A 446,558-nucleotide genomic window follows, 5' to 3' on the forward strand; every position below is an offset into this window, starting at 1 on the left:
GCGGCAGCAGCAGCCCGTAGGCAGCCACCACCATCGCGTCGGCCTGCGCGGCCTCGATGGCGGTGCGCGCCTGCGCGGCGTCGTCCGGGAACTTGCCGTCCAGGCGCAGGCTGCGCGGTTGCGCGACCGCCATGCCGTGGGCCTGCGCGAACTGCTTGACCGGCGAGGCCTGCAGCTTCATGCCGCGGCCGGCGGGCCGGTCGGGCTGCGTCAGCACGAGCGGGATGTCGAAGCCGGCGCCGTGCAGGCGCTCCAGCGCGACGCGTGCGAACTCGGGCGTGCCCGCGAAGATCAGCCGCATGGGGTCGGGGCCTCAGAGCCTGTCGGCGGGCGTGTTGATGAACTCCATCCCGGGGTGCGCCCGCCGCACCACGTTGCCCTGGTCCAGGTAGACCCAATAGAACATGTCGCTGCGATCGAGGTCCTGCCACCGGTAGGTGAGGATGATCCCGTTCCAGCTGCCCACCTGCTCGATCATGGCGGGCGGGCCGAACTCGCGCTCGACGTCCTCGCGCGTCCACTGGCCCGGCACGATGCGGTGGAAGTCGGTGGCGTTGAGCACCTGCCGCGCGCGCGTCACGCGGCCGGCCGCGTCCAGGTCGACCATCCAGGCGAAGCGGCCGAAGGGTTGCAACGAGTACTGCAGGCGTTCGCCGCCGGGGATGGCGACCACGCGCGTCGGCGGGCCCAGGCGCGCCAGCACGTCCTGGCGCGCCGTGCCCGGCTGCAGGCCCGCCGCGTTGAACGGGTTCGCCGCGCAGGCAGCCAGCACCAGCGCGAGAGCGAGGGTGGCGAGCCGGCGCATGGCGTGCGTCAGGCGCGCACCGCGTCGCGGCGCGTCTTGAGCATCTTGGTCTTGATGCGATTGCGCTTGAGCGGCGAGAGGTACTCGACGAACACCTTGCCCAGCAGGTGGTCCATCTCGTGCTGGATGCACACCGCCAGCAACCCCTCGGCCTCGAGGGTGCGCGACTGGCCCTGCTCGTCGAGGGCGGTGACGCGCACGGCGGTCGAGCGCTCCACGCCGTCGTAGATGCCGGGCACCGACAGGCAGCCTTCCTCGTTGACCACCCGCTCCTCGCTGGCCCAGACGATCTCGGGGTTGATCAGCACCATCGGCTGGTCGCGCTGCTCGGACACGTCGATGACGATCACGCGCTCGTGCGCGTCCACCTGGGTGGCGGCCAGGCCGATGCCGTGGGCGTCGTACATGGTCTCGAGCATGTCGGCCACGAGCTGGCGGACGCGCGCGTCCACCGCCTGCACGGGACGGGCCACGGTGTGCAGGCGCGGATCGGGATAGCAAAGAATGGGGAGGAGGGCCATGGGATTCGGACCGGGATGGCCGCCATGGTGGGCCGCCGGGTGTCGCTATTTTCGCCACTTTTGCGGCCGGCGGCAGGCGTCGCCGGCCATAAACGTTGCCTAATCAAGGGCTTGAGCCCAGAATCAACAGTAAATTGTCAAGTGACGTCACGAGGAGGAAGAACATGATGGCGCAACGCAAGGCCCTGGCCGGCCGACCCCCGCACGCCTGGCGTGCCGCCGGCATCCTGGCAGCCGCGCTCGCTGTTCTCCCCGTCCAGGCCCAGTCGCTGCCGGTCACGCCGGCCCAGCGCTCCACCGCCCAGCAGGTCGCCCAGGCCGGCGTGCCGCTGTCGGAACTGGCGCCCAATGCCCCGGACAACTACACCGTCAAGTCGGGCGACACGCTCTGGGCCATCTCCAAGGTGTTCCTCACCAGCCCGTGGCGCTGGCCCGAGCTGTGGGGCATGAACATGCAGGAGGTGCGCAATCCGCACCGCATCTATCCCGGCCAGGTGCTCGTGCTCGAGAAGAAGGACGGCCTGGCGCGCCTGCGCGTGCAGCAGGCCCAGGGCGACGCGCCGACCGAAGCCGTGCGCCTTTCGCCGCGGGTGCGCTCCACCTCGCTGGGCGACATGTCGATCCCGACGCTGCAACCCAGCCTCATTGAGCCGTTCCTGGCCGAGCCGGTGATCGTCGGCGAAGGCGTGCTCGAGAAGGCGCCGCGCATCGTCGCCTCGTCCGACGAGCGCGTGCTGCTCACCCGTGGCGATCGCGTCTATGCCCGCGGCAGCAGCGGCACGCCGCTGGCCGAGACGGCCGGTAAGGCCGACGAGTTCCGCGTGTTCCGCAATGCCGTCCCGCTGCGCGACCCGTACACCAAGGCCGTGCTGGGCTACGAGGCGCAGTACCTCGGCAAGGCGGCCCTGGTGCGCGGGGAAGGCGTGGAGAAGGTGGCCGTGTCCGGTGGCGACACGCGGTCGACGCCGATCCCGGCCACGCTGGACCTGGTGTCGGCGCGCAGCGAGATGCGCGTGGGCGACCGGCTGCTGCCCGAGCCGCCGCGTCAGCTGGTGAGCTACACGCCGCGCGCGCCCGCGCAGGCCGTGGACGCCGCGGTGGTCTCGGTGTACGGCGAGGCCGTCGCCCTGGCCGGCCAGAACCAGGTGGTGGTGATCAACAAGGGCACCGCCGACGGCGTCGAGGCCGGGCACGTGCTGGCCATCCTGCGCACCGGCGCGCGGATGGTCGACAAGTCGCAGCCGGGCGAGCGCACCGACATCAAGCTGCCCGACGAGCGCAACGGCCTGATGATGGTGTTCCGGCCCTTCGAACGCCTGTCCTACGCCCTGGTGCTGGACACCACGCAAGGCGTGAAGGTCGGCGACCGGGTCATCAACCCGCGCTGAGCCGGCGCAGGCGCCATGCAGCGCGACGAGCTGGGTGCCTGGTTGCGCCTGGCCATGGTGCCCGGGGTGGGCCGGGCCGGCGCGCGCCGCCTGCTGGCCGCCTTCGGCCTGCCGCAACACCTGTTCGCGCAATCCGACTCGGCACTGGCCGCCGTGGTCGGCGAAGCGCACGCGCGCTCCCTGCTCGAGGAGCCGCCGGACTGGCACCAGCAACTCGAGACCACGCTGGCCTGGCTGGCGCAGTCGCCCGCGGCGATCCCGCGCCGGGTGATCACCCTCGCGGACCCGTCCTACCCGCCAGCCCTGCTGGAGACGGAAGACCCCCCGTTGCTGCTGTATGCAAGCGGCATGGCGCTCCAGGAGTGGCCGCGCGCCGTGGCCGTGGTCGGCAGCCGCAATCCGACACCGCAGGGGCGCATCGACGCGCGCCAGTTCGCGCGCAGCTTCGCGCAAGCGGGGCTGACCGTGGTCTCCGGCCTGGCCCTGGGCATCGACGCCGCCGCCCACGAAGGCGCGCTCGACGGGGCCGCGCCGGGGCAGGTGGCCACCATCGCCGTGGTGGGCACCGGCCTGGACCGGGTCTATCCCAAGCAGCACCTGGAGCTGGCCCATCGCATCTCCGAGCGCGGGCTGCTGCTGTCCGAATACCCGCTGGGCATGGGGCCGCTGGCCGAGAACTTCCCGCGGCGCAACCGCCTGATCGCGGCGCTGGGGCTCGGCACGCTGGTGGTGGAGGCGGCCCTGCGCTCCGGCTCGCTGATCACCGCGCGGCTGGCCGCCGAACAGGGCCGGGACGTGTTCGCCATTCCCGGCTCGATCCACTCGGCGCAATCGCGCGGCTGCCATGCCCTGCTGCGCCAAGGCGCCAAGCTCGTCGAGACCGCGCAGGACGTGCTGGAGGAACTCGCGCCGGGCCATGCCGCGCCCACCCCGCCGGCACCGCCCGCCAAGGACGTCCCGCTGCTGCGGGCGATGGGCTACGACCCCGTGAACATCGACGCGCTGGTGGCTCGCACCGGCACGTCGGCTGCCGACCTGCAGGCGCAGCTGCTCGAGCTCGAGCTGCAGGGGCGCGTCGCGCGGCTGGCCGGCGGCCTCTTCCAGCGCGTCGAGCAAGGCTGACGCGGCGCGCCGACGCGCGTGCGCAACACCGCGGCGAGGCCGCCCCGCAAACCGTCGCGCCTGGGCTATATTGACTTCCCATGTTCGAAGTTCTGGTGTTTGTCTACGAGAACTACTGGCGCGGGGATGCGTGCCCCGAACTCGAGCAACTCGGTCGACGGCTCAGCGCCCACGGCTTCGAACCGGAAGAGATCCAGCAGGCCCTGGTCTGGCTCGATGGCCTGAACTTCGCGGCCCAGAGCACCGCCCTCGATGCCGATCCGGCGCTGCCTGCGCAGGCCCAGTCCAGCCATGGCATGCGGGTGTACTCCGTCGCCGAGCAGGACCACCTGGGCGCGCAGTGCCTGGGCTTCGTCACCTTCCTGGAGTCGGCCGGCGTCCTGCCGCCGGCGCTGCGCGAGATCGTGGTCGACCGCGCCATGGCCGCGCCCGGCGGCCCGGTGTCGCTCGACGACCTGAAGATCATCGTGCTGATGGTCTATTGGAGCATGGGCCAGGAGCCCGATGCGCTGGTGCTTGACGAGCTGTGCGAGGACACCAGCACGCGGTTGCCGCACTAGCCCGCAAGGCGGCGGATTGCACTTCGACAAGGCCGCCTGACGCGGCCTTGTTCGCTTGCGCTCACGCCAGCAGGCGTTCGGGGTTGGCGTCCAGCTTGGCCAGCGCGTCGCGCGTGGCGCGCACGGTGAGCGCCTCCTCCTCGGCGGGCAGCAGCAGCCCGGCCTGCAGGTAGGACGCCAGGCGCCGCGCCTGGATCAGGAAACTGCGCCCCTCGGTGGAGGCGAACAGGTGCAGCTGCCGGCGGTCGCTGCGCCAGACGTACTGCACCTGGTGCGTCTTGCCGTTGTGATCGAGCACGAACCAGTTGCCCTGCTGCAACTCCATCGCCCAGGCCATCATGGCGTCGCTCGGGTGCGAGCCGCCGTCGGTGACCACCTCGATCATCGACGCGTCGATGCCCAGCATCATCTCGATGCTCTCCGAATCCAGCGGCAGTTCGGCGCCGGGGTCGTCGGAGATGAAGTCCTCGAGGTTGGCCAGCCGCTTGGTCATGGCCTCGATCTGCGCCTGCGGGATCGACTCGGTCTTGGACATGAAGGCATCGGCCAGCGTGTCGCCGATCACCTTGATGTGCCTTTCCTGGTCGGCCGCGGGCAGCCCCAGCAGGGCCATGCCCGTGCGCAGGCGCTGCAGCAGTTGCGGCAGGTCCTGGATGACGCGCGCGCGCTCGGTGCGATTGGGCTTGGCGCTGGCCGACCACACCAGGTCGGCGGCCGACTTCTTCAGCGCCACCGTCTGCGCATGCTGGGCACCGTGCTTGACGGCGGCCATGGCCAGCACCTCGGCCCACACCTTGAACAGGAACTCCCGGATCTCCTCGCGCACCGGGATGTCGTTGAGCATCTTGCGCAGCTCGATGGTGTACTGGATCGCCATCGTCTCCTTCTGCTCGACCTGCTGGGCGACGCTGACCAGGCGCTGGGTGTCGCTTTTTTCCGTGAGGAACTTGGACAGGAACTTCTGGAATTCGTCGTACACCAGCTGGAACACGCGCCGGCCGGTCTCCGGATACTGCTCGATCACCTGCACGACGCGCTTGATTTCCAGCTCGAGCGCGCTGCCGCTGATGGTGGCCGCATTGAAGCCCAGCACGCACGAGCCCATGCGGTCGATCAGCTGGCGCGCCGGATGCTGCAAGGTGCCGAAGAACTCGGGCTCGGCCAGCGCGACGCGCAGCACCGGCATCTGCAGCCGGGCGAACCAGACCCGGATGGCGGGCGGGATGCGCTCCTCGGCCAGGATGCTCTGGAACATCAGGGCCACGATCTCGATCGTGGCCTTCTCGGTCTGCGTGGCCGCCTTCTTCTTCAGCTCACCGGTGCGCTCGCGCAGGTCGAGCGCGACCCGCTCGACCGCCGCGTCGTCGTAGACCACGACCTCGTTGACGGTGTGGCCCGCTTCGATGCGGGTCTCGACCTGGGTCTGCACCTGGGTCGCATGGCGGCCGATGGCGTCGGTCAGTGCCGGCGAGGCCGGCGGCGCATGTTCCGGGTTGAAGCCGGCCTTCTCGGTCAGCAGCCGCTTGAGCTGCCCGATGACGCCGGTGGCCCGCATGCGGGCACGCGCCAGCGGCGTGCTGGAAGTCAGCATCCGCGTCTCGTCGGCGATGCCGCCGCGCGCGCGGTAGGTGGAGTCGCCACCCATCCCGGTGGCCGGACCCGCCGGCGCGGCCCAGCCGCCCGGCTGCATGCCGGCGGACCCGGCGCCACCCGCGGCGCCGCCACCGGCCGCACCGCCCTGGAAGGCGACGCCGCCGCCCGGGCCGCCGCCGCCCGGGCCGCCGCCGCCCATGGGGCCCGCATCGGAAGCTCCGCCTGCGCCGCCCCCGGAATAGTCGCCCGTGCTGCCGCCCGAGTAGCCCCCTGCACCACCGCCGCTGGCATAGCCGCCCGCGCCGCCACCCGCGTACCCGCCTGCACCGCCACCCGAGTAGCCGGCCGCGCCGCCCCCGGAATAGCTGCCAGCGCCGCCTCCGGAATTGCCACCAGCGCTGCCGCCCGCATAGCCGCCCGCGCCGGCACCCACGTAGCCGCCCGCCGGACCAGCCGAGCCGCCCGGCCCGGCCGCGGCGCCACCGACACTCGCGCCGGCATAGCCACCGGAATAGCCGCCCGCATGGCCGCCCGAGTACCCGCTCGCCGAGCCGCTGCCGGAGGGCACACCCTGCGCACTGGAGGGCCCGGCATCCTGCGGCGGCGCTCCGTCCGGCGGCGCGCCCGGTGCCCGAGGCGACGGCGCCGACGCCGTGCGCTTGACGCGGGACGTGTGCTCGATCTCCGGCATGACGCCGCGCTGGACCAGGAAGTCGTTGACCGATTCGTAGGCAGCGACCATGGTCTCGGTCATCTGCTTGTGGATGATGTCCTGCACCAGCTGCCAGCTGCCGCGTGACAGGCCCGCCGCGGCCCACTGCTCCACCATCAGCTGCGCCACCGCTTCCGGCCGCAGGATGTCGGAGGTAGCCATCTCCTGGTCGTTCTCCAGGTGCTGCAGCCGCACCTTGAGGTCGTTCATGGCCCAGACGGCCTTCTCGGACACGCTCAGCGCCAGGCGCGACGACAGGATCTTGTTCTCCACCACGTCGTCGCCGATCAGCTCCAGGTTCATCGCCTCGAGCCGCACGCGCGCGGTGGCCGTGGGCGGCACGACCGCCTTGCGCCAGGCCTTGGTCGTGGCTTCCTGCCAGAGCCGCCGCTTCTGCTCGAACTCCATCAGCGCGTCACGCCGCTCCTGCGAGTCGCGCGTGCTCAGCGCCGCGTCGATCAGCTCGGCGAGCTTGCCCCGGACCGCCTCGCCCAGCGGCTGCAGAACGCCTTCCAGCCGGGCAACGAAGTGCTCACGGGCCTGCCGCGCCAGCGGCACCGAGGAGGAGTTCTGGGGGCGCTTCACGGGTGGCGGCTCAGACGGTCGCTCCGGCGTTGGGGTCGTTCGGGTCTTCCTTGCGGGTGGTGGTCTTCACCAGGTCCTCGCGCTTGACCCCGAGCCACATGGCGATGGCCGCGGCGACGAACACCGAGGAGTAGATGCCGAACAGGATGCCGATCGTCAGCGCCAGGGCGAAGTAGTGCAGCGTCGCGCCGCCGAACAGCAGCATCGACAGCACCATCATCTGGGTGGACCCGTGGGTGATGATCGTGCGGCTGATCGTCGAGGTGATCGCGTTGTCGATGATCTGCACGGTGTTCATCTTGCGGTAGCGCCGGAAGTTCTCGCGGATCCGGTCGAAGATGACCACCGACTCGTTGACCGAGTAGCCCAGCACCGCCAGCACCGCCGCCAGCACCGCCAGCGAGAACTCCCACTGGAAGAAGGCGAAGAAGCCCAGGATGATCACCACGTCGTGCAGGTTGGCGATGATGGCCGCGACCGCGAACTTCCACTCGAAGCGGAAGGCCAGGTATATGACGATGCCCACGACCACCATGGCCAGGGCCTTCAGGCCGTCGGTGGCGAGCTCCTCGCCGACCTGCGGGCCGACGAATTCGGTGCGGCGCAGCGTGACGGCCGGATCACCGGCCTTGAGCGCCGTCATCACCCGTTCGGACTGTTGCGCCGAACTCACGCCCTTCTGGGCCGGCAGCCGGATCATGACGTCCCGGGCGGTGCCGAAGTTCTGCACCTGCACGTCCGTGAAGCCCAGGCCGGAGACGGTCTGGCGCACCCGCTCGACGTCGGCCGGCTGGGTGTAGCCGACCTCCATCACGGTGCCGCCCGTGAATTCCACGGACAGGTGCAGCCCCTTGGTCACCAGGAAGAAGACGGCGGCGGCGAACGTGATGAACGAGATCGCGTTGAAAACCAACGCGTTCCGCATGAACGGGATGTCGCGGCGAATCTTGAAGAATTCCATTCTTGTTCTACTTCCTCACTCCGCCTTGGTTATAGCGCTGTCCGGCTCCGGACGCCAGACCGTGCCGATCGACACGGACTTGAGCTTCTTTTGCCGGCCGTACCACAGGTTCACCAGCCCGCGCGAGAAGAAGACCGCCGAGAACATCGAGGTCAGGATGCCGATGCAGTGCACGACGGCGAAGCCGCGCACCGGGCCGGAACCGAAGGCCAGCAACGCGACGCCGGCGATCAGGGTGGTCACGTTGGAGTCCAGGATGGTCGCCCAGGCCCGGTCGTAGCCGGCGTGGATGGCCGCCTGCGGCGACGCGCCGAAGCGCAACTCCTCGCGCACCCGCTCGTTGATCAGGACGTTCGAGTCGATGGCCATGCCCAGCGCCAGCGCCATGGCCGCCATGCCGGGCAGCGTCAGCGTCGCCTGCAGCATCGACAGCACGGCCACCAGCAGCAGCAGGTTGACCGCCAGCGCCAGGCCCGAGAAGAGCCCGAACAGCATGTAGTACACGGCCATGAAGGCCACGATGGCGGCGAAACCCCAGGCCACGCTGTGGAAGCCCTTGGCGATGTTCTCGGCGCCCAGGGTCGGGCCGATGGTCAGCTCCTCGATGATCTCCATCGGCGCGGCCAGCGAGCCGGCGCGCAGCAGCAGCGCCAGGTCGTTGGCCTCGTTCACGGTCATCGAGCCGGAGATCTGGAACCGGTTGCCCAGCTCGCCCTGGATCACCGGCGCGGTCAGGACCTCGCCCTTGCCCTTTTCGAAGAGCAGGATGGCCATGCGCTTTTTCAGGTTCTCGCGGCTGGTGTCGCGCATGATGCGGCCGCCCTTGGCGTCCACGGTCAGGTCCACCTTGGGCTGCTGGCTCTGCTGGTCGAAGCCCGGCTGGGCGTCGGTCAGGCTGTCGCCGGTCAGGATCACCTGCTTTTTCACGACCACCGCCCGGCCGCTGCGCTCGACGTAGCGTTCGGCGCCGAACGGCACCGGGCCGGTGCCCAGCTCGGCGGCGCGGCCCTCGGCGCTCTCGTCCACCAGGCGCATCTCCAGCGTGGCGGTGCGGCCCAGGATGTCCTTGGCCTTGGCGGTGTCCTGCACGCCGGGCAGCTGCACGACGATGCGGTCCAGCCCCTGCTGCTGGATCACCGGCTCGGCCACGCCCAGCTCGTTGATCCGGTTGTGCAGGGTGACCATGTTCTGCTTCAGGGCCTGCTCCTGCACCCGCCGCGCGGCCTCGGGCCGCAGCGTCGCGGTCAGCTTGTATTCGGTGCCCTCGGGCGCCTCCGCTGCCTGCAGGTCGGGGAACTGGTCCTGGATCACCCGGCGCGCGGCCGCCAGCGTCTCGCTGTCGCGCAGGCGGATCTCGACCGCCTGGCCGTTGCGGCTGATGCCGCCGTGGCGCACGTTGGCCTCGCGCAACTGGCTGCGCAGGTCGCCGGCCAGCGATTCGGCGCGCTTGGTCAGCGCCGCCTGCATGTCCACCTGCAGCATGAAGTGCACGCCGCCGCGCAGGTCCAGGCCGAGGTACATCGGCACGGCACGGATGGCGGTCAGCCACTGCGGCGAGCTGGAGAGCAGGTTGAGCGCGACCACGTACTGCGGGTCGGCCGGGTCGGGCGACAGCGCCTTTTGCAGGGCGTCCTTGGCCTTGAGCTGGGTGTCGGTGCTGTCCAGGCGGACCTTGACCGAGTTCGGGTCCAGACTGACGGCGACCGGCCGGATGCCGGCGGCGGCGAGGGCCTGCTCGACCTTCGCCTGCGTCGTCGCGTCCACCTTGACGGTGGCCTTGCCGGCCGACACCTGGACGGCAGGTGCCTCACCGAAGAAATTCGGCAGGGTGTACAGCACCCCCACCACCAGCGCGATCACGAGGATCGCGTACTTCCACACCGGGTATCGGTTCATAACGGTGGCAACGCGGGCGCGGACGCACCCGCGCCCTTACTTGATGGTGCCCTTGGGCAGGACCTGGACGACGGCGCTGCGCTGCAGCTGGATCTCCACGCCGTTGGCGATCTCGACGCCGATGTAGGTGTCGCCGATGCGCGTCACGCGGCCGAGCAGGCCGCCGGCGGTGGCCACCTCGTCGCCCTTGGCGAGCGCCTCGACCATGGAGCGATGCTCCTTCTGCCGCTTCATCTGCGGGCGGATCATCACGAAATAAAGCACCACGAACATCAGCACCAGCGGCAGCATGCTCATGAGGGACGACTGCATGTCGCCACCCGCGGCGGCCGGTGCGGTTTGTGCGAAGGCGGAGGGGATGAACACGGTGGCTCCCGGGAAAACTAGGGTCTGTCGGGGCGCCGTCGCGCGCGCAGCCGGGGGGCTGCGGCCCGAAGGCGCACAAGGGCGGGATTGTAAGTCGCGGCCGCGACGCAGCCGCGCTTGCCCGACAAAGCCCCGGGGCACGGACGGCGGGACGAGGCCCGCCGCCAGTACCGCCCCGGCCGCTCAGGCCGCCTGGCGTTGCGGCTGCGGCTCGGCCAGGCGCTGCATCAGCGCCTCCCAGCGCTGGCGCGCGGCCGCGAGGTTGCGCTCCTTGACGTGGCCGAACCCCTTGATCTGCTCCGGGATCGCGGCGATCTCCAGCGCCAGCGCGTGGTTGCCCGCGTCCAGGCGCGCCAGCACCTGCTCGATGCTCGCGCGGTACTGGCCGATCAGCGCGCGCTCGGTGCGGCGCTCCTCGGTGCGGCCGAAAACGTCCAGCGCCGTGCCGCGCAGGCCCCGCAGCCGGGCCAGCACGCGAAAGCCCAGCGCCATGCCCGGGCCGTACTTGCGCTTGACCAGCTCGCCCTTGGCGTTGCGCCGGGCCAGCAGCGGCGGCGCGAGGTGGTAGTTGACCTTGTAGTCGCCCTCGAACATCGCGGCCACGCGCTCCTGGAAGCCGGTCTCGGTGTGCAGGCGCGCCACCTCGTACTCGTCCTTGTACGCCATCAGCTTGAACAGGTACCGCGCCACCGCCTCGGCCAGGCCCGACTTGCCCAGCGGCGCCTCCGCCGTGCGCACCCGCTCGACGAAGTCGGCGTAGGCCTTGGCGTAGGCGGCGTTCTGGTACTGCGTGAGGAACTCGACGCGGCGCGCCACCAGCGTGTCCAGCGTCTCGCGCTTCTTGAACGCGATGACCTGCGCCGGCGCCAGCAGTTGCTCCACCGCGGCCGGGTCGTGGGCGGCGCGACGGCCCCACTCGAACGCCGCCTTGTTGCTGGGCACCGCCACGCCATTGAGCTCGATGGCCCGCAGCAGCGACTCGCGCCCGAGCGGGATCCAGCCCTTTTGCCACGCGTAGCCGAGCAGCATCGGGTTGGTGTAGATGCTGTCGCCCATCAGCCTGGTGGCCGCGGCGTCGGCGTTGAAGCTGCCCAGCTGGGCGGCGCCGACGTTGTGCGCGATCTCGGCCGCGCAGGCATCGGCCGGGTTGGCCCAGTTGCCGTTGCGGACGAAGGCGGCCGTCGGCGCGCTGTGCGCGTTCAGGGCGACGCGCGTGCGGCCCTCGCGCATGCGCAGCACGGTTTCCTTGCCGGCCGTGACGATCGGGTCGCAGCCGATCACCAAGTCGGCGGCGGCCATGCCGACACGGGTGGTGTGGATGTCCTGCGGCCGGTCGGCGATCAGCACGTGACTCCAGGTCGCGCCGCCCTTCTGGGCCAGCCCGGCGGCGTCCTGCGTCACGATGCCCTTGCCCTCGATGTGCGCCGCCATGCCCAGCAGCTGCCCGATCGTGATGACCCCGGTGCCGCCGACGCCGGCGACCACGATGCCGTAGGCGCCGTGCGAGGACGGCAGCACGGGCTCGGGCAGCTCGCCCAGCTCGTGCGGCGAGGCGGCCTGGGACTTCGCCTTGGCCTTGAGCTTGCCGCCCTCGACGGTGACGAAGCTGGGACAGAAGCCCTTGAGGCAGCTCGTGTCCTTGTTGCAGGTGCTCTGGTTGATCACGCGCTTGCGGCCGAACTCGGTCTCCAGCGGCTCGACCGACAGGCAGTTGCTCTGCACGCCGCAGTCGCCGCACCCTTCGCACACGAGGTCGTTGATGACGACGCGCACCGCCGGATCGACCATGGTGCCGCGCTTGCGGCGGCGGCGCTTTTCCGTCGCGCAGGTCTGGTCGTAGACGATGGCGGTGGTGCCTTCCAGTTCGCGGAACTCGCGCTGCAGGCGATCGAGCTCGTCGCGGTGCTCCACCTGCACGCCCGGCGGCAGCTTGGCCACCGTGTACTTCTCGGGTTCGTCGGTCACCACCACCAGCCGCCTGACGCCCTCGGCCACCAGGCTGTGCGCGATCTGCAACACCGAGTGGCCCTCGGGCCGCTCGCCGACCTGCTGGCCGCCGGTCATCGCGACGGCGTCGTTGTACAGGATCTTGTAGGTGATGTTGACGCCGGCGGCGATCGATTGCCGGATCGCGAGCAGGCCGCTGTGGAAGTAGGTGCCGTCGCCCAGGTTGGCGAACACGTGCTTCTCGGCGGTGAACGGCTGCTGGCCGACCCAGGGCACGCCCTCGCCGCCCATCTGCGTGAAGCCGATGGTGGAGCGGTCCATCCAGGTGGCCATGAAGTGGCAGCCGATGCCGGCCATGGCGCGCGAGCCTTCGGGCACGACGGTGGACGTGTTGTGCGGACAGCCCGAGCAGAACCAGGGCAGGCGGTCGGCCTTGACCTCCAGCACCTGCATCGCGCGCTCCTTGGCTTCCAGGATCGCGAGCTGCGCATCCACGCGCGCGGCGGTGTCGGCATCGAGCCCCAGCTTCTTCAGCCGGCGGGCGATGGCGCGCGCGATGATCGCCGGCGACAGGTCCGCGTTGGCGCGCAGCAGCGTGTTGGCGGTGGGATTGGGCCGCGACCACTCGCCGCCGCTGGCCTCGCCGTCGGCGTCGAACTTGCCCACCACGTCGGGGCGCGCGTCCGAGCGCCAGTTGTACAGCTCTTCCTTCAGCTGGTATTCGATGACCTGGCGCTTTTCCTCCACGACCAGGATCTCGCGCAGCCCGGTGGCGAACGCGCGCGTGATCTGCGCCTCCAGCGGCCACACCACCGTCACCTTGTGCACCCGGATGCCGATGCGGCGGCAGGTGTCGTCGTCCAGGCCCAGGTCGAGCAGCGCCTGGCGCGTGTCGTTGTAGGCCTTGCCGCTGGCGATGATGCCGAAGCGGTCGTTCGGCCCTTCCACCACGTTGTGGTTCAGGCGGTTGGCGCGGATGTAGGCGAGCGCGGCGTACCACTTGAAGTTGAACAGCCGCGCCTCCTGCTCCAGCGCGGCGTCGGGCCAGCGGATGTGCACGCCACCCGGCGGCATCGCGAAGTCCTCGGGTAGCACGATCTGCACCCGCTGCGGGTCGATCATGGCGGTGGCGCTGGACTCGACGATCTCCTGGATCGTCTTCATGCCGGTCCACACGCCGGCGTAGCGGCTCATGGCGAACGCATGGATCCCCAGGTCCAGGATCTCCTGCACCGTGGTCGGGAAGAACACCGGCAGTCCGCAGGCCTTGAAGATGTGGTCGCTCTGGTGCGCGGCGGTGGAGCTCTTGGCCACGTGGTCGTCGCCGGCCACCGCGATCACGCCGCCCCAGGGCGTCGTGCCCGCCATGTTGGCGTGCTTGAACACGTCCGAGCAGCGGTCCACGCCGGGGCCCTTGCCGTACCAGATGCCGAACACGCCGTCGAATTTCTGCTCGGCCTTGGGCGCGAAGCCCAGTTGCTGCGTGCCCCACAGGGCGGTGGCGGCGAGTTCCTCGTTGACGCCCGGCTGGAAGACGATGTTCTGCGCCTTCAGGTACTTGCTGGCCTTCCACAGCGCCTGGTCGTAGCCGCCCAGCGGCGAGCCGCGGTAGCCGCTGACGAAGCCGGCCGTGTTCTTGCCCACCAGCGCATCGCGCTGGCGCTGCAGCATCGGCAGCTTGACCAGGGCCTGCACCCCGCTCATGAAGGCGCGGCCGTAGTCGAGCGAGTACTTGTCGTCCAGCGTGACGGTTTCCAGCGCCTTGCGGATGTGTTCGGGCAGGGGGGCGTTCATCGTGTCTCCGGGAATGCGCCAGTGTAGGGTCGCCGGCCCGATAAGTCTTTGCTTTCAGTGCCCATGGCAAGCTAGGATGAGAAAGATCCTTTCTAGAAAATGCAAATCATGGAAAGCCTGGACAAGTTCGATCGCCGCATCCTGGAAGAACTGCAAGCCGACGGCCGGCTCACGAACGCCGAGCTGGCGCAGCGCGTGGGGCTGTCGGCCGCCCCCTGCTGGCGGCGGGTGCGGGCGCTGGAGGAGGCCGGCTACATCAAGGGCTACCACGCCGAGATCGACCGCCACCGGATCGGCCTGGGCGTGCTGGCCTTCGTGCGGCTGGACGCGGAGCGCAACACCGGCGAGCGCACCCGCGCGATGGAGGAGGCGATCCGCAAGATCCCGGAGATCGTCTCGTGCCACTACATCAGCGGCACCGGCACCTTCGAGCTGCAGGTCGTGTCGCGGGACCTGGACGCCTTCTCGCAGTTCGCCCGCCAGGTGCTGATCAACCTGCCGAACGTGAAGGACATCCACACCAGCTTCTCGCTCGGCGAGGTCAAGGCCAGCAGCGCATGGCCGCTCGGGCAGCTGCAGCCACCCGCGCGGCCCGCGGCCTAGTCGCGGCGGCAGTGCAGCGTCTGCGGCTGAGGCTGCAGCACCTGCAGCACCGCCTCGCGCGCGTCGGGGCCGAGGCCGAATTCGGCCCGCACGCGCTCGCTGGACCACACGGTCTGCTGCGGCGTGACGCCACCGGCATCGCGCAGCAGCGTGTCGCCGCCGTCGCCCAGGCCGGCCAGGCGCAGCTCGTCGCCGGCGAACCGCGCCTGCAACTCCCGGCCGTCGTCGCAGCGCAGGCGCACCGAGCCGGCGGCCGGCTCGGGCGGGACAGGCGCCGACGCGGGCACGGCGGGCGCGGGGGCGGCGGGCGCGGCCACGGGCGGGTCCGGCAGGCGCGCGGGTCCGGGCGCCGCCGCGCAGCCGGCCAGCAGGACCAGCGGCAGGGCCAGGAACGTGGCGGACTTCATCGCGGCCACAGCGCCCACAACCGCAACGGCTGCTTCAGGCGGCCGGCGAACTCGCCGGCCTGCGGGCCCCATCCCGCGAAATAGTCGGCCCGCACCGCGCCCACGATGGCGCTGCCGGTGTCCTGCGCGATCACCAGCCGCTGCAGGGCGGCGGTCGGGCCGCTGGAGGCCAGCCAGACCGGCGTGCCGTACGGGATGCTGTCCTTGTCGACCGCGATCGAGCGGCCGGGCGTCAGCGCCACGCCCTGGGCGCCGCGCGGGCCGAAGCCGCCATCGAAGTCGTCCAGCGGCTCCTCGCGGAAGAACACCACGCGCGGGTTGCTCCACAGCAGCTCCTGCAGGCGCTGCGGGTTGTCGCGCACCCAGGCCTTGATGCCCGGCCACGACGCGTCGCGCACCGCGCCCTGCTGCAGCAGCCAGCTGCCGACGCTGCGGTAAGGCTGCTCGTTGCTGCCGGCGAAGGCCAGGCGCACGCTGCGCACGCTGCCGTCGGGCTCGGTCACGCGCAGCCGCCCCGAGCCCTGGATCTGCAGCATCAGGGCGTCGAGCGGATCGGACAGCCAGGCGATCTCGCGCCCGCGCAACTGCGCCTTCGCGTCCGCCAGCGTGTCGATGTCCTGCCGCGAGTACCAGGGCCGGCGGCCGGCCAGCGCCGCGGGCGGCCGGTACAGCGGCACCGCGTGCTGGGCGGTCGGTTGCCGCGAGGCCTCCAGCACCGGCTCGTAATAGGCGGTGAGCAGCCCCTCGGTGGGGCCTTGCAAGGGCTCGATGCGGTACGGCTGCAGCCGCTGGCGCATCCAGGCGCGCTGCTCGCCGGGGCTGGCGATGGAGAGCTGGCGCACCTGCGGACACAGGCCCGCCCAGGCGGCCGGCGGTCGCTCGCAGCTGCGCAGCCAGGCATTCCAGGCCTCGTGCAACGCGTCGTCCTCGAAGCCCGGCAAGTCGCTCCAGCGCACCGGCTGCCAGCGGCTCTTGCCCTGCACCAGCGGCGCCGGCAGGGGCGCGTCGTCGCCGGGCGCAGGCGCGGTCGCGGGCGGCGCCGTCGCCGCCGGCTCGATCGGCAGCGGCGCCGAGGCGCACCCCGCCAGGATTCCTACAATGGCCGCGAGACTCCATCCACGTCGCATGCTGCTCATTCTGCTGGAAGCCCTGCTGGCCCTCGCGGTCCTCGTCGCCATCGTCTGGTGGACCATGTTCTCGGGCCGGCCGGGCGGCGAGCCGCCGGCGGCGGCGGCGCGGGAAGAGAACGAGCGCACCGGCGACAAGCCCTAGGCGCCCGCGTCGAGGCCGCGCAGGACGTTGGCCAGTTCGACCGCCGAGCGCACCTCCATCTTGTCGAACACGCGCGCGCGGTGGACCTCCACGGTGCGCACGCTGATGTCCAGCTCGTCCGCGATCAGCTTGTTCGGCAGGCCGCGGGCGACCAGGCGCATGACGTCCCGCTCGCGCTCGGTGAGCTCGGCGAGCCGGTCGGCCAGGTCCTGGCGCGCGCGCCAGGCCGCCTGCAGCTGGGCCGACTTCTGCAGCGCCTGCTCGACCCGGTCGACCAGCGCGTTGTCGGAGAACGGCTTCTCGCAGAAATCGAACGCGCCGCGCTTGACCATGTCCACCGCGGTGGGCACGTCGGCGTGACCGGTGAGGAAGATGACGGGCATCACCTCCGCCAGCCCGCGCGCGGCCAGGCGCTCGAACAGCGCCAGTCCGCTCATGCCCGGCATGCGCACGTCCAGCAGCAGGCAGCACGGCTGCGCGGGCCGGAAATCGCCCTCGAGCAGCGCCTCGAAATCCTCGGCGGTCGCGAAACGTTCGCTGGACAGGTGGCGCGAGCGCAGCAGCCAGGCCAGCGCGTCGCGCACGCTCTCGTCGTCGTCGACGATGAAGACAGTGGCGTCGGGTGCGGGTTGCATCAGGAGGACAGGGCGGCTGCGGTCTGGGGCGGCGCCGCGGCATCGCCGGCGGCTGCCTGGGCGGGCAGGGTGAAGCGGAAGATCGTACCTTGCGGTCGGTTGGGCTCGTAGGCCAGGAAGCCCCCGTGCTGCTCGACGACCGTGCGGCACAGTGACAGCCCCAGCCCCATGCCCTCGGCCTTGGTCGTGAAGAAGGGGGTGAACAGCTGTTCGCGCACCTCGGCCGCGATGCCGGGCCCCTGGTCGGCGACCGAGAACTCCAGCCAGCTCTTGCCGCCCGCGGCATCGCCCGCGCCGGCGCGGCGGACCTGGATCACCAGCGAGGGCCGCCGCACGCGGGCCTCGTCCATCGCCTGCATCGCATTGCGCGCGAGGTTGAGCAGCACCTGCTCCACCATCGTGCGGTCGCACAGCACCGCGGGCAGGTGGGGCGCGATGCGCGTTTCCACGTGCACGCCGAGCTTGCGCGCCTGCAGGCCCACCAGCGGCATCACGGCATCGATCAGCGACTGCGGCGCAATCGCCTCGCGGTCCTTGTCGCGGCGGCGCACGAAGTCGTGCACGCTCTTGATCACCTTGCCCGCGCGCTCGGCCTGCTCGGCGATGCGCCGCATGGCCAGCTGCAGGTCGTCCGCAGCCAGGTGGTCGCGGGCGCCATCGAGCATGTTGAGCGACCCGGTGGCATAGCTGGAGATGGCCGCCAGCGGCTGGTTCAGCTCATGGCTGAGCAGCGACGCCATCTCGCCCACGGTGGCCAGGCGCGCGGTGGCCTGCAGGCGCTCCTGGCTCGCGCGCGACAGCTCCTCGACACGACGCTGCTCGCTGATGTCCAGGAACGCGCTCATCCAGCCCGTCTGCACGCCCTGGGCGTTGATCAGCGGCGCCTCGATGATCAGCACCGGAAAGCGCGAGCCGTCCTGGCGCATGAAGACCGACTCGAAACCCTCGCGCGGGGGCGCGTTGCCGGCCAGCCGCACCTCCTGGCGCTTCTGGTACTCGCCGGCCAGCTCCGGCGGCCAGTACGGCTGCGGCGAGCCCTTGCCGAGCAGCGCCTCGGCCGGAAAGCCCACCATGCTGCAGAACGCGGGATTCACGTAGGTCGTGCGGCCGCGCAGGTCGCGCGCGCGCAGGCCGGTGACCAGGGAGTCCTCCATCGCCTTGCGAAAGGCCAGCGCGTCGGCCAGGTCGCGCTCCACCTCGAGCCGGCGCCGGGTGTCCTTGCCCAGCAGGAACAGCACGGCCAAGAGCGCGATGGACATGGCGGTGACCAGCGCGGTGAGCACGTTCGGGAACAGCTCGGGCGCGCCGCGCCAGCTGTCCATGCGCAGCACCATCGTGTTGCCGGGCAGGTCGAGCAGCTGCGTCGCGGTGAACACGCGCGTGCCGCGGCGCGTGTTGCCGTGCAGGGCCAGCCGCGTGCCGTCCGCCTCGGTGAACGAGACCTCCTGGCTGCGGGTGAGGTTCGGCCCGATCAGGCTGGTGAGCATCTCGCCGAGCGAGTACGTGGCGACCACGAATCCGGTGAGCTGGCCGCCGTTCATCTGCGGCAGGCACAGGTCCATCACCTCCAGCCCCAGGCCGTCCATCTGGGGCAGGAAGTAGCTGGCCGCGTAGCCCGCTCCACTGCTGCGGCGCGCGTTGGCGCAGGCCAGCGCCACCTCCGGCTGCGCGCTGGCCCGCCCCATGCGGCCGAACGCCGGCGCGCGGTAGGGCGTGTCCACGCCCACCAGCGTGGCCAGTTTCGCGTCGCGCCACTCGACGCGCAGCAGCTCGCGCCGCTCGTGCAGCAGGCGCTGCGCGTCCAGGACCCAGCCGGAGCGGGTCGGCGTGCCCGCCTGCAGGGCCTGCAGCGACTGCACGTTGCGGGTGAGCGCCGAGCGGATGTCCGCCAGTGCCTCCGCCGCGTCGCGCTCCAGCCGCTCCTGCACCTTGCTGGCCTCGTAGCGCCCGGCCAGCCAGATCAGGATGACCAGCAGCGTGGCAACCAGGGCGCTGAGCGAGGCCCACAGCAGCCAGCGCTGGGCCGCCGACGGCCGCGGCGACTCCCGGTTCGGCGACGGCGCGCCCGGCGCCTGCGGCTCGCTCATAGCACGCGGTGCTCCAGCGCGGGCAGCTCGCGGCGCACCTGCGCCAGCCGCGCACCGTCCAGGCTGGCGACGACGACGCCCTCGTGGTCGGCGTCCGATTCGGCGAGCACGACGCCCCAGGGATCGACCACCATGCTGTGGCCCCAGGTGCGCCGCCCGCTCTCGTGCGTGCCGCCCTGCGCCGGCGCCGCCACGTAGGCGAGGTTCTCGATCGCCCGCGCGCGCAGCAGCGGCTCCCAGTGCGCGCGGCCCGTGCCATGCGTGAAGGCGCTGGGCACGAGCAGCAGGTCGGCCCGCAGGTGCCGGTACAGCTCCGGAAAGCGCAGGTCGTAGCAGACCGACAAACCGACGCGCCAGCGCTGGCCGGCCCGATCGGCCAGCTCGAATGCCACCGGCGTCCCGCCCGGCTCGATCACCCGCGCCTCGTCGAAGCGCTCGCGGCCGTTGTCGAACCGGAACAGGTGGATCTTGTCGTAGCGCGCGACGCATTGGCCCTGCGGCGAGAAGACCAGGTTGGTGTTGCGCACGCGCCGCTCGTCGTGCGTGGCCAGCGGCAGGGTGCCGCCGACGACCCACAGGGCGTGCTCGCGCGCCGCCGCCGCGAGGAAGGCCTGGATCGGGCCGTCGCCGGCGGCTTCGCGCACCGCGAGCTTGTCGGTGTCGGCGCGGCCCATGAGGCAGAAATATTCCGGCAGCACGGCCAGTTCGCAGCCCTCGCGCGCCGCCTGCGCCAGCAGCCGGGCGGCGGCGGCGAGGTTGTCGTCCACGCGCGCCGTGGACACCATCTGGATGGCGGCGATCTTCATCGTTCGGCTCCCGACGCATTGTTGCCCGCCGCGCGCGCGTCGGTGGCCTTGCCGTCGGCGCCGCCCTTGCCGAGCTTGGTGATGCGGGGGTCGGCCCAGGTGCCGTCGATCTGGAACTGCTGGGTCGTGGCGCGGGCGAGCGGCTCGCGCAGGAAGATCTGCGCGAGGAACGTGCCCAGGCCGATGGCCGGGTTGATGGCCGCGGCCACCAGCGACGCCGTGCCCGCATTGATTTCCGGCACCACGACGACCCGCAGGTCCTGCGTCTCGCGCGACAGGTCGGCCTTGCCCTCCATCAGCACGGCCGCGTTCACGCCCTTCATCTGCAGGTTGTTGGTGGCCGCGATGCCCTGCTGGATGGTGAGGTCGCCGCGCACGAAGTCGAAGGCGAAGCCCTGGCTGAACACGTCGCGGAAATCCAGCGTGAGCCGGCGCGGCAGCGACTGCAGGCTCAGCACGCCGAGCAGCTTGGCCAGCCCCGGATCGGCCTTGAGGAATTGGCCGTTCTCGACGTTGACATGGAACGCGCCCGTCATCGAGGGGTAGTCGAACCCCAGCGGCGAGCCGAGCCAGGCGATCTGGCCCTCCATGCGCCCCTGGCCGCGGCGCACGACGTCCTTCATCCCCAGGCGCGACAGCAGGCCGCCCACGTCCGCCAGGTCGAGCCGGAAGTTCATCACGGTGCGGCGGCGCTCGCCCGCGCGCGGCGCTGCCGCCTGCGCTTCCAGCGCGGCCCAGTTGCCGGTGGCGATGAGGCTCGCCTCGGGCATGGCGAGGCTGAGCTTGTTGAGGCGCCACTCGCGCGCGCCCCCCTCCCGCAGCACCGTGCCCGCGCCGCGGTTGACGGCGTCGATCTCCAGCCGGCCGAGCTTGCGGCCGCGCAGGTCGAAATCGTCCACCACGATGTCGAGCGCGGGAATGAAGGCCGGCTGCTCGTTCAGGAGCGTCTCGACGGCGTTCGCGGCGGCGGCGGCGATGGCCAGCCGCGCCAGCCGGGCATAGACGCGGCCCGGGCCGCTGTCGGACGGCTGCCGGTATTCCACGTAGCCGCCCATCTCGTCGGCATCGACGTTGCCGCGCCAAAGGAGCCCCTCGCGCGCGCCGCCGACGACGAGGTTGTGCAGCGTGCGGCCGCCGTAGGTGAGTTCGCGCGCCCGCACCGCCAGCACGCTGGGCAGGTAGCTGCTGGCCGCCGCGGCGGAGGCGTTGCCGCTGCCGCTGCCGCTGCCGTTGCCGTTGCTGCGGGCGCCCGCTGCGGGGGCCGCGGCAGGCGGGGGCCGCGGCGAGGCCAGCAGGCCGTCCAGCACCTGCTGCCAGGCATCGAGGTTGGTCACGCCCAGCGCGATGTTGGCCGTCACGCCCTGCTCGGGCAGCACCGCGGTCTCGCCGGGCGCCAGGCCGATCGCCACCGCGCCGCGCAGCACGCGGGCTTCGCCGCCCGTGATGTCGCGCACGTAGTTGACTGATGCGACGCGTCCGATGTCGACCGACAGCTGGTCGGCCTGGCCGGTGGTGGTGGCGCTGTCGCGCAGCAGGGCGTTCTCGTAGCGCAAGGGCAGCACGGCCTCGGCCGTCTTGGACAGCGGCGCGGGCAGGTTGATCGCCAGCCCCTGCAGGCTGCTGGTGACCAGCACCTCCGGCGTGCCCTTGCGGAACGTCACCGTCGCCGCGTAGGTCGAGCCGCCGGTCGCGTGGCGTGCCAGGCGGGCGACGAAGCCGAGCTCGCGCGCCTGCCGCAGCCCCTCGGCCGTCGCATTGCCCTGGGCGCGCACGACCACGGCCGTGTCGACGCCCACTGAGCGCGTGCCGCCTTCCAGCTTCGCCTCGCCGCCCAGCGCGCGCACCTGCGTACCCACCAGCGAGAAGCCCTTCTCGCTGAACAGGACCGCGCCCCGCGCCCGCGACAGGGCCGGGCTGTCCGGCGTGATCTGCACGTCGTTGCCGGCCAGCGTCACGGTCCCCTGCACCGTGCTGCGCTCGATGGTGGCGATCGGCAGCCCGAGCTTGAGCCGCACGTCCGCGGCGCCGGTGGCCGTCGCCCTGGCCAGCGCTTCCTGGGTCAGCAGGTTGACCGGCGAGCGCTGCACGACGGTGAGCGCCTCGGCCAGCGGCCCGCGGACCTCGCCCGTCACCTCGACCACGGTGTGCGCCAGGTCGGCGATGGCGGCTTCGGCCTTCACGCGCAGGCCCGGCGCATTGGCAAAGCGCGCCAGCGCGTCCTCGACGCGCAGGCTGCTCCTGTCGAACACCAGCTGGCCCGACAGCTGCGTCAGCACCGGCCAGGGCAGGTTGCCCTGCCTGGGCGTCGAGCGCGGCACGAACGCGTAGTTGGCGTTGCGCACCTGCGCCGTGACGCGGAACTCGCCCGTGCGGCCGTGCTGGAACGGGAAGTCGCGCAGGTCGCCCTTGAGCCTGGCGCGCACGTCGGTGACCTCGGCCTGCTGCACCGACTCGCGCACGTAGTCGCGCGCCGTCTGCGGCACGGCCAGGGGAAGGTAGCGCCAGACCCGGGCCCCGTTGGCCCGGCTCAGGCTGGCCTGCAGGTCAATGACGCCCGGGAAGCGGTGCGCCGGATCGTCGCCCGTGCGCCAGCTGGCCTGGCCTTCGCCCTGCGCATCCGCATTGCTGAACCGCAGGTTGGTGACGGCCACCGACATGCGCCCGGCGGGCAGCTGCCACTGCACGTCGCCGGCGAGCCGGTCGAACGGCATCACCGCCTCGTCGAACACGCCCGGCAACTCGAGGGCGCCGGCCTGCATCGCGAGCCGCGCCGTGCCGCCGCCCTCGTGGACGTCGAAATCGACCGTCGCGTTGCGGATGCCCGGCGTGCCGGCCGCGCGCCGGCCGTCCGCCCCGATCCGTCCCGGCCCCGCCGCCACGTGCAGCCCGCTCACCCGGCCCTTGGCCTGGTACTTCTGCGGCGCCTGCAGCGTGCCTTGCCAGCGCGCCTGCACGCTCTCCACCAGCCCCTCGGGCGCGTAGGTGGTCAGCGCCGCGTGCGTGGCCTCGCCCAGCGGCAGCCGGCCGGCCAGCTGGCGCAGCGCGCCGAGGTCGAGCCGGTCGGCCCGCAACTCGCCCGCGCCGGGCCGCCGGGCGTCGCCCTCGGTCCACGAGACCGCCACGTTGCCGCCGGGCCAGCGCTGGCCCTGGTCGGTCACGAACTGCAGGTCCCGCGTCTCGACGTCGAAGCCATCGGGCCGCCGCTTGCCGCCGACGCGGCCCGACAGCGACGCCAGCGCCAGCGGCGGCAGGTCGGCGCCGAGGCGGGTGGCGACGTCGGCCACCGCCAGGTCGGCCGCGCCCCCGACCAGCTGGCCACGGTCGACGTCGACCCAGGCCCGCACCGCGCCATGGCCGCTCTCGACCGCGATGCCGAACTGGGCATAGCGGCGCAGCTCCTTGAGGTCCACGCGCGTGAAGTCGGCATGCAGCTGGCCGGTCCAGTCCTGCCAGCGCCCGGGATGGGCGGACAGCAGCGGCTGGCGGAACGAGCCGACCAGGGTGAAGCGGTCGCCCCATTCGGCCGGCGGCGTCGCGTCCAGCCGCATGGCGTGGGTCCGCGCGCCGTTGCGCACCACCAGGTCGACCTGCGCCAAGGCCAGCTCGGGCGCCGCGCGCATCTCGTCCATCCAGCGGACGGTGCCGCCGCGCAGGACGAACTCGCCCTGCCGGAAGAACCAGTCGGCGCCGCCGCCGTCGCCCTTGCCGCCGCGCGAGAGGTCCAGCCCGGCGACGAACAGCCGGCCGTCGGCCGCGCGCCGCACGTCGAGTTGCGGCCGGTCGATGACCAGCTGGTCGAAGCCGAAATTCCACAGCGAGCGCGGGGACAAGGACACGAGCACGCGCGGCAGGCGCAGCGCCTCGCGTCCCTGCGGATCCAGCAGCACCACCGACTGCAGTTCCACCGAGGGCAGCAGGCCCGCGTCGTGGGCCGCCACGCTGCCGATGCGCACCGGCACCCCCAGCGACTGCGAGGCGTAGCGTTCGAGGTCGGGGCGGTACTCACCGATTCGCGGCACAATCCAGCCGTGCAACGCACCCCATGCGAGCGCCAGCAGCAGCCAGCAGGCCGCCAGCAGCCCGAGGGCCCACTTCGCGCAGGTGGCGTAGACCCGGAGCAGGCGCGAAGGGGATGGCGGCGAATCGTTCATGAAAGATGACGAAGGCAGGAATTATGAGCCCCGGTGTCGACGCGGATTCGATGGTCCGGGGCCAGGTCCTGCCGGGGACGCACATGGCTGTGCCCGAGGGTGAGATGGCCGGCCAGGCCGGCGGTTCCGCGCAGTCGCGGTTCGCGCAACGCATCCGGCGCCGCTATGCCACGGAGCTGGCATGGCTGGCTCCGGGCATGCCAGCCCTGGCCGCCATGCAGGCCACGTTCTCGACCCTGCGCGAGCACGGGAGCGGCGTGGGCGACGCGCTGCGCATCCTGCGCCAGCTGGTACTCGAGCGGCTGGTGCGACTGGACTGCGACGAGTCGGCCGCGCTCGCCGACGTCACCGGCGTGATGACCACGCTGGCCGAATTCGCGCTCGACACCGCCTGCCGCGACGCGCTCGCCGAGCTCGACGCGGTGCACGGCGCACCGGTGGGCGAGGACGGCCGCCGCGCGTGCCTGTGGATCGTCGGCATGGGCAAGCTGGGCGCGCGCGAGCTGAACGTCTCGAGCGACATCGACCTGGTCTACGTCTACGACCAGGATGGCGAGACGGCCGGCATCGACGGCCGCGGCCGCATCAGCCTGCAGGAGTATTTCGGCCGCGTGGTCAAGCGCATCTACGCGCTGGTGGGCGAGACGACCGAGCACGGCTTCGTGTTCCGCGTCGACACGGCGCTGCGCCCGAACGGCAACTCCGGCCCGCCGGTGGTGTCGCTGGACGCGCTGGAGGAGTACTTCCTGGTCCAGGGCCGCGAATGGGAGCGCTTCGCCTGGCTCAAGAGCCGCGTGGTCGCCCCGCGCGACGCGGTCGGCGACCGCTCGGCGCAGGCGCTGCGCGCGGTGGTGCTGCCGTTCGTGTTCCGCCGCTACCTGGACTACAGCGTGTTCGATTCGCTGCGCGTGCTGCACCGGCAGATCCGCGAGCACGCGGCGCGCCGCAGCGCCGGCCGGCCCGAGCGCGCCAACGACGTCAAGCTCTCGCGCGGCGGCATCCGCGAGATCGAGTTCACGGTGCAGCTGTTGCAGGTCGTGCGCGGCGGGCAGTTCCCGGAGCTGCGCACGCGCTCGACGCTGGCGGCGCTGCAGCGGGTCGCCGCCGCCGGCCTGATGCCCGAGGCGACCGCGCAGGGCCTGGCGGCCGCGTACGAATTCCTGCGCCGGGTGGAGCACCGCATCCAGTACCTGGACGACCAGCAGACGCACGTGCTGCCGATGGGATGCGACGGCGACCTGGGCTGGATCGCGCGCACCATGGGCTACGCGGACTGCTGCCCGTTCCTGCACGAGCTGGACCGGCACCGCGAATTCGTGGCGCAGGAATTCGATACGCTGCTGGGCGCGCAGGGCGAATGCAAGGGCTGCGCCGGGCCGAAGGGCGCGCGCGCGACGCCGCCCGATCTGGAGACCCTGCGCGAGCAGTTGCCCGCCGCCCTGGGCGAGCGCATCGGCCGCTGGTGCGGCCATCCGCGCGTGCTCGCGCTGCGCGAGGACGCCCGCCACCGCCTCTCGCGCGTGGTGGCGCGCACCGGCGAATGGCTGGAGGCGGGCCGGGTGAGCGAGGAGGCGGCGCTGCGCATGGCCGACTGGCTCGAGCCGCTGCTGCGGCGCGAGAGCTACCTCGCGCTGCTGCTGGAGCGGCCCGGCGTGCACGAGCGGCTGCTGCGCGTGCTCGGCGCGGCCCGCTGGCCGGCGCGCTACCTGCTGCGCCACCCTGGGGTGATCGACGAACTGGCGAGCGAGTCGATGCTGCTCGAGCGCTTCGAGCCGGCCGCCTTCGAGGACGAACTCGAGGCCCGCCAGCGGTCGCTGCGCAACACCGGCGAGGACGACGACGAGACGCTGCTGAACCTGCTGCGCCGCGCGCACCACGCCGAGGTGTTCCGCACCCTGGCGCGCGACGTCGAGGGCCGGCTGACGGTGGAGCAGGTGGCCGACGACCTGAGCGCGCTGGCCGACGCGGTGCTGCGCGTGACGGCGCGCTGGTGCTGGCAGCGCCTGAAGGGCCGCCACCGCGAGACACCCAGCTTCGCCATCATCGGCTACGGCAAGCTGGGCGGCAAGGAGCTGGGCTACGGCAGCGACCTGGACATCGTGTTCGTCTACGAGGACGAGGACGAGCGCGCGCCCGACGCCTACGCCGCCTTCGTGCGCCGGCTGATCAACTGGCTGACGACCAAGACCGCCGAGGGCGACCTGTACGAGATCGACACCGCGCTGCGCCCGAACGGCAGCTCCGGCCTGCTGGTCACGACCTTCGCCGCCTACGAGAAGTACCAGCAGGGCCGCGGCAGCAACACGGCCTGGACCTGGGAGCACCAGGCCATGACCCGCGCGCGTTTCGTGCTCGGGGACGCGCCGCTCGCCGAGCGGTTCGACGCCGTGCGCGAGGGCGTGATCACCGCGGCGCGCGACCCGGGCGCGCTGCGCTCGGAGATCCTGGCCATGCGCGAGCGCGTGCGGTCTGCCCACCCGGTGCCGGCCGGCCGCTTCGACGTCAAGCACAGCCCGGGCGGGATGGTCGATGCCGAATTCGCCGTGCAGTACCTGGTCCTGGCGCACTCGGCCAGCCACCGCGAGCTGATTCCCAACGTCGGCAACATCGCGCTGCTGCAGCGCGCGCAGGCGGCCGGCCTGCTGCCCGCGGGCACCGGCGACGACGCCGCGCGCGCCTACCGCGAGTTGCGCCGCGTGCAGCACCGCGCGCGCCTGAACGAGGAAGCGACCCAGCGGCCCGACACCGAGCTGCACGCCGAACGCGAGGCGGTCCTGGCCGTCTGGCGTCACCTGTTCGCCTGATCCCCGAGGTCAGCCCCACCTCAGCCGGGTGCGCTAGCATCGCGCTAGCATTTACTTACAACTGCGGGCCATGGCAGCATCACTCTCCACATTCGAGCGCCTCGCGGCGCTGGTCGCGCAGCAACATGCCGTCGACCCCGCGACGCTGACGCCCGAGACCGGCCTCGCCGACGCCGGACTCGATTCGCTGGCCGTGGCCGAATTGCTGTTCTCCATCGAAGACAACTTCGGCGTGAACCTGGGCGACATGGCGGCCACCGAGATGCCGGCCACCGTCGGCGAGGTCGTCGCGCTGATCGACGGCAAGCTCACCCCCGCATGAGCGCCGCGCCGCAGGTGGCGTGGGTCACCGGCGTCGGCGTGCTCGGACCGCAGGGCTGCGGCTGGGACGCCGCGGTGCGGGACCTGCGCGCGCCGCAACCGCACTTCACGCCGGTGCCGCCGGCCTGGCGCGCCGAGCCGGGGGTGCCCGACGCCTGGATCGCGCCGCTGCACGCGGACGCCGAAGCCGCCCTCAAGCCGTTCGACACCGCCAGCGCCGACCGCGCCTGCGCGATGGCCCTGGCCGCCGCGCAGCAGGCGTGGCAGCAGGCCGGTGCGCAGCCGCAGCCACGGCGCGCAGGCGTCTACTGGGGCACCGGCCTGGGCGGCGCCCAGAGCACCGAGCAGAGCTACCGCCGCTTCCTCGTCGAACACGCGGCGCTGCGGCCGATGACGGTGCCGCGCATCATGGCCAGCTCGCCGGCCGCGCAGATCGCCAGCCGCTGGCAGTTGCGCGGTCCCAATCTGACCTACGCCATCGCCTGCGCGTCGGCGGCCACCGCGATCGGCGAAGCCCTGCAGGCGCTGCGCGCGGGACGCATCGACCTGGCCGTCGCCGGCGGCAGCGAATCGCTGCTGCAGCCCGGCATGCTGGCCGGCTGGCAGGGGCTGCGCGTGCTGTCCACCACCGGCCAGGCCGCCACCGCCGGGCAGGCCTGCCGCCCGTTCGGCCAGGGCCGCACGGGCCTGGTGCTCGGCGAGGGCGCGGCGGCCATCGTGCTCGAGCGGCCGGAGACCGCGCGCGCCCGTGGCGCGCGGCCGCTGGCGGTGCTCGCGGGCTACGGCAGCAATTGCGACGCTTCGGCTTCGCTCGTGCATCCGCAGGCCGAGGGCGAGGCGGACGCGATGCGCCAGGCGCTGCACGACGCCGGCCTGGCCACCGAGGCCGTCGACCTGGTCAACGCGCACGCGACCGGCACCGATGCAGGCGACCTGGCCGAGGCCGAGGCCATCGCCGCCGTCTTCGGCGCGCGGGCGCCGGCGGTGTGCGCGACCAAGTCGCAGCACGGCCACCTGCTGGGCGCGGCCGGCGCCATCGAGGCGGTGCTCAGCATCGCCAGCCTGGTCGAGCAGCTCGTTCCCGCCACGCTGGGCGCCGAGCCGCGCGATCCGCGCTGCGCCCACGTGCCGCTCACCCCGCAGCCCGAGCCGCACCGCATCGACTGGGTGCTGTCGAACTCGTTCGCCTTCGGCGGCGCCAACGTGTCGCTCGCCTTCGGCCGCGCGCCGGCCTGACCCTCGACCTTCCTTTGCCTCACGGACTTCCATGCGGATCCTGCTGACCGGCGCGACCGGGTTCGTTGGCGGTGCGGTCGCCGCGGTGCTCGCCGAGCGCGGGCTGCTCGCCGACACGGTGTTCCTCGTGCGCGGCGACGATCCGCAGGCCGCCGCCCGGCGGGTGGCGGACAACCTGGCCCGCTTCGGCGTCGCGCGACCGGTCGCCGCGGCCCAGGTGGTGCCGGGCGACCTGACCGAGCCGGCCGCGTTCGCCGCCGCGCCCGGGCTGGACGGGCTCACGCACGTCATCCACTGCGCCGCGCTCGCGACCTTCTCGAACAACCCGGCGATCTGGGCCCACAACGTCGACGGCACCCTCGCGCTCGCCCGGGCAGTGCATGCGCGCTCGCCCGGCCTGCAGCGCTGGCTGCAGGTGGGCACCGCGATGTGCTGCGGGCCCGGCCTGCCGTCGCCGGTGGCCGAGTCCTGGGACGCGGGCCGCCGCGACGAAGCGCACCTGGTGCCGTACACGCGCTCCAAACTGGGCGCCGAGCTCGCGCTGCGCGAGTTGCCGGGCTTTCCGCTGGTCGTCGCGCGGCCGTCGATCGTGGTGGGACACAGCCGCCTGGGCTGCGCGCCGTCGCCCAGCATCTTCTGGGTGCTGCGGATGGCGTTCGCGCTGGAGCGATTCACCTGCGCGCCGCAGGAGCGCATCGACATCATCCCGGCCGACTGGTGCGCGCAGGCGCTGGCCACGCTCGCCCTGGCGCCGTCGCTGCGGCACGACCTGTACCACGTGTCCGCCGGCGCGCGGTCCAGCCGCTTCGACGAGATCGACGCCGCCTATGCAGCCGCCTGCGGCCAGCCTCCGGTGCTGCCCCGATACCGGCAGGTGCCGGTGGACGAACTGCGCAGCCTGGTGCCCCTGTTCGAGGAGCGCCTGGGCCGCGTGAACCGGATCCTGATCCTGCGGGCGCTGATGCTGTACGGCGCGTTCGCGGAGCTCGACTACGTGTTCGACAACCAGCGGCTGCTGGCCGAAGGCGTGCCGCCGCCGCCGCCGTTCACGGACTACATCGCGCGCTGCGTGGCGACGAGCCAGGACGTCCCGATCACGACCCAGATGGCGGCCGACTTCAAGTGACGCCGCGCTGTTGCGCGCCCGTGATGTAATCGCCGCCGGTCCCGTCGGCAGCGCCCGTGCGTCCCGCGCGGGCCGGCTCGGGGCCGCAGCCTGCGGCCGCCGCCGGCCGGGGAACACGCCCTGATGATCCGCACCTTTCGCCTCACCGGCCGCCGGCGACTGCCGTTGCTTGCGGCGCTGCTGCTGGCCGGCTGCGCCGGCGCGCCGCCGCTCACGGCGCCCCCGCCGCTGGCCGAACTCACGCCGGCGCAATGGCAGGCCCCTCTGCCGCACGGCGGCCAGCCCGCCGCCGTCGCGCAGTGGTGGCAGGGCCAGGGCGACCCCGCGCTGGTGCGGGTGGTCGAGGCCGCCCAGGCCGCCAGCCCCACCCTGGCGCAGGCGCGCACGCGCATCCTGCAGGCGCGCGCGGAGCGCACCGGCGCCCATGCCGCCCTGCTGCCCCGGCTGGACGGCACCGCCTCGGCCAGCCGCGGCGTGTCCAGCCCCTTGTTCCCCACGCCCTCGACCACCGTGCAGGCCGGCCTGCAGGCCAGCTGGGAGGCAGACCTGTTCGGCAAGCTGGCCGGCGCGCAAGCGGCGGCGCAGGAGCGGCTGGCCGGCGCGCAGGCCGGCTGGCACGAAGCCCGGGTCAGCGTCGCCGCCGAAGCGGCCGGCGGCTACTTCGGCCTGCGCGCCTGCGAAGCGCTGGCGGCGGTCACGCGCGCGGACGCAGCCTCGCGCGCGGAGACCGCGCGGCTCACGCGGCTGGCGGCCGACGCGGGCTTCCAGGCACCGGCCAATGCGGCGCTGGCCGACGCGAGCGCGGCCGACGGATCGATGCGGCTCGCGCAGCAGCAGGCGCAGTGCGCGATCGAGCGCAAGGCCCTGGTAGCCCTGACGGCCCTCGACGAGCCGGCGCTGCAGCGGCTGCTGGCGCAGGAGCCACCGCCGCCGCCCGCGCCGGTGGCCATCGATGCGCTTCCCGCGCGCCTGCTGGCGCAGCGGCCGGACGTCGCCGCCGCAGAACACGACGTGCTCGCCGCGGCCGCCGAGGTCGGCGAAGCCGACGCGCAGCGGTTCCCGCGCATCACGCTCACCGGCTCGATGGCGCGCGGCCGCTTCCTGTATGGCGGTACCGAGAGTTCGCTGCGCACGTGGTCGGCCGGGCCGCTGTCGTTCACGCTGCCGCTGCTGGACGGCGGCGTCATCGACGCGAACAGGCAGTCGGCGCGCGCGCGCTACGACGAGGCCGTGGTGGCCTACCGGGCGCGCGTGCGGCAGGCGGTGCGCGAGGTCGAGGAGGCACTGGTGAACCTGGAGAGCACGCGGGTGCGCGAGAGCGACGCGCAGCGCGCCGTCACGGGGTTCCGCGCCTCGTTCGCCGCAGCCGAAGCGCGCTGGCGCAGCGGCCTGGGCAGCCTGATCGAACTGGAAGACCAGCGGCGCCAGGCGCTTGCCGCGCAAAGCGCCCTGGTCGCCCTGCAGCAGGAGCGCGCCAACGCGCTCGTCGCGCTCTACCGGGCGACGGGCGGCGGCTGGACGCGCGAGGAGGCCGCCGCCGCGGCCGACCCGACGACGGAGCCCCGATGACCCCCTTGTTCCTCTCCACCTGGCGGCCGCTGGCCGCAGCGGCGCTGCCCCTGCTGCTCGCGGCCTGCGGCGGCTCCGGCGGCGGCGCAGTCGGCGCGGCGAGCGCTCCGGCCGCGCAGGGCCGCCCGGCCCTGACCGTGTCGGTGGTGGCACCCAGGCGCACCACGCTGCCCAACACGCTGGCGGCCAACGGCAACATCGCCGCCTGGCAGGAAGCCAGCGTCGGGGCGGAAGCCAACGGACAGCGGCTGAGCGACGTGCTGGTGAACGTGGGCGACCGGGTCCGCAAGGGCCAGGTGCTGGCCACCTTCGCCACCGCCACGCTGAGCGCCGAGGCCGCCCAGGCCCGCGCCGCCCTGGCCGAAGCGGAAGCGGCGGCCGCGGACGCGGCGGCGAACGCCGAGCGCGCCAGCACGCTGGAGGCCACGGGCGCGCTCTCTGCCTCGCAGATCAACCAGTACGCAACGGCCGCCAAGACGGCCAAGGCCCGGGTGCAGGCCGCGCAGGCTACTTACGAGGCGCAGCAGGTGCGGCTGGCGCAAAGCCGCGTGCTGGCGCCCGACGACGGCATCATCTCCGCCCGCGCGGCGACCGTCGGCGCGGTGGTGGGCGCGGGCACGGAGCTGTTCCGCCTGATCCGCCAGGGCCGCCTGGAGTGGCGCGCCGAGGTCACGTCCACCGAGCTGGGCCGCATCACCGTGGGCATGCAGGCACTGGTCACGGCGGCCAGCGGCGCCCGGCTGGAAGGCCGTGTGCGCGCGCTGGGCGCGGCGGTGGATCCGCAGACGCGCGCAGCGCTGGTGTATGTCGACCTGAAGCCGCTGCCCGGCCCGGCAGCGGGCAGCGCCCGCCCCGGCATGTTCGCGCGCGGCGAGTTCGACCTCGGCCAGACACCCGCGCTCACAGTCCCGCAATCGTCCCTCGTGCTGCGCGAGGGCTTCAGCTACGTGATGCGCGTGACGCCCGAGGGCCGCGTGTCGCAGCAGAAGGTGCAAGCCGGGCGCCTGGCCGGCGACCGCGTCGAGGTGACGGGGCTGGAGCCCGACGCGCGCATCGTCGCCAGCGGCGCCGGCTTCCTGAACGACGGCGACCTGGTGCGCATCGTCGACGTGCCGGCGACAGCGGCGCCGGCATCGGCGTCGGCGTCGGCGGCGGCGTCGGCGGCGTCATCGCCCCGGTCGGCCCGCTGAGGGACGCGCGATGCTGAACGTCTCGTCCTGGTCGATCCGCAACCCGATCCCCGCCGTGATGCTGTTCGTGCTGCTCACCTTCGGTGGGCTGCTCGGCTTCAAGGCGATGAAGGTGCAGAACTTCCCCGACATCGACCTGCCGACCGTCAGCGTCACGGCGGCGCTGCCGGGGGCCGCGCCGGGGCAGCTGGAGACCGACGTCGCCCGCAAGCTCGAGAACGCGATGGCGACGCTGCAGGGACTCAAGCACCTGTACACCAAGGTGCAGGACGGGGTGGTGACCGTCACCGCGGAGTTCCGGCTGGAAAAGCCCGTGCAGGAAGCCGTGGACGACGTGCGGTCGGCGATCTCGCGCGTGCGCAGCGACCTGCCGGGCGACCTGCGCGATCCGATCGTCTCCAAGGTGGACCTGGCGGGGCAGCCGGTGCTGGCCTTCACGATCGCCTCGAGCCGGATGGACGAGGAGGCGCTGTCCTGGTTCGTGGACAACGAAGTCTCGCGCAAGCTGCTGGCCGTGCGCGGCGTCGGCGCGGTCAACCGCGTGGGCGGCGCCACGCGCGAGATCCGCGTCGCGCTCGACCCGTCGCGGCTGCAGGCGCTGGGCGTCACGGCGGCCGACGTCTCGCGCCAGTTGCGCGAGGTGCAGACCGAAAGCGCCGGCGGCCGCACCGACCTGGGCGGCGGCGAGCAGCCGGTGCGCACGCTCGCCACCGTCCGCACCGCGGCCGAGATCGGCGAGCTGCAGATCGCCTTGCCGGCCTCCGCGGGCCCGGGCCGGAGCGTCCGGCTGCGGGACGTGGCGACGGTGAGCGACACGATCGCCGAACCGCGCGCCGCCGCCTTGCTGGACGGCAAGCCGGTGGTCGGCTTCGAGGTCTCGCGCAGCCGCGGCGAAAGCGAGGTCGCCGTCGGCGCCGCGGTGCACAAGGCGCTCGCGGAACTGAAGGCGCGGCGGCCCGACATCCAGCTCACGCAGGCCTTCGACTTCGTCACGCCGGTGCAGGAGGAGTACGAAGGCTCGCTGCACCTGCTGTACGAGGGCGCGCTGCTGGCGGTGCTGGTGGTCTGGCTGTTCCTGCGCGACTGGCGCGCGACGTTCGTGTCGGCCGTGGCGCTGCCGATGTCGGCGATCCCGGCTTTCCTGGGCATGTCGCTGCTGGGCTTTTCGGTCAACGTGGTGACGCTGCTGGCGCTGTCGCTGGTGGTGGGCATCCTGGTCGACGACGCGATCGTCGAGGTCGAGAACATCGTGCGCCACCTGCGCATGGGCAAGACACCGTACCGGGCCGCGATGGAAGCCGCCGACGAGATCGGCCTGGCCGTGATCGCAACCACGTTCACGCTGATCGCGGTGTTCCTGCCCACCGCCTTCATGAGCGGCATCGCCGGCAAGTTCTTCAAGCAGTTCGGCTGGACCGCCGCCCTGGCCGTGTTCGCCTCGCTGGTCGTGGCTCGGGTGCTCACGCCGATGATGGCGGCGTACCTGCTGCGCCCGGTCGTGGCGCCCAGCCACGCCGATCCGCGCTGGATGCGCACCTACATGCGCTGGGTGCGCTGGTGCATGCGCCACCGCATCGCCACCATGGTGCTGGCCACCGTCTTCTTCTTCGCTTCGGTGGCGCTCATCCCGCTGCTGCCCACCGGCTTCATCCCCCCGGACGACAACTCGCAGACCCAGGTCTACCTGGAGCTGCCCCCGGGCTCCACGCTGGCGCAGACGCGCGACCTGGCCGAGCGGTCCAGGCTGCTGATCGCGAAGGTGCCGCATGTGCAGAGCGTCTACACCACGATCGGCGGCGGCGCCGCGGGCTCCGACCCGTTCGCCAACGAGGGCGCGGCGGAAGTGCGCAAGGCCACGCTGACCATCCTGCTGGCCGCGCGCGGCGACCGCCCGCGCAAGCAGGTGATCGAGAACCAGATCCGCGACGCGCTGCAGGCGGTGCCGGGGGTGCGCAGCAAGGTGGGCCTGGGCGGCTCGGGCGAGAAGTACGTGCTGGTGCTCAGCGGCGACGATCCGCAGGCGCTGCAGTCCGCCGCACTCGCGGTGGAAAAGGACCTGCGCACCATCCCCGGCCTCGGGCAGATCGCCTCCAGCGCCAGCCTGATCCGGCCCGAAATCGCCGTCCGGCCCGATTTCGCGCGCGCCGCCGACCTGGGCGTGACCAGCAGCGCGATCGCCGAGACCTTGCGCGTGGCCACCGCCGGCGACTACGACGTGGCGCTGCCCAAGCTCAATCTCTCGCAGCGGCAGGTCCCGATCCTGGTGAAGCTCGAGGAGGCCGCGCGCCAGGACCTGTCGGTGCTGGAGCGCCTGACCGTGCCGGGCACGCGCGGCCCGGTGATGCTGGGACAGGTGGCGACGCTCGAGCTCACCGGCGGGCCGGCGGTGATCGACCGCTACGACCGGGCGCGCAACATCAACTTCGAGATCGAACTGTCGGGCCAGCCGCTCGGCGACGTCGCCGACAAGGTGCAGCAACTGCCGTCGGTGCGCAACTTGCCGCCCGGGGTGAGCGTGCGCGAGGTCGGCGACGCCGAGGTGATGGGCGAACTGTTCGCCAGCTTCGGCCTGGCCATGCTCACGGGCGTGCTGTGCATCTACATCGTGCTGGTGCTGCTGTTCAAGGACTTCCTGCACCCGGTGACGATCCTGGCCGCGTTGCCGCTGGCCCTGGGCGGCGCCTTCGTCGGCCTGCTGCTGGCGCAAAAGAGTTTCTCGATGCCCTCGCTGATCGGCCTGATCATGCTGATGGGCATCGCCACCAAGAACTCGATCCTGCTGGTGGAGTACGCGATCGTGGCGCGCACCGAGCACGGCATGAGCCGGCTCGATGCCCTGCTCGATGCCTGCCACAAGCGCGCGCGGCCGATCATCATGACCACCATCGCGATGGGCGCCGGCATGCTGCCGATCGCGATCGGGTTCGGCACGGCCGACCCGAGCTTCCGCTCACCGATGGCGATCTCCGTCATCGGCGGGCTGATCACGTCCACGGTGCTGAGCCTGCTGGTGGTGCCGGTGGTCTTCACCTACGTGGACGACACGGAGCAGTTCGTGCGCCGCCAGTTCCGGAAGCTGCGCCACAAGGAGGCGCCGCCGCCAGCGCCACAGGGCGGCCCCGATGCGCCGCCGTGAGGGCGATCAGCCGCGGATGCGGGTGACCAGCGCGGTGGTGGAGTAGCCGCTGACGAAGGGGATCGCGAGGGCGCGGCCGCCCCAGCCCTGCACGAGGCGCGTCTCGGCCAGCGTGGCCATGTCGTAGTCGCCGCCCTTGACGTACACGTCGGGCCGCAGCTCGCCGAGCAGCGCCACCGGCGTGTCCTCGTCGAACCAGGTCACGAGGTCGACCGAGGCCAGCGCAGCGAGCATGGCGGCGCGGTCCTGTTCGTTGTTGAGGGGGCGCTCGGGCCCCTTGCCGAGGCGGCGCGCCGAGGCATCGGTGTTGATGGCCACCACCAGGCTGGCGCCCTGCGCGCGCGCCTGCGCGAGGTAGGTCACGTGGCCGCGGTGCAGGACGTCGAACACGCCGTTGGTGAAGACGACCGGGCGCGCCAGCCGCGCCAGCGCCGCCGGCGCGTCCTCGCGCCGCACGATCTTGTCCAGGAACGGCGGCGGCGCCCAGCCCGCCGTTTCGCCGCGGGCGGCCACCGTCACGCGGCCTCGGGTGTGGCGCTGCCGGGGCCGAGCGCCGACGTCAGTTCCTTGCGGTAGCGATTGAGCTCCTGCACGCTCTTGAAGCTGCGGTCCATCAGCAGGCTCATGTTGTGCAGGATGCGCTCGACCACCTTGGTCTCCCACACCGCGTCGAACTTGATCTGCGTGTCCAGCCAGTGCTCCAGCCATTCCGGGTTGGGCAGGCGGGACTGGATGGTGTCGCGCGGGAACAGGGTCCGGTTCACGTGCAGGTTGGTCGGGTGCAGCGCCTGCGCCGTGCGGCGCGCGCTGGCCATCAGCACGCCCACCTTGGCGAAGGCCGCCTTGGCCTCGATGCCGAACTTGCCGATGGCGCGCTTCATGTAGCGCAGGTAGGCGCCGCCGTGGCGCGCCTCGTCCTGCGACAGCGTGGTGTAGATGTGCTTGATCACCGGCTCCGTGTGCCATTCGGCGGCCCGGCGGTACCAGTGGTTCAGGCGGATCTCGCCGCAAAAGTGCAGCATCAGCGTCTCGAGCGCCGGCGCCGGTTCGAACTCGAAGCGGATCTCGTGCAGTTCCTGCTCGGTGGGGACCAGGTCGGGACGGAAGCGCTTGAGGTACTCCATGAGCACCAGCGAGTGCTTCTGCTCCTCGAAGAACCAGATCGACATGAAGGCCGAGAAGTCGCTGTCATCGCGGTTGTCACGCAGGAACATCTCCGTGGCGGGCAGGGCCGCCCACTCGGTGATGGCGTTCATCTTGATGGTCTGCGCCTGCTCGTCGGACAGCTTCGAGGGATCGAACTTGTCCCACGGAATGTCCTTGTCCATGTCCCATCGCACGGACTCGAGTTGCTTGAACAGTTCGGGGTAAAGCATTGGGGGAAAGGGCCGGAAGTTGCCTGGATTTTAAGCGGGCGGGGTCCATCGCGGGCGGGCGGGCGGCCAGACCCTGGCGCAACGGCGCCGCTGGCTCGGCCGCCAGGCCCGTGAGACCCAGCGGTGAACGAGGTCGCTCTCCGATCCAGGCGGAGTCCGCCCGCGTCGCCGAGAATGGGCCGATTCCCGCTGGAGGTGACCATGCTTCGCTCCCTGCTTGCCGGGCCGGCCCTGGTGGCCGCACTGGCTGCGCTGGCCGTGCCGGCCCATGCCGACGGCCCGGCCCCGACCGCCACCGCGGCTTGCCCGGCCCTGTTGAACCAGACCTACCCCCGGTTGCAGGACGAGAAGCCGCAATCGCTGTGCCAGTACAGCGGCAAGGTGCTGCTGATCGTCAACACCGCCAGCTACTGCGGCTTCACCCCGCAGTACAAGGGCCTGGAGGATCTCTACAGCCGCTACCGGGACCGGGGCCTGGTGGTGCTGGGGTTCCCCTCCAACGATTTCGCGCAGGAGAGCGGCAGCAACAAGGACATTGCCGACTTCTGCGAGAACACCTTCGGCGTCAAGTTCCCGATGTTCGCCAAGAGCAGCGTGCGCGGCCGCGACGCCAATCCGCTGTTCCGGGAACTGGCGGCGCGCACCGGCCGCCAGCCGCTGTGGAACTTCCACAAGTACCTGGTGGCGCGCGACGGCACCCCGGTCGCCCAGTACGCCAGCCTCACCACGCCCGACGACAAGGCGTTCATCGCCCAGATCGAGAAATTGCTCGCCGCGCGCTGAGCTTGCAGCCGCGTGAACTGGTTGGTAGGATATTGAACCAATCAGTTCATTCGGCTGCTCGTGCTCACAAAACTTTACCGAGACGACCCCACGACGCAGGGAACCACCGACCGGTTGCCCGTGTCCATAGGGGCACGGGGCACGACCCCGACAGAACACGGTTACTGCTGCGAAGTCTTCCGCCGGCCCTCCGGGGCCCGGATGCAATCCCGGGGCGACTCTTCTCCTCCTCCCTCCCTCCCTCCTTCGTTCCGGGGCGCTTCGCAGCATTTTTCTTTCCGGCCTGAGCGGGCCGGCCGGGGCGCGGCGTGAAGGTCGCGATCATCGGCTCGGGCATCGCCGGCCTGGCTGCCGCGCACGAGCTGCGCGGGGCGGCCGATCTCACGGTCTTCGAAGCCGGCCCCTGGTTCGGCGGCCACACGCACACGGTCGACGTCACGCTGCCGGGCCGCCATGGCCCGGTCACGCACGGCGTCGACACCGGCTTCCTGGTCTTCAACGAGCGCACCTACCCGCAGCTGATCCAGCTGTTCGCAGAGCTGGGTGTGCCGACGGCCAAGTCGGACATGTCGTTCTCGGTCCAGGTGCCAGCGGCGCACGGCCGGGCCGCGCTGGAGTGGAGCGGCAGCAGCCTGGCGTCCGTGTTCGCCCAGCGCTCCAACCTCGTGCGGCGGCCCTTCTGGGGCATGCTGCGCGACCTGCTGCGCTTCAATGCGCTGACCACCCGCCTCGCCCGGCAGGGCAGCGAAGCCCAGCTGCTGCAGCCGCTGGCCGATTTCCTGCGAACGCACGCCTTCGGCGCCGAGTTCCGCGACTGGTACCTGCTGCCGATGCTCGGCTGCATCTGGAGCTGCCCGACCGACCAGATGCTGCGGTTCCCGGTCGCCACCATGATCCGCTTTTGCCACAACCATGGCTTGCTGCAGGTGGCCAACCGACCGCAGTGGTGGACGGTGGCCGGCGGCGCCCGGCAGTACGTGGACAAGATCCTGGCCGGCGTCCCGGACAAGCGCCTCGGCTCGCCGGTACGCTGGGTGCAGCGCGAGCCGCACGGCGTGCGCGTCTGCAGCGACCGCGGCTGGGAGAGTTTCGACCGGCTGGTGATCGCCACGCATCCGGACCAGGCACTGTCGCTGCTGCTGGACGCCAGCCCGGCCGAACAGGCCGTCCTGGGCGCGATCCGCTACCAGCCCAATCGCGCCGTCCTGCACACCGACGTCGGCGTGCTTCCGCGGCGGCGCGCGGCCTGGGCGGCCTGGAACTATGAAGGCGCGGCCGCCGGCGAGCCGGCCGGGCGCGTCTGCCTGCACTACCTGCTCAACCGGCTGCAGCCGCTGCCGTGGGCGCAGCCGGTGCTGGTCTCGCTCAATCCGGTGCGCGACATCGCGCCGGCCTCGGTGCTGGCCGAGTTCGAGTACGCCCACCCCGTCTTCGACGGATCGGCCATCGCCGCGCAGGCGCAGGTGCCGGCACTGCAGGGCCACCGCCACACCTACTTCTGCGGCGCGTGGACCGGCTACGGGTTCCACGAAGACGGGCTGAAGTCGGGCCTGGCCGCGGCGCGCCGGCTGCGGGCCGACTTGCGCTGCGCCCCGTCCCTGGACGCCGCCGCGCAGGAGATCGCGGCATGAACATGCCGATGATCGGCACCGGCCAGGTGCGCCACACGCGGCTGCGCCCGGTGCGGCACGCCTTCGCCTACCCCACCCTGTTCCTGCTGCTGCCCATGCGCACCCTGCACGCGGGCGCGGCGACGCCGTTGCGCCACAACCGCGGTGGCGCCCTGAGCTTCTGGGACGCGGACCACGGGGACGGCCGGGCCAACGCGCTCGACTGGATCGAGGAACTGCTGCGCGCCGAGGGCATCCGCGACGCCGACGGCGAGATCTGGCTGCACTGCTATCCGCGCGTGCTCGGCTACACCTTCAAGCCGGTGAGCTTCTGGTATTGCCACCGCGCCGACGACAGCCTGCGCGCGATCGTGGTCGAGGTGAACAACACGTTCGGCGAACGCCACTGCTACCTGCTGGACGCCCCGGCGTTCGGCCGCGAGCAGCGGGCCGCAAAGGTGTTCCACGTCTCGCCCTTCTGCCCCGTCGAGGGCGGCTACCGGTTCCGCTTCCTCTTCACGCCCGCGCGCGACCGCACGGTGGTGCGCATCGACTACGACGATGCCGATGGACCACTGCTGCAGACCAGCGTCAGCGGCGAGCTCGAGCTCCTCACGGCGCGCAGCGCCCGCCGCGGACTCTGGCGCCACCCGCTCCTGACCGCCGGCGTGATCGCCCGCATCCACTGGCAGGCGCTGCGGCTGGCGGCCCGGCGCGTGCCGTTCTTCCGCAAACCCGCCGCGCCCGGCGCCTTCGTGACCCGCCCATGACGACAACCCTCGCCCCCGAGTTGTTCCTGCCTGCCGAGGCGCCGGCCGCCGCCCGCCAGGCCCTGCGCCTGCTGCAGGGGCTGGTGCATGGCTCGCTCTCCGTGCAACTGCCCGATGGCACCGTGCACCGCTTCGGCTCGCAGCACGGCCCGCACGCCGCGATGCAGCTGCGCAACTGGAATGCCTGCACCGCCGCGCTGCGTGCGGGCGACATCGGCTTCGCGGAGAGCTACATCGCGGGCGACTGGTCCACGCCGAGCCTGGCCGACCTGCTGCAGGTGATCCTGCGCAACCGCCAGCAGGTCGAGGACGTGATCTACGGCCATTGGGCGGGGCGACTGCTGTACCGGCTGCGCCACCTGCTGCGACGGAACACGCGATCGGGCAGCCGCAAGAACATCCACGCCCACTATGACCTGGGCAATGCGTTCTACGGACTGTGGCTGGACGACACGATGAACTACTCGTCGGCCTGGTTCGAGGGCGACCTGAGCCGGCCGATGCGCGAGGCGCAGCATGCCAAGGTCCGCCGCGCCCTGCGCATGGCGGGCGTGCGCCCGGGCCACCGAGTGCTCGAGATCGGTTGCGGCTGGGGCGCGCTGGCGGAGATGGCCGCGACGCAATTCGGCGCCCATGTCACCGGCGTCACGTTGTCGACCGAGCAGCTGGCCTTTGCCCGGTCGCGGCTGGCCGCCCTCGGCGTGGCGCACGCCGCGGACCTGCGGCTGCAGGACTACCGCGCCATCGACGATGGTCCGTACGACGCGGTCTGCTCCATCGAGATGGTGGAGGCGGTCGGGCGCGAGTACTGGCCGGCGTATTTCGACACCGTAGCCCGCCTGCTCAGGAAGGGCGGCCGCGCCTGCATCCAGAGCATCGTGATCGACGACGCACTGTGGCCGCGCTACATCCGCTCGACCGATTTCATCCAGCAGTACATCTTTCCCGGCGGCTGCCTGCCCTGTCCCGCCGAATTCCGCAAGGCGGCGCAGGCGGCGGGCCTGGAGGTCGTCGACGAACTGCCGTTCGGCCCCGACTATGCCGAGACCCTCCGGCGCTGGCGCCATGCGTTCCTGGACCAGCGCGCGCGCGTGCTGCAGCTCGGCTTCGACGAGGAGTTCGTGCGCCTGTGGGAGTTCTACCTCGCCTATTGCGAGGCCGCTTTCGACCAGGGCAGCATCGGCGTCGTGCAATACACCCTGCGCAAGGGCTGAACGCATGCGTGTCCTGGCCCCCCTCGCGCTGGTGCTGCCGCTGCTCGCGTCGGCCGGCCTGGCGCAGACCACGGCCCCGCCACTGCCGGACGCGGTGGCCGCCGGCACCGCAAGCTTCACGTTCCTGGGGTTGCGCGTCTACCAGGCGCGCCTGTGGGTGGCGCCGGGCTTTCGCCAATCCCTGCTGGGCAACGTGCCGCTGGCGATCGAGCTCGAGTACGAGCGCAGTTTCAAGGCGGCCGACATCGCGCGCCGGTCGCTGCAGGAGATGCAACGCGCCGGCGCCCTCGAGCCGGCGCTGGCCCAGCGTTGGGAGACCAGCCTGCGCAACCTGCTGCCCGACGTGACGCCGGGCGACCGGCTGCTCGGCGTGCATCGGCCCGGCCAGGGCGCCGAGTTCTTCCACCAAGGCCGGCCGCTGGGCCGCATCGACGACGCGGAGTTCTCGCGCCGCTTCTTCGCCATCTGGCTGGGGCCGGCCACGTCCGAGCCGGCGCTGCGCGAGGCCCTGCTCGCCGGGACCGCGCCATGACCGGCGCCGCGTTGAGCCGCACCGACCTGGCGCGCTACGGGCTGCTGGGATTGCCACTCGCGTTCGCCGCGCTGCCGCTGTACGTGCTGCTGCCCAACCACTACGCGCGCGCGTTCGGCGTGCCGCTGGCGGCGCTGGGCGGGGTGCTGCTCGCCACCCGCGTGCTCGACGCGCTGGCCGATCCCTGGATCGGCCGCTGGATCGACCGCCTGCAGGAGCGCTCGGCGGCGGCCGTGCTGCGCGTGGCCGCCGGCGGCGCGGCGCTGCTGGCGCTGGGCTTTGCGGCGCTGTTCCTGCCGCCGGTGCGCGCGCCGGGCGCGCTGCTCGGCTGGGCCGCGGCCATGCTCGCCATCACCTACCTGGGCTACAGCGCCGCCAGCGTGGCACACCAGGCCTGGGGCGCCCGGCTGGGCGGTGACGAGGTGCAGCGCAGCCGCATCACCGGCACGCGCGAGGCGCTGGCCCTGGTCGGCGTGCTGGTGGCGGCGGCGGCGCCGTCGGCGATCGGCCTGCCGGGCATGGCGCTGCTGCTGGCCCTGTTGCTCGCGATCGCGTGGAGCGCCTGGGCCGGTTCGCCGCGGCCGGATGCCCAGGTCGAAGCAGCCAGGCCCGCGGCCTCGCTGCTGCTGCCCTTGCGTAACCCGGTGTTCCGCCGCCTGCTGGCGGTGTTCGTCGTCAATGGCATCGCCAGCGCGGTGCCCGCGACGCTGGTGCTGTTCTTCGTGCAGGACCGCCTGCAGGCGCCGGCGGCCCTCGAGCCCGCGTTCCTGGGCACCTACTTCCTCTGCGCCGCGGCGTCCGTGCCGGCGTGGCTGCTGCTGGTCCGCCGGCTCGGCCTGGCCCGCACCTGGCTGCTCGGCATGGTGCTGGCCATGGCCGCGTTCGTGTTCGCCTTCGCTCTGCGCGCGGGCGACACCGGCGCCTTCTTCGTGATCTGCGCCGCGTCCGGCATCGCGCTGGGCACCGACCTGGCCTTGCCGTCGGCGCTGCTGGCCGGCGTGATCGGTGCCGCCGGGCACCGCGGCCGCCACGACGGCGCCTACTTCGGCTGGTGGAACCTCGCGGCCAAGCTCAATCTGGCGCTGGCGGCCGGACTCGCCTTGCCGGCGCTGCAACTGGCGGGCTACGCCCCCGGCCAGCGCGGCGAGCAGGCGCTGGCCGCGCTGTCGCTCGCCTACTGCCTGCTGCCCTGCGCGCTGAAGCTCGTCGCCGCGGCGGCGCTGCATGGATTGGTCATCAAACAGGGAGAAGCCCCATGAACCGTCGCACGATCCTGGGCGCCGCCGGCGCGGTGCTGCTGGCCGGCTGCGCGACCCCGCCGCCGGCCCGCTATGCCAACGAGCGGCCCGAACTCGACCTGCGCCGCTACTTCGACGGCCGGGTGGACGCCTGGGGCATGTTCACCGACCGCGCCGGCGCCATCGTCAAGCGATTCACCGTGCGCATGGACTGCCGCTGGCAGGGCGACGAGGGCATCCTCGACGAGGACTTCACCTATTCGGACGGAACCCGCCAGCGCCGCGTCTGGCGGGTGACGCGCGTCGCCCCGGGCCGCTACATCGGCCGTGCCGACGACGTGGTGGGCGAGGCGGTGGGCGAGCAGGCCGGCAACACGCTGCGCTGGCGGTACACGCTGGCGCTGCCGGTCGACGGCCGCGTCTGGGAGGTGCAGCTGGACGACTGGATGGTGCTGATGGACGAGCGCGTGCTGCTCAATCGCGCGGCCATGAGCAAGCTGGGCATCCACGTGGGCGACGTGACGCTGGCGTTTCGCAAGCCATGACCGACGGCAGCCTGCGGGCCCCCACGCCGGTCCCCGCCGCGCCGCCCGAAGCGGGCGCCCGGCGCCCCTGGCTCAACCCGCCGCTGCGCGACTGGGCGGGCCGGCGCGTCTGGGTGGTCGGGGCGTCCAGCGGCATCGGCAGGGCGCTCGCGCATGCATTGCACGCCCACGGCGCGCAGGTGATCGTGTCGGCACGGCAGCAGGATCGGCTGGCGGCGTTCCGCGCCGAGCACCCGGGCAGCACCGCCGTGGCGATGGACGTCACCGACTCCACCGGCGTGCACGAGGCGGCGGCGGCTGTCCTGCAAGGCGGCGCGCTCGACGTTGTCGTCTACTGCGCGGGGCACTATCGCCCCATGCGCGCGGCCACCTGGTCGCTGCCGGAGCTGCTCAAGCACCAGCAGGTCAACTATGTCGGCGCGCTGCACGTGCTCGACGCCGTGCTGCCGTCCGTGCGGGCGCTGGGCCATGGCCACCTGGCGCTGGTCGGCAGCGTGGCCGGCTACCGCGGGCTGCCCAAGAGCCTGGCCTACGGCCCGACCAAGGCCGCCCTCATCGCGCTGGCCGAAACCCTGTTCCTGGACCTGCACGAGGAAGGCCTCGGGGTGAGCATCATCAACCCCGGGTTCGTGGAGACCCCGCTGACGGCGCAGAACGACTTCCGCATGCCGGCGCTGATGACGCCCGACGCCGCGGCGCAGGCGATCCTGCGCGGCTGGGCGCGCGGCGATTTCGAGATCCACTTTCCCAAGCGCTTCACCCGGGTGATGAAGCTGCTGCGGCTGCTGCCGTTCGCGCTGTACCAGCGCGTGGTGCGCCGCTTCACCGGGCTGTAGTGCCCGGCCTCAGGCCGGCATGCTGTCCTGGAAGCTCGGGCGCTGCATCAGCTTCTCGTGCAGCTTGGCCAGGTTGGGATATGGCGTGCGCCAGTCGATGTCGGGGAAGCGGAAGTCGAGGTAACCGAGCGCGCATCCCACCGCGATGTCGGCCAGGCTCAGGTGGATGCCGGCACAGAACGGCTTGTCGCCCAGGCCCTGGCTCATCGCCTTCAGGCTCGCCTGCGTCTTGCCGAGCTGGCGGTCGATCCAGGGCTGGCAGCGCTGCGTCTTGCTGCGGCCGGCCCAGTTGGCTTCGAGGCGCGCCAGGATGAGCGCGTCCAGCACGCCATCGGCCAGCGCCTCCCAGGTCTTGACTTCCGCCCGCTCGCGGCCCACGGCGGGGATGAGCTTGCCCACCGGCGACAGCGTGTCGAGGTACTCGACGATGACGCGCGAGTCGAACAGCGCCTCGCCGCCCTCCATCACCAGGCAGGGCACCTTGCCCAGCGGATTGGACTCGGCGATGGTGGTGTCGGCCGCCCAGACGTCCTCCTGCACGAACTGATAGTCCAGCTTCTTCTCGGCCATCACGATGCGCACCTTGCGCACGTAGGGGCTGGTCACGGCTCCGATCAGCTTCATGGGACTCTTCGTGTTGTGGTGCACGGAACGATTCTAGGGGGAAGCGATTGTGCCGCTGTGGCACACCTGCTACATGTCCGAGCCGCCGATTCCCCTCGGAAGCGCCCCCTACAATCGCGTTCGACGATGTCTCTTTCCACCATTTCCGCCCTGTCGCCGCTGGACGGCCGCTACGCCGCCCGGCTCGCCCCGCTTCGCCCCCTCATGAGCGAGCAGGGCTACATGCACCGCCGCGTGCAGGTGGAAGTGTGCTGGTTCATCGCGCTGTCGGACGCCGGCTTCCCGCAGTTCAAGCCGCTGTCGCCCGGCGCGCGCACCTACCTGCTCGGGTTGAGCAAGAACTTCTCCGAGGCCGACGCGCTGGCGATCAAGGAGATCGAGAAGACGACCAACCACGACGTCAAGGCGGTCGAATACTGGATCAAGTCCAAGTTCGAGGCCCGTCCCGAATTGCGCGCGGCCAGCGAGTTCGTGCACTTCGCGTGCACCAGCGAGGACATCAACAACACCAGCCACGCGCTGCAGCTCAAGGGCGCGCGCGACCAGGTGCTGCTGCCCGGCCTCGACGCGGTGATCGCCCGCATGCGCGAGATGGCGCACGCGTACGCCGACGTGCCGATGCTCAGCCGCACGCACGGCCAGACCGCCAGCCCCACCACCGTGGGCAAGGAGATCGCCAACGTCGTGGTGCGACTCGCGGGTGCGCGCGAGCGCATCGCCGGCGTCCGGCTGCTGGGCAAGATGAACGGCGCGGTCGGCAACTACAACGCCCACGTGGCGGCCTGTCCCGGCTTCGACTGGGAGGCGTTCAGCCGCAAGGTCGTGGAGACGCCCGAGCCGCTCGGCCTGGGCCTGACCTTCCAGCCGTACAGCATCCAGATCGAGCCGCACGACTACATGGCCGAACTGTTCGACGCCATCGCGCGGGCGAACACCATCCTGGTGGACTGGGCGCGCGACGTGTGGGGCTATGTGAGCCTGGGCTACTTCAAGCAACGGCTGCGCGAAGGCGAGGTGGGCTCCTCGACCATGCCGCACAAGGTCAACCCGATCGACTTCGAGAACGCCGAGGGCAACCTGGGCCTGTCCAACGCGCTGCTGCGGCACCTGTCGGAGAAGCTGCCCATCTCGCGCTGGCAGCGTGACCTGACCGATTCCACCGTGCTGCGCAACATGGGCGTGGCCCTGGGCTATGCCACGCTGGCCTACCACTCCATGGGCATCGGGCTGGCCAAGCTCGAGCTCAATCGCGAGGCGCTGGCCGCCGACCTCGACGGCGCCTGGGAGGTGCTGGCCGAACCGATCCAGACCGTGATGCGGCGCTATGGCGTGCAGGGCGCGTACGAGAAGCTCAAGGAAGTCACCCGCGGCAAGACGGTGCGCGCCGAGGACCTGCATGCGCTGGTCCGCTCGCTGGACATTCCGCAGGACGAGCGCGATCGCCTGCTGGCCATGACGCCGGCCAGCTACGTGGGCATGGCGGCCGACCTCGCCCGGCGCGTGTAGGCGGCGCCTTGGCCCTCAAGTCCACCGTCTTCAAGGCGCAGCTCGCCGTGGCCGACATCGACCACGGCTACTACGCCGACCACGCGCTGACGCTCGCGCGCCATCCGAGCGAAACCGACGAGCGGATGATGGTGCGCCTGGTCGCCCTCGCCCTGAACGCGCATGCGCTGCAGTCCGACTGCGGCGGCGACGGCACGCTGTCGTTCGGCGCCGGCCTGTCCGACCCCGAGGATCCCGACGTGTGGCTGCGCGACTTCACCGGCCGCACGCGGCTGTGGATCGAGGTCGGCCAGCCCGACGACAAGCCGCTCGCGCGCGCCTGCTCGCGCGCCGACCGCGTGATCGTCTACTGCTTCCACCACGCGGCGGAAGTCTGGTGGCGCGGCATTCAGGACAAGCTCACGCGGCTGGACAAGCTGTCGGTGTGGCGCATCCCCACCGAGGCGTCGCAGGCGCTCGCCGGCCTGGCCGAGCGCTCGATGCAGCTGCAGGCCACGATCCAGGAGGGCTCGCTGCTGCTCTCCAGCAACCGCGGCAGCGTCGACGTCGAGCCGGTGCGCTGGCGCTGAAGGCGCCTCAGCCCGGCATCGGCCGGCCGCAGTTCCAGCAGCTGTCGAACCCGCCCTCCACGATTTCCCCGCAGGCGCAGGCCCAGCGGCGCTGCGGCATGTGCTGCAACGCCGCCAGCAGGTCGCGCGCGGCCGGCTCCTGCTCGCGGTCGACCAGCCAGACTTCGGGCAGGCACTGGTCCGGCGGCAGTTCGCCGGCGGCGGCGCCGAGGAAATAGCGCTGCATGCACGCCTGGATCCCGGCCTGCCGCAGGGCGTCGATCCAGAGCGCCGCGATGGCGATGTTCGGGGCGCGCGCGAGCCGCAGCATCAGACGGGCGTGTCCGGCGCCGGGCCCTCGGCGGCCCGCTCGGCGTAGCGGTTGAATCGCCAGGCGTCGGCCTCGATCGTGATGCGCCGCCAGGTGCGGCGCTTGGCGGCCGGCGACATCTCGGGCCACAGCTGCACCTCCTCGAAGGTGCGGCCGCAGCCCTTGCAGACCTCGTCGCCCTGGCTGGTGGAGCAGATCGCGATGCAGGGCGTGTCCGGCGTCGTGTCGTACCAGGCCTTCCACGCTTCGTAAGCCGCGGGCGGGAAGCCCCGCTCGTCCGCCTCGTCCTCGCGGTGGAAGACCATCAACGCGTACACCTCGGCCAGCGCGCGCAACTCCGGCGCGAGCGTCACCCCGTCCGGCGACGGCTTGCGCTCGCGCCAGAAATTGATGGCCGACTCGATGTCGGTGATGTGGATTCCAGCCATGTCAGGGGGCAGGGATGATAGCCCGGCCGCGCGCGGCCGGCGGGCGGCGCCGGTGCTATCCTCCGCGGCCATGAAGCTGATTGCGAAGTGGCTGCTCAGCGCTGCGGCGCTGCTGTTCGTCGCCTATGTCTACGATGGCGTGGAAGTCAAGAGCTTCACGTCCGCGCTGGTCGCCGCCTTCGTCATCGGCCTGTTCAACACGGTGGTGCGCCCGATCCTGGTGGTGCTGACGCTGCCGGTGACGGTGCTCACGCTGGGGCTGTTCCTGTTCGTGATCAACGCCCTGATGTTCTGGGCCGCCGCATCCGTGCTCGACGGCTTCCATGTCCGCGGCTTCGTCGCGGCGCTGGTCGGCTCGCTGATCTACTCGGCCATCGGCGTGGTGATCGAGTCAGCGCTCGAGCGACTGTTCCCGAAGCAGTGACTGGATCTCGCGGGCGCGGGTGTCGATGATCGACGCCTCGATGTAGTCGGTGCCCGCGCCGCCACGCCGCGCCAGTTCCTGCGCCGCCTTGAACCGGTCCGCCGCGGCCGCGTAATCGAGTTGCGCCACCTGCGCTTCCGCATCGGCTCGGATCGCCCGCAGCGATTGCCCTTGCGCGCCGTAGGCCGACGACAGCAGTTGCCAGCCCATCGCATCGCGCGGCTGTAGTGCCACCCAGGTCTGCAGCCGCTGGGCGGCTTCGCTCGCCCCGCTGCCGCCGAGCTTCGCCTGCGCCCACAGCATCGCCTCGGGGCGGGCCGGGCTGGTCGCGGCCCCCTCGCCCAGCGCCGCCAGCGCCCGCGCCGGCTGGCCGGCGGCCAGCGCAACCTCGGCAGCCAGCAGCCGCCCCTGGCGGGCGGCGTTGGCGTCGGACTGCACCTCGGCCGCAAGGCGCTGCGCCAGCGTGTCGGCCCTGGCGAAGTCGCGCAGCCGGGCCGCCGCAAGGGCGCCCGCGTAGAGCGCGCCGGCGCGGCGAAGGCGCGCCGTGCCGGGCTGCAGCGCGTTGGCCTCATCGAGCAGCGCGCGCAGGTCGTCCACCCCGGCGGCGGACAGCACGCGCGAGCGCCCGGTCATGAGCGCGTGCTCGAGTTCGGCCGGCGCGGGCGCCGGCGCGGCCTTGGGCGCCAGCTGGGTGCGCGACTGCATCTCCGCGATGCGCTCGGTCGTGAGCGGGTGCGTGCGCAGGTAGGGATAGGAGCCGCTGTCGTTGTGCCGGGACGACTGCTGCAGTTTCTCGAACATGCTGACGAACGAGCGCGGCTGGAAGCCCGCCTGGGCGAGCACGCCGTAGCCGACGCGGTCGGCCTCGCGCTCCATGTCGCGCGAGAAGTTCAGCTGGCCCTGGATGGCGGCCGCCTGCGTGCCCGTGATCACCGCGTTGGCGGCCTGGGGATTGCGGGTGGCGGCGATCGCGCCCAGGATCATGCCGGCGATCACCAGCGGGGTCTGGCGCTTTTCCTGGTTCATCAGCCGCGAGATGTGCCGCTGCGTGACGTGGCTCAGCTCGTGGGCGAGCACGGACGCGATCTCGTCGCGCGAGGTGGTGACGTTGATCAGGCCCAGCTGCAGGCCCAGCCAGCCGCCGGGCAGCGCGAAGGCATTGATCACCCGCTCCTTGCCCAGCATGACCTGCCAGGCGAAGCGCTCGTCCAGCTCGGCGGTGAGCTCCCCGCGCTTGCGGGCCGCGTCCAGCAGGGGCTGCCAGATGCCGCGCACGTACTCCACCAGCACCGGGTCGTCGATGTAGTCGGGGTCGCGGTACATCTCGCGCGCGATGCGGTCGCCCAGCCGCTTTTCCGCCGCCGTGCTGATCTCTTCGTCGCCGAGCGTGGGCAGTTGCGCGCGCGCGGGCAGGGCCGCGACCAGCAGGGCCGCCAGGGCGGCACAGGCGGTGCGGCGCCAATGCAGGGGAGGATGGGTCAAAACGAGTCCAGCGGCAGGAAGCCGACGATCTGCGCCGACGAGCCGTCGAGCAGGGCGGTCCAGCCGTCCGCCTTGCGGCCGATCACCGGCAGCGAAACCAGTCGCGACACGGGGCGGCCCGTCTTCTGCACGGCCGCCTCGATCTGCGACTTGCGCTGCGGGAAGCGGGCATACAGGGCGGCGGCTGGGCGGGCGGCGGCAAGCACTTCCTTGCGTTCGGTCGCATAGGGCCGCCAAAGTTCCGGCCGGGCCGACAGCTGCACGCCCTGCAAGGCCGCCATGGTCATCTCGAACTTCTCGCGGTCGTCCTGGAACGACCGCAGCGCGAGCGTCGTCGGTCCGGCGAGGGGCGCGACGTCGACCTCCGGCGCCGCCTGCCTCTTCAGTTCAGGGGGGACGTCGATCAGGTGGACGACCCGGAACCGGTCGTACTCGAACACCAGGTGGATCGGCCGCGCGAGGTAGACGGTCCACATGCCGTAGGCGAGGGCAGCGATCTGCAGCAGCCCGACGATCGCCAGGTCGCGGCGCAGTTCGGCGCCGGGCTTGGCGCGATTGAAGACGGCGAACGTGATCAGCGGACCGATCGCGACGTCGACCGACACCACGAGCAGGAACAGCTCGCGGCCGCCGGAGAGCTCCCGGTACGGATACGGGTACCAGAGGGCGAAGACGAGCAGGGCCGCCAGGCCCGCGACCAGCGCGCTCAGCGCTAGGTGGATGGCCGCCGCGCGCAGGCGGTCGCGCCACTCGAAGCTGCCCGTATGATGGTTGGAGATCAAGGATGGCGTTGGCATGACCGGACTCACTCATTTCGACCAGCACGGGCAGGCCCACATGGTGGACGTGGCTGCCAAACCGGCCACCCGGCGGGTGGCCGTCGCGCGGGGCCGGATCGAGATGCTACCGGGGACGCTGGAGCTGATCCAGAGTGGCCATGCGAAGAAGGGCGATGTCCTCGGGATTGCCCGGGTCGCCGGCATCCAGGGCGCCAAGAAGACCAGCGACCTGATCCCGCTGTGCCACCCGCTCGCCCTGACGCGCGCCGCGATCGACTTCGAGCTCCTGCCGCCCGCCGGCGGCGCGGCGCCCGCCGTCGGATGCACGGCGACCGTGGAGACCGTGGGCCCCACGGGGGTGGAGATGGAGGCGCTCACGGCCGTCAACGTCGCCCTGCTGACGATCTACGACATGTGCAAGGCCGTCGATCGCGGCATGCGCATCACCGACATCCGCGTGGTGGAAAAGCACGGCGGCAAGTCGGGCAGCTTCGTTCAGTCCTGACCGCCGCGCCCGGCCGCAAGCCGCTGGCGCTGCCTCCAGGCGTCGGCTTCCCGCGGGAAGGCGGCGTGGTAGCGCGCCAGCAGCCCCATCGCCTCCTGCTCCCGCCCCAGCAGCGATGCCGACTCGATCGCGCGCTCGATCACGCGCGGCTCGGGTGAGTAGTGCAGCATCTGCATGGCGGTGGCGAACACCCAGGAGGCGTTCGACCGTTCGGTGGCACTGAGGGTCAGTTCGGCAAAGCGCGTCTGGCTGGCGAACAGCCAGGAACGGCGCGCCTGTGCGAGCGGGTCGTCGCGCCAGGCCGCCTGACGCTGCTCGGGCGGCAGGTAGATCTGGCTCACCCGCGCGTAATCCCACAGCGCATAGCCGGCCGCAGCCAGCAGCACCGGGGCGACCACCGCTGCCGCGAAGGCGCGCCGAGGCGCCTCCCTGGCGGGCCGTAGCGTCAGCCACCCCACTGCCACGCCGAGCGCGATCTGGAACGGTCCGTACCACAGCGGGTACTCCAGCAGGCTGTGCAGCGCGAGGACGGCGACGATCGCCCACGCCAGCTGGCGCTGCGCATCCGCCTCGCGCCAGGGACGCTGGCGCAACGTCCACCAAGCGGCGCCGCCGCACACGAGCAGCGCCAGGGGCAGGCCCGCTTCCACCGCCAGGTGCAGCGGCAGGTTGTGTGCGTTGTCCAGGATGTCGCAAAAGCGCGGCCCCGCATACAGCGTCGCGAAATGCGCGTAGTCGAGTTCGCCCAGGCCCCAGCCGGTGAACGGCCGCAGGGCGATCAGGTGCAGCACGTTCGTCCACAGCACCGAACGGCTGCTGCACGCGTCGGCGGCGCCGCCCAGGCGCCCCCACAACGTGCGCGGCGGCACGGCGCCCGTCCAGGCCTCGAGCAGGAACGGCAAGGCGAAGGAAGCGACGAGATACGCCATCGCGCCGGCGAGGCACAACGCGAGCCGCTCCCTGCGCTGCGCGCCGGGCCACAGCGCGGCCAGGACGCCCAGCGCCGCCCCTTGCAACAGGCCGGTGCGCGACACCGAGGCCGCGCTGCCGGCCGCCAACAGCACGAGCAGTGCGATACGGCCGGTTCGCGGCCAGCCCGGCGCAGCCCACAGGACGATCGCCGCCCCCATCGCGCACAGCGTCGCGAACTGATTGGGCTGGCGCAGGTTGGCGTAGGCCTCGCCCAGGTGCGCGGGGCTGAACCAGGGCGCCAGGCCGGCGGCCACGCCGAAATATTGGCACAGCGCGATCAGCACGCTGCCCGCCGCGGCGGCCACGAGCCCGAGCCGCATGCCGCGCCACAGCGCGGCGTCGTCGGCCGCGCTCGCGCACAGCACCATCACCAGGAGCGCACCCAGCCAGGCCAGCCCTTCGTGCGCGGCGGGCGGATGCATGGCAACAGCCGCCACGAGCAGCGCCAAGCCCGAAACCGCGAGTCCGGTGCGCAACCCGGCCCCGCGCTGCATCGCCAGCCACCAGAGCAGCACGCCACAGACGAAGCTCACGAGCCACGGCTGCACGGCCGCGGATGGGCCGGGGGCGAAGGGGTTGAGCCAGGGGATGGCGGCGAGCGTCCCGCTGGCCAGGACGGCCAGGCGGTCACGCCGCGCATTGGCGGCGGGGTCGAAACTGTTCAAGCTGCGTGCGTCAGGGAAACGGGACGTTGGCCAGTTCAGGGTATTGGTCGTGCTGGAGTCGCCGCCAATTGTCCCTCGCGTCATCGAGCGTTTCTGCCGGAAAGAGTGTCTGGAGGACCAGCAGGTGTTGCCTGGCCTCCGCGCCACGGCCGTTGAGAGCCAGGGCCAGCGCCGCACGGAATTCGAGCGGGGCCCAGGTGGAGCGGCGAGATGCGCTCACCAGCACGTCGATGTCCTGCGCCGCCATGCCACGCGTCGCGCGCAGGCGCATGGCATGGAGCAGCCCGTCGAACTGCGTCAGAAGGTGCAGGTCCGGAGAGACGTACCCGAAAGGCGTGTGCCCGAGATTGCGGTTCTCGAACCGGTTGACGCGGAAGTCCTCCTCGACGGCGGCGTATTCCGACGCCAGGGCGGTGAACGTCAGCGCCACCACGACGGCAGCCCCAGCCGCCAGCCAGCGCGGCACGCGCAGTTCCCGACCACCCGGCGCGCGCGTGTGTGCCTCGAACAGACCGAACAGGATGCCTGCCGGCACGAGGAAGTACGCATAGGCGTGCGGCAACTCCAGTTGCGTATGGACGAGAAACGGCAGCAGCATGAAGAGCGCGGCGACGGCCGTGCCGTCGTCGGCCCCCAGGCGCGGGATGCGCCGCGCAAGCCAGTACAAGGCGGCACCGAAGACCGCCAGGAAGAGCGGCAAGCCGAGCATCACCGCCGCGTCGAGCAACAGGTTGTGGGCATAGTTGATCTGCTCGACGCCGGGGAACCGCAGGGCGCCAGCCTGTTGGGCGGAACTGACCTGCAGCCACCCGTAGCCCACCCAGGGACTCTCGCCGAGCGCAGCGAACATCTGCCGCCAGATGACGGGGCGCAGCCCCACGGAGGTCATGCCATCCACGCCCAACGGCGCCCGGGTGAAGTCCCAATGAACTGTCTGCAGCACCCAGGCGGCAACAAACAGGAAGACGACCCACGCAATTGCGTGTTTCGACCAGCGCCGCATCGCCGGCCTGCAAATGCCGAGTCCGACCAGCCCGCAGGCCATCAACGTCGCCGACAGCAGGCCCGTCCGGGATTGCGTGAGGACCACGGCCCATCCGGTGACGAGGAGCCAGGCCCAACCACCCGCGAGGCCGATGCGACCGCGGATCATCCATGTCGCACCGGCGGCGATCGACATGAGCAGCAGCGTGGCCAGCTGGTTCGGCTGCCCGAGGTTGCCGCTCGAGCGGGTCGTCCCGCTGAGGGCGAAAATCCAGCCGCCGAAGCTGGGCTCGACCTGCACCCATTGCAGCAGCGCCTGCAAGGTCGCAAGGAGTCCCATCGCCAGCAGGCAGCCCACCAGCAGGTCCAGGGTCGAGTGCTGCTCGGATTCCGAGCGGTCGGTGCTGCCCCACCACCAAGCTGCGGCAAAGACTGCCAGGTACGCGCTGGCCACCCAGGCATCGCCTGCATAGCGCACGAGGCCCGCCAGGAACTGCAGCCAGGCGATCCCAAGGAGAGCGAGGATGAGGACCACCGGCGCGGGCATCCGGTTCGCGCCACGCAGGGCCAGGACGAGCAGCAGCAGGAGTCCCGCCAGGAATGCCGGAGCCTCCGAGTGGTACGAGGTCCAAGGCGGGAAATGATCGGGATTGATCCCGCTGGCGATCAGCAGCACTCCCGCCAGGAGCACGCATGCGCCGGCGGCGCGCGGAACGAGAACTTGCGCGAGCCCTCGAATCGCGGCGCTGACGGAAGTGGACGCGAGCGAGCTGGGTGTGGTCATTCGGGTCGTGGCGAATCAACGAGGATGGAACAGCCTCAGGCGGTCATTCGCAACGGCCGCCATTGGCAAGAGGTCTGTCCTCTGGATTGACGGCCCCCGCGACGTCGCCGCATCAAACTCGAACTGGCGTTTTTTGCCGCCCAAGAACAAAGGGGCCCTCGCGAGCCCCTTTGCCTGTCTTCGTGCACCCAGGCAACAAGGCCTGCGTGCATCGATGCGATTAGTTCGTCGCCGAGAAACCGGTTTGCGTCGAGACGGTCGTGTCGCGGCACGAACCAGGCAGGTACTTCGCCTTGGTGGAGTCGCTGCCGGCGCCCAGGCCACACAGCCACTGGCCAATGGTCGAGCCAGCGCTCAGGGCGTTCGCCGGGGCCAGAACCACCGTCAGGTTGCCCACTTGCGGCAGGTTTTGCGGGGTGACCTGGACGGCACCGTTGCCGTTGGTACCGATCGACCGCACGTACTGGGAGGTCGACACGGAAGACTCGCAGCCCCAGCCGCCGGCGACGAACGCCGAGGTGTTGGTGGCGCTCTGCACGGTCTCGGTGATGCTGGTGCGGCACTGCGAGGCCGCCAGGATCACTTCAGACATCTTGGCGCGGACCGTGTAGTCCTGGTAGGCAGGCAGCGCGACCGCCGCCAGGATGCCGATGATCGCGACCACGATCATCAGTTCGATCAGGGTGAAACCCTTTTGCAGTTGACGCTTCATTGGAACCTCCTAGTAGAGAAGCACGATGGCTCTGCAATGGCCGTGCCAGCCCTGGAAACGCGTCGACGGGCGCCTTTCGCGGCCCCAACTCGACCGCTCGGCGGCAACGCGTCAGGAAAAGTGACAATTTTGTAGCTCAACATTGTCCAGCGCGACGTCTTCGGCGGAGCCGCTACTTGATGCAGACCGACCGCACCTGCTTCAGATCCGTCAGCCCCATGATGATCTTCTCCATGCCGTCCATCTTCAGGGTGCGCATGCCGTTGCCCACGGCGGCCACGAAGATGTCCGCGACCCGGGCGCGTTCCTGGACCAGTTTCTTGATCTCGTCGTCGCCGACCAGCAGCTCGTGCAGGCCCAGGCGCCCCTTGTAGCCCGTCTTGCCGCACTTGTCGCAACCGACGGCGCGGTAGAAGCGCAACTGGCCCTCGGGGCCGTATTGCTCGACCCAGCCTTCGTACAGCTTCTGGGCCTCGCCGCCGGGATCGGCCTTCCAGGGCTCGGTGTGCCGCAGGTCCTGCGAGTATTCGGCGATGAAGCTGCGCAGCTCCTCGTGCGAGGGCGCGTAGGCCTCCTTGCACTCGCACAGCCGCTTAGCCAGGCGCTGCGCCAGGATGCCGAGCAGGGCGTCGGCGAAGTTGAACGGGTCCATGCCCATGTCCAGCAGGCGGATGATGGACTCGGGCGCCGAGTTGGTGTGCAGGGTCGAGAACACGAGGTGGCCGGTCAGCGACGCCTCGATGCCCATGGACACCGTTTCCTTGTCGCGCGACTCGCCCACCATGATGATGTCCGGGTCGGCCCGCAGGAAGGCGCGCATCACCAGCGCGAAGTCGATGCCCGCCTTCTTGTTGACCTGGACCTGGCGCAGGCCCTTCTGCGTGATCTCGACCGGGTCCTCGGCCGTCCAGATCTTGGTGTCCGGCGTGTTGAGGAACTTCAGGATCGAGTGCAGCGTGGTCGTCTTGCCCGAGCCCGTCGGGCCGCAGACATAGAACAGGCCGTACGGCTTGCCGACGGTCTTCTCCAGCCGCTCCCGGTTGTGCGTGGTCAGGCCCAGCTTGTCCAGCGGGATCGGCTCGCCGGCCGCCAGGATGCGCATCACGACGTCCTCGACGCCGCCGGCCGAGGGGATGGTGGCCACCCGCAGCTCGATGTCGAGCGGGCCGTACTTCCTGAACTTGATCTTGCCGTCCTGCGGCTTGCGGCGCTCGGAGATGTCGAGGTCGCACATGATCTTCAGGCGCGTGACCAGCGCCTGGCGGAAGTGCGCCGGCACCTCGATGTAGGGCACCAGGCTGCCGTCGATGCGAAAGCGGATGCCGGTCTTGGCCTTGCCCGGCAGCGGCTCGATGTGGATGTCCGAGCAGCGCTGGTTGTAGGCGTCGATGATGACCTTGTTGACGAACTTCACCAGCTCGTTGTCGGCGGCCGCGGATTCGAGGCTGCCGTCATCCGACTCGTCATCGATCGGCGCGTTGAGGTCCGCCAGCAGTTCGTCGATGGACTGGCCGCCCTCGCTGGCGCCGTACAGCTGCGCCAGCGTCTCCTCGAATTCGGTCTGCGTGGTGACGCGGTAGGAGAACCTGGAGATGCGCGGGAAGACCTGCGGCACGATGCGCGAGCCGCGCACCGCCTCGGGATCCATGCACATCACCACCAGGCCGTCGGCGGACTCCTCGAGCGGGATCCAGCCCTGCTCCTCGACGAAGTCGCGCTTGAGCGGCCCCTGCAGCTGCTCGGAGCGGATGCGGCCGGCGTTGAACGGCTCGTAGGGCACGCCGAAGAACCTGGCGAGCGAGGGGCCGATCTGCGCCGGGCGGATCTGGAAGTCGCCCATGAGGACGTGCTCGACGGGCTTGCCGTCCTCGCGCGCCTTGACGATGCAGCGCTGCAGCTCGTCCTGCGTGAGCACGCCGTCGGCCAGCAAGCCGTCGTACTTCGTGGCCCGGCGGCGCTGGCCCTCCAGCTCCTTTTGCATCCGCTGGCGGATGGCCGTCGCCAACGTCTTGCAAAGCTGGGTGGCGCCTTCGATCTCCAGGTCGCCGAACGTCTGGTCGTTCTTGTTGTTGATGACCTGCAGCACGCCGTGCAGCGTGTCGCCGTCCAGGATCGGCAGCACCATCATCTGCTTGGTGCGGTAGCCCGAGCGCTTGTCCACCTCCTTGAGGAAACTGAGGGTCGGGTGGATGCGCTTGAGCGCCTCGTCGTCGTAGACGTCGGCGATGTTCACCATCTGCTTGGTGAAGGCCACGTAGCCGGCGATCGACTGCGCGCCGATCGGCAGCTTCAGGTCCTTGGCGGTGTTCAGGCCCGTCTTGATCTTGGAGATGATCGCGCTGCGGTCCTCGCTCACCGCGTACAGCGTCAGCCGGTCTGCATTCAGGAGCTTGCAGATGTCCTGGCTGGACTCCAGCATGATCTGGTCGATGTTCTCCGTCTCGTGGATGCGAGTGGTGACCAGCTGCAGCTGGCGGAAGAACAGCGCCTCGAACGTGACGCCGCGCATGTCCGGCGGCAGTTGCTGCGAATCGAAGAACGCTTGCGAGTCACGCGCTTGCTTCAGGACGGCGCTCATGGGGACCTCCTCGACCGGGTCGGCAGTGCGCCGCTCAAAGTTCGAACTCCTGGCCGACTCGCAGCCAGCGGATGTCGTGCGACACGTTCGGGCCGAACGGTTGCGTCTGGTCGAAGCGCTGGATCTCCGCCATGATCAGGTCGGTCTCGGCGGGCTTCGTGTGCGTGATGTAGATCGGGAAGGACTTGCCCTTGTCGATGCAGTCCAGTTCCTCGGCCAGCGCCAGCGGCGACAGGTGCAGGCTGCGGCGCGCCAGGTCCTTCTCGCGGTTGCTGAACGCGGTCTCGATCACCAGCGCCGCGACGTTCATCGCGTTCACGCGGCGCCAGAACGCCGGATTGCGCTCGGTGTCGCCGGTGAACACCCAGCTGGGCTTGCCGTTCGCGCGCGACACCGCGTAACCCACCGCGGGGACGGTGTGCACGGCCGGCAGCACCTCGATCACCTTGCCGCCGATCTCGAGCAGCTGGCCGACCTGGACCTCCTGGAAGGCGATGAACGGCTGCTCGGCGCTGGGGATGCGGCTGAAGTCGGGCCAGATCACGTTGTTGAACACGTGCGCCTTGAGCGCCGCGATCGTGCCGGGCAGCGCGTAGATGCGCACCGGCCGCGTGAGCTGCGAGGCGATCGAGTCGATCATCAGCGGCAGCGCCGCGACGTGGTCCAGGTGCGAGTGGGTCAGGAGCACGTGGCCGATGCCGGCCATCTCCGCCAGCGTGAGGTCGCCCACGCCGGTGCCAGCGTCGACGAGCACGTCGCCATCGATCAGGAACGAGGTGGTGCGGCAGTCCCTGGCGATGGCCCCCGAGCAGCCCAGCACGCGCACCTTCATCGCCGCCCCCCTGCCGTTGCGCGCGCACGCGCGCCCATGCCGCGGCAGGCGCGGCATGGCGTGCGGGGGCATGCCTTGGCTTTGCTCACTTGGTTTCGAAATTGGTCGCGCCGTCCCAGCCGGGGTCGAAGGGCAGCGACCTCATCGAGGCTACACGTTCCGAATACAGCTCGTAAAGGTATTTCTTGGCATTCATCCGCTGCAGATTGAGCATCAGGGCATCGCATGCGTCCCAGTCCTGGGACCGGTACGCCCTGAGGAAGGCGGCCCAGGCCTTGAGCTCCTCGTGCTGCGGCTTGTCCAGCCGATCGACGGGCGCGAGCGGCCAGTGGATGCCCACGGCCTGCTCCTTGCCCTTGACGCGGACCCGATCCAGCTCCTGCCAGGCGAACTCCAGAGCCAGCTTGCGGGTGGCCTCGCTCACCACGATGTCCACGCCATACGTCTTGGACAGCCCCTCGAGCCGGGAGCCGAGGTTGACCGCATCGCCGATGACGGTGTAGCTGCGGCGGACCTCCGAGCCCATGTCGCCCACGCACATCATCCCGGTGTTCAGGCCGATGCCGACCCCGATCTCCGGCAGTCCCTTGGCGCGATGCTCCTCGTTGATGCGCCGCACGGCGTTGGACATCTCCAGCGCCGTCTTGACGGCCAGGTGCGCGTGCTGCGGCGTGTCGACGGGGGCGCCCCAGAAGGCCATCACGCAGTCGCCCATGTACTTGTCGATCGTGCCCCGGTTGGCGCGGATGATGTCGGTCAGCCGGTTGAAGACCGCGTTGAGCAGCTCCTGCAGTTGCACCGGCTCCATCTTCTCGGACATCTTGGTGAAGCCCCGCATGTCGCAGAACATCACCGTCAGCTCCTTGTTGGCCGCCTTCATCGAATAGCTGTCCGGATCCTTCACCATCTCGTCGACCAGTTCGGGAGGCACGTAGGTGCCGAACAGGTTGGCGAGTTCGCGCTTGGAGCGGCTCTCGACGAAGTAGCCGTAGCTCATGTTCAGCGCGAAGGCGGTCAGCGTCATCGCCACGCCGGCAGCCAGCGGCATCACGAGCCCGGCGCCCAGGAACAGCCAGAGGTTCAGGCCGACCAGCGCGAGCAGCACGCCCAGGCTGACGGCGACCGCCTTCGGGGCCGAGATCAGCGGCAGCACGAAGGCAAGCAGGAGGCCGGCGAGCAGCAGCACCAGCACGTCGTAGCCGACGGCGTAAGCAGGGCGCAGCGGCAGGTTGCCGTCCAGCATGCCCGCGATCAGGTTCGCATGCGCCTCGACCCCGGGGTAGCTTTCCTCCACGGGGGTCACGCGCAGGTCCTGCAGGCCGGGCGCGGTCGTGCCGACCAGCACGATCTTGCCCTGGAGGGTGTCCGGCGCCAGGCGCTTGGCGAGCAGGTCGGCGGCCGACACGTAGCGGAACGATCCGCCCTGGGGGCCGCCGTAGCCGCGGTAGGGGATCAGGGCCGCCAGCCGGTCGTCGACCGGCAGGGCCTGGCTCTTCTTGCCCAGGCGCAGCACCACGCTCTCCAGCGCCTCGTAGCTCGTGCTGGTCAGCTTGTCTTTCGGGAAACCGGGCTCCACGGCCGGCGAACCGACCAGCATGCGGAACATCGCCAGGGCAAGCGGTTCGTAGAAGTCGTCCCCGTACGCCGCCAGCAGCGGGACCGCGCGGATGACGCCATCGGCGTCGACTCTCGGATTGATGAATCCGGCCCCCGGGGCCGCCCTGGCCAGCTGCTCGATGTTCGCGCCGTAGCCGGTCCACTTCTCGAACGCAGGGTTGCGGCCGCCCAGGGCCTGCCGCTGCATGACCGGCGGCGGCAGCACGCCCGACGTGCGCTCGCCCCCATCGCGGGTGAAGTAGTAGCCCAGCACGACCGGGCGTTTTTGCAGCGAGCGGGCGAACAGGCCGTCGTAATCCAGCGTCGGCGCCAGCTGGTTGAGGCGATCGGTGAAGGCCGCCAGGTCCCGCAGCTCGCCTCGGGCCAGCTGGCGCAGGCGCTTGAGGCCCGAGCTGTCGTCGGGCTCGGGGAAGACGACGTCGAAGCCGAGCGCCGCGGCGTGCTGGCGGTCGAACAGTTCGTCGTTCAGCTCGGCCAGCCGGTTGCGGCTCCACGGCCAGCGGCCCACCTCGGCCAGGCTCTTCTCGTCGATGTCGACGATGACGATGCGCGGGTCGAGCGTCCGGGGCATGGTCGCCCGCAGGCGGGCGTCGTACAGGACGTCGTCCAGCCGCTGCAGCGCGCGCAGGGGCATCGTGCCCGTGGCATGCAGCAGGGCGATCAGCAGCGGAATCAGGGTGACCGCGATGCGCGTCCAGTGTCTTGCGAGCACGCCCATTCCCGGCCGCATCCCGTCAGACCCTCGTCGAAGGCGCGCGCCCGCGCCTTCAGCCCTGGACGAACTGCATCTGTGTGCCGGCCAGCTCCAGCAGGTCACCGTTCTTGAGGGTGACCGGCTCGGCGCCGATGGGTGCGCCGTTCAGCGTCGGCTTGTTGCCGCCTTCGACGTGCGCGACGACGAAACCTTGCGGGCGCTTGGTGATGGCTGCCACGGCCACGCCCGGCTTGCCGATGGTGGTGACCACCTTGACCAGCGGCACCTCGCGGCCGGCGGCGGCGCCGGACAGCACCTTGATGGCGCCGGTGACGCCGCTGAGATCGCCCGCCGCGGCGGGGGAAGCAGCCGCGCCCGCGGCAGGGGCGGCGGCCGGCGGCGGGACCATGCCCGCCTTCATGATCATGGTCTTCTCGTACGTGGCGCCGGGCGCCTCGTTCACGTACTTGATCTTGTACTTGCCGATCTCGACGGTGTCGTTGTTCTGCAACAGCTGCTTCTTGACCGCCTTGCCGTTGATGTAGGTGCCGTTGGTGCTGTTCAAGTCCTCGAGGTGCACCTCGTTGCCGGTCATCTGCAGGACCGCGTGCTCACCGCTCACGGCCAGGTTGTCGATGACGATGTCGTTGTAGGGGCGGCGACCCAGCGTCGTGCGGTCCTTCGTCAGCTGCACTTCCTTGATGACGACCCCGTCGATCGACACGATCATTTTCGGCATGGCCCACTCCTGTTGATTTCTTTTCTCAAGACCGAAAGATGGCCGCTCATTTTCCCAGCAAACGGGAAATCAGGCCCTTTTTTTTCGCCTCGAGATCGGCCTGGGCCAATAGCACCGAAATGTTGTCACGCCCCCCGTTCGCATTGGCCGCGTCCACCAGCCGGCCCACCTTGGTGTCGAGCGAACCTTCCTCGCGCAGGATGCGGGCGATCGCCTCGTCGTCGATCATGTCCGACAGCCCGTCGGAGCACATGAGATAGATGTCGCCCGGCTCGACGCGATGCTCGTTGACCTCCAGCAGCACCGCGTCCTCGACGCCGAGCGCGCGCGTGACCAGGTTCTTGTTGGTGGACACCGCCGCCTGCTCGGGGGTGATCAGGCCCGCGTCCATCTGCTCCTGCAGCAGCGAGTGGTCCTTCGTGATCTGGGCCAGGTCGTCGCCACGCAGGCGATAGCAGCGCGAATCGCCGATGTGCCCCAGCATCAGGCGCCCGTCCTGGAACACGCCCACCACCAGGGTGGTCCCCATGCCGGAGTAGTGCGGATTGGAGTTGGCGGCGTTGAAGATCGACCGGTTGGCGTTGTCGACGCAGATCTCCATCGCGCGGCGCACTTCGCGGGCGTTGGCCTGGCGGCCGGCTTGCGACAGCCAGCGTCCCAGCTCCGACTTGATGAAGGTGGTGGCCATGCCGCTGGCGATCTCGCCCGCGTTGTAGCCCCCCATGCCGTCGGCCAGGATGGCGAGGCGGGTCGCCTCGTCGTAGGCGACCGAGTCCTCGTTGTTCTCGCGCGCGAGACCCGGGTCGGTGCGAAAGCAGAACTCGTAATTCATGGCTGGCGGGATCTCATGCCTGTGAATCGGTTCGCCCTCCGCCCGCCGGAGGGTTCGCCGGACCATCGGACCGACCGAACACCGCTGTCTTGGCAAGGGGGTCGCCGCTGGCTCCGTCACCCCGTGCGGCCGGATCATAGCCGGTGCCGGGGGACGTGGCTTGGCGTTGCGCGGCGGCGCCGCGCAACGCCCCGGCTGCCGCCGCGATCGTCTTGTCGGCTTCTTCCCGGGCCAGGGAGAAGGACACGGTCTTGTCGCCGTCCGCCGCGTCGGGCCCGGGTGGGGCACCCGCGCCCTTGAGCAGCGCCATGGCGTCGCGCAGGTCCGCGGCGAACGCGTCGCCATCCTGGTAGCGCGCCTCGGGCCGCTTGGCCAGCGCCATTCCGACCACGGCCGCGAGCTGCTCGGGCAGGTGCTTGCGCACGACACGGATGTCCGGCGCCTCCTCGTTGGCGATCTTGTACATCAGCTCGGCCATCGAATCGCCGCGGAACGGCAGCACGCCGGTGAGCATCTGGAACAGCATGACGCCGAGCGAATACAGGTCCGAGCGCCCGTCGACCTTCCTGCCGGCGATCTGCTCGGGCGACATGAAGCTCGGCGTGCCCAGCACCAGGCCCGTCTTGGTCTTGCTGGAGTCGGTGATGCGCGCGATGCCGAAGTCCGTCACCTTCACTGTGTCGGTGTCGAACTCGTACATGATGTTGGCCGGCTTGATGTCGCGGTGCACGACGTTCTGCCGGTGCGCGTAGGCCAGCGCCTCGGCCACGCGCGCCACGATCGACAGCACGCGGGGGACGGGCAGCAGCTGGCCGTCCCGGCAGAAGTCCACCAGGTCCTTGCCCTTGAGGAATTCCATGGCGATGTAGGCGAGGTCGTGCTCCTCGCCGGCGTCGAAGATGGTGACGATGTTCTGGTGCTGCAGGCGGCCCGCCGTCTCGGCCTCGCGGAAGAAGCGCTCGCGGGCATCGTGCAGCTCCTCGCCCTCGAATTCCTGCGACAGCGCCATCGTCTTGATCGCCACCACGCGGCCGATCTTCGGGTCCTTGCCCAGGTAGACGACGCCCATCGCGCCCTTGCCCAATTCCTTTTCGACCTGGTAGCGGCCCAGCATCGGCTTTTCCACCGCGCCGCCATCCAGCAGCATCGTGCCGCCGGGATGCGCGCCGCCACCGCCGAGGATCACGGTCTCCGACAGGTTCCTGGCCCGATTGAGCTTGGCCTGCAGGTCCTTGTAGCCCCTGTCGTAGCCGGCCATGTGCTCGTACACGGCCTCGGCCTTGTTGAACTGGCGCTTGCGCTCGAAGTCCAGCGCCAGGTTGTACAGGTTGTCCATCAGCGGATCGCTCATGGGCACCCGCCGGAAGCGGTCGAACGCCATGTCCAGCTGGCCCTGGCCCTGCAGTGCCAGGCCCATCATCCGGTTGGTCTCGGCCGATTCCTCGTCCGACTTCACCTTGCCGGCTTCGGTGACCAGGAAGCGCTTGGTGGTGAGCGCCGCGTGGCCGATCACGAGGAGGGCGGCTGGCAGGACCAGCGGGACGTAGGTCCCGGACCCGGACAGCAGTCCGTATTCGGTCACGAGCAGGACCAGCAGCAGTGCAGCGCTGACCCCGGCGGCCGGGCCGGCCGTCAGGCGCGGCAGCCCTGCGACCAGGTAGGCGGCGACGAGCAGGGACGCGCCGAGCCCGGCCCACGCCGACCACAGGGGCTGCACGATGAAGTGTTCGGACAGGATGTTGGAGGTGACGTGGGCCATCATCTCCGCCGGACTGAGGCCGGCGTACCCGGGCACCGGGAACGTGGTTCCCACGCCTTGGGCGGTGGCGCCGATGATGACGATCTTGTCGGCGTACTTGGCAGCCGGGATCTTGCCGGACAGGACGTCGTAGAACGAGTCCACCTGGAACGCGGGCTTCGCTTCCGTGCCGCGGTAGAACTGCGGCCGCATCTTGCCCAGGCCATCGGTCGCAATGCGCAGCCTGCCCAACTGCACCCCCTCTCCGGGCAGCAGCCGGATGTCCGCGGGCCCCAGATTGAGCGAGCGAGCAGCCGCGAGCAAGGCCATCGACGGGACCGCGTGCCCGTAGTAATCGATCATGACCGGATCGCTGCGGACGGCCCCGTCGGGATCGTTGGTCTGCGCCAGGTGGCCGACCGCCGTTGCCGCATTGGCGACGGGGTCGATCGGGAACTGACCTGAAATCGTTGGAATGAGGGCGGCGCCGTCGGTCGGAATCGTGTTCTTCGCCACCGCGGCGGGCAGGCCCTTGTCCGGGCGGCCCAGCGGCCGGCCCAGCTTGTACGCAGCGCCGACCACCACGTTGCCGGCCTTGGCCATGCTCTCCGCGAGCTTGCCGTCGTTGTCCAGGGTGCGCTCGGCCTCGGCGAGAACGTTGGCCAGCGCCTCGCTCTGCGAGCGCCCGGCCCCGGATGCCAGCGCGTCCTTGATCTTGCGGATGTACACCAGCCCACGCTCGGTCTGCGGCTCGAGGAAGAAGGTGGTGTTGACGATGGTCTTGGCCTTGGCGGCCGCGAGTTTGTCGATCAGCTCGGCATGCACGTCGCGCGGCCAGGGCCAGCGGCCGATGTTGGAAATGCTCGCATCGTCGATGGCGATGACGGCGATGCGATCGGACGGGGTGCGCGAGTTGGCGCTGCTGGCGGCGTCGTAGAAGCGCTGCTCGAGGCCGTCAAACAGGCCCGTGGCCTGCCACAGGATCCAGCCCGCGACGACGATGACCGCGCCGATGAACCAGTCCGCGCGCCAGACCTGGCGCCGCTTCGCCGATGAAGATGTGCTCACTGCCGCCCCTCGCCCGCAGGCTGACCTCGCTGCCGCACCCGCGCCGGGTCAAGGGTGCAGGCGTCTGGACTGAACCGTCACAGGCGGCTCAGGCACGAACGAGGAAGTTTGACACAACTCTAGTACGTTTTGTTGCAATTCGCACGGACAGCCTCGGCACCGGGCGGCCCGCCAGCGGCAAGAAAAAAGCCGATGGCGAGTTGCCATCGGCTTGTCGGGTCGAGGGGGCGTGCGCCCCGCGGCTCAGAGCAGCGCCTTGAGCAGCTTGCCCATCTCGGACGGGTTGCGCGTCACCTTGAAGCCGCACTCCTCCATGATCGCCAGCTTGGCGTCGGCGGTGTCGGCGCCGCCGGAGATCAGCGCGCCGGCGTGGCCCATGCGCTTGCCCGGGGGGGCCGTGACGCCGGCGATGAAGCCCACGATCGGCTTTTTCATGTGCTCCTTGCACCAGCGGGCGGCGTCGGCCTCGTCGGGGCCGCCGATCTCGCCGATCATGATCACGGCATCGGTGTCCGGATCGTCGTTGAAGGCCTTCATCACGTCGATGTGCTTGAGCCCGTTGATCGGATCGCCGCCGATGCCCACCGCGCTGGACTGGCCGAGGCCGATCTCGGTGAGCTGCGCCACGGCTTCATAGGTGAGCGTGCCCGAGCGCGACACGACGCCGATGCGGCCCTTCTTGTGGATGTGGCCCGGCATGATGCCGATCTTGATCTCGTCGGGCGTGATCAGGCCCGGGCAGTTGGGGCCGAGCAGCAGGGTCTTCTTGCCGCCGGCGGCCTCCTTGGCCTTCATCTTGTTGCGCACCATCAGCATGTCGCGCACCGGGATGCCCTCGGTGATGCAGATGGCCAGGTCGAGGTCGGCCTCGACCGCCTCCCAGATCGCGTCGGCCGCGCCGGCCGGGGGAACGTAGATCACGGAGACCGTGGCGCCGGTCTGCCGGGCCGCTTCCTTGACCGATGCGTAGATCGGGATGTCGAAGATCTTCTCGCCGGCCTTCTTCGGGTTCACGCCGGCGACGAAGCAGTTCTTGCCGTTGGCGTACTCCTGGCACTTCTCGGTGTGGAACTGGCCGGTCTTGCCCGTGATGCCCTGGGTGATGACCTTGGTGTCCTTGTTGATGTAGATCGACATTTCAGTTCCCCAACTTCAAGCCTTGACCGCTGCGACGACCTTCTGGGCCGCCTCGGCCATGGTGTCCGCGCTGATGATCGGCAGGCCGCTTTCCGCCAGCATCTTCTTGCCCAGTTCCTCGTTCGTGCCCTTCATGCGCACGACGAGCGGCACGCTCAGGTTCACCGCCTTGCAGGCGCTGATCACGCCGGTGGCGATGGTGTCGCAGCGCATGATGCCGCCGAAGATGTTCACCAGGATCGCCTTGACCTTGGGGTTCTTCAGCATGATCTTGAACGCCTCGGTGACCTTCTCCGGGGTGGCGCCGCCGCCCACGTCCAGGAAGTTCGCCGGCTCGGCGCCGAACAGCTTGATGGTGTCCATGGTCGCCATTGCCAGGCCCGCGCCGTTGACCAGGCAGCCGATGTTGCCGTCCAGCGAGATGTAGGCCAGATCGAACTTGCTGGCCTCGATCTCGGCCGGGTCTTCCTCGTCCAGGTCGCGCAGCGCCACGATGTCGGGGTGGCGGAACAGGGCGTTGGAATCGAAGTTGAACTTGGCGTCCAGAGCGACGATGCTGCCCTTGCCATCGCGGTTGAGCGGGTTGATCTCCACCAGCGAGGCGTCGGTGTCCATGTAGCACCGGTAGAGCTTCTTGAACACGTCGGCTGCCTGGGCCGTGGAGCCGGCCGGGATGCCGATGCCGTCGGCGATCTCCTTGGCCTGCGCATCGGTGATGCCGGCGATGGGATCGACGAACACCTTGATGATCTTCTCGGGGTGGGAGTGGGCCACTTCCTCGATGTCCATGCCGCCTTCGCTCGACGCGATGAAGGCGACCTTCTGGGTCGCACGGTCGGTCACGACGGAGACGTAGTACTCCTTCTGGATGTCCGCGCCTTCCTCGATGTACAGGCGCCGCACCTTCTGGCCCTCGGGGCCGGTCTGGTGGGTCTTGAGCTGCATGCCCAGGATCTCGCCGGCCAGGCGCTTGACGTCGTCGATCGACTTGGCGACCTTGACGCCGCCGCCCTTGCCGCGGCCGCCCGCGTGGATCTGGGCCTTGACCACCCAGACGGGTCCGCCGAGTTTCTGGGCGGCCTCGACGGCCTCCTGGACGGTGAACGCCGGGATGCCCCGCGGCACGGGCACGCCGAAGCTGCGCAAGATCTCCTTGCCTTGGTACTCGTGAATCTTCATGGGATGAGTCTTTGGAGAGGAACGTGGGAGTGCGAGGCGGCAAAGCGCGGCCGTGGCGCGGCCCCTGCGAGATGCCCGCGAACTGTATCATGGTGCATTGCACAATCCCCGGGCCCGGCGCGGCGCGCCCTGGAACCCGCAGAGAGAACCACCCATGCCCAAGGTCTTCATCGACGGCGAGGCCGGCACCACCGGCCTGCAGATCCGCGAACGGCTCGAGACGATGCCGCAGATCGAGCTCGTGAGCATCGCGCCCGAGCGCCGCAAGGACCCCGCCGCCAAGCGAGCACTGATGGCCGGCGTGGACCTGGTCATCCTGTGCCTGCACGACGATGCAGCGCGTGAGTCGGCGGCGATGGTCGACGCCATCCGGCAGGAAACGGGCCGCGCGCCGCGGATCATCGATGCCTCGACGGCGCACCGCGTGGCCGATGGCTGGGTGTTCGGCTTCCCCGAACTCGCCCCCGGCCAGCGCGAGGCCGTCGCCAGGGCCGACCGGGTCAGCAATCCGGGCTGCTACTCGACCGGCGCGATCGCGCTGATCCGCCCGCTGGTGGACGCCGGCCTGGTGCCCAAGGACCTCCCGCTGGTGCTGCCCGCGGTGAGCGGCTACAGCGGCGGCGGCCGCTCGATGATCGAGGCGTTCGAGAAGGGCGAGTCCGGGCCCTTCGAGGTGTATGGCCTCGGGCTCAAGCACAAGCACCTGCCCGAGATCATGAAGTACACCGGGCTGAGCCGGCGACCGATCTTCATCCCGTCGGTGGGCAACTTCAAGCAGGGCATGCTGGTGCAGCTGCCGCTGTTCCTGGACGACCTGCCCGGCAAGCCGAAGCTGGCCGACCTGCACGAGGCCCTGGCGCGGCACTACGCCGGCAGCGAGTGGGTGACGGTGGAGCCGCCGATCGAGGGCGGGCGCATCGAAGCGACGGCCCTGAACGACACCAACAAGATGGAGCTGCGCGTCTTTGGCGACGACACCTTGCGCCAAGCCGTGCTGGTCGCCCGCCTCGACAACCTGGGCAAGGGCGCCAGCGGCGCCGCGGTGCAGAACCTGAAGCTGATGTTCGGGCTGTAACCCGTCCCGCTCAGTCGTCCCCGCCCGATCCGCCCAGCACGCGGTGGATCACCTCGCCGCCGAAGCCGCGCGCGGCCAGGAACCGCGCCTGCTTGCCCCGCTCGGCCGCATCGCGCGGCGGCTCGCCGAAGCGGCGACGCCAGACCTCGCGGGCGCGGGCCAGCTCGGTGGTGCGCATCTGCTGCATGGCCTGGGCGATCAGTTCGCCATCGATGCCCTTGGCCTGCAGTTCCTGGCGCAGGCGGCCGACGCCCAGCCGCGCGGCCCGGCGATGCAGCACCGACTCGACGACGCGCTGCTCGCTGATGAAGCCCTTGGCCTGCAGGTCGTCGAGCACGCGCGCGAGCTGGCCCGGCTCCTCCTCGTGCCTGGCGAGCTTGCGCTGCAGCTCGGCGCGGGAGTGCTCCCGGCCGCCGAGCAGGCGCAAGGCCCTTCCCTTGAGTGACAGCTGGACCGCGGGCACCGGCTTTCGCGAGGAGGCGGCTTACTTGGCGTTGTCTTCGGCGCCGTCGGTGGGCAGCAGCGGGATGCCCAGCGAATCGCGCACCTTGTTCTCGATCTCGCGGGCCAGCTCGGGGTTCTCGCGCAGGAATTCACGCGCGTTGTCGCGGCCCTGGCCGATCTTCTCGCCGTTGTAGGCGTACCAGGCGCCCGACTTCTCGAGGATGCGCGCGGTGACGCCCATGTCGATGATCTCGCCCTCGCGGCTGATGCCCTCGCCGAACAGGATGTCGAATTCGGCGGTCTTGAACGGCGGCGACACCTTGTTCTTCACCACCTTGACCTTGGTCTCGTTGCCGATCGCCTCCTCGCCCTTCTTGATGGTGCCGGTGCGGCGGATGTCCAGGCGCACCGAGGCGTAGAACTTCAGCGCGTTGCCGCCGGTGGTGGTCTCGGGGCTGCCGAACATCACGCCGATCTTCATGCGGATCTGGTTGATGAAGATGACCATGCAGTTGGTCTTCTTGATCGTGGCGGTGAGCTTGCGCAGCGCCTGGCTCATCAGCCGGGCCTGCAGGCCGGGCAGCGAATCGCCCATCTCGCCTTCGATTTCGGCTTTGGGCACCAGGGCGGCCACCGAGTCGATCACGATCAGGTCGACGGCGCCCGAGCGCACCAGGCTGTCGACGATCTCGAGCGCCTGCTCGCCGGTGTCGGGCTGGCTGATCAGCAGTTCCTGCAGGTTCACGCCCAGCTTCTGCGCGTACTGGGTGTCTAGGGCGTGCTCGGCATCGACGAAGGCACAGGTGCCGGCCTGGCGCTGCATCTCGGCGATGACCTGCAGCGTGAGGGTGGTCTTGCCCGACGATTCCGGGCCGTAGATCTCGACCACGCGGCCGCGCGGCAGGCCGCCGACGCCCAGCGCGATGTCCAGGCCCAGCGAGCCGGTCGAGACCACCTGGATGTCCTCGATGACCTCGCCTTCGCCCAGCCGCATGATGGTGCCCTTGCCGAACTGCTTCTCGATCTGGGCCAGGGCGGCCTGCAGGGCCTTGGACTTCTCGCTGTCCGCCGCCGCGATCTTCGTTCCCTTGACTTGGGCATCCATGTTCGAATCTCCTTGTGGATCAATGGGTTAGGTCACCAGATCCAGCTGTTTCGATTCACAGGCTGGATGCATGGCCAGTACTCTAACGCGGCGGGGCGATCGAGGTAAACCGGTTTTTTGGTCAGTTTGCCTTACGATCTCCCGATGCTCCCACAACCGGATGACAGCTGGCGCCAGACCCACCTGGGCCGGCTGCTGGGCCACGCCAGCCGGCGCTTCGACGAGCGCGTGCTGGCCCTGATGGCCCACAACGTCGAGGTGCCGCTCGCCCTGTCGAACCTGGCGGCGCGGGCGCAGGTGGGCGCCGCCCACGTGCACATCACCCGCCACCTGTCGCTGCAAGGCTCGCGGCTGACCGACCTGGCGCAGCAGGCGGGCATGACCAAGCAGGCGATGGGCGACCTGGTGACCCAATGCGAGGCATGGGGGCTGGTGGTGCGCGAGCCGGACGCGCACGATGCGCGCGCCCGGCTTGTGAAGTTCACCGAGACCGGCCTGGCCTGGCTGCGGGCCTTCCGCGATGCCGTGCTGCAGGCCGAGGCCGAGTTCCGCGCCGAGATCGGCGAGGAGGTCGCCACCGTGGCCACGCTCGGACTGGAAGCGTATGCGGGCCCCGCCGCTTGACGCCCGTCAGCGGCCGGCCGGCCGTGCAGCCTAAAATTTCAGCACAGGCGCACCGCGGTTCGCGCCCCACAGGAGACCAGGCATGCGCATCCTCATTGCCGAAGACGACCAGGTGTTGGCCGACGGCCTGCTGCGCACGCTGCGCGCCTCCGGCGCCGCGGTCGACCATGTCAGCAGCGGCAGCGAGGCGGATGCGGCCCTGATGACGAACAACGAGTTCGACCTGCTGATCCTCGACCTGGGCCTGCCCAAGATGCATGGCCTGGAGGTGCTGCGCAAGCTGCGCAGCCGCGGCTCGACGATGCCGGTGCTGATCCTCACGGCCGCCGACAGCGTGGAGGAGCGCGTGCGCGGCCTCGACCACGGAGCCGACGACTACATGGCCAAGCCGTTCTCGCTGCAGGAGCTCGAGGCCCGCGTGCGGGCGCTCACGCGCCGGGGCATGGGGGGCACCAGCAGCACCATCAAGCACGGCCCGCTGGTCTATGACCAGGCCGGCCGCGTCGCCACGATCGACGGCCGGATGGTCGAGCTGTCCGCCCGCGAGCTGGGCCTGCTGGAGGTGCTGCTGCAGCGCGCCGGCCGCCTGGTCAGCAAGGACCAGCTGGTGGAGCGCCTGTGCGAGTGGGGCGAGGAGGTGAGCAACAACGCCATCGAGGTCTACATCCATCGCCTGCGCAAGAAGATCGAGAAGGGGCCGATCCGCATCGCCACCGTGCGCGGGCTCGGTTACTGCCTCGAGAAGATTCCCGGCTGACGCCCCCGGCGCGCGCCGCCGGCCCGGGCCCACAATGGGCGCCGTGCGAGCCCCCCTCCCCGTGTCCTGACCCGCCATGAAGATCTTCCAGCGTGAGCAGCGTTCGCTGTTCGGCGAGATCCTCGACTGGATGCTCACGCCGCTGCTGCTGCTGTGGCCGATCAGCCTGGCGCTGACCTGGCTGGTGGCCCAGAGCATCGCGGGCAAGCCGTTCGACCGCGCGCTCGAATACAACGTGCAGGCGCTCGCGCAGCTCGTGAGCGTGCAGGAACAGCGGGTGGTGTTCTACCTGCCGCAGCCCGCGCGCGAGATGCTGCGCGCCGACGATTCGGACCAGGTCTACTACCAGGTGCGCGGCCCGCGCGGCGAGCTGCTGAGCGGCGAACGCGATTTCCCGCCGCCGCCGGACGAGGAGAAGCCGGCGCCGGGCGAAGTCCGATTGCGCGACGACGACATGCGCGGGCTGGACGTGCGGGTGGCCTACACGTGGGTGCGCCCGGAGGCGCCCGGCGGGGCGCTGGTGCTGGTGCAGGTGGCCGAGACGCGCGAGAAGCGCTCGGTGCTCGCCACCGAGATCATCAAGGGCGTGATGCTGCCGCAGTTCGTGATCCTGCCGCTGGCGGTCCTGCTGGTCTGGCTGGCGCTGGTGCGCGGCATCAAGCCGCTGTCGCAGCTGGAGGAGCGCATCCGCGCGCGCAAGCCCGACGACCTCTCGCCGCTGGACGACAAGGCCGTTCCGCTGGAGGTCGCGCCGCTCGTGTCCTCGGTCAACGACCTGCTCACGCGGCTGAAGGACTCGATCGCGACCCAGAAGCGCTTCCTCGCCGACGCCGCGCACCAGCTCAAGACGCCGCTGGCGGGCCTGCGCATGCAGGCCGACCTCGCGCAGCGCGAAGGCGCCAATGCCGAGGAGCTGAAGCAGTCGCTCAAGCAGATCGGGCGCTCGAGCATGCGGGCGACGCACACGGTGAACCAGCTGCTGGCGCTCGCGCGCGCCGAAAGCAGCGGCAAGACGCTGCCGCGGCACGCGTGCGACCTGGCGCAGCTCACGCGCGAGGTGGTGCAGGACCTGCTGCCGCGCGCGCTCGACAAGCGCGTCGACCTCGGCTACGAGGGCGCGCTGCCCGGCGCTGCCGGCGTCGTCGTGCACGGCAATCCGACGCTGCTGAAGGAGTTGATCCGCAACCTGCTGGACAACGCGATCAACTACACGCCCTCCAGCGACGCCTCGCCCGCCGTGGTGACCGCGCGCGTGCTGGCCGATCCGATCGGCCACGTGGTGCTGCTGCAGGTCGAGGATTCCGGCCCCGGCATTCCCGAGTCGGAGCGCGAGCTGGTGTTCCAGCCCTTCTACCGCTCGCTCGACACCAACGTCGACGGATCCGGCCTGGGCCTGCCGATCGTGCTGGAGATCGCCCACCAGCATGGCGCCGACATCCGGATCGAGGACGCGCGCCCCGGGCACGTGCCGCCGGGCGCGCGCGTGGTGGTGCGGTTCGAGGGCAGCGTGCCGGCCGAAGCGCGCACGCAGGCCGCTCAGGCCGCCTGATAGACGTTCAGCTGCAACCGCTCGCGGGCGATCGCGCGCGCCACCGGCGGCAGTTGCGCCACCTTCTGCACGTGGGCCCACAGCGCCGGGAAGCCCGCCGGGTCGATGCCGGCGAACCCGCCCCAGCGCAGCAGCGTCAGTGCGTAGGCGTCCAGGGGCCCGAACTGCGGGCCGCCGAGGAAGGGCCGGCCCTCGCGCGCGGCCTGGGCCGCCATCGCCTCGATCTCGGCCAGCAGGGGCCGGTACTGGCGCGCGTTGTACGCCTTCAGCTCCGACTGCACCTCGGGCTTGTCGCTGTACTTGTGCGGCATGAACACGTGCGTGAACGTCGGGTGCACGGTGTTGTTCATCCACGCCAGCGTCTCGATGGCCTTGGTCCGCGCGCGCGGCTCCGAGGCAAGGAAGTGCTGCTGCGGAAAGCGCCGGTCCAGATGGTCCACGATGGCCAGGATCTGCGTGATCACCTGCTCGCCGTCCACCAGCACCGGCACCTGGCCGCGCGGATTGATGGCGCGGTACTCCGGGGCGTCCTGCTCGCCCTTGTGCAGCTTGACCATGACGGCCTCGAACGGCTCCCCGGTGGCCTCCAGCAGCGTGTGCGGAACGAACGAACAGGCGCCGGGCGCGAAGTACAGCTTGAGGGTCATCACATCTCCTGGATGTCAGCGGCAGGGCCGCAGGGGTTTTCCGTTCAGCGGCCCGCGCAGTTCGTCGAGGCGCGAGCGCAGCGCGTCGTCCAGCGCGGGCAGGGTGAGCTTGTGCCCGCGCACGTCGGGCCGCTCCTGCACCACGCGCGCCGTGTGCACGCCGCGCGCGGCGAGGCGCTCGAGTTGCTGGTTGGCCTCGGCCTGGCTCGGGTAGCCGCCCAGAGACAGGCCGGGCTCCAGGTCGGCATTGGCGACCGGCTCGAACGCGACGCCGATCTGGCGCAGTTCGGATTTCTTCTTGGCCACGTTCTCGGCGCTGGGGTACTTGCCCATGTAGACGATCCAGCGTCCCGGCTCGGCCACCGGCTCCAGGGTCCAGCTCCCGCTGGGCCAGCCGGCGAGCGCCTGGCGCAGCGGCCCGGCGGCCGCCTCGTCGACCGGTCCGGCCAGCAGGCACTCGGCTGGCTTGGCCGCCACCTCCAGCCGCTTGGCCTCTTCCGGGCTGAGCACGCGCACGCTGTCCGGGCGGACCTGCTGCGCGATGCGCTGGGGCTCGCGCTGGGCCGCCGGGCCGATCCCCAACGGCTGCAGCAGTCCCTGGGCCCAGGCGTAGTAGGCACCGTTGGCAAGCAGCAGGAGCAGGACGAGGAGGCGGAGCATGGGCGTCAGGCCGGCCGCACGCTCACTTCGGAGCTCGTCACCGCGACCGCGCCGGCGGCAGTATGCACGAGCAGCGCGCCGGTCATGTCCACCCCCTGCGCGCGGCCGGTGGTGCCGTCGGACAGGGTCACCGCGCGGCCCGCCAGCGCGTCGCGGCGCGCGAACCGGGGCTGGAACGGGGCAAAGCCGTCGGATTCGAAGCGCCGCACCGCCTGCGCGACCGCCGGTGCGATCGCCAGCAAGGCGGTGCCGGCATCGCAGGCCGGCAGCAGTTCGGCGAGGGCGGCCGGCGGCGTCGAGAGCCCGTCCGCGGCGCGCGGCAGCACGTTCAGGCCGATGCCGATGATCGCGTATCGGGCGCCGCCGCGGTCGGCGGCAGCCGCCGTCTCGATCAGGATGCCGCCCAGCTTGCGGTCGCCCACCCACAGGTCGTTGGGCCACTTCAGCTGCACCGCCGGGTGCAGGGCCTCGGCGGCCGCGACACCCACGGCCAGCGACAGCCCCGACCAGTCGCGCGGCTGCAGCAGCAGCCCCAGCGAAAGCGTCAGCGACGCGCCCGGCTCGCTGCGCCAGTCGCGGCCGAGGCGGCCGCGCCCGGCCGTCTGGCGTTCGGCCACCAGCAGCACGGGCTCGGCGCGACCGGCCCGCGCCCGGCGCATCAGTTCGCTGTTGGTGGAATCCAGCTCGGGCAGGACCTCGACCGTGAAGCCCGGCCAGGCCGGCACGACCTGCTCCCAGACCGCCTCCGCCGGCCAGCGCATGCTCAGCGGCGGCGCTTGGGCGCCAGCAGGGTGCCGCGGCAGTTCTTGGCGCCGCACCAGCACGGATACTCCGCCTTGAGCTTCTTGGTGTACGGCTCGTCGATGATCAGGCCGTAGTCGTAGTTGAGCTCCTCGCCGGCCCGGATGTTGCGCAGCGCCTTGATGAAGACCCGCCCGTCCTCCTCGTCCGCCTCGCAGTTCGGATTGCACGAGTGGTTGATCCAGCGGGACGAGTTGCCGCCGTGCAGGGCGTCGATGACGCGCTCCTCGTCGACGTGGAAGTAGAACGTGTGGTTGGGATCGTCCGGGTTGTGCGGGTGGCGCCGCTGGGCTTCGGCCCACGTGATGATCTCGCCGACGTACTCGATGATGGTCTCGCCCTCGGCGATGTCCTGGACGGCGAAGACGCCCTTGCCGTGAATGCCCGACTTGCGCGTCTGGATTTTTCGCCCGCCGCCCTGGACTGCTTTTGCTGGCATGGATGGAACTCTGATAAGTTGAATGTGCACACGTACGCGTGCGCGCACGCGCGCGTGAAGAGCCGAGATTGTAGGAACAACGAAAGGTGCGCCTCCGGGCGCATGAATCCACCGTGACAGGGAAGACACTGGTCATCGCCGAGAAGCCCTCCGTCGCGCAGGACATCGTCCGCGCGCTGACACCCGTGGCCGGCAAGTTCGACAAGCACGACGAATACTTCGAGAGCGACGCCTACGTCGTCACCAGCGCCGTCGGCCACCTGGTCGAGATCCAGGCGCCGGAGGAGTTCGACGTCAAGCGGGGCAAGTGGAGCTTTGCCCACCTGCCCGTGATCCCGCCGTACTTCGACCTGAAGCCGGTCGAGAAGACCAAGTCGCGCCTGAACGCGGTGGTCAAGCTCGCGCGCCGCAAGGACGTCACCGAACTGGTGAACGCGTGCGACGCCGGGCGCGAGGGCGAGCTGATCTTCCGCCTGATCGAGCAGTACGCCTTCGGCAACGAGGACGACAAGGCCGCCAAGAAGGCCGCCGCGCGCAAGCCGGTGCGGCGCCTGTGGCTGCAGTCGATGACGCCGCAGGCCATCCGCGACGGCTTCGACCAGCTGCGCTCGGACCGGCAGATGGAGGGGCTGGCCTCGGCGGCGCGGTCGCGCTCGGAGGCGGACTGGCTGGTGGGCATCAACGGCACGCGGGCGATGACGGCCTTCAACTCGCGCGACGGCGGCTTCTTCCTGACCACCGTGGGCCGCGTGCAGACACCCACCCTGGCGGTGGTGGTGGAACGCGAGGAGCAGATCCGCCGGTTCGTCAGCCGCGACTACTGGGAGATCCACGCCAGCTTCCTGGCCGAGGCCGGCGAATACCCCGGCAAGTGGTTCGACCCCAAGTGGAAGAAGAACCCCGAGGACGCCGAGCAGAAGGCCGACCGCCTCTGGTCGCAGCAGGAGGCGCAGGCCATCGCCGACGCCGTGCGCGGCAAGGCGGCGACGGTCACGGAGGAGTCCAAGCCCACCACCCAGGCCTCGCCGCTGCTGTTCGACCTCACGTCGCTGCAGCGCGAAGCCAACGGACGCTTCGGCTACTCGGCCAAGACCACGCTGGCGCTGGCGCAGTCGCTGTACGAGCGGCACAAGGCACTGACCTACCCGCGAACCGACTCGCGTGCCCTGCCCGAGGACTACCTCGCGACGGTCAAGGACACGATGGGCATGCTCGCCAGCAGCGGCATGGCGCACCTGGCGCCGTTCGCCAAGCAGGCGCTGGACGACGGCTACGTGAAGCCGACCAAGCGCGTCTTCGACAACAGCAAGGTCAGCGACCACTTCGCCATCATCCCGACGCTGCAGGCGCCCAGCGGCCTGTCGGACGCCGAACAGAAGCTGTACGACCTGGTGGTGCGCCGCTTCCTGTCGGTGTTCTTCCCGAGCGCCGAGTACCAGGTCACCACCCGCATCAGCCTGGTGGTGGGCCACAGCTTCAAGACCGAGGGCAAGGTGCTGGTCAAGGCCGGCTGGCTCGCCATCTGGGGCAAGGAGGCGGAGCAGGAGGGCGACGAGAACGCCAGGACGCTGGTGCCGGTCAAGGCCGGCGAGATGGTGCGCGCGGAGTCCGTGGAGGCGCGCGGCCTCAAGACGCGGCCGCCGGCGCGCTACTCCGAAGCCACGCTGCTGGGCGCGATGGAAGGCGCCGGCAAGCTGGTCGAGGACGACGAGCTGCGCGAGGCGATGCAGGAAAAGGGCCTGGGGACGCCGGCCACGCGGGCCGCGATCATCGAAGGGCTGATCTCGGAAAAGTACATGCTGCGCGAAGGCCGCGAGCTCATGCCCACCGCCAAGGCGTTCCAACTCATGACGCTGTTGCGCGGCCTGGGCGTCGAGGAGCTGACCAAGCCCGAGCTCACCGGCGAATGGGAATACAAGCTGGCGCAGATGGAGCACGGCAAGCTCTCGCGCGACGCGTTCATGCGCGAGATCGCCGAGATGACGAAGCACATCGTCAAGAAGGCCAAGGAGTACGACCGCGACACCGTGCCGGGCGACTACGCGACGCTGCACACGCCATGCCCGAACTGCGGCGGCATCGTCAAGGAGAACTACCGACGCTACACCTGCTCGGGCCGCAGCGGCTCGGGCGAGGACGCGTGCGGCTTCTCGTTCACCAAGATCCCGGCCGGGCGGGCGTTCGAGCTGGCCGAGGTCGAGCAGTTCATGCGCGACAAGCGCATCGGGCCGCTGGAGGGCTTCCGCTCCAAGGCGGGCTGGCCCTTCACCGCCGAGATGGTGCTCAAGTACAGCGACGAGGACCGCAACTGGAAGCTCGAATTCGATTTCGGTGACGAGGCCGACCCGTCCGAGACCGGCGAGCTGATCGACTTCGGCGGCCAGGAGCCGCTGGGCCCGTGCCCGAAGTGCGGCGCCCGCGTGTTCGAGTGGGGCAAGAACTACGTCTGCGAGAAATCGGTGCCCACGGCGGCGCAACCCACGCCCAGCTGCGACTTCAAGAGCGGCCAGATCATCCTGCAGCAGCCGATCGAGCGCGAGCAGATGAAGAAGCTGCTGGCGGCCGGCAAGACCGACCTGCTGGACAAGTTCGTCTCGATGCGCACCCGGCGCCCGTTCAAGGCCTTCCTCGCCTGGGATGCGGAAGCGGGCAAGGTGAACTTCGCGTTCGAGCCGCGCGAGAGCAAGTTCCCGCCGCGCAAGGGCGCGCCGGCACGGCCGGCCGCGAAGGCGGCGGGCAAGACGGCCGCCAAGGCAGCGCCGGCCAAGAAGGCGGCCGCGAAGAAGGCCCCGGCCAAGTCCGCTCGCAAGCCGGGCGCGGGGCTCACGCCCAGCCCGGAACTGGCCGCGGTGATCGGGCCGGAACCGGTGGCCCGCACCGAGGTGATCAAGAAGCTGTGGGACTACATCAAGGCCAACGGCTTGCAGGACACGACGAACAAGCGCGCCATCAATGCCGACGACAAGCTGCGCGCCGTGTTCGGCAAGCCGCAGGTGACGATGTTCGAACTGGCGGGCCTGGTGGGCAAGCACCTGCAGGGCGGCTGATCCGCCGGACGCCTCACCAGCGCGTGCCGGGGATGCGGGTGCCCAGGATCGCCCAGTCGATCAGCACCTGAACGGGCTCGGGAGGCACCATCACCTGCGTCACGCCCACGCTGGCGCGGCCGACGTTGCCGCGGGGCAGGCGCCGCAGGAGGTGGCCGAGGGGCAGCAGCGCGATGCGAAGCAGCTGGCCGGCCGCTTCGCGCCAGTCGCGCGTGCGGCCCGCCAGCCGCAACATGCGCCGGTGGCTGTCCAGATGCAGCCAGGGCTCGGCCTGCCCGACCACGTGCGCGGCCATCAGCCACTGCCAGCGCTGCTCGACTTGCGCCTCGCCGGGAGCTTCGCTGCCGCGCACCAGGCGCTCGTACACCTGCCGCCGCTCGTCCGCGTTCCGAATGTCCATCCGGAATTAGATACAAGTCGTTACTTGGCCGTCAAGTCGCGGCTTGCCGGCGGACGTCCATCCGGGACGATACGTGGCGCGCGGGACGCCGCGAAGGCGGATTCGCTAGGCCGCCAGCGCCGCCTCGCCGGCGCTGGAAGGCTGCTTGGCCGGACCGAGCAGCCAGGCGGTGGCCATGCGCCCCCGGCCCTGCAGCTCCACCAGGCCGCGCGGCGAGAACGCCAGCGAGCCGCTCGCGCGCTGCACCACCGCCTCGGTGACGTGGATGCTGCCCGCGCGGCCGGCGCTCTCGACCCGGCTGGCGACGTTGACCGTGTCGCCCCAGACGTCGTACAGGAAGCGCTTGGTACCCAGCACGCCCGCCACCGCCGGGCCGGCGTGGATGCCGATGCGCATGGCCAGCTGCGTGCCGTTGCGCCGGTTGTAGCGCTCCAGGGCGTCGCGCATGTCCAGCGCCAGCTGGCACAGGGCCTCGACCCGGCCCTCCGACACCGCCATGTAGGCGTCGCCGATGGTCTTGATCTTCTCGACCCGGTGCTGCTCCACCAGGGCGTCGAAGGAGGTGAAGATCTCGTCGAGCATCAGGACCAGCGCGTCGGGCGGCAGCCGGTTGGCATAGCGGGTGAAGCCGGCGATGTCGGCAAAGAGCACGCCCAGGTCCTCGACCTTGCGCGCCCGGATGCGCCGGTCGCGCTTGAGCTCCTCGACGATGGCGCGCGGCAGCACGTTGTGCAGCAGGCCGTCGGCGCGCTCGCGTTCGGCCTGCGCGCGCTGCGTCTGCCGGTACAAGGCCAGGTCGCGCGAATAGGTCAGCCGGTCCAGCCACAGGCACAGCACGACGACGCAGAACGGGTTGACCAGCGCCGAGACCACCAGGATGGCGTCGCCGCCATCGCGCTGCCAGATGGGAATGGCCAGCGCGAGCAGGCTGGCCGCATAGAGGGGCTGACGCATGCGCAGCGGCGTGCCCGCGACGGCGGCGCCGAACGTCATGCCGGCGGCATAGATCGAGAAGTCGCCCCGCAGTTGCCCGTCGACCATGCCGATCCACGCGCACAGGCCGATGAACACGGCGCAGAACGCGTACAGCGCCCCTTCGCGGCCACGCACGCCGGCCCACCAGCGATCGGCCGCGATGAGGGCCAGGCAAACGAGCTCCGCCGCGACCTGCCAGGCCACCAGCCACTCCAGCCCGGGCACGTCGCGGCGCACCAGCGGCAGGTCGGTGGCGAGCGCCGCCGGCGGAATCAGCAGGGCCACGACCTTGCAATAGCGAACGCTCAAGGCCCAGCTCTTGTGCGTCAACCAGTGGCGAAACGCCGCATCGTCCATGTGCCTCCCTGCCAGCGAAGCAGGACCATAGGCGCGGGCCGGTGGCGGCGTCAACGCGCAGCCCCATGAAAAAACGCGCCCGTGGGCGCGTTCCTCGTCAGAGTGCAGGAGCGGCGCCGATCAGCGGGCCGCCACCACGCGGCACATCTCCAGCACCTTGTTGGAGTAGCCCCACTCGTTGTCGTACCAGCTCACCAGCTTGACGAAGGTGCCGTCCAGGGCGATGCCGGCCTCGGCGTCGAAGATCGAGGTGCGGGCGTCGCCGCGGAAATCGGTGGCCACCACCTTGTCCTCGGTGTAGCCCAGCACGCCCTTGAGCGCGCCTTCGGACTGCGCCTTCATCTCCGCGCAGATCTCCTTGTAGGTGGCTTCCTTGTTCAGCTCGACGGTCAGGTCGACCACCGAGACGTCCGAGGTCGGCACGCGGAAGGACATGCCGGTGAGCTTCTTGTTCAGCTCGGGAATCACGACCCCGACCGCCTTGGCCGCGCCGGTGGACGACGGGATGATGTTCTCCAGGATGCCGCGGCCGCCGCGCCAGTCCTTGTTGCTCGGGCCGTCCACGGTCTTCTGGGTGGCGGTGGCCGCATGCACCGTCGTCATCAGGCCGCGCTTGATGCCCCACTTGTCGTTCATCACCTTGGCCAGCGGCGCCAGGCAGTTGGTGGTGCACGACGCGTTGGAGATGATGGCCTCGCCCTTGTACGTGGCGTGGTTCACGCCGTAGACGAACATCGGCGTGTCGTCCTTGGACGGCGCCGACATGATGACCTTCCTGGCGCCGGCGTTGATGTGCTTCTGCGCGCCTTCCTTGGTGAGGAAGATGCCGGTGGACTCGACCACCACCTCGGCGCCGACCGCGCCCCAGTTCAGCTCGGCGGGATCCTTGACCGCGGTCAGCCGGATGCGCTTGCCGTTGACCACCAGCGTGTTGCCGTCCACCGAGACCTCGCCCTTGAAGCGGCCGTGCACGCTGTCGTACTGGAGCATGTACGCCAGGTAATCGGGCTCGAGCAGGTCGTTGATGCCGACCACCTCGATGTCGTTGAAGTTCTGCACCGCGGCGCGGAACACCATGCGGCCGATACGGCCGAATCCGTTGATCCCGATCTTGATGGTCATGAAAAGCTCCGATGGATTGAAAACTCGTGGGGTCGATCTTGCCGCATCGGGCGTCGTGCGTGCGGCCTCGCCCCCGTGATCAGCGCGACAGGACCGCGCGCACCGTGTCGGCCACGTTCTCCGGCGTGAAGCCGAAGTGCTTGAACAGCACGTTGGCCGGCGCCGATTCGCCGTAGGTGTCGATGCCCACCACCGCCGCGCAGCCGTACTTCCACCAGAAGTCGGTCACGCCCGCCTCGACGGCGACGCGCGGCAGGCCCGCGGGCAGCACCTCGCCCTTGTAGGCGGCGCTCTGGCGGTCGAAGGTGGTGGTGCTGGGCATCGAGACCACGCGCACGCCGATGCCCTGCTGCGCGAGCTGCTCCTGCGCCTTGAGCGCCAGCTGCACCTCCGAGCCGGTGGCGATGATCACCGCCTGCGGCCGGCCGCGCACGCCGACCTCGGCCGGCTCGGCCAGCACGTAGCCGCCCTTGCTGATGTCCTCCAGCCCCGCCTTGGGCGCGTACGGCAGGTTCTGCCGCGACAGAAGCAGCGCCGTCGGCCGCGTCATGTTCTGCAGCGCGACGGCCCAGGCCACGCTGGTCTCGGCCGTGTCCCCCGGGCGCCAGACGTCCAGGTTGGGGATCAGGCGCAGGCTGGCCGCGTGCTCGACCGACTGGTGGGTGGGGCCGTCCTCGCCCAGGCCGATCGAGTCGTGGGTGAACACGTGCACCACGCGCTGCTTCATCAGCGCGGCCATGCGGATGGCATTGCGGCTGTAGTCGCTGAAGGTCAGGAAGGTGCCGCCGTAGGGGATGTAGCCGCCGTGCAGCGCAACGCCGTTCATGATCGCGGCCATGCCGAACTCGCGCACGCCGTAGTTGATGTGCCGGCCGATCCTGCCGTCCTCGGTGCGCTGCACCTCGCCGGCTAGGTTCACGCGCAGCGGCGGCGTGCTCTTGGTGTTGGTCAGGTTGGAGCCGGTCAGGTCGGCGCTGCCACCCAGCAGTTCGGGCAGGGCGGCGGTGAACGCCTCCAGGGCCAGCTGCGACGCCTTGCGCGAGGCGACCGTCTCCGCCTTGGCGTGCGCCGCCACGGCGGCGTCGACGGCCACCTGGGCGAAGTTGCGCGGCAGCTCGCCCTTCATGCGGCGGACGAATTCCGCGGCCAGCTCGGGATGGGCCGCGCGGTAGGCGGCGAAGCGCTTGTCCCAGGCGTCCTGCGCGGCACGGCCCCTGGCCTTGGCGTCCCAGGCGTCGTAGACCGGCTGGGGCACCACGAACGGCTCGTGCGGCCAGCCCAGCGCATCGCGCGTGAGCTGCACTTCCTCCAGGCCCAGGGCCTCGCCGTGCGCCTTGGCCGTGTTGGCGCGGTTCGGGCTGCCGTGGCCGATCTGCGTGTCGGCGACGATCAGCGTGGGCTTGTCGGCGCTGCGCCGGGCGTCGGCGATCGCGCGGTCCACCGCGTCGATGTCGTGGCCGTCGATCGGGCCGATCACGTTCCAGCCGTAGGCGCGGAACCGCGCCGGCGTGTCGTCGATGAACCAGGGCGTGACCTGGCCGTCGATCGAGATGCCGTTGTCGTCGTAGATGGCGATCAGCTTGTTGAGCTTCCAGGCGCCGGCCAGCGCGCAGGCCTCGTGGCTGATGCCCTCCATCAGGCAGCCGTCGCCCAGGAAGGCGTAGGTGAAGTGGTCGACGACGGCGTGGCCGTCGCGGTTGAACTCCGCCGCCAGCAGCTTCTCCGCCAGCGCCATGCCGACCGCATTGGTGATGCCCTGGCCGAGGGGGCCGGTGGTGGTCTCCACGCCCGGCGTGACACCGACTTCCGGATGGCCGGCCGTCTTGCTGTGCAGCTGCCGGAAGTTCTTCAGCTCCTGCACCGGCAGGTCGTAGCCGGTCAGGTGCAGCAGCGCGTAGATCAGCATCGACGCGTGGCCGTTCGAGAGCACGAAGCGGTCGCGGTCGAACCACTTCGGGTCGGTGGGGCTGTGCTTCAGGTGGCGGTGCCACAGTGCCACGGCGATGTCGGCCATGCCCATGGGCGCACCGGGATGGCCGGAGTTGGCCTGCTGCACCGCGTCCATCGCGAGCGCGCGGATCGCGTTGGCCATCTGGCGGGCGTCGGCCTGCAACGCGGGAGAGGAAACGGCCATCGGATCGGCGGGTGTGGAGGGCGGCATGGGGGCGGGCGGGAAAACCCCAGATTTTAACGGCCGGGCCTGGGCGACCCCGGCCGCGACGGGCCGGGGTGCGCATCGTCTACAGTGCGCACGATGCGAGGCCTGCACCTCACCGCCGACCTGTACCAGTGCCGCTGCGACGACGCCTGGCTCGCCGACGCGCGCCGGCTGGGCGACTGGGCCCGGCAGGCGGCGCAGGCCGTCGGCCTGGAAGTCGAGTCCGAGGTGTTCCAGGACGCCGGCGGCGCCCCGGGCCAAGGCGCGACGGTGGCCCTGCTGCTGGCGCACTCGCACGTCTGCCTGCACACGTGGCCGGCCCAGCGCGGCGCCACGATCGATGTCCACCTCGCCGGCGTCGCGGGCGACGACCCGTCGGCCAGGGCGCGCGGCCTGATGGATGCCCTGGTGAGCCGCTTGGCGCCCGAGTGGACCGAGCAGCGCTCGCTGGACCGGGGGACCGAAGCCCCGTGAGGAGCACTTGATGCGCGCGCAGGCCATGATCCTGGCGGCGGGCCGGGGCGAGCGCATGCGGCCGCTCACCGACACCTGCCCCAAGCCGCTTTTGCCGGTGCGCGGCAAGCCGCTCATCGTGTGGCACCTGGAGGCTCTCGCGCGCGCGGGCATCCGCCGCGTGGTGGTCAACACGGCCTGGCTCGAAGAACAGATCCCGGCCGCCCTGGGCGACGGCGCGCGCTGGGGGCTGGAGATCGCCTACTCGATGGAAGGCCGCGACCACGGGGGCGCGCTCGAGACCGCCGGTGGCATCGCCAAGGCGCTGCCTCTCCTCGACGAGGCCTTCTGGCTCATCTCGGGCGACATCCATGCGCCCGATTTCGCTTTCGAGCCGAAGGCGCTGGAGCGGTTTCGCGCCAACGAGCAGCTGGCCCACCTGTGGCTGGTGCCCAATCCGCCCTTCCATCCGGAGGGCGACTTCGGCATCGGCGCCGACGGCCTGGGGCTCGCCGACGCGGCCGGCCCGGACGGCGCGCGCTGGACCTACGCGAACCTCGCGCTGGTGCGCGCCTCGCTGTGCAGCCACCTGCCGGTGGGCCGCCGCGCGCCGCTCGGTCCGCTGCTGTTCGAAGGCATGCGCCAGCGGCGCATCAGCGTCGAAGCCTGGCGCGGCGAATGGCACAACATCGGCACGCCCGGCCAGCTGGCCGCGCTGGCCGCCCCGGACTGAACGAGGGACAATCCGACCATGAACTCCGAGCTCCCCTACTCGCTGTACGCCGAACGCCGCTCCCGCGTGGCCGCAGCCATCGGGCCCAACGGCATCGCACTGGTCCCCACCGCCCTGGAGCGGCAGCGCAACCGCGACAGCGACTTCCTGTTCCGCCACGACAGCTACTTCTACTACCTCACCGGATTCACCGAGCCGCATGCCTGGCTGGTGATCACCGGCGACGGCGCCAGCACGCTGTTCTGCGCCCCCAAGGACCTGGAGCGCGAGATCTGGGACGGCTACCGCCTGGGGCCGCAGGCCGCGGTGGAGGCGCTGGGCGTGCAGTCCGCCCATTCCATCGACGAACTCGACGCCCTGCTGCCCAAGCTGCTCGAGAACCGTGACGCCGTCTGGTACCCCTTCGCCATCCACGCCGGCCTGGAAGCGCGCGTTGGCGGCTGGCTGAACAAGGTGCGGGCCCGCGTGCGCTACGGCGCGCTGTGCCCCGAGCAGCAGCGCGACCTGTGCGCGGTGCTGGACGAGATGCGCCTGGTCAAGGACGCGCACGAGCAGGACATCATGCGCCGCGCCGCCCGCATCAGCGCCCGCGCCCACGTGCGCGCGATGAAGCTGTCGGCCCGCATGCTGCGCGAAGGCCAGGAGGTGCGCGAGCACCACCTGGACGCCGAGCTGCTGCACGAGTTCCGCATGGGCGGCTCGCAGTACCCGGCCTACAGCTCCATCGTCGCGGCCGGCGCCAACGCCTGCGTGCTGCACTACCGCGCCGCCGACGCCCCGGTGCGCGCCGGCGACCTGGTGCTGATCGACGCCGGCTGCGAGCTGGACGGCTACGCCAGCGACATCACCCGCACCTTCCCGGCCGACGGCAGGTTCACCGGCCCGCAGCGCGTGCTGTACGACCTGGTGCTCGCCTCGCAGGAGGCGGCCATCGCCGCGACCCGGGCCGGCGCGCGCTTCAACGACCCGCACGACGCCACCGTCAAGGTCCTGGCCCAGGGCATGCTCGATGTCGGCCTGCTCGATCGCAACAAGGTCGGCACCGTCGACGACGTGATCGACAAGCGCGCGTACTTCCAGTTCTACATGCACCGCACCGGCCACTGGCTCGGCATGGACGTGCACGACTGCGGCAGCTATGTCGAGCCGTCCCAGGTCGGCGAGGTCAGCGAGCGCAAGGACCCGCTGTCGGGCGAATTGATCAAGAACCGGCCCAGCCGCATCCTGCGACCGGGCATGGTGCTCACGATCGAGCCGGGCCTGTACGTGCGGCCGGCCGAGGGCGTGCCCGAGGCCTTCCACCACATCGGCATCCGGATCGAGGACGATGCCATCGTCACCGCCGGCGGCTGCGAGCTGATCACGCGCGACGTGCCGGTGCGCGCCGACGAGATCGAGGCCCTGATGCGGGGCTGAGCGCCCGCGCGGGGGCGGCGCGGGCTCCCGCGCGCTCCCAGACCTACAATCGCACCCCCACACCTCCGGCGTCCGCCCCCGGCGGCGGCGCGCCGCGCCCCAGGAGACAAACGCCCATGCCCCCCACCGAATCGCAGAACGCGGTCGACAAGCGCGCCGAGCTGCGGCAGGCGGCGCTCGAATACCACGAGCACCCGACGCCGGGCAAGATCGCGATCGCGGCCACCAAGCAGCTGATCAACCAGCACGACCTCGCGCTCGCCTATTCGCCCGGCGTCGCCGCGCCCTGCGAGGAGATCGTCAAGGACCCCACCGCCGCCTTCCGCTACACCGCGCGCGGCAACCTGGTGGCCGTGATCACCAACGGCACCGCCGTGCTGGGCCTGGGCGACATCGGCCCGCTGGCGTCCAAGCCGGTGATGGAGGGCAAGGGCGTCCTGTTCAAGAAGTTCGCCGGCATCGACGTCTTCGACATCGAGATCAACGAGAAGGACGACCTGGACAAGCTGGTCGACGTGATCGCCGCGCTGGAGCCCACCTTCGGCGGCATCAACCTCGAGGACATCAAGGCGCCGGACTGCTTCTACGTCGAGCGCAAGCTGCGCGAGCGGATGAAGATCCCGGTCTTCCACGACGACCAGCACGGCACGGCCATTGTGGTCGGCGCGGCCATCATCAACGGCCTGAAGGTGGTGGGCAAGGACATCCGCGAGGTCAAGCTGGTGACCTCGGGCGCCGGCGCCGCCGCGCTCGCCTGCCTGAACCTGCTGCTCAAGCTGGGCATGCCGCGCGAGAACATCTTCGCCACCGACCTGGCCGGCGTGGTGTACGAGGGCCGCAAGGAGCTGATGGACGAGGACAAGGTGCAGTTCGCGCAGAAGACCTCGGCGCGCACGCTGGCCGATGTGATCCAGGGCGCCGACATCTTCCTGGGCCTGTCGGCGGCCAACGTGCTCAAGCCGCAGATGGTCCAGTCGATGGCCAAGGACCCGCTGATCCTGGCGCTGGCCAACCCGAACCCGGAGATCGCGCCCGAGGAGGCCAAGGCCGTGCGCCCCGACGCGATCCTGGCGACCGGCCGCACGGACTACCCGAACCAGGTCAACAACGTCCTGTGCTTCCCGTACATCTTCCGCGGCGCGCTCGATTCCGGCGCGACCACGATCACGGTGGAGATGGAGATCGCGGCGGTGCATGCGATCGCCGAACTCGCGCAGGCCGAGCAGAGCGAGGTGGTCGCCGCCGCCTACGCGGGCCAGAAGCTCTCGTTCGGGCCCGACTACCTGATTCCCAAGCCGTTCGACCCGCGGCTGATGATGAAGATCGCCCCCGCGGTGGCGCAGGCCGCCGCGGACAGCGGCGTCGCGCTGCGGCCGGTCAAGGACATGGATGCCTACCGCGAGAAGCTGCAGAGCTTCGTCTACGCGTCGGGCACCACGATGAAGCCGATCTTCACCGCCGCCAAGCAGGCCGAGCGCAAGCGCGTGGCGCTGTGCGAGGGCGAGGAGGAGCGCGTGCTGCGCGCCGCGCAGATCGTGGTCGACGAGGGCATCGCGCGCCCGACGCTGATCGGGCGCCCCGCCATCATCGCGCAGCGGATCGAGAAGTTCGGCCTGCGCCTGGCGCAGGGCCGCGACTTCGACGTCGTCAACACCGACTGGGACGACCGCTACCGCGACTTCTGGCAGACCTACCACCGGATGATGGACCGCCGGGGCGTGACCGAGCAGATGGCCAAGATCGAGATGCGCCGCCGGCTCACCCTGATCGGCGCCATGCTGCTGCACAAGGGCCAGGTCGACGGCATGATCTGCGGCACCTGGGGCACGACCGAGATCCACCTGAAGTACATCGACCAGGTGATCGGCCGCCGCGAGGGCGTCGCCACCTACGCCTGCATGAACGGGCTGATGCTGCCCAACCGCCAGGTGTTCCTGGTCGACACCCACGTCAACTACGACCCGACGGCGCCGCAGCTGGCCGAGATCACCGTGATGGCGGCCGAGGAGATGATGCGCTTCGGCCTCAAGCCCAAGGCGGCGCTGCTGTCGCACTCCAACTTCGGCTCCAGCAACCAGCCCAGCGCGGTCAAGATGCGCGACACGCTCGCGCTGCTGCGCGAGCGGGCGCCGTGGCTGGAGGTGGACGGCGAGATGCACGGCGACGTGGCGCTGGACGGCGCGGCGCGCGACCACCTGATGCCGCACAGCACGCTGTCGGGCGACGCCAACCTGCTGGTGTGCCCGAACATCGACGCCGCCAACATTTCCTACAACCTGCTCAAGACGGCGGCGGGCGGCAACATCGCCATCGGCCCGGTGCTGCTGGGCGCCGCCAAACCGGTGCACATCCTGACGGCCAGCACGACCGTGCGGCGCATCGTCAACATGGCCGCCCTGACGGTGGCCGACGCGAACGCGGCCCGGTAAAGCAAACCGCGACAGCAGGCGCTCACTTGGGGCGCCAATGGCCGAGCTTCCAAAGGCCTTTTTCCCTGCCCAAAATTTGGGCAGGCGCTTGCCTTTTGTGACCGGATCGTTCAAACTTATGCGCTGAATTTTCCGGGTTAACCCGAGGATCTCAACGGTTCGCGGCGCATCCCGGAAGGCGTCCCAGGTCCCCCAAGAGGTCACTTTTCCCTGTTCATGGCGCGTTTGGCTGCCTTCAAGTTTGCGCTCACTAGCCTCTTGTTCGCAGTCGCGCTCACCGGCCCCGGGCCGGTGCAGGCGAAAGGCCCGCAGGAGCGCCGCGCCGGCAGCAGTGCGGCCACGATCCCCGTGGCCGAGCTGCCCCGGCAAGGCAGGGAAACCTACGAACTGATCCGCCAGGGCGGACCGTTCCCGTACGAGAAGGACGGCACGGTGTTCGGCAACCGCGAGCGGCAGCTCCCGGCGGCCAGGCGCGGCTACTGGCGCGAATACACCGTGAAGACGCCAGGTTCGCGCGACCGGGGGGCCCGGCGCATCGTGTGCGGCGGCCCACCCCGGCAGCCGGACGCCTGTTACTACACCGCTGACCATTACGCCAGTTTTCGCAAGATCGTGGAGTGAACCGACATGAAGCGGGACATGTTTTTGACATCCTTGGAAAGAGACGCGGAGATGGACCCATCCCTTCGCCCCGACATCAGCGAGACGCCCCTGAAGGGCGTGCGCAACAACATCGTGCAGTCGATCCGCGCGTTCCGCGTGCAGGACCTGCAGGACACCGCCCGCGCGCTGGGCCAGCACTTCCTCTACGCCAACCTGGCCAATGCCCAGAGCAAGCAGGACGTCCTGGAGCTGATCGCCCAGCAGTTCATGCTGCCGGCGCACTTCGGCAAGAACTTCGACGCGCTGTACGACTGCATGACCGACCCGGTGCACAAGTCGGGCCCCCAGCCCGGCTTCATCGTGGTGCTGGAGCAGATTCCCGCCACCTCGAAGTTCGACAAGGAAGCGCGCGAGCAGTTGCTGGACATCTTCCGCGACACGGCCGACTACTGGGCCGACCGGAAGATTCCATTCCGATGCTTCTATTCTTTTCTGTAGCCCGTTCTGCACAAGCCGGCCAAGCAGAACGGGCGAACGAGGCTCAGGGCACCGAGAGTGCCGCCAGCCCCGCGGCCATCACCGACAACGGCGAGAAGATGCCCACCGACAAGCTGGTCGACGTCTCGCCCCTGGCGCTGCGCATGAGCAGCCCCTTCAACGCCGGGTACTGGCTCGCCGCAGCCTGACCCCGAGACGAGGAAACGATGAAGCCCGGGTGACCGGGCTTCATCGTTTCCGGCCCTACGGTTGCACGGCGGCCGCCAGCGCCAGGTACTCCTGCACGCTCACCTCTTCGGCCCGCCGCTGCAGCTCGAACGTGCCGCCGAAGCCGCGCTGCTCGAGCCACTTGCCCAGGCTGTGGCGCAGCAGCTTGCGCCGCTGGCTGAACGCCACCTGCACCAGTTCCGACAGCAGGTCGCCGTCGACCGCCGCCGGCGCGGCGTGGGGCACCATGCGCACGACGGCGCTGTCCACCTTGGGCGGCGGGTCGAACGCCGCGGGCGGCACGAACAGCACGTCCTCCATCGCGTAGCGCCACTGCAGCATGACCGACAGGCGTCCGTAGGCGGCCGTCGAAGGCTGCGCCACCATCCGGTCGATCACTTCCTTTTGCAGCATGAAGTGCTGGTCCTCCACCACGCCGACATGCGTGAGCAGGTGGAACAGGATCGGCGTCGAGATGTTGTAGGGAAGGTTGCCGACGATGCGCAGCCGGGACCCGCCGGCGCGGGCTGCCAGCGCGGTGAAGTCCACCTGCAGCACGTCCGCCTCCACCACCTCCAGCTGCGGGTGCTGGCGCAGCCGCGCGGCCAGGTCGCGGTCGAGCTCGACGACCAGCAGGTGGCCCAGGCGCTCGACCAGCGGCTGCGTCAGCGCCGCCAGGCCCGGGCCGATCTCCACCATCGCCTGGCCCGGACGCGGCGCGATCGCGCGCACGATCGCGTCGATGACGGACGAATCGGTGAGGAAGTGCTGGCCGAAGCGCTTCCTGGGGATGTGCGTTCCGGAGGGGCTGGGCCGGCGCGCCATGTCAGGCGGGCGGATCGCGGTATTCGACGTACGCCTTGCCGCGCACTTCCTGCGCCCATTGCACGTAGGCTTCGTCCAGCTTCTTCTCGCGCACCAGGTTGCGGATCATGTCGCGCTGCTCGCGCTCGGACAGCTTGGCCTGCCGGCGCTCCATCACCTGGATCAGGTGGACGCCGAAGCGCGAGACCACCGGGCCCGAGATCTGGCCGGGCGCCAGGCCGTTCATCACGTCCTCGAACTCGGGCACGAAGTTGCCGGGATTGACCCAGCCCAGGTCGCCGCCGCGCAGGGCGCTGGTGTCCTGCGAGTTCTCGCGCGCGAGCTGGGCGAAGTCGGTTTGCCCGCTGTCGATGCGGCGCTTGAAGTCGGCCAGGCGTTCGCGCGCCTGCGCCTCGGTCAGCTGCGGGCCGGTGCGCAGCAGGATGTGCCGCGCGTGGGTCTGGGTCACGTCGATGCCGGGCAAGCCGCTCTGGCGCTTCTCGAGCAGCTTCAGCACGTGAAAGCCCGCGCCGGAGCGCACGACGTTCGGCACCGCGCCCACGGGCAGCGTGCGCACGGCATCCACGAACAGCGACGGATAGCGATCGGCCGGCCGCGCGCCCATCTGCCCGCCCGACTGGGCGGCGCCGGGCACGTCGGAGAACTGGCGCGCGAGGGCGGCGAAGTCCTCGCCGGCGCGGGCCCGCTCGGCCACGCGCTCGGCCTTGGCCTGAAGTTCGCGAAGCTGCTGCTCGCCGGCCCGCTCGGGCACCGCGATGAGGATGTGGCCCAGGTTCAGCTCCAGGTTGGCCGCCTCGCCGGCCCCTTGCTGGTCGCGGATGTACTGGTCGATGTCGGCTTCGGTCACCCGCACGCGCGACTCGACCTCGCGCTGGCGCAGCCGCGTGAGCGTGAGCTGGCTGCGCAGGTCGTCGCGGAAGGCCGCCACCGAGACGCCCTCGGCCGCGAGCTGGCGGTGCAGCTGGCGCGCGTCCATGTCGTACTGCTTGGCGAAGTTGGCCTCGGCCTGGTCCACCAGCGCGTCGTCGACGCGGATGCCGTTCTCGGCCGCCAGCTGCAGCTGGGCTTTTTCGCTGATCAGGCGCTCGAGCACGATGCGCGTGAGCTCGGGCCGCGGCGGCAGCGCCGCACCCTGCTGGGTGAGCTGCTGCTCGAAGCGCAGCAGCCGCGTGCGCACCTCGGTGTTGGTGATCGGCTCGGTGTTGACCACCGCCACGATGTAGTCGGCGGCCCGCGGTCCGGTGGTGGTGGTGGTGCGCGCGCCCGGCGCGATCTGCGGGCTGGGCCGCAGCTGCGCCGCCGCGGGCCAGGCAAGGGCGGCTGCCGCGCAGGCGAGCAGAAGGGCGTGGACACGTGGAATCATCGGATCGCGATCTCTAGTCGTAGTTGCTGAACCTGCTGGGAGGCGCCACCGCGGGGTCGCGCAGGAACTGGTAGCGGGGGATATTCTGGCGCAGCGGCTGCAGCACGCTCGATCCGAGCCGGCTGAAGCCCACGAACTCCAGCTGGAACATGATGCGCGTGTTGGCCGTGCTGACACCGCTTTGCAGCCGCTCCAGCACCACGCGGCCGATCCAGCAGCAGGCGTCGTACTCGAGGCCGACGATGGTATCGACCAGGCGCCGGTCCTTGAGGCTGAAGTTCAGCCGGCCCACCGTGTACCAACGGTTGCCGCCCTGGCCGCGGCCCGGGCCGAGGTCCACGCCCTTGTCGCCCCACAGGTCGTTGATCGGCCACTGCCAGCCGATGTCCAGCTGCTCGCTCTGGCCGCGCTGCAGCCGGTAGGCGGCGCTGATCACGCGGTAGTTGCTCGGGTTGTAGCGCCCGCCGACAGTCGAGCGCTCGGAGCGGCCGGTCTTCGGGTTGTACTGCACCGTGGTGTCGAGCGACCACTGCGGCGTCCAGTTCAGCGTCGCGCCGAACAGCAGGTCGGAGAGCCGCTCGCTGATCGGCGGCGTGCCCGGCAGCGTGACGCGCTGGTCCTTGAACCGCAGCCGCTGCGCCACGCCGAAGCGCGCGGCCTCGGCCCCGGAGTCGGGATCGATCAGGCGCGTGGTGGCGCCCAGGGTCAGCAGGTTGTTGTCCGAGATGCGGTCGTTGCCGCCGAACGCGTTCTCGGTGTAGATGGTGGCGAAGTTGAAGTCGTTGTAGGCCGAGTCGTAGTTGGGCAGCAGCGACTGGTCGCGAAACGGCGTGTAGACGTAGAAGGCGCGCGGCTCCAGCGTCTGGGTGAAGCTGCGGCCGAAATAGCTCGCCGGCCGCTCGAACACCAGGCCGCTGTCCAGGCTCACGACCGGCAGCGTGCGCGAGGCGGTGCGCTCGCCGTTGGCCAGCGGCGCATCGAAGCTGTAGTGCGTGGTGTGCAGCTGCAGCCGCGGCGTGACGAACCAGCCGGGATGCTGCCACGGCCGCTCGATGCGGCCCAGCATGTAGCTGCGCTGCGCGTTGGGCTGCAGGGTGAGCCGGCGGTCGGCCTCGAAGCGGGTGGTGTCGGCGTCCACCGAGGCCACCAGGCCCAGCGGCAGGTCCGGCCGCGCATAGCGGGTGAAGACCTGCGGGACGCGGTCGTACGGCGGCGTGATCGGCGAGGTCACGTCCTGCAGGGTCTGCCACTTCAGGGCCCGCACCGACGCGTACCAGGCACCGGTGCCGCTGCTCCAGTTGAGCTGGCCATCGTTGGCCAGCAGGCGCTGCGTGAGGGAGGCACTGGTGCGGCTGAAGTCGCGCCAGTAATTGTCGTCGCTGACGCGGTTCAGGTTCAGGCTCAGTCCGACCGAGCCGAACCCCGGCGGGACCGGCAGCGTGCCGCCGTGCCGCCATGCATAGCCCCAGCGCGTGCGGTCGCGCAGCTTGTCGCCGGGCATCACGTCGGCACGCAGCTCGCCGCGGTAGGCGCTCTCGAGGTAGCGGAATTCGCCGGCCAGGTCGACGCCGCGCTTGGTCATGAGCGCCGGGTACAGCGTCAGGTCGCGATTGGGCGCGATGTTCCAGTAGTACGGCTGCCGGTATTCGAAGCCGTTGAGGTTGTCCAGGCTGATCGTCGGCGGCAGGAAGCCGCTCTTGCGCTTGTCGCTGAGGGGAAAGCTCACCTGCGGGATCGGCAGGATCGGCACGTTGAAGAACGTGAGCAGCGCGCCGGTCGCGACGCCCACCTCTTCTTCCTGGTCGATGCGGATGCCGTTGGCGCGCAGCAGCCAGGCGGGCATCCAGCCAGGGTAGTCGGCGCGCTGGCAGGTCGTGTAGGTCGCGTTGCGGATGAACGAGCGCTTGTCGTCGATGAAGTCGACGCGGTCGGCCTGGCCGTAGGCGCCGTTGCGCAGGAACCGGTAGCGCGGCTGGTTGAAGAAGCCTTCGAACGCGTCGACCTTCAGCTCCAGCTGTGGTCCCTCGTAGACGTTGCCGGCCCGGTTGATGTGCACGTTGCCGCGCGCCTTGGCCAGGTCGTCGGGCTGGTAGTAGTCGAGCCGGTCGGCCCGGATCATCATGTCCCCGCGCCGCAGTTCCGCATTGCCCTCGACCGTGGTCTCCAGGTCCGTGCGCCCGGACAGGCGATCGCCGCTGACGAAGGTGGGCAGCTGGCGGCGCACCACCGAGGGGATGTCCTCGCGCAGGACGGGGCTGGTGCGCAGCCCGAGCTCCCCGGTGGCAGCGGCAGGCGGCGCCGCCTGCCCGTGCGCGACCGCCCCGTGCAGCAGCGCGAATGCCGCCACGGCCAGGGGGGTCAACTCGAAGCGTCTGCGCAGGGTCCGGGGCGGGTTCAAGGCTCGGTCGGGAGGGCGGGGCCAGGGCAGCGACCGAGGGTCGGCCGCGGGGGCGTTTGTAGAATCGATTATCCATGAGCGATCCCACGTTTTCCCCGGCGCCCGCCGCCGGCAACGGGCCTGCGGTGTCCTGGCCCGATCCCGATCGCGAGCGGGCCTTCCACCGCTGGCTCGATGGCCTGGCGGGCCCGCACGGCCTCGATGTGTCGACGGTCCGGCCCGCCTCGGCCGATGCGAGCTTTCGCCGCTACCTGCGGGTGGACGGCGAGCGCGGCAGCCGCATCATCATGGACGCGCCGCCCGACAAGGAGGACTGCCGCCCGTTCGTGAAGGTGGCGCAGCTGATGGCCGACGCGGGGCTACGCGTGCCCCGCGTGCTGGCCTGGGACGAGCCGCTCGGCTTCATGCTGCTCGACGACCTGGGCCACCGCACCATGATCGAGGCGGTGGATCCGCACCAGCCGGCGGCCAACCAGCCGCTGTACCTGCGCGCCGTCGACGCGCTGATCGCGTGGCAGCTGGCTTCGCGGCCGGACGTGCTGCCGCCGTACGACGAGGCACTGCTGCGGCGCGAGCTGGCGCTGTTTCCGGACTGGTACCTGGCGCGCCATCGCGGCGTGGCGGTGGAGGGCAAGCTGCGCGAGACGCTCGAGCAGGCGTTTGGCCTCATCGTCGCGCGCAACCTGGCCTCGCCCGCCGTCTACGTGCACCGCGACTTCATGCCGCGCAACCTGATGCTGCCGGCCTCGGCCGACGAACCGCGGCTGGGCGTGCTGGACTTCCAGGACGCGGTGCACGGCCCCGTCACGTACGACATCGCCAGCCTGATGCGCGACGCGTTCCTCAGCTGGGACGAGGAGTTCGTGCTCGACATCACGGTGCGCTACTGGGAAAAGGCCCTGAAGGCCGGCCTGCCGGTCGATCCGGATTTCGGCGAGTTCTACCGCGCCGTCGAATGGATGGGACTGCAGCGGCACCTCAAGGTGGCCGGCATCTTCGCCCGCCTGACGCTGCGCGACGGCAAGCCCAAGTACCTGGCCGACACACCCCGCTTCATCGCCTACATCCGCGCCACGGCCGGCCGCTACCGCGAACTGGCCCCGCTGCTGCAACTGGTCGACGCCGTCGAGGGCACGCAGGCCGTGGCCGGGTACGCCTTCGGGCGCGTCTGACCCCGATGCCGGCGCGCCTGCACTGTCCGCTGGCCCTGCGCGAGGGCGAAGCGGTGGCGCTGCCCCCCGGCGCGGCCCGGCACGTGCAGGTGCTGCGCCTGCAGCCGGGTGACGAGCTGACCCTGTTCGACGGCCAAGGCGGCGAATGGTCGGCGACCGTCGAGCGGATGGGCCGCGCGGACGTGCTGGCCCGGGTCGGCGCGCACCGCGCGGTCGAGCGCGAAGCCGCGCGCGAGGTGCACCTCGCGCTGGGCATTCCCGCCAACGACCGGATGGACTGGCTGGTCGAAAAGGCCGCCGAGCTGGGCGCGGCCAGCGTGCAGCCGCTGGTGATGGAGCGCAGCGTGGTTCGTCTTGCGGCCGACCGGGCGGCCCGCAAGCAGGAGCACTGGCAGGCGATCGCCGTCGCGGCGTGCGAGCAGTGCGGCGGCAACCGCGTTCCTGCCGTCCATCCTCCGCGCGCCTTCGCCGACTGGTCGCCGCCGCCGGGGCCGCTGCGCTGCGTGCTGTCGCTGTCGGCCGGCACGGCGCCGCTGCTGCAGGCCGCCGCCGGCGCCGCGCCGGTGCTGCTGCTGTCGGGGGCGGAAGGGGGCCTGAGCGAGCGCGAGGAAGCCGCCGCGCGCGCGGCCGGCTTCGCGCCGGTGACGCTCGGGCCGCGCGTGCTGCGCGCGGAGACCGCGCCCATCGCCGCGCTGGCCGCCCTGGCGCTGTCGGCGCACGGGGCGGGGAGGGCGGCATGAACCGGCGCCTGTGGCTGCTGGCGATCTGCCAGGGCCTGTTCCTCACCAACAACGTGACCTTCATCGCCATCAACGGCCTGGTCGGGCTGGCGCTGGCGCCTTACGGATGGATGGCGACGCTGCCGGTCATGGGCTATGTGGTGGGCGGGGCCCTGTCCACCGGCATCGTCGCCCGCACGCAGCAGCGCTGGGGCCGCCAGCGCTCGTTCCAGGCCGGGCTGGCGGTGGCGGTGGTCGCCGCCCTGCTGTGCGCCTACGCGGCCACCACCCGCCACTTCTGGCTGCTGTGCGGCGCGACCCTGCTGGCCGGCTTCTACAACGCCAATGCGGGCCTGTACCGCTTCGCGGCCGCCGAATTGGCCGACGCGCGCGGCAAGGAGCGCGCCGTCTCGCTGGTCATGGCCGGCGGCCTGATCGGTGCGGTGGTCGGCCCCAACCTGGCCGCGCGCACCCGCGACCTGCTCGCCGTGCCGTTCGCCGGCGCCTACCTGTCTCTGGCCGCGGTGGCCCTGGTGGCGATGCTGCTCATGGCACGGCTGCGGTTCGCGCCAGCCGCGCAGGCGGCGGGCCAGCCCGCGGGCCGGCCCCTCGCGACCATCATGCGCCAGCCGGCGTTCGTCGTGGCCGCCGCGTCGGGGGCGCTCAGCTACGGCGTGATGAACCTGCTGATGGCATCCACGCCGCTCGCGATGCAGCAGTGCGGGCTGCCGTTCTCCGATGCCGCCACCGTGCTGCAGTGGCACGTGATCGGCATGTTCGCGCCGGGCTTCTTCACCGGCTCCCTGATCAAGCGGTTCGGCGCGCTGCCGGTGATGGGCGCCGGCATCGCGCTCAACGTCTGCTGCATCGCGGTGGCGCTGTCGGGGGTGGAACTGCAGCAGTTCCTGGTCGCCCTGCTGCTGCTGGGCGTGGGCTGGAATTTCCTGTTCACCGGCAGCACGACCCTGTCGCTGTCGACGTACCGGCCCGAGGAGCGCGACAAGGCGCAGGCGGCGCTCAACTTCTTCGTCATGGCCACGCTGGCCCTGACCTCGTTCGCCAGCGGCGTGCTGGTGACGACGCAGGGGTGGACCTGGCTGAACTGGGGATCGCTGGTGCCGGTGGCGGCGGTCGCCGGCGCGCTCGGCTGGCTGGCCTTGCGCGGTGGCGCCCGCGCGGCGCCGGCGGTCTAGAACCGGGCGTCGAGCCAGGCGCGCAGGCAGTCGAAGACCGGCTGCGCGTGCGGCTCGTTGAAGATTTCGTGAAACGCCTGGTCGAAGCATCGGGCGGTGACCACGTCGGCCGGCGCCGCGGCGGCGAATCGCCGGCTGCCCTGCGGGTCGACCAGCCGGTCGTCCCCGGCGTACATCAGCAGGGTGGGAACCGACCAACCGGGCGCGGCGCGCACGACGCGCGGCCCTTCGTCCGTGATGAAGACGGCGAGCCGGCCGCTGATGCGGTCATGCACGCGCGGGTCGTCGCGGTAGGCGCGTTCCACCGCCGGGTCGTGCGAGAGCCAGCGCGGATCCAGCCCGTTGTGCACGCGCAGGTTGGGGGCGATGCGCGGCAGCGTGCGCAACAGCAGCTTCTGCACGGCGCTGACCCGGGTGGCGAGCGCCGGGGACGACAGCACCAGCGCGTCCATCGCGCCGGGATGGGCCAGTGCGAACGCCGCCGCGACCAGCCCGCCCATGCTGTGTCCCAGCACGACGAGTGGCAGCCCGGGCAGCCGGTGGCGGGTGCTGGCGACGATCTCCGCCAGGTCGTCCACCAGCCGCATCGGCGCCGGGATGCAGCCGCGCGCCCCGCCGGATTCGCCGTGGCCGTGATGGTCGTAGCCCCGGACCGCGAAGCCCCACTCGTTCAGGCGCCGCGCGACCTGGTCGTAGCGTCCCGCGTGTTCGCCCAGGCCATGCACCAGCACGACGATGCCACGGGGACGCACGCCGTCGGGCAGCGGCCAGTCCTGGACGGCCAGGTTGTCGCCGTCGCTGGCGGTGAAGGTGCTGAGGGTGGAGGCGGAAGACAAGCTCATCGGCGGCCCATCTTCCCCCATCACGCGCCGCGGCGCCCCGGGAATGACCCGAAGGCGCCGCGCGCCGATCAGGGCATGCGGGTGATGACTTCCGCCACCGCCGCGGTCAGGCGCTTGGCGTAGGGAACGTGCAGGAACTCGTTGGGGCCGTGCGCGTTGCTGCGCGGCCCCAGCACGCCGCACACCATCATCTGCGAGGTCGGGAAGCCCTGGCTGAGCATGTTCATCAGTGGGATGGTGCCGCCCTGGCCGATGTAGCCGCAGGGCGCGCCGAAGTGCGCCTGCGAGGCGGCGTTGAGCGCCTGCTCGAACCACGGCGCGGTGGACGGCGCGTTCCAGCCCGTGGCCGCGCTGCCCGCGTCGAACGTCACCTTGGCCTGGTAGGGCGCGTTGTCCTCCAGCAAGGCCTTGAGCTCCTGCACCGCGGAGGCCGCGTCGACCAGCGGCGGCAGGCGCAGCGACAGCTTGAACGCGGTGTACGGCCGCAGCACGTTGCCGGCGTCCTGCAGGGCGGGAAAGCCGTCCGCGCCGGTGACCGACAGCGTCGGCGTCCAGGTGCGGTTCAGGAGCGCCTGGACCGGGTCGGTGGTCGTCGGCAGCGCCGTCTGCACCGAGCCGCCGCAATCGGCATGGGCCCATGGGAAGCGCTTGTAGACCTCCTCGCCCAGGATCGCCGCGGTGGCCTGGGCCTGGGCCAGCCGGTCGGCGGGCACTTCGCAGTGGAAGCTGGCCGGCAGCAGGCGGCCGCTCTTGCTGTCCTCCAGCCGGTCGAGCACCTGCCGCATGATGCGAAAGCTCGAGGGGACGAGGCCGGACGCGTCGCCCGAGTGGACGCCCTCGGTGAGGATCTGGACCTTGAGCGTGCCCGAGGCCATGCCGCGCAGCGACGTGGTCAGCCACAGCTGGTCGTAGTTGCCGGCGCCCGAGTCGAGACAGATCACCAGGCCGACGTCGCCCAGCCGCGGGCGCAGCGCGTCGACGTACGGCAGCAGGTCGTACGAGCCCGATTCCTCGCAGGTCTCGATCAGGCCGACGATGCGCGGATGGGGCACCTTCTGCGCCTTGGCCGCCTGCACCGCCGCGATGCTGGCATAAACGGCATAGCCGTCGTCGGCCGCGCCGCGGCCGTAGAGCTTGCCGTCCTCGTACTTGGGCGTCCACGGGCCCAGGTCGCTGCGCCAGCCGCTGAACTCGGGCTGCTTGTCCAGGTGGCCGTACATGAGCACGGTCTGGGTGGCGCCGGGGCGCGTGGCGGCGATCTCGAAGAACAGCACCGGGGTGCGCCCTGGCAGCCGCACGATCTCGAGCGTGAGGCCTTCGACCTTCTGCGCCTCGACCCAGGCCGCGGCATTGCGCAGCACCGTCTCGATGTGGCCGTGGGCGGCCCAGTCCTTGTCGAAGCTGGGGGACTTGGCGGGGATGGCGACGTAGTCGGTGAGCTGGCGCACGATGTCGCCATCCCACTGGCTGCTGGCGTGCGAGAGCGCCTGCGCCGCGTCGAGCACGGCGGCGGGCATCTCGCGATGGAGCGGAGCGTTCATGAGCTGGTAGCCTGGTCGGATGAATCCGCCACTGTACGCGCGCCGCCAGGGGCGCGCTAGAGTGCGCGACACGGGAGGGGCGAACGATGGACGCAGCCGCATCGATCCGCGTGGGCGTGGGTGGATGGACCTATGAGCCTTGGCGGGGCGCCTTCTACCCGCCGGGACTGCCGCACAGCCGCGAGCTGCAGCATGCCAGCCGCCGGCTGACGGCGGTGGAGGTCAATGGAACGTTCTACAGCACGTTCGGGCCGGCGACGTTCGCCAGGTGGCGCGACGAGACGCCCGATGGCTTCGTGTTCGCGCTCAAGGCGCACCGCTCCACCACCAACCGGCGCGAGCTCGCCTCCGCCGGCGAGGCGATCGGGCGCTTCCTGGGCTCCGGGCTGGCGGCGCTGGGCCCGAAGCTCGGACCCATCCTGTGGCAGTTCATGCCCACCAAGCAGTTCGACGCGGCCGACCTGGAAGCCTTCCTGCGGCTGCTGCCCGCCAGCGTGGAGGGCCTGCCGCTGCGGCATGTGCTGGACGTGCGGCACCCGTCGTTCGAGGATCCGGCGTACCTGCCGCTGGCGCGCCGCTACGGCTGTGTCACCGTGCACACCGATTCGCCGAAGTACCCGAACATCGTCGATGCGCAGGCGCCGTTCGCTTACCTGCGGCTCATGCGCAGCGACGCCACCATCCCCACCGGCTACGCGCCGAGGGCGCTGGACGCCTGGGCAGCCGGCGCGCGCGCCTGGAGCACCGGCGCGCAGCCGCGCGACGCCTTCGTCTTCTTCATCAACGGCGCCAAGGAGCGCGCGCCGGCCGCGGCGGTCGCCCTGCTCGAGCGGCTGGCCGGCGGCCGGGCCTGAGTAGGAGTCGGACGACAGTGGCTTTCGCCTCAAGCGGTCAAGCGCGGCCTTGGGATGCAGCTTCAATGGAGCCCGTCACGAAAGAACACGCAATCGGGAGTCCTGCAATGGCCTTTGTCTTCGACACCGTCCCGGCGGACCGGGGATTGATCGACATGAGCAATCCGCGCGAGGTGAGCTGGTGGACCAAACGGTTCGCCTGCAACGAAGCCCAGCTGCGCGAGGCCGTCGAGCAGGTCGGACCGAATGCGGCCCAGGTCGAGCAGCTGCTGGACGGCCAGGAGTACATCCTCACCGTCTGAGGCGGTCAGTCCGGCGGTTCCCAACGCAGCCGGCCTTGCCCTTCGGCATCCAGCCCGGCGCGCAGGGCCGCCATGCTGTCCTCGTCGCCGGCCAGTTCCATCCGCACGGCCGGACCGTGCGCCGCCGCCACCAGCGTGGCGCCGTGGGCGCGGACCTGCCGCCGCACCCAGTCCTCCAGCGCATAGGGGACGGCGCACACCAGGCGCACCTGGCGTCGCAGCGGCACCTTCTCCGCGCCCAGCAGCGCCTGCGCGACCGCGTCGGTGTACGCGCGCACCAGGCCGCCGGCCCCCAGCTTGACGCCGCCGAAATAGCGCACCACCGTCGCCAGCACGCCGTCGAGCTCCTGGCGGCGCAGCACTTCCAGCATCGGCCGGCCTGCCGTGCCGCCCGGCTCGCCGTCGTCATTGGCGGCCGACTGGCCGCCGGCCATCAGGGCCCAGCACACGTGCGCGGCGCCGGGATGCTCGGCACGCAGCTGCTCGACGCGGGCGAGCGCCTCGGGGCGGCCGGCGATCGGCTCCACGCAGCCGAGGAACCGGCTCTTGCGGATCAGGAGGTCGCTGTGGACCGCGGCCCGCAGTGTCCGCATCAACCCGGTGCGGCTCAGGCCGCCTGGGCGCGCCAGCGCCGCAGCCAGCCCAGGCCCGCGCTGGTGCCGCCGGCCGCCGCGCCGCGCGCGGGCCGGTATTCGCAGCCGACCCAGCCGTCCCAGCCGCAGGCCTGCGCCACCTCGTCGATGACGGCGAACAGGTAGGGATGGTTCAGCTCGCCGACGTCGGGCTCGTGGCGTTCGGGCACGCCGGCGATCTGGAAGTGGCCGACCCGGCCGGTGGGCAGGTACTGGCGGATCTTGGAGGCGACGTCGCCCTCGACGATCTGGCAGTGGTACAGGTCCATCTGGACCTGGACGTTCGGCGCCCCGATCTCGGCCACCAGGGCATGCGCGTCGTCCTGCCGGTTGAGGAAGAAGCCGGGAATGTCGCGCGGGTTGATCGGCTCCAGCAGCAGGTGCACGCCCGCGCGTTCGGCCTGCGCCGCGGCCCAGCGCAGGTTGGCGACGTAGGTGGCGCGCAGCGATTGGCGTGTCTGCCCCGCCGGCACCAGCCCGGCCATGACGTGGATGCGCGGACAGGCCAGCGCCTCGGCATAGCGCAGCGCCTCGAACAGGCCGGTGCGGAACTCCGCCTCGCGGCCGGGCAGGCAGGCCAGCCCACGCTCGCCTTCGGCCCAGCGGCCGGGCGGCGCGTTGAACAGCACCTGCTGCAGCCCGTGGTCGCGCAGGCGCGCGGCCAGCTCGGCCGCCGGATGCTCGTAGGGAAACAGGTACTCGACCGCCTCGAAGCCGTCCGCCGCAGCCGCCCCGAACCGGTCCAGGAACGGCAGCTCCGGATAGAGCATCGACAGGTTGGCAGCAAAGCGCGGCATGGTCAGCGCACCGGCAGCTTCACGGCGTCGGCGTTGTCGCGCACGTACTCGCGCACGACCTGCTCGAAGCTCTCGTCGGCGCTGAGGCCCAGCCCGCGGGCGCGGTCCCAGGCGACGTCGCCCGGCCAGGTGTCCACCAGCTTGAGGATGGCGGGATCGGGCTGCCAGTCGAGCAGCTGGGTCGCCGCCGGGCCGGCGACCTTGTCGAGGGCGGCGGCCATGTCGCCCACCGTCGTGCGCAGCGAGGGCAGGTTGACGCCCGTGAGCGGCCCCCAGGCCTCGCTGGTGGCCTCGGCCGCGCGCAGGATGCCTTCGATGGTGCGCCCGGGCGAGGCCAGGGCAACGACCGTCTCGGCCGGCACCGGCACCGGGGCGCGCTGGCCGGCCAGCGGCTCGCGGATCATCCCGGACAGGAAACTGGAGGCGGCGCCGTTGGGCCGGCCGGGTCGCACGCTGACGGTCATCAGGCGCACGCTGCGGCCGGTGACGTAGCCCTTGCGCGTGTAGTCGGCCACGAGCTGCTCGCCGATGTACTTCTGGATGCCGTAGCTGCTCTGCGGCGTCGGCAGGGTGTCGTCGCGGATCGGCAGCGGCAGGTCGCGTCCGGGCTGCTTGCCGAACACGGCCAGCGAACTGGCGAACACGAACACCGGCCGCGTGCCCAGCGCCCGCGCGGCTTCGAGCAGCGCGTGGGTCGCCGCGAAATTGCTGCGCATGCCGAGGTCGAAATCGGCCTCGCACTCGCCGCTCACGGCGGCGGCCAGGTGGAACACGGCGTCGGTGCCGGCGGCGGGCAACGTGCGCGCGGTGGCGAGCTCCAGCAGGTCGCCGCCGACGAAGCGCACGCGCGGGTCGGCACGCAGGTCGGCCGGCGGCTCGGCGCGGTCCGTCAGCGTCACGGTGGCGATGGGGGCGGCCGGTGCGCCGCCAAGCGACAGGGTGCCCAGCTTGAGCAGGGTGCGGGCGAGGCGGGCACCGAGAAAGCCGCTGCCGCCCGTGATCAGGATGTTCATGCGGCCAGCATAGCGTCAGGCGGCGCCGGCCAGGCGTAGCAGCAACCCTGCCAGGGCGCAGCCACCGATCACGGGAATGACGCCCGCCTTGAAGCGCAGCAGCGCCAGCGCGGCGAGCGCGGCGATGGCCAGCGCCACCCGGTCCACCGGCGCCCCGGCCACCGGGACCGCGATGTGCGAGAGGAAGAACACGGCCAGGCTGGCGATCACGCCCACCACGGCCGCCGTCACGCCGGTCAGCGGCGCCGTGAAGCGAAGCTGGCCGTGGGTGGACTCCACCAGCGGCCCGCCGGCCAGGATGAACAGGAACGAGGGCAGGAAGGTGAACCAGGTGACCACGCAGGCGGCCAGCGCCGCGCCGGCGAACAGGTGCTCGGCCCCGAGCACCTGGCGCGTCCAGCCGCCGAGAAAGCCGACGAACGTGACCACCATGATCAGCGGCCCGGGGGTCGTCTCGCCGAGCGCGAGGCCGTCGATCATCTGCGGCCCCGTGAGCCAGTGGAATTGCTCGACCGCGCCCTGGTAGACGTAGGGCAGCACGGCATAGGCGCCGCCGAACGTCAGCAGCGCCGCCTTGGTGAAGAACCAGCCCATCTGCGCCAGCGTGGCGTCCCAGCCCTGCCACAGGACCAGCAGCCCCATCGGCAGCAGCCACAGGGCGGCACCGACGGCGACGATCCCGGCCAGCCGTGCCGGTCGGTAGCGGGCATGCGCCGGGGTCGGCGTGGCGTCGTCGATCAGCGCCGGACCAAAGTCCTTGTGCGCGCCGGCGTGTCCGTCCGCCGGGTGGAACTGGGCCGGCCACAGGCGCCCGCCCAACGCGCCGGCCGCGGCGGCGGCCAGCACCACGGCGGGGAAGGGGACCTTCAGGACCGCGATCGCGACGAAGCTGGCCAGCGCGATGAGCCACAGCAGCGGCGCGCGCGAGGGGCGCTGGAGCGTGCGCCCGCCGATGCGCCACACGGCCTGCAGCACGATCGCGGCCACGGCCGGCTTGATGCCGTAGAACAGGCCGGCCACCCAGCCCACCTGGCCGTAGGCCGCATAGACCCAGCCCAGGCCGATGAGGATGAACAGCGAGGGCAGGATGAACAGCCCGCCGGCGGCGATGCCGCCCCAGGTGCGGTGCATCAGCCAGCCGATGTAGGTGGCCAGTTGCTGCGCCTCGGGGCCCGGCAGCAGCATGCAGTAGTTCAGCGCGTGCAGGAACCGCCGCTCGGAGATCCAGCGCCGCTGCTCGACCAGCTCGCGGTGCATGATGGCGATCTGCCCGGCGGGACCGCCGAAGCTGATGAGGCCGAGCTTGAGCCAGAAGCGCAGCGCGACACCGAACGGCACCGTCGCGCCCGGGGGAGGCGCGGGCGGCATGGGAGCGGGCGAAGCGGCCACGCGGTCGCCCTAGCCGCGCTCGAACTTGAACACGGCCGTGCCGGCGCGCAGGTTCGGCAACAGCCGCACCTCGCGGCCTTCCTGCAGCCCGAAGGCGTCGAGGATGGCCAGCCGGTTGCGGGTGGCGAGCACCTCGAAGTCCTTGTAGGTGCCCACGCGGATGTTGGGCGTGTCGTACCACTGGTAGGGCAGCCGCTTGGTCACCGGCATGCGCCCGCGCAGCACCGACAGGCGGTTGGGCCAGTGGGCGAAGTTCGGGAAGGCCACGATGCCCACCTTGCCCACCCGGGCGGTCTCGCGCAGCATGGTCTCGGCATTGCGCAGGTGCTGCAGCGTGTCGATCTGCAGCACGACGTCGAAGGTGTCGTCGCCGAACATCGACAGTCCCTCGTCCAGGTTCAGCTGGATCACGTCGACGCCGCGGCGCGCGCAGGCCAGGACGTTGGCGTCGTCGATCTCGATGCCGTAGCCGCTGCAGCCGCGCTCGCGGCGCAGCAGTTCCATCAGCGCGCCGTCGCCGCAGCCCAGGTCCAGCACGCGCGATCCCGGCGGCACCAGGGCGGCGATCGTCTGCATGGTGGCGCGGTCGCTCATGCGGCCTCCAGGTCCGCCGCGATCCGGTCGAACCAGGCGCGCACCAGCGCCAGGTAGCGGGGATCCTCGAGCAGGAAGGCATCGTGGCCGTGCGGCGCGTCGATCTCCGCGTAGGTGCAGCTGCGCTGGTTGTCCAGCAGCGCCTTGACGATCTCGCGGCTGCGCAGCGGCGAGAAGCGCCAGTCGGTCGTGAAGCTCACGAGCAGGAAGCGCGCGGTCGCCGCCGCCAGCGCCCTGGACAGGTTGCCGTCGAAGCGGCGCGCCGGGTCGAAGTAGTCGAGGGCGCGCGTGATCAGCAGGTAGGTGTTGGCGTCGAAGTACTCGCTGAACTTGTCGCCCTGGTAGCGCAGGTAGCTCTCGATCTGGAACTCGATGTCCTGCGTCGTGTAGCGGTAGTCCAGGCCGCCGTCGCCGAGCGGCGCCGGGCCGCCGGTAGGCGCCAGAGCCCCCTCGGGCGCCAGCGCGCCGCGCGCAGCGGAGTGCGTCGGGGGCCTGAGGCTGCGGCCGAACTTCTCGTTCATCACGTCGTCCGACAGGTAGGTGATGTGGCCCACCATGCGGGCGATGCGCAGGCCGCGCTTGGGCACCACGCCGTGCTGGTAGAAGTGGCCGCCGTGGAAATCGGGGTCGGTGACGATCGCGCGCCGCGCGACCTCGTTGAAGGCGATATTCTCGGCCGTGAGGTTGGGCGCGCTGGCGATCACCGCCGCATGGCGCACCCGCCGGGGATGCTGCAGGGTCCAGGACAGGGCCTGCATGCCGCCCAGGCTGCCGCCCATCACGGCGGCGAGCTGCTCGATGCCCAGGCGGTCGAGCAGCCGCGCCTGCGCATCGACCCAGTCTTCCACCGTGACGACGGGAAAGTCCGCGCCGTAGACACGGCCGGTGTCCGGATTCACGTGCATCGGGCCGGTCGAGCCGAAGCACGAGCCGAGGTTGTTGACGCCGATGACGAAGAAGCGATCGGTGTCCACCGGCTTGCCCGGGCCGATCATGGTGTCCCACCAGCCTTCGGAGCCGGGCTGGCCGGCATAGACGCCGGCCACGTGGTGCGACGCGTTCAGCGCGTGGCAGATCAGCACGGCGTTGGAGCGGTCCGCGTTCAGCGTGCCGTAGGTCTCGTAGGCCAGGTCGTAGCCGCGGACCGAGGCGCCGCTGCGCAGCGGCAGCGGCTCGGCGAAGTGCATGGACTTCGGTTCGGCAATCAGCGTCATGGCAAGAAAAAACCCGGCGTCGCTAGCAACGAGGCCGGGTCGATTCGGGCTTCGTCTTTAGCAGGACTTGTTAAGCGCCCGCAAGCGGAAGCAAATCGGCGCTGGGCGGCAGTATATCAACCGCCCCCGAGCAGGGCCGCCGCCCCGAGCATGAGGAAGATCGCCGCCGAGACCAGGTGCACGGCGCGGATCGGCACCTTGCGCACGAGGCGATCGCCGAACCAGACCACCGGCGCATTGGCCAGCATCATGCCCAAGGTGGTGCCGGCCACGACCGCGGCCCAGGCCTGGAACCGGGCCGCCAGCATGACGGTGGCAACCTGCGTCTTGTCGCCCATCTCGGCCAGGAAGAAGGCGATCACGGTGGTGGCGAACACGCCCAGCCGCGAGCCGGTGTCGGGCGCCTCGTCCTCCTCCAGCTTGTCGGGAATGAGCATCCACACCGCCATGGCGATGAACGAGCCGCCCAGGATCCAGCGCAGCACGTCGGTGCCCAGGTAGGTGGTGACCCAGGCGCCCACGGCGCCGGCCAGCGCGTGGTTGGCCAGCGTGGCCGCCAGGATGCCGGCGACGATCGGCCAGGGCTTGCGGAACCGGGCGGCCAGCAGCAGCGACAGCAGCTGGGTCTTGTCGCCCATTTCGGCGAGGGCCACGAGGCCGGTGGAGACGAGAAAGGCTTCCATGAACACTCCGGCCGGGACGCGTGCACCAATGACTGCGCGGCCGCCCGGCCAGGACACGGGGCTGCGCAGTCAAAGGTCTCGCCAAACCGAAGTCGCGGGCGCCATGGACGCGAAGTCCAAGTCTGTTGACGCCAGCCCCTTTCGCAATGAAGGGAGGCTACTCCCCAATGACAGGCGCGATCATACCCGGCGGCCACGCCGCACCCTTGTGGCGCGGATATTGCTTGGCTTCGGTGCATTCCGCGTCCACGGGCCCGGAATCGCACCAAAACGAAGCAGTTTCATCCAAGAGGATTCCATGGAAGCACACAAACAGGGCTCGGACGTCCTGTTCATCCTGCTGGGCGGCATCATGGTGCTGGCCATGCACGCCGGGTTCGCGTTTCTCGAACTGGGCACGGTCCGCAAGAAGAACCAGGTCAACGCGCTGGTCAAGATCCTGAGCGACTTCTCGGTCTCGACCGTCGCCTACTTCCTGGTCGGCTACAGCGTCGCCTACGGCACCAGCTTCTTCGTCGGCGCCGAGCAGCTGGCGGCCAGGAACGGCTACGAGCTGGTGAAGTTCTTCTTCCTGCTCACGTTCGCCGCCGCCATCCCGGCGATCATCTCCGGCGGCATCGCCGAGCGGGCGCGCTTCGGACCGCAGCTGGCCGCCACCGCGGTCATCGTCGGCCTGGTGTACCCGCTGTTCGAGGGCGTGAGCTGGAACCATGCGTTCGGCATCCAGGACTGGATCAAGGCGGCGGCCGGCGAGGAGTTCCATGACTTCGCCGGCTCGGTGGTGGTGCATGCGGTGGGCGGCTGGCTGGCGCTGCCGGCCGTGCTGCTGCTGGGCGCGCGCAGCAACCGCTACCGCAAGGACGGCGCGATGTCCGCCCATCCGCCCTCGAACATCCCGTTCCTCGCGCTGGGCGCGTGGATCCTCACCGTGGGCTGGTTCGGCTTCAACGTGATGAGCGCCCAGACCATCGACAAGATCTCGGGGCTGGTGGCCGTCAATTCGCTGATGGCGATGGTGGGCGGCACGCTGGCCGCGCTGGCCCTCGGCCGCAACGACCCCGGCTTCGTGCACAACGGGCCGCTGGCGGGGCTGGTGGCCGTGTGCGCCGGCTCGGACCTGATGCATCCGCTGGGCGCGCTGGTGGTCGGCGCCGTCGCGGGCGCGGTCTTCGTGGCGATGTTCACGATCGCCCAGAACCGCTGGAAGATCGACGACGTGCTGGGCGTGTGGCCGCTGCACGGCCTGTGCGGCCTGTGGGGCGGGCTGGCCGCGGGCATCTTCGGCAGCAAGGCGCTGGGCGGCCTGGGCGGCGTCAGCTTCGGCGCGCAGGCCATCGGCAGCCTGCTGGGCGTGGCCTGGGCGCTGCTGGGCGGCTTCGTGGTCTACGGCACCCTGCGCGCCCTGGTGGGGCTGCGGCTGTCGCAGGAGGCGGAGTACGAAGGGGCCGACCTGGCCATCCACCGCATCGGCTCCACGCCCGAACGCGAAGTGAACTGGTGAGCGGGCGCCGCCTGCCAGCGGGTGGAGCGGCAGCTTCGGCTGACGCGGCCTGCGTCGAGCCGCTGGCGGCACCCGTCGGCGCCGCCGGAAGGGCGCTGAACCATCCTACGGTTCAGTTGGCATTCCCCAAAATTGCCAGCCTGCCGCGCAAATTGGGGGCCCACCCCCTTGCATGCCTGCCGAATATCTGCTCCATAATGGGCGCGCGTGGATAGCAGTTCCACGTGTTTTGCGGTGAACAGGTCACCTTCGCTTCGCTCTCGGTTGATGCGTTTTCGGGACTCCATCGCTTTGGTCTTTATGTTTTCTGAGGAGTCCCATTGATGGGCAACAAACTTTACGTGGGCAACCTGCCCTACTCCGTGCGCGACAGCGATCTCGAGCAGGCATTCGGCCAGTTCGGCGCCGTCACCAGCGCCAAGGTGATGATGGAGCGCGACACCGGCCGCTCCAAGGGCTTTGGCTTCGTGGAGATGGGCAGCGATGCCGAGGCGCAAGCCGCCATCGAAGGCATGAACGGCCAGCCCCTGGGCGGCCGCAGCGTCGTCGTCAATGAAGCGCGTCCGATGGAAGCGCGTCCGCGCGGCTACGGCGGCGGCGGTGGTGGCGGCGGCTACGGTGGTGGCGGCGGCGGTGGCGGCTACGGCGGTGGTGGCGGCGGCTACGGTGGTGGCGGCGGCCGCAGCGGCGGTGGCGGCTACGGCGGTGGTGGCGGCGGCCGCAGCGGCGGTGGCGGCGACGGCGGCTTCCGCAGCCCGTACGGCTCCGGCCCGCGCGGCGGTGGCAACCGCGGCGGCGGCGGCAGCAGCAGCTACTAATCCGCTTTCCAGCTTCTCCGGCGTCCATGGGCGCCGGGCCGATGCCCGTCGCGATCCGACGGGCATCGTCGTTTCTGGGGTCCGGTCCCGGCCGGCATGGCTCAGCCAGGTGCAGTGCAGCGCCATCGCCGCCGTCCGGCCGCTGCCGTGCACGCGCCGCTCGCGCCGGGCGGCGCCGCGCCAGTCGTCGGAGGCGTCCGCGAGCGCCTACTCGCCGCGGCGCTGTTTGCGCGGGCGGCCGGCGAGGGCCAGGTCGAACAGGGCGTCGGGCAGCACGCGCAGCAGTTTGGCGACCACGCCCATCTGCCAGGGGATCACGCGGTAGCTGCGGCCGGCCTCGATGACGCGGAAAGCGCGCTCGGCGAACTCCTGCGGCTGCAGCCGGAACGGCATGGGATACCGGTTGCCGCGCGTGAGCGGGGTGTCGACATAGCCGGGGGACAAGGTCACCACCCGCACGCCGCTGCCGCGCAGCTCGCCGCGCAGGCTCTCGCAATAGCTGATCACCGCTGCCTTGCTGGCGCAGTAGGCGCCATGCCCGGGCAGCCCGCGAACGCCCGCCACGCTGCCGATGCCCACCAGGCGGCCGGAGCGCCGGCGCGTCATCGGGACCAGGAACGGGTGGAAGGTCGCCGCCAGGCCGATGTTGTTGGTGGCATACGTGAGCGCCATCACGTCCAGGTCCTCGCGCACCGCCGTGTCGATCCCGATGCTGATGCCCGCGTTGGCGATCACCACGTCGGGCACGCCCTGGCTGGCGATGCACGCCTGGCCGGCCGCCACGATGCTGTCGATGACCGTCACGTCGGCCTCGTAGACCGCGTAGCGCGCCGGATCGACAGCCCGGGTCGCCGCCCAGGCCTGGATCTCGCCCGTGCGGCGCGCCGCCAGGGCCAGCGTCCAGCCGGCCTGGTAGTAGCGCCAGGCCAGCGCCTGCCCGATGCCGCTGGAGGCGCCGGTGATGAAGACGAGCTTGCGTTCCATGGCCGGCCTCTCCCTGCGTGGGTTCATTTCCTCGCGGTCTCGGGCACCAGCGTGCCGCGCACCCGGCCTTGCAGCTGCATCACGCGGTCCAGGTTGTCGTAGTCCATCTGGTCGGCGGTGAACCTGTCGTTGCCGCGGATCAGCGTCACCGGCTTGTGCGACTTGACGCGTTCGGTGTTCATGAAGGCGTGCAGGAACTCGCCGCGAAATTCCATCCGCGGCGTGTCGGTGCCGGCGAGCGGCTCGCGCGTGACCACGGCGTTGCCGATCAATTGCACCTCGGAGCCGTCGGCGTTGCTCACCCCGCGCTGGGCGGTGGCCACGGTGACCGCGCCGCGCTCATCGAACGAGCGGATGCGCGGCAGGTCGATCTCCATGGTGTCGGTGTCGGGATAGTGGCGCGCCTCGGTGCCGTACACCTCGCTCTTGAGGCGCCCCGACGGGTCGAAGGTGCGCACCATGAAGCCGCGCATGAAGTAGTCCGGATCGTGGGTGACCTGCTTCTGGCCCTCGCCGCCGCCAAGGAAGGTGGGGGTGTTGCGGGCGAGCCAGTAGGTGCCCAGGGCGAGCACGCCCATCAGGATGACCGGCAGGTAGATCGCCAGCCGGTCCCAGGTGATGCGCACCCATCGCCAGGCGCCGCCCAGGCGCGCGGCGCCGGTCACCCGTGCGCCTCCAGCAGCTCGACGTATCGGCCGCTGGCCACCAGCAGCAGGTCGCAGAATTCGCGCGCCGCGCCTTCGCCGCCGCGCGCCGCCGTGACGTGGTGCGCCACCGCCTTGACCTCGACGTGCGCATTGGCCGGCGCGGCCGCGAAGGCGCAGCGGCGCAGCACCGGCAGGTCCGGCCAGTCGTCGCCGATGGCCGCGGCCTGCGGCCAGTCCAGCCCGAGCGCGTCCAGCGTGCGCTGCGCGGCCGGGGCCTTGTCCTCGGTGCCGTAGTGCACGTGGGTGACGCCGAGCGCCTGCAGCCGCGCGCGCAGCGGCTTGGAGTCGCGGCCGGTGATCACCGCCGGCGTGATGCCGGCGCGCTGCAGCAGCTTCAGCCCCAGGCCGTCGAGGATGTGGAAGCGCTTGAGCGTCTCGCCCTGCTCGGACAGGTACAGCCCGCCGTCGGTCAGCACGCCGTCGACGTCGAAGAACGCGACCCGCACCCCCTGGGCGGCCAGCAACAGCTCCGGCGGAAAGGACAGGGCGGGCTGCACCACGATCTCAAATCACCTTGGCGCGCATCAGGTCGTTGCTGTTGACCGCGCCGCACAGGCGCCCCGCGGCGTCGACCACCAGCACGCTGGTGATGCGGTGCTGCTCCATCAGCTCGGCGGCCTCGGCGGCAAGGGCGTCCACCCGGATCGTGCGCGGATTCGGGTGCATCACCTCGCCGGCCTTGACGCTGCGCAGGTCCACGCCCTTCTCGATCTGCCGGCGCAGGTCGCCGTCGGTGAAGATGCCCAGCACGCGGTCGTCGCCGTCCACGATCGCGGACGCGCCCAGGCCCTTGGCGCTCATCTCGCGCATGAGGTCGGGGAACGCGGTGTCGGCGCGCACGCGCGGCACGGCGTCGCCCGAGCGCATCACGTCCGACAGGTGGGTCAGCAGCTTGCGGCCGAGCGAGCCGCCCGGATGCGAGCGCGCGAAATCCTCGGTGCGAAAGCCCCGCGCGTCCAGCAGGGCGACGGCCAGGGCGTCGCCGAGCGCCAGCTGGGCGGTGGTGCTGGCGGTCGGCGCCAGGTTCAGGGGACAGGCCTCCTTGGCCACCCCGCTGTCCAGCACGATGTCCGCATGGCGCGCCAGCGTGGATTGGGCATTGCCGGTCATCGCCACGAGCGGCACGCCCAGGCGCTTGATCACCGGCAGCAGCGTGGTGACCTCGTCGACCTCACCGCTGTTGGAGATCGCCAGCACCAGGTCCACCGGCTTGATCATCCCCAGGTCGCCGTGGCTGGCCTCGGCCGGGTGCACGAACATCGCCGGCGAACCGGTGGAGGCGAGGGTGGCGGCCACCTTGCGGCCGATGTGGCCGCTCTTGCCCATGCCCATGACGACCACCCGCCCGCGCACGTCGAGGATGGCCTGCACGGCGCGCGCGAAGGCCTCTCCGGTGCGCGCCTTCAGTCCCAGCACCGCGGCGGCCTCGATGTCGAAGGTTTCCTGGGCCAGGCGCAGGGCCTGAGCGGGGTCGAACGGCATAGGCCGGGATTTTAGGTGCCGTTAGCATCCCCGCATGTCCACGCTCGAACTCACGCTGGTGTACCTGCTGGCCGCCGTCCTGGGCGTGGTGGCCTGCCGCTCGCTCAAGCTCCCCCCGATGCTGGGCTACCTGGCCGCGGGCGTGCTGATCGGCCCCAACGCGCTGGGCCTGGCGCAGGACGCCGACGGGGTGCGCTACCTGGGCGAATTCGGCATCGTGTTCCTGATGTTCGTTATCGGGCTGGAGTTCAACCTGCACAAGCTGCGCGCGATGCGCGCGCATGTGTTCGGCCTCGGTCTGTTCCAGGTCCTGCTGACCATGCTGGCCGGCATCGTGGGCAGCCTGACGCTCGCCGCGATCGCGCCCGGCATCTGGCGCATGACCTGGCAGACCGCGCTGGTGCTCTCGGGCGCGCTCGCCATGAGCAGCACCGCCATCGTCGTCAAGCTCATGGCCGACCGGCTGGAGCTCGAGTCCGAGCACGGCAAGCGGGTGATCGGCGTGCTGCTGTTCCAGGACCTGGCGGTGGTGCCGCTGCTGGTGCTGATTCCCGCGCTGGGCAGCAAGCCGGAGGCGATGTTCACCGGGCTGGGCCTGGCGGTGCTCAAGGCCGGCGTGCTGATCGCGCTGCTGCTCACCGGCGGCCAGAAGGTGATGCGCTGGTGGCTCACGCTGGTGGCGCGCCGCAAGAGCGAGGAGCTCTTTGTCCTGAACCTGCTGCTGACCACGCTGGGCCTGGCCTGGCTGACCGAGCACGCGGGCCTGTCGCTGGCGCTGGGCGCCTTCATCGCCGGCATGCTGATCTCGGAGACCGAATACAAGCACCAGGTGGAAACCGACATCCGGCCGTTCCACGACGTGCTGCTCGGCCTGTTCTTCATCAGCATCGGCATGATGCTCGACTGGCGGCTGGTGGCCGAGCGGTGGGCGATGGTGCTGCTGCTGCTCACCGTGCCGGTGCTGTTCAAGCTGGCGCTGGTGACGCTGCTGGCCTGGCAGCTCGGCGCCACGCAGGGCGTCTCGCTGCGCACCGGCCTGTACCTGGCGCAGGCCGGCGAGTTCGGCTTCGTGCTGCTGACCCTGGCGCAGCGCAACTCGCTGGTGCCGCCGGCGCTGCTGGCCCCGATCCTGGCCAGCATGGTGCTGTCGATGCTGGCGACGCCCTTCATCGTCATGTACAGCAACCGCCTGGTGATGAAGCTGGTCGCCAGCGAGTGGCTGCAGCAGTCGCTGCAGATGACGACCATCGCGCGCAAGTCGATCAACGCCAACAAGCACGTGATCATCTGCGGCTACGGCCGCTGCGGCCAGAACCTCGCGCGCGTGCTCGAGCGCGAGCAGATCCCGTACATGGCGCTGGACCTCGACCCCGACCGGGTCCGCCAGGCCGCGGCGGCGGGCGATTCGGTCGTCTTCGGCGACGCCGCCCGGCTGCAGGCGCTGATGGCCGCCGGGCTGGCCCGGGCCAGCGCCGTGGTCGTCACCTACCTGGACGTGCCCGGCGCGCTCAAGGTGCTGGGCCACACGCGCGCGCACGCGCCGCAGGTGCCCGTGGTCGTGCGCACGCAGGACGACCACGACCTGGAGAAGCTGCAGGCGGCCGGGGCCACCGAGGTCGTGCCCGAGGCGCTGGAGGGCTCGCTCATGCTGGCCAGCCACGCCCTGGCCCTGGTGGGCGTGCCGATGCGGCGCGTGATCCGCCTGGTGCAGGACCAGCGCGACGCGCGCTACAACCTGCTGCGCGGCTACTTCCACGGGGCGGACGACGACACGGTGGACGAGCTGCAGCAGGAGCGCCTGGCCACCCTGACGCTGCCGGTGGGCGCCCGCGCGATCGGGCGGCGGCTGGGCCACTTCGCGCTGCACGCGGTCGGCGTGCGCGTGGTGAGCCTGCGGCGCGCCGACGGCAAGGCGGCGCCGGTGGACGGCGATCCGCCGCTGGAAGGCGGCGACACGCTGGTGCTGTCGGGCCGGGCCGAGGCGCTGGCCGTCGCCGAGCAGAAGCTGCTGGCGGGCTAGGCGGCGCGCGAGCGCAGGTCGCCCTGCGCGGGCGCACCGGACGCCGACGGGCGCGGGTCCTCGCGCAGCTCGGTGTTCTCGAAGCCCGTCAGCAGCGTGTAGCTCTGCGGCCCCTTGGCGGCGCGATCGGCGCGGCCGGGGCGGGACATGCCGCTGGCCAGCGCCTGCTTGAAGGCGGCCATCTCCTCGTCGTCGATCGGATCCAGGTCCGACTTGTCGGCCATCGGCTTGCCGGTCGCCGCCGTCTCGGCCGCCGCCTTGTCCTCACCCTCGAGTTTGGCCCTGGCCTTGGCCACCGCGCGCGCGGCGGCGTTGCCCGCGGCCGGGGCCGCCTGCTCGGGCGCGGCCGGCGGGGCCTGCAGGCCGAGCGCCACATGGTCGTTCTGGCGCCAGTACACGGCCTTGACCAGGATGTCGTGCCGCGCCTTGGCGGTCTGCGCGATCAGGGCCTCGATCTCGGCCAGCCGCTGGGCGGGGCCGTCCTTGGAGCCGGCCAGGTCCACCATCACCAGGAAGTGGCGGCCCCAGCCGTCGAGCGAGAGGACCTTGAACTTGTAGCTGGACGAGAGCACGCCGGCGCGGTTCATGCACTCGCGCACCACGGTGTACAGCAGCGCACGGCGCGCCATGCGCTCGCCCTTGCGCGCGCTGACCTGCTGCGGGTCGCCGCCGCGAGGGTGGGACGCCCCGGTGGCGTCGGCCCGGCCGAGGCTGGAGCTCGCCGGGGCCTCCGCCTCCCCGGACGACTTGTTGCGGGACATCCAGTTGAACAACGACATCGGAACCTTTCGGGCTGCCTGCACCGCGAACCGCGAGCGGCCACTGCTGTGCATGGAGGCCAGTCTACGGCGCAGCACTGCGTGCAAACCCGTGTTGACGCGCCGCGCGTCCGGCGCCCAATGCCGCCCGTCCGAAGCGGCTTTCCGCGTGAAATACTCCGCGACGCAGGGCTACTTCCCGATACAGAAGCTCGAGAAGATGACACCCAGCAGGTCGTCCGCGCTGAAGGCCCCGGTGATCTCGTTGAGCGCGTTCTGGGCCAGCCGCAACTCCTCCGCCAGCAGGTCGAGCGCGAGGGCTCCGGGCGCCAGCTGCGCCGCCGCTTCCATCAGGTGCGCATCGACGCGGCGCAGTGCCTGCAGGTGGCGCTCGCGCGCGATGTAGACCCCTTCGGGCGCAGCCTGCCAGCCGGCCACCTCGAGCAGGCGGGCGCGCAAGGCCTGCAGCCCCTCGCCGGTCTTGGCCGACAGCCGCAGCTCCTGGCCCGCGATCGCGGCGTCCGCCGCCGCGTCGGCCTTGTTCCACACCGGGACCACCGGCACCGCTTCGGGCACCTCGCGCGCCAGCTGCTCGAGCAGCTGCCGGTCGCCTTCGCGGTGGCCAGGGTCCTCCGCCCGCGTGAGGTCGTGCAGGAACAGCACCGCGTCGGCGCCGGCGATCTGTGCCCAGGCGCGTTCGATGCCGATCTTCTCCACCGGATCGTCGCTCTCGCGCAGGCCGGCGGTGTCGACCACGTGCAGCGGCACGCCCTCGATCTGGATGGTCTGGCTCACCACGTCGCGCGTGGTGCCGGGAATCGGCGTGACGATCGCCAGTTCCGCGCCGGCCAGCGCGTTCAGCAGCGAACTCTTGCCCGCGTTGGGCTGGCCGGCGATCACCACCTTGATGCCTTCGCGCAGGAGGGCGCCCTGGCGCGCGCGCCGCATCACGCCGGCCAGCGTCGCGTGCAGCCGCTCGAGCTGGCCCTGCGCATCGGCCTTGCGCAGGAAGTCGATTTCCTCCTCGGGGAAGTCGAGCGTCGCCTCCACCAGCATGCGCAGGTGGATCAGCGCGTCGCGCAGCTGCCCGATCTCGCGCGAGAACTCGCCGGCCAGCGACCGGCTCGCGCTGCGCGCGGCGGCCTCGGTGCTGGCGTCGATGAGGTCGGCGATGGCCTCGGCCTGGGCCAGGTCGATCTTGTCGTTGAGGAACGCGCGCTGCGTGAACTCCCCCGGCTCGGCCACGCGCAGCCCCATCGCGGCGCCGGCCTCGAGGCAGCGCGCGAGCAGCAGCTGCAGCACCACCGGCCCGCCATGCGCCTGCAGCTCCAGCACGTCCTCGCCGGTGTAGGAATGCGGGGCCGGGAAGTGGATCGCCAGGCCCTGGTCGATCGGGGCGCCATCGGCCGCCCGGAACGGCAGGTAGGTCGCCTCGCGCGGCTTCAGCGCGCGGCCGCACACCGCATCGATCACGCCCTGCACCGACTTGCCCGAGACGCGCACGATGCCCACGGCACCGCGGCCCGGGGCGGTGGCGATGGCGGCGATCGGGTCGGCGGTGCGGGGCAGCATGCCCCGATGCTAGCCGTGCACGGGCTCGGCCTGCGTGCTGTTGGCCTTCAGGCGCTCGTCGACCAGGCGCACCGTCTCGTCGACGTAGGCCGACGACGCGCCCAGCTGCCGCGCGACCAGCTGCACCAGCTTGTCGACGCGCTCGATCTGGGCCGCACCGCCGAAGAGGGCGCGGGCCGCCGACGACGGCTTCAGCAGCGAGGCGGCGGCCTGCGCATATTTGTCGAACGGCACCAGGTCGTCGGACCGGGCGCCCAGGCGCGTGCACAGCTCGACCACCCACTGGTAGGTGCGCCGCGACAGCTCCAGGTCGCCATGGACCGCGTCGCGGATCGAGACCATCCCGTCCGCCCGGATGCAGCGGTAGTTGCCCGTGATCAGCATCGGCCACTTGGCCAGCGGCACGAACACCGAATCGTGCACCTTGAGCTTGACCGGCAGTTCGAGCGATTCGCCGCCGATCGGAAAGCGGGCGCGCTCGATGTCGGATTCGAGCCGGCGCAGCAGCCGGTTGTGCGCCTCGCCTTCAAAGGCCGCTGCCTTGAAGTTGGTGGGCAGGCCCACCTGCAGCACGTTCTTGGGCTGGTCGGCGGGACGGAATGCCTGCGGGTCGGGGCTGGCCAGCGAGACCAGCGCCGGATCGAACCCGTCCCACACGCCGGGGTCGGTGTAGCAGGCCTGCAGCGCCTTGGGATCGAGCCCGGGCACGCGCGACAGGTAGGGCAGCGGGGGCATGTTCATGATGGCCAGGCACGGCTTCCTGGCCGCCGCGATCCGGCGCATCAGCTGGCGCACGTCGGGGCTGCCGTACTGCGCCTCCTGCATGCCCAGCACGACGAGGTCGAAGTCCGCCGGGTCCACCTCCGGCGGCGTTGCCGCCCGCAGCGTGCCGGGCAGGTCGCGCGAGTCCACGTCCACCAGCGCGCTGCGGCCCTTGACCGGAAAGCGCACCAGCGTGCCGGCGCGGTTGATCAGGTCCGCCGTGCCGCGCGTGCAGACCAGCGTGACGCGGTGGCCGGCCATCAGCAGCTTGGTGGCCAGCAGCGAGCCATAGGAGGCTCCCAGGATCAGGATGTTGGTCGGCATGCGGGACCTCCGTTGCGGTTGTTGCGGCGCAGCATCAGGATAGCAAGCCGCGGCCTCCTTGTGGGGTTGCGCGCATGGCCCGAACGGGGCGGCAGAAATGGCGAAGGGCCGCTTGCGCGGCCCTTCGGTTCCTGTCCGGATTCCCGCCGGGCGCGGGAATCGGCAGGCGCGCCTGCGGCGCCCCTACTTGCTGAACTTGGGCAGGTTGAACTGCGGCGGCACGCCCATGCGCCAGTTGATCAGCCACTGCTGGGCGATGGACAGCACGTTGTTCGTGATCCAGTACAGCACCAGGCCGGCCGGGAAGAAGAAGAACATGACCGAGAACGCCAGCGGCATGATCCACATCATCTTGGCCTGCATCGGGTCCGGCGGCGCCGGGTTGAGCGCCGTCTGCAGCAGCGTGGTGAGCGTCATCACCGCGGGCAGGATGAAGAACGGGTCCGGCGCGGCCAAGTCGCGGATCCAGCCGATCCAGGGCGCGTTGCGCATCTCGACGGTGGACAGCAGCACCCAGTACAGCGCGATGAACACCGGGATCTGCACCATGATGGGCAGGCAGCCGCCCAGCGGGTTGACCTTCTCCTCGCGGTAGATGCGCATCATCTCCTGCTGCATCTGCTGCGGGTTGTCCTTGTAGCGCTCGCGCAGCGCCATGACCTTGGGGTTGATGGCCTTCATCTTGGCCATGCTCTCGTAGCCCTTGGCCTGCAGCCAGTAGAAGGCGATCTTGATCAGCAGCACCAGCGCCATGATCGACCAGCCCCAGTTGCCGATCACCGAGTGGATCTTGTCCAGCAGCCAGTACAGCGGCTTGGCGATGATGTAGAAGTGGCCGTAGTCCTTGACCCGGTCCAGGTCCGGATCCAGCCTGGCCAGCATCTTCTCCTCCTGCGGGCCGGAGAAGAAGGTCGCCGGGACGGCCTTGCTGGCCCCCGGGGCCACCGGGTCGAGGGCGGCGATCATGCCCACCGCGTACAGGTGCTGGCCCAGCGCCGGCGCCTGCGTGTTGGGCACCGTGCGGATGAATGGCTCGCGCTTGATGCCGTCGGGCAGGAGCCAGGCGGTGGCGAAGTAGTGCTGGACCATGGCCACCCAGCCGTGCGACGACTGCTTCTGGATGTCGACCTTGTTCTTCTCGACGTCCTCGAACTTCACCGTCTGGTACTTGCCTTCCTCGGTGAAGACCGCCGGGCCGGTGAAGGTGGAGTAGAAGCTCGAGCCGCCCGAAGCGTCCTTGCCGTCGCGCACGATCTGCAGGTACAGCTGCGGCGACACCGGCGCGGTGCCGGTGTTGATCACCTCGTGCTTGACGGCGATGTCGTACGCGCCGCGCTTGACGGTGTAGGTCTTGACCAGCTTGACGCCGTTCTTCTCGGGCGACTCGAAGCGGATGTTGACCTCGCCGGCGCCGTCCTTGAGCTCGCGGTCGCCGCTGGCGGTCATCACCGTGGTGTGGTTGGGGAAGTCGCCGCCGATCAGGCCCGACTGCGCAACGTACACCCGCTGCGGGCTGTCCTGCAGCAGCGTGAAGGTGCTGGTGTTCTTGTCGTGCGAGGAGGAGTCGGCCGCGACCTTGAGCAGCTCGCTGCGCACCAGCGAGCCGCCTTCGGTGTCGAACGTCAACCGCAGCAGGTCGGTGGTGACGTTGAAGGTCTCGCGCGGCACGGCGGCCGGCGCCGCGGCGGTGCCGGTCGCGCCCGGCACGGTGCCCGGCGCGTTGGCGGCGCCGGCGGCCGGGGTGGCGCTGCCCGGCGCCTGCGGCGCGCTGGCGGTGGCCACGGCCTTGTGCGGCTGCGGGAAGAAGGTGGCGGGCTTGCCGTTGTAGACCTGCCATTGGTCCCACAGCAGCACCATGGAGAAGCCGAAGATCACCCAGAGAATGGTGCGGCGAATGTCGTTCATGAAGACTCTTTGTGCGTGGTAGGGGCCAGCAGCCGGGTGAACAGCGCGGGCGGGTGCGGGGGCACCTCGTCGACGCCACCCCGGCACCACGGGTGGCAGCGCGCCAGGCGCGCCAAGGTGAGGTAGGAGCCCGCGGCCGCGCCATGCCGCTCCAGCGCCGCGAGGGCGTAGACCGAGCAGGTGGGCGTGAAGCGGCAGGCCGAGCCGAGCCAGGGCGACAGCAGCAGCCGGTAGCCCTTGACCAGGCCGATGAGGGCGGCGCGGATCACCGGCGCGCCCCTGCGAACAGCTGCTGCAGCTCGGCGCGCACGGCGCGCTTGAGCGCCGGCGAGGTGGCGCTGGCGAACTGTGACTTGTCGAAGCCGGTGCGCAGCCGCACCACGTGCACGGCGGCGGGCAGGTCGGCTTCGATGTCCAGGCTCACGGTGTAGATCTGGCGTTTGATGGCATTGCGGGTCACGGCCCGCCGGGCCCATCGCTTGGGAACGATGGCGCCGATCCAGGGTTCCCCCTGGACAGCAAACAGGGCCGTGGAACCCTTCGTTCCCGGCCCTGTGGGCAATCCAGGGGCGCCACCGGCGGTCGCAGGACCTTCGATGGCCGCCCCCGTGGGCAGTCCAGGCGCGCGGACTTCGGCTGTTGGCGACCGCAGCGGGGCGCGGTGCAAGGCGAAATGGGCGGTTCGGGAGACGGTGCTGCCGCCGGCCATGACGGCCTCGAACTGGGCCCGGGTTTTCAGCCGCTGCACTGGCGCTGCAAGCCGAAAGCCGCCGCGCGGCTCAGACGGCCAGGCGCTTGCGGCCCTTGGCGCGGCGGGCGTTGATCACGGCGCGGCCGCCGCGGGTCTTCATGCGGACCAGGAAGCCGTGGGTGCGGGCGCGGCGCACTTTGGAGGGTTGGTAGGTGCGTTTCATGGTTCTGTACTTTCCGAGGAACCCGCGATTATCCCCGATTCGGCCCACCCCAGCAAGAAACCGGGCTTGCGTCAAGCTGCAACCGCCGGCCCGGCAATAGCGGAAACCCGGTGTGGATAACGCCTTGAGAACTTACAATGGGGCGTTTGCACGCATGACAACTATCCACAAGAGGCGGCAACCAGATGAGTGAGGGGTTCAGCGACAGCCTGGCCGCCGGCGGGGCGCTCAACCCGGGCGGCAGCCTGTGGCAGGCGTGCATCGAGCAACTGGCCCAGGAGCTGCCCGAGCAGCAGTTCAACACCTGGATCAAGCCGCTGGCCGCCAAGGTTTCCGACGATTTTTCCAAGGTCACGTTGTTCGTGGCCAACCGCTTCAAGCTCGACTGGGTGCGGGCGCAGTACGCCGGCCGCATCGCCGCCACGCTGGAGAAGATCTACGGCCAGCCGGTGCTGCTCGAGTTAGCGCTCGCTCAGCGCGAAAGTCACGCCAGGACTTACGCGGCGCCCGCCGCGCCGGAGATTCCGCCGGCCAACGAGCCGGCCGACTTGGCCGAGGACAACGCCGACACGGCGCCCGGCGCCTTCAAGAACCGGCTCAACACGGCGCTGACCTTCGACACGCTGGTCGAGGGCACGGCCAACCGCATGGCCCGGGCCGCCGCCATGCACGTGGCCGGCATGCCGGGGCAGCTCTACAACCCGCTCTTCATCTACGGCGGTGTCGGGCTGGGCAAGACCCACCTGGTGCATGCGGTGGGCAACAAACTGCTGGCCGACCGGCCGGGCAGCAAAGTTCTCTACATCCACGCCGAACAGTTCGTGAGCGATGTGGTCAAGGCGTACCAGCGCAAGACCTTCGACGAGTTCAAGGAGCGCTACCACAGCCTGGACCTGCTGCTCATCGACGACGTGCAGTTCTTCGCCAACAAGGACCGCACGCAGGAGGAGTTCTTCAACGCCTTCGAGGCCCTGCTGGCCAAGAAAAGCCACATCGTGATGACGTCGGACACCTACCCCAAGGGGCTGGCCGACATCCACGAGCGGCTGGTCTCGCGCTTCGACTCCGGGCTGACGGTGGCCATCGAGCCGCCCGAGCTGGAGATGCGCGTGGCCATCCTGATCAACAAGGCCCGCGCCGAGAGCGCCGAGATGCCGGAGGAGGTGGCGTTCTTCGTTGCCAAGAACGTGCGCTCCAACGTGCGCGAGCTCGAAGGCGCGCTGCGCAAGATCCTGGCCTATTCGCGCTTCAACCAGAAGGAGATCTCGATCCAGCTGGCGCGCGAGGCGCTGCGCGACCTGCTGTCGATCCAGAACCGGCAGATCAGCGTGGAGAACATTCAGAAGACGGTGGCCGACTACTACAAGATCAAGGTCGCCGACATGTATTCGAAAAAGCGCCCGGCCTCGATCGCCCGCCCGCGCCAGATCGCCATGTACCTGGCCAAGGAGCTGACGCAAAAGAGCCTGCCCGAGATCGGTGAGCTGTTCGGCGGGCGCGACCACACCACGGTGCTGCACGCGGTGCGGAAGATCGCGCAGGAGCGGCAGAACGTGACCGAGTTGAACCAGCAGCTGCACGTGCTGGAACAGACGCTCAAGGGCTGATGGTGGGAATCACCCAGGACTTCGTCATTGCGGGCGCGTCGCGCCGGCCCGGAGGCCGGCTCGAGCCCCGCAGGACAGGGTCTCCCGGGCCGCGCAAGTGCCTGATGAAAAAGGGGAAAATGGCGTTTGTCCACAAGGACGCCGGCCCTTGTTTCGCGAAGACGACCTTTAACCAAAGAAATACCAAGAGGAAGAGAGGGAACGCATGATCGTCCTGAAGGCCCCCCAGGAGAAGGTGCTCTCGGTGCTGCAGTCGGTGGCTGGCATCGTGGAGCGGCGGCACACGCTGCCGATCCTGGCCAACGTGCTGATCCGCAAGTCGGGCGGCCAGGTGCAGCTGACGACCAGCGACCTCGAGATCCAGATCCGCACCACGGCCGACGTGGGCGGCGACGCCGGCAACTTCACCACCACGGTGGGCGCGCGCAAGCTGATCGACATCCTGCGCACCATGCCGTCCGACCAGACCGTGAGCCTGGAGTCGAGCCAGAACAAGCTGCTGCTCAAGGGCGGCAAGAGCCGCTTCACGCTGCAGACGCTGCCGGCGGAGGACTTCCCGCTGGTGCAGGAGGCCGCCAGCTTCGGCCCCGCGTTCAGCGTGCCGCAAAAGACGCTCAAGGCCCTGCTGGCGCAGGTGAGCTTCGCGATGGCGGTGCACGACATCCGCTACTACCTCAACGGCATCCTGTTCGTGGCCGAGGGCAAGCAGCTGTCGCTGGTGGCCACCGACGGCCACCGGCTGGCGTTCGCCAGCGCCACGCTCGACGTCGAGGTGCCGCGCCAGGAGGTGATCCTGCCGCGCAAGACCGTGCTGGAGATGCAGCGCCTGCTGTCCGACGCCGAAGGCGCCATCGAGATGCAGTTCGCCAGCAACCAGGCCAAGTTCTCGTTCGGCGGCATGGAGTTCGTCACCAAGCTGGTCGAGGGCAAGTTCCCCGACTACAACCGCGTCATCCCCAAGAACCACAAGAACTCGGTCACCCTGGGCCGCGTGCCGCTGCTGGCCAGCCTGCAGCGCACCGCCATCCTGACCAGCGAGAAGTTCAAGGGCGTGCGCCTGAACATCGAGCCGGGCACGCTGCGCGTGGCCAGCAACAACGCCGAGCAGGAAGAGGCGGTGGACGAGCTGGACATCGACTACGGCGGCGACGCCATCGAGATCGGCTTCAACGTCACCTACCTGATCGACGCGCTGGCCAACATGAGCCAGGAGATGGTGAAGATGGAGCTGGCCGACAGCAACAGCTCGGCCCTCATCACCAACCCGGAAGACGCCAACTTCAAGTACGTGGTGATGCCGATGCGCATCTGACGATCCTGTCATGCCGGGCTCGACCCGGCACCCAGTCCCGCGGCTTGATCGAGTCAGGACTGGATGGCGGGTCAAGCCCGCGATGACAGGCAGCCGGGTCGACCCCCGCATGACACGGCCAGAGCAGGAACGAGGACCCGCCATTCCAGGCGGGTTCCGTCCTTCAAGAGATAGAGAGAAGTGTCCGAATGTCTGATCAAAACAATGTGAACACCGGTCCCGCAGGCGAGGACAGTTCCAACTACCAGCCCGCGATCGACACCAACCAGGCCGGCGCCACCGCCGCCTACGGCGAGTCGTCGATCCAGATCCTGGAAGGCCTGGAAGCGGTGCGCAAGCGCCCCGGCATGTACATCGGCGACACGTCGGACGGCACGGGCCTGCACCACCTGGTGTTCGAGGTGGTCGACAACTCCATCGACGAGGCGCTGGCCGGCCACTGCGACGACATCGTGGTGACCATCCACACCGACAACTCCATCAGCGTGGTGGACAACGGCCGCGGCATTCCCACCGGCATCAAGATGGACGACAAGCACGAGCCCAAGCGCTCGGCCGCCGAGATCGCCCTGACCGAGCTGCACGCGGGCGGCAAGTTCAACCAGAACAGCTACAAGGTCTCGGGCGGCCTGCACGGCGTGGGCGTGAGCTGCGTCAACGCGCTGTCCAAGATGCTGCGCCTGACGGTGCGCCGCGAGGGCAAGGTGCACGTGCTGGAATTCAGCAAGGGCGTGGTGCAGAACCGCATGCTGGAGCAGCGCGAAGGCGTGGACGTCAGCCCGATGCAGGTGCTGGGCGACACCGACAAGCGCGGCACCGAGGTGCACTTCCTGCCCGACACCGAGATCTTCCGCGAGAACAGTGACTTCCACTACGAGATCCTGTCCAAGCGGCTGCGCGAGCTCTCGTTCCTGAACAACGGCGTCAACATCAAGCTGGTGGACGAGCGCTCGGGCAAGAGCGACGACTTCTCCGGCGCCGGCGGCGTCAAGGGCTTCGTCGACTTCATCAACAAGGGCAAGACGGTCCTGCACCCGAACGTGTTCCACGCGATGGGCGACCGCCAGAGCGACCAGAACACCAACATCGGTGTCGAAGTCGCGATGCAGTGGAACAGCGGCTACAACGAGCAGGTGCTGTGCTTCACCAACAACATCCCGCAGCGTGACGGCGGCACCCACCTGACCGGCCTGCGCGCGGCGATGACGCGGGTGATCAACAAGTACATCGAAGAGAACGAGCTGGCCAAGAAGGCCAAGGTCGAAGTCACCGGCGACGACATGCGCGAGGGCCTGACCTGCGTGCTGTCGGTCAAGGTGCCCGAGCCCAAGTTCTCCAGCCAGACCAAGGACAAGCTGGTGTCCAGCGAAGTGCGCGGCCCGGTGGAAGACGTGGTGGCCCGCACGCTGAACGACTACCTGCAGGAGCGCCCCAACGACGCCAAGATCATCGTCGGCAAGATCATCGAGGCCGCGCGTGCCCGCGAAGCCGCGCGCAAGGCCCGCGAGATGACGCGCCGCAAGGGCGTGCTCGACGGCATGGGGCTGCCTGGCAAGCTGGCCGACTGCCAGGAGAAGGACCCGGCGATGTGCGAGATCTACATCGTCGAGGGCGACTCCGCCGGCGGCAGCGCCAAGCAGGGGCGCGACCGGAAGTTCCAGGCCATCCTGCCGCTGCGCGGCAAGATCCTGAACGTGGAGAAGGCGCGCTACGAGAAGCTGCTGACCAGCAACGAGATCCTGACGCTGATCACCGCGCTGGGCACCGGCATCGGCAAGGCGGGCACCGCCAATTCGAACGGCAAGGGCGACACCGACGACTTCAACGTCGCCAAGCTGCGCTACCACCGCATCATCATCATGACCGACGCCGACGTGGACGGCGCGCACATCCGCACGCTGCTGCTGACGTTCTTCTACCGCCAGATGCCCGAGCTGGTGGAGCGCGGCCACATCTACATCGCGCAGCCGCCGCTGTACAAGGTCAAGGCCGGCAAGGAGGAGCTGTACCTGAAGGACGGCACCGAGCTCGACGCCTTCCTGCTGCGCATCGCCCTGAACGGCGCCAGCGTGCACACCGGCGGCGACACGCCCACCACCATCAGCGGCGAGACGCTGGCCGAGCTGGCGCGCAAGCACCAGGTGGCCGAGCACGTGATCCAGCGCCTGTCGGGCTTCATGGACGCCGAGGCGCTGCGCGCCGTGGCCGACGGCGTGCGCCTGAACCTGGACACCGTGGCCGAGGCCGAAGCCTCGGCGCTGGCGCTGCAGGCCAAGCTGCACGAGATCGACCGCGCCACCAACGCGGCGCCGGCCGAAGTGGCCGGCGAGTTCGACGCCCGCACCGACAAGCCCATCCTGCGCATCAGCCGCCGCCACCACGGCAACGTGAAGTCGAGCGTCATCACGCAGGACTTCGTGCACGGCGCCGACTACAAGGCGCTGGCCGAGGCCGCCGACACCTTCCGCGGCCTGCTGCACGAGGGCGCGCGCGTCACCCGCGGCGAGGGCGAGCGCGCGAAGGAAGAAAAGGTCGGCGACTTCCGCCAAGCCATGCGCTGGCTGATCGGCGAGGCCGAACGCGCCACCGCCCGCCAGCGTTACAAGGGCCTGGGCGAGATGAACCCCGAGCAGCTGTGGGAAACCACCATGGACCCGAACGTGCGGCGCCTGCTACGCGTGCAGATCGAGGACGCGATCGAAGCGGACAAGGTGTTCACGATGCTGATGGGGGATGAGGTGGAGCCGCGGAGGGACTTCATTGAGACGAATGCGCTGAGGGCGGCAAATATTGACGTCTAACGACTCCGGCGGACGCCCGCGGGCGTGTTCGCGACCTTAAATCGGTCGAACTCTGAAGGAAGCAACTTTAGGAGGTTCTCGATCGGCGGATCGTCGAGGTCGTAGGTCAGATCAAACTGGTTCAATACTGCGACCAGCCTGCGTGGGCCTCCGTCGTCCTTTGCTGATGCTCCGGTTTTAAGCCGGTCCATTTTTTCGTCGTAGTAGAGCTTGTAAGCCAAAGCCACAACCGTCTTACTCTCCACGTAGCGCTGCGTCGCCGCGATCTGCATCTGCGGGTCAGTTCGGATGGCAACCGGCGCTGCGCTCTTGGAGCCTGGCGTGAGCAAGACCTTGCTCGCCGCGCCATGCACAGAGACCAGATGCCACGCGCTTCGGACGATGTGGCGATAGTAGCGCTGATAGCTGTATGTCTTTGAGAGGACGTACGCGGCCACCTCGCTTGGTGAGCGCTGTCCGTCTTTGCGTGGGCAAACCAAGTCCCAGAAAAACAGAGTTACCCAGTTCCACAAGCGATGGTCATGGGAGATCGTCGAACGCTCGACCCCCGCCAGTTGCGCGTTTAGGTAGACACCAAGTTCGTAAGCCGAATCAAAGGGCCGGCCGAGAGGTTCTTGTTCAATCACGGCAGAAAACGAAGCTGCCTCACTGAACTCTGGATCGGTCAGGAGCCCGGCCACGTCTAGTGTGTCCGGGTCCGATTTGAGCTCCTCTACATACTTCTGGAATGCCTCGACGCCCGCGGCGGTCAAAACTCTGATCTCAGTCGCCATACACAGCCTCCGGTTCTGTCGCCACGAGCGCTCTCGAAGCGAACTGGTACTTATCGGTAAAAGCCGCCACAGCGTCCTTGATGAACTTCTCCATCGCCTCGTCATCTTCGTTCACGTCTTCAGGAACGGGGGTGCCCAGCACTTGGAGGAAGGTCATCCAGTATGGAATCCACTCCAGCTCTTCATGTTGGCTATTCAGCAGCTGCCTCAGAACCTTGCGAAATGCCTCGGTCAGGACCGCTCCTCCCAGAACCGGGTCTTTACTTATCTTGTAGGCGAGGTCGTGAATCCTGATGTTGACCAGCAGGTATGGTCGATCGCTGCTGGCTTCGCTGACATCCCAGATTTGCTCGCCCAGCCACTCCGGCTTTGCAGGCAACAGCGGTTTACGTCCAGGCTCATCTCCAGGGACGTAGGGCTCGTTAGCGGGCAGCCGATCACCGGAGGCCAGAAGCCGACCAAGGACTCCTGTTTCGTCGATCACTTTCACGCGGAACAGGATTTCCCCCCCTTTATCGATGTCTGCAAGCGAAGTATTCGCAGGCGGAGTGATGCTTCCGATGCTCCCGAAGCTGAATCTCAACCCGCTTGTGCGGCAATACGGCTCGACGACGACCTTGGCGCTATCCGGCAAGCCAAGTGTTGATAGGCCCGCTAGATTTGCGGTAAATGAGAGCGGGACACCCTCGACCGTTCGCTGAATGTCGAAGGTCGCCATGTGGCGCGTGATTCGCTGTCGGCCGGTGGAATTGATAGTCCTTTTCACGACTACTCCTTGCTGACATCAATCTCGATGTCGCGCTCTGTATCGAAGCCGTCCACGTCTACTCTAAAGTCGGGCTCGGCTGCAGTGATCTGAATCGCGTTAGCGGTAACTGGCCCGCATTCCGCCCCCGTCGCGTGATGTTGAGGCGCGCCCGCGGAGGTGAAATCGAAATCTTGGCGCTTGTGTTTTTTGAACGGATCACCGCGGAACACTCCGTAGGCGGCTCGCACGTTCAAGGTCAAAGGAAGCGTCATGTCTTTCCGGCCGGTTCCGCTAACGGTGAAGCCCCCCTTTCTCGCCGTCACTTTGAAATCGGTTGGCTGTGGTGGAGGTGGGGGCGGCGGAGGTGGGGGAGGCGGCGGCGGTGGCGGGGGGGTGCCCTTCGGCTTCTTCTTGGATGGATTCGGGTCCGGGATGGAAAAGAAGTCAGCAAAGACGTCCTCGTCTACCTTTGCGTCTGCTTCGGCGACGACGGCGTAGATCTCGTTGAGAACACGTCTGATCGCCGCAACCGTTGGTGCAGGCCTCTTCCAGCCATCAGTGAGCTTCTTTGCTGAGGCGACCCACCTCGTGTGTGCGGGGTTCTCAGCGTCCCCAAGAAACTCGCGAATGGGTTGATCCATCGCGAGCAGCGCGGCAAAGGCGCGGCGACCGCTGAAGAACCGAGCCTCCCCAGGTATCGTGATGCTGCCTCTCACGAACAGCGCGGCGCCACTTGCCTCCGGCGGCGCCTTTTGGAGAAAGACGTCTATGTGCGTCTGGTCCGTTTTCCCTGTCTTGCGCGTGATTGCTAGGGGAGCTCGAACTGAGATCAGTTTTCCTTCGGAGTACTCGGTCTTAAGCTGCGCTTGAATCTCTTCCTTGAGCCCTGCCATTGCCCCATCGCTCGCCCACGAATTTGCCAAGGCGACTGCGGGCGTTTGGTCCTTGATACCTCGAATGAACGAAATAAGAGCCCCGTCCGCGAGCTCCTTGCCGCCGTACAACTTCGCCATCTCGTCAAAAGACTTTTCGTTGATGACTTTCCCGTCGATTTCGACGACAAGCCTGCCCGTGAGTATCGGGAAGAAGTAGTTTCGAATCACGTGCGGCAGCAGAAGTTCTGGCTCGAGACCTTCATTGACGCACACAACGGCGATAGAGAGTCCTGGCTCGTCCTTGCGTGTGAAACCAATCGCCTCTGCCACCTTGTCAACCATCTGGGGGTCGACTTCTGGCAACTGGAATCCATCGTCCGCCGGCACCGCAAAGAAGATGTGAGGTGCGTAATCAACCTCACCGATTTGGTGATTGTTGAGAATTGCCTGACCCATCAGAACTCGTTGCCTCGTTGGGTCATCGTGGCGTACTGTCAGGCCGAAGAACGTCCCGATCTGCGAGGCACTGGAATAAACAAGCTTGCCTAGCCCCCATCTGCCTCCCGCTCCGCCGCCTTTGTGGGAGAGCCCAAATCGCCGCCAGAAATCTGAGAAGTTGAGACGGTCCTTAGCGTCCAATCTCCCGAGAAGTCCCGTCGTCCCGAAATCCTCGATGATGAGGATCCGCGGGCTGCTCAAGTTGACTGCTGATACGTCGATCTTCGAAGCCTCCAGATGAGGCCTGAGCGGCTTGAAAAGTGAACTCCAGAGCTCAGCGTGCGCCGGCTTGGCTTGTGTGAACGCGATTCGAGTGCGGACGGGACCTGTCGAACCCTTGACCGCGCCATCCAGAGAGTTCTGGTGTGGCTCTCGAACTAAGGTCTCAGCAAGCGCGAAGTCCTCAGTGTTGAACTGATCGCGCTGTGTGATGCCTTGGTCGACTTCGTCGCGCTTAACTACTCGCGCCATGCACTTCATGTCGTCCTCTCAGAGTGTTTGTGGCTCGCCAACCTTCGCGTGGCGCACTGGCCCGACTGCGGTTAGCAACCTCATAGCTTGAACAGCGTCTCGTCTGTTGACCCCTCGCCGCGGAAGCGATGCTTGAGGTCGTCCACCTCACGCTGGAGTGCTCGGAGGATCTTCTTGGTGTCGTCTTCGGAATACTCATAGGCCGATCTGTTCGCAAGGTTGCCGATCAGCCTTAGGTCCTTGATGGCCCGAGTCACCCTATTGGTCGCAAGTTCGACGAACTTTGCGCGTCTGTCTCTTGCCATGGTCGTACACTCCGCAAATATTCGCGAAATATACGCCGCGGGTGGGGACCGTTACAACTGTGATTAAATCCAGCACTGGCAAGTGCAGCCATGCCTGACATCGTTGATTCAGACACCCGCAGTCGACTGATGAGTGGGATCCGTTCCGCGAACACTCGTCCCGAGCGAAAGGTACGAGGGGCTTTGCATCGGCTGGGCTTCAGATTCAGACTCGACGGAGCGGGGCTTCCTGGCCGGCCGGACATCGTGCTGCCACGGTGGCATACAGCAGTTTTCGTGCACGGATGCTTTTGGCACATGCACGGCTGCCGCTTCTCGAAGATGCCGAACACGAACCGAGCGTTCTGGGAGGGGAAACTTGGAGCCAATGCCGATCGCGATGTCGTAGTCCTAATGTCACTGCTCAGCGCCGGTTGGAGAGTCGCCGTTGTATGGGAGTGCGCTACGCGTGATGTTTCCGAGCATTTCACAGCTCAGATGCAAGCGTTGGGTTCGTGGATCAGAAATGCGACTGACCCCCGGCTAGTGTTAGAGCTGGAAACCGGTAAGACAGATACATGAACGTCATCGATCTTTTCGCGGGCCCAGGCGGGCTTGGTGAGGGCTTTTCATCCGCATTCGATGGCAGCACCTTCAACATCGTTGTTTCCGCAGAGATGGATCCCGGGGCCCATGCAACATTGACCCTCCGTAGCTTCTTCAGAGCGGCAAGAAGAAGCGGTGACAGGGGCGCGCTGGACGCGTACTACGAGTTCTGCAACTCGGGAAAGACAGACTTGCGTACGGCCTGCCCAAGTTTGTGGGCACTTGCTGAAAACGAGGCAAGGCAGCTCACATTGGGGGAAGTCGCCTCTGACGCCGAACTAGATCGCGTACTCGCTCGATCGAAGCTGGACCCGGACTCGACGGTTCTGATTGGCGGCCCACCGTGCCAAGCCTATTCGCTGGTAGGTCGAGCCAGAAACAAGGGCACATCCAGCTACGTGGCTGAAGACGACCGGAGACACTTTCTTTATCGCGAATACTTGCGCATCGTCGCGAAAGTTAAGCCAGCCGCTTTCGTTATGGAGAACGTGAAAGGCATCTTGTCGTCTCAAGTTGGTGGCAAGCGCGTCTTCTCAGACATTCTCAAAGATCTCTCAAGCCCAACTTACGCACTAACTGGCCGGCGCGGGGTACGTTACGTCATCCATTCACTCGCGGAGCCGACAGCATTCATTAGTGGGATGGACCCTGACGATGTCGACGCGCGTGATTTCATTATCCGAGCGGAGCAGCATGGCATACCGCAAACACGACATCGAGTGATTCTTTTGGGCGTGCGAGAAGACATCGAGCCACCACTCAGCTTAGGGCTGGGCCGTTCTGCAAAGGCCGTACCCGTGCGCGAAGCGATAGAGGATCTACCTAGGCTGCGCAGCAGGCTAAGCACTGAGGACAGTTCGACTAAGTGGACTGAGACGGTCCGTGGTCATGCACATTTGCTGGCTAATGCTTGTGAGCCGCGCCGAAAGCAATTGGCAGAGCGCCTTCGAGCTACTGCTGGTCAGATCTCTGAAAAGCTGTCGACTGGTCACCTAAGATTTGACCGACTGCCCGGACCGAGAGCTGGCGGTCAGTTCGGCCGTTGGGTCGGAGACGAGCGTCTTTCTGTATGGCTCAATCATGAAGCGCGGGCGCATATGGCCAGTGACCTCGGGCGCTATCTATACGCCGCGGCATTTACAGAGTGCTATCACTTCCCGCCGAAGGGCCATAGAGACTTCGATCTTCCGTCCCTGGTTCCGGCTCACAAGAACTGGACCACAGGTAAATTTGCCGACAGGTTCCGCGTCCAGTACTACGACGAGCCAAGTACAACAGTAACGAGCCATATCTCAAAGGATGGTCACTATTTCATCCATCCTGATCCGACTCAGTGCCGGAGCCTCACAGTTAGGGAAGCGGCACGCCTGCAAACGTTCCCGGACAACTACTTCTTTCAGGGGACAAAGACTCAGCAGTATCACCAAGTTGGAAATGCAGTACCTCCACTGCTCGCACTTCAGATTGCGGAAGTCGTCGGAGGGGTACTGGGCAGTTCAAAAGCTGTCGACGTTCACAAACTGCGAGCGGCGTAGCTGCGGCGCTTTCTTGCCTGAGATGGCGGTAGCACTTGCGGCCTGTCGCGCGTTTGCTGCGCACCACGACGAGCTCAGTCCTTCTCGGTGGGCGAAGGCTCGCGAAGTCCACAGCCGGTTCGCAGACGCAAAGGTGGCCAGACAGGTTCCGGAGGTTATAGAAACCGCTCCAACAACTTCCGCGAATGTCGGTCCAGTCCAGAACGGCTCGCAACCCGGAAGTTGATTCCCTCTGCGCTCGCAATCAACAGCGCCCCGTCCCCCAGCCGCCGAATATCCTCTTCGCCCTTCAGTACGAACTGCGTCGGCCCACGAACCGTCACCACGCTCCACGTGCTCGGCGTCGAAAAGCTGGACACCGCCTCGATCCGCAGCACCGTCGGCACGAACTCGCGCCCCGCCAATTCCACTTCGATCAAGGCGCGGACCTCATCAGCGAGCAATCCGAGCTGATCCACCCAAGCCACCTCCCGCCCCTCCCCACTCACCAGCGACACGCCTTCTTCAGGCGCAGCCAGCGGAAACGCCCGCACCGGCACCACGCCCTCATGCACCGTGCCATCGGCCAGCGTCAGCACCAGCCGCCCGAAGGCATTGCGTTCGAGTTGAAAAGCCATCGTCATTGCCCCGCCGGATGCGCCGCATGCACCGGCACCGCAAGCTGCAGTTGGTCTTCCTCGTCCACCTGCCGCGCCTGCGCCTCATAGAGCCGCCAGTACGCACCTTGCCGCGCGATCAGCTCGTCGTGCGGCCCGACCTCGACCACCCGGCCGCGGTCCATCACCACCAGCCGGTCGGCCTTGCGCAGCGTGGACAGGCGGTGCGCGATGGCGATCGTGGTGCGGCCCTGCACCAGGTTGTCCAGCGCCTTCTGGATCTCCTTTTCCGTTTCCGTGTCGACGCTGGACGTGGCCTCGTCCAGGATCAGGATGCGCGGGTCGATCAGCAGCGCGCGGGCGATCGAGATGCGCTGGCGCTCGCCACCCGACAGGCCCTGGCCGCGTTCGCCGACCATGGAGTCGTAGCCCAGGGGCAGGCGCAGGATGAACTCGTGCGCGTGCGCGGCGCGCGCGGCGGCCACGATCTCGGCGCGGGTCGCGTCGGGGCGGCCGTAGGCGATGTTCTCGGCGATGGTGCCGAAGAACAGGAAGGGCTCCTGCAGCACCAGGCCGATGTGGCGCCGGTAGTCGGCCACGCCGAAGCGCCGGATGTCGGTGTCGTCGACCTTGATCGCGCCGTCGCTCACGTCGTAGAAGCGGCAGATCAGGTTGACCAGCGTGCTCTTGCCCGATCCGCTGTGGCCCACCAGGCCGATCATCTCGCCGGGGCGGATCGACAGGTCGAGGTCGCGGATCACGCTGCGGTTGCCGTAGCGGAATCCCAAGCCGTTCATGTCGATCGCACCCGAAAGCGACTCAATCTTCACCGGCTGCGCCGGCTCGGGCACGTTGGACACGTGGTCCAGGATGTCGAAGATGCGCTTGGCGCCGGCGGCCGCCTTCTGCGTGACCGAGACGATGCGGCTCATCGAGTCCAGCCGCGTGTAGAAGCGTCCGATGTAGGCGATGAAGGCGGTCAGCACGCCCACCGTGATCTCGTTCCTGCTCACCAGCCAGATGCCGAAGGCCCAGACCACCAGCAGGCCCACGTCGGTCAGCAGCGACACCGTGGGCGAGAACAGGCTCCATGTCTTGTTCAACTTGTCGTTGACGTCCAGGTTGGCCTGGTTGGCTTCGCGGAAGCGCTGCGCCTCGCGCCGCTCCTGCGCGAAGGCCTTGACCACGCGGATGCCGGGGATGGTGTCGGCCAGCACGCTGGTCACGTCGCCCCACACCCGGTCGATCTTCTCGAAGCCCGTGCGCAGCCGGTCGCGCACGGCGTGGATCATCCAGGCGATGAAGGGCAGCGGCAGCAGCGTCGCCAGCGCCAGCCAGGGATTGATCGAGAACAGGATCGCCGCGGTCATGGCGAACATCAGGACATCGGTGGCGAAGTCCAGGGCGTGCAACGACAGGAAGACCGAGATGCGGTCGGTCTCGGAGCCGATGCGCGCCACCAGGTCGCCGGTGCGCTTGCCGCCGAAGTAGTCCAGCGACAGCTGCAGCAGGTGCTCGAAGGCCGTGGTGCGCAGGTCGGCCGCGATGCGCTCGGACACCAGGGCCAGCAGCCAGGTGCGCGCCCAGCCCAGGCCCCACGCCAGCAGCGCCGACCCGAGCAGGCCGGCCAGCAACAGCAGCACGTAGTGCGCGTCGATGCGCTGGCCGTTCTGGAACGGGATCAGCACCTTGTCCATCAGCGGGATGGTCAGGTAGGGCGGCACCAGCGTCGCGGCGGTGGAGGCGAGCGTCAGGCCGAAGCCGATCGCGAGCTGCTTGCGGTACGGGCGGGCGAAACGGGCCAGGCGCAGCAACACCCACGTGGACGGAGGGCGGGTGTCCTCGTCGGCTTCGTCGTCGTCGGCGGGTTCCTCCGCCGGGGCGGGCGCGCCCGATTGCAGGCGCTCGAAGCGGGCGACGAAGGCCAGCACCGCGCGCTGCTGCGCCAGCGTGAAGCGCCACAACTCGACACGCCCTGTGCGATCCAGCAACTCCAGTGTGCCAATTCCCGCATGGTCGCCGTGGCGCAGCACCATGCCGTCAGCGAGTTGCCAGTCGGCCCAGCGACCATTCGCCCAAGCTAGCAGCCGCCTCTCGGTCAGCGCCAGCGCGCCGGTGTTGAAGTGCATCGCCGCGTCGATGTCAACCTCCAGGGTCGCCAGGACGTTCTCGTTGCTGTCGAGTTCCGTGTCGAGCGCCTTGCGCCAGTCCGGGCCCGGCACTGCGGCGGCCGGAGAAGTAGATTGCATGCGACGGTGGTAAGAAAACACTGGGCTCGTGCCCTGGTTGGGACGCGGATTTTCGCCCAAGCCGGCACCTGCCCATGACCAAGAAGAACGACATTCGACTGCTGCGCGTCAAGTACCTGCGCGGCCCCAACCTGTGGACCTACCGGCCGGTGCTCGAAACCTGGCTGGACCTCGGCGAGCTGGAAGACTGGCCGTCGAACAAGCTCCCCGGTTTCAACGAGCGGCTCACCACGCTGCTGCCGGCGCTGGTCGAACACCACTGCGGCGTCGGCGAGCGCGGCGGCTTCCTGCAGCGCCTGCAGGATGGCACCTGGGCCGGCCACGTGCTGGAACACGTGGTGATCGAGCTGCTGAACCTGGCGGGCATGCCCACCGGCTTCGGCCAGACGCGCAGCACCTCGCAGCGCGGCGTGTACCGCATGGTGTTCCGCGCCCGCGACGAGCAGGTCGCGCGCAGCGCGCTGGCGCAGGGCCACCGGCTGGTGATGGCGGCCATCAACGACGATTCCTTCGACGTGGCTGACGCCGTCGCCAGGATTCGCGAGCAGGTCGACGACTCGTACCTCGGCCCCAGCACCGCCGCCATCGTCGCCGCGGCCACCGACCGGCGCATCCCGCACATCCGCCTGAACGACGGCAACCTGGTGCAGCTGGGGCACGGAGCGCGCCAGCGCCGCATCTGGACCGCCGAGACCGACCGCACCAGCGCCATCGCGCAGGGCATCGCCCGCGACAAGGACCTGACCAAGCGCCTGATCGCCGGCTGCGGCGTGCCGGTGCCGGAGGGCCGCGCCGTCGCGACGCCGGCCGAGGCCTGGGAAGCCGCGCAGGACATCGGGCTGCCGGTGGTCGTCAAGCCCAGCGACGGCAACCACGGCCGCGGCGTGATGCTCGACCTGCGCACGCACGCGGACGTCGAAACCGCCTTCGCGGTGGCCGCGCGCCATGGCAGCGAGGTCCTGGTCGAACGCTCCATCCCCGGCGACGAGCACCGGCTGCTGGTGATCGGCGGCAAGGTGGTGGCGGCCGCGCGCGGCGAGGCTGCCTGGGTCACCGCCGACGGCCGTTCCACGGTGCGCCAGGTGGTCGATGCGCAGATCAACAGCGACCCGCGCCGCGGCACCAGCGAAGACCACCCGCTGAACCGCCTGGTGCTGGAGGAAGACGAAGCCATCCTCGGCGACCTGGCGCGGCAAGGCCTCGCGCCCGATGCCGTGCCCGAGGCCGGACGCAAAGTGCTGATCCAGCGCAATGGCAATGTCGCCATCGACTGCACCGACCAGGTCCACCCGGAAGTCGAACACGTGGTCGCCCTGGCCGCGCGCATCGTCGGCCTGGACATCGCCGGCATCGACCTGGTCGCGCAGGACATCTCCCGCCCGCTGCACGAGCAGGGCGGCGCCATCGTCGAAGTCAATGCCGGCCCCGGCCTGCTCGCGCACCTGAAGCCCGCGGTGGGCAAGCCGCGCCCGGTGGGCCGGGCCATCGTCGACGCGCTGTTTCCCGAGGACAGCGGTACCACGCACGCCGGCCGCATCCCCATCATCGGCATCGCCGGCACGCGCGGCACCACCCGCATCGCGCGGCTGGTCGCCTGGCTCGCCCAGCTGCGCGGCCTGCGGGTGGGCCTGGCCTGCGCCGACGGCCTGTTCCTCGACCGCCGCTTGCTGGCGCGCGGCGACGCCCGCCGCTGGGACTTGGCGCATCGGCTGCTGGTCAACCGCAACGTGCAGGCGGCCGTGTTCGAGAACGACGCCCGCTGCGTGCTGCGCGACGGCCTGGCCTACGACCGCTGCACGGTCGGCGTGGTCACCGACCTGGCCGGCGCCGAGGCGCTGGCCGAGTTCGACGTGCAATCGCCCGAGCAGATGGCCAAGGTGCTGCGCACGCAGGTCGACGTGGTGCTGGACGACGGCGTCGCGGTGCTGAACGCGGCCGACGAGCGCGTCGCCGCGCTCGGCGCCCTGTGCGACGGCGAGGTCATCCTCTATGCGGCCGACCCGCGCACGCCTGCTCTGCTCGCGCATCGCGGCAGCGGCGCGCGCGGCGGCCGGGCGGCCTGGCTGCAGGACGGCCGCCTGGTGCTGGCCACCGGCAGCAGCGAGACCCGGCTCGCGCCGCTGTCGCCGGCGGCGCGCGGCGACATGGACGACGACACCCTGCTCGCCGTGGTCGCCGCCGCCTGGGCGCTGGACATCCCGCCCGACCTGATCGCCGCCGGCCTCGAGACCTTCGACGCCCACAACGCCGCCGCCTGAGCCCGCCATGGAAATCTCCCGCATCCGCGCGCTGCGCGGCCCCAACCTGTGGAGCCGCCACACGTCCATCGAGGCCGTCGTGTCGTGCGCCGAAGACGAAACCTCGGTCACCGACTGCCCCGGCTTCGAGGCACGCCTGCGCAAGCTCTTTCCGGGCATCGGCGCCTTGCCCGCCAGCGGCCCGGTGTCGCTGGCCCATGTGCTCGAGGCCGCGGCACTGGCGCTGCAGGAAGAGGCCGGCTGCCCGGTGAGCTTCAGCCGCACCCAGGCCACGGTGGAACCACGCGTCTACCAGGTCGTCGTCGAATACAGCGAGGAGGCGGTGGGCCGCCTGGCCTTCGAGCTCGCGCAGCAGCTGGTCGCGGCCACGCTGGACCCGCAGGCCGCCTTCGACATCGACGCCGCGATCGCCCGCCTGCGCGAGGCCGACGAGGACGTGCGCCTGGGCCCGAGCACGGGCTCCATCGTGCAGGCCGCGGCGGCACGCGGCATTCCGTGGCGGCGCCTGACCGACGGCAGCCTGGTGCAGTTCGGCTGGGGCAGGCACCAGCGGCGCATCTGGGCCGCCGAGGTCGACCAGACCAGCGCCGTGTCGGAGTCCATCGCCCAGGACAAGGACCTGACCAAGCAGTTGCTGCGCGCCGTCGGCGTGCCGGTGCCCATCGGCCGGCCGGTGGCCGACGAGGCCGATGCCTGGGCCGCCGCGTTGGAGGTGGGCCTGCCGGTGGTGGTGAAGCCCCGGGACGGCAACCAGGGCAAGGGCATCACCGTCAACGTCACCACGCGCGAAGGCATTGCGCTGGCCTACAAGGCCGCCGCCGAGATCGGCGACGTGATGGTCGAGAAATTCCTTCCCGGCAGCGACTACCGGCTGCTGGTGGTCGGCGACCAGCTGGTGGCCGCGGCGCGGCGCGAACCGCCGCTGGTGGTGGGCGACGGCGAGCACACGATCGCGGAGCTGGTCGCCAAGGTCAACGCCGACCCGCGTCGCGGCGATGGCCACGCGACGTCACTGACCAAGATCCGCATCGACGACATCGCCATCGCGCTGCTCGCCGAGCAGGGCCTCACGACCGCCAGCGTGCCGGCGCGCGGCCAGCGGGTGCGGATGCGCCACAACGCGAACCTGTCCACCGGCGGCACCGCCACCGACGTCACCGACGACGTGCACCCCGAGGTGGCCGAACGCGCGATCGCGGCGGCGCAGATGGTGGGCCTGCACGTGTGCGGCGTCGACATGGTGTGCGAGAGCGTGCTCAAGCCGCTGGAGGAGCAGGGCGGCGGCATCGTCGAGGTCAACGCGGCGCCGGGCCTGCGCATGCACTTGTCTCCCTCCTACGGCAAGGCGCGCAACGTCGGCGAGGCCATCGTCAACCACCTGTTCGAACCTGGCCACGACGGCCGCATCCCGGTGGTCACCGTGACCGGCACCAACGGCAAGACGACCACCGCGCGCCTGGTCGCGCACCTGTTCGCCAGCAGCGGGCTCAAGGTCGGCCTGACCAACACCGACGGCGTCTACGTCGACGGCCGGCAGATCGACTCCGGCGACTGCAGCGGCCCGAAGAGCGCGCGCAGCGTGCTGATGCACCCCGACGTCGAGGCGGCGGTGTTCGAGACCGCGCGCGGCGGCATCCTGCGCGAAGGCCTGGGCTTCGACCACTGCCAGGTCGCGGTGGTCACCAACGTGGGCGCCGGCGACCACCTGGGGCTGAACTACATCACCACGGTGGAGGACCTGGCCGTCCTCAAGCGCGTGATCGTGCAGAACGTCACGCCCAAGGAGGGCTACGCGGTGCTGAACGCCGCCGATCCCATCGTCGCCGCGATGGCGCACACCTGTCCCGGCAAGGTGATCTTCTTCGCCGCCGACCGCCACCACGCCGTCCTGACCGCGCACCGCGCGCAGGGCGGGCGCATGGTCTACGTCGATCCCGCGCTGGACGGCGGCTCGGTGGTCGCCGCCGAGGGCAACTGGCGCCGGCACGTGCGGCTGGCCGACATCCCGATCACCCGCAACGGCACCATCGGCTTCCAGGTGGAGAACGTGATGGCTGCCGTCGGCGCGGCCTGGGGCGCGGGCCTGGCGTGGGACACCATCCGCAGCGGGCTGGCGACCTTCGTCAACGACGCGCACACCGTGCCCGGCCGCTTCAACGTGATGGACTACAAGGGCGCGACCGTGATCGCCGACTACGGGCACAACCCCGACGCGATGCGCGCGCTGGTGGCGGCGGTGGATGCGATGCCGGCCAGGCGCCGCTCGGTGGTGATCAGCGGCGCCGGCGACCGCCGCGACCAGGACATCCGCGACCAGACCGTCATCCTGGGCGCCGCCTTCGACGACGTGCTGCTGTACCAGGACGCGGCCCAGCGCGGGCGTGCCGACGGCGAGGTGATGGCGCTGCTGCGCGAGGGGCTGCAGGGCGCGAGCCGCACCACGCACGTCGAGGAGATCCGCGGCGAATTCGCCGCGATCGACGCGGCGCTCGCGCGGCTGCAGCCCGGGGACCTGTGCCTGGTGCTCGTGGACCAGGTGGACGAGGCGCTGGCCCACCTGGCCCGGCGGGTGGCGGGCGGCTGAGCGGGCTGGCGCGGCGGCCGCGGCGCCGCGCCAGCGTGTGGCGCGCATTCGATCGCGATCCGTACACGATCCGTAAGCCCCGCGCCCGTACGCTCGATCGCTTGAGAGCACCCCTGGCAAGGCCTTCCTGATCGGAAGCGACCACGCCGACCGCAGGAGACACCACCCATGTCCAGATCCCTTCCCGTCCTCGGGCTTTCCGCACTGTTGCTGGCGGCCTGCTCGTCGGCGCCGATCGACCCGAAGCACGCCGCCGACCGCGACGACGCCTACATCCCGACCGGCAGCAACATCCCGCGCCGCGACCGGCGGCCGGAGGCGCCCACGCGCGTGGGCCAGAGCGAGCCGGCCACGCAGGGCGCCGGCAAGAGCACGCCCTGACCCACCGCCGGCGGGCGGCCACCGCAAGCGGCGCGACCGCGTTCGGGAACATACCGACCAAGGTCGTCATGCGGTAGGGAGGTTCTCGGGACTGCGGCGCATCAGCCGCGCTGCGGCCGGGCACCAGCCGTTATGCTCGAGCTGGTGACCTCCATCGCCGTCATCGACTTCGAAACCACCGGCCTGTCGCCCACCATGGGTGACCGCGCCACCGAGGTCGCCATCGTGATGCTCGAAGGCGACCGCGTGGTCGACCGCTTCCAGAGCCTGATGAACGCCGGCGTGCGCATCCCGGCCTTCATCGAGGCCTACACCGGCATCACCAACGCCATGATCGCCACCGCGCCGCCGGCCGAGGCCGTGATGGCCGACGCGGCGCGCTTCGTTGGCGACGCGCCGATGGTGGCGCACAACGCCTCGTTCGACCGCCGCTTCTGGGAGTTCGAGCTGGAACGCGCCGGCCAGCGCGCCCACCATCCGTTCGCCTGCACGCTGCTGCTGTCGCGCCGGCTGTATCCGCAGGCGCCCAACCACAAGCTGGGGTCGCTGGCCGCGTTCCACGCGCTGCCGTCCTCCGGCCGCGCGCACCGCGCGATGGCCGACGCGGAGGTGGCCGCGGCGCTGCTCGGGCAGATCCGGCACGACCTGCGGCGCCAGTACGGCGTGGGCGAGTGCCGCCACGACCTGCTGCTCAAGGTGCAGCGCAGCGCGCGCAACGCCGTGCCGCGCGTCATCGAGAAGTACCTGCAGGCGGCCGCCACGCCGCCGGCTGCGGCGCACTGAGCCGCGGCCTCAGCCGCGCGTGCCGCGCTTGTGCGTGCGGCCCGGGCCGGTCTTGTCGCCCGCAGTCTTGCCGCCACCCGGCCGCTCGCGCCCGTTGCCACGCGCGCCGGCGCGTTCGGCGGCGGGCTTGTGGAACAGCGCCCGCAGTTCGTCCTTGGCCGCCTCCAGCCGCTTCTTCTGGGTCGCCTGCAGCTGGTCGCCGGCGCGGTTGATGTAGAAGGTCAGCATCGACATCGCCGAGCGGTACGGGTCGCTCTTGCGCCGCTCGCTGTGCTCGGCCGAGTCCTTCAGCGAGGCGGCGATCGCCTTCGGGTCCTTGAGCTTGAACACGCCTTCGCGCAGGTCGAGCGCATCGCTGTGCTCGGTCACCTGCTGCGACCAGCGGTGCGACGGGGCAGGGGTCTTGCGGGTCGTGCGGGAGGTGGCCATGGGACGCTCCTTGGCCGCCGTGCCAGGCGGCATTGCCCTGCCACTCTAGGTCGCGCGCGGGCGCCTGGCTGTAGGAGCGCCGCGCGCCCTGGCGGCCGGCCCCGGGGCCCCGGCACCTGATCCGCAGCAGGCGTACACTGCCTCGCTTCCTCCGACCTTGCCGGTTCTCCTTCGTGCCCTGAACCGGCGCCCTTCGTGGCAAGGGTCGACCGCCAGCGCACTTCTCCGTTTCCGAGGTGCCCGCATGCGATCTTCCGCCACCGACCCGTCCGACACCGCGCGCCATCCGCTCGATGCGGCGGTGCACGAGGCCTTCGCGGCCTGGGACGCCTGCCACGAGGCCATCCTGCGCCTGCGCCCCGATTACGACGAGGCGCTGCGCCTGCACGAGCACCAGGGCGAGCCCCATCCGGTGGGCCTGCGCACCAGCCTGCGCGAGACGCAGGCCCAGTGCGACCAGCTGTTCTTCAGCTTCCTGCGCGCAGCCGAACTGCGCACGCGCGAGCGCTACATCTAGCGCCTGAGAGGCAGGGCGCTGTCGCGGGCCCGGACGTGCCTCTGGGCGCTGCCGGCATGCACCTGGCCATGGGCCGAGAATGCCCGATGCGTCCCGACCATCATCGGGCGCGAACCGACGAGGAGATGACCGATGGCGATCCTGCTGCTGGGGCTGGTGCTGTTCCTGGGCGTGCACTCCACGCGCATCGTGGCCGATGGCTGGCGCACCCGCATGCTGGGCCGGCTGGGCGAGAAGGGCTGGAAGGGGCTCTATTCCATCGTGTCGCTGGCCGGCTTCGCGCTGCTCGCGTGGGGCTACGGCCGCGCGCGCATCGACGCCCCCGTGCTGTGGACGCCGCCGCGCGGCATGAACCACCTGGCCGCGGCGCTGATGGTGGTGTCGTTCATCCTGCTCGCGGCCGCCTACGTGCCGCGCAACGGCCTCAAGGCGCGGCTGCACCACCCGATGCTGCTGGGCGTGAAGACCTGGGCGCTGGCGCACCTGCTGGCCAACGGCGGGCTGGCCGACGTGCTGCTGTTCGGCGCCTTCCTGCTCTGGGCGGTGGTCGATTTCCGCTCGGCGCGCCGGCGCGATCGGGCCAACCAGGTGGTCTATCCGCCGGGCACGATGGGCGGCACGGTCACTGCGGTCGTCGCCGGCGTGGCCGTGTGGGCCGTATTCGTGTTCTGGGCCCACGCTTGGCTGATCGGCGTGAGCCCGCTGGGGGTCTGAGCGCCGCGGGCAGCCTGCGCCTCTGCCGTCGACGGCCCGCACTTTCGCCTTTGTTGTCATGCCGGGCTCGACCCGGCATCCAGCGACGGTGGCTGTGCGAGCACCGGACTGGATTGCGGGTCGAGCCCGCAATGACAGGAACCCTCGCGTGCCTGACTGGCTGTCGTGTCGACCCGCCCTTCGCTTGTCATGCCGGGCTCGACCCGGCATCCAGCGGCGGTGGCTGTGCGAGCACCGGACTGGGTTGCGGGTCGAGCCCGCAATGACAGGAGCCTCGCGGCCCGGAACGGACCCCGCGCGCAGTTAGCCGCCGCCGTGTTGCGCCCGCTTGCAGCGCGACACAAGGGCACACGCGTGCCCGCCCTCGTCCGACACCGAGGCAGGACGTCGCGTTCGCACAATGGGCCGCACACCCTCTGCCTGGGCCCGCACCCACTGCCGGGCCAGAGGCCAGGCATCCCATCGGCACCCGGAGATTCCCACCATGACCAAGAAGCAGGACTTCATCCGCAACGAGCAGCGCCACATCCAGCACCCCGAGCAGGACGCCAGGCAGGCCGAGGCCGCCGACGAAGCCCAGCGCGGCGCGGCGCAGGCCGACCAGCAGCAGCCGCACACCGGCAAGGTGGAGAACGACCACAACAAGGCCGGGGCCAGCGAGCCGACGCAGAAGCACGAGAGCCGGCGCACGCCGGCCAGCCGCAGCGATCGCGAGGACCACCTGGGCGGCCACAACCAGAACGAAGCGCGCACCGGCGGCCACGGCACCGGCCGCACGCCGCGCGGCGCCGGCTGACGCGAATACCCGAGCCCGGGCGCCGCCCACGCACCATGGCTACGATCCGGCGCAACTCGCTGGAGGTTTCGCCATGGCCCGTCTCGCCGTCTCCTATGTCGCCGCGCTGGCAGCCATCGGTGCCATGGATTTCGTCTGGCTGCGGCTGGTGGCGATGCCCTGGTACCAGGCCGGCATGGGGCACCTGATGGCCGCCAGGCCGAACGTCGCCGGCGCCGCGGCCTTCTACTTCCTCTATCCCATCGGCGTGCTGGTGTTCGCCGTCGTCCCGGCCGCCGGCGACTGGCAGCGCGCCCTGCTGCTCGGGGCCGTGTTCGGCCTGTTCTGTTACGGGACGTTCGACCTCACGAGCCTGGCCGTGCTGCGCGACTACCCGGCATGGCTGGCGGTGCTGGACATCGCCTGGGGCGCCGTGGTCAGCGCCACCGGCGCTCTGGCCGCGGCGCTGGCATGGCGGGCGGTGTCGGCCTGACCTGCGGTCGACGCCCTGGCGGGCCGACCCACCGGCCGGACCAGACTTTTCTCTCGTCATGCCGGGCTCGACCCGGCATCCAGCGACGGGGCCGTCAGACCCACACGGCCGGCAGGGAACGAGCCCGCCCCGCGATGGCGTCAGCCGGGCAACGAGAGCGCGCTCTCCAGGTTGGCCAGCATCCGGGTCCAGCCTTGTTCCGTCCGCTCGGCCATCTCGCGCGCGTCGGACCCCGGCCCCAGGTCGTGCCGCAGCGTGAGCTCGCAGCCGTCGCCCTGCGGCTCGATGTCGATGACCACCGTGCTGTCGTGCGACTGGAACTGCGGCAGCGAGAAGCTGAACGCGATGCGGCGCGGGCGGTCCAGCTGCAGGTAGCGGCCGTCGTGCTGCACCTCCAGCGCCGCACCGCCCGCCTCCAGCGGCCGGCGATCGACGACGACGAAGCGGCCGTTCACGCCCGGCTCGATGTCGCAGCGCACGATCTCGCCGGTGGGCGGGGTGGCGAAGAGGAACTGGCGGGCGACGGCCGGATCGAGCCAGGCGTCGTAGACGGTCTCGGCGGTGCAGGCGTAGGCGCGCTGCACGCGCACGATGGTGGAGGTCGACATGGGCCGGTTATCGCCGCGGCCGGGGCGGCCGGTCAAGCTCGGCGTTTGCGGCCCCGTGGCGACGGCCGGAACCTCAGAACCGCGATTCCGGCAGCTCGATCTTGACTTCCAGCACCTCGAGGTCGTCCTGCCGCTCCAGTTGCACCTTGATGTCGCGCGGATCGATCTTGATGTACTTGCCGATCACGGCGACCAGGTCGCGCTGCAGCGCCGGCAGGTAGTCGGGCTCGGCCGCGTTGCGGCCCGAGCGCTCGTGCGCCAGGATGATCTGCAGCCGCTCCTTGGCGACGCTGGCGGTCTTCTTCTTTTCGCCCAGCAGGAACGAGAGGAGGGACGCCATGGTCAGCGGCTCCCGAACAGGCGCTTGAGGAAACCCTGCTTCTGCGCGTCGACGAAGCGCAGCGGCTTGTCCTGGCCGAGGAAGCGGTCGACCACGTCCTTGTAGGCCTCGGACACGTCGCTGCCCTTCAGGTGCACGGCCGGCGTGCCCTGGTTGCTCGCCTGCAGCACGGTCTCGCTCTCGGGGATCACGCCGATCAGCTTGATGCGCAGGATGTCCTGGATGTCCTCCAGCGACAGCATCTGGCCCTGGTCGACGCGGTTGGGGTTGTAGCGGGTGATGAGCAGGTGCTCCTTGACCGGCTCCTTGCCCTCGATGGCGCGGCGGGTCTTGGACGACAGCATGCCCAGGATGCGGTCGGAGTCGCGCACCGACGACACCTCGGGGTTGGTCACGATCAGCGCCTCGTCGGCGAAGTGCATGGCCATCAGCGCGCCGGTCTCGATGCCCGCGGGCGAGTCGCACACGATGTAGTCGAAGTCCATCGCGGCCAGGTCGTCCAGCACCTTCTGCACGCCTTCCTTGTTCAGCGCTTCCTTGTCGCGCGTCTGCGAGGCGGCCAGCACGAACAGGTTGTCGCAGTGCTTGTCCTTGATGAGGGCCTGGTTGAGCGTGGCCTCGCCGTGGATCACGTTGATGAAGTCGTACACCACGCGGCGCTCGCACCCCATGATCAGGTCGAGGTTGCGCAGGCCGACGTCGAAGTCGATGACGACCGTCTTGTGGCCGGCGAGCGCCAGGCCGGAGGCGAAGCTGGCGCTGGTGGTGGTCTTGCCGACCCCGCCCTTGCCGGAAGTGACGACGATGATTCTTGCCATGGGCTTGTGGTCCTTCAGCGGGTTTGCAATGGGTCCATCACCAGCTTGCCGTCCGCGCCGCCGACAAGGCGGATCTGGGTCGGCTTGCCGAGCACCTCGGCGGGCAGGGGCACGTCGCTCGTGCGGTACACGCCGGCGATGGAGACGAGTTCGGGTTCGAGGCACAGCGTCACGATGCGCGCGTCCTCCTGGCCGCGCGCGCCGGCGATGGCCTTGCCGCGCAGCGGTGCGTAGACATGGATGCTGCCGTCGGCGATGACTTCGGCGCCGGGGTTGACCATCGACATCACCACCAGGTCGCGGCCGCGGGCGTAGACCTGCTGGCCCGAGCGCAGCGGCCGGTCGATCACCAGCGCGCCCAGGGGCACGGGTGCCGTGGGGGCGGGCGCGGCGGCGGCTTCCACCACCGGCTGCGGCCCCGCCAGGCGCGCCGGCGCGGCGATCACCTCCTCGGCCACCGCCAGCCCCGCCTGCGCGGCGGCGGCCATCTGCGCCGGACTGCCCCCGCGCGCGGCGATGGGCAGCACGCGGTAGGTGCGCAGCAGGCGCACCAGTTCGGCGAGATCGGGCACGGCGTCCTGCTCGCGCAGCGGCGCCAGGTCGATCACCAGCGGATCGCGGTCGAAGAAGTCGGGGATGTCGCCGAAGCGCGCGTGCAGCTCGTGCGCCAGCGCCTGCAGGTCGGGGGACTTGAGCAGCAGCGAGACCAGCGGGAGGTTCGCGCTCTTGATCTCGAACGTGGCAGGCGCACGGCCTGCGAGGGCGACGGACATCGGTGGGGGCGGGGTACTGCTGTGCCTTCTGAGGCGGGCGCATCTTAGCAGTGGGCGCAGGCCACGTCCTACGCATTCTGTTGCCAAGTGCCTCTGCGGTGTCCACATGTGCGGAACGACACTGGCAGCACGTCCCCGAAGCAGTTCCTGGAGCGGTCGATGAAGTCCCAACACACCCTGTCGCAACGGATCACCGTGGCCACGGTGCTGCCCGTGATGCTGTTCGCGTTCGGCCATGTGCACGGCCAGGGCACCGGTTCGGACGCGACGTTCCAGGGCCGCCCGGCCCTGGCGGGCGCGCAGGCGGGCACGGGCGCGCTGGCCGGCCCGCCGCAGGGCGGCGTGGCACCGCAAAGCGTCGACCAGCCCGGCGGCGGCCTGGTGCTGCGCAAGCCGAGCGCCGCCGCATCGGCCCCCGACCAGGCGGTGCCGCGCGACCCGGGCGGCGTGCGCCCGCCCGGTGACGGCGAGGTGCAGGCCCCGCGCAAGGGCGAGGTGCAGCCGCGGCGCGAGCGCGATCCGGGCACCGGCATCAAGCGCGAGCACAACGGCAACAGCAGCGACAGCACGGCCCGCAAGGCCAAGCGCGGCGCCAAGCGATCGATCGAACGCGCCCGCCGCGGCGTGAGCGGCATCGACAGCTGACGCGCTCCACGAGTCGTCATGCCGGGCTCGACCCGACATCCAGCGACGGTCCGTGAGCACGCGCCGTGTTGACTGCAGCCCCCCCGGACACGCGTGGGGCGAAGCTAGCCCCCCTCCAGCACCGACCTCGCCTTCTCCAGATCCGCCACGAACGCCTCGAACGCGGCTTCGCGCTCGCCCGGCTCCACGCGCAGCAGCGCCGAGGGGTGCAGCGTGATCAGCACCTTCAGCCCGTCGGGCCGCTGCAGCCACTTGCCACGCTCGGCGGTCACGGACACCTGGTGGCCCATGAGCGAGCGCGCCGCGGTGGCGCCCAGCGCCACCAGCGCCTTCGGCCGCACCAGCGCGATCTCGTCCTCGAGCCAGTGCAGGCAGGCCGCGGCCTCGCGCTGCGACGGGCTCTTGTGGATGCGGCGCTTGCCGCGCAGCTCGAACTTGAAGTGCCGCACCGCGTTGGAGACGAACACCGCGTCGCGCGGCACGCCGATGGCCTCCAGGGCCCGGTCGAGCAGCTGGCCCGCCGGCCCGACGAAGGGCTGGCCCTGGATGTCTTCCTGGTCGCCGGGCTGCTCGCCGACGAACATCAGCGGCGCGTGCAGGCGGCCCGCGCCGTTGACCGCCTGGGTGGCGAACTCGCCGATCGGGCACTCGCGGCACCGCATGGTGGCGTCCTGGAGGTCCTGCAGCGAGCCGATGCCGTCGCGGTGCAGCGTGACCACCGGATCGTTGGCCGCCGGCCTTGCGATGCGCCGCTGCGGCGGCTGCGCGGGCTGCTCGATCATGGTGCCGCTCCGTTCGGTCGCCTGCGCCGACAGCTCGCCGATCAGGCGCGCTTCGGGCAGGTTGTCCCAGTACTTGCGCGGCATCTCCTTGCGCATCTGGCTGAGCTTGAGCCGCGCCGGATTGAAGATGCTGCGGTAGTAGGTGAGCCACAGCGCCTCGCCGGCATCGGGCGGCGGCGCGTCGGCCCGGTTGCCGCCGGGGCCGAACACCAGCTGCTGGCCGTCCCAGTGCACCGAGCGCTCGGGCGTGACGATGACCCAGCGCATGCCGGCGAAGCGGCGCGCGAACCAGGGCGCCACCGCCTCGACGATGTGGTGCACTGGCTCGAACCAGGCCACGTGCACCACCTGCCCGGGATGCTCCTCGTCGGGCACCTCGCGGAACCGCACGAACGCCTTCATCTTGTGCATGTCGCGCCGCACCGACTGCGCCATCTGCTGGGCATGCAGCATGTCGGGGTCGATCGGGTCGTTGCGCAGCGTCGGCTCGTGCACCAGCCGCCAGAGCAGGCGGTACAGCAACGCGAACCGCTGCGGGTCCTGGTGCAGCACCACCACCTCACACAGGCGCAGGAACGAGGCCGGGACGATGGCCGCGGCGGCGCGCGGAATGCTGCGGGCGGCGCTGCGCGGCGCGTCGGCGCCCTCGGCCGGCTGCGAGAACAGGTCGGCGTCCTGCGCCGCGTCGGTGTGCCAGTCCACCTGGTCGGGCGGGACCTGGTGCGCGAGCAGGTCGCGCGCTTCCTTGCGGAAACCGGTCAGGTCGATCTCGCTGGCGAGGCGGGCCTGCATCGTCGACGCTCCCGCTTCAGAACAGCGCGCCCTGCACCGGCGCGGGCGGCGCCGGCGCGCGGGCGGACGGGCTGCCCCGGGGCCGGTGGTCGGCCAGTTCCACGAACGGCAGCACCTTGCGCGTGGGCACGCGCAGCCGCTGCAGGTCGTCGCTGCGCAGCCGGCGCACGCGGCGGGCCAGCAGCAGCCGGTCGACCGCCTTGACGCCGAGCCCGGGCACGCGCAGGAGCAGCTCGCGCGGGGCGCGATTGAGGTCGACGGGAAAACGCTCCGGATGCGCCAGCGCCCACGCATGCTTGGGATCGAGGTCCAGCGCCAGCATGCCGCCCGTGCGCGGCGGCGTGATCTCGCCGGCTTCGAAGCCGTAGAAGCGCATCAGCCAGTCGGCCTGGTACAGCCGGTGCTCGCGCACCAGCGGCGGCGCCTTCAAAGGCAGCGCAGCGGCGGCATGCGGGATCGGGCTGAAGGCGGAGTAGTAGACGCGCCGCAGCCTGTAGGCGCCGTACAGCTGCGCGCTGGTGGACAAGATCGTGGCGTCGTCGGTGGCGTCGGCGCCGACGATCATCTGCGTGCTCTGGCCGGCGGCGGCGAAGTGCGGCGCCTCGGCGCGGGCGGGCTTGGCCCCCGGCACGATGCGCACCGGCTGGGCCTCGACCTCGCGCTGCGCTTCCCGGGCGTCGTCGATGTGCACGCGCAGCCGGGCCATCGACCGCTTGATGGCGGCCACGTCCTTCTGGGGCGCCAGCGCCGACAGGCTGCCGGCGGTGGGCAGTTCGATGTTGATCGACAGCCGGTCGGCGTAGCGGCCGGCACGCGCCAGCAGCTCGGGCGAGGCCTCGGGGATGGTCTTGAGGTGGATGTAGCCGCGAAAGTCGTGCTCCTCGCGCAGCACGCGCGCCACCTCGACCACCTGCTCCATGGTGTAGTCGGGGCTGCGGATGATGCCGCTGGACAGGAACAGGCCCTCGATGCAATTGCGGCGGTAGAAGTCCAGCGTGAGGTGCACCACCTCCTGGACGGCAAAGCGGGCGCGCTGCACGTTGCTGCTGACGCGATTGACGCAGTACAGGCAGTCGTACTGGCAGTAGTTGGTCAGCAGGACCTTGAGCAGCGAGATGCAGCGGCCGTCCGGCGCATAGCTGTGGCAGATGCCGGTGCCGTCGTTGGAGCCCAGGCCGCGGCCGTCGGCCGAGTCGCGCGCGCGCCCGCCGCTGGACGCGCACGAGGCGTCGTACTTGGCGGCGTCGGCCAGGATCGCGAGCTTGGCGTTCAGGTCCACTGGATGACTATACAGTCCTGCCGCCGAAGCGGCTCGGCGCCTGGGTCTTTCGCGGTGCGGTCCGCGGACTTTCGTGAACAAGGACGCAGTCCGGAAGCGGCAGCGCGGCATCGGCGTCCCCGTCACACCGGCGCGATGTGCGCCCGTTTCTTCAGCCGCCGCGCGCGCACTTCCATCACCAGGTACATCGCCGCCGCGATGGCCAGCGGCAGCAGGTAGTAGAGCGCCCGGTAGCCGAGCAGGCCGGCGAGCAGCTCCTCCTGCGCCATGCGGTGGCCCAGCAACGCGATGAACACCGCCTCGAACACCCCCAGGCCCGCCGGCACGTGCAGCACCACGCCGGCGATCGCCCCGACCAGCAGCACCGTCAGCACGTCCGCGTAGGGCAGGCGCTGCTGCAGCAGCATCCAGATGATCGCGGCCATCAGGCTCCAGTTCAGCGCCGAGATGGCCATCTGCAGCACGGCCATGCGCCACGGCGGCAGGTACAGCTCGTGGCCGCGCCAGTCCCAGACGCGGTCGCCGGCGCGCCAGCAGGCGATGAGGTAGCCCAGGGAGATCGCCACCAGGGCGGCACCGATCCACTGCAGGCCGTGGCTGCCCATGTGCCACGAGGGCGGCAAGGCCAGCGGATGGAAAATGAACAGCAGGCCGGCCAGCAGCTTGTAGCCCAGCCAGTTGGTCAGCATGCTCATGGAGACGATGCGCGTGATCACGCCCATCTTCAGGCCCAGCCGCGAGTAGAGCCGGTAGCGAAAGCCGACGCCGCCGACCAGCGAGCCGATGCACAGGTTGAAGGTGTAGCTGACGAAGGTGACCGCCATCACGATCGGCGTCTTGAGCGTGTGGCCGGTGTACCGGCGCCCGATCAGGTCGAAGCAGGCATAGAGCAGGTGGCTCGCCACCGCCAGGCCCAGCGCCGCCAGCAGCGCCGGCACCGGCAGCTCCTCGAGCGATCGCAGCACGTCGCCCCACTTGATGTGCTGGGCGTACGCGAACAGCAGCCAGCCGACCGCGATGAAGAAGGCCAGCGACAGCCCGCGCTTGAGCCAGGGCCACCACGGCCGCGAGCGCAGCCGCTTGTCCTGCCGTGGCATGGGCCGGTCGTCTTCGTGCAGGGCGCCGACGTGGTCGTCGTTGGCCGCCTGCAGCAGCTCGCGCGGCAGCAGCCGGGTATTCATCGCTCCTCCTTGGGCACGCCCGGATAGGCATGCGCGAGCCGCTCCGCCATCGCGGCGACGAGCTTGGGGCGATGGCGCGGCAGCCACCCCGTCAGCAGCGGGTACAGCCGCACCAGGTGGAAGGCGATGAAGCTGCGCAGCACGGCCAGGAAGCCGCCCGCGCCCGCGACCTGGTCGTAGGTGATCTGCTTGCAGCTGTGGCGCATCAGCTGGTCGAGCCGCTCGAACAGGTGCGCGTTGAAGGCGCGGTCGCGGATGATGACGTTGGCCTCGAGGTTCAGGCTCAGGCTGAGCGGGTCGAGGTTGCTCGAGCCCACGGTGGCCCACTCGTCGTCGACCAGCGCCACCTTGCCGTGCAGCGGCCGGTCGCAGTACTCGAAGATGCGCACGCCCGCCTTGGCCAGGTGGCTGTACAGCGCGCTGGCGCCGACCTTGACGATCGCCATGTCCGGCGTGCCCTGCAGGATCAGCCGCACGTCGACGCCGCGCCGCGCCGCGCGGCGCAGGTCGCGGATCAGGCGGTAGCCGGGAAAGAAGTAGGCATTGGCGATCACGATGCGGTGCCGCGCCAGGCGGATGGCGATGCGGTAGTGCCGCTCGATGTCCGTGGTGTGCCGGCCGTTGTCGCGCGAGACCAGCATGGCGCGGGCCGTGCCCACGTGCGGCAGCTGCTCGGGCGTGTGGCGCGCCTCGCGCCGCCAGCGCCACCAGCGCCGGTGCGGGTTGTGGCGCGAGCCGAGCGCGAGCGCCGCGTGGGCGAAGCGGTGGATCTCGGCCACGATGGGGCCGCGCGCCTCGACCGAATAGTCCTGCTTGGCCTCGGGGCCGAAGTCCGCCAGGTGGTCGGCCGAGTAGTTGATGCCGCCGATGAAGGCGAACTCGCCGTCGACGACGACGATCTTGCGGTGCAGCCGGCGCAGCAGGTTGGGCCGCAGCCCGAACGGGCGCGGACCGGGATCGAACACGTGCAGCCGCACCCCGGCGTCCACCAGGCCCGCGATGAAGCGCTCGGACAGGTCGGGCGATCCCCAGCCGTCGATCGTCAGGTCCACCTGCACGCCGCGGCGGGCGGCTCCCACCAGCACCTCGTGCAGCGCCAGGCCGACCTTGTCCTCGAACAGGATGAAGGTCTCGACCACCACTTCGCGCTGCGCATGGGCGATGCGATCGAACACGCGCGGGAAGAACTCCTCGCCGTTTTCGAGCAGGGTGAATTCGTTTCCGTCGTACCAGCGGGCAGGCATGGGGCGAATCCGTTCACAGGTGGATTTCGGCCGCCAGCGGCGCATGGTCCGACAGGTGCGACCAGGGCCGGCGCGGCAGCACCACCGGCAGGTGCGCCGTGGCGTTGCGCACGTAGATGCGGTCCAGGCACAGCAGAGGGAAGCGGGCCGGGAAGGTCTTGGCGGGCTCGCCGTAGGCGTGCACGAAGACCTCGCGCAGGCCGATCTCGCGCTCCAGGATGGTGTTGGCCCGGCGGCGCCAGTCGTTGAAGTCGCCGGCCACGATCAGCGGCGCGTTGTCGGGCACCTCGCTGCGCACCATCTCGCACAGCAGGTCGAGCTGCTGCACGCGGTGCGACTCCGACAGGCCCAGGTGGGCGCAGATCACGTGCACCTCGATCGGCTGGCCGGGCACGCGCAGCACGCAGTGCAGCAGGCCGCGCTTCTCGGGGCCGGGCAGCGAGACGTCGTGGTTCTGGAAGTGCACGATCGGGAACTTGGACATCACGGCATTGCCGTGGTCGCCCTTGGGATACACGACGTTGCGGCCGTAGGCGTACTGCGGCCAGATGCTGTCGGCCAGGAATTCATAGTGCGGCGCGTCGGGCCACTCGGCGTACTTCTTGCCGTGCTCCTCGTGCGTGCCCAGCACCTCCTGCAGGAACACCACGTCGGCGCCGACCTTGCGCACGGCGTCGCGCAGCTCCGGCAGGATGAACTTGCGGTTGAAGCTGGTGAAGCCCTTGTGCGTGTTGACCGTCATGACGGTGAGCGGGGCAGCGGCGGCCTGCGTCTCTGACATTCCCTGCGATCGGTGAAGGTGGAGCATCCCCTTGTACCGACGCGCTCTACAGGAGGGTGTAGGACGCAAGGCAGGGATGGTGTCGCAGTCGGTGCGAGCGGGCGTGCGACAGCGCGCGCGAGGGCTGTCGCCGCGCTTCTGCCGCGCTCGCACCGCCGCGCATGCCTGGCCCGCCGGCGACGACGCGCGGGCCGGAACGCAGCGGGCGCCCGAGCGCCCCGGCGTCCTACAGCCATGGTCTCGCGCGTCCGGCACCCCGCTGTGGAGGTGGGCCCTAAGGTTCTCTCACGCCCCGCCATCCGGGGCTGTGTCTTTTCTGAACCTCGAAGGAGTCGATTGCGATGATGAACACCAAGACCAAGACCGTCTCGCTGCTGCTGGCCGGCCTGCTCGGCGCCGCCGGTGCCTGGGCCGAGAACACGCCCGCGGCCACCTCGGACCTGCCCGTGGGCGGCCAGTCCAGCACCATGACGCAGGGCCAGCCGAACATGGCCACCACCAACAACCCGGCCGTGGAGAATCCGGCCGCGGGCAACCTGGGCGCGAGCGCCGTGCCCGCGCCCAGCACGAAGACGTATGGCACGAGCAGCGCCGCGGCCGTGGACAACCCGAGCGGCACCGCCACGATGGGCGCTGCGCCGGCACCGGGCACCTACACCTACGGCACCAGCGGTGCGCAGACCATGGACGTGCCGGTGCGCGGCGGTGAGGTCAGCACGATGACGCACGGCCGCCCGAACGCATCGACCAACAACCAGACGCCCGATGGCGCGGTCGACGCGCAGTACGTGGCCGCCGCCCCGGACGTGCGGCTGGGCACCGGCGAAGCCAGCACCTACGTGAACGGCAACCCGAACGCCAACCCCGAGGATCCCGTGATCCACAAGAGCGGCGCCGACCGCCGCAGCGAGCGTGAGTTCAAGCGCGCCGATGCCCGCACGCGCCGCGCCGAAGCGGCCATGGGCCAGCGCGGCGCGGAGCCGGCCTGGCAGCAGCCCAGCGGCACGCCGCAGTAACGCGGCCAGTCGCCGCGTCGCGCCAAGACAAAGCGCCTGCCCGGGCAACCGGGCAGGCGCTTTGTTCGTCCGGCGCGGCGGCCGCGCCGCCGCCGGGGGTCAGCGTGCGCCGGGGGCCGCCTGGCCGCCAGCGCCCATGTGCCCGCGGTGGTGGCCGCGATGGCCAGCCTGCAACATGCGGGCGCTCTCGGCGTCGAAGGTTTTCTTCTGCTCCGGCGTGAGCTGGGCATAGAAGGCCTTGGTCGCTTCGGCGCGGCGTTCCATCTCGGCGTTGCGGCGATCGCGCATGGCGCGCATCTGGTCGATGCGCTCGGGCGTCGTCATGGTCGCCATGGCGGCGCGGTCCGGGCGCGGCGGCATGTTGGCCGGCGGTTGCATCGCGGCGGCGAAGCTGGTCCAGGCGGCGTCCTGGGCCGGCGTGAGCTGCAGCTTCTGCTTCAGGTCGGCCAGGCGGCGGTTCATGCGCTCGGCCATGCGGGCGGGCTCGAAGCGGCGGCCCTGCGGGCCTTGCGCCTGCGGCGCGCCTGCATTGGGGCCGGGCGCAGGCGCGGGCTGGGCCTGGGCCGCGAGGCCCACGCCGGCGAGCAGCGCGCAGGTGACGAGGTGCTTGCGGAACTGGAATGTCATGGAGGCGTCCTTTCGGTCTGGAGTGCCCGGGCTGGTCGGCTCCAACCCAAGGTGAGAGGAAGTCTGGCGCGGCCGTGTCAAGTCACCGTGCCACGCCGGTCACGCGCGTGTAAAGCTGGCGCACGCCCTGCGCGCCGTCCGGCCGGTCCTACAGCAGGACCGCCTGTGCGGCCACACGCGGGGACGCGCTCCGCGCCCAGGATGCACGCCATGCGTCGTCACCAGGAGAACGCCATGCTTGTGCCTCATGCGCGGCCGTCGGCCGCGCTCCTGCTGGCCGGCGCGCTGGTGGCAGGCGCCGCCGCGCAGACACGGCCGGCCGACTCCGACGCCCCGCCGCCGGTCCCCGGCCAGGTGCTGAGCGACGTGCACCCGTTGCCGGCGGAAGACCGCGACAGCACAGGCGCCGTGTTGCTGGACCACTCGCGCGTGCGGGCCCAGCAGGCGGCCAACCCGAACGACACCTCGCGCATGGGCGCGCCGCCCGAGGTCGGGCGCAATGCCTCGCAGGTGATCGAGCGTTCGCGCACCTGGGAGGACGTGCGCGAGGCCGAGCCAGCCCCGCCGGCGCCGCCGCAGCCGCCGGCCGCGCCCGCGACCCGCTGAGCCGCGCTCAGAAGCGGCCGGCCTGGAAGTCCTCGACGGCCTGGATCAACTCCTCGCGCGTGTTCATCACGAACGGGCCGTATTGCGCGATCGGCTCGCGCAGCGGCTTGCCGGCCACCAGGATCGCGCGCACCGGCTCGCTCGATCCGGCCGCCGGCCGCAGCCGCACCCCGTCGCCCTCGTTGGCCAGCACCGCCAGCCGGCCGCTGGGAACCGGCGTGGCCACGCCGTCGCTGCCCACGACCTCCAGGGTGCCGCGGTAGGTGCAGAGGAAGGCGTTGTGGCCCGGGGGCAGGGCCTGCTCGAACACCTGCTCCGCGCCGTCGAAATGAAGGTCGAGGTAGAGCGGCTCGGTGCCCTCGCGCTGCACCGCGCCGGGCACGCCCTGCGCTTGGCCGGCGATCACCCGCACGGTGACGCCCGCGGTCGTGCGCGCCTGCGGAATCTCGTCGCTCTGGATGTCGCGGTACCACGGCTCGCGCATCTTGGCGCTGGCGGGGAGGTTCAGCCACAGCTGGAAGCCCTCCATCACGCCTTGCTCCTGCTCGGGCATCTCGCTGTGCACGAGGCCGCGGCCGGCGGTCATCCACTGGACACCGCCGTTTTGCAGCAGGCCCTCGTGCCCGTGGCTGTCGCGGTGGCGCATGCGGCCGCGCAGCATGTAGGTGACGGTCTCGAAGCCGCGGTGTGGGTGGTCGGGAAAGCCGGCGCCGTAGTCGTTCGGGTCGTCGCTGCCGAAGTTGTCGAGCATCAGGAACGGATCGAGGCGGCGCTGCAGGTCCGGGGTGAGCAGGCGCGTGAGCCGCACGCCGGCGCCATCGCGCGTGGCCTGGCCGGTGACGAGGCGCTCCACGCGCCGGGGCTGGGAGACGGTGTCCATGCGGGCATTACAGCGCAAAGCCCATGGCCTTGATGGATGCAGTCCCTCCCGCGGCGCGGCCGGGCTCCTACGTTCGCGCCGGCCCGGGGGCGCGAGGATCGGCCGCATCCCAGGAGACGACGATGAACCTGTTGCAGCGCATCCAGCAATACGACCAACAACGCCCCGGACTGCCGGGCGAGCACTGGCTGGTGCTGGCCGCGGGGTTGGGCGTGTGGATGGCCTCGCGCGCGCACCCCTCGATGCTGGTGCGCGGCGCCGGGCTGGCCGCCGGCACGGCGCTGGTGGGCCGCGCCGCCAGCGGCCGCGACGGCGTGCGCAAGCTGGTGCGCTGGCTGCCGGTGGGACGGACGGTGCGCTGACGGCTACGCCGGCGCGCCGGTTTTCTTGCAGGTGCGGATGCCCAGCAGCGCATAGGCCGGGCACCAGCCGATGAGGCCGGTGGCCAGCGGCACCACGCCCAGCCAGCCCCACCAGCCGACCGTGCCGGTGGCCGCCAGGCCCACCAGCACCAGGCCGATCACGATGCGCAGGGTGCGGTCGATGCCGCCGATGTTGCTTGCCATGGGTCGCTCCTTCCGAGGCGGCACAGGCGCCGCTCGCGCCGATGGTGCGGCGCGCGCGGCAACCCGGCGTTGATCCCCGTCAAGCCGCCTTCCTGCGCTCCCCGAGCGCCGGATAGTCGGTGTAGCCCTTGGCCCCGCCACCATAGAACGTGGTGCGGTCCGGTTCGTTGAGCGGGGCGTTCTCGCGCAGCCGCTCCACCAGGTCGGGGTTGGCGATGTACAGCTTGCCGAACGCCACCAGGTCGGCGCCGCGGGCAAGGGCCTGCTCCGCCCCCGCGCGGTCGTAGCCGTTGTTCACCATCCAGGCGCCCTGGCCACCGGCGTCGCGGTAGGCGCGGCGCAACGCGTCGTAGTCGAAGGGCCGGTCGGCGATCTCGCGCGGCCCGCCGGTGGCGCCTTCGATGATGTGGACGTAGGCGAGGCCCAGCGGCGCCAGCTGGCGCACCACGTGCTCGAACAGCGGCTGCGGATCGGGATCGTGGACGTCGTTGGCGGGCGTGACGGGCGACAGGCGGATGCCCGTGACGCCGCCGCCGATCTCCTCGACGATCGCGCGCGTCACCTCCAGCAGCAGCCGGGCCCGGTTCTCGATCGAGCCGCCGTAGTCGTCGGTGCGGTGGTTGGCGCCGCGCTTGAGGAACTGGTCCAGCAGGTAGCCGTTGGCCGCATGGATCTCGACGCCGTCGAAGTGCGCGCTGGTCATCGCGTGACGGGCGGCATGGCGGAAGTCGTGCACGATGCCGGGCAGCTCCTGCGCCTGCAGCGCGCGCGGCTCGGAGGTGTCGACGAAGCTGCCGACGCCGTTCCTGATCAGGTAGGTCTTGGTCCTGGCCGCGATCGCCGACGGCGCCACGGGCTTCTGCCCGTCCGGCTGCAGGTCGACGTGCGAGACGCGGCCCACGTGCCACAGCTGCGTGACGATGCGGCCGCCGCGGGCATGCACCGCGTCGGTCACGCGCTTCCAGCCATCGAGCTGCTCGGTCCCGTACAGGCCCGGCACGTCCGCATAACCCTGGCCCTGGTGGCTGATCGCGGTCGCTTCCGTGATCAGCAGGCCGGCGCTGGCGCGCTGCGCGTAGTACTCGGCCATGAGCGGCGTGGGGACGGCGCCGGGCGCGCGGTTGCGGGTGAGCGGCGCCATCACGACGCGGTTGGGAAGCTGCAGGCGTCCTGCCTGGACGGGCTCGAACAAGCTCGGCATGGGTCGGGTTCTCTTTCGTGGTTGCGGCAAAGGGGGAGGGAGCGTACGGCGGCGCACAAGTTCGCGCTGGCCCGGGTGAATTGGGCGCTGTCCGACAATGCGGCTGATGCATTCGCCGGAACGACTGCCGCACTTCGCGCTCGCGCTGGCCCTGTCGCTGGGCGCCGCGGTGTCGCTGGGCATCACCCGGTTCGCCTATGCGTTGCTGCTGCCGCCGATGCGGGCCGACCTCCAGTGGTCGTACACGCTGGCCGGGGCGATGAACACGGCCAACGCGCTGGGCTACCTGCTCGGAGCCCTGGCCACGCCGCGGCTGATGGCGCGGCTGGGCCCGTCGCGCCTGGTGCTGTTGGGCGCCGCGCTCGCCAGCCTGTTCATGGGGCTGTCGGGCTTCTTCACCGATGCGACGGCGCTGCTGGTGCAGCGGGTGCTGGCCGGCTCGGCCAGCGCGCTGCTGTTCATCGCCGGCGGCCTGCTCGCGGCGCGCCTGGGCGCCATGCGGGCGTCGCAGGCGGGCCTGCTGCTGGGGCTGTACTACGGCGGCACCGGCCTGGGCATCGTGGCGTCGGCACTGCTCGTGCCGGCGGTGCTGGACGCAGCCGAGGCACGGCCGCATGGCTGGGCCTGGGCCTGGTGGGCGCTGGCGCTCGCGTGCTTCGCCGCCACCGCGGTGCTGGCCTGGCCGGCCCGCGTGCTGGCGCGTGCCGCCGCGGCGGCGCCTGCCGGCGCTGCGACGGGGCGGGGGGCGCGCTTTCGCTGGCGCGATTTCGCACCCGGCCTGGCGGGCTACACGATGTTCGGGGTCGGCTACATCGGCTACATGACGTTCGTGATCGCGCTGCTGCGCGAGCAGGCGGTGGCGCCGGGGCGCATCACGCTGTTCTATGCGCTGCTCGGGCTGGCGGTGGTGGCGTCGTCGCGCATCTGGGCCGGCCTGCTGGACCGCTGCAAGGAAGGACAACCGCTGGCGCTGCTCAACGCCCTCCTCGGTGTGGCGACGGTGGTGCCCGCGCTCACGGCGGCCTGGCCGCTGCTGCTGGCCTCGGGGCTGCTGTTCGGCGGCGTGTTCCTGTCGGTGGTGGCGTCGACCACGGCCCTGGTGCGGCACCAGCTGCCGCCCTCGCAGTGGGCGGCGGGGATCAGCGCGTTCACCACCGTGTTCGCCGCCGGCCAGATCGCGGGGCCGACGGTGGTCGGCTGGATCGCCGACGGGCCGGGCGGATTGGCGCGCGGGCTGCTGTTCTCCGCCGGCGCGCTGTGGCTCGGAGCGGCGCTGGCCTGGCGCCAGCGCCCGCTGCCCGCGCCGATTACGACTTGATCAGGCCTTCGGCCTTCATCGCTTCCTGCACCGCCGGCCGGGCCAGCATGCGCTCGCGGAAGGCGCGCAGGTTGGCCGGCAGCTCCAGCTTCATCGGCGCGGCCCAGCCACTGACGGTGAAGAGGTAGGCGTCGGCCACGCTGAATTGCTCGCCCATCAGGTAGTCCTTGCCGGCCAGCTGGCCGTCGACCCACTGGAAGCGGCCGGCCAGGCGGTCGCGGTAGATCTGCTTGCCTTCTTCCGGCATGGCGGGGTTGAACAGGGGCGAGAACGACTTGTGCAGCTCGGTGCCGATGAAGGTGAGCCACTCCTGCAGGCGGTAGCGCGGCAGCGTGCCGTTGGCCGGCGCGAGGTTCCGGGTCGGCACCTGGTCGGCGATGTACTGCACGATCGCCGGGCCTTCGCGCAGCCGGGTGCCGTCGTCGAGTTCCAGCAGCGGCACGTAGCCCAGGGGGTTGATGCCGTAGTAGTCGGTGCCGTCCTGCAGCTGGTGGGTCTTGGTGCTCGCCAGCACCAGCTCGAACGCGAGGCCGGCCTCGCGCAGCACGATGTGGGGCGAGAGCGAGCAGGCGCCGGGGGAGTAGTAAAGCTTCATGTGTGAAATGTCTCTTCCTCGTGGACAGGGGTCGCATGCTAGCGCCCGGGGTATTCCCCTGCCGGGGCACAACTTGGGAGAATGTGCTCATGCGTGGATGGATCAAGTGGGTGGTGGGAATCGCGGCGGCACTGCTGGTGCTGCTGGTGGTGGCGGTGGTCGCGCTCTCGCGCTGGGCGGGCAGCGACGACTTCCGCGCGCGGGCGCAGCAGGCCGCCTCGCAGGCGCTGGGCGTGCCGGTGCGCCTGGGGCGCATCGACGTCACCGTGTGGCCGGCGCCGGCCGTGGCGCTGCGCGACGTGCGCATCGAGACGCGGCCCGCGCTCACGCTGGAGCAGATCGACGCCACGCCGGTGTGGCGTTCACTGCTGGCCGGCAAGCCCGCGCTCGACGCGCTGGTGGTTCGCAATGCCGTGCTGCCCCAGCAGGGCGTGATGGCCGTCGCCGCCGCGGCGCAGAAGCCGTCGGGCGCCGCGACGCCCGCGCCTTCGGCCGGCGGCGCGCCCGCTTTGCCGAATCGCATCCTGCTGGAGAAGGTGACCTGGGTGGACGCCGGCGGCCAGAAGCTCACCGTCAACGCCGAAGTGGCGTTCGAGGGCCAGCCGCTGCCGCAGTCGGCCAGGGTGGACATCGTGGCCGGCCGCTTCGCCGGCGCGAAGGCGCGGCTGGAGCGGCAGGACCAGACCTGGCAGCTGCGCGCCGACATCGGCGGCGGCACGGTGACCGGGCCGCTGCGCCTGCAGCCGCAGCGCGCCGGCGGCTGGCGGCTGGCGGGCGAGCTCGCCACCGACCGTGTCGAGGTGGCCGCGCTCACTGCGCCCAGCCGCTCGCTGACCGGCCGGCTGGAGGCGCGCACCTCGCTGCAGGCCGACTTCAAGGAGCCGGGCGCGCTGGCCGACGCCATGCGCACCCAGACCCGCTTCACGGTGCGCAACGCGGTGCTGCATGGCATCGACCTGGCGCAGGCCGTGCGCACGCTGGGCGTCAGCCGCAGCGGGCAGACGGCGCTGGACACGCTCACCGGCCAGGTCACCACGCACGGCAAGGCCGTGCAGCTGAGCAACCTGGTCGCCAACTCGGGCCTGCTCTCGGCCACCGGCAACGTGGCGCTGGCGCCCGACCGCACGCTCAACGGCAAGATCAGCGCGGTGCTCGGGGGCGGCTCGCTCACCGCCGGGGTGCCGCTGCAGGTGGCCGGCACCATCGATGCGCCGTCGGTCACGCCCACCGGCGTGCTGCTGCCGGGCAGCCAGGTGGCCACCGACCTGGGCGACAAGATCGGCTCGGGCCTGAAGGGCCTGTTCGGCGGCAAGTAGCAACGCGCCTGGGCGGCGTGCCTACAGCCCGTCGGGCTGCGGGCTGATCGCCGCCGGCGCGTGCGCGTCCTAGCATGGCGGAGCCGCACTCGCGCGGCTTTCCGTTCCGTCCACCGTCATGCACCTGTCCACCGTCGAGACCCGCCTCGAATACATCGTGCGGGAACCCTCGCACTGCTGCTTCAACATCGAGGCCGCGCACTGGCCGTCGCAGAAGATCGTCAGCGAGCACCTGTCGATCACGCCCGCTGTCGACGTGCATGCGTTCGTCGAGCCGCGCGGGGGCAACCGCTTCATCCGCTTCGATGCCCTGCCGGGGCGGCTGGAGGTGCACTACAAGGCCGATGTGGAAGTCCAGCCCCAGCAAGTCGAGGCCGACCTGCCGCAGTTCCCGGTGAACCAGGTGCCCGATGCGATGCTGCACGACCTGCTGCCCACGCGCTATTGCGAATCCGACGTGCTGGGCCAGTTCGCCCGCGAGCAGTTCGGGAACTTGCCGCCCGGCCTGGCCCGGGTGCGCCAGGTCGTCGACTGGGTGCACCAGAACATCGCATACCGCCCCGGGAGCACCACCTCGACCTCCACCGCGCAGGACGTGCTCGCGCAGCGCGCGGGCGTGTGCCGCGATTTCGCGCACCTGGCGATCACCTTCTGCCGGGCGCTGAACGTGCCGGCGCGGCTGGTGGCCGGCTACGTGTGGTTCGACGAGCCGCCGCAGGACTTCCACGCCATCTTCGAGGCGTGGCTGGGCGGGCGCTGGGTGATGTTCGATCCCACCGGCATGGCGCCGGTGGACCGGCTGGTGCGCATCGGCACCGGGCGGGACGCGAAGGACGTGGCCTTCAGCACCATCTTCGGCTCGGTGGAGATGACCGACAAGCTGGTGAGCGTGCTCGAGCACGACACGCGTGCCAGCGCGATGCCGGCCTTGGCCTGATCACGTCTGGTACGACGCGTCCTCGCGATCGAGCTTGCGCAGCAGCGCCGGCCACGCGATGTTGGCGCCCTGGCCGGCGGTGACGGTCTTCATCACCTGCGCCATGCCCTGCATGACCGCCGGGTTGATCTGCACCAGTTCGCCGCCGCCTTGGGCGTCGATCTGGATCTTGCAGGTGTTCTCGAACGTGTACATCGACAGGAATGCGTCGGCGACGGTCTTGCCCACGGTGAGCAGGCCGTGGTTGCGCAGCATCAGGTAGGTCTTGTCGCCCAGGTCGCGCACCAGCCGCGGCTTCTCGTCGTCGCGCAGCGCCACGCCTTCGTAGTCGTGGTAGGCCAGCGATGCCAGCACGAAGGTGCTCTGCTGGCTGATGGGCAGCACGCCGCAGGCCTGGGCGCTCACGGCCACCCCGGCGCGCGTGTGCGTGTGTAGCACGCACTGCACGTCGTCGCGCGCGGCGTGGATGCAGCTGTGGATGGTGAAGCCGGCCGGGTTCACCGGGAACGGCGAGTCGATCACCTTGTGGCAGTGGGCATCGACCTTGACCAGCGAGGACGCAGTGATCTCGTCGAACATCAGCCCGTACGGGTTGATCAGGAAGTGGTGGTCCGGGCCGGGCACGCGGGCGCTGATGTGGGTGAAGACCAGGTCGCTCCAGCCGTACGCGGCGACGAGGCGGTAGGCGGCGGCCAGGTCCACGCGCAGCGCCCATTCCTCGGCGCTCACGAGTTCCTTGACGGAGGGGATGTGCATGCTTGTCTCCTTGCCGGGCGCGGCGGCGCGCCGGGGACGGCCACTCTAGACCGATCGGGCCCGGCGGGCATGTCCCTGCCAGGACATGCGCCATTCACGGCGCGGTCAGCTTCTCCAGCCGGGCCAGGAAGTGCAGGGCGTGCCAGGCCGAGTCGCCGCACATGTCCGTGCTGGGCTGCAGGCCCGCACAGACGGCGGGCCGCTCGGGCCGGCCGAACAGGCGGCAACGGTTCGCCTCGTCGAGCTGGATGCAGCGCGTGCCGGCCGGCTTGCCGTGCGGCATCCCCGGAATCGGCGAGGTGATCGACGGCGCGATGCAGCACGCGCCGCAATCGGCACGGCAGCTCAGGGCCATGTCGCGTCCGTCATGGCATCGAACATCCCGGTCGCACGTTGGCGAGCCATCCGGTGGTCGGGATCGGCGCCGGGACAGGTCCCGGTGCGCGTGGCCGGCCGAGGAAAGACGGGGTCGGGGAGGGTGGGCGAGGCGGACATGGGTTCCCGCTTTCTCTCTCTTAGTTTTCTTATTGTTTAGATAGTAGTAGTAGGTAAGGGCCGGCGGTCGCTGTGGACAACCGTCCTTTCTGCCTGATCCGTCAGGCACTTACGTGTCGCCTGATCCTGTGGGCGGTCGCGCTTCCGTGCTGTCGCCCCGGCAGGGACAAGTCTGCCTGGCTGGCCGCTTCTGTGGACAACCTTCCGGTTGTGCCGGACTGGTCCACAGGGTTGTTCCCGCTGCACACGCACAAGCTGCCTGGGCGCAAGCCGTGGCGGTCGATGGCGGGGGCAGCGGACCGCTGCCGCACCCGTTCTGGGACGCATGGGGGTCCGTGCCCGCTTTGCCGCCCCTTGGCGCCCCCTTTGGCGCCACGAGGAGACCTCTCCAAGCCTCTTGACGCATTGCCGATCCCTCCCCGGGCGGGCAGTTCGTGCGGACCCGCTAGGACGCTTCAGGTCGCTCGCCGTCCTATGTGCCGCTGGCCAGTCGCGGTCGCCCGATTCCTCCACGTCCCAGGGGACGGCGTTGCTTTCGGCGCGGGCAGGCAGCGGCGGGGACAAACGCGGCGGCCGGGGTCGCCGGCTCGGCCTCTCTGTTCTTAGTATTCCTATCTTTTTAATTAGTAGTAGTAGGTAAGGGGCGGCATCCGTTGTGGACAAGCCTGGATTTCCCTTTGCCGATCAGGCACTTGCGGCGCCTCGCATGCTGTGGGCGAGCCTGCTTCCGTGCTGTCGTGCCGGCAGGGACAACTCGGCCGCGGTGGACGAGTCTGTGGACAACCTCGCGGTTGTGCCGGAACCATCCACAGGGTTGTCCTCATCGGTGCGCCGCCTCGTCCAGGCGGCGCGCGCATCAGCGGTCTTGGAGCCGTTCGGCCGCCCACAGCACCTCGTCGATGACGGCGCGCACCTGGCGCCGGGCACTGTCGGCGACGAGGCGGCCGTCCGCATCGAAGGCATCGGCCGCGCGCGCCAGCGCGAAGTTGGTGGGCGCGACCCAGCACAGCAGGTTGAGCAGCAGCGGCGCGAGGTGGCTCTGGGAGCGCAGGCCGCCCAGGGCGCCGGGGGAGGCGCTGAGCATGCCGACCACCTTGCCGCGGCTGGACCGGAAGCCGTCGGCCCAGGCGGGGTCGCCCTGCACGGGGCTGGAGATCCAGTCCAGCGTGTTCTTCAGCAGGGCGGGGTAGCTGGCGTTGTATTCGGGGGCACAGAGGATCCATGCCGGATGCTCGAAGCACAGCTGCTTGAGGCGCAGCACGTCGGCGGGCGTGCCGCGCGCCTCCAGGTCGGCGTCGTACATCGGGACGTCGAAGTCGGCCAGTTCGATGTGCGTCACCTCGGCACCGGCCTCGCGGGCCATGGCCGCGGTCACCCTGGCCAGGCGGCGGTTGAAGGACAGTTGGCGGGTGCTGCCGGCAAAGACGAGGAGCTTCATGCAAACGATTGCACCACAGCCGTTCTGCGGCCAGTGAGCGCTTGCTCGCTGGGCAAGTCGAGGTCCTCGGCCGTACAATGGAGGGTTCTGGTCCACGGACGCCCGCGCCCGGCTTCAGGCGCCTTCCCTCCATGCTCTATCCCGAAGAATTCGACGTGATCGTCGTCGGTGGCGGCCATGCCGGCACCGAGGCTGCGCTCGCCTCCGCCCGCATGGGCTGCAAGACGCTGCTGCTGACCCACAACATCGAGACGCTGGGGCAGATGAGCTGCAACCCGTCCATCGGCGGGATCGGAAAGGGCCACCTGGTCAAGGAGGTCGACGCCCTGGGCGGCGCGATGGCGATCGCCACGGACGAGGCCGGCATCCAGTTCCGCATCCTCAACAGCTCCAAGGGGCCGGCGGTGCGGGCCACCCGGGCGCAGGCGGACCGCATCCTCTACAAGGCGGCGATCCGGCGCCGGCTGGAGAACCAGCCCAACCTCACCCTGTTCCAGCAGGCGGTGGACGACCTGATGGTCGAGGGCGACCGGGTCGTCGGCGCGGTCACGCAGGTCGGCATCCGCTTCCGGTCGCGAACGGTCGTGCTGACGGCCGGCACCTTCCTGGACGGAAAGATCCACGTCGGCCTGAACAACTACGCCGCGGGGCGGGCAGGCGACCCGCCGGCGGTGTCGCTGTCGGCGCGGCTGAAGGAACTGCGGCTGCCGCAGGGCCGGCTCAAGACCGGCACGCCGCCGCGCATCGACGGCCGCACGATCGACTTCGCCAAGTGCGAGGAGCAACCGGGCGACCTGGATCCGGTGCCGGTGTTCAGCTTCATGGGGTCGGCGGCGATGCACCCGCGGCAGGTGCCGTGCTGGATCACGCACACCAACGCCCGCACGCACGAGATCATCCGCTCGGGGTTCGACCGCAGCCCGATGTTCACCGGCAAGATCGAAGGGGTGGGGCCGCGCTACTGCCCGAGCGTCGAGGACAAGATCAACCGCTTCGCCGACAAGGACAGCCACCAGATCTTCCTCGAGCCGGAAGGCCTGACCACCAACGAGATCTATCCCAACGGCATCTCCACCAGCCTGCCGTTCGACATCCAGCTGGCGCTGGTGCGCACGCTGCCGGGGCTGGAGCACGCCCACATCCTGCGGCCCGGCTATGCGATCGAGTACGACTACTTTGATCCGCGTTCGCTCAAGAGCAGCTTCGAGACGCGCCAGATCGCGGGCCTGTTCTTTGCCGGCCAGATCAACGGCACGACCGGCTACGAGGAGGCGGCGGCCCAGGGGCTGTTCGCCGGCATCAATGCGGCCCTTCAATGCCGGGGCCAGCAGCCATGGCTGCCGCGCCGGGATGAGGCGTATCTCGGGGTGCTGGTCGACGACCTGATCACCAAGGGCGTCACCGAGCCGTACCGCATGTTCACCAGCCGGGCCGAGTTCCGGCTGCAGCTGCGCGAGGACAACGCCGACATGCGGCTGACCGAGGTCGGCCGCCGGCTGGGCCTGGTGCCCGACGACCGGTGGGATGCCTTCAACCGCAAGCGCGACGCTGTTTCACGTGAAACACAGCGGTTGCGGTCGGTCTGGGTGAATCCGCGCAGCCTGCCGGCGGCCGAGTCCGAGCGGGTGCTCGGCAAGGCGATCGAACACGAGCACAACCTGGCCGACCTGCTGCGCCGGCCCGGGGTGGGATACGAGACGCTGATGAGCCTGGACGAGGCCCGCCATGCCTCGGCCGATGTTTCACGTGAAACATTGGGCGACCTGTACGGCGCCGTCGTCGAGCAGCTCGAGATCAGCGCCAAGTACGCCGGCTACATCGAACGCCAGAAGGACGAGGTCGAACGGGCCGCGTACTTTGAGAACCTGCGGCTGCCGGCCGAGCTGGACTACATGCAGGTGGCGGCGCTGTCGATCGAGGTGCGCCAGAAGCTGAGCAAGCACCGGCCCGAAACGCTGGGCATGGCCTCGCGCATCTCGGGTGTGACGCCGGCGGCCATCTCGCTGCTGCTGGTCCACCTGAAGAAGAGCCGGTTCAAGGGATTCACGGACGCGGCCAACGAGCCCAAGCAGGCGGCATGAGCCTGGCCGACGACCTGCGTGCCGGCGCCTCGGCGCTGGGTGTCGAGCTGGGCGAGGCCCAGCAGGCGGCGTTGCTGCAGCACCTGGCCCTGCTGCAGAAGTGGGGCCGGGTCTACAACCTGACCGCCGTGCGCGACGAGCGCGAGATGCTCACCCACCACCTGCTGGACAGCCTGGCCGTGGTGCCGCCGCTGCGGCGCCACACTGCCGGCCGCCCCGGGCGCCTGCTGGACGTGGGCTCCGGCGCCGGCCTGCCGGGCGTCGTGATCGCGGTCTGCTGTCCGGAGGTGCAGGTCGACTGCCTGGACGCCGTGGCCAAGAAGGCCGCGTTCGTCCAGCAGGTCGCCGGCACGCTCGGCCTGAAGAACCTGCGCGGCCGGCACGGCAGGGTGGAGCAGGTGGCCGAGCCCTACGACATCGTCAGTTCGCGCGCGTTCGCCTCGCTGGGGGACTTCGTCGCCGGCTCGCGCCTGGCGCTGGGGCCCGATGGCGTCTGGCTGGCCATGAAAGGCAAGCGTCCCGAGGCCGAGATCGCGGCCCTGCCGTCGGGCGTCGAAGTGTTTCACGTGGAACAACTGACGGTGCCGGGACTGGCTGCGGAGCGCTGCATCGTCTGGATGCGGCCGGCCTTGCCGAAGGGCTGACTTACACTCGGCGCTCCACAGCAAGGCAAGCCCGGGGGATCCCATGTTCGGCGTAGCGGATTACGGCGCGTTCGTCGCCGCAGTCATCATCTTTCTGGCCATCCCCGGGCCGGGCAACTTGGCCCTGATCACCTCGACGGGCAAGGGCGGCATCCGGGCCGGCCTCGCCGCCACGCTGGGCATCATGGCCGGCGACCAGGTCCTGATGTGGGCGGCTGTGGCCGGCGTGGCCGCGTTGCTGCTGGCCTATCCGGCGGCCTTCCACGCCGTGCAGTGGCTCGGCGCGGCCTACCTGGCCTGGCTCGGCGGCAAGATGGTGCTGGCCCGCCCGGGCGCCAAGCCGGTGCTGGACATCCAGCCGCACCACTACTTCCGGCAGGCCGCGGTCATCACGCTGCTCAACCCCAAGGCGATCGTGTTCTACATGGCGTTCTTTCCGCTGTTCGTCGATCCGGCCCGCCACCAGGGGCTGCTGACCTTCGGCGCGATGGCGGCGACCATCGCTGTGTTGACGTTCGGTTATGGCCTGGCCGCCGTGCTGCTGACCCATTTCCTGGCGGAGCGCCTGCGCGCCAACCCGCTCATCGGCCGGGTGCTCGAGAAGCTCGCGGGTGTTTTCCTGATCGGTTTCGGCGTCAAGCTGGCCGTCTCACGCTAAGGGCGGTCATGGCCAAGATCTTTTGTGTCGCCAACCAGAAGGGCGGCGTCGGCAAGACCACCACGACCGTCAACCTCGCGGCCGGGCTGGCCAAGGTCGGCCAGCGCGTGCTCATGGTCGACCTGGACCCGCAGGGCAACGCCACCATGGGCTCGGGCATCGACAAGCGCAAGCTCGAGCTGTCGATCTACGACGTGCTGCTGGAGTCGGCCAGCGTGGCCGAGGCGCGGGTGCGCAGCGACCGCCTGGTCGAGGCCGGCTGCGGCTACGACGTGCTGGGCGCCAACCGCGAACTGGCGGGCGCCGAGGTGGAGCTGGTGGACGTCGAGCGGCGCGAGCGCCGCTTGCGCGAGGCGCTGGCCCAGGTGGAGGGCGACTACGACTTCGTCCTGATCGACTGCCCCCCCTCGCTTTCCATGCTCACGCTCAACGGCCTGTGCTGCGCGCACGGCGTGATCGTGCCGATGCAGTGCGAGTACTTCGCGCTCGAGGGCCTCACGGACCTGGTCAACACCATCAAGCAGGTGCACGCCAACCTGAACAAGGACCTGCAGATCATCGGCCTGCTGCGCGTGATGTTCGACCCGCGCATCACGCTGCAGCAGCAGGTGAGCGAACAGCTCAAGGCGCACTTCGGCGAGAAGGTGTTCGACACCGTGATCCCCCGCAACGTGCGCCTGGCCGAGGCGCCCAGCTACGGCCTGCCCGGCGTGGTGTTCGACCCGGCGGCGCGCGGCAGCCAGGCCTTCGTCGACTTCGCCCGCGAAATGGTGGATCGCGTCCAGAAGATGTGATCGGCCCGGCAAGCCAAGCCAGCCCTTGTCTTGTTGCTATCAAAACAAAAGCAGATGAAACCGTCCAACGTCCTCGTGCTGCCGGGCTGGCAAGGCAGCGGGCCGGGGCACTGGCAGACGCTCTGGGAGCAGCGCCACGGCCACCGGCGCGTCGAGCAGCATGACTGGATGCGGCCGCTGCGCGGCGACTGGATCGCGCGGCTGGAGGACGTGGTGCTCGCCTGCGACGAGCCCGTCGTCTTCGCCGCCCACAGCCTGGGCTGCATCCTGGTCGCCGCCTGGGCCTCGGTGTCGCGCCACACCGCGCGCGTGCGCGGCGCGCTGCTCGTGGCGCCGGGCGATGTCGAACGCAAGGCGATCCGCGCCCAGCTGCCCGGCTGGTCGCCCATCCCGTTGCAGCCGCTGCCGTTCCCGAGCGTGCTGGTGGCCAGCCAGGACGACCCCTACTGCAGCCTCGACCGCGCGCGGGCGCTGGCGGCGGCGTGGGGCAGCCGATGGATCGACCACGGCCGCAGCGGCCACATCAATGCCGAATCGGGGCTGGCCAGCTGGCCCGAAGGGCACCTGCTGCTGCAGGGCCTGATGCAAGACTGAAGAAAGAGAACTTCCACCATGGTGACCAAGAAACCGAAGGGACTGGGCCGCGGCCTCGAGGCCCTGCTGGGGCCCACCGCGCCGAGCGGCGCCGCGGCCGCCGATGCGCCGGGCGTCAGTCCCGGCCAGCCCGCCTCGCTGCTGCTGGCCGACATGGTCCCCGGCATGTACCAGCCGCGCACGCGGATGGACGAGGGCGCGCTGTACGAACTCGCCGAGTCGATCAAGTCGCAGGGGATCATGCAGCCGATCCTGGTGCGCAAGCTGGCCGACGGCGCCAACGCCGGCAAGTACGAGATCATCGCGGGCGAGCGGCGCTACCGCGCGGCCCGGCTCGCCGGCCTGGACAGCGTGCCGGTCCTCGTGCGCGACGTGCCCAACGAGGCCGCGGCGGCGATGGCACTGATCGAGAACATCCAGCGCGAGGACCTCAACCCGCTGGAGGAAGCGCAGGGCCTGCAGCGGCTGATCCGCGACTTCGGCCTCACGCACGAGCAGGCGGCGCAGGCCGTGGGCCGCTCGCGCAGCGCGGCGTCGAACCTGCTGCGGCTGCTCAATCTCGCCGAGCCGGTGCAGACCATGCTGATGGCCGGCGACCTGGACATGGGCCATGCGCGCGCGCTGCTCGCGCTGGAGCGGGCCGCGCAGATCACCGCGGCCAACCAGATCACCGCCCGGAAGCTGTCGGTGCGCGAGGCCGAGTCGCTGGTCAAGCGGATCGGCGCCGAGTTCGCGCTGGTCTCGCCCAAGCCGAAGAAGGAAAAGTCGCGCGACCTGCGCCGGGTGGAGGAGGAACTGTCGGACCTGCTCACCGCCGAAGTGGACGTGCGGGTGAAAAAGCGCGTCAAGCGCAACGGCCGCGCCGAGGAGATGGGCGAGGTCGCCATCCAGTTCGGCTCGCTGGACGAACTGAACGGCCTGATCGACCGCCTGCGCGGCGCGTGAGGCGCCGCGCGGCCGCGCGTCACAACGAGAAGATCTTGCCCGGGTTGAGGATGTTCTTGGGGTCGAGGGCGCGCTTGATGGCGCGCATCATGTCGACCGCGCCGGCACCGGTTTCGGTGACGAGAAAACCCATCTTGTGCAGCCCGACGCCATGCTCGCCGGTGCAGGTGCCGCCCAGGCTGAGCGCGCGTGCGACCAGCTTGTGGTTCAGGTCCTCGGCCACCTCGCGCTCGCGCGGATCGTTGGGGTCGAGCAGGTAGCCGAAGTGGAAGTTGCCGTCGCCCACGTGGCCGACCAGGAAGTAGGGGATGCCGCTCGCATCGGCTTCCTGCACCGAGTCGAGCAGGCAGTCGGCCAGGCGCGAGATCGGCACGCAGGTGTCGGTGGAGATGGCCCGGCAGCCCGGGCGTGACTGGATGGCGGCGAAGTAGGCGTTGTGCCGCGCCGTCCACAGGCGCGTGCGCTCCTCGGGCGTGGTGGCCCATTCGAACGCGTTGCCGCCATGGTCGCTGGCGATCTCCTGCACCGTCTCGGCCTGCTCCTTCACGCCGCTGGGGGAGCCGTGGAACTCCATCAGCAGCATCGGCTCCTCGCGCAGGCCGAGCTTGCTGTGCGCGTTGACCATCCGCACCGTGTGGTGGTCGATCAGTTCCACGCGCGCGATCGGCACGCCCAGCTGGATCACCTGGATCACCGTGCGCACCGCCGCCTCGATGCTCGGGAACGAGCAGATCGCCGCCGAGATCGCCTCGGGGATCGGATACAGGCGCAGCGTCACCTCGGTGATGATGCCCAGCGTGCCCTCGCTGCCGACCATCAGCCGCGTGAGGTCGTAGCCGGCCGAGGACTTCTTGGCGCGCGTGCCGGTGCGGATCACCTCGCCGCCGGCCGTCACCACCTCCAGGCCGAGCACGTTCTCGCGCATGGTGCCGTAGCGAACGGCATTGGTGCCGGAGGCGCGGGTGGCGCTCATGCCGCCGAGGGTGGCGTCCGCGCCCGGATCGATCGGGAAGAACAGGCCGGTGCTGCGGATTTCCTCGTTCAGCTGCTTGCGCGTCACGCCCGCCTGCACCGTGACCGTCAGGTCCTCGGCATTGACCGACAGCACCTTGTTCATGCGGCCGAGGTCGATGCTGATGCCGCCCTGCACGGCCAGCAGGTGGCCTTCCAGCGACGAGCCGACGCCGAACGGGATCACCGGCACCTCGTGCTGCGAGGCCAGCGCCACCGCGTCGGCGACGTCCTGCGTCTTCTCGGCGAACACCACGGCCGCGGGCGGCGGCGCCTGGAACGACGACTCGTCACGGCCGTGCTGCTCGCGCACCGCCAGGGCGGTGGAGCACTGGGCGCCGAAGCGGGCCGCCAGCGCGTCCAGCAGCGCCTGGGGCACCGGGCGCGGGCTGGCTTCGGGAACGAGGTGCGAGAGAGCGGCGGGGGCGTTCATCGGCGAAGTCTCCAGGGCCGCCGCAGTTTACGCCCGCTAACGCAGGCTGGCTTCGTACTCGGAGCGTGACACGACACCGTCGCGATTGGTGTCCATGTCGTCGAAGGACAGCGCCAGCACCTGCAGGCGCAGCGCCTCGGCGCGCGAGAGCAGGCCGTCGCCGTCCGTGTCCGCCTGCTGGAACAGCAGCGCGACCTGGGTGGCGCTGAGCGTGCCCTGCAGCGCGAGACGGGTGGCCGTGCCACCGCCGGCGCCCGTCGTGTCCGCCGGCAGCACCACCACCCCGCGCGTGCTGCCGCCGATGCTGGTCGCGGTGACGTCGGTGGCCGCGCCGGGCGTTCCGCCCGTGGTGCCGGAGGTGAGTCCGGACGCCGAGGGCGCGCCGGGGGGCAGCACCGCGCCGCCGCTGGTGAGCCCGCTGGCGGACGGGGCGCCGGCGGTGAGGCCGGGGGCGCTGCCGCTGGTCAGGCCCGAGGCCGAAGGCGAACCGGCCACGGTGCCGGCGGGCGGCGCCGCCGGGCGGCCGCCGGGCGCCAGGGCGCGTGTCTGCGCGAAGGCGAGGGTGGCGAACAGGCACAGCACCACCGCCAGCAGGATCATCAGCGGGCGGGGATGCAGGTGCGGCGGGCGGTGCAGGGTCGGGGGTCGTCGGCTGGGCATGCCCGATGGTCGTGCGAGCCGGCTGGCGCGGCTGTCGGCGCTGCGCAGCGGGGCAGGTGGGACAATCCGCACACCCGCAGCACCATCCTTCGAGGAGCAACACAGCCATGGGCAAGCGCCTGACGCAGATCGCGACCCGCACCGGCGACGACGGCACCACCGGCCTGGGCGACAACACGCGCGTGGCCAAGAACAGCCTGCGGGTGCAGGCGATGGGCGACGTGGACGAGCTCAACTCGCACATCGGGCTGCTGCTGTGCGAGCCCATGCCGGCGGAGGTGCGGGCTTTGCTGGTCGAGATCCAGCACCAGCTGTTCAACCTCGGCGGCGAGCTGTCGATCCCGGGCTTCGAGCTGCTGCAGGCGCAGGCGCTGGCCGACCTGGACGAAGCGCTGGAGGCGCACAACGCGCGGCTGCCCCGGCTGCAGGAGTTCATCCTGCCCGCCGGCACGCGCGCGGCGTCGCAGGCGCATGTCTGCCGCACGGTGGCCCGCCGCGCCGAACGGGCGGTGGTCGCGCTCGGCCAGGCCGAGACATTGCGCGACACGCCGCGGCGCTACCTCAATCGCCTGTCGGATTTGATGTTCGTGCTCGCGCGCGTGCTCAACCGCCTGGATGGCGGCGACGACGTCTACTGGAAGAGCAAGCGGCTGGACGAATCGCAGGCCTAGCCACGCGCCCACCGAACCGCCAGCGGCCCATCAGCCGCATGCCGGGTGTGACCAACCTGCTGAGATTCGGGACCTGATCGCAGGGCCAGTCGCGCCTAGCGTGGGCCCAGGATCGCCATCGTGATGCGCGAGACGCAGGTCGCGCGGCCCTGTTCGTCGGCCAAGTCGATCTGCCACACCTGGGTGGTGCGGCCGATGTGCACCGGGCGCGTGGTGCCGGTCACCCAGCCTTCGGTCGCGCCGCGCAGGTGGTTGGCATTGATGTCCAGGCCCACCGCGCGCGCGTCCGGCGCGCAGCTGTAGGCCGCGCCGCAGGAGCCCAGCGTCTCGGCCAGCACCACCGACACGCCCCCGTGCAGCAGGCCATAGGGCTGGCGCGTGCGGTCGTCGACCGGCACGCGGGCACGGATGAAGTCGTCGCCGACCTCCAGGAACTCGATGCCGAGCCGCTCGACCGCGGTGCCGACGTGGGCCTGGGTGAGCAGTTCGACGGAGATCGGTTTCTGCCAGATGCGCATGCGGCCGATGCTAGCGCGCCGCCGCGTCGGCGGTGGCCGCCGGCGCCGTGCGGGCGCCCCCGCGGCTCAGGAGCGCGTAGAGCAGGATCGCGCCGAAGGTGGCGGTGCCGATGCCGCCGAGCGCGAAGCCGCCAAAGCGCAGCGTGAAGTCGCCCGTGCCCAGCACCAGCGTCACGGCTGCCACGATCAGGTTGCGGTTGTCGGAGAAGTCCACCCGGTTGTCCACCCAGATCTTGGCGCCGGCGCCGGCGATGAGGCCGAACACCACGATCGACACGCCCCCCATCACCGGCAGCGGGATGGCCTGGATGACGGCGCCGAACTTGGGCGAGAAGCCCAGCACGACGGCGATCGCCGCGGCGAAGACGAACACCGCCGTCGAATAGATCTTGGTGGCGGCCATCACGCCGATGTTCTCGGCATAGGTGGTCACGCCGGTGCCGCCGGCGGCGCCGCTGACCATGGTGGCGATGCCGTCGCCGAGGAAGGCGCGGCCCATGTAGGCGTCCAGGTTGCGCCCGGTCATCGCCGTGACGGCCTTGATGTGGCCCAGGTTCTCCGCCACCAGGATCACCGCCACCGGCGCGATCATCAGCATGGCCGGGCCGCTGAACACCGGGGCGACGAAGCTGGGCGCGCCGAACCAGGCGGCGTTGGCGATGCCCGAGAAGTCCATCGGCTTGCCCAGGCCCAGCCCGTTGGTGAGCACCGCGTAGATCACGCTGGCGGCGAGCAGGCCCACCAGGATCAGCAGCCGCTGCACCATGCCGCGCGTGAACACCGCGACCAGGGCCACGCAGACGAAGGTGACCGCCTGCATCCACGAGTCGAAGTTGCTGGCCGCCATGTTCTTCACCGGGATGCCGGCCAGGTTCAGGCCGATGACCGCCACCACCGCGCCGGTCACCACCGGCGGCATGAAGCGCTCGATCCAGCCGGTGCCCACCGCCTGCACGATCGCGCCGATGACGGCATAGATCGCGCCGCACGCGATGATGCCGCCCAGCGCCACCGCTAGGTTGGCGTTGGGCCCCTTGCCGGCGTAGCCGGTGGCGGCGATCACCACGCCGATGAAGGCGAAGCTGGAGCCGAGGTAGCTGGGCACCTTGCCGCCGGTGATCAGGAAGAAGATGAACGTGCCGATGCCGCTCATGAGGATGGCCAGGTTCGGGTCGAACCCCATGAGGATGGGCGCGAGCACCGTCGCGCCGAACATCGCGATCACGTGCTGCACGCCCATGGCCGCCGTCTGCGGCCAGGGCAGGCGCTCGTCCGGCGCGATCACGCCGCCTTGCTGCAGCACCTGTGCGGGTCGCTCGGTCCAGTGGAACAGTCCCATTGCTTTTCTCCTTCTCCTGTTGGTGGCGAGGGATGCTAGGAGCAATGGGCGTGCCACGCAAGGCGCGGCACGGGGACGGGACGCGACCGCAATCGCGCCGCGGCGCCGCGCCTGGACGCGGCAGCGATTCAGCGCGTGGCGAACAGCGCCACGCGGGCGAGCACGGCCGCATCCTGCAGGATCCTGCGGTGCCCCAGGCCCTCGGTGGCCAGCAGCTGCGCGCCGGGGATGCCGCGCGCGAAGGCCTGGCCATCGGCGAAGGCATTGATGCTGTCGTTGCGGTCGTGCACCACCAGCGTCGGCACGCCGATGCGCGGGGCCACGGCGCGCGGCTCGAACTGCGCCATCAGTACTCCTTCGCGGGCCTCGATGCGCCGCTGCATCGCCGCGCGCGTCGCCTCGCTCAGGCCGAACACCTGGGCGAAGTAGTCCGTGAAGGCGCGCGGCGAGGCCGGCGGGGCCAGCAGCACCAGCCGCTCGATCCCCGCGCCGCGGCTGGCGACGTAGGCGGCCGCGTTGGCGCCCAGGGAATGCGCGGCCAGCATGGCGACGCGGTGGCCGTCCTGCTGCAGCCGGCCCAGGGCGTAGTCGATCGCGCGGGCGAACTGCGGCAGGTTGCTCGCGCTGCCGGCGCTGCTGCCGTGCGCCGGCATGTCCACCAGCACCGGGCGCAGTCCCTGCTGCGCCAGCGTGTCGGCCAGCGGCCGCAGCTGGCCGGCATGCCCGCCCCAGCCGTGCACCAGCAGCGCCACCGGTGCCTGCGCATCGGCGGGCCGGGTGTGGATGGTCAGCTGTGCGTCCTCGAACGGCCAGCGCTCGCAGCGCCAGTCGCCGCGCCAGCCGGTGTCGCGGCGCAGCCAGCGCGGGGGCAGCGGCGTGCCGAAGATGCGGGCGGCGGCGCGCACGGCCAGCCACGGCGACAGCCGCTGCGTGGCGGCCAGGCCCCAGCGCGCCACGCGCAGGGCCGGGCTGGTGCGGTAGAAGGCCGACGTGGCCTCGATCGCGGAGCGGGTCATGGCGGGCCTCCTCAGAAGAACACCATGTCGTCGTTGCGCCGGGGCAGCTCGCGCAGCAGCACGAGGGCGGCGCGGGCACCGCGCCAGCCGCCGTACAGGGCGGCAAGGGCCAGGATCATCAGCATCTCGGTTCCTTTCTTCGCACGAGTGTGCGAAATTGGGTCGAACAAACGGGCACGGCGGGTCTCCTCGGGGTGGGGTCAGGCGCGGTAGGTCGACAGCAACCGCTGCCAGGTGGCCTGGGCACGCTCGGCGGCGCGCGCATCGCGCAGGAACCGGGCGTCGTGGATCAGGCCGAGCGTGAGCGCATAGATCTCGCCCACCAGCTGCTCCGGGTCGGTGTCCGGGCGCAGGTGGCCGGCCTCGACGGCCTGCAGCACCGAGCGGCGCAGCGCGGCGCGCCAGCGCAGGATCTCGCCGTGCAGCACGTCGCGCAGCGGCCCCTCGCGGTCGTCCAGCTCGAACGCCCCGGCCGAGAAGATGCAGCCCGTGCGCGTCTCCACGTCGCGGGTGCGGGCGATCCAGCGCTGCACGATCGTGTCCAGCCGCGCCAGGCCCTTGGGCTGCTGCATCGCGGGCACGAACACGTCGTCGACGAAGCGGCGGCCCCACTCCTCGATGACGGCCTTCTGCAGCGACTCGCGCGAGCCCACGCGCGAGAACACGCCGCTCTTGGACAGCCCGATGCGGTCGGCCACGGCCTGCAGCGTGATCGACTCCAGCCCTTCGCGGCCGGCCAGCTCCATCGCCGCGCCGACGATGGCGGCGCGGGTGAGCTCGGACTTCTGCGTCTTGGCGTCCATGGCGGGCACTTTAGCACGGTCGTCCGAAAATGCAAATGCCGCTGCTTGCAGCGACGCGCGAGCGGAGCAAGGCGGTGCCTCATGGGGAGCCTGGCTGGTCCGGCCGCGCCGGCGCTGGTACGCTGGCCGCATGCAATCCATCCCCCAGATCCGTCTGTACCAGGACTGGCTGCGCGAGCACCGGGGCCTGGCGTTCGCCAGCTACGACGCGCTGTGGCGCTGGTCGGTGGACGACCTGCCCGCGTTCTGGTCGAGCATCTGGGAGTGCTTCGGCGTGGAGTCGCCCACCCCCTTCACCAGCGTGCTGGCCGACGACCGCATGCCGGGGGCCCAGTGGTTCCCCGGCGCGCAGGTGAACTACGTGCGCCAGGTGTTCCGGCACGTCGAGCCGGCCGCGGCAGCGGGCCTGCCGGCCCTCGTCAGCCGCGACGAACGCGGCCGGCACCGGGAGCTGGGCTGGCGCGAGCTGCGACGCCAGGTCGCCGCCGTCGCCCTGCACCTGAAGGCGCAGGGGCTGCAGCGGGGCGATCGCGTGGCCGCCTACCTGCCCAACGTCCCGGAGACGATCGTCGCCTTCCTGGCCGTGGCCAGCCTGGGCGGCGTGTGGAGCATCTGCGCGCCGGACATGGGGACCAACGCCGTGCTCGACCGCTTCCGGCAGATCGAGCCCAAGGTGCTGATCGCCTGCGACGGGGTCACCTACGGCGGCAAGGACCACGACCGCTGCGCGGTGGTCGCCGAGCTGCGCGCGGCCCTGCCGGGCGTGCGCCACCTGCTCGGCGTGCGCGTGCTCGGGCAGGCCGGCGCGGCCAGCGCGCTGGCGGCCGACGCCTGGTTCGACGACGCGGCGGCGCGCGAGGACGGCGACACGGCCGCCTTCGAGCCCGCCTGGCTGCCGTTCGACCATCCGCTGTGGATCGTCTACTCCAGCGGCACCACCGGGCTGCCCAAGCCGATCGTGCACGGGCACGGCGGCATCCTGCTGGTGATGATGGCGCACCTGGTCCTGCACAGCGACGTCGGCTGCAGCTACCACCCCAACACCTGGGGCGAGCGCTACCACTGGTACAGCTCCACGGGCTGGGTGATGTGGAACGCCCAGGTGGCCGGCCTCTTGGGCGGCACCACCTGCTGCCTGTACGACGGCAACCCGGGCGGCTCCAGGGAGGCGCCGGACTGGTCGACGCTGTGGCGTTTCGGCGCCGAGGTCGGGGTGACGTTCTTCGGCGCCGGCGCCGCGTTCTTCGCCAACTGCATGAAGGCCGGGGTCGACCTCGCGCGCTTGCCGGGGCTGCGCAGCGTGCGCGCGCTGGGCACCACCGGCTCGCCGCTGTCGGAGGACGTGCAGCGCTGGGTCAATGGACAGTTCGCCCGGCTGGGCAAGCCGGACATCTGGTGGTCCAACATCTCCGGCGGCACCGACTTCGCCGGCGCCTTCATCGGCGGCAACCGCGAACTGCCGCAGGTGCCCGGGCAGATGCAGTGCCGGCTGCTCGGCTGCTCGGTGGAGGCCTGGGACGAGCAGGGCCGCAGCGTCGTCGACGAGGTGGGGGAGCTGGTGTGCACCAGGCCGATCCCGTCCATGCCGCTTTACTTCTGGAACGATCCGGGCAACCAGCGCTACCTGGCCTCGTACTTCGACACCTGGCCCGGCGTCTGGCGGCACGGCGACTGGCTGCGCATCACGCCCGAGGGCGGCTGCATCATCTACGGCCGCAGCGACGCCACCATCAACCGCCACGGCCTGCGCCTGGGCACCAGCGAGCTGTACAGCGCCGTGGAGGCGTTGCCCGAGGTGCTCGATTCGCTGGTGGTCGATCTCGAATACCTGGGGCGGGACAGCTGGATGCCGCTGTTCGTGGTGCTGCGGCCCGGCATCGCGCTGGACGCGGCGCTGCGATCGCGCATCCAGGCGGCCATCCGCACGGCCGTGAGCCCGCGCTTCGTGCCCGATGCGATCTACCAGGTGGCGGAGGTCCCGCGCACGCTCTCGGGCAAGAAGCAGGAACTGCCGGTCAAGAAGCTGTTGCTCGGCCAGCCGATCGAGAAGGTCGTGAATCGCGAGGCGATGGCCAATCCGGCGGCGATGGACTGGTTCGTCGCCCTGGCGCGCGAGCGCGCGCAGCGGCAGGCGGCCTGAGCGTCAGGGCGCGGCGATGGCGTTGCCCTGCTGGCGCGCCTCGTCCTCCAGTCCGTCCAGGAACGCGCGCACCTTGGCCGGCATGAGCCGGCGGCCGGGCAGCAGGGCACTGATGCGAAGCGGCGCGCAGGTCCACTGCGGCAAGAGGCGCACCAGCCGGCCCTGCGCGAGCGCGTCGGCGCAGAACGTCGACGTGACGCGCGCCACGCCCAGGCCGGCGATTGCCGCCTGCAGGCGCACCTGCGCATTGCCGCTGCGCAGCGATGGATTGCGCACGTCGAGCGAGGCGGGCGTGCCGTCGGCCGCCGTGAAGGACCACGCGCTGTCCTCGCCGCCGGCCAGCAGGGGCAACGCGGCCAGGTCCTCGGGCGCGGCCACCGGCGCATGCCGGGCCAGCAGGTCGGGGGCGGCGAACAATCCGCGCTCGAGCGAGTACACGCGCTTGGCCACCACGGTCGACGGCGCGAAGCCGTGCTCGATGGCGGAGAACACGATGTCGTAGTGCCGCTCGAACAGAGCGACGCGCGCGTGCTCGACGTCGATCTGCACCTTCAGCAGGGGGTGTGTGGCCAGCATGCGGCACGTCACGCTGGCCAGGTGGTGGGCGCCGAACTCGTAGGGCGCCGCGATGCGCAGCGTGCCCTGCACCTGCGCGCCCTTGGCGACGGCATCGACCGCCAGCTCGCGCAGCTGCGCGAACGGCCTGGACATGTCGCGGTAGAGCGACTCACCGGCTTCCGTCAGGCGCAGCCGGCGCGTGGTGCGTTCGAGCAGCCGGGCCCCGAGCTGCGCCTCCAGCCGCGCCACGCACGCGCTCAGGCTCGACTTGGGGCGGTCCAGCGCGCGGGCCGCCGCGGTGAAGCCGCCGTGGTCCACGACCTGGCAGAAGGCGTCGAAGTCGTCCCAGTTCATTGTCCAGAAAGCGGAACACAGTGGCCAGCCGCGCCGGTTGATCCGGGAGGCGCGCGTTCCTAGGATTGTCCCATCCGAAAGAGTGCCGGCCCCGCGCCGCGATGGAGACGACGATGTTCCTGAAGAACTGCTGGTACGTGGCCGCCTGGGACCACGAGCTGATCGACGGCAGGATGCTGCCGCGCACCATCCTGGAGGAGTCGGTGCTGCTCTACAAGGGCGAGAGCGGCCAGGTCGTCGCGCTGCGGGACCGATGCTGCCACCGCGGCGTCCCGCTGCACCTGGGACGGCGCGAGGGCGACTGCGTTCGCTGCATGTACCACGGGCTGAAGTTCGACCCGTCCGGCAAGTGCATCCAGATCCCGGGCCAGGACGTGGTCCCGGCCAAGCTGGGCGTCAAGAGCTACCCGGTGGTGGAGAAGGACCACCTGGTCTGGATCTGGATGGGCGATCCGGCCCAGGCCGACCCGGCCGCGATCATCGACTTCCCCTACCTGCGCGATGCGCAGTGGAAGGGCGTGCCCGACTACATGCACTACCGGGCCAACTGGCTGCTGATCGTCGACAACCTGTCCGACTTCGCGCACCTGGCCTTCGTTCACACCAAGACGCTGGGCGGCTCCGAGGAGTACGCGTACAAGACCAGGCCGGTGGCCATCGAGCGGCTGCCGCGGGGCTTTCGCGTCGAGCGCTGGCACATGGACGCCGCGCCGCCGCCGTTCCACCGCAAGGTGCTGCCGGCGGCCGAGAAGGACCGCCACGTGGACCGCCGCAACATCGGCCACATGCACATCCCGGGCATCTTCTTTCTCGAGTCGATGTTCTCGCCGGCGGGCAGCGGCAGCGACAAGGGCAACCGCGAAGGCAGCCGCGAGTACCGCAACTGCCAGTTCATGACGCCCGAGACGCGGCGCAGCACCCACTTCTTCTGGACCTACCTGAACAACTACGAGGGCGACGACCACAACATCTCGCGCTCGCTGCACCAGAGCCTGATCGAGGGCTTCCTGGAGGACAAGCACCTGATCGAGGCGCAGCAGGCGGTGATCGATGCGGACCCGTCGTTCGAGCTGCAGGCGATCGCCTCCGACGCGGCGCTGTCGCACTTCCGGCGTGTGTTCGCCGAGCTGGTCGCGCAGGAGCAGGCCCAGTCCGTCGCCAGCCAGGCGGCGGCCGTGGTCAAGGACATGCGCAAGCCGCACCAGCTCGGCATGCCCTGAGGCGGGCGTTACGCGGCGCCCTCGATCTCGACCTGGGCGGCGCGGTCCTGGCCGTCGATCTGCACCGACAGGAGCCCGGCGGCCGGGACCTGCAGCCCGCCCAGCCGCACCACCAGGCGCGAGCGCTTGCGGCCGCCGAAGTCGATCGGCAGCTTCTGCGCGGTCAGCACCTGGCCGTCCAGCCGCAGGACGATGTCGGCCTCGAGCCGGTCGGGCTCGCCGGGCCCGCGCTCCAGCAGGGTGATGAACACGAACTCGGACAGCTGGGCGGGCAGCCGCGGTGCATGGATGCTCTCCAGCACCTCGAACACCGACAGCAGGCCGGTCTGCGAGTCGACGCTGGCACTGCGTGCCGCCAGGGCAAAGAGGGTCTGCATGGTTTGATGTCTCCTTGTGGACGGGGGCCGGGCTTCAGGCCTCGGCGTGGGCGGCGCGGACGGGCGCCTTGCGGTTGACCAGCACGATGCCGGCGGCCACGCCGGCCAGCGCCAGCACCAGCTGCAGCGTGAGCGGCTCGTGCAGCAGCACGACGCCGAACACCAGCGCGAACACCGGCGTGAGGAAGGTGAAGGAGGACATGCGCGTCGCGGGGTAGTGGCGCAGCATCCACATCCACACCAGGTAGCTGGCGAACGCGCCCACCGCCGTCTGGGCGGCGAGCGATCCCCACGCGTGCGCCGAGTAGGCCAGCGACCAGGGTTCGCCCAGCGCCAGCGACAGCAGCGGCGCCACCAGGGCCGTGACGCCCACCTGGTAGAACAGCGCCTTCTCCGCCGACGTCGTGGCCAGCCGCGAGGCACGGATCACCAGCGTCGTCAGCCCCCACAGTGTGCCGGCGGCCAGGCCCAGCGCATCGCCGCGCAACTGGCGGGCCGACACGGTGCCGGAGAACCCCTCGCTGAACGCCACGGCGACGGCGGCGAAGGCGATCAGCAGGCCGACCCACTGCGCGCCGCGCAGGCGCTCCGCCGGCACCAGCCGCGGCAGCAGCAGCGCCACCACGAACGGCGACGTGTAGAGAAAGACCGTCAGGCGCGAGGCCGTGGTGTCGCGCAGCCCGAGGTAGATGCACGCGAACTCGGCCGCGAACAAGGCGCCCGCGAGCAGGCCCGGGGCCAGCGTGCCGTCGCGCGCGAACAGCGGCACGCGCCGCACGGCGCACCACAGCACCAGCAGCGCGGTCGCGCCGGCGAAGCGCAGCGCGGCCTGCCAGAGCGGCGGCACCTCGGCGACGGTGGTCTTGATCAGGGTCTGCTGGAAGCCCCAGAACAGGCAGCAGGCGATCAGCAGCCCGACGGCCAGTGCGTCGAGGTGGTGTTTGCGGTCGGTCATCGGGGCCCGATGCTACCGGGCGCCGCGCGCAAGCGCCTGTCAGGCGTGCTGCGTGATCTTCTCCAGCAGCTTGCGCAAGGCCGCCTTCTCCGACGCGCCGAGCGAGCGCAGGATGCGCGACTCGTGCGCCTTGGCCGCCTCCACCAGCGGCCGCACCAGGCGGCGCCCGGCCGCGGTGGCGGCCACGAGCGTGCGGCGCTGGTCGGTCGGGTCGGCCTTGAGCGCCACCCAGCCCTGGTCGACCATGCGTTGCACGAGCTTGGTGACGGTGGGCTGCTTGGACAGCACCTCCTGGGCGAGCTGGCTCACGGTGAGCGGCTCGCTGTCATGCAGGGTGGCCAGCACGCGCCACTCGATCGAGCTCAGGCCGCGCGCGCGCACCTGGGCGTCGAACTCCTTGTACAGGGCGTGGTTCGCCTGGCCCAGCAGGTAGCCGAGGTAGTTGTCGACGAACCGGCCGCCCGGCACCGGCGCGGTCACAGCGGCAGCTCGGTGTAGAACCGGCCGCCGTGGAACAGCAGGGGGGCGGCTCCCGGGCGCCAGTTGCAGCGCTCCACCTCGCCGACGAAGATGACGTGGTCGCCTTCCTCGTATCGGCTGCGGTTGAAGCATTCGAAGGTGGCCGCGGCGCCCTGGATCAGCGGGGCATCGCCGCAGCCGCGCGAGAACTCGACGCCGCCCCACCGGTCGGTGCCCTTGACCGCGAAGCGCTCGGCCAGCAGCTTCTGGTCGGCCGCCAGGATGTTGATGGCGTAGTGCGAGCCGGTGCTGAAGGCCGGCAGCGACGCCGCGGCCCGGGCCAGGCTCCACAGCACCAGCGGCGGATCGAGCGACACCGAGTTGAACGAGTTGGCGGTGAGCCCGATGGGCTTGCCCTCGGCCGTCATGGCGGTGACGATGGTCACCCCGGTGGCGAAGGTGCCCAGGGCCGAGCGGAATTCCTTCGGCGAGAAGGCGGGCGGTTGGGCCTGGCGGGGCGGGCTCATCGGCGGCGTTGCATGAATTTTCATGTAGTATGGATCAAAGCGCCCGACCCATGTTGCAGGACACCGTCGACCCCGCCTGGCTGGAAGCCTTCGAGCACGTGCTGCGGCGTTGCGCCGTGCAGCCCGGCGACACCGTCGCGGTGCTCGCCGAGAGCCAGAGCCGCCCCATCCTGGTCCAGCTCGCGCAGCTCGCCGCGGCGCGCCTGCAGGCGCGCGTCTTCACCGTCACGGTGCCCACGCCGTCCACCCGGGGCCTGCCGCCAGCCCGCTCCACGGGCGCTTCCAATGCTCTGCAAAACATAGCGCCGGTGGTGGCCGCGCTGGCCGCCAGCACCCTCGTGGTGGACTGCACCGTCGAGGGCCTGATGCACGCGCCGGAGCTTCCCGCCATCCTGCGGGGCGGGGCGCGCGTCATCTATGTGAGCAACGAACACCCCGAGACGCTGGCACGGCTGGCCCCTCCGGGCGATGACTCGTTGGAGCTATTGGTCAAGGACCACGTCAAGCGCCTGCGCGCGGCGCGCCGCATGCGCGTGACCTCGCCCGCCGGCACCGACCTCACGGTCGCGCTCGAGGGTGCAGTCACCGGCGGCAACTGGGGTTACACCACGCGCCCCGGCACGATGACGCACTGGCCGGGCGGGCTGGCGCTCGCGTTCCCCGCCGCGGGCAGCGTGAACGGCCGGCTGGTGCTGGCCGCCGGCGACGTCAACCTGACGTTCAAGCGGTATCTGGAGCAGCCCGTGACGCTCGCCATCGAGTCGGACCACGTCACGCGCATCGACGGCGCCGGCGTCGATGCCGAGCTGATGCGCAGCTACATCGCCGCCTGGGGCGACCGCGAGGCCTATGCCGTCAGCCACGTAGGCTACGGCCTCAATGCCGCGGCGCGCTGGGACAGCATGGCGCTGTACGACAAGCGCGATTTCAACGGCACCGAGTTGCGCGCGTTCGCCGGCAACTTCCTCTACAGCACCGGGGCCAACGAGGTGGCGGGCCGCCACACGCTCGGCCATTTCGACCTGCCGCTGCGCGGCTGCACCGTGCAGCTCGACGGCGCCACCGTGGTGGACGCGGGGCGCCTGGTCGCATGAGCGTGGTGCCGGCCTTCACCACGCTGGGCGCCGGGCCCACGGTGCTGATGCTGCACGGCATCGGCGGCGGCCACCTGGCGTTCGCCCCGCAGGTGGAGACGCTCGCGTCGTCCGGCTACCGGGCCGTCGCCTGGGACATGCCCGGCTACGGCCACAGCGCGCCGATCGAGCCGTACACGTTCAAGGGCCTGGCCCAGAGCTGCATCGCGCTGATCGAGAGCCTCAAGTGCGGCCACGTGGTGCTGGTGGGTCACAGCATGGGCGGCATGGTCGCGCAGGAGGTGGTCGCCCGCCGGCCCGAACTGGTGAGCCGGCTGGTGCTGTGCGGCACCTCGCCGGCGTTCGGCAAGCCCGATGGCGACTGGCAGCGCGAGTTCGTCGCCCAGCGCACGGCGCCGCTGGACGCCGGCCAGTCCATGGCGCAGCTGGCCGAGGTGCTGGTGCCGCAGATGATCGGGCCGGGTTCGCTGCCCGAAGGCGTGCGGCTCGCGCAGCACTGCATGGGCCTGGTGAACCCGTCCACCTACCGCCGCGCGCTGGAGGCGCTGGTCACCTTCGACCGGCGCGCGGACCTGGCGCGCATCCATGTGCCCACGCTGCTGGTGGCGGGTGAGCACGATCGCAACGCCCCGCCCGCCGTGATGAAGAAGATGGCGCAGGCCATCGCCGGCAGCACCTACCTGGAGCTGCGCGGCATCGGGCACCTGCAGAACCTGGAGGCGCCGGACGAGTTCGACGCCGCGATCCTGAATTTCCTCGCGCTGCCGAGGCAGCTGCTGCACTGAGGCGCCGCCGCGCGCGGTGGCGGGCCAAGACAACGACCGGAGCGTTCCCATGGATGCGATGACCTCGCTCGGATTCACCCCCGCCGTCGGCGACACCGACTTCACGCCGCAGCAGCGCTCGCTGCTGTCGCTGGCCAACGAACTGGGCAGGACGCGCTTCGCCCCGCGCGCGGCGCAGTGGGACGAGACCGCGAGCTTTCCGTTCGCCAACTACGACGACCTGCGCGACGCCGGGCTGCTGGCGCTGTGCGTGCCGCGCGACCACGGCGGCGGCGGCGCCGACTATCCGACCTACATGATGGTGGCGGCGGAGATCGGGCGCTTTTGCGGCGTGACGGCGCTGACCTGGAACATGCACATCTGCTCGACGATGTGGACCGGCGTGCTGGCCGACGGCATCCCGATGACCGACGCCGAGCGCGAGGAGCACGCGCGCCGGCGCGAGCTGCATTTCCGCCGCGTGGTGACCGACGGCGCGATCTATGCGCAGCCCTTTTCCGAGGGCAGCGCGGCGGCGGCCGGCCGGGCGCCCTTCGGCACCACCGCGCGCAAGGTGGAGGGCGGCTGGATCGTCAACGGCCGCAAGATCTTTGCCTCGCTCTCGGGCGCGGCCGACTACTACGGCATCCTGTGCACCGAGGACCGCGAAGGCGTCAAGCCGGATCCGCGCGACACGCTGTACCTGTCGGTGCCGGCCACCAGCGCCGGGCTGGCGATCAGCGGCGACTGGAATCCGCTGGGGATGCGCGGCACCGTCAGCCGCAACCTCACGTTCCAGGAGGTGTTCGTGCCCGACGACGAGCAGCTCATGCCGCGCGGCGTCTACTTCAAGGGCGCGCAGACCTGGCCCGCCATGTTCTTCACGCTCGCGCCGACGTACCTCGGGCTGGCGAACGCGGCGTACGACTTCACCGTGCAGTACCTGCGCGGCGAGGTGCCGGGCGAGCCGCCGGTCAAGCGGCGCATGTACCCGACCAAGCAGGTCGCGGTGGCGCAGATGCGCATCCAGCTCGAGACGCTCAAGAGCATCTTCCTGCGGGCGATCCGCGAGGCGCGGCCCAACCCGTCCAAGGACGAGCGCATGCGGCTCTACGCGGCGCAATACACGGTGATGGAGGGCGCGAACGACCTGGCCCGAATGGCGCTGCGCACCTGCGGCGGCCAGAGCATGATGAAGCACCTGCCGCTCGAGCGCATCTACCGCGACAGCCGCTGCGGCTCGCTGATGCTGCCGTGGACGGCCGAGCTCGTGCTGGACCGCATGGGCCGCGAGACGCTGTACGAGCCGGGCGAGAAGGACGAGGCCTGAGCGCGGCGCGCGCAACGGCGGCACAATGGCCGGCCGTCACGCGAGGAGCCCCATGAGCGACGATTCCAACGGCATCGCCACCCGCTTCGGCAGCGGGCGCGCCGTGCAGCGCATCGAGGACGAAGGCCTGCTCAAGGGCATCGGCCGCTACACCGACGACGACCAGCCCGAAGGCGTCCTGCGCGTCGCGTTCGTGCGCTCGCCGCACCCGCACGCGCGCATCGCCTCGGTCGATGCGCAGACAGCGCGCGCCATGCCCGGTGTGGCGCTGGTGGTCACCGGCGCCGAGCTGGCGCAGGCGGGCGTCAAGACGCTGCCGGTCAATCCCAGCTTCAAACGGCCCGGCGGCGCGCCGCCGGCCTCGCCGCCGCGGCCCGTGCTGGCGCACGAGCGGGTGCGCTTCGTCGGCGAGCCGGTGGCCATCGTCGTCGCCGACACGCTGCAGCAGGCGCGCGACGCGGCCGAAGCGGTGTGGGTCGACTACGAGGAGCTGCCGGCGGTCACCGACGTGGTCGCGGCGGTGGAGGGCGGGACCGCCACGCTGTGCGACGGCGCGCCGGACAACATCGCGGCCGAGGCGCGCTACGGCGACGCCCAGCGCTGCGCGCAGGCGTTCGCCGAGGCGGCGCACGTGGTGACGCTGGAGATCCAGAACCAGCGCGTGGCTGCGCTCGCGCTGGAGCCGCGCAGCGTGCTCGCCTGGACCGCCGACGACGGCCGGCTGACCCTGCGCATGAGCACGCAGATGCCATCGGGCGTGCGCACCACGCTGTGCGACACGCTGGGCCTGAAGCGCGAGCAGGTGCGCGTCACCGTCGGCGACGTGGGCGGGGGCTTCGGCATGAAGACCGGCGCCTACCCGGAAGACGTCGCGATCGCGTACTGCGCCTGGCAGCTGCGGCGCCCCGTGAAGTGGGCGGCCGACCGCAGCGAGGAGTTCGTCTCCTCGCACCACGGCCGCGACCTGCGCGTGCAGGCCGAGCTCGCGCTCGCGCGCGACGGCCGCATCGCGGCCCTGCGGCTGCGGTCGCTGGCCAACGTCGGCGCTTACGCCACGGGCACGGGCGTGGCGATCCAGCTGCTGATCGGCCCGTGGGTGCAGACCAGCGTGTACGACATCCCCCTGGTGGACTTCCACTTCCGGGCCGCGCTGACCAACACCGCGCCCACCGGCGCCTACCGCGGGGCCGGCCGGCCCGAGGCCATCTTCACGATGGAGCGGCTGATCGACGAGGCCGCGCGGCAGTCGGGCATCGACCGCATCGCGCTGCGCCGGCGCAACTTCATCTCGCCGCAGCAGATGCCCTACACCAACCCGATGGGGCAGACCTACGACGTCGGCCGCTTCGAGCACGTGATGGACCAGGCGCTCGCCCAGGCGGACTGGGCCGGTTTCGAGGCGCGGCGGGCGCGCAGCCAGCAGCGCGGCAGGCTGCGCGGCCTGGGCATCGCCACCTTCCTCGAGTGGACCGGCGGCAACGCGCTGGAGGAGCGGGTGACGGTGTCGGTGCTGCCGGACGGGGTGATCGAGGTCTTCTCGGCCGTCAACGCCATGGGGCAGGGGATCGCCACCACGCTGGCGCAGCTGGTGGTCGATGTCTTCGAGGTGCCGATCGAGCGCGTGCGCGTGGTGCTCGGGGATACCGACCGCGGCGACGGCTTCGGCAGCGCCGGCTCGCGCTCGCTGTTCACGGGCGGCTCCGCCCTGCGGCAGGGCGCGCAGCGCACGCTCGATGCGGCGCGCGAGCTCGCCGCGCAGGCGCTGGAGTCCAGCGCCGCCGACCTGGAGTACCGCGCGGGCCGGTTCCAGGTCCGCGGCACGGACCTGGCCGTGGACCTGTTCTCGCTGGCCGGCCGCCAGCCGCAGCAGCGCATCCACATCGAGAGCACGACGCAGGTCGCCGGACCGAGCTGGCCCAACGGCTGCCACATCTGCGAGGTCGAGGTCGACCCGGACACCGGCGCGGTGCAGGTGGTGGCGTACAGCAGCGTCAACGACGTGGGCCGGGTGGTCAATCCCACCATCGTGCGCGGCCAGCTCGATGGCGGCGCGGTGCAGGGCCTGGGCCAGGCGCTGCTCGAGCACATGGTCTACGACGCCGGCAGCGGCCAGCCGATCACGGGCAGCCTGATGGACTATGCCGCGCCGCGCGCCGACCTGCTGGCGTGCGAGTTCGTGACCAGCATGGACGAGTCCACGCCGTGCAAGAACAACCCGCTGGGGGTCAAGGGCGTGGGCGAACTGGGCACCATCGGCGCGACCCCGTGCGCCGTCAACGCGGCGGCCGACGCGCTGGCCCGCGGCGGCCACGCCGCGCTGTCGCCGCGGCTGCAGATGCCGCTGACGCCGGTGCGCCTGTGGGAGCTGATGCACGGCCATGGCGACTGACGCCGGCTTCATGCAGTACGTGTGTGACCAGGCCGGCCTGGTCACGCGCCTGACCACCAAGAAGATGTTCGGCGAGTACGCGCTCTACGTCGACGGCAAGGTCACGGCCTTCATCTGCGACAACCAGGTGTTCCTCAAGCCGACGGCCGAGGGCCGCGCGCTGCTGCCGGACTTGCCCGACGGTGCACCGTATCCGCAGGCCAAGCCGCACATCCGGGCCGACGCGCTGCTGGACGATCCGCCGCTGTGGCGGCGCGCGCTGCTGGTGACGGCCGAGGCGCTGCCGCTGCCCAAGCCGCGCAAACCAGCGGCGAGGAAGGCGGCCAGGCACTGAGGGGCGGCGGCCGCGCGGCGGCGTGCCCGCCCCGTCCGGTCAGGCCGTGCGCGCGCGCAGGCGCTCGCCCGCGCCTTCCACGCCGTAGCAGTCGAACGCCATCTGCGGCCGCTCGCCGCTGATCAACTCGGCCATGGCCTTGCCCGAGCCCGCGCCGTGGGTCCAGCCGAGCGTGCCGTGGCCGGCGTTCACCCACAGGCGGCCGACCCGCGTGCGGCCGATGTAGGGGATGTTGGTCGGCGTGGCCGGGCGCAGCCCGGTCCAGAAGCGCGGGTTGCCGCCCTGCGCCACGGTGCGCGTGTCGCACACGCCCGGCAGCACCTGCTCGATGCGCTCGGCCAGCATGCGGCATCGCGCCTGCGCCACCGGCGTGTCGAGCGACAGGTCGTAGCCCGCCAGCTCGATGGTGCCGGCCACGCGCAGGTCGTCGCCGAGCCGGCTGATGGCGCACTTGACCTCGTCGTCGATGGTGCTGACCGAGGGCGCCGCGTCGGGCCGCAGGATGCGGAAGGTGGCGCTGTAGCCCTTGCCCGGATAGATCGGCAGGTCGACCCCGACGCTGCGCAGCAGCGGCGCCGAGTACGACCCGCAGGCGACCACGACGGCGTCGGCCCGCAGGGTGCGCTCGATGCCGGCGGCGCGGTCGCGCACCCGCACCGAGTCGATCGCGCCGCCCGCCTTGTCGAGCCGGACGATGTCGTGGCCGAACAGCAGCTGCGCGCCGCGCGCGCCGCAGCGCGCCGCCAGCTGCTCGGTGAAGACGCGGGCGTCGCCGCTCTCGTCGCTGGCCGTGTAGGTGCCGCCGACGATGCGGTGGGCGAACGAGCGCAATGCCGGCTCGATCGCCAGCAGCTCCTCGCGCGAGACGACGCGGCGCTGCACGCCGAACCGCTGCATCAGCGCGGCAGCTTCGGCGGCGTCGTCGAACGCCGCCTGGTCGGTGTAGTAGTGGGCGATGCCGCGCTCCAGGCGCTGGTAGGCGATGCCGGTGGCGCGCACCACGTCCTTGAGCGCGGCGTGGCTGTATTCGCCCAGCGCGACCAGCTGCTGCACGTTGCGCGCGAAGGCGGCGTCGTTGCACTGCGCGAGGAAGTGCAGGCCCCAGCGCCATTGCTGCCAGTCCAGCTGGGGGCGGAACAGCAGCGGGGCGTCGTTGCGGAACATCCACTTGAGCAGCTTGGCCGGCGCATGGCGGTTGGCCCACGGCTCGCAGTAGCTCACCGAGATCTGCGCCGCGTTTGCGAAGCTGGTCTCGCGGGCGGCGGCCGGCTGGCGGTCGACCACCGTGACGGCGTGGCCGCGCTCGAGCAGGTGCCAGGCGGTGCTGACGCCGATGATGCCGGCGCCCAGGACGAGGACGTTCATGGGCGGCAGTGTCCGGCAGGTTGCCGCGCAGATAAAGCAAATTTAAACTTGCAGCCGATCCATCAGACCTGCTTATGAGTACCTACGACCCCGCCGCCCTCGAATGCCTGGCCGCCATCGTGGAGGAGGGCGGCTTCGAGCGCGCCGCGCGCCGCCTCTCGATCACGCAGTCGGCGGTGTCGCAGCGCCTGCGCGCGCTCGAGGCGCAGGTGGGCACGGTGCTGATCGTGCGCAGCCGCCCGCTGCGGCCGACGGGGGCGGGGCAGCTGCTGCTCAAGCACACCAAGCAGCTGCGGCTGCTGCGCGCCGACCTCGAACGCGACCTGCGCGAGCTGGCGCCCAGTTCGGCCGGCGGCTCGCGCGAGGAGGAGCGAGTGTCCATCGCGATCAACGCCGACAGCATCGCCACCTGGGCGCTCGCCGCGCTGGGCGGCCTGGCGCGCCAGGGCCTGCCGATGGAGATCATCACCGACGACCAGGACTTCACCCACGAGTGGCTGCGCGAGGGACAGGTGCTCGGCTGCGTCACCACGCTCAAGCAGGCGCTGCGCGGCTGCAAGGTGGTGGCGCTGGGCGCCATGGAGTACGTGGCCATCGCGACGCCGCAGTACGCGCAGGCGCACTGCGCCGGCGGGCTGACGCCGCACAACTTCCGCGAACTGCCCTTCATCGCCTTCAACCGCAAGGACGACATGCAGTGCGAGTTCGTGGCCAAGGCGTTCGGCCTGCGCCGGGTGGCGCTCAGCCAGCTGTTCGTGCCCAGCTCGGAAGGGCAGGTGCGGGCGGTGCTGGCGGGCTGGGGCGTGAGCGTGGTGCCCGAGTTGCTGGTGCGCGGGCTGCTGCAGCAGGGCGCGCTGGTCGACGTGCTGCCGCGGCACTCGCAGGCGATCGACCTGTACTGGCACTGCTGGAACCTGCAGTCCGAGGTGCTGGATGCGTTGACGGCGGCGCTGGTGCAGGCGGCCGCCGAGGCGCTCCCCCGGCAGTAAACTCGCGCCATGAGCACCGTCGCCCGGCCGTCCTTCAAGGAACAGATGTTGGCCGCGCGCGAGGAGGCCATCATCCAGAGCGTCAACCGCCTGCTGGCGGAAAAGGGCTTCGACGCGATGACGGTCGACGAGGTCGCCTCCGCCGTCGGCATCGCCAAGGCCAGCCTCTACAAGCATTTCCCGAGCAAGGAAGACCTGGCCGCAGCCGCCATGGTGCGCGTCATGCGCCGGGCGCAGCAGTTCCTGGCCGGCATCGACCCGGCGCTGCCGGTGGCCGACAAGCTCAAGGCGGTGGTGCGCTGGACGCTGCAGGTCCAGCTGGCGGGCGAGATGCCCTCCCTGCCGAGCCAGAACTCCACGCTGCGTGCCGCCCTGATGGCCAGCCGCGACTACGCCGACGCGCTGATCGACATCAGCGACACGCTGGGTGCCTGGATCGAGGCCGGGCAGCGCGAGGGCACGCTCAATGCCAGGCTGCCGGCGCTGGCCATGCTCTACACGCTGTACGCCCGCGCGTGCGACCCGGTGGTGGAGTTCCTCAAGGCCGCCGGCCAGCACGGCGACGACGAGATCATCGAGCTGGTGATCAGCACCTGCTTCGACGGCCTGGCGGCGCGTTAGGCGCGGCCCACCTCCAGCACCAGGTCCGGGCGGAAGCCCTCCTGCTCGCCCTTGCGCGCGTAGCCCAGCGGATTGGCCACCACCCGGCAGGTGCCCACGCGGTAGTCGTGGCGGCAATGCAGGTGCCCGTGCAGCCACAGGTCGGCCCGCGGCAGCAGGTCGTCCAGGCCGTTGCAAAAGCCCGCCGTGCCCGGCACCAGGCCGTAGCGCGGGTCGGCGCTGCGCAGCGTCGGTGCGAAATGGGTGACCGCGACGGTGGGCCCGTCGAACGGGACCGCCAGCGCCTCGCGCAGCCAGGCGTGGCATTCCAGCCCGAGCTCGCGCCACGCCGGCGCCAGCAGCGGTTCGCCGCGCCGGGTCGCGCCGGTCTTGCTCAGGTAGAAGTCCGCGGCCCGGAACGCCTTGTGCCGCAGCTTGAGCGCCTGCGTGGTGTCCGGCGCCTGCATCGCCAGGGCGTCGAAGTCGGTCCACAGGGTGGTGCCGACGAAGCGCACGCCGTCCAGCACCAGCGTCTCGCGCTCCAGCCAGGTGATGCCCAGGCGCTCGCAGGTCTCGCGCAGCCGGGCATGCGCGGTGTCGAAGTCGAGGTTGTCGTACTCGTGGTTGCCGGGCACGAACAGCACCGGCACCGGCCAGCCCCGGCGCGGCGAGAAGCGCTCGAGCCCGAAGTCGTCGCCCGGCAGCATGCTGCCGGGCTGGTACGAGCCGACGTCGCCGGCGAGCACCAGCAGCTGCGCGCCCGGCGCGGGTTGCAGCTGGAGCTCCGGCTGGGTTTCGAGATGCAGGTCCGACAGCAACTGGAAGCGCACCCACCGATTGTCAGGGGCCGGCAGCGCGGTCCGGCAGACGCCGGATCAAATCGACCGCTGACCGCTGACCGCTGACCGCTGACCGCTGACCGCTGACCGCTGACCGCTGACCGGCTGGGGTCATGCGGTCGCGCTGGCCGCGCCGGTCATGCCGCCGTCCGGCTGGGGTCATGCGAAGGCGGCATGGCCCAAGGCCGGAACGGGGCTTGCGAACCTAGGGTTAACCCTTATTCTTGGGAAGTCGCCCTGTGGCGACCTACCAGCCACGCCCATGGACACCCTGTTTGCTTCGCTCTCCCGCCTGCTGCATCCGCAGCAGCCGGCTCCCCATGACGATCCGTTGCAGCGCCTGATGGAGCGCGCCGAGGCCCGAGCCGGCCACAGCCCGCGCCAGGCGCAGGAACTTCGCCAGGCCGCCTGCGCCTGGCTGCGCGTCATCCGCTGACGGCCCCGGCCCCGGCCCCGGCCCCGGCCCCGGCCCCGGCCTTGGCTGCAGGCGGGGCGCGCTGGGCCGGTCCGCCAGCGCGACGTGGCTGCGAAGCGCTGCGCGCCGCTCAGGCAGGCGCCTGCGCGAACGCCTTGCGCCCGGCTGCCGCCACCGCCAGCCGCAGCCACGCATGGTCGCTGCGCTGCGCCTGACGGTGGTGCCAGAGCGACTCGACGTGCACGCGCGGAACGTCGAACGGCAGCTCGCGCTCGACCAGTTCGGAGGCCCGCCCGGTCACCGGGATGAAGTGCCGCGGCAGCACGGTCAGCAGGTCCGAGGTGACCACCACCTGGCCGGCCGTGAAGAACTGGTTGACGGTCAGCACGATGCGCCGCTTCTGGCCCAGGGCCGCCAGCGCCTCGTCGATGAACCCGTAGGGGCGGCCCGAGAAGCTCACCAGCATGTGGTGGGCGGCGCAGAAGCGCTTCAGGGTGAGCGGCCCGCGCGACAGCGGGTGGTCGCGCCGCATCACGCACACGTACTGGCCGTCGTAGAGGCGCTGGTGGTCGTAGGCGGGGCGCGCGCCCGCCTGCGACTGCGCGGTCAGGTCGGCCAGCACGGCGGGGAAGAAGCCCACCGCCAGGTCGACGGTGCCGTCCTCCAGCATCCGGCGCGGATCGCGCGTGGTGAGCGGCAGCACGCGCATGGAGATGCCCGGCGCGTCGCGCTCGATGATCTCCACCAGGCCCGGCATCAGCCCGGCGGCGGTGGCGTCGGCCATCGCCAGCACGAAGGTGTTGGTCGCCTCGGCGGCGACGAACTGGCCGGGGGTGAGCGCGCCTTCGAGCTGGCGCAGCGCATCGCTCACCGCCGGCCACAGCGCGACCGCGCGCGGGGTCGGCTCGACGCCGTAGCCGCTGCGGGTCACCAGCTTGTCGCCGACCGCGTCGCGCAGCCGGTTCAGGGCGTTGCTCACCGCCGGCTGGGTCATCGACAGGTTGCGGGCCGCGCGCGTGAGGTTGCGCTCGGACATCACCTGGTCGAACACCCGCAGCAGGTTCAGGTCGAAGGTTCGGAAATTCGGCATCTATACGTTGTCTGAATGATAGCCATCACAAACCAAAAGTGGAAAAATATCAGGGCGAACCCTAATATCCTGGCTGTACGGCGCTCAAAAGGTCGCCGATCACCAGGAGGACTTTCACCATGACCAGCTTCGTCCATGTCGACCAACCCACCCAGCACCCCGGGGTGGCCCGCGCCGAGCGCGTCGTGTCGGCCGCGCGCGATTTCGTGACCCATTTCGACGGCGCCCGTGGCGCCGCCACCCTGCTGCTCGCCGCCATCGTGTCGGCGCTGCTCGTCGTTGCCAACCAGCTCGTCGACACCTGGACCGAGGGCCACCTGCTGGCCGCCTGGGTGGTGCTGTGGACCGTCGGCTTCGCCGCCCTCGGCCTGCTGGCCGCGCCGGCCCGCCGTGCCGTCCAGGGCCTGCGTGCCGGCTGGCAGCGCGCCGCCGCCGCCCGCCGCAGCGCCGCGGCCGACCGCCAGCTGTGGAATGCCGCGCTGAGCGACGCCCGCATCATGGCCGAGCTCAGCCGCGCCATGAGCCGCGACAGCCTGCGCGACGTTCGCGGCTACTACTGAGGCGCCGCCATGCTGGTGGCTGTCGCCCGACAAGCCTGGACGGTGCTGCTCGCGGTGCTGCCGCGCGGGGTGCTGGCCCGGCTGGACGCCTGGGCCCAGCGCCGGGCACTCGCCCGCGCCGAGCGGCGCCGGCGGCTGCTGCAGGCCGCCCGCTCGCGCAGCTGAGCCGGTCGCGCCGGACCAGGCCAACAAGCAAAAAGGCCGCCCTCGGGCGGCCTTTTCGCATGGCAACGCGGGAACGCGTCAGGCGCCCAGACGCCCCTCGATCCTGGCCTTGGTGTCCTTGAGCTCCTGCGGCAGGCGGTGCTCCAACTGCTGGAACAGCTCGTGGTGCAGCTCCAGCTCCTTCTCCCAGGCCGGCAGGTCGATGTGGATCACCTGCTGGAACTGCTCGGCCGTGAACGGCAGGCCTTCCCAGTTCAGCTCCTCGTAGGTCGGGCTGATGCCGAACGGGTGCACCTCGCCCGGCACGCGGCCTTCGATGCGGTCGATCATCCACTTGAGCACGCGCATGTTCTCGCCGTAGCCGGGCCAGACGAACTTGCCGTCCTCGCCCTTGCGGAACCAGTTGGTGGTGAAGATCTTCGGCAGCTTGGCGCCCGAGGCCTCCAGCTTGCGGCCCAGGTTGAGCCAGTGCTGGAAGTAGTCGCTCATGTTGTAGCCGGTGAAGGGCAGCATGGCGAACGGGTCGCGCCGCACCACGCCCTGCTGGCCGATGATGGCCGCGGTGGTCTCGGAGCCCATGGTCGCGGCCATGTAGACGCCTTCCACCCAGTCGTGGGCCTCGGTCACCAGCGGCACCGTGGTGGAGCGGCGACCGCCGAAGATGAAGGCGTCGATCGCCACGCCGGCCGGATCGTCCCAGGCCGGGTCGAGCGCCGGGTTGTTGGTCGCCGCCACGGTGAAGCGCGCGTTCGGGTGCGCGGCCTTGGCGCCGGTCTCCTTGCCGATCTGCGGCGTCCAGTCCTTGCCCTGCCAGTCGATGGCGTGCGCCGGCGGCTCGCCGTCCATGCCTTCCCACCACACGTCGCCGTCGTCGGTGAGCGCGACGTTGGTGAAGATCACGTCCGACTTCAGCGACTCCATGCAGTTCGGGTTGGTCTTGAAGTTGGTGCCCGGGGCCACGCCGAAGTAGCCCGCCTCGGGGTTGATCGCGCGCAGGCGGCCGTCCGCACCCGGCTTGATCCAGGCGATGTCGTCACCGATGGTGGTGACCTTCCAGCCCTCGAAGCCCTTGGGCGGGATCAGCATGGCGAAGTTGGTCTTGCCGCACGCCGACGGGAACGCCGCCGCGACGTGGTACTTCTTGCCCTGGGGCGAGGTCACGCCCAGGATCAGCATGTGCTCGGCCAGCCAGCCCTGGTCGCGGCCCATGGTGGAGGCGATGCGCAGCGCGAAGCACTTCTTGCCCAGCAGCGCGTTGCCGCCGTAGCCGGAGCCGTACGACCAGATCTCGCGCGTCTCGGGGTAGTGGACGATGTACTTGGTCTTGTTGCAGGGCCAGGCCGAATCCTGCTGGCCCGGCTGCAGCGGCGCGCCGACGGTGTGCACGCAGGGCACGAACTCGCCGTCCACGCCCAGCACGTCGTACACCGCCTTGCCCATGCGGGTCATGATGCGCATGTTCACGGCCACGTACGGGCTGTCGGACAGCTCCACGCCCACGTGGGCGATCGGCGAGCCCAGCGGGCCCATGGAGAACGGCACCACGTACATCGTGCGGCCCTTCATGCAGCCGTCGAACAGGGGCTGCAGCGTGGCGCGCATCTCGGCCGGGGCCATCCAGTTGTTGGTCGGGCCGGCGTCCTCCTTCTTCTGCGAGCAGATGAAGGTGCGGTCTTCCACGCGGGCGACGTCGCTTGGGTCGGACCAGGCCAGGAACGAGTTCGGGCGCTTGGCCGCATCGAGCTTCTTGAACGTGCCGGCGTCCACCAGTTGCTGGCACAGGCGGTCGTATTCCTCCTGGCTGCCGTCGCACCAGTAGACGGCCTGCGGCTTGCAAAGCGCCACCATGTCGGCCACCCAGGCGATCAGCCGGGCGTTGCGCACATAGGAGGGGGCATTGAGATTCAAGCCCTTCATGGCGGGAGAGTTCATCGGAAAAAGCTCCTCAAGGTCAAAAAACCGGGTCACAGAAAGGAGCGCTGGGGGAGGGGGCCGAGCACGCCTTTTTGAAACCGGGCTTTGGCTCAGTCGGCGGGTGGCGCTGACGGTTGGCGGCAGGATCGCTGCAGGGCCAGGTCACGCTTCGGGTCGGCTGGGAAGACGATTCTAAGAAGCGCGAACTGATCTGGGGTGGGGGCTCCTGTCGATTCCATGCAAAACCCGCATGAGGTTATGCGCGCCGCATGGCCGGGTTGCAGCCGGGGGCCGGACAGAGAAAAAGCCCGGTGGCGGCGGCCGACCGGGCTTGGGGCGGGACGGGCGAGGAGCCGCGTCAGGCCATGTAGATGGCGATGAAGGCCAGCAGGAACATCAGCACGCCGCCAACGATGGGCAGCACGATGGGAATGGCGTGCACGACGGCTTCCACCCCGTCCTGGGGCTCGGTTTCCTCGCCGTGGCTGTGGCGGACTTCGGTGCTCGACATGGGTTCCTCGTGACGCTGATCGAAGCGGCGATTTTAGCGGCTGGCGGCCGGGCTACAGCAGGGCATAGGTGGTGCTGGCCCGGCAGGCGCTCTTGCCGTCCACCGCGCCGCGGATGTCGATCTCGCCGAACGCCAGCGCCTTGCCGGCCCGCACGATGCGCGCCTGCACCAGCGCGTCCTGGCCGCTCAGGGGCCGCAGGAAGCTGCTGTTCATCTGCACCGTGGTGCACGGGCGGAACTCGCCGAACTGGTTGATCAGCGCCAGCACCATGGCCGTGTCGGCGGCGGCCATCATGGCCTGGCCGCACAGCATGCCGCCGCTGCGCGCGAGCTGCTCGTCCAGCGGCAGCCGCAGCGTGACGCTGTCGGCGTCGAATCCCTCGGCGCGCAGCCCCAGGGCCTGCACCCAGGGGGCGAAGTACTCGGGCAGGGCGGCTTGCAGTCGATCGAGCGTCATGCGCGAAATCATGCCACCGCGGCGGCCGCCGTCACTGCCGCTCGGCCTGGAAGCCGGCGCCGCGCAGCGCCTGCAGCACGGCCTCGATGTGGTCGGGCCCGCGAGTCTGGATCACCAGTTCGACGTCCACGTTCTGCGCCGCCAGCATGGTGAAGGCGCGCTGGTGATGCACCTCGTTCACGTTGGCGCCGGCGTCGGCCACCGTGGCCGTGATGCGCGCCAGCGAGCCGGGCACGTCGCGCGCGCTCACGCGGATGCGCGCCAGGCGCCCGGCGCGCACCATGCCGCGCTCGATGATGGCCGCCAGCAGCAGCGGGTCGATGTTGCCGCCCCCCAGCACCAGGCCCACCGTGCGGCCCGCAAAGCGGGCGGGCTCCTTCAGCATCGCGGCCAGGCCGGCCGCGCCGGCCCCCTCGACCAGCGTCTTCTCGATCTCCAGCAGCATCACGATCGCCTGCTCGATGTCGCTCTCGTCGACCAGCACGATGTCGTCCACCAGCCGCTCGATGATCGCGCGCGGCACGCGCCCGGGCGTGCCGACGGCGATGCCCTCGGCGATGGTGCTCACGCCCTGCGGCAGCTGCGCGTGCTTGATGGCGTTGTACATGTTCGGAAAGCGCAGCGTCTGCACCCCCACGATCTGGATCGACGGCTTGAGCGCCTTGGCCGCCACCGCCATGCCGGCGATCAGCCCGCCGCCGCCCACCGAGACGACCAGCGTGTCCAGCTCCGGCACATCGGCCAGCATCTCCAGCGCCGCCGTGCCCTGGCCGGCGACGATGGCCTCGTCGTCGTACGGGTGCACCAGCGTCAGCCCTTCGCGCTCGGCCAGCTGCATCGCGTGCACGCGCGCCTCCTCCAGCGTGTCGCCGTGCAGCACGACCTCGGCGCCGAAGCCGCGGGTGCGCTCGACCTTCACCCCGGGCGTGAAGCGGGGCATCACGATCACCGCCCGCATGCCCAGCCGCTGGGCGTGGTAGGCGACGCCCTGGGCGTGGTTGCCAGCGCTCATGGCGATGACGCCGCGCTCGCGCTCCTGCGGCGTGAGCTGGACCAGCTTGTTGCACGCCCCGCGCTCCTTGAAGCTGGCGGTGAACTGCAGGTTCTCGAACTTGAGGAACACCCGCGCGCCGGTCAGCTGCGACAGGGTGCGCGATTCGACGCATGGCGTGCGCAGCACCTGGCCCTCGAGTCGGGTGGCGGCGGCCTGGATGTCGGCGAGGGTGAGCATGGGCGCCATTGTCCCCGCGAATGCGGGATGGTCCGACAGCGCCGCGCTGCATCAGCCGCTTCCATGGGGCCGGAAGGCGCGTTATCGTGCGCACCACGTGCCACCGCGCACACCTGTCTTTTTCGGAGGCCACGCATGGTCAAACGATCCACCGACGCGCAACTGCTCCCCTCGCCCGGGCTGAAGGACGCGCCGGTGCTCGACCTGATGTGTTCGCATTTCGTGCTGACGCTGGCGGCCAAGCAGGGCGGCAAGTTCAATGTCCGGCGCGACCTGAACGGGCTGCTGACCCTGGCGGGGCGGCACCTCGTGTGGCCGGCGCCGGCGCTCGCGCGGCTGCGCGAGTTCCTGGGCCGCCGCTGCAAGGACAACGAGTTCTGGCGCGGGCACGAGCGGCTGTCGACCGCCGCCTTCCTGGAGCGCCACGGCGTGTGGCGCGGCCCCTACGAGGAGGGCACGCTCTTCTTCTACCTCGACGAGTACGCCAAGGACCAGCCCAAGGACCTGCTGTCGGTGCTCACCGTCACCGGCGAGTGGCTCACGCAGGCGCTCAAGAAGCAGTCCACGCTGGTGGAGAAGAACATCGACGCGCTGTCCGGCCTGCTGCAGCTGAACCAGGCCGAGCGCGCGCTGCTGCTGTACGGCACGCTGGCGCGCTACCAGCGTGACCTGCGCAGCATCCTGGTCGAATTCAAGGTCAACAACGCGCCGGAGGCCTATGCCGCCCTGGCGGAGATCGCCGGCGTCAACGCCGCCGACGTCGGCGAGGCGCTGCGCGCCGGCTCGCGCCTGGAGCGCATCGGGCTGGTGGAAAACCTGATCTCCGAGCACAACATCACCGACTTGGCGGACCTGATGAAGGTCAGCGAGAAACTGCCTCCGGTGCTGATGCGCGAGTACCGCGACCAGAACGAGCTGATGGCGGTGTTCACGCGCCCGTGCAGCAAGAGCGCGCTCGGGCTGGCCGACTTCGCCTTCGTGGCCGAGGACGCCCAGGTGCTGTGCGCGCTGCTGCGCAACGCGATCGAGCGCAAGGAGCCGGGCGTCAACGTGCTGCTGTACGGACCGCCCGGCACCGGCAAGACCGAGCTGGCCAAGGTGGTGGCGCAGGCCGCGGGGCTGGAGCTGTTCGAGGTCGAGTACGCCGACCGCGACGGCAACTCGCTGTCCGGGCGCGACCGCTACCGCTCGCTGCAGATCGCGCAGGTGTTCCTCAAGGGCAGCGCGCAGGCCGCGCTGCTGTTCGACGAGGTCGAGGACGTCTTTCCGCCGATCAGCACCGAGGCGGCGCAGCTCCTGGCCCGCGCCGAGCAGGTCGCGGCGCCGGCCAGCGGCAGCGTCAGCGGCAAGGCGTGGGTCAACCAGATCCTGGAGTCGAACCCGGTGCCCACGTTGTGGGTCACCAACCGCATCGAGCAGATCGACCCGGCGTTCCGGCGCCGCTTCGCCTACCACCTGGAGCTGAAGTCGCCGCCGCCCGGCGCGCGCGAGGGCCTGGTGCGCAAGACGCTCGAGGGCGTGCCGGTGTCCGACGCCTTCGTCGCCAAGCTGACCGAGCGCAAGGGCCTGACGCCGGCGCAGATCCGCACCGCGGTGCGCTTCGCCGCCCTGGCCAGCGGCGCGCAGGCCTCGGCCGAGGACCTGATCGAGCGCCAGTTGCGCAATGCCGACCAGGCGCTGGGCAACCGCTCGCAGGCCGCCGCCCGGCCCAGCGTCACCACCTACGACCTGGCGATGCTGAACGTCGAGAGCCGCTTCGAGGTGCCGCGCATCGTCCGCGCGCTGCAGGCGCGCGGGCACGGCACCCTGTGCTTCTACGGCGCGCCGGGCACCGGCAAGACGGCGCTGGCCGAGCACATCGCGCGCACGCTCGATCGGCCGCTGCTGATCAAGCAGGCGAGTGATCTGATGAGCAAGTTCGTCGGCGAGACCGAGCAGAACATGGCCGCGATGTTCCGCGAGGCCGAGGCCGAGCGGGCCGTCCTGCTGCTGGACGAGGCCGACAGCTTCCTGCAGGACCGCCGGGGGGCGCAGCGCACCTACGAGGTCACCGAGGTCAACGAGATGCTGCAGGGCATGGAGCGCTTTCCCGGCATCTTCATCTGCACCACCAACCTGCTCGATCGCATCGACCAGGCGGCGCTGCGCCGCTTCACGTTCAAGATCAGGTTCAAGCCGCTCACGCCGGCCCAGCGCGAGGCGATGTTCGTCACCGAGGCGCTCGGCGGCGACGCGGCGCGCCTCACGCCCGCCATCCAGGCGCGGCTGGCGCGCCTGGACCAGCTGTGCCCCGGCGACTTCGCCGCCGTCAAGCGGCAGGTCGAGATCCTGGCCGCCGCCGACGTCGGGCCCGAGGAGTTCCTCGAGCAACTCGAGGCCGAGCACCGCATCAAGCCCGAGGTGCGCGAGGCGCGGCCGATCGGGTTCACGGGGTAGCCGACTTCGCGTCATCCCGGCGCGCGCCGGACTCCGTGGCTGCGCCGTCTCATGGATTGCGGATCGAGTCCGCAATGACACCGTTTGCTGTCATTCCGGCGCAAGCCGGAATCCAGTTCGGTGCGTGAGAGACCCATCGGACTGGATTGCGGGTCCAGCCCGCAATGACAAGCAGGGCGCCAATTCAACCCGCCTCGGCCACCACCCGCAGCACTTCCTGCCCGTAGGCCTCGAGCTTGCGCGCGCCGATGCCGCTGATGCCTTCCAGGTCGCCGATCGACGATGGCGCCGCCGCGGCGATGGCGGCGAGCGTCGCATCGTGGAAGATCACGTACGCCGGCAGGTTGTGCGCGCGCGCGACTTCGCCGCGCCAGGCCTTGAGCGCCGCGAAGCGCGCCTGCCCGTCGGCCGTGAGGCCCGCCGCGGCCGCGGGCGCGGCAGCCGCGCGGCCGGTCGACCGCTTGCGCGAGGCGGGCTGCGAGATCGATTCGCGCAGCAGCACCTGCTGCTCGCCCTTGAGCACCGCGCGCGAGCCCTCGGTCAGGTACAGCGTGTTGAACGCCTCGGGATCGACCCCGACGGCGCCCGTGGCCACCAGCTGGCGCAGCACGCCGCGCAGCTGCTGCTCCGAGTACTCGGCGCCGACGCCGAAGGTGGAGATCTTCGCGTGCCCGTACTGGGCCATCTTGTCCGTCTGCTTGCCGCGCAGGATGTCCATCAGGTGGCCGGCGCCGAAGCCGATGCCGCTGGCCTGGCGCACGCGGTAGATGGTGGACAGCAGCTTGCGCGCCGCGTCCGTTCCGTCCCACACCCGCGGCGGCGACAGGCAGTTGTCGCAGTTGCCGCAAGGCTCGGACGGCTCGCCGAAGTACGCCAGCAGGCGCACGCGGCGGCAGTCGGTGGCCTCGGCCAGCGCCAGCAGGGCATCGAGCTTGCCGCGCATGACCTGCTTGAACTCGTCGCCGGCGGGGCTCTCGTCGATCATGCGCCGCTGGTTCACCACATCCTGCAGGCCGTACGCCATCCAGGCTTCGGCCGGCAGGCCGTCGCGGCCGGCGCGGCCGGTCTCCTGGTAGTAGCCCTCGATGTTCTTGGGCATGTCCAGGTGGGCGACGAAGCGCACGTCGGGCTTGTCGATGCCCATGCCGAAGGCGATGGTGGCGGCCATCACGATGCCGTCCTCGCGCAGGAAGCGGTCCTGGTTGCGCTGCCGCACGGCGGCGTCGAGCCCGGCGTGGTAGGGCAGCGCGTTCAGGCCCCGGTCGACCAGCATCTGCGCCGTGTCCTCCACGCGCTTGCGCGACTGGCAGTAGACGATGCCGGCCTCGCCCTCGTGCTCGTCCTGCACGAAGCGCAGCAGCTGCGCGGACGGGTCCTTCTTCTCGACGATGCGGTAGCGGATGTTCGGGCGGTCGAAGCTGCTGACGAACTGGCGCGCGTCCTGCAGCTGCAGGCGCTCGACGATGTCGGCGCGGGTGAGGGCATCGGCCGTGGCGGTCAGCGCGATGCGCGGCACGCGCGGATAGCGCTCGTGCAGCACCGCGAGCTGGCGGTACTCGGGCCGGAAGTCGTGTCCCCACTGGCTGACGCAATGGGCCTCGTCGATGGCGAACAGGGCGACCTGGCCGCGCTGGGCCAGGGCGTCCAGCTGCGCCAGGAAGCGCGGGGTCGTCACGCGCTCGGGCGCCGCGTACAGCAGCGTGATCTCGCCGCGCGCCAGCCGCTTCTCGACCATGGCGGCCTCCTCGTAGCTGAGCGAGGAGTTGAGGAACGCGGCCTCGACGCCGGCCTCGTGCAGCGCGCCGACCTGGTCGTGCATCAGCGCGATCAGCGGCGAGACGACCACGGTGACGCCGTGGCCGGCGCGCTGGCGGGCGATGGCGGGCACCTGGTAGCACAGCGACTTGCCGCCGCCGGTGGGCATGAGGACCAGCGCGTCGCCGCCGCCGATGACGTGGTCGACGATGTCGGCCTGCGGACCGCGGAAGCGCTCGTAGCCGAAGACGTCGTGGAGGATGGAGGTGGCGAAGGACAAGGGGCGCATTCTCCCCGCTGGGCCTGCCTCCAACGCGGACTTCCTACAATCGGCCGACCAACCGCGTCGATTTTTCCTCCTCCATGAAGCCGATCACTTACACCCGTGGCCAGCAGCTGCCCGCGCTGCTGGACCAGCACATCCTCATCCTGGATGGCGCGATGGGCACCATGATCCAGCGCTTCCGGCTGACCGAGGCGGACTACCGCGGCGAGCGCTTCAAGGACCACCCCAGGGACCTGAAGAACAACAGCGACCTGCTGGTGCTCACGCGGCCCGACGTCGTGCAGGACATCCACGAGGGCTACCTCGCCGCCGGCGCGGACATCATCGAGACCAACACCTTCGGCGCCAACGCCCTGGCGCAGGACGACTACGGGCTGGGCCACCTGGCGCGCGAGATGAACGTGGCGGCCGCCCGCATCGCGCGCCGCGCCGCCGACAAGTACGGCACGCCCGACAAGCCGCGATTCGTCGCCGGCGCGCTGGGCCCGACCCCGCGCACCGCCAGCATCAGCCCGGACGTCAACGACCCGGCGGCCCGCAATGTCGACTTCGAGCAGCTGCGCGCGGCCTACAAGGAGCAGGTCGAGGGCCTGCTCGAGGGCGGCGCCGACCTGCTGCTGGTCGAGACCATCTTCGACACGCTCAATGCCAAGGCGGCGCTGTTCGCCATCGACGAGGTGTTCGAGCAGACCGGCGAGCGGCTGCCCATCGTCATCAGCGGCACCGTCACCGATGCCTCGGGCCGCGTGCTCAGCGGCCAGACGGTCACGGCGTTCTGGTACAGCGTGCGGCACGCGCGGCCGCTGGCGGTGGGCCTGAACTGCGCGCTCGGCGCCGCCCTGATGCGCCCCTACATCCAGGAGCTGGCCAAGGCCGCGCCGGACACCTACATCAGCTGCTATCCCAACGCCGGCCTGCCCAACCCGATGAGCGAGACCGGCTTCGACGAGACGCCCGAGGTCACCTCGCGCCTGCTGCGCGAGTTCGCGGCCGAGGGCCTGGTGAACATCGTGGGCGGCTGCTGCGGCACCACGCCCGAGCACATCACGGCGATCGGCCAGGCCGTCTCGCCGCTGCCGGCGCGCACGCGCCAGCGCGAGTTCTTCTACAAGGAAGCCGCCTGAGCGGCGGCCGCGCTCACTGCGGCTGGAAGCCGCTCGCCTTGATGATCTTCGCCCAGGCCGCCGAGTAGGCGCGCTCGCGCGCGGCCAGCTGCTGCTGGGGCATGTAGCCCACCGACAGGCCCATGGCGGTGAGCCGCTCGCGCACGTCGGGCTGCGCGACCACCTTGGCCAGCGCGTCGCCGATGCGCTCGAGAGTCGCCTGCGGCGTGCCGGCCGGCGCGAACAGGCCGTAGTACGGCACGTCCTCGAACCCGGCCAGGCCCAGCTCGGTGAACGTCGGCGCGTCGGGCACGGCGCCCTGGCGCTCCTTGCCCATCACGGCGACCACGCGGATCTTGCCGGCCTTGTGGTTCTCGATGAAGTCGGGGATCGAGCCGATGCCGGCGCCGATCTGGTTGCCCAGCATGTCGGCCATCATCGGCGCGCTGCCGCGGTAGGGCGCCGCTTGCAGGTCCAGCCCCCACTTCTGCCCGATCACCTTGACCAGGAACTCCGGCACCGACGCCGGCGCGGGCACGCCGACGTTGCCCTTGCCGCCGTGCGCGCGCACCCACGCCACGTACTCGGCCATGCTGCGCGCCGGCGTGCCGCCCGAGACGGCCAGCGCATTGACGAAGGTGGCGAAGCCGGCCACCGGCACGAAGTCGCGCGCCGGATCGAACCCCGGGTTCCGGGTCACCAGCGGCAGGATCGAGACGGTGTGGTCGTGCGACAGGAACAGCGTGTGGCCATCGGGCGGCGCGGCCTTGAGCGCCTGCGCGGCGATCTGGCCGCCGGCGCCGGCGCGGTTGTCCACCACCACCGGCTGGCCCAGCTGGTCCTTGAGCTTCTCGGCCAGCGTGCGGGCGATGGCGTCGGTGCCGCCGCCGGGCGGAAAGCCCACCAGGATGCGGATCGGCGCCTGGCCGGCGGCGGTCTGCGCGGCCGCGGGCAGGACGGCACTGCCGAGGGCGAGGGCGGCGCCGAACGCAAGCAGCGCGCGGCGGTTGGGCTGGCGGAACATGGGCACTCCTGGGGCACGCAAAGGCGCGATTTTGCGTGCGGACCCTGAAGGTAAAATGACGCATCTCAAGGAGCGTTGCAGCGCCGGCCCCGCCCGGCGTCAGGCTTGAGATTTCCAACGGCGCTCACCTGTCTCGCGCGGCGATGGCCGCGGTTGTCGAACCAAGGTGAGCCCCATGCCCAATTTCCCCGCCGTCCCCCCGATGAAGCTTGCCGGCCTGGAGCCGGTCGCCATCGGCCCGGGCAGCCTGTTCGTCAACGTCGGCGAGCGCACCAACGTCACCGGCTCGAAGGCCTTCGCCCGCATGGTGCTGGCCGGCAAGTTCGAGGACGCCCTGGCGGTGGCCCGCCAGCAGGTGGAGAACGGCGCCCAGGTCATCGACGTCAACATGGACGAGGCCATGCTGGACAGCAAGGCCGCGATGGTGCGCTTCCTCAACCTGATTGCCAGCGAGCCGGACATCGCGCGCGTGCCGGTGATGGTGGACAGCTCCAAGTGGGAGGTGATCGAGGCCGGCCTGCGCTGCCTGCAGGGCAAGGGCATCGTCAACTCGATCTCGCTCAAGGAGGGCGAGGCCGAGTTCAAGCGCCAGGCCACGCTGGTCAGGCGCTACGGCGCCGCGGCGGTGGTGATGGCATTCGACGAAGCCGGCCAGGCCGACACCTTCGAGCGCAAGGTCCGCATCTGCGAGCGGGCCTACCGCATCCTGGTGGACGAGGTGGACTTCCCGCCCGAGGACATCATCTTCGACCCCAACATCTTCGCCATCGCGACGGGCATCGAGGAACACGACAACTACGCGGTGGACTTCATCAACGCCACCCGCTGGATCAAGCAGCACCTGCCGGGCGCCAAGGTGTCGGGCGGCGTGTCCAACGTCAGCTTCTCCTTTCGCGGCAACGACCCGGTGCGCGAGGCGATCCACACCGTGTTCCTGTACCACGCGATCCAGGCCGGCATGGACATGGGCATCGTCAACGCCGGCATGGTGGGCGTCTACGACGAGGTCGAACCCCAGCTGCGCGAGCGCGTCGAGGACGTGGTGCTGAACCGCCGCAAGGACGCGGCCGAGCGGCTGATCGAGATCGCCGAGCAGGCCAAGGGCGCCGCGCGCGACGACGGCAAGCGCAACGAATGGCGCCAGCTGGCGGTCGAGCAGCGGCTGGCGCACTCGCTGGTGCACGGCATCACCGACCACATCGTGGCCGACACCGAGGAGGCGTACCAGGCGGTGCTGGCGCGCGGCGGCCGGCCGCTGCACGTGATCGAAGGCCCGCTGATGGACGGCATGAACGTGGTGGGCGACCTGTTCGGCCAGGGCAAGATGTTCCTGCCGCAGGTGGTGAAGTCGGCGCGCGTGATGAAGCAGGCCGTGGCCCACCTGATCCCGTACATCGAGGAGGAAAAGCGCCGCCACGAGGCGGCGGGCCAGGACGTCAAGGCCAAGGGCAAGATCGTGATCGCCACGGTCAAGGGCGACGTGCACGACATCGGCAAGAACATCGTCACGGTCGTGCTCCAGTGCAACAACTTCGAGGTCGTGAACATGGGCGTGATGGTCCCGTGCCACGAGATCCTGGCCCGCGCGAAGGTCGAGGGCGCGGACATCGTCGGCCTGTCGGGGCTGATCACGCCGTCGCTGGAGGAGATGCAGTACGTCGCCGGCGAGATGCAGAAGGACGAGCACTTCCGGCTGCGCAAGATCCCCTTGCTGATCGGCGGGGCGACCACCAGCCGCGTGCACACGGCCGTCAAGATCGCGCCGCACTACGAGGGGCCGGTGGTGTACGTGCCGGACGCCTCGCGCAGCGTGGGCGTCGCCCAGAACCTGCTGTCCGAGCAGGCGGCCCGGTTCATCGCCGACGTCGAGGCCGACTACGCGAAGGTGCGCCAGCTGCACGCGAGCAAGAAGCAGGTGCCGCTGGTGCCGCTGGCGCAGGCGCGTGCCAACAAGTCGCCGGTCGACTGGTCCAGCTACGTGCCGCCGCAGCCCAAGTTCATCGGGCGCCGGGTGTTCAAGAACTTCGACCTGGCCGAGCTGGCCCGCCACATCGACTGGGGTCCGTTCTTCCAGACCTGGGACCTGGCCGGCCCGTTCCCCGCCATCCTGAAGGACGAGGTCGTGGGCGCCGAGGCGGTGCGGGTGTTCTCGGACGGCCAGCGCCTGCTCAAGCGGCTGGTCGAGGGCCGCTGGCTGACGGCCAATGCGGTGGTCGGCTTCTGGCCGGCCAACACGGTGCGCGACGACGACATCGAGCTGTACACCGACGCGTCGCGCCGGCAGGTGGCGATGACCTGGTACGGGGTGCGCCAGCAGACCGAAAAGCCCGTCGTCGACGGCGTGCGCCGCCCCAACCGCTGCCTGGCCGACTTCGTCGCGCCCAAGGGCGTGGCCGACGACTACATCGGCGTCTTCGCGGTCACCGCGGGCATCGGTTGCGAGGCCAAGGAGCAGTACTTCCTGAAGGACCACGACGACTACTCGGCCATCATGCTCAAGGCGCTGGCCGACCGCCTGGCGGAAGCCTTCGCCGAGTGCCTGCACGAGCGCGTGCGCAAGGACCTGTGGGGCTACGCGCCCGCGGAGCAGCTGTCGCTGGAGGACCAGATCGCCGAGAAGTACCAGGGCATCCGCCCGGCCCCCGGCTACCCGGCCTGCCCGGAGCACACCGTGAAGGCCGACATGTTCCGCCTGCTGCACGCCGAGGAGGCGGGCCTGGGGTTGACCGAGAGCCTGGCGATGACGCCGGCGGCCAGCGTCAGCGGCTTCTACCTCAGCCATCCGCAGAGCACGTACTTCAACGTCGGCCGCATCGGCGCCGACCAGCTGGACGACCTGGCCGCCCGGCGCGGCGCCGAGCGGGCCCAGCTCGAACGCGCGCTGGCGTCGAACCTGTGACAAACGCCACGGCGGGCTGGATGCCGGCGGTCGTCCTGCGGGGCGGCTCAGCCGTTGGACAGGGATCACAGGAGGATTCCCCATGAAGCAGTTCGTCATCGCCACCGTGCTCGCCGCTGCCGCGGCCGGCGTCGCCGCCCAGGGCAACTCGCCCGCCACCAAGGCGCTTTGCGGCACCTGCGCCGCGGTGCAGGACGTGCACAAGGAAAAGCGCAAGGGCCAAGGCGGCGCGGTGGGCGTCGTCGGCGGCGCCGTGGTGGGCGGGCTGCTGGGCAACCAGATCGGCGGCGGCAACGGCAAGACGCTCGCCACCGTGGCGGGCGCCGCGGCCGGCGGCTATGCGGGCAACGAGGTGCAGAAGCACGTGACCAGCAAGGACGTCTGGGTCACGCGCGTGCGGATGAAGGACGGCTCGGTGCGCACCTTCGAGCAGGAGGCGGCGCCCAGCTGGAAGGCCGGCAGCGTGGTCAAAGTGCAGGGCCACACGCTGAGCGCCCACTGAGGTCGCAGCGCTGGACGCACCAGGCCGCGTCCGGGGCGCGCCCGAGGAGCTCCCGAGGAGCGCCCGAGAGGGCGCGCAGCTCAGGCGGCCGCGGCCGAGAAGCGCGCCACCGCGACCCCGCGCTGCGCCAGCAGGCGCGGCCAGGCCTCGCTGCGCAGCACCTCGTATTCGACCGCGCGCGCCGGCGCGATCGGGTCGCCCTGCGGCGCATCGTCGCGCCGGCCCGGGTGGCACATCAACAGGTCGCCCTCCCGCGCGCGCGCCAGCCAGGCGTCCAGCAGCGCGGTGTAGCGCGCCGCGTCGCCGCTGAAGTCGTACACCCCCAGCAGGTGGTCCGTCATCCGCAGGCCCTGCGACCGCGCCTGCGCGCGCAGGCGTTCGCCGCCGAGCGCGGCGATCACCTTCGGCTTGGTGCCCGGCTCGCCGGCCGGCCGGCGCGTGCCGCGCAGCCACAGGCCCGAGGCGCCGCGGCGCGCCAGTTCGTCGAGCAACAGCTCGCGCACGCGCGGCAGCTGGTGCACGTGCTGGTGGCCGTCCACGTGGTCGGGCCGGCGGCCCAGCGCATCCTCGAAGGCGTCGAGCTGCGCGCGGATCTCCGCCGCCACGCGGCCGGCCGGCAGGGCGCCGAGGTACGCTCGGGCAATGAATCCGCCCAGCCCGCTGCGCAATCCGGCATCGAACGGCGCCTCGGTGAAGTCCAGGTGCAGGCCCACGTCGACGTTCCCCGGCGGGCGCAGCGCGGGCGCGGCCGCGCGCCAGTGCGGCGTGCCCACCATGCAGCTGACCGCGGAGACGCGGCCCGCCGCCGCCAGCTCCAGCACGGCGGCGTCCACCCCCGGCCGCAGGGCATAGTCGTCGATGCACACCACCAGCCGCCGTTGCCCGCTCACAGCATGAAGTCCCTGCGCCGCATCGCCACGTTCATCGCCGTCGGCGCCACCGCCGCCGCGGTCCATTTCGCCGTGGTCGTCGCGCTGGTCGAGACCGGCGTCGCGCCCCCCCTGGTGGCCAACGTGGGCGGCTGGCTGGTCGCCTTCCTGGTGTCGTTCGCCGGCCAGCACCGCCTGACGTTCGGCGACCGCGCGGCGCCTGCGCTGCAGGCGGCGCCCCGCTTCTTCCTCATCTCGGCCGCCGGGTTCGCCGCCAACGAGGCGGCGTACGCGCTGGCCCTGCGGTACTCGCCGCTGCGGTACGACGTCGCGCTCGCGGCCGTGCTGGTCGCGGTCGCGGTCATGACTTACCTGCTGAGCTCGCGCTGGGCATTCCGGCGCAGCGCGCCGCCACCGGCACCCAGTCGCTGACTTCCCACAGGGCGGTGCCGCCGCTGGTGGCCACCCGCCGCGCGCCGGCCAGCAGCGGATAGTTCGCCACGAGATCGGCGCCGCCCACCACCCAGCTGCGCGCGCCCGGGCAGTTGGCGCCCGCCAGCACCTGGGGCAGCAGCAGCGGCGAGGCCACGCCGGGGGCGAGGAACTCGCTCGCATCGAGCAGCTCGCGCCGCCAGTTGTCGGCCTCGGTCAGCTTGCGGTCGTCCCAGCGCTCGATCACCGGCACGGGCTGGCGCAGGCCGGCGTAGAAGGGCAGGTCGAAGTAGTAGGCGCGCACGAAGGCGACCGGACGCGCGGGATCCTGGGCGATGGTGCGCGCGATGGCGCGGGTGTGCTTCTGCGGCGCGAACAGCGTCCCCACCACCACGCCCACGCACAGCAGCGCCGCGAGGGCGGCGGTGGCCGTGGTGAGCCGCCGGCCGGAGGCGGCATCGACGTCCCGCCAGGCGGTCCAGCGCCGGGCGATCAGCAGCGCCAGCGGCGGCACGGCCGGCAGCACGTAGCCCACCAGCTTGGACGTGGGCAGCGAGAAGAAGCCCACGATCGCCACCAGCCACACCCAGGCCAGCAGGCGCAGCGCACGGTCCTCGGCCGGCGCCGCGGTGGCCCGGGGCGCGCGGCGCAGCAGCCACAGCGTCCACGGCAGCCCGAACAGCGCCAGCACGGCCGGGAAGAACCAGAACGGCTGGGCGTTGTTGAAGCCGTGCTGGGTGAAGCGGCTGAAGTGCTGGACGACGAAGAAGTAGTGCAGGAAGTCCGGGAAGCGCTGCTGCATCACCAGGAACCAGGGCGCGGCCAGCAGCGCGAACAGCAGCAGCCCGGGCCACCAGAACAGGCTCAGGATGCGCCGCGGCCGGCCGGCCAGCAGCAGCCAGGCGATCAGCACCAGGCCGGGCAGCACCGCGCCGATCAGGCCCTTGGCCAGCACGCCGAAGGCCGCCGCGGCGCTGCCGGCCAGCAGCCAGCGCCGCCGCGCCGGATCGTCCATCGGCAGCAGCGACGCGTGCGCGAAGGACAGGATGCAGGCGGTGATGCAGCCGGCCACCCCCATGTCCAGGTTGGCGTACTGCGCGCCGACGAACACCAGCGGCAGCGTGACCAGCACCAGCAGCCAGGCGCGGCCGACCGCTTCGCCGAACCAGCGCCGCCCGAACAGGTAGGCGCTCGCGGCCATCAGGCAGGCGCCCAGCCAGGGCGCGACGCGGCCGGCCCACTCGTGGTTGCCGGCGATCGACAGCGCGGCGGCGGTGATCCAGTAGAACAGCGCCGGCTTGTGGAAGTACGGCAGGCCGTCGAGCGTGGGCGTGAGCCATTCGCCCGAGCGCACCATCTCCCAGGCCACGCCGATGTAGCGGCCCTCGTCGGGCAGGGCGAGCGGGCGCAGCCAGGCCGTCACGGCCAGCCAGGCGAAGGCGAGCGCGAGCAGGGCGGCGGGCCGCCGGGGCAGGCGCGGCGTCATCGGCCGGGCGCCTTCAGGCCCTGGCCCTGGATGTCCTTGACCACGTAGAGCGGCCGGGCCTTGACCTCCTCGAAGATGCGGCCGATGTACTCGCCCACGATCCCCATCAGCACCATCTGGATGCCCAGCAGCAGGGCGACGCCGACGACGATGGTGGTCCAGCCGGACACGGGGTTGCCCCAGAGGAAGTAGGTCACGATGAGGAAGGCGCCGTAGAGCAGCGAGACCAGCGCGACCAGCATGCCGAACACGGTGGCCAGGCGCAGCGGCCAGGTGGTGAAGGCCGTCAGGCCGATGACCGACAGGTTGACCAGCCGGCGCAGGTTGAAGCTGCTGCGGCCGTGCATGCGCTCGTCGGGCACGTAGGGCAGCGGCACCGCATTGAAGCCGACCCAGGCATACAGGCCCTTCATGAACCGGTTGCGCTCGGGCAGCGACACCAGCGCGTCGACGACCGCGCGGTCCATCAGCCGGAAGTCGCCGCCGTCCGGAGGCACGTCGAAGCCCTCGAACGCGTTCAGCAGCCGGTAGAACAGGCGCGAGCCCCAGCGCTTGATCATGCCCTCGTCGTCGCGGTTGGCCCGCACGGCGTACACCACGTCGGCGCCCTGGCGCCAGTGCGCCAGCATCTCCTCCAGCAGGCTGGGCGGGTGCTGCAGGTCGGCGTCCATGCTGATGACGACCTGGCCGCTGGTCTGCTGCAGGCCGGCGGTGAGCGCGGCCTCCTTGCCGAAATTGCGCGACAGCTGCACGGCGCGAAACCCGGGCCGCGCCGACCACTTGCGCAGGACGGCGAAGGTGTCGTCGCGGCTGCCGTCGTCCACCAGGATCACCTCCCAGCGGTCGGCCAGCTTGCCCAGGCGCGCCAGCAGCAGCGGCAGCAGCGTCTCGAGGTTGCGCGCCTCGTTGTGGCACGGCACCACCAGCGACAGGCTCGGCCGCTCGGCGCGGGGCGCGGGGCCGGCCGCCAGCGCGGAGGGGGCCGCGCGCGGGGGCACCGCGGCCGGCTCCTCGCGCAGGCTGCCGGAGTCTCGCGGCTGCAAGGGCCGCTCCAGGAGCAGTTCGTCGTCGTTCACAGGCATGCCGGCCCTCGCGGGCCGCTTTCGTTCTGGGGGAGCGCGGTTCAGGCGGGCAGGGTAGCCCGGCCTCCGCGGGGGTGCGCAACAGACGGTAATTCTGCCTGCTCGTGGCGCGCCCGCCCATCCGTCGGAGCCCACCTACGCACGGGGCGGGGCGCCGCTGATGGACAGCGGGCACCCGCATGGCCGAGGCTGGGGCGCATGTTCCAAGCCTTGCGTGACGGCCCGTTCCGCGTCCTGCGTGACGCCGCGGCCCGCTGGCTGCGTCCGGTGCATCCCCTCTGGCGCGCCGCGCGCCTGTGGAGCGCGGCCGGCGGCATGCGCATGGCCGCGGCGGTCTCGTTCTACGGCATCCTCAGCCTGGCCCCGCTGCTACTGGTGATGGTGGCGCTGCTGGGCTGGTGGATGGACCGCCAGATGCTGCAGGACACGCTGGTGGCCCAGATCGGCGCCCTGGTGGGCGCGCAGGGCGCCGCGGTCGTGCAGCAGGCCCTGCAAAGCACGCGCGAGCCGGCGCAGGGCCTGCTGGCCACCATCGTCGGCTTCGGGGTGCTGGTCTTCGGCGCCACCGGCGTGTTCGGCGAACTGCAGGAGGCGTTCGCGCGCGTGTGGGCCGACGGCGGCGCGCCGCCCAGGCCGAGCTGGTGGCACTCGGCGTCGCTGCGGCTGCGCGGGGTCGCCTACATCCTGGCGTTCGGCTTCCTGCTGCTGGTGTCGCTGGTGATCTCCACGGTCCTGGCGGTGGCCTCGGGCTGGGCGGGCGACCACTTCGCGCTGGAGGCGGCGCTGCGCGTGCTCAACGAGGCGGTGTCGCTGGGCCTGTGCGGCGCCCTGTTCGTCGCGCTGATGCGGCTGAGCGGCGGCCACAAGCCGTGTCTGCGCTTCCTGGTGCTGGGCGGGGTGGTGGGCGCCGTGCTGTTCAGCATCGGGCGCCAGCTGGTGACGCTGTACCTGTCGCATGCCGCGGTCGTGTCGGCCTATGGCGCCGCCGGCTCGCTGGTGGTGCTGCTGGTGTGGATCTACTTCTCGTCGGGCGTGCTGCTGTTTTCCGCCGCCCTGGCCAAGGCAGCGCAGGAGGCGCGCGCCGAGCGGCAGGCGCGCCGCGCCGCGCGCGCGCAGCGCCCGGCCTCGTTCTGGCGCCACCGCCCGGCGCCCTGACCGCCGGCGCGCGGCAGGGCGTCAGGCCGCCGCACCGGGGCGCCGGTACTGCGCGGCTTCGGCGACGTGCGGCACGTCCACGTCGGACGCGCCCGCCAGGTCGGCGATGGTGCGCGCCACCTTGAGCACGCGGTGGGTGGCGCGCGCGCTCCATGCCAGCCGCCCCGCGGCACGCTGCAGGAACGCGGCGGCGCCGGCGCGAAGGCGCGCGTGCTCGTCGATCTCGGCGCCGTGCAGTGCGTGGTTGGCCTTGCCCTGGCGCGCGATGGCGCGCCCGCGCGCGGCCGCGCACCGGTCGCGCAGGACGGCGCTGGGCTCGCCGGTGGGCGCCTCGAGCAGCTCCTGCGGCGACAGGGCCGGCACCTCCACATGCAGGTCGATGCGGTCCAGCAGCGGCCCCGACAGCCGCGCCTGGTAGCGGGCCACCTGGTCGGGCGTGCAGCGACAGGGCCGCTGCGGCGCGCCGAGCCAGCCGCAGGGACAGGGGTTCATCGCCGCGAGGAACTGGAAGCGGGCCGGGAACTCCGCCCGCCGCGCCGCGCGGGCGATCGTGATGTGCCCGGTCTCCAGCGGCTCGCGCAGGGCCTCCAGCGCGTGGCGCGGGAACTCGGGCAGCTCGTCCAGGAACAGCACGCCGTGGTGGGCCAGCGAGATCTCGCCCGGGCGTGGCGGCGAGCCGCCGCCCACCAGTGCCACCGCACTGGCCGAGTGGTGCGGACTGCACGTGGGCCGCACGGCCCAGCGCGCGAGGTCGAACCGGCCCGCCAGGCTGGCCACCGCCGCGCTCTCCAGGGCCTCGTCGACGGTCATGGGCGGCAGCAGGCCCGTGAAGCGCTGCGCCAGCATCGACTTGCCGGCGCCGGGCGGGCCGACCAGCAGCACCGCATGGCCGCCGGCCGCCGCGATCTCCAGCGCGCGCTTGGCGCCGGCCTGGCCCTTGACCTCCAGCAGGTCGGCCGGCGCCGCCGCGGCCGGACGTGGGCAGGCATGGGCGCGGACCCAGCCGTCGCCCGCGGGCGCCGGCTCCTTCTGGGTCCGCGCGACGACGTCCATCAGGTGCCGGGCCCGCCACACCTGCGCGCCGGGCACGAGCGCGGCCTCCTCGGCGCTGCCGGGCGGCAGCACGAGCTGGGTGCCGCTGGCGCCCGCCTGCTGCGCCAGGCTCATGGCCAGGGCGCCGCGCACCGGCCGCAACTCGCCCGAGAGCGACAGCTCGCCGGCGAATTCGAAGCCCTCGAGCTGGCCGGCATCGACCTGGCCGCTGGCGGCCAGGATGCCCAGCGCGATCGGCAGGTCGAAGCGCCCCGAGTCCTTGGGCAGGTCTGCCGGCGCGAGATTGACGGTGATGCGCTTGTTGTGCGGGAACTCCAGCCCGCAGGTCAGCAGCGCCGAGCGCACCCGCTCGCGCGCCTCCTTGACCTCGGTCTCGGCCAGCCCGACGAGCGTGAAGCTGGGCAGGCCGTTGGCGAGGTGGACCTCGACGGTGACCTGCGGCGCCTCCAGGCCCAGCAGGGCGCGGCTTCGCACCAAAGAAAGGCTCATGGGCGGGGTCCTCCCTGCAACAGTGCGCGGCGCGATGGTGCGCACCCGGGCGGGCGGCGCTCGCACCTTGGCGGTGCGGGCGCGTGCGGCGGCGCTGCCTCCGTCCAACGCGGCAACGGCGGTTGCGCTGTCGTCCACCTGGGGGAGGCGCAAGGTGGCACGCCTCATGCTTGGAGTGGTTCCGTCCCAATTCCTTTCAAGACGGAGAAGACTGATGCAACTCAAGGCCATCGTGCTGCTGTCCACCCTGGTGCTGTCGGGTGCCGTGCTTGCCCAGACCAAGGCAGCGGAGCCCGACTACACCCTGTCGTACAACATCGGCGGCGTCACCGACTACCGCTACCGCGGCATTTCGCAGTCGGGCCAGAAGCCGGCGCTGCAGGGCGGCATCGACTTCGCGCACAAGAGCGGCTTCTACCTGGGGACCTGGGGCTCGACGATCCGCTGGATCAAGGATTCGTCCATCGCCGGCGCCGACGCCAAGGGCCCGGTCGAGATCGACGTCTACGGCGGCTACAAGGGCGCGGTCAACGACCTGCTGTCGTTCGACGTCGGCGGCCTGCAGTACTGGTACGCCGGCAACACCTTCAAGAACATCAGCGGCGTCAACGCCAACACCTTCGAGCTGTACGGCGCGCTGACCGCCGGCCCGGCCACGGTGAAGTACTCGCACTCGACCACCAACCTGTTCGGCACCCCCAACAGCCGGGGCAGCGGGTACCTCGACCTGTCGGCCAACTTCGACCTCGGCAGCGGCGTGTCGCTGGTGCCGCACGTGGGCTGGCAGCGCATCGCCCACTTCGGCACCTACAGCGACGCCTCCGTCACCCTGGCCAAGGACTGGGACGGCACGGTGCTCAGCGCCGCGGTGATCGGCACCAACTGGAGCAACCGCTTCGGCTTCCGCTACGCGCTGCCCGGCACGGGCAACAAGGACCTGGCCGGCACCACCCTCGTGCTGGGCCTGAAGAAGAACTTCTGATCTTCCACGGTCGCAAGGAGAACGCATGAAACTCGTCACCGCCATCATCAAGCCGTTCAAGCTGGACGAAGTGCGCGAAGCGCTCTCGGGCATGGGCGTGCAGGGCATCACCGTCACCGAGGTCAAGGGCTTCGGGCGCCAGAAGGGCCACACGGAGCTGTACCGCGGCGCCGAGTACGTCGTCGACTTCCTGCCGAAGGTGAAGATCGAGGCCGCCGTCGCCGACGACCTGGTCGAGCGCGTCATCGAGGCCGTCGAGGGTGCCGCGCGCACCGGAAAGATCGGCGACGGAAAGATCTTCGTCTACGACCTCGAGCAGGTCGTGCGCATCCGCACCGGCGAGACCGGCAAGGAAGCGCTGTAGCCACACCCCTGTCGCAGAAAGAGTCAACCATGAGAAAGCTCCTCGCTTCCCTGGCCCTGGGCCTGGGCCTGCTGGCCGGTTCTGCCGCCGTGCTGGCGCAGGCGCCCGCCGCCTCCGCCCCCACCGCCGAGCCGGCCGCGGCCGCTGCCGCCACCGCGGCCAGCGCCCCGGCCGCCGCGCCGGCCACCACCGCCGCGGCCGCGGCGCCTGCGGCCTCCGCCGCCGCCACGCCGGCACCCACCCCCAACAAGGGTGACACCGCCTGGATGACCGTGGCCACCGCGCTGGTCATCTTCATGACCATCCCCGGCCTGGCACTGTTCTACGGCGGCCTGGTGCGCAGCAAGAACATGCTGTCGGTGCTGATGCAGGTGTTCGTGGTCACCGCGCTGATCTACGTGCTGTGGGCCATCTACGGCTACAGCGTGGCGTTCACCGGCGGCTCGGCCTTCTTCGGCGGCCTGGGCAAGCTGTTCCTGGCCGGCATCACGCCCGACTCGGTGGCCGCGACCTTCAGCAAGGGCGTGGTGATCCCCGAGCTGACGTTCGTCGCCTTCCAGGCCACCTTCGCGGCCATCACGTGCGGCCTGATCGTGGGCTCGTTCGCCGAGCGCATCAAGTTCTCCGCGGTGCTGATGTTCGTGGTGCTGTGGTTCACGTTCAGCTACCTGCCGGTCGCGCACATGGTCTGGTACTGGGACGGCCCGGATGCCATCACCGACGCCAAGTCGCTCGAGACCGTCACCGCTGCGGCCGGCTGGCTGTGGGCCAAGGGCGCCCTCGACTTCGCCGGCGGCACCGTGGTGCACATCAACGCCGGCGTGGCCGGCCTGGTGGGCGCCTACGTGATCGGCAAGCGCGTGGGCTACGGCAAGGAAGCCTTCGCCCCGCACAGCCTGACGCTCACGATGGTCGGCGCCGCGATGCTGTGGGTGGGCTGGTTCGGCTTCAACGCCGGCTCCAACCTGGAAGCCAACGGCATGGCCGCGCTGGCGTTCATCAACACGCTGCTGGCCACCGCCGCCGCCACCCTGTCGTGGATCGCCGGCGAGGCGCTGTCCAAGGGCAAGGCCTCGATGCTGGGCGCCGCCTCCGGGGCCGTCGCCGGCCTGGTGGCCATCACCCCGGCCTGCGGCTTCGTCGGCGTGATGGGCGCGATCGTCATCGGCCTGCTGGCCGGCCTGGTGTGCCTGTGGGGCGTCAACGGCCTCAAGCGCCTGCTGGGCGCCGACGACTCGCTGGACGTCTTCGGCGTGCACGGCGTGGGCGGCATCCTGGGCGCGCTGCTGACCGGCGTGTTCGCCTCGCCCTCGCTCGGCGGTGTCGGCATCTACGACTACGTCGCCAACAAGGCCAGCGCCGACTACTCGATCGCCAGCCAGGTGTGGGTGCAGTTCCAGGGCGTGCTGACCACCGTGGTGGTGTCGGCGGTCGTCTCCTTCATCGCCTACAAGCTGGTCGACCTGGTGATCGGCCTGCGCGTGAGCGAGGAAGAAGAGCGCGAGGGCCTGGACATCTCCTCACACGGCGAGACCGCCTACAACCGTTGATCCCGGGCCGCGGCGCGCGCCGCCGCCCCGGACCCAGAGCAAGCAAGAGTCTCCTTTGGATGTTGGGCCCGCCTCGGCGGGCCCTTTTTTTGCGCGCGTGCCGCGGCGGGCGAACGCCGTCCCGGCGCGCGACGCGCGTCAGGCCGCGCAGCGACTCACTCGAGGATGGGAAAGGCCAGCGTGGCGCCGCTGTCGGTGCGCTGCAGCTCGACGTCCTCGGCGCGCGCCATGGCGACGACTTCGTCCCACTTCATCAGGCGGTAGGGCAGCTGGCCGGCGGGGCCGGCATCGCCTTCGGTGCGCTGCACGCGGATGTCCAGCCGCACCATGTCCTCGTCGGCGGTGGCGCTCAGCACCAGGTCGGCCGGCGCGGGCGTGGCGTCGGACAGGGCGAGCAGGGCGCCGGGCACCAGGTTGCGCACGGCGGCGCGGCCCACCTGCTGCGGCATGGCCTGCACCTCGCTGCGCAGGGCGAAACCGCGGAAGCTGAAGTTGCTGCGCAGCAGCGCCATGATCTCCTGCACGCCGGCCTCGAGCGCGACGGTGGCGCCCGGCTCCGGCGCCAGCCAGGAGATCACGTCCAGGCACTCGCGCACGGCCGCCTTGGAGAAGCCGTTGATCTTGCTCATGCTGTCGTGCACTTGCGCCAGGTCCGGCACCGTCGCGCGCAGCCGGCGCTCCAGCACCTCGGTGACCATGCCGATCGGCTGCAGGTGCATCACCAGCTGGTGCCGCATCGCGAACGCGAGGCGGCGCAGCAGCGCGTAGCGCGCCGCTTCGACGCGCATGAGGTTGGCTTCGGCCGCGCTGATGGAGGAGTGGGTGGTGGATTCGGTCAAGGTGGCGCCGATGGTACCGGCTTGACTGCGCGCGTGGGGCCGGCTGGGCCAGCGCGCGCGGCACAATGGGTCGCCCCCGCACCCCGAGCCGACCGCATCCATGGCCATCTGGCACCGCGTCACCCAGCAGCCCGACCAGCTCGGCGAATCGCCGTTCTGGCATCCGGCCGAGCAACGGCTCTACTGGGTCGACATTCCCGCGCGCACCGTGCGCCGGCTCGACCCGGCGGGCGGCCAGCTGCAGAGCTGGACGCTGCCCCAGGAGCCCGGCTGCATCGCGCCGGCGCGCTCGGGCGGCCTGGTGCTCGCGCTGCGCGACGGCATGTACCGGGCGCGCGAGTGGGCCGGGCCGCTCACGCTGCTGCACCGCTTCGAGCACGACCCGCTGACGATGCGCTTCAACGACGGCAAGGCCGACCCGCGTGGCCGCTTCTGGGCCGGCACGCTGTTCGAGCCCAAGCACACGCGGGCCGCCGCGCTGTTCAGCCTGGATGCGCGGCCGGGCCACCACCACCGCGGCGCCACGCCGACGGTGCAGCGCCAGGCCGATGGCGCGACCACCGCCAATGGCCTGGCGTGGTCGCCCGATGCCCGCACCGTCTACTGGGCCGACACGCAGGCGCACGTCATCCGTGCCTGGGATTGGGACGCGGAGGCGAACGACATGGCCAATCCGCGCGTGTTCCACCAGTTCGCGCCCAAGCCCGACGGCTGGCGGCCGGGCGCGCCGGGCTATGGTGGCCGGCCCGATGGCGCGGCGGTGGACGCCCAGGGCAACTACTGGTGCGCGCTCTACGAGGGCGGGCGGCTGGTGCAACTGTCGCCGCAGGGCGAGGTGCTGCAGGAGATCGCCACCCCGATGCTGTGCCCGACGATGCCGTGCTTCGGCGGCCCGGACCTGCGCACGCTGTATGTCACCAGCGCGGGCAACCGGCCGCCGGGCGAGCTGGCGCACCATCCCTGGTCGGGCCACGTGGTGTCGATGGCGGTGGACGTGCCCGGGCTGCCGGTGAATTTCTTCATCGACTGAGCCCAAAAACATCAAGTCCCGCGGGCGTGGTCGCAGCCGGCTGGCGGCTTACCATCGGCGCATGGACGCCGCCTTGTCATCCTGCATCGACCGCATCCGGCAGGCCGCCGCGGCCGGGACGCCGCTGCGCATCCGCGGCGGGGGCAGCAAGGACTTCTACGGCGAGCGGCTGCAGGGCGAGGTGTTCGCCACCGCCGGCCTGGCCGGCATCCGCGCCTATGAACCCAGCGAGCTCGTGGTGACCGTCGGTGCGGGCACGCCGCTGGCCGAACTCGAGGCCGCGCTCGCGGCCCAGGGCCAGTGCCTGCCGTTCGAGCCGCCGCACTTCGGCGGCTCGCCCACCGTCGGCGGCATGGTGGCCGCGGGGCTGTCGGGGCCCGCACGCGCGAGCGCGGGCGCCGTGCGCGACTACGTGCTGGGCATGGCGGTGGTCAACGGCCGCGGCGACCTGCTGACCTTCGGTGGCCAGGTGATGAAGAACGTCGCCGGCTACGATGTCTCGCGGCTGATGGCCGGCGCCCTCGGCACGCTGGGTCTGATCGCCGAGGTGAGCCTGAAGGTGCTGCCGCGCGCGCCGGCCGAGGCGACGCTCAGGTTCGAGCTGTCGCAGGACGAGGCGCTGCAGCGCCTGAACGCCTGGGGCGGCCAACCGCTGCCGCTCAACGCCAGCTGCTGGCTCGAGGAGGCCGGCACCGGCACGCTTTACCTGCGCCTGCGTGGCGCGCACGCGGCGGTCGAGGCCGCCTGCCGCACCCTCGGCGGCGACCGGCAGGACGAGGCGCGCGCCGCCGCCGACTGGACGCGCTGCCGCGACCAGGCGCTGCCGTGGTTCACCGAGCGCGCCGGCCGCGACCTCTGGCGGCTGTCGGTGCCGCAGACTGCGCCGGTCCTGGACCTGCCCGAGCCGCCGCTGGTCGAATGGCACGGCGCGCAGCGCTGGGTCGCCGCCCCGGCCGCCGACGCGGCGCGGCTGCGGCGTGTCGCCGCTGCCGTGGGCGGACACGCCACCTTGTTCCGGCCGGCCGCGCCGGCGGGCGTGCCGCGCTTCAGCCCGCTCACGCCGCCGCTGGACCGCATCCACCGCGAGCTCAAGCGCCAGTTCGACCCCGCCGGCATCTTCAACCCCGGCCGGCTCTTCCCGGACTTCTGACGTGCAGACCCATCTTTCCCCGGAGTTCGCCGGCACCGAGGCCGGCCGCGAGGCCGAAGCGATCCTGCGCAAGTGCGTGCACTGCGGCTTCTGCACCGCCACCTGCCCGACCTACCAGCTGCTGGGCGACGAGCTCGACGGGCCGCGCGGGCGCATCTACCTGATCAAGCAGGTGCTCGAAGGCGAGGCCCCGACCGAGGCGACGCAGCTGCACCTGGACCGGTGCCTGACCTGCCGCAACTGCGAGAGCACCTGCCCGTCCGGTGTGCAGTACGGGCACCTGGTGGACATCGGCCGGCGCATCGTGGACGAGAAGGTGCCGCGTGGCGCGGCGTCGCGGGCGCTGCGCTGGTCGCTCAAGGAGGGCCTCACCTCGCCGGTGTTCGCTCCCGCGATGAAGCTGGGCCAGGCCGTGCGCGGCCTGCTGCCGCAGGCCCTGCGCGACAAGGTGCCGGCGGCGCGGCCCGCGGGCGACTGGCCAACGCGCACCCAGGCGCGGAAGGTGCTGATGCTGGCCGGCTGCGTGCAGCCGGCGATGGCGCCCAACATCAACGCGGCGACCGCCCGCGTGCTCGACGCCGCCGGCATCCAGGTGCTGGTCGCGCCCGAGGCCGGGTGCTGCGGCGCGGTGAAGTTCCACCTGAACGACCAGGCCGGCGGGCTGGCGCAGATGCGCCGCAACATCGACGCCTGGTGGCCCCTGGTCGAGCGCGGCGAGGTCGAGGCGATCGTGATGAACGCGTCCGGCTGCGGCGTCACCGTGCGCGAGTACGGGCATCACCTGCAGCACGATGCGCAGTACGCGGCCAAGGCGGCGCGCATCAGCGAGTTCACGCGCGACCTGAGCGAGCTGCTGCCCGACATCGCGCCGGCGCTGGAAGGCCGCGTGCGCCCGCCCGCCGGCGTGCTGGCCTACCACCCGCCCTGCACGCTGCAGCACGGCCAGCAGCTGCGCGGCGGCGTCGAGACGCACCTGCGCCGGCTCGGCTTCGACATCCGCCTGGCGCTGAACGAGTCGCACCTGTGCTGCGGTTCGGCCGGAACCTATTCGGTGCTGCATCCGCAGATCGCGCACGAGTTGCGCGACCGCAAGCTGGGCCACCTGGGCGCGCTGGCGCCGGTGGCGGTGATCTCGGCCAACATCGGCTGCATCACGCACCTGCAAAGCGGCACCGGCACGCCGGTGCGCCACTGGGTCGAGGTGCTGGACGAGGCGATCGCGCCCTGAGGCGCGCTCAGGCGGCCAGTGCCGCCTCGATGTCCTTGGCCAGCTTCTCCGGCGCTTCCTGCGGCGCGTAGCGCTTGCGCACCGCGCCGTCCTTGCCGACCAGAAACTTGGTGAAGTTCCACTTGATGGCCTTGCTGCCCAGCAGCCCGGGCGCCTGCGCCGTGAGCCACTGGTACAGCGGGTCCGCGCCGGGGCCGTTGACGTCGATCTTGGCCATCATCGGGAAGCTGACGCCGTAGTTCTTCTGGCAGAAGGCGCCGATCTCGTCGTTGCTGCCCGGATCCTGGGCGCCGAACTGGTTGCAGGGAAAGCCCAGCACCACCAGGCCCCGGCCGCCGTAGCGCTCGTGCAGCGCCTGCAGGCCGCCGAACTGGGGCGTGAAGCCGCAGGCGCTGGCGGTGTTGACGACCAGCAGGACCTGGCCGCGGTACTGGTCCAGCGGAACGATGGAGCCGTCGATCCGCCGCGCCTGGAAGTCGTAGACGGTGGGCATGGCCCATTGTGCGTCCGAAACGTGCGTCCGAAACGTGCGTCCGAAACGTGCGTGCGAAACGTGCGTCCGGAACGCCGGCGCGTGCTGTCGCGCGCCGCCGGCTGGCTAGTCGATCAGTTGGCCGCCGTCGTGGAACGGGTAGGGGCCCTCGAAGGCGCCCGAGGCGGCCAGGTGGGTGACCAGCCGCCCGCCCGGCTCGAGCGCGTGCAGGCGAAAGCCCGGCGGCTCGAGCGACCATTGCGAGGGGGCCCGCGGGTGCAGGTCGAGCGTCACCTGGTGCGCCGGGGCCGGGCAGGTGCTGGCGATCGTGCCGCCGAAGCGCACGTCGATGGCGCGGTGCAGGTGCCCGCAGATCACCCGCTCCACGTTCGGATGGCGCGCGACCAGCGCCTCCAGCTCGTCCGCTCCCGCCGCCAGGCCGATGTCGTCCATGTGGCCGATCAGCGTGCGGAACGGCGGGTGGTGCATCGCGATCACCACCGGCTCGCCGCGGTGCAGCTCCAGTTGCAGCGCCAGCCAGTCCAGCCGCCGCTCGCACAGCGTGCCGTGGCTGCAGCCGGGATCGACCGTGTCCAGCGCGATCAGGCGCAAGCCGCCGATGCGCACCGAGTACTGCACGAACTCGCCGTCGCCGAGGTAGCCGTGGTCCGGGAAGCTCGCGCGCAGCTGGCGGCGATCGTCATGGTTGCCCGGCAGCAGGTACACCGGCATGGGCAGCGGTGCCAGCAGGCCGGCCAGGTGGGCATATTCGGCCGGGCGGCCGAAGTCGCACAGGTCGCCGGTGATCACCACCGCGTCCGGCGCCTGGCGCAGGCGCAGCACCGAATCGACGGCCTCGCGCAGGTAAGGGGCGGTGTCGATGCGGCCGTAGGCCAGGCGGCCCGGTTCGCGGATGTGCAGGTCGGTGAGTTGGGCGAGCAGCGTGGTCATGCGGGAAGGGGCTCGGGCGCGCGGGCGATGGACTCGCCGTAGCGCAGGGAAAACAGGGGCGTGAGGCTGGCCGCGGCCGTCAGCGGCGCGTCGTTGGCCAGCGCGGTCGCGAGCAGGCCGACGGCGCTGCGGCCGATGTCCTGGCTGGGCTGCACCACGGTGGCCAGGATGGGCGTGATGTCGCAGCCCAGCGCGATGCCGTCGAAGCCGGCGATGCTGAGCTCGCGCGGGACGGCCAGCCCCGCTTCGTGGGCGGCGCGCAGCGCCCGCAGGGCCAGCAGGTCGTTGGAGCACACGAGGGCGGTGGGCCGCCGCGGCGCGCCCAGCAGCGCCACCAGCTGCGTCACCGCGCCGTCGATGAAGGGCACCTCCACCGGCGCGCCGGCGGCCAGGCCGCAGGCGGCCATGCCGCGCTCGAAGCCGCGCCAGCGTTGCAGCGAACGGTCCGAGGCGGCCTTGTCGCCCATCACCATGGCGATGCGGCGGTGGCCGCGCTCGTGCAGCGCGCGCACCAGCGCCGCGACGGCCGCTTCGCTGTCGACGGAGACGCACGGATGGCGCGGGTGGCGGTTGTACGCCAGCACGTAGGGCACGCCGGCCGCGCGCAGCTTCTTCAACGCCAGCGAGCTGGCCGGATTGGCGACGACCAGCACGACGCCGTCGACGCCGCGCCCCAGGAGGTGGTCGACCGCGCGTTCCTCCTGCGCCACGCGGTAGTCGCTGGTCATCGGCAGGATCGAGTAGCCGGCCGCGTCGGCGCCGGCGGAGACGCCGACCAGGCATTCGACGAACACCGGGTTGAGCAGCGTGGGCAGGACCACGCCGATCACCTTGCTGCGCTGCGTGCGCAACGTGCGCGCGCTCTCGTTGGGCCGGTAGCCCAGGCGCCGGGCCACGCCCTGCACGCGCTCGCGGGTGTCGGGCCGCACGCGCTCGGGGAAGTTGAACACCCGCGAGACGGTGGCGACGGACACGCCGGCTTCCCGGGCGACGGCCTGGATGCTCACCCGCGCGGCTCCGGCGGCGGCACGTACGGGAAGCGCGAGCGCGCCTTGGCGCCGGCCGCGCCGCTGGCGCGCACGAACCGGCGGCTGTCGTCGCGGCTGGCCTGGTGGTCCCAGTGCGCCACCGTGCCCGCGCGGCGCGCGGCTTCCTTCAGGAACAGCCGCCGGCGCTGGCTGGCCAGCACCTCGCGCAGCGTCGCGTCGCCGTCCCAGCCGGCCAGCAGCGTGTCGCGCAGCCGCGCTTCGACCGCCGCCTGGTCCGGGTGGCCGGCCAGGTTGCGCAGCTCGCGCGGGTCGCTTGCCAGGTCGTACAGCTGCGGCGCATGGCCGTGCACGTGGATGTACTTGTGCGCGCCCTGGCGCACCATGCGGCACGGGGCGACCACGCCCATGTCGGTGTATTCGCAGATGACGGGGCGGGCGCCGCCGGTTGCGCCGCGCAGCAGCGGACCCCACGAGGCGCCGTCCAGCGGCTCGGGCCAGCCGACGTCGGCGCCGCTCCATTCGAGCAGCGTGGGCAGCAGGTCGACCAGGGAGACCGGGGCCGCGATGCGCGCCTGCGCGCGCGTGCCCGGCAGGTGCACCAGCAGGGGCACGCGGGCCGAGGCCTCGAAGAAGTTCTGCTTGTACCACATGCCCCGCTCGCCCAGCATCTCGCCATGGTCGGAGGAGACGACGACGATGGTGTCGTCCTCGAAACCGCAGGCGCGCAGGGTGGCCAGCAGGCGCCCGATCTTGTCGTCGACGTACGAGATCATGGCGTAGTAGGCGTGGCGCGCGTTGCGCACCTGCGCCTCGTCCACCGGCTGCACGTCGGCGCTGTGCGAGGCGTGCAGCCACTGGCTCTGGATGTCGCGTTCGGCCAGCGGGATCGGCGGCACCGCCGGCATGTCGATGTCCTCGTGCCGATAGCGGTCCCAGTGCTCCTGCGGGGCCGTGAAGGGCGGGTGCGGGTGGCTGAAGGACACGGCCAGGAAGAACGGCGGGCGCTGCGGCTCGCGCGCGAGGTCGAACAGGCGCTGGTTGGCGAAGTACTCCACCTCGTCGTCGTAGTCCATCTGCAGGCTGCGCACGCACGAGCCGGCCTGGATGACGTTGAGCATGCTGATGCCCGAGGGCTTGTCGCGCGGCCCCGCGGCCCAGTTGGGCGTCCAGGCGAAGTCGGCCGGGTAGATGTCGGTCGTCAGGCGCTCGGCGAAGCCGTGCAGCTGGTCCGGCCCGATGAAGTGCATCTTGCCCGACAGGATGGTGCGGTAGCCGGCGGCGGCGAGCCCGTGCGCCAGCGTCGGCACCGAGGCCGGCAGCTCGCTGGCGTTGTCCCAGGCGCCGATGGCCGACGGCAGGCGGCCGGACATCATCGAAAAACGCGACGGCGCGCAGATCGGCGAGTTGCAGTACGCCGCATCGAACACGGCGCTGCGCTGCGCCAGTGCCTGCAGGTGCGGTGCCTGCACGACCGTCCCGCCGTACGGCGGCAGCGGCGCCGCCGCCATCTGGTCGGCCTGGATGAACAGGATGTTCGGCGGTCGGGCCATGGGGGGGCTTCCTTCAGTCGATGCGGGCGCCGCTGGCCTTGATCACCTCGGCCCAGCGCGCCTTCTCGCCGGCCACGCGGCGCGCGAACTCCGCCGGCGTGCTGGTCTCGATGTCCGCGCCCTGCTTGGCGAAGAACGCGCGCACCTCGGGCTTGGCCAGCACGGCCAGCGTTTCCTTGTGCAGGCGGGCGACGACCGCATCGGGGGTGCCGGCCGGCGCCATCAGGCCGTACCAGGACTCCACCACGAAGCCGGGCAGGCCCGCCTCGGCCATGGTCGGGAACTCCGGCGTGGCCTCCGAGCGCTTGCCGCCGGTGACGGCCAGCGCGCGCAGCTTGCCCGCGCGCACGTGCGGCAGTGCCAGCGGCGTGTTGACGAAGGCGAACGCGGTCTGGCCCGCCATCAGGTCGGTGACCGCCTGGGGCGCGCTCTTGTAGGGAACGTGCGTGACGTTCAGGCCGGCCATCGACTTGAACATCTCGCCGGACAGGTGGTTCGAGGTGCCGTTGCCGAACGAGGCGAAGCTGAGCTTGCCGGGCTGCGCCTTGGCCAGGGCCACCAGATCCTTGAGGTTCTTGACCGGCAGGTCGGCGTTGGCCACCAGCAGGTTGGGGACCGAGGCGACCAGCGTGACGGGCTTGAAGTCCTTCTCGGCGTCGAAGGGCAGGCGCGAATACAGGCCCGGGTTGATGGTGTGGGTGCCGGTCGTGGCCATCAGCAGCGTGTGGCCGTCGGGCGCGGACTTGGCCACCGCGTCCACGCCGACGTTGCCGCCGGCGCCCACGCGGTTGTCCACCACCACCTGCTGCTTCAGGCTGTCCGACAGGTGCTGCGCGAGCACGCGGGTCAGGATGTCGACCCCGCCGCCGGCGGCGAAGGGGACCACGATGCGCACCGGCCGGGACGGGTAGTCCTCGGCATGGGCCGGCAGGGCGGCGATGGCGAAGGCGGCTCCGAGGAGCGCGAGGGCGCGGCGACGGTTGGCTGTCATGGGGCTCCAATGTAAACGATTACATTCTGCCGCCCGATTTTGACGGCGGCGTGACGGTGCCGGCATTGGCGCAAACCCGCGCGCGGTCAGGACGGCGTCACCGCCTCACCGCCTCACCGCCTCACCGCCTCACCGCCTCACCGCCTCACCGCCTCACCGCGGCGCCGGGTCTAGGGCGTGGTGGGGAGCGTGGAGGCGGCGCGGCCGCGCGCGGGCCACGCGGACCAGGCGGCGGCGGCCAGGACCAGCGCGCCGCCCAGCAGCACGCGCGCCGACAGGTCGGCCGCCCCGAGCGCCACCGACGACAGGGCGGCGAAGACGACCTCGGACAGCATCACCAGCGCGGTGGTGTGGGCCGGCAGCCGGGAGGCGCCGTACTGCAGCGCCAGGTTGCCGGCCAGGAAGCCCAGCGCCAGCACCAGCGCGAGACCGCCCCACGAGGCGGCCAGCGGCGGCAGGGCGCCGATCGTGCCCTGCGCCACGCCCAGCCCGGCCACGGCCGCCGCCAGGACCGCGCCGCCGCCGAACATCGCCAGCACGCGCGAGGGGGCCGGCGCCGCCTGCAGCCGGCGCAGCAGCACGTTCGTGAGGGCAAAGCTGAAGCCGCCCATCAGGGCCAGCAGGTCGGCCGCGCTGCTGGGCCAGGGCAGGCCGGCGCCGGGCACGTGCAGCACCGTCACGACCCCGGCCAGCGCCAGGGCCAGGCGCAGGAACGCCGCCGCCGTCGGGCGTTCGCCGAGCAGCAGCCAGGCCAGCAGCACCGACCAGGCGGGCATCAGGTAGAACAGCAGCACGACGCGCACCACGTCGCCGATGGTCACGGCCCAGTTGAAGCCGACGTTGGTGAGGCCCGCCGCCAGCATCAGCAGCCACAGCTGGGGCTGCTCGGCGAAGGCCCGCCACGCGCGCGGGCGCACCAGCAGCAGCAGGGCCGCCGAGGTCACATAGATGAAGGCCGTGGCCCACAGCGGGTGCAGGCCCTGCGCCTGCAGCTGCCGGAACGGCCACCAGGAGACGCCCCAGACGAACGCGTTGACCACCAGGGCCGCCGCCGGGGCCAGGCGCCCCGCGTCACCCGCCGCCATGCGCGGTGTCTTGCCTCGCGATGCGCAGCAGGTGCTCGACCTCCTCGCGGTACTTGACGCGGTTGCTCGCGTGCCAGCGCTGGATCAGCCACATGATGCCGGCGACCACGACGCCGAACACCGTGATGGCGCCGAACGCGGACAGGCCCAGGCCGGCCGAGAGGCTGTAGAACGCGCCCAGGCCGAGGATGCAGGCCTGCTCGTTGAAGTTCTGGACCGCGATCGAGCGGCCCGCGCCCATCAGGTTGTGGCCGCGGTGCTGCAGCAAGGCGTTCATCGGCACCACCAGGAACCCGCCCAGGCCCCCGAGCAGGATCAGGAACGGCGCCGCGACCCAGACGTTGGTGATGAAGTTCATCAGGATCACCAGCACGCCCATCGCGATGCCCAGCGGCATCACGCTGGTGGCCATGTCCAGCCGCATGCGCACCGAGGCGACGATCGCGCCCACCGCGGTGCCCAGCGCCACCACGCCGCTCAGCGACGAGGCCTGCGTGGTGCTGTAGCCCAGGGCGGCCGCGCTCCAGGCCAGGATGATGTAGCGCAGGTTGCCCGACACGCCCCAGAACAGCGTGGTGGTGGCCAGCGAGATCTGCCCCAGCTTGTCGCGCCACAGGCGCGAGTTGCAGGTCCAGAAATCGGGCACCAGTTCGAGCGGGTTGCGCGGGATGGCGCGCATCTCCACCCCGGTGTGCGGGATGCGCGTGTTGAACCAGGCCGCCAGCGCGTAGACGAAGATCAGCACCGAGATGGCCGCCTCGGGCGGCGAGTCGATGCCGGTCTCGAACATCGGAAAGTCCATGGCGAGCAGGCGGCTGGCCATCGCGTGGCCCACCAGCTGGCCGCCCAGCAGGATGCCCAGGATGATCGAGGCGATGGTCAGGCCCTCGATCCAGCCGTTGGCCTTGACCAGCTGCGAGGCGGGGAGCAGCTCGGTGAGGATGCCGTACTTGGCCGGCGAGTAGGCCGCCGCCCCCAGGCCGACGATCGCATAGGCCATCAGCGGGTGGGTGCCCACCAGCATCATCAGGCAGCCCACGACCTTGATCGCGTTGCTGACGAACATGACCCGGCCCTTGGGCACGGCATCGGCGAAGGCGCCGACGAAGGGCGCGAGCACCACGTAGAACAGCGCGAACATCGGCACCAGCGCGGCGCGCTGCCATTCGGCGGCGCCGCCGGACTTGAGCAGTTCCACGGCGGCCACGAACAGCGCATTGTCCGCAAGCGACGAGAAGAACTGCGCCGCCATGATGGTGTAGAAGCCGCGCTTCATGAACTGGGCACTGGGGCGATCCGCGCTGCGGATGCGGGGGAAATGACTGCTGTCTCCAAGCGACGGAGGGTTATATCACGCCATGTAATGACAAAATCCTCGCCTGCCCCCTCCGAATCCCTCGCATGCCCCGCCCGATCCAGGCCACCATCCACACCGAAGCCCTGCGGGCCAACCTCCTGCGCATGCGCCGCGCCGTGCCGGACGCCAAGGTGTGGGCGGTGGTCAAGGCCAACGCCTACGGCCACGGCATCGAGCGCGTCTACGAGCCGCTGCGCGGCGCCGACGGGTTCGCGCTGCTGGACCTGGACGAGGCCGAGCGGGTGCGGGCCCTGGGCTGGCGCGGGCCGGTCCTGCTGCTCGAGGGCGTGTTCGAGCCGCGCGACCTGGAGCTGTGCTCGCGCCTGGGGCTGTGGCACGTGGTGCATTGCGAGGAGCAGATCGACATGCTGGCCGCGCACAAGACGCAGCAGCCGCACCGCGTGTTCCTCAAGCTCAATTCCGGCATGAACCGGCTGGGCTTCACGCCGGCGCTGTACCGCGCGGCGTGGACGCGGCTGAACGCGTTGCCGCAGGTCGACGAGATCTCGCTGATGACGCACTTCAGCGATGCCGACGCGCCGCGCGGCATCGCGCACCAGATGCGCGTGTTCGCCGACGCGACGCGCGACCTGCCGGGCGAGCGCTCGCTGTCCAACAGCGCCGCGGTGCTGCGCCACGCGCGCGACGCCGAGGTGCGCGCCGACTGGGTGCGTCCCGGCATCGCGGTGTACGGCAGCGCGCCGGACTTTCCCGAGCACGACGCGGCCCACTGGCAGCTGCAGCCGACCATGACGCTGGCCAGCCGCCTGATCGGCGTGCAGCAGCTGCAGGCCGGCGACACGGTGGGCTACGGCTCCAGCTTCACGGCCGACGCTCCGCTGCGCATCGGCGTGGTCGCCTGCGGCTACGCCGACGGCTATCCGCGCCACTGCGGCACCGGCACGCCGGTCCTGGTCGAGGGCGTGCGCACGCGGCTGGTGGGGCGGGTGAGCATGGACATGCTGGCGGTGGACCTCACGCCGGTGCCGGCCGCGAAGATCGGCAGCGAGGTGACGCTCTGGGGCCGGTCGTCGTCGGGCGCGGTGCAGCCGGTCGACGACGTGGCGCGCGCAGCCGGCACGCTGTCGTACGAACTGCTGTGCGCGCTGGCGCCGCGCGTGCCGGTGGCGACGGCGGCCTGAAGAGCGCGCTCAGCGCTTGCGCATCCCCAGCACCATCACGGCGCCGACGACCACCAGCGCCCCGGCCACCTGGACCGGCGCGATCGACTGGCCCAGCACCAGCCAGCCCAGCACCAGCGCGAACACCGGCTCGACGTTCATGATGGCCGAATTGCCGACCACGCCCAGGCGGGGCAGCACGGTGAACATGATCGTGAACGCGGTGCCATAGAGGAAGGTGAGGGCGGCCAGCCCGCCCCAGCCGGCCGGCGCGGTGGGCAGGTGGAAGCCGCCCTGCAGGCCGACGGTGGCCAGCGCCACCAGCCCCGCGATCGACATGGTGGTGGCGGTGCGCACGCGGCCGTCGACGTCGCCGGCCTCGTGCTGGGTGAGCACCAGCGCGAGCCCGAAGGTGCCGGCGGCGGCCAGCGCGAAGGCCACGCCCGCGCCGATGCGGCTCCACTGGCCCGCCGCGCCCAGGCCGGAGGCGGCGCCGAAGACGTCCAGCGCCAGCGCCAGGCCGAACAGGATCACCGGCATGGCCAGCAGCATCGCCTTCTCGGGCCGGCGCTTGTACACGAGCGCGGACCACAGCGCGGTCCAGATCGGGTAGGTGTTGAAGGCCAGCAGCGCCAGCGCCACCGGCAGCCGGGCGACGGCGGAATACAGGCACAGGCTCTGCACGCCGATCAACAGGCCGATGGCCGGCAGGAAGCGCTTGTGGCGCGCCGTGAACTGCACGCGCACGCCCTGCGAGGCGAGCAGGGCCACGATCACCAGCGCCGTCACCGTGCTGCGGACCACCACCGCGGTGGCGACGTCCACGCCGTTGTTGAACGCGATGCGCGCGGCGACGTGGTTGGCGCCCATCATCAGGGCGATCAGCAGCAGCGTGGCGAACGCGGCGCCGCTGAGCGCCCGCTGCGGGGGAAGGACCGCCGCCATTTCAGTACAGCCCGTGCACGCGCGCGTGCAGCCGCGCCAGCCCGAGCAGCGTGTCGGTGAAGGGGGTGGGCACGCCGGTCAGCGCGCCCAGCTCGCGCACGACGGTGACCAGGGCGTCGAGCTCCACCGGCTTGCCGGCCTCCACGTCCTGCAGCATCGAGGTCTTGAACGCGCCGAGCTTGCGCGTGACCTGGTGCCGGTCCTCGGGCGTCTGCTCGATCGGGATGCCGATGCGCCCGCCGATCTCGCGCGCCTCCAGCATCACCCGCGAGATGAACTCGCGCACCAGGTCGTCGGCCAGGATCAGGTCGGTGGTCGCGCCGGTGAAGGCGCTGACCGGGTTGACGGTCATGTTGCCCCACAGCTTGTACCAGGCGTCCTTCTGGATCTGCTCGGACAGCACGGCCTCGTGGCCGGCGCGCTCGAGCAGCGCGACCAGCTCGCGCACGCGCGCCGTCTTCTCGCCCGAGGGCTCGCCCACGATCAGCCGGTTGCCGAAGTGGTGCTTGACGAAGCCCGGCGCGTGCAGCGAGCAGCTCGCGTGCACCACGCAGCCGACCACGTGCTGCGCCGGGATCGCGCGGGCGATCGCGCCGTCCGGATCCACCGCCGTCAGCCGCGTGCCGGCGAGCGGGCCGCCGAAGCCCTCGAAGAACCACCAGGGCACGCCGTTCATGGCCGTGAGCACGATGGTCTGCGGCCCCAGCAGCGGTCCGATGGCGCGCGCCACCTCGGCCAGCGCCGGCGCCTTGACGGCGACGACCACCAGGTCCTGCACGCCCAGTTCGGCGGGGCTGCCGGCCGGGCGCACCGGCGCCGAGGCGACGGCGCCGCCTTCGTCCAGCCGCAGGCCGTGCAGCTGCAGGGCGTCGAGCGTCGCGCCACGCGCGACGACGCTCACGGCGCAGCCGGCGCGCGCGAGCCTGGCGCCGATCCAGCCGCCGATCGCGCCGGCGCCGTAGATGCACACCTTCATGTCGACCTCCGCCGAGCCGCCTCAAGGAGGTCGAAGCCCCCTCGGGGGGCAGCGCAGCACACGAAGTGGCAAGCGTGGGGGCTCATGTCTTGTATTCCGTGCCGCAGCGCCGCTCCATGAGGCGCGTCATCGCGTCGAACACGTCCTGGCCGGCGCCGAAGCGCTGGTCGAACTGGAACGAGTCGTCGGTCGTCTTCCTGGCCACCGCTTCGGGGATCGCGATCGCGCGGCCCAGTGCCGCCTGCGCCACCTGCACGTCGCAGGCGCGCTGCAGCGTCCACAGGCGCACGAATGCGAGCGGCAGCGTCGGCCCGGCGGCCAGCAGGCCGTGGTTGCGCAGGATCATCAGCGGTCGGTCGCCCAGGCTGGCCAGCAGGCGCGGCGCCTCGTCGGCATGGATGGTGATGCCCTCGAAGTCGTGGTACGCCACCAGGCCGTGCAGCTGCGCGGAGTAGAAGTTGTTCTGCGCCAGCCCGCCCTCGGTGCAGGCGACGGCCAGCCCGTTGGTGGTGTGGGTGTGCATCACGCAGTGCGCGCCGAGCACGCTCCCGTGGATGGCCGCGTGGATGGTGAAGCCGGCCGGATTGACCGGCCAGGGGTTGGCCGCATCCAGCTTGCGGCCCCGCACGTCGATCTTGAGCAGGTTGCTCGCCGTCACCTCGCTGTAGTGCAGGCCGAACGGGTTGATCAGGAACTGCTGGTCGCCGCGCGTGACGCTGTCGGGCAGGCGCACGGTGATGTGGTTGTAGATCATCTCGGTCCAGCCGAGCATGTCGAAGATGCGGTAGGCGGCGGCCAGCTGCACGCGGGCCTGCCATTCCTCCGGATGCATGTCGGCAGCGCGCGGCTGCAGGACGGCGTTCATGCGGCTCTCCTCAGTAGTTCTGGCCCTTGGCCGCAGGTGCCGGCGCGGCGCCCTTGAACCGGGCGGCCAGGCCGCTGGTGGCCTTGACCATCAGGCTGGTGTCGGTCCCGAGGGCGATGAAAGTCGCGCCCATCTCCACGTGCTTTCGGGCCAGCTGCTCGTCCAGCGTGAGGATCCCCACCGCCTTGCCGGCCGCCTGGATGCGGGCGAAGGCGTCGGCGATGACTTCCTGCATCTCCGGATGCCAGGGGTCGCCCACGTGGCCGAACGCGGCCGACAGGTCGGACGGGCCGATGAAGACGCCGTCGACGCCCTCGACCGCGGCGATCGCGTCGAGGTTGCGGATCGCCTCGCGCGTCTCGGCCTGCACCAGCAGGCACACCTGCTGGTTGGCTTCCTTGGCATAGGCGGCGTTGCGGCCCCAGCCGGACGCGCGCGTGGCCGCCATGCCGCGGATGCCGCCGGGCGGATAGCGCATGCAGCGCACCAGCTCGCGCGCCTGCTCGGGCGTGTCCACCATCGGCACCAGGATGGTCTGCACGCCGGTATCCAGGTACTGCTTGATCAGCGCCTGGCCGACCCAGCCATGGCCCATGGGCACGCGCGCCACGGCGTGCGTGCCCGGATAGGCCGCGATCACCTGGGCCTGCTGCAGCACGTTCATCGGGTCGTTGGGCGTGTGCTCGGCGTCCAGCAGCAACCAGTCGAAGCCGGCCGCGGCGCAGATCTCGGTGTTCAGCGGTCCCATCAGGCTGACCCACAGCCCGTACTGGGTGCGCTTGTCGGCCAGGGCCTGCTTGAAGGGATTGATGGGGGTCTGCATGCTGCCTCCGCTCAGGTGAATCGAAACGTGAACCGGCCCAGCGGGCCGTAGTCGGCCTCGAAGACGTCGCCGCGCCGGGCCAGGGCGGGGCGGGTGAAGGAGCCGGCCAGCACCACTTCGCCGGCTTCCAGGCACTCGCCCCAGGGCGCCAGCTTGCGCGCGAGCCAGGCCACGCCGACCGCCGGATGCCCCTGCACCCCGGCGGCCAGCCCGGTCTCCTCGACCACGCCGTTCTGGCGCAGGATGGCGCCCACCCAGGGCAGGTCGACCTCGCGCGGCGCGACCCGGCGGCCGCCGAGGATGATGCCGGCGTTGGCCGCGTTGTCGCTGATGGTGTCGAACACCTTGCGCATGGCCTGGGTGTGGCGGTCGAACTGCTCGATGCGCGCGTCGATGATCTCGATGGCCGGCTGCACGTAGTCGGTGGCGGCCAGCACCTCCTCGACGTCCACCTGCTCGCCCTGCAGCCGGCGCTTGAGGACGAACGCGAGTTCGACCTCGACGCGCGGCGCGATGAAGCGGTCGGCCGGGATGTCGCCCGGCTCGAAGAACATGTCGTCCAGCAGCGTGCCGTAGTCGGGCTCGTCGATCTGGCTGGACTGCTGCATCGCCCGCGAGGTCAGGCCGATCTTGTGGCCGCGCACCCGGCGGCCCTCGGTGACCTTCATCGCCACCCAGGCGCGCGAGACGGCGTAGCCGTCCTCGATGGTGATGCCGGGGTAGCGCTTGGAGAAGTGCTCGACCTGCACGCGCGTCTGCTCGCTGCGGTGCAGTTCGGCGGCCAGCTGCCGGATGGTGTCGGTGTCGAACATGGTCACTTGTTGAACAGCGGGTGCAGCGTGCTGTGCTTGCCGTCGTACACCTGGCCCGCACTTTCGTCGATCTGCAAGGTGATGCCCACCAGCTCCTGCGCGAAGATGGGCGCGAAGTGCGCCTTCACCACGGCCAGCAGCCGGTCGCCGGCGTCCTTCTTCACGGCCTCGCTGCGGCCGGCGGCCATGCGCACGTTCAGGTACATGAAGCCGTAGTCGGCCTTGCCGTCGGCGACGGCATGGTGGGCCGCGGGATAGGCCAGCACGCGGGTGCCGCCGGTGGGAAAGACCTGCCTGCCGCCCTCGTCCAGGATGGCGAGCATCTCGTCGGCGAGCGCGCGGCACAGGCGCGAGACGTCGGTCTTGCGCTCGAGGTTGGGCGTGTAGAGGATGACGCAGTGCGGCATGTCAGAGGCGCTGCTGGACGCTGGTGTAGCCGTCGGCGGACGAGGCCTGGGCCGGGGGAATCTGCTCGCCGCTGGCGGGCGTGACCGGGAACACCGCGTTGATCTGGCCGGTGCCCGAGGCGCCGAAGTAGGGCGTGACCACCTCGGCGCGGCCGGCGTACTCCGACCAGCCGAGGGCGCCCAGCAGCATCGCGGTGTCGTGCATGAAGCCCTCGCCGTGCCCCTTGGCCGCGTACTCGGGCAGCATGCCGCAGAACTGCTTCCACTCGCCGGCCTGCCACAGGCGCACCACCTCGCGGTCCAGCGTCTCGAGGAACGGGCTCCAGATGCGGAACGCGTACTCGGGCGCCAGGCCGTTCTGCGCGAACCGGTGCGACAGCGACCCGCTGGCGAAGAAGGCGACGGTGCCGTCGTAGTGGTCCTCCACCGCGCGGCGCATCGCCCAGCCCAGGCGGGCGCTGTCGTTGAGGTAGTGCGCCTGGCACAGCGCGGACACCGACACCACCTTGAAGTGCCGGTCGGCGTTCATGTAGCGCATGGGCACCAGCGTGCCGTACTCGGGCGCGAGCGTGGTGCGCTCGTGCGCCAGCGTCTCCACGCCCCAGTCGTTGCACACCTGGGCCAGCAGCCGGCCCAGGTCCGCGTTGCCCGGGAACTCGTAGGCCATGTTGCTGATGAAGTGCGGCAGCTCGTTGCTGGTGTACAGGCCCTGGAAGTGCGGCGCGCAGTTGACGTGGTAGTTGGCGTTGACCAGCCAGTGGGTGTCGAACACCACGATGGTGTCGACGCCCAGCGCGCGGCAGCGCCGGCCGATCTCGACGTGGCCGTCGATCGCGTCCTGCCGGGTGCCGTGGCGCGGGCCGTCCAGCTCCGACAGGTACATCGACGGCACGTGGGTGATCTTGGCGGCGAGTGCGAGCTGGCCCATCAGGTCCCCCAGTGCGGGATGTGGTGCGAGCCCAGCGACACCGCGACGTTCTTGGGCTCCAGGAACACCTCGTGGCTCCAGGTGCCGCCCTCGCGGCCGGTGCCCGAGGCCTTGGTGCCGCCGAACGGCTGGCGCAGATCGCGCACGTTCTGGCTGTTGACGAAGCACATGCCGGCCTCGATGGCCGCGGCGACGCGGTGGGCGCGGCCGATGTTCTCGGTCCACACGTAGCTGGACAGGCCGTACTGGGTGTCGTTGGCGATGCGGATCGCGTCGGCCTCGTCGTCGAACGGGATCAGGCAGGCCACGGGGCCGAAGATCTCGTCCTGCGCGATCTTCATCCGGTTGTCGACGTCGGCGAACACGGTGGGCAGCACGTAGTTGCCCCGCTTCACCCGCTCGGGCAGCAGCGGCGCGTCCAGGCCGCCGCACAGCAGCGTGGCGCCTTCCCTGGGGCCGAGTTCGATGTAGCTGCGCACCTTGGCCAGGTGGGCCGGCGAGACCATCGGGCCGACGATGGTCGTGTCGTCCAGCGGGTCGCCCACGGCGATGCGCCGGGCGCGCTCGGCGAACTTCTGCGCGAAGTCGGCGTAGCTGCGCCTTTGCACCAGGATGCGGCTGCCGGCGGTGCAGCGCTCGCCGTTGTTGGAGAAGATCATGAACACCGCGGCGTCCAGGGCGCGCGCCAGGTCGGCGTCGTCGAACACCACGAACGGCGACTTGCCGCCCAGCTCCATGCTGAACTTCTTCAGCCCCGCTTCCCGCACGATGCGGTTGCCCGTCGCGGTGGAGCCGGTGAAGGAGATCGCGCGCACGTCCGGATGCCGCACCAGCGGCTCGCCGGCCTGCCGGCCGGTGCCGTGCACGATGTTCAGCACGCCCCTGGGAATGCCGGCCTCCAGTGCCAGTTCGCCCAGCCGCGCGGCCGTGAGCGGCGACAGCTCGCTCATCTTCAGCACGGCGGTGTTGCCGAACGCCAGGCACGGCGCGGTCTTCCAGGTGGCCGTCATGAACGGCACGTTCCAGGGCGACACCAGCGCGCAGACGCCCACCGGGTGGAACAGCGTGTAGTTCAGGTGGGTGTCGGTCGGGTAGGTGTGGCCGTCCACCCGCACGCACATCTCGGCGAAATAGTGGAAGTTGTCGGCCGCGCGCGGCACCAGCTGCTTGCCGGTCTGCGCGATCACCTGGCCGGTATCGTCGGTCTCGGTGCGCGCGAGCTCCGGCACATGGGCGGCGATCAGCTCGCCGAGCTTGCGCATCAGCCGGGCGCGTTGCGGCGCGGGCGTCGCGGCCCAGGCCGGGAAGGCGGCCTTGGCGGCGGCGACGGCGGCGTTCACCTCGGCCTCGCCGCCGCTGGCCACCTCGGCCAGCACCTCCTGCGTGGCCGGGTTCACGGTCTCGAAGTAGTCGCGGCCGGCCACCGGCTGGCCGTCGATCAGGTGGTCGATGCGCATGGGGTCATCCAATGGTGTTCACGAGCGCGCCCAGGCGCTCGATCTCGGTCACGACGACGTCGCCGGGGCGGCAGTCGACCACGCCGTCGGGCGTGCCGGTGAGGATCAGGTCACCGGGCTGCAGCGTCATGAAGCTGGAGAAGTACTCGATCAGGAACGGCACGTCGAAGATCATGTCGCCGGTGTGCCCGGACTGGGTGACCCGGCCGTTGACGGTGGTCTGCAGCTTCAGCGCCATCGGGTCGGGAACGTCGGCGCGGTCGATCAGGAACGGGCCGATCGGCGTTGCGCCGTCGCGGTTCTTCACCCGCAGGTTGGGGCGGTACCAGTTCTCCAGGTAGTCGCGCACGGCATAGTCGTTGGCGACCGTGTAGCCGGCGATGAAGTCGTGCGCGTCGTCGCGCCGCACGCGGCGCGCCGTGCGGCCGATGACGACCGTGAGCTCGCACTCGTAGTGCATGAACTGCACGCCCGCGGGCCGCCGCGTGACTCGGCGGTGGCCGGCCAGCGCGCTCTCGCCCTTGAGGAACACCAGCGGCTCCTCCGGGGCCTTGAACGCGAGCTCCCTGGCGTGGTCGGCGTAGTTCAGGCCCAGGGCCAGGATGGTGCGCGGGCGCGCCACCGGCGCCAGCGGCGGCAGCCAGGTGACCGCCTCGGGCGCCACGGCGCGGCCGTCGTCGAGCACCAGCACGCCGTCGCGCTCGACCGCATGCTGGGCGACACCGCCATGGACGATGCGGGCGTGCTTCATGCGGCCTCCCGCGCCAGCAGTTGGGTGAGCGTGCCCAGCCCCGGCGCGCGCAGCTCGATGCGGTCGCCCGGCTGCGCCAAGGGCCGCGGCGCGTCGCAGCCGAGCATCAGCACGTCGCCTTCGCGCAGCGTCATGAATTCGGCCACGTCGGTCAGCAGGCGCGCCGGTTCGCGCACCAGCGCGTCGAAGCGCACGGCCTGGCGCAGCTCGCCGTTGACGCGCACCTCCACCTGCAGCCCGGCCAGGTCGGCCGCGGCGGCGGGCGTGCCCACGCCCAGGAAGCCGTCGAGGCAGCGGAACTTCACCGGCGGCCGAAAGAAGCTCGCGTGCGGCACCGACAGGTCGTTCAGCAGCACGTGCTGCGCGACGCGGCCGCCGGCGCCGATCACCAGCCCCACGGTGGCGCCGATCTCGACCTGCGCCACCGCCGCCGGCACGGGCACCGTGGCGCCGTCGGGGCTGAAGGTGTTGGCCGGCTTGATGTACAGGATGGGCGCCTGCGGCGGCGCCTTGTAGGGCGGCTCGTGCATGCGCGGCGCCAGCGCATCGAACTCGCGGCGGAAATTCAGCAGCGTGCCGTACACGGTGCCGTGCGGCAGCCAGCTCATGCGGCCTCCCGGGCCGGGCGCGCCGCGCCCGCGGCGGGGGTCCGATGCCGATGCGGCGTCATGGGTTGCTCCAGCTCGATCAGTTCGTCCAGCAGGCGGTACAGCTGCGCCAGCTTGGGCTTGCCGAGCGCCTGCTCCAGCCACTGGTAGTGCGCCTCGACGGCCTGCGACAGCTTCTGCACCAGCCGCAGCCCCTTGGCCGTCGCCTCGACGACGGTGCGGCGCTGGTCGGCCGGGTCGCGCTCGCGCCGCACCAGACCGTCGCGCTCCATGCGCGCCAGCACGCCGGTCAGGCTCGGCCCCAGGATGTAGGCCTCGCGCGCCACCCGCCCGGTCTCCACCGTGCCGTGCTCGCCCAGCACCCGCAGCACCCGCCACTGCTGGTCGGACAGCCCGTGCTCGCGCAGCCGCGGCCGGTTGTGGGCCATGACGGCCTCGCGGGCCTGCAGCAGCAGCCGCGGCAGGTTGCGGTGGGTGAAGGTGGTGCTCATCGCGGGTGAATGTTTAACATGTTAAATGATCGGCGGCAAGGGGCCGGGGCGCTGGCCGCCTCCCGCAGCTGCGGGCCGGCGCGCCGCGGTCGCTCGCCTACACTGCCGCGCGTGGCCAAAGACAAGACGACCTACAGCTGCACCGAGTGCGGCGGCACGACCCCGAAGTGGCAGGGCAAGTGCCCCAGCTGCGGGGCCTGGAACTCGCTGATCGAGACCGTGGCCGAGTCGCCGGCCGCGCAGCGGCACCGCTTCGCCGCGCTGGCGCCGACGGCCGCGGTGGCCGTGCTGGCCGACATCGAGGCGGCCGACATCGCCCGCACCCCGACCGGCATCGACGAACTCGATCGCGTGCTGGGTGGCGGCATCGTCGAAGGCGGCGTGGTGCTGATCGGCGGCGATCCGGGCATCGGCAAGTCCACGCTGCTGCTGCAGGCGCTGGACGGCCTGCAGCGCGGCGCCGTGCCGACCCTGTACGTCACCGGCGAGGAGTCGGGCGCGCAGGTCGCGCTGCGCTCGCGCCGGCTGGGGCTGGACAACTCGCAGGTGCAGGTGCTGGCGGAGATCCAGCTGGAAAAGATCCTGTCGACCCTGACGACGTTGCGGCCCGCCGTGGCCGTGATCGACTCGATCCAGACCGTCTACTCCGACCAGCTCACCTCGGCCCCCGGCTCGGTGGCGCAGGTGCGCGAGTGCGCCGCGCACCTCACGCGCGCGGCCAAGGCCACCGGCACCAGCATCGTGCTGGTCGGCCACGTCACCAAGGAAGGCGCGCTGGCCGGCCCGCGCGTGCTGGAGCACATGGTCGACACGGTGCTGTACTTCGAGGGCGACACCCATTCGAGCTTCCGGCTGGTGCGCGCGATCAAGAACCGGTTCGGCGCGGTCAACGAGATCGGCGTGTTCGCGATGACCGAAAGGGGCCTCAAGGGCGTGGCCAATCCCAGCGCGATCTTCCTGTCGCAGCACGTGGAGCCGGTGCCCGGCAGCTGCGTGCTGGTGACGCTGGAGGGCACGCGGCCGATGCTGGTGGAGATCCAGGCGCTGGTCGACACCGGCGGGCCCAGCCCGCGCCGGCTGTCGGTGGGCCTGGAGCGCGACCGGCTGGCCATGCTGCTGGCGGTGCTGCACCGCCACGCCGGCGTCGCGTGCCTGGACCAGGACGTGTTCGTCAACGCCGTCGGCGGCGTGCGCATCAGCGAGCCGGCCGCCGACCTGGCGGCGATGCTGGCCATCACCTCGTCGCTGCGCGGCAAGCCGCTGCCCAAGGGCTTCATCGCCTTCGGCGAGGTCGGCCTGGCCGGCGAGGTGCGGCCCGCCCCGCGCGGGCAGGAGCGGCTGCGCGAGGCCGCCAAGCTCGGCTTCTCGGTGGCCGTGGTGCCGCGCGCCAACGCGCCCAAGAAGGGCACGCGCGACCTCGAGGGGCTGGCCATCCATCCGGTCGACCGCATCGAGGAGGCGCTGGAGGTCGTCCGCGGGCTGGACTGAGCCGCGCTGGGCCGGTCGCGCGCCGGCGCGACAATCGGGGCATGAATTTCCAACGGATCCTCGTTCCGGTCGCGGGGGCGGCCCTGATCGCCTTCGCCTGGCGCGCCTACGGCTGGGCCGGTGTCGCGCTGGTGGCCGGTGGCATCGTGATGTGGGTGCTGCTGCACTTCACGCGCCTCACGCAAGTGCTCAAGCGCGCGTCCGGCCGCCCGATCGGCTATGTCGACAGCGCCGTGATGCTCAACGCCAAGCTGCGCCCGGGCCTGACGCTGCTGCACGTCATCGGTCTCACGCGGGCGCTGGGCGAGCAGCTCTCGGGCAAGGACGAGCAGCCCGAGGTGTACCGCTGGACCGACACCTCCGCCTCGCGCGTGACCTGCCAGTTCGTCGCCGGCAAGCTGTCGCAGTGGTCGCTCGAGCGGCCCGAGGCCGCGGCGGCCGAGCCGGCGGTGGCCGACACGCTCGGCCGGTAAAATCGACCGCTTGCTTTCAATCCAAGGAACACCGAGATGAGCGTCATCCCCTCCATGGCCGACCGCGACGGCAAGATCTGGATGGACGGCGAAATGGTGGACTGGCGCGACGCCAAGATCCACGTGCTCACGCACACGCTGCACTACGGCTGCGGCGCCTTCGAGGGCGTGCGGGCCTACAACACCGTCGACGGCACCGCCATCTTCCGCCTGCAGGAGCACACCGACCGGCTGTTCAACAGCGCCAAGATTCTGCGCATGGCGCTGCCGTTCTCCAAGGAACAGGTCAACGAGGCGCAGAAGGCCGTGGTGCGCGCCAACAAGCTCGAGAGCTGCTACCTGCGCCCGCTCACCTGGATCGGCTCGCAGAAGCTGGGCGTCAGCCCGCGCGGCAACCAGATCCACCTGATGGTGGCGGCCTGGGCCTGGGGCGCCTACCTGGGCGAGGAGGGCATGAAGCGCGGCATCCGCGTCAAGACCTCCAGCTACACCCGCCACCACGTCAACATCACGATGACGCAGGCCAAGGCGGTGTCCAACTACAGCAACTCCATCCTGGCCAACATGGAAGCGCTGGACGACGGCTACGACGAGGCGCTGCTGCTGGACGCCTCGGGCTTCGTCAGCGAGGGCGCGGGCGAGAACGTGTTCGTGGTCAAGGACGGCGTGGTCTACACGCCCGACCTGTCGGCCGGCGCGCTGAACGGCATCACCCGCAACACGGTGTTCCACATCTGCCGCGACCTGGGCATCGAGCTGGTGCAAAAGCGCATCACGCGCGACGAGATCTACATCGCCGACGAGGCGTTCTTCACCGGCACCGCCGCCGAAGTCACGCCGATCCGCGAGCTCGACCGGGTGCAGATCGGCATCGGCTCGCGCGGGCCCGTCACCGAGGCGATCCAGAACGCCTTCTTCGACATCGTCAACGGCCGCAATCCCAAGTACGCCCACTGGCTCACGAAAGTCTGAACCGATGAACGCACCCGCCAGGCAGGAAGCCGTCGTCGAACTGCGCGCCAAGGACCTCAACGGCAACGGCGGCATCTTCTGCCCCAGTCCCGTGGCCGGCATGAAGCTGTGGGACACCCATCCGCGCGTGTTCCTGGACATCGCGCACGCCGGCGGCGCGGCCAAGTGCCCGTACTGCGGCACGGTCTACAAGCTCAAGGCCGGCGAGCAGGTCGACAGCGGCCACTGACCGTTCCGCCGTGACCCGCTCGCTTGTCATCGCCCCGCAATGGATCGGCGATGCGGTGATGACCGAGCCGCTGCTGCGCCGCCTGCAGCACCGGGGCGAGGACCTGACCGTCGCCGCCGTGCCGTGGGTGGCGCCGGTCTACCGCGCCATGCCGCAGGTCGGCCAGGTGATCGAGCTGCCGTTCCGGCACGGCGGCCTGCAGCTGGGCGCCCGCCGGCGCCTGGCCCATGAACTGCACGGCCGCTTCGACACCGCCTACGTCCTGCCCAATTCGCTCAAGAGCGCGCTGCTGCCGTTCCTGGCCAGCATCCCGCGCCGCGTCGGCTACCTCGGCGAGGCGCGCGTGGGCCTGCTCACGCACCGGCTGAAGAACCCCAAGGACCGACCACCGATGGTGGCGTTCTACTCGGCGCTGAGCGGCGAGCAGGACGGCCTGGAGCAGGACCGGCCGCGCCTGCACGTCGCGCGCTCGGACGTCGAGGCCGCCGTGGCGGCGCAGGGCGTGCCCGAGCACGGCTACCTGGTGTTCGCGCCCGGCGCCGAGTTCGGCCCCTCCAAGCGCTGGCCGGAGAAGCACTATGCCGCGCTGGCGGCGTCGCTCGGGCAGCCGGTGCTGCTGCTCGGCTCGGCCAAGGACCGCGAGGTCGGTGACGCCATCGTGCGGGAGGCCGGCGCGCACTGCCGCAACCTGGCCGGCCAGACCTCGCTGGAGCAGGCGTTCGCGCTGATCGCCGGCGCCCGGGCGATGGTGAGCAACGACTCGGGCCTGATGCACGTGGCCGCCGCGCTGGCGTTGCCGCAGGTGGCGCTGTTCGGCTCCTCGAGCCCGCTGCACACGCCGCCGCTCAACGACCGGGCGCAGGTCGTGTGGCTCAAGCAGGATCCGGACTACCAGCCGCCGCTGGACTGCGCGCCGTGCTTCCAGCGCGAGTGCCCGCTGGGCCACCACCGCTGCCTGGAGGACCTGGCGCCCGAGCGCGTGGCCCGGCTGCTGCAGGCCGAGCGCCCCTGAGAGCCGCCATGGACCGCCGACCCGAGCCCGCGCCTGCCTTGCCCGCCTGGGCGATCGGCGGCGCCGGGCTGCTGTCGCTGGCGGTGGCGATGGGCATCGGGCGCTTCGCGTTCACGCCCATGCTGCCGCTGATGGTGCAGGCCGGGCTGCTGGACGTGGCCGCCGGCGGCTGGGTGGCGGCGGCCAACTACGCCGGCTACCTGGCCGGCGCGCTCACCGCCGCGCGCACCGGCTGGCCGGCGCCGCGCCTGGCCGCGATCGCGCTGCTCGCCACCGCGCTGCTCACCGCGGCGATGGCGTGGCACGGGCCGCTGGCGTGGTGGATCGCGCTGCGCTTCCTGGCCGGCGCGGCCAGCGCCTGGGCGTTCGTCGCCACCAGCGTGTGGTGCCTGGCGGCGCTGGCGCAACGCCCGCCCGGGCCGTGGAACAGCGCGCTGTACGCGGGCGTGGGCGCCGGGATCGCGCTGGCCGGCCTCGACTGCCTGGCCGGCGGCGCGGCCGGCTGGAGCGTCACGGGGCTGTGGCTGCAGCTGGCCGTGCTCGCCCTCGCGCTCGCCGCGCCGGTGCTGCTGGTGCTGCGCCGGCTGCCGGCCGCCACCGGCGCGCCGCCCGCGGCCACCGCCGCCGCCGCGCCGGGTGCCGGCGGGCATCGCGGCCTGGTGCTCTGCTACGCGATGCTGGGCTTCGGCTACATCCTGCCCGCGACCTACCTGCCGGTGCTGGCGCGCTCGCTGGTGCCCGATCCGCGCTGGTTCGGCCTGGCGTGGCCGGTGTTCGGCGCCACCGCGGCGGTCTCCACGCTGGTGGCGGCCCGCGTGCTGCAGCGCGTCTCGCGGCTGCAGGTCTGGTCGGTCTCGCACCTGCTGATGGCGGTGGGCGTGCTGCTGCCCAGCGTGTGGCTCACCGGCTGGGCCATCGCGCTGTCCGCGCTGCTGGTGGGCGGCACCTTCATGGTGGTCACGCTCGCCGGCGTGCAGGAGATCCGCGCCCGCAGCGCGGCCCACGCCACGCGCATGGTCGGGCGCATGACGGCCGCCTTCGCCATCGGCCAGATCGCCGGCCCGGTGCTGTCCACCACGCTGCTGCGCGTCACGCCGGCGCACGGCCTTGACCTCGCGCTGCAGGCCGGCGCGCTGGCCCTGTTCGCCAGCGCGCTGTGGCTGTGGCGCGCCGCTTCGCAACCCGCACGCCCGCTCCCGGAGACCTCCCATGCCCGCTGACACCGATTCCGCACTGCGCCAAGGCGCCGGCTCGCCCTGGCGCGAGCGCATGCCGCTGCCCGAGCCGGCCGCGATGAACGACGCGCAGCGTGCCGCCGCGCAGGCACTCGTCGACGGCCCGCGCAAGGGCGTGTACGGCCCGTTCCTGCCGCTGCTGCGCTCGCCGCAGCTGCTCGATCGCGTGGCCGGCGTGGGCGAATACCTGCGCTTCGGCAGCATCCTGCAGGCGCGGGTGCGCGAGCTGGCCATCTGCGTCGCCGCCCGCCACGTGGGCAACCAGTTCGAGTGGCAGATGCACGCGCCGCTGGCCGTGCAGGCCGGCGTCGACGCGCAGGCGATCGAGGCGCTGGCCCAGGGCGCGCGGCCGCAGGCTCTCGCCGACGACGAGGCGCTGGCCCACGACTTCGCCACCGAGCTGCTGCACAACCACGGCTGCAGCGAGCCGACCTATGCCCGCGCGGTGGCCCTGTGGGGCGAGCAGGGGGTGGTCGAACTCGCGACGCTGGTGGGCTACTTCGTGATGGTGTCCTGGCTGATGAACGTGGCCCACACCCCGGCGCAACGGGCCGGCGGCCCGGCGCTGCCCGCCTACCCCGTCTGAGCCTGCGGCAGGCGCAGCACGAAGCAGGCGCCGCCGCCGTCGCGGCCCTCGCAGTGCACGGTGCCGTGGTGCCGCTGCGCGATCGAGCGCACCAGCGCCAACCCGAGGCCCACGCCGCCCTCGCGCTCGCTGGCGCCGGGCAGCCGGTAGAACGGCTCGAAGATGCGCTCGCGCTGGTCGGGCGGCACGCCCGGGCCGCGGTCGCACACGCGCAGCACGGCGTGGCCGCCGTCGCGGCGCAGTTCCACGTCCACCGGGCCGCTGCTGTAGCGGCGGGCGTTCTCCAGCAGGTTGCGGATCGCGCGGCGCAGCAGCTTGGCCACGCCGTCCACCGCCACCGACGTGCCGGCGGCCTCCAGCTCGGCGCCCGTGCGGGCGCATTCCTCGGCCGCCAGTCCGGTCAGGTCGATCGGCTCGAAGGTGCCGATGTCGGTCTCGCGCGCGTCCAGCCGGCTGGCCAGCAGGATCTCGTCGATCAGCTGGTCGAGCTCGCCGATGTTGCGCAGCATCTCGTGCCGCTGCGCCTGGCTGGGCGGGCCCTCCATTAGCTCCAGCCCCATGCGGATGCGCGCCAGCGGCGAGCGCAGCTCGTGCGATGCGTTGGCCAGCAGCGACTTGTGGCTGCGCACCAGCGACTCGACGCGCTGGGCGGCGTGGTTGAAGCGGCGGGCGAGGAACGCCACTTCGTCGCTGCCCGATTCGTCCACGCGCGCGCCCAGGTCGCCTTCGCCCCAGCGCTCCACGCCCCGGCGCAGGTTCTCCAGCCGCTGGGTCAGCCGGCGGATGATCGGGTAGGTGGCGATCGCCACCGCCAGGCCGACGATCGTGAGCATCAGCAGGAACGGCGTGCTGCCGCGACCCCAGGGCGGGCGCGGCGGGGGCGGCGGCTCGCCCGGCGCGCGGGCCCGCGGCGGCAATTGCACGACGACCACCCGGCCGTCGTTCATCGCCACCTGGAACTCGATGCCCTGGCCGGGCACGCGCACCGGCCGCGTGCGCGCCTGGCCCAGCACCGCGCCGGCCTCGCTGCGGATGATCACGTCGCGCGGCTGGGGCTGCTGCTCCTCGGCGATCTGGTGCAGCAGCCAGCCGGCGGCGGCCGTGAGCACGGCCACGCCGACCACGACGGCGAACCAGATGCGCAGGTACAGCGGCAGGCGCAGGGTCACGGGCGGGCTCAGTCCTGCTGCTTGGCGAACACGTAGCCGACGCCGCGCACCGTGAGGATGCGCTTGGGGTTCTTCACGTCGGCCTCGATGGCCGCGCGGATGCGCCCCATGTGCACGTCGATCGAGCGGTCGAACGCCTCGAGCTCGCGGCCGCGCACCGCTTCCATGATCTGGTCGCGCGTGAGCACGCGGCCGGAGCGCTCGGCCAGCGCGACCAGCAGGTCGAACTGGTAGGAGGTGAGCTCGCGCAGCTCGCCCGCCACGGTGACGGTGCGGGCGTCGCGGTCGATCTCCAGCGAGCCGAACCGCATGTGCTTGGCCGGCGCCGGGGCGCCCTCGCCGCGGCGGCGCAGGATGGCGCGGATGCGCGCCAGCAGCTCGCGCGGCTCGAACGGCTTGGGCAGGTAGTCGTCGGCGCCGATCTCCAGGCCCACCACGCGGTCCATCGGGTCGCCCTTGGCGGTGAGCATCAGCACGGGCACGCGCGCCGCCTCGCCGCCCATCGCGCGGATGCGCCGGCACACCTCGAGCCCGTCCAGGTCGGGGAGCATCAGGTCCAGGATCACCAGGTCCGGCAGCCGGCTGCCGGGCGGCTCCTGCAGCAGCCCGAGCCCCGCCTTGGCGTCCACCGCCTGCGTGACGGCGAACCCCGAGCGCTCGAGGTACTCGCCCACCATCTGGGCCAGCCGCGCATCGTCTTCGATCATCAGGAGGTTCTGCATGGGGGGCATGGTAATCAGCCCCGTCGCACGACGGGGGCACGCGGGGACAGCATCATGCCGGGGTCGCACCGGCGCTTGTCGCAGCGGTAAAGTTAGGTAAATGGCCGTCGCAATGTCCGACCCCCGCACGCTGCCGGAAGTGCTCGCCCGCCAGGCGCGGCTGCGCGGCGACGCGCCGGCGGTGATCTTCGAGGGCGAGGTCCATTCCCACGCGATGCTGGCCGCGCGCGCCGAGGCGCTGGCCGGACGCCTGTGGACCGACTGGCGGGTGCGCGCCGGCGACCGCGTCGCCTGGCTCGGCCTGAACCACGTCGAGCAGCTCGTGCTGCTGTTCGCGCTGGCGCGCATCGGGGCCATCCTGCTGCCGCTCAACGTGCGCCTCGCGCCCGCCGAATGGGACCAGCTGGTGGCGGACTGCCGGCCGGCGCACGTGGTCCACGACGATGCGTTCGCCGAGGCCGCGCGCGGACTGGCGTCGCGCCATGGCTTGCCTGCGCATCCGGTGCAGGATCTGCGGCAGGACGACCCCGGCCCCGGTGCACCGCTGCTGGCCGACGCCGACGCGCCGGTGCTGCTGGTCTACACCTCCGGCACCACCAGCCGGCCCAAGGCCGCGGTGCACACCCAGGGCAACCTGGTGGCCAACATGCGGATCGCCGCCCGGGTGCAGGCGATCACGCCCGCCGACCGGGTGCTCACGGTGCTGCCGCTGTTCCACGTCGGCGGCCTGTGCATCCAGACGCTGCCCGCGCTGTTGCAGGGCGCCGCGGTCATCCTGCATCCGCGCTTCGCGCCCGAGGCGACCTTCGAGGCGCTGGCGCGCCACCGCCCGAGCCTGACGCTGCAGGTGCCCGCCACGATGAAGGCGCTGGTCGAGCACCCCGGCTGGGCGGGCGCCGACCTGGCGGGGCTGCGCGCGGTCTGGGCCGGCTCCAGCCTGCTGCCGGCCGCGCTGATCGAGGCGTTCCATGCGCGCGGCGTGCCGGTGTGCAACGTCTATGGCGCCACCGAGACCGGGCCGTTCTCCATCGCGCTCGGCCCGGCCGAGGCGATGCGCCGGGCGGGCTCGTGCGGCTGGCCGGCGCCCGAGGTCGAGGTGACGCTGGCGCCGTCGGGCGAGGTCTGGGTGCGCGGGCCGAACGTGGTGCGCCGCTACTGGCCCGACCAGCCCGCGCTCGATGCGCAGGGCTGGTTCCACACCGGCGACCTGGCCAGCCGCGCCGACGATGGCTGCTACAGCATCGTCGGCCGCGCCAAGGACCTGATCATCTCGGGCGGCGAGAACATCCATCCGGCCGAGATCGAGGCGGCGCTCGCCTTGCACCCGGACGTGCTGGAGTGCGCCGCCTTCGGCGTGCCCGACGCGCAGTGGGGCGAGGCGGTCGCCGCCGCCGTGGTGCTGCGCCCCGGCGCCGGCGCGGACGACCAGGCCCTGCGCGCGCACCTGGCCGCGCGGCTGGCCCGCTACAAGCTGCCGCGCCACTGGCTGCGCGTGGACACGCTGCCCCGGACGGCGCTGGGCAAGGTGCAGCGGGCTTCGCTCGCGGCGCTGCTGCCACCGCGCTGACGCCGGCGCCGCGGGCGGCGCGGGCCGCTGCCTAGAATCCACGCATGACCGATGTCTCCCAGCGTGCCGCCCGCCGATTCGACATGGGGGCGCTGCACCGGCTGGTGGTCGTCGCGGTGCTCGGCTTCGCCTCCGGCCTGCCGCTGGCGCTGACCGGCCAGGCGATGCAGGCCTGGCTCACCGCGGAGAAGGTGGACGTGGCCACCATCGGCATGCTCAGCATCGTCGGGCTGCCCTACACCTTCAAGTTCCTGTGGGCCCCGCTCATGGACCGCTTCGAGCTGCCGTGGCTCGGGCGCCGGCGCGGCTGGCTGGTGCTCACGCAGCTGCTGCTGGCCGGCGCGCTGTGGTGGATGGCCGGCGTGTCGCCCTCGGCCGCCACCCGCAGCTTCGCGCTGCTGGCGGTGCTGGTGGCCTTCCTGTCGGCGTCGCAGGACGTCGTCAACGACGCCTACCGCACCGACCTGCTGCATGCGCAGGAGCGCGGCCTGGGCTCCTCGCTCAACGTCATGGGCTACCGGATGGCGATGATCCTGTCCGGCGGCATCGCCTTCATCTGGGTCGACCCCACGCAGGGCGGCGACTGGAGCTGGCCGCAGGTCTACGGCTTCATGGGCTGGATCATGGTGGGCGCGGCGGTCCTGAGCGTGGTGCTGCTGCCGCGGCTGCCGGCCGTCGACGTGCCGCGCACGGTGCCGCGCCACGACGTCCTGGGCTTCGGCGCCGTGCTGCTGGCCGTTGCCGCCGGCTTCCTCCTGAGCGAGCGCTTCGCCCCCGGCACCGCGCGCCTGCTGGCGGCGCCCTTCCTGGCTGGCGCGCCGACGCCGCTGCAGCAAAAGTGGATCGACCTGGTCGCGCTGCTGCTGGGCATCGCGGTCACGCTGCCGCTGGCGGCGTTCGCCGCGCGCAAGGCGCGGTTCGAGACCCTGCTGGGCGGCCTGCGCAGCTATTTCGCCCAGCCGGGCGCGGCGGCGTTCCTGGTGCTGATCGTCCTGTACAAGCTGGGCGACGCCTTCGCCGGCTCGCTGATGACGCCGTTCCTGCTGCAGGCGATGCAGTACACGACGGCCGAAGTCGGGGTGGTCAACAAGATCATCGGCCTGTGGCTCACGATCCTGGGCGCGCTGCTGGGCGGGGCGCTGATGATCCGGCTGGGACTGTGGCGCGCGCTGCTGCTGTTCGGGCTGCTGCAGATGCTGAGCAACCTGGGCTTCTGGTGGCTGGCCGTCAGCGGCAAGGGCCTGATTCCCGGCGTGGTGATCCCGGCGTTCGACTGGGGGTTCGTCAAGCTCGCGCACGCGGCCGACGTCGACGGCGGGCTGCTGTTGGTGGTGGCGCTGGAGAACGTCACCGGCGGCATGGGCACGGCGGCGTTCCTGGCCTTCCTCATGAGCCTGTGCAACCAGCGCTTCACCGCCACCCAGTTCGCGCTGCTTTCGGCCTTCGCCTCGGTCGGCCGCGTGTGGGTCGGCCCGCTGGCCGGCGTGGTGGCCGAGTCGATCGGCTGGCCGCCGTTCTTCATCCTGTCCACCGTGCTGGCCGCGCCGGCGCTGGCCATGCTGTGGTGGCTGCGGCGGCCGATCCGCGCGCTGGAAGTCGACCCCGACGCCCCCGTGCTGGACGACTGAGGCGTTGGCGGCGGTCCGAGCCGCGCCGGGGGTCTTGTCCGACAGTTGCTCGGCCGCCCCCTTCTATGATCGGACGCATGTGCCAGCAGTGCTACGCCAAGTCGTCCCCGTGGATGCCGCGCCGCGGGTTCCTCGCGCTTGCGGGCGCGGCCGCCGTCACCCCCGCCCTGGCGCAGGTGGACGTGGGGCCGCCGTCCAAGATGCGCGGCCTGGTGCCCGCCGACGAGATCGAGGCCGCGTCCGCGCAGCAGTACTCGCAGCTGCTGGCCAAGGCGCGCCAGCAGGGCGCGCTGGCCCCCGAGAACCATCCTTCGCTGCAGAAGCTGCGCGGCATCGCCCAGCGCATGATCCCGCAGGGCCTGCGCTTCAACGACCGCGCGCGGAGCTGGCGCTGGGAAGTGAACCTGATCGGCAGCAAGGACATCAACGCCTTCTGCATGCCCGGCGGCAAGATCGCCTTCTTCTCCGGCCTGCTCGAGCAGCTCAAGCTCACCGAGGACGAGGCCGCGATGGTCATGGGCCACGAGATGGCCCACGCCCTGCGCGAGCATGCCCGCGCCCGCGTGGCCAAGGAGCAGGGCACGGGCGCGCTGCTGCAGCTCGGTGCGCAGCTGTTCGGCCTGGGCCAGCTCGGCCAGCTGGGCGCCGACATCGGCACCCAGCTGATCACGCTGCGCTTCTCGCGCGAGGACGAGACCGAGGCCGACCTGATCGGGCTGGAGATCGGCGCGCGCGCGGGCTTCCTGCCCGATGCGGCCGTCAGCCTGTGGGAGAAGATGGGCCGCGTGGCGGGCGGCAACGGCGGCCCCGGCTGGCTGTCGACGCACCCGAACGGGCCCGACCGGCTGGCGCGCCTGCGCGACAACATCCCCAAGGTGCGGGGCCTGTACCAGCAGGCGGTGGCGGGGCGCTGAGGCGCCGCTAGCGGCCCGCGCGCGCCGGCCACAGCACCGACGCGATCGCCACCACCATCAGCGCCACGGCGGCCCCGTCCTGCCAGTGCAGGGCTTCCTTGAGCCACACCGCGCCGGCGAACACCCCCAGCACCGGGATGAACATCACGCTGAGCGTCGAAGCCAGCGGCGGCAGCGAGCGCGCCAGGAAGAACCAGGCCGCGTGCGCGAAGCCGAAGATCAGCACGGCATTGAACGCGATGGCCCCCGACGCGGCCGGCCCCGGCAGCGCCCACTGCGAGCGCTCGAACAGCAGCGACAGCACCGACATCACGACGGCGGTCAGCGCCGTCATCCAGAACGACAGCGTGAGCGTGGGCCGGTCGATGGTGGTGCGCCGCAGCTGCTGCGTACCCAGCGCCCAGGTGGCGGCGGCGATGAGCGCCAGCACCACGCCCACCGGCCGCCCGGCCAGTTGCGTGAGCTCGTGCCACAGCAGCAGCGCGACGCCCAGCGCCGCCGCCCCGACGCCGATCCAGGCCCGGCGGTGCAGCGGCGTGGCAAAGAACAGGGCGCCCAGCAGCGCCGAGAAGATCGGCATCGTGTAGCCCAGGATCGCCGCCCGGCCGCTGGAGAGCGTGCGCACCGCCAGGATGATGCAGGCGTGCCAGACGAACATGTTGGTCGCGGCCAGCCAGAGCAGCTGCGGCCAGTCGCGGCGCGGGATCGTGAACGGCACCTTCAGCACCACCAGGGCCAGCGCCAGCACCGGCAGCCCGAGCCAGATCGACAGGGCGCGGAAGGTGAGCGGGGGGTAGTCGGTCACGCCCAGCTTCATCACCGGCCAGTTCAGGCCCCACACCAGCGTCAGGAGGACGAGGAGGACGAGCTGCTGGCGGCTGAGGCGGTGCATGGGGGCGGATTGTGGTCGATCCCTACAATCGATGCCCATGACTTTCGTGGAGATGCTGCACGACGCGCAACAGCGCAACGCGTCGATGCTGTGCGTGGGGCTGGACCCCGAGCCCCGGCGCTTTCCCGAGTCGATGCGCGGCGACGCCTCGCGCATCCACGAATTCTGCGCCCGCATCGTGGACGCCACCGCGGACCTGGCCATGGCCTTCAAGCCGCAGATCGCCTACTTCGCCGCCCACCGCGCCGAGGCGCAGCTGGAGCGCCTGATCGCCCACATCCGGCGCGTCGCGCCGCACGTGCCGGTGATCCTGGACGCCAAGCGAGGCGACATCGGCTCCACCGCGGAGCAGTACGCGGTCGAGGCGTTCGAGCGCTACGGCGCCGACGCGGTGACGCTGTCGCCCTTCATGGGGTTCGACTCCGTGCAGCCGTACCTGAAGTACCCGGGCAAGGGCGCCTTCCTGCTGTGCCGCACGTCCAACCCGGGCGGCGACGACCTGCAGAACCAGCGCCTGGCCTCGGTGGACGGCACGCCGCTGCTGTACGAGCACGTGGCGCGGCTGGCGCAGGGGCCGTGGAACGTGAACGGCCAGCTCGGGCTGGTGGTGGGCGCGACCTACCCGGCCGAGATCGAGCGGGTGCGCGCCCTGGCGCCCACGGTGCCGCTGCTGATCCCGGGCGTCGGCGCCCAGGGCGGCGACGCGCAGGCCACCGTGCGGGCCGGCTGGCGGGCCGATGCACCGATCGTGGTGAGCTCGTCGCGCGCGATCCTCTATGCGTCCGGCGGCGCCGACTTCGCCGATGCCGCGCGGCGCGAGGCGGAGACGACGCGCGCCGCGCTGAACGCCGCGCGCGCCTGACCGGCGCGATCCCGGCGGAAGCCGGCGCCCAAAGTGGCGCCTCACGCGCCGCGGGGCTCGCGGGTCAAGACCGCGAAGGCCCGGTCAGCCCTTCTTCAGTGCTTCCTTCACCCGGTCCGCGTTGGTCGTCGTGCGCACGCCCTTGAGGTGCGCCTCGACGTCGGACGGGTTGTCGCCGACGGCGCGCACGGCTTCCTTCAGTTCCTCGGGCGTGGCGTCCAGCTTGCGCGCCCACTGCTCGGCGGCGGCAGGGTCGTTGACGTCGATGCGGTCGGTGGTGGTGTCGGCCATGGGGGATCCTTTCCTGGCCGACGACGCTACCGTGCCGCGCTGCGTGCGCCTGTAGGTCGCCGTCGCGATGCAGGGGGGCGGGCGCGGCCGGCCTTCGACCGCGACCGGCCCGGGCCGCCGGTCACAGCAGCCGGCTGAGGTACTTGCCCGTGTGGCTGGCCGGGTTGGCCGCCACCTGCTCCGGCGTGCCGGCCGCCACCACCGTGCCGCCGCCGGCGCCGCCTTCGGGGCCCATGTCGATCACCCAGTCGGCGGTTTTGATCACGTCCAGGTTGTGCTCGATGATCACGATCGTGTTGCCGGCATCGCGCAGCTGGTGCAGCACCTTCAGCAGCAGGTCGGTGTCGGCGAAGTGCAGCCCGGTGGTCGGCTCGTCCAGGATGTACAGCGTGCGCCCGGTGTCGCGCTTGGACAGCTCCAGCGCCAGCTTCACGCGCTGCGCCTCGCCGCCCGACAGCGTGGTGGCCGCCTGGCCGAGCTTGACGTACGACAGGCCCACGTCCAGCAGCGTCTGCAGCTTGCGCGCGATGGCCGGCACGGGCTTGAGGAATTCGTGGGCGTCCTCGACGGTCAGGTCCAGGATCTGCGCGATGTTGCGGCCCTTCCACTGCACCTCGAGGGTCTCGCGGTTGTAGCGCTGGCCCCGGCAGACGTCGCACGGCACGTACACGTCGGGCAGGAAGTGCATCTCCACCTTGACCACGCCGTCGCCCTGGCAGGCCTCGCAGCGGCCGCCGGCGACGTTGAACGAGAAGCGCCCCGGGCCGTAGCCGCGTTCCTTGGCGGTGGAGGTCTCGGCCATCAGCTCGCGGATCGGCGTGAACAGGCCGGTGTAGGTGGCCGGATTGCTGCGCGGCGTGCGGCCGATCGGCGACTGGTCGACGTTGATCACCTTGTCGAAGTGCTCGATGCCGTCGATCTCGTCGTGCGGCGCGGGCTCCTCGTGCGCGCGGTACAGCGTGCGCGCCACCGCCGCGTACAGCGTGTCGTTGACCAGCGTCGACTTGCCCGAGCCGGACACGCCCGTCACGCAGGTGAGCAGGCCCACCGGGACGTCGACGGCGACGTCCTTCAGGTTGTTGCCGCGCGCGCCCGTGATGCGCAATCGCTGCACCTCGCCCGGCTTGCCGCCCTCGAGGGGCAGCCAGGGCGTGCGCTGCTTCGGCACGGCGATGGTCAACCGGCCCGACAGGTACTTGCCGGTGAGCGAGTCCTCGCTGGCCTCGATGTCGGCGGGCGTGCCCTGCGCCATCACCCGGCCGCCGTGGATGCCGGCCCCCGGGCCCATGTCGACCACGTGGTCGGCGGCGCGGACCATGTCCTCGTCGTGCTCGACCACCAGCACGCTGTTGCCGATGTCGCGCAGGTGCTTCAGGGTGGCGATCAGCCGGTCGTTGTCGCGCTGGTGCAGGCCGATGCTGGGCTCGTCGAGCACGTACATCACGCCGGTCAGGCCCGAGCCGATCTGGCTGGCCAGGCGGATGCGCTGCGCCTCGCCGCCCGACAGCGTCTCGGCGCTGCGCTCGAGGCTGAGGTAGTTCAGGCCGACGTCGTTGAGGAACTTCAGCCGCGCCGCGACCTCGCGCACCACCTTGTCGGCGATCTCGGCCTTGGCGCCGGTCAGGTGCAGCTGCTCGAAGTACTGCAGGCACTCGCGCAGCGTGGCGCGGCCGATCTCGTAGATGGTGCGGGCCTGCTCGCCGGCGCCCACGCGCACGTGCCGCGCCTCGGTGCGCAGGCGCGTGCCGCCGCAGTCGGGGCAGGGCTGCATGGCGCGGTAGCGGGCCAGCTCCTCGCGCACGGCGGCCGAGTCGGTCTCGCGCCAGCGCCGCACCATGTTCGGGATCACGCCCTCCCACGGATGCTTCCTGGTGACCTTCTTGCCGGCGGAGGCGCCCGACTCCATCACGTACTGGAAGCGGATCTCCTCCTCGCCCGAGCCGCGCAGCACCGCGGCCTGCAGCGGCGCGGCCAGCTGCTCGAACGGCTCGTCGACGCTGAACTTGTAGTGCTTCGCCACGCTCTCGAGCAGGCTGAAGTAATAGGGATTGCGCCGGTCCCAGCCCTTGATGGCGCCCGAGGCGAGCGACAGCGAGGGAAACGCCACCACCCGCTGCGGATCGAAGATCTCCAGGTGGCCCAGGCCGTCGCAGGACGGGCAGGCGCCCACCGGCGAGTTGAACGAGAACAGCCGCGGCTCCAGCTCGCTGATCGAGTAGTGGCAGATCGGGCAGGCGAACCGGGCGTTGAACAGGTGCTCCTGGCCGCTGTCCATCTCCAGCGCGACGGCCCGGCCCTCGGCCAGCCGCAGCGCGGCCTCGAAGCTCTCGGCCAGGCGCTGCTGCACGTCGGGGCGCACCTTGAGCCGGTCGATCACGACGTCGATGTCGTGCTTCTCGGTCTTCTTCAGCTTGGGCAGCTGGTCGGCCTCGTGGTTCTTGCCGTTGATGCGAAAGCGGATGTAGCCCTGGGCCTGCATCTGCGCGAACACGTCCTCGAACTCGCCCTTGCGCTCGCGCGCGATCGGCGCCAGCACCATCAGCCGCGTGTCGGCGGGCAGCGCCAGCACCGCATCCACCATCTGCGAGACGGTCTGCGAGGTGAGCGGGATGTCGTGCGTGGGGCAGTAGGGCGTGCCGGCGCGGGCGAACAGCAGCCGCAGGTAGTCGTGGATCTCGGTCACCGTGCCCACGGTCGAGCGTGGGTTGTGGCTGGTGGCCTTCTGCTCGATCGAGATCGCCGGCGACAGGCCCTCGATCAGGTCCACGTCCGGCTTGTCCATCAGCTGCAGGAACTGGCGCGCGTACGCCGACAGGCTCTCGACGTAGCGCCGCTGCCCCTCGGCATACAGCGTGTCGAAGGCCAGCGACGACTTGCCCGAGCCGGACAGGCCGGTGATCACCACCAGCCGGTTGCGCGGCAGGTCCAGGTCGATGTTCTTCAGGTTGTGCGTGCGCGCGCCGCGGATCGCGATGCGCTGCGCCTCCAGGGAGCGGCCGAGGTACCGGCCTTCGTCGGTCTCGGGGAGCTTGCCGTCGCGGGAGGAATTCACGTCTGGGAAGGGGCCTGGCGGGGAACCGGACATGATAGCCCGGCACGTGCGGCCGGTGCCACCCGCCCGGTCGCGCCAGCCCACGGTGGCCGCGCCTGGCCGGCCCGGCGCCGACCCCGCGTCCAGCTCGGCCATCCGGATGACGGACAATCGGCCGCTTTCCGGTCCTGCTCGCCTGCCCGTGGCCCCGCCTTCCGGCCCTACCTCTCCCTTGCCAGACTCGTCCATGACGCCCCTCGAACGCCAGGCGAGCGGGGCGCTGGCCGCCGTTTTCGCCGCCCGCATGCTGGGGCTGTTCCTGGTGCTGCCGGTGTTCGCGCTGGAGGCGCGGCGCTATCCGGGCGGCGACGATCCGGCGCTGGTGGGCCTGGCGATGGGCATCTACGGGCTCACCCAGGGCGTGCTGCAGTTCCCCTTCGGCCTGGCGTCGGACCGGTTCGGCCGCAAGCGGGTGATCGTGCTGGGCCTGCTGGTGTTCGCCGCCGGCAGTTTCCTGGCCTCGTTCGCCGGCACGCTGCACGGGCTGGCGATCGGCCGGGCCCTGCAGGGCGCCGGCGCCGTCTCGGCCGCCGTCACGGCGCTGCTGGCCGACCTGACGCGCGACGAGGTGCGCACCAAGGCGATGGCGCTGGTGGGCGCCAGCATCGGCCTGATGTTCGCCCTGTCGCTGGTGGTGGCGCCGGCGGCGGCGGCCCACATCGGCCTGTCCGGGCTGTTCGCGGCCACCGGCCTGCTGGCCCTGGGCTGCATCGCGGTGGTGCTGTGGGGCGCCCCGCCCGAGCCCGTGGTGCACCGCAACGTGCCGCGCGGGCGCCTGCGCGACGTGCTGCGCCATGCGCCGCTGCTGCGGCTGAACGTGGGCGTGTTCGTGCTGCACGCGGTGCAGCTGGCCATGTGGATGGCGGTGCCCGCGCTGCTGGTGGACGCCGGCCTGCCCAAGGACCGCCACTGGGTGGTCTACCTGCCGGCCGTGCTGGCGTCGTTCGTCGTCATGGGCGGCACGCTGTTCCCGCTGGAGCGGCGCGGCTACCTGCGCGCGGTGTTCCTGGTCGCGATCGGCCTGGTGGGCGCCGTGCAGCTGGCCCTGCTGGCGACGGCCGGCCACCCCGGCGTCGGGGTGCTGGCGACGCTGCTGTTCCTGTTCTTCTGCGGCTTCAACGTGCTGGAGGCGACGCAGCCGAGCCTGGCCTCGCGCATCGCGCCGCCGCAGGCCCGCGGGGCGGCGCTGGGGGTCTACAACACCCTCCAATCGCTGGGTTTCTTTGCCGGCGGGGCGGTCGGCGGCTGGCTGACCAAGCACGTTGGGGTGACGGGCCTGTTCGCCACCTGCGCGGCGCTGATGCTGCTGTGGCTGCTGGTGGCCTGGCCGATGCGGGCCCCGGGGCGCTCGCAGACGCCCGAGGACCTGTTGGCCGACGAGGCCCAGGCGACATAATCGCCCCAACATCAGAGGAACCGCGCCATGGCATCCGTCAACAAGGTCATCATCGTCGGCAATCTCGGGAAGGATCCCGAAATGCGCACCTTCCCCAGCGGCGGGCGGGTCTGCAACGTCACCATCGCCACCTCCGAGCGCTGGAAGGACAAGCAGACCGGCGAGATGAAGGAAGCCACCGAGTGGCACCGGGTCGTCTTCAACGACCGCCTGGCCGAGATCGCCGGCGAGTACCTGCGCAAGGGCTCGCAGGTCTACGTCGAAGGCAGCCTGCGCACCCGCAAGTGGACCGACCAGAGCGGGGTCGAGAAGTACACCACCGAGATCCGCGCCGACGAGATGAAGATGCTCGGCAAGCGCGAGGGCATGGGCGGCGGCTCGGCCGGCCCGGACGACGACGGCGGCTACGACAGCGCGCCGCGCCGCGCCGCCCCGCCGTCGCGCGCCCCCGCACCGGCCGCGCAGCGTCCGGCCAGCAAGCCGTCGTCGGGCTTCGACGACATGGACGACGACATCCCGTTCTGACGCCCGCCGTCCCCAGGGCCATGGCGGTCGCGCCGGTGCGGCCCCGCCAGGCCGGCGCGACCGGCCGGTGCCGGATCGCCGCCTGACCGGCCACGCCGCGCCCCGCGCGCCCGCCCCCCGGCCCCGGATCCCATGCCCGGCCTGATTCCGCTCACCATCCGGCGCGCCCGCGAGGAGCGCCTGGCGCAGGTCGCCGGCAGCCTGACCTTCACCACCGTGCTGTCGCTGGTGCCGCTGCTGGCGGTCGGCTTCGCGCTGTTCACGCGCGTGCCCCTCCTGCGCCGCACCGGGCAGGCCATCCAGCAGCACCTCCTGAGCGGATTGCTGCCGGCGGACCTGTCACGCACCGTGCTGCAGCACGTGGGGCGGTTCACCGCCAACACCGGCGGCCTGACCCCGCTGGGCGCGCTGTTCCTGGTCGCCACGGCGCTGGCCACCGCCCACGCGGTCGAGAACGTGCTCAACCGCATCTGGCAGGTGCGCAAGGCGCGCCCCATCGCCCGCCGCCTGGGCCTCTACCTGGTGATGCTGGCGGTCGGGCCCACCCTGCTGGGCGCGAGCCTGTGGGCCGGCTCGGCCCTGCAGGCCGCCTCGGACGGCCTGCTCAGGAGCCTGCCGCCGGCGGCCGCCTTCGTGCTGTCCCTGGTGCCGGTGCTGCTGGGGGCGGTGGGCTTTGCCGCCCTGTTCCACTTCGTGCCGAATGCCCCGGTGCGGCGGCGCGATGCCATCGCCGGCGGCCTGCTGGCGGCCATCGCCTTCGAGCTCGGCAAGCGCGGCTTCGCGCTGTATCTGCTCAAGGTGCCGACGTACCGGACGGTCTACGGCGCGTTCGCGCCGCTGCTGGCGTTCCTGCTGTGGGTGTACTTCTCGTGGCTGGTCACGCTGGCGGCGGCGCTGGTCACCGCCAACCTGGCCCGTGGCGGCCGGACCCCGGCGCGGCGGCCGGCGCGGGCCTGAGGCCCGCCGCCCGCGCTCAGGCCGAAGGCGCCTTCGCCGCGGCCGCGATGACGCCGCCGCCCAGGCACACCTCGCCGTCGTACAGCACGGCCGACTGGCCGGGTGTCACGGCCCACTGCGGCTGCGGGAAGTCCAGGTGGAAGGCGCCGTTGGCGTCGGCCGCCAGCGCGCAGGGCGCATCGGCCTGGCGGTAGCGCGTCTTGGAGCCGTAACGGCCCTCGGCCGGCGGCAGGCCGGCGATCCAGCTGGCGTCCTGCGCGTCCAGCGCGCCCGACAGCAGCCACGGATGGTCGTGGCCCTGCACCACCCACAGGGTGTTGGTCGCCACGTCCTTGCGCGCCACGAACCAGGGCGCATGCTCGCCGCCGCCGCGTTGCGCGCCCTTGGCCTTGATGCCGCCGATGCCCAGTCCCTGCCGCTGGCCCAGCGTGTAGAACGACAGGCCCTGGTGCTCGCCGATGACGCGGCCGCGCTCGTCCCGGATCGGCCCCGGCTCCTTGCGGATGTAGCGGTTGAGGAACTCGCGGAACGGCCGCTCGCCGATGAAGCAGATGCCGGTGGAGTCCTTTTTCTTCGCGTTGGGCAGCCCGATCTCGGTGGCCAGGCGCCGCACCTCGGTCTTGCGCAGCTCGCCGACCGGGAACAGCGACCGGGCCAGCTGCGCCTGCGTGAGGCGGTGCAGGAAATAGCTCTGGTCCTTGGTCTCGTCCAGGCCCTTGAGCAGCTCGAAGCGGCCGTCGCGCTCGCGCACCCGGGCGTAGTGACCGGTGGCGATTTTTTCGGCGCCCAGGCGCATGGCGTGGTCGAGGAAGGCCTTGAACTTGATCTCGGCGTTGCACAGCACGTCCGGGTTGGGCGTGCGGCCGGCCTCGTACTCGCGCAGGAACTCGGCGAACACGCGGTCCTTGTACTCGGCCGCGAAGTTCACGTGCTCGATCGGGATGCCGATCACGTCGGCCACGCTGGCCGCGTCGATGAAGTCCTGGCGCGACGAGCAGAACTCGTCGTCATCGTCGTCTTCCCAGTTCTTCATGAAGATGCCGACGACGTCCCAGCCTTGCTGCTTGAGCAGCCAGGCGCTGACCGCGGAGTCCACGCCCCCGCTCAAGCCGACCACCACGCGCTTGCTGCTGCCCATGGGCTCGATTATCCCGGGCCCCGCATGCCCGCGCCCCGCTGGGGCCACCCGGCCTCAGCCCGGCGCGTAGACGCTGGGGTCGGTGGTGAGGATCTCCAGCGGGTAGCGCGCGCCGGCCAGGTGGTCCTCCACGCAGCGCAGCAGCAAGGGGCTGCGGTGGCGCTCGCGACTGGCGCGGATCTCCTGCGGCGTCATCCACAGGGCGCGCACGATGCCGGCGTCCAGCGCGCGCCCGGGTTCCTCCCGGCCGAGGCGGCCGCAGAACGCGAAGCGCAGGTAGGTGAAGTCGTCGCCGGGCTTGCGCACCCGCGACAGGTACACGCCCACCAGGTGCGTGGGCTCGAAGTGGAAGGCCGTCTCCTCGAGCGTCTCGCGCGCGCAGGCCTGCACGGGCGACTCGCCCGGATCGAGATGGCCGGCCGGGTTGTTGAGCTTCAGGCCCTCGCGCGTCTCTTCCTCGACGAGCAGGAAGCGCCCGTCGCGCTCGACGATCGCGGCGACGGTGACGCTCGGTTTCCAGCGCTTGGTCATGGCGGCGGATTATGGTCGGCGCGGCGGGGTCGGTGGGCCGCGCGGGCGGCCGCCGCAGGCGAGGCGTCGTCGTGTCCCCTGCCGTCCGCCGGGCGCTCGCGGCCGCAGCCGCGGGACTTGGAAGAAGCGGCGCCGGGGCGACGCCGTTCAGGCGTCGTACTCGTCCGAGCCCTGGACCCAGATGAAGGACTGCACGTCGATCATGTCGCGCGCGCGCAGGCCCGGGCGCCGGTCGAGGTCGCGGCGGATGATCGCGCCGAAGGTCAGCAGCCCGTGGTAGACCGGCCAGGACGGCTCCGGGCGGTAGCCGAAATCGAAGCCGTAGGCGCGCGCGGCCTTGCGCGTCACGCGCGGCTTGAGGAACAGGTGCTTGTCGGGGCGGGCGATGAAGCCGAACACCGTCACCACCGGCCAGGTCATGACCTTGCCGCGCGGCTGCGGCAGGTCGGCCACGGCCTGCACCCAGTCCTCGAAGCGGCGCTGCATCGAGCCGCGGCCGTGCAGGAAGGCGTACAGCTCGTGGGCGAACAGCCGCGCGCCGGCGGGCGTGCGCAGCGCATCGCGCAGCGCCATCTTCTCGAACGAGAACAGCAGGTTGGTGCGCGACTCGATCCGGATCGCGATGTCGGCGATCTGGCGGAACTCGCCCCGGGCCAGCAGCTTGCGGAATTCGGCCGGACCCAGTTCGGCCTGCCACTCCACGTGGGCGCGTTCCTTGTAGGCCCGCTCCGCGATCAGATAGGTCTCGTCCTGGAAGCCGTCGGGGTAATAGAGCTCGAACTTGCGGCGGGACCGCGCCGCGCCAAGGTAGCAGACGCCGTTGGCGCGGGCGCCCGTGAGGGGGGAGGAGAGAAATGCTGGGCGTGGCATCCGGGCAGTTTTCGATTCCCGGCCAGCTCATCCGCGTGGGACGGATCCTTGCCTCGGTGTAGGACCGCTGCCAGCCCAGCGGATCGGCCGCTCAACCGGCCACCAGCCTCAACCGCGTGATCTCCGACGGCGCGCCCAGGCGCTTGGGCGGACCCCAGTAACCTGTTCCGCGGCTGACGTAGACCCACAGCCGCCCCAGGCGGTGCAACCCGGCCGTGAAGGGCTGCTGGAAGCGGACGAAGAAGACCCAGGGCAGGAACTGGCCGCCGTGCGTGTGGCCCGAGATCTGCAGGTCGAAGCCGGCCAGCTCGGCCGCGGCGGCGCTGCGCGGCTGATGGGCCAGCAGCACGCGCGCGGCCGCGTCGGCGGGCGCGCCCGCCAGCGCCGCCGCCGGATCGCTCGCATGCGTGGCGTCGAAATGATGCGCGGTGAAGTCGGGCACGCCGGCCAGCACCAGCCGGGCCCCCTCGCGCTCGATCACCACATGCTCGTTGAGCAGCACGCGGATGCCCAGGCGCCGCACTTCGGCCACCCACGGCGCGGCGCCTGAGTAGTACTCGTGGTTGCCGGTCACGAAGAAGCTGCCGTGCCGCGAGCGCAGCGCGGACAGCGGCGCGACGTGCGGGCCGAGCTCGGGCACCGGGCCATCGACCAGGTCGCCGGTGATCGCGACCGCATCGGCCTCGAGCTGGTTGACGCGGTCCACGATGCGCTGGATGTAGCCGGCGCGGATGGTCGGGCCCACATGCAGGTCGGTGATCTGGGCGATGGTGAAGCCGTGCAGGGACGCCGGCAGGCCGACGATCGGCACGTCCACGTGCTTGACCCGCGCGGTGCGCCGGGTGTTGAGCAGCCCGAGCAGGGTGACGGCGGCGGCCAGCAGGGGCACCGCGACGGCGCTGGGGCGCGCCAGGTCCGCCGCCGCGCCGCCGACCCAGGCCGCCAGCAGCACGAGGTCGCGCGCCAGGGTCAGCACGAACAGCGACGAGAACAACCCGAGCGCGAACAGCCCCGCCGCGGCGAGCCGGTCCGAGCGCGGCGGCCGGAGGTAGCGGCGCGCCGTGAGCCCCAGGGGGACCAGGGCGGCGGACGCGAGCAGCCAGGCGCCGAGCGCGATCGCGCCGGCCGGCGGCAGGGCCGGCACGAGGCGCAGGCCGATCAGCAGGTGCAGCAGCGCGGACAGGACGAACAGGGGCACGGCATCGGGAGGGCGAGCGACGGAGCGCAGCAGGTGGGGACGGGGGCGCGGATTTCCAATGCGCCCGCGCTGAGTTCAGGTAAGCTCCAACGAACTCTTACAACGACGTCGCACGAGGAGACACTCCATGCAGATTGGCGTGCCGGCCGAGACCCTGGCGGGTGAAACCCGGGTCGCCGTGACCCCCGAGACGGCCAAGAAACTCAAGGCCCAGGGGCACACGGTCCGCGTGGCCTCGGCGGCGGGACTGGCGGCGAGCGCGACCGACGAGGCCTATCTGGCCGCCGGCGCGGAGATCACCGACCAGGCCGGCGCGCTCGGCTGCGACCTCGTGCTCAAGGTGCGCGCCCCGCAGGAAGGCGAACTGCCGGCCATCAAGCCCGGCGCCACGCTGGTGGGCATGCTCAACCCCTTCGACGCCGCCGGCCTGCAGCGGCTGGCCGCCGCGGGCGTGACCGCGTTCGCACTGGAGGCGGCGCCGCGCACGACGCGCGCCCAGAGCATGGACGTGCTCTCCTCGCAGGCCAACATCGCCGGCTACAAGGCCGTGGTCATCGCGGCCGAACGCTACCAGCGCTTCTTCCCCATGCTGATGACCGCCGCCGGCACGGTGAAGGCCGCGCGGGTGGTGGTGCTGGGCGTCGGCGTCGCGGGCCTGCAGGCCATCGCCACCGCCAAGCGGCTGGGCGCCGTGATCGAGGCGTCCGACGTGCGGCCGTCGGTGAAGGAGCAGGTCGAGTCGCTGGGCGCCAAGTTCATCGACGTGCCCTACGAGACGCAGGAGGAGCGCGAGGCGGCCGAAGGCGTGGGCGGCTACGCGCGGCCGATGCCGCCGGGCTGGCTGGAGCGCCAGAAGGCCGAAGTGGCCAAGCGCGTCGCCCAGGCCGACATCGTGATCACCACCGCGCTCATTCCGGGGCGGCCGGCGCCGGTGCTGGTGACGGAGGAGATGGTCAGGTCGATGAAGCCCGGCTCGGTCATCGTCGACCTGGCCGCGCCGCAGGGCGGCAACTGCCCGCTCACCGAGCCCGGCCAGACGGTGCAGCGCCACGGCGTCACGCTGGTGGGCGAGACCAACCTGCCGGCGCTGGTGGCCGCCGACGCCTCGGCGCTGTACGCGCGCAACGTGCTCGATTTCCTCAAGCTGATCCTGCCCAAGGACGGGCAGGTCACGGTGGACCTGAACGACGACATCGTCGCCGCCTGCCTGGTGGCGCAGAACGGCGAAGTGAAGCGCAAGGCCTGACCCATGGAAGTCTCCCACACCATCACCAACCTGATCATCTTCGTGCTGGCCATCTACGTGGGCTACCACGTGGTGTGGACCGTCACGCCGGCGCTGCACACGCCGCTGATGGCGGTGACCAACGCCATCAGCGCCATCGTGATCGTCGGCGCCATGCTGGCCGCGGCGCAGACCGAGACCTGGGGCGGCCGGGCGATGGGGGTGCTGGCGGTCGCGCTGGCGGCGGTCAACATCTTCGGCGGCTTCCTGGTCACGCGCCGCATGCTCGAGATGTTCCGCAAGAAGGACCGCAAGCCGGCGGCGGGGGACAAGCCATGAGCATGAATGTCGTCACGCTGCTGTACCTGGCGGCGTCGGTGTGCTTCATCCAGGCGCTCAAGGGCCTGTCGCACCCGACCACCTCGATCCGCGGCAACCTGTTCGGCATGGTGGGCATGGCGATCGCCGCGCTGACCACGGCGGCGCTGATCGTCGAGCTGTCCGGCGGCGGCCGCGGCATGGTCTGGGTGCTGGTCGGCCTGGTGGTCGGCGGCGGCTACGGCGCCTACCGCGCGCGCACCGTCGAGATGACCAAGATGCCGGAGCTGGTGGCCTTCTTCCACAGCATGATCGGCCTGGCGGCGGTGTTCATCGCGGTGGCGGCGGTGCTGGAGCCGTCGGCGCTGCTGCAGAACCTGCCGCGCGGCGAACCCATCCCCACCGGCAACCGGCTCGAGCTGTTCCTGGGCGCGGCCATCGGCGCCATCACCTTCAGCGGCTCGGTGATCGCCTTCGGCAAGCTCTCGGGCACCTACAAGTTCCGGCTGTTCAAGGGCGCGCCGGTGGTGTTCGCCGGCCAGCACCTGCTGAACCTGGTGCTGGGGCTGGTGACCGTCGCCCTCGGGCTGGTGTTCATGCTCACCGGCAGCTGGCTCGCGTTCTTCACGATGCTGGCGCTGTCGTTCGTGCTCGGCGTGCTGATCATCATCCCGATCGGCGGCGCCGACATGCCGGTGGTGGTGTCGATGCTCAACTCCTACTCGGGGTGGGCGGCCGCGGGCATCGGCTTCTCGCTGAACAACAGCATGCTGATCATCGCCGGCTCGCTGGTGGGCAGCTCGGGCGCGATCCTGAGCTACATCATGTGCAAGGCGATGAACCGCTCGTTCTTCAACGTCATCCTGGGCGGCTTCGGCGGCGAGGCCGGCCAGGCCGCCGCCGGCGAGGCGGTGCAACGCCCCGTCAAGAGCGGCAGCGCCGACGACGCGGCGTTCGTGCTGTCGAACGCCGAGACCGTGGTGATCGTGCCGGGCTACGGCCTGGCGGTGGCGCGCGCCCAGCATGCGGTCAAGGAGCTGGCGCAAAAGCTCACCGACAAGGGGGTGACCGTCAAGTACGCGATCCACCCGGTCGCCGGCCGCATGCCGGGTCACATGAACGTGCTGCTGGCCGAGGCCGAGGTGCCGTACGACCAGGTGTTCGAGATGGAGGACATCAACGGCGAGTTCGGCCAGGCCGACGTCGCCATCGTCCTGGGCGCCAACGACGTGGTGAACCCCGCCGCGCTGCAAAAGGGCAGCCCGATCTACGGCATGCCGATCCTGGAGGCCTACAAGGCCAAGACCGTGATCGTCAACAAGCGGTCGATGGCCGCCGGCTATGCCGGGCTGGACAACGAGCTGTTCTACATGGACAAGACCATGATGGTCTTCGGCGACGCCAAGAAGGTCGTCGAGGAGATGGTCAAGGCCATCGAGTGACCGCCCGCGGCGTCAGCGCCGCGTCAGGGAAAAACACGAGCCGCGCCGCCCGGGGCGGTGGCCACAATGGCCGCGTCCGCCGGGCATGCAACGAGACAAGACAACGAGGAGAGCCATGGACATGAGCCAGCCCCCGACCCCCGTGCGCCCGTGGCTGAGCGCCTATCCCCCCGGCGTGCCGGCCCAGATCGATGCGTCGCAGTACCGCTCGCTGGTCCAGCTGATGGAGGAGAGCTTCGGCAAGTACGCCGCGCGCACCGCCTACAGCTTCATGGGCAAGGACGTCACGTTCGGCCAGACCGACTCGCTCAGCCGCGCCTTCGCCGCCTACCTGCAGGGGCTGGGCCTGGCCAAGGGCGACCGCGTGGCGATCATGATGCCCAACGTGCCGCAGTACCCGGTGGCCGTCGCGGCCATCCTGCGCGCCGGCCTGGTGGTGGTGAACGTCAACCCGCTGTACACGCCGCGCGAGCTGGAGCACCAGCTTAAGGACTCGGGCGCCAAGGCCATCGTCATCGTCGAGAACTTCGCCCACACGCTGCAGCAGTGCATCGGCAACACGCCGGTCAGGCATGTCGTGCTGGCGGCCATGGGCGACCAGCTCGGCCTGGTCAAGGGCGCGCTGGTCAACTACGTGGTGCGCAACGTCAAGAAGATGGTGCCCGCCTACAGCCTGCCCGGCGCGGTGCGGTTCAACCAGGCGATCGCCGAGGGCACGCGCGGCACGCTGCGCGCGGTCGACCTCGGCCCCGACGACGTGGCGGTGCTGCAATACACCGGCGGCACCACCGGCGTGTCCAAGGGCGCGGTGCTCCTGCACCGCAACGTCATCGCCAACGTGCTGCAGTCCGAGGCCTGGAACGCGCCGGTGATGGGCAAGGTGCCCGCGGGCGAGCAGCCCACCGGCGTGTGCGCGCTGCCGCTGTACCACATCTTCGCCTTCACGGTGGGGATGATGCTGTCGATGCGCACGGGCGCCAAGCTGATCCTGATCCCGAATCCGCGCGACCTGGCCGGCACGCTCAAGGAGCTGTCGCGCCACACCTTCCACAGTTTCCCCGCGGTCAACACGCTGTTCAACGGCCTGGCCAACCACCCGGACTTCGGCAAGGTCGACTGGTCGAACCTGAAGGTGTCGGTCGGCGGCGGGATGGCGGTGCAGGGCGCGGTCGCCAAGCTCTGGCTGGACAAGACCGGTTGCCCGATCTGCGAGGGCTACGGCCTGTCGGAGACCTCGCCCTCGGCCAGCTGCAACCCGGTCACCAGCACCCAGTACACCGGCAGCATCGGCGTGCCGCTGCCGTCCACCGACATGAAGCTGGTCGATGACAACGGCCAGGAGGTGCCGGCCGGCCAGCCGGGCGAGATCGCGATCAAGGGTCCCCAGGTGATGGCCGGCTACTGGCAGCGCCCGGACGAGACCGCCAAGGTCATGACGGCCGACGGCTACTTCAAGACCGGCGACATCGGCACCGTGGACGAGCACGGCTTCTTCAGGATCGTCGACCGCAAGAAGGACATGGTGCTGGTGTCCGGCTTCAACGTGTACCCGAACGAGGTCGAGGACGTGGTCGCGGGCCTGGAGGGCGTGCTGGAGTGCGCGGTGGTCGGGGTGCCGGACGAGCGCACCGGCGAGGCCGTCAAGCTCGTCATCGTGCGGAAGGATCCCGCGCTCACCGAGGACAAGGTGCGCGAGTTCTGCCGCGCCAACCTCACTGGCTACAAGCAGCCGCGGGTGATCGAGTTCCGCACCGACCTGCCCAAGACGCCGGTGGGCAAGATCCTGCGCCGCGAGCTGCGCGACAGGAAGTAGGCCGCGCCGGGCGCGGGCCGGGCGCTGCCCGGCTTTTTTTTCGTCCGCCGGCGGGCTCAGCCGCCCACGGCCGCGGGCGGCCCGACGACCTGCAGCACATGCGCGGCCATCGAGCGGGCCAGTTCGGTCTCGCCGACGAACACCTGGCCGACCCCGTCGGCGGCCAGCAGGCCCGCTTCCTGCGCGTTGTGGCTGCGCACGACCACGGCGATGTCCGGGTTGAGCGTGCGCGCGGTGCGCGCCATGGTGCGCACCTGCACCGTCTCGGGCGTCGCGATCACCAGCGCGCGGGCGTGGCGCACGTGCGCCTGCACCAGCACCTCGGGCTCGGTGGCGTCGCCCCACACGGCCGGGATGCCCTGGGCGCGCAGGGCCTCGACGGCATCGCGGTTGGCCTCGGCCACCACGAACGGGATACCGGCCGCGCCCAGGCTGCCGGCGATCTGCTTGCCCACCCGGCCCCAGCCCACCAGCACGACCTGGTTAGAGAGGTAGCGCGGCTCGGTCGACAGCGGCAGCTCGGCCAGCGGGTGCACGTGGGCATCCGGCGCCGGGCCGGCCGCGTAGCGCCGCTCCAGCGCCTCGCCGGCGGCGAACACCAGCGGATTGAGCGCGATCGAGATCAGCGCGCCCGCCAGCACCAGGCTCTGGCCGGCGGCCGGCAGCAGTTGCAGCGACACGCCCAGCCCGGCCAGGATGAAGGAGAACTCGCCCACCTGCGCCAGGCTGGCGGCCACGCGCAGCGAGGTGCGCACCGGATAGCCCAGCAGGCGGACCAGCACGATGGCCGCCAGCGACTTGCCCAGCACGATGACCGCCACCGTGGCCAGCACCTGCCAGGGGCGCTCCAGCAGCACCATCGGGTCGAACAGCATGCCCACCGAGACGAAGAACAGCACCGCGAACGCGTCCTGCAGCGGCAGCGTGTCCTCGGCCGCGCGGGCGCTGAACTCCGACTCGCGCAGCACCATCCCGGCAAAGAACGCGCCGAGCGCGAACGACACGCCGAACAGCGCCGACGAGCCGTACGCGATGCCCACCGCGGCCGCGATCACGCACAGCGTGAACAGCTCGCGCGAGCCGGTGCGCGTGACCTGCCACAGCAGCCAGGGAAACAGGCGCCGGCCCACCACCAGCATGAAGGCGACGAAGCCGCCCACCTGCAGCAGCGTCAGCAGCACGGTGGCCGCGGTGCCGCGCCCGGTGGCGGGCGCCTGGCCGCCCAGCGCCGGCGCCAGCGCTGGCAGCAGCACCAGCACCAGGACCATCGCCAGGTCCTCCACCACCAGCCAGCCGACCGCGATGCGGCCGTCGCCGGACTCGAGCACGCCGCGGCTCTCCAGCGCCTTGAGCAGGACCACCGTGCTCGCGACTGACAGCGAGATGCCGAACACCAGCGCTGCGCCGACCGACCAGCCCCACAGCGTCGCGACGCCGGCGCCCAGCGCCGTCGCGGCGACCATCTGGACCACCGCGCCGGGCACGGCGATCTTGCGCACGGCCAGCAGGTCGTCGACCGAGAAGTGCAGCCCGACGCCGAACATCAGCAGCATCACGCCGACTTCGGCCAGCTGGGACGCGATCGCGGCGTCGGCCACGAAGCCGGGGGTGGCCGGGCCGATCGCGATGCCCGCGAGCAGGTAGCCCACCAGCGCCGGCAGCCGCAGGCGCGCGGCGATGAAGCCCAGCAGCAGGGCGAGGCCGAAGCCGGCGGCGAGGGTGGTGATGAGGCTGAGATCGTGGTGCAACGCGTCGGATCCGGTCGGTGGGGGGAGAAGGCGGCCGTGGCCGGGTTGTACCGTGGAATCGCGCCGGCGCACACGCCACTGTCAGCAAATGCAGAATGCGGCATGCGCACCGCCATCGTCTCCGCCATGCAGGAGGAACTGGCCGCCGTGCTGGACCTGATGCCGGACGAGAGCCGGCAGGTCGTGGCGGGGCGGGAGTTCTGGGCTGGCCATCTGCACGGGCACGAGGTCGTGGTGGTGCTCTCGCGCATCGGCAAGGTCGCGGCGGCCACCACCGCCACGCTGCTGCTGGAGCGGTTCGGCGTCGGCGAGATCGTCTTCACGGGCGTGGCCGGCGGGCTCGGCGCCGGGGTGGACGTGGGGCACGTGGTGATCGCCGACGCGTTCCTGCAGCACGACCTGGACGCCTCGCCGATCTTCCCGCGCTACGAGGTGCCGCTGTCTGGCAAGAGCACCTTCGCCACCGATCCCGCGCTGAGCGAGCGGCTGGCCCGGGCGACCGCACGGGCGCTGCCCGGCGTGCACCTGCACCGCGGGCTGGTCGTCAGCGGCGACCGGTTCGTCGCCACCGACAGCGAGAGCCGGGCGCTGCAGGCCGCGCTGCCGGCGGCGCTGGCCGTCGAGATGGAGGGCGCGGCGATCGCGCAGGTGTGCCACGACTACGGGGTCCCGTTCGCCGCCGTGCGCACGGTCTCGGACCGCGCCGACGACATGGCCCACATCGACTTCGCCACCTTCATCCGCGAGGTCGCCAGCCGTCACTCGGCGGCCATCGTGCGCGCGCTGCTCGACTGAACTCGGCGCCGGGCTGGCCGGGCGGCCTGCGGCGCCAACCGGGCGTTCGGGTACGTGCTTCTACGAACCCGCCGGGTCAGTGGAAGGTCAGCCCCTCGCCGGGATAAACGGCGCATGAGAATTGGGAAGCTGCTGCTGGCGGCCTGCATGGCGCTGCCGGCCTGGGCGTGGGCCCAGCCAACGGCCCCGGCGGGCGCGGCCACGTCCGTGCCGGTGCTCACGCTGGCCGAGGCGCTGCGCCTGGCGCGCGACAACGTCGACGTCTCGCTGGCCCGCCGGGCGGTCGAGAGTGCCCGTGCCGACGTCGCCACGGCCAACCACGCGCCGGCGCCGGTGCTGACGGCCAAGGCCAGTTCGATCGACCTGCAAAACGGCATCGGCGGCGGCAATGTGCTGCGCGACAAGCGCATCGACAAGGCCGTCGGCGTGGACTGGACCTGGGAGCGCGGCAACAAGCGCGAGCTGCGCACCCGCGCGGCCGAGCGCGCCGCCGATGCCGCCCAGCTCGAGCTGGCCGAGGTCGCGGTGCAGCAGCAGCTGGCCGTGGCCGGCGCGTTCTACGACCTGGCCGCCGCGCAGGAGCGGGTGGTGCAGGTGGCCGCGATCGGCAAGAGCGCGGGGGAACTGGCCGCCGCGTCGGCGCGCCGGCAGCGGGCCGGCGACATCTCGCAGCAGGAGAGCCTGCGCACCGAGATCGAGGCCCGCCGCACCCAGGCCGACCTGCGCGCGGCGCAGGCCGACCGGCAACGCGCGATGCTGGCGCTCGCCGCGCTGATCGGCGCGCGCGGCGAGTTCGCGGTCGAGCCCGCCTGGCCGGCGATCGCGGCCGATGCCGCCGCCCTGCCCGACATCGAGCAGCGCGCCGACGTGCGGGCGGCGCAGCAGCGCGTCGAGGCCGCGCAGGCCGCGTTCGACAACGCGCTCGCGCTGCGCCGCAACGACGTCACGCTCGGCACCTCGTTCGACCACTACCCCGGCACCTCGCGCCGGCTGCTGGAGCTGCGCCTGTCGATGCCGCTGTCCGGCGTGCTGGGCAGCTACGGCTACGAGGGCGAGATCGCCCGCGCCCGCGCCGCGCTCGACCAGGCGCAGGACCAGCTGGAAAAGACCCGGCGCACCGCCGGCGCCGAGTCCGGCAAGCTGCTCGAGGACCTGCATGCGGCGGCCGCGCGCGCCGCCGAATTCGCCGACGCCATCGTGCCGCGGGCGCGCCAGGTGGCGTCGATGGCCGAGCTGGCCTACACCAAGGGCGCGTTGCCGCTGGTGGACCTGATCGATGCGCGCCGCACGCTGCGCAGCGTGCTGCTGGACGACATCGCCGCGCGCGCCGAGCACGCGCGCGCGCTGGCCGCCTGGCAGCTGCGCCAGCAGACCACTCCCTGAATCCGAAGGTCACCGTGAACCGCCTTTCCCTTCCCCTGCTGCTGGCCGCCGCGCTGGCGCTCGCCGCCTGCCGGCAGGAGCCGGCCGAGCCGCCGGCGCCGCCGGACCCCCAGCTCCAGGGCGCCCAGTTCGTCTATCCGCCCCAGCATCCGCAGCTCGCGCAGCTGGGGACCGTCGCCGCCGCGCCCGCCAGGACGCTCACCGTCGAACTGCCGGCACGCCTGGTCTGGAACGAGGACCGCACGCAGCGCATCTACCCGGCCTTCGCCGGCCGGGTGGCGCGCATCGCCGCCGACGTCGGCCAGCCCGTCAAGCCGGGCACCGTGCTGGCGCAGCTGGCATCGCCGGACTTCGGCGTCGCCCAGGCCGACACCGCCAAGGCGCAGGTCGACGCGCAGCTGGCGCAGAAGTCGCTGGCCCGCCAGCGCGAGCTGTTCGAGGCCGGCGTCATCGCGCGCAAGGACCTGGAGCAGGCCGAAGCCGACGCGGCGCGCTCGCGCGCCGAGGTGCAGCGGGCCGAGGCGCGCACGCGCCTGTACGGCGGCAAGGGCGCGGGCGTGGACCAGCGGCTGGCGCTGGTGTCTGGCATCGCCGGCTTCGTGGTCGAGCGCAACCTCACGCCCGGCCAGGAGCTGCGGCCGGACCAGATGGGCGCCGGCGTGCCGCCGCTGTTCGTCGTCAGTGATCCGACTTCGCTGTGGGTGGTGATCGATGCGCGCGAGACCGAAGCCGGCACGCTGCGCCCCGGGGCCGCCTTCGAGCTGGTCGTGCCGACGCTGCCGGGCCGCAAGTTCGAGGGCCGCGTCCTGGCCACCGCCGACTTCATCGATCCGGCCACCCGCACGATCAAGGTGCGCGGCATCGTCGCCAATCCCGAGCGCCAGCTGAAGGCGGAGATGCTGGCCACGGCGCGCGTGGAGCGCACGCCCGGCGCCGGCGTGCTGATCCCGGCCTCGGCCGTGCTGCTGCGCGGCACCCGCCAGTCGGTGTTCGTGCAGGTCGGCCCGCGCGCGTTCGAGCCGCGCGACATCAGCGTCGCCTGGCAGGGGCCGCAGCAGGTGCTGGTGGGCACCGGCCTGGAAGCGGGCGAGCAGGTGGTGAGCGAGAACACGCTGCTGCTGGCGCGCCAGTACGCGCAGGCGCGCCAGGCCCGCGGGCCCGGCGGCGGCGAGAACGAGGCCGCGCCGCCGCCGGCGAACGCCGCGTCGGCGGCCGTCGCGCGCAGCACCGGGTCGGCGGCCCGATGAGGCGCCTGATCCACTTCGCGCTGCACCAGCCCCTGTTCGTGGTGCTGGGCACGCTGCTGTTCGCGCTGGCGGGCGCGGTGGCGTTCAGCAACCTGTCGGTGGAGGCGTTCCCGGACGTGACCGACACCCAGGTCACGGTGATCGCGCTGTACCCCGGCCGCGCGGCCGAGGAGGTCGAAAAGCAGGTCACGCTGCCGATCGAGGTGGCGCTGTCGGGGCTGCCCAACTCGATCCGCGTGTTCTCGCACACCCAGTTCGGCCTGTCGTTCACCGTCGTCACGTACGACGACAAGGCCGACGTGCTGGCCGTTCGCGCGCAGGTCAACGAGCGCCTGCGCTCGGTCGACCTGCCGCCGGGCGTCGAGGCCAACATCGCGCCCAACGCCACGCCGGTGGGCGAGATCATGCGCTACCGCGTGCGCGGCGACGGCCATTCGACCACCGACCTGCGCTCGATCGAGGACTGGGTGGTCGAGCGCTCGCTGCGCCAGGTGCCCGGCGTGGCCGACGTGGTGGCCATGGGCGGTTTCATCAAGCAGTACGAGGTGCAGCCCGACCTGGACAAGCTGCGCGCCACCAAGCTGACGTTCCAGAACCTGCTGGACGCGCTGGGCCGCGGCAACTCGAACGCGGGCGGCAGCTACGTCGCGCAGGGCCCGCAGCAGTACGCCATCCGCGGCATCGGCCTGCTGCGCTCGCCCGACGACATCGGCCGCATCGTGGTGGCCACGCGCGGCAGCACGCCGATCCTGGTGCGCGACGTGGCGCAGGTCACCGTCGGCGCCGTGCCGCGCCTGGGCACCGTGGGCCAGGACGGCGACGACGACGTGGTCACCGGCATCGTCGTGATGCGCAAGGGCGAGAACCCCAGCGTGGTGCTCAAGGGCGTGAAGGACAAGATCGCCCAGCTCAACGAGCGCGGCCTGCCCAAGGGCGTGCAGATCGTGCCCTTCTACGACCGCACCTGGCTGATGGCCAAGACGCTGTCCACGGTGTTCCGCAACCTGGTCGAAGGCGCGCTGCTGGTGTCGCTGGTGCTGTACCTGTTCCTGTCGAACCTGCGCGCCAGCCTGGCCGTGGTGGTGGTGATCCCGCTGGCGCTGCTGGCCACCTTCCTCGGGCTGAAGGTGATGGGCGTGCCGGCCAACCTGCTGTCGCTGGGCGCGATGGACTTCGGCATCATCGTCGACGGCGCGGTGATCGTGATCGAGAACGTGATGCACCGGCTGGCGACCAGCCGCGAGGACATGAGCGATTCCGAGCGCCGCGCCACCATCGTCGACGCGGCCAACGAGGTGGGGCGCCCGACGCTGTTCTCGATGCTGATCATCATCGCGGCGCACATCCCCATCTTCGCGCTGCAGCGCCACGAGGGCCGCATCTTCCAGCCGATGGCGCTGTCGGTGACCACCGCGCTGGTCGGCTCGCTGGTGTTCTCGCTCACGCTGGTGCCGCTGCTGGCGTACTGGATGCTGCGCCACAAGCTGCCGCACCACGACAACCGCGTGGTGTCGGCCTGCAAGAGCGTGTACGAACCGGTGATCGACTGGGCCCTGCGGCGGCGCCGCCTGGTGGTCGGGCTGGCGCTGGGCGCGTTCGCGCTGGCGCTGGTGGCGGCCAGCCGGCTGGGCTCGGAGTTCCTGCCCGAGCTGAACGAAGGCACGATCTGGGTCAACCTGCGCCTGCCCTCGAGCATCTCCAACGACGAGGCCACCCGCGTGCTGCACGACGTGCGCCGGGCCCTGCGCACCGTGCCCGAGGTGCGCACCGCCGTGTCCAAGGCCGGCCAGCCGGAGGACGGCACCGACCCCAAGACGATCAGCATGGCCGAGGTGTTCGTCGACATCAAGCCGGCCGAGGAGTGGCGCAAGGGCCTCACGCGCGAGCAGCTGCTCGACCAGATGGACCGCGCCGTCTCCGCCATCCCCGGCATGGAGCCGAGCTTCTCGCAGCCGATCCGCGACAACGTGCTGGAGTCGATCTCGCAGATCGACGGCCAGATCGTGATCAAGGTTGCCGGCGACGACCTGGTGCAGCTGCGCCGCGTGACCGAGGACATCGAGCGCGAGATCAAGCAGGTCAGCGGCGTCTACCGCGCCGAGATCGACCGGCTGGGCGACCTGCCGCAGGTGGTGATCGACATCGACCGCGACCGCGCGGCGCGCCTGGGGCTGAACGTGCAGGACATCCAGGACGTGGTCGAGGCGGCGCTGGCCGGCAAGGCCGCCACCCAGATCTGGGAGGGCGAGCGCAAGTTCGCGGTCGCGGTGCGGCTGCCCGAGCAGCGCCGCGTGCTGTCCGCGCTGCCGCAGACGCTGATCCCGACCCCCGACGGCGGCTACGCGCAACTGGCCACGGTGGCCGACGTGCGCCAGGTCAGCGGCGCGATGAACATCGCGCGCGAGAGCGGCCGCCGCACGATGGCGATCGGCATCTTCATCAAGGACCGCGACATGGGCTCGGTGGTCAAGGACATGCAGGCCCGCGTGGCGCGCAACATCCAGCTGCCGCCCTCGTACACCATCACCTGGTCGGGCGAGTTCGAGAACCAGGAGCGGGCGATGAAGCGGCTGTCGGTGGTGGTGCCGATCTCGCTGCTGCTGATCTTCGTGCTGCTGTTCGACGCCTTCAAGTCGGTCAAGCTCGCGACGCTGATCCTGGTCAACGTGCCGCTCGCGCTGATCGGCGGCTTCATCGCGCTGTGGGTGTTCGGCATCCCGCTGTCGGTGTCGGCGGCGATCGGCTTCATCGCGCTGTCCGGCCAGGCCGTGCTCAACGGCGTGGTGATGCTGTCGGTGTTCCAGCAGCTGCGCGCCAACGGCGCCGACGTGCGCACGGCCGTCAAGCTCGGCTCGATGCAGCGCCTGCGCACCGTGCTGATGACGGCGATGCTGGCGGCGCTCGGCCTGCTGCCCATGGCACTGTCGCACGACATCGGCTCGGAGACGCAGCGGCCGCTGGCCATCGTGGTGATCGGCGGCCTGATCACGGCGACGCTGCTCACGCTGGTGGTGCTGCCGGTGCTGTACGTGGCGTGGTTCAGCCGGCGGGAGGAAGCGGCGCCAGCGGTGGAAGAAGCGCCGGCCTGACGGTCCGCGCCGCGCCGGCGGCGGTGCCGCACTCCGGCGCCGCCGGCCCGCAAGACGGCCAATGCGGGCCCCGGGCCGCCCCGGGCGTCAGCGCAGCCAGCCGCGCTTGCGGAAGTACCACATGGGCACCAGGGCGCTGGCGGCCATCAGCAGCAGCACGTACGGGTAGCTCGCCGGGCCGAGAATCTCCAGCTCGGGGAACTTCAGGTTCATGCCGTACAGGCTGGCCACCAGCGTGGGCGGCAGCAGCGCGACGCTGGCGACCGAGAAGATCTTGATGATCTTGTTCTGGTTGATGTTGATGAAGCCGACGGTGGCGTCCATCAGGAAGTTGATCTTGTCGAACAGGAACGCCGTGTGGTTGTCCAGCGACTCGATGTCGCGCAGGATCTGGCGCGACTCCTCGAACTGGCCGGCCGACAGCATGCGGCTGCGCATCATGAAGCTGACCGCGCGGCGCGTGTCCATCACGTTGCGGCGGATGCGGCCGTTCAGGTCCTCCTGGCGTGCGATCTCGCCCAGCACCTCGCCGGCCATCGTGTCGGTGACCTCGGCGGCGAGCACCTGCTTGGAGACCTTCTCCAGTTCGTCGTAGATGCCCTCGAGCGCGTCGGCCGAATACTCGGCATCGGCGTCGAACAGCTTGAGCAGCACGTCCTTCGCGTCCTCGATCAGGCCCGGGGCGCGGCGCGCGCGCAGCCGCAGCAGCCGGAACACCGGCACGTCCTCGTCGTGGATCGAGAACAGCACGCCGCGGCTCTTGAGCGTGTCGTTCTGCTGGTTGAGGATGAACGCGACGCGCACGTTGCGCGGCTCGTCGTCATCGGCGATGAGGAAGTCGCTGCGGATGTGCAGCTCGCCGTTGTCCTCCTCGTAGAAGCGCGCCGACTCCTCGATGTCCTCGTCCATCGCGTCCTCGGGGATGGACAGGCCGTAGTACTGCGCCACCCAGCGCTTTTCCTCGACGGTGGGCGACTCGAGGTCGACCCAGATCGGCTGGAACCGGGACAGCTCCTCCAGCGACTCGATCTCCTCCTGGAAGAGACGTCCGTTGGCGAGCGTGAAGATGTTGAGCATGGGGTCCCTGACGGCAGGTGTTCGATGTTCGGCGTGGCGGCAAGGTGCTTCCAACGCCGGTCAGGGGGCGTTGAAAGCTACCGACTGGGGTAGGGATCCAAGGCTTGCTCGTGGGGTGGCTGGTAACGGGTCGCGATTATGCCGCGCTGCCCGCTGCGAGGGCAGCGATCCATCCCTGCGCGCCGGGATGCGGGGCCCTAGCGCGCCGTCGCCGCGGCCAGCTGCGTCGAAGGCCGCACGTCGCACTTGAGCACGGTGGCCATGTAGTCCAGGGCGCGCTGCTTGGCCTCGTCGGTCTCGGCGGCGTTGCAGTCGGCCGGCACCGAGACCTCGAACTCGCGCAGGAAGGCGTCGGCGGCGGTCAGCTGCACGCACATGTCGGTGGCCAGGCCGCAGATCACCAGCTCGCGCGCGCCCATCTCGGTGAGCAGCAATTCGAGCGCCGATGCAAAGAAGGCCGAATGGCGCGGCTTGAGGATCGTGATGTCGTCCTGGCGCGGGGCCAGCAGGCGCGCGATCTCGCCGGCCTCGCCTTGCAGCGCCTGGCAGGTCGCCACCAGGCTGCGGAAGTCCGATTGCCAGACCCCGAAGTTGTCGTTGGCATAGATCGCCGGCACCCCCTCGGCCCGCAGCCGCTCCTTGAGCGAGGCCGTGGCGCGCGCGGCCGCCAGCGCCCGGGGCGCCAGCTGCTCGGCGCCGGGAAAGTCGAGCGCGTTGATGAAGTCGACGAGCAGAAGTACGCGCTGACTTGTCGGCAGTCGCGCAGGATTCGTGCCGCGGGGGGTGGGGGGCATGGGGCGATTCTGGACGCGCCTCAGCGGCAGGCGCGCCGTCCGCGTGCTGCCCCAGCCGCAGGAAGCGTCCTACAAAGCTGGGCCGACCTGTCCGACACCCCCGATGAGGTCCCGTCCCTACAGTCTTTCCTATCCACCCGGAGCGGCATGCCGCTTCCGATTCCCCCGCAAGGAGCCGTCCCATGATCCAGCTAGCGAACGACCCGAACGCCGCCCGCACGAGCTGGCGCCCGAACGCCCAGGGCGACAAGCAGGCCATGGGCCAGCAGGCGCGGCGCCGTCCCGGCCACGCGTGGCCGTTCCTCAGCCCGCACGCGCAGCGGACCGACCGTCCGGCCGGCCACCGCCACCCCAGCAACGACAGCGGCAGCTGATGGCCGCACACCACCGAGAGGCCCCCATGTTGACCGAAGCCAAGAGCCCGAACCGTTTTTCCGACGAGCCCCGCGACAAGCCGCAGGGCGATCGTGTCGAGCACGCCAACCTCGAGCGCCCGGGCGCCCAGGCCCACCCGCGTGCGCGCGGCGCGGCCGACTGGAGCCGCTATGCGCATCGCGCCGCCGGCTGGCGCTGGCACTGAGATCCGCGAGCGGGCTGCGTCCCGTTTCCACTGCGTGAAAGCGGCCTGCGGGCCGCTTTCTTTTTTGTTTCCGCATGCTCGAATCGATTGCTTTTCACAGGGGCGAGGGGCATAGTGGTTTCAACGCCAGTTCAAGCTTCTCCCGGGTCCGGCGGGCCTCCCGCCGCGGCCTTCAACCCGAGCGAACCAGGAGGTTTTGCATGAACTTGACGATCAGCGGTCACCACCTCGAAGTCACCCCCGCACTGCGCACGTACGTGACCACCAAGCTCGATCGCATCACCCGCCACTTCGACCAGGTGGTGGACATCAAGGTTCTCCTCACCATCGAAAGGCAGAAGGAAAAGGAACGACGACAGCGCGCCGAGTGCCGCATCCACGTCAAGGGCAACGACATGTTCGCGGAGAGTTCCCACGAAGACCTCTATGCCGCGCTGGACGAGCTGGTCGACAAGCTCGATCGCCAGGTCGGCCGCCACAAGACGCGGCTGCAGGACCACCACCATCCCGCACCCAAGCGCATCATGTGATCCCGTCCGGCCCGCACCGGGCCGGATCGACTCCAAGGGCCCCGCACGGGGCCCTTGCCGTCTTTGCGGCGCCGTGTGGGAATCGGGCGGCGCAGCGGCAGGGTTTGTCCGGAGGCGGGTGCATAATCGCGCCTCGCGACCATGAACCGCCTCGCTGCCATCCTGCCCGCCGCCCAGGTGCTCGTCGGCGTCGATGCGACCAGCAAGAAGCGCGCATTCGAGGAAGCCGGGCTCCTGTTCGAGAACCTGCACGGCCTCTCGCGCGCCCTGATCACCGACAGCCTGTTCGCCCGTGAGCGGCTCGGCTCGACCGGGCTGGGCCACGGCGTGGCGATCCCGCACGGCCGCATCAAGGGGCTGAAGGCGCCGATGGCGGCCCTGTTCCAGCTGGCCCAGCCGATCGGCTTCGATGCGCCCGACGAGCAGCCCGTCAACCTGCTGATCTTCCTGCTGGTGCCCGAAGCGGCGACGCAGAAGCACCTGGAAATCCTGTCCGAGATCGCCGAGCTGCTGTCGGATGCCCCGCTGCGCGAGCGCATCAAGGCCAGCACCGATGCAGGCGACCTGCACCGGCTGATCGCCAACTGGCAGTCGGCGCAGCCGGTCTGACGTGAAACCCACCGTCGTCAGCGCCGACGTCCTGTTCGAGGACCATCGCGCCCAGCTGAAGTGGGAGTGGGTCGCCGGCCTGGGCGCTTCCGAACGGCGCTTCGACGAAGTCGCCGTGCGCGCCGCCCGCTCGGGCGCCGACCTGGTCGGCTACCTCAACTACATCCACCCGTACCGGGTCCAGATCCTGGGCGAGCGCGAGGTCGCCTACCTGACCAACGCCACCGCCGACGACTGCGCGCGGCGCATCTCGCGCATCGTGACGCTGGAGCCGCCGGTGCTGGTGCTCACCGACGGCCAGGCCGCGCCGGAGGCGCTGCTGTCCATGTGCGAGCGGGCGCAGATCCCGATGTTCGCCACCCACGAGCCGTCGGCCTTCGTCATCGACGTGCTGCGCGCCTACCTGTCCAAGCACTTCGCCGAGCGCACCTCGATGCACGGGGTGTTCATGGACATCCTGGGGCTGGGGGTGCTGATCACCGGCGAGTCGGGCCTGGGCAAGAGCGAGCTGGGGCTGGAGCTGATCACGCGCGGCAACGGCCTGGTGGCCGACGACGCGGTCGACCTGTACCGGGTCAACCAGACCACCATCGAGGGCCGCTGCCCGGAGCTGCTGCAGAACCTGCTCGAGGTGCGGGGCATCGGCCTGCTGGACATCCGCGCCATCTTCGGCGAGACCGCGGTGCGCCGGAAGATGCGGCTGCGCCTGATCGTGCACCTGGTGCGACGCGAGACGCTCGAGCGCGACTACGAGCGGCTGCCGTACGAGCCGCTGGTGCAGGACGTGCTGGGCGTGCCCGTGCGCAAGGCGGTCATCCAGGTCGTGGCCGGGCGCAACATCGCCGTGCTGGTCGAGGCGGCGGTGCGCAACACCATCCTGCAGCTGCGCGGCGTGGACACGTACGCCGAATTCGTCGAGCGGCACCGCCGCGCGATGGAAAAGGGCGGCTGAGCGCCGCCTGGCCTCAGCGCCCCTTGGGCCGGTTCGGGCAGGGGTTCTTGGTGCAGTGCGCGTAGAGCGACAGCGCGTGGTCGGCGATCTCGAAGCCCTTGGCCTTGGCCACCGCGTGCTGGCGCTTCTCGATCTCGGCGTCGTAGAACTCCTCGACCTTGCCGCAGTCCAGGCACACCATGTGGTCGTGGTGCGTGCCCTCGTTCAGCTCGTAGACGGCCTTGCCGCTCTCGAAATGGCTGCGTGACAGGATGCCGGCCTGCTCGAACTGGGTGAGCACGCGGTACACCGTGGCCAGGCCGATGTCCGAGCGCTCCTCCAGCAGCACGCGGAACACGTCCTCGGCCGTCATGTGCCGCTGCCCGCCGCGCTGGAACACGTCGAGGATCTTCAGCCGCGGCAGGGTCGCCTTCAGGCCGGTGTTTTTGAGTTCGTCGATGTTCGCCATGGGGTGCGCCGCCACGAGCGGGACGCCGCAGGTGGACCGCTACAATGGTTTGATCATATCGTCTGACTCCCATTTCATGCGCCAGCCCTTGTCGAGCCTCGTGCACCCCGGACTCGTGCTCGCCGCCTGCGCGGTGGTGGCGGGCTGCAGCAGCGTCGACGCGGTCGTCAGCCGCCGCGTCACCGATGCCATCACGCCCTACCGGGTGGAGATCGTGCAGGGCAACTTCATCTCGCGCGAGCAGGTCGAACTGCTCAAGCCGGGCATGAGCCGGCTGCAGGTGCGCGAGATCCTGGGCACCCCGCTGGTGACGGACATCTTCCACGCCGAGCGCTGGGACTACGTGTTCACCCTGCGCCGCCAGGGCGTGCCGCCGCAGGCGCGCCGGCTGACCCTGTTCTTCAAGGGCGACGCGCTCGACCGCTTCGAGGGCGACCCGATGCCGGCCGAGACCGAATTCATCGCTTCGATCAACAAGCGCCGCGAAGCCAAGGTGCCGGTGCTCGAGGCGACCGAGGAGCAGCTCCAGCGCGCCGGCGGCAAGCCCGCCGCCGCCCCGGCGCCGGCGCAGCCGGCCGCCGAGCCGGCCGCGCCCGTCACCTACCCGCCGCTCGAGCCGGCGCGCTGAAGCGCATGCCGACCCGCCAGACCGACGCCATGCACCAGGTCGCCGTCGCCGGAGCCACCGGGCGCATGGGCCAGATGCTGATCGAGGCGCTGCGCGCCTCGGGCGACTGCCAGCTCGCCGGCGCGCTGGACCTGCCCTCCAGCCCCGCCATCGGCAACGACGCGGCCGCCTTCCTCGGCCATGCCAGCGGCGTGCCGGTGGTCTCGGACGTGCGCACGGGCCTGGCGCATGCCGAGGTCCTGATCGACTTCACCCGCCCCGCGGGCACCATGGACCACCTGGCGGCCTGCCGCGAGCTGAAGGTCAATGCCGTCATCGGCACCACGGGCTTCTCGGACGCGCAGAAGGCCCAGATCGCCGAGTACGCGCGCGACATCGCGATCGTCATGGCGCCCAACATGAGCGTGGGCGTCAACGTCACGCTGCGGCTGCTGGAGATGGCGGCCAAGGCCCTGTCGACCGGCTACGACATCGAGATCGTCGAGGCGCACCACCGCCACAAGGTGGATGCGCCGTCCGGCACGGCGCTGAAAATGGGCGAGGTGATCGCCGCGGCGCTCGGCCGGGACCTCAAGGCGTGCGCGGTGTACGGCCGCGAGGGCGTCACCGGCGAGCGGGACCCGTCGACCATCGGCTTCTCGACCATCCGGGGCGGCGACATCGTGGGCGACCACACCGTGCTGTTCGCCGGCACCGGCGAGCGCATCGAGATCACCCACAAGTCGTCCAGCCGGGCGACGTACGCGCAGGGCAGCCTGCGGGCCGTGCGGTTCCTGGCCGGCCGCAAGAGCGGCTTGTTCGACATGTTCGACGTGCTCGGTCTGAGGTGACCGGCAGGGCGCCGGCCGCCGCCGGCAGGGGGAGCGAGCGATGGAGGTGATGCAGCTGTTCGGCCAGGCCGACGCGATCGGGCGCGCGGTGGCGCTGCTCCTGCTGCTCATGTCGGTGGCCAGCTGGGTGGTGATCCTCTGGAAGGCCTGGCTGCTGCGCCGCGCCGCCGGCGACGTCGGCCGCTCCACCGCCGCCTTCTGGCAGGCGCCGTCGGTGGACGACGCCCGCGCGCGGGTCCAGGGGTTCGACCGCGACGCCCTGGTCCTGCCGCTGATCGACGCCACCCGCGCCCAGCAGCCCGGCTCGCTGGCCGCCGCCGGCGACCGCAGCCAGCAGCTCACCCGCGTGCTGCGCGACGCGCTTCACGACGTGCTCGACAAGCTGCAGTTCGGCCAGGTGCTGCTGGCCACGGTGGGGTCGACCGCTCCCTTCGTCGGCCTGCTGGGCACCGTCTGGGGCATCTACCACGCGCTCTCGGGCATCGCCACCGCCGGGCAGATCAGCATCGACAAGGTCGCCGGCCCGGTGGGCGAGTCGCTGATCATGACCGCCGCCGGCCTGGCCGTCGCCATCCCGGCCGTGCTCGGCTACAACATCTTCGGCCGCCGCATCGGCCGCATCGAAGCCGACCTCGAGGGCTTCGCGCGCGACCTGCGCGAGCTGGTCGCGCACCATGCCGGGGCGGCCGCCGCGGTCGGCGGCGGGCAGCCGCGCGGCGTGGATGCTTCCCCGGCGGCCGGCGCCGGCGTGGGGGCCGCGTGAGCTTCGGCCGGCTGGAGCGCACCGAGGGGCCGCGCCCCATGAGCGACATCAACGTCACCCCGCTGGTGGACGTGATGCTGGTGCTGGTGGTGATCCTGATCATCACGGCGCCGCTGATGGCCAGCTCGCTGCGGCTGGACCTGCCGCGCGCCGAGGGCGCCCAGCCCTCGGACACGCCCCGGTTCGTCACCATCGGCATCGACGCCGCCGGCCGCGTGTTCGTCAACGAGCAGCCGGTCACCGGCGAGCAGCTCGCCCAGCGGCTGGCCGACGCCGCCCGCCAGTCGCCCGACACCGAGATCCAGCTGCGGGCCGACCGGGCGGTCGCCTACGGCAAGGTGGTCGAGGTGATGGGGGCGGCGCAAAAGGCCGGCCTCAACCGCATCGGCTTCGTCGCCGAGCCCGCCGGACGCTGACGGCCGGCGGGCGGGGCGGGGCGGCAAGGGCACCCGCGGCCTAGAATTCCCGCCATGCAAGACAAGTACAACCACCTCGAGGTCGAGCGCGCCGCGCAGGGGCACTGGACCGCGCGCGACGCCTACCGGGTGGTCGAGGACGCCCGCAAGAAGAAGTTCTACGCCTGCTCGATGCTGCCCTATCCCAGCGGCAAGCTGCACATGGGCCACGTGCGCAACTACACGATCAACGACATGTTGACGCGCTACCTGCGCATGAACGGCTACAACGTGCTGATGCCCATGGGCTGGGATGCCTTCGGCCTGCCGGCCGAGAACGCGGCGCTGAAGAACGGCGTGCCGCCGGCCCAGTGGACCTACGACAACATCGCCTACATGAAGCGGCAGATGCAGTCGATGGGCCTGGCCATCGACTGGTCGCGCGAGGTCGCCACCTGCGACCCCAGCTACTACAAGTGGAACCAGTGGCTGTTCCTGAAGATGCTGGAAAAGGGCATCGCCTACCGCAAGACCCAGGTGGTCAACTGGGACCCGGTCGACCAGACGGTGCTGGCCAACGAGCAGGTGATCGACGGCAAGGGCTGGCGCACCGGCGCGGTGGTGGAAAAGCGCGAGATCCCGGGCTACTACCTGAAGATCACCGACTACGCCCAGGAACTGCTCGACCACGTGCAGCACAAGCTGCCCGGCTGGCCCGAGCGCGTCAAGCTGATGCAGGAGAACTGGATCGGCCGCAGCGAGGGCGTGCGCTTTGCCTTCACGCACGACATCCGCGACGTCGAGGGCAAGCTGATCGGCGACGGGAAGATGCACGTCTTCACCACCCGCGCCGACACCATCATGGGCGTGACGTTCTGCGCGGTCGCGCCCGAGCACCCGCTCGCCGCCCACGCCGCGCGCACCAACCCGAAGCTGGCCGCCTTCATCGAGGAGTGCAAGAAGGGCGGCACCACCGAGGCCGAACTCGCGCTGAAGGACAAGGAAGGCATGCCCACCGGGCTGGTGGTGTTCCACCCGCTCACGGGCGAGCCGGTCGACGTGTGGGTCGGCAACTACGTGCTCATGGGCTACGGCGACGGCGCCGTGATGGGCGTGCCGGGCCATGACGAGCGCGACTTCGCCTTCGCGCTCAAGTACCACCTGCCGATCATGCAGGTGGTGCACGTGGACGGCGAGACGTACGACTACCGCCACTGGCAGGAGTGGTACGGCGACAAGGAGCGCGGCGTCACCGTCAATTCGGGCAGCTTCAGCGGCTTCGGCTACCAGGAGGCGGTCCAGGCCGTCGCCCATGCGCTGCAGCAGAAGGGCCTGGGCGAGAAGAAGGTCACCTGGCGCCTGCGCGACTGGGGCATCAGCCGCCAGCGCTACTGGGGCACGCCGATCCCGATCATCCACTGCCCCGACCACGGCGCGGTGCCGGTGCCCGAGAAGGACCTGCCGGTGGTGCTGCCGCAGGACTGCGTGCCGGACGGCACCGGCAACCCGCTGAACAAGCGCGAGGACTTCCTCGCCTGCACCTGCCCGGTGTGCGGCAAGCCGGCGCGGCGCGAGACGGACACGATGGACACCTTCGTCGACTCGTCCTGGTACTTCATGCGCTACTGCGACCCGAAGAACGAGCGGGCGATGGTGGGCGAGGGCACCAGGTACTGGATGCCGATGGACCAGTACATCGGCGGCATCGAGCACGCCATCCTGCACCTGCTGTACGCGCGCTTCTGGACCAAGGTGATGCGCGACCTGGGGCTGGTGAAGATCGACGAGCCGTTCACGCGCCTGCTCACCCAGGGCATGGTGCTGAACGAGGCGTTCTCGCGCACCACCACGGGCAAGCAGTACTTCTGGGCGCACGACCTGGACATCGTGCGCGACGAGCACGCGCGGGTGGTCTCCGCGACCGCCAAGGCCGACGGCCAGCCGGTGACCTACGAGGGCTGGACGACGATGTCCAAGTCCAAGAACAACGGCGTCGACCCGCAGGACCTGATCGAGAAGTACGGCGCCGACACGGCACGCCTCTACACCATGTTCACCGCGCCGCCCGAGGCGACGCTGGAGTGGAACGATGCCGCGCTGGAGGGCAGCTACCGCTTCCTGCGCCGGGTGTGGAGCTTCGGCCACCGCCTGTCCGCGATGGGCACGGTCGGCTCGCACGTGCAGCGCCTGGGCGCGGCGGGCGGCTTCGGCAAGTCCGTCAAGGCGCTGCGCCGCGAAGTGCACACGGTGCTCAAGCAGGTGGACTACGACTACGTCCGCATGCAATACAACACCGTCGTTTCCGGCGCGATGAAGATCCTGAACGCGCTGGAGGACTTCAAGGCCACCGGCGAGGAGGGCGCCGGCACCGCGCTGGCCGAGGGCCTGGGCATCCTGCTGCGCGTGCTGTACCCGGTCACCCCGCACGTCACCCACGCGGTGTGGCAGGAGCTGGGTTACGCCGACCTGCACGGCGAGCTGCTGGATTCCCCGTGGCCCAAGGTCGACGCGGCGGCGCTGGAGCAGGAGGAGCTCGAGCTCATGCTGCAGGTCAACGGCAAGCTGCGCGGCTCGGTGTCCGTGCCCGCCGGCGCCGACAAGGCGCAGATCGAGCGCGTCGCGCTCGCCAGCGAAGCGTTCCAGAAATTCGCCGCCGGCGCGCACCCCAAGAAGGTGATCGTGGTGCCGGGCCGCCTGGTCAACGTGGTGGTCTGATGCGCCGCCGCCTGCTTGTCCTGTCGGCCGGGGCTGGCGCGCTGCTGGCCGGCTGCGGCTTCCAGCTGCGCCGCGCACCGGAGTTCGCCTTCGGCTCGATCGCCATCCCCTCCACCGGCGCCGCGGCCACCGAGCTGCGCCGCTATCTCGCCTCGTCGCCCAACGTGCAGGTGCTGGCGCCCGCGGCCCAGCCCGACGCCGCGCAGGTCGTGCTCGACATCTTGTCGGAGGCGCGCGAGAAGGTCGTGGTGGGCGTGAATGCCTCGGGCCAGGTGCGCGAGTTCCAGTTGCGCAACCGGCTGCGGTTCCGGCTGCGCACGCCGCAGGGGCGCGAGCTGATCCCCGAGACCGAGCTGCTGCAGCAGCGCGACGTCAGCTTCAACGAGTCGGCGGTGCTGGCCAAGGAAGCCGAGGAGGGGCTCCTGTACCGCGACATGCAGACCGACCTGGTGCAGCAGCTGATGCGGCGGCTGGCGGCGGTCAAGACGCTCTGACGATGGAGCTGGACCGGTCCGACCTCCGGCTGCTGCAGCTGCTGCAGCAGGACGGCCGGACCACCATCCAGTCGCTGTCCGAGGCGATCCACCTGTCGCCGCGCGCCACCCTCAACCGGGTGCGCCGGCTCGAGTCGCGCGGGTTGATCGAGGGCTACCGCGCCCTCGTCAAGCGCAACGCCCTGGGCGAGCACATCAGCGTCTTCGCCGAGATCGCCCTGAAGGACCAGCGCCAGGCCTCGGTGCAGCGCTTTGAGCAGCGCATGGCGTCCTCGCCCGAGGTCGTGGCCTGCTGGATCGTCAGCGGCCGCTACGACTACCTGGTGCGCATCTCGTGCGCCACGCTCGACGAGTACCACCGCCTCATCAACGGCTGGCTCGACGAGGCGGCGCTGGGCATCGAGAAGATCGTGAGCAACATCGAGCTGCAGACGATCAAGGAATTCACCGGCTTTCCGGTGCCGCGCACGCTGCCTTCCCAAGGCTGAGTCCGCACTTCCGAAACGGAAGTCTGGCCGTCCCGTTGCGGCCGTTGCCGCCGCGGCGGCCGCGCCGAATCACGCCCCGCGCAGCGCACCCCGGCCCAGAATGGTCGGGCCACATGCACAGGGAGATCGACATGCACATCAAGGAAGGCACGACGCAGGCGTTCATCGGCCTGGAAGAGCGCTACGGCGCGCGCAACTACCACCCGGTCCCCGTGGTCGTGGACCGTGCGCTCGACTGCCTGGTGTGGGACGTGCAGGGCCGCGAGTACATCGACATGATGGGCGCGTATTCGGCCGTCAGCCACGGCCACCTGCACCCGCGCGTGGTCGCCGCGGCGCGGCGCCAGCTGGAGAAGGTGGCCGTCACCTCGCGCGCCTACCACGGCAACACGCTGGGTCCGTTCCTGGAAAAGCTGTGCTCGATCGCCGGGTTCGACCGGGCCCTGCCGATGAACACCGGCGCCGAGGCCGTGGAGACGGCGATCAAGTGCGCGCGGCGCTGGGGCTACCAGGTCAAGGGCATCCCCGACGGCCAGGCCGAGATCCTGGTCGCGCGCGGCAACTTCCACGGCCGCACCAACACCGTCATCAGCTTCTCCACCGAAGCCGACTACCGCGCGGGCTTCGGGCCGTTCACGCCGGGCTTCCGGCACTTCGACTTCGGCGACATGGCCAGCATCGAGGCGGCGGCCGGCCCGAACACCTGCGCCGTGCTGATCGAGCCGATCCAGGGCGAGGCGGGCGTGATCGTGCCGCCGGCGGGCTTCTTCCGCGAGCTGCGCGACTGGTGCAGCCGGCACCGGGTGCTGCTGATCGACGACGAGGTGCAGGCCGGCCTGGGCCGCACCGGCAAGTGGTTCGCCTTCGAGCACGAGGGGATCCGGCCCGACGCGCTGATCCTGGGCAAGGCGCTCGGCGGCGGGCTGCTGCCGGTCAGCGCCTTCCTGGCCGACGCGCCGGTGATGGACGTGTTCAATCCCGGCAGCCATGGGTCTACCTTCGGCGGCAATGCGCTGGCCGCCGCGGTGGCGCTCGAGGGCCTGCGCGTGCTCGAGGAGGAGAAGCTGGTCGAGCGCGCGGCCGAGATGGGGCCGCTGCTGATGCAGCGCCTGCGCCAGGTGCAGCAGGCGGCCGGGCCGGTGATCCGCGACGTGCGCGGCCGCGGCCTGTGGATCGGGGTCGACATCGACCCGGCCCACGGCAACGCGCGCCGCATCGTCGAGCGCATGGCCGAGCGCGGCGTGCTGTCCAAGGAGACCCACGAGACGGTGATCCGCTTCGCGCCCCCGCTCACGATCACCCCGGCGCTGATCGACAAGGCCACGGCCATCTTCGGCGAGGTCGTCGCGGGCTAGTCGAAGCCCGCGGGCGGGCCGCCGCCCGCGGCGGCCGCCCGGGCGCGACTACACTGGCGGCCATGCAGCTTGCCGCCGCCCAGCTGTCGGCCCACCTCCAGAAGGGCCTGCGGTCGCTCTACACCCTGCACGGCGACGAGCCGCTGCTGGTCCAGGAGGCCGCCGACGCGATCCGCGCCGCCGCGCGCGCCCAGGGCTACACCGAACGCACCGTGCACACGGTCGCCGGCGCGCACTTCGACTGGAGCGCGGTGCTGGCGGCCGGCGGTTCGCTCAGCCTGTTCGCCGAGCGCCAGATCCTCGAGGTCCGCATCCCGTCCGGCAAGCCGGGCAAGGATGGCAGCGCCGCGCTGCAGCAGCTGGCCGAAAGCGCCCAGGGCAACGACTCGACCCTGACCCTCGTGTTGCTGCCGCGGCTGGACAAGATGACGCGCAACGGCGCCTGGTTCGGCGCGCTGGACGGCCACGGGGTCACGATCCAGCTCGACCCGATCGAGCGCGCCGCGCTGCCGCAGTGGATCGCGCAGCGGCTCGCGCAGCAGGGCCAGCGCGTGGTGTCGGGGGACGAGGGCCAGCGCACGCTGCAGTTCTTCGCCGACCGGGTCGAGGGCAACCTGCTGGCGGCGCACCAGGAGATCCAGAAGCTGGCGCTGCTGCATCCGGCCGGCGAGCTGGGCTTCGAGCAGGTCGAGGGCGCAGTCCTGAACGTCGCGCGCTACGACGTCTTCAAGCTGTCCGAGGCCGTGCTCGGCGGCCAGCTGGCGCGCGTGCAGCGCATGCTCGACGGCCTGCAGGCCGAGGGCGAGGCCGAGGTGCTGGTGCACTACACGCTGGCCGAGGACATCCGCGCCCTCAAGCGCGTGAAGGACGCGATGGGCGAGGGCCGGCCGCTGCCGCTCGCGCTGCGCGAGCAGCGCGTGTGGGGCCTGAAGGAGCGGCTGTTCGAGCGGGTGCTGCCGCGGCTGTCGCCCACGACGCTGGACAACCTGCTGCATGCCGCCCACGTGGTCGACGGCATCGTCAAGGGACTGAAGGCGCCGGGCTGGCCCACCGACGGCTGGCAGGCCCTGCAGCGGCTGGCCATGCAGCTGTGCCAGGAGTGTGCTGCGCCGCAGCAGTCCGCCGCCCGCCGTGGGACAATGGCGGCGTGAATGCGCTGAACATCGCCGAGGTCATGCAGACGCTGGGCTTGCAGGCCCGGCAGGCCGGCGGGCGCATGTCCGCGGCCAGCGCGGCCGAGAAGAACCGGGTCCTGCGCACCCTCGCGGCCCGGCTGCGCGCGTCGGTCGAAGCACTGCAGGCCGAGAACGCCAAGGACATCGAGCGGGCCAGCGCGGCGGGGCTGGCCGCCCCGATGGTCGACCGGCTGCGCCTGACGCCCAGGATCATCGAGACGCTCGCCCAGGGCTGCGAGCAGCTGGCCGCGATGCCGGACATCATCGGCGAGATCCGCGGCATGACGCAGCAGCCCAGCGGCATCCGCGTCGGCCAGATGCGCGTGCCGCTGGGCGTGTTCGGCATGATCTACGAGAGCCGGCCGAACGTGACGATCGAGGCCGCGAGCCTGTCGATCAAGAGCGGCAACGCGTGCATCCTGCGCGGGGGCTCGGAGGCGATCGAATCCAACCGGGCGCTGGCGGGGTTGGTGCGCGAGGCGCTGGCCGATGCCGGCCTGCCCGAGGACGCCGTGCAACTGGTGCCCACCACCGACCGCGAGGCGGTCGGCCAGCTGATCGCGATGCCGCAGTTCGTGGACGTGATCATCCCGCGCGGCGGCAAGGGCCTGATCGAGCGCATCAGCCGTGACGCCAGGGTGCCCGTCATCAAGCACCTGGACGGCAACTGCCACGTGTACGTGGACGATCCGTGCGACCTCGGGATGGCCGTGGCGATCGCCGACAACGCCAAGACGCAGAAGTACAGCCCGTGCAACGCGGCCGAGGGCCTGCTGGTCGCGCAGGGCGTGGCCGCGCAGTTCCTGCCCCGCATCGGCGCGGTGTTCGCCGCCAAGGGCGTCGAGATGCGCTGCGACCCGCGGGCCCTGGCCCTCCTCGGCGCGGTGCAGGGCGCCCAGGTGCGCGAGGCCACCGAGCAGGACTGGTCCGAGGAGTACCTGGCCGCCGTCATCAGCGTGAAGGTGGTGGACGGCCTGGACGAGGCCATCGCGCACATCAACCGCTATGGCAGCCACCACACGGACGCCATCGTCACGCGCGACCACGTCCATGCGCAGCGCTTCCTGCGCGAGGTCGATTCGGCCAGCGTCATGGTCAATGCGAGCACGCGCTTTGCCGACGGCTTCGAGTACGGCCTGGGAGCGGAAATCGGCATCAGCACCGACAAGTTCCATGCCCGCGGGCCGGTCGGCCTCGAGGGCCTCACCTCGCTCAAGTGGGTGGTGCTCGGGCAGGGCGAACTGCGCGGCTAGCACCGCGGCGGGCCGGGCCTTGCAATCGGCAAGGCTGACCTGATCTTTCCTAGAATCCGGTCAAACAGCCGCGCCGACGAGGGCCCATGGTTCCGCATCTCATCACCGCCCTCACGGGGCCCATCAACGAGCTCGAGCAGCGGATCCTCGAATCCATGCCCGCCATCGAGCGCTGGTTCCGGCTCGAGTGGATGGAGCACACGCCGCCGTTCTACACCTCGGTGGACCTGCGCAACGCCGGCTTCAAGCTGGCCCCGGTGGACACCAACCTGTATCCAGGCGGCTGGAACAACCTGACGCAGGAGATGCTGCCGCTGGCGGTGCAGGCGGCGATGGCGGCGATCGAGAAGATCTGCCCGGAAGCCAAGAACCTGCTGGTGATCCCGGAGAACCACACCCGCAACACGTTCTACCTGGCCAACGTGCTGCAGTTGAAGCGCATCTTCCACATGGCCGGCCTGAACGTGCGCATCGGCTCGATCAACCCCGAGATCACCGAGCCGACCACGATCAACCTGCCCACCGGCGAGTCCATCGTGCTCGAGCCGGTGGTGCGCACCCGCCACCGGCTGGGGCTGAAGGACTTCGACCCCTGCACCATCCTGCTGAACAACGACCTGTCGGCCGGCGCGCCCGGCATCCTGGAGGACCTGCACGAGCAGTACCTGCTGCCGCCGCTGCACGCGGGCTGGTCGGTGCGGCGCAAGAGCCGCCACTTCCAGAGCTACGAAGAGGTCGCCAAGCGGTTCGGGAAGATGCTGGGCATCGACCCGTGGCTGATCAACCCCATGTACAACAAGTGCGGCGAGATCGACTTCGCCGAGGGCGCCGGCGCCGGCATGGAGTGCCTGCGCACCAACGTCGACGCGCTGCTCACCCGCATCCGCAAGAAGTACAAGGAATACGGCATCAACGAGAAGCCGTTCGTGATCGTCAAGGCCGACAACGGCACCTACGGCATGGGCATCATGACGGTGCGCGACGTCAAGGACCTCGAGCAGCTGAGCCGGCGCACCCGCAACAAGATGTCGGTGATCAAGGATGGCCAGGAGGTCAACGACGTCATCATCCAGGAAGGTGTGCAGACGTACGAACGCATCCATGACGCGGTGGCCGAACCGGTGGTCTACATGATGGACCGCTACGTGGTCGGCGGCTTCTACCGCGTGCATCCCGAGCGCGGCATCGACGAGAACCTGAACGCGCCGGGCGCCGGCTTCGTGCCATTGGCGTTCGCCGAGAGTACGCGCTTACCTCAACCCGGCGAAAAGCCCGGCGCCAGCGCACCGAACCGGTTCTACATGTACGGGGTGATCGGGCGGCTGGCCATGCTGGCGGCCAGCTACGAGCTCGAGGCCACCGACCCCGAGGCCGAGACCTACGACTGACCGCCCGCGGGCGAGTTGTTGCGCTGCAACATCCGCCCGGCGCGGGCGTGCCGGCAGCGCACAATAGCGGTCCCAAAAGGAACCGGAAACCCCGCCGCCGCAGTTGGCCGCAAGACGGGGATCCCTTGTGCAAAGCTCGAAATCCTCGCTCGCGGCGCTGACCCTCGGCGCCATCGGTGTCGTCTACGGCGACATCGGAACCAGCGTCCTGTATGCCGTCAAGGCGGTCTTCGAGACCGGCCACGTGCAGTTCACCACTGCCAACGTGTACGGCATCCTGTCCATCTTCTTCTGGACGCTGACGGTCATCGTCTCGATCAAGTACGTGCTGCTCGTGCTGCGGGCGGACAACAACGGCGAGGGCGGGCTGATCGCGATGCTGGCGCTGGCCTCGCAGGCGGTCAAGGACAAGCCGCGGCTGCGCAAGGTGCTGCTGGGCGTGGGCATCTTCGGCAGCTCGCTGTTCTATGGCGACGGCGTGATCACCCCGGCGATCTCGGTGCTGTCGGCGGTGGAGGGCCTGGAAGTCGTCTCGCCCAAGTTCAAGGAAGGCGTGATCCCGCTCACGCTGCTGATCCTGTTCGGCCTGTTCGCCGTGCAAAAGCGCGGCACCGCGGGCATCGGCAAGTTCTTCGGCCCGATCACGCTGACCTGGTTCCTGGTGATCGCGGTGCTGGGCGTGGCCAACATCAGCCGCCATCCGGAGATCCTCACGGCCCTCAGCCCGCACCACGCCCTGCTGTTCATGTGGCACCAGCCGCTCACCAGCTTCATCATCCTGGGCGCCGTGGTGCTGTGCGTGACAGGGGCCGAGGCGCTCTACGCCGACCTCGGCCACTTCAGCAAGAAGCCGATCCGGCTGGCCTGGTATTCGGTCGTGATGCCGGCCCTGACGCTCAACTACTTCGGCCAGGGCGCGCTGCTGCTGCAGGACGCCAGCGCGGTGAAGAATCCGTTCTTCCTGATGGCGCCCGAATGGGCCCAGCTGCCGCTGGTGTTCCTGGCCACCGCCGCCACGGTGGTGGCGTCGCAGGCCCTGATCACCGGCGCCTTCTCGGTCACCAAGCAGGTGATCCAGCTGGGCTACCTGCCCCGCCTGAACGTGCAGCACACCAGCGTGCGCGAGACGGGACAGATCTACATCCCGTTCGTGAACTGGGGCCTGTTCGTGGCCATCGTGATGGCGGTGGTGATGTTCCGCTCCTCCACCAGCCTGGGCGCCGCGTACGGCATCGCCGTGACGCTGGACATGCTGATCACCACCACGCTGACGTTCTTCGTCATCCGCTACGGCTGGAAGTACCCGCTGTGGCTGTGCCTGCTGGCCACCGGCCTGTTCTTCATCGTCGACGTCACCTTCTTCAGCTCCAACCTGCTCAAGCTGGTGGACGGCGGCTGGTTCCCGCTGATGATCGGCGGGGCCATCTTCACGCTGATGATGACCTGGAAGCAGGGGCGCGCGATCCTGAACGAGAAGCTGCGGCACGACGCGATCGACCTGCAGAGCTTCCTCGAGTCCGTGTTCGTCAGCCCGCCCACCCGGGTGGAGGGGACCGCCGTGTTCCTCACGGCCGAGCCCGGCACCGTGCCGAACGCGCTGCTGCACAACCTCAAGCACAACAAGGTGCTGCACGACCACAACCTGTTCGTCACCGTGCGCAGCCACGAGACGCCGTGGATCGGGCTGGGCAAGCGGCTGGAGGTCGAGTCGCTGGGCCACAACTGCTGGCAGGTGGTGGTCCACTACGGCTTCAAGAACGACTTCGACGTGCCGCGCGCGCTGGAGCACATGCGCAACCGCGGCTGCGAGATCCAGCCGATGACGACCAGCTACTTCCTCTCGCGCGACGTGGTGGTGCCCACCATCGGCGGCGGCATGGCCACCTGGCGCGAGAAGCTGTTCGCCCAGATGCACCACAACGCCAGCGCGGCGGCCGACTTCCTCAAGCTGCCGAACAACGCGGTGGTCGAGCTGGGCTCGAAGATCGAGATCTGAAACGAAGAAAGGGCGCCGAGGCGCCCCTTCTTCCTGGGCCCCGGCCTGCGCCGGGGCGGCGACCTTTCGGCGGCGGTGCCGCCTCAGGTCGCCGGCTTGTCGCTCAGGTCTTTCAGGTTCTGCTTGAGCTCGGGGGCCATCGGCAGCTGCAGGTTCATGTTCTTCGGCGGAATCGGCGAGGTGAACCACTTGGTGTAGAGCTTCTCGAACTCGCCGCTCTTCATCATGCCGCCGATCACCTTGTCGACCAGCTGCTTGAACTGCGGGTCGTCCTTGCGCAGCATGCAGGCATAGGGCTCGACCTGCAGCGAGTCGCCCACCACGTCCCAGTCGGCCGGGTTCTTGTCGTTGGCCTTCAGGCCGAACAGCAGGATGTCGTCCATGCCGAACGCCACGGCGCGGCCGCTCTCGACCAGCAGCTTGGAATCGTCGTGGTCCTTGCCGGTCAGGATGTTCATGTCCAGGCCCTTGTCCTGGTTGTACTTGCGCAGCACCTGGAAGTTGGTGGTGCCCGCCGTCGTGGCCACCGTCTTGCCCTTGAGGTCGGCGTAGTTCTTGATGCCCGAGTTCTTCTTCACCAGCAGGCGGGTGCCGGTGTAGAAGTGGTTGATCGCGAACGCCACTTCCTTGCCGCGGGTGGAGTTGTTGGTGGTCGAGCCGCACTCCAGGTCGACCGTGCCGTTGGTCAGCAGCGGGATGCGGTTCTGCGACGTCACGGCCTGCCAGGCGATCTCCAGGTTCGGCTTGTTGGTCGCCTTCTTGACCTCGGCCGCAATGGCCTCGGAGATGTCGACCATGATGCCCACCGGCTTGCCGGGACCGGCCAGGTAGCTGAACGGCACCGACGCTTCGCGGTAGGCCAGCGTGATCTTGTTGCTGTCGGCCACTTTCTTCAGCGTCTCCTGGGCCGACACGCCGACGGCGGCCAGCGCGAGCACCAGGGGAACCAGGGTCTTGATCTTCATCGGGAAACTCCTCAAGGGTGAATGAACGCCGGCAGCACAAGCATGCCGCGTGCCCGGAGTGTGACAGCCGCGCAAGCCCCCCGCCACTGCCGAAAACGCGAACACCGCCGGGCCGCCGCGCGCCGGAGCTGGTACGGTGCCGCCCATGAGCGACCTGTCCGCCTTCACCATCACCCGCCAGTGGCCGCCCCGCCACCCCGACCGCCTCCAGCTGTACTCGCTGCCCACGCCCAACGGTGTGAAGGTCTCGATCCTGCTGGAGGAGACGGGCCTGCCGTACGAGCCGCACCGGGTCGACTTCGAGCTGCACCAGCAGCTGTCCCCGGCGTTCCTGAGCCTCAATCCGAACAACAAGATCCCGGCCATCCTCGATCCGCACGGCCCGGGCGGAAAGCCGCTCGCGCTCTTCGAGTCGGGTGCGATCCTGCTTTACCTGGCCGACAAGACCGGCCAGTTCCTGCCCGCCGATCCGGCGCGGCGCTGGCAGGCGGTGCAGTGGCTGATGTTCCAGATGGGCGGCATCGGGCCCATGTTCGGCCAGGTGGGGTTCTTCCACCGCTTCGCCGGCAAGGACTGGGAGGACAAGCGCCCGCGCGACCGCTATGCGGCCGAGGCGCGGCGCCTGCTGGCCGTGCTGGAGGGACAACTCGCGCGGCAGGCCTGGATCGCGGGGGACGAGTACACCATCGCCGACATCGCCACCTTCCCCTGGGTGCGCAACCTGGTGGGGTTCTACGGCGCCGGTGAACTGGTGGGCTTTGCCGATTTCCCGCATGTGCAGCGCGCGCTCGACGCCTTCCTGGACCGCCCGGCGGTGCAGCGCGGGCTCGCCATTCCCAAGGCCGCCTGAGGCGCGCCGAGCGGCAGCACGCGATTTGTGCAACAGTAACGGCCCCATGCCCGGTCGCCCCATGAACCTGCTTTTCGTCGCCGATCCGCTGGAGGCCTTCCAGGTCTACAAGGACACCACGTTCGCCATGATGCGCGAGGCGCAGCGGCGCGGCCACCGCATCGCCGCCTGCGAGCCGCGGCACCTGGCCTGGCGCTCCGGCGGCCTGGTGCACGCGACGGTGCGCGACATCCGTCTCACCAGCGACGACGAAGCGTGGTTCGAGGAAACCGGGGTGCGGCGGGCCAACCTGATGGCGTTCGACGCCGTGCTGATGCGCAAGGATCCGCCGTTCGATGCCGAGTACTTCTACGCGACGCACCTGCTCGAGCAGGCCGAGCGCGAAGGCGCGCGGGTGGTCAACAGCCCGCGGGCGCTGCGCGACCACCCCGAGAAGCTCGCGATCATGGAGTTCCCGCAGTTCGTCAGCCCCACGCTGGTGACGCGCGATCCCGAGGAGGTGCGCCGCTTCCATGCCGAGCACCAGGAGATCATCCTCAAGCCGCTGGACGGCATGGGCGGCATGGGCATCTTCCGGGTCGGCGCCGACGGGCTGAACCTGGGCTCGATCACCGAGACGCTCAATGGCCACGGCGCCACCACGCTGATGGTGCAGCGCTTCGTGCCCGAGATCGCGCGGGGCGACAAGCGCGTGCTGGTGATCGGCGGCAAGCCGGTTCCCTTCAGCCTGGCCCGCATCCCCCAGGGCAGCGAGATCCGCGGCAACCTGGCCGCCGGCGGCAAGGGCGTGGCGCAGCCGCTCTCGACGCGCGACCGCGAGATCGCCGAGACCCTGGGCCCCGTGCTCGCCGCGCGCGGCCTGCTGCTGGTGGGACTGGACGTGATCGGCGACTACCTCACCGAGATCAACGTCACCAGCCCGACCTGCTTCCAGGAGATCACGCAGCAGGCGGGCTTCGACGTGCCGGCGATGTTCGTCGACGCGCTCGAGGACGTGATCGCGGCCCGCTAGCCCCGCGCGGGGGGGCCTCGCGCCGTGTATAACGGCCGCGATACGAGCCAACGGAGGGCTGCCATGAGACACATCGGACTGATCGGCCTGGGCGCGATGGGCCTGGGCATGGCGCAGTCGCTGCGCCGCGCGGGACACCACGTGCACGTGCACGACATCCGGCCCGAGGCGGCCCGCGCCTTCGCCGCCGACGGCGGCACCGCATGCGCCAGCCCGGCCGACGTGGCGGCGGCGTGCGAGGTGGTGATCAGCGTGGTGGTCAATGCGGCGCAGACCGAGCAGGTGCTGTTCGGCCCGCAGGGCGCGGCCGAGGCGATGCGGCCCGGCAGCCTGTTCGTGATGTGCTCGACGGTCGACCCCAACTGGTCCGCCGCGCTGGAGCAGCGGCTCGCGCAGCGCGGGCTGCTGTACCTCGACGCGCCGATCTCCGGCGGCGCCGCCAAGGCCGCATCGGGGCAGATGACGATGATGACCGCCGGCCGGCCCGAGGCGTATGCCAAGGCGGACGGCGTGCTCGAGGCCATGGCCGCCAACGTCTACCGGTTGGGCGAGCAGGCCGGCAACGGCAGCAAGGTGAAGATCATCAACCAGCTGCTCGCCGGCGTGCACATCGCGGCCGCGGCGGAGGCGATGGCGCTGGGGCTGCGCGAAGGCGTCGATGCGGCCGCGCTGTACGAGGTCATCACGCACAGCGCCGGCAACAGCTGGATGTTCGAGAACCGCATGGCCCACGTGCTGGCGGGCGACTACACGCCGCTGTCGGCGGTCGACATCTTCGTCAAGGACCTGGGGCTGGTGCTGGACACCGCGCGGGCGGCGAAATTCCCGCTGCCGCTGTCGGCCGCGGCGCACCAGATGTTCCTGCAGGCGTCGGCGGCCGGGCATGGCCGCGAGGACGACAGCGCGGTGATCAAGATCTTCCCGGGCATCGAGCTGCCCGGCGCGAAGGGCTGAGCGCCTTCAGGACGCCTGCGCGGCGTCGCTGGTGCCGTCGACGAACACCCGCAGCTCGCCGGGTTGCATCTGTGTCCAGGTCTCGTTGGTGGTCAGCGGCGCGGTGACGATCACCGCCACCTTGTCCTGCGGCGTGGTGACGTGCGCAAAGTCGACCGACAGGTCCTCGTCCGCCAGCTGCGCATGCGCGAACGGGTGCTTGCGCTCGACATAGTAGAGGTTGGTGGCGCAATGCGCCCACAGCGCCTCGCCGTTGGACAGCAGGAAGTTGAACGGCCCGTGGCGCGCGATCTGCGGCGCCAGCTCGCGCAGCGTCAGCGTCAGTTCGTGCACGCTCGGCACGCCGGCGTGGGACTTCCACAGCTCCTGCATGATCCAGCAGAACGCGCGCTCGCTGTCGGTGTTGCCCACCGGCCTGAAGTTGGCGTGCAGGCGCGGATGGAAGTCCTTCAGGTCGCCGTTGTGCGCGAACACCCAGTAGCGCCCCCACAGCTCGCGCACGAAGGGGTGGCAGTTCTCCAGCGTGATCTCGCCCTGCGTGGCCTTGCGGATGTGCGCGATCACGTTGCGGCTGCGGATCGGGTAGCGCCGGATCAGCTCGGCCACCGGCGACTGCGACGCCGGCTGGTGGTCGACGAAGTGGCGCAGGCCGCGGCCCTCGAAGAACGCGATGCCCCAGCCGTCGCCATGGTGGTCGGTGCGCCCGCCCCGCTGCGCGAAACCCGTGAAGCTGAACGTGACGTCCGTGGGCGTGTTGCAGTTCATCCCCAGCAGCTGGCACATGCGGCCATTATTCGCCAGGGCTGCGCGCTTGGGGGGACTCGCGCAGCTGCCATGCGGCGATCACCGCCAGCGCGCACAGCGCGGCCAGCAGGAAGAAGGCCTCGTTGAAGGCGGCCAGGCGCGCGGGGCTGGTCTGCGGGTTGGCGAGCGAGTCGCCGTGCGCGGCGATGCGCCACTCCAGCACGATGGCGCACAGGCTCACGCCGGCCGCGCCGCCCAGCATGCGCAGGAAGTTGATCGCGCTGGCGCCTTGCGGGATCAGGCCCTTGTGCAGCGGCCGCATCGCGCCCAGGTTGAGCGACGGCAAGATGAAGCCCAGCCCGATGCGCCCCAGGATGGCCCAGGTCACCAGCAGCGCGAGCGGCGCCTCCAGTCCGACGGTGGGCATCAGCGCGAACGACAGCGCCAGCAGCGTGAGGCCGGCGCTGACCAGCACGAAGGTGGGGATGCGATGGGCCAGGCGCCCGACGCCGCCGATGGTGAAGGCCAGCACGATGCCTGCGGGCAGCAGGATGGTGCCCACGTGCGCCGCCGGCAGCTTCAGGCACAGCTGCATGTAGACCGGCAGCAGGTAGGTCGATCCGAACAGCGCCGTGCCGTAGATGAAGGCGACGATGCTGCCCATGGCGTAGGTCCGGTAGCCGAACAGCGCCAGGTTCATCAGCGGCTCGCGCCCGGTGGCGCCGGCGCGCCGCTGCCAGGCGATGAAGCCCACCAGCGCGGCCAGCGCCGCGGCCAGCAGCAGGATCGCGCGCACGTGGTGGCTGCCGTGCAGTTCCACCAGCCCGTTCAGCAGGCACAGGGTGCCGGTGGTGGCCAGCAGCAGGCCGCGCCAGTCGAGCCAGGCGCCGCCGCGCCGGGCCGCATCGCCGCCCGGCGCGCTGTCCGGCACGAACCGGTAGGCCAGCACGATGGAGGCGATGCAGAACGGCACCACCATGAAGAAGATCGAGCGCCAGCCGAACAGGTCGACCAGCACGCCGCCGATGCTGGGGCCCAGGGCGGGGGCCAGCACCACGCCCATGCCGAACAGGCCCGAGGCGCGGCCCTGCTCGTGCGGCTCGAAGGCGCGCAGCATGATGATGGCGGGAATGGGCTGCACGACGCCGGCGGCCAGGCCCTCGGCCACGCGCGCGGCCAGCACGACCGGAAAGTGCGCCGCGAATCCGCCGGCCACGCCGCCGGCGAGCAGCAGCACCATGGTCCCCACGTAGGTCGCCCGGTACCCGTAGCGGCCCAGCAGCCACGGCGTGGTCAGCATCGACACCGTCATGGCGACCATGAAGCCGGAGCTGACCCACTGCGCGCGCTCCTGGCCGAGCAGGAAGTGGTGGCTCATGTCGGGGATGGCGACGTTGACGATGGTCGACGACATCACCGACGCCATGGTCCCGACCATCACCGACATCAGCAGCAGCCAGCGGTAGCGCGGGCCGTAGCGCCGGCTCAGCGCCTGCGCGTCGGAGCCGGAGGCGCTCACCGGGCGGCCGTCGCGGCGCAGCCCGCGCAGAGACAGGCGCGGCCCCGCGCCTGGGCGGGCACGCGCGCGAGCAGCTCGGGCGGAAAGCTCGCCTGCGTGCACCAGCAGGGCGGCTGCGGCTGGCCGGTGCGGCGCTCCTCTTCCATCGCGCAGCGGTTGGATGCCCCGCAGAGGGGGCAGTGCGCCGTGTCGGGGATGGGCGGTTCGGCGGCCATGCGGCAGTCTACCCGCGGGGGCGCGGCGACCGCCGCCGGGTGGGGCGGATTCCTTGGCCGGCGCCGCGCGTGGCCTGCCGCGGCGCCGGACAGGCGCCTCAGCCGCGCGCCTTGACCTTCAGCCGCCAGGCGTGCAGCAGCGGCTCGGTGTAGCCGGAAGGCTGCTCCTTGCCCTTGAACACCAGGTCCTGCGCGGCGCGGAAGGCGTAGGAGGTGTCCCAGTGGCCGGCCATCGGCTGGTAGGCCGGGTCGCCGGCGTTCTGCTGGTCCACGACGGCGGCCATGCGGCGGAACGTCTCGCGCACCTGTTCCTCGGTGACCACGCCGTGCTGCAGCCAGTTGGCGATGTGCTGGCTGGAGATGCGCAGCGTCGCGCGGTCCTCCATCAGGCCCACGTCGTGGATGTCGGGCACCTTGGAGCAGCCCACGCCCTGGTCGATCCAGCGCACCACGTAGCCCAGGATGCCCTGGACGTTGTTGTCCAGCTCCTGCTGGCGCTCCTGCGCCGACCAGGTCGCCTGCTCGGCGACCGGGACCGTCAGCAGGCCGGTCAGCAGCTTCTCGCGTTCGGCGTCGGCGTCGATCTTCTCCAGCTCGCGCTGCACGCCATCGACGTCCACCTGGTGGTAGTGCAACGCGTGCAGGGTCGCGGCGGTGGGCGAGGGCACCCAGGCCGTGTTGGCGCCGGCCTTCGGGTGCGCGATCTTCTGCTCCAGCATCGCGGCCATCAGGTCGGGCATGGCCCACATGCCCTTGCCGATCTGGGCGCGACCGCGCAGGCCGCAGGCCAGGCCCACCAGCACGTTGTTCTTCTCGTAGGCCTGGATCCAGGCGCTGGACTTCATGTCGCCCTTGCGGATCATCGGGCCGGCCAGCATCGCGGTGTGCATCTCGTCGCCGGTGCGATCGAGGAAGCCGGTGTTGATGAAGGCCACCCGCGCCGGCGCGGCGGCGATGCACGCCTGCAGGTTCACGCTGGTGCGGCGCTCCTCGTCCATGATGCCCAGCTTGACCGTGTTGGCCGCCAGGCCGAGGACCTGCTCCACGCGCGTGAACAGTTCGTCGGCGAACGCGACTTCGGCCGGGCCGTGCATCTTCGGCTTGACGATGTAGACCGAGCCGGTGCGCGAGTTGCGGATGCCGTTGGCGCCGTGGCCCTTCAGGTCGTGGATCGCGATGGCGGAGGTGACCACCGCGTCCAGGATCCCCTCGGGGATCTCCTTGCCGCCGTCCCACAGGATCGCCGGGTTGGTCATCAGGTGGCCGACGTTGCGCACGAACAGCAGCGAGCGGCCGTGCAGCACCACCTTGGCGCCATCCGGCCCGGTGTACTCGCGGTCCTTGTTCAGGCCGCGGGTGAAGGTCTTGCCGCCCTTGGCCACCTGCTCGGTGAGCGTGCCCTTGAGGATGCCGAGCCAGTTGCCGTACGCAAGCACCTTGTCCTGCGCATCGACCACCGCGACCGAGTCCTCCAGGTCCATGATGGTCGACAGCGCCGCCTCCAGGATCACGTCGCTCACGCCCGCCGGGTCGGTGCGGCCGATCGGCGAGGCGCGGTCGATCAGGATGTCCAGGTGGATGCCGTGGTTGCGCAGCAGCACCGAGCTGGGCGCGGCGGCGTCGCCGCGGTAGCCGGCGAACTTGGCCGGGTCCTTCAGGCCGGTGGAGGCGCCGTCCTTGAGCGCGACGGCGAGCCGGCCGCCCTCGACCCGGTAGCCGGTGGCGTCGCGGTGCGAGCCGGTGGCCAGCGGCGCCGCCTGGTCGAGCACGTTGCGGGCATAGGCGATCACCTTGGCGCCGCGCACTTCGTTGTAGCCGGGGCCCTTGTCGGCACCGCCGGTCTCGGGAATCGCGTCGGTGCCGTACAGCGCGTCGTACAGCGAGCCCCAGCGAGCGTTCGCCGCGTTCAGCGCATAGCGGGCGTTGAGGATCGGCACCACCAGCTGGGGGCCGGCCTGCAGCGCCAGTTCGGCGTCCACGTTGGCGGTGGTGGCCTTGGCGCCCTTGGGATGCGGCACGAGGTAGCCGATGTCCTCGAGGAACTTGCGGTACGCGCCCATGTCGCGGATCGGGCCGGGGTGGGCCTGGTGCCAGCGATCGATCTCGGCCTGCAGGCGGTCGCGCTCGGCCAGCAACGCCGCGTTCTTCGGCGCCAGGTCGTGGACGATCGCATCGAAGCCGGTCCAGAAAGCGGCGCTGTCGACGCCGGTGCCGGGCAGCACCTGGTCTTCGATGAAGCGATACAGCTCCGTGGCCACTTCGAGGCGGTGGACGGTCGTGCGGGCGGACATGGGGACTCCTTGGCGGGATGACGTGAAAAGCGGTGGCGGGCGTCGCGCGCCGCGCCAGGCCGAGACTGTATTCGCACCTTGGCTCATGGTTTAGAGGCTTGGCGGTGATTTGATTCTCAACCTGTGTGCGTGGAATCGATGGGTTCGAGTCGTTGTCGGCGGTTGCACGCGGGCCAGCCCGGCGATCAGCGGACGGCGCCTCCAACCGCGTCGGCATCGGAAGCTCAACCGTAAAGCGGCCGGGAACGCCCCCGATTCTTGACCTGCATGCGCATAATCTGCTCTGCATGGACAAGCTCAAGCAACTCGAGTCGTTCGTGTCGGTGGCGACGCGGGGCAGCCTGACGGCGGCGGCCAAGGCCGAGGGCGTCGCCCCGGCCATCATGGGCCGGCGCCTGGACGCGCTCGAGGAACGGCTGGGCGTGAAGCTGCTGGTGCGCACCACCCGGCGCCTGACGCTGACCCACGAGGGCAGCGCGTTCCTGGAGGACTGCCAGCGCCTGCTGGCCGACCTGGCCAATGCCGAGGCGAGCGTCAGCGCCGGTGGCGTCAAGGCCAGCGGCCACCTGCGCATCACGGCGCCCGCGGGGTTCGGCCGGCGCCATGTCGCCCCGCTGGTGCCGCGCTTTCGCGCCCAGCACAAGGACGTGACGATTTCGCTCAACCTCAGCGATCGCGTGGTCGACCTGGCCGGGGAAGGCTACGACTGCGCGGTGCGCGTGGGCGACCTGCCGGACTCCTCGCTGGTGAGCGTGCGCATGGCCGACAACCGCCGCCTGTGCGTGGCCACGCCCGACTACCTGCAGCGCCACGGCACGCCCGAGCACCCCAACGACCTGGCCCGCTTCGACTGCCTCACGCTGTCGAGCGACGCTTCGCAGGTGCGCGGCTGGGCGTTTCGGGTGCCGCGAACCGCCCATGGGCGGCAACAGGAAGGCGTCCTGGCGGACCCCGGGCGCCCCGAAAGCTACGAGGTGGTCCACCTGCGCCCGGGCGGGCCGCTGGACTGCTCGGACGGCCAGGTGCTGCACGACTGGTGCCTGCAGGGCTACGGCATCGCCTGGCGCAGCACCTGGGAGGTCGAGACCGAGATCGCCTCGGGCCGCCTGGTCGAGGTGCTGGCCGAGTTCGCCGCGCCGCCCAACGGCATCTACGCCGTGTTCCCGCAGCGCAAGCACCTGCCGGTGCGGGTGCGGCTGTGGATCGATTTCCTCAAGCAGCATTTCGGCCGCCCCGAGTTCTGGCGCGCCTGAGGCCCACCGCATGACCGCCGACGCCCTGCTCCAGTACGCGCACCTCCTGGCCATCCTGACGGTGGTCGTGTTCCTCACCAGCGAGGCGGCGCTGTGCCGCGCCGAGTGGCTCAACGCCAAGGTGGTCGAGCGGCTGGGCACGGTCGACCGCATCTACTGGATCGCGATGGCCGCCGTGCTGGTCACGGGCGTCATCCGCCTCGTGGCCGGCAGCAAGCCGGCCGCCTGGTACGCCGGCAACTGGCTGCTGCACGCGAAGGTGGCGCTGTTCCTGCTGATGGCCGTGCTGTCGGTCGGCGCCAGCCGCCGCTTCGCCGCCTGGCACCGCCGCCTCGCGGCCGACGGCACGTTGCCCGACGAGGCGGAGATCCGGCGCGCGCGCCGGCTGGTGATGCGCGCGGGGCACATCCTGCCGCTGATTCCGCTGCCGGCGGCCTTCCTGGCGCGCGGCTTCGGCGCCTGAACCGGGCCCGCGGGGGCCGGGTCCGTAAAATCCCGCGATGCTCCTCGTGAAAGACGAACTGCTCGGCGCCCTGGCGGCCGGGCTCGACAAGCTGTCGCCCGGCGCCGGCGCCAAGGCGGCCTTCGAGTCGCCCAAGGCGGCCGCGCACGGCGACTGGGCCTGCACGGCCGCCATGCAGCTCGCCAAGCCGCTCAAGCTCAATCCGCGCCAGCTGGCCGAGACGCTCAAGGCCGACCTGCTGCAGTCGCCCGCCTTCCAGCGCTGGGTCGACGCCCTGGAGATCGCCGCGCCGGGCTTCATCAACATCCGCCTCAAGCCCGCCGCCAGGCAGCAGGTCGTGCGCGAGGTGCTGCAGGGCGGCCAGCAGTACGGCCGCCGCGCGTCCAACGGCCGCCGGATGATGGTGGAGTTCGTCTCGGCCAATCCGACCGGCCCGCTCCACGTGGGCCACGGCCGCCAGGCCGCCCTGGGCGACGCCATCTGCAACCTGTACGCCTCGCAGGGCTGGGACGTCACCCGCGAGTTCTATTACAACGACGCCGGCGTCCAGATCGCCACCCTGGCCACCAGCGTGCAGCTGCGCGCCCGCGGCCTGAAGCCGGGCGACCCGCAGTGGCCCGAGGCGGCCTACAACGGCGACTACATCCAGGACATCGCCGACGACTTCCTGGCCAGGAAGACGGTGCACGCGGACGACCGCGAGTTCACCGCCAGCGGCGACGTCGACGACCTCGACGGCATGCGACTGTTCGCGGTGGCCTACCTGCGCCACGAGCAGGACCTGGACCTGCAGGCGTTCGCCGTGCGCTTCGACAACTACTACCTCGAGTCGAGCCTGTACACCAGCGGCAAGGTCGACGCCGTGGTGCAGCGCCTGCGCGATGCCGGCAAGACCTACGAGCACGACGGCGCCCTGTGGCTCAAGTCCACCGAGTACGGGGACGACAAGGACCGCGTGATGCGCAAGGGCGACGGCAGCTACACCTACTTCGTGCCGGACGTCGCGTACCACATCACCAAGTGGGAGCGCGGCTTCGCCAAGGCGGTGAACATCCAGGGCACCGACCACCACGGCACGATCGCGCGCGTGCGCGCCGGCCTGCAGGCCGCCGGCGTCGGCATCCCCGAGGGCTATCCCGACTACGTGCTGCACACCATGGTGCGCGTGATGCGCGGCGGCCAGGAGGTCAAGATCTCCAAGCGCGCCGGCAGCTACGTCACGCTGCGCGACCTGGTCGAGTGGACCAGCAAGGACGCGGTGCGCTTCTTCCTGCTCTCGCGCAAGCCCGACACCGAGTACGTGTTCGACGTCGACCTGGCGCTGGCGCAGAACAACGACAACCCGGTCTACTACGTGCAGTACGCGCATGCGCGCATCCGCTCGGTGCTGGCGGCCTGGGGCGGCGACGCCGACTCGCTGCTGGACGCGGACCTGTCGGCGCTGGACAGCGCGCCGGCGCAGGCGCTGATGCTGCAGCTGGCCAAGTACCCCGACATGCTCACGGCGGCGGCGGACGACTTCGCGCCGCACGACGTGACCTTCTACCTGCGCGACCTCGCGAGCGCTTACCACTCCTACTATGATGCCGAGCGCATCCTGGTGGACGACGAGGCGGTCCGGCGCGCCCGCCTCGCGCTGGTCGCGGCGACGGCCCAGGTCTTGCGCAACGGCCTCGCCATGCTGGGCGTGGGCGCACCGGAAAAGATGTGAGCAAGAACGTGAACAGACAGCGTGGCAACGTCCTGGTGGGCATCGTCATCGGCATCGTGATCGGCCTGGCCGCGGCGCTGGCCGTGGCCGTGTACGTCACCAAGGTACCCGTCCCCTTCCTGAGCAAGAACCAGGGCCGCACGCCCGAGCAGGAGGCGGCCGAGTCGAAGAAGAACCAGAACTGGGACCCGAACGCACCGCTGTACGGCAGGAACCCGGCCAAGCCGCTGCCGCCCGCACCGGGCGTGGGCGCCTCCGCGCCGGCTCCGGGCGCGGCCCCCGCGGCCCCCGCGGGTCCGGAGCGGCCGGCGGCGAACGCACCGGCGCCCGCGGCCCGTTCCTCGGGCGATCCGCTGGGCGACTTCGCGGCCGCCCGTTCGGGCGGCGCCGCGGCCGATCCGTTCCTGTACTTCGTGCAGACCGGGGCCTTTCGCACCCAGGAGGACGCCGACGCCCAGCGCGCCAAGCTCTCGCTGATGGGCGTGGAGGCCAAGGTCACCGAGCGCGAGCAGTCCGGCCGCACGGTGTTCCGCGTGCGCGTGGGCCCGTTCGACAAGAAGGATGACGCCGACCGCGCCAAGGACAAGCTGGACGCGGGCGGCATCGAGACCGCGCTGGTGCGGGTGCAGCGCTAGGCCCACGAGGGAACCAACCGGGCCGTGACGGCTCAGACCCAACGCAAGGAGTCAAACCTGACATGAATCGACGCGAGTTTTCCGCGGGCGCCGCCTGCCTGACCGTCGCCGCCGGACTGGGCCTGCCGGGCCTGGTGTGGGCGCAGAAGAAGCCGGAGGACGGCCGCGAGTACAAGACGCTGGACAAGCGCGTGGCGCTGGAAACCCCGCCCGGCAAGGTCGAGGTGATCGAGTTCTTCTGGTACAGCTGCCCGCACTGCAACGCGTTCGAGCCGCAGTTGGCCGCCTGGTCCAAGAAGCTGCCGCCGGACGTCGTGCTGCGCCGCGTGCCGGTCGCCTTCCGCGACGACTTCGTGCCCCAGCAGCGCCTGTTCTACACGCTCGAGGCCATGGGCAAGCTCGACGAGGTCCACGCCAAGGTGTTCCACGCCATCCACGTGGACAAGCAGGCGCTCGCCAAGGAAGACCAGATCCTCGCCTGGGTCGAGAAGAACGGGCTGGACAAGGCCAAGTTCAAGGAGGTCTACAACTCCTTCTCGGTGTCCACCAAGGCCCGCAAGGCGTCCCAGCTGCAGGACGCGTTCCAGGTCGAAGGCGTGCCCGCGCTGGGCATCGCCGGGCGCTGGTACACCGACGGCTCGCTCTCTGGCAACATGGGGCGCGCGCTCCAGGTCACCGACTACCTCATCGCCGAAGCGCGCAAGAGCCGCTGAGTCGCGGCGCGATGGCAAGCCCAAGCCCGCCTCGGCGGGCTTTTTTCTTCGGGGCCCGCCGGCCCGGTCGCTACAATGCGCCAGCAAGATTCATGCCGCTATGAGACTCCCCCTCCTGCCCGCCGTGCTCGCCCTGTGTCTCGTGTGGCCGGCCGCCGCCCGGGCCGAGAAGGCCGACCGCGACAAGCCGATGAACGTCGAAGCCGACGCGCTGCGGTATGACGACCTGCGCCAGGTGAGCGTGTTCACCGGCCGGGTGGTCCTGACCAAGGGCACCATCCTCATCCGCGGCGCCCGGCTCGAGGTCCGGCAGGACCCGGACGGCTACCAGTACGGGGTCGTCACGGCCGAGCCGGGGCAGCGGGCGTTCTACCGCCAGAAGCGCGAAGGCCTGGACGAGTGGATCGAGGGCGAGGGCGAGACGATCGACTACGACGGCAAGGCCGACCGCGTGAAGTTCATCCGCCAGGCCGAACTGCGCCGGCTGCGCGGCGCCACGCTCGCCGATGAGATGGTGGGCAGCGTCATCACCTACGAGAACAGCACCGACGTCTTCACGGTCGACGGCGGTCCGGCCTCTCCGCGCCCGGGCGGCCGCGTGCGCGCGGTGCTCGCCCCGCGCGAAGGCGCCTCGGCGCCCGCGGCGCCCGCGCCGGGACGTGCCGCGGTGCGCGAGCCGATGCAGCCGCCGCCGCAGCTCAAGACCAGCCCGGACCTGTCGGGGGAGCCACGGTGAGGATCGAGGCCGAAGGCGCCACCGACGGCGGCGCGACGGCGGCGACGCCACCCGTGCGCAGCCGCCTGGAGGCGCGCCACCTGCAGAAGGCCTACGGCAGCCGCCGGGTGGTCAAGGACGTCTCGCTGGGCGTCGACAAGGGCGAGGTGGTGGGCCTGCTGGGCCCCAACGGCGCCGGCAAGACGACCTCGTTCTACATGATCGTCGGCCTGGTGCGCGCCGACGCCGGCGAGATCTCCATCGACGGCCAGCCGGTGGAGCACATGCCGATCCACCGCCGCTCGCGCCTCGGGCTGTCGTACCTGCCGCAGGAAGCGTCGATCTTCCGCAAGCTCACGGTCGCCGAGAACGTGCGCGCCGTGCTGGAGCTGCAGCACGGGCCCGACGGGCGCTCGCTGTCGGAGCAGGTCATCGAGGAGCGCCTGACGGCGCTGCTGCAGGACCTGCGCGTGGACCACCTGCGCGACTCGCCGGCGCTGGCGCTGTCGGGCGGCGAGCGGCGGCGCGTGGAGATCGCGCGCGCCCTGGCCACGCAGCCGCGGTTCATCCTGCTGGACGAACCGTTCGCCGGCATCGACCCGATCGCCGTCATCGAGATCCAGCGCATCATCGGCTTCCTGAAGTCGCGCGGCATCGGCGTGCTGATCACCGACCACAACGTGCGCGAGACGCTGGGCATCTGCGACCACGCCTACATCATCAGCGACGGCAACGTGCTGGCGCAGGGCACGCCGGCGGAGATCGTCAACAACGCGGACGTGCGGCGGGTGTACCTCGGCGAACACTTCCGGATGTAGTCCGGAACGGCATTCCCGATGAAGCAGGGTCTCTCGCTTCGCGTCTCGCAGCACCTGGCGCTGACGCCGCAGCTGCAGCAGTCGATCCGCCTGCTGCAGCTGTCCACGCTCGAGCTCGCGCAGGAAGTCGAGCAGATGCTGGGCGACAACCCGTTCCTCGAACTGACCCAGGACGAGGCCCCGCGCGAGGAGTTCGGCATCGACCGCGCCGACACGCCGCCGCCCGCCGACGAACGCGAATCGGACCAGGCGGCCGCCGGCGACATGGCGTCCTTCGACGGTGACCGATCCGCCACCGCCGCCTCCGCGAGCGACGCCGAGCCGGCCGCCGCGGTCGAGACCGAGCCGCAGGACTGGGAAGGCGACGGCAGCACCGAGCTGGTGCCCGACGACAGCGAATGGGGCGGCGACGCCCAGGCGCGCCGCAACAACAACGAGTCCGACGGCGAGGTCGACGCGGCCGACCTGGCGCGCGGGCACGAATCGCTGCAGGACCACCTGCACCGGCAGGCGCTGGCGCTGCGGCTGGCGGACGAAGACCGCGCCGCGCTGCGGTTCCTGATCGAATCGCTCAACGACGACGGCTACCTGGAGGACCCGCTGGAGGACCTGGCCGCCGGCCTGGCCCAGGGCGACCCCGAGCAGCAGGAGGAGCTGGTCCACCGGTTCACCGTGGCCCTGCGGCTGCTGCAGCACCTGGACCCGCCGGGCGTCGGGGCCCGCTCGCTGGCCGAATGCCTGACGCTGCAGCTGCGCATGCTGCAGGCCGAGCAGGGCGATCCGGCCTGCGAGACGGCGATCGCGATCTGCCGCCACCCGATGGACCTGCTGGCGCGGCGCGACGTCAAGCGCCTGTGCACGCTGTGCGGCGAGACCGAGGCGAGGATCAAGGCGGCGATGGCGCTGATCCCGCGCCTGGAGCCCAAGCCCGGCCGGCGCTTCGTCGACGTGGAGCGCAACATCGTCGTGCCCGACGTGCTGGTCACCAAGGTCGGCCGCGGCAACCAGTTCCGCTTCCGGGTCCAGCTCAACCCCGACGTGATGCCGCGCCTGCGCGTGCACGACGTCTATGCCGGCGCGCTCAAGGCGCACAAGGGCGAGGGCCACCAGGCGCTGCAGCAGCGCCTGCAGGAGGCGCGCTGGTTCATCAAGAACATCCAGCAGCGCTTCGACACCATCCTGCGCGTGTCCAACGCGATCGTGGAGCGGCAGAAGAACTTCTTCGTCCACGGCGAGCTGGCCATGCGCCCGCTGGTGCTGCGCGAGATCGCCGACGAGCTCGGCCTGCACGAGTCGACGATCTCCCGCGTGACCACCGCCAAGTACATGGCCACGCCGTTCGGCACCTACGAGCTGAAGTACTTCTTCGGCTCCGCGCTGGGCACCGAGACCGGCGGCAACGCCTCGTCGACGGCCGTGCGGGCCCTGATCAAGCAGTTCGTCGCCGCCGAGAGCCAGAAGAAGCCCCTGTCGGACAGCCAGATCTCCGAGATGCTCAAGGAGCAGGGCATCGAGTGCGCACGCCGCACGGTGGCCAAGTACCGCGAGGCGCTGCGCATCGCACCCGCCAACCTGCGCAAGGCGCTCTAGCCGGCGCGACCCCATGACCGACCTGCATCTGTTCCTGCCCTGCGCAGCGGGCGTGGAAGACCTCCTCGCCGACGAAGTCCATCGCCTCACGGGCCTGGCGGGCGACGACCTGCTCGTCGGCCGCGCCGGCGTGGTCGTGCGCGGCTCCTGGCGCGAAGCCCTGCGCCTGAACCTGCACAGCCGGCTCGCCCAGCGCGTGCTGGTGCAGCTGTCGCAGACGCCCTACCGGGCCGAACAGGACCTCTACGAGGCGGCCGCCGCGGTCGCCTGGGACGCCTGGTTCACCGCGCGCCAGACCTTCAAGGTGGAGGTCACCGCGCAGCACAGCCCGCTGCGCAGCCTGAACTTCGCCGCGCTGAAGATCAAGGACGCCGTGGCCGACCGCTTCCGTGCCCGCGGCGGCGTGCGGCCCGACGTCGACACCCAACGGCCCGACGCGCGCGTGCATGCACACCTGACGGCCACGCACTGCACGCTGTACATCGACACCTCGGGCGAGCCGCTGTTCAAGCGCGGCTGGCGCGAGGACAAGGGCGAGGCCCCGCTGAAGGAGACGCTGGCCGCCGCCATGATCGCCGCCAGCGGCTGGCAGGCCGACGTGCCGCTGTACGACCCCTGCTGCGGCAGCGGCACCATCGCCATCGAGGCGGCCCAGCTGGCGTGCAACATCCCGCCGGGGCTGCAGCGGCGCTTCGCGTTCGAGCGCCTGCTGCCGCACCAGCCGCATGTCTGGCAGCAGCTGAAGGACGAGGCGCGGGCGGCGCAGCGCGCGCCGGCGGTCCTGGTGCACGGCAGCGACGTCGCGTTCCGCATGGTCGACTTCGCCCATCGCAATGCCGAGCGCGCGGGCGTCGCCCACGCGGTGCAGTTCCGCGGCGGCGACGCGCTGCAGCGCATGCCGCCCACCGAGATGCCCGGCGTCATGCTGGTGAACCCGCCGTACGGCGAACGCATCGAGACGGCCGGCGTGGCCGGCCGCACGCAGCGCGGACGCGAGCGCGCGCAGGCGGACGACGGCGCCGATTTCTTCGCCCAGCTGGCGGCGCACTGGAAGAAGCACTACGCCGGCTGGACTGCCTGGGTGCTCACGCCCGACCTGAAGCTGCCCTCGCGGATGCGGCTGAAGGAGTCGCGCCGCATCCCGATGTGGAACGGCCCGATCGAGTGCCGGCTGTTCCGGTTCGACATGGTGGCGGGGTCGGCCCGCGCGCGCGATGCAGCCCCTGGTGCTTGACACCAACATCGTGCTGGACGTGTTCGTCTTCGCCGACGACGCCGCCCGCCCGCTGCTGCCCGCGCTGCGCGGGCAGCGGCTGCGCTGGCTGGCCACGCAGGCGATGCGCGACGAGCTCGAGCGCGTGCTCGGCTACCCGCAGATCGCCGCCCGGCTGGCCTTCCACGGCCTGCAGCCCGATGGCGTGCTGGCGTCCTTCGACGCCCATGCCGAGGTGGTTGACGCGCCGGACAAGGGGCCGTTCACCTGCGGCGACCCCGACGACCAGAAGTTCATCGACCTGGCGGTCGACCGTGGCGCGGTGCTCCTGTCCAAGGACCGCGCCGTCCTGTGCATGAAAAAGCGGCTGGCCCGGCTGGACGTCGCGGTGGCGACGGCCTGGCAGCCCGACACGATCCCCTGCCCATGACCGTTCCCCCGCACGAGGCGCCGCTGGGCGCCGACGATTTCGATGCCCAGGACGCGGTGCTCGACCAGCTGCGCGAGCAGGACGAGCACACGCCCGACTGGGAGTTCTGCGAAGGATTCCTGGCGGCGCTGGTGTGCTGCCGGCGCGCCATCGAGCCCGAGGAGTACTGGCCGGTGGTGCTGGGCGACGGGTTTCGCCCGATGGAGCAGATGGAGTTCGTCTGGCGCTGGCGCCGCCGCTGGGCCGAGGTGCAGGCCGCGCTCGATGCCGACGTCGAGACGCTGGAGGACGACCGGGCCTACCAGCCCGAGGTGCTCGACGTGCGCGGCGCCGTGCTGGCCCTGCCGCAGGACGAGCGGGGCGACGCGGACCTCGCCCAGCTGCCCTCGTTCGCCGAGACCTGGGCCCACGGCTTCCTGCACGCCGTGCGCAGCTGGCCCGACGACTGGGCGCCGCCGCGCGACCGCGAGGCGGCCGACATGCTGCACGACGCGCTGGACGCCATCGAGGCGCTGGCGACGCCCGACACCGGCACGCCGGTGCTGTCGATGCACAGCGAGGACGGCCCGCCCAGCGTGAGCGAGGCGCGGCTGGATGCGTTCGGCGAGGCGATCTGGGCCGTCTACGACCTGCGCCAGCTCTGGAAGAGCCTGGGCCCGAAGGTGCCGACCCTGCGCAAGGCGCCGGAGCCGGGCCGCAACGACCCGTGCCCGTGCGGCAGCGGCAAGAAATACAAGAAGTGCCACGGGGCCTGAGAGCCCCGCGCGATCACTTCCTGGCCGCTTCGCGCTCCTTCATGATCGCTTCGCGGTCGGCGGGGTCGTAGGAGATGCCGCCGCAGCGCTGGTTGTAGGCGGCCAGGTCCTTGTTCAGCGTTTCGGCGTCGGGGCGGAACTGCTCGGCGTCGGCGCGGGCGGCGTTCACCTTGTCGTTGTACGCGGACATGCGGCGCTCCACGCGGTCGCGGGACATGCCCAGCATGCTGGAGCTCTTCTCGAGGCGCTCGCGCTCGGCCTGCAGCTCCTCGCCTTCGGTCTTGAGCGCCTCCTGCTGCGCCTTGATCTTCTTGGAGCGCTCGCCCAGGGCCTCGGTGCGTCCCTTGAGGGAGTCGCCCGTGTCGAGGCAGTAGCGCAGCTCGTTGCGATCGACCTTGCGCGGCGTCGCGGACGTCTGCGCGCCGGCGGCGGCGCCGAGGCCGAGCGCGAGCACGGCGACGAGGGAGGAAGCGGTGATGGATCTCATGGGCCGCGATGCTACTGCTTTCGACCCGGGCCGGGAGAGGGGGCGGACCCTTCCGTGGCGGCTGGGCGCCGGTTTCCCGTGGGCGCCGCGCCGCTGTGCGGCGTCAGGGCTCGGCGCGCACCAGCGCCAGCAGCCGGGCCAGCGCGTGGCGCACCGTGGCCTCGCGCACGGCGGCGCGGTCGCCGGTGAAGTGCCGCACCTCGCTGGAGAGGCGGCCGCCGACCGAGAAGCCGAACCAGACCGTCCCGACCGGCTTGTCGGTGCTGCCGCCGGTGGGCCCGGCGATCCCGGTGACGGCCACGACCGCCTGCGCGTGCGAATGGCGCGCGGCGCCGAACGCCATCGCGCGGGCCACGACCTCGCTCACAGCGCCGTGCGCGGCGATGGCGGCCGGGTCCACGCCCAGCGCCTCGCTCTTGGCCTCGTTGGAGTAGCTGACGAAGCCGCGCTCGAACCATTGGCTGGAGCCGGCCAGGTCGGTGCAGGAGGCGGCGATCAGGCCGCCGGTGCAGCTCTCGGCGGTGGCCATCATCCAGCCGCGCTCGAGGAGGGCTGCGGCCAGTTCGGCGCACATGGCGTGCACGGCGTCGTTCATGCGACCGCCCTCCACAGCGCGATCACCAGCAGCGTGCAGAACGCGGCCACCAGGTCGTCCAGCATGATGCCCAGCCCACCGCGCCAGCCGAAGCCATGGAACAGGTCGTCGGCCCAGCCGACCGGGCCGGGCTTGACCGCGTCGAAGAAGCGGAACAGGGCGAACGCCGCCAGCTGGGCCAGGAACCCGGCGGGCAGCAGCAGCCACAGCACGATCCAGAACGCCACCACCTCGTCGACCACGATCGAGCCGGGGTCGAGCACGCGCAGGTCGCGCGCGGTGACCACGCTGGCCCACCAGCCCAGGGGAAGGGACGCCAGGATGACCCAGCCGATGGCCGGTGCGGGCACCCAGCTGGCGAGCACGAGGTAGGCGGCCCAGGCCCACAGGGTGCCGACGGTGCCCGGCGCCACGGGGCTCAGCCCCGAGCCGAAGCCCAGCGCCACCAGGTGCGCCACGTGCGAGAAGAGAAAGCGCAGCGTCGGCCGCGCGCGCGGTGCCGACGCGGGATCCAGGGCGGGTGCGGCCGGCTGGCTCATGCGCTCACCCGGCTGGTGGTGCCCGGCGCCGGGGGCAGCAATGGCGTCGGCAAGTCGTGGCAGGCGGGGGCAGGCATGGACCAATGGTAGCGAGCCGGCCCCGCGCGCGGCGGGCGGGCAAGCCGGCGCGGCGAGCGGCGCCCTAGTGGCCGGCGCGCGGGCACGGCCCGTGCTGGCGCCGGAAGCGGCGCGGCTGCATGGGCTGCGGCTGCGACCACAGCCCGCGGCGCGCCTCGCGCGCCTGCGCCTGCAGGGCGTCGTAGGCATCCGCGCGGCGCCGGAACCGGTCCGACCACGCCAGGCCGTTGGCCACCATCCAGGCGCCGACGTCCTGGTCCGAGCGCGCGAGGCGCGCCAGCACCCGGCCGTACTGGTCGCGACCGCGCTCGCTCACGGTGACCGGCTGCGAGAGCACCAGCCGCCGCAAGCCCTCGCGCGACTGCGGTCCCCAGGGCTGGCATGACTCGGGCGCGTCGATGCCCTGCACCCGGATCTCCACCGGTGGCCGGCCTGCGGCCGGCCGCAGCCAGACCGTGTCGCCGTCCACGACCCAGGTGACGGTGCCGGTGTAGGTACGCCGCGCGCCGGCGTGCACGGGCAACGCGAGACACGCGACGAGGAGCAGCAGGACGAGGCGCATTCCCTGGCAACGTGCGCGCCCGGCCCGCTGCCGACAGGCAGCCACCGGGCTCAGGCGAAATGGTCGAAGGAGCGGAACTGCTTCACGAGCGGCACGCCACCGGCTGCGAGCAGGCGCACGCCGGCGGCCGCTTCGACCGCGCCGATGCGCGTCACGCGCGTGCCGGCTGCGGCCGCGGCGGCGGCCACGGCCTCGCGTGCCGACGCCGGCGCGGTGAAGGCGAGTTCGTAGTCGTCGCCGCCCGCCAGCACGAACTCCAGCTGCCGGTCGTCGTCGATGGCGCCATCCAGTCCCGCGCGGCTGGCCAGCAGGCCGAGCGCCTCGCGCGTGTCGATCACGGCGCCCACGCGCGACTGGCGCAGCACATGGCCCAGGTCGCCCAGCAGGCCGTCGCTGACGTCGATGGCCGCGCTGGCGATGCCGCGCAGCGCCAGCCCGAGCGCCACGCGCGGCGTGGGCGCCTCCAGCCGGGCGCGCGCGGCCGAGAACACGTCGGCGGGAACGTCGATGCGGCCGCGGAACACCTCCAGGGCCAGCCGCGCGTCGCCCAGCGAGCCGCTCACGTACAGGTCGTCCCCGGCGCGGGCGCCCGAGCGCAGCAGCGCCTGTCCCGCGGGCACTTCGCCGAAGATCGTGATGCCGATGGCCAGCGGGCCGCGCGTGGTGTCGCCGCCGACGAGCGCGCAGCCGTGCTGGTCGGCCAGCGCGAACAGCCCGCGCGCGAACGGCTCCAGCCAGGCCGCGTCGGCCTGCGGCAGCGCCAGTGCCAGCGTGAAGGCGAGCGGGCGCGCGCCGCAGGCGGCCAGGTCGCTCAGGTTGACGGCGAGCGCCTTGTGGCCCAGCCGTTGCGGATCGACGGTGGACAGGAAGTGCCGGCCTTCGAGCAGCAGGTCGGTCGAGACCGCCAGCCGCATGCCGGGGCGCGGCGCCAGCAGCGCGCAATCGTCGCCGACACCCAGCGCCACCTGGGGCGATGCGGTGTCGCGGCGGAAGAAGCGGTCGATCAGCTCGAATTCGCCCATGGGTGCGCGAGCATAGCGCGCGCCCCGCGGTGCGGCGTCAGACGCGGCGCGAGCTGCCGCGCAGCATCCCGTAGATCACCAGCAGCACGACCGCGCCGATGATCGAGGCGATCCAGCCCGCCGTCTGGCCGTCCTGGTACCAGCCCATGGCCACGCCCACATAGCGGGCGATGAAGGCGCCGGCGATGCCCAGCAGCGTGGTCATGATCAGGCCCAGGCGGTCGTCGCCCGGCTTGATGGCGCGTGCGATGAGGCCGACGATGAAGCCGACGAGGATGGTTCCGAGAATCGACATGGGGTGCTCTCCCTGGCACGTGTTGGTGTTGCGGGAGATTCTGGAAGCGGGCCGTCGCCTGCCTTGTAGGACGCCGGCCGGAGTGGCCATCGGCGCCGCGTCAGTGCGTGCGTGGCCTCAGCGCCGGCCCTGGAAACGCAACGCGCCTTGCCGCACGACCTCGGCGAGCAGGCGTTCGCGGGCCTGGCATTGCCGCAGCCAGCGGGCATCGTTGGCGCCGGCGCGCGCGTCGGCGGCGAGCAGTTCGATCGCCGGTCCGGCGCCCAGCTCGCGCGCGGGGCCGGCGAGTTGGTCGAAGGTCATCAGCAGGTGGTCGCGCAGCGGGAGGTGGCGCCCGCTCACGGGGTCCACGTAGACGGCTTCCAGACCGAAGCGGCAGGCCTGGAAGCGGTTGTACGTGTAGACCATGTAGTCGTCCTCGCGCGGGGCGAACGGCTGCTCGTGCAGGAACCAGGCCGCCAGCGCCTGCACGAAGCCCGCCAGCGCGGCGGCGCGCTCCACCGTCAGCGGGGTGTCGAAGACGCGGATTTCGATCGTGCCGTATTCGGGCTTGGGCCGGATGTCCCAGTAGAAGTCCTTCATGCTGCGCACGACGCCGGTGCGGGTGGTGCGGGCGAAGAAGGCCTCGAACGCCTGCCACGAGAGCGTGAACGGCGCCCGCCCCGACATCGGGAACGCCGAGACGGAGTTGAGGCGGGCCGAGTCGAACTGCGTGTCCTGGCCCTGCACGTAGGGGGAGGAGGCCGACAGCGCGATGAAGTGCGGGATGTAGCGCGACATCCGGTGCAGCATCAGCAGCGCCGCGTCGGCGCTCGGGCAGCCCACGTGCACGTGCTGCCCGAACACGGTGAACTGCTTGGACAGGTAGCCATACAGTTCCGACAGTTCGCGAAAGCGCGGCTTGTCGTAGATGCGCTGCTGGTGCCACTGCTGGAACGGGTGCGTGCCGCCGCCGACCACCGCGATGTTCAGCTTGTCGGCGCAGCGCACCAGCGCGTCGCGCAGCTGCGTGAGCTCGCCCAGCACGTGGGCGCCCGAGCGGCACACGCCGGTGGAGATCTCGATCATCGAGGAGGTCATCTCCGGGACTACCGCGCCGGGCAGGGGCAGGCGCGCCATCAGCCGCAGCATCTCGTCCGAGTACGGCGCGAGGTCGTAGTCGTGGGTGTTGACGAGCTGCAGCTCCAGCTCGACGCCGAGCGTGAGCGCCTCGGACGAGCGGAACGGCTCGAGCACGGGCTCGGCCGCCGGCGCGTCGCCGGCGGGCGTGACGTCCGGCGGGCGCGGCTCAGCCATCGGCGCCCCCCGCGCTGCCGGCGGTGTCGCCGCGCGTGCTCTCGCGCGCCTGGTAGATGACGAACGTGGCGCTGATCGCGCCGAGCACCTCCAGCACCAGGATCGCCGGCAGCGCGATCGCCGCCAGGCGCGGGCCGAGCCCGAACGATCCGGCCGTCGCGAACTGCGACACCAGCAGCAGCGCCACCGACGACATCGGCGACAGCGCCCAGCCGGTCAGCAGCGCCTGGCGCCAGGTGGTGCCGCTGCCCGGATTGGCCAGCAGCACGCCGGCGATCTTGGCGGCGCCGCGCGCGATCAGCAGCGCGATCACGGCGCTGGCCACTGACGGATGCCACTCGGCCTGGGCGGCGACCACCGACACCAGCACGAACGTCAGCATCACCAGCAGCGAGGCCGCCGTGCCCAGCTGCCGCGGCCAGGCCCAGGGGCGGGGATTGAGCTGCTTGAGCAGCAGGCCCGCCAGCAGCGCCGCGAGCGGGGCCGAGCCGCCGAAATGCGAGGCGAGGGCGGTGCCGGCGGCGATCAGCGTGATCAGCAGGATCGACGTGTTCTCGCTGTTGGGGCTCATCACGCGCAGCGCCATGCGCAGCACGAGCGCCAGCACGCCCGCGACGACGATGGACAGGCCGAGCACGACGGCCACCGGCATCAGGAGGTCGACCACGTTCGTCTCCTCGCGCTCGAGCACGCCGACGCGCGCGGACACCAGCGTGAGCCCGTACAGCGCGCCCAGCGCGGCCAGCACGATGGTGCGCTCGGTCACGGGGCCGTCGGCGTGGGTGTCGGCGATCACGCGGCTGAGGACCGCGGGCGAGGACACGATCGCCACCAGCGCGAGGCCGTCGGCCACCGCCGGCCGCACCTCGAACCAGCGCATCGCGGCATACACCGCGGCGTACGTCAGTCCGGCCTCGAGCAGGCTTTGCAGCAGCACCATGGGGTTGTGGCGGAACCAGCGCAAGGCGATGCGCCCGCCGGTCTCGAACAGGACCACCGAGGCGCCCAGTTCCAGCAGGAACAGGCCGATGCCCTGCAGCGGCCAGGCCACGCCGCTGAAGCCGGCCAAGCCGGCGGCGGCGCCGACGGCGGAATAGCCGACCACCTTGGGCAGTCCCATGTGGCGCTGCACGAGGTGGCCTGCCGCGGCCGCGACGGCGAGCAGCAGCGACCACTGCACGGTGGGCAGGCCGGCGGATGGCCTGAGCCATTGGCCCCAGAGGGCCGTGATGTCGATCATGCGCGCGAGCCTCGCGGCGCAATGTACCGGCGGGGCGTGGCTCAGCCTGTAGGACAAGGCGCAGAGCCACGGCCGCCCGCGCGGCTGGGCGACGGGCTCAGTGCAGCACGCGGCGGCTGCCGTCTTCCAGCAGGAAGGGCGCGATCTCGACCTCGAAGCGCTCGCTGTCGTCGGCGACGAAGAAGTAGCTGCCGTGCATCGTCCCGCTGGGGGTGCGCAGCCGGCAGCCGCTGCTGTACTGGAACGACTGGCCGGGCTGCAGGAGCGGCTGGTGGCCCACCACGCCCAGGCCCTTGACCTCCTCCACATGGCCGGTCGCGTCGCTGATGAACCAGTGCCGCGAGATCAGCTGCGCGGCGACCTCGCCGACGTTGGTGATGGTGATCGTGTACGCGAAGCTGAACACGCCCTGTTCGGGTGCCGACTGCTCCGGCACGAACACGGGCTGCACCTCGACCCGGAACTGGTACTTGGCCATGCCGCGATCGTAGCCCGGCCCCGCCATTTGCGAGAATCCGGGCATGAGCACCACGCACCGCATCGCCCCCTCCATCCTCTCGGCCGATTTCGCGCGGCTGGGCGAGGAAGTGCGCAACGTCCTGGCGGCAGGCGCCGACTGGATCCACTTCGACGTGATGGACAACCACTACGTGCCCAACCTCACGTTCGGGCCGATGGTGTGCTCCGCCCTCAAGCCCCATGCCCGGCGGCCGGACGGCAGCGCGGCGCCGATCGACGTCCACCTGATGGTGCAGCCGGTCGATGCGCTGGCCCAGGCGTTCGCGGAAGCCGGCGCCGACTACATCAGCTTCCATCCCGACGCGTCCGCGCACGCGCACCGCAGCGTGCAGGCGATCAAGGCGCGTGGCGTCAAGGCCGGCCTGGTGTTCAATCCGGCGACGCCGCTGGACGTGCTGGACTGGCTCATCGAGGACATCGACCTCATCCTCATCATGAGCGTCAACCCGGGCTTCGGCGGCCAGGGCTTCATCGATTCGGCGCTGCGCAAGGTGGAGCAGGCGCGCAAGCGCATCGATGCCTGCGGCAAGGACATCCGCCTCGAGGTCGACGGCGGCGTCAAGGCCGACAACATCGCCCGCGTGGCCGCGGCCGGCGCCGACACGTTCGTCGCCGGCAGCGCGATCTTCGGCAAGCCCGACTACAAGGGCGTCATCGACGCCATGCTCGCGGCGCTGCGCTGACGCGCGGTCAGGGGCGGGGCTTCTTGTCGCCGTCGGGCAGGTCCTCGCGCAGCCGGTCGTAGGTCGCGTCGAGCTCGGCGCCCTTGGTGGTGTCCGCCACCCCGCGTTCCACGTCGGCCTGCCCCGCGCGCCCCACGCGCTCGCTGGAGGGCTCCATGCGCGGCTGGCTGTCGGCCGATTCGTCGCGTTCGTGCGGCATGCGGGGCACCGCCTGCTGGTCCTCCCCCTGCGCCGTGGACGTGTTGCCGCGGCTGGCCTGCGGCGGCTCGGTGCGCGTGGCGGGGTCGGGTGGCGGGGTCGTTCGTTCGGGCATCGGCAAGTCCTCGTTCGGTGGCCCCATCCTCGCGGCCCGCGAGCCGCGCACGGGTAGGACAGCGGCGTGCCGACGGGCGGCGGCGCGCCGCCACCGGTGCCGTCGGTGCCGTCCTACGCCAGCCGCCTGCAGCGTCGGACAAACGCCCCCGCTGCCGGGCTACGGGGGTTTCCCCATGAGCTAGCTAATCTGGCGGGCCACACACGCGAGTTGGGCCGAAGGGAGTGATGCCATGGACATGATCGCCGCGGTACCTGAATGGCTGGTCTGGTGCGCCGCCTCGGCCGCCGGCGCCCTCGCGCTCACCCTGGTGGTCAACACGATCGAGGCAGCCCTCGACCTCGACGCCTGAGCCGAACAAGAACCGGCCTGCGCGCGCCGTCGGGGCGCCGCGGCCACAGGAGCCTGCATGCCCCAGTCCAAACCGGACGCCCCGCGCAAGACGAAGGCCGGCGACGCCGCGTCCGCCAAGCAAAAGCAGCTGGAGAGCTTCACCCAGGCGCCCGAAGCGATCCTGACCACCAGCCAGGGGGTGGTGGTGAACGACAACCACAACTCGCTGCGCGCGGGCCTGCGCGGCCCGACGCTGCTCGAGGATTTCCTGCTGCGCGAGAAGCTCACGCACTTCGACCACGAGCGCATTCCCGAGCGCGTGGTGCATGCGCGCGGCGCCGGGGCGCACGGCTACTTCGAGCTGTACAAGTCGATGGGCCAGTACACCAAGGCCGACTTCCTGCAGGAGGCCGGCCTGCGCACGCCGGTCTTCGTGCGCTTTTCGACCGTGGCGGGCGAGCGCGGCTCGCCGGACACGGTGCGCGACCTGCGCGGCTTCGCCGTCAAGTTCTACACGCGCGAGGGCAACTACGACCTGGTCGGCGCGAGCTTTCCGGTGTTCTTCGTCCAGGACGCGATGAAGTTCCCGGACCTGATCCACGCGCTCAAGCCCGAGCCGCACCACGGCATGCCGCAGGCGTCCAGCGCGCACGACACCTTCTGGGACTTCGTCTCGCTCATGCCCGAGACGACGCATGCGCTGATGTGGCTGATGTCCGATCGCGGCCTGCCGCGCAGCCTGCGGATGATGGAGGGCTTCGGCGTCCACACGTTCCGCTTCATCAACGCGCACGGCGCGTCGCACTTCGCCAAGTTCCACTGGAAGCCCAAGCTCGGCCGCCATGCGCTGTGCTGGGACGAGGCGCGCAAGATCGCCGGGCAGGACCCGGATTTCCACCGCCGTGACCTGTGGGAGGCGATCGCCCGCGGCCAGTGCCCGGAGTGGGAGCTGGGGGTGCAGCTGGTGGAGGAAGGCAAGGCGCATGCGCTGGGCTTCGACCTGCTCGATCCCACCAAGCTCGTGCCCGAGGAGGTCGTTCCCGTGCAGCCGGTGGGCAAGCTGGTGCTGAACCGCAACCCGGACAACTTCTTTAGCGAAACCGAACAGGCGGCGTTCCATCCGGGCCACGTGGTGCCGGGCATCGACTTCAGCGCGGACCCGTTGCTGCAGGGCCGGCTCTTCTCGTACACCGACGCCCAGCTGTCGCGGCTGGGCGGGCCGAATTTCAACGAGCTGCCGATCAACCGCAGCCTGTGCCCGTTCCACAACTTCCAGCGAGACGGCATGCACCGCGCGACGGTGCCGCGCGGGCAGGTGAGCTACGAGCCAAACACGCTGGGCAACGGCTCGGAGTTCCGCGTCGATGGCGGCCACCAGGGGTTCCAGAGCTACGAGGAGCCGCTCGAGTCGCCCAAGGTGCGGCGCCGCAGCCCCACCTTCGACGACCACTTCAGCCAGGCCACGCTGTTCTGGAACAGCCAGAGCCCGGCGGAGAAGGAGCACATCGTCTGCGCCTTCCAGTACGAGCTGTCCCGGGTGGAGACGGCGGCGATCCGGCAGCGGGTGGTGGACAACCTCGCGCACGTCGACGCCCGGCTCGCGCGCAAGGTCGCCGAACCGCTGGCGCTGCAGCCGCCCGATGCCAAGGCGGCGGCCGGCCGCGCGGGCTTTCGCGAGGCGCGCGGCAAGATGCCGGTCGAATCGTCGCCGGCGCTGAGCATCGAGGCGACCGCGCCGGGCAGCATCGCCACGCGCCGCGTCGCCGTGCTGGTGGCCGCCGGGGTGGAGATCGGCGCGCTCAAGATCCTCCAGCAGGCCCTGCACGATGCCGGCGCCGTGACGAAGATCGTGGCCGACCACCTGGGCGTGGTGTCCACGTCGTCCGGCCAGCAGCTGCCGGTGGACCACAGCTTCCTCAACACCTCCTCGGTGCATTTCGACGCCGTGCTGGTGCCCGGCGGCGCGGCGCACGTGCAGGCGCTGCAGCGCAGCGGCCAGGCCGTGCACTTCGTGCTGGAGGCCTACCGGCACTGCAAGCCGATCTGCCTGATCGCCGGCGCGGCCGACCTGCTGCGGCCGCTGGAGCTGGACCTCGCCTCGTCACCGCCGGCGGGCGTGCTGGTGGGCAGCGGCGATCCGGCCACGCGGGTGCCGCTCGCGCAGGAGTTCGTGGCGGCCATCGGCCGGCACCGGCACTGGGCGCGCACGCAGCTCGAAGCCGTTCCGGCCTGAGGCCTGCGGCACACTCGGCACATGCCGATTGCCCCCGACCTCCAGGCCGCCATCGTCGACCTCGACGGAACCCTCGTCGACACGCTGGGTGACTTCTGCGCCGCGCTGGACGCGGTCCATGCCGAGCTGGGCCTGGCGCCGGTGCCCCGCCAGGCGGTCGAGCGGATGGTCGGCAAGGGCTCGGAACACCTGATCCGCTCGGCGCTGCGCACCGCGGGCGCCGGCGAGGAACTGTACGAGGCGGCCTGGGCTGCCTACCAGCGCCACTACCACGCCATCAACGGCCGCTACTCGGTCCTGTATCCCGGGGCGGCCGCGGGGCTTGCCCTGTTGCGCAGCCGCGGCCTGCGCCTGGCCTGCGTGACCAACAAGCCGACAGCATTCGCGACCGAGTTGCTGGCGCTCAAGGGCGTCGCGGAATGCTTCGAGGCGGTGTTCGGTGGCGACGCGTTCGCGCGCAAGAAACCCGATCCGCAGCCGCTGCTGGAGACCTGCCGCGCCCTGGCGGCGGCGCCGGCGCGCACGCTGGTGATCGGGGATTCGAGCAACGATGCCGCCGCGGCGCGCGCGGCGGGTTGTCCGGTGCTGCTGGTGACCTACGGGTACAACCACGGCGAGCCGGTGCGGGCCGTCGATGCCGACGGCTTCCTGGACTCGCTGGCCGACCTGGACCGCTGGCTCTAGCCTGCCTTGCCCAGCAGGGCGTCCTTGAGCTTCCAGTCGGCGGGCACGGGGCCCAGCCAGATGCGCAGCAGCGCGGCGTAGAACTCCGGCTCCTTGAACGGCTCGCCCTGCTGCACGCCCTTGACCGTGACGATGGTGCCGGTGCCCGGCACCCAGTCGAGCGTGAAGCCGTCGCCGGCCTTGAGGCCCTTGATCTCGCTGAACAGCTGGCTCATGCGCAAGACGCCCGGAATGAGCTTGGAGAACGCGGCCTTGTCCATGTTGTCTTCCATGCCGCGGGCGAACAGCTTGCCCAGCTCGCCCGAGTCGATGTCGCGCAGCATGGTGATGGTCATGCGCTTGGGACCGGGCATGGCCAGCACATCTTCGGTGGTGCCGGCCTTCTTGGGCAGGTACAGGCCAGCCGTGTACACCTTGAACACCGCCTTGTAGCGGGTGCCCGCGCCATTGAGGTGCAGCTTGGCGCCGCGCAGGTCCGTGGTGTCCTCGTACTTGACGCCGTTGACGGTCATCTCCGCGTGGGCGCCCGCCACGGCGAGCAACAGCGCCAGCGCGGCCACTTTGGTCTTCCACATGTCAGGCCTCCTGTGCCAGTCGTCGGGCCGATGCGACCCGATTGTTTCCAATTGTTGCAGAGACATGCCTCGGCGTGGGATCCGGGTTTGCGAGCGGCCCGGGGCCGTTTGCTACACTGGCCGCGATGTTCTTCCACCGCACCGTCATCACAGGCCGCTCCAGCCGGGGAGCCTGGCCCTGGCGCAAGCCAGTCGACGTGCGTTGCTGATTGCACGGGGCAGCCCGTGCCCCGCGTCCCGGTCCCCGGGACAGTCCCCTGAAACGGAAGGCGGCCCGCGCCGCGCGAGCTTGTGGAGGCTCATCCCGTGATCGCCGAACTCGAATTCAAGAGCCTCGCGCTGCAAGGCTTCAACCGCATCCCCTTGATGGCGGAGGCGTTCGCCGACCTCGAAACCCCGCTGTCGCTGTACCTGAAGCTGGCCCACGGCAAGGGCAGCGGACGCCACAGCTTCCTGCTCGAATCCGTCGTCGGCGGCGAGCGCTTCGGCCGCTACAGCTTCATCGGCCTGCCGGCCCGGACGCTGCTGCGCGCCAGCGGCTTCGGCGCCGACGCCCTGACGGAAGTCGTCACCGACGGTGACGTCGTCGAGCGCGCGCGCGGCAACCCGCTCGACTTCGTCGAGGCCTACCAGCAGCGCTTCAAGGTGGCGCTGCGACCCGGGCTGCCGCGCTTTTGCGGCGGCCTGGCCGGCTACTTCGGCTACGACGTGGTGCGCCACATCGAAAAGAAGCTGGAGCAGTCCTGCCCGCCCGACACACTCGGCTGCCCCGACATCCTGCTGCTGCAATGCGAGGAGCTGGCGGTCATCGACAACCTGTCGGGCAAGCTGTACCTGATCGTCTATGCCGATCCCGCCCGGCCCGAGGCGTATGCCAACGGCAAGAAGCGCCTGCGCGAGCTCAAGGAGCTGCTGCGCTACTCAGTCAGCGCGCCGCAGGTGCGCCAGTCGCAGACCTTCCCGGCCGAGCGCGAGTTCGCCAAGGCCGACTACCTGGCGGCGGTCGAGCGCGCCAAGGAGCTGATCGCCGCGGGCGACTTCATGCAGGTGCAGGTGGGCCAGCGGATCAAGAAGCGCTACACCGAGTCGCCGCTGTCGCTCTACCGGGCCCTGCGTTCGCTCAACCCGAGCCCGTACATGTACTACTACGACTTCGGCGAGTTCCAGGTCGTGGGCGCCTCGCCCGAGATCCTGGTGCGGCAGGAGCAGACCCCAGAGGGCCAGAAGGTCACCATCCGGCCGCTGGCCGGCACGCGCCCGCGCGGCGCGACGCCCGAGCAGGACAAGGCGGTCGAGCAGGAACTGGTGAACGACCCCAAGGAGCGCGCCGAGCACGTGATGCTGATCGACCTGGCGCGCAACGACATCGGCCGCATCGCCAAGGTGGGCAGCGTGAAGGTGACCGAGGCGTTCGCCGTCGAGCGCTACAGCCACGTGATGCACATCGTGAGCAACGTCGAGGGCCTGCTGAACGACGGCATGAGCAGCATCGACGTGCTGCGGGCCACGTTCCCGGCCGGCACGCTGACCGGCGCGCCGAAGGTGCATGCGATGGAGTTGATCGACCAGCTCGAGCCGAGCAAGCGGGGCCTGTACGGCGGCGCCTGCGGCTACCTCAGCTACGCCGGCGACATGGACGTCGCCATCGCCATCCGCACCGGCATCGTCAAGGACCAGGTGTTGTACGTGCAGGCCGCGGCCGGGGTCGTGGCCGACTCGGTGCCCGAGCTGGAGTGGAAGGAGACCGAAGCCAAGGCACGCGCGCTGCTGCGCGCCTCGGAGCTGGTCGAGGAGGGGCTGGAATGAGCGCCGCCGGACCGCTCCAAGGCGCGAAGGCCCCCGCGGGGGGCAGCGCGGGACACGAAGTGCCAAGCGTGGGGGTTCTATGCGTCTGCTGATGGTCGACAACTACGACAGCTTCACCTACAACCTGGTCCAGTACTTCGGTGAGCTGGGCGCGTCGGTGGAGGTGTTCCGCAACGACGAGATCACGGTGCAGGGCATCGCCGAGCGCGCCCCCGACCGGCTGGTCATCTCGCCGGGGCCGTGCTCGCCGGCCGAAGCCGGCATCTCGGTCGAGGCGATCCGGCACTTCGCCGGCCAGCTGCCGATCCTGGGTGTGTGCCTGGGCCACCAGAGCATCGGCGCCGCCTTCGGTGGCCGCATCGTCCGCGCCCGCCAGCTGATGCACGGCAAGGTGAGCGAGATCACCACCACGCGCCAGGGGGTGTTCGCCGGCCTGCCCGAGCGCTTCACGGTCAACCGCTACCACTCGCTGGCAATCGAGCGCGAGACCTGTCCCGCGGAGTTGCAAGTGACCGCCCGCACCGACGACGGCGAGATCATGGGCGTGCGGCACCGCAGCCTGCCCATCCAGGGCGTGCAGTTCCATCCCGAATCGGTCCTCACCGAGCATGGCCATGCCCTGCTGAAGAACTTCCTGGAGCAGACGCCATGAACGCAGTCGTCGACCTGCGCAGCGACACCGTGACGCGCCCGACCGCCGCGATGCGCGAGGCGATGGCGCGCGCCCCCCTGGGCGACGACGTGTTCGGCGACGACCCGAGCGTCAACGCGCTGCAGGACAGGATCGCCGGGCTGCTGGGATTCGAGGCCGCGCTGTTCGTGCCCACCGGCACCCAGGGCAACCTGTGCGGCGTGCTGGCGCACTGCCAGCGCGGCGACGAGTACATCGTCGGCCAGCAGCAGCACTGCTACCGCTGGGAAGGCGGCGGCGCCGCCGTTTTCGGCAGCGTGCAGCCGCAGCCGCTCGAGCACGAGGCGGATGGCACGCTGGCGCTGGCCGCGATCGACGCCGCGATCAAGCCGGACGATCCGCATTTCGCCCGCACCCGGTTGCTCGCCCTGGAGAACACGCTGGGCGGCAAGGTGATGCCCATGCCCTGGCTGGCGCAGGCAACGGCGCTCGCGCGCGAACGCCAGCTCGGGCGCCATCTGGACGGCGCGCGCCTGTTCAACGCCGCCGTGGCGCAGGCGCAGGCTGGCGGCTCGACGCCGCTGGCCGAGGCCCGGCGCATCGCCGGCCTGTTCGACAGCGTCTCGGTGTGCTTCAGCAAGGGCCTGGGTGCGCCGGCCGGCTCGGCGCTGTGTGGTTCGCGCGAGCTGATCGCCCGGGCGCGCCGCATCCGCAAGATGGCCGGCGGCGCGATGCGCCAGGCCGGCGTGCTGGCGGCCGCGGCGTCGCACGCCCTCGACGCGCACGTGGACCGCCTCGCGCAGGACCATGCGCTGGCGCGCCGCTTGGCCGACGGCCTGGCCGGCATCGACGGGCTGCGAGTCGAGCCGCCGCAGACCAACATCCTGTTCGTCGACCTCACCGGCCCGGCGCGCGAACGCTCGGCCGCGCTGCTCGAGCACCTGCAGCGCCAGGGCGTGCTGGCGACCGGCCTGTACCGGCTGCGGTTCGTGACCCACCTGGACATCGACCAGCCCGGCATCGACCGCGCCGTGGCGGCGATCCGGGGCTTCTTCGGGGCCTGACCATGCCGGACCTGCACCACCTCCTGCTGTTCATGGCCGCGGGCTGGCTGCTGAACCTGTCGCCCGGCCCGGACGTGCTGTACATCGTCACGAATTCGCTGCGCTCGGGCGCGCGGGCCGGCATGGTGGCCGGGCTGGGCATCACCGCCGGCTGCTTCGTGCACGTGTTCGCCGCGGCGCTGGGCGTCGGCGCGCTGCTGGCCACCTCCGCCCTGGCGTTCACCGTGCTCAAGTGGATCGGCGCGGCCTACCTGTTGTGGGTGGGCTGCAGGTTGCTGCTGGCGCGCAGCCCCGAGGTCGCGGACCTGCAGGCGCTGGCCGGCGCGCAGCCGGCCGCGGCCTTGCGGCAGGTATTCCTGGGCGGCTTCTGGACCAACGTGCTCAACCCGAAGGTGGCGATCTTCTTCCTCGCCTTCGTGCCGCAGTTCATCGCGCCGGGCACCGGCCACGAGGCGCTGGCCTTCGTGCTGCTCGGCTGCCTGTTCAACGTCAACAGCATCCCGGTCAATGCCGGCTGGGCGCTGGCCGCAGCCTGGATGGCGCGCCGCGGCGCCGTGCAGCGCGGCATGCGCTGGCTGGACCGGGCCGCCGGCGCCATGTTCATCGCGTTCGGCCTGCGGCTGGCGCTATCCGACCATCCATCCGACTGAAGGAGAGGACCATGCCGATCACCCCGCAAGAGGCGCTGCAGCGCACCATCGAGCACCGCGAGATCTTCCACGACGAGATGCTCAAGATCATGCGCATGATCATGAGCGGGGAGCTCTCGCCCGTCATGACCGCCGCGCTCATCACCGGCCTGCGCGTGAAGAAGGAGACCATCGGCGAGATCACCGCGGCCGCCGAGGTCATGCGCGAGTTCTCGACCAAGGTCCACGTCGCCGACCGCGCGCACCTGGTCGACATCGTCGGCACCGGCGGCGACGGCTCGCACACCTTCAACATCTCCACCTGCTCCATGTTCGTGGCCGCCGCCGCCGGGGCGAAGGTGAGCAAGCACGGCGGGCGCAGCGTCAGCAGCAAGTCCGGCAGCGCCGACGTGCTCGAGAGCCTGGGCGTGCAGATCAACCTCACGCCCGAGGCGATCGCCCGCTGCGTGCAGGAGGTGGGCATCGGCTTCATGTTCGCGCCCAACCACCACCCGGCGATGAAGAACGTGGCCCCCGTGCGCAAGGAGCTGGGCGTGCGCACCATCTTCAACATCCTCGGGCCGCTCACAAACCCCGCCGGCGCGCCCAACATCCTCATGGGCGTGTTCCATCCCGATCTCGTCGGCATCCAGGTGCGCGCCCTGCAGCGCCTGGGCGCCGAGCATGCGCTGGTGGTGTACGGCCGCGACGGCATGGACGAGGTGAGCCTGGGCGCCGCCACCCTGGTCGGCGAGCTCAAGGACGGCCAGGTGAGCGAGTACGAGATCCACCCGGAAGACTTCGGCCTGGCCATGGCCAGCAACCGCGCGATCAAGGTGGAGACGGTCGAGCAGTCGAAGGCGATGCTGCTGTCGGTGCTGGACGGGCAGGCGGGCGCGGCGCGCGACATCGTCCTGCTGAATGCGGGGGTGGCGCTGTACGCGGCGAACGTGGTCGACCAGATCGCCGCCGGCATCCAGCGCGCGCGCGAGGCGATCGACTCGGGCGCGGCCAAGCACCGCCTGGAGCGGTTCTGCGCGTTGACGCGGCAGCTGGGGGTTTGACGATGGCCGCCGACATCCTGGAGAAAATCGTCGCGGTCAAGCGCGAGGAGATCGCCGCCGCGCGGAAGAAGCTGCCGCTGGAGGTGTTGCGGGCCGACGCGGAGAGCCGCGTGCTCACGCGCGATTTCGTCGGCGCGCTGCGGCGCAAGATCGCCGCCGGCCACAGCGCGGTCATCGCCGAGATCAAGAAGGCCAGCCCCAGCAAGGGCGTGCTGCGTCCCGACTTCATCCCGGCGGACATCGCGCAGAGCTATGCCGAGCACGGCGCCGCCTGCCTGTCGGTGCTGACCGACCGCCAGTTCTTCCAGGGCCAGCCCGACTACCTGAAGCAGGCGCGCGCCTCGTGCGACCTGCCGGTGCTGCGCAAGGACTTCATCGTCGACGCGTACCAGGTCTACGAGTCGCGCTCCATGGGGGCCGACTGCATCCTGCTGATCGCCGCCTGCCTGGAAGACGCGCACATGGCCGAGCTCGAGGCGATCGCCCGCGGGCTGGACATGGCGGTGCTGGTCGAGGTCCACGACGGCGCCGAGCTGCAGCGCGCACTGCGCCTGAAGACGCCGCTGGTGGGCATCAACAACCGCGACCTGCGCACCTTCGAGGTCTCGCTGGACACCACGCTCGGGCTGCTCAAGGACGTGCCGGCCGACCGCCTGCTGGTCACCGAGTCGGGCATCCTGCGGCCGGACGACGTGCGGCGCATGCGGGAGGCGGGCGTGCATGCGTTCCTGGTGGGCGAGGCCTTCATGCGGGCCGAGGCACCGGGCGAGGCGCTGGCCGCGCTGTTCGGCGCCTGAGCGGCGCATGCAGCAGGCCGAATTGCTTCTGGACGGCGACGCACCGGCGCGGTTGCGCGACTGGGAGCCGGCCGCAGTGCCGCTCGCGCCGGGCTGGCGGCCGGTCGTCCAGCGCTTCTTCGACAGTGACGAGGGACGCCGGCTGAGCGAATTCCTGCGCGAGCGGCTGGCCGCCGGCGCGGTGATCTTTCCGCCGCGGCCGCTGCGCGCGCTCGAGTCCACCGCGCTGGCCGACGTGCACGCGGTCATCCTCGGCCAGGACCCGTACCACGGGGCGGGCCAGGCCGAGGGGCTGTCCTTTTCGGTGCCGCGGGGGGTGAAGCTGCCGCCGTCGCTGCGCAACATCTACAAGGAACTGCTGGGCGACAGCGGACGGCCGCTGCCGGCCTGCGGTTCGCTCATGCACTGGGCCGGGCACGGCGTGCTGCTGCTCAACGCGGTGCTCACCGTCGAGGAAGGCCTGCCGGCCAGCCATGCCAGGCGCGGCTGGGAATCGCTCACGGACGCGCTCGTGCGGGAGGTCGCCGCGCAGGCGTCGCCCTGCGTGTACCTGCTCTGGGGCGCGCATGCGCAGGCCAAGGCCGCGCTGGTGGAGCGCACCGCCGCCGAGCACGGCCGCGAGGTGCTGATCCTGCAGGCCAACCATCCGTCGCCGCTGTCCGCCGCCCGCCCGCCGGTGCCCTTCCTCGGCTGCGGTCACTTCGCCCGCGCGCGGGACTGGCTGGCCGAGCGCGGCCACCCCGGCTTTTTCGCCCTGCCGGACTGAGCGGCGCGGGCCGCCGCGGTTTCGACCGGACAGCACAGCGCTATCGCGGGTGAAACGTGGTATATTTCGAGGTTCGCCGGAGGGGTGCCCGAGTGGCTAAAGGGGGCAGACTGTAAATCTGTTGGCTTACGCCTACGCTGGTTCGAATCCAGCCTCCTCCACCAGGTCTTGCGAGAGGCCTTGGCGAAAGTGCAAGTGTGACGATCGAGTGGTAGCTGAAGGGATGGCCGTCTGCCGTGTGGCGGGCGGTTCCGCCAGGGGCTCGTGAATTGCGCCCGATGCGGGAGTAGTTCAATGGTAGAACCTTAGCCTTCCAAGCTAATGACGCGGGTTCGATTCCCGTCTCCCGCTCCACGAAGGTTGTCGACGGCCGGCGAAAAGAATTTCGCCCTTGTGGCTCAGTGGTAGAGCACTCCCTTGGTAAGGGAGAGGTCGCGGGTCCGATTCCCGCCAAGGGCACCAAAAAACGTTTCGTGAGCAGTTCTTTTTTCGGAAGGCGAAAAAATGGCAAAAGGTAAATTCGAGCGCACCAAGCCGCACGTGAACGTGGGCACCATCGGCCACGTGGACCATGGCAAGACGACGCTGACGGCGGCGATCACGACGGTGCTGTCGACCAAGTTCGGCGGTGAAGCCAAGGCCTACGACCAGATCGACGCTGCTCCGGAAGAGAAGGCGCGCGGCATCACGATCAACACCGCGCACGTGGAATACGAGACGGCCAACCGCCACTACGCGCACGTGGACTGCCCGGGCCACGCCGACTACGTCAAGAACATGATCACCGGCGCCGCCCAGATGGACGGCGCGATCCTGGTGGTGTCGGCCGCCGACGGCCCGATGCCGCAGACGCGCGAGCACATCCTGCTGGCGCGCCAGGTGGGCGTGCCCTACATCATCGTCTTCATGAACAAGTGCGACATGGTGGACGACGCCGAGCTGCTGGAGCTGGTGGAGATGGAGGTGCGCGAGCTGCTGTCCAAGTACGACTTCCCCGGTGACGACACCCCGATCATCAAGGGCTCGGCCAAGCTGGCCATGGAAGGCGACAAGGGCGAGCTGGGCGAGCAGGCCATCATGAAGCTGGCTGAGGCGCTGGACACCTACATCCCGACGCCCGAGCGCGCGATCGACGGCGCGTTCCTGATGCCGGTGGAAGACGTGTTCTCCATCTCCGGCCGCGGCACGGTGGTGACCGGTCGCGTGGAGCGCGGCATCATCAAGGTCGGCGAGGAAATCGAGATCGTGGGCATCAAGCCGACGCTCAAGACCACCTGCACGGGCGTGGAGATGTTCCGCAAGCTGCTGGACCAGGGCCAGGCTGGCGACAACGTGGGCATCCTGCTGCGCGGCACCAAGCGCGAGGAAGTCGAGCGCGGCCAGGTGCTGTGCAAGCCCGGCTCGATCAAGCCGCACACGCACTTCACCGCCGAGGTGTACGTGCTGAGCAAGGACGAGGGCGGCCGCCACACGCCGTTCTTCAACAACTACCGTCCCCAGTTCTACTTCCGCACCACGGACGTGACGGGCTCCATCGAGCTGCCCAAGGACAAGGAGATGGTGATGCCTGGTGACAACGTGACGATCACCGTCAAGCTGATCGCCCCGATCGCCATGGAAGAAGGCCTGCGCTTCGCCATCCGCGAAGGCGGCAAGACCGTCGGCGCCGGCGTCGTCGCCAAGATCATGGAATAACTCGGGAAGCCGAGCCGGAGGGGTATAGCTCAATTGGCAGAGCGTCGGTCTCCAAAACCGAAGGTTGTAGGTTCGATTCCTACTGCCCCTGCCACCTGAGTGGCGCCCGACCCAAACCAAGCCCGTCCGCGTGACGGGCTTCACCGTCTGTGAGGACGGTGTGAAAACCAAGCAGGAACACGCCTTTCATGGCCACTTCGCAAGTTGAAACCGTCAGCACGGGCGCCGACAAGGCCAAGCTCGCGGCGGCGATCGCCCTGGTGATCGCGTCGCTCGCGGGCTTCTACCTGCTCGGCCGCCAGGGCCCGGTGGCCCAGTGGGGCGCGCTCGTGGTGGGCCTCGCCGCGGCGTTCGTCGTGTTCATGACGTCCGAGTCCGGCAAGGAACTGGCGGCGTTCGGCCGCGATGCCTGGAAGGAAGTGCGCAAGGTCGTGTGGCCCACCCGCAAGGAGGCCATCCAGATGACCGCCTACGTGTTCGCGTTCGTCGTGATCATGGCCCTGTTCCTGTTCCTGACCGACAAGACCCTGGAATGGGTGTTCTACGACCTGATCCTGGGCTGGAAGCACTAAATGAGCGACACCGACACCACCCAGAGCGGCTCCGCCGACCAGGCCGCGCCCGCCAAGGCGGCCAATCCCGACCTGCGCTGGTACGTGGTGCACGCGTACTCGGGCATGGAAAAGGCTGTCGAGCGCAACATCCGCGAGCGCATCAACCGCGCCGGCATGCAGGACATGTTCGGTGAGATCCTGGTGCCCACCGAGGAAGTGGTCGAGATCAAGAACGGCCAGAAGCGCACGTCCGAGCGCCGCTTCTACCCCGGCTACGTGCTGGTGCAGATGGTGATGAACGACGACACCTGGCACCTGGTCAAGCACACCAACAAGGTCACCGGCTTCGTCGGCGGCGCCAAGAACCGCCCGGCTCCGATCTCCGAGGACGAGGTCGCCAAGATCCTGGGCCAGATGGAAGAGGGCGTCGAGAAGCCCCGCCACAAGGTCGAATTCGTGGTGGGCGAGTACGTGCGCGTCAAGGACGGCCCGTTCACCGACTTCAACGGCACGGTCGAGGAGGTCAACTACGAAAAGAGCAAGGTCCGCGTGTCGGTGACGATCTTCGGTCGCGCCACGCCGGTCGAACTCGAGTTCTCGCAGGTCGAGAAGACCTGAGCCCCCGCGGGGCGGGCCGCCGGCGAAAGCGGTGTCCTGCCCCCACTGATTGGTAGGTTCGCGCTCGCCGACTCGGCGCGGATCGCAAGAGGAAGAGTCGTCAACCCCGGGGAGCCGAGGTCGCAGGACCGAGGCGTTATCACCCGCAAGGAAAGCAAGACATGGCAAAGAAGATTGTCGGCTTCGTCAAGCTGCAAGTGCCGGCTGGCAAGGCCAACCCGTCGCCCCCGATCGGCCCCGCGCTGGGTCAGCGCGGCCTGAACATCATGGAGTTCTGCAAGGCGTTCAACGCGCAGACCCAGGGTGTCGAGCCGGGCCTGCCGCTGCCGGTTGTGATCACCGCCTACGCGGACAAGAGCTTCACCTTCATCATCAAGACGCCGCCGGCGACCACCTTGATCAAGAAGGCGATCAAGCTGGACAAGGGCTCCAAGACGCCGCACAGCGACAAGGTCGGCAAGATCACCCGCGCGCAGCTCGAGGAGATCGCCAAGACCAAGCTGAAGGACATGAACGCGGCCAGCATCGATGCGGCCGTGAAGACCCTCGCCGGCTCCGCCCGGTCGATGGGCGTGACGGTGGAGGGCCTGTAAATGACCAAGCTGACCAAGAAGCAGAAAGCCCTCGAGGGCAAGGTCGACAGCAACAAGCTGTACCCGCTGGCCGACGCGCTGGCGATCGTCAAGGAAGCCGCCACCGCCAAGTTCGATGAGTCCATCGACGTGGCCGTGCAGCTGGGCATCGACGCCAAGAAGTCCGACCAGGTGGTGCGTGGCGCCGTCGTGATGCCCAACGGCACCGGCAAGACCAAGCGCGTGGCCGTGTTCGCCCAGGGCGCCAAGGCCGAGGAAGCCAAGGCCGCCGGCGCCGACGTGGTCGGCATGGACGACCTGGCCGCCCGCGTGAAGGCCGGCGACATGCCGTTCGACGTGGTGATCGCCGCCCCCGACGCGATGCGCGTGGTCGGCACGCTGGGCCAGATCCTGGGCCCGCGCGGCCTGATGCCGAACCCCAAGGTGGGCACCGTGACGCCGGACGTGGCCACCGCGGTGAAGAACGCCAAGGCGGGCCAGGTGCAGTTCCGCGTCGACAAGGCCGGCATCGTGCACGGCACGATCGGCCGCCGCTCGTTCGACACCGACAAGCTGCAGGGCAACCTGGCGGCGCTGATCGATGCGCTGAACAAGGCCAAGCCGGCATCGAGCAAGGGCATCTACCTGAGGAAGGTGGCGGTGTCGTCGACGATGGGTGTGGGCGTCCGGGTGGACCTCCAGACCCTCTCGGCGTAATCGCAAGAAATCCCGGCCGACCCGCAAGGGGCGGCCGGTGTGGTGGGCTGGCGGCGCCGCGCAGGCGGCTGCGCCAGGCCATCCGAGACCGCTGGTGCGCAGCAATGCGCTTAATCGACGGGCCGTGGGGCCGGGCCAGCGCAGATGGCGATCCCGCCGAGATGGAATTGAGAAGTTTCCTCGAGGTTGGTCGCTGCAACTGTAGGCGTGCCGGACGGTGCGAACCCGAAGGCACATTGGAAGGAGTAGACCTTGAGTCTGAATCGCAGTGAGAAGCAAGCGGTCATTGAAGAAGTGACCGGCCTCGCCGCAAAAGCTCAAACGCTGGTGATGGCGGAATACCGCGGCATCACGGTCGCCGACATGACGAAACTGCGCAACGAAGCGCGCAGCAAGGGCGTGAACCTGAGTGTTCTGAAGAACACCCTGGCTCGCCGTGCTGTGGCTGGCAGCCAGTTCGAAGTCGTCGGTGACCAGATGACCGGCCCGCTGATCTACGGCTTCTCCGTGGACGCTGTGGCCGCCGCCAAGGTGGTGGCCGATTTCGCGAAGACCAACGACAAGCTGGTCATCCGCGGCGGCGCTTTCGCGGGCAAGGCCCTGGACGTCAACGGCGTGAAGCAGCTGGCCAACATTCCGAGCAAGGAAGTGTTGCTGGCCCAGCTGTGCGGGCTGTTGATGTCGCCGATCTCCCGCACCGCCGTGGTGCTGGGCGCGCTGGCGGCCAACAAAGGCGAAGCAACCGAAGCGGCCGCTGCCTGAGCGCGGCCCCTGTAACCCAATCCTAGGAAACACAAAATGGCATTCGACAAAGACGCATTCCTGACCGCGCTGGACAGCATGTCGGTCATGGAACTCAACGACCTGGTCAAGGCGATCGAAGAGAAGTTCGGCGTGTCCGCCGCGGCCATGGCCGCCCCGGCCGCCGGTGGTGCCGGTGGCGCCGCCGCCCCCGCCGCGGAAGAGAAGACCGAATTCACCGTGATGCTGCTGGAAGCCGGCGCCAACAAGGTGTCGGTCATCAAGGCCGTGCGCGAGATCACCGGCCTGGGCCTGAAGGAAGCCAAGGACCTGGTCGACGGCGCTCCGAAGCCCGTCAAGGAAGGCATCGCCAAGGCCGACGCCGACGCTGCCAAGAAGAAGCTGGAAGAAGCCGGCGCCAAGGTCGAACTCAAGTAATTCGCCCTTCGCACCGAGGCTGGAGACGCCCGAAAGGGCCTCCAGCCTTTGGTGCTTCTATAGGTGTGGACTGAACACACCCGAAAACGCTGGCCCAATAGAGGGTTCCCCAGAGTTTTCGAGTGTCTTCTGACCCCGACTGCAGGAGATACCTTGGTTCGGGCCGTGTGCAATGCACGGCCGTCCGCCATGGTTGGTAGTGGCCAACCCGCCAAGCAACGCCGGGCCTTCCTCAAGGTCCGGCGCGTCAGTTGCGCAAGAGCTCAATAGCCCGGAGATCTCATGGCCTACTCTTATACCGAACGCAAGCGCATCCGCAAGAGCTTCGGCAAACGCGACAGCGTGCTCGAAGTGCCTTACCTGCTGCAGATGCAGAAGGACGCGTACACCGCCTTCCTGCAGGCCGACATGGCGCCGCAGAAGCGCACCAACGAGGGCCTGCAGGCCGCGTTCGACGCGGCATTCCCGATCGTCTCGCACAACGGGTTTGTCGAGATGAAGTTCATCGAATACAACCTGGCCAAGCCGGCGTTCGACGTGCGCGAATGCCAGACCCGCGGCCTGACCTACTCCTCGGCCGTGCGCGCCAAGGTGCAGCTGATCATCTATGACCGCGAGTCGTCGACGCCGCAGTCCAAGGTGGTCAAGGAAGTCAAGGAGCAGGAGGTCTACATGGGCGAGGTGCCCCTGATGACCGACAAGGGCTCGTTCATCATCAACGGCACCGAGCGCGTGATCGTCTCGCAGCTGCACCGCTCGCCGGGCGTGTTCTTCGAGCACGACAAGGGCAAGACCCACAGCTCGGGCAAGCTGCTGTTCAGCGCCCGCATCATTCCCTACCGCGGCTCCTGGCTGGACTTCGAGTTCGACCCGAAGGACATGCTGTACTTCCGCGTCGACCGCCGCCGCAAGATGCCGGTGACGATCCTGCTGAAGGCGATCGGCCTCACGCCCGAGTCGATCCTGGCGAACTTCTTCGTCAACGACAACTTCCGCCTGATGGACGCCGGCGCGCAGATGGAGTTCGTGCCCGAGCGCCTGCGCGGCGAGGTGGCCCGCTTCGACATCACCGACAAGTCCGGCAAGGTCGTCGTCGCCAAGGACAAGCGCGTCACCGCGCGCCACACCCGTGAGCTGGAGCAGACCGGCACCACCCACATCAGCGTGCCCGAGGACTTCCTCGTCGGCCGCGTGGTGGCGCGCAACATCGTCGACCAGGACACCGGCGAGATCATCGCCAAGGCCAACGACGAGCTGACCGAAGCGCTGCTCAAGAAGCTGCGCGCCGCCGGCGTGCAGGACATCCAGTGCATCTACACCAACGAGCTCGACCAGGGCCCGTACATCAGCCAGACGCTGCGCGTGGACGAGACGGTGGACGAGTTCGCCGCCCGCGTGGCCATCTACCGCATGATGCGCCCCGGCGAGCCGCCGACCGAGGACGCGGTGCAGGCCCTGTTCCAGCGCCTGTTCTACAACCCGGACACGTACGACCTGTCGCGCGTGGGCCGCATGAAGTTCAACGCCAAGGTCGGCCGCGACGAGACGACCGGCCCGATGGTGCTGACCAACGAGGACATCCTCGCGGTGGTTAAGATCCTGGTGGACCTGCGCAACGGCCGCGGTGAAGTCGACGACATCGACCACCTGGGCAACCGCCGCGTGCGCTGCGTCGGCGAGCTGGCCGAGAACCAGTACCGCACCGGCCTCGCCCGCATCGAGAAGGCCGTCAAGGAGCGCCTGGGCCAGGCTGAGCAAGAGCCGCTGATGCCGCACGACCTGATCAACTCCAAGCCGATCTCCGCGGCCCTGAAGGAGTTCTTCGGCGCGTCGCAGCTGTCGCAGTTCATGGACCAGACCAACCCGCTGTCCGAGATCACGCACAAGCGCCGCGTCTCGGCCCTGGGCCCGGGCGGCCTGACGCGCGAGCGCGCCGGCTTCGAGGTGCGCGACGTGCACGTCACGCACTACGGCCGGGTGTGCCCGATCGAGACGCCGGAAGGCCCGAACATCGGCCTGATCAACTCGCTGGCCCTGTACGCCCGCCTGAACGAGTACGGCTTCATCGAGACGCCGTACCGCCGCGTGGTCGACGGCAAGGTCACCTACGAGATCGACTACCTGTCGGCCATCGAGGAAGGCAAGTACGTGATCGCGCAGGCCAACGCCGCGCTGGACGGCCAGGGCCGCCTGACGGACGAGCTGGTCTCCGCGCGTGAGCGCGGCGAATCGATCCTGGTCTCGGCCGACCGCATCCAGTACATGGACGTGTCGCCGGCGCAGATCGTGTCGGTGGCCGCCTCGCTGGTGCCGTTCCTGGAGCACGACGACGCGAACCGCGCGCTGATGGGCGCCAACATGCAGCGCCAGGCGGTGCCGGTGCTGCGTCCCGAGAAGGCCTTCGTGGGCACCGGCATCGAGCGCGTCTCCGCGGTCGACTCCGGCACCGTGGTCACCGCCACCCGCGGCGGCGTGGTCGACTACGTCGATGCCACCCGCATCGTGGTGCGCGTCAACGACGACGAGGCGCAGGCCGGCGAAGTCGGCGTCGACATCTACAACCTGATCAAGTACCAGCGTTCCAACCAGAACACGAACATCCACCAGCGACCGATCGTCAAGCGCGGCGACAAGATCGCCAAGGGCGACGTCGTGGCCGATGGCGCGTCGACCGACCTGGGCGAGCTCGCGCTCGGCCAGAACATGCTGGTCGCGTTCATGCCCTGGAACGGCTACAACTTCGAGGACTCGATCCTGATCAGCGAGCGCGTCGTCGCCGACGACCGCTACACCTCGATCCACATCGAGGAGCTGGTGGTGATGGCGCGCGACACCAAGCTGGGCGCCGAGGAAATCACCCGCGACATCCCGAACCTGTCGGAGCAGCAGCTCAACCGCCTGGACGAGAGCGGCATCATCTACGTGGGCGCCGAGGTCATGCCGGGCGACACGCTGGTGGGCAAGGTCACCCCCAAGGGCGAGACCACGCTGACGCCGGAAGAAAAGCTCCTGCGCGCGATCTTCGGCGAGAAGGCCTCCGACGTGAAGGACACCTCGCTGCGCGTCGACCAGGGCTCGCAGGGCACGGTCATCGACGTGCAGGTGTTCACCCGCGAGGGCATCCAGCGCGACAAGCGCGCCCAGCAGATCATCGACGACGAGCTCAAGCGCTTCCGCCTGGACCTGAACGACCAGCTGCGCATCGTCGAGGCCGACGCGTTCGACCGGATCGAGAAGCTTCTCAACGGCCGCGTCGCCAACGGCGGCCCGCAGAAGCTGGCCAAGGGCACCAAGATCGACAAGGCCTACCTGGAGTCGATCGAGAAGTACCACTGGTTCGACATCCGTCCGGCCGAGGACGACGTGGCCTCGCAGCTGGAGTCGATCAAGAACTCGATCGAGCAGCAGCGCCACAGCTTCGACCTCGCGTTCGAGGAAAAGCGCAAGAAGCTCACCCAAGGCGACGAGCTGCCCGCGGGCGTGCTCAAGATGGTCAAGGTGTACCTGGCCGTCAAGCGCCGCCTGCAGCCCGGCGACAAGATGGCGGGCCGCCACGGCAACAAGGGCGTGGTCTCCAAGATCGTTCCGGTCGAGGACATGCCCTACATGGCCGACGGCACGCCGTGCGACATCGTGCTCAACCCGCTGGGCGTGCCTTCGCGCATGAACGTGGGCCAGGTGCTGGAAGTGCACCTGGGCTGGGCCGCCAAGGGCATCGGCCAGCGCATCGGCGACATGCTGCAGCAACAGGCCCGCGCGGCCGAGCTGCGCAAGTTCCTCGAGGAGCTGTACAACAAGTCCGGCCGCAAGGAGGACCTGGCCAAGCTGTCCGACGACGAGGTGCTGGAGATGGCCGGCGAGCTCGCCAAGGGCGTGCCGTTCGCCACCCCGGTGTTCGACGGCGCGGCCGAGGCCGAGATCCGCGGCATGCTGCAGCTGGCGTTCCCCGAGGACATCGCGCAGCGCAAGGGCCTGACGGCCACGCGCACGCAGGCGCACCTGTACGACGGCCGCACCGGCGACCAGTTCGACCGTCCGGTCACCGTGGGCTACATGCACGTGCTGAAGCTGCACCACCTGGTGGACGACAAGATGCACGCGCGCTCGACCGGCCCCTACAGCCTGGTCACGCAGCAGCCCCTGGGCGGCAAGGCGCAGTTCGGCGGTCAGCGTTTCGGCGAGATGGAGGTCTGGGCGCTGGAAGCCTACGGCGCCGCCTACACGCTGCAGGAGATGCTCACCGTCAAGTCCGACGACGTGCAGGGCCGCACCAAGGTGTACGAGTCCATCGTCAAGGGCGAGCACGCCATCGAAGCCGGCATGCCGGAATCGTTCAACGTCCTGGTCAAGGAGATCCGTTCGCTGGGTCTCGACATGGAACTGGAACGGTCTTAATTAGGAAGGGATTGAGTCCATGAAATCGCTACTCGACCTGTTCAAGCAATTCACGCCGGACGAGCATTTCGATGCCATCCGCATCGGCATGGCCTCGCCGGAGAAGATCCGGTCCTGGTCGTTCGGTGAGGTGAAGAAGCCCGAGACGATCAACTACCGCACCTTCAAGCCCGAGCGCGACGGCCTGTTCTGCGCCAAGATCTTCGGCCCGATCAAGGACTACGAGTGCCTGTGCGGCAAGTACAAGCGCCTGAAGCACCGCGGCGTGATCTGCGAGAAGTGCGGCGTCGAAGTGACCCAGACCAAGGTGCGCCGCGAGCGCATGGGCCACATCGACCTGGCCGCGCCGTGCGCGCACATCTGGTTCCTCAAGTCGCTGCCCTCGCGCCTGGGCCTGGTGCTGGACATGACGCTGCGCGACATCGAGCGCGTGCTGTACTTCGAGGCCTACGTCATCACCGACCCCGGCATGACCCCGCTGAAGAAGTTCGGCATCATGTCCGAGGACGACTACGACGCCAAGCGCAAGGAATACGGTGACGAGTTCGTCGCCAAGATGGGCGCCGAAGGCATCAAGGACCTGCTCGAAGGCATCGACCTCGACATCGAGATCGAGAAGCTGCGCGGCGACCTGACCGGCTCGGAAGTGAAGGTCAAGAAGAACGCCAAGCGCCTGAAGGTGCTCGAGGCGTTCAAGAAGTCCGGCATCAAGCCCAACTGGATGGTGATGGACGTGCTGCCCGTGCTGCCGCCGGACCTGCGTCCGCTGGTGCCGTTGGACGGCGGCCGCTTCGCGACCTCCGACCTGAACGACCTGTACCGCCGCGTCATCAACCGCAACAGCCGCCTGCGCCGCCTGCTCGAGCTGAAGGCGCCGGAGATCATCGCGCGCAACGAAAAGCGCATGCTGCAGGAAGCCGTCGACTCGCTGCTGGACAACGGCCGCCGCGGCAAGGCGATGACGGGCGCCAACAAGCGCGCGCTGAAGTCGCTGGCCGACATGATCAAGGGCAAGAGCGGCCGCTTCCGCCAGAACCTGCTGGGCAAGCGCGTCGACTACTCGGGCCGCTCGGTCATCACCGTGGGCCCGACCCTGAAGCTGCACCAGTGCGGCCTGCCCAAGCTGATGGCGCTGGAGCTGTTCAAGCCGTTCATCTTCTCGCGCCTGGAGGCGATGGGCATCGCCACCACCATCAAGGCCGCGAAGAAGGAAGTCGAGAGCGGCACGCCGGTGGTGTGGGACATCCTGGAAGAGGTGATCAAGGAGCACCCCGTCCTGCTGAACCGCGCCCCGACGCTGCACCGCCTGGGCATCCAGGCGTTCGAGCCGATCCTGATCGAAGGCAAGGCGATCCAGCTGCACCCGCTGGTGTGCGCGGCCTTCAACGCCGACTTCGACGGCGACCAGATGGCCGTCCACGTGCCGCTGTCGGTGGAAGCGCAGATGGAGGCCCGCACGCTGATGCTGGCGTCCAACAACGTGCTGTTCCCCGCCAACGGCGAGCCGTCCATCGTGCCGTCGCAGGACGTCGTGCTGGGCCTGTACTACACCACCCGTGAGCGCATCAACGCCAAGGGCGAAGGCATGGTCTTCGCCGACGTCGGCGAGGTGATCCGGGCGCTGGACGCCAACCAGGTCGAACTGACGGCCAAGATCAGCGTGCGCCTGACCGAGTGGAACAAGGACAAGGCCACCGGCGAGTTCGTCCCCTCGACCAGCCTGGTGGACACCACCGTCGGCCGCGCGCTGCTGTCGGAGATCCTGCCCAAGGGCCTGCCGTTCTCCAACATCAACAAGGCGCTGAAGAAGAAGGAGATCAGCAAGCTGATCAACGCCTCCTTCCGCAAATGCGGCCTGAAGGAGACCGTGGTCTTCGCCGACAAGCTGCTGCAGAACGGCTTCCGCCTCGCGACCAAGGCCGGCATCTCGATCGCCATCGACGACATGCTGGTGCCGCCGCAAAAGGCCGAGATCATCGCCCGCGCCGAGAAGGAAGTGAAGGAGATCGAGCAGCAGTACGTCTCGGGCCTCGTCACCGCCGGTGAGCGCTACAACAAGGTGGTGGACATCTGGGGCAAGTCGGGCGACGAGGTGTCCAAGGTCATGATGGCCCAGCTGGCCAAGGAAAAGACCACCGACCGCCACGGCAAGGACGTGGACCAGGAGTCGTTCAACTCCATCTACATGATGGCCGACTCCGGCGCCCGCGGCTCGGCCGCCCAGATCCGCCAGCTGGCGGGTATGCGCGGCCTGATGGCCAAGCCGGACGGCTCGATCATCGAGACGCCGATCACGGCCAACTTCCGCGAAGGCCTGAATGTGCTGCAGTACTTCATCTCCACGCACGGCGCCCGCAAGGGCCTGGCCGACACGGCGCTGAAGACCGCGAACTCGGGCTACCTCACGCGCCGCCTGGTGGACGTGACGCAGGACCTGGTGGTGACCGAGGACGACTGCGGCACCTCCGAGGGCTCGCTGATGCGCGCCATCGTCGAGGGCGGCGAGGTGATCGAGTCCCTGCGCGACCGGATCCTGGGCCGCACCGCCGCCGAGGACGTGCTGCACCCCGAGTCCCGCGCCGTCATCGTGGCCGCCGGCCACATGCTGGACGAGGACGCGATCGAGGAACTGGAAACCGCCGGCGTCGACGAGGTCAAGGTTCGCACCGCGCTGACCTGCGCCACGCGCTTCGGCCTGTGCGCGCGCTGCTACGGCCGCGACCTGGGCCGCGGCGGCCTGGTCAACGTCGGCGAGGCGGTCGGCGTGATCGCCGCCCAGTCGATCGGCGAACCCGGCACGCAGCTGACGATGCGCACGTTCCACATCGGTGGCGCCGCCTCGCGCGCGGCCATCGCCTCGAGCGTGGAAGCCAAGTCCAACGGCGTGATCGGCTTCAACAGCACGATGCGCTACGTGACCAACGGCAAGGGCGAGCTGGTGGTGATCGCCCGCTCCGGCGAGATCGTCATCCACGACGAGCACGGCCGCGAGCGCGAGCGCCACAAGGTGCCGTACGGCGCCACGCTGGCCGTCAAGGCCGACCAGCAGGTCAAGGCCGGCACGATCCTGGCCAACTGGGACCCGCTGACCCGACCCATCATCACGGAATTCGCCGGCAAGACGAAGTTCGAGAACGTGGAAGAGGGCCTGACGGTCGCCAAGCAGGTCGACGAGGTCACCGGCCTGTCGACGCTGGTGGTGATCGACCCGAAGCGCCGCGGCTCGGCCAAGGTGGTGCGTCCGCAGGTCAAGCTGATCGACGCCAGCGGCGGCGAGGTGAAGATCCCCGGCACCGACCACTCGGTGACCATCGGCTTCCAGGTCGGCGCGCTGATCCAGGTGCGCGACGCCCAGGACGTGTCGCCGGGCGAAGTGCTGGCGCGCATCCCGATCGAAGGCCAGAAGACCCGCGACATCACGGGCGGCCTGCCGCGCGTGGCCGAGCTGTTCGAGGCGCGCTCGCCCAAGGACAAGGGCGTGCTGGCCGAAGTCACCGGCACCGTCTCGTTCGGCAAGGAGACCAAGGGCAAGATCCGCCTGCAGATCACCGATCCGGACGGCAAGGTCTGGGAAGAGCTGGTGCCCAAGGAGAAGAACATCCTGGTGCACGAAGGCCAGGTGGTGAACAAGGGCGAAGTCGTGGTCGACGGCCCGGCGGACCCGCAGGACATCCTGCGCCTGCTGGGCATGGAGGAACTGGCGCGCTACATCGTCGACGAGGTGCAGGACGTCTACCGCCTCCAGGGCGTGAAGATCAACGACAAGCACATCGAAGTGATCGTTCGCCAGATGCTGCGCCGCGTCGTGGTCGAGAACCCGGGCGAGTCCAGCTACATCGGCGGCGAGCAGGTCGAGCGTTCGGAGATGCTCGACACCAACGACGCGCTGCGTGCCGACAGCAAGATCCCGGCGACCTACAGCAACCTGCTGCTGGGCATCACCAAGGCCTCGCTGTCGACCGACTCGTTCATCTCCGCGGCCTCCTTCCAGGAGACCACGCGCGTGCTGACCGAGGCGGCGATCATGGGCAAGCGCGACGAGCTGCGCGGCCTGAAGGAAAACGTCATCGTCGGCCGCCTGATCCCCGCCGGCACCGGCATGGCGTACCACCAGGCACGCAAGGCCAAGGACGCGATGGACGAGGCCGAGCGCCGCGCCATCGCCGAAGCCGAGGCCGCCGACCTGGCCGGCGTCGGTGCCGATGCGGCCGCGCCCGAAGCCACCGAAGGCGCCGCGGGCGAGTAACCGCAGCGCTTCGCTAGACTAGGCGCCCCATCCCCTCGCGGGGGTGGGGCGTTTTCGTTGCTCATCCCGCACCCATGACCACCTCGCTCGCCACCTGGATCGCCGCCGCCGTGCTGCTGTTCTGGGGCGTGGGCGCCTACAACCGGCTGGTGCGCCTGCGCGGCGAGGCCAACGCCGCGTTCGCCGAACTCGACGCCCAGCTGCAGCGCCAAGTGGAGCTGGTCGACACGCTGGTGGGGGGCGATCCCGAATCCATCTTCGACGGCGCGCAGCCGTCGTTCTGGGGCGGGCTGCAGGGCGCGGCGGGCCAGTTGCGCGCGTCGCTTGCCCTCGCCCGGCACAAGCCGCTCGACCGCGACCGCATGGAAGCGCTCGGTGCCGCGCAATCGGTGCTGGCCGTCGCGTGGGATCGCGTCGAACGCGACGACCTGCACGACCTGGCCGGCCCGCGCCTGCCCGACACGCTCACCGCCCAGCGCGGCCAGATCACGCTGCAGTGCATCGCCGCGGCCGAGCGCTTCAGCCGTGCGGTCGACCAGTACAACGCCGCGATCGCCCAGTTCCCGGCCCTGCTGCTGGCCTGGCTGTTCGGCTTCCGGCCGGGCATCGGATTGCCGGCCATGCCGGCGCCCAAAGCCCCCCTCGTTTGACACTGGTGGCGAGCGCGACCATCATCGATTCCCCCTTCGACAACGACCAGGAGAAGCACATGCTGCGCATCAACGACACGGCGCCGAACTTCACGGCCGACACCACGCACGGCAAGATCGATTTCCACCAGTGGATCGGCGACAAGTGGGCGATCCTGTTCTCGCACCCGAAGGACTTCACGCCGGTCTGCACGACCGAGCTGGGCTACATGGCCCGCATCGAGCCCGAGTTCACCAAACGCAATGCCAAGCTGATCGGCCTGTCGGTCGATCCGGTCGACAGCCACAGCAAGTGGCTGGGCGACATCGAGGAGACGCAAGGCGCGAAGGTGAACTACCCGATCATCGCCGACGGCGACCTGGCGGTCTCCAAGCTGTACAACATGCTGCCGGCCGAGGAGGCCGCGGCGGACGGCCGCACCGCCGCCACCAACCAGACCGTGCGCTCGGTGTTCATCGTCGGCCCCGACAAGAAGATCAAGCTGATGCTCACCTACCCGATGACCACGGGCCGCAACTTCGACGAGATCCTGCGCGTGCTCGACTCGATGCAGCTGACGTCCAAGTACAAGGTGGCCACGCCCGCGAACTGGAAGCAGGGCGACGACGTCATCATCGCCGGCTCGGTCTCCGACGAGGACGCCAAGAAGCTGTTCCCGCAGGGCTGGAAGACGGTCAAGCCCTACCTGCGCGTGACCAAGCAGCCGGGCACCTGACCTGTCCTTGACCCCCGTTCCCCTCTGGCGGCAGCTTCAGGCTGCCGCTTCCGTGTTGGCGGCCGTGCGCGCGGGCGAGTCGGCCACGCCCGCCCTGGCGCGCGTGGACGGCTGGCTGCGCGCGGGCGCGCAGGCCCTGTCGTTCCAGGCGCTGCGGCAACTCGGCCGGGCCGACGCGCTGCGCCAGCAGCTCGCGCGCCGCGCCCCGCCGCCGGCCGCGGACGCCCTGCTGTGCACTGCGCTCGCGCTGTGCTGGCGCGAGGCCGACGCGCCCTACACCCCGTTCACGCTGGTCGACCAGGCGGTGGAAGCCGCCAAGCGCTCGCCGGCCACCGCGGCGCAGTCCGGCTTCATCAATGCCTGCCTGCGCCGCTTCCTGCGCGAGCGCGACGGGCTCGTCGCCGCCACCGAGCGCGATCCGGTCGCGCAATGGAACCATCCGCGCTGGTGGATCGACCGCCTGAGGCAGGACCACCCGGCGCGCTGGGAGGCGATCCTGCAGGCCAACAACCGCCCGGGGCCCATGACCCTGCGCGTGAATGCACGGCAAGGGCAGCGCGACGCGGTGCTGGCCCAGTACCAGGCGGCCGGCATCCCGGGCCGCGCCGTCGGCACGGCCGGCATCGAGCTCGTGCAGGCCCGCCCGGTCGACGACCTGCCCGGCTTCGCCGACGGCCTGGTGTCGGTGCAGGACGCCGCGGCCCAGCTGGCGGCGCCGCTGCTGCTCGACGGCCTGCAGCCGGTGGCGGGCCGGCCGCTGCGCCTGCTGGACGCCTGCGCCGCGCCTGGCGGCAAGACGGCCCACCTGCTCGAGGCGGCCGACGCCGAGGTCACCGCGCTGGAGATCGATCCGCAACGCGCCGCCCGCATCGGCCAGACGCTCGAACGGCTGGGGCTGCGGGCGCGCGTGCTCACGGCCGACGCGGCCGACGTCGGCGCCTGGTGGGACGGCCAGCCGTTCGACGGCATCCTGCTGGATGCGCCGTGCACCGCCTCGGGCATCGTGCGGCGCCACCCGGACGTGCGCTGGCTGCGGCGGCCGACGGACCTGCCGCAACTGGCCGGCCAGCAGAAGCGGCTGCTCGACGCCTTGTGGCCGCTGCTGCGGCCCGGCGGCCGGCTGCTGTACTGCACCTGCTCGGTGTTCCGGCAGGAAGGCGAGGGCCAGGTGCGAGCGTTTGTTGCAAACAACAAAGCGGCCCAATTGCGACCCGGCCCCGGCCATTTGCTCCCCGGACCGGCCGAAAAGGGCGAGCCGCTCCGGGACAATCCCCTGGGTGACCACGACGGTTTTTTCTACGCGCTGCTGGACAAGGCGCCTGCCGCGGTTTGAGCCGGCGCTGCGCCTGCTGGCCCTCGTGCTGGTGCTGCTGGCGGCCGGGCTGGCGCGGGCCGACTACAGCGAGGTCACGCAGTTGCGCCTGGAGCGCTCGGACGACGGCGTCCTGCTGAGCGCGGGCGTGCGCTTCGACCTGCCGCCGGCGATCGAGGAGGCGCTGCACAAGGGCATCCCGATGTTCTTCGTCTCCGAGGCATCGTTGCTGCGCGATCGCTGGTACTGGTACGACAAGCAGGTGGCCAGCGCGCAGCGCCACATGCGGCTGTCCTACCAGCCGCTCACCCGGCGCTGGCGGCTGCAGGTGTCCTCGCAGCCGATCGGCAGCTCGGGCCTGGCCCTCGGCCAGAGCTTCGACACGCAGGAGGAGGCGCTGGACGCCGTCAAGCGCGTCGCGCGCTGGAAGATCGCCGACCTGGCGGACCTGGAGCCGGACGCCAAGTACAGCGTCGACTACCGCTTCCGCCTGGACGTCTCGCAGCTGCCCCGGCCGTTCCAGATCGGCGCGGTCGGGCAGGCCGAGTGGAACATCAGCGCCGCGCGCACGCAGCGGCTGGCGCTCGAGACCGGACGGTGAACCCGCAGCCCGCCTCCCCCGCGGCGCGCAAGCCGACCTTCGGCAGTTCCAGGGCCGTGCGGTGGGCGCTGCTCGTCGGCGCGGCGGTGATGGTGGCCATCGCCATCGTGCTGATGTTCCTGCTGACGCAGGCGACCGGCAACCGCGAGCTGTACGAGCGCAACTACGGCCGGCTGTTCGCGATCAACATGGTGGTGGCGGGCCTGCTGCTGCTCGTCATCGGCTGGGTCGGGCTGCGCCTGGCCTCGCGCGTGCGGCGCGGCAAGTTCGGCAGCCGGCTGCTGGTCAAGCTGGCCGCCATCTTCGCGCTGGTGGGCTTCATCCCGGGCCTGCTCATCTACGTGGTGTCGTACCAGTTCGTTTCGCGTTCGATCGAAAGCTGGTTCGACGTGAAGGTGGAAGGCGCGCTGGACGCCGGCCTGAGCCTCGGACGCTCGACGCTCGACACGCTGGCCAACGACCTGGCCAACAAGACCCGGTCGTCGGCGGCGCTGCTGGCCGACACGCCCGACACGTCGGCCGCGCTGGCGCTCGAGCGCATGCGCGAACCGCTGTCGGCCAACGACCTGATCCTGTGGAGCGGCAGCGGCCAGCTGATCGCCAGCGCCGGCCAGTCGCGGTTCCTGCTCAACCCCGAGCGGCCCAGCATCCAGCAGGTGCGCACCGTGCGCGCGCAACGCGCCACCGCCGTGATCGAGGGGCTGGACGAGCCCACCGCGATGGCCAGCAGCCAGGCGCGCATCAAGGCGCTGGCGGTGGTGCCGGGACCGGGCCTGGGCCTCGTGGCCGAGCCGCGCATCCTGCAGGTCACGCAGAGCCTGCCGCCGACACTGGTGGCCAACGCGATCGCGGTGCAGGAGGCGTACCGCGAATACCAGGAGCGCGCGCTGGCCCGGCAGGGCCTGCGGCGCATGTACATCGGCACGCTGACGCTCAGCCTGTTCCTCTCCGTCTTCGGCGCCATCTTCCTGGCCGTGCTGCTGGGCAACCAGCTCGCGCGGCCGTTGCTGCTGCTCGCGGCGGGCGTGCGGGAAGTGGCGGCGGGTGACCTGTCGCCCAAGCCGGTGCTGCTGGGCAAGGACGAACTCGGCGGACTGACGCGCTCGTTCGCCGAGATGACCCAGCAGCTGGCCGACGCGCGCGCGACGGTGGAGGTGAGCATGGGGCAAGTGAATGCCGCGCGCGCGCACCTGCAGACCATCCTGGACAACCTGACGGCCGGCGTGATCGTGCTGGACGAGCAGGGCCGCATCGAGTCGGCCAATCCCGGCGCGACGCGCATCCTGCGCGTGCCGCTGGCGGCGCACGAGGGCCAGCCGCTGGCCGAGGTGGAGGGACTGGAGGCGTTCGGCGCCGACGTGCAGGCCCAGTTCGAGGAGTTCGCCAACGAGCGGCGCCAGCACGGCCTGGACCACTGGCAGGAGTCGTTCGAACTCAACGCCTCGCTGCCGGGGTTGCCAGCCCAGAACAACGCCATCACCCTGGTGGCGCGCGGCGCCGAGATGCCCTCGGATGTGCCGGGCAAGTCGGCGCGCCTGCTGGTGTTCGACGACATCTCCGAGATCGTGTCGGCGCAGCGCATGCAGGCCTGGGGTGAAGTGGCGCGGCGCCTCGCGCACGAGATCAAGAACCCGCTGACGCCGATCCAGCTGTCGGCCGAGCGGCTGGCGTACAAGCTGGACGACAAGGTGGCCGAGCCGGAGCGTGCCGTGCTGCGCAAGTCGGTCCAGACCATCGTCGACCAGGTCGATGCGATGAAACGGCTGGTCAACGAGTTCCGCGACTATGCCCGGCTGCCGGCGGCGGAGCTCAAGCCCATCGACCTGAATGCGCTGATCGGCGACGTGCTGCACCTGTACGCGCGCGAGGGCGAGACGGCGACGGGCGCCCACGTGCCGATCCGCGCCGAGCTGGACCCGCACTGTCCCCCGATCCTGGGCGATGCGCAGCAGCTGCGGCAGGTGATCCACAACCTGCTGCAGAACGCCCAGGACGCCACCGAGGGGACGGGCCGCGCCGACGTGCTGATCCGCACGCAGTGGAACGAATCCAACCGCCGGGTGCGCCTGGTGGTGCAGGACAGCGGGACCGGGTTCCCGGACCACATCCTCAAGCGTGCCTTCGAGCCGTACGTGACGACCAAGGACAAGGGCACCGGCCTGGGACTGGCGGTGGTCAAGAAGATCGCCGACGAGCACGGCGCCCGCGTGGACGTGAAGAACCGGGTGGACGACGGGGCCGTCGCGGGTGCCCAAGTGTCGCTATCATTTGCAGTTGCGGCGTAACAACACTGCGAAGCGCCACCCAACCTCGAGCACACATGGCAAACATCCTGGTCGTCGACGACGAACTCGGCATCCGCGACCTGCTGTCCGAAATCCTCAATGACGAGGGCCACAACGTCGAACTGGCCAACAACGCCGCCCAGGCCCGCGCCGCGCGCGCCCGGGCCCGGCCCGACCTCGTGCTGCTGGACATCTGGATGCCCGACACCGACGGCGTCACGCTGCTCAAGGAATGGTCGGGCACGGGCCTGCTGTCCATGCCCGTGATCATGATGAGCGGCCACGCCACCATCGAGACGGCGGTCGAGGCGACCAAGATCGGCGCGCAGTCGTTCCTGGAAAAGCCGATCACGCTGCAGAAGCTGCTCAAGGCCGTGGAGGCCGCGCTGCACCGCGAGACCGCGCCGACCGGCGTGCGCAAGCCCGGGCCCGGCTTCGTGATGGCCGCCCCCGCCCCGGTGGCCGAGCTCACCGTCGAGGCCGCGATGACGGGTGGCCAGTCGATTCCCGCGCCGGTGGAGATGGGCCCGCAGGCCCGCCAGACCTTCGAGCTGGACAAGCCGCTGCGCGACGCGCGCGACGAGTTCGAGAAGAGTTACTTCGAGTTCCACCTGGCCAAGGAAGGCGGCTCGATGACCCGCGTGGCCGAGAAGACGGGCCTGGAACGCACCCACCTCTATCGCAAGCTCAAGCAACTGGGCGTCGACCTGTCCCGAGGCAAACGGGCCGCCGGCTAGGCTATAATCTCCGGCTCACGGCCCGGTAGCTCAGTTGGTAGAGCAGCGGATTGAAAATCCGCGTGTCGGTGGTTCGATTCCGCCCCAGGCCACCAGTCTTGATGCGCCCCAGCGCCCGATTCGGGTTCTGGGGCGTTTCTACAACAAGGTCGGATTTCTACAATCCGCAGTTCGGGAACATCTGGCTACCGAGTACGACCGAGTTCGGTAAACTGAGCTTATGTACAGCGGCACCGGCATCTACAGTCTTCCTGAGGCGGCTCGGTTGATCCGAGTGCCCTCACGGAAGATCCATCGCTGGCTGTACGGCTACACGTACAAGAAGCGTGGCGATGACGGCGCAAAGGCGTATTCGAGCCCGTTGTGGCAGCCGCAAGTAGCCGCTGAAGAATACGGCGCAGAGGTGATCGGGTTTAACGATCTTCTTGAGGTGCGCTTTGTGGATGCCTTTGTCGCGCATGGTGTGCCGCTGATCGTTGTGCGTCGGTGCTTGGACACCGCACGCGAGCTCTTTGGTACCGATTACCCGCTCAGCTCTGGCACGTTCAAAACGGACGGGAAAACGATCTTTGCCGACGCCGTTGCAGAAACCGTCAAAGACGGTGCTCTGCTTGACCTGAGGAGCCGGCAGTTTGCGTTCAAGGACATCATTCGACCGTCCCTGTATGCCGGCATTGAGTACGACGGTCAGCGCGCGATGCGGTGGTTTCCGTCTGAAGGGAGACACCAAGTGGTGTTGGATCCAGCTCGGGACTTCGGTGCACCTATCCTAGAAGAGACAGGGGTTCCCACGGCAGTCCTCTATGCCTCGTACGAAGCCGAGGGCCGCAACGCTCGTGGCATCATGCAGACGGCCAGAATTTACGATGCGCCTCCAAAGCTTGTCGAAACAGCAGTAAGGTTCGAACAGGGACTGCGGCGCACAGTCCATTGAAGTTCCTTATTGACAACAATCTCCCTCCAAACTGGGCTGGGACATTGCAGGCTGCTAGTCACCGGCAGTTCGCGGACTCAGAAGTTGATCAGGTCTGTCATCTACGCGAGCTGTTCCCGCCGGACACCCCTGACTTAGTGTGGATCGGCGAGCTCGCAGTCCAGAAGAACTGGACCATCCTTTCAGGAGATGCGTTCCGCAAGCGAGGCGGCGCGGAGCGGCGAGTTCTTCAACAGAGCGGTTTGTCTGTGTTCGTGCTGCAGCCTTCTTGGAGCAGCTATCAGTACTGGGAAAAAACCAGTCAGCTGATTCGTTGGTGGCCTCGCATTGTCGAACAGGCCAACGCTGTTGCTCGGATCGCCATGGAAGTCCCATGGCGCACTACCGGCAAGTTCACACAGCTTTAGCGGCCGCACACGCTCCCCTAATCGGTTCCGAGCGATTTCTGTGCGCGAGCAATTTCTGAGAATGCGCCAGGTCGCCTGCATCCGTCGCGGCCTTGGCGCGTAGGTCCCGAAATTGGAAGCTGACGCCCGCCTGCGTTCTGGCCTTATCGAACCGGCTCCGAAGTGCAAAGGCGCTGAGAGGCTGTCCGTCCTCGTCCTGAATCAGGAAGGGACTGATTGCCCGCCGAGGGCGTGAGTTGATGCGCTCCAGCACCGATGCTAGTTCTCCTGTGACTTCGATTCCGATGCGCGCCCCGATCTTGTTCTGCACGATCCAGAGCGCACCGCCGCGGATGTCGCTTCGCTTCAATTTAAGAACGTCCGGTGGGCGCTGGCCGGTCAGTAGAGCAAGGTCCATTGCATCGGCCACGGTGGGGTGCGCGTGCGCCTTCACCTGGGCGAATTTCTCATCTGTGACGTAGCGGTCGCGCCCCGCCTCGCGAAAGCCCTTGACTCCCTGGCAGGGGTTCTGCGCTGCCGTATAGCCCCACTCCCGGGCCTTGTTGAAGATGTGCGAGAAGAGCCTTCTCCCGGTTCGCGCGGACCTTGGCAATTTGGCCATGAATGTCCAAGTACTCCCGAACGTGCATGGGCAAGATCGCGTCGATGGGCATGTGGCCGAACACGCGGAGCAGCTGCGCCAGCTCCTTGTCATTGTCTCTTCGCGTGCGAACGGCCTTCGTCGGGTAGACCTCGCGCACGTAGCGCTTCGCGACCACGGATAACAGGCGACTTGAGTCGTCTTCCTTCACACCTTCCAGCTGCGCCCACAGCCGGAGGGCCTCGGCGCGGTTCTGGAGAGCTTGCGCCAGACGCGCGGCGATGTGCCGCTCACGTGGTAGCAAGTCTCCCCCTTGCGATGAAAGCGCGGCGGATCATCGAAGTTTGCTTGCCGGCGGCGCCCCATCAGACGGCCCTCAGAGCGCCGAAATTGGGCCGCAGGACCACCACCGCCTCCTCGCCACAGCCGAGCATCTTCTCGGCGTACTTCCGGGCGACTATCGGCCTACCAATTGCGTTCACTTCGAAGCGCCACCCCTTTACGCTGGAGGAAGTCGACTTGCAGCCGGGGCAACTTGAAGCCGGTGATCTCCTGCACTTCCTCCGGTGTCAGAAGGAACGTTGGCTGGTTCATGCCGCGACCTCTGCGGACGATAAGGTCGAATATGGCCCGCAGTGGAATGCTGGCGGCCGCCCGCCGCCGTGGACAACTCTACGAACCGCGCTCGATGACGGCCTTTCGCCGCGGCCGGGGTCGAGCTGTCTTTGCCGCAGGGGGCGTTTTCACCCGCACATCTAGACCGTAGGCATCCCGTGGTTCGATTCCGCCCCAGGCCACCAGTCCTCATGCGCCCAAGCACCCGATTCGGGTCCTGCGGCGTTTCTACAAATTGTGGTTTCTTTCTAAATTGAAGATATGACTTGGTGCGCCTACGAAGATGGCTTAAAGGGGACGCACGGTGTGGGCTTAGTCTTACCGAGTGTCTTACCAAACCATCCGACCAGGTGGCCTCTCCCTTGATCACGCGGCACACTGCGATGACAACGCCGAAGATGAGGTTAGTGCACACCGCAGCCTTCTTGCTTCCAGGGCTTTCTGGATTGCCGGACTTGCCTCGCTCGCGTTATGGACAGCGTTGCTCACCGTGCTAACGAAGTAGGCAGCGTCCAGTGCGGGCGTTTTCGACTCACACGACCATGAACGAGAGCCGTGGGGCCGGGTTGCTCACCGCGCCGGTCGGTTCGTCGCAAGCGCCGACCGACGTCGTGGACAACTCTCCGCCTTCTACAAAGCAGAGCAGGTGCCTCTCAGCGGTGCTATGATTCGGCCCGGCTTTTGTAGGTGGACAACCGAGCTAAGTGCTTGAGGCACAAGGCGATTCGCGGAAGATTGAAAATCCGCGTGTCGGTGGTTCGATTCCGCCCCAGGCCACCAGATCCAAGGACAGCCCTTGATCGCACGATCAGGGGCTTTTCTTCGGCACCCCGCGGGATTAGCTCAGTTGGTAGAGCGATACCTTGCCAAGGTATAGGTCGAGAGTTCGAGCCTCTTATCCCGCTCCATTCACGCGTGGCCGTCCAGCCGCCGGCTGACGGCCACGCGATCGCGGTTGTCGCGCTCAGAGCTGCACGCTCGCCTGTCCGATTCCCGCAAACGCCACCTCGACCCGATCGCCCGGCGCGGCCTCCAGCAAGCCGCACCATGTGCCGGTGGTGACCACCGTGCCGGCGCCCACGGTGCCATGGCGCTGGGTGGCGTGGCGCAGCCAGGACGGCAGCAGCCACCCCGGCTCGCCGAGCGAGTGGGTGCCGCGGAACGTCTGCGCGGCACCCGTCCCGATGCGCACCTCGCACGCCTGGGCCGACCAGTCCACGGGGCGGAAAGGCACGAAGTCGCCGAGCACCAGCGCGCCGTGCGACTGCAGGTCGGCCAACTTGGCCAGGGTGGGCGCGCTGCGGGCGTTGCGCCAGCGCGAATCGACCAGTTCGATCGACACCGCCATGGCATCGACCAGCGCCGCTGCGTCGCCATCGCGCAGGGCCTCGGCCTGCGCGGCGGTCACGTCGGCCGCGAGCCGCAGGGCGATCTCGGCTTCGACCAGGCGCAGCCGCAGCGGCAGGCCACTGGCGTCGCTGCCGCTCGGGTGCACCCTGCCGATCGGCAACGGCGCATGGGTGAGCACCGCGTCGCGCGACAGCCCGCCGGACTTCCAGCAGCGCGGCGCGCCGCCCTGCGGGTCGAGCGCGGCCAGCAGGCGATCCTGCACGGCATACGCATCGGCGGGGGTGGACAGCAGCGCGGCGAGCGCCTGGTCGTCGGCGGCAGCGCCGCCACGCCACGCCTGCAGCAGGGCGTCGGCCACGGTGTCGATCGAAGCGCGAGAGTTCGGGGTCATGGTGTCGGGCAGCAATGGGGCCACGATTGTGCGCGCCCGCCGACGGCGCTCAGCCGCGCCCTTCACCGCCCAGCCCGGCTGTTCGGCGCCGTCGACCGAGCGCCGCAGCCATGCGCATTCGTCAGTTCCACTTCACAATCAAGTTAGTTTCGACGGGTTTTCGTTTCGAATCCTCGCGAGCAGACTCGCCCACTTGGCGGGCCGCTCCCGGTGCCAGGCGCCAGCTCACGGCCCTGGCGCAGCGTCCGACCCAACTTCATCCGTCCCGGAGGTGTTCATGCGTTCAAGATTCCTGCTGGTCTCGATGCTGCTGGCGGCCATGGCCGCGATGGTGGCGCCTCTGCAAGCGCTCGCGGCCTACCCGGACAAGCCGATCCGGCTGATCGTGCCCTCGGCGCCGGGCGGCGCGCCGGACGTGCTGATGCGGGCGCTGGCCAACCAGCTGTCGCAGCAGATGGGCGTGCCGTTCGTCATCGACAACAAGCCCGGCGGCTCCTACACCATCGGCACCATGGAACTGGTGCGCGCCCCCGCGGACGGCTACACGCTCGCCTACGGCAACGTCGTGTCCCTGGCCACCAACCGGTCGCTGCTGCCCAACGTCCCCTACGACGTCGACCGCGACCTCACCCTGGTGTCCAACGCCCTGCGGGTGGTGAACCTCATGGTGGTGAACAACAACGTGCCGGTGAAGACGATTCCGGAGCTGATCGCCTACGCGAAGAGCCACCCCGGCAAGCTCGCGTTCGCCTCCGACGGCAACGGCACCACCGCCCACCTGGGCGTCGAGCTGTTCAAGTCGATGACGAACACGCACCTGCTGCACGTGCCCTACAAGGCGGCCACCGCCGCCATCACCGACCTGATGGCGGGGGGCGTGCAGCTGATGATGGTGAACACGCCCGTGATCGGCCCGCACGTGCAGGCCGGTCGCGTGCGGGCGCTGGGGATTTCCTCCACCCAGCGTTCGCCGACCTACCCCGACATCCCCACCATCGCCGAGTCGGGCGTTCCCGGCTTCGAGGTGGTCGCCTGGGGCGGCATCATCGGCCCCGCCAACATGCCCAAGGACGTCGTCACCCGCCTCAACGCGGAGATCCGCACCGCGCTCGCGAGCCCCGCCGTGCAGGAGCGCTTCAAGGCCCTGGGCGCCGAAGCCACCCCGAGCACGCCCGAGGAGTTCCGCGAGCTGTCGCGGCGCGAAACCGAGAAGTGGGCCAAGGTGATCAAGTTCTCCGGCGCCAAGGTCGACTGAACGGACCGGGCCGCACTGCATGAGCCCCTGGCACGCCGCCCAGCCCGGCGATCCGCTCGCCGGCGTCGACACGCCGGCGCTGCTGCTGGACCTCGACGCCTTCGAGCGCAATCTCGACCGCATGGCCGGCGCGGTGCAGGGCACCGGCGTGCGCCTGCGCCCGCACGCCAAGAGCCACAAGTGCCCCGAGATCGCGCGGCGGCAGGTGGCACGCGGCGCCGTCGGCATCTGCTGCCAGAAGGTCAGCGAGGCGGCGGTCTTCGTCGAGGCCGGCATCGCCGACGTGCTGGTCACCAACGAGGTCGTCGGCGACCGCAAGATCGGGCACCTGACGGACCTCGCCCGGCGCGCCCGCATCGGCGTCCTGGTGGACCACCCGCAGCAGGTCCGGGCCCTGGCCCGCGCGGCGCGGTCCGCCGGCGTCGCGCTGGACGTGTATGTCGAGGTCGACGTTGGGGGCCATCGTTGCGGGGCCGCGCCGGGCGAGGAGGCCGCGAACCTGGCCAGCCTGGTGGCCGACAGCGCCCCGTTGCGCTTTGCCGGGCTGCAGTGCTACCACGGGCCGGCCCAGCACCAGCGGACCCCCGAGCAGCGGGCGGCCGCCATCGGCGATGCCATCGCCGCGGCGCGCCTCACCCGCGACGCGATCCAGGCGCGCGGGATCGCCGTGGCCCGCATCACCGGTGCGGGCACCGGCACGTTCCGGCACGAGCTGGCCTCCGGCGTGTTCAACGAACTGCAGGCTGGCTCCTATGTGTTCATGGACCGAGACTACGGCGACAACCGCCGCGCGGCCGACGACATCGCGTTCGAGCACGCGCTGTTCGTCCGCACCACGGTGATGAGCCGGCCCGTGCCGGCGCGCGCGGTGGTCGACGCGGGCCTGAAGGCCTCCAGCGTCGACTGCGGCATGCCCGCCGTCTGGGGCCGGCCGCAGCTGCGCTACGTCAAGGCCGCCGACGAGCACGGGACGCTCGAGCTTCCGGCCGACAATTCCCTCGCCCTGGGCGAGGCGCTGATGCTCGTGCCCGGGCACTGCGACCCGACGGTCAATCTCTACGATGAACTGGTCGTCTTCCGCGGCGACCGCGTCGAGGCGGTCTGGCCCATCGCCGCCCGCGGCGCCCTCCTGTGAATCCCTCCAACAAGACCGAGCCATGCCTTCGTCCCCCTTCGACCTCCTGATCCGCAACGCCACCGTCATCGACGGCACCGGCGCGCCCCGTTTTGCCGGCGACATCGGTGTGCGCGGTGACCGCATCGAGCGCGTGGGCGACCTCGCGGCGCACAGCGGTCGCACCGAAATCGACCTGCACGGGCGCATCGCCGCGCCCGGCTTCATCGACGCCCACACCCACGACGACCGCCTGATGCTGTCGGCCGGCGACATGGCGCCCAAGGTGAGCCAGGGCGTGACCACGGTGGTCGCCGGCAACTGCGGCATCTCGCTGGCCCCGATGCCGCGGCCGATCCCGCAGCCGGTCACGCCGCCGCTGAACCTGCTGGACGACGCCGGCGGCTGGTTCCGGTTCCCGCGCTTCGCGAGCTACGTGCAGGCGCTGGGCGAGCAGCCGGCGGCGACCAACTGCGCGCTGCTGGTCGGGCACACCACGCTGCGCGTGGCCACGATGGACGACCTGGAGAAGCCGGCCACCGCCGCGCAGGTGGCGCAGATGCGCTCGCTGGTGCAGGAGGCGATGGAGGCCGGCGCCGTCGGCGTGTCCACCGGCCTGTTCTACGAGCCGGCGATCGCCGCGCCCACGGAGGAGGTGATCGAGACCTGCCGCCCGCTGAAGGACTTCCACGGCCTCTACTGCACCCACATGCGCAGCGAGGCCGACGACGTGATGGACTCGCTGGAGGAGACCTTCCGCATCGGCCGCGAAGTGGGCGTGCCGGTCGTGATCTCGCACCACAAGGTGGTCGGGCAGGCCAACTACGGGCGCTCGCAGGAGACGCTGGCCTTCATCCGCAAGAACATGGCGCTGCAGCCGATCTGCCTGGACTGCTACCCGTACACCGCCGGGTCCACCATCCTCTCGGCCGACCGCGCGGCCAGTTCGTCGCGGGTGATCGTGAGCTGGTCCAAGAGCCTGCCGCAGCACGCGGGCCGCGACCTGGCCGACATCGTGCGCGACATGGGCGTGTCGCAGGAGGAGGCCATCCGCCGCCTGAAGCCGGCCGGCGCCATCTACTTCCGGATGGACGAGGCCGACGTGCAGCGCATCCTGCAGTTCGACGAGACGATGATCGGCTCCGACGGCCTGCCGCACGACGCGTCGCCGCATCCACGGCTGTGGGGAAGCTTTCCGCGGGTGCTGGGCCACTACGGCCGCGCGCTCAAGCTGTTCCCGCTGGAGACGGCGGTGCACAAGATGACCGGCCTCACGGCCAGGAACTTCGGCCTGGCCGACCGTGGGGTGATCCGCGAAGGCGCCTACGCGGATCTCACGCTGTTCGACGCCGACACCGTCGACGAGGCGGCCACCTATGCCAAGCCGATCGAGCCGGCGCGCGGCATCGACACCGTGGTCGTCAATGGTCGCATCGTGTGGCGCGGCGGTCGCCCGAGCGGCGAACGGCCGGGCCGCGTGCTGCCCCGCCAGGCCGTGGGGGCGTGACATGGAGCGCCTCCTGGACAGGATGGAAACCCCGGCGCTGCTGCTGGACGAGGCGCGGATGGAGCGCAACATCGAGCGCATGCGCCGGCAGGTGCGGCGGCTGGGCGTGTCGTTCCGCCCGCACGTGAAGACCAACAAGAGCATCGACGTCTCGCGGCGGCTGATGGACAGCCCGCAGGGGCCGATCACGGTCTCGACCCTGCTGGAGGCGGACCAGTTCGCCGCGGCGGGCGTGACGGACATCCTCTACGCCGTGAGCATCGCGCCGAACAAGTTGGACCATGTGATGGCCCTGCAGGCGCGCGGCGTGCAGATGTCGATCATCCTCGACAGCGTGGAGGCGGCGCGCCTGGTCGGTGAGCGCCTGCCGCGCGAGGCGCGGCGCCCGCACGTGCTCGTGGAGGTCGACTCCGACGGCCACCGCTCGGGCGTGAAGCCCGATGCCCCCGAGCTGCTGGAGATCGGCCGCGTGCTGGCCGCCGCGGGCGTGCCGGTGCACGGCGTCATGACGCACGCCGGCAGCTCCTACGACTGCCGCTCGGCGGAAGCGATCCGCCAGGTCGCGGAGCAGGAGCGGGCGGCCATCGTGCACGCGGCGACGCGCCTGCGCGACGCCGGCATGCCGTGCCCGGTGGTGAGCCTGGGCTCCACGCCCACCGCGCTCTTCGCCGAGCACCTGGAGGGCGTGACGGAGTTGCGCGCCGGCGTGTTCGTCTTCTTCGACCTGGTCATGGCGGGGCTGGGCGTGTGCGAGATCGACGACATCGCACTGTCGGTGCTGGCCACCGTCATCGGCCACCAGCGGGACAAGGGCTGGACCTTGCTCGATGCAGGCTGGATGGCCATGTCACGCGATCGCGGCACGGCCAAGCAGCCGCTCGACCAAGGCTACGGGCTCGTCTGCGACCTGGCGGGCCGCCCGCTCGATGACCATGTGCTGGTCGACGCCAACCAGGAGCACGGCATCATGGCGCGGCGTCCGGGCAGCGGGCCGGGCACGCTGCACCTGCCGCTGGGCACGCAGGTGCGCATCCTGCCCAACCATGCGTGCTCGACCGCCGCCCAGTACGCCCGGTACGAGGTCCTGCGGGGTGGCGACGTGGCAGCGCGCTGGCCGCGCTTCAGTGGGTGGTGACCGGCATGCGCATCCTCTCCGAACAGGACGCCCGCGCTCTCGTGGGCATGGAAGACGCCATCCGCGTGGTCGAGGAAACCTTCGCCGCGATGGCGCTGGGCACCGCGCGCAACTACCCGGTGGTGCGCGAATCGCTGGGCAGCCATGACGCCGTGTTCGGCGTGAAGACGGGCGCGGACACCGCGCGGCCGCTGCTGGGGCTCAAGGCCGGGGGGTACTGGCCGCACAACCACGCGGCGGGGCTGACGAACCACCAGTCCGCGACGCTGCTGTTCGATGCGGCCACCGGCCGCGCCGCCGCGCTGGTGAGCGCCAATTACCTCACCGGCGTGCGCACGGCCGCCGCCAGCGCCATCGCCACGAAATACCTGTCGCGGGCCGACAGCGCCGTGCTGGGCATCATCGGCACGGGGACGCAGGCGCTCTACCAGCTGCAGGCCACGCTGGCGGTGCGGCCCATCCGGCGCGTGCTGGCGTTCAACCGGTCGGCGCAGAAGCTGCGCGCGTTCGGCGAGGCGGTCGCCGCGCTGGGCCTGGCCTTCGAGCCGCAGGAGAGCGCCAAGGCCGTCGCCGCGCAGGCCGACGTGCTGATCACCGTCACGCCCTCCCAGCGTCCGCTGGTGGAGCGGGACTGGGTGCGGCCCGGCACGCACCTGTGCGCGATGGGTGCCGACACCCGGGGCAAGCAGGAGCTCGATCCGGCACTGGTGGCCTCGGCGGCGGTGTACGTGGACGAGCTGGCGCAGGCGGTGTCCATCGGCGAGTGCCAGCACGCGGTCGCGGCCGGGCTGCTGCAGCCGGCCGACATCCGCGGCACGCTGGGCGAGCTCGTTGCCGGCCGCTGCGCCGGCCGGAGCAGCGACCAGGAGATCACCCTGTTCGACGGCACGGGCGTGGCGCTGCAGGACCTGGCGGTCGCCGACCTTGCGCTGCGGCTGGCGATCAGCCGCGGCATGGGGTCGCAGGTGGCGTACTAGCGATGCCGAACGACGCCACGGATCTGCGGTTCTTCGTGGCGGTGACCGAGGCCGGCTCGCTGGCCGAGGCGGCTCGCCGCATGGACGTGACGCCGTCGGCGGTCTCGCAGCACCTGCGCCAGCTGGAAAGCCGGTTGGGACTGCACCTGGTGCACCGGAGCACGCGCCGCTTCAGCCTCACGGACGAGGGCGAGCTGTTCTATGCCGGTGCCATCGACCTGCTGGCGAGGCTGGACGCGTTGACCGACAACTTGCGGGCCCGCTCCAGTGAAGTGGCGGGCACGCTCAACGTCTGCGGCCCGCTGGGCTTCGGCCGCCGCTACCTGGCTGCCGCCGTCGCGGAGTTCCACACGCGCCATCCGCGCCTGCTGGTGTCGCTCAACCTCACGGACGTGGTGCCGCAGGCCGACTCGAGCCGCTTCGACGTCCTGGTCCACATCGGGCACCTCGCTGACTCCAGCAGGGTGGCCTACCCCGTCGCGCCCAACACGCGGATGCTCTGTGCGTCACCGGCGTACCTCGCCTCGCGCGCCGCGCCCCGCGACCCCGACGACCTGACTCGGCACGATTGCATCGTGCTGCGGGAGAACCAGGAGGACGTCACGCTGTGGCGGCTGCGCAAGGAGGGGCGCGAGGTCGCCGTGCGCGTGCCGCCTGCGCTGTGCAGCAACGACGGCGACGTGGTCAAGCAGTGGGCGCTGATGGGCAAGGGCATCCTCATGCGCTCCGAATGGGACGTCGCCGACGAGCTGGCGCAGGGGACGCTGGTGCGGGTGCTGCCCGACTGGCGGCTGCCCGACGCCGACGTGGTCGCGCTGGTGGACCACCGCAGCGGCATGTCGGCGCGCGTGCGCCTGTTCCTCGAGTTCCTGCAGGCTCGCTTCCGGCCGCTGCCGGCGTGGCGGCAGCCAGGCGCCGCGAAGGGGCCGGGGGCCGCCAAGGGCCGGGCCGCGGCTGGCGGTCGAGGCGGACGCTCCCCATGAAAAAAGCCCGCCGAAGCGGGCTTTCTCTCTGTGCGCGCCGGTGCGCGATCAGAAGCGGTAGCCGACGCCGACGGTGAAGCCGTCGAGCGTGTCGCCGTCCTTCTTCGTGTAGCGCATGTAGTCGACACCCACGTACATCTTGGGCGACACGTTGAAGTTCGCGCCCAGGCCGTACGAGAAGCTGTTGTCGGTGCCCGAATCGCTGACCGACACGGCGCCGGCGCTGGCGGTGCCGCGCACGCGCGTCTGGGCGTAGCCCAGGCGGCCGAACAGCTCGAACTGGTTGCCGATCACGGCCTTGGGCTTGACGTACAGGCCCATGACGTGACGGACGTCGGCGGTGACGTTCACGCCGCTGAAGGTCGTGCTGTCCTTCTGGGTGCCGAAGCCCACGATGGCTTCCGCGGCGACGTTCGGGCTGAACTCGTAGCCCAGCACGCCACGCAGCATGCTCGGGTTGAAGCTGGGGCCGCCGTCGACGGACAGCTTCATCCAGGTGTAGCCGAGTTCACCGTACACCGGGCCGCTGCGGACGGACTGGGCCTGGGCGCCACCGGCGATGAGGGCGGCTGCTGCTGCGACAGCGATTGCGATTTTTTTCATTGGTTCCCCATGAGGATGTGAGTCGACTCCGGATGGAGCCGCTGTTGAGTCTAGTGACGGCCAGCCGCGCAAGGCAAGCAAAGCAGGCGCGCCAGGGTCATTCCGTCGCCTTGGCGCGACGCAACTTTTGGCGGATGTCAGCGTGCCGACAGCCCCCGCGCGCGTGCCTTCAGGTGCGGCCAGGCCACGTTCAGCGCCAGCCCCGAGAGCACCAGGCCCGCAGCGGCGAGTTTCCAGCCCGGAAGCGGCTCGCCCAGCCACCAGGCCGAGGCCGCCATGCCGAACACGGGCACCAGCAGCGCCATGGGCGCCACCGCGGCCGCCGGATACCGCGAGAGCAGCCAACTCCAGGCCGCATACCCGAACAAGGTGTTGGCCCAGGACTGCCAGGCCACGGCCAGCCAGGTCCCGGCGCCCGCTGCACGCAGGCTGGCCAAGATCCGGTCGGGGCCTTCGAACGCCAGCGACAAGGCGAGCAGCACGGGGATGGAAAAGGCGCTGGACCAGACCACATAGGCCAGCATGTTGATGCTGCCGGCGCGCTTGGTCAGGATGTTGCCGGACGCCCAGGAGAACGCCGCGCCCAGCACGAGCGCCAATCCGGACCAGGTCGTCGTGGCGTCGGTGTGCCACCCCACGACCAGCAGGCCGGCCGCCGCCAGCGTCACCGAAGCGGCCTGGAACGGCCGCAGCCGCTCGTGGGCCAGCCACATGGCCAGGCCGATGGTGAAGAACACCTGCGTCTGCACCACCAGGGACGCCAGGCCGGGCGAGATGCGGCCATCGATGGCGATGTACAGCAGGCCGAACTGGCCGGCGCCGATCAGCAGCCCGTAGCCCGCCAGGTTGGCCAGCGCGACGCGCGGCCGCGGCAGCAGGAAGACCGCGGGCACCAGCGCGAGGAGGAATCGGAGGGTGGCGAAGAGCAGCGGCGGCAGGTCATGCAGTGCGGTCTTGATCACGACGAAGTTGGTGCCCCACACGGCGACGACGGCGAGGGCCAGCAGGAGATGGGCGGGCGACAGCGGCATGTCCGCGAGTGTCGCCTGCCCGCCGCCGCTTTGCCGCGCCTACACTCGCCCCATGGCATCCGAGCCCCTGTCCGCCCGGGAACTGGCCACCCATGTGCGGGTGCTGGCTTTCGACGTGTTCGGCACCGTCGTCGACTGGCACGGCAGCATCGTGCGCGAGATGCGGGCGCTGCATCCGCAGGTGGACGGCGACGCCTTCGCGCGCGCCTGGCGCGACGGCTACCGCCCGGCGATGGACCGGGTCGCAAGCGGCGAGCTGCCCTGGACGCGGATCGACGAACTGCACCGCCTGATCCTGGACGAGATCCTGCCGCGCTTCGGGCTCGGTCACCTCGACGAGGCGGCGCGCCGCCACCTCAATCGCGCCTGGCACCGGCTGCAGCCGTGGCCGGACAGCGTGGCGGGACTGCAGCGGCTGAAGACGCGGTTCACGATCTGCACCCTGTCCAACGGCAACATCGGCCTGCTCACCGACATGGCCAAGCACGCGGGGCTGCCCTGGGACTGCGTGCTGTCGGCCGAGGTGTTCCGGGCCTACAAGCCCGACCCCGCGGCGTACCTCGGCGTGGCCGGCATCTTCGACCTGGAGCCGGGGCAGGTCATGCTGGTCGCAGCGCACCACGACGACCTGGCTGCGGCCCGGGCGTGCGGGCTGCGCACGGCGTACGTGGAGCGGCCGCTGGAGTTCGGCGTCGCGCACCCCAAGGATGTCGGCCCGCAGCCGGGCAACGACCTGCACTGCCGCGACTTCGGCGATCTGGCCGATCAGCTCGTCCCCGGCTGAGTGCTGTCGGCACGCGCCGACAGCAACCCCGGGCAACGGCTGAATGCGGCGACGCCGCCGGCGGCCGACCATGCGTGCATGTGCCCGGCCGACACCACCCCCGATCCGCGCGACATGGAGCGCATGCCCGAGTCGCAGGCCATCCCGCAAGGCAAGCGCCTGCACGGCGCCCGGCAGGCCGAGCCCGACATCGCGCATCGCCCGCCGCTGCCCGACCATCCCGCGATCCTGGCGGCCGACGTCGAGGATGAAGAAGCCGACCCCGTCGTGGACGACGGCCCCGGCATTGCCGACGGTGCCACCCAGCCGCGCCAATGACGATGAAGCGCCTGCATGACGTGCCCGCGCCGGACTCGGTGCCGCCCGTGAACAACCCGGACCCGTCGCCGGGAGATGAGCGGCCGAAGGTGCCGCCGCCGGAGGGCGGCCGCACGCCGCCGCCGGTGGAACTGCCCGGCAAGCCGGGCGTGCCCGAACGGGTGGAGCGCCCCTAGTCGCGGGTGACCCGCAGCAGTTCCTCGCGCGAGGTGACGCCCTCGCGCACGAGGCGCTCGCCGTCGTCGCGCATCAGCGTCATGCCGCCGGCCAGTGCCGCGGCGCGGATCTCGGCCTCCGACGCGCGGTTGTGGATCATGGCCCGGATGGCGTCGTTCACGAGCATGAGCTCGAAGATGCCGGTGCGCCCTTGGTAGCCGGTCTGGCCGCACTCGGCGCAGCCGGCGCCCTGGCAATGCGGGCAGAGCTTGCGCACCAGCCGCTGCGCGAGCACGCCCAGAAGCGAGGAGCTGAGCAGGAACGGCTCGACGCCCATGTCGGTCAGGCGGGTCACGGCGCTGGCCGCATCGTTGGTGTGCAGCGTGGCCAGCACCAGGTGGCCGGTCAGCGAAGCCTGGATGGCGATCTGCGCCGTCTCCTGGTCGCGGATCTCGCCGATCATGATGATGTCGGGGTCCTGCCGCAGGATGGCGCGCAGCGCCTTGGCGAAGTCGAGGTCGATCTTGTCGTTGACCTGCGTCTGGCCGATGCCGGGCAGCTCGTATTCGATCGGGTTCTCGACCGTCATGATGTTGCTGCTGCTCGCGTCCAGCCGCGAGAGCGCCGCGTACAGCGTCGTGGTCTTGCCCGAGCCGGTGGGCCCGGTCACCAGGATGATGCCGTGCGGCTGCGTCACCAGGCCGAGGAAGCGCTGCAGCGTGTCGCCCGTCATGCCGACCGACTCGAGGCTGAGCTTGTTCTCGCTCTTGTCCAGCAGGCGCAGCACGGCGCGCTCGCCATGGGCGCTGGGCAGCGTGGACACGCGCACGTCGACCGCCCGGGTGCCGATGCGCAGCGAGATGCGGCCGTCCTGCGGCAGCCGCTTCTCGGCGATGTCCAGGTCGGCCATGATCTTCAGGCGCGAGATCAGCGCCGCGTGCAGGGCGCGGTTGGGCTGCACCACCTCGCGCAGCGTGCCGTCGACGCGAAAGCGCACCGACGAGTGCCGCTCGTAGGGCTCGATGTGGATGTCGCTCGCGCCATCGCGCGCCGCCTGCGTGAGCAGCGCGTTGAGCATGCGGATGATGGGCGCGTCGTCGCTGGTCTCCAGCAGGTCCTCGACCGCGGGCAGCTCCTGCATCATGCGCGACAGGTCGGCGTCGTTCTGCACCTCGCTGACCACCGTGGCCGCGCTCGATTCGCCCTGCGCGTAGGCGGCGCTGATGCGCTGCGCCAGCGCCGCCGGGTCGAGCTGCTGCAGGCCGCGCACCGGGTACTTGCGCATCACCTCGCTCCAGGCCGAGGGCGCGGGCGAGCCCGCGTGCCACAGGGTCACGGCCTGGCCGTCGTCCTCCAGCAGCAGCTGGTGGCTGCGGGCGAAGCTGTAGGGCAGGGGATAGCGCATCGGATCATTCAGCGGGCGTTGGGGGGGGCGGCCTCGGCGGGCACCGGCGGGCCGGACGGCTCGGCAGCGGGCGGCGTGCGCGGCGTGGTGGCCGGCAGCACCGGGGCCGAGTTGATCGGCACGACGATGCTGCGGGGCGGCTGGCCGGCCTCCTGCTTCAGTCGCATCAGGTCGTAGCGATCGAGCGAGAGTTCATCGGTCTGCGAGGCATCGCGCAGCACCACCGGGCGCAGGAACACCATCAGGTTGGTCTTCTTGCGCGTGCGCGAATCGGCCCGGAACAGATTGCCCAGCACCGGAACGTCGCCCAGCCCCGGCACCTTCTGCTCGCTGCCCGAGTACTCGTCCTGCAGCAGGCCGCCGAGCACGACGACCGAGCCGTCGTCCACCAGCACGTTCGACTCGATCGAGCGCTTGTTGGTGATCAGGCCCTGGGCGGAGTTCAGCGAGGTCGGCTCGACGCTGGAGACCTCCTGGAAGATCTGCATCTTCACCGTGCCGTTCTCGTTGATCTGCGGCCGCACGCGCAGCGTGAGGCCCACGTCCTTGCGCTCGAAGGTCTGGAACGGATTGACCGAGCCGCTGGAGGCGCCGGTGTTGGTGAACTGGCCGGTGATGAAAGGCACGTTCTGGCCGATCACGATGCGGGCTTCCTCGTTGTCCAGCGTGAGCAGGTTCGGGGTCGACAGCACGTTGCCGTCGGCATTGGACTCGAGGAAGCGCGCCAGCGCCGCCAGCACGTAGGTGCCGTTGATGTTGCGCACCGCGCCGATGTTGATGCCGGTCGAAGGCAGCGTGGCCGGCTGCTGGGTGTTGAGGCTGATGATGTTGGCGCCGCCGATCGTGAAGTTGGTGCCGATGGCGCCGATCGTCTTGTCGCCCTTGCCGCCCAGGATGTCCTGCCACTGGATGCCGAACTCGGCGGCCTTGGTGGCATTGACTTCGACGATCAGGCTCTCGATGAAGACCTGGGCCCGCCGCTGGTCCAGGCGGTCGATGACGGCACGCAACTGGCGGTACTGGGGCTCGGGCGCCGTGATGATGAGCGAGTTGGTCGCCGGGTCGGCCTGGATCTGCCCGCCGGTGGAGGGCGGGGCCGAAGGCTGTGCCGCGGCGGCGGCCGGGTTGGCCGCGGTGGCGGCGCCGGGTTGGGCGCTCGTGCCCGAGGTGGCCACCGCACCCAGCCCCACCGGGCCGCCCGGGCCGGTGGCCGTCGTGGCCGTGGCGGCGAGCGCGGCACGCAGCGTGGTGGCCAGGCGCGTGGCGTCGGCGTTCTTCAGGTAGACGACGTAGATGTTGCCGTTGGCGTTCTGCGAGGTCGGCTGGTCGACCCGCTCGATCAGCGTTCGCACCAGGTTCAGCCGCGCCGGATTGGCGGCCCGCACGATCAGGCTGTTGCTGCGCGGCTCGGCGATCACGGTGGTGCGGAACGAGGTGTCGGCCTGGCCTTGCGCCGCCGCGGGCGTGCCGCCGCCCGCATCCACCAGTCGCTGCACGACCGGTGCGACGTCGGGGGCGAGCGCGTTCTTCAGCGGGATCACCTCGACGTCGGTGGCATTGGACACGTCGAGCGCCGAAATGATGCGGCCCAGGCGCTGCAGGTTGTCCGCGTAGTCGGTGATCACCAGCGAGTTGTTGCCGGGATTGACGTTGATCGTGTTGTTCGGCGAGATCAGCGGCCGCAGGATCGGCACCAGGTTGTTCGCCGTCTCGTAGTTCAGGCGGAAGATCTGCGTCACCAGCTGCGAGCCGGCCGGCGGCGAGCCCACCGACACCCGGCCGCCTTGCAGCTTGGCGTCGGCCTCGGGCACCACCTTCAGCAGGCCGCCCGCGTCGACCACCGTGAAGCCCGACATCCGCAGCGTGGACACGAACTGGTCGAACGCGGTCTGCGGCGGCACCGGCCGGTCGGTGTTCAGCGTGATCGTTCCCTTCACCCGCGGGTCCACCACGATGTTGCGCCCCGTGATCGCCGCCATCGTCCGCGCCACCGCCTCGATCTCGGCGTTGGCGAAGTTCAGCGTGACCGGCTCGCGCGAGGCACGCTGGGCATGCGCGCCGGCGGCGGCGGCGAGCGCCGCGGCGGCGAGCAGGGAGAGCAGGGCGGGACGGATGTTCATGACGTTCAGCCTATCGTGATGATGGATCGGGCGCCCTCGCGGCGGCCGATGATGTTCAGCAGGTTCGCGAGAGCGGCCTCGCGATCAGGCGCCGCGCTGGCCTCGCCGGAAAAACGCAGCCTGGCACCCACCCATTGGCCCGAGCCACTGAGTTGCAGCGCGCCCTCGAGCGTCGACAACTGCAGTCCCGGCACGGCGCCGCCCGCGAGCACGAGGCGGTAGCTGCCCATGGGACGCAGCGTCGAGACGCGCGAGGAGACGCGTTGCGCCGTCAGTTCGGCGCGGCCAGCCATCGCGAGCCGACCCTCGACCCATTCTAAGGACAGGCTCTGCGTTTTGAGGTCCAGATCGCCGTCGAGCTGCAGCGTGTTCCAGGGCGTTCCCAAGCCGGACAACAGGGCCGCCGGCCAGGTCGATCGGCCGTCGGCGATCTCCAGGCGCATCGCGCGCCAACCGGGCCGCACGCGGGCGGTCAGCGGTTGCGGCGTGCAGCAGCTGCTTTCGAGCACGACCCGGATCCCGCCCCACGCCGGACGCATGTGCCAGTCCAGCCGCGTGGGCAGGGTGGCGGCATCGCCGCTGCCCGGTCCGCCGGTGAGCACGAAGGCGGCCGACCCGTTCCAGATCGTGCCCCGCGGCTCCTGCAGCAGGATCTGCCCGCCGGTGGCCGCGCTCACACGCGAGCTCAGCCAGCGTGCCGGCGCGAACAGCGTGAGCGCGACCGCGGCCCCCGCCAGCGCACCGAGGGCAGCCCAGGACCAGGGAACGGGGGAACGGGCGATGGAGGTGGCGCGCGGCACCCGCTCGATCCTCGGCTAGCGCGACGGCAGGGTGAGCACGAGCGTGCCGTCCCAGCCGCCTGTGGCCCCGCGTGCGAGCCGCGCCTCGGCGGGCAGGGCGCGCGCGTTCACGCGGGCCTGCGCCAGCCACGTGGCGAGCGCGTCCGCCGGCGCGTTGGCCAGCGTGAGCGTCACGCGTTCGCCGGCGACGGCCATCCGCGCGCTGGTGCCCAGGCGCTGGCGCACCGACTCCTCGAGCGCCCGCAGCGACTCGTCGTGGCCCTGCTTGGGCTGCGACTGCAGCGCCTGCGCCTGCTGCTGCAGGCCGCGCATGCGTCCGAGCTGGCCGTCCAGGGCGCGGTGCTGCGCGTCCGCCGTGCGCAGCACGGCCAGCGCCGGCGCCACGGCGATCCACCACAGCGCCGCGAGCACGACGGCTGCGGCGGCGCCGGCGATCAGCAGCTTCTCCCGGGGGGCCAGCGGCTGCCACCAGCCGGTCCACTGTTCGCGCAAGCTCATGGCTGCGTCTCCTGGCGCACGACGAGGGTGTCGCCCTGCAATGTGGCCGCATAGCCTTGCCGACGCAGGGCCTGCTGGATGGGTTGTGCTTCCGCCGCGGAACCGGCCAGGCCCCGCACGCGCAGTTCCGCGCCCGAGAAGTCGAGCGAGGTCGCCGCGCGGTTGGGTGGCGCGGCGCTCGCGAGCGCCGCGAGCATCGCTTCGAGGTCGCGCCCGGACACGGCGCCGCTGGCCTGCCGCAACGCGGCCACCTCGCGCTCCATCTGCGCCGGCGCATCGACCACGGCCCGCACCTGCGGGAACGTCTGGGTGAGGATCGCGCGGCCCGCGTCCCGTTTGCCGGCGAGCGAGCTGCGCTCCTTCCATGCGTACGCGTTCAGGCCCAGGACCTGGAGGGCGACGAGCGCGATGGCGGCCCAGCGGGCCGGCCGCCATTGCGGCGCGCGCAGCAGTTCGGCCCAGGAGGTCGACAGCTGGCGGAACGCGCGCGCTCGGCCGGAGGTGGCGAACTCGAACTGGGCCAGGTCCCAGCCGGTCTGCGCCGCCTGGCGCAGGCGCTCGGCCGGCGGCTGGATGCGGGGCGGGTGCTGCAGCACCGTCTCGGCCAGTCCCGCCACGGCGGGCTCGGCGATCACGAGCGTGGATTCGGGCAGGGCGGGCAGCAGCGCGAGCGATGCATTGGCAAGCGGCAGGGCGATGACGCCGTCGGCCGCCGCGTACACGACCTGCGCGTCGTCGGCCTCGCCCAGTGCGTAGAGCACCGGCTCGCCTTCCGGCGCGAATTCGGGAACCACGCGACCCGCGGGACGGCCTGCGGCGTCGAGCACCTGCAGTGCATTGCGCAGCCAGCTGCGGTTGCACACCGCCACCCACGCCGGCTGCTCCGGCGCCGCGTTGGGCGCCAGCGCGAAATGCAGGTCGTCCGGTTCGTCGAGCAGGCGGTCCTCGAGCAGGCCCTCGAGGACGGCTCGCAGCCGCGGCGATCGCGGGCCCGCCCCCTTGGGCAGGTCCACGCGGTGCCAGGACAGCATGGCTGCCGGCACGATGGCCACGATCTCGCTGCCCGCCCCCGAGGGCGGGGGCAGCAGCGTGGCGGCGGCCGCACGCGGCGGCGCGCCCCGGCCTTCGGCGGCGAGCACGTACTGGAATTCCGTGGCCGCACTGGCGGGCGTTCGGGGCAGCAGGACGAAGAGCGAGCTCATGGGACCGGGCATTGTAGAAAGCCCGGAACCCAACCGTGGGCTCAGCGGCTCGCGCCGGCTTGCGCCTGGGCCACGGCGTCGACGACGCCGCGCTCGCGCCAGAGGGTGCGGACGTTGCCGGTGATCCGCTCCACCAGCGAGCGCTCTTCAATGACGATGCGGTCCAGCCGGAGGCGACCGCGCACCTCGAAGTACTGCGAGGCGAAACCGATGCTGTTGTCGAGCGTGAGCGTGGGGTGCTGTGACAGCGCCTGGCGCAGGTCCTGCTGGTTGCGAAACGGGTTCTGCGAGCGCCTGGCCACCAGCTCCTGCGCCTCGGCGAGGGTGATGCCCTCGACGGCGGCGAAGATCACTTCGGCCGGCGCGGTGTTCACGTTCACCGGCACCCGTGCCGGGAGCACCGTCACGTAGGGGGTCAACGCCTGCACCGTGCTCGCCGGCAGCCCGAGCCACACCAGCTGGTCGGCCTTCTGCGGCGCCAGGGCCGCCTGCGACGCGGACTGGTTGTCGGTGCTGATGTCGTTGGCAAAGCGCAGGTTCTCGGCGAACGCGCCGAGCTGGGACTGCGGCAGGCCCAGCAGCGAGAACAGGCGCTGGAAGCTGCGCATGCCGGACTCGGACACCTTGCCGCCCTCGACCAGGTTGCCCACGTTCAGCAGACCCTGCTGGTCGATGATCTGGCCGGAGAGGAACACGTTGTCCGCATCGGTGCCGGTCAACTCGCCGCCGGACCGGTCGGCGGCCAGGAAGGTGGACAGGCGCGCCTCCTGCAAGGGAACCGCCCACGGCTCGGCCAGGTGGTCGATGCCGCCGGCGCGCGCGTCCTCGCGCAGGATCAGGCGGGCCCAGTCCAGCGCGCCGGTGAGCACCCAGCTCGCCTGCGCGCGCGTGCGCTCGGCCGCTTCCACCTCGACGCTGCGCCACTGCTGCCACATCGCCGCGGCGGCGAAGGTGGCCACCAGGGTGACGGTCAGCATCGCCATCAGGAGCGCGGCGCCGCGCTGGCGTGCCTTCATGACTTGCCGCCTCCCACGGTCGGCCGCACCCAGTCGCGCAGGAGGTCGCCGCCGAGGGCCTGCCCCGGGGCGAGCGTCAGCAGGATGCGCACGCCGTCCGGGATGGCCGCCGTGCGGGTGGCGCCGGGCAGCGCCGGGCCGGGCAGCGGCTGGCTGGCCGGCGGGCTGGCCGGGGCGGCCTGGGTGGCGTCGCTGGAGAGGGGGTTGGTCCATGCATCGCGGCGGTAGAAGAACACCTGCCACTCCAGCAGGTCCGTGACTGCCACTTCGCTGGCGGAGGCATCGGCCGCGCTTCCTTGCGCCCACACGTCCGCGCGCCGCCATGCTTCCTGCAATTGCCCGCGCGTGGTGACCGGCACCGACTGCCAGCGCATCCAGCGGCTCACGCCCGCATCGACGCGACGCGCCCAGCCGACCACCACCACGCCCTGCGCGGGCTGGCCCGGGGCTGTGCGGGTGAGCCGGAAGACCCGGCCGTTCCAGTCGATCGGCGTGATCTGCGGCAATTCGACCAGGGCATCCAGGTCGGCGCCCCACTGGTCCAGGCCCACCTGCAGCGACTGCACCTGGTCGGCGCGCAGCTTGGTCTGTTCCTGCGCGCGCACCATGCCGTCGATGCCGCGCCAGCTCATGACCGCCAGCAGCGCGAGCACGAACAGCGCGACGAGCAATTCGACGAGGGTGAAGCCGTGTTGGCGGGCCGTGCGCATCTCAGAAGCGTCCAACGACGGTGGAGATGCGCAGCACGGGCGAGTCGGCCTCGAAGACCTGCGCGTCGACGCGGCGGAAGTTGGGGTTGGGCGTCGGCGCGATCGTGACGGCCACCACGAAGTCGGTGTTGGCCTGCCGACACGGCACGCGTTGCTCGCCGGCGCCCGGGAGCTGGCGCGCGAGGCGCACCTTCACCATTTCATTCTCGGCGCACATCTGCGCCAGCAGCACGCTGGACTGGCGCAGGGCATTGTTGGTGAGCGAGGCGGTCGCCTGCAGGCCCGCCACCAGCGCGATGGCGACGATCGCCAGCGCCACCAGCACCTCGATCAGCGTGAATCCGCGGGCGCGTTTCATGGCGACGTGCCGCTGACGGCGAAGGGGTGCAGGCCGTCGGTGGCGACGCTGAGCGTGCGCTGCGGCGCGGACGTCGAGCCCAGGACCACCGACTGCCGCGCGATCACCGGTTCGGGACCCAGCACGAGGGGACCGCCGGAGAGCACGACGGTGGTCTCGTTCAGCCAGTTGTCGGGCAAGGCGCCCTGGGGCAGGCCTTCGAACAGGAACCCGCCTTCCAGCGGCTGCCAGACCACGGTGACGCCGCTGGTGCGCGATTGCGCGCGGGCCGATTCGAACAGGGCCGCCAGCCGCTGGGCTTCGCGGTCGAGCTGGGTGGATGCGTTGTCGCGCAGCGCGAAGCTGACGCCGGCGGTCGCGATGGCAATGATCGCCACCACGACCAGCAGTTCGATCAGCGTGAAGCCGGCGGTGGCCGCACGGGCGCGGGACGGGCGGGCCTGCGCACTATTGCCAGGAGCCGACGTCCGCATTCTTGCCCTCGCCACCCGGTTGCCCGTCGGCGCCGTACGACATCACGTCGATCTCGCCTTTGACGCCGGGGTTGAGGTACTGGTACGGCCGCCCCCACGGGTCGTTGGGCAGCCGCTCGAGATAGGGTTTCCAGTTGGGCGGAGTCGGGCCGACGCTGGGCTTGCTGACGAGCGCCTGCAGGCCCTGTTCGGCGGTCGGATAGCGCTGGTTGTCGAGCCGGTAGAGCTTGAGCGCCTGCATCAGGTTGTTGACGTCGGTGCGCGCGGCCGTGGCGCGCGCATCGTCGGCGCGCTCGAGGACGTTGGGCACGATCAGGGCGGCCAGCACGCCAATGATGACCAGCACCACCATCAACTCGATGAGGGTGAAGCCGGCCTGCGCGGTGCGGCGTGCGGAACGGTAGAGCTTCATTCGGTGCAGTCTGCCAAATCGATCAATGATAATCGCCGCATGGTGAGCACGAGGGACATGAACTGGACCGTTCGCGGGGTCACATTCGTGCTCTGGGCGGCCGCGGCCGCGAGTGCGGTGTACTGGGGCCTGAAGCTCGGGGGCGGCGGCGCGTCGGCGCCCGTGGCGCCTTCGGGGCTGGGCCAGCCCGCGCCCGCCGATCCCGCGGCCATCGCGCGGCTGCTCGGGCACAACCCCGGTGCCGCCACGCCGGCCAGTGCCGCGCCGCTGTCGGCCCGCTTCCAGTTGCTCGGTGTCGTCGCCGATGCGAGCCGGCATGGCGCCGCGCTGATCGCGGTCGATGGGCGGCCGGCCAAGCCGTTTCGCATCGGCAGCGCCGTCGACGAGGGGCTGGTGCTGCAGTCGGTCGCGCCGCGCCGCGCGGTGCTGGCCGCCACGCCCGACGGCCCGGCGGTGGTCACGCTGGAACTGCCGCAGCCGTCGCAGGCCCAGGGCCAGCCGCCGCAGCCTTCCCAGCCGGCGCAGCCCCAACCGATGCAGCCCCAACCGATGCAGCCCCAACCGATGCAGCCCCAGCCGCCGCAGCCGGCGCAGCGCTGAGCGGCGCGCTCAGCTGCGCAGGAACAGCCGGTAGGCCGGGTTGCCGGTTTCTTCGACGTAGGGATACCCCAGCGTGTCCAGGAATGCCTGGAACGCCGTGTCGTCGTTCTTCGGCACCTGCATGCCCACCAGGATGCGGCCGTAGTCGGCGCCCTGGTTGCGGTAGTGGAACAGCGAGATGTTCCAGCTCGGGCGCATGTGCGAGAGGAATTTCAGCAGCGCGCCCGGCCGCTCCGGGAACACGAAGCGAAGCAGCCGCTCGTCGTGCGCCAGCGGCGAGTGGCCGCCCACCATGTAGCGCACGTGCTCCTTGGCCAGGTCGTCATGGGTCAGGTCCAGCGCCTCGAAACCGTGCCGGGTGCAGTTGGCGGCGATGCGTGCCGACTCGCCCTTGCCATGCGTGGCCAGGCCCACGAACACGTGCGCCTTGGCTGCATCGCTGATGCGGTAGTTGAACTCGGTCACGTTGCGCGGCCCCCCGGGCAGCGTGCCGATCAACTCGCAGAACCGGCGGAAGCTCCCGCGCTCCTCGGGGATCGTGACCGCCAGCAGTGCCTCGCGTTCCTCGCCCACTTCGGCGCGTTCGGCGACGAAACGCAGGCGGTCGAAGTTCATGTTGGCGCCGCACAGGATCGCCGCGTAGGTCTCGCCACGCGTCTTGTGCTCGGCCACGTACTGCTTGATCGCCGCGATCGCCATCGCCCCGGCTGGCTCCACGATGCTGCGCGTGTCGACGAAGACGTCCTTGATCGCCGCGCAGACCGCATCGGTGTCCACGGTGACGAACTCGTCGACCAGGTCGCGGGCGATGCGGAACGTCTCCTCGCCGACCAGCTTCACCGCGGTGCCATCGGAGAACAGGCCCACGTCGGGCAGCGTGACGCGCTTGCGTGCCTGCACCGACTGCAGCATCGCGTCGGAGTCGTTCATCTGGACGCCGATCACCTTGACGTCCGGCCGCACGGCCTTGATGTAGTTGCTCACCCCGGCGATCAGACCGCCGCCGCCGACTGCGACGAACACGGCGTGCAGCGGCCCCTGCTGCTGGCGCAGGATCTCCATCGCGATCGTGCCCTGCCCGGCGATCACGTCCGGGTCGTCGAAGGGGTGGATGAAGGTCAGCCCCGCCTTGTCGCGCAGCGCCGCGGCGTGCGTGTAGGCGTCCGAGTAGCTGTCGCCATGCAGCACCACTTCGCCGCCCAGCGCGCGCACGGCGTCGACCTTCACCTGCGGAGTGGTCACCGGCATGACGATCGTCGCGCGCGTCCCGAGCCGGTGCGCGGCCATCGCGACGCCCTGGGCGTGGTTGCCCGCCGAGGCGCAGATGACGCCGCGGGCGAGCTCTTCCGCCGACAGCTGGACCATCTTGTTGTAGGCGCCGCGCAGCTTGAAGCTGAAGACCGGCTGCTGGTCCTCGCGCTTGAGCAGCACCTTGTTGTGGAGCCGGCGGCTCAGTGCCTTGGCCGGTTCGAGGGGGGATTCGACCGCGACGTCGTACACCCGGGCCGTGAGGATCTTCTTGAGGTAATCGGCCGGCTTCAGGGACTTCGTCATGACTCGATGATAAGAGGCGGGTCCGCGCACTGTCGGGCTCGCCGGGCCCAAAGAAAAAGGCCTCCGGCCCTTGCGGTCCGGAGGCCAAATCCACCATTGGAGAGGTGGAGGAGACAATCGGCGCACAACCGCTTGGTTATGCTCGGAAACCAGTATAACGCCGGAGTTGCTGCGATGCAGCAAGCTCGGCCAGGATTAGCGGATTGACTTCTCGCCAAGCCCGGCTGATGGGCTGGCCAAAGGACGCGGCATGGAATGCACGGTGAGTTGGACGGGAGCGGCCGGAACCCGCTCCCCCATGGGATTCGTGGCGGAAACGGGAAGTGGGCACGTGCTCACGATGGACGGGGCGCCGGATGAGGCTCGGCCCGACAACGGCGGGCGCAACTTCGCGCCGCGCCCGATGGAGACGGTGCTGGCCGGCACCGGCGGCTGCACGGCGTACGACGTCGTCCTGATCCTCAAGCGCGGCCGCCACGCCGTCACCGGCTGCACGGTTCAGCTCACCTCGGAGCGCGCGCCGGCCGATCCGAAGGTGTTCACCAGGATCCACATGCACTTCACCGTGACCGGCAAGGGCATCCCGGCCTCGGCCGTGGAGCGCGCCGTGGCGATGAGCCACGACAAGTACTGCTCGGCCACGATCATGCTGGCCAAGACGGCCGAGATCACCACCAGCTTCGAGGTGCGGGAAGCCTGATCAGACGTGGTGGGCCGTGGTCGTCATGACCTTGGCCGCAGCCCGCATCAGCCCCTTGGCGAGGCCCGGCAGTTCGACCGCGCCCCTGGCCAGTGCCTGGGCCGCGTGCGAAGCCTCGTCCGCCTTCATCTGGGCCACGATCGCGCGCGAGGCGTGGTCGGCCGGCGGCAGCCGCTCGAGATGGCCGTCCAGGTGCGCCTCGACCTGCCGCTCGGTCTCCACCACGAAGCCCAGGCTCACGCGGTCGCCCAGGCGCCCGGCGAGCAGGCCCAGGCCGAAGGCCCCCGCATACCAGACGGGGTTGAGCAGCGACGGGCGCGAGCCGAGTTCGTCCAGCCGGGCGCGCGTCCACGCCAGGTGGTCGGTTTCCTCGCGGGCAGCGTGTTCGAAGTGCTCACGCAGCGCCGGGTCCGACGTGGCCGCTGCCTGCGCCGTGTAGAGGGCCTGGGCGCAGATCTCGCCGACATGGTTCACGCGCATGAGTGCCGCGGCCTCGCGCCGCTCATGCGCCGTGAGCGTCGTCGCGTCGCCGGGGACGACCGGGCAGGCGCGGCTGGCGCGATGGGGGGCGAACAGGGTGCGCAGCGCGCTGTCGGCCGCGCCAAGAAGTCGATCCATGGCGGCAGTTTAGGCCCGCGGACCGGCTGGCGGCCGCAGCGCCGGCGCGCCGGCGGCGAATCGGGCCTGTTGCGTCGGTTCCACTCATCCGCACGGCCATGTTGTCCCAGTGCAACGAAACGGGTCGGCCCGGGCTAAATACTTTGCGTCATGAATGACCGTCTGGTGCAATAGCGTCAACTTCCCAAAAGGAGGTTGGCCCGGGGATCTGGCGGGAGCACAAGAGTGCCTGCATTTGGTGAGCCCATCGCACCGGAGCCCTCTGTTTAACCTTGGAGAAACTTGCAATGAAAAAGACTCTGATTGCTCTGGCTGTGCTGGCCGCTGCTGGCACCGCCTCTGCTCAGTCCTCCGTGACCCTGTTCGGTATCGTCGACGCCACCGTCCAGCGCGTGTCGAACGGCGGCACCGGCGGCTCGGTGACCCGCGTGCACAACTCCGGTGAGAGCAGCTCCCGCCTGGGCTTCCGTGGCACGGAAGACCTCGGTGGTGGCCTGTCTGGCTCGTTCTGGCTCGAAGCTGGCGTCAACAACGACGACGGCACCGGCCAAGCCACCAGCAGCAACAACCAAGCCATCGGCGCGTTCGCTCCCGCCACCGGCGCCAACGCCCCGGTTCGTGCCGGCACGCAAGGCCTGACCTTCAACCGCCGCGCGACCGTCAGCCTGGCTGGCGGCTTCGGCGAGATCCGCCTGGGCCGTGACTACACCCCGCAATTCTGGAACCTGACGGTCTTCGATCCGTACGGCACCGTGGGCGTCGGCGCCAACCAGATGCTGAACAGCATCTCGGCCGCCATCCCGACCGCCGTTCGCGCCTCGAACACCATCGGCTACTTCCTGCCGGGCAACCTGGGCGGCTTCTACGGCCAGCTCCAGCTGTACCGTGGCGAGAACTCCAGCACCGTGGCCAACTCCGGCGACGGCAACGGCTGGGGCATGCGCTTCGGCTACTCCGCTGGCCCGGTGAACGTCGCGATTGCCAGCGGCCGCACCAAGTACGCCCTGACTGGCGACACCACCCAGAGCAACCTGGCTGGTTCGTACAACTTCGGCGTCGCCACCCTGCTGGCCCAGATCTCGCGTGACAAGATCGCTGCCCCGACCAACGTGACCGGCCGTGGTTACCTGATCGGCGCGACCGTGCCGGTCGGCGCTGGCCTGATCAAGGCTTCGCTGTCGCAGTACGTCACCGACGTGGCTGTTGGCACCGACCCGCGCGCCCGCAAGCTGGCGATCGGCTACGTGCACAACCTGTCCAAGCGCACCGCCGTGTACACGACCTGGGCCCGTGTCCAGAACAACAGCACCTCCAACGCTGCTGTGATCTCTGGCGCCGCCGCCGCCCCGTCGCTGGGCGCGTCGTCCAACGGTTACGACCTGGGCATCCGCCACAGCTTCTAATTCCGAGGCTGGGCAACCAGCCAGAAGAAATAAGAAACTTGAAAAGCCGCCTTCGGGCGGCTTTTTTTTTTGTGAGACGATGAAACCATGATGAGCTTGCCGCGCCGCCTTCGCCTGGGACCCGCCTCACTGATCCTGGGCGCGGCGTGGCTGGCGGGTTGTGCCACGGCGCCTCCCGACAGTGCGGCCGTCGCGGACACCGCGTGGGCGCAAGCGTCGCTGCTGGCGGCGGCGCCAGGCGCCGCGCCGGACGCGGGCTGGCAGCACCAGCGGCTGCCCGGCAAGACGCCGGTGCTGTTCGCCCCGGCCCGTGTCGACGGCCGCGACGCGCTCGCCGCCACCGCCGTCGCGGCGGCCAGCCTGGTGCGCCACCGCGTGCGCATCGATCCCGGCGAACTGGGCCGGCTGCGCTTCTCGTGGAAGGTGCCGCAACTGATCGCCGACGCCGACATGGCCCAACGCGATGCGGACGACTCCCCGGTGCGCGTGATCCTCGCCTTCGAAGGCGACCGCAGCCGGTTCTCGCCGCGCGACGCGATGCTCTCGGAGTTGATGCGAACCCTCACCGGCGAGGAACTGCCCTATGCGACGCTGATGTACGTGTGGTGCAACAAGCGCTCGCCCGGCTCCGTCATCCACAGCCCGCGCACCGGCCGCATCCGCAAGCTGGTGCTCGAGTCCGGTCCGGGCCGGCTGAACCAATGGCTCGACTACGAGCGCGACATCCGCGCCGACTTCGAGCGCGCCTTCGGCGAGCCCCCCGGCGCCCTGGTGGGCGTCGCGCTCATGACCGACAGCGACAACACGCATTCGACCGCGCGCGCCTGGTACGGACCGCTGCGCTTCGCCGCGGCGCGCCCGCGGCCCTGAGGCACTTTCGCTCCGATCTCAGTTCTTTCCCGGGGCTGGCCCGCAGCTTGCTCTGCTAGCATGGCCTCGCCTTCCTTGCCCCGATGCTCGCCTTCATTCTTCGACGCCTGCTGCAGGCCGTGGTCGTCATGGTCACGGTGGCCTTCATCGCATTTCTCCTGTTCCAGTACGTCGGTGACCCGGTCGTGTTCCTGCTCGGCCAGGACGCGCGTCCCGAGCAGATCCGGCAGCTTCGTGCCGACCTGGGCCTGGACCAGCCGTTCTTCGTGCAGTTCTGGCACTTCCTCGTGAATGCGGCGCAGGGCGAATTCGGCCTCAGCCTGCGGCAGGGGGCAAAGGTGTCGCGCCTGATCGCCGAGCGCTTCCCGGCCACGCTCGAACTGTCGCTGGTCGCAGCGGTGCTGGCCCTGGCCATCGGCATCCCCATGGGCGTCTACGCCGCACTGCGGCGGGGCACCTTCCTCAGCCAGGTGTTCATGACGCTGTCGCTGCTGGGCGTGTCGCTGCCGACCTTCCTGATCGGCATCCTGCTGATCCTGGCCTTCTCGGTCACGCTGGGCTGGTTCCCCAGCTTCGGGCGCGGCGAAACGGTGCAACTGGGCTGGTGGACCACGGGGCTGATGCGCGCCGACGGCTGGATGCACATCGTGCTGCCGGCCGTGACGCTGGCGATCTTCCAGCTCACGCTGATCATGCGGCTGGTGCGCGCCGAGATGCTGGAGGTGCTTCGCACCGACTACATCAAGTTCGCCCGCGCGCGCGGCCTCTCCGACCGCACGATCCACTTCGGCCATGCGCTGAAGAACACCCTGGTGCCGGTGATGACCATCACCGGCCTGCAGCTCGGTGGCCTGATCGCCTTCGCGATCATCACCGAGACCGTCTTCCAGTGGCCGGGCATGGGGCTGCTCTTCATCCAGGCGGTGACGTTCGCCGACATCCCGGTGATGGCCGCGTACCTGTGCCTCATCGCACTGATCTTCGTCGTGATCAACCTCGTCGTCGACATGCTCTACGTGGCCGTCGATCCGCGACTGCGCCTGTCGGGCGCCAAGGGTCACTGATGCTTGCCGCCGCCAGCATCCCGCGGCTGAAGGCCAACGGCCGGGCCTTCGCCCACATCACGAGGTTCCACCCGGACCTCACCGCCTTCCGGCGCGACCTGCACGCCCACCCCGAGCTGGGCTTCGAGGAGGTCTACACGGCCGGGCGCGTGCGCGAGGCGCTCAGGCTGTGCGGCGTCGACGAGATCCACACCGGCATCGGCAAGACGGGCGTGGTGGGAGTGATCCGCGGTCGCAGCACCGCGAGCGGGCGCCTGGTCGGCCTGCGGGCGGACATGGACGCGCTGACCATGACGGAGACCAACGAATTCGCGTGGCGTTCGGCCAAGGCCGGGATGATGCACGGCTGCGGGCACGACGGCCACACCGCGATGCTCGTCGGCGCGGCCCGCTACCTGGCCGAGACGCGCAACTTCGACGGCACGGCCGTCGTCATCTTCCAGCCCGGCGAAGAGGGCTTCGCCGGCGCCAAGGCCATGATCGAGGACGGCCTGTTCGACCGCTTCCCGGTCGAGGCCGTCTATGGCATGCACAACTGGCCGGGCCTCAAGCCCGGCACCATCGGCCTGAACTCCGGTGCCATGATGGCCGCGGCCGACAAGGTCACCATCGAGGTCACCGGCAAGGGCGGCCACGGGGCGCACCCCTACCTCGCGGTGGACCCGGTGCTGGTCGCCGCGCACATCATCACGGCGGCGCAGTCCGTCGTCTCGCGCAACGTGCGGCCCATCGACGGCGCGGTGGTCAGCCTGTGCGCCATGCAGGCCGGCGACGTGCACGCGATGAGCGTCATTCCGGGCAAGGCCGTGCTGGTCGGCACCGTGCGCACGTTCACCTCCGATGTGCAGGAGCTGGTGGAGCGCCGCCTCACCGAACTGTGCAGCGCCGTGGCGCTCGGTTTCGGGGCCACGGCGGTGGTCCGCTACGAGCGCGTCTATCCGGCCACGACCAACAGCGCCAGGGAGGCGTCGTTCGCGGCCGACGTGGCCGAATCCCTGGTCGGCGCCGACCACGTCATCCGCGACCTGGAGCCCAGCATGGGGGCCGAGGACTTCTCCTTCATGCTGCAGGTCAAGCCCGGCGCCTACCTGCGCATCGGCCAGGGCGGCGAGGGCAGCTGCATGCTGCACAACAGCCGCTACGACTTCAACGACGACATCCTTCCCCTGGGCTCGGCCTTGCACGCCGGCCTGATCGAACAGGCCCTGCCGCTCGCGGCGGCCTGAACTGCGTGAACCGCTCATCCAAGGAGCCATCGATGACAAGCAAGAACCACCTGCTGTACGCCGCCATCCTCTGCGCCTTCGCCGCCACGGCCGGCGCCCAGACGGTGCGCGTCGCCAACCAGGGCGACGCCCTGTCCATGGACCCGCACTCGCTGAACGAGACCGTCCAGCTGAGCGTGACGAGCAACGTGTACGAGCCGCTGATCAACCGCAACAAGGACCTGTCGCTCGCGCCGGCGCTGGCCACCTCGTGGAAGCAGGTGTCGCCCACCGTGTGGCGGTTCGAGCTGCGCAAGAACGTGCAGTTCCATGACGGCAAGCCGTTCACCGCGGACGACGTGATCTTCTCGCTGGCCCGCACCCAGGTGGACGGGTCGGACATGAAGAGCAACACGAACGACATCAAGGAAGTTCGCAAGGTCAACGACTTCGCGATCGACATCGAGACCAAGGCGCCGTTCCCCATCCTGCCCGACCAGCTCACCAGCACCTACATCATGAGCAAGCGCTGGTGCGAGGAGAACCAGGCCACCAAGCCGGTGGACCGCCGCAAGGGCATCGAGAACGCCGCCTCCTTCCGCGCCAACGGCACCGGCCCGTACCGCCTGCGCGAGCGCCAGCCGAACGTGCGCACCACCTTCGTGCGCAACGGCAACTACTGGGGCAAGATCGAAGGCAACGTGCAGGAAGTGGTGTTCACGCCGATCGGCAACGACGCCACCCGCGTCGCCGCGCTGCTGTCCGGCGAGATCGACGTGATGGAGCCCGTGCCGGTGCAGGACATCGAGCGGGTCAACGCCTCGGCGAACGCGAAGGCACTGGTCGCGCCCGAGCTGCGCACCATCTTCCTCGGCATGGACCAGAAGCGCGACGAGCTGCTCTACTCGAGCGTGAAGGGCAAGAACCCGTTCAAGGACAAGCGAGTGCGCCAGGCCTTCTACCAGGCCATCGACATCGAGGGCATCCGAAAGACCGTGATGCGCAACGCCTCGCTGCCCACGGCCCTGATGATCGGCCCGGGCGTCAACGGTTTCGCCCAGGACCAGAACAAGCGCCTGCCCTACGACCCCGACGCCGCCAAGAAGCTGCTGGCCGAGGCCGGCTATCCGCAGGGCTTCGAGGTGACGATGAACTGCCCGAACGATCGCTACGTCAACGACGCGCGCATCTGCCAGGCGGTGGCGGGCAACCTCGCGCGCATCGGCGTCAAGATCAACCTGGCCGCCGAGACCAAGGGCACGTACTTCCCCAAGATCCTGCGCCGCGACACCAGCTTCTACATGCTCGGCTGGACGCCCACCACGTACGACGCGCACAACGCGATGAATGCGCTGATGGCCTGCCCGGACGACAAGGGCGCCGGCCAGTTCAACCTCGGGAGCTACTGCAACGCCGAGTTCGACAAGCTCACGCGCGCCGTGCAGTCCGAAACCGACAAGGCCAAGCGCCTGGCGATGATCAAGCAGGCGTTCCAGATCCACAGCGACGACATCGGCCACATCCCGCTGCACCAGCAGTCGCTCGCCTGGGGTGTCAGCAAGAAGGTCAAGGTGGTCCAGCGCGGCGACAACTACCTCGACTTCAAGTGGATCTCGGTCCAGAAGTAATCCGTTGATCCGGGGCCGCCCCACGCGGGTGGCCCCCAGTTCCTTTCCTGATGAGACATACGCTCGCCCGCTGGTTCGACAGCGACATCGGCTACAGCTTCCGCACCTCGCCCGTGGCGATCGCCGCGGCCGCCGTCGCGCTCCTGTGCGTGTTCGGCGCCGTGTTCGCCAACTGGGTCGCCCCGCACAACCCGTTCGATCTCACCACGCTCGTGCTGTCCGACGCGCGCCTGCCCCCCGCCTGGTCGGAGGGCGGCAGCGCCAGGTACCTGCTCGGCACCGACGACCAGGGGCGAGACATCCTGTCGGCCCTGATGTTCGGCGCGCGCATCTCGCTTGTGGTGGGCATCGCGTCGGTGCTGCTGTCGATGGTGCTCGGCGTCGCGCTCGGCCTGCTGGCCGGCTTCCAGGGCGGCTGGATCGATGCCTTCCTGATGCGCCTGTGCGACGTGATGCTCAGTTTTCCCCCCATCCTGGTCGCGCTGCTCATCGCCGGCGTGGGCCGGGCGTTGTTTCCCAACGCGCACAACACGGTGGCCTTCGGCGTGCTGATCATCGCGATCACGCTCACCGGCTGGGTGCAGTACGCGCGCACGGTGCGGGGCTCGACGCTGGTCGAGCGCAACAAGGAGTACGTGCAGGCCGCGCGCGTCACGGGTGTCGCGCCGATGCGCATCATGGTGCGCCACGTGCTGCCGAACGTGACGGGCCCGGTGCTGGTGCTGGCGACCATCCACGTGGCCACGGCCATCATCACCGAGGCGACGCTGTCGTTCCTGGGCGTCGGCGTGCCGCCGACCCAGCCCTCGCTGGGCACGCTGATCCGGGTGGGCAACGACTACCTGTTCTCGGGTGAGTGGTGGATCACCGTCTTTCCCGGCGTGATGCTGGTCCTGATCGCCCTGTCGGTGAACCTGCTGGGCGACTGGCTGCGCGACGCGCTCAACCCGCGGCTGCGCTGAAGGTGACCATGGCCTTGCTCGAAGTCCGCAACCTCGTGGTCGAATTCCCCGGCCGGCGCGGCACGCTGCGCGCGCTGGACGACATCTCGTTTTCCATCGCGCCCGGTGAAGTGCTGGGCGTCGTCGGCGAGTCGGGTGCGGGCAAGAGCCTGACCGGCGCGTCCATCATCGGCCTGCTGGAGCCGCCGGGCCGCATCGCCTCCGGCCAGATCCTGCTGGAGGGCCAGCGCATCGACAACCTTCCGCACGAGCAGATGCGGCACGTGCGCGGCCGGCGCATCGGCGCGATCTTCCAGGACCCGCTCACGTCGCTGAACCCGCTGTACACCATCGGCCGGCAGCTCGTGGAGACCATCCGGACGCACCTGGCCGTCGATGCCGGCGAGGCGCGACGCCGGGCGATTAGCCTGCTGGAGGACACCGGCATCCCGGCCGCGGCCGAGCGCATCGACCACTACCCGCACCAGTTCTCCGGCGGCATGCGCCAGCGGGTGGTCATCGCCCTGGCGCTGGCCGCCGAGCCCAAGCTGATCGTGGCCGACGAGCCGACCACGGCGCTGGACGTGTCCATCCAGGCGCAGATCATCCAGCTGCTCAAGCGCATCTGCCGCGAACGCGGCGCCGCCGTCATGCTGATCACGCACGACATGGGGGTGATCGCCGAGACCTGCGACCGCGTCGCCGTCATGTATGCGGGCCGGGTGGCCGAGATCGGCCCCGTGCACGAGGTCATCAACCAGCCGGCGCATCCCTACACCATGGGGCTGATGGCCTCGATCCCCGACATGGAGAGCGACCGCGAGCGGCTGAACCAGATCGACGGCGCCATGCCGCGCCTGAACGCCATCCCGCCCGGGTGCGCCTACAACCCGCGCTGCCCGCGCGTGTTCGACCGCTGCCGCCGCGAGCGGCCCGACCTGCTCGACGCCGGCGCCACGCGCGCCGCTTGCTGGCTGCACGACGCCGCCGCGGGGAGGCTCGCATGAGCGCCACGCCCGGCAAGCCGCCACTGGTGCAGGCGCATGACCTGGCCAAGACGTTCGACGTCTCGCCGCCCTGGCTCAACCGCGTGATCGAGCGCAAGCCGCGCCAGCTGCTGCGCGCCGTCGACGGCGTGAGCTTCGAGATCGAGCAAGGGCAGACGCTGGCCCTGGTGGGCGAGTCGGGGTGCGGCAAGAGCACCGTCGCTCGCCTGCTGGTCGGGCTGTACGAGCCCACGCGCGGCGGCCTGACCTTCGACGGCATCGACGCGCACGCCGCCTTCCGCGGAGGCGAAGGGCGCAAGCTGCGCCGGCGCATCCAGATGATCTTCCAGGACCCGTACGCCAGCCTGAATCCGCGCTGGACGGTGGAGGACATCGTCGCCGAGCCGCTGCGCGAGCACGGCATCCTGGCCTCGACCGCCGAGTTGCGCGACCGGGTCGGTGAGCTGCTGCAGAACGTGGGCCTGTCGCCGCTGGACATGGTCAAGTACCCGCACCAGTTTTCCGGCGGCCAGCGCCAGCGCATCTCCATCGCCCGCGCGCTGGCCACCCAGCCGGAGTTCCTGGTCGCCGACGAGCCGACCAGCGCGCTGGACGTGAGCGTGCAGGCACAGGTGCTGAACATCATGAAGGACCTGCAGCGCCGCCAGGGCCTGACGTACCTGTTCATCTCGCACAACCTGGCAGTCGTGCGGCACGTGAGCGACCAGGTGGGGGTGATGTACCTGGGCCGCCTGGTGGAGCTGGCAGGCAAGCACCAGCTGTTCGGACAGCCGCGCCACCCCTACACGCGCATGCTGCTCGATGCGATCCCGAAGATGCACGACACGGGGCGCGCGCGCACGCCGGTGCAGGGCGAGGTGCCCAACCCGCTGAATCCGCCCGCGGGCTGCGCCTTCAACCCACGCTGTCCGCACGCGAACGAGCGGTGCCGCGTCGAGCGGCCCCAGCTGCTGTCCATCGGCGGCATCCGCGTCGCCTGCCACGCGGTGGAGGAGGGGCGGATCTGACCGCCCCCGGCGCCGCGGCCGCCTACTGCTCCTCGCTCCAGCAGAAGCCGTCGCGCGCGATCATCGCGCTCGCGGCACTGGGGCCCCAGCTGCCGGCGGCGTAGGGGCGCAGGCCGACGTCGTTGCCCTGCCAGGCGTGCAGGACCGGCTCGACCCATCGCCACGCGGCCTCCTGTTCGTCACTGCGCACGAACAGGTTGAGCCGGCCGTCGATCACGTCCAGCAACAGCCGTTCGTAGGCGCCCACGCGCTCGGAGCCGAAGCGCTTGTCGAAATCGAGGTTCAGGTGCACCGGGGTGAGCGACTGCACGTGGCGGCGGTTCTCCTGGCCCTGCGCCAGCAGGTGCAGCTCCAGCCCGTCGCGGGGCTGCAGGTTGATCACCAGCCGGTTGGCCGCGCCCAGCGGGGTGCGGAAGATCGCATGCGGCGCGGGACGGAAATTCACCACGATGTGCGCGTCGCGCGAGGCCAGCCGCTTGCCGGTGCGGATGTAGAACGGCACGCCGGCCCAGCGCCAGTTGGCGATCTCGGTGCGCAGGGCCACGAAGGTCTCGGTGCAGCTGTCGGCGGCCACCCCCGGCTCCTCACGGTAGCCGGGAACGTGCGAGCCGGCCACCGTGCCCGGGCCGTACTGGCCGCGCACGGCATGCTGGCCCAGCGTCTCCGACGTCCAGGGCTGCAGCGAGCGCAACACCTTGAGCTTCTCGTCGCGGATGGCGTCGGCGTCGGAGCTGATGGGCGGCTCCATCGCCAGCGCGCACACCAGCTGCAACGCGTGGTTCTGCACCATGTCGCGCAGCGCGCCCGTGCTGTCGTAGAAGGCGCCGCGCTTTTCCACGCCCAGGTCCTCGGCGATGGTGACCTGGATGTTGGCGATCGTCTCGCGGCGCCACAGCGGCTCGAACAGCGCGTTGCCGAACCGCAGCGCGAACAGGTTCTGCACCGACGGCTTGCCCAGGTAGTGGTCGATGCGGAACACCTGGTTCTCGGCAAAGACGCGCCGGACGGTCTCGTTGATCTCGCGGTTGGACGCCAGGTCGTGGCCGAGGGGCTTTTCCAGCACGATGCGCGTCTGCGGCGTGTTCATGCCGGCCGCGGCGAGCTGCTCGCACACGGTCGTGAACAGGCTGGGCGCGGTGGCCAGGTACATGACCACCACGTCGGCGTTGCGCTCGGCCAGCCGGGTCTTCAGCCGCGCGTAGTCGTCGGGCCTGGACAGGTCCAGGCGCTGGAAATGCAGCAGCCGCGCGAAGCGGTCGAACTCGTCCGGTGTCGGGCGCTTGGACAGCTCGACGTGCGTGAAGCGCTGCTGGATCAGTTCACGGTAGCGGTCGTCGGACAGGTCGTCGCGGGCGATGCCCAGGATGCGGCTGTCCGCCGGCAGGGTGCCGTGGCGGAACGCCTGGAACAAGGCCGGCATCAGCTTGCGCCAGGCGAGGTCGCCGGTGCCGCCGAAGAGGACGAGATCGAAACTCATGGGATGGTCGGAAGGCAAACAGCCGTCTACTGTAATGGGCCGCGCGGGCGGCAGCCGGCCCATCCGGATGGGCCGGGCAGATGCCGATGAGCAAATCGCGCGCCGATAATCGTCGGCCATGAACCAACTCGAGGCGCTCAAGCAGTACACGACGGTGGTGGCGGACACCGGCGACTTCCGGCAGCTGGCGCAGTTCCAGCCGCGCGACGCGACGACCAACCCGTCGCTCATCCTGAAGGCGGTGCAAAAGCCCGACTACGCGCCGCTGCTGAAGGACACGATGAGCCGCTTTCGCGGCAAGCCGCTGGACGAGACCATGGACCGGCTGCTGGTGCGCTTCGGCCGCGAGATCCTGTCGCTCATCCCGGGCCGCGTCTCGACCGAGGTCGACGCGCGCCTGAGCTTCGACACCAGCGCGACGATCGCGCGGGCCGAGCGGATCATCGAGCTGTACCAGGCCGAAGGCGTGCCGATCGACCGCGTGCTGGTCAAGGTCGCCTCGACCTGGGAAGGGATCCAGGCGGCCGAGCATCTGGAGCGGCGCGGCATCCACACCAACCTCACCCTGCTGTTCTCGTTCTGCCAGGCGGTGGCCTGCGGGCAGGCGAAGGTGCAGCTGATCTCGCCCTTCGTGGGCCGCATCTACGACTGGTACAAGAAGACGGCCGGGAGCGGCTGGAACGAGGCAGCGAACGCCGGCGCCGACGACCCCGGGGTGCGATCCGTGCGCCAGATCTACCTGCACTACAAGCACTTCGGCATCCGCACCGAGGTGATGGGCGCCAGCTTTCGCAACACCCGCCAGATCCTCGCGCTGGCCGGCTGCGACCTGCTCACCATCAGCCCCGAACTGCTGGCCCAATTGGCGGCCAGCGACGCGCCGGTGCAGCGGGCGCTGGATCCGGCGCACGCGCGCCAGCTGCAGCTCGAGCCCGTCAACTACGACGAGGCGGCCTTCCGCTACGCGCTGAACGAGGACGCGATGGCCACGGAGAAGCTCGCCGAGGGGATCCGCGCCTTTGCCGCCGATGCGGTCAAGCTCGAGCAACTGATGAAGGAGGCCTGAGCATGCCGGGCAGTCAACACCGCCGCTGCGACGAGGCGCCGGCCTGGTCCGCATTGCAGCGGCATTTCGAGGCGCAGGGCGCCGCCTTCGATGCGCGCACGGCGCTGCGTGACGATCCCGCGCGCGTGCAGCGCTTCAGCCAGGAAGCCGCGGGCGTCTTCGCGGACCTGTCGAAGAACCGGATCGGCCCCGACACCGAAGACCTGCTGCTGCAGCTGGCGCGCGAGTGCGGCGTCGAGGCGCAGCGCGACGCGATGTTCGCCGGCGAGGCGATCAACAACACCGAGCGCCGGGCGGTCATGCACTTCCTGCTGCGCGCGCCCCGGGGCGCGCGGGGCCCGGCCGCCGAACTGGCGAAGGTGCACGAGACGCTCGATGCGATGCTGGCCTTCGCCGAGCAGGTGCGGTCGGATGCGCAGATCACCGACGTGGTGAACATCGGCATCGGCGGCTCGGACCTCGGCCCGCAGATGGCCGTCCTGGCCCTGGACGCGTTCGTCGCGCCGGGTCGGCGGTTCCACTTCGTCTCCAACATCGACGGCCACGAGCTCGCGGGCGTGCTGCGCGGCCTGCGGCCGCAGAACACGCTGTTCCTGGTCGCCTCCAAGACCTTCACCACGCTGGAGACGATGACCAATGCGCGCTCGGCGCGCGAGTGGTTCCTTGCCCAGGGCGGCACCGACGTGGCGCGGCACTTCGCCGCGCTCACGACCAACGTGCAGGCCGCGGCCGAATTCGGCATTGAGCGCACGTTCGGCTTCTGGGACTGGGTGGGCGGGCGCTACTCGATGTGGTCGGCCATCGGCCTGCCCATCGCCATCGCAATCGGGGCCGACGGCTTCCGGCAGCTGCTGGCCGGCGCGCATGCGATGGACAAACATTTCCGCACCACGCCGCCCGAGTCGAACCTGCCGCTGCGGCTGGCGCTGCTCGACATCTGGTACCGCGATTTCCACGGCTTCGCCAGCCGCAGCGTCGCGCCGTACCACAGCGCCTTGCGCCGCCTGCCCGCCTACCTGCAGCAGCTGGAGATGGAGAGCAACGGCAAACGCGTGGACCGCAATGGGCGCGAGGTGGCGTACGGCACCTCGCCCGTGGTGTGGGGCGAACCCGGCACCAACGGCCAGCACGCGTACTTCCAGATGCTGCACCAGGGCACGGACGTCGTGCCCGTCGAGTTCATCGCCGTCAAGCGCCCCGAGCACTCGCTCGCCGGGCACCACCCGCAACTGCTGGCCAACGTGCTGGCCCAGGCCCAGGCGCTCATGCAGGGCCAGCAGGACCCAGGTGGGCACAAGCACTTTCCGGGCAACCGCCCGAGCACGATGCTGGTGCTGGAGCGGCTGGACCCGCGCAGCCTGGGCGCGCTGATCGCGCTGTACGAGCACCGCGTGTTCTGCGCCGGCGCGATCTGGGGCATCAACAGCTTCGACCAGTGGGGCGTCGAGCTGGGCAAGGTGCTGGCCAAGGAGCTGGCGCCGCGGCTGGCGTCGGGCGACACCCAGGGGCTCGATCCGTCGACGGCGGCCCTGGTGCGGCGCCTGGCCGGCTGATCGGCGACGGGCGCCGGCCCTTTCGCCCAGCTCGTCCTTGGACCTATCATCCGCCTCGGGCCCTCCGGCCCGAGAGGAGATCCAATGGAAGAGTTCCAGCAAGCCGTCAAGACCTGCTTCAACAAGTACGCCGACTTCACCGGGCGCGCCGCCCGCCCGGAGTTCTGGTGGTTCTTTGCGCTGCAGGTGGGCGTCTACCTCGTGGGCAGCATGATCCACGGCCTCGTCTACCTCGTCGCCATGCTCGCCCTGCTGCTGCCGGCCATCGCCGTCGGCGTGCGCCGCCTGCACGACACGGGCAAGAGCGGCTGGTTCATGCTGCTGGGACTGATCCCGGTGGTGGGCCTGATCCTGCTGTATTTCATGGCGCAGCCCGGCCAGCCCCAGGACAACGCGTACGGCGCCGTGCCCAGCGGCGCCGGCCAGCCGGCGCTCGCGCCCGGCCAGCAGTAACAGCGGGCAGGCACGCCAAGAAAAAAGGCCGGGAGATCCCGGCCTTTTTTCTTGTCGACGGGCGAGGGTGCGGCTGCACCCTCCCGGCGCGGACTTACATGTCCATGCCGCCCATGCCGCCCATGCCACCCATGCCGCCACCGGGCATCGCGGGCGCTTCTTCCTTCGGCGCCTCGGCGACCATCGCTTCGGTGGTCAGCATCAGCGACGCGACGGACGCGGCGTTCTGCAGCGCGGTGCGGGTCACCTTGGTCGGGTCGAGAATGCCCATCTCGATCATGTCGCCGTAGGTGTCGTTGGCGGCGTTGAAGCCGTAGTTGCCCTTGCCGGCCAGCACGGCGTTCACCACGACGGAGGCTTCGCCACCGGCGTTGTAGACGATCTCGCGCAGCGGGGCTTCGATCGCCTTGAGCACCAGCTTGATGCCGGCGTCCTGGTCGGCGTTGTCGCCCTTGATGGTGCCGGCAGCCTGCTTGGCGCGCAGCAGCGCGACGCCACCGCCGGCCACGATGCCTTCTTCCACGGCAGCGCGGGTGGCGTGCAGCGCGTCTTCCACGCGGGCCTTCTTTTCCTTCATCTCGACTTCGGTCGCAGCGCCGACCTTGATCACGGCAACACCGCCGGCCAGCTTGGCCACGCGTTCCTGCAGCTTCTCGCGGTCGTAGTCGCTGGTGGCTTCCTCGATCTGGACGCGGATCTGCTTGACCCGTGCCTCGATGTCGCCAGCGGCGCCGGCGCCGTCGATGATGGTGGTGTTTTCCTTGCCCACTTCAATGCGCTTGGCCTGGCCCAGGTCGGCCAGGGTCACCTTCTCGAGCGTCAGGCCCACTTCCTCGGCGATCACCTTGCCGCCGGTCAGGATGGCGATGTCTTCCAGCATCGCCTTGCGACGGTCACCGAAGCCGGGCGCCTTGACGGCCACGACCTTCAGGATGCCGCGGATGGTGTTGACCACCAGGGTCGCCAGGGCCTCGCCCTCGACTTCCTCGGCCACGATCAGCAGCGGACGGCCGGCCTTGGCCACCTGCTCCAGCGTGGGCAGCAGGTCGCGGATGTTGCTGATCTTCTTGTCGAACAGCAGCACGAACGGGTTCTCGAGGAGAGCCGACTGCTTCTCGGGGTTGTTGATGAAGTAGGGCGACAGGTAGCCGCGGTCGAACTGCATGCCTTCGACGACGTCCAGCTCGTTGTTCAGGCTCTTGCCGTCCTCGACGGTGATCACGCCTTCCTTGCCGACCTTGTCCATCGCGTCGGCGATGATCTTGCCGATCGACTCGTCGCTGTTGGCCGAGATCGAGCCGACCTGGGCGATCTCCTTGGAGGTCGTGGTGGGCTTGGAGGCCTTCTTCAGCTGCTCGGTCAGGGCCAGGACGGCCTTGTCGATGCCGCGCTTGAGGTCCATCGGGTTCATGCCGGCGGCCACGTACTTCATGCCTTCGCGCACGATGGCCTGGGCCAGCACGGTGGCGGTGGTGGTGCCGTCACCGGCGTTGTCGCTGGTCTTGGAAGCGACTTCCTTGACCATCTGGGCGCCCATGTTCTGGAGCTTGTCCTTGAGCTCGATCTCCTTGGCCACGGACACGCCGTCCTTGGTCACGGTGGGGGCGCCGAAGGAGCGCTCGAGCACCACGTTGCGGCCCTTCGGGCCCAGGGTCACCTTGACCGCGTTGGCCAGGATGTTCACGCCTTCGACCATGCGGGCGCGGGCGTCGCCGCCGAACACTACGTCTTTTGCTGCCATTTCAATGACTCCGATTCGATTGATGAGGGGATGAAGGGATCAGCGCTCGACGACCGCGAACAGGTCGTCTTCCTTCATGACCAGCAGTTCGTCGCCATCGACCTTGACGGTCTGGCCGCTGTACTTGCCGAACAGGACGCGATCGCCCACCTTGACGTTCAGGGCCATCAGTTCGCCCTTGTCGCTCTTGCGGCCCGGGCCGACGGCCAGGACCTCGCCCTGGTCGGGCTTCTCGGCGGCGTTGTCGGGGATCACGATGCCCGAGGCCGTCTTGGTTTCGTTCTCGAGGCGCTTGACGATCACGCGATCGTGCAGGGGGCGAAGTTTCATTGCATCTCCTTGTCGTGAAACTCGATGGACATCAAAAAGCGCCAAACGAGTCGGCGCTTCGGAAAACCGATGGAGGCGGAGCCGTCAGCTCGGCTGCTAGCACTCATCTCCAGGGAGTGCTAATGATAGGGCATCGCTTGTCGGTTTCAAGCCCCCTGGAGCGTCGGACGCGCCGCACAGCCGGGCGCGGGCGGATCGCCCAACGGTCAGCCCATCAGGACGAATGGCATACCAAAGTCAGCTTCCACTGGAGTCCGAACGTTACGATATGTATCTTTCAACAGATAAACGTAACAAGACTCGGTAGAAACCCAGGGGGGAACGTAACGGCTGCGCAACACTTTCGTGCGCCAGGCCACGCGACCCGCTGAGTTGCCGGCAGCAAACGCGCTCGACGGTTGAGCCGCTGGCCCTAGGGTGGATTACTCGCCGTAACGCGACCGTAGTAATTATCTCCCGCCACCGGCGTGGAGGGCGCAGCTGATCCGAGTCCGTACGTGCAGTACCGCCCCGCGACGCGGGCTGGAAACGACGGGGCTTGGCGGGGTGAGGCAGCAGAAGTGGGCGGTTCGGAAGGCGGCGGCGCGGATGGTGCGCTGGCTGCCGGCATTGCCGCTGCTGGCCCTCTTGCTGCTGGCGCCGCCGGCACGCGCGGCAGGCACGGCCGCCGGCACGGTCATCCCGAACACGGCCGTCATCTCCTATGTCTACGCGGGCCGTCCCGCGACCCAGTACGCCAGTGCCAACCCGGTCGTCGTGGCCAAGGTGCTCTCGGTGCGCACGACCTGGCAGGACAGCACGGCGACGCCGGTCAACTCGCCGGACGCACTGCGCCCATTGGCCTTCGTGGTCACCAACACGGGCAACGGGACCGACACGTTCGTGCTCTCGCGCGACAACGCCCTCGCCGGCGACCAGTTCAACCCCACCGACCCGCCTGCCGGCGCCATCTGGATCGAAAGCGGCGCGCAGCCCGGCTTCCAGGCCAGCGGCCCGAATGCCGACATCCCCTATGTCGCCGGCGCGAACGACCTCGTGCTCGGGGTCGACGCCAGCCGCACCGTCTACCTGGCCAGCACGATTCCCGCCGGATTCGTGACCGGGGCGACCGCCAACGTCGCATTGCTCGCCCGGTCGGCCAGCGTGGCGCCGGGCACGGCGGCCGGCACCCCGATCGGCGCCCAGAACGGCGTTGCCATCGTCGCCGGCGCGGGCGGAGGGCGTTCGTCCGCGACCGGCACCTACCTGGTGACCGTCGTGGCCGTCGGCATCACCAAGTCGGTCGCCGCCGTCGTCGATCCGGCCGGCGGCACGCGCGTGATGCCGGGCGCCGTGCTCACGTACCGCCTGCTGGTGACGGCCGCCGGAAGCGGCACCGCCACCGGCATCACCGTCACCGACCCGCTGCCCGCCCAGCTCACCTACGTGCCGGGAAGCATCACCGTCGACGGCGTGGCCCGCACCGACGCGGCCGACGCCGACGACAGCAGTTTTTCCGCCAACACGGTCCAGACCGTCTTTCCCGCCCTCACCGCGCCGCAAAGCCGCGCGATCGAGTTCAAAGCCACCGTCAACTGATCCCCACCAAGGAGTTCCCATGCGAACCGTCATTTCCTCCCTGCTCCTCGCGCTCGCCGTCACCGGCGGCGCCGCAACAGCCCACGCCCAGCAACAGCCGGCCAAGCCGGGCAGCGTGGAGCTGCGCAACGTCGCCGAAATCGAGATCACGACCCGGACCGCGGACGGCAAGGTCGACAAGAAGCGCGTGCCCGCCGACAAGGCCGAGCCGGGCGCCGAGGTGATCTACACGTCCACCTTCAAGAACATCGGCAACAAGCCCGCCGGCAGCATCGTCATCGTCAATCCGGTGCCGGCGAACACCACGCTGGTGGGCGGGAGCGCGTTCGGCGACAACGCCGACATCACGTTCTCGGCGGACGGCGGCAAGACCTGGGCACCGGCCGACAAGCTCAAGGTGCGCGGCGCCGACGGCAAGGACCGCCCCGCCGGACTCACCGAATTCACCCACCTGCGCTGGAGCTACCGGGGCGAACTGCCGGTCGGCCAGCAGTCGAGCGTGGGCTTTCGCGTGAAGGTCAATTGAGCAGCGCGTCGTGAGCGCACGCACTTCCCACCGAGCCAGCCACGGCCCCGCCGCGGAGGGCCCTTGGCGCCGGGGCGGCTGCGGACCGCCGCACGGCAGCCGAACGTCCGCCACCGCGCCGGCGTTCGCCAGTCCGATCTCCGAGTCCCCTCGACAAACCAACCATGGATCCCACAGGAAACTTGACATGACCATCGCCTTTCGCAACTCGCTGGCCAGGGCAGGCGCCATCGCGGCCCTGTTCCTGGCCGGCCTCGCGGCCACGGCCCACGCCGCGCCGACGATGACCACCGCCGGCACCAGCATCACCAACACGGCCACCCTTGACTACAAGGTCGGTGGCACCCAGCAGGCCCAGATCTGCTCGTCCCCGAGCGGCAACAACACGGGCACGTGCGGCAACACGACGTTCGTGGTCGACAACAAGGTCAACCTGACGGTGACCGCCAAGGAAACCGCGCCGGTGGGCGCGGTGCCGGGCGCCACGTCGACGCTGACCTTCGTGGTGAGCAACACGGGCAACAACACGCAGGACTTCGTGCTGACGGCCAACTTCGGCTCCAGCGTTCCCAGCGTGACCATGAGCAGCACCGGCTACAGCCGGACCTTCGACCCGACCGGCTGCACGATCTATGACTCGACGGGCACCACGGTGATCACGCGCATCTCCAACCTCGGCAACGAGGCCAACACCGAAGTGAAGGTCACTTGCGTGATGCCGACCGTGAACAACGTCTCCAGCGCCACGCCGACGCCGGCGCTCGTCAACACGGACTACGCCATCGTGTCGCTCAAGGCGGTGGCCTACGGCGCGAACGGCGTGGGCGGCGCGGTGACCAACTCCGGCACCAACACCGCCGGCATGGACAACGTGCTGGCGGATGTCGCCGGCTCCGACGATTCCGCCAACCAGGGCGACCACAGCGCCCGCCATGCCTTCAAGATCCAGACCGCGCTGCTGACCGTCAAGAAGCTGGCCGCCACCCTCTGCGACCCGGTCAACGGGTCGACGAACGCGATGAACATCCCCGGCGCGTACGTCCGCTACACGGTGACCATCGCCAACAACACCGGCACCGGTGCCACCTCCGCGGTCCTGACCAACTTCCTGGACACGCTGGACACCACCAAGGTCAGCTTCGACAGCGACTTCATCGTCGGCACCGGCGCGGCGTCGGCCTGCGCCGCCAGCGGCGCCAGCGGCTCGACCTCCACCGCGATGAGCTCGGGCAAGTCGCTGCAGGTCAAGCTGACCGGCGGCACCCGCTCGATCTCCGGCAGCAGCACGTACCTGACCTCCGCGCAGGTGCTCACGGGTGCCAACCTGTCGGTGCCGTGGAGCACGGTGCTGCCTGCCGAAGGCGCGGGCACCTATGCAGTGGGCGAGCTCAAGCCCGGCGAGACGCTGGACATCGTCTTCAACGTGATCATCAAGTGATCGCCGGATGACGTCACTCCGGTCGACGTCGCCCGACGCCCGGGCCGCGGCTAGCCGCGGTCGCGGGTCGTCCGCGGGCCTGCTGGACCTCGCTCCAGCAGGCCTGGGCATGCGCGCTTCCCGCGTGCATGCCCAGGCCTGGCTGTTCCTCGCCCTGGCCCTGTTCCTCCTGGCCTTGTCGACGGCGGTGCGCGCCGCGACCGCCCCGAACACCACCATCACCAACACCGCCCACGCCGCCTACAGCGTCGGCGGCACCCCGCTCGCGTCGACGGGCACCGTGGCCGTGACCACCGCGACCACCACGCCGGCGGGCATCCAGTTCCTGTCGTACGTGCCGAACGTGACGGCCGGCAGCTTCGCCGGCGCCAGCGCGCAGCCGCTGTCCACGACCTGGTGCCAGGCCGCAGGCGGCGCCTACGCGGCGCTGGCGAACCCGGCGATCCCCGGCAGCGGCGCGCTGTCGCTGCCGGGCAGCTACGGGATGGGGCCGGCGGCCGCCTACGCCGGCAGCGACGTGGCGTTCGTGCAGGTCACCGACTATTCGGCCAACGCCGATCCGCTCGTGCGCGACACCATCTCCGTCGTGGTCACGGCATCGGGCGGCGACTCCGAGACGCTGCGCCTGCAGGAGACCGGCGCATCCACCGGCGTCTTCCTGGGCTACATCCCGCTTGCGCCGGGTGCCGTGCAGGCCGGCAGCTGCACGCTGCAGGCCAGGCCGAACGAGAAGCTCACGGCCACCTACGTGCAGGCCGGCAGCAATGCGGTCGCCACCAGCGTGGCGCTGGTGGATCCCCTCGGGCTGGTGTTCGATTCGAGCACCGGGCAACCGGTGAACGGCGCCCTGGTCACCCTCATCGACATGGCGACGGGCCAGCCGGCCCAGGTGCGTGGCGAGGACGGCGTGAGCACCTTTCCCTCCACGGTGGCCACGGGCGCGACCGTGACCGACAGCGGCGGCACCGCCTATGTCCTCGGGCCGGGCCGCTACCAGTTTCCGCGCGTGATGGCGCCGGGCACCTACCGCCTGCGCGTGCAGCCGCCGCAGGGTTATCGGTTCCCGTCGCTCGCCGCCGACGCGACGCTGCAGCAGCTGCCGGGCGCGCCCTTCGTGCTCGGGCCGATCTCCCGCGGTGCGTCCTTCACCGTGCTGCCCGGCCCGCCGGTGGAGGCCGATGTTCCGCTCGATCCCGCGCCCCTGGGCACGGTGGACCTGGCCAAGACCGCGGGCAAGGCGTTGGCGTCGCCGGGCGATTTCGTGCCGTACACGGTGACCCTGTCGACCAGCAGTGAGCTGCCGCTTCCCGACGTGCGCCTGCAGGACCGGCTGCCGCCGGGCTTTCGCTACCGCGCCGGAACGGCCCGGCTGAACGGCGTCACGGTGCCCGACCCGCAGGTCGGCGCGGACGGCCGCACGCTGCTGTTTTCGGTCGGCACGCTGCCCGCCAGGTCCGGCGCCGTCCTGACCTACGTGGCCGCCGTCGGACCGAACGCGGTCCCGGGCGCCGCCGAGAACAGCGTCCAGGCGGTCGGCCGCGTCCGCTCCAACACCGCGCGCGCGGTGATCACGGTGCGCGAGGAGCTCAATCGGACCCGCGCGTTCCTGGTCGGCCAGGTGACGGTGGCCGCGTCCTGCGAGGCAGACATCCAGGAGCCCGCCGCGCGCCGGCCGGTCAAGGGCGCGCGCGTGCTGCTGCAGGACGGCACCTATGTCCTGACCGACGAGGACGGCAACTGGCACGTCGACAACCTGCGGCCGGGCACGCACGTCGTGCAGCTGGACACCACGACGCTGCCGCAGGGCTGGCAGCTGCGCCAGTGCGAGCAGAGCAGCCGCACCGGCGGGCGCGACTTCTCGCAGTTCGTCGACGTCCGGGGCGGCACGCTGTGGCGCGCCGACTTCCGCCTGGTGCCGGTCCCCAGCTGCCTGCGCGAGCAGGTGCGCCGCGCCGGACGTGACCTGGAGGTGACGATCGCCGCGCCCGTGGCGAACGAATCGGTGAGCGCGACGCTGCTGCTCCCCGCGGGCGCGCAGGTCGAGCCCGGTTCGGTCCTGCTCGACGGCCAGCCGGCAGGCAGTGTGCAGGTCGAGGACAGCTTCGTGCTGCTGCGCCTGCCCGCACGGCCGGCCCGTTGGCAGCATCGCCTGGCGCTGCGGCTGCGGCAGGAGCCCTCCGCCGACCTGAAGCTGGCCCTGCGCGTGCAGCTGCCCGGCGGGCAGTTCGCGTCGATCCCGCCGCTGTCGCTGCCGCCCGGCGACAGCGAGGCGAGCGATTGCGCGCCCCTGCCCGCCGGCGAGCTGGCGCCGGTCGGTCCCCGCTCCGGCGCCAAGCCAGCTGCGGCGGCGCTGGCCCCTGTGGCGACGGGGGCCAGCGGCACGCAGTTGATCGAGCAACTGCCCTACGACGACAAGTGGCTCGCCGCGGCCAAGCCCGGCTTCGAGTGGCTGCACCCCCAGACCGGGTTCGTCCCGGCGCTGCCGGTCATCAAGGTGGCCGTCAAGCACGCTGGGGACCAGACCGTCGAACTGCGCGTGAACGGCGCGCCCGTCGATCCGCTTCGCTTCGAAGGCACGCTGCTGGGTCCCTCGGGCGCCATCGCGCTGTCCAACTGGCGCTCCGTGGAGCTCAAGGACGGCGCCAACGCGCTGGAGCTGGTCGTGCGCGACGCGCAGGGTCAGGTGGTCGCGCGCGAGAGCCGCGCCATCCACTACGGCGTCAGCCCCGCCGTGGCCGAGCTCGACCCGGCGCGCTCGCGGCTGGTGGCCGACGGCCGCACCCCGCCCGTGCTGGCCGTGCGCCTGCTGGACGCGCAGGGCCAGCCGGTGCGCCGCGGGGCCGCCGGCGAATTCACGGTCGACGCGCCGCATGCGTCGCTGCAGCAGGCGGAGGCGCTCCAGCGCGAGCCGCTGGCCGGCAACGTCGGTGGCCGCGCGCGCTACGAGATCGGCGAGGACGGCGTCGCGCTGATCCGCCTGCAGCCGACGAACCACTCCGGCGAGGCGGTGCTGCGCTTCGACTTCGGCGGCAACCGGACCGCCGAAGTCCGCGCGTGGTTGCAGGCGGACCAGCGCGACTGGGTCTTGGTCGGCTTCGCCGAGGGAACGGTCGGCCACAAGGCGTTGTCGGGCAACATGGAGGCGCTGCGCGACGCCCGGGTGGCCGACCAGCTGTTCGAGCAGAACCGGCTCGCCTTCTTCGCCAAGGGCCAGGTCAAGGGCGAGTACCTGCTGACGGCCGCCTACGACAGCGCCAAGGAGCGCGGCGCCGGCATCCATCCGGCGCTCGGCCAGTCGATCGACCCGAACCGCTTCTACACGCTGTACGGCGACGCCACGCAGCAGCAGTACGACGCCGCCAGCGTCCGCAAGCTGTACCTGAAGATCGAGAAGAAGCAGTTCTATGCCCTGTTCGGCGACTTCGACACCGGCCTGACCGTCACCGAGCTGGGCCGCTACAGCCGCACCGTCAACGGACTGAAGTCCGAATTCAAGGGCCAGACCTTCAGCTACAACGCGTTCGCCACCCGCACCGCGCAGGCCTTCCTGAAGGACGAGATCCAGGGCGACGGCACCTCGGGCCTGTACCGGCTGCGGGCCCGCAACATCCTGGTCAACACCGACAAGGCCCGCATCGAGGTGCGCGACCGCTTCCAGCCCGACCGCGTGCTCTCCTCGCGCAGCCTGGCGCCCTGGCTGGACTACCAGATCGACTACGCGCTCGGCACGCTGTTCCTGCGCGCGCCGCTGGCCTCGCGCGACGAGAACTTCAACCCGCAGTTCCTGGTCGTCGAGTACGAGTCGGAAGGCGCCGGCGAGGCCTGGACCTACGGTGGCCGCGCCGCCGCGCAGCTGAGCCCCAAGGCGCTGGTGGGCGTCACCCGCATCCACGAGGGCGACGTGGGCCGCCAGGCCACCCTGACCGCGGCGGACGCGGCCGTCCGGATTGGCGAGTCCACCCGGCTGAAGCTCGAGGTGGCGACCAGCAGCCGCGCGTCGGCGGCCGGTCCGCAAGGCGGCAACGCCTACGTGGCGGAGGTCAGGCACGACGACGGCGCGCTGGCGCTGCGTGCCTATGCACGCGAGCAGCAGCCCGGCTTCGGCCTCGGCCAGCAGTCCGTGGCCGCGCAGGGCCAGCGCAGCGTGGGCGCCGATGCCCGGCTGAAGGTGGCCGACACGCTGCAACTCCAGGGGGAGGCCTATCGCCAGCAGGACCTGCTCAACGGCGGCAGCCGCGACGTGGTCGAGGCCAAGGCGCAGTGGGTCGCCGCCGAGAACCTGAAGCTGTCCGCCGGCGCGCGCGCGGTGTCCGAGTCCGATGGCAAGGGCGCCGGCGCGGCCGCGCGCCAGGTCACCGCGGGCGCCGCCTACGAGATGCTGGACCACCAGCTGGTGCTGCGCGCCAGCACCGATCTGGACGTGGGCAGCCACGGCGCCACCGCCAATTTCCCGAACCGCCTGGTGCTGGGCGGCGACTACCGCCTCACGCCCCAGACCACCCTGACCGCGCAACACGAGCTGGCCCGCGGCGAGGGCGTGCGGGCGGACATCACCCGCATCGGGTTGCGCACGCAACCTTGGACGGGGGCGGAGGTGCAGGGCGGCCTGGGCAGCCAGTCCACGCCCGACGGCGGTCGCCTGTTCGCCAGCATGGGGCTGATCCAGCGCCTGCGCATCAACGAGCAATGGTCGGCCGATGCCGGCATCGAGCAGACGCGCACCCTGCGCGGGGCCACCAACCCCCTGGGCATGAACCAGCCGCTCGCCTCGGGGACCGTGTCGCCCGCCAGTTCGTCCGCCTCGTCGCCGTCGGGCAGCGCTCCGGCCAGCGGGTATGGACTGGTGGCGGGCGACTTCACCGCCGTCACGGCCGGCCTGGCCTACCGCGATGCCGGCTGGAGCGGCACGATCCGGGCCGAGTGGCGCGGCGGCGCCCTCGACAGCAAGGTCAACCTGCTGCTCGGCGCGCAGCGCCGGCTGGCCGAGGGCGAGGCGGTGGCCGCCGGCGTGCAGGTGAACGAAGTGCGCGGCGGCGGCAACGACAGCGACAAGGTCGCGGCCCGGCTCTCCTATGCCTGGCGGCCGAATGCCGGCAAGTGGATCTGGCTGGACCGGCTGGAGTACGTGCAGGAGTCGTCCGGCACCGGCACCTCGCTGGCCTCGCGCCTGTTCACGCGCAAGTTGATCAACAACTTCAACGCCAACTGGAAGCCCGATGCGCGCACCCAGGTCGCCCTGCAGTACGGCGCGAAGTACGTGCGCGAGATGCTGCAGGACGACAGCGTGCGCGGCTACACCGACCTGGCCGGCGTGGAAGTGCGCCATGACGTCACGCCGCGCTGGGACGTCGGCCTGCACGCCGGCGCGCTGCGCTCGCTGGCGCTGCGAAGCCGCTCGTACCATCTCGGCCTGTCGGTGGGCTACCGCCTGGCCACGAACACCTGGGTCAGCCTCGGCTACAACGCGCTGGGGTTCTGGGATCCCGATTTCGCCGGCGCCGAGTACCGGGGCAAGGGCCTGTTCCTGAACGTCCGCGTCAAGTTCGACCAGGACACCTTCGACCTCAATGACAAGGCCAGGGGCCAGCTGCCGCTCAAGCCCTGAGGAGGGGCAAGACGAGAATGAACACGAGTGCGAGGTTGCGTTTCTGGTGGGGCTGGCTGCTGCTGGTGCTGGCGCTGCTGGCCGGTCCGCGCGCGGCGCAGGCGCAGTACGCGCTGGACATGTGCCCGGGCGACCGCAATGGCGGCGGGCTGAACTGCAGCGCCAACGACGTGCAGATCACCAAGATCGTCATCACGCCTGGCTCGAACCCGCCGGCGGGCTGCGTCGGCGGCACCTCGCTCACGCTCAGCCTGGACGTCACGATGCAGTTCGGCAGCTCCAGCCGCTATGACATCGGCGTGTTCCTGGCCCAGGACGGCAAGAACCCGCAGCTGCAGTCCACCCGCACCTCGGCCACCGGCACCGGCTCGGCCACCTGCAGCGTGAGCACGCTGCCGCTGGGCACCATGCCCAACGGGATTCCGAGCCCGTTCCTGAACCTGGAATCGGGCGGCTCCGCGGACGCCTGCGGCGACGGCAGCAAGGCCACCGTGCCGACCGCCGCCTACGCGAACTCGTTCTCGCCCGCCTACAGCACCGGCACGGGCACCGGCACCTACACGATCCCGAACGTCACCGTGATGTGCGCGTCCGTCAATGCCGGCGGCCTGCTGAACATCCCCTTCGTGGTGAGCTGGGACAACCAGCAGGGCAACACCTGCCAGGGCCCGCAGAGCGTGGTGCCCAACACCGGCGCCAAGTGCAGCTACTCCAGCGGCGCGCAGGGCGAGGTGGCCATCGTGACCATGCCCTCGATCACCAAGACCGACGGCGTGTCCAGCGTGAGCGCGGGCGACACCACGACCTACACCATCACCATCGCCAACAGCACCGGCGTGGCGATCCCCTCCCCGACGTTCCGCGATCCGGCCGTCAGCAACATCAGCGTCTCCGGCGTCAGCTGCGTGGCGTCGGGCGGGGCAACGTGCCCCGCGGGGCTGACGGTGGCCGGCATGCAGGCCGGGGTGGCGCTGGGCAACATGCCCAACGGCAGCAGCCTGGTGTTCTCGGTCAACGCCACCATCACCTCGAGCGGGCTGGGCACCACGGCCTCGCCCTGGGTGCCCACGCCCAACAGCCAGATCACCAACACCGCGAGCGTGACCGCGGGGGGCGTCACGCTGTCGGCCAGCGATGCCAACACCGTCGTCTACCCCTACCTGGTCAACAGCAAGACCGTGACCATCGTCAGCGACCCGATCCGCGGCGTCGGTGCCAGCGGCGCGCAGGCGCTCTACATCCCGGGCGCGGTCGCCCAGTACGCCATCCAGCTGAGCAACACCGGGCTCGGGCGCGTGGACAACAACACCGTCGTCGTGACGGACCCGATCCCGGCCAACACGTCCCTGTACCACCAGCTGGCCGCCGGCGCCACCAACTGCGCCGCCGTCGGCGTGCCCGTCACCTTCACCGATGGCGGCGTGTCCAGCACGCTCACGTTCGCCGCCACCGACCTGCAGTATTCGAGCGACAACGGGGTGACCTGGACGGCCGCGCCGGTCTGGACCTTCTCGTCCGCCGTCAGCACGCTCAACGGAACGAACCCGCCGGGGTGCTACGCGGCGGGCATCACCAACATCCGCGCCAACCCGAAGGGCCGCATGGCCGCGGGCAGCTCGTTCACGCTCGGCTTCAAGGTGCTGGTGCGCTGACGGTCAGCCGGCTCGCCGCCCCTGGCGGCGGCGCCAGTCGGCGATCGCCGCCACCGTCGTGCACAGCAGCCCGTGCTGGCGCGCGAAGGCGGCCACCTGATCGCCCCGCGCCATGCTGCCGTCCGGGTTCATCAGCTCGCACAGCACGCCGGCGGGCGCCAGGCCCGCCAGCCGGGCGAGGTCGACGGCCGCCTCGGTGTGGCCTTCGCGCTCCAGGACGCCGCCGGGCCGCGCGACCAGCGGGAAGACGTGGCCGGGGCTCACGATCTCGCTGTGTTCCAGCGTCGAGCGCAGCGCGCACTGGATGGTCTGGACCCGGTCGGCCGCCGACACGCCGGTGCTCACGCCGTGCGCCGCCTCGATCGACTGCGTGAAGGCGGTGGCGAACCGCGAGCGGTTCACTTCGACCATCGGCGTGAGGCGCAGCGCGCTGGCCTTGTCCGCCGGGATGCACAGGCAGACGATGCCGCTGCACTCGCGGATCATCAGGGCCATGACGGCCGGCGTGATCCGCTGCGCGGCGCAGACCAGGTCGGCCTCGTTCTCGCGTTCGGCGTCGTCCAGCACGAGCACCGGCCGGCCGGCCGCGATGGCCTGGAGCACCGCGGGGATCGGCGCGAGGTCGACCGCCTGCGGCGAGGCGGCGGGGGAGGAGGGGGAATCGATCATCATGAAACGCTCCTGTCGGTTGGAACAAAAACGCTTCAAGGCTCGCAGGAACGCCGCCGCCCGCCTCGGCAACGGGGCGCGCAGCGACACATCGAGCGCACCCGCGGGTGCGCTCGAATCTTCTTCCATCCGGACTGTGACCGTCGGCCTCAGCTTGAACTGAGTCTGCTGACCCTGCGCTCCCATGCGGGAGCGCAGGCGCTCGCGGGCTCGTGGCTCGCGCCACCTACCGCCGGTGGGGAATTCCACCCCGCCCTGAAGACCAGCCCAATCTAGCACCGTGCGTCGGCTAGAGTTGCCGCCATGGAGACACCCGATGCCGGCTGAAGGCCGCACCGGCGCGCGCGCCCGGCACCCGCTGGTGCGGCGGGCCACGCTGGCGCAGCGCCGGGCGAGCCGGCTGCCCGCCCCGGTCCGTGGCCTGCTGTGGTCGGTGACCGCCGGCCTGCTGTTCGTCTTGCTCAACACGGTCATGCGCGGCCTGGCGCTGCAGCTCGATCCGTTCCAGACCCAGTTCCTGCGCTACCTTGCCGGCCTGGCCGTGATGCTGCCGCTGGTGGCGCGCAGCGGCGCCGCCGCGTACCGGCCGCGCAACGTCGCGGGCCAGTTCGTGCGCGGCGGCGTGCACACGCTGGGCCTGTGCCTGTGGTTCCTGGCGGTGCCGCACATCACGCTGGCCGACACCACGGCCATCGGCTTCACGACGCCGATCTTCATCATGATCGGCGCGGTGCTCGTGTTCCGCGAACCGATGCGTTGGGAGCGCTGGGCCGCCGCGGCCGTGGGGTTCGCGGGCGTGCTGACCGTGGTGGCGCCGCAGCTCACCGGGGCCGGCGGCTACCACGCGCTGCTCATGCTGGCGTCCTCGCCCGTGTTCGCGGCCTCCTTCCTCATCACCAAGGGGCTGACGCGCTACGAGCGGCCCGAGGTCATCGTGGTCTGGCAGGCCATCAGCGTCACCACCTTCAGCCTGCCGCTCGCGCTGCTGCACTGGCAGTGGCCGGGCGCGGCGCAGTGGCTGCTGTTCGGCCTGTGCGGCCTGCTCGGCAGCGCAGGCCACTACTGCCTGACCCGCTCCTTCAGCGTCACCGACATCTCCGCCACGCAGTCGGTGAAGTTCCTTGACCTGGTGTGGGCGACCCTGCTCGGCTGGCTGGTGTTCGGCGACTGGCCGAGCCGGTGGACGCTCGCGGGCGGCGCGGTGATCTGTGCATCGACCGTGTGGATCGCGCGGCGCGAAGCGCGCGGCCGCGCGCCGGCCTGATCAGCCCGCGCGCCGCACGGACCTCAAGCGTTGGCGATGCCGCCGGCCACGTGGCCGGCCGGCACGTGCTGCGCGGCCTGGTCGACGTAGCGCGTCTGGTCGTCGAAGAAGAAGTCGGGTTCGAACTCGCGCAGGAATTCGCCCTTGGCCAGGCCGCCGAGGAACATTGCCTCGTCGACGTGGATGTTCCAGTGCATCAGCGTGCGGATGGCGCGCTCGTGCGCCGGCGCGCTGCGCGCCGTCACCAGGGCGGTGCGGATCTTCATTGCCGGCGTGCCGATGGACTGCAGCCGGTGCAACGCGGCCAGCAGCGGCTTGAACGGCCCCTCGGGCAGCGGCTGCAGTGCCTTGCTCGACTCGTGCGCCTGGAAGGCGTCCAGGCCGCCGTGCTTGAACACGCGCTCGGCCTCGTCGGAGAACAGCACGGCGTCGCCGTCGAACGCGATGCGCACCTCGTTCGGGTAGTTGCTGCCCGCCAGCACCGACTCGGTGAGCACCCGCGCGGCCGGAAAGCCGTTGGCGAGCGCCTCGCGCACGTCGTCGGCGTTGGCCGAGAGGAACAGGTGCGCCCGCAGCGGCCGCAGGTAGCGGAACGGCGAGCGGCCCTGCGTGAACACGCCGCGCTCCAGCTTGATCTGGTTGGCATGGCCGGAGCGGAAGATGCGCATGCCCGAGACCGGGTCGTTGCGCGAGAGGATCACCACCTCCACGTGCTGGGCGGCCGTGTCGTTGAAGGCCAGCAGCTTCTTGATCAGCGAGAACGCGATGCCCGGGCGCGCCGGGTCGTCCAGCCGCGCCAGCTGCAGGTCCATGTAGGCCTGCGCGTCGCCGCCTTCGAAGATGCGGTTCTCCTCCTCGAAATTGAACAGGGCGCGCGAGGAGATCGCCACCACCAGCTTGCCGTCGGGAAAGACGCTCATGTCACCGCACCCACTGGTTCAGCTGGATGATCGGCAGCAGCACCGCCATCACGATCAGCATCACGACCAGGCCCATGGTGACGATCAGCAGCGGCTCGAGCACCGTGGCCAGCTGCATGGCGCGCCGCTGGACCTCGCTGCCCAGCTGGGTGGCCGCGCGCTGCAGCATCAGCGGCAGCTGGCCGGTCTGCTCGCCCAGCCGCGCGAACATGGACAGCAGGCCCGGGAACCGCTTCTTCTGCGCCAGCGCGGACGCCAGCGGCGCGCCTTCGCGCACCAGCACCAGCGCATCGAGCGCGTCGGCGCGCATGGCGCGGTTGTTCAGGGTCTGCGCCGCGGCCTGCAGCGCACGCAGGATCGGCACGCCGGCCGAGGTGAGCATGGCCAGCGTGTTGCCGAACTGGGCGCTGTTGTAGCCGCGGGCCAGCCGCCCGAGCACCGGGATGTCGAGCCAGGCGGCGTCGAAGCGCTCGCGGAACGACTCGTTGCGCAGCATCAGCCGCAGCACGACGGCCGCCGCGGCGACCAGCAGGGCCACCAGCAGGCCCCACTGGCGCACGAAGCTGCTGATGCCCAGCATGGCCACGGTGAGGAACGGCAGCGCGCGCTTGGTGCCGGCAAAGACGTTGGCCACCTGCGGCACCACGTAGGTGACCAGGAACACGACGATGGCCAGCGCCACCAGGGTGACGATGGCGGGGTAGAGCGCCGCGCCGGTCAGGCGCGCGCGCAGTGCCTGGCGCGCCTCCAGGTCGTCGGCCAGCCGCTCCAGCACCATGCCCAGGTTGCCGCTCTGCTCGCCGGCGCTCACCACGGCGACATAGATGTCCGAGAACTCGCGCGGGAAATGCGACAGGGCGGTGGCGAACGTCGAGCCGGCGTTGACCTCGGCCCGCAGCGCGGCGACCAGCTGGCGCTCCTCGTCGCGGTCGCTTTCCTCGGCCAGCGCGGTGAGCGCGCGCTCCAGCTGCAGGCCGGAGGTGACCAGGCCGGCGATCTGCCGCGTCCAGACGGTCAGGCGCGTGTCGTTGAACACGCGCCGCCGCCAGCGGCCCCCCGCCGCGCCGGTGGACGCGCCCGACTCGACGGGCCGCACCTGCAGCGGGATCAGCGACTGGGCGCGCAGCTGGCCGCGCGCGGCCTTGGCCGTGTCGGCCTCGAGCACGCCGCGCCGGGTCTGGCCCTGGGCATCGAGGGCCTCGAAGGTGTACGCAGGCATGCGGGGGATTATCCGGGCGTTCGCCGCCCGGGGCGGCCGGGCCCGTCCGCCGGCCGCACTAGGTCGTCTGCTGCTGGGCCTGGCGCAGCTTGAAGCGTTGCAGCTTGCCGGTCTCGGTGCGCGGCAGGCTGGGCACGAACTCGATCTCGCGCGGGTACTTGTAGGGCGCGATGGTCGACTTCACGTGCTCCTGGAGGGTGCGCACCATGGCGTCGCCCGGCGCATGCCCCGGCTTGAGGACACAGAACGCCTTGACGATCATGCCGCGCTCGTCGTCGGGCTTGCCGATGACGCCGCACTCGGCCACGGCGGGATGGCGCAGCAGCGCATCCTCGACCTCCGGGCCGCCGACGTTGTAGCCGGCGGTGATGATCATGTCGTCGGCCCGCGCCTGGTAGAAGAAGTAGCCGTCGGCGTCCTGCTGGAAGGCGTCGCCCGGGTAGTTCCAGCCCTCGCGCACGTAATTGGACTGGCGCGCGTCGTCCAGGTAGCGGCAGCCGGTGGGGCCGATGACCGCCAGCTTGCCGACGGTGCCGCGCGGCACCTCGTTGCCCTCGTCGTCGACCACCTTGGCCTGGTAGCCCGGCACGACCTTGCCGATCGCGCCCCGGCGTACGTCGGCGCCGGCCGACGAGATGAAGATGTGGAACATCTCGGTGGCCCCGATGCCGTCGAGCATCTCGATGCCGGTGGCGTCCTTCCACAGCTGGCGCGTCGCATCGGGCAGGCCCTCGCCGGCGCTCACGCAGATGCGCAGCCGGCCCACGCCCAGCTCGCGGGCATGCGGCGCCATCTGGCGGTAGAAGGTGGGCGCCGTGTAGCAGATGGTGGCGCCCACTTCGCCGATGGTGCGCACCAGCGCTTCGGGCGTGTACGGGCCGTCGCCGAAGTACACGGAGGCGCCGGCCCACATCGGGAACACCAGCAGGCCGCCCAGGCCGAAGGTGAACGCGAGCGGCGGCGAGCCGACCACGATGTCCTCGGGCGTCGCGCGCAGCACGTGCCGCGGCCACGCCTCGCAGGCGGCGAGCACGTCGCGGTGCGAATGCACCGCCGCCTTGGGCTTGCCGGTGGTGCCCGAGGTGAAGGCCAGCAGGGCGATGTCGTCGGCCGCGGTCGGGCAGGCCGCGAAGCCGCCTTCCTTGCCGGCGGCCAGCACGGCGAGCGAGCCGGGCTGGTCCGGCGTGTTGAAGGGCACGATGGTGCGCAGGACCGGGCGGCCGTCGCGCGCCTTCTCCAGTTCGTCCATCAGCCTGGCATCGCACAGGGCGACGGCGGGCTGTGCCTTGTCGATGATGTCGCCGAGCTCGCGCGCGCGCAGCAGCGGCATGGTGGCCACGGCCACGAGGCCGGCCTTGACCACCGCCAGCCAGGCCAGCGCGAGGTCGATCGAGTTGCCCCCGCGCAGCAGCACCCGGTTGCCGGGCTGCAGGCCCAGGTCCTCGCGCAGCACGCGGGCGATGCGGTCCACGCGCTCGCGCGCCTGCGCGTAGGTGAGGGTGAGGCGCGGCGAACGCAGCATGGGCCGGTCGGCCCAGCCCTTCTGCGCGGCCTTGTCGAGCAGTTCCTCGACCACGTTGAGCCGCTCGGGCAGGCGCAGCTCGGGCAGGTCGTAGCGCAGGGCGGGGCACTGCGCGGGCGGCGGCAGGCGGTCGTGGACGAAACGGTCGGTCTGGGCGGACATGGGCATCCTCTGGCGTTCAGGCCGGCTGGCCGGTGCGGGTGCTGGCGTGCTGCTTCACCTTGCCGAGCAGGCGATGCAGGGTGGCGATTTCGCGCTCCGTCAGCGCCGAGAAGGCGTCGACGATCCACTGCTCGTGCTGGAGCGCCATCTCGTGGAACAGCTTGCGCCCCTTGGGGGTCAGGCGGACCCGGTAGGCCCGGCGGTCCCCTTCGACGTCGACGCGGTCGACCAGGCCCTCGCCGGCCAGCTGGTCGGTGATGCCGGTGACGTTGCCGCCGGTGACCATCATGCGGCGCGACAGCTCGTTCATCTTCAGCCCGTCGGGCGCGCGCTCGAGCTGCGCCATGAGGTCGAAGCGGGGCAGCGTCGTGTCGAAGCGCTCGCGCAGCAGGCTGCGCACTTCCTTCTCGACGAGCTGGGTGCAGGTGAGCAGGCGCAGCCACAGGCGCAGCGCTTCGGGATGCTCGCTGTGGGCGCGCGCTTCCATGTCCATGGGGAGGGCCGGTGGAGTCAAGACCTAAATAGTTTAAGCCTCAACGAATCGGCGTCAACCCGTCGCATGCGGCGCCGTCCTACAGGCTCTGCCATTGACGGGCAGCGGGAGCCGTCGCCAGAATTTGGCCATGGACCCCATGCTGCGCAGGATCGAGATCCAGCTGGCGGCGTTGCCGGTGGCCGTGGCGGTGCACCTGCCCGGCGGCCAGCGGGTGGGCGCGGCCAACGCGAGCGTGGCGCTCACCTTCCGCGACTGGACCACCATCGCGGTGCTGGCCGCGGGCCAGATCGGCAAGCTGGCCGAGGACATCGTGGAGGACCGCATCGGCATCCAGGGCCGCATGCGCGACCTTATGGCCGCGGCGGCGCACCTGCTGCCCGGCAGCCCGGTGGGCTCGGACACCAACTGGTGGACGCAGGTGATCCGGCGCGCGCGCTCGCTCGCGCTGCACTCGCCGCAGAAGGACGCCCAGCAGGTCCAGTTTCACTACGACGTCTCCGACGACTTCTATGCGCTGTGGCTCGATCCCCGCCGGGTCTATTCCTGCGCCTACTACCGCGAGCCGGACATGTCGCTCGCGCAGGCGCAGGAAGCCAAGCTGGACCACATCTGCCGCAAGCTGATGCTGCGCCCGGGCGAGCGCTTCCTGGATGTGGGTGCCGGCTGGGGCGGCCTCTTGCTCTGGGCCGCCGAACACTACGGCGTCGATGCCACCGGCATCACGCTGTCGAAGAACCAGCATGCGCACGTGCAGCGGCTGATCGAGTCCAAGGGCCTGCAGGGGCGGGTGCGGATGCACCTGATGGACTACCGGGAGGTGGACGAGTCGCAGCCGTTCGACAAGGTCGCCTCGGTGGGCATGTTCGAGCACGTCGGGCTGGCCAACATGCCGGTGTACTTCGGCAAGATCCGGCGGCTGCTCAAGCCGGGCGGCCTGGTCATGAACCACGGCATCACGGCCGGTGGCGTCAACACCACGCAGCTCGGTGCCGGCATGGGCGACTTCATCGACAAGTACATCTTCCCGGGCGGCGAGCTGCTGCACGTGAGCCAGGTGCAGCGCGAGATGTCGCTGGCCGGCCTGGAACTGGTCGACGCCGAGAACCTGCGGCCGCACTACGCGCGCACGCTGTGGGCCTGGTCGGACGCGCTGGAGGCGCGGCTCGAGGAGGCCCAGCAGGTGCTGCAGCAGACCGGGCGGGCCGCCGACGCGGCCAAGGTGCTGCGTGCCTACCGCCTGTACCTGGCCGGCTGCGCGATGAGCTTCGAGCAGGGCTGGATCGCGTTGCACCAGCTGCTGGCGACGCGACCCGATGGCCGGCCCGAAACGGGCGCGCTGCGCGGCGCACAATCGGTCTATCCCTTCAACCGCGAGTACATCTACCTCGACCGCTGATGCTGTACAAGTTCAAGAGCAAGGCCGCCGGCGACCTCATCATGCTGGAGCCCAATGGCCGGCGCGTGCTGGAGATCATCGGCAAGGACCCCGGCCCGAAGGGCATCATCGAGACGGGGCAGATGCCCGCCGCCGTCGCGGCGCTCGAATCGGCCATCGCCCGGGAGGAAGCCGACCAGCAGGCCGCGATCGAGGACGCCAAGGCCAAGGGCCAGGTGCCGCCCACGTTCGCCGACGTCTCGCTGCGCCAGCGCGCCGTGCCGTTCCTGGACATGCTGCGCCGCTGCGAGCGGGCCGGCCAGGACATCGTCTGGGGCGTCTGAACTCCCGTTCGATGGCGCTGCGCGCCGCCGCAGGGGCCTGAAATGCCGAACGGGGACCGGCGCCGCCGGGTCCCCGTCCATGACTGGGCGCGCCGCACCGGAGCCCGCGCGCAGAACGAGCCCGCTGCGCGGGCCCGCGGGTGTCAGTCCACCTTCGCCCCGGAGGCCTTCACGACCGGCTGCCACTTGCGGTTCTCCGCCTCGATGAAGGCGGCGAACTGCGCCGGCGTGTTGCCGCTGGGCATGGCGCCCTGGGCGAGCAACTTCTCCTTCATCTCCGGCGTGGCCAGGGCCTTGGCCACCTCCTGCTGGATGCGGTTGGCGATCTCCGGCGGCAGCCCGGCGGGGCCGAACAGCCCGAACCACGAGCTCGCCTCGAAGCCCTTGAGGCTGCCGGCCTGTTCCACGGTCGGCACGCCCGGCAGCGCGGGCGAGGGCTGGGCGCTGGTGACGGCCAGCGCCTTGAGCTTGCCGGACTTGATCAGCTGCATCGACGAGGGCAGGTTGTCGAACATCACGTCCATGTCGCCCGCCACCAGGCTCATCAGCGCGGGGCCGGAGCCGGTGAACGGGAAGTGCGTCATGAAGGTGCCGGTCATCGACTTGAACAGCTCGCCGGCGAGGTGGATCGACGTGCCGTTGCCGCTCGAGGCCATGTTCAGCTTGCCCGGGTTGGCCTTCGCATAGCGGATGAAGTCGGCCACGTTGTTGATGTTGCGGGCCTTGGCCTTCTCGGTGTTGACCACCATCACGTTCGGCACGCCGGCCACCAGCGTGATGGGCGTGAAGTCCTTCTGCGGGTCGAACGGCATCTTCGAATAGAGCCACTTGTTGATGGAGTGCGTGCCCACCGTTCCCATCAGCAGCGTGTAGCCGTCGGGTGCCGCGCGCGCGACCTGCTCGGCGCCGATGTTGCCGCCGGCGCCGCCCTTGTTGTCGACCACGAACTGCTGGCCGAACGCCTTGCTCAGTTCGACGGCGGTGGCGCGCGCGAGGATGTCGGTGGTGCCGCCGGGCGCGAACGGCACGACGATGCGCACCGGCTTGGTCGGCCAGTTCGACTGCGCGAAGGCCGGCGCGGCGGCCAGGGCGGCGGCGAGCGCCAGCACGGCGCGGCGTGAAACGGGGAAGGGTCTGGTCATGGATGTCTCCTCGGTGGGTTCTGCAGGTTCTGGAGGACCTCGACGCAGCGCCAGGCGCGCTGCACGCCCGGCGCCTGCGCTGCGGGGGCGAGGTGGTTGATGATGCCATCGGCCCGCGCGCCGTGCGCAGCGCCGAGGCAGGCACTCCCGCGCGAGCCGATGCAGGCGGCAGGCGCGGCGGGCGGTGGCATCGCGGGTGGTTCGGTCAAGCAAAAGGCCGCCCGAGGGCGGCCTTTGGCGCGGTCGCTGCGACCATCAGTCGGCGTAGACGCCGGCGGCCTTGATGATCGGGCTCCACTTGGCGATCTCCGCGGCCACGAACTTCTTGTGCTCGGCCGGCTCGGCGCGCTTGTCGTTGACCACGACGGCGCCCAGGCCTTCCTGCTTCTTCACGAAGTCCGGATCCTTGAGCGCCACCTTCAGCGCGTCGTTGAGCTTCTTGAGGATCTCCGGCGGCGTGCCCTTGGGCGCGTACAGGCCGTGCCAGATCGTGACCTGGAAGTCCTTCAGGCCGGCTTCCTGCAGCGTGGGCAGGTCCTTGAGCGCCGGCGTGGTCAGGCGCTTGGGCGTGGTGACGGCGAACGCCTTGACCTTCTTGCCCTCGATCTGCGAGGTGGTGTTGGTCGTCTGGTCGCACATCAGGTCGATCTGCCCGCCGATGAGGTCGCTCATCGCCGGCGCCGTGCCCTTGTAGGGAACGGTGGTCATCTCGGTGTGGATCGCGTTCTGGAACAGCAGGCCGCACAGGTGCGAGGCCGAGCCGATGCCGGCGTTGCCCAGGTTGATCTTGCCCTTGTTCTGGCCGATCCAGCTGGTCAGCTCCTTGTAGGTCGACGGCAGGCTGGGCTTGCCGATCAGCGTCATGGGCACGTCGTTGATCAGGCCCAGGTACTCGAAGTCGCTCTCGACCTTGAACGGGATGTTGCGCACCAGGGTCGGCATGGTGGCCATGCCGATGTGGTGGACCAGCAGCGTGTGGCCGTCGGGCGAGGCCTTGGCGACCTTGTTGGCGCCGATCGAGCCGCCGGCGCCGGCCGCGTTGTCGACCACGATGCTGATGCCGCCCAGCGGCTTGCGCATGGCTTCGGCCAGGTCGCGCGCCACGCGGTCGGTGGGGCCGCCGGCCGTGAACGGCACGACGATGGTGATGGGCTTGGTGCCGGGGAAGTCCTCGGCCTGGGCACCCACGGCGGCCGTTGCCAGCAGCGCCGCTGCGGCCAGGCTCTTGATCAGGGGATTCATCGCAACTCCTAGGAGGGAAACCCGCCGATGGTAGGACGGCCGGTGCCATGCCGCATCGCGGGAATTACGTAGCGGGTTTGCCCGGGCGGGGCGCGCCCCTCAGCGGTAGCTGCGGGCGTCCTCGATCACCTTGCCGTCGTTGGGCAGGCTGCCCGGGGCGAGCAGCTCGACCTCGCCGCGCAGCTTGGTGACGTCGCGGATGGCTTCGCCGATGCGCCGGCCTAGCCCTTGCGCCGGCGCGGCCGTCTCGACCCGCAGCGTCATCACGTCGTTGGCCATTTCGCCGCTGACCACGAGGCGGGCCTTGATCACCTCGGGAAACCGCCGGGCGATGTCGGCCACCTGGCCCGGGTGCACGAACATGCCCCGGATCTTGGTGGTCTGGTCCGCCCGCCCCATCCAGCCTTGGATGCGGGCGTTGGTGCGGCCGGTGGGGCAGGGGCCGGCGAGCAGCGCGGAGAGGTCGCCGGTGCCGAAGCGGATGAGCGGGTAGTCGGGGTTGAGCGTGGTCACGACCACCTCGCCCACTTCGCCGGCCGGCACCGGATCGTCGGTGCCGGGCCGCACGATCTCCACCAGCACGCCCTCGTCGACGACGAGCCCCTGGCGCGCGGACGTCTCGTAGGCGATCAGGCCCAGGTCGGCGGTGGCGTAGCTCTGGTACACGTCCACGCCGCGCCCGGCGAACCAGTCGCGCAGGCTGGGCGGCAGCGCTTCGCCGCCGGTCAGCGCCTTGCGCAGGCTGCCGGCGTCGGTGCCGCTCTCCTGCGCCTTCTCCAGCAGGATGCGCAGGAAGCTGGGCGTGCCGGCATAGGCCGCCGGCCGCAGCTCGGCGATCGCCTGCAGCTGCTGCTCGGTCTGGCCCACGCCGGCGGGAAAGACGGTGCAGCCGACGGCATGGGCGCCCGCTTCCATGATGAAGGCACCCGGCGTCATGTGGTAGCTGAACGCGTTGTGCACGAGGTCGCCGGCGCGAAAGCCGGCGGCGAACATCGCGCGCGCCGTGCGCCAGTAGTCGCGGGCCCGGCCCTCGGGCTCGTAGATCGGGCCGGGCGACGCGAACAGCCGCGGCATGCCGGGGCCGCGAACGAGGGCGGAGAAGCCGCCGAAGGGATCGCTGGCCGCGGCGGCGCGCTGGCGCTCGAACAGCTCGTGCTTGCGCACCACCGGCAGCCGCGCGAGCGCCTCGCGCGAGGTGACGGCGGCGGCGTCGACGCCGGCCAGCCGCTCCCGGTAGGCCGGCGCGGCCTGCTGGGCGTGCGCGACCTGGCGCGCCAGCGCCTGCATCAGCTGCGCCTCGCGCTGCGCGGGATCGCGCGTTTCCAGCGCGTCGAAGTACTCGCCCATCCCTGTGCCCTCCCTCAGGCGAGCCAGCGCTTGCGGCGCTTGTAGCTCTTGACGTCCCGGAAGCTCTTGCGCTCGCTGCCGCCCATGCCGAGGTAGAACTCCTTGACGTCCTCGTTGGCCGCCAGGTCCGCGGCCGGGCCGTCCATGACGATGCGGCCGCTTTCCATGATGTAGCCGTAGTCGGCGTACTTCAGGGCCATGTTGGTGTTCTGCTCGGCCAGCAGGAACGTGACGCGTTCCTTGGCGTTGAGGTCCTTCACGATCTCGAACACCTCCTCGACGATCTGCGGCGCCAGGCCCATCGAGGGCTCGTCCAGCAGCACCATGCTGGGGCTGGCCATCAGTGCGCGGCCGATGGCGCACATCTGCTGCTCGCCGCCGGAGGTGTAGGCGGCCTGCGAGCCGCGGCGCGTCCTCAGGCGGGGGAAGTAGCCATAGACCTTCTCCAGGTTGGCCGCGACCTCGGCCCGGCTGGCGCGCGTGTAGGCGCCGGTGAGCAGGTTCTCCTCGATCGTGAGGTGGGCGAAGCAGTGGCGCCCCTCCATCACCTGCACCACGCCGCGCCGCACCAGGTCGGCCGGCGAGAGGTTCTCGATGCGTTCGCCGCGCAGCTCGATCGAGCCCTTGGTGACCTCGCCGCGCTCGCCCTTCAGCAGGTTGGACACCGCGCGCAGCGTGGTCGTCTTGCCGGCGCCGTTGCCGCCCAGCAGCGCGACGATGCCGCCTTCGGGCACCTGCAGGGACACGCCCTTTAGCACGAGGATGACGTGGTTGTAGATCACCTCGATGCCGTTGACGTTCAGCACGACGTTCCGCGGCTCCGGGCCTGCCTGCGCAGGCCTGGACGGAGCGTCGGAAGCCGGCCTCTGGCCGGCGTCGGTTGCCGATGTGGGTTGCATGTTGAGCGCTTCGCAGGGTTGGGGTCGGGACACGCCGGGCGGTGTGCCCCCACCCCAACCCTCCCCCGGAGGGGGAGGGAGGAGTCGGAGTCAGGCCAGGACCGGCACCGGCTCCCACCCCACCCTCCCCCAGAGGGGAGGGAGGAGTCGGAGTCAGGTCAGGACTGGCACTGGTCGGCCGACCGCGCCTGCAGCTTCTTTTCCGCCAGGTACTTCTGCGCGCCGGCCTTGACCATCGGCTTGATGATCTGCTCGTCGGCCTGGTACCAGTCGCTCGAGAAGTTCCACTTGCTGCCGTCCCAGGTGTGGATGCGCGCCCAGGTCGAGCCCATGTGGTCGGTGCAGCTGGTGGAGATCGGGCGCAGCACGCCGCTGAAGCCCAATGCGTCCAGGCGCTTCTGGTCCAGGTTCAGGTTCTCCATGCCCCAGCGCACCTGCTCGGGCGTCATCACCTTGCCCTTGCCGAAGCGCTCCTGCGCGCGGCGCACGGCCTCGACGCCCAGCATCTGGATGATCAGGCCGCGCGTGTACAGCACGGAGCCGACCTCCTCCTTCGGCCCGGTGCCCTGGCCCTTGCCGTGCACGTACTTCAGGATGTCCTGCACCACCTTGGGCTGCGTGCCCGACGTGTTGAGCGCCAGCGCGTTGTAGCCCTTGGCGCCGTCGCCCACGTCCTTGACGTCCGGTTCCGCGCCGGCCCACCAGACGCCGTACATCTTCTCGCGCGGGTAGCCGGTGGCCTGCGCTTCCTTCAGGGCGGTGGAGTTCATCACCCCCCAGCCCCACAGCAGCACGTAGTCGGGCCGCTGCTGGCGCACCTGCAGCCAGGCGGCCTTCTGCTCCACGCCGGGCGCGGTGACCGGGATCAGGCTGAGGTCGAAGCCCTGCATGCGCGCGCGCTCCTGCAGCAGCGGGATGGGCTCCTTGCCGAACGGCGAGTCGTGGTAGACCAGCGCGATCTTCTTGCCCTTGAGATTGCCGCCTTCCTTCTTCGTGAGGTGCTGGATCAGGATGTCGGCGCCGGTCCAGTAGCTGCCCATGAGCGGGAAGTTCCACGGGAAGGCCAGGCCGTCCTGCGCCACCGACAGGCCGTAGCCGAGGGTGATCAGCGGGATCTTGTCGTGCGCCACCTTGTCGGTCAGGGCGAAGGTGATGCCGGTGGCCTGCGGGTCGAACAGGCTGACGCCGGGGCGGCTCTTGAGGCGCTCGTAGCACTCCACGCCGCGGTCGGTGGCGTAGCCCGTCTCGCACTCCTCGTAGGTGAGCTTGACGCCGTTGATGCCGCCGTCGCGGGCGTTGATCAACTTCAGGTAGTCCTGCTTGCCGTTGGCCCAGGGCGTGCCGTTCGGCGCGTACGGGCCCGTGCGGTACGACAGCAGGGGGAAGAACTGCTCCTTGGCCTGGGCGAATGCCGCCGGCGCCGAGGCGAGCGCGGCCCCGGCCACCAGGCTGGCCAGGAGGATGCGTTTGACGTTCATGGTTGTTGTCTCCTTCAGGGGTGAAAGCGAACGGTGGGAAGCATCAGTGGAGTCCAGACCCCTCCAGGCCGCATCGGGGAATGCGAGCAACGGAGCAAGCGAGCCCCCGCGAGGGGAGGCGTCGAAGGCGCTTCGGGGTGGGCCATGTCAGTGCGGGAAGGGCCACAGGCGCAGCTTCTGCTTGCCGGTGGACCACAGGCGGGCCAGCCCGTGCGGCTCGACGACCAGGAACCAGACGATCAGCGCGCCGAAGATCATCAGCTCGGCATGCGACAGGCCGGCGGTCGAGATCGTGAAGCCGACCGCGCTGGCCAGGGCCGGCAGGAACTGGTTCAGCACGATCGGCAGCACGACGATGAAGGCCGCGCCGAAGAAGCCGCCCATGATCGAGCCCAGCCCGCCGATGATCACCATGAACAGCAGCCGGAACGACAGGTCCACGGAGAACGCGGCCGGCTCCCAGGTGCCCAGGTAGACGAAGGCCCACAGCGCGCCGGCGACGCCGACGATGAAGGAGCTGACGGCGAACGCGCTGAGCTTGGCGTACATCGGGCGGATGCCGATGACCGCCGCGGCGACGTCCATGTCGCGGATGGCCATCCACTCGCGGCCGATGGCGCTGCGCACCAGGTTCTTGGCCAGCAGCGCGATCACGGTCAGGATGCCGAGGCAGAACCAGTACTTGCTCGCCGCGCTCTCGATCGGAAGGCCGAACACCTGCAGCGCCGACACGCCCACCGAGCCGGAGGGCGAGTCGTTGGTCAGCCACTTGATGCGCAGGAACATCCAGTCGGCGAAGAACTGCGCCGCCAGCGTGGCCACGGCGAGGTACAGGCCCTTGACGCGCAGGCTGGGCAGCCCGAACAGGATGCCGAACGCGGTGGCGCACAATCCGCCCAGCAGGATGGCGGGAACGAGCGGCAGGTCCGGGATGCGGACGAAGAAGTTGTAGGCGCCGTACGCGCCGACCGCCATGAACGCGCCCGAGCCGAGCGAGATCTGGCCGCAGTAGCCCACCAGGATGTTCACCCCCAGCGCGGCCAGCGCCATGATCAGGAACGGGATCAGAATGGCGCGGAACAGGTAGTCGCTGGCCAGGCCGGGCACCACCACGTAGGCGAGCACCAGCAGCGCGGCGATGAACAGGCGGTCCTGCCGGATCGGGAAGATCTGCTGGTCCGCCCGGTAGGTGGTCTTGAACTGGCCGTTTTCGCGGTAGAGCATGGTCAGACCCGATCAATGATCTTTTCGCCGAACAGGCCCTGCGGCCGCACCAGCAGGAAGCCCAGCGCCAGCACGTAGGCGAACCAGATCTCGATGCCGCCGCCCACCAGCGGCCCGATGTAGACCTCGGAGAGCTTCTCGCCCACGCCGATGATCAGCCCGCCGATGATGGCGCCAGGCACCGAGGTCAGGCCGCCCAGGATCACCACCGGCAGCGCGCGCAGCGCCACGGTGGCCAGCGAGAACTGCACCCCGAGCTTGCTGCCCCAGATCATCCCGGCCACCAGCGCCACCACGCCGGCGACGCACCACACGATCACCCAGATGCGCGCCAGCGGGATGCCGATGGACTGCGCCGCCTGGTGGTCGTCGGCGACAGCGCGCAGCGCGCGGCCGGTGGACGTCTTCTGGAAGAACAGGCTGAGGACGGCCACCATCGCCGCGGCGATCAGCGCCGCGATCAGGTCTTCCTTGTTGACCAGGATGCCGCCCTGGAAGGTCGACTCGAAGGCGATCACCGGGTCCTTGGGCATGCCGATGTCGATCTTGTAGATGCTGTTGCCGAACAGCGACTGGCCCAGGCCCTCGAGGAAGTAGGTGATGCCCAGCGTGGCCATCAGCAGCGTGGCGCCTTCCTGGTTGACGAGGCGGCGCAGCACCAGCCATTCGACCAGCCAGGCGACCACGAACATGATCGCGCCGGCGATCACGAACGCGGCCACGTTGGCCACCACCTTGTTGTCCATGCCGGTCCAGCCCGGAATCCATTCGGCAAAGCGCGCCATCGCCAGCGCGCCGAACAGCACCATCGCGCCCTGGGCGAAATTGAACACGCCGGAGGCCTTGAAGATCAGAACGAAGCCCAGCGCCACCAGCGAATAGAGCATGCCGGCCATCAGGCCGCCCAGCAGGGTCTCGAGGAAGAACCCCATCACTCCCCCTTGTCATCCCGGCCTCGAGCCGGGATCCATGGATTGCGGGTCGAGCCCGCCATGAGATGCTTGCGTGCGCGGTTCAATGTGCAGTCCCCAGGTAGGCCTTGACCACGTCCGGGTTGCGGCGCACCTCGTCGGGCGGGCCGTCGCCGATCTTCTTGCCGTAGTCCAGGACGACGACGCGGTCGCTGATGTCCATCACCACGCCCATGTCGTGCTCGATCAGGACGACGGTGGTGCCGAACTCGTCGTTCACGTCCAGGACGAAGCGGCACATGTCCTGCTTTTCCTCGACGTTCATGCCGGCCATCGGCTCGTCCAGCAGCAGCACCTGCGGCTCCATGGCGAGCGCGCGCCCCAGGTCGACGCGCTTTTGCAGGCCGTAGGGCAGCTGCCCCACGGGCGTCTTGCGGTACGCCTGGATCTCCAGGAAGTCGATGATCCGCTCGACGAACTCGCGGTGGCGGATCTCCTCGCGCTCGGCCGGGCCGACACGCAGCGCCTGCAGCAACAGGTTGCTTTTGATGCGCAGGTTGCGGCCGGTCATGATGTTGTCCAGCACGCTCATGCCCTTGAACAGGGCCAGGTTCTGGAAGGTGCGCGCGATCCCCATCTGCGCCACCTGCCGGCTCTTCATGTGGTGGAAGCTGTGGCCGCGGAAGGTGATGGTGCCCTGCTGGGGCTGGTAGACGCCGTTGATGCAGTTGAGCATGGAGCTCTTGCCGGCGCCGTTGGGACCGATGATGGCGCGGATCTCGTGCTCGCGCACGTCGAACGAGATGTCGGTGAGCGCCTTGACGCCGCCGAAGGACAGCGAGATGTTGCGCACGTCCAGGATCACGTCGCCCAGCTGCCGCCCGGTGGCGGCGGGTTGCGGCGCCAGCACGGCGGCGTCGGTCATCATGTTCATGCGGCCGCCTTCACGGTCGGGAAGGTGCGGGTGTCGGCGATCTTGAGCGTGGCGTTCACGCTGCCCGTGCGCCCGTCCTCGAACTTCACCTGGGTCTGCACGTACTGCTCGGTCTGGCCGCCGTACAGCGCGTCCACCAGCACCTGGTACTTGCCGGCGATGAAGCCGCGGCGGACCTTGTTGGTGCGCGTGAGCTCGCCGTCGTCGGCGTCCAGCTCCTTGTGCAGGATGAGAAAGCGGCTGACCTGCGAGCCGGCGAGCTTCTCGTCGGCGGCGAGGTCGGCGTTGACCTGCTCCACGCAGTCCTTGATCAGCGCATAGACCTCGGGCTTCTGCGCCAGGTCGGTGTAGCCGGCGTACGGCAGGTTGCGCCGCTCGGCCCAGTTGCCCACCGCGTCGAAGTCGATGTTGATCATCACGCACACCCGGTCGCGGCCGTCGCCGTAGGCCACCGCTTCCTTGATGTACGGGAAGAACTTGAGCTTGTTCTCCACGTACTTGGGCGCGAACATCGCGCCGTCGCTGGGGCCGCCCTGCAGGCGGCCGACGTCCTTGACCCGGTCGATGATCTTCAGGTGGCCCTGGGCATCGATGAAGCCGGCGTCGCTGGTGTGGTACCAGCCTTCCGGGGTCAGCACCTCGGCGGTCGCCTGGGGGTTCTTGTAGTAGCCCTTGAGCAGCCCGGGCGAGCGCACCAGGATCTCGCCGTTGTCGGCCACCTTGATCTCCACGCCCTGGATCGGCACGCCCACGGTGTCGGCCTTGACCTGGTTGTCCGGCTGCAGGCAGACGAACACCGCCGTCTCGGTAGAGCCGTACAGCTGCTTGAGGTTGATGCCGATGGAGCGGTAGAAGGAAAAGAGGTCGGGCCCGATCGCCTCGCCCGCCGTGTAGGCCACGCGCACGCGCGAGAAGCCCAGGTTGTTGCGCAGCGGGCCGAAGACCAGCAGGTCGCCGAGCCGGTAGGCCAGCCGGTCCAGCAGGGCCACCGGTTGCTCGTCCATGAGCGCCGGGCCGACGCGGCGCGCCAGCTTCATGAAGGCATGGAACATCCGGCGCTTGGGCGCGCCGGCGTCCTCCATCCGGATCATCACGCTGGTGAGCAGCCCCTCGAACACGCGCGGCGGCGCGAAGTAATAGGTGGGGCCGATCTCCTTCAGGTCGATCATCACCGTGCCGGCGGACTCGGGACAGTTGACCACGTAGCCGCAGGCCAGCCACTGCGCGTAGCTGAAGATGTTCTGGCCGATCCACGCCGGCGGCAGGTACGCCAGCACTTCCTCGTGCTCGGTGAGGCGGTCGAAGTCGGCGCCGGCGCGGGCGCGATCGAGCAGCGTGCGGTGCGTGTGCACCACCCCCTTGGGGTTGCCCGTGGTGCCGGAGGTGAAGAACATCGCGGCCACGTCGTCGGGGCGCGCCTGCTCCACTTCACCGCGGAAGAAGCCCGCATGCCGGGCGGCGAAGGCGCGGCCGGCCTCGGCCAGGCTGTCCAGCGAGGCGAGGCCGGGCTCCCTATAGTTGCGCAGCCCCCGCGGGTCGTCGAACCAGAGGCCCTGCAGCTGCGGGCAGTCGCCGCGGATCTCGAGCAGCTTGTCGACCTGCTCCTGGTCCTCCGCCACGGCGAAGCGCACCTCGGCGTTGTTGATCGGGAACACGCACTCGGCGGCGACCGCGTCCTGGTACAGCGGCACCGGGATCGCGCCGAGCGACTGCGCGGCCAGCATGGTGGCGTACAGGCGCGGGCGGTTGGCGCCGACCACGACGATGTGCTCGTCGCGCCGCAGCCCGGCCTGGTGCAGCCCGCAGGCCAGGTGCTCGACGAGTTGCGCGAGCGCGGACCAGGTCAGCGCCTGCCAGATGCCGTATTCCTTCTCGCGCATGGCGGCTGCGGCCGGGCGCTGGGCGGCGTGCTGGAGCAGCAGGCGAGGAAACGTGGTGTCCATGGATCCTTGGGCCGGCGCAGTGCCGGCGGCTGGAGCGGATCGTCGCATCGACTTTGACGCCCGGATGTCTTTGCGACGACAATTTTCGGGATTCCCCTCAACGGACTTACCCGCATGCAGACCAGCCGGCCCGAGCTCACGCTGCACCAGCGCCGGCGCCTGCCCACGGCCGCCGAGCTGGACGGCATCCCCTGGCTGAAGCTGCTCAAGCCCGCGGAGCACGAACGCACCGTGCGCGACATCACGGTGGGCGATGCGCGGCCGGGCGACTTCGTCTGCCGCGTCGGCCGGCCGGTGACCTACTGGTTCGGCGTCATCGAGGGCTTGCTCAAGATGAGCACCGACAACGCGCAGGGGCAGCACGTCACCTTCACCGGCGTGCCGCCGGGCGGCTGGTTCGGCGAGGGCACCGCCCTCAAGCGCGAGGTGTACCGCTACAACATCCAGCCCCTGCGCAAGAGCGTCGTGGCGGGCCTGCCGGTGGACACCTTCCACTGGCTGCTGGACCACTCGATCGGCTTCAACCGCTTCGTGATGAACCAGCTCAACGAGCGGCTGGCGCAGTTCATCGCGGCGCGCGAGATCGACCGCCTGACCGACCCCGACGTGCGGGTGGCGCGCAGCCTGGCCGCGCTGTTCAACCCGGTGCTGTATCCCGGTGTCGGCGAGGTGCTGCGCATCACGCAGCAGGAGCTGGGCTACCTGGTGGGGCTGTCGCGCCAGCGCGTCAACGAGGCGCTCGCCAGCCTGCAGGCGCAGGGGGCGATCCGCGTCGAATATGGCGGCCTGCGCATCCTGGACCTGGCCGCGCTGCGCTCGAGCGGGCCGGTGGAGGCGCCGCAGCCCGGACAATCGCGGCATGCCGCCTGAAACGCCCGCCACCGTCCGCCTCAACAAACGCATGGCCGACCTCGGCCTGTGCTCGCGCCGCGAGGCCGACGACTGGATCGCCAAGGGCTGGGTGCGGGTGGACGGCGCGGTCGCGCCGATGGGGCTGCAGGTGTCGCCCGACGCGCGCATCGAGGTCGACCGGCGCGCGCAGGGCCAGCAACAGCAGCAGGTCACCATCCTGCTGCACAAGCCGGTCGGCTACGTCAGCGGCCAGGCCGAGGACGGCTACCAGCCCGCCGTCACCCTGGTGCAGGACCGCAACCACTGGAAAGGCGACCCCTCGCGCCAGCGCTTTGCGCCGCAGCAGCTGCGTGGGCTCGCGCCGGCCGGGCGGCTGGACATCGATTCGACCGGGCTGCTGGTGCTGACGCAGGACGGCCGCGTCGCACGGCAGCTGATCGGCGAGGACTCGGGGGTCGAGAAGGAATACCTGGTGCGGGTGGCCTACGGCCAGGTCGCGCGCGACGTGCAGGCCGCGTTCCCGCCGGCGCAGCTGGCCCGCCTGCGGCACGGCCTGTCGCTCGACGGCCAGCCGCTCAAGCCCGCGCAGGTGGACTGGCAGAACCCGGAGCAGCTGCGGTTCGTGCTGACCGAAGGCAAGAAGCGCCAGATCCGCCGCATGTGCGAACTGGTGGGGCTGAAGGTCGTGGGCCTCAAGCGCATCCGCATCGGGCGGGTGGTGCTGGGGCAGCTGCCGGTGGGGGCCTGGCGTTACCTGGGGCGCGACGAACGCTTCTGAACGCGTTCAGTATTCGACGGTCAACGTGTGGTTGGGGCTCTGCTGCGAGCAGGGCATGGCGCTGCAGGTTCCGATCTGGTTGGCCACAGCCGACGCATTGATGTAGTACGTGGCCGCCATGCCCGTGCCGCTCAGGGTGTAGCTGCTCGTGCTGCTGATGTCCGTGGCGCTGTTGGCGCTGGTTCCCAGCTTCAGCGCGTAGGCGATGCCGAGCACGCTGCCGGTGGTCGGCGAGACGGACATCCGGTACGGACCGCCCCTGCTGCAGTTCACGCCGAACGTCACGTTGCCCGCGGCCGGCGAGGCCTGGAAGGAGGTGTAGGCGAGGTTCACCGTCCCGGGCGGGCTGGAGATGCTGCAGCTCACCGGGGTGTCGACGGTCACCAGCCGGGTCGATCCCGTCACGCTGCACGTCGTTCCCTTGCTGGTGGCGCAGGTGCCGCCGACTGCGAAGGTGTCGGTGTAGGTCAGGCCGGTGTTCGGGTTCTGGGCGGCCGCCATGGTCAGCGTGAAATTCAGGGAGCCGGAGTAGGTGTTCGTGTTGCCGACCATGGTCACCGTGGCGGCGGTGGGACTGCCCAGGCCGGCGGAGCCGTCGCCCCAGGCCGCGGTGGTGGCCAGCGAATAGGCGATGCGGTTCGCGCCGTTGCCCACGTTGCGGGTGCTGCCGTTGTAGTAGCCGCCCGGACCGGCCGCGATGCTGAAGCTGATGGTGCCGTCGGTCTTGTTGTCGGTGCGGATGCACGTGTAGTTGGCGGTGCCGGCGCTGTTCACCGCCGCATTGGTGTACGAGAGCGTGCCCAGGGTCACGCTCGTGATGCTGCAGCTGGCCACCGCGTGCGCGGCGGGGCTGGCCAGCAGTGCGCCGGCCAGCACGAGGAGGACATGCCAAAGTCGCATCGGTCTCATCGCTTGACTCCTGAGCAGGTGAGCGGTCCCACCCTGGCGATCTCGTCGTTCGATGCCGGCGGCAGGACCACGCGCACGGTGCAGGCCTGGTCGCCGTATTTCAGCCGCAGCACGTTGCGCGCCTGCAGCCCGGTGACGAATGCCTCGCCGCGCCGCGCGACGAAGAACTCCTTCTTGTCGCCCACCAGTTCGACCTCGGCGCCGGCCGGCGCCGGCTGGCCGTCGTCGAGCACCAGCTTGACCAGCGCCCCGCGGCCGCTGCGAACGGGGAACACCACCTTCACCGCGCTGCGTGATGCCGGCACCGCGACCTGCTCGATCGTGTCCAGCTCGGCGCTGATCGGCAGCTCGCGCGGATCCAGGCGGATGCTGTTGCTGTCGTAGGCGCGCAGCCGCGGCAGGATGGCGACGCCGTCGGCGTCGGTGCGGGTCAGGCTGCTGCCCTGGAAGCCGACGCCGACCCCGGCGTACCCGGGCACTTCGACGACCGCGAAGCTGTCCTCGATGCGGCGCGCGGCGAAGAACTGGCCGTCGGCGACGGCCAGGCCGCCCCGGGCGCCCAGGCGCAGCGACTGCTGCGAGGACGACACGGACACGTCCGCCGTCGCGAAGCCCTTGCTGCCCTGGTAGTACACGCCGCCTTCCGAGTAGCCCTGGCCGCCGCGCGTGCCCGCCACGGCGCGGCCGCCGAAGCCGGTCTCCTGCGTCAGCGGCGCCACCAGGCTGGTGTAGGCGTCGACCCGCCCGTCGCGCACGGTCACGCTGCTGGACGACGACAGCCGCGCGCCCAGCGGGGCGACGAAGCTCAGGCCGACGGCGGTTCCGCTGGTGGCGCCGGACACCCGCGTCACCGTCAGGGCCAGCGTGTTGTCGCCGATGCGCCGGCCGTAGTTCAGCGTGTAGGAGTTGAGGGCGCCGCTGAACCTGTTGTCGCTGCGGGCATAGGCCAGCCCGAAGTTGCCCCAGGTGGGATGCATGTAGTTGTAGCTGAAGGACGCCGTCAGCCGCGGCGGCAGGAAGCTGGCGGTGGAACCGAGCTGCCGGTAGCCGGGTGTCGCCGACTCGAGCCGGGCGGTGAAGCCATGGCGCAGGCTGCGATGCTCCAGGGCGAGCGTGGCCTGGAAGCCGTTGCCCGCGAAGGCGTCGTGGCTGCGCGCGATGCCGACCTGGGTCAGCACCTGGGCGGACAACGTCTTGGTCAGCGCGAGGGCCAGGCCTTGCGTGTCCTCGCCGACTTCCGCGTGCGCTTCCACCGTCGCGGTCTGCGTGACGCCCCGGCGGTACAGGCCGGAGACGAACCGCTGGCCATACTGGTTGCTTTGCTCCAGCAGGTTGCGGCGCACCGCGCCCGCTTCGACGCTCCAGTCCGTGAGGTCCTTTTCCAGCAGCGAGCTGCTGCCGAAGAAGTCCTGCACCAGCACGGTCTCGCGGCCCAGCAGGTCACGCACGACGACGCGCGCCTGCCCCGAGCCGGTGAGAACCGGCAGGTTCTCGATGCTGAACGGCCCCGCGGGCACGCGGGAGGTCTGGCGCAGCGTGTCGTTGATGTACAGCTCCACCGTGCTGGGCGCCGACGACACGCCGCTCACCAGCGGCACGGGCTGGGCGATGAAGCCCGGCGTCAGGCCGAAGTTGCGGGCGAGCTGCACGCCGCCGAAGTACGTCGCGCGGCCGCCGACGCCGGGCCGGGTGGTGCTGTCGCCCAGGCGCAAGGTCGCGTTCTGTTCGGGAAAGTCGCGGCTGAGGGTGGTTTCCAGCCGCCTCCAGCGCGAGCCGGCCGCCGCCGTCGAACCGAACAGCCCGGTGCCGACGAAGCTGGAGGTGAGCACGCCCCACTGGTTCGACGCGCCGACTTCGAGCAGCGCCCCGAGTTCGTGGGTCGCCGAGACGCCTCGCGCGGATTCGGTGGTGAAGTTCAGGTCGTAGTTGAGGAAGGCGGCCGGGATCACCGGCGACAGGGGAGGCCGCTGCACGACGTCCTGGGTGACGCGGGTGGCGGTGAACGCCTGGGGCGAGAAGCGCAGGTCGATCGACTGGTTGGCGGTGTCGATCTGCGCCTGGAAGCCGGGGACGGACGACAGCGGGTACCAGCGCTGCCCGCGCGCGTCCAGCGGCGTTGCTTGCGCCGAGCGCGTGATGCGCCACTCCTGGAACGCATCCTCCGGCGCGTACAGCGCGCCCTGCTGCTCGAGCAGGACCCAGTTGCCCGCGCGGCTGCCGTTGACCAGCACTTCCATCGGGACGAAGCGCGGTCCGCTCCTGCGGGCCGCGGCCGGTGCCGTCGTGGCGGCCGGCGAGCGCGTGGCCCCGGCCGGCGGCAGCGGTGGAAGCGATTCAGCCAGCAGCGACGACTGCGGCACCTGCATGTCCAGGCGGCCTTCCGCCGTGGCCACGCGCAATTCGGCCCCCTTGACGGCCGCGAGCGGGTACCAGACCTGTCCGCGGTCCTCGAAGACCAGCACATTGGTGTCGGGGCGCAGGCGCCACACCGCCAGGTCCGCCACCGACAGGTACAAGGCGCCCTGGCGCTGCAGCAGCGTCCAGGTGCCCAGCGGGCGGCCGTTGAGGCGGACGTCGAACGGGATCAGTCGGTGATCGGCGCCGGCCTGCGTGGCCGCGACCGGCCGCACCGTCTCGCCCCCGGGTTGGGCGCGGACCGCCATGCATGGCACGACCGACAACGCGGCGACGGTTGCCGCGGCGAGGAGTCGGGAGCCAGGATGCGAGGCGCACCGCGGACGACGCATCTCACGGGAGCTGGACGTTCAGCTCGGTGCTCTTGCCGTCGTCGAACACCACGCGGGCCACCGCCGGGCCGGCGGCGACGGCCTTGTCGGCCTTCAGGCTCATGGTGCGGCGGGCGCCGGGCAGGATGTAGGTGCCGCCCTCGAACTTCGCCAGCTCCTGCTCGCCGCGGGCCAGCACGATCGCCCGCACCTGCGCATAGGCGGTGCCGCCGTTCTGGCACAGGGCGCTGAAGTTCTGGGTGTCCATGCGCGTGACCTGGCACTGCACGTTGCGCTGCGCGGGCGGCGGCGTGATGAACACGGGCATGGACATCGCGAGCGCGATCGGCAGCTGCAGCGTGATGCCCTTGTCGGCCTTCGGCGCGGTCGCTTCCGGCACCTCGCGCACCACCAGCCGGTAGGTGAGCTGCCGGCTCATGTCGGCGGGAGCCAGCCGCGCCAGCCGGACCACCTGGCGGGCGCCGGGCGCCAGCTTCAGGATGGGCGGGGCGACGATCAGGTCCTCGGTGAGCGCCAGGTCATCGCTGCCGTCGGGCTTCTGGTTCCAGGTGTACAGATCCGTCTGGAGGGCGACCTCGGTATCGCCTTCGTTGGTGATCGTGACCGCCACCGCGCGGTCGTTCGGCGTCATGTAGATGCGCACCGGCACGACCGAGAAATTGCCCGCATGCGCCGCCGGCAGGCCGAGGGCGAGCGCGGCCCAGAAACAGGCAGCGCGGACACGGCTGGACGAACCGGCGAGGGAGAGCGGGACGGTGGTCATGGTGCGGTGGATGGTGGTCACGGAAGCTACGAACCCAAGCCACCGCACGGGCTACTGGGCCATGGCGGCGGGCGACATCAGAAACTGATGAGCAATTCGAAGAGATTATCCGTTGCGGATGAGTCGCCCACCAAGCGGAAACCCGTGACTGTGCCGAGACTGCGGTCGGCGCCCGGCACCGCCTGGACGCCCGCCGTCAGGAACTCGCCCGAGGGGGCGGAGGCACTGCCGGTGCGGACGTTGTGGATGTAGTAGCGGTAGGCGCCGGACTGGGTGCCGACGAAGCTGCCTGGCGCGGGGTCGATGCTGACGAAGTTGCCGGAGCTGCAGACCACCTGCACGACGGCGGCGGCCGGCTGGCTCAAGGTTTCGCTGGAGCATCGCTCCCCCTGCGGGACCACCGTGACCTGCACGGTGAACTGGCCCTTGGCAGTTGCCGCCCAGGCGCCGAAGCCGATGAAGGCCGCCGCGAGGAATGCAAGGAACCTGGTCATGCTCCCGGAGGGTCAGCGATGCGCGGGATGGCGCGGATCGATCAGTACGTGACCGTGACAGTGTGGCCGGCCTGGCCGGTACACGGGGCCGCGGTACACGTGCCCGCCTGGCCGGCTGCGGCCTGCACGCCCACCGTGTAGGTGGTGCCGGCGGCGCTGCCGGTCTGGCTGGCCAGGGAGCCGCTGCCGGCGGCCGTGGCGTAGGAGGCGGTGGAGCCTTGCACCAGCTTCAGGTAGTAGTCGATGCCCGCGAGCGTGCCGGAGTCGCTGGACACCGCGACGGAGTACGGCCAGCTGTTCGTGCACTTGACGACGAAGCTGGTGCTGTTCTGGGCCGCCGTCGCCTGGAAGGCGGTGTACGTCAGGGTGACGTCGTTCACCGTTCCGTCGGCCGGGGTGGCGGTCATGTTGATGTAGCACTTCGGGGTCAGGTTGACCGTGACGTTGAAGTTGGCCGTCGCCTGGGCTTGGGCGGTGCCGGAGAACAGGGCCAGCAGGCCCATCAGGCTGAGAGCGGCGGTGCGGATGAGTTTCATAGGGATTCTCCGTAGGGGTTTGAGGTAACCGTGGTTAAGCAATTTGCCTAAGGCGAACGGACTGTAACAAGTTCGCTCAGCAGCCGCCAAGGAAAAAGTGCCGAAATTCAACGAGTTACAACTGTCGAGTTGTAAAAAGGGGGCGGCCGGCGCACCGTTTGTTACATCCCTTGAACCGCCTGTAGTACCTCAGCCGTGATCGCCGGGCGCCGCCGGCCGACCGGCGGCGGCGCGTTTCCATTCGTCCGCCCGACGGCGCCGGACGTCGCCTAACACCCGGCTAACACAGTTTCTGTAGTCTTTCAGGTCACAAGCCCACTGGCGGACGTGCGTCCCGCAGGCGCCGCGGTGGGCAGGAGTGATCCCGATGCGCGTGCTGCTCGTCGAAGACGACGAAATGATCGGCCAGAGCCTGCACAGGGCGCTGGAGGCCAACGGCTGGTCGGTCGACTGGGTCAAGGAGGGCGAGCTCGCGCAAAGCGCGATGGCCGACGGCGGCTACGCGTGCGTGCTGCTGGACCTGGGCCTGCCGCGCAAGGACGGCATGGAGGTGCTGCGCACGGCGCGCGCGCGAGGCGACCGCACGCCGGTGCTGGTGCTCACCGCGCGTGACGGCATCGACGACCGCATCACCGGGCTGGACGTCGGGGCCGACGACTACCTGGTCAAGCCCTACGAATTCCGCGAACTGCTGGCGCGCATGCGGGCGGTGATCCGCCGCCGCGACGGCAGCGCGCACTCGGTGATCGGCACCGAGGCCGTGCAGCTGGACCTCACCACGCGCGAGGTGCTGGTGCAGGGCGAGCGCGCGCAGCTGTCGGCGCGCGAATTCGCGCTGCTGCACGCGCTGCTGGAGCGCCCCGGCGCCATCCTCTCGCGCGACCAGCTCGAAAGCCGCATCTATGGCTGGGGCGAGGAGGTGAGCAGCAACGCGGTCGACGTCCTGATCCACGGCATGCGCCGCAAGCTGGGCGCCGACGTGATCCGCAACGTGCGCGGCCTCGGCTGGCGCATCGCCGCCGGCCAGCCGGGCGGCACCCCGAGGGAGAACGCCTGATGCACATCCTGTCCGCCGGTCCCATGTGCTCGCTGCGGCGCGCGCTGCTCGTGTGGCTCGTCCCGCTGTTCCTGGGCGTCGGGGCGGCGTCGGCCGCACTGTCCTACTGGACCTCCAACCGCATGGTGGGCGCCTTCCTGGACGAGCAGATGGAGCAGCTCGCCGATTCGATCGCGCTGCAGGAAGAGCACCTCGCGCTGCGCAAGGCCGACCCCGAGCGCGTGCACAGCTGGGGCGTGTACATCGCGCAGGTCTGGACCCCCGAGGGCCGGCTGGACGCCACCTCGCTGCCCGACGCCAGCGTGCCGCTGGCCGGCGCGCCGGGCTTCGACCACGTCGAAGCCAATGGCAGGCGCTGGCGCGTCTACACGACCGCTGCCTCGCCGGCCACGGGCAAGCGCGTGCAGGTGCTGCAGAGCGACGACTTCCGGCGCAAGCTGGCCGTCGAGCGGGCCGGGGCGGCGATCGCGCCGGTGCTGATCCTGTTGCCGCTGGCCATCCTGATCCTGTGGGGCGTGGCCGCGAAACTCTCGCGCGAGGTGCGCCAGGTCGGCGACCAGCTCGCCCGCCAGGACCTGAGCGAACTGCGCGAACTGCCCTCGGCCCGGGTCCCGGCGGAGATCGCGCCGCTGGTGGGCGCCTTCAACACCTTGCTCGGCCGCTTGCGCGACGTGATCGCGCAGAAGCGCCGCTTCATGCAGGATGCCGCGCACGAGATGCGCACGCCGATCACCGCGCTCGCCCTGCAGCTGGAGAACGTGCGGCGCGACCTGCCGCCGGGCTCGTGCCAGCAGAGCTTCGCGCAGCTCGAAGCGGGCGTCAGCCGGGCGCAGCGCCTGGTCGACCAGCTGATGCGGATGTCGCGCAACGAGGCCGCGCCGCCGGAACCCGCGGTGGCGATCGACCTGCAGGCGCAGATCCACCAGAGCGTCGACGGGTTGATCGCGCTGGCCGACCAGCGCGGCATCGACCTGGGCGTCGTCGTCGACGAATCGGCGCGCTCGGCCGCCGTGCTGCGCTGCGGCGTCGGCGACCTGCGCAGCGTGCTGGACAACCTGGTCGAGAACGCGCTGCGCTACACGCCCGAAGGCGGCGTGGTGGACGTGCGGCTGGCGGGCAGCCCGGCCGGCCCGGTGATCGAGGTGGTCGACACCGGCCCCGGCATTCCGCCCGACCAGCTCTCGCGCGTGTTCGACCGCTTCTTCCGCGTGCCGGGCACCAGCGCGCGCGGCAGCGGCCTGGGCCTGTCCATCGCGCAGAGCGCCGCCAGCCGCTGCGGCTTGCGCGTGGTCCTGCGCAACCGCACGGATCGCAGCGGACTGGTGGCGCGCATCGAGCCGCTCGGCCTTGCCGGTGCGGCCGCGGCCGCGCCACGTGGCAGCCCGGCCTTGGCGTCCTAATCGCCAGCTAACGAAATGCTAAGGGTCACCTCACAGTGGCCGCCTACAGTGAAGTCACGGTTGATGCAGCGCTCCAGACCAGTCCGCACCAGCCGCCTCAGCACCGTTGACCACTGAAAGGAATGACCATGAACCGCAAGTCCCTGCTGGCCCTCGCCGCCGTCGCCGCCGCCTTCTCCGCCACCGCCCATGCCGGCGAAGCCGACTACAGCAGCAACCTGCCGCAGTTCAAGAGCGAGCGCGCCCGCGCCGAAGTGCGTGCCGACGCCGTCCAGGCCGTGCGCAACTACAAGTTCGAGCCCGCCGGCTCGCGCATCGCCGCCCCGCTGCAGTCGGACGTGACGCGCCAGGCCCTGCGTGCCGATGCCGCGCAGGCCGTGCGCCTGGGCCAGATCCCGCGCGGTGAAGCGAGCTGAGCTCGACGCCGGCCCGGCCCATGAGAAAGCCCCGCTCGCGGGGCTTTTTTCTTGGCGCCGCGGGCGCCGAACGTCGGGATGCGCGGCCGGCGCGGGGCCGTGACCCTCAGGGCGTGAACGTCACGACGACGGCGCCGCCGCCGGCCACCGAGAGCCGCCGCTGCGAAGCGCGCGCCGCGCGCGTGGGGATGCTGCAACGGGCCAGCTGCTCCCGCGCGGCGCGCCCGGTCCGGCCCGGCGCCTCCACCGTCAGCGTGCCGGCGCTTTCGCGTTCGAGCGACTCCAGCGTGTGGGTGGCGTCGGGGCCGGCATGGACGGAAGGAAGGGAGAGCTGGAAGGACATGGACAACGGTTGGGTTCGACGAGGCGCACTGTAACCACGTGTCTTCCCCGGACAACCCCCAACCGGGTGAGCCGGGCGGGCATCCGCCCACTTTGTCACGCGGCGCGCTCCGCGTTGTTGCGCCGGCCACCTCGGCACAATGGCGGCCTCGCGCGGGCGGCGCTTGAAAAACGGCGCGCCGCCCCCAAGCTCTGCTCGCCTTCGGGCGAACGACATCCATCCAGACCCGCCATGTCCGACAAGAAACAGACCCTCTCGTTCCAGGCCGAGGTGGCGCAACTGCTGCACCTGGTCACCCACTCGCTCTACTCCAACAAGGAGATCTTCCTGCGGGAGCTGATCTCCAACGCCTCGGACGCCTGCGACAAGCTGCGCTTCGAGGCGCTGAACGACAACGCGCTGTACGAGGACGCGCCCAACCTGGAGGTGCGCGTGGCGTTCGACCAGGACGCGCGCACGCTGACCATCACCGACAACGGCATCGGCCTGTCGCAGCAGGAGGCGATCGACAACCTCGGCACGATCGCCAAGAGCGGCACGCGCGAGTTCATGCATCGCCTCTCGGGTGACCAGAAGGCCGACGCGCAGCTGATCGGCCAGTTCGGCGTCGGCTTCTACTCCGGCTTCATCGTGGCCGACCGCATCACGGTGGAGTCGCGCCGTGCCGGCCTGCCCGCCGGCGAGGGCGTGCGCTGGACCAGCGCGGGCGCCGGCGACTTCGAGGTCGAGGCGATCGAGCGGCCGCAGCGCGGCACCAGCGTCATCCTGCACCTGCGCGAGGACGCGGCCGAGTACCTGTCGACATGGAAGCTCAAGTCCATCATTGCCAAGTACTCCGACCACATCTCGCTGCCGATCCGGATGCGCAAGGAGGAGTGGAAGGAAGGCGAGGACGGCCAGGGCGGCGCGATGGTGCTCACCGACGAGTGGGAGACCGTCAACCAGGCCAGCGCCCTGTGGACGCGGCCGAAGAAGGACATCGCCGACGAGCAGTACCAATCCTTCTACAAGCAGATCAGCCACGACCAGGAGGACCCGCTCGCCTGGAGCCACAACCGGGTCGAGGGCAGCACCGAGTACACCCAGCTGCTGTTCATCCCGGCGCAGGCACCGTACGACTTGTGGAACCGCGAGAAGGCCGCCGGCGTCAAGCTGTACGTCAAGCGCGTGTTCATCATGGACGACGCCGAGGCGCTGATGCCGGTCTACCTGCGCTTCGTGCGCGGCGTCATCGACTCGGCCGACCTGCCGCTGAACGTCAGCCGCGAGCTGCTGCAGGAAAGCCGCGACGTCAAGGCGATCCGCGAGGGCAGCACCAAGCGCGTGCTGTCGATGCTGGAGGACCTCGCCAGGCTCGAGAAGGACGAGGCCGCCTCGGCCGACGACCGGGCCAAGTACGGCAAGTTCTACGCCGAGTTCGGCGCCGTGCTCAAGGAAGGCGTGGGCGAGGACTTCGCCAACCGCGAGCGCATCGCCCGGCTGCTGCGTTACGCCTCCACCCAGTCCGACGCCGTCTCGGTCTCGCTGGCCGACTACAAGGCGCGGATGAAGGAAGGCCAGGAGGCCATCTACTACATCACCGCCGACACCCTGGCCGCGGCGAAGAACAGCCCGCAGCTGGAGGTCTTCCGCAAGAAGGGCATCGAGGTGCTGCTCATGACGGACCGGGTCGACGAGTGGGCGCTCAACTACCTGCAGGACTTCGACGGCACGCCGCTGCAGTCGGTGGCCAAGGGCGCGGTCGACCTGGGCAAGCTGCAGGACGAGGCCGAGAAGAAGAAGGCCGAGGAGGCCGCCGAGGCCTTCAAGCCCGTGCTGGCCCGGCTGAAGGAGGCGCTCAAGGACAAGGCCGAGGACGTGCGCGTCACCAGCCGCCTGGTCGATTCGCCGGCCTGCCTGGTGGCCACCGACGGCGGCATGAGCACGCAGCTGGCGCGCATGCTCAAGCAGGCCGGCCAGAAGGTGCCGGAGCTCAAGCCGGTGCTGGAGGTCAATCCCGACCACGCGCTCGTCAAGAAGCTCGATGGCTCGGTGCACTTCCACGACCTGGCACAGATCCTGTTCGACCAGGCGCTGCTGGCCGAGGGCGGGCTGCCGGACGACCCGGCCGCCTATGTCCGCCGGGTCAACGCGCTGCTGGCCTGATCGCCCGCTGAAGTCCGCTCCCCGAAGTCGGGGAGCCGGCCCCGCCGCTCAGCCGAGCGGGTCGAAGCCGCCGCCCTGGCGGGCCGCCCGCGCGTCGTCCGAGGCCAGCAGGTCCGCCACGATCGCCGCCGCGTCGGGCTGCACGGCGCGCGTGCAGACGGCGGCGGTGTAGACCGTGGCGAGCTCGAATTCCTTGGGCAGGCCGCCGGCCAGCCGCACGCCGGGCGTGTAGAGGATCTCGGTCACCTGGGTGCAGCCGACCGCGCCCGCGTCGGTGCTGGCGGCCATCTCGCGCATGGCGGTGGCGCCGTTGGGAAAGGTGCGCAGCCGGCCCGCCAGCGCGGTGTCCAGGCCCAGCGAACGCAGCACCTTCATGAAGTGGATCCCCGCCGTCGCCTTTTCCGGATCCGGGAAGTAGACGGCGCTGGCGCCGCGCAGCAGCGCCGCGAGCTGCTCGCGCGTCTGCACCGCCGGCAGCGGCTCGCCGGCCTTCACCGCCACGCCGGTGCGCACCCGGCCGAGCGGCCGGGCGGAGCCGGGGCGCACATGGCCCTGCCGCTCGAGTTCGGCGACCAGCGCCTCGGTGAGGATCAGGAGGTCGCAGGGCTCGCCCGCCAGCAGCTTGTCGCGCATCGCGCCGACGGCGCCGAAGCTGCCGGCAACGTCCAGGCCGCGCTCGTGAAGCTGGCGCTCCAGCGCCGCGACCAGGCCTTGCGCCGCGCCCCCGCTCAACACTTGGACCGGCCTCATCTCAGTCGGCCTTGATGTTGGCGGTGTGGATCACCTTGGCCCACTTGGCGATGTCCTCCTGCAGGTACTTCTCGAAGGCGGCGGGGCTCATCACCATGGCGGTGGCCCCTTGCTGCGCCCAGGCCTGCTGCACGTCGGGCTGGCTGGCGATGCGGCTGATCGCCTCGTTCAGGCGCGTGACCACCGCCGCGGGCGTGCCCTTGGGCGCCAGCACGCCGAGCCAGATGGTGGCCTCGTAGCCCGGCACGCCGGACTCGTCCACCGTCGGCACGTCGGGCAGCACCGCCGAGCGCTTCTTGCCGGTGGTGGCGATGGCCTTGACCTTGCCGGCCTTGACCTGCTCGGCCATGGTGGTGACGGCGTCGAACATCATCTGCACCTGGCCGGCCAGCACGTCGGTGCGCGCGCCCGAGCTGCCCTTGTACGGCACGTGGACGATGCTGGTGCCGGTCATGCTCTTGAACAGCTCGCCGGCCATGTGGTACGGCGTTCCGGTGCCCGACGACGCGTAATTGAGCTTGCCCGGCTGGTCCTTGGCGAGCTTGACGACCTGCTGCACGTTGGCCGCCGGCAGCGACGGATGCGCCACCAGCACGAGGTCGGAGTAGTTGATCGGCGCCACGCCGACGAAGTCGCGCGTGAGGTTGTACGGCTTGTTCGCCAGCAGCGTTTCGTTCACGGTGTGCGTGTTCGACATCAGCAGCAGCGTGTAGCCGTCCGGCGCCGACTTGGCCACGGCGTCGGTGCCGATCACCGCGCCGGCGCCCGGCCGGTTCTCGACCACGAAGGGCTGGCCGAGCGAGTCGCCCAGCCGCTGCGCCAGGAAGCGGGCGTACACGTCGGCGGGACCGCCGGTGGCGTAGGGCACGATCACCTTGACCGGCCGGGCGGGCCAGGTCTGCGCGGCCGCCGGGGCGACGACGGCCGCGGCGATCACCGCGAAGAGCAGGCGTTGCAGCTGGGACACCATGGCGGTTCTCCTTGGGTGGATCACTCCACCTTGCCGATCTTCTTGACGACGTCGCCCATGCGGCGCACGTCCGATTGCACGTACTTCTCGAAATCGGGCGTGTCCTGGAACATCACCGGGCTGCCCGCGTTGCCGATCACCTCGCGCACCTTCGGGTCGTTGCCGGCGGCACGCGCGGCGGCGCGCAGGCGCTGGGCGACCGGCTCGGGCACGCCGGCCGGAATGAACAGGCCCGACCACTGGGCGTACTCCGCGTTGTAGCCGGCGTCCTTGAGCGAGGGCACGTTGGGCAGCGCCTCCAGGCGGCCGTTGCCCCAGTGCGCCAGCACGCGCAGCTTGCCGGCCTTCACGTGCTGCAGCACGGTGGCGGGGCCCGACGACACGGCGTCGATCTGGCCGCTGAGCAGGGCCACGACGGCCGGGCCGGCGCCGGTGAAGGGCACGTGGGTCATCCTGGCGCCGGTGGTCTGCGACAGGATCTCCATCGGCACGTGCATGGTGCCGTAGTTGCCCGACGAGCCGTAGTTGATGGCGCCCGGGCGCTTCCTGGCGTCCTCGACGAAGTCCTTCACGGTCTTCCACGGCGCATCGGCGCGCACCGCCAGCACGGTGGGGTCGGCGGTGAAGCGGGCGATCGGGCGCAGCGACTGGTAGCTGTACATCTGCGGCCGGCCGATGATGGCGTCGGCCTCGGGCAGCACGCTGTACGAGGAGAGGGCCATCACGATCGTGTAGCCGTCCGGCGCGGCCTTGGCGGCCTGCGCCATGCCGATGCCGCCGCCGGCGCCGCCCTTGTTCTCGATCACGACCGGCTGGCCGAGGTCGCGACCCATGGCCTCGGCGACGGGACGCCCGACGATGTCGGCCAGGCCGCCCGGCGGGAACGGCACGATCATCGTGATCGGCTTGCTGGGAAAGGGGGCTTGCGCGTTGGCCAGGCCGGCGGCCGCCAGCGCGACCGCGGCGAGGGCGGTGCGACGTTGCATTGTGGAAATCTCCTTGAAGGCGTTAGCATGCTACTTTGTCCCTCACCACCTCCACAGAGTTTTCCCCATGAAGATCGCCGCCTATCTCGACCGTGGCCAACCCCGTGTCGGCATCGTCTCGTCCGACCTGCAGAGCGTGCTGCCGCTCGACCTGCCCGCGGGCGAGGCGCTGCGCGGCGCCCTGCCGGTGGTCGAACTGCTGGCCGCCGGCGCCCCGTTGCCGGCCACCGGCGCCCCGGTGGCCATGGACGCCATCCAGCTGACGGCCCCGGTGCCGCGCCCGCGCCGCAACATCTTCTGCGTGGGCAAGAACTACCACGCGCACGCCAAGGAATTCGCCGGCAGCGGCTTCGACAGCAGCGCCAAGACGGGCGGCGACATCCCCTCGGTGCCGATTTACTTCACCAAGGTGCCCGAGTCGGTGGTCGGCCCCAGCGACGCGATCGTGGTGCCGGCGGACGTGTCGACTGCCATCGACTACGAGGCCGAACTGACGGTGGTCATCGGCAAGGGCGGCAAGGGCATCCGCAAGGAAGACGCGCTCAAGCACGTGTGGGGCTACACGGTCGTCAACGACGTGACCGCGCGCGACTGGCAAAGCCGCCACCAGCAGTGGCTGCTGGGCAAGTCGTTCGACACCTTCTGCCCGATGGGCCCGTGGCTGGTGAGCGCCGACGAGTGCGACGGCACCAACACCCGCGTGCGCTGCTGGGTGAACGGCGAGCTGCGCCAGGACGCCTCGACCACCGACCTGATCTTCGACATCCCGACGCTGATCGAGACGCTCTCGGCCGGCATCACGCTCTACCCGGGCGACCTGATCGCCACCGGCACGCCGGTGGGCGTGGGCATCGGCTTCAAGCCGCCCAAGTACCTGAAGCCGGGCGACGTGGTGAAGGTGGAGATCGAGGGCATCGGCGCGATCGAAAACCCGGTGCGCTGAAGCATCCGGTCACACCGGCGGCTGCCTCGGCGGCGGACAATCGCCGCATGCGAACCAGACGAGTGTGCGGCGCCATCGCGCTGGCCACGGCGCTGGCCGGTTGCGCCAGCACCGGCGTCGGCGCCGGCATCTCCGTGCCCGTGGGCCCGGTGTCGATCGGCATCGGCGGCGGCACGGGCGGCCTGTCGGTCGGGGTCGGCACCGGCGTCGGCCCGGTGGGCGTGGGCGTCGGCGTGAACCAGGGCGGCCAGGTCACGGGCGGCGTCGGCGTCGGCGCCAGCGTGCCGATCGGCAACGGCCCGGTGCGCGCCGGGGTCGGCGTGGGCACCGGCACCGTGCTCTATGACCCGGCCAACCACCTGGCCGCGCCGGTCCTGCCGTCCGCCCAGCCCGGCGCCGCGGCATCCACCGCCTCGCAGCAGACCGCGCACTGAGGGCGGCCTCAGGCCACCAGCGGCGCCTCGGCCATCGCCTCCAGCTGGTCCTGCAGGACCTGGATCTGTCCCTTCCAGTAGTCGCTGGTGCCGAACCAGGGGAACGCGGCCGGAAACGCCGGGTCGTCCCAGCGGCGCGCCAGCCAGGCGCTGTAGTGCACCAACCGCAGCGTGCGCAGCGGCTCGATCAGCGCCAGCTCCGCGCGATCGAAATCGCGCACCTGTTCGTAACCATCCAGCAGCGCGCCCAGCAGGCGCTGGCGCTGCGCCCGCTCGCCGGACAGCAGCATCCACAGGTCCTGCACCGCGGGGCCGGTGCGTGCGTCGTCGAGGTCGACGAAGTGCGGACCCGCACCGGGCGTCCACAGGATGTTGCCCGGGTGGCAGTCGCCATGCAGCCGGATCAGCGCGAACCGGTCCGCATAGGCGCCGTCCGGGCCGCCGAACGCCTGCGCGACGGCGGTGAGCGCTTCCTCGCAGACCTTGCTCCAGGCGGACTCGACGTCCATCGGCACGGCCTGGTTGGCGAGCAGCCACTCGCGCGGCTCGGCGCCGAAGCTGCGCAGGTCCAGCAGCGGCCGGTGCGCGAAGGGGCGGGCCGCGCCCACCGTGTGGATGCGCGCGAGGAAGCGGCCGATCCACTCGAGCACCTCCTCGTCCTCGAGTTCGGGCGCGCGGCCGCCGCGCCGCGGACTGACGCTGAACGCGAACGGCGCATGGTGGTGCAGCGTCCGCCCGGCCACGACGAGGGGCGCGACCGCCGGCACCTCGCCGGCCACCAGCTCGGCGGCGAAGGCGTGCTCCTCCAGGATCGCGGCGTCGCTCCAGCGGCCGGGACGGTAGAACTTGGCCACCACCTCCCGGTGGCCGTCGACGGGATCCTCCAGCTGGACCTGGTAGACGCGGTTCTCGTACGAGCTCAGCGCCATCATCCGGCCGTCGCCGTGCAGGCCGATGCCAGCGAGTGCGTCCAGCACCGCATCCGGCGTCAGCGCGTCATAGGGGTGGCCTTCGCTCATGGCCCGATTGTCACGCGCCGCCGCCCGTGCGCGCGGCCTCGGCGGCCGATTGCAGGTGCTCGAACGGCGTCGACTGCTTGACCAGCAGCACGCTGCACGGCGCGGCCATGACCACCTGGGCCGGCACCGTCGGCAGGAAGCGCTGCAGCGGCAGCCCATGCGTCGCCGCGCCGAGGATCAGCAGGCTGACGTGGTTGCCGCGGGCGTACTCGACGAGCGCCCGGGCCACGTTGCCGGCGTCCAGGACGTGGAAGGACGCCTGGTGGCCGGCGAGGTCCAGGCCCAGGCTCCAGCGGCGCAGCCGCTCCAGGTGCTCGCGCTGCAGCGTCGCCTCGTCGCCGCCGGCCGGCGTCGAAACGACCGTCACGCAGGCCAGCCGCGCGCCGGGGCGCAGGCCCAGCGAGCGCTGGGTCGCCACGCGCAGCGACCACAGGGTGCTGTCGGCCACGTCCTGGTGCGGCAGCGCCACCATGACGATCGGCACCTCGGCGGACTGCACCGCCGGCCGTGGGCTGGGCTGGTAGTGCCGGCCGGCCGCGGCGACCCAGCGGCGCAGCACGACGCGCAGCGGTGCGCGGCGCAGCTGCCGGCCGCGCTCGGTCACCTGCACCTGCTGCGGATGCGCCAGGTCGAAGGCCAGGTGGGCGGCGGACGGGTAGCGCCGATCGGCCTGGGGCTCCAGGCAGCGCAGGATCACCTCCTGCAGCCACTCGGGCAGGTCGGCGCGGCGTGCGCGCGGCGGCACGGGGTCCATCCACAGCCGCTGGCGCAGGCCGCCGGTGGTCAGTGGCTCGCCGTGCGGCAACTCGCCGGTGGCCAGCTGGTACAGGATGACGCCGATGGCGAACACGTCGCTGCGCGGATCGCCGCGGATGCCCACCACCTGCTCGGGCGAGATCCAGGGGGGCGAGCCGACGGCCTTGCGCAACTCCTCCGCCAGCAGGTCGGGCAGGTGCGCATGCCAGCTCAGCCCGAAGTCCAGCAGCACGGCGGTGCCGTCGGGCCTTATCATCACGTTGGCCGGCTTGAGGTCCAGGTGCACCGCATCCTGCTGGTGCAGCTGGTGCGCCGCCGTGGCGACCGCCAGGCCCAGGCGCGCGATGTCGTCGACGGCGATCGGCCGGCGCGCCTCCTGCGCGTCGTCGAGCCACTGCTGCAGCGTCGCGCCGGGCACCTGCTCCATCACGAGATACGGCACGCGTTCGAGATCGCCGGCGGCGACCAGCCGCGGCACGTGCGGCCCGCCGACGTGCTGCAGCACCAGCTGTTCCACCTCGAAGCCGATGATGGTCTCGCCGCCGTCGCCGCCGGCCATGCGGGGCACCTTCATCACCATCGGGAAGCCCGGATCGGGGCGGCCGTCGGCGTACCCGACACGGTAGATGTGCGCCATGCCGCCGGCGTGCAGCAGCTCGCGCACGACGAAGCCGTCGAGCTCGGTGCCGGGCGCCAGCAGCTTCATCGCCCGACCTCCAGCCGCGCGGCGAAGGCCTCGGGCAGGCCCGCGTCGCGGATCGCCTGCGCGGCCAGCCGGTGCTCGTAGGGCACGCGGTGGAACGTCACGCGCAGGGCCTGGTCGTCCCAAAGCGCGTACATCGCGCGCGGATCGCCATCGCGCGGCTGGCCCACGGAGCCGACCGTGGCCAGCCAGCGGCGGTGCCGCGGCAGCGGGATGGGCGCTGCGGGTGTCGGCTCGAACGGCATCGGCGTGCCGTGCCGGCCGGCGTAGAACAGGCGCTGCTCGTGGACATGGCCGCAGAACACGTGCTGCACGCCCGGGTGCGCATCCAGCGCCGCCAGGCTGCGTTCGGCGCGCGCCGTGTTGTCGACGTAGTGCCAGGCGGGGGGATCGTCGGGGCTGGCGTGCACGAGCAGCGCGCTCGCGGCCGCCGCGGTGAACGGCAGGCGGTCGAGGAAGTCGCGCTGCGCCGCGGACAGCCGCCCGTGCGTCCAGGCCGCGCCCGCTTCGCCGACGGTGCGGCCGGCGGCGCCGGCGACCGCGAAGGCATCGTGGTTGCCCTTCACCGCGACCGCGCCGCGGGCCAGCTCCTGCCGCACGAGGTCGACGACCTCGGCGGGTTGCGCGCCGTAGCCGACCAGGTCGCCCAGGAAGGCGAGCTGCGTGGCGTGCTGGCTGCGGGCGTGCGCCAGGCAAGCCTGCAGCGCGTGCAGGTTGGCGTGCAGGTCGGACAGCAGGGCCAGGCGCATGGCGGACTCGATGATCGCGGGCACGCCACCCGGCGGTTTGCGCTAGCGCAAGTCGAGCAGGTGGCCCAGGCGCGGATCGCTGCGGCCGGCCAGCACCTGCCCGTAGGCGGCCAGCGCGGCCTGGGCGCCGTGGTGCCAGCGCAGT

At 70.6% G+C, this 446,558-nt stretch carries 421 protein-coding genes, 6 tRNA genes and 3 riboswitches (2 of these 430 only partly in view); of the genes, 219 read left to right on the forward strand and 208 right to left on the reverse strand.

The features are described from left to right. The 3 genes in view from fmt to def are tightly spaced (at most 12 nt apart) and all read right to left on the reverse strand, a layout consistent with a single transcriptional unit that may run on beyond the window. On the reverse strand, positions 1-301 hold the 5' portion of the coding sequence (gene fmt, locus AC3ANR_RS00890; RefSeq protein WP_488289991.1) for a methionyl-tRNA formyltransferase. 662 nt of this gene lie to the left of the window's left edge; the window shows 301 of its 963 coding nt (coding positions 1-301); the start codon lies at positions 299-301; its stop codon lies beyond the left edge, outside the window. Between the two features lie 12 nt (positions 302-313). Beyond that, positions 314-805 (reverse strand): hypothetical protein, encoded by a 492-nt coding sequence (locus AC3ANR_RS00895; RefSeq protein WP_488289992.1) that lies wholly within the window; start codon positions 803-805, stop codon positions 314-316. Between the two features lie 8 nt (positions 806-813). Then, positions 814-1,326, reverse strand: a complete 513-nt coding sequence (gene def / locus AC3ANR_RS00900) for a peptide deformylase (RefSeq protein ID WP_488289993.1) — start codon at positions 1,324-1,326, stop codon at positions 814-816. A 164-nt stretch (positions 1,327-1,490) separates the two neighbouring features. Here def and AC3ANR_RS00905 point away from each other — a divergent pair, with 164 nt between their 5' ends. The 3 genes from AC3ANR_RS00905 (at position 1,491) to AC3ANR_RS00915 (ending at position 4,396) form a co-directional block, all read left to right on the forward strand. After that, complete coding sequence (locus tag AC3ANR_RS00905) at positions 1,491-2,714, forward strand: LysM peptidoglycan-binding domain-containing protein (protein WP_488289994.1); 1,224 nt, start codon at positions 1,491-1,493, stop codon at positions 2,712-2,714. Between the two features lie 15 nt (positions 2,715-2,729). Beyond that, complete coding sequence (gene dprA / locus AC3ANR_RS00910) at positions 2,730-3,836, forward strand: DNA-processing protein DprA (protein WP_488289995.1); 1,107 nt, start codon at positions 2,730-2,732, stop codon at positions 3,834-3,836. Positions 3,837-3,916: 80 nt separating this feature from the next. Continuing rightward, a complete protein-coding gene (locus AC3ANR_RS00915) occupies positions 3,917-4,396 on the forward strand; it encodes a Smg family protein (RefSeq protein WP_488289996.1) in 480 nt (159 codons plus the stop codon). A 61-nt stretch (positions 4,397-4,457) separates the two neighbouring features. Here the strand turns inward: AC3ANR_RS00915 and AC3ANR_RS00920 are convergent, their stop codons facing one another. The 5 genes from AC3ANR_RS00920 to AC3ANR_RS00940 all read right to left on the reverse strand — a co-directional run bounded on the left by AC3ANR_RS00920 (position 4,458) and on the right by AC3ANR_RS00940 (position 14,250). Further along, positions 4,458-7,286, reverse strand: coding sequence for a DUF1631 family protein (locus AC3ANR_RS00920; RefSeq protein ID WP_488289997.1), 2,829 nt, complete (start codon positions 7,284-7,286; stop codon positions 4,458-4,460). 10 nt (positions 7,287-7,296) lie between these two features. Continuing rightward, positions 7,297-8,247 (reverse strand): protein translocase subunit SecF, encoded by a 951-nt coding sequence (gene secF, locus AC3ANR_RS00925; RefSeq protein WP_488289998.1) that lies wholly within the window; start codon positions 8,245-8,247, stop codon positions 7,297-7,299. 15 nt (positions 8,248-8,262) lie between these two features. Then, complete coding sequence (gene secD, locus AC3ANR_RS00930) at positions 8,263-10,143, reverse strand: protein translocase subunit SecD (RefSeq protein WP_488289999.1); 1,881 nt, start codon at positions 10,141-10,143, stop codon at positions 8,263-8,265. A 36-nt stretch (positions 10,144-10,179) separates the two neighbouring features. Beyond that, positions 10,180-10,509 carry a preprotein translocase subunit YajC gene (gene yajC / locus AC3ANR_RS00935; protein ID WP_488290000.1) on the reverse strand — a complete coding sequence of 110 codons (330 nt, stop codon included), beginning with the start codon at positions 10,507-10,509 and terminating at the stop codon, positions 10,180-10,182. Between the two features lie 183 nt (positions 10,510-10,692). Beyond that, a complete protein-coding gene (locus tag AC3ANR_RS00940; protein ID WP_488290001.1) occupies positions 10,693-14,250 on the reverse strand; it encodes an indolepyruvate ferredoxin oxidoreductase family protein in 3,558 nt (1,185 codons plus the stop codon). Positions 14,251-14,358: 108 nt separating this feature from the next. Here AC3ANR_RS00940 and AC3ANR_RS00945 point away from each other — a divergent pair, with 108 nt between their 5' ends. Continuing rightward, complete coding sequence (locus AC3ANR_RS00945) at positions 14,359-14,853, forward strand: Lrp/AsnC family transcriptional regulator (protein ID WP_488290002.1); 495 nt, start codon at positions 14,359-14,361, stop codon at positions 14,851-14,853. Here the strand turns inward: AC3ANR_RS00945 and AC3ANR_RS00950 are convergent. Together AC3ANR_RS00950 and mltA are read right to left on the reverse strand one after the other, a co-directional pair. Next, complete coding sequence (locus AC3ANR_RS00950) at positions 14,850-15,260, reverse strand: hypothetical protein (protein ID WP_488290003.1); 411 nt, start codon at positions 15,258-15,260, stop codon at positions 14,850-14,852. The genes AC3ANR_RS00945 and AC3ANR_RS00950 overlap by 4 nt on opposite strands. Continuing rightward, the gene (gene mltA, locus AC3ANR_RS00955) at positions 15,257-16,453 is read right to left on the reverse strand and encodes a murein transglycosylase A (protein ID WP_488290004.1); all 1,197 of its coding nucleotides are present in this window, start codon (positions 16,451-16,453) and stop codon (positions 15,257-15,259) included. The genes AC3ANR_RS00950 and mltA overlap by 4 nt, the downstream gene beginning before the upstream one ends. Between mltA and AC3ANR_RS00960 the strand changes: the two genes are divergently transcribed. After that, on the forward strand, positions 16,386-16,532 hold the full coding sequence (locus AC3ANR_RS00960) for a hypothetical protein (RefSeq protein ID WP_488290005.1): 147 nt from the start codon (positions 16,386-16,388) through the stop codon (positions 16,530-16,532). The two genes, mltA and AC3ANR_RS00960, sit on opposite strands and share 68 nt — an antisense overlap. Here the strand turns inward: AC3ANR_RS00960 and AC3ANR_RS00965 are convergent. Genes AC3ANR_RS00965 through AC3ANR_RS00980 form a run of 4 tightly spaced genes read right to left on the reverse strand, consistent with a single transcriptional unit; the run spans position 16,529 to position 24,211 of the window. Further along, a complete protein-coding gene (locus AC3ANR_RS00965; RefSeq protein WP_488290006.1) occupies positions 16,529-17,167 on the reverse strand; it encodes a response regulator transcription factor in 639 nt (212 codons plus the stop codon). The genes AC3ANR_RS00960 and AC3ANR_RS00965 overlap by 4 nt on opposite strands. Next, a complete protein-coding gene (locus AC3ANR_RS00970) occupies positions 17,167-19,254 on the reverse strand; it encodes an ATP-binding protein (protein ID WP_488290007.1) in 2,088 nt (695 codons plus the stop codon). Before AC3ANR_RS00970 ends, AC3ANR_RS00965 begins: the two co-directional genes overlap by 1 nt. After that, the gene (locus tag AC3ANR_RS00975) at positions 19,251-20,060 is read right to left on the reverse strand and encodes a carbon-nitrogen hydrolase family protein (RefSeq protein ID WP_488290008.1); all 810 of its coding nucleotides are present in this window, start codon (positions 20,058-20,060) and stop codon (positions 19,251-19,253) included. Before AC3ANR_RS00975 ends, AC3ANR_RS00970 begins: the two co-directional genes overlap by 4 nt. Next, on the reverse strand, positions 20,057-24,211 hold the full coding sequence (locus AC3ANR_RS00980) for a YhdP family protein (protein ID WP_488290009.1): 4,155 nt from the start codon (positions 24,209-24,211) through the stop codon (positions 20,057-20,059). Before AC3ANR_RS00980 ends, AC3ANR_RS00975 begins: the two co-directional genes overlap by 4 nt. Positions 24,212-24,294: 83 nt before the next feature. On the opposite strand from AC3ANR_RS00980, the gene glnE reads away from it, so the two are divergent. The 7 genes from glnE (at position 24,295) to AC3ANR_RS01015 (ending at position 35,593) form a co-directional block, all read left to right on the forward strand. Further along, on the forward strand, positions 24,295-27,015 hold the full coding sequence (gene glnE, locus AC3ANR_RS00985) for a bifunctional [glutamate--ammonia ligase]-adenylyl-L-tyrosine phosphorylase/[glutamate--ammonia-ligase] adenylyltransferase (protein ID WP_488290010.1): 2,721 nt from the start codon (positions 24,295-24,297) through the stop codon (positions 27,013-27,015). A gap of 70 nt (positions 27,016-27,085) precedes the next feature. After that, positions 27,086-27,337, forward strand: coding sequence for an acyl carrier protein (locus AC3ANR_RS00990; RefSeq protein ID WP_488290011.1), 252 nt, complete (start codon positions 27,086-27,088; stop codon positions 27,335-27,337). Beyond that, positions 27,334-28,572, forward strand: coding sequence for a beta-ketoacyl-[acyl-carrier-protein] synthase family protein (locus tag AC3ANR_RS00995; RefSeq protein ID WP_488290012.1), 1,239 nt, complete (start codon positions 27,334-27,336; stop codon positions 28,570-28,572). The genes AC3ANR_RS00990 and AC3ANR_RS00995 overlap by 4 nt, the downstream gene beginning before the upstream one ends. A 31-nt stretch (positions 28,573-28,603) precedes the next feature. Then, complete coding sequence (locus AC3ANR_RS01000) at positions 28,604-29,698, forward strand: SDR family oxidoreductase (protein ID WP_488290013.1); 1,095 nt, start codon at positions 28,604-28,606, stop codon at positions 29,696-29,698. Positions 29,699-29,821: 123 nt separating this feature from the next. Next, positions 29,822-31,267 carry an efflux transporter outer membrane subunit gene (locus tag AC3ANR_RS01005; RefSeq protein WP_488290014.1) on the forward strand — a complete coding sequence of 482 codons (1,446 nt, stop codon included), beginning with the start codon at positions 29,822-29,824 and terminating at the stop codon, positions 31,265-31,267. Beyond that, positions 31,264-32,457 carry an efflux RND transporter periplasmic adaptor subunit gene (locus AC3ANR_RS01010; RefSeq protein WP_488290015.1) on the forward strand — a complete coding sequence of 398 codons (1,194 nt, stop codon included), beginning with the start codon at positions 31,264-31,266 and terminating at the stop codon, positions 32,455-32,457. The genes AC3ANR_RS01005 and AC3ANR_RS01010 overlap by 4 nt, the downstream gene beginning before the upstream one ends. A 13-nt stretch (positions 32,458-32,470) precedes the next feature. Further along, complete coding sequence (locus AC3ANR_RS01015; protein WP_488291857.1) at positions 32,471-35,593, forward strand: efflux RND transporter permease subunit; 3,123 nt, start codon at positions 32,471-32,473, stop codon at positions 35,591-35,593. 6 nt (positions 35,594-35,599) lie between these two features. On the opposite strand, the gene rfaE2 is transcribed toward AC3ANR_RS01015, so the two are convergent. Together rfaE2 and AC3ANR_RS01025 are read right to left on the reverse strand one after the other, a co-directional pair. Continuing rightward, the gene (rfaE2, locus tag AC3ANR_RS01020) at positions 35,600-36,112 is read right to left on the reverse strand and encodes a D-glycero-beta-D-manno-heptose 1-phosphate adenylyltransferase (protein WP_488290016.1); all 513 of its coding nucleotides are present in this window, start codon (positions 36,110-36,112) and stop codon (positions 35,600-35,602) included. Beyond that, positions 36,109-36,969: a ferritin family protein gene (locus tag AC3ANR_RS01025; RefSeq protein WP_488290017.1), complete on the reverse strand. Its 861-nt coding sequence runs from the start codon at positions 36,967-36,969 to the stop codon at positions 36,109-36,111. Before AC3ANR_RS01025 ends, rfaE2 begins: the two co-directional genes overlap by 4 nt. Positions 36,970-37,170: 201 nt before the next feature. On the opposite strand from AC3ANR_RS01025, the gene AC3ANR_RS01030 reads away from it, so the two are divergent. From AC3ANR_RS01030 to AC3ANR_RS01065, 8 genes are all read left to right on the forward strand, one after another. Continuing rightward, positions 37,171-37,752 carry a glutathione peroxidase gene (locus tag AC3ANR_RS01030; protein WP_488290018.1) on the forward strand — a complete coding sequence of 194 codons (582 nt, stop codon included), beginning with the start codon at positions 37,171-37,173 and terminating at the stop codon, positions 37,750-37,752. Positions 37,753-38,060: 308 nt separating this feature from the next. Further along, on the forward strand, positions 38,061-39,383 hold the full coding sequence (locus AC3ANR_RS01035; RefSeq protein ID WP_488290019.1) for an NAD(P)/FAD-dependent oxidoreductase: 1,323 nt from the start codon (positions 38,061-38,063) through the stop codon (positions 39,381-39,383). Further along, a complete protein-coding gene (locus AC3ANR_RS01040) occupies positions 39,380-40,132 on the forward strand; it encodes a DUF1365 domain-containing protein (RefSeq protein ID WP_488290020.1) in 753 nt (250 codons plus the stop codon). Before AC3ANR_RS01035 ends, AC3ANR_RS01040 begins: the two co-directional genes overlap by 4 nt. After that, positions 40,129-41,346: a class I SAM-dependent methyltransferase gene (locus AC3ANR_RS01045; protein WP_488290021.1), complete on the forward strand. Its 1,218-nt coding sequence runs from the start codon at positions 40,129-40,131 to the stop codon at positions 41,344-41,346. Before AC3ANR_RS01040 ends, AC3ANR_RS01045 begins: the two co-directional genes overlap by 4 nt. A gap of 4 nt (positions 41,347-41,350) precedes the next feature. After that, positions 41,351-41,878, forward strand: coding sequence for a chalcone isomerase family protein (locus tag AC3ANR_RS01050; protein WP_488290022.1), 528 nt, complete (start codon positions 41,351-41,353; stop codon positions 41,876-41,878). After that, complete coding sequence (locus AC3ANR_RS01055; RefSeq protein WP_488290023.1) at positions 41,875-43,137, forward strand: MFS transporter; 1,263 nt, start codon at positions 41,875-41,877, stop codon at positions 43,135-43,137. The genes AC3ANR_RS01050 and AC3ANR_RS01055 overlap by 4 nt, the downstream gene beginning before the upstream one ends. Continuing rightward, positions 43,134-43,661, forward strand: coding sequence for a DUF3833 domain-containing protein (locus AC3ANR_RS01060; protein ID WP_488290024.1), 528 nt, complete (start codon positions 43,134-43,136; stop codon positions 43,659-43,661). The genes AC3ANR_RS01055 and AC3ANR_RS01060 overlap by 4 nt, the downstream gene beginning before the upstream one ends. Continuing rightward, the gene (locus AC3ANR_RS01065) at positions 43,658-44,497 is read left to right on the forward strand and encodes an SDR family NAD(P)-dependent oxidoreductase (protein WP_488290025.1); all 840 of its coding nucleotides are present in this window, start codon (positions 43,658-43,660) and stop codon (positions 44,495-44,497) included. The genes AC3ANR_RS01060 and AC3ANR_RS01065 overlap by 4 nt, the downstream gene beginning before the upstream one ends. 9 nt (positions 44,498-44,506) lie before the next feature. On the opposite strand, the gene AC3ANR_RS01070 is transcribed toward AC3ANR_RS01065, so the two are convergent. Beyond that, positions 44,507-45,121 (reverse strand): glutathione S-transferase family protein, encoded by a 615-nt coding sequence (locus AC3ANR_RS01070; RefSeq protein WP_488290026.1) that lies wholly within the window; start codon positions 45,119-45,121, stop codon positions 44,507-44,509. Between the two features lie 126 nt (positions 45,122-45,247). Between AC3ANR_RS01070 and purB the strand changes: the two genes are divergently transcribed. Both purB and AC3ANR_RS01080 read left to right on the forward strand, forming a co-directional pair. Continuing rightward, positions 45,248-46,627, forward strand: coding sequence for an adenylosuccinate lyase (gene purB, locus AC3ANR_RS01075; protein WP_488290027.1), 1,380 nt, complete (start codon positions 45,248-45,250; stop codon positions 46,625-46,627). Between the two features lie 8 nt (positions 46,628-46,635). Beyond that, on the forward strand, positions 46,636-47,196 hold the full coding sequence (locus AC3ANR_RS01080) for a YaeQ family protein (RefSeq protein ID WP_488290028.1): 561 nt from the start codon (positions 46,636-46,638) through the stop codon (positions 47,194-47,196). A 7-nt stretch (positions 47,197-47,203) separates the two neighbouring features. On the opposite strand, the gene AC3ANR_RS01085 is transcribed toward AC3ANR_RS01080, so the two are convergent. Together AC3ANR_RS01085 and AC3ANR_RS01090 are read right to left on the reverse strand one after the other, a co-directional pair. Next, positions 47,204-47,506: a putative signal transducing protein gene (locus AC3ANR_RS01085; protein ID WP_488290029.1), complete on the reverse strand. Its 303-nt coding sequence runs from the start codon at positions 47,504-47,506 to the stop codon at positions 47,204-47,206. Continuing rightward, positions 47,506-47,934, reverse strand: a complete 429-nt coding sequence (locus AC3ANR_RS01090; protein WP_488290030.1) for a DUF3717 domain-containing protein — start codon at positions 47,932-47,934, stop codon at positions 47,506-47,508. The genes AC3ANR_RS01085 and AC3ANR_RS01090 overlap by 1 nt, the downstream gene beginning before the upstream one ends. A 70-nt stretch (positions 47,935-48,004) precedes the next feature. Here AC3ANR_RS01090 and AC3ANR_RS01095 point away from each other — a divergent pair, with 70 nt between their 5' ends. After that, positions 48,005-48,358 carry a phage holin family protein gene (locus AC3ANR_RS01095; protein ID WP_488290031.1) on the forward strand — a complete coding sequence of 118 codons (354 nt, stop codon included), beginning with the start codon at positions 48,005-48,007 and terminating at the stop codon, positions 48,356-48,358. Here the strand turns inward: AC3ANR_RS01095 and AC3ANR_RS01100 are convergent. Beyond that, entirely contained in the window at positions 48,326-49,840 is a 1,515-nt protein-coding gene (locus tag AC3ANR_RS01100) for a M48 family metalloprotease (RefSeq protein WP_488290032.1), read from the reverse strand. The genes AC3ANR_RS01095 and AC3ANR_RS01100 overlap by 33 nt on opposite strands. Beyond that, the gene (gene tfpZ, locus AC3ANR_RS01105; RefSeq protein ID WP_488290033.1) at positions 49,837-50,637 is read right to left on the reverse strand and encodes a TfpX/TfpZ family type IV pilin accessory protein; all 801 of its coding nucleotides are present in this window, start codon (positions 50,635-50,637) and stop codon (positions 49,837-49,839) included. The genes AC3ANR_RS01100 and tfpZ overlap by 4 nt, the downstream gene beginning before the upstream one ends. On the opposite strand from tfpZ, the gene moaC reads away from it, so the two are divergent. Then, a complete protein-coding gene (gene moaC, locus AC3ANR_RS01110; protein ID WP_488290034.1) occupies positions 50,636-51,124 on the forward strand; it encodes a cyclic pyranopterin monophosphate synthase MoaC in 489 nt (162 codons plus the stop codon). The two genes, tfpZ and moaC, sit on opposite strands and share 2 nt — an antisense overlap. Here the strand turns inward: moaC and AC3ANR_RS01115 are convergent. From AC3ANR_RS01115 to sucC, 11 genes are all read right to left on the reverse strand, one after another. After that, positions 51,115-52,845: a PglL family O-oligosaccharyltransferase gene (locus tag AC3ANR_RS01115; RefSeq protein WP_488290035.1), complete on the reverse strand. Its 1,731-nt coding sequence runs from the start codon at positions 52,843-52,845 to the stop codon at positions 51,115-51,117. The genes moaC and AC3ANR_RS01115 overlap by 10 nt on opposite strands. Further along, positions 52,772-54,529 (reverse strand): PglL family O-oligosaccharyltransferase, encoded by a 1,758-nt coding sequence (locus AC3ANR_RS01120; RefSeq protein ID WP_488290036.1) that lies wholly within the window; start codon positions 54,527-54,529, stop codon positions 52,772-52,774. Before AC3ANR_RS01120 ends, AC3ANR_RS01115 begins: the two co-directional genes overlap by 74 nt. 220 nt (positions 54,530-54,749) lie before the next feature. Then, positions 54,750-55,241: a pilin gene (locus tag AC3ANR_RS01125; RefSeq protein ID WP_488290037.1), complete on the reverse strand. Its 492-nt coding sequence runs from the start codon at positions 55,239-55,241 to the stop codon at positions 54,750-54,752. A 172-nt stretch (positions 55,242-55,413) separates the two neighbouring features. Beyond that, entirely contained in the window at positions 55,414-57,819 is a 2,406-nt protein-coding gene (locus AC3ANR_RS01130) for a GspE/PulE family protein (protein WP_488290038.1), read from the reverse strand. A gap of 34 nt (positions 57,820-57,853) precedes the next feature. Next, positions 57,854-58,651 (reverse strand): 3',5'-cyclic-nucleotide phosphodiesterase, encoded by a 798-nt coding sequence (locus AC3ANR_RS01135; protein WP_488291858.1) that lies wholly within the window; start codon positions 58,649-58,651, stop codon positions 57,854-57,856. A gap of 85 nt (positions 58,652-58,736) precedes the next feature. Beyond that, entirely contained in the window at positions 58,737-60,986 is a 2,250-nt protein-coding gene (locus tag AC3ANR_RS01140; protein WP_488290039.1) for a CHASE2 domain-containing protein, read from the reverse strand. A 49-nt stretch (positions 60,987-61,035) separates the two neighbouring features. After that, positions 61,036-61,701, reverse strand: coding sequence for an FHA domain-containing protein (locus tag AC3ANR_RS01145; protein WP_488290040.1), 666 nt, complete (start codon positions 61,699-61,701; stop codon positions 61,036-61,038). 46 nt (positions 61,702-61,747) lie between these two features. Then, complete coding sequence (locus AC3ANR_RS01150) at positions 61,748-62,533, reverse strand: Stp1/IreP family PP2C-type Ser/Thr phosphatase (RefSeq protein ID WP_488290041.1); 786 nt, start codon at positions 62,531-62,533, stop codon at positions 61,748-61,750. A gap of 13 nt (positions 62,534-62,546) precedes the next feature. Then, positions 62,547-65,339 (reverse strand): CHASE2 domain-containing serine/threonine-protein kinase, encoded by a 2,793-nt coding sequence (locus tag AC3ANR_RS01155; protein ID WP_488290042.1) that lies wholly within the window; start codon positions 65,337-65,339, stop codon positions 62,547-62,549. A 243-nt stretch (positions 65,340-65,582) separates the two neighbouring features. After that, positions 65,583-66,476, reverse strand: coding sequence for a succinate--CoA ligase subunit alpha (gene sucD / locus AC3ANR_RS01160; RefSeq protein ID WP_488290043.1), 894 nt, complete (start codon positions 66,474-66,476; stop codon positions 65,583-65,585). Between the two features lie 15 nt (positions 66,477-66,491). After that, complete coding sequence (gene sucC / locus AC3ANR_RS01165; RefSeq protein ID WP_488290044.1) at positions 66,492-67,655, reverse strand: ADP-forming succinate--CoA ligase subunit beta; 1,164 nt, start codon at positions 67,653-67,655, stop codon at positions 66,492-66,494. Positions 67,656-67,809: 154 nt separating this feature from the next. On the opposite strand from sucC, the gene argC reads away from it, so the two are divergent. Next, positions 67,810-68,730, forward strand: coding sequence for an N-acetyl-gamma-glutamyl-phosphate reductase (argC, locus tag AC3ANR_RS01170; protein WP_488290045.1), 921 nt, complete (start codon positions 67,810-67,812; stop codon positions 68,728-68,730). Between the two features lie 10 nt (positions 68,731-68,740). Here argC and recX read toward each other — a convergent pair whose 3' ends face one another. Then, positions 68,741-69,157: a recombination regulator RecX gene (gene recX / locus AC3ANR_RS01175; RefSeq protein WP_488290046.1), complete on the reverse strand. Its 417-nt coding sequence runs from the start codon at positions 69,155-69,157 to the stop codon at positions 68,741-68,743. 57 nt (positions 69,158-69,214) lie between these two features. After that, the gene (gene recA, locus AC3ANR_RS01180) at positions 69,215-70,279 is read right to left on the reverse strand and encodes a recombinase RecA (protein ID WP_488290047.1); all 1,065 of its coding nucleotides are present in this window, start codon (positions 70,277-70,279) and stop codon (positions 69,215-69,217) included. A gap of 144 nt (positions 70,280-70,423) precedes the next feature. On the opposite strand from recA, the gene AC3ANR_RS01185 reads away from it, so the two are divergent. The 3 genes from AC3ANR_RS01185 to AC3ANR_RS01195 all read left to right on the forward strand — a co-directional run bounded on the left by AC3ANR_RS01185 (position 70,424) and on the right by AC3ANR_RS01195 (position 73,209). After that, a complete protein-coding gene (locus tag AC3ANR_RS01185) occupies positions 70,424-70,903 on the forward strand; it encodes a MarR family winged helix-turn-helix transcriptional regulator (protein ID WP_488290048.1) in 480 nt (159 codons plus the stop codon). A gap of 82 nt (positions 70,904-70,985) precedes the next feature. Then, a complete protein-coding gene (locus AC3ANR_RS01190; protein WP_488290049.1) occupies positions 70,986-71,660 on the forward strand; it encodes a response regulator in 675 nt (224 codons plus the stop codon). 76 nt (positions 71,661-71,736) lie between these two features. Continuing rightward, a complete protein-coding gene (locus AC3ANR_RS01195; RefSeq protein ID WP_488290050.1) occupies positions 71,737-73,209 on the forward strand; it encodes a sensor histidine kinase in 1,473 nt (490 codons plus the stop codon). Here AC3ANR_RS01195 and AC3ANR_RS01200 read toward each other — a convergent pair. Genes AC3ANR_RS01200 through AC3ANR_RS01215 form a run of 4 tightly spaced genes read right to left on the reverse strand, consistent with a single transcriptional unit; the run spans position 73,197 to position 75,756 of the window. Beyond that, on the reverse strand, positions 73,197-73,856 hold the full coding sequence (locus AC3ANR_RS01200; RefSeq protein ID WP_488290051.1) for a glutathione S-transferase family protein: 660 nt from the start codon (positions 73,854-73,856) through the stop codon (positions 73,197-73,199). The genes AC3ANR_RS01195 and AC3ANR_RS01200 overlap by 13 nt on opposite strands. A 15-nt stretch (positions 73,857-73,871) precedes the next feature. Next, positions 73,872-74,516, reverse strand: a complete 645-nt coding sequence (locus AC3ANR_RS01205) for an SPOR domain-containing protein (protein WP_488290052.1) — start codon at positions 74,514-74,516, stop codon at positions 73,872-73,874. 5 nt (positions 74,517-74,521) lie between these two features. After that, positions 74,522-75,277 carry a biotin--[acetyl-CoA-carboxylase] ligase gene (locus tag AC3ANR_RS01210; RefSeq protein ID WP_488290053.1) on the reverse strand — a complete coding sequence of 252 codons (756 nt, stop codon included), beginning with the start codon at positions 75,275-75,277 and terminating at the stop codon, positions 74,522-74,524. A 2-nt stretch (positions 75,278-75,279) separates the two neighbouring features. After that, positions 75,280-75,756 carry an SET domain-containing protein gene (locus AC3ANR_RS01215; protein ID WP_488290054.1) on the reverse strand — a complete coding sequence of 159 codons (477 nt, stop codon included), beginning with the start codon at positions 75,754-75,756 and terminating at the stop codon, positions 75,280-75,282. 113 nt (positions 75,757-75,869) lie between these two features. Between AC3ANR_RS01215 and AC3ANR_RS01220 the strand changes: the two genes are divergently transcribed. Then, complete coding sequence (locus AC3ANR_RS01220) at positions 75,870-78,803, forward strand: DNA topoisomerase III (RefSeq protein WP_488290055.1); 2,934 nt, start codon at positions 75,870-75,872, stop codon at positions 78,801-78,803. A gap of 13 nt (positions 78,804-78,816) precedes the next feature. Here AC3ANR_RS01220 and AC3ANR_RS01225 read toward each other — a convergent pair whose 3' ends face one another. The 4 genes from AC3ANR_RS01225 to tkt all read right to left on the reverse strand — a co-directional run bounded on the left by AC3ANR_RS01225 (position 78,817) and on the right by tkt (position 83,791). After that, a complete protein-coding gene (locus AC3ANR_RS01225; RefSeq protein ID WP_488290056.1) occupies positions 78,817-79,203 on the reverse strand; it encodes a DUF3703 domain-containing protein in 387 nt (128 codons plus the stop codon). A gap of 105 nt (positions 79,204-79,308) precedes the next feature. Continuing rightward, entirely contained in the window at positions 79,309-80,487 is a 1,179-nt protein-coding gene (locus tag AC3ANR_RS01230) for an adenylate/guanylate cyclase domain-containing protein (RefSeq protein ID WP_488290057.1), read from the reverse strand. Positions 80,488-80,655: 168 nt separating this feature from the next. After that, the gene (gene gap / locus AC3ANR_RS01235; RefSeq protein ID WP_488290058.1) at positions 80,656-81,657 is read right to left on the reverse strand and encodes a type I glyceraldehyde-3-phosphate dehydrogenase; all 1,002 of its coding nucleotides are present in this window, start codon (positions 81,655-81,657) and stop codon (positions 80,656-80,658) included. Positions 81,658-81,736: 79 nt separating this feature from the next. Continuing rightward, positions 81,737-83,791, reverse strand: coding sequence for a transketolase (gene tkt / locus AC3ANR_RS01240; protein ID WP_488290059.1), 2,055 nt, complete (start codon positions 83,789-83,791; stop codon positions 81,737-81,739). 120 nt (positions 83,792-83,911) lie between these two features. Here tkt and AC3ANR_RS01245 point away from each other — a divergent pair, with 120 nt between their 5' ends. The 6 genes from AC3ANR_RS01245 to AC3ANR_RS01270 all read left to right on the forward strand — a co-directional run bounded on the left by AC3ANR_RS01245 (position 83,912) and on the right by AC3ANR_RS01270 (position 89,947). Next, the gene (locus AC3ANR_RS01245) at positions 83,912-84,289 is read left to right on the forward strand and encodes an S-adenosylmethionine decarboxylase family protein (RefSeq protein ID WP_488290060.1); all 378 of its coding nucleotides are present in this window, start codon (positions 83,912-83,914) and stop codon (positions 84,287-84,289) included. A gap of 10 nt (positions 84,290-84,299) precedes the next feature. Then, positions 84,300-85,001 (forward strand): N-acetylmuramate alpha-1-phosphate uridylyltransferase MurU, encoded by a 702-nt coding sequence (gene murU, locus AC3ANR_RS01250; protein WP_488290061.1) that lies wholly within the window; start codon positions 84,300-84,302, stop codon positions 84,999-85,001. Between the two features lie 18 nt (positions 85,002-85,019). Then, on the forward strand, positions 85,020-86,417 hold the full coding sequence (locus tag AC3ANR_RS01255; RefSeq protein ID WP_488290062.1) for an aminopeptidase P N-terminal domain-containing protein: 1,398 nt from the start codon (positions 85,020-85,022) through the stop codon (positions 86,415-86,417). 116 nt (positions 86,418-86,533) lie between these two features. Next, the gene (locus AC3ANR_RS01260; protein WP_488290063.1) at positions 86,534-88,846 is read left to right on the forward strand and encodes an NADP-dependent malic enzyme; all 2,313 of its coding nucleotides are present in this window, start codon (positions 86,534-86,536) and stop codon (positions 88,844-88,846) included. A 216-nt stretch (positions 88,847-89,062) separates the two neighbouring features. Next, positions 89,063-89,467 carry a guanyl-specific ribonuclease gene (locus AC3ANR_RS01265; RefSeq protein WP_488290064.1) on the forward strand — a complete coding sequence of 135 codons (405 nt, stop codon included), beginning with the start codon at positions 89,063-89,065 and terminating at the stop codon, positions 89,465-89,467. Positions 89,468-89,518: 51 nt separating this feature from the next. Then, the gene (locus AC3ANR_RS01270) at positions 89,519-89,947 is read left to right on the forward strand and encodes a barstar family protein (protein WP_488290065.1); all 429 of its coding nucleotides are present in this window, start codon (positions 89,519-89,521) and stop codon (positions 89,945-89,947) included. 243 nt (positions 89,948-90,190) lie between these two features. On the opposite strand, the gene rsmA is transcribed toward AC3ANR_RS01270, so the two are convergent. From rsmA to AC3ANR_RS01285, 3 genes are read right to left on the reverse strand one after another with little or no spacing between them, the layout of a single operon-like run. Beyond that, positions 90,191-90,979: a 16S rRNA (adenine(1518)-N(6)/adenine(1519)-N(6))-dimethyltransferase RsmA gene (gene rsmA / locus AC3ANR_RS01275; RefSeq protein WP_488290066.1), complete on the reverse strand. Its 789-nt coding sequence runs from the start codon at positions 90,977-90,979 to the stop codon at positions 90,191-90,193. Between the two features lies 1 nt (position 90,980). Continuing rightward, entirely contained in the window at positions 90,981-92,342 is a 1,362-nt protein-coding gene (locus AC3ANR_RS01280) for a peptidylprolyl isomerase (RefSeq protein ID WP_488290067.1), read from the reverse strand. Between the two features lie 13 nt (positions 92,343-92,355). After that, a complete protein-coding gene (locus AC3ANR_RS01285; protein WP_488291859.1) occupies positions 92,356-94,695 on the reverse strand; it encodes an LPS-assembly protein LptD in 2,340 nt (779 codons plus the stop codon). A gap of 119 nt (positions 94,696-94,814) precedes the next feature. On the opposite strand from AC3ANR_RS01285, the gene AC3ANR_RS01290 reads away from it, so the two are divergent. Genes AC3ANR_RS01290 through AC3ANR_RS01300 form a run of 3 tightly spaced genes read left to right on the forward strand, consistent with a single transcriptional unit; the run spans position 94,815 to position 97,824 of the window. Beyond that, the gene (locus AC3ANR_RS01290; protein WP_488290068.1) at positions 94,815-95,912 is read left to right on the forward strand and encodes an aminoglycoside phosphotransferase family protein; all 1,098 of its coding nucleotides are present in this window, start codon (positions 94,815-94,817) and stop codon (positions 95,910-95,912) included. 5 nt (positions 95,913-95,917) lie between these two features. Next, entirely contained in the window at positions 95,918-96,652 is a 735-nt protein-coding gene (locus tag AC3ANR_RS01295; RefSeq protein ID WP_488290069.1) for a 16S rRNA (uracil(1498)-N(3))-methyltransferase, read from the forward strand. Continuing rightward, a complete protein-coding gene (locus tag AC3ANR_RS01300) occupies positions 96,649-97,824 on the forward strand; it encodes an MFS transporter (RefSeq protein ID WP_488290070.1) in 1,176 nt (391 codons plus the stop codon). The genes AC3ANR_RS01295 and AC3ANR_RS01300 overlap by 4 nt, the downstream gene beginning before the upstream one ends. Here AC3ANR_RS01300 and AC3ANR_RS01305 read toward each other — a convergent pair. Together AC3ANR_RS01305 and AC3ANR_RS01310 are read right to left on the reverse strand one after the other, a co-directional pair. Further along, entirely contained in the window at positions 97,821-98,666 is an 846-nt protein-coding gene (locus tag AC3ANR_RS01305) for an alpha/beta hydrolase (protein ID WP_488290071.1), read from the reverse strand. The genes AC3ANR_RS01300 and AC3ANR_RS01305 overlap by 4 nt on opposite strands. A 68-nt stretch (positions 98,667-98,734) precedes the next feature. Continuing rightward, positions 98,735-100,207, reverse strand: a complete 1,473-nt coding sequence (locus AC3ANR_RS01310; RefSeq protein ID WP_488290072.1) for a M20 family metallopeptidase — start codon at positions 100,205-100,207, stop codon at positions 98,735-98,737. Positions 100,208-100,293: 86 nt separating this feature from the next. Between AC3ANR_RS01310 and AC3ANR_RS01315 the strand changes: the two genes are divergently transcribed. After that, on the forward strand, positions 100,294-101,061 hold the full coding sequence (locus AC3ANR_RS01315) for a DUF72 domain-containing protein (protein WP_488290073.1): 768 nt from the start codon (positions 100,294-100,296) through the stop codon (positions 101,059-101,061). Positions 101,062-101,168: 107 nt separating this feature from the next. After that, positions 101,169-101,363: a DUF3606 domain-containing protein gene (locus tag AC3ANR_RS01320; RefSeq protein ID WP_488290074.1), complete on the forward strand. Its 195-nt coding sequence runs from the start codon at positions 101,169-101,171 to the stop codon at positions 101,361-101,363. A gap of 5 nt (positions 101,364-101,368) precedes the next feature. Here the strand turns inward: AC3ANR_RS01320 and AC3ANR_RS01325 are convergent, their stop codons facing one another. From AC3ANR_RS01325 to AC3ANR_RS01355, 7 genes are all read right to left on the reverse strand, one after another. Continuing rightward, positions 101,369-101,956, reverse strand: a complete 588-nt coding sequence (locus AC3ANR_RS01325) for an IMPACT family protein (protein WP_488290075.1) — start codon at positions 101,954-101,956, stop codon at positions 101,369-101,371. A gap of 14 nt (positions 101,957-101,970) precedes the next feature. Further along, entirely contained in the window at positions 101,971-102,792 is an 822-nt protein-coding gene (otnI, locus tag AC3ANR_RS01330; RefSeq protein WP_488290076.1) for a 2-oxo-tetronate isomerase, read from the reverse strand. A gap of 2 nt (positions 102,793-102,794) precedes the next feature. After that, on the reverse strand, positions 102,795-103,805 hold the full coding sequence (gene denD, locus AC3ANR_RS01335) for a D-erythronate dehydrogenase (RefSeq protein ID WP_488290077.1): 1,011 nt from the start codon (positions 103,803-103,805) through the stop codon (positions 102,795-102,797). Positions 103,806-103,820: 15 nt separating this feature from the next. Then, positions 103,821-105,173: a chromate efflux transporter gene (gene chrA / locus AC3ANR_RS01340; RefSeq protein ID WP_488290078.1), complete on the reverse strand. Its 1,353-nt coding sequence runs from the start codon at positions 105,171-105,173 to the stop codon at positions 103,821-103,823. Between the two features lie 30 nt (positions 105,174-105,203). Continuing rightward, entirely contained in the window at positions 105,204-105,788 is a 585-nt protein-coding gene (metW, locus tag AC3ANR_RS01345) for a methionine biosynthesis protein MetW (protein WP_488290079.1), read from the reverse strand. Next, a complete protein-coding gene (gene metX, locus AC3ANR_RS01350; protein ID WP_488290080.1) occupies positions 105,785-107,002 on the reverse strand; it encodes a homoserine O-acetyltransferase MetX in 1,218 nt (405 codons plus the stop codon). The genes metW and metX overlap by 4 nt, the downstream gene beginning before the upstream one ends. Positions 107,003-107,118: 116 nt before the next feature. Beyond that, the gene (locus AC3ANR_RS01355; RefSeq protein ID WP_488290081.1) at positions 107,119-107,685 is read right to left on the reverse strand and encodes a TMEM165/GDT1 family protein; all 567 of its coding nucleotides are present in this window, start codon (positions 107,683-107,685) and stop codon (positions 107,119-107,121) included. A gap of 4 nt (positions 107,686-107,689) precedes the next feature. Then, positions 107,690-107,863: riboswitch (yybP-ykoY riboswitch) on the reverse strand. Between the two features lie 120 nt (positions 107,864-107,983). Here AC3ANR_RS01355 and AC3ANR_RS01360 point away from each other — a divergent pair. Both AC3ANR_RS01360 and rbp read left to right on the forward strand, forming a co-directional pair. After that, positions 107,984-109,186, forward strand: a complete 1,203-nt coding sequence (locus AC3ANR_RS01360) for an ammonium transporter (protein ID WP_488290082.1) — start codon at positions 107,984-107,986, stop codon at positions 109,184-109,186. Between the two features lie 323 nt (positions 109,187-109,509). Further along, positions 109,510-110,004: an RNA-binding regulator gene (gene rbp, locus AC3ANR_RS01365; RefSeq protein ID WP_488290083.1), complete on the forward strand. Its 495-nt coding sequence runs from the start codon at positions 109,510-109,512 to the stop codon at positions 110,002-110,004. A 207-nt stretch (positions 110,005-110,211) separates the two neighbouring features. Here the strand turns inward: rbp and AC3ANR_RS01370 are convergent, their stop codons facing one another. From AC3ANR_RS01370 to AC3ANR_RS01385, 4 genes are all read right to left on the reverse strand, one after another. Beyond that, positions 110,212-110,988 (reverse strand): SDR family oxidoreductase, encoded by a 777-nt coding sequence (locus AC3ANR_RS01370; RefSeq protein WP_488290084.1) that lies wholly within the window; start codon positions 110,986-110,988, stop codon positions 110,212-110,214. A gap of 23 nt (positions 110,989-111,011) precedes the next feature. Further along, entirely contained in the window at positions 111,012-111,566 is a 555-nt protein-coding gene (lptC, locus tag AC3ANR_RS01375; protein WP_488291737.1) for an LPS export ABC transporter periplasmic protein LptC, read from the reverse strand. A gap of 83 nt (positions 111,567-111,649) precedes the next feature. Then, complete coding sequence (locus AC3ANR_RS01380; protein WP_488290085.1) at positions 111,650-112,192, reverse strand: KdsC family phosphatase; 543 nt, start codon at positions 112,190-112,192, stop codon at positions 111,650-111,652. A 7-nt stretch (positions 112,193-112,199) separates the two neighbouring features. Next, the gene (locus tag AC3ANR_RS01385; RefSeq protein ID WP_488290086.1) at positions 112,200-113,177 is read right to left on the reverse strand and encodes a KpsF/GutQ family sugar-phosphate isomerase; all 978 of its coding nucleotides are present in this window, start codon (positions 113,175-113,177) and stop codon (positions 112,200-112,202) included. Between the two features lie 34 nt (positions 113,178-113,211). Between AC3ANR_RS01385 and AC3ANR_RS01390 the strand changes: the two genes are divergently transcribed. Next, positions 113,212-115,197 (forward strand): monovalent cation:proton antiporter family protein, encoded by a 1,986-nt coding sequence (locus tag AC3ANR_RS01390; protein WP_488290087.1) that lies wholly within the window; start codon positions 113,212-113,214, stop codon positions 115,195-115,197. Here the strand turns inward: AC3ANR_RS01390 and AC3ANR_RS01395 are convergent. From AC3ANR_RS01395 to rpmH, 7 genes are all read right to left on the reverse strand, one after another. Then, positions 115,194-115,958 carry a hypothetical protein gene (locus AC3ANR_RS01395; RefSeq protein ID WP_488290088.1) on the reverse strand — a complete coding sequence of 255 codons (765 nt, stop codon included), beginning with the start codon at positions 115,956-115,958 and terminating at the stop codon, positions 115,194-115,196. The two genes, AC3ANR_RS01390 and AC3ANR_RS01395, sit on opposite strands and share 4 nt — an antisense overlap. A 189-nt stretch (positions 115,959-116,147) precedes the next feature. Continuing rightward, positions 116,148-117,527, reverse strand: a complete 1,380-nt coding sequence (gene mnmE, locus AC3ANR_RS01400; protein ID WP_488290089.1) for a tRNA uridine-5-carboxymethylaminomethyl(34) synthesis GTPase MnmE — start codon at positions 117,525-117,527, stop codon at positions 116,148-116,150. Between the two features lie 9 nt (positions 117,528-117,536). After that, positions 117,537-118,613, reverse strand: coding sequence for a ketopantoate reductase family protein (locus AC3ANR_RS01405; protein WP_488290090.1), 1,077 nt, complete (start codon positions 118,611-118,613; stop codon positions 117,537-117,539). Positions 118,614-118,796: 183 nt separating this feature from the next. Continuing rightward, complete coding sequence (gene yidC, locus AC3ANR_RS01410) at positions 118,797-120,518, reverse strand: membrane protein insertase YidC (RefSeq protein WP_488290091.1); 1,722 nt, start codon at positions 120,516-120,518, stop codon at positions 118,797-118,799. Next, positions 120,515-120,787: a membrane protein insertion efficiency factor YidD gene (gene yidD, locus AC3ANR_RS01415; protein WP_488290092.1), complete on the reverse strand. Its 273-nt coding sequence runs from the start codon at positions 120,785-120,787 to the stop codon at positions 120,515-120,517. The genes yidC and yidD overlap by 4 nt, the downstream gene beginning before the upstream one ends. Beyond that, on the reverse strand, positions 120,784-121,266 hold the full coding sequence (locus AC3ANR_RS01420; protein ID WP_488290093.1) for a ribonuclease P protein component: 483 nt from the start codon (positions 121,264-121,266) through the stop codon (positions 120,784-120,786). The genes yidD and AC3ANR_RS01420 overlap by 4 nt, the downstream gene beginning before the upstream one ends. Before the next feature lie 31 nt (positions 121,267-121,297). Then, positions 121,298-121,432, reverse strand: coding sequence for a 50S ribosomal protein L34 (gene rpmH, locus AC3ANR_RS01425; RefSeq protein WP_027101598.1), 135 nt, complete (start codon positions 121,430-121,432; stop codon positions 121,298-121,300). Positions 121,433-121,617: 185 nt separating this feature from the next. Here rpmH and dnaA point away from each other — a divergent pair, with 185 nt between their 5' ends. The 3 genes from dnaA to gyrB all read left to right on the forward strand — a co-directional run bounded on the left by dnaA (position 121,618) and on the right by gyrB (position 127,152). Continuing rightward, complete coding sequence (dnaA, locus tag AC3ANR_RS01430; RefSeq protein ID WP_488290094.1) at positions 121,618-123,039, forward strand: chromosomal replication initiator protein DnaA; 1,422 nt, start codon at positions 121,618-121,620, stop codon at positions 123,037-123,039. Positions 123,040-123,244: 205 nt separating this feature from the next. Next, complete coding sequence (gene dnaN, locus AC3ANR_RS01435; RefSeq protein WP_488290095.1) at positions 123,245-124,351, forward strand: DNA polymerase III subunit beta; 1,107 nt, start codon at positions 123,245-123,247, stop codon at positions 124,349-124,351. 188 nt (positions 124,352-124,539) lie between these two features. Further along, the gene (gene gyrB / locus AC3ANR_RS01440; RefSeq protein ID WP_488290096.1) at positions 124,540-127,152 is read left to right on the forward strand and encodes a DNA topoisomerase (ATP-hydrolyzing) subunit B; all 2,613 of its coding nucleotides are present in this window, start codon (positions 124,540-124,542) and stop codon (positions 127,150-127,152) included. Here the strand turns inward: gyrB and AC3ANR_RS01445 are convergent. The 4 genes from AC3ANR_RS01445 to AC3ANR_RS01460 form a co-directional block, all read right to left on the reverse strand. Further along, positions 127,149-127,925, reverse strand: a complete 777-nt coding sequence (locus AC3ANR_RS01445) for a hypothetical protein (RefSeq protein ID WP_488290097.1) — start codon at positions 127,923-127,925, stop codon at positions 127,149-127,151. The two genes, gyrB and AC3ANR_RS01445, sit on opposite strands and share 4 nt — an antisense overlap. After that, complete coding sequence (locus AC3ANR_RS01450) at positions 127,915-128,643, reverse strand: hypothetical protein (RefSeq protein WP_488290098.1); 729 nt, start codon at positions 128,641-128,643, stop codon at positions 127,915-127,917. The genes AC3ANR_RS01445 and AC3ANR_RS01450 overlap by 11 nt, the downstream gene beginning before the upstream one ends. 50 nt (positions 128,644-128,693) lie before the next feature. Then, complete coding sequence (locus AC3ANR_RS01455; RefSeq protein WP_488290099.1) at positions 128,694-130,526, reverse strand: hypothetical protein; 1,833 nt, start codon at positions 130,524-130,526, stop codon at positions 128,694-128,696. Positions 130,527-130,597: 71 nt separating this feature from the next. After that, on the reverse strand, positions 130,598-130,822 hold the full coding sequence (locus AC3ANR_RS01460; protein ID WP_488290100.1) for a hypothetical protein: 225 nt from the start codon (positions 130,820-130,822) through the stop codon (positions 130,598-130,600). A 90-nt stretch (positions 130,823-130,912) separates the two neighbouring features. Here AC3ANR_RS01460 and AC3ANR_RS01465 point away from each other — a divergent pair, with 90 nt between their 5' ends. Further along, positions 130,913-131,383 carry a very short patch repair endonuclease gene (locus AC3ANR_RS01465; RefSeq protein ID WP_488290101.1) on the forward strand — a complete coding sequence of 157 codons (471 nt, stop codon included), beginning with the start codon at positions 130,913-130,915 and terminating at the stop codon, positions 131,381-131,383. Continuing rightward, on the forward strand, positions 131,380-132,942 hold the full coding sequence (locus tag AC3ANR_RS01470) for a DNA cytosine methyltransferase (RefSeq protein ID WP_488290102.1): 1,563 nt from the start codon (positions 131,380-131,382) through the stop codon (positions 132,940-132,942). The genes AC3ANR_RS01465 and AC3ANR_RS01470 overlap by 4 nt, the downstream gene beginning before the upstream one ends. Before the next feature lie 155 nt (positions 132,943-133,097). On the opposite strand, the gene AC3ANR_RS01475 is transcribed toward AC3ANR_RS01470, so the two are convergent. Together AC3ANR_RS01475 and AC3ANR_RS01480 are read right to left on the reverse strand one after the other, a co-directional pair. Continuing rightward, entirely contained in the window at positions 133,098-133,565 is a 468-nt protein-coding gene (locus AC3ANR_RS01475; protein ID WP_488290103.1) for a cyanophycin metabolism-associated DUF1854 family protein, read from the reverse strand. Next, a complete protein-coding gene (locus AC3ANR_RS01480) occupies positions 133,562-135,787 on the reverse strand; it encodes a cyanophycin metabolism-associated ABC transporter (RefSeq protein WP_488290104.1) in 2,226 nt (741 codons plus the stop codon). The genes AC3ANR_RS01475 and AC3ANR_RS01480 overlap by 4 nt, the downstream gene beginning before the upstream one ends. Before the next feature lie 74 nt (positions 135,788-135,861). Between AC3ANR_RS01480 and AC3ANR_RS01485 the strand changes: the two genes are divergently transcribed. The 4 genes from AC3ANR_RS01485 to AC3ANR_RS01500 all read left to right on the forward strand — a co-directional run bounded on the left by AC3ANR_RS01485 (position 135,862) and on the right by AC3ANR_RS01500 (position 141,793). Beyond that, positions 135,862-138,045, forward strand: coding sequence for a cyanophycin synthetase (locus AC3ANR_RS01485; protein WP_488290105.1), 2,184 nt, complete (start codon positions 135,862-135,864; stop codon positions 138,043-138,045). A 7-nt stretch (positions 138,046-138,052) separates the two neighbouring features. Beyond that, positions 138,053-140,629: a cyanophycin synthetase gene (gene cphA / locus AC3ANR_RS01490; protein ID WP_488290106.1), complete on the forward strand. Its 2,577-nt coding sequence runs from the start codon at positions 138,053-138,055 to the stop codon at positions 140,627-140,629. 168 nt (positions 140,630-140,797) lie between these two features. Then, entirely contained in the window at positions 140,798-141,010 is a 213-nt protein-coding gene (locus AC3ANR_RS01495) for a hypothetical protein (protein WP_488290107.1), read from the forward strand. 144 nt (positions 141,011-141,154) lie between these two features. Further along, positions 141,155-141,793 (forward strand): 3'-5' exonuclease, encoded by a 639-nt coding sequence (locus tag AC3ANR_RS01500; protein WP_488290108.1) that lies wholly within the window; start codon positions 141,155-141,157, stop codon positions 141,791-141,793. Between the two features lie 9 nt (positions 141,794-141,802). On the opposite strand, the gene AC3ANR_RS01505 is transcribed toward AC3ANR_RS01500, so the two are convergent. Beyond that, positions 141,803-142,222 carry a DUF3175 domain-containing protein gene (locus AC3ANR_RS01505; RefSeq protein WP_488290109.1) on the reverse strand — a complete coding sequence of 140 codons (420 nt, stop codon included), beginning with the start codon at positions 142,220-142,222 and terminating at the stop codon, positions 141,803-141,805. Positions 142,223-142,466: 244 nt separating this feature from the next. Between AC3ANR_RS01505 and AC3ANR_RS01510 the strand changes: the two genes are divergently transcribed. The 4 genes from AC3ANR_RS01510 (at position 142,467) to AC3ANR_RS01525 (ending at position 144,721) form a co-directional block, all read left to right on the forward strand. Then, a complete protein-coding gene (locus tag AC3ANR_RS01510) occupies positions 142,467-142,739 on the forward strand; it encodes a hypothetical protein (RefSeq protein WP_488290110.1) in 273 nt (90 codons plus the stop codon). 132 nt (positions 142,740-142,871) lie between these two features. Then, positions 142,872-143,453 carry an NnrU family protein gene (locus AC3ANR_RS01515; RefSeq protein ID WP_488290111.1) on the forward strand — a complete coding sequence of 194 codons (582 nt, stop codon included), beginning with the start codon at positions 142,872-142,874 and terminating at the stop codon, positions 143,451-143,453. Positions 143,454-143,937: 484 nt separating this feature from the next. Beyond that, the gene (locus AC3ANR_RS01520) at positions 143,938-144,249 is read left to right on the forward strand and encodes a hypothetical protein (RefSeq protein WP_488290112.1); all 312 of its coding nucleotides are present in this window, start codon (positions 143,938-143,940) and stop codon (positions 144,247-144,249) included. A gap of 73 nt (positions 144,250-144,322) precedes the next feature. After that, complete coding sequence (locus AC3ANR_RS01525; RefSeq protein WP_488290113.1) at positions 144,323-144,721, forward strand: DUF2177 family protein; 399 nt, start codon at positions 144,323-144,325, stop codon at positions 144,719-144,721. A 140-nt stretch (positions 144,722-144,861) separates the two neighbouring features. Here AC3ANR_RS01525 and AC3ANR_RS01530 read toward each other — a convergent pair whose 3' ends face one another. The 4 genes from AC3ANR_RS01530 to minC all read right to left on the reverse strand — a co-directional run bounded on the left by AC3ANR_RS01530 (position 144,862) and on the right by minC (position 147,260). Then, complete coding sequence (locus tag AC3ANR_RS01530; RefSeq protein WP_488290114.1) at positions 144,862-145,329, reverse strand: SRPBCC family protein; 468 nt, start codon at positions 145,327-145,329, stop codon at positions 144,862-144,864. A 73-nt stretch (positions 145,330-145,402) separates the two neighbouring features. Beyond that, positions 145,403-145,669: a cell division topological specificity factor MinE gene (minE, locus tag AC3ANR_RS01535; protein ID WP_488290115.1), complete on the reverse strand. Its 267-nt coding sequence runs from the start codon at positions 145,667-145,669 to the stop codon at positions 145,403-145,405. 2 nt (positions 145,670-145,671) lie between these two features. Further along, complete coding sequence (gene minD, locus AC3ANR_RS01540) at positions 145,672-146,487, reverse strand: septum site-determining protein MinD (RefSeq protein WP_488290116.1); 816 nt, start codon at positions 146,485-146,487, stop codon at positions 145,672-145,674. 14 nt (positions 146,488-146,501) lie between these two features. After that, on the reverse strand, positions 146,502-147,260 hold the full coding sequence (gene minC / locus AC3ANR_RS01545) for a septum site-determining protein MinC (protein ID WP_488290117.1): 759 nt from the start codon (positions 147,258-147,260) through the stop codon (positions 146,502-146,504). Between the two features lie 159 nt (positions 147,261-147,419). On the opposite strand from minC, the gene AC3ANR_RS01550 reads away from it, so the two are divergent. Continuing rightward, on the forward strand, positions 147,420-147,905 hold the full coding sequence (locus AC3ANR_RS01550) for a hypothetical protein (protein ID WP_488290118.1): 486 nt from the start codon (positions 147,420-147,422) through the stop codon (positions 147,903-147,905). Between the two features lie 104 nt (positions 147,906-148,009). On the opposite strand, the gene AC3ANR_RS01555 is transcribed toward AC3ANR_RS01550, so the two are convergent. From AC3ANR_RS01555 to AC3ANR_RS01575, 5 genes are all read right to left on the reverse strand, one after another. Then, a complete protein-coding gene (locus AC3ANR_RS01555; protein WP_488290119.1) occupies positions 148,010-149,479 on the reverse strand; it encodes a UdgX family uracil-DNA binding protein in 1,470 nt (489 codons plus the stop codon). Between the two features lie 16 nt (positions 149,480-149,495). Next, positions 149,496-150,758 carry a putative DNA modification/repair radical SAM protein gene (locus AC3ANR_RS01560; protein ID WP_488290120.1) on the reverse strand — a complete coding sequence of 421 codons (1,263 nt, stop codon included), beginning with the start codon at positions 150,756-150,758 and terminating at the stop codon, positions 149,496-149,498. 122 nt (positions 150,759-150,880) lie between these two features. After that, on the reverse strand, positions 150,881-151,939 hold the full coding sequence (locus tag AC3ANR_RS01565) for a lysylphosphatidylglycerol synthase domain-containing protein (RefSeq protein WP_488290121.1): 1,059 nt from the start codon (positions 151,937-151,939) through the stop codon (positions 150,881-150,883). Beyond that, positions 151,936-153,183 (reverse strand): cardiolipin synthase ClsB, encoded by a 1,248-nt coding sequence (clsB, locus tag AC3ANR_RS01570; RefSeq protein ID WP_488290122.1) that lies wholly within the window; start codon positions 153,181-153,183, stop codon positions 151,936-151,938. Before clsB ends, AC3ANR_RS01565 begins: the two co-directional genes overlap by 4 nt. Before the next feature lie 13 nt (positions 153,184-153,196). Then, positions 153,197-153,964, reverse strand: coding sequence for an endonuclease/exonuclease/phosphatase family protein (locus tag AC3ANR_RS01575; RefSeq protein WP_488290123.1), 768 nt, complete (start codon positions 153,962-153,964; stop codon positions 153,197-153,199). A 344-nt stretch (positions 153,965-154,308) separates the two neighbouring features. On the opposite strand from AC3ANR_RS01575, the gene AC3ANR_RS01580 reads away from it, so the two are divergent. Beyond that, a complete protein-coding gene (locus AC3ANR_RS01580) occupies positions 154,309-154,980 on the forward strand; it encodes a hypothetical protein (RefSeq protein ID WP_488290124.1) in 672 nt (223 codons plus the stop codon). A 99-nt stretch (positions 154,981-155,079) separates the two neighbouring features. On the opposite strand, the gene AC3ANR_RS01585 is transcribed toward AC3ANR_RS01580, so the two are convergent. Continuing rightward, the gene (locus tag AC3ANR_RS01585) at positions 155,080-155,607 is read right to left on the reverse strand and encodes a Spy/CpxP family protein refolding chaperone (RefSeq protein ID WP_488290125.1); all 528 of its coding nucleotides are present in this window, start codon (positions 155,605-155,607) and stop codon (positions 155,080-155,082) included. Positions 155,608-155,841: 234 nt separating this feature from the next. Between AC3ANR_RS01585 and AC3ANR_RS01590 the strand changes: the two genes are divergently transcribed. Beyond that, positions 155,842-156,213 (forward strand): hypothetical protein, encoded by a 372-nt coding sequence (locus AC3ANR_RS01590; protein ID WP_488290126.1) that lies wholly within the window; start codon positions 155,842-155,844, stop codon positions 156,211-156,213. Positions 156,214-156,220: 7 nt separating this feature from the next. Here the strand turns inward: AC3ANR_RS01590 and AC3ANR_RS01595 are convergent, their stop codons facing one another. Continuing rightward, positions 156,221-157,093, reverse strand: a complete 873-nt coding sequence (locus tag AC3ANR_RS01595) for a pirin family protein (protein ID WP_488290127.1) — start codon at positions 157,091-157,093, stop codon at positions 156,221-156,223. 122 nt (positions 157,094-157,215) lie between these two features. Between AC3ANR_RS01595 and AC3ANR_RS01600 the strand changes: the two genes are divergently transcribed. Then, positions 157,216-157,455, forward strand: coding sequence for a hypothetical protein (locus AC3ANR_RS01600; RefSeq protein WP_488290128.1), 240 nt, complete (start codon positions 157,216-157,218; stop codon positions 157,453-157,455). Between the two features lie 3 nt (positions 157,456-157,458). Here AC3ANR_RS01600 and AC3ANR_RS01605 read toward each other — a convergent pair whose 3' ends face one another. Both AC3ANR_RS01605 and AC3ANR_RS01610 read right to left on the reverse strand, forming a co-directional pair. Next, positions 157,459-157,659 (reverse strand): YgaP family membrane protein, encoded by a 201-nt coding sequence (locus AC3ANR_RS01605; RefSeq protein ID WP_488290129.1) that lies wholly within the window; start codon positions 157,657-157,659, stop codon positions 157,459-157,461. Positions 157,660-157,738: 79 nt separating this feature from the next. Then, positions 157,739-158,860 (reverse strand): alkene reductase, encoded by a 1,122-nt coding sequence (locus tag AC3ANR_RS01610; RefSeq protein WP_488290130.1) that lies wholly within the window; start codon positions 158,858-158,860, stop codon positions 157,739-157,741. Between the two features lie 106 nt (positions 158,861-158,966). Between AC3ANR_RS01610 and AC3ANR_RS01615 the strand changes: the two genes are divergently transcribed. Continuing rightward, complete coding sequence (locus AC3ANR_RS01615; protein ID WP_488290131.1) at positions 158,967-160,178, forward strand: YbfB/YjiJ family MFS transporter; 1,212 nt, start codon at positions 158,967-158,969, stop codon at positions 160,176-160,178. On the opposite strand, the gene gstA is transcribed toward AC3ANR_RS01615, so the two are convergent. Further along, positions 160,168-160,773, reverse strand: a complete 606-nt coding sequence (gene gstA / locus AC3ANR_RS01620; protein WP_488290132.1) for a glutathione transferase GstA — start codon at positions 160,771-160,773, stop codon at positions 160,168-160,170. The two genes, AC3ANR_RS01615 and gstA, sit on opposite strands and share 11 nt — an antisense overlap. An 89-nt stretch (positions 160,774-160,862) precedes the next feature. Between gstA and AC3ANR_RS01625 the strand changes: the two genes are divergently transcribed. Then, positions 160,863-162,089 carry an AsmA family protein gene (locus AC3ANR_RS01625; protein ID WP_488290133.1) on the forward strand — a complete coding sequence of 409 codons (1,227 nt, stop codon included), beginning with the start codon at positions 160,863-160,865 and terminating at the stop codon, positions 162,087-162,089. 118 nt (positions 162,090-162,207) lie between these two features. Next, positions 162,208-163,026, forward strand: coding sequence for a transglutaminase-like domain-containing protein (locus AC3ANR_RS01630; RefSeq protein WP_488290134.1), 819 nt, complete (start codon positions 162,208-162,210; stop codon positions 163,024-163,026). Here AC3ANR_RS01630 and AC3ANR_RS01635 read toward each other — a convergent pair whose 3' ends face one another. The 3 genes from AC3ANR_RS01635 to AC3ANR_RS01645 all read right to left on the reverse strand — a co-directional run bounded on the left by AC3ANR_RS01635 (position 163,027) and on the right by AC3ANR_RS01645 (position 165,715). Continuing rightward, a complete protein-coding gene (locus AC3ANR_RS01635) occupies positions 163,027-163,782 on the reverse strand; it encodes a class II aldolase/adducin family protein (RefSeq protein WP_488290135.1) in 756 nt (251 codons plus the stop codon). A 94-nt stretch (positions 163,783-163,876) separates the two neighbouring features. Then, a complete protein-coding gene (locus AC3ANR_RS01640; RefSeq protein ID WP_488290136.1) occupies positions 163,877-164,137 on the reverse strand; it encodes a YkgJ family cysteine cluster protein in 261 nt (86 codons plus the stop codon). Between the two features lie 996 nt (positions 164,138-165,133). Continuing rightward, a complete protein-coding gene (locus AC3ANR_RS01645) occupies positions 165,134-165,715 on the reverse strand; it encodes an NADPH-dependent FMN reductase (protein ID WP_488290137.1) in 582 nt (193 codons plus the stop codon). 131 nt (positions 165,716-165,846) lie between these two features. On the opposite strand from AC3ANR_RS01645, the gene mnmG reads away from it, so the two are divergent. The 6 genes from mnmG to AC3ANR_RS01675 are packed head-to-tail and all read left to right on the forward strand — an operon-like array spanning position 165,847 to position 171,431. Beyond that, positions 165,847-167,796, forward strand: a complete 1,950-nt coding sequence (mnmG, locus tag AC3ANR_RS01650) for a tRNA uridine-5-carboxymethylaminomethyl(34) synthesis enzyme MnmG (protein WP_488290138.1) — start codon at positions 165,847-165,849, stop codon at positions 167,794-167,796. Further along, positions 167,793-168,440: a 16S rRNA (guanine(527)-N(7))-methyltransferase RsmG gene (gene rsmG, locus AC3ANR_RS01655; protein ID WP_488290139.1), complete on the forward strand. Its 648-nt coding sequence runs from the start codon at positions 167,793-167,795 to the stop codon at positions 168,438-168,440. Before mnmG ends, rsmG begins: the two co-directional genes overlap by 4 nt. A gap of 43 nt (positions 168,441-168,483) precedes the next feature. Beyond that, the gene (locus tag AC3ANR_RS01660; protein ID WP_488290140.1) at positions 168,484-169,098 is read left to right on the forward strand and encodes a LysE family transporter; all 615 of its coding nucleotides are present in this window, start codon (positions 168,484-168,486) and stop codon (positions 169,096-169,098) included. An 8-nt stretch (positions 169,099-169,106) separates the two neighbouring features. After that, positions 169,107-169,892 carry a ParA family protein gene (locus AC3ANR_RS01665; protein ID WP_488290141.1) on the forward strand — a complete coding sequence of 262 codons (786 nt, stop codon included), beginning with the start codon at positions 169,107-169,109 and terminating at the stop codon, positions 169,890-169,892. Positions 169,893-169,946: 54 nt separating this feature from the next. Beyond that, positions 169,947-170,486 carry an RBBP9/YdeN family alpha/beta hydrolase gene (locus tag AC3ANR_RS01670; protein WP_488290142.1) on the forward strand — a complete coding sequence of 180 codons (540 nt, stop codon included), beginning with the start codon at positions 169,947-169,949 and terminating at the stop codon, positions 170,484-170,486. An 18-nt stretch (positions 170,487-170,504) separates the two neighbouring features. Next, positions 170,505-171,431, forward strand: a complete 927-nt coding sequence (locus AC3ANR_RS01675; protein WP_488290143.1) for a ParB/RepB/Spo0J family partition protein — start codon at positions 170,505-170,507, stop codon at positions 171,429-171,431. 19 nt (positions 171,432-171,450) lie between these two features. Here the strand turns inward: AC3ANR_RS01675 and AC3ANR_RS01680 are convergent, their stop codons facing one another. Together AC3ANR_RS01680 and AC3ANR_RS01685 are read right to left on the reverse strand one after the other, a co-directional pair. Continuing rightward, positions 171,451-172,875 carry an FAD-binding oxidoreductase gene (locus AC3ANR_RS01680; RefSeq protein WP_488290144.1) on the reverse strand — a complete coding sequence of 475 codons (1,425 nt, stop codon included), beginning with the start codon at positions 172,873-172,875 and terminating at the stop codon, positions 171,451-171,453. Between the two features lie 36 nt (positions 172,876-172,911). After that, positions 172,912-173,535 (reverse strand): EF-hand domain-containing protein, encoded by a 624-nt coding sequence (locus tag AC3ANR_RS01685; protein ID WP_488290145.1) that lies wholly within the window; start codon positions 173,533-173,535, stop codon positions 172,912-172,914. 107 nt (positions 173,536-173,642) lie between these two features. Between AC3ANR_RS01685 and AC3ANR_RS01690 the strand changes: the two genes are divergently transcribed. Continuing rightward, positions 173,643-174,206: a cob(I)yrinic acid a,c-diamide adenosyltransferase gene (locus AC3ANR_RS01690; protein ID WP_488290146.1), complete on the forward strand. Its 564-nt coding sequence runs from the start codon at positions 173,643-173,645 to the stop codon at positions 174,204-174,206. Between the two features lie 95 nt (positions 174,207-174,301). Here the strand turns inward: AC3ANR_RS01690 and AC3ANR_RS01695 are convergent, their stop codons facing one another. From AC3ANR_RS01695 to AC3ANR_RS01710, 4 genes are all read right to left on the reverse strand, one after another. Next, positions 174,302-174,724 carry a hotdog fold thioesterase gene (locus AC3ANR_RS01695; RefSeq protein ID WP_488290147.1) on the reverse strand — a complete coding sequence of 141 codons (423 nt, stop codon included), beginning with the start codon at positions 174,722-174,724 and terminating at the stop codon, positions 174,302-174,304. Positions 174,725-174,734: 10 nt separating this feature from the next. Continuing rightward, positions 174,735-176,063, reverse strand: coding sequence for a solute carrier family 23 protein (locus AC3ANR_RS01700; RefSeq protein WP_488290148.1), 1,329 nt, complete (start codon positions 176,061-176,063; stop codon positions 174,735-174,737). Between the two features lie 128 nt (positions 176,064-176,191). Continuing rightward, positions 176,192-177,079 carry an alpha/beta fold hydrolase gene (locus AC3ANR_RS01705; RefSeq protein WP_488290149.1) on the reverse strand — a complete coding sequence of 296 codons (888 nt, stop codon included), beginning with the start codon at positions 177,077-177,079 and terminating at the stop codon, positions 176,192-176,194. Between the two features lie 200 nt (positions 177,080-177,279). Then, on the reverse strand, positions 177,280-177,882 hold the full coding sequence (locus tag AC3ANR_RS01710; protein WP_488290150.1) for a TetR/AcrR family transcriptional regulator: 603 nt from the start codon (positions 177,880-177,882) through the stop codon (positions 177,280-177,282). 130 nt (positions 177,883-178,012) lie between these two features. Between AC3ANR_RS01710 and AC3ANR_RS01715 the strand changes: the two genes are divergently transcribed. Next, positions 178,013-180,022: an acetoacetate--CoA ligase gene (locus tag AC3ANR_RS01715; RefSeq protein ID WP_488290151.1), complete on the forward strand. Its 2,010-nt coding sequence runs from the start codon at positions 178,013-178,015 to the stop codon at positions 180,020-180,022. 3 nt (positions 180,023-180,025) lie between these two features. Here AC3ANR_RS01715 and AC3ANR_RS01720 read toward each other — a convergent pair whose 3' ends face one another. Next, on the reverse strand, positions 180,026-180,934 hold the full coding sequence (locus AC3ANR_RS01720; protein ID WP_488290152.1) for a LysR family transcriptional regulator: 909 nt from the start codon (positions 180,932-180,934) through the stop codon (positions 180,026-180,028). Positions 180,935-181,047: 113 nt separating this feature from the next. Here AC3ANR_RS01720 and AC3ANR_RS01725 point away from each other — a divergent pair, with 113 nt between their 5' ends. Further along, a complete protein-coding gene (locus AC3ANR_RS01725; RefSeq protein WP_488290153.1) occupies positions 181,048-182,154 on the forward strand; it encodes a Rieske 2Fe-2S domain-containing protein in 1,107 nt (368 codons plus the stop codon). 8 nt (positions 182,155-182,162) lie between these two features. Here AC3ANR_RS01725 and AC3ANR_RS01730 read toward each other — a convergent pair whose 3' ends face one another. The 4 genes from AC3ANR_RS01730 to AC3ANR_RS01745 are packed head-to-tail and all read right to left on the reverse strand — an operon-like array spanning position 182,163 to position 184,472. Next, positions 182,163-182,531, reverse strand: coding sequence for a DUF6941 family protein (locus AC3ANR_RS01730; RefSeq protein ID WP_488290154.1), 369 nt, complete (start codon positions 182,529-182,531; stop codon positions 182,163-182,165). A gap of 34 nt (positions 182,532-182,565) precedes the next feature. Next, a complete protein-coding gene (locus AC3ANR_RS01735) occupies positions 182,566-183,486 on the reverse strand; it encodes a DMT family transporter (RefSeq protein ID WP_488290155.1) in 921 nt (306 codons plus the stop codon). Between the two features lie 39 nt (positions 183,487-183,525). Then, positions 183,526-183,966 (reverse strand): MarR family winged helix-turn-helix transcriptional regulator, encoded by a 441-nt coding sequence (locus tag AC3ANR_RS01740; RefSeq protein ID WP_488290156.1) that lies wholly within the window; start codon positions 183,964-183,966, stop codon positions 183,526-183,528. Continuing rightward, complete coding sequence (locus AC3ANR_RS01745) at positions 183,963-184,472, reverse strand: flavin reductase family protein (protein WP_488290157.1); 510 nt, start codon at positions 184,470-184,472, stop codon at positions 183,963-183,965. Before AC3ANR_RS01745 ends, AC3ANR_RS01740 begins: the two co-directional genes overlap by 4 nt. A gap of 50 nt (positions 184,473-184,522) precedes the next feature. Between AC3ANR_RS01745 and AC3ANR_RS01750 the strand changes: the two genes are divergently transcribed. Genes AC3ANR_RS01750 through AC3ANR_RS01770 form a run of 5 tightly spaced genes read left to right on the forward strand, consistent with a single transcriptional unit; the run spans position 184,523 to position 190,383 of the window. Continuing rightward, on the forward strand, positions 184,523-185,566 hold the full coding sequence (locus AC3ANR_RS01750) for a 2,5-dihydroxypyridine 5,6-dioxygenase NicX family protein (protein WP_488290158.1): 1,044 nt from the start codon (positions 184,523-184,525) through the stop codon (positions 185,564-185,566). After that, positions 185,563-186,351, forward strand: a complete 789-nt coding sequence (locus tag AC3ANR_RS01755; RefSeq protein WP_488290159.1) for an alpha/beta fold hydrolase — start codon at positions 185,563-185,565, stop codon at positions 186,349-186,351. The genes AC3ANR_RS01750 and AC3ANR_RS01755 overlap by 4 nt, the downstream gene beginning before the upstream one ends. A gap of 49 nt (positions 186,352-186,400) precedes the next feature. Continuing rightward, complete coding sequence (locus tag AC3ANR_RS01760) at positions 186,401-187,660, forward strand: acyl-CoA dehydrogenase family protein (RefSeq protein WP_488290160.1); 1,260 nt, start codon at positions 186,401-186,403, stop codon at positions 187,658-187,660. Between the two features lie 52 nt (positions 187,661-187,712). Beyond that, on the forward strand, positions 187,713-190,049 hold the full coding sequence (locus AC3ANR_RS01765) for a xanthine dehydrogenase family protein molybdopterin-binding subunit (protein ID WP_488290161.1): 2,337 nt from the start codon (positions 187,713-187,715) through the stop codon (positions 190,047-190,049). Continuing rightward, the gene (locus AC3ANR_RS01770) at positions 190,039-190,383 is read left to right on the forward strand and encodes a TfoX/Sxy family protein (protein ID WP_488290162.1); all 345 of its coding nucleotides are present in this window, start codon (positions 190,039-190,041) and stop codon (positions 190,381-190,383) included. The genes AC3ANR_RS01765 and AC3ANR_RS01770 overlap by 11 nt, the downstream gene beginning before the upstream one ends. Positions 190,384-190,422: 39 nt before the next feature. On the opposite strand, the gene AC3ANR_RS01775 is transcribed toward AC3ANR_RS01770, so the two are convergent. After that, the gene (locus AC3ANR_RS01775; RefSeq protein WP_488290163.1) at positions 190,423-191,748 is read right to left on the reverse strand and encodes a D-amino acid dehydrogenase; all 1,326 of its coding nucleotides are present in this window, start codon (positions 191,746-191,748) and stop codon (positions 190,423-190,425) included. Between the two features lie 74 nt (positions 191,749-191,822). Between AC3ANR_RS01775 and AC3ANR_RS01780 the strand changes: the two genes are divergently transcribed. Beyond that, entirely contained in the window at positions 191,823-192,737 is a 915-nt protein-coding gene (locus AC3ANR_RS01780; RefSeq protein ID WP_488290164.1) for a LysR family transcriptional regulator ArgP, read from the forward strand. Between the two features lie 9 nt (positions 192,738-192,746). Then, positions 192,747-193,358, forward strand: a complete 612-nt coding sequence (locus AC3ANR_RS01785; RefSeq protein WP_488290165.1) for a TetR/AcrR family transcriptional regulator — start codon at positions 192,747-192,749, stop codon at positions 193,356-193,358. Here the strand turns inward: AC3ANR_RS01785 and AC3ANR_RS01790 are convergent. Beyond that, entirely contained in the window at positions 193,355-194,167 is an 813-nt protein-coding gene (locus tag AC3ANR_RS01790; RefSeq protein WP_488290166.1) for a metallophosphoesterase, read from the reverse strand. The genes AC3ANR_RS01785 and AC3ANR_RS01790 overlap by 4 nt on opposite strands. 271 nt (positions 194,168-194,438) lie before the next feature. On the opposite strand from AC3ANR_RS01790, the gene AC3ANR_RS01795 reads away from it, so the two are divergent. Continuing rightward, positions 194,439-194,612, forward strand: coding sequence for a hypothetical protein (locus AC3ANR_RS01795; RefSeq protein WP_488290167.1), 174 nt, complete (start codon positions 194,439-194,441; stop codon positions 194,610-194,612). A 109-nt stretch (positions 194,613-194,721) separates the two neighbouring features. Here the strand turns inward: AC3ANR_RS01795 and AC3ANR_RS01800 are convergent, their stop codons facing one another. Continuing rightward, complete coding sequence (locus tag AC3ANR_RS01800; RefSeq protein WP_488290168.1) at positions 194,722-195,681, reverse strand: LysR family transcriptional regulator; 960 nt, start codon at positions 195,679-195,681, stop codon at positions 194,722-194,724. A 119-nt stretch (positions 195,682-195,800) separates the two neighbouring features. Here AC3ANR_RS01800 and AC3ANR_RS01805 point away from each other — a divergent pair, with 119 nt between their 5' ends. Both AC3ANR_RS01805 and AC3ANR_RS01810 read left to right on the forward strand, forming a co-directional pair. Further along, positions 195,801-196,241 (forward strand): hypothetical protein, encoded by a 441-nt coding sequence (locus tag AC3ANR_RS01805; protein WP_488290169.1) that lies wholly within the window; start codon positions 195,801-195,803, stop codon positions 196,239-196,241. A gap of 9 nt (positions 196,242-196,250) precedes the next feature. After that, positions 196,251-196,406: a hypothetical protein gene (locus AC3ANR_RS01810; RefSeq protein WP_488290170.1), complete on the forward strand. Its 156-nt coding sequence runs from the start codon at positions 196,251-196,253 to the stop codon at positions 196,404-196,406. A 78-nt stretch (positions 196,407-196,484) separates the two neighbouring features. Here the strand turns inward: AC3ANR_RS01810 and AC3ANR_RS01815 are convergent, their stop codons facing one another. The 4 genes from AC3ANR_RS01815 to AC3ANR_RS01830 form a co-directional block, all read right to left on the reverse strand. Then, positions 196,485-198,338, reverse strand: coding sequence for a phosphoenolpyruvate carboxykinase (GTP) (locus AC3ANR_RS01815; protein WP_488290171.1), 1,854 nt, complete (start codon positions 198,336-198,338; stop codon positions 196,485-196,487). A gap of 340 nt (positions 198,339-198,678) precedes the next feature. Then, complete coding sequence (locus AC3ANR_RS01820) at positions 198,679-198,831, reverse strand: hypothetical protein (RefSeq protein ID WP_488290172.1); 153 nt, start codon at positions 198,829-198,831, stop codon at positions 198,679-198,681. 52 nt (positions 198,832-198,883) lie between these two features. Beyond that, entirely contained in the window at positions 198,884-199,288 is a 405-nt protein-coding gene (locus AC3ANR_RS01825; protein ID WP_488290173.1) for a PaaI family thioesterase, read from the reverse strand. A 31-nt stretch (positions 199,289-199,319) separates the two neighbouring features. Further along, positions 199,320-200,519, reverse strand: a complete 1,200-nt coding sequence (locus AC3ANR_RS01830; RefSeq protein ID WP_488290174.1) for a threonine ammonia-lyase — start codon at positions 200,517-200,519, stop codon at positions 199,320-199,322. Positions 200,520-200,654: 135 nt separating this feature from the next. On the opposite strand from AC3ANR_RS01830, the gene AC3ANR_RS01835 reads away from it, so the two are divergent. After that, complete coding sequence (locus AC3ANR_RS01835; protein ID WP_488290175.1) at positions 200,655-202,955, forward strand: ATP-binding protein; 2,301 nt, start codon at positions 200,655-200,657, stop codon at positions 202,953-202,955. Between the two features lie 184 nt (positions 202,956-203,139). Here the strand turns inward: AC3ANR_RS01835 and recQ are convergent, their stop codons facing one another. Continuing rightward, entirely contained in the window at positions 203,140-204,999 is a 1,860-nt protein-coding gene (gene recQ, locus AC3ANR_RS01840) for a DNA helicase RecQ (protein ID WP_488290176.1), read from the reverse strand. A gap of 74 nt (positions 205,000-205,073) precedes the next feature. Between recQ and AC3ANR_RS01845 the strand changes: the two genes are divergently transcribed. After that, positions 205,074-206,120: a homocysteine S-methyltransferase family protein gene (locus tag AC3ANR_RS01845; protein WP_488290177.1), complete on the forward strand. Its 1,047-nt coding sequence runs from the start codon at positions 205,074-205,076 to the stop codon at positions 206,118-206,120. A 13-nt stretch (positions 206,121-206,133) separates the two neighbouring features. On the opposite strand, the gene AC3ANR_RS01850 is transcribed toward AC3ANR_RS01845, so the two are convergent. Further along, entirely contained in the window at positions 206,134-207,123 is a 990-nt protein-coding gene (locus AC3ANR_RS01850; protein ID WP_488290178.1) for a Bug family tripartite tricarboxylate transporter substrate binding protein, read from the reverse strand. A gap of 61 nt (positions 207,124-207,184) precedes the next feature. Then, positions 207,185-207,256, forward strand: a riboswitch (S-adenosyl-L-homocysteine riboswitch). 42 nt (positions 207,257-207,298) lie between these two features. On the opposite strand from AC3ANR_RS01850, the gene metH reads away from it, so the two are divergent. Continuing rightward, a complete protein-coding gene (gene metH / locus AC3ANR_RS01855; RefSeq protein ID WP_488290179.1) occupies positions 207,299-210,022 on the forward strand; it encodes a methionine synthase in 2,724 nt (907 codons plus the stop codon). Positions 210,023-210,104: 82 nt separating this feature from the next. Then, complete coding sequence (locus AC3ANR_RS01860; RefSeq protein WP_488290180.1) at positions 210,105-210,524, forward strand: glycine zipper 2TM domain-containing protein; 420 nt, start codon at positions 210,105-210,107, stop codon at positions 210,522-210,524. An 80-nt stretch (positions 210,525-210,604) separates the two neighbouring features. On the opposite strand, the gene AC3ANR_RS01865 is transcribed toward AC3ANR_RS01860, so the two are convergent. Next, complete coding sequence (locus AC3ANR_RS01865; protein WP_488290181.1) at positions 210,605-211,414, reverse strand: ChbG/HpnK family deacetylase; 810 nt, start codon at positions 211,412-211,414, stop codon at positions 210,605-210,607. A gap of 3 nt (positions 211,415-211,417) precedes the next feature. Between AC3ANR_RS01865 and AC3ANR_RS01870 the strand changes: the two genes are divergently transcribed. Beyond that, positions 211,418-211,825 (forward strand): GtrA family protein, encoded by a 408-nt coding sequence (locus AC3ANR_RS01870; RefSeq protein ID WP_488290182.1) that lies wholly within the window; start codon positions 211,418-211,420, stop codon positions 211,823-211,825. On the opposite strand, the gene AC3ANR_RS01875 is transcribed toward AC3ANR_RS01870, so the two are convergent. Beyond that, positions 211,755-213,311 carry an ArnT family glycosyltransferase gene (locus tag AC3ANR_RS01875; RefSeq protein ID WP_488290183.1) on the reverse strand — a complete coding sequence of 519 codons (1,557 nt, stop codon included), beginning with the start codon at positions 213,309-213,311 and terminating at the stop codon, positions 211,755-211,757. The two genes, AC3ANR_RS01870 and AC3ANR_RS01875, sit on opposite strands and share 71 nt — an antisense overlap. Continuing rightward, entirely contained in the window at positions 213,308-214,393 is a 1,086-nt protein-coding gene (locus AC3ANR_RS01880) for a glycosyltransferase family 2 protein (RefSeq protein ID WP_488290184.1), read from the reverse strand. The genes AC3ANR_RS01875 and AC3ANR_RS01880 overlap by 4 nt, the downstream gene beginning before the upstream one ends. A gap of 198 nt (positions 214,394-214,591) precedes the next feature. Between AC3ANR_RS01880 and AC3ANR_RS01885 the strand changes: the two genes are divergently transcribed. Next, a complete protein-coding gene (locus AC3ANR_RS01885) occupies positions 214,592-215,548 on the forward strand; it encodes a YihY/virulence factor BrkB family protein (RefSeq protein ID WP_488290185.1) in 957 nt (318 codons plus the stop codon). 21 nt (positions 215,549-215,569) lie between these two features. Here AC3ANR_RS01885 and AC3ANR_RS01890 read toward each other — a convergent pair whose 3' ends face one another. After that, a complete protein-coding gene (locus AC3ANR_RS01890) occupies positions 215,570-217,090 on the reverse strand; it encodes a YifB family Mg chelatase-like AAA ATPase (protein WP_488290186.1) in 1,521 nt (506 codons plus the stop codon). A 214-nt stretch (positions 217,091-217,304) separates the two neighbouring features. Here AC3ANR_RS01890 and AC3ANR_RS01895 point away from each other — a divergent pair, with 214 nt between their 5' ends. Genes AC3ANR_RS01895 through AC3ANR_RS01905 form a run of 3 tightly spaced genes read left to right on the forward strand, consistent with a single transcriptional unit; the run spans position 217,305 to position 219,986 of the window. Further along, positions 217,305-218,072 carry a TorF family putative porin gene (locus AC3ANR_RS01895; protein WP_488290187.1) on the forward strand — a complete coding sequence of 256 codons (768 nt, stop codon included), beginning with the start codon at positions 217,305-217,307 and terminating at the stop codon, positions 218,070-218,072. 25 nt (positions 218,073-218,097) lie between these two features. Beyond that, a complete protein-coding gene (glnK, locus tag AC3ANR_RS01900) occupies positions 218,098-218,436 on the forward strand; it encodes a P-II family nitrogen regulator (RefSeq protein WP_488290188.1) in 339 nt (112 codons plus the stop codon). Positions 218,437-218,465: 29 nt separating this feature from the next. After that, entirely contained in the window at positions 218,466-219,986 is a 1,521-nt protein-coding gene (locus AC3ANR_RS01905) for an ammonium transporter (RefSeq protein ID WP_488290189.1), read from the forward strand. 155 nt (positions 219,987-220,141) lie between these two features. On the opposite strand, the gene AC3ANR_RS01910 is transcribed toward AC3ANR_RS01905, so the two are convergent. Next, complete coding sequence (locus tag AC3ANR_RS01910; protein ID WP_488290190.1) at positions 220,142-220,825, reverse strand: hypothetical protein; 684 nt, start codon at positions 220,823-220,825, stop codon at positions 220,142-220,144. A 100-nt stretch (positions 220,826-220,925) separates the two neighbouring features. On the opposite strand from AC3ANR_RS01910, the gene AC3ANR_RS01915 reads away from it, so the two are divergent. The 3 genes from AC3ANR_RS01915 (at position 220,926) to glcF (ending at position 224,233) form a co-directional block, all read left to right on the forward strand. Continuing rightward, positions 220,926-221,855, forward strand: a complete 930-nt coding sequence (locus tag AC3ANR_RS01915; protein WP_488290191.1) for an SMP-30/gluconolactonase/LRE family protein — start codon at positions 220,926-220,928, stop codon at positions 221,853-221,855. A 61-nt stretch (positions 221,856-221,916) separates the two neighbouring features. Then, the gene (glcE, locus tag AC3ANR_RS01920; protein WP_488290192.1) at positions 221,917-223,005 is read left to right on the forward strand and encodes a glycolate oxidase subunit GlcE; all 1,089 of its coding nucleotides are present in this window, start codon (positions 221,917-221,919) and stop codon (positions 223,003-223,005) included. A 1-nt stretch (position 223,006) separates the two neighbouring features. Then, positions 223,007-224,233 (forward strand): glycolate oxidase subunit GlcF, encoded by a 1,227-nt coding sequence (glcF, locus tag AC3ANR_RS01925; protein ID WP_488290193.1) that lies wholly within the window; start codon positions 223,007-223,009, stop codon positions 224,231-224,233. A gap of 7 nt (positions 224,234-224,240) precedes the next feature. Here glcF and AC3ANR_RS01930 read toward each other — a convergent pair whose 3' ends face one another. The 7 genes from AC3ANR_RS01930 to lplT all read right to left on the reverse strand — a co-directional run bounded on the left by AC3ANR_RS01930 (position 224,241) and on the right by lplT (position 231,547). Continuing rightward, entirely contained in the window at positions 224,241-224,726 is a 486-nt protein-coding gene (locus AC3ANR_RS01930) for a glutathione peroxidase (RefSeq protein WP_488290194.1), read from the reverse strand. 105 nt (positions 224,727-224,831) lie between these two features. Next, positions 224,832-225,656, reverse strand: coding sequence for a phosphodiesterase (locus AC3ANR_RS01935; RefSeq protein WP_488290195.1), 825 nt, complete (start codon positions 225,654-225,656; stop codon positions 224,832-224,834). Next, the gene (locus AC3ANR_RS01940; protein ID WP_488290196.1) at positions 225,653-226,663 is read right to left on the reverse strand and encodes a LacI family DNA-binding transcriptional regulator; all 1,011 of its coding nucleotides are present in this window, start codon (positions 226,661-226,663) and stop codon (positions 225,653-225,655) included. Before AC3ANR_RS01940 ends, AC3ANR_RS01935 begins: the two co-directional genes overlap by 4 nt. After that, positions 226,660-228,195, reverse strand: coding sequence for a choline-sulfatase (gene betC / locus AC3ANR_RS01945; RefSeq protein WP_488290197.1), 1,536 nt, complete (start codon positions 228,193-228,195; stop codon positions 226,660-226,662). The genes AC3ANR_RS01940 and betC overlap by 4 nt, the downstream gene beginning before the upstream one ends. 13 nt (positions 228,196-228,208) lie before the next feature. Continuing rightward, a complete protein-coding gene (locus AC3ANR_RS01950; protein WP_488290198.1) occupies positions 228,209-229,186 on the reverse strand; it encodes a Bug family tripartite tricarboxylate transporter substrate binding protein in 978 nt (325 codons plus the stop codon). A gap of 170 nt (positions 229,187-229,356) precedes the next feature. After that, positions 229,357-230,271, reverse strand: coding sequence for a DMT family transporter (locus AC3ANR_RS01955; RefSeq protein WP_488290199.1), 915 nt, complete (start codon positions 230,269-230,271; stop codon positions 229,357-229,359). Continuing rightward, the gene (lplT, locus tag AC3ANR_RS01960) at positions 230,258-231,547 is read right to left on the reverse strand and encodes a lysophospholipid transporter LplT (RefSeq protein WP_488290200.1); all 1,290 of its coding nucleotides are present in this window, start codon (positions 231,545-231,547) and stop codon (positions 230,258-230,260) included. Before lplT ends, AC3ANR_RS01955 begins: the two co-directional genes overlap by 14 nt. Positions 231,548-231,672: 125 nt before the next feature. On the opposite strand from lplT, the gene alr reads away from it, so the two are divergent. Then, complete coding sequence (gene alr, locus AC3ANR_RS01965) at positions 231,673-232,770, forward strand: alanine racemase (protein WP_488290201.1); 1,098 nt, start codon at positions 231,673-231,675, stop codon at positions 232,768-232,770. A 9-nt stretch (positions 232,771-232,779) separates the two neighbouring features. Here alr and AC3ANR_RS01970 read toward each other — a convergent pair whose 3' ends face one another. The 11 genes from AC3ANR_RS01970 to hpaR all read right to left on the reverse strand — a co-directional run bounded on the left by AC3ANR_RS01970 (position 232,780) and on the right by hpaR (position 241,812). Then, positions 232,780-233,694, reverse strand: coding sequence for a DMT family transporter (locus AC3ANR_RS01970; RefSeq protein WP_488290202.1), 915 nt, complete (start codon positions 233,692-233,694; stop codon positions 232,780-232,782). Position 233,695: 1 nt separating this feature from the next. Next, positions 233,696-234,670 (reverse strand): 2-dehydropantoate 2-reductase, encoded by a 975-nt coding sequence (locus AC3ANR_RS01975; protein ID WP_488290203.1) that lies wholly within the window; start codon positions 234,668-234,670, stop codon positions 233,696-233,698. Positions 234,671-234,752: 82 nt separating this feature from the next. Beyond that, positions 234,753-235,535 (reverse strand): class II aldolase/adducin family protein, encoded by a 783-nt coding sequence (locus tag AC3ANR_RS01980; RefSeq protein ID WP_488290204.1) that lies wholly within the window; start codon positions 235,533-235,535, stop codon positions 234,753-234,755. A 10-nt stretch (positions 235,536-235,545) separates the two neighbouring features. Beyond that, positions 235,546-236,358, reverse strand: a complete 813-nt coding sequence (locus AC3ANR_RS01985; protein WP_488290205.1) for an HpcH/HpaI aldolase family protein — start codon at positions 236,356-236,358, stop codon at positions 235,546-235,548. Positions 236,359-236,369: 11 nt separating this feature from the next. Then, a complete protein-coding gene (gene hpaH / locus AC3ANR_RS01990) occupies positions 236,370-237,170 on the reverse strand; it encodes a 2-oxo-hept-4-ene-1,7-dioate hydratase (protein WP_488290206.1) in 801 nt (266 codons plus the stop codon). Between the two features lie 2 nt (positions 237,171-237,172). After that, entirely contained in the window at positions 237,173-237,577 is a 405-nt protein-coding gene (locus AC3ANR_RS01995) for a 5-carboxymethyl-2-hydroxymuconate isomerase (RefSeq protein WP_488290207.1), read from the reverse strand. A gap of 1 nt (position 237,578) precedes the next feature. Next, positions 237,579-238,505, reverse strand: coding sequence for a 3,4-dihydroxyphenylacetate 2,3-dioxygenase (gene hpaD, locus AC3ANR_RS02000; RefSeq protein WP_488290208.1), 927 nt, complete (start codon positions 238,503-238,505; stop codon positions 237,579-237,581). Further along, positions 238,505-239,962: a 5-carboxymethyl-2-hydroxymuconate semialdehyde dehydrogenase gene (gene hpaE / locus AC3ANR_RS02005; RefSeq protein WP_488290209.1), complete on the reverse strand. Its 1,458-nt coding sequence runs from the start codon at positions 239,960-239,962 to the stop codon at positions 238,505-238,507. The genes hpaD and hpaE overlap by 1 nt, the downstream gene beginning before the upstream one ends. A 4-nt stretch (positions 239,963-239,966) precedes the next feature. Then, entirely contained in the window at positions 239,967-240,713 is a 747-nt protein-coding gene (locus AC3ANR_RS02010; RefSeq protein WP_488290210.1) for a fumarylacetoacetate hydrolase family protein, read from the reverse strand. Next, positions 240,710-241,321 carry a fumarylacetoacetate hydrolase family protein gene (locus tag AC3ANR_RS02015; protein ID WP_488290211.1) on the reverse strand — a complete coding sequence of 204 codons (612 nt, stop codon included), beginning with the start codon at positions 241,319-241,321 and terminating at the stop codon, positions 240,710-240,712. The genes AC3ANR_RS02010 and AC3ANR_RS02015 overlap by 4 nt, the downstream gene beginning before the upstream one ends. Further along, positions 241,318-241,812, reverse strand: coding sequence for a homoprotocatechuate degradation operon regulator HpaR (gene hpaR / locus AC3ANR_RS02020; protein ID WP_488290212.1), 495 nt, complete (start codon positions 241,810-241,812; stop codon positions 241,318-241,320). Before hpaR ends, AC3ANR_RS02015 begins: the two co-directional genes overlap by 4 nt. 111 nt (positions 241,813-241,923) lie before the next feature. Here hpaR and radA point away from each other — a divergent pair, with 111 nt between their 5' ends. The 7 genes from radA to AC3ANR_RS02055 are packed head-to-tail and all read left to right on the forward strand — an operon-like array spanning position 241,924 to position 247,807. Further along, entirely contained in the window at positions 241,924-243,300 is a 1,377-nt protein-coding gene (gene radA, locus AC3ANR_RS02025; protein ID WP_488290213.1) for a DNA repair protein RadA, read from the forward strand. 41 nt (positions 243,301-243,341) lie between these two features. Next, positions 243,342-243,773 (forward strand): glycerate kinase, encoded by a 432-nt coding sequence (locus tag AC3ANR_RS02030; RefSeq protein WP_488290214.1) that lies wholly within the window; start codon positions 243,342-243,344, stop codon positions 243,771-243,773. Positions 243,774-243,809: 36 nt separating this feature from the next. After that, on the forward strand, positions 243,810-244,745 hold the full coding sequence (locus AC3ANR_RS02035) for a branched-chain amino acid transaminase (RefSeq protein WP_488290215.1): 936 nt from the start codon (positions 243,810-243,812) through the stop codon (positions 244,743-244,745). 4 nt (positions 244,746-244,749) lie between these two features. Then, positions 244,750-244,974 carry a zinc-finger domain-containing protein gene (locus AC3ANR_RS02040; protein ID WP_488290216.1) on the forward strand — a complete coding sequence of 75 codons (225 nt, stop codon included), beginning with the start codon at positions 244,750-244,752 and terminating at the stop codon, positions 244,972-244,974. 58 nt (positions 244,975-245,032) lie between these two features. After that, on the forward strand, positions 245,033-245,986 hold the full coding sequence (gene waaF, locus AC3ANR_RS02045) for a lipopolysaccharide heptosyltransferase II (protein WP_488291738.1): 954 nt from the start codon (positions 245,033-245,035) through the stop codon (positions 245,984-245,986). Between the two features lie 8 nt (positions 245,987-245,994). Then, entirely contained in the window at positions 245,995-247,206 is a 1,212-nt protein-coding gene (locus AC3ANR_RS02050) for a YbfB/YjiJ family MFS transporter (protein WP_488290217.1), read from the forward strand. Further along, positions 247,196-247,807, forward strand: a complete 612-nt coding sequence (locus AC3ANR_RS02055; RefSeq protein WP_488290218.1) for a carboxymuconolactone decarboxylase family protein — start codon at positions 247,196-247,198, stop codon at positions 247,805-247,807. The genes AC3ANR_RS02050 and AC3ANR_RS02055 overlap by 11 nt, the downstream gene beginning before the upstream one ends. Here the strand turns inward: AC3ANR_RS02055 and AC3ANR_RS02060 are convergent. Next, a complete protein-coding gene (locus AC3ANR_RS02060; protein WP_488290219.1) occupies positions 247,795-248,976 on the reverse strand; it encodes a HAMP domain-containing sensor histidine kinase in 1,182 nt (393 codons plus the stop codon). The genes AC3ANR_RS02055 and AC3ANR_RS02060 overlap by 13 nt on opposite strands. A gap of 8 nt (positions 248,977-248,984) precedes the next feature. After that, positions 248,985-249,707, reverse strand: coding sequence for a response regulator (locus AC3ANR_RS02065; RefSeq protein WP_488290220.1), 723 nt, complete (start codon positions 249,705-249,707; stop codon positions 248,985-248,987). A 103-nt stretch (positions 249,708-249,810) separates the two neighbouring features. Here AC3ANR_RS02065 and AC3ANR_RS02070 point away from each other — a divergent pair, with 103 nt between their 5' ends. From AC3ANR_RS02070 to AC3ANR_RS02080, 3 genes are all read left to right on the forward strand, one after another. Then, positions 249,811-251,265: a class I adenylate-forming enzyme family protein gene (locus AC3ANR_RS02070; RefSeq protein ID WP_488290221.1), complete on the forward strand. Its 1,455-nt coding sequence runs from the start codon at positions 249,811-249,813 to the stop codon at positions 251,263-251,265. A 44-nt stretch (positions 251,266-251,309) separates the two neighbouring features. After that, positions 251,310-252,893 (forward strand): AmpG family muropeptide MFS transporter, encoded by a 1,584-nt coding sequence (locus tag AC3ANR_RS02075; RefSeq protein WP_488290222.1) that lies wholly within the window; start codon positions 251,310-251,312, stop codon positions 252,891-252,893. A gap of 77 nt (positions 252,894-252,970) precedes the next feature. Further along, positions 252,971-253,807 (forward strand): M48 family metallopeptidase, encoded by an 837-nt coding sequence (locus AC3ANR_RS02080; RefSeq protein ID WP_488290223.1) that lies wholly within the window; start codon positions 252,971-252,973, stop codon positions 253,805-253,807. Positions 253,808-253,814: 7 nt separating this feature from the next. Here AC3ANR_RS02080 and AC3ANR_RS02085 read toward each other — a convergent pair whose 3' ends face one another. Then, positions 253,815-254,699, reverse strand: coding sequence for a DMT family transporter (locus AC3ANR_RS02085; protein WP_488290224.1), 885 nt, complete (start codon positions 254,697-254,699; stop codon positions 253,815-253,817). A 37-nt stretch (positions 254,700-254,736) separates the two neighbouring features. Between AC3ANR_RS02085 and pyrF the strand changes: the two genes are divergently transcribed. Then, entirely contained in the window at positions 254,737-255,561 is an 825-nt protein-coding gene (gene pyrF, locus AC3ANR_RS02090) for an orotidine-5'-phosphate decarboxylase (protein ID WP_488290225.1), read from the forward strand. Positions 255,562-255,645: 84 nt separating this feature from the next. Here pyrF and AC3ANR_RS02095 read toward each other — a convergent pair whose 3' ends face one another. Both AC3ANR_RS02095 and uvrA read right to left on the reverse strand, forming a co-directional pair. Beyond that, complete coding sequence (locus tag AC3ANR_RS02095) at positions 255,646-255,852, reverse strand: DUF3606 domain-containing protein (protein ID WP_488290226.1); 207 nt, start codon at positions 255,850-255,852, stop codon at positions 255,646-255,648. Between the two features lie 121 nt (positions 255,853-255,973). After that, complete coding sequence (uvrA, locus tag AC3ANR_RS02100; protein WP_488290227.1) at positions 255,974-258,937, reverse strand: excinuclease ABC subunit UvrA; 2,964 nt, start codon at positions 258,935-258,937, stop codon at positions 255,974-255,976. A 193-nt stretch (positions 258,938-259,130) separates the two neighbouring features. On the opposite strand from uvrA, the gene AC3ANR_RS02105 reads away from it, so the two are divergent. The 3 genes from AC3ANR_RS02105 to AC3ANR_RS02115 all read left to right on the forward strand — a co-directional run bounded on the left by AC3ANR_RS02105 (position 259,131) and on the right by AC3ANR_RS02115 (position 261,821). After that, entirely contained in the window at positions 259,131-260,339 is a 1,209-nt protein-coding gene (locus tag AC3ANR_RS02105; RefSeq protein ID WP_488290228.1) for an MFS transporter, read from the forward strand. Positions 260,340-260,366: 27 nt separating this feature from the next. After that, positions 260,367-260,864 carry a single-stranded DNA-binding protein gene (gene ssb / locus AC3ANR_RS02110; RefSeq protein WP_488290229.1) on the forward strand — a complete coding sequence of 166 codons (498 nt, stop codon included), beginning with the start codon at positions 260,367-260,369 and terminating at the stop codon, positions 260,862-260,864. A gap of 132 nt (positions 260,865-260,996) precedes the next feature. Continuing rightward, positions 260,997-261,821, forward strand: a complete 825-nt coding sequence (locus tag AC3ANR_RS02115; RefSeq protein ID WP_488290230.1) for a YihY family inner membrane protein — start codon at positions 260,997-260,999, stop codon at positions 261,819-261,821. 16 nt (positions 261,822-261,837) lie between these two features. Here the strand turns inward: AC3ANR_RS02115 and mnmA are convergent, their stop codons facing one another. From mnmA to AC3ANR_RS02135, 4 genes are all read right to left on the reverse strand, one after another. After that, the gene (gene mnmA, locus AC3ANR_RS02120) at positions 261,838-262,959 is read right to left on the reverse strand and encodes a tRNA 2-thiouridine(34) synthase MnmA (protein WP_488290231.1); all 1,122 of its coding nucleotides are present in this window, start codon (positions 262,957-262,959) and stop codon (positions 261,838-261,840) included. A gap of 54 nt (positions 262,960-263,013) precedes the next feature. Beyond that, a complete protein-coding gene (locus AC3ANR_RS02125) occupies positions 263,014-263,490 on the reverse strand; it encodes an NUDIX hydrolase (RefSeq protein WP_488290232.1) in 477 nt (158 codons plus the stop codon). A 147-nt stretch (positions 263,491-263,637) separates the two neighbouring features. Further along, entirely contained in the window at positions 263,638-264,360 is a 723-nt protein-coding gene (locus AC3ANR_RS02130) for a hypothetical protein (protein ID WP_488290233.1), read from the reverse strand. 91 nt (positions 264,361-264,451) lie between these two features. Next, positions 264,452-265,558 carry a metallophosphoesterase gene (locus AC3ANR_RS02135; protein ID WP_488290234.1) on the reverse strand — a complete coding sequence of 369 codons (1,107 nt, stop codon included), beginning with the start codon at positions 265,556-265,558 and terminating at the stop codon, positions 264,452-264,454. Between the two features lie 127 nt (positions 265,559-265,685). Here AC3ANR_RS02135 and AC3ANR_RS02140 point away from each other — a divergent pair, with 127 nt between their 5' ends. From AC3ANR_RS02140 to AC3ANR_RS02155, 4 genes are all read left to right on the forward strand, one after another. Further along, positions 265,686-266,804: a Re/Si-specific NAD(P)(+) transhydrogenase subunit alpha gene (locus tag AC3ANR_RS02140; protein WP_488290235.1), complete on the forward strand. Its 1,119-nt coding sequence runs from the start codon at positions 265,686-265,688 to the stop codon at positions 266,802-266,804. 3 nt (positions 266,805-266,807) lie between these two features. Continuing rightward, the gene (locus AC3ANR_RS02145) at positions 266,808-267,122 is read left to right on the forward strand and encodes an NAD(P) transhydrogenase subunit alpha part 2 (RefSeq protein WP_488290236.1); all 315 of its coding nucleotides are present in this window, start codon (positions 266,808-266,810) and stop codon (positions 267,120-267,122) included. Further along, positions 267,119-268,543, forward strand: a complete 1,425-nt coding sequence (locus AC3ANR_RS02150) for an NAD(P)(+) transhydrogenase (Re/Si-specific) subunit beta (protein WP_488290237.1) — start codon at positions 267,119-267,121, stop codon at positions 268,541-268,543. The genes AC3ANR_RS02145 and AC3ANR_RS02150 overlap by 4 nt, the downstream gene beginning before the upstream one ends. A 121-nt stretch (positions 268,544-268,664) precedes the next feature. After that, positions 268,665-270,356, forward strand: coding sequence for a long-chain-fatty-acid--CoA ligase (locus AC3ANR_RS02155; protein ID WP_488290238.1), 1,692 nt, complete (start codon positions 268,665-268,667; stop codon positions 270,354-270,356). A gap of 56 nt (positions 270,357-270,412) precedes the next feature. Here AC3ANR_RS02155 and AC3ANR_RS02160 read toward each other — a convergent pair whose 3' ends face one another. Beyond that, positions 270,413-272,104 (reverse strand): cation:proton antiporter domain-containing protein, encoded by a 1,692-nt coding sequence (locus AC3ANR_RS02160; RefSeq protein ID WP_488290239.1) that lies wholly within the window; start codon positions 272,102-272,104, stop codon positions 270,413-270,415. A 102-nt stretch (positions 272,105-272,206) separates the two neighbouring features. Between AC3ANR_RS02160 and AC3ANR_RS02165 the strand changes: the two genes are divergently transcribed. From AC3ANR_RS02165 to AC3ANR_RS02180, 4 genes are all read left to right on the forward strand, one after another. Next, on the forward strand, positions 272,207-272,899 hold the full coding sequence (locus AC3ANR_RS02165) for a 5'-methylthioadenosine/adenosylhomocysteine nucleosidase (RefSeq protein WP_488290240.1): 693 nt from the start codon (positions 272,207-272,209) through the stop codon (positions 272,897-272,899). A 114-nt stretch (positions 272,900-273,013) separates the two neighbouring features. After that, positions 273,014-274,282, forward strand: coding sequence for a TolC family protein (locus tag AC3ANR_RS02170; RefSeq protein ID WP_488290241.1), 1,269 nt, complete (start codon positions 273,014-273,016; stop codon positions 274,280-274,282). Between the two features lie 14 nt (positions 274,283-274,296). Continuing rightward, the gene (locus AC3ANR_RS02175; RefSeq protein ID WP_488290242.1) at positions 274,297-275,529 is read left to right on the forward strand and encodes an efflux RND transporter periplasmic adaptor subunit; all 1,233 of its coding nucleotides are present in this window, start codon (positions 274,297-274,299) and stop codon (positions 275,527-275,529) included. Beyond that, positions 275,526-278,618 carry an efflux RND transporter permease subunit gene (locus AC3ANR_RS02180; protein WP_488290243.1) on the forward strand — a complete coding sequence of 1,031 codons (3,093 nt, stop codon included), beginning with the start codon at positions 275,526-275,528 and terminating at the stop codon, positions 278,616-278,618. Before AC3ANR_RS02175 ends, AC3ANR_RS02180 begins: the two co-directional genes overlap by 4 nt. An 87-nt stretch (positions 278,619-278,705) precedes the next feature. Here AC3ANR_RS02180 and AC3ANR_RS02185 read toward each other — a convergent pair whose 3' ends face one another. Together AC3ANR_RS02185 and AC3ANR_RS02190 are read right to left on the reverse strand one after the other, a co-directional pair. After that, a complete protein-coding gene (locus AC3ANR_RS02185) occupies positions 278,706-279,695 on the reverse strand; it encodes a magnesium and cobalt transport protein CorA (RefSeq protein WP_488290244.1) in 990 nt (329 codons plus the stop codon). 197 nt (positions 279,696-279,892) lie between these two features. Next, on the reverse strand, positions 279,893-280,489 hold the full coding sequence (locus AC3ANR_RS02190) for a cysteine hydrolase family protein (protein WP_488290245.1): 597 nt from the start codon (positions 280,487-280,489) through the stop codon (positions 279,893-279,895). Between the two features lie 182 nt (positions 280,490-280,671). Between AC3ANR_RS02190 and AC3ANR_RS02195 the strand changes: the two genes are divergently transcribed. The 5 genes from AC3ANR_RS02195 to hprK all read left to right on the forward strand — a co-directional run bounded on the left by AC3ANR_RS02195 (position 280,672) and on the right by hprK (position 283,160). Then, positions 280,672-280,863, forward strand: coding sequence for a hypothetical protein (locus AC3ANR_RS02195; protein WP_488290246.1), 192 nt, complete (start codon positions 280,672-280,674; stop codon positions 280,861-280,863). 26 nt (positions 280,864-280,889) lie between these two features. Continuing rightward, positions 280,890-281,069, forward strand: coding sequence for a hypothetical protein (locus AC3ANR_RS02200; protein WP_488290247.1), 180 nt, complete (start codon positions 280,890-280,892; stop codon positions 281,067-281,069). 200 nt (positions 281,070-281,269) lie between these two features. Continuing rightward, a complete protein-coding gene (gene hpf / locus AC3ANR_RS02205; RefSeq protein WP_488290248.1) occupies positions 281,270-281,599 on the forward strand; it encodes a ribosome hibernation-promoting factor, HPF/YfiA family in 330 nt (109 codons plus the stop codon). 141 nt (positions 281,600-281,740) lie between these two features. Then, the gene (locus tag AC3ANR_RS02210) at positions 281,741-282,208 is read left to right on the forward strand and encodes a PTS sugar transporter subunit IIA (RefSeq protein WP_488290249.1); all 468 of its coding nucleotides are present in this window, start codon (positions 281,741-281,743) and stop codon (positions 282,206-282,208) included. A gap of 1 nt (position 282,209) precedes the next feature. Further along, entirely contained in the window at positions 282,210-283,160 is a 951-nt protein-coding gene (gene hprK / locus AC3ANR_RS02215; protein ID WP_488290250.1) for an HPr(Ser) kinase/phosphatase, read from the forward strand. A gap of 13 nt (positions 283,161-283,173) precedes the next feature. On the opposite strand, the gene fur is transcribed toward hprK, so the two are convergent. After that, positions 283,174-283,608, reverse strand: coding sequence for a ferric iron uptake transcriptional regulator (fur, locus tag AC3ANR_RS02220; RefSeq protein ID WP_488290251.1), 435 nt, complete (start codon positions 283,606-283,608; stop codon positions 283,174-283,176). A gap of 76 nt (positions 283,609-283,684) precedes the next feature. Between fur and AC3ANR_RS02225 the strand changes: the two genes are divergently transcribed. From AC3ANR_RS02225 to AC3ANR_RS02280, 12 genes are all read left to right on the forward strand, one after another. Beyond that, positions 283,685-284,236 (forward strand): outer membrane protein assembly factor BamE, encoded by a 552-nt coding sequence (locus AC3ANR_RS02225; protein WP_488290252.1) that lies wholly within the window; start codon positions 283,685-283,687, stop codon positions 284,234-284,236. A gap of 5 nt (positions 284,237-284,241) precedes the next feature. Then, positions 284,242-285,066, forward strand: coding sequence for a 4-hydroxy-tetrahydrodipicolinate reductase (gene dapB / locus AC3ANR_RS02230; protein WP_488290253.1), 825 nt, complete (start codon positions 284,242-284,244; stop codon positions 285,064-285,066). A gap of 40 nt (positions 285,067-285,106) precedes the next feature. Then, positions 285,107-285,829 carry a MotA/TolQ/ExbB proton channel family protein gene (locus AC3ANR_RS02235; protein ID WP_488290254.1) on the forward strand — a complete coding sequence of 241 codons (723 nt, stop codon included), beginning with the start codon at positions 285,107-285,109 and terminating at the stop codon, positions 285,827-285,829. Continuing rightward, positions 285,826-286,245, forward strand: a complete 420-nt coding sequence (locus AC3ANR_RS02240; RefSeq protein WP_488290255.1) for an ExbD/TolR family protein — start codon at positions 285,826-285,828, stop codon at positions 286,243-286,245. The genes AC3ANR_RS02235 and AC3ANR_RS02240 overlap by 4 nt, the downstream gene beginning before the upstream one ends. A gap of 54 nt (positions 286,246-286,299) precedes the next feature. Next, the gene (gene leuS / locus AC3ANR_RS02245) at positions 286,300-288,939 is read left to right on the forward strand and encodes a leucine--tRNA ligase (protein ID WP_488290256.1); all 2,640 of its coding nucleotides are present in this window, start codon (positions 286,300-286,302) and stop codon (positions 288,937-288,939) included. Further along, entirely contained in the window at positions 288,939-289,433 is a 495-nt protein-coding gene (locus AC3ANR_RS02250; protein ID WP_488290257.1) for an LPS-assembly lipoprotein LptE, read from the forward strand. Before leuS ends, AC3ANR_RS02250 begins: the two co-directional genes overlap by 1 nt. 2 nt (positions 289,434-289,435) lie before the next feature. After that, the gene (locus tag AC3ANR_RS02255) at positions 289,436-289,921 is read left to right on the forward strand and encodes an Lrp/AsnC family transcriptional regulator (protein ID WP_488290258.1); all 486 of its coding nucleotides are present in this window, start codon (positions 289,436-289,438) and stop codon (positions 289,919-289,921) included. A 113-nt stretch (positions 289,922-290,034) separates the two neighbouring features. Continuing rightward, on the forward strand, positions 290,035-291,276 hold the full coding sequence (rocD, locus tag AC3ANR_RS02260; protein ID WP_488290259.1) for an ornithine--oxo-acid transaminase: 1,242 nt from the start codon (positions 290,035-290,037) through the stop codon (positions 291,274-291,276). A gap of 62 nt (positions 291,277-291,338) precedes the next feature. Beyond that, positions 291,339-292,427 carry a DNA polymerase III subunit delta gene (gene holA, locus AC3ANR_RS02265; RefSeq protein WP_488290260.1) on the forward strand — a complete coding sequence of 363 codons (1,089 nt, stop codon included), beginning with the start codon at positions 291,339-291,341 and terminating at the stop codon, positions 292,425-292,427. Beyond that, positions 292,424-293,704 carry a glutamate-5-semialdehyde dehydrogenase gene (locus AC3ANR_RS02270; RefSeq protein WP_488290261.1) on the forward strand — a complete coding sequence of 427 codons (1,281 nt, stop codon included), beginning with the start codon at positions 292,424-292,426 and terminating at the stop codon, positions 293,702-293,704. The genes holA and AC3ANR_RS02270 overlap by 4 nt, the downstream gene beginning before the upstream one ends. A gap of 86 nt (positions 293,705-293,790) precedes the next feature. Then, the gene (gene gshA / locus AC3ANR_RS02275) at positions 293,791-295,092 is read left to right on the forward strand and encodes a glutamate--cysteine ligase (protein WP_488290262.1); all 1,302 of its coding nucleotides are present in this window, start codon (positions 293,791-293,793) and stop codon (positions 295,090-295,092) included. A 127-nt stretch (positions 295,093-295,219) separates the two neighbouring features. Then, a complete protein-coding gene (locus tag AC3ANR_RS02280; RefSeq protein WP_488290263.1) occupies positions 295,220-297,088 on the forward strand; it encodes a potassium transporter Kup in 1,869 nt (622 codons plus the stop codon). A gap of 83 nt (positions 297,089-297,171) precedes the next feature. Here AC3ANR_RS02280 and AC3ANR_RS02285 read toward each other — a convergent pair whose 3' ends face one another. Next, a complete protein-coding gene (locus tag AC3ANR_RS02285) occupies positions 297,172-298,053 on the reverse strand; it encodes a transporter substrate-binding domain-containing protein (protein WP_488290264.1) in 882 nt (293 codons plus the stop codon). Positions 298,054-298,198: 145 nt separating this feature from the next. Between AC3ANR_RS02285 and AC3ANR_RS02290 the strand changes: the two genes are divergently transcribed. The 3 genes from AC3ANR_RS02290 to ltnD all read left to right on the forward strand — a co-directional run bounded on the left by AC3ANR_RS02290 (position 298,199) and on the right by ltnD (position 300,869). Beyond that, positions 298,199-298,903, forward strand: a complete 705-nt coding sequence (locus AC3ANR_RS02290; protein ID WP_488290265.1) for a glutathione binding-like protein — start codon at positions 298,199-298,201, stop codon at positions 298,901-298,903. 61 nt (positions 298,904-298,964) lie between these two features. Next, positions 298,965-299,915, forward strand: a complete 951-nt coding sequence (gshB, locus tag AC3ANR_RS02295; RefSeq protein ID WP_488290266.1) for a glutathione synthase — start codon at positions 298,965-298,967, stop codon at positions 299,913-299,915. A gap of 63 nt (positions 299,916-299,978) precedes the next feature. Further along, positions 299,979-300,869 carry an L-threonate dehydrogenase gene (ltnD, locus tag AC3ANR_RS02300; protein WP_488290267.1) on the forward strand — a complete coding sequence of 297 codons (891 nt, stop codon included), beginning with the start codon at positions 299,979-299,981 and terminating at the stop codon, positions 300,867-300,869. A gap of 6 nt (positions 300,870-300,875) precedes the next feature. Here ltnD and AC3ANR_RS02305 read toward each other — a convergent pair whose 3' ends face one another. The 4 genes from AC3ANR_RS02305 to AC3ANR_RS02320 all read right to left on the reverse strand — a co-directional run bounded on the left by AC3ANR_RS02305 (position 300,876) and on the right by AC3ANR_RS02320 (position 305,638). Then, a complete protein-coding gene (locus AC3ANR_RS02305) occupies positions 300,876-301,652 on the reverse strand; it encodes a class II glutamine amidotransferase (RefSeq protein WP_488290268.1) in 777 nt (258 codons plus the stop codon). Positions 301,653-301,659: 7 nt separating this feature from the next. After that, entirely contained in the window at positions 301,660-303,132 is a 1,473-nt protein-coding gene (locus tag AC3ANR_RS02310; protein WP_488290269.1) for an MFS transporter, read from the reverse strand. Next, positions 303,129-303,347 carry a cysteine-rich CWC family protein gene (locus AC3ANR_RS02315; protein ID WP_488290270.1) on the reverse strand — a complete coding sequence of 73 codons (219 nt, stop codon included), beginning with the start codon at positions 303,345-303,347 and terminating at the stop codon, positions 303,129-303,131. The genes AC3ANR_RS02310 and AC3ANR_RS02315 overlap by 4 nt, the downstream gene beginning before the upstream one ends. A 98-nt stretch (positions 303,348-303,445) precedes the next feature. Continuing rightward, positions 303,446-305,638: a malate synthase G gene (locus AC3ANR_RS02320; RefSeq protein WP_488290271.1), complete on the reverse strand. Its 2,193-nt coding sequence runs from the start codon at positions 305,636-305,638 to the stop codon at positions 303,446-303,448. Between the two features lie 287 nt (positions 305,639-305,925). Between AC3ANR_RS02320 and AC3ANR_RS02325 the strand changes: the two genes are divergently transcribed. The 11 genes from AC3ANR_RS02325 (at position 305,926) to AC3ANR_RS02375 (ending at position 315,934) form a co-directional block, all read left to right on the forward strand. Then, on the forward strand, positions 305,926-306,891 hold the full coding sequence (locus AC3ANR_RS02325) for a LysR family transcriptional regulator (RefSeq protein ID WP_488290272.1): 966 nt from the start codon (positions 305,926-305,928) through the stop codon (positions 306,889-306,891). Positions 306,892-306,901: 10 nt separating this feature from the next. Further along, complete coding sequence (locus tag AC3ANR_RS02330; protein ID WP_488290273.1) at positions 306,902-307,354, forward strand: DUF2214 family protein; 453 nt, start codon at positions 306,902-306,904, stop codon at positions 307,352-307,354. A gap of 37 nt (positions 307,355-307,391) precedes the next feature. Next, the gene (argS, locus tag AC3ANR_RS02335; protein WP_488290274.1) at positions 307,392-309,065 is read left to right on the forward strand and encodes an arginine--tRNA ligase; all 1,674 of its coding nucleotides are present in this window, start codon (positions 307,392-307,394) and stop codon (positions 309,063-309,065) included. Positions 309,066-309,073: 8 nt separating this feature from the next. Beyond that, positions 309,074-309,700, forward strand: coding sequence for an SPOR domain-containing protein (locus AC3ANR_RS02340; RefSeq protein WP_488290275.1), 627 nt, complete (start codon positions 309,074-309,076; stop codon positions 309,698-309,700). Positions 309,701-309,762: 62 nt separating this feature from the next. Next, entirely contained in the window at positions 309,763-310,413 is a 651-nt protein-coding gene (locus AC3ANR_RS02345; protein WP_488290276.1) for a thiol:disulfide interchange protein DsbA/DsbL, read from the forward strand. A gap of 100 nt (positions 310,414-310,513) precedes the next feature. Continuing rightward, the gene (lptA, locus tag AC3ANR_RS02350; RefSeq protein WP_488290277.1) at positions 310,514-311,149 is read left to right on the forward strand and encodes a lipopolysaccharide transport periplasmic protein LptA; all 636 of its coding nucleotides are present in this window, start codon (positions 310,514-310,516) and stop codon (positions 311,147-311,149) included. 2 nt (positions 311,150-311,151) lie between these two features. Continuing rightward, positions 311,152-311,946 carry an LPS export ABC transporter ATP-binding protein gene (gene lptB, locus AC3ANR_RS02355; RefSeq protein ID WP_488291739.1) on the forward strand — a complete coding sequence of 265 codons (795 nt, stop codon included), beginning with the start codon at positions 311,152-311,154 and terminating at the stop codon, positions 311,944-311,946. An 18-nt stretch (positions 311,947-311,964) separates the two neighbouring features. Further along, positions 311,965-313,536: an RNA polymerase factor sigma-54 gene (locus tag AC3ANR_RS02360; protein ID WP_488290278.1), complete on the forward strand. Its 1,572-nt coding sequence runs from the start codon at positions 311,965-311,967 to the stop codon at positions 313,534-313,536. Positions 313,537-313,549: 13 nt separating this feature from the next. Beyond that, positions 313,550-314,770 carry a THUMP domain-containing class I SAM-dependent RNA methyltransferase gene (locus AC3ANR_RS02365; protein ID WP_488290279.1) on the forward strand — a complete coding sequence of 407 codons (1,221 nt, stop codon included), beginning with the start codon at positions 313,550-313,552 and terminating at the stop codon, positions 314,768-314,770. Continuing rightward, positions 314,763-315,179 (forward strand): PIN domain-containing protein, encoded by a 417-nt coding sequence (locus AC3ANR_RS02370; protein ID WP_488290280.1) that lies wholly within the window; start codon positions 314,763-314,765, stop codon positions 315,177-315,179. The genes AC3ANR_RS02365 and AC3ANR_RS02370 overlap by 8 nt, the downstream gene beginning before the upstream one ends. Next, positions 315,176-315,934, forward strand: coding sequence for a UPF0149 family protein (locus AC3ANR_RS02375; RefSeq protein WP_488290281.1), 759 nt, complete (start codon positions 315,176-315,178; stop codon positions 315,932-315,934). Before AC3ANR_RS02370 ends, AC3ANR_RS02375 begins: the two co-directional genes overlap by 4 nt. A gap of 13 nt (positions 315,935-315,947) precedes the next feature. Here the strand turns inward: AC3ANR_RS02375 and AC3ANR_RS02380 are convergent, their stop codons facing one another. The 9 genes from AC3ANR_RS02380 to apaG form a co-directional block, all read right to left on the reverse strand. Continuing rightward, positions 315,948-316,421 (reverse strand): hypothetical protein, encoded by a 474-nt coding sequence (locus AC3ANR_RS02380; RefSeq protein ID WP_488290282.1) that lies wholly within the window; start codon positions 316,419-316,421, stop codon positions 315,948-315,950. 103 nt (positions 316,422-316,524) lie between these two features. Then, positions 316,525-317,016 (reverse strand): CinA family protein, encoded by a 492-nt coding sequence (locus AC3ANR_RS02385; RefSeq protein ID WP_488290283.1) that lies wholly within the window; start codon positions 317,014-317,016, stop codon positions 316,525-316,527. Further along, a complete protein-coding gene (locus tag AC3ANR_RS02390) occupies positions 317,013-317,555 on the reverse strand; it encodes a phosphatidylglycerophosphatase A family protein (RefSeq protein ID WP_488290284.1) in 543 nt (180 codons plus the stop codon). Before AC3ANR_RS02390 ends, AC3ANR_RS02385 begins: the two co-directional genes overlap by 4 nt. Positions 317,556-317,697: 142 nt before the next feature. Continuing rightward, positions 317,698-318,195, reverse strand: a complete 498-nt coding sequence (locus AC3ANR_RS02395; RefSeq protein ID WP_488290285.1) for a thermonuclease family protein — start codon at positions 318,193-318,195, stop codon at positions 317,698-317,700. Positions 318,196-318,245: 50 nt separating this feature from the next. After that, a complete protein-coding gene (thiL, locus tag AC3ANR_RS02400; RefSeq protein WP_488290286.1) occupies positions 318,246-319,217 on the reverse strand; it encodes a thiamine-phosphate kinase in 972 nt (323 codons plus the stop codon). Positions 319,218-319,254: 37 nt separating this feature from the next. Then, the gene (locus AC3ANR_RS02405; protein ID WP_488290287.1) at positions 319,255-319,512 is read right to left on the reverse strand and encodes a GlsB/YeaQ/YmgE family stress response membrane protein; all 258 of its coding nucleotides are present in this window, start codon (positions 319,510-319,512) and stop codon (positions 319,255-319,257) included. Between the two features lie 117 nt (positions 319,513-319,629). Beyond that, positions 319,630-320,808: a YbdK family carboxylate-amine ligase gene (locus AC3ANR_RS02410; RefSeq protein WP_488290288.1), complete on the reverse strand. Its 1,179-nt coding sequence runs from the start codon at positions 320,806-320,808 to the stop codon at positions 319,630-319,632. After that, entirely contained in the window at positions 320,801-322,048 is a 1,248-nt protein-coding gene (locus AC3ANR_RS02415) for a cation:proton antiporter domain-containing protein (protein ID WP_488290289.1), read from the reverse strand. The genes AC3ANR_RS02410 and AC3ANR_RS02415 overlap by 8 nt, the downstream gene beginning before the upstream one ends. A gap of 97 nt (positions 322,049-322,145) precedes the next feature. Continuing rightward, positions 322,146-322,526 carry a Co2+/Mg2+ efflux protein ApaG gene (apaG, locus tag AC3ANR_RS02420; RefSeq protein ID WP_488290290.1) on the reverse strand — a complete coding sequence of 127 codons (381 nt, stop codon included), beginning with the start codon at positions 322,524-322,526 and terminating at the stop codon, positions 322,146-322,148. A gap of 43 nt (positions 322,527-322,569) precedes the next feature. Between apaG and rpe the strand changes: the two genes are divergently transcribed. Continuing rightward, on the forward strand, positions 322,570-323,250 hold the full coding sequence (gene rpe / locus AC3ANR_RS02425; protein WP_488290291.1) for a ribulose-phosphate 3-epimerase: 681 nt from the start codon (positions 322,570-322,572) through the stop codon (positions 323,248-323,250). 7 nt (positions 323,251-323,257) lie between these two features. Here rpe and AC3ANR_RS02430 read toward each other — a convergent pair whose 3' ends face one another. Next, positions 323,258-323,563: a hypothetical protein gene (locus AC3ANR_RS02430; protein ID WP_488290292.1), complete on the reverse strand. Its 306-nt coding sequence runs from the start codon at positions 323,561-323,563 to the stop codon at positions 323,258-323,260. 409 nt (positions 323,564-323,972) lie between these two features. On the opposite strand from AC3ANR_RS02430, the gene AC3ANR_RS02435 reads away from it, so the two are divergent. After that, on the forward strand, positions 323,973-326,129 hold the full coding sequence (locus AC3ANR_RS02435) for a catalase (RefSeq protein ID WP_488290293.1): 2,157 nt from the start codon (positions 323,973-323,975) through the stop codon (positions 326,127-326,129). Positions 326,130-326,150: 21 nt separating this feature from the next. Further along, positions 326,151-326,813 carry a phosphoglycolate phosphatase gene (gene gph, locus AC3ANR_RS02440; RefSeq protein WP_488290294.1) on the forward strand — a complete coding sequence of 221 codons (663 nt, stop codon included), beginning with the start codon at positions 326,151-326,153 and terminating at the stop codon, positions 326,811-326,813. Here the strand turns inward: gph and AC3ANR_RS02445 are convergent. Beyond that, entirely contained in the window at positions 326,810-327,388 is a 579-nt protein-coding gene (locus tag AC3ANR_RS02445) for a chalcone isomerase family protein (RefSeq protein WP_488290295.1), read from the reverse strand. The genes gph and AC3ANR_RS02445 overlap by 4 nt on opposite strands. A gap of 306 nt (positions 327,389-327,694) precedes the next feature. Between AC3ANR_RS02445 and trpE the strand changes: the two genes are divergently transcribed. From trpE to AC3ANR_RS02590, 29 genes are all read left to right on the forward strand, one after another. Beyond that, on the forward strand, positions 327,695-329,194 hold the full coding sequence (gene trpE / locus AC3ANR_RS02450) for an anthranilate synthase component I (RefSeq protein WP_488290296.1): 1,500 nt from the start codon (positions 327,695-327,697) through the stop codon (positions 329,192-329,194). A 79-nt stretch (positions 329,195-329,273) separates the two neighbouring features. Then, entirely contained in the window at positions 329,274-329,846 is a 573-nt protein-coding gene (locus AC3ANR_RS02455) for an anthranilate synthase component II (protein WP_488290297.1), read from the forward strand. Continuing rightward, a complete protein-coding gene (ltaE, locus tag AC3ANR_RS02460) occupies positions 329,843-330,889 on the forward strand; it encodes a low-specificity L-threonine aldolase (protein WP_488290298.1) in 1,047 nt (348 codons plus the stop codon). Before AC3ANR_RS02455 ends, ltaE begins: the two co-directional genes overlap by 4 nt. Positions 330,890-330,891: 2 nt before the next feature. Next, the gene (locus tag AC3ANR_RS02465) at positions 330,892-331,539 is read left to right on the forward strand and encodes a LysE family translocator (protein WP_488290299.1); all 648 of its coding nucleotides are present in this window, start codon (positions 330,892-330,894) and stop codon (positions 331,537-331,539) included. 11 nt (positions 331,540-331,550) lie between these two features. After that, positions 331,551-332,582, forward strand: a complete 1,032-nt coding sequence (trpD, locus tag AC3ANR_RS02470) for an anthranilate phosphoribosyltransferase (RefSeq protein WP_488290300.1) — start codon at positions 331,551-331,553, stop codon at positions 332,580-332,582. Between the two features lie 2 nt (positions 332,583-332,584). Beyond that, complete coding sequence (gene trpC / locus AC3ANR_RS02475) at positions 332,585-333,379, forward strand: indole-3-glycerol phosphate synthase TrpC (RefSeq protein WP_488290301.1); 795 nt, start codon at positions 332,585-332,587, stop codon at positions 333,377-333,379. 7 nt (positions 333,380-333,386) lie between these two features. Further along, positions 333,387-334,145, forward strand: a complete 759-nt coding sequence (locus AC3ANR_RS02480) for a uracil-DNA glycosylase (RefSeq protein WP_488290302.1) — start codon at positions 333,387-333,389, stop codon at positions 334,143-334,145. A gap of 78 nt (positions 334,146-334,223) precedes the next feature. After that, a tRNA-Tyr gene (locus tag AC3ANR_RS02485) sits at positions 334,224-334,309 on the forward strand. A 116-nt stretch (positions 334,310-334,425) separates the two neighbouring features. Next, a tRNA-Gly gene (locus AC3ANR_RS02490) sits at positions 334,426-334,499 on the forward strand. A 33-nt stretch (positions 334,500-334,532) separates the two neighbouring features. Further along, positions 334,533-334,607, forward strand: a tRNA-Thr gene (locus AC3ANR_RS02495). A 42-nt stretch (positions 334,608-334,649) separates the two neighbouring features. Next, complete coding sequence (tuf, locus tag AC3ANR_RS02500; RefSeq protein ID WP_488289895.1) at positions 334,650-335,840, forward strand: elongation factor Tu; 1,191 nt, start codon at positions 334,650-334,652, stop codon at positions 335,838-335,840. 18 nt (positions 335,841-335,858) lie between these two features. Continuing rightward, positions 335,859-335,934, forward strand: a tRNA-Trp gene (locus AC3ANR_RS02505). Between the two features lie 94 nt (positions 335,935-336,028). Continuing rightward, on the forward strand, positions 336,029-336,412 hold the full coding sequence (gene secE / locus AC3ANR_RS02510) for a preprotein translocase subunit SecE (protein WP_488290303.1): 384 nt from the start codon (positions 336,029-336,031) through the stop codon (positions 336,410-336,412). After that, positions 336,413-337,012 (forward strand): transcription termination/antitermination protein NusG, encoded by a 600-nt coding sequence (gene nusG / locus AC3ANR_RS02515; RefSeq protein WP_488290304.1) that lies wholly within the window; start codon positions 336,413-336,415, stop codon positions 337,010-337,012. It abuts the gene before it with no gap. 161 nt (positions 337,013-337,173) lie between these two features. Beyond that, entirely contained in the window at positions 337,174-337,605 is a 432-nt protein-coding gene (rplK, locus tag AC3ANR_RS02520; RefSeq protein WP_488290305.1) for a 50S ribosomal protein L11, read from the forward strand. Further along, positions 337,606-338,301, forward strand: coding sequence for a 50S ribosomal protein L1 (gene rplA / locus AC3ANR_RS02525; protein ID WP_488290306.1), 696 nt, complete (start codon positions 337,606-337,608; stop codon positions 338,299-338,301). A 252-nt stretch (positions 338,302-338,553) separates the two neighbouring features. Continuing rightward, entirely contained in the window at positions 338,554-339,063 is a 510-nt protein-coding gene (gene rplJ, locus AC3ANR_RS02530) for a 50S ribosomal protein L10 (protein ID WP_488290307.1), read from the forward strand. Positions 339,064-339,099: 36 nt separating this feature from the next. Next, entirely contained in the window at positions 339,100-339,480 is a 381-nt protein-coding gene (rplL, locus tag AC3ANR_RS02535; protein WP_488290308.1) for a 50S ribosomal protein L7/L12, read from the forward strand. Between the two features lie 282 nt (positions 339,481-339,762). Further along, on the forward strand, positions 339,763-343,875 hold the full coding sequence (rpoB, locus tag AC3ANR_RS02540; RefSeq protein ID WP_488290309.1) for a DNA-directed RNA polymerase subunit beta: 4,113 nt from the start codon (positions 339,763-339,765) through the stop codon (positions 343,873-343,875). A gap of 19 nt (positions 343,876-343,894) precedes the next feature. Continuing rightward, positions 343,895-348,121: a DNA-directed RNA polymerase subunit beta' gene (rpoC, locus tag AC3ANR_RS02545; protein WP_488290310.1), complete on the forward strand. Its 4,227-nt coding sequence runs from the start codon at positions 343,895-343,897 to the stop codon at positions 348,119-348,121. A gap of 74 nt (positions 348,122-348,195) precedes the next feature. After that, complete coding sequence (locus AC3ANR_RS02550) at positions 348,196-348,771, forward strand: LemA family protein (RefSeq protein ID WP_488290311.1); 576 nt, start codon at positions 348,196-348,198, stop codon at positions 348,769-348,771. A 59-nt stretch (positions 348,772-348,830) separates the two neighbouring features. Further along, positions 348,831-349,487 (forward strand): peroxiredoxin, encoded by a 657-nt coding sequence (locus AC3ANR_RS02555; protein ID WP_488291740.1) that lies wholly within the window; start codon positions 348,831-348,833, stop codon positions 349,485-349,487. Between the two features lies 1 nt (position 349,488). Continuing rightward, positions 349,489-350,820 (forward strand): 16S rRNA (cytosine(967)-C(5))-methyltransferase RsmB, encoded by a 1,332-nt coding sequence (gene rsmB, locus AC3ANR_RS02560; RefSeq protein ID WP_488291741.1) that lies wholly within the window; start codon positions 349,489-349,491, stop codon positions 350,818-350,820. Continuing rightward, complete coding sequence (locus AC3ANR_RS02565; RefSeq protein ID WP_488290312.1) at positions 350,765-351,400, forward strand: DUF4390 domain-containing protein; 636 nt, start codon at positions 350,765-350,767, stop codon at positions 351,398-351,400. Before rsmB ends, AC3ANR_RS02565 begins: the two co-directional genes overlap by 56 nt. Next, positions 351,397-353,685 carry a sensor histidine kinase gene (locus tag AC3ANR_RS02570; RefSeq protein ID WP_488290313.1) on the forward strand — a complete coding sequence of 763 codons (2,289 nt, stop codon included), beginning with the start codon at positions 351,397-351,399 and terminating at the stop codon, positions 353,683-353,685. Before AC3ANR_RS02565 ends, AC3ANR_RS02570 begins: the two co-directional genes overlap by 4 nt. Before the next feature lie 35 nt (positions 353,686-353,720). After that, a complete protein-coding gene (locus AC3ANR_RS02575; RefSeq protein WP_488290314.1) occupies positions 353,721-354,422 on the forward strand; it encodes a response regulator in 702 nt (233 codons plus the stop codon). A gap of 19 nt (positions 354,423-354,441) precedes the next feature. Next, positions 354,442-354,517: transfer RNA gene (locus tag AC3ANR_RS02580), tRNA-Phe, on the forward strand. Between the two features lie 125 nt (positions 354,518-354,642). Further along, a complete protein-coding gene (locus tag AC3ANR_RS02585; protein WP_488290315.1) occupies positions 354,643-355,356 on the forward strand; it encodes a DUF433 domain-containing protein in 714 nt (237 codons plus the stop codon). After that, positions 355,353-355,763, forward strand: coding sequence for a PIN-like domain-containing protein (locus AC3ANR_RS02590; RefSeq protein WP_488290316.1), 411 nt, complete (start codon positions 355,353-355,355; stop codon positions 355,761-355,763). Before AC3ANR_RS02585 ends, AC3ANR_RS02590 begins: the two co-directional genes overlap by 4 nt. Here the strand turns inward: AC3ANR_RS02590 and AC3ANR_RS02595 are convergent. After that, positions 355,750-356,364: a tyrosine-type recombinase/integrase gene (locus AC3ANR_RS02595; protein WP_488290317.1), complete on the reverse strand. Its 615-nt coding sequence runs from the start codon at positions 356,362-356,364 to the stop codon at positions 355,750-355,752. The genes AC3ANR_RS02590 and AC3ANR_RS02595 overlap by 14 nt on opposite strands. Positions 356,365-356,808: 444 nt before the next feature. Beyond that, positions 356,809-356,937 (reverse strand): DUF4224 domain-containing protein, encoded by a 129-nt coding sequence (locus tag AC3ANR_RS02600; protein ID WP_488290318.1) that lies wholly within the window; start codon positions 356,935-356,937, stop codon positions 356,809-356,811. Positions 356,938-357,790: 853 nt separating this feature from the next. On the opposite strand from AC3ANR_RS02600, the gene AC3ANR_RS02605 reads away from it, so the two are divergent. Further along, a tRNA-Gly gene (locus AC3ANR_RS02605) sits at positions 357,791-357,866 on the forward strand. A gap of 56 nt (positions 357,867-357,922) precedes the next feature. Here AC3ANR_RS02605 and AC3ANR_RS02610 read toward each other — a convergent pair. Next, positions 357,923-358,699: a fumarylacetoacetate hydrolase family protein gene (locus AC3ANR_RS02610; protein WP_488290319.1), complete on the reverse strand. Its 777-nt coding sequence runs from the start codon at positions 358,697-358,699 to the stop codon at positions 357,923-357,925. 277 nt (positions 358,700-358,976) lie between these two features. On the opposite strand from AC3ANR_RS02610, the gene AC3ANR_RS02615 reads away from it, so the two are divergent. Genes AC3ANR_RS02615 through AC3ANR_RS02640 form a run of 6 tightly spaced genes read left to right on the forward strand, consistent with a single transcriptional unit; the run spans position 358,977 to position 365,670 of the window. After that, the gene (locus AC3ANR_RS02615; RefSeq protein WP_488290320.1) at positions 358,977-359,954 is read left to right on the forward strand and encodes a Bug family tripartite tricarboxylate transporter substrate binding protein; all 978 of its coding nucleotides are present in this window, start codon (positions 358,977-358,979) and stop codon (positions 359,952-359,954) included. Between the two features lie 19 nt (positions 359,955-359,973). Continuing rightward, complete coding sequence (locus tag AC3ANR_RS02620) at positions 359,974-361,089, forward strand: DSD1 family PLP-dependent enzyme (RefSeq protein ID WP_488290321.1); 1,116 nt, start codon at positions 359,974-359,976, stop codon at positions 361,087-361,089. Positions 361,090-361,111: 22 nt separating this feature from the next. Beyond that, the gene (locus AC3ANR_RS02625; RefSeq protein WP_488290322.1) at positions 361,112-362,575 is read left to right on the forward strand and encodes an N-acyl-D-amino-acid deacylase family protein; all 1,464 of its coding nucleotides are present in this window, start codon (positions 361,112-361,114) and stop codon (positions 362,573-362,575) included. 1 nt (position 362,576) lies between these two features. Next, positions 362,577-363,710, forward strand: coding sequence for a DSD1 family PLP-dependent enzyme (locus tag AC3ANR_RS02630; RefSeq protein ID WP_488290323.1), 1,134 nt, complete (start codon positions 362,577-362,579; stop codon positions 363,708-363,710). Positions 363,711-363,715: 5 nt separating this feature from the next. Continuing rightward, positions 363,716-364,687 (forward strand): ornithine cyclodeaminase family protein, encoded by a 972-nt coding sequence (locus AC3ANR_RS02635; RefSeq protein ID WP_488290324.1) that lies wholly within the window; start codon positions 363,716-363,718, stop codon positions 364,685-364,687. A gap of 2 nt (positions 364,688-364,689) precedes the next feature. Beyond that, positions 364,690-365,670: a LysR family transcriptional regulator gene (locus AC3ANR_RS02640; RefSeq protein ID WP_488290325.1), complete on the forward strand. Its 981-nt coding sequence runs from the start codon at positions 364,690-364,692 to the stop codon at positions 365,668-365,670. Positions 365,671-365,718: 48 nt separating this feature from the next. Here the strand turns inward: AC3ANR_RS02640 and AC3ANR_RS02645 are convergent, their stop codons facing one another. After that, complete coding sequence (locus tag AC3ANR_RS02645) at positions 365,719-366,273, reverse strand: porin family protein (RefSeq protein ID WP_488290326.1); 555 nt, start codon at positions 366,271-366,273, stop codon at positions 365,719-365,721. Positions 366,274-366,410: 137 nt separating this feature from the next. Further along, positions 366,411-367,304, reverse strand: a complete 894-nt coding sequence (locus tag AC3ANR_RS02650; protein WP_488290327.1) for an EamA family transporter — start codon at positions 367,302-367,304, stop codon at positions 366,411-366,413. Between the two features lie 52 nt (positions 367,305-367,356). On the opposite strand from AC3ANR_RS02650, the gene AC3ANR_RS02655 reads away from it, so the two are divergent. From AC3ANR_RS02655 to AC3ANR_RS02665, 3 genes are all read left to right on the forward strand, one after another. Beyond that, positions 367,357-368,088: a haloacid dehalogenase type II gene (locus AC3ANR_RS02655; protein WP_488290328.1), complete on the forward strand. Its 732-nt coding sequence runs from the start codon at positions 367,357-367,359 to the stop codon at positions 368,086-368,088. A gap of 78 nt (positions 368,089-368,166) precedes the next feature. Continuing rightward, complete coding sequence (locus AC3ANR_RS02660) at positions 368,167-368,406, forward strand: hypothetical protein (RefSeq protein ID WP_488290329.1); 240 nt, start codon at positions 368,167-368,169, stop codon at positions 368,404-368,406. A 2-nt stretch (positions 368,407-368,408) separates the two neighbouring features. After that, entirely contained in the window at positions 368,409-368,582 is a 174-nt protein-coding gene (locus tag AC3ANR_RS02665; RefSeq protein WP_488290330.1) for a hypothetical protein, read from the forward strand. Here AC3ANR_RS02665 and AC3ANR_RS02670 read toward each other — a convergent pair. Genes AC3ANR_RS02670 through gspG form a run of 10 tightly spaced genes read right to left on the reverse strand, consistent with a single transcriptional unit; the run spans position 368,579 to position 377,556 of the window. After that, positions 368,579-369,967: a GspE/PulE family protein gene (locus tag AC3ANR_RS02670; protein WP_488290331.1), complete on the reverse strand. Its 1,389-nt coding sequence runs from the start codon at positions 369,965-369,967 to the stop codon at positions 368,579-368,581. The two genes, AC3ANR_RS02665 and AC3ANR_RS02670, sit on opposite strands and share 4 nt — an antisense overlap. Positions 369,968-369,975: 8 nt before the next feature. Continuing rightward, positions 369,976-372,087 (reverse strand): type II secretion system secretin GspD, encoded by a 2,112-nt coding sequence (gspD, locus tag AC3ANR_RS02675; RefSeq protein ID WP_488290332.1) that lies wholly within the window; start codon positions 372,085-372,087, stop codon positions 369,976-369,978. Between the two features lie 5 nt (positions 372,088-372,092). Next, entirely contained in the window at positions 372,093-372,887 is a 795-nt protein-coding gene (gene gspN, locus AC3ANR_RS02680) for a type II secretion system protein N (protein WP_488290333.1), read from the reverse strand. A 15-nt stretch (positions 372,888-372,902) separates the two neighbouring features. Next, complete coding sequence (locus tag AC3ANR_RS02685; RefSeq protein ID WP_488290334.1) at positions 372,903-373,385, reverse strand: type II secretion system protein M; 483 nt, start codon at positions 373,383-373,385, stop codon at positions 372,903-372,905. Further along, the gene (gspL, locus tag AC3ANR_RS02690; RefSeq protein ID WP_488290335.1) at positions 373,382-374,587 is read right to left on the reverse strand and encodes a type II secretion system protein GspL; all 1,206 of its coding nucleotides are present in this window, start codon (positions 374,585-374,587) and stop codon (positions 373,382-373,384) included. The genes AC3ANR_RS02685 and gspL overlap by 4 nt, the downstream gene beginning before the upstream one ends. A gap of 41 nt (positions 374,588-374,628) precedes the next feature. Beyond that, entirely contained in the window at positions 374,629-375,603 is a 975-nt protein-coding gene (gene gspK / locus AC3ANR_RS02695) for a type II secretion system minor pseudopilin GspK (protein WP_488290336.1), read from the reverse strand. Continuing rightward, the gene (locus AC3ANR_RS02700) at positions 375,600-376,313 is read right to left on the reverse strand and encodes a PulJ/GspJ family protein (RefSeq protein WP_488290337.1); all 714 of its coding nucleotides are present in this window, start codon (positions 376,311-376,313) and stop codon (positions 375,600-375,602) included. Before AC3ANR_RS02700 ends, gspK begins: the two co-directional genes overlap by 4 nt. 1 nt (position 376,314) lies before the next feature. Then, positions 376,315-376,671, reverse strand: coding sequence for a type II secretion system minor pseudopilin GspI (gene gspI / locus AC3ANR_RS02705; protein WP_488290338.1), 357 nt, complete (start codon positions 376,669-376,671; stop codon positions 376,315-376,317). Continuing rightward, positions 376,668-377,144, reverse strand: coding sequence for a pilus assembly FimT family protein (locus tag AC3ANR_RS02710; protein WP_488290339.1), 477 nt, complete (start codon positions 377,142-377,144; stop codon positions 376,668-376,670). Before AC3ANR_RS02710 ends, gspI begins: the two co-directional genes overlap by 4 nt. Beyond that, complete coding sequence (gene gspG, locus AC3ANR_RS02715; protein WP_488290340.1) at positions 377,119-377,556, reverse strand: type II secretion system major pseudopilin GspG; 438 nt, start codon at positions 377,554-377,556, stop codon at positions 377,119-377,121. The genes AC3ANR_RS02710 and gspG overlap by 26 nt, the downstream gene beginning before the upstream one ends. A 39-nt stretch (positions 377,557-377,595) precedes the next feature. Here gspG and AC3ANR_RS02720 point away from each other — a divergent pair, with 39 nt between their 5' ends. After that, positions 377,596-378,156, forward strand: coding sequence for a type II secretion system protein N (locus AC3ANR_RS02720; RefSeq protein ID WP_488290341.1), 561 nt, complete (start codon positions 377,596-377,598; stop codon positions 378,154-378,156). Positions 378,157-378,165: 9 nt separating this feature from the next. Here AC3ANR_RS02720 and ilvA read toward each other — a convergent pair whose 3' ends face one another. Then, the gene (gene ilvA, locus AC3ANR_RS02725; RefSeq protein WP_488290342.1) at positions 378,166-379,710 is read right to left on the reverse strand and encodes a threonine ammonia-lyase, biosynthetic; all 1,545 of its coding nucleotides are present in this window, start codon (positions 379,708-379,710) and stop codon (positions 378,166-378,168) included. A 250-nt stretch (positions 379,711-379,960) separates the two neighbouring features. On the opposite strand from ilvA, the gene AC3ANR_RS02730 reads away from it, so the two are divergent. After that, complete coding sequence (locus AC3ANR_RS02730) at positions 379,961-380,410, forward strand: OsmC family protein (RefSeq protein ID WP_488290343.1); 450 nt, start codon at positions 379,961-379,963, stop codon at positions 380,408-380,410. Here AC3ANR_RS02730 and coq7 read toward each other — a convergent pair whose 3' ends face one another. Next, positions 380,411-381,028, reverse strand: a complete 618-nt coding sequence (coq7, locus tag AC3ANR_RS02735) for a 2-polyprenyl-3-methyl-6-methoxy-1,4-benzoquinone monooxygenase (RefSeq protein WP_488290344.1) — start codon at positions 381,026-381,028, stop codon at positions 380,411-380,413. It lies immediately after the preceding gene. Positions 381,029-381,315: 287 nt separating this feature from the next. Between coq7 and AC3ANR_RS02740 the strand changes: the two genes are divergently transcribed. The 8 genes from AC3ANR_RS02740 (at position 381,316) to AC3ANR_RS02775 (ending at position 390,153) form a co-directional block, all read left to right on the forward strand. After that, on the forward strand, positions 381,316-382,431 hold the full coding sequence (locus AC3ANR_RS02740; protein ID WP_488290345.1) for a porin: 1,116 nt from the start codon (positions 381,316-381,318) through the stop codon (positions 382,429-382,431). A 90-nt stretch (positions 382,432-382,521) separates the two neighbouring features. Beyond that, a complete protein-coding gene (locus tag AC3ANR_RS02745; RefSeq protein WP_488290346.1) occupies positions 382,522-383,301 on the forward strand; it encodes a DUF3047 domain-containing protein in 780 nt (259 codons plus the stop codon). A gap of 83 nt (positions 383,302-383,384) precedes the next feature. Continuing rightward, on the forward strand, positions 383,385-384,365 hold the full coding sequence (locus AC3ANR_RS02750; RefSeq protein WP_488290347.1) for an ABC transporter permease: 981 nt from the start codon (positions 383,385-383,387) through the stop codon (positions 384,363-384,365). Beyond that, positions 384,365-385,591 (forward strand): M20 aminoacylase family protein, encoded by a 1,227-nt coding sequence (locus AC3ANR_RS02755; protein WP_488290348.1) that lies wholly within the window; start codon positions 384,365-384,367, stop codon positions 385,589-385,591. Before AC3ANR_RS02750 ends, AC3ANR_RS02755 begins: the two co-directional genes overlap by 1 nt. 32 nt (positions 385,592-385,623) lie before the next feature. Beyond that, positions 385,624-387,198 carry an ABC transporter substrate-binding protein gene (locus AC3ANR_RS02760; RefSeq protein WP_488290349.1) on the forward strand — a complete coding sequence of 525 codons (1,575 nt, stop codon included), beginning with the start codon at positions 385,624-385,626 and terminating at the stop codon, positions 387,196-387,198. Between the two features lie 50 nt (positions 387,199-387,248). Then, entirely contained in the window at positions 387,249-388,160 is a 912-nt protein-coding gene (locus tag AC3ANR_RS02765; RefSeq protein WP_488290350.1) for an ABC transporter permease, read from the forward strand. A gap of 8 nt (positions 388,161-388,168) precedes the next feature. Next, positions 388,169-389,146 (forward strand): ABC transporter ATP-binding protein, encoded by a 978-nt coding sequence (locus AC3ANR_RS02770; protein ID WP_488290351.1) that lies wholly within the window; start codon positions 388,169-388,171, stop codon positions 389,144-389,146. Further along, positions 389,143-390,153, forward strand: a complete 1,011-nt coding sequence (locus AC3ANR_RS02775; protein WP_488290352.1) for an ABC transporter ATP-binding protein — start codon at positions 389,143-389,145, stop codon at positions 390,151-390,153. The genes AC3ANR_RS02770 and AC3ANR_RS02775 overlap by 4 nt, the downstream gene beginning before the upstream one ends. A 22-nt stretch (positions 390,154-390,175) precedes the next feature. On the opposite strand, the gene zwf is transcribed toward AC3ANR_RS02775, so the two are convergent. Continuing rightward, the gene (gene zwf / locus AC3ANR_RS02780) at positions 390,176-391,630 is read right to left on the reverse strand and encodes a glucose-6-phosphate dehydrogenase (protein ID WP_488290353.1); all 1,455 of its coding nucleotides are present in this window, start codon (positions 391,628-391,630) and stop codon (positions 390,176-390,178) included. 118 nt (positions 391,631-391,748) lie between these two features. Here zwf and tal point away from each other — a divergent pair, with 118 nt between their 5' ends. The 3 genes from tal to AC3ANR_RS02795 all read left to right on the forward strand — a co-directional run bounded on the left by tal (position 391,749) and on the right by AC3ANR_RS02795 (position 394,702). Then, entirely contained in the window at positions 391,749-392,696 is a 948-nt protein-coding gene (gene tal / locus AC3ANR_RS02785) for a transaldolase (RefSeq protein ID WP_488290354.1), read from the forward strand. A 2-nt stretch (positions 392,697-392,698) separates the two neighbouring features. Continuing rightward, positions 392,699-394,249, forward strand: coding sequence for a glucose-6-phosphate isomerase (pgi, locus tag AC3ANR_RS02790; RefSeq protein WP_488290355.1), 1,551 nt, complete (start codon positions 392,699-392,701; stop codon positions 394,247-394,249). 84 nt (positions 394,250-394,333) lie between these two features. Next, entirely contained in the window at positions 394,334-394,702 is a 369-nt protein-coding gene (locus tag AC3ANR_RS02795; RefSeq protein ID WP_488290356.1) for a DUF805 domain-containing protein, read from the forward strand. Between the two features lie 94 nt (positions 394,703-394,796). On the opposite strand, the gene groL is transcribed toward AC3ANR_RS02795, so the two are convergent. Further along, entirely contained in the window at positions 394,797-396,443 is a 1,647-nt protein-coding gene (gene groL / locus AC3ANR_RS02800; protein WP_488290357.1) for a chaperonin GroEL, read from the reverse strand. Positions 396,444-396,482: 39 nt separating this feature from the next. Continuing rightward, complete coding sequence (groES, locus tag AC3ANR_RS02805; protein ID WP_488290358.1) at positions 396,483-396,773, reverse strand: co-chaperone GroES; 291 nt, start codon at positions 396,771-396,773, stop codon at positions 396,483-396,485. 588 nt (positions 396,774-397,361) lie between these two features. Here groES and AC3ANR_RS02810 point away from each other — a divergent pair. The 5 genes from AC3ANR_RS02810 (at position 397,362) to AC3ANR_RS02830 (ending at position 407,572) form a co-directional block, all read left to right on the forward strand. Then, the gene (locus AC3ANR_RS02810; protein WP_488290359.1) at positions 397,362-398,351 is read left to right on the forward strand and encodes a DUF11 domain-containing protein; all 990 of its coding nucleotides are present in this window, start codon (positions 397,362-397,364) and stop codon (positions 398,349-398,351) included. Between the two features lie 19 nt (positions 398,352-398,370). Further along, a complete protein-coding gene (locus AC3ANR_RS02815) occupies positions 398,371-398,877 on the forward strand; it encodes a hypothetical protein (protein WP_488290360.1) in 507 nt (168 codons plus the stop codon). Between the two features lie 187 nt (positions 398,878-399,064). Continuing rightward, entirely contained in the window at positions 399,065-400,315 is a 1,251-nt protein-coding gene (locus tag AC3ANR_RS02820) for a hypothetical protein (RefSeq protein WP_488290361.1), read from the forward strand. 109 nt (positions 400,316-400,424) lie between these two features. Further along, positions 400,425-405,920 (forward strand): hypothetical protein, encoded by a 5,496-nt coding sequence (locus AC3ANR_RS02825; protein ID WP_488290362.1) that lies wholly within the window; start codon positions 400,425-400,427, stop codon positions 405,918-405,920. Positions 405,921-405,937: 17 nt separating this feature from the next. Further along, positions 405,938-407,572: a hypothetical protein gene (locus AC3ANR_RS02830; RefSeq protein ID WP_488290363.1), complete on the forward strand. Its 1,635-nt coding sequence runs from the start codon at positions 405,938-405,940 to the stop codon at positions 407,570-407,572. Positions 407,573-407,575: 3 nt separating this feature from the next. On the opposite strand, the gene ribB is transcribed toward AC3ANR_RS02830, so the two are convergent. Further along, complete coding sequence (gene ribB, locus AC3ANR_RS02835) at positions 407,576-408,244, reverse strand: 3,4-dihydroxy-2-butanone-4-phosphate synthase (RefSeq protein ID WP_488290364.1); 669 nt, start codon at positions 408,242-408,244, stop codon at positions 407,576-407,578. A gap of 110 nt (positions 408,245-408,354) precedes the next feature. Then, positions 408,355-408,508, reverse strand: a riboswitch (FMN riboswitch). 49 nt (positions 408,509-408,557) lie between these two features. Here ribB and AC3ANR_RS02840 point away from each other — a divergent pair. After that, complete coding sequence (locus tag AC3ANR_RS02840; protein WP_488290365.1) at positions 408,558-409,505, forward strand: DMT family transporter; 948 nt, start codon at positions 408,558-408,560, stop codon at positions 409,503-409,505. Positions 409,506-409,528: 23 nt separating this feature from the next. Here the strand turns inward: AC3ANR_RS02840 and AC3ANR_RS02845 are convergent, their stop codons facing one another. Genes AC3ANR_RS02845 through AC3ANR_RS02860 form a run of 4 tightly spaced genes read right to left on the reverse strand, consistent with a single transcriptional unit; the run spans position 409,529 to position 413,821 of the window. Beyond that, positions 409,529-410,425, reverse strand: coding sequence for a 5'-nucleotidase (locus AC3ANR_RS02845; RefSeq protein ID WP_488290366.1), 897 nt, complete (start codon positions 410,423-410,425; stop codon positions 409,529-409,531). 1 nt (position 410,426) lies between these two features. After that, a complete protein-coding gene (gspF, locus tag AC3ANR_RS02850) occupies positions 410,427-411,644 on the reverse strand; it encodes a type II secretion system inner membrane protein GspF (RefSeq protein WP_488290367.1) in 1,218 nt (405 codons plus the stop codon). A 58-nt stretch (positions 411,645-411,702) separates the two neighbouring features. After that, positions 411,703-413,328, reverse strand: a complete 1,626-nt coding sequence (locus tag AC3ANR_RS02855; RefSeq protein WP_488290368.1) for an AMP-binding protein — start codon at positions 413,326-413,328, stop codon at positions 411,703-411,705. Between the two features lie 16 nt (positions 413,329-413,344). After that, positions 413,345-413,821: a MarR family winged helix-turn-helix transcriptional regulator gene (locus tag AC3ANR_RS02860; RefSeq protein WP_488290369.1), complete on the reverse strand. Its 477-nt coding sequence runs from the start codon at positions 413,819-413,821 to the stop codon at positions 413,345-413,347. Positions 413,822-413,951: 130 nt separating this feature from the next. Here AC3ANR_RS02860 and AC3ANR_RS02865 point away from each other — a divergent pair, with 130 nt between their 5' ends. Then, the gene (locus tag AC3ANR_RS02865) at positions 413,952-415,220 is read left to right on the forward strand and encodes a class I SAM-dependent methyltransferase (RefSeq protein ID WP_488290370.1); all 1,269 of its coding nucleotides are present in this window, start codon (positions 413,952-413,954) and stop codon (positions 415,218-415,220) included. After that, the gene (locus tag AC3ANR_RS02870; protein WP_488290371.1) at positions 415,220-415,543 is read left to right on the forward strand and encodes a DUF1840 domain-containing protein; all 324 of its coding nucleotides are present in this window, start codon (positions 415,220-415,222) and stop codon (positions 415,541-415,543) included. Before AC3ANR_RS02865 ends, AC3ANR_RS02870 begins: the two co-directional genes overlap by 1 nt. A gap of 143 nt (positions 415,544-415,686) precedes the next feature. Here AC3ANR_RS02870 and AC3ANR_RS02875 read toward each other — a convergent pair whose 3' ends face one another. The 9 genes from AC3ANR_RS02875 to AC3ANR_RS02915 all read right to left on the reverse strand — a co-directional run bounded on the left by AC3ANR_RS02875 (position 415,687) and on the right by AC3ANR_RS02915 (position 426,663). Beyond that, on the reverse strand, positions 415,687-416,685 hold the full coding sequence (locus AC3ANR_RS02875) for a Bug family tripartite tricarboxylate transporter substrate binding protein (protein ID WP_488290372.1): 999 nt from the start codon (positions 416,683-416,685) through the stop codon (positions 415,687-415,689). A gap of 255 nt (positions 416,686-416,940) precedes the next feature. Further along, complete coding sequence (locus tag AC3ANR_RS02880) at positions 416,941-417,927, reverse strand: tripartite tricarboxylate transporter substrate-binding protein (RefSeq protein ID WP_488290373.1); 987 nt, start codon at positions 417,925-417,927, stop codon at positions 416,941-416,943. A 99-nt stretch (positions 417,928-418,026) separates the two neighbouring features. After that, on the reverse strand, positions 418,027-419,274 hold the full coding sequence (locus AC3ANR_RS02885) for a phenylacetate--CoA ligase family protein (protein WP_488290374.1): 1,248 nt from the start codon (positions 419,272-419,274) through the stop codon (positions 418,027-418,029). A gap of 14 nt (positions 419,275-419,288) precedes the next feature. After that, positions 419,289-420,080 (reverse strand): ABC transporter ATP-binding protein, encoded by a 792-nt coding sequence (locus tag AC3ANR_RS02890; RefSeq protein WP_488290375.1) that lies wholly within the window; start codon positions 420,078-420,080, stop codon positions 419,289-419,291. A gap of 251 nt (positions 420,081-420,331) precedes the next feature. Beyond that, positions 420,332-421,651 carry an ABC transporter substrate-binding protein gene (locus tag AC3ANR_RS02895; RefSeq protein ID WP_488290376.1) on the reverse strand — a complete coding sequence of 440 codons (1,320 nt, stop codon included), beginning with the start codon at positions 421,649-421,651 and terminating at the stop codon, positions 420,332-420,334. Between the two features lie 147 nt (positions 421,652-421,798). Then, positions 421,799-422,875, reverse strand: coding sequence for a branched-chain amino acid ABC transporter permease (locus tag AC3ANR_RS02900; protein ID WP_488290377.1), 1,077 nt, complete (start codon positions 422,873-422,875; stop codon positions 421,799-421,801). Positions 422,876-422,877: 2 nt separating this feature from the next. Then, positions 422,878-423,807 carry a branched-chain amino acid ABC transporter permease gene (locus AC3ANR_RS02905; protein WP_488290378.1) on the reverse strand — a complete coding sequence of 310 codons (930 nt, stop codon included), beginning with the start codon at positions 423,805-423,807 and terminating at the stop codon, positions 422,878-422,880. Between the two features lie 82 nt (positions 423,808-423,889). Beyond that, positions 423,890-424,720: an ABC transporter ATP-binding protein gene (locus AC3ANR_RS02910; protein WP_488290379.1), complete on the reverse strand. Its 831-nt coding sequence runs from the start codon at positions 424,718-424,720 to the stop codon at positions 423,890-423,892. Further along, complete coding sequence (locus tag AC3ANR_RS02915) at positions 424,717-426,663, reverse strand: AMP-dependent synthetase/ligase (protein ID WP_488290380.1); 1,947 nt, start codon at positions 426,661-426,663, stop codon at positions 424,717-424,719. The genes AC3ANR_RS02910 and AC3ANR_RS02915 overlap by 4 nt, the downstream gene beginning before the upstream one ends. 114 nt (positions 426,664-426,777) lie before the next feature. On the opposite strand from AC3ANR_RS02915, the gene AC3ANR_RS02920 reads away from it, so the two are divergent. Both AC3ANR_RS02920 and AC3ANR_RS02925 read left to right on the forward strand, forming a co-directional pair. After that, the gene (locus AC3ANR_RS02920; protein WP_488290381.1) at positions 426,778-427,533 is read left to right on the forward strand and encodes a Crp/Fnr family transcriptional regulator; all 756 of its coding nucleotides are present in this window, start codon (positions 426,778-426,780) and stop codon (positions 427,531-427,533) included. Next, positions 427,523-428,293 carry a pseudouridine synthase gene (locus AC3ANR_RS02925; RefSeq protein ID WP_488290382.1) on the forward strand — a complete coding sequence of 257 codons (771 nt, stop codon included), beginning with the start codon at positions 427,523-427,525 and terminating at the stop codon, positions 428,291-428,293. The genes AC3ANR_RS02920 and AC3ANR_RS02925 overlap by 11 nt, the downstream gene beginning before the upstream one ends. Positions 428,294-428,299: 6 nt before the next feature. Here the strand turns inward: AC3ANR_RS02925 and AC3ANR_RS02930 are convergent, their stop codons facing one another. From AC3ANR_RS02930 to AC3ANR_RS02950, 5 genes are all read right to left on the reverse strand, one after another. Further along, entirely contained in the window at positions 428,300-429,193 is an 894-nt protein-coding gene (locus AC3ANR_RS02930; protein WP_488290383.1) for a hypothetical protein, read from the reverse strand. 5 nt (positions 429,194-429,198) lie between these two features. Further along, positions 429,199-431,865 (reverse strand): fimbria/pilus outer membrane usher protein, encoded by a 2,667-nt coding sequence (locus tag AC3ANR_RS02935; protein ID WP_488290384.1) that lies wholly within the window; start codon positions 431,863-431,865, stop codon positions 429,199-429,201. Between the two features lie 85 nt (positions 431,866-431,950). After that, complete coding sequence (locus AC3ANR_RS02940; protein WP_488290385.1) at positions 431,951-432,712, reverse strand: fimbrial biogenesis chaperone; 762 nt, start codon at positions 432,710-432,712, stop codon at positions 431,951-431,953. 77 nt (positions 432,713-432,789) lie between these two features. After that, complete coding sequence (locus AC3ANR_RS02945; protein WP_488290386.1) at positions 432,790-433,206, reverse strand: hypothetical protein; 417 nt, start codon at positions 433,204-433,206, stop codon at positions 432,790-432,792. Between the two features lie 41 nt (positions 433,207-433,247). Next, on the reverse strand, positions 433,248-433,742 hold the full coding sequence (locus AC3ANR_RS02950; protein WP_488290387.1) for a Csu type fimbrial protein: 495 nt from the start codon (positions 433,740-433,742) through the stop codon (positions 433,248-433,250). 367 nt (positions 433,743-434,109) lie between these two features. Between AC3ANR_RS02950 and AC3ANR_RS02955 the strand changes: the two genes are divergently transcribed. The 3 genes from AC3ANR_RS02955 to AC3ANR_RS02965 all read left to right on the forward strand — a co-directional run bounded on the left by AC3ANR_RS02955 (position 434,110) and on the right by AC3ANR_RS02965 (position 436,615). Further along, positions 434,110-434,799, forward strand: a complete 690-nt coding sequence (locus AC3ANR_RS02955) for a response regulator transcription factor (RefSeq protein WP_488290388.1) — start codon at positions 434,110-434,112, stop codon at positions 434,797-434,799. After that, positions 434,799-436,199 carry a sensor histidine kinase gene (locus AC3ANR_RS02960; RefSeq protein ID WP_488290389.1) on the forward strand — a complete coding sequence of 467 codons (1,401 nt, stop codon included), beginning with the start codon at positions 434,799-434,801 and terminating at the stop codon, positions 436,197-436,199. Before AC3ANR_RS02955 ends, AC3ANR_RS02960 begins: the two co-directional genes overlap by 1 nt. Before the next feature lie 128 nt (positions 436,200-436,327). Next, positions 436,328-436,615, forward strand: a complete 288-nt coding sequence (locus tag AC3ANR_RS02965) for a DUF4148 domain-containing protein (protein WP_488290390.1) — start codon at positions 436,328-436,330, stop codon at positions 436,613-436,615. A gap of 106 nt (positions 436,616-436,721) precedes the next feature. Here AC3ANR_RS02965 and AC3ANR_RS02970 read toward each other — a convergent pair whose 3' ends face one another. Continuing rightward, positions 436,722-436,958: a hypothetical protein gene (locus AC3ANR_RS02970; protein WP_488290391.1), complete on the reverse strand. Its 237-nt coding sequence runs from the start codon at positions 436,956-436,958 to the stop codon at positions 436,722-436,724. A gap of 231 nt (positions 436,959-437,189) precedes the next feature. Here AC3ANR_RS02970 and htpG point away from each other — a divergent pair, with 231 nt between their 5' ends. Further along, positions 437,190-439,103, forward strand: a complete 1,914-nt coding sequence (gene htpG, locus AC3ANR_RS02975; protein ID WP_488290392.1) for a molecular chaperone HtpG — start codon at positions 437,190-437,192, stop codon at positions 439,101-439,103. Positions 439,104-439,151: 48 nt separating this feature from the next. On the opposite strand, the gene AC3ANR_RS02980 is transcribed toward htpG, so the two are convergent. Genes AC3ANR_RS02980 through AC3ANR_RS02990 form a run of 3 tightly spaced genes read right to left on the reverse strand, consistent with a single transcriptional unit; the run spans position 439,152 to position 441,809 of the window. Continuing rightward, positions 439,152-439,853 (reverse strand): molybdate ABC transporter substrate-binding protein, encoded by a 702-nt coding sequence (locus AC3ANR_RS02980; RefSeq protein ID WP_488290393.1) that lies wholly within the window; start codon positions 439,851-439,853, stop codon positions 439,152-439,154. Between the two features lies 1 nt (position 439,854). Further along, positions 439,855-440,823 carry a tripartite tricarboxylate transporter substrate binding protein gene (locus AC3ANR_RS02985; RefSeq protein WP_488290394.1) on the reverse strand — a complete coding sequence of 323 codons (969 nt, stop codon included), beginning with the start codon at positions 440,821-440,823 and terminating at the stop codon, positions 439,855-439,857. Positions 440,824-440,843: 20 nt separating this feature from the next. Then, complete coding sequence (locus AC3ANR_RS02990) at positions 440,844-441,809, reverse strand: tripartite tricarboxylate transporter substrate binding protein (RefSeq protein ID WP_488290395.1); 966 nt, start codon at positions 441,807-441,809, stop codon at positions 440,844-440,846. A 67-nt stretch (positions 441,810-441,876) separates the two neighbouring features. Here AC3ANR_RS02990 and AC3ANR_RS02995 point away from each other — a divergent pair, with 67 nt between their 5' ends. Further along, positions 441,877-442,752: a fumarylacetoacetate hydrolase family protein gene (locus AC3ANR_RS02995; RefSeq protein WP_488290396.1), complete on the forward strand. Its 876-nt coding sequence runs from the start codon at positions 441,877-441,879 to the stop codon at positions 442,750-442,752. Between the two features lie 47 nt (positions 442,753-442,799). Further along, positions 442,800-443,186 (forward strand): hypothetical protein, encoded by a 387-nt coding sequence (locus AC3ANR_RS03000; RefSeq protein ID WP_488290397.1) that lies wholly within the window; start codon positions 442,800-442,802, stop codon positions 443,184-443,186. Positions 443,187-443,194: 8 nt separating this feature from the next. Here the strand turns inward: AC3ANR_RS03000 and AC3ANR_RS03005 are convergent, their stop codons facing one another. The 4 genes in view from AC3ANR_RS03005 to AC3ANR_RS03020 are tightly spaced (at most 42 nt apart) and all read right to left on the reverse strand, a layout consistent with a single transcriptional unit that may run on beyond the window. Next, positions 443,195-444,205, reverse strand: coding sequence for a serine/threonine protein kinase (locus AC3ANR_RS03005; RefSeq protein WP_488290398.1), 1,011 nt, complete (start codon positions 444,203-444,205; stop codon positions 443,195-443,197). Between the two features lie 10 nt (positions 444,206-444,215). Further along, the gene (locus tag AC3ANR_RS03010) at positions 444,216-445,667 is read right to left on the reverse strand and encodes a serine/threonine protein kinase (RefSeq protein WP_488290399.1); all 1,452 of its coding nucleotides are present in this window, start codon (positions 445,665-445,667) and stop codon (positions 444,216-444,218) included. Beyond that, on the reverse strand, positions 445,664-446,413 hold the full coding sequence (locus AC3ANR_RS03015) for a metallophosphoesterase family protein (protein WP_488290400.1): 750 nt from the start codon (positions 446,411-446,413) through the stop codon (positions 445,664-445,666). Before AC3ANR_RS03015 ends, AC3ANR_RS03010 begins: the two co-directional genes overlap by 4 nt. A 42-nt stretch (positions 446,414-446,455) precedes the next feature. Next, positions 446,456-446,558, reverse strand: partial view of a DUF2855 family protein gene (locus tag AC3ANR_RS03020; protein WP_488290401.1) — the 3' portion only. Its footprint extends 986 nt past the window's final position; only the last 103 of its 1,089 coding nucleotides appear in the window; the start codon falls outside the window, past its right edge; the stop codon is at positions 446,456-446,458.

Source organism: Ramlibacter sp. JJN2-2R, assembly GCF_057747835.1.

Coding starts and splice junctions, on each gene's coding strand:
- glcE (WP_488290192.1), top strand. CDS start 221,917: ATGGACGCCGCCTTGTCATCCTGCATCGACCGCATCCGGCAGGCCGCC.
- AC3ANR_RS01195 (WP_488290050.1), top strand. CDS start 71,737: ATGAAGATCTTCCAGCGTGAGCAGCGTTCGCTGTTCGGCGAGATCCTC.
- AC3ANR_RS02105 (WP_488290228.1), top strand. CDS start 259,131: ATGACGCCCCTCGAACGCCAGGCGAGCGGGGCGCTGGCCGCCGTTTTC.
- tkt (WP_488290059.1), bottom strand. CDS start 83,791: ATGGCCGTTTCCTCTCCCGCGTTGCAGGCCGACGCCCGCCAGATGGCC.
- rplK (WP_488290305.1), top strand. CDS start 337,174: ATGGCAAAGAAGATTGTCGGCTTCGTCAAGCTGCAAGTGCCGGCTGGC.
- AC3ANR_RS01125 (WP_488290037.1), bottom strand. CDS start 55,241: ATGAAGCGTCAACTGCAAAAGGGTTTCACCCTGATCGAACTGATGATC.
- murU (WP_488290061.1), top strand. CDS start 84,300: ATGCGCGCGCAGGCCATGATCCTGGCGGCGGGCCGGGGCGAGCGCATG.
- AC3ANR_RS00980 (WP_488290009.1), bottom strand. CDS start 24,211: ATGAACGATTCGCCGCCATCCCCTTCGCGCCTGCTCCGGGTCTACGCC.
- AC3ANR_RS01550 (WP_488290118.1), top strand. CDS start 147,420: ATGAAGTCCCAACACACCCTGTCGCAACGGATCACCGTGGCCACGGTG.
- AC3ANR_RS02055 (WP_488290218.1), top strand. CDS start 247,196: ATGCCCGCTGACACCGATTCCGCACTGCGCCAAGGCGCCGGCTCGCCC.
- AC3ANR_RS01680 (WP_488290144.1), bottom strand. CDS start 172,875: ATGAACGCCCCCGCCGCTCTCTCGCACCTCGTTCCCGAAGCCAGCCCG.
- AC3ANR_RS01915 (WP_488290191.1), top strand. CDS start 220,926: ATGGCCATCTGGCACCGCGTCACCCAGCAGCCCGACCAGCTCGGCGAA.
- AC3ANR_RS02770 (WP_488290351.1), top strand. CDS start 388,169: ATGGCCTTGCTCGAAGTCCGCAACCTCGTGGTCGAATTCCCCGGCCGG.
- AC3ANR_RS02285 (WP_488290264.1), bottom strand. CDS start 298,053: ATGAAGATCAAGACCCTGGTTCCCCTGGTGCTCGCGCTGGCCGCCGTC.
- AC3ANR_RS01670 (WP_488290142.1), top strand. CDS start 169,947: ATGAAACCGTCCAACGTCCTCGTGCTGCCGGGCTGGCAAGGCAGCGGG.
- AC3ANR_RS02910 (WP_488290379.1), bottom strand. CDS start 424,720: ATGAACATGATGACCGACGCCGCCGTGCTGGCGCCGCAACCCGCCGCC.
- AC3ANR_RS02955 (WP_488290388.1), top strand. CDS start 434,110: ATGCGCGTGCTGCTCGTCGAAGACGACGAAATGATCGGCCAGAGCCTG.
- rocD (WP_488290259.1), top strand. CDS start 290,035: ATGCACAGGGAGATCGACATGCACATCAAGGAAGGCACGACGCAGGCG.
- AC3ANR_RS01030 (WP_488290018.1), top strand. CDS start 37,171: ATGCTTCGCTCCCTGCTTGCCGGGCCGGCCCTGGTGGCCGCACTGGCT.
- AC3ANR_RS01875 (WP_488290183.1), bottom strand. CDS start 213,311: ATGACGCCGCGCCTGCCCCGGCGGCCCGCCGCCCTGCTCGCGCTCGCC.
- AC3ANR_RS01470 (WP_488290102.1), top strand. CDS start 131,380: ATGAACGTCATCGATCTTTTCGCGGGCCCAGGCGGGCTTGGTGAGGGC.
- purB (WP_488290027.1), top strand. CDS start 45,248: ATGTCTCTTTCCACCATTTCCGCCCTGTCGCCGCTGGACGGCCGCTAC.
- AC3ANR_RS01795 (WP_488290167.1), top strand. CDS start 194,439: ATGGACACCCTGTTTGCTTCGCTCTCCCGCCTGCTGCATCCGCAGCAG.
- AC3ANR_RS01815 (WP_488290171.1), bottom strand. CDS start 198,338: ATGAACTCTCCCGCCATGAAGGGCTTGAATCTCAATGCCCCCTCCTAT.
- rpe (WP_488290291.1), top strand. CDS start 322,570: ATGAGCACCACGCACCGCATCGCCCCCTCCATCCTCTCGGCCGATTTC.
- AC3ANR_RS02125 (WP_488290232.1), bottom strand. CDS start 263,490: ATGACCAAGCGCTGGAAACCGAGCGTCACCGTCGCCGCGATCGTCGAG.
- otnI (WP_488290076.1), bottom strand. CDS start 102,792: ATGCCGCGCTTTGCTGCCAACCTGTCGATGCTCTATCCGGAGCTGCCG.
- AC3ANR_RS01595 (WP_488290127.1), bottom strand. CDS start 157,093: ATGGACACCGTCTCCCAGCCCCGGCGCGTGGAGCGCCTCGTCACCGGC.
- AC3ANR_RS01675 (WP_488290143.1), top strand. CDS start 170,505: ATGGTGACCAAGAAACCGAAGGGACTGGGCCGCGGCCTCGAGGCCCTG.
- tal (WP_488290354.1), top strand. CDS start 391,749: ATGAACCAACTCGAGGCGCTCAAGCAGTACACGACGGTGGTGGCGGAC.
- hpaE (WP_488290209.1), bottom strand. CDS start 239,962: ATGCGCATCGACCACCTGATCGACGGCCAGCCGGTGGCCGGCCGCGAC.
- AC3ANR_RS02030 (WP_488290214.1), top strand. CDS start 243,342: ATGAATTTCCAACGGATCCTCGTTCCGGTCGCGGGGGCGGCCCTGATC.
- AC3ANR_RS01635 (WP_488290135.1), bottom strand. CDS start 163,782: ATGCACATCCCCTCCGTCAAGGAACTCGTGAGCGCCGAGGAATGGGCG.
- AC3ANR_RS01610 (WP_488290130.1), bottom strand. CDS start 158,860: ATGCCGAGCTTGTTCGAGCCCGTCCAGGCAGGACGCCTGCAGCTTCCC.
- gspI (WP_488290338.1), bottom strand. CDS start 376,671: ATGAAACGCGCCCGCGGATTCACGCTGATCGAGGTGCTGGTGGCGCTG.
- AC3ANR_RS02235 (WP_488290254.1), top strand. CDS start 285,107: ATGGAGGTGATGCAGCTGTTCGGCCAGGCCGACGCGATCGGGCGCGCG.
- AC3ANR_RS02860 (WP_488290369.1), bottom strand. CDS start 413,821: ATGGACATGGAAGCGCGCGCCCACAGCGAGCATCCCGAAGCGCTGCGC.
- gap (WP_488290058.1), bottom strand. CDS start 81,657: ATGACCATCAAGATCGGGATCAACGGATTCGGCCGTATCGGCCGCATG.
- AC3ANR_RS01515 (WP_488290111.1), top strand. CDS start 142,872: ATGGCGATCCTGCTGCTGGGGCTGGTGCTGTTCCTGGGCGTGCACTCC.
- AC3ANR_RS02130 (WP_488290233.1), bottom strand. CDS start 264,360: ATGCCACGCCCAGCATTTCTCTCCTCCCCCCTCACGGGCGCCCGCGCC.
- AC3ANR_RS02935 (WP_488290384.1), bottom strand. CDS start 431,865: ATGGCGGTCCGCGCCCAACCCGGGGGCGAGACGGTGCGGCCGGTCGCG.
- AC3ANR_RS02615 (WP_488290320.1), top strand. CDS start 358,977: ATGCGTTCAAGATTCCTGCTGGTCTCGATGCTGCTGGCGGCCATGGCC.
- AC3ANR_RS02065 (WP_488290220.1), bottom strand. CDS start 249,707: ATGCCCCCCATGCAGAACCTCCTGATGATCGAAGACGATGCGCGGCTG.
- AC3ANR_RS01935 (WP_488290195.1), bottom strand. CDS start 225,656: ATGACCACGCTGCTCGCCCAACTCACCGACCTGCACATCCGCGAACCG.
- AC3ANR_RS01880 (WP_488290184.1), bottom strand. CDS start 214,393: ATGCCTGTGAACGACGACGAACTGCTCCTGGAGCGGCCCTTGCAGCCG.
- AC3ANR_RS02380 (WP_488290282.1), bottom strand. CDS start 316,421: ATGAGATCCATCACCGCTTCCTCCCTCGTCGCCGTGCTCGCGCTCGGC.
- AC3ANR_RS01975 (WP_488290203.1), bottom strand. CDS start 234,670: ATGAAGGTGTGCATCTACGGCGCCGGCGCGATCGGCGGCTGGATCGGC.
- AC3ANR_RS02435 (WP_488290293.1), top strand. CDS start 323,973: ATGCCCCAGTCCAAACCGGACGCCCCGCGCAAGACGAAGGCCGGCGAC.
- betC (WP_488290197.1), bottom strand. CDS start 228,195: ATGGCCCGACCGCCGAACATCCTGTTCATCCAGGCCGACCAGATGGCG.
- AC3ANR_RS01300 (WP_488290070.1), top strand. CDS start 96,649: ATGAACCGGCGCCTGTGGCTGCTGGCGATCTGCCAGGGCCTGTTCCTC.
- AC3ANR_RS02250 (WP_488290257.1), top strand. CDS start 288,939: ATGCGCCGCCGCCTGCTTGTCCTGTCGGCCGGGGCTGGCGCGCTGCTG.
- AC3ANR_RS01305 (WP_488290071.1), bottom strand. CDS start 98,666: ATGAGCTTGTCTTCCGCCTCCACCCTCAGCACCTTCACCGCCAGCGAC.
- AC3ANR_RS01615 (WP_488290131.1), top strand. CDS start 158,967: ATGCATTCGCCGGAACGACTGCCGCACTTCGCGCTCGCGCTGGCCCTG.
- dnaN (WP_488290095.1), top strand. CDS start 123,245: ATGATCGTCCTGAAGGCCCCCCAGGAGAAGGTGCTCTCGGTGCTGCAG.
- AC3ANR_RS03000 (WP_488290397.1), top strand. CDS start 442,800: ATGCGAACCAGACGAGTGTGCGGCGCCATCGCGCTGGCCACGGCGCTG.
- clsB (WP_488290122.1), bottom strand. CDS start 153,183: ATGCCTGCCCGCTGGTACGACGGAAACGAATTCACCCTGCTCGAAAAC.
- AC3ANR_RS02865 (WP_488290370.1), top strand. CDS start 413,952: ATGGACCCCATGCTGCGCAGGATCGAGATCCAGCTGGCGGCGTTGCCG.
- AC3ANR_RS02225 (WP_488290252.1), top strand. CDS start 283,685: ATGCGCCAGCCCTTGTCGAGCCTCGTGCACCCCGGACTCGTGCTCGCC.
- minC (WP_488290117.1), bottom strand. CDS start 147,260: ATGTCCGTCGCCCTCGCAGGCCGTGCGCCTGCCACGTTCGAGATCAAG.
- AC3ANR_RS02920 (WP_488290381.1), top strand. CDS start 426,778: ATGCAGACCAGCCGGCCCGAGCTCACGCTGCACCAGCGCCGGCGCCTG.
- AC3ANR_RS01955 (WP_488290199.1), bottom strand. CDS start 230,271: ATGGCGGCGGGTGACGCGGGGCGCCTGGCCCCGGCGGCGGCCCTGGTG.
- AC3ANR_RS02050 (WP_488290217.1), top strand. CDS start 245,995: ATGGACCGCCGACCCGAGCCCGCGCCTGCCTTGCCCGCCTGGGCGATC.
- AC3ANR_RS01905 (WP_488290189.1), top strand. CDS start 218,466: ATGAGAAAGCTCCTCGCTTCCCTGGCCCTGGGCCTGGGCCTGCTGGCC.
- AC3ANR_RS01040 (WP_488290020.1), top strand. CDS start 39,380: ATGAACATGCCGATGATCGGCACCGGCCAGGTGCGCCACACGCGGCTG.
- AC3ANR_RS01600 (WP_488290128.1), top strand. CDS start 157,216: ATGAACCTGTTGCAGCGCATCCAGCAATACGACCAACAACGCCCCGGA.
- coq7 (WP_488290344.1), bottom strand. CDS start 381,028: ATGGATCGACTTCTTGGCGCGGCCGACAGCGCGCTGCGCACCCTGTTC.
- AC3ANR_RS01215 (WP_488290054.1), bottom strand. CDS start 75,756: ATGCCAGCAAAAGCAGTCCAGGGCGGCGGGCGAAAAATCCAGACGCGC.
- AC3ANR_RS02320 (WP_488290271.1), bottom strand. CDS start 305,638: ATGTCCGCCCGCACGACCGTCCACCGCCTCGAAGTGGCCACGGAGCTG.
- AC3ANR_RS01070 (WP_488290026.1), bottom strand. CDS start 45,121: ATGAAGCTGATCGGAGCCGTGACCAGCCCCTACGTGCGCAAGGTGCGC.
- AC3ANR_RS01645 (WP_488290137.1), bottom strand. CDS start 165,715: ATGAAGCTCCTCGTCTTTGCCGGCAGCACCCGCCAACTGTCCTTCAAC.
- mnmA (WP_488290231.1), bottom strand. CDS start 262,959: ATGGGCAGCAGCAAGCGCGTGGTGGTCGGCTTGAGCGGGGGCGTGGAC.
- gshB (WP_488290266.1), top strand. CDS start 298,965: ATGAACCTGCTTTTCGTCGCCGATCCGCTGGAGGCCTTCCAGGTCTAC.
- AC3ANR_RS01605 (WP_488290129.1), bottom strand. CDS start 157,659: ATGGCAAGCAACATCGGCGGCATCGACCGCACCCTGCGCATCGTGATC.
- AC3ANR_RS01505 (WP_488290109.1), bottom strand. CDS start 142,222: ATGGCCACCTCCCGCACGACCCGCAAGACCCCTGCCCCGTCGCACCGC.
- AC3ANR_RS01755 (WP_488290159.1), top strand. CDS start 185,563: ATGAGCGTGGTGCCGGCCTTCACCACGCTGGGCGCCGGGCCCACGGTG.
- rpoC (WP_488290310.1), top strand. CDS start 343,895: ATGAAATCGCTACTCGACCTGTTCAAGCAATTCACGCCGGACGAGCAT.
- AC3ANR_RS02600 (WP_488290318.1), bottom strand. CDS start 356,937: ATGAACCAGCCAACGTTCCTTCTGACACCGGAGGAAGTGCAGGAGATC.
- AC3ANR_RS00975 (WP_488290008.1), bottom strand. CDS start 20,060: ATGAAGATCGCCGCCATCCAGATGGTGTCCACGGCGCGCGTGGACGAC.
- AC3ANR_RS01745 (WP_488290157.1), bottom strand. CDS start 184,472: ATGAGCCCGCCCCGCCAGGCCCAACCGCCCGCCTTCTCGCCGAAGGAA.
- hpaH (WP_488290206.1), bottom strand. CDS start 237,170: ATGTTCGACACCGACACCATCCGGCAGCTGGCCGCCGAACTGCACCGC.
- AC3ANR_RS01665 (WP_488290141.1), top strand. CDS start 169,107: ATGGCCAAGATCTTTTGTGTCGCCAACCAGAAGGGCGGCGTCGGCAAG.
- tfpZ (WP_488290033.1), bottom strand. CDS start 50,637: ATGCCAACGCCATCCTTGATCTCCAACCATCATACGGGCAGCTTCGAG.
- AC3ANR_RS02845 (WP_488290366.1), bottom strand. CDS start 410,425: ATGAGCGTCTTTCCCGACGGCAAGCTGGTGGTGGCGATCTCCTCGCGC.
- leuS (WP_488290256.1), top strand. CDS start 286,300: ATGCAAGACAAGTACAACCACCTCGAGGTCGAGCGCGCCGCGCAGGGG.
- AC3ANR_RS01145 (WP_488290040.1), bottom strand. CDS start 61,701: ATGCCGAAAATGATCGTGTCGATCGACGGGGTCGTCATCAAGGAAGTG.
- AC3ANR_RS02075 (WP_488290222.1), top strand. CDS start 251,310: ATGACCGATGTCTCCCAGCGTGCCGCCCGCCGATTCGACATGGGGGCG.
- mnmE (WP_488290089.1), bottom strand. CDS start 117,527: ATGCTGCCCCGCACCGCCGACCCGATCGCCGCCATCGCCACCGCCCCG.
- AC3ANR_RS02700 (WP_488290337.1), bottom strand. CDS start 376,313: ATGCGCACGGCCCGCCAACACGGCTTCACCCTCGTCGAATTGCTCGTC.
- AC3ANR_RS02820 (WP_488290361.1), top strand. CDS start 399,065: ATGACCATCGCCTTTCGCAACTCGCTGGCCAGGGCAGGCGCCATCGCG.
- AC3ANR_RS02795 (WP_488290356.1), top strand. CDS start 394,334: ATGGAAGAGTTCCAGCAAGCCGTCAAGACCTGCTTCAACAAGTACGCC.
- rsmA (WP_488290066.1), bottom strand. CDS start 90,979: ATGGCGCGCCGGCCCAGCCCCTCCGGAACGCACATCCCCAGGAAGCGC.
- holA (WP_488290260.1), top strand. CDS start 291,339: ATGCAGCTTGCCGCCGCCCAGCTGTCGGCCCACCTCCAGAAGGGCCTG.
- AC3ANR_RS02345 (WP_488290276.1), top strand. CDS start 309,763: ATGAATCGACGCGAGTTTTCCGCGGGCGCCGCCTGCCTGACCGTCGCC.
- AC3ANR_RS01735 (WP_488290155.1), bottom strand. CDS start 183,486: ATGACCGACCGCAAACACCACCTCGACGCACTGGCCGTCGGGCTGCTG.
- zwf (WP_488290353.1), bottom strand. CDS start 391,630: ATGAGTTTCGATCTCGTCCTCTTCGGCGGCACCGGCGACCTCGCCTGG.
- AC3ANR_RS02710 (WP_488290339.1), bottom strand. CDS start 377,144: ATGCGGACGTCGGCTCCTGGCAATAGTGCGCAGGCCCGCCCGTCCCGC.
- AC3ANR_RS01205 (WP_488290052.1), bottom strand. CDS start 74,516: ATGCTCCGCCTCCTCGTCCTGCTCCTGCTGCTTGCCAACGGTGCCTAC.
- mnmG (WP_488290138.1), top strand. CDS start 165,847: ATGCTCTATCCCGAAGAATTCGACGTGATCGTCGTCGGTGGCGGCCAT.
- AC3ANR_RS01770 (WP_488290162.1), top strand. CDS start 190,039: ATGGCGACTGACGCCGGCTTCATGCAGTACGTGTGTGACCAGGCCGGC.
- pyrF (WP_488290225.1), top strand. CDS start 254,737: ATGACTTTCGTGGAGATGCTGCACGACGCGCAACAGCGCAACGCGTCG.
- AC3ANR_RS01355 (WP_488290081.1), bottom strand. CDS start 107,685: ATGGAAGCCTTTCTCGTCTCCACCGGCCTCGTGGCCCTCGCCGAAATG.
- AC3ANR_RS01360 (WP_488290082.1), top strand. CDS start 107,984: ATGGAAGCACACAAACAGGGCTCGGACGTCCTGTTCATCCTGCTGGGC.
- AC3ANR_RS00950 (WP_488290003.1), bottom strand. CDS start 15,260: ATGAAGTCCGCCACGTTCCTGGCCCTGCCGCTGGTCCTGCTGGCCGGC.
- AC3ANR_RS02430 (WP_488290292.1), bottom strand. CDS start 323,563: ATGCCCGAACGAACGACCCCGCCACCCGACCCCGCCACGCGCACCGAG.
- AC3ANR_RS01370 (WP_488290084.1), bottom strand. CDS start 110,988: ATGGAACGCAAGCTCGTCTTCATCACCGGCGCCTCCAGCGGCATCGGG.
- AC3ANR_RS01280 (WP_488290067.1), bottom strand. CDS start 92,342: ATGATTCCACGTGTCCACGCCCTTCTGCTCGCCTGCGCGGCAGCCGCC.
- AC3ANR_RS02970 (WP_488290391.1), bottom strand. CDS start 436,958: ATGTCCTTCCAGCTCTCCCTTCCTTCCGTCCATGCCGGCCCCGACGCC.
- AC3ANR_RS02480 (WP_488290302.1), top strand. CDS start 333,387: ATGCAGCAGGCCGAATTGCTTCTGGACGGCGACGCACCGGCGCGGTTG.
- AC3ANR_RS01555 (WP_488290119.1), bottom strand. CDS start 149,479: ATGCAGGCCCGCCTCGCCAGCGAGATCGACCTGACCGGTTTCCGCAAG.
- AC3ANR_RS01835 (WP_488290175.1), top strand. CDS start 200,655: ATGGTCAAACGATCCACCGACGCGCAACTGCTCCCCTCGCCCGGGCTG.
- AC3ANR_RS02185 (WP_488290244.1), bottom strand. CDS start 279,695: ATGCTCAACATCTTCACGCTCGCCAACGGACGTCTCTTCCAGGAGGAG.
- AC3ANR_RS02870 (WP_488290371.1), top strand. CDS start 415,220: ATGCTGTACAAGTTCAAGAGCAAGGCCGCCGGCGACCTCATCATGCTG.
- minE (WP_488290115.1), bottom strand. CDS start 145,669: ATGGCGTCCCTCCTCTCGTTCCTGCTGGGCGAAAAGAAGAAGACCGCC.
- AC3ANR_RS02085 (WP_488290224.1), bottom strand. CDS start 254,699: ATGCACCGCCTCAGCCGCCAGCAGCTCGTCCTCCTCGTCCTCCTGACG.
- AC3ANR_RS01480 (WP_488290104.1), bottom strand. CDS start 135,787: ATGCAATCTACTTCTCCGGCCGCCGCAGTGCCGGGCCCGGACTGGCGC.
- AC3ANR_RS02390 (WP_488290284.1), bottom strand. CDS start 317,555: ATGAGCCAGCCGGCCGCACCCGCCCTGGATCCCGCGTCGGCACCGCGC.
- pgi (WP_488290355.1), top strand. CDS start 392,699: ATGCCGGGCAGTCAACACCGCCGCTGCGACGAGGCGCCGGCCTGGTCC.
- AC3ANR_RS01510 (WP_488290110.1), top strand. CDS start 142,467: ATGCGATCTTCCGCCACCGACCCGTCCGACACCGCGCGCCATCCGCTC.
- AC3ANR_RS02140 (WP_488290235.1), top strand. CDS start 265,686: ATGCAGATTGGCGTGCCGGCCGAGACCCTGGCGGGTGAAACCCGGGTC.
- AC3ANR_RS02465 (WP_488290299.1), top strand. CDS start 330,892: ATGCCGGACCTGCACCACCTCCTGCTGTTCATGGCCGCGGGCTGGCTG.
- AC3ANR_RS02455 (WP_488290297.1), top strand. CDS start 329,274: ATGCGTCTGCTGATGGTCGACAACTACGACAGCTTCACCTACAACCTG.
- AC3ANR_RS02410 (WP_488290288.1), bottom strand. CDS start 320,808: ATGGCTGAGCCGCGCCCGCCGGACGTCACGCCCGCCGGCGACGCGCCG.
- AC3ANR_RS00940 (WP_488290001.1), bottom strand. CDS start 14,250: ATGAACGCCCCCCTGCCCGAACACATCCGCAAGGCGCTGGAAACCGTC.
- hpf (WP_488290248.1), top strand. CDS start 281,270: ATGAACTTGACGATCAGCGGTCACCACCTCGAAGTCACCCCCGCACTG.
- AC3ANR_RS02170 (WP_488290241.1), top strand. CDS start 273,014: ATGAGAATTGGGAAGCTGCTGCTGGCGGCCTGCATGGCGCTGCCGGCC.
- AC3ANR_RS01980 (WP_488290204.1), bottom strand. CDS start 235,535: ATGAACGCCGTCCTGCAGCCGCGCGCTGCCGACATGCATCCGGAGGAA.
- AC3ANR_RS02645 (WP_488290326.1), bottom strand. CDS start 366,273: ATGAAAAAAATCGCAATCGCTGTCGCAGCAGCAGCCGCCCTCATCGCC.
- AC3ANR_RS02595 (WP_488290317.1), bottom strand. CDS start 356,364: ATGGCCAAATTGCCAAGGTCCGCGCGAACCGGGAGAAGGCTCTTCTCG.
- AC3ANR_RS02625 (WP_488290322.1), top strand. CDS start 361,112: ATGCCTTCGTCCCCCTTCGACCTCCTGATCCGCAACGCCACCGTCATC.
- AC3ANR_RS02740 (WP_488290345.1), top strand. CDS start 381,316: ATGAAAAAGACTCTGATTGCTCTGGCTGTGCTGGCCGCTGCTGGCACC.
- cphA (WP_488290106.1), top strand. CDS start 138,053: ATGGAAATCTCCCGCATCCGCGCGCTGCGCGGCCCCAACCTGTGGAGC.
- AC3ANR_RS01325 (WP_488290075.1), bottom strand. CDS start 101,956: ATGCGGACACTGCGGGCCGCGGTCCACAGCGACCTCCTGATCCGCAAG.
- AC3ANR_RS01450 (WP_488290098.1), bottom strand. CDS start 128,643: ATGGCGACCTTCGACATTCAGCGAACGGTCGAGGGTGTCCCGCTCTCA.
- hpaR (WP_488290212.1), bottom strand. CDS start 241,812: ATGAGCACCACCTTCACCCACCGCAACCTGCCGCGGCTGCTGCTGCAG.
- thiL (WP_488290286.1), bottom strand. CDS start 319,217: ATGGGCGAATTCGAGCTGATCGACCGCTTCTTCCGCCGCGACACCGCA.
- AC3ANR_RS01310 (WP_488290072.1), bottom strand. CDS start 100,207: ATGAACGCTCCGCTCCATCGCGAGATGCCCGCCGCCGTGCTCGACGCG.
- chrA (WP_488290078.1), bottom strand. CDS start 105,173: ATGCCGCCCGCGCCTCCCCCGGGCGCGACGGTGCCGTTCGGTGTCGCG.
- AC3ANR_RS02550 (WP_488290311.1), top strand. CDS start 348,196: ATGACCACCTCGCTCGCCACCTGGATCGCCGCCGCCGTGCTGCTGTTC.
- AC3ANR_RS01885 (WP_488290185.1), top strand. CDS start 214,592: ATGTTCCAAGCCTTGCGTGACGGCCCGTTCCGCGTCCTGCGTGACGCC.
- AC3ANR_RS02915 (WP_488290380.1), bottom strand. CDS start 426,663: ATGGACACCACGTTTCCTCGCCTGCTGCTCCAGCACGCCGCCCAGCGC.
- sucC (WP_488290044.1), bottom strand. CDS start 67,655: ATGAAGATTCACGAGTACCAAGGCAAGGAGATCTTGCGCAGCTTCGGC.
- AC3ANR_RS01010 (WP_488290015.1), top strand. CDS start 31,264: ATGACCCCCTTGTTCCTCTCCACCTGGCGGCCGCTGGCCGCAGCGGCG.
- AC3ANR_RS01455 (WP_488290099.1), bottom strand. CDS start 130,526: ATGAAGTGCATGGCGCGAGTAGTTAAGCGCGACGAAGTCGACCAAGGC.
- AC3ANR_RS01120 (WP_488290036.1), bottom strand. CDS start 54,529: ATGACCACACCCAGCTCGCTCGCGTCCACTTCCGTCAGCGCCGCGATT.
- AC3ANR_RS01460 (WP_488290100.1), bottom strand. CDS start 130,822: ATGGCAAGAGACAGACGCGCAAAGTTCGTCGAACTTGCGACCAATAGG.
- AC3ANR_RS01585 (WP_488290125.1), bottom strand. CDS start 155,607: ATGACATTCCAGTTCCGCAAGCACCTCGTCACCTGCGCGCTGCTCGCC.
- AC3ANR_RS01525 (WP_488290113.1), top strand. CDS start 144,323: ATGGCCCGTCTCGCCGTCTCCTATGTCGCCGCGCTGGCAGCCATCGGT.
- AC3ANR_RS02775 (WP_488290352.1), top strand. CDS start 389,143: ATGAGCGCCACGCCCGGCAAGCCGCCACTGGTGCAGGCGCATGACCTG.
- AC3ANR_RS02375 (WP_488290281.1), top strand. CDS start 315,176: ATGACCGTTCCCCCGCACGAGGCGCCGCTGGGCGCCGACGATTTCGAT.
- uvrA (WP_488290227.1), bottom strand. CDS start 258,937: ATGTCCGGTTCCCCGCCAGGCCCCTTCCCAGACGTGAATTCCTCCCGC.
- sucD (WP_488290043.1), bottom strand. CDS start 66,476: ATGTCGATCTACATCAACAAGGACACCAAGGTCATCACCCAGGGCATC.
- recQ (WP_488290176.1), bottom strand. CDS start 204,999: ATGCGCCCCTTGTCCTTCGCCACCTCCATCCTCCACGACGTCTTCGGC.
- AC3ANR_RS01660 (WP_488290140.1), top strand. CDS start 168,484: ATGTTCGGCGTAGCGGATTACGGCGCGTTCGTCGCCGCAGTCATCATC.
- moaC (WP_488290034.1), top strand. CDS start 50,636: ATGACCGGACTCACTCATTTCGACCAGCACGGGCAGGCCCACATGGTG.
- AC3ANR_RS02760 (WP_488290349.1), top strand. CDS start 385,624: ATGACAAGCAAGAACCACCTGCTGTACGCCGCCATCCTCTGCGCCTTC.
- AC3ANR_RS02290 (WP_488290265.1), top strand. CDS start 298,199: ATGAGCGACCTGTCCGCCTTCACCATCACCCGCCAGTGGCCGCCCCGC.
- AC3ANR_RS01895 (WP_488290187.1), top strand. CDS start 217,305: ATGCAACTCAAGGCCATCGTGCTGCTGTCCACCCTGGTGCTGTCGGGT.
- AC3ANR_RS01725 (WP_488290153.1), top strand. CDS start 181,048: ATGTTCCTGAAGAACTGCTGGTACGTGGCCGCCTGGGACCACGAGCTG.
- AC3ANR_RS01225 (WP_488290056.1), bottom strand. CDS start 79,203: ATGGACATTCGGAACGCGGACGAGCGGCGGCAGGTGTACGAGCGCCTG.
- tuf (WP_488289895.1), top strand. CDS start 334,650: ATGGCAAAAGGTAAATTCGAGCGCACCAAGCCGCACGTGAACGTGGGC.
- fur (WP_488290251.1), bottom strand. CDS start 283,608: ATGGCGAACATCGACGAACTCAAAAACACCGGCCTGAAGGCGACCCTG.
- AC3ANR_RS01295 (WP_488290069.1), top strand. CDS start 95,918: ATGCCGGCGCGCCTGCACTGTCCGCTGGCCCTGCGCGAGGGCGAAGCG.
- AC3ANR_RS01530 (WP_488290114.1), bottom strand. CDS start 145,329: ATGTCGACCTCCACCATCGTGCGCGTGCAGCGCGCCTACGCCTGCACC.
- AC3ANR_RS02405 (WP_488290287.1), bottom strand. CDS start 319,512: ATGTCGATTCTCGGAACCATCCTCGTCGGCTTCATCGTCGGCCTCATC.
- AC3ANR_RS02945 (WP_488290386.1), bottom strand. CDS start 433,206: ATGACCAGGTTCCTTGCATTCCTCGCGGCGGCCTTCATCGGCTTCGGC.
- AC3ANR_RS01315 (WP_488290073.1), top strand. CDS start 100,294: ATGGACGCAGCCGCATCGATCCGCGTGGGCGTGGGTGGATGGACCTAT.
- AC3ANR_RS01890 (WP_488290186.1), bottom strand. CDS start 217,090: ATGAGCCTTTCTTTGGTGCGAAGCCGCGCCCTGCTGGGCCTGGAGGCG.
- AC3ANR_RS01060 (WP_488290024.1), top strand. CDS start 43,134: ATGAACCGTCGCACGATCCTGGGCGCCGCCGGCGCGGTGCTGCTGGCC.
- AC3ANR_RS02660 (WP_488290329.1), top strand. CDS start 368,167: ATGTGCCCGGCCGACACCACCCCCGATCCGCGCGACATGGAGCGCATG.
- hpaD (WP_488290208.1), bottom strand. CDS start 238,505: ATGGGCCAGCTCGCACTCGCCGCCAAGATCACCCACGTGCCGTCGATG.
- def (WP_488289993.1), bottom strand. CDS start 1,326: ATGGCCCTCCTCCCCATTCTTTGCTATCCCGATCCGCGCCTGCACACC.
- AC3ANR_RS01290 (WP_488290068.1), top strand. CDS start 94,815: ATGAGCGATCCCACGTTTTCCCCGGCGCCCGCCGCCGGCAACGGGCCT.
- AC3ANR_RS01210 (WP_488290053.1), bottom strand. CDS start 75,277: ATGCGCTGGCCGGCGGAGGCGGTCTGGGAGCAGGTCGTGCCGGCCTGG.
- AC3ANR_RS02670 (WP_488290331.1), bottom strand. CDS start 369,967: ATGCGCTATCCCCTGCCCTACAGCTTCGCCCGCAGCCACCAGCTGCTG.
- gspL (WP_488290335.1), bottom strand. CDS start 374,587: ATGAGCTCGCTCTTCGTCCTGCTGCCCCGAACGCCCGCCAGTGCGGCC.
- AC3ANR_RS01405 (WP_488290090.1), bottom strand. CDS start 118,613: ATGCCGACCAACATCCTGATCCTGGGAGCCTCCTATGGCTCGCTGCTG.
- rbp (WP_488290083.1), top strand. CDS start 109,510: ATGGGCAACAAACTTTACGTGGGCAACCTGCCCTACTCCGTGCGCGAC.
- AC3ANR_RS01190 (WP_488290049.1), top strand. CDS start 70,986: ATGCGCATCCTCATTGCCGAAGACGACCAGGTGTTGGCCGACGGCCTG.
- gspF (WP_488290367.1), bottom strand. CDS start 411,644: ATGCCTGCGTACACCTTCGAGGCCCTCGATGCCCAGGGCCAGACCCGG.
- AC3ANR_RS03005 (WP_488290398.1), bottom strand. CDS start 444,205: ATGAGCGAAGGCCACCCCTATGACGCGCTGACGCCGGATGCGGTGCTG.
- AC3ANR_RS01780 (WP_488290164.1), top strand. CDS start 191,823: ATGAGTACCTACGACCCCGCCGCCCTCGAATGCCTGGCCGCCATCGTG.
- AC3ANR_RS02905 (WP_488290378.1), bottom strand. CDS start 423,807: ATGGGGTTCTTCCTCGAGACCCTGCTGGGCGGCCTGATGGCCGGCATG.
- AC3ANR_RS02445 (WP_488290295.1), bottom strand. CDS start 327,388: ATGTGGAAGACCAAAGTGGCCGCGCTGGCGCTGTTGCTCGCCGTGGCG.
- gstA (WP_488290132.1), bottom strand. CDS start 160,773: ATGAAGCTTTACTACTCCCCCGGCGCCTGCTCGCTCTCGCCCCACATC.
- metH (WP_488290179.1), top strand. CDS start 207,299: ATGCCCAATTTCCCCGCCGTCCCCCCGATGAAGCTTGCCGGCCTGGAG.
- AC3ANR_RS02180 (WP_488290243.1), top strand. CDS start 275,526: ATGAGGCGCCTGATCCACTTCGCGCTGCACCAGCCCCTGTTCGTGGTG.
- ltaE (WP_488290298.1), top strand. CDS start 329,843: ATGAACGCAGTCGTCGACCTGCGCAGCGACACCGTGACGCGCCCGACC.
- groL (WP_488290357.1), bottom strand. CDS start 396,443: ATGGCAGCAAAAGACGTAGTGTTCGGCGGCGACGCCCGCGCCCGCATG.
- AC3ANR_RS01140 (WP_488290039.1), bottom strand. CDS start 60,986: ATGGGCGTGCTCGCAAGACACTGGACGCGCATCGCGGTCACCCTGATT.
- AC3ANR_RS02815 (WP_488290360.1), top strand. CDS start 398,371: ATGCGAACCGTCATTTCCTCCCTGCTCCTCGCGCTCGCCGTCACCGGC.
- lplT (WP_488290200.1), bottom strand. CDS start 231,547: ATGAAGCGCGGCTTCTACACCATCATGGCGGCGCAGTTCTTCTCGTCG.
- AC3ANR_RS02925 (WP_488290382.1), top strand. CDS start 427,523: ATGCCGCCTGAAACGCCCGCCACCGTCCGCCTCAACAAACGCATGGCC.
- AC3ANR_RS01705 (WP_488290149.1), bottom strand. CDS start 177,079: ATGACCCGCTCCGCGATCGAGGCCACGTCGGCCTTCTACCGCACCAGC.
- AC3ANR_RS01045 (WP_488290021.1), top strand. CDS start 40,129: ATGACGACAACCCTCGCCCCCGAGTTGTTCCTGCCTGCCGAGGCGCCG.
- AC3ANR_RS01685 (WP_488290145.1), bottom strand. CDS start 173,535: ATGCCCAGCCGACGACCCCCGACCCTGCACCGCCCGCCGCACCTGCAT.
- AC3ANR_RS02630 (WP_488290323.1), top strand. CDS start 362,577: ATGGAGCGCCTCCTGGACAGGATGGAAACCCCGGCGCTGCTGCTGGAC.
- AC3ANR_RS01200 (WP_488290051.1), bottom strand. CDS start 73,856: ATGACCCTCAAGCTGTACTTCGCGCCCGGCGCCTGTTCGTTCGTTCCG.
- AC3ANR_RS01825 (WP_488290173.1), bottom strand. CDS start 199,288: ATGACGCTCGATCGACTGCAAGCCGCCCTGCCCGAGTACTTCGCCCCC.
- AC3ANR_RS01760 (WP_488290160.1), top strand. CDS start 186,401: ATGGATGCGATGACCTCGCTCGGATTCACCCCCGCCGTCGGCGACACC.
- AC3ANR_RS02855 (WP_488290368.1), bottom strand. CDS start 413,328: ATGTCCGCCCAGACCGACCGTTTCGTCCACGACCGCCTGCCGCCGCCC.
- AC3ANR_RS02255 (WP_488290258.1), top strand. CDS start 289,436: ATGGAGCTGGACCGGTCCGACCTCCGGCTGCTGCAGCTGCTGCAGCAG.
- waaF (WP_488291738.1), top strand. CDS start 245,033: ATGACCGAGCCGCTGCTGCGCCGCCTGCAGCACCGGGGCGAGGACCTG.
- AC3ANR_RS00895 (WP_488289992.1), bottom strand. CDS start 805: ATGCGCCGGCTCGCCACCCTCGCTCTCGCGCTGGTGCTGGCTGCCTGC.
- AC3ANR_RS01640 (WP_488290136.1), bottom strand. CDS start 164,137: ATGGCCCTGAGCTGCCGTGCCGATTGCGGCGCGTGCTGCATCGCGCCG.
- lptC (WP_488291737.1), bottom strand. CDS start 111,566: ATGGGCGTGCTCGCCCTGGGCACCTACTGGCTCGCCCGCAACACCCCC.
- AC3ANR_RS02875 (WP_488290372.1), bottom strand. CDS start 416,685: ATGACCAGACCCTTCCCCGTTTCACGCCGCGCCGTGCTGGCGCTCGCC.
- AC3ANR_RS02040 (WP_488290216.1), top strand. CDS start 244,750: ATGAACGCACCCGCCAGGCAGGAAGCCGTCGTCGAACTGCGCGCCAAG.
- AC3ANR_RS03015 (WP_488290400.1), bottom strand. CDS start 446,413: ATGCGCCTGGCCCTGCTGTCCGACCTGCACGCCAACCTGCACGCGCTG.
- AC3ANR_RS01000 (WP_488290013.1), top strand. CDS start 28,604: ATGCGGATCCTGCTGACCGGCGCGACCGGGTTCGTTGGCGGTGCGGTC.
- AC3ANR_RS01860 (WP_488290180.1), top strand. CDS start 210,105: ATGAAGCAGTTCGTCATCGCCACCGTGCTCGCCGCTGCCGCGGCCGGC.
- AC3ANR_RS01265 (WP_488290064.1), top strand. CDS start 89,063: ATGGCGCGTTTGGCTGCCTTCAAGTTTGCGCTCACTAGCCTCTTGTTC.
- AC3ANR_RS02360 (WP_488290278.1), top strand. CDS start 311,965: ATGAAGCAGGGTCTCTCGCTTCGCGTCTCGCAGCACCTGGCGCTGACG.
- secF (WP_488289998.1), bottom strand. CDS start 8,247: ATGGAATTCTTCAAGATTCGCCGCGACATCCCGTTCATGCGGAACGCG.
- AC3ANR_RS01445 (WP_488290097.1), bottom strand. CDS start 127,925: ATGGCGACTGAGATCAGAGTTTTGACCGCCGCGGGCGTCGAGGCATTC.
- AC3ANR_RS02395 (WP_488290285.1), bottom strand. CDS start 318,195: ATGCGCCTCGTCCTGCTGCTCCTCGTCGCGTGTCTCGCGTTGCCCGTG.
- yidC (WP_488290091.1), bottom strand. CDS start 120,518: ATGAACGACATTCGCCGCACCATTCTCTGGGTGATCTTCGGCTTCTCC.
- AC3ANR_RS02995 (WP_488290396.1), top strand. CDS start 441,877: ATGAAGATCGCCGCCTATCTCGACCGTGGCCAACCCCGTGTCGGCATC.
- AC3ANR_RS01695 (WP_488290147.1), bottom strand. CDS start 174,724: ATGCGCATCTGGCAGAAACCGATCTCCGTCGAACTGCTCACCCAGGCC.
- AC3ANR_RS01810 (WP_488290170.1), top strand. CDS start 196,251: ATGCTGGTGGCTGTCGCCCGACAAGCCTGGACGGTGCTGCTCGCGGTG.
- AC3ANR_RS02610 (WP_488290319.1), bottom strand. CDS start 358,699: ATGACCCCGAACTCTCGCGCTTCGATCGACACCGTGGCCGACGCCCTG.
- AC3ANR_RS01495 (WP_488290107.1), top strand. CDS start 140,798: ATGTCCAGATCCCTTCCCGTCCTCGGGCTTTCCGCACTGTTGCTGGCG.
- AC3ANR_RS02190 (WP_488290245.1), bottom strand. CDS start 280,489: ATGCCCCCCACCCCCCGCGGCACGAATCCTGCGCGACTGCCGACAAGT.
- AC3ANR_RS01995 (WP_488290207.1), bottom strand. CDS start 237,577: ATGCCGCACTGCGTCATCCTCTACACGCCCAACCTCGAGCGCAAGACC.
- mltA (WP_488290004.1), bottom strand. CDS start 16,453: ATGGTCCACCAGACGATGGCGACGAGGACCGCGAGGGCCAGCAGGGCT.
- AC3ANR_RS02095 (WP_488290226.1), bottom strand. CDS start 255,852: ATGGCCGACACCACCACCGACCGCATCGACGTCAACGACCCTGCCGCC.
- AC3ANR_RS01520 (WP_488290112.1), top strand. CDS start 143,938: ATGACCAAGAAGCAGGACTTCATCCGCAACGAGCAGCGCCACATCCAG.
- AC3ANR_RS02745 (WP_488290346.1), top strand. CDS start 382,522: ATGAGCTTGCCGCGCCGCCTTCGCCTGGGACCCGCCTCACTGATCCTG.
- AC3ANR_RS00915 (WP_488289996.1), top strand. CDS start 3,917: ATGTTCGAAGTTCTGGTGTTTGTCTACGAGAACTACTGGCGCGGGGAT.
- htpG (WP_488290392.1), top strand. CDS start 437,190: ATGTCCGACAAGAAACAGACCCTCTCGTTCCAGGCCGAGGTGGCGCAA.
- trpD (WP_488290300.1), top strand. CDS start 331,551: ATGCCGATCACCCCGCAAGAGGCGCTGCAGCGCACCATCGAGCACCGC.
- argC (WP_488290045.1), top strand. CDS start 67,810: ATGCCCAAGGTCTTCATCGACGGCGAGGCCGGCACCACCGGCCTGCAG.
- AC3ANR_RS01395 (WP_488290088.1), bottom strand. CDS start 115,958: ATGTCCCGCAACAAGTCGTCCGGGGAGGCGGAGGCCCCGGCGAGCTCC.
- AC3ANR_RS01720 (WP_488290152.1), bottom strand. CDS start 180,934: ATGAACTGGGACGACTTCGACGCCTTCTGCCAGGTCGTGGACCACGGC.
- AC3ANR_RS02385 (WP_488290283.1), bottom strand. CDS start 317,016: ATGAACGACGCCGTGCACGCCATGTGCGCCGAACTGGCCGCAGCCCTC.
- AC3ANR_RS01930 (WP_488290194.1), bottom strand. CDS start 224,726: ATGCCCACCGTCTACGACTTCCAGGCGCGGCGGATCGACGGCTCCATC.
- AC3ANR_RS01820 (WP_488290172.1), bottom strand. CDS start 198,831: ATGTCGAGCACCGAAGTCCGCCACAGCCACGGCGAGGAAACCGAGCCC.
- denD (WP_488290077.1), bottom strand. CDS start 103,805: ATGAACATCCTGATCACGGGCGGCAGCGGCTTTCTCGGTGCCCGCCTC.
- AC3ANR_RS01465 (WP_488290101.1), top strand. CDS start 130,913: ATGCCTGACATCGTTGATTCAGACACCCGCAGTCGACTGATGAGTGGG.
- AC3ANR_RS02640 (WP_488290325.1), top strand. CDS start 364,690: ATGCCGAACGACGCCACGGATCTGCGGTTCTTCGTGGCGGTGACCGAG.
- AC3ANR_RS02115 (WP_488290230.1), top strand. CDS start 260,997: ATGCCCGGCCTGATTCCGCTCACCATCCGGCGCGCCCGCGAGGAGCGC.
- AC3ANR_RS01580 (WP_488290124.1), top strand. CDS start 154,309: ATGAACACCAAGACCAAGACCGTCTCGCTGCTGCTGGCCGGCCTGCTC.
- AC3ANR_RS02965 (WP_488290390.1), top strand. CDS start 436,328: ATGAACCGCAAGTCCCTGCTGGCCCTCGCCGCCGTCGCCGCCGCCTTC.
- AC3ANR_RS01090 (WP_488290030.1), bottom strand. CDS start 47,934: ATGGCTGGAATCCACATCACCGACATCGAGTCGGCCATCAATTTCTGG.
- metW (WP_488290079.1), bottom strand. CDS start 105,788: ATGAGCGACCGCGCCACCATGCAGACGATCGCCGCCCTGGTGCCGCCG.
- AC3ANR_RS02305 (WP_488290268.1), bottom strand. CDS start 301,652: ATGTGCCAGCTGCTGGGGATGAACTGCAACACGCCCACGGACGTCACG.
- AC3ANR_RS02950 (WP_488290387.1), bottom strand. CDS start 433,742: ATGAAACTCATCCGCACCGCCGCTCTCAGCCTGATGGGCCTGCTGGCC.
- AC3ANR_RS01805 (WP_488290169.1), top strand. CDS start 195,801: ATGACCAGCTTCGTCCATGTCGACCAACCCACCCAGCACCCCGGGGTG.
- AC3ANR_RS01850 (WP_488290178.1), bottom strand. CDS start 207,123: ATGTTCCGCCAGCCCAACCGCCGCGCGCTGCTTGCGTTCGGCGCCGCC.
- alr (WP_488290201.1), top strand. CDS start 231,673: ATGCCCCGCCCGATCCAGGCCACCATCCACACCGAAGCCCTGCGGGCC.
- AC3ANR_RS02960 (WP_488290389.1), top strand. CDS start 434,799: ATGCACATCCTGTCCGCCGGTCCCATGTGCTCGCTGCGGCGCGCGCTG.
- secD (WP_488289999.1), bottom strand. CDS start 10,143: ATGAACCGATACCCGGTGTGGAAGTACGCGATCCTCGTGATCGCGCTG.
- trpC (WP_488290301.1), top strand. CDS start 332,585: ATGGCCGCCGACATCCTGGAGAAAATCGTCGCGGTCAAGCGCGAGGAG.
- AC3ANR_RS01150 (WP_488290041.1), bottom strand. CDS start 62,533: ATGAATTACGAGTTCTGCTTTCGCACCGACCCGGGTCTCGCGCGCGAG.
- AC3ANR_RS01130 (WP_488290038.1), bottom strand. CDS start 57,819: ATGAGCGCCGTCCTGAAGCAAGCGCGTGACTCGCAAGCGTTCTTCGAT.
- AC3ANR_RS02365 (WP_488290279.1), top strand. CDS start 313,550: ATGACCGACCTGCATCTGTTCCTGCCCTGCGCAGCGGGCGTGGAAGAC.
- ribB (WP_488290364.1), bottom strand. CDS start 408,244: ATGATGATCGATTCCCCCTCCTCCCCCGCCGCCTCGCCGCAGGCGGTC.
- dprA (WP_488289995.1), top strand. CDS start 2,730: ATGCAGCGCGACGAGCTGGGTGCCTGGTTGCGCCTGGCCATGGTGCCC.
- AC3ANR_RS01135 (WP_488291858.1), bottom strand. CDS start 58,651: ATGAAGGTGCGCGTGCTGGGCTGCTCGGGGGCCATCGCCAGGGACTGC.
- AC3ANR_RS02330 (WP_488290273.1), top strand. CDS start 306,902: ATGACCGCCGACGCCCTGCTCCAGTACGCGCACCTCCTGGCCATCCTG.
- AC3ANR_RS02155 (WP_488290238.1), top strand. CDS start 268,665: ATGAGCCAGCCCCCGACCCCCGTGCGCCCGTGGCTGAGCGCCTATCCC.
- AC3ANR_RS01785 (WP_488290165.1), top strand. CDS start 192,747: ATGAGCACCGTCGCCCGGCCGTCCTTCAAGGAACAGATGTTGGCCGCG.
- lptA (WP_488290277.1), top strand. CDS start 310,514: ATGAGACTCCCCCTCCTGCCCGCCGTGCTCGCCCTGTGTCTCGTGTGG.
- rplA (WP_488290306.1), top strand. CDS start 337,606: ATGACCAAGCTGACCAAGAAGCAGAAAGCCCTCGAGGGCAAGGTCGAC.
- AC3ANR_RS02325 (WP_488290272.1), top strand. CDS start 305,926: ATGGACAAGCTCAAGCAACTCGAGTCGTTCGTGTCGGTGGCGACGCGG.
- AC3ANR_RS01970 (WP_488290202.1), bottom strand. CDS start 233,694: ATGGCGGCGGTCCTTCCCCCGCAGCGGGCGCTCAGCGGCGCCGCGTTC.
- AC3ANR_RS02980 (WP_488290393.1), bottom strand. CDS start 439,853: ATGAGGCCGGTCCAAGTGTTGAGCGGGGGCGCGGCGCAAGGCCTGGTC.
- gph (WP_488290294.1), top strand. CDS start 326,151: ATGCCGATTGCCCCCGACCTCCAGGCCGCCATCGTCGACCTCGACGGA.
- AC3ANR_RS02035 (WP_488290215.1), top strand. CDS start 243,810: ATGAGCGTCATCCCCTCCATGGCCGACCGCGACGGCAAGATCTGGATG.
- ilvA (WP_488290342.1), bottom strand. CDS start 379,710: ATGACGAAGTCCCTGAAGCCGGCCGATTACCTCAAGAAGATCCTCACG.
- AC3ANR_RS02940 (WP_488290385.1), bottom strand. CDS start 432,712: ATGACCACCGTCCCGCTCTCCCTCGCCGGTTCGTCCAGCCGTGTCCGC.
- AC3ANR_RS01065 (WP_488290025.1), top strand. CDS start 43,658: ATGACCGACGGCAGCCTGCGGGCCCCCACGCCGGTCCCCGCCGCGCCG.
- AC3ANR_RS01485 (WP_488290105.1), top strand. CDS start 135,862: ATGACCAAGAAGAACGACATTCGACTGCTGCGCGTCAAGTACCTGCGC.
- AC3ANR_RS01800 (WP_488290168.1), bottom strand. CDS start 195,681: ATGCCGAATTTCCGAACCTTCGACCTGAACCTGCTGCGGGTGTTCGAC.
- AC3ANR_RS02585 (WP_488290315.1), top strand. CDS start 354,643: ATGTACAGCGGCACCGGCATCTACAGTCTTCCTGAGGCGGCTCGGTTG.
- AC3ANR_RS02900 (WP_488290377.1), bottom strand. CDS start 422,875: ATGCTCTACCGCGAAAACGGCCAGTTCAAGACCACCTACCGGGCGGAC.
- AC3ANR_RS02755 (WP_488290348.1), top strand. CDS start 384,365: ATGCTTGCCGCCGCCAGCATCCCGCGGCTGAAGGCCAACGGCCGGGCC.
- AC3ANR_RS00995 (WP_488290012.1), top strand. CDS start 27,334: ATGAGCGCCGCGCCGCAGGTGGCGTGGGTCACCGGCGTCGGCGTGCTC.
- rsmG (WP_488290139.1), top strand. CDS start 167,793: ATGAGCCTGGCCGACGACCTGCGTGCCGGCGCCTCGGCGCTGGGTGTC.
- AC3ANR_RS01185 (WP_488290048.1), top strand. CDS start 70,424: ATGCTCCCACAACCGGATGACAGCTGGCGCCAGACCCACCTGGGCCGG.
- AC3ANR_RS01625 (WP_488290133.1), top strand. CDS start 160,863: ATGCGTGGATGGATCAAGTGGGTGGTGGGAATCGCGGCGGCACTGCTG.
- AC3ANR_RS01730 (WP_488290154.1), bottom strand. CDS start 182,531: ATGCAGACCCTCTTTGCCCTGGCGGCACGCAGTGCCAGCGTCGACTCG.
- argS (WP_488290274.1), top strand. CDS start 307,392: ATGCTCCTCGTGAAAGACGAACTGCTCGGCGCCCTGGCGGCCGGGCTC.
- AC3ANR_RS01775 (WP_488290163.1), bottom strand. CDS start 191,748: ATGAACGTCCTCGTCCTGGGCGCCGGCATCATCGGCGTCAGCACCGCC.
- AC3ANR_RS02655 (WP_488290328.1), top strand. CDS start 367,357: ATGGCATCCGAGCCCCTGTCCGCCCGGGAACTGGCCACCCATGTGCGG.
- AC3ANR_RS02930 (WP_488290383.1), bottom strand. CDS start 429,193: ATGCGACTTTGGCATGTCCTCCTCGTGCTGGCCGGCGCACTGCTGGCC.
- AC3ANR_RS01385 (WP_488290086.1), bottom strand. CDS start 113,177: ATGCCGTTCGACCCCGCTCAGGCCCTGCGCCTGGCCCAGGAAACCTTC.
- AC3ANR_RS02665 (WP_488290330.1), top strand. CDS start 368,409: ATGAAGCGCCTGCATGACGTGCCCGCGCCGGACTCGGTGCCGCCCGTG.
- metX (WP_488290080.1), bottom strand. CDS start 107,002: ATGACGCTGATTGCCGAACCGAAGTCCATGCACTTCGCCGAGCCGCTG.
- AC3ANR_RS02895 (WP_488290376.1), bottom strand. CDS start 421,651: ATGAACGTCAAACGCATCCTCCTGGCCAGCCTGGTGGCCGGGGCCGCG.
- glnE (WP_488290010.1), top strand. CDS start 24,295: ATGGCTGTGCCCGAGGGTGAGATGGCCGGCCAGGCCGGCGGTTCCGCG.
- gspK (WP_488290336.1), bottom strand. CDS start 375,603: ATGAAGGCACGCCAGCGCGGCGCCGCGCTCCTGATGGCGATGCTGACC.
- rpmH (WP_027101598.1), bottom strand. CDS start 121,432: ATGAAACGCACCTACCAACCCTCCAAAGTGCGCCGCGCCCGCACCCAC.
- AC3ANR_RS01005 (WP_488290014.1), top strand. CDS start 29,822: ATGATCCGCACCTTTCGCCTCACCGGCCGCCGGCGACTGCCGTTGCTT.
- AC3ANR_RS02825 (WP_488290362.1), top strand. CDS start 400,425: ATGCGCGCTTCCCGCGTGCATGCCCAGGCCTGGCTGTTCCTCGCCCTG.
- AC3ANR_RS01715 (WP_488290151.1), top strand. CDS start 178,013: ATGCAATCCATCCCCCAGATCCGTCTGTACCAGGACTGGCTGCGCGAG.
- AC3ANR_RS01245 (WP_488290060.1), top strand. CDS start 83,912: ATGCGAGGCCTGCACCTCACCGCCGACCTGTACCAGTGCCGCTGCGAC.
- minD (WP_488290116.1), bottom strand. CDS start 146,487: ATGGCAAGAATCATCGTCGTCACTTCCGGCAAGGGCGGGGTCGGCAAG.
- AC3ANR_RS02200 (WP_488290247.1), top strand. CDS start 280,890: ATGTTGACCGAAGCCAAGAGCCCGAACCGTTTTTCCGACGAGCCCCGC.
- AC3ANR_RS00960 (WP_488290005.1), top strand. CDS start 16,386: ATGCTGCTCATTCTGCTGGAAGCCCTGCTGGCCCTCGCGGTCCTCGTC.
- AC3ANR_RS01845 (WP_488290177.1), top strand. CDS start 205,074: ATGAAGCCGATCACTTACACCCGTGGCCAGCAGCTGCCCGCGCTGCTG.
- AC3ANR_RS01700 (WP_488290148.1), bottom strand. CDS start 176,063: ATGGGACTGTTCCACTGGACCGAGCGACCCGCACAGGTGCTGCAGCAA.
- AC3ANR_RS02810 (WP_488290359.1), top strand. CDS start 397,362: ATGGTGCGCTGGCTGCCGGCATTGCCGCTGCTGGCCCTCTTGCTGCTG.
- AC3ANR_RS02620 (WP_488290321.1), top strand. CDS start 359,974: ATGAGCCCCTGGCACGCCGCCCAGCCCGGCGATCCGCTCGCCGGCGTC.
- rpoB (WP_488290309.1), top strand. CDS start 339,763: ATGGCCTACTCTTATACCGAACGCAAGCGCATCCGCAAGAGCTTCGGC.
- AC3ANR_RS02720 (WP_488290341.1), top strand. CDS start 377,596: ATGGTGAGCACGAGGGACATGAACTGGACCGTTCGCGGGGTCACATTC.
- AC3ANR_RS02195 (WP_488290246.1), top strand. CDS start 280,672: ATGATCCAGCTAGCGAACGACCCGAACGCCGCCCGCACGAGCTGGCGC.
- AC3ANR_RS02880 (WP_488290373.1), bottom strand. CDS start 417,927: ATGAATCCCCTGATCAAGAGCCTGGCCGCAGCGGCGCTGCTGGCAACG.
- AC3ANR_RS01055 (WP_488290023.1), top strand. CDS start 41,875: ATGACCGGCGCCGCGTTGAGCCGCACCGACCTGGCGCGCTACGGGCTG.
- AC3ANR_RS01690 (WP_488290146.1), top strand. CDS start 173,643: ATGGGCAAGCGCCTGACGCAGATCGCGACCCGCACCGGCGACGACGGC.
- AC3ANR_RS01870 (WP_488290182.1), top strand. CDS start 211,418: ATGAAGTCCCTGCGCCGCATCGCCACGTTCATCGCCGTCGGCGCCACC.
- AC3ANR_RS01095 (WP_488290031.1), top strand. CDS start 48,005: ATGAAGCTGATTGCGAAGTGGCTGCTCAGCGCTGCGGCGCTGCTGTTC.
- AC3ANR_RS00905 (WP_488289994.1), top strand. CDS start 1,491: ATGATGGCGCAACGCAAGGCCCTGGCCGGCCGACCCCCGCACGCCTGG.
- AC3ANR_RS01475 (WP_488290103.1), bottom strand. CDS start 133,565: ATGACGATGGCTTTTCAACTCGAACGCAATGCCTTCGGGCGGCTGGTG.
- AC3ANR_RS01260 (WP_488290063.1), top strand. CDS start 86,534: ATGCCCCCCACCGAATCGCAGAACGCGGTCGACAAGCGCGCCGAGCTG.
- dnaA (WP_488290094.1), top strand. CDS start 121,618: ATGAGTGAGGGGTTCAGCGACAGCCTGGCCGCCGGCGGGGCGCTCAAC.
- rplL (WP_488290308.1), top strand. CDS start 339,100: ATGGCATTCGACAAAGACGCATTCCTGACCGCGCTGGACAGCATGTCG.
- gshA (WP_488290262.1), top strand. CDS start 293,791: ATGGTTCCGCATCTCATCACCGCCCTCACGGGGCCCATCAACGAGCTC.
- AC3ANR_RS00965 (WP_488290006.1), bottom strand. CDS start 17,167: ATGCAACCCGCACCCGACGCCACTGTCTTCATCGTCGACGACGACGAG.
- AC3ANR_RS02885 (WP_488290374.1), bottom strand. CDS start 419,274: ATGGGCGAGTACTTCGACGCGCTGGAAACGCGCGATCCCGCGCAGCGC.
- AC3ANR_RS00945 (WP_488290002.1), top strand. CDS start 14,359: ATGGAAAGCCTGGACAAGTTCGATCGCCGCATCCTGGAAGAACTGCAA.
- AC3ANR_RS02840 (WP_488290365.1), top strand. CDS start 408,558: ATGCCGGCTGAAGGCCGCACCGGCGCGCGCGCCCGGCACCCGCTGGTG.
- AC3ANR_RS01565 (WP_488290121.1), bottom strand. CDS start 151,939: ATGAATACCCGGCTGCTGCCGCGCGAGCTGCTGCAGGCGGCCAACGAC.
- AC3ANR_RS00970 (WP_488290007.1), bottom strand. CDS start 19,254: ATGAGCGAGCCGCAGGCGCCGGGCGCGCCGTCGCCGAACCGGGAGTCG.
- AC3ANR_RS02070 (WP_488290221.1), top strand. CDS start 249,811: ATGTCCGACCCCCGCACGCTGCCGGAAGTGCTCGCCCGCCAGGCGCGG.
- AC3ANR_RS01270 (WP_488290065.1), top strand. CDS start 89,519: ATGGACCCATCCCTTCGCCCCGACATCAGCGAGACGCCCCTGAAGGGC.
- AC3ANR_RS02635 (WP_488290324.1), top strand. CDS start 363,716: ATGCGCATCCTCTCCGAACAGGACGCCCGCGCTCTCGTGGGCATGGAA.
- gyrB (WP_488290096.1), top strand. CDS start 124,540: ATGTCTGATCAAAACAATGTGAACACCGGTCCCGCAGGCGAGGACAGT.
- AC3ANR_RS02730 (WP_488290343.1), top strand. CDS start 379,961: ATGGAATGCACGGTGAGTTGGACGGGAGCGGCCGGAACCCGCTCCCCC.
- AC3ANR_RS01750 (WP_488290158.1), top strand. CDS start 184,523: ATGTTGCAGGACACCGTCGACCCCGCCTGGCTGGAAGCCTTCGAGCAC.
- AC3ANR_RS01575 (WP_488290123.1), bottom strand. CDS start 153,964: ATGTCAGAGACGCAGGCCGCCGCTGCCCCGCTCACCGTCATGACGGTC.
- AC3ANR_RS00990 (WP_488290011.1), top strand. CDS start 27,086: ATGGCAGCATCACTCTCCACATTCGAGCGCCTCGCGGCGCTGGTCGCG.
- AC3ANR_RS03010 (WP_488290399.1), bottom strand. CDS start 445,667: ATGAAGCTGCTGGCGCCCGGCACCGAGCTCGACGGCTTCGTCGTGCGC.
- AC3ANR_RS01950 (WP_488290198.1), bottom strand. CDS start 229,186: ATGACAGCCAACCGTCGCCGCGCCCTCGCGCTCCTCGGAGCCGCCTTC.
- AC3ANR_RS01320 (WP_488290074.1), top strand. CDS start 101,169: ATGGCCTTTGTCTTCGACACCGTCCCGGCGGACCGGGGATTGATCGAC.
- AC3ANR_RS02685 (WP_488290334.1), bottom strand. CDS start 373,385: ATGAGCTTGCGCGAACAGTGGACCGGCTGGTGGCAGCCGCTGGCCCCC.
- AC3ANR_RS02150 (WP_488290237.1), top strand. CDS start 267,119: ATGAGCATGAATGTCGTCACGCTGCTGTACCTGGCGGCGTCGGTGTGC.
- groES (WP_488290358.1), bottom strand. CDS start 396,773: ATGAAACTTCGCCCCCTGCACGATCGCGTGATCGTCAAGCGCCTCGAG.
- nusG (WP_488290304.1), top strand. CDS start 336,413: ATGAGCGACACCGACACCACCCAGAGCGGCTCCGCCGACCAGGCCGCG.
- AC3ANR_RS01765 (WP_488290161.1), top strand. CDS start 187,713: ATGAGCGACGATTCCAACGGCATCGCCACCCGCTTCGGCAGCGGGCGC.
- AC3ANR_RS01390 (WP_488290087.1), top strand. CDS start 113,212: ATGTCCACGCTCGAACTCACGCTGGTGTACCTGCTGGCCGCCGTCCTG.
- AC3ANR_RS01590 (WP_488290126.1), top strand. CDS start 155,842: ATGCTTGTGCCTCATGCGCGGCCGTCGGCCGCGCTCCTGCTGGCCGGC.
- AC3ANR_RS01830 (WP_488290174.1), bottom strand. CDS start 200,519: ATGCTCACCCTCGCCGACATCCAGGCCGCCGCCACCCGACTCGAGGGC.
- AC3ANR_RS02145 (WP_488290236.1), top strand. CDS start 266,808: ATGGAAGTCTCCCACACCATCACCAACCTGATCATCTTCGTGCTGGCC.
- apaG (WP_488290290.1), bottom strand. CDS start 322,526: ATGGCCAAGTACCAGTTCCGGGTCGAGGTGCAGCCCGTGTTCGTGCCG.
- AC3ANR_RS01710 (WP_488290150.1), bottom strand. CDS start 177,882: ATGGACGCCAAGACGCAGAAGTCCGAGCTCACCCGCGCCGCCATCGTC.
- AC3ANR_RS01025 (WP_488290017.1), bottom strand. CDS start 36,969: ATGCTTTACCCCGAACTGTTCAAGCAACTCGAGTCCGTGCGATGGGAC.
- AC3ANR_RS02210 (WP_488290249.1), top strand. CDS start 281,741: ATGAACCGCCTCGCTGCCATCCTGCCCGCCGCCCAGGTGCTCGTCGGC.
- AC3ANR_RS01985 (WP_488290205.1), bottom strand. CDS start 236,358: ATGCAGACCCCCATCAATCCCTTCAAGCAGGCCCTGGCCGACAAGCGC.
- AC3ANR_RS02750 (WP_488290347.1), top strand. CDS start 383,385: ATGCTCGCCTTCATTCTTCGACGCCTGCTGCAGGCCGTGGTCGTCATG.
- AC3ANR_RS02010 (WP_488290210.1), bottom strand. CDS start 240,713: ATGAAGCACGCCCGCATCGTCCATGGCGGTGTCGCCCAGCATGCGGTC.
- AC3ANR_RS02575 (WP_488290314.1), top strand. CDS start 353,721: ATGGCAAACATCCTGGTCGTCGACGACGAACTCGGCATCCGCGACCTG.
- ltnD (WP_488290267.1), top strand. CDS start 299,979: ATGAGACACATCGGACTGATCGGCCTGGGCGCGATGGGCCTGGGCATG.
- AC3ANR_RS02830 (WP_488290363.1), top strand. CDS start 405,938: ATGAACACGAGTGCGAGGTTGCGTTTCTGGTGGGGCTGGCTGCTGCTG.
- AC3ANR_RS02080 (WP_488290223.1), top strand. CDS start 252,971: ATGTGCCAGCAGTGCTACGCCAAGTCGTCCCCGTGGATGCCGCGCCGC.
- AC3ANR_RS02165 (WP_488290240.1), top strand. CDS start 272,207: ATGCGCACCGCCATCGTCTCCGCCATGCAGGAGGAACTGGCCGCCGTG.
- AC3ANR_RS02650 (WP_488290327.1), bottom strand. CDS start 367,304: ATGCCGCTGTCGCCCGCCCATCTCCTGCTGGCCCTCGCCGTCGTCGCC.
- AC3ANR_RS01085 (WP_488290029.1), bottom strand. CDS start 47,506: ATGCTGCGGCTCGCGCGCGCCCCGAACATCGCCATCGCGGCGCTCTGG.
- AC3ANR_RS02985 (WP_488290394.1), bottom strand. CDS start 440,823: ATGGTGTCCCAGCTGCAACGCCTGCTCTTCGCGGTGATCGCCGCGGCC.
- gspD (WP_488290332.1), bottom strand. CDS start 372,087: ATGAACATCCGTCCCGCCCTGCTCTCCCTGCTCGCCGCCGCGGCGCTC.
- AC3ANR_RS02315 (WP_488290270.1), bottom strand. CDS start 303,347: ATGGCCGCCGAACCGCCCATCCCCGACACGGCGCACTGCCCCCTCTGC.
- secE (WP_488290303.1), top strand. CDS start 336,029: ATGGCCACTTCGCAAGTTGAAACCGTCAGCACGGGCGCCGACAAGGCC.
- recA (WP_488290047.1), bottom strand. CDS start 70,279: ATGGATGCCCAAGTCAAGGGAACGAAGATCGCGGCGGCGGACAGCGAG.
- gspG (WP_488290340.1), bottom strand. CDS start 377,556: ATGAAGCTCTACCGTTCCGCACGCCGCACCGCGCAGGCCGGCTTCACC.
- AC3ANR_RS02015 (WP_488290211.1), bottom strand. CDS start 241,321: ATGAGCTGGCTGCCGCACGGCACCGTGTACGGCACGCTGCTGAATTTC.
- AC3ANR_RS01630 (WP_488290134.1), top strand. CDS start 162,208: ATGCACCTGTCCACCGTCGAGACCCGCCTCGAATACATCGTGCGGGAA.
- AC3ANR_RS02555 (WP_488291740.1), top strand. CDS start 348,831: ATGCTGCGCATCAACGACACGGCGCCGAACTTCACGGCCGACACCACG.
- AC3ANR_RS01255 (WP_488290062.1), top strand. CDS start 85,020: ATGAACTCCGAGCTCCCCTACTCGCTGTACGCCGAACGCCGCTCCCGC.
- AC3ANR_RS02415 (WP_488290289.1), bottom strand. CDS start 322,048: ATGATCGACATCACGGCCCTCTGGGGCCAATGGCTCAGGCCATCCGCC.
- dapB (WP_488290253.1), top strand. CDS start 284,242: ATGCCGACCCGCCAGACCGACGCCATGCACCAGGTCGCCGTCGCCGGA.
- AC3ANR_RS01050 (WP_488290022.1), top strand. CDS start 41,351: ATGCGTGTCCTGGCCCCCCTCGCGCTGGTGCTGCCGCTGCTCGCGTCG.
- AC3ANR_RS02765 (WP_488290350.1), top strand. CDS start 387,249: ATGAGACATACGCTCGCCCGCTGGTTCGACAGCGACATCGGCTACAGC.
- AC3ANR_RS01115 (WP_488290035.1), bottom strand. CDS start 52,845: ATGACGCGAGGGACAATTGGCGGCGACTCCAGCACGACCAATACCCTG.
- AC3ANR_RS02990 (WP_488290395.1), bottom strand. CDS start 441,809: ATGCAACGTCGCACCGCCCTCGCCGCGGTCGCGCTGGCGGCCGCCGGC.
- glnK (WP_488290188.1), top strand. CDS start 218,098: ATGAAACTCGTCACCGCCATCATCAAGCCGTTCAAGCTGGACGAAGTG.
- ssb (WP_488290229.1), top strand. CDS start 260,367: ATGGCATCCGTCAACAAGGTCATCATCGTCGGCAATCTCGGGAAGGAT.